Origin of the sequence: Streptomyces violaceusniger Tu 4113, from assembly GCF_000147815.2 — a bacterium.
GTDB lineage: Bacteria > Actinomycetota > Actinomycetes > Streptomycetales > Streptomycetaceae > Streptomyces > Streptomyces violaceusniger_A.
In genome coordinates this window covers 3,714,081-4,175,453 of record NC_015957.1, presented here as the reverse complement: position 1 = coordinate 4,175,453, position 461,373 = coordinate 3,714,081, and the positions used below count along the sequence as shown (strand labels likewise).

The window sequence follows — 461,373 nt, the reverse complement described above, 5'->3', positions numbered from 1 at the left end:
TGGCCGGTGTGCGAGAGCATGCCCATCCGGTCGAACGAGCGGGTGATCCGCGGCTCGAACATCAGGGTGACGCCGCCGGCCAGGGCCAGATCGCAGTCCCCGGCGCGCAGCGCCTGGACCGCCAGGTGGACGGCGACCAGGGAGGACGAGCACGCGGTGTCCAGGGCCACGGAGGGGCCGTGGAGGCCGAGGAGGTAGGAGATCCGGCCGGTGGCGACGCAGTGACCGTTGGCCAGGGCGGAGCCCTCCAGCTCGCGGGGGTGCCGGTCGAGCCGGTTCATGTAGTCGTTGTAGCTGAGCCCGGCGAAGACACCGGTGGCGGTGGAGCCGAGCCGGTCGGGTGGCATTCCGGCATGTTCCAGGGCCTCCCAGGCCACTTCGAGCAGTAACCGGTGCTGGGGGTCGAGGATGTCTGCCTCGCGCCCGGAGACGCCGAAGAAGTCGGCGTCGAAACCGGACACGTCGCGCAGATATCCACCGCGGACCGGGGGCGCGGATTCGGGCCGGGCGGTCGTGGTGGGGTCGGCCGCCCAGAGCGCGGCGCGCTCGGCGGGCGGTTCGGCGACGGCGTCGCGCCCGTCGGCCAGCAGCCGCCACAGGGCGGCGGGCGAGTCGGTGTCACCGGGAAGCCGGCAGCCCATGCCGACGATGGCGATGCGGCCGGGGGAACGGCTGGGAGCGGGGGTGTGCTGACTCATCGGGGTCTCCGTGGGTGGTGCTCGGCCCGGGGTGGGGGCCGTGGGGGGCCGTGGGGTGGAGATCGCCGCGGGGGTGTACGGACTCAGGTGGCGTCCGGGCCGCCCAGCAGCATCGCGTGCTTCACGCCACCGATCTGGTAGTTGAAGCTGAGCGCGTGGTCGAACTCGAGGGGACGGGCGCGGGTGCCGGGGACGGGGTCGAACGAGAGCCCGTCCGCGGGCTGTTCGCAGTTGGCCGTGGGGCACACCTCGCCGAACTCCATCATCATCAGGGTCAGGGCGAGGCCCACGCAGCCGGAGGCCGCTCCGTGGTGGCCGAAGCAACCTTCCTGGGAGGACAGCAGCACGGTGGAGTCGGGGCCGTAGAGCTCGCGGACGGTGTTGGCCTCCATGGCGGTGACGGCGGCACCGCCGTCGCTGGCGCCGTTGATGTACGGCACCTGCTCGATCCGCCATCGGTCACCCAGGCAGAGGCGGACGGCGCGCGCGAGCTGCGCACCGGTGTGGTCGGCGGCCAGCGGATTGGCCAGGCCGTCGCGGGTCATGGCGGCGGCGAGCACCTGACCGTAGAGGTGGGCGCCGCGGCGGGCGGCGTGCGCCCTGCTCTCCAGGATCACGGTGGCGGATCCCTCGCCGTGGTTGATGCAGTCGGCGCGCCGGTCGTAGGGGCGCATGAGGGAGTCGAAGGACGGCAGCAGATCGGGCATTCCGGCGGCGTCCATGCCGTCGTAGGCGTGCTGGGCGCCGCGCAGCAGCCGCTGACCCTTTTCGATCAGGCCGACGTTGAAGACGTCGACACCGGTCACCACCGCGAGGTCGGTCTCGCCGGTCGCGATGAGGCGGCGGGCGTTGCCGATCTGCACGGCGCTGGAGGCGCAGCCGCAGGACACGGTGAAGCAGGGGCCGATGGTCCGGGTCAGCGCGCCCTGGACGACGGCCACGTCGGAGGGGGACACGGCCTGTTCGGCCGCGACGAACATCTCCAGGGCGTCGAGGGTGGTGGCGGAGTCGGGGTCGATGCCGAGCAGGGTGAGATAGCTGTCCACATTGGCGTCCACGCTGCCGCGGCCGACCACCAGGGCCGCCTCGCACAGATCGCCCGCGGCCACGTCGAGTTCGGCGTCGGCGCACGCCTCGACGAGGGAGACCAGGCCGTACCGATGGGCGTTGGTGTAGTGGCGGGAGAAGAAGTCGGGGATGTCGGGGAGTCGCTCCTCGAACTGCCCCGCCGTCAGATGGACCGAGCCGTAGTGGCTGCCGTCCCGACCGAGGACGGTGCGGCCCTGGGAGGCGATGTCCCACACCTGGGCCGCGGTGAAGACGGGTTCGGCGCCGCCCGGCAGGCAGAAGCCGAGGCCCGTGACGACGGCGTCCCGGGGGTTCCCGGCGCCGCCCGGAGCCGGGCGGGAGGGGTGGCGGCTCGGGCTCACAACGCCCTGCTGAATCTGGAAAGAGTCATGATGGTGGTCCCTTTCGCTCACACCGGAGTACGGACCCGCCGGTACGGAGCTTCGCCGAAAGCGCGGTGGCACCGTCGGTGGGCCGGAATCGGTCCACCGGCGAATTCGGCGCGTACGGCGCGGCGTTGGGCGTACTCGAAGCCTTTCCCCGTTGGATGGTGAGTCGCCTCCGTTCGGGAGTCGCTCACCTTTCGGAAAGGACGGGTGGAATAGATGACGGTACGCCCGCGGGGACATGGGCCGGTAGGTGGTATCCGCATCACCGAGGTGGATTCGGCCGGTCCGGCGCACCGCTGTTGTACCCCCGGAGCCCGTGCCGCGCGACCCCTGGAAAGAAGGGGCTCGCGCCCCGGTTCACGCCCCCCTGTTGTGGAATCTTTCTGAAAGAGCGTACAGAAAAAGGCGCCTCAGGCATTCAATGAGTATGGGGCCGTTGGAAAGCACGGAAGAGCCCTTTACCTATGGGGCAAAAACCGTAAAGGACGACAAAAGATGACGTATCCGCCCGCACTGTTCGACGATCTGGACCGCAAGATCGTCGCGGCACTGGTCGAAAACGCCAGGACCAGCTTCACCGAGATCGGCGCCGCGATCGGGCTCTCCGCCTCGGCGGTCAAACGCCGGGTCGACCGGATGCGGGAGACCGATGTGATCACCGGCTTCACCACCACCGTGCGTCCGGCCGCACTCGGCTGGCGGACCGAGGCGTATGTCGAGGTGTACTGCGACAGCGCCGCACCACCCCGGCGTCTCGCGGAGGTCGTGCGCAACTATCCGGAGATCATCGCGGCCATGACGGTGACCGGCGGCGCGGACGCCCTGCTGCATGTGATGGCCACCGATGTGGAGCACTTCGAGGAGGTGCTGGAGCGCATCCGGGCCGAACCGTTCGTCCGCCAGACGATCAGCTACATGGTGCTGTCCCACCTGCTCACAGGCAGTCCGGAGGCCAGTTCGGCGCCACCCGCGACCGCGACGCAATGAACCGCCGCCAGACGGCCTCAGCACGCAGCATCGGTGCGCCTACACGCAGTTTTCCTTTCTTGTCTCCCCTCTCCTCCGTTTTCTACCGTTGATTCATCCCCCCGGTCGCCCGCGGAAGCGAGAGGAATCCTCCGTGTCCCTTACGCGTGTGCCGCGCCCCAGGCGCTTCTTGACCTGTGCCCCCAGATTTTTCGATGTGCGGTATGCCATCAATCCCTGGATGCGCGAGGACACCGAGGTCGATACCGACCTCGCCCGGGCGCAATGGGAGACGCTGATCCGCGCCTACCGCGACCACGGCCATCGGGTCGAATTCATCGAGCCGGTGGCAGGGCTGCCGGACATGGTGTTCGCGGCGAACTCGGCCCTCGTCCTGGAGGGCCGGGTCTTCGGCTCGCGATTCCACGCACCGCAGCGCCGGCCGGAACAACTGGCCTACGAACGGTGGTTCAAGGCGGGCGGTTTCGACGTCCATCCGCCGGAGGCGGTGTGCGAGGGCGAGGGCGACCTGGTGCCGGCCGGGCCCTTCGTCCTGGCGGGCACGGGCTTTCGCACCACCCGGGCGGCCCACCAGGAGGTGCAGGAGTTCTTCGGGGTGCCGACCATCAGCCTGCTGCTGGTGGACCCGTACTTCTACCACCTGGACACCGCGCTCTTCATCCTCGACGACCAGAACATCGCCTACTACCCGGAGGCGTTCTCCCCCGGCAGCCGTGAGGTGCTGGAGCGGCTCTACCCCGACGCGCTGATCGCCACCCGCGACGACGCCATGGCCTTCGGGCTCAACTCCGTCTCCGACGGCCGCCATGTCTTCGTCGCGCCCCGGGCCACCGGCCTCATCGACCAGCTCACCGACCGCGGTTACGTCCCCGTCCCCGTCGACCTGTCGGAACTGCACAAGGCCGGCGGGGGCATCAAGTGCTGCACACAGGAGATCCGCTGATGACCGCCACCACCCCCACCGCCGCCGGTTCCACCGCCGCCGCGGCGGACGGTGTCCGCGCCGCCCGCTCCTCGCGGGAGCTGATCCGCGCCGAGGAGTCCTCGCTCGCGCACAACTACCATCCGCTGCCCGTGGTCGTCGCCCGCGCCGAGGGCACCTGGGTCCGGGACGTCGAGGGCCGCCGCTATCTGGACATGCTGGCCGGCTACTCGGCGCTCAACTTCGGCCACCGCCACCCGGCGCTCATCGAGGCGGCCCACCGCCAGCTCGACCAGCTCACGCTGACCTCACGGGCCTTCCACAACGACCGGCTGGCCGGGTTCGCCGAGGGGGTGGCGGAGCTCACCGGACTCTCCATGGTGCTGCCGATGAACACCGGCGCGGAGGCGGTGGAGAGCGGCATCAAGGTGGCCCGCAAGTGGGCGTACGAGGTGAAGGGCGTCGCCCCGGACCAGGCCACCATCGTGGTGGCGGCCGACAACTTCCACGGCCGTACGACGACGATCGTCGGCTTCTCCAGCGACCCCGTCGCCCGCGACGGCTTCGGCCCGTTCGCCCCCGGCTTCCGCGTCGTGCCGTACAACGACCTCGCGGCGCTGGAGGCCGCCATCGACGAGACCACAGCGGCGGTCCTCATCGAGCCCATCCAGGGCGAGGCGGGCGTCGTCATCCCCGACGACGGCTATCTGCGGGGGGTGCGCGAGCTGACCCGGCGCACCGGGACGCTGTTCATCGCCGACGAGATCCAGTCCGGTCTGGGCCGCACCGGCACCACCCTGGCCGTCGAGCACGAGTCGGTGCTGCCGGATGTGCTGCTGCTCGGCAAGGCGCTGGGCGGCGGCATCGTGCCGGTGTCGGCGGTCGTGGCCGACCGTGCGGTGCTCGGCGTGCTGGGCCCCGGCGAGCACGGCTCCACCTTCGGCGGCAATCCGCTGGCCGCGGCGGTCGGCTCGGCCGTGGTCGACCTGCTGCGCACCGGCGAATTCCAGCGCCGCGCGACCGAGTTGGGCGAGGTTCTGAGGGCCGGGCTGGCCACGCTGACCGGCAAGGGGGTCGTGGGCTACCGCTGCCGCGGGCTGTGGGCGGGCGTCGATGTGGACCCCGCCCTCGGCACCGGGCGCGAGGTGAGCGAGCGGCTGATGGCCGAGGGAATCCTGGTCAAGGACACCCATGGGTCGACGATCCGGCTGGCACCGCCGCTGACCATCACCCGTGAGGAGCTGGAGGGGGCCCTGGCCGCGCTGGAGAAGGTGCTCGGCTGAGCGATTGATCGAAAGCGACGAGGAGCGCCGGGCCGCAGTACGTTTCATACGGCCCGGCGCTTCGTCATGTTCAATCCGCGCGCGGAATCTTTTTCAGCGGCCCAGTAGTGGTGCCGCGAGAACCCCGTATCGCAGATAACGCCCAGGTCACGACGGCCTTTTCGGGTTTTTATGTACGTTGTTGAGCATCCCACTGTTCCCGATCGCACGCTGTGGAACACTTCCTGTCATCTCGCCGGGTGGACCTGACGGGAAGTTGACAGTTCTCGCAGGTCGGCACGGTGGAGAAGGCAAACGTCATGGTGCGGAAAGGAGTTGCGGCTGGAGTGGACAGCGAGCCGCTCACGGTGACTGCCGCATACCGGGTGGACCCCGGCCGCGAAAGCGAGTTCTATGCCTGGGCGATCGAGATACTCAATGCCGCGGCACGCCTTCCGGGATATCTCGGAGGCGGGGTCATGGGATCCGGTTCGGCCGCCTCGGAGTGGCATGTCCCCTACCGGTTCGAGGCGGAAGGCCCGGCACGGGCATGGGATTCCTCGCTGGAACGTGCGCGATTGGCATCCCTGACCGGGCCCTTCGTCCAGGAAAAGAGAACACAGCGCACCTCGGGACTGGAGAACTGGTTCAAGGGGCCGGTGCGGCCGCTGCCGCCACCGCCCAAATGGAAGCTGTGGCTGGTGAATCTGAGCGCGGTGTTCCCTCCGGTCCTCATCTTCAATGTGCTGGTGATCCCGTTCATCAAGGACACCAATTTCCTGCTGCGGACCCTGGCTCTGTGTCTTGGTGTGACCGCGATGGTGACCTGGCTGGTCATGCCACGGCTGCAGCGGATTCTGAAGAAGTGGCTCTACCCGCCGCTTCAGCCGATACGAGGACGTCACAGGCGGATGGCGGCCGACGGCCCACGCGCTCGCCGGTAGGTGAGCGACGCGCCACGGCCCGGCGACCGGGGCGGGTGATCCCCGGCCGGTTTTCTCATCGCAAGGAGGCAAATCCGGATGGAATCGCTGAGGACACTCCTCGTCGATCATCACGACTCGTACACGTACAACCTCTTTCATCTGCTGACCGAGGTCAACGGCGAGGAACCGGAGGTGCTTCTCCATGACGCGCCGGAATGCGCGGACATCGATCTGAACGCGTTCGACAACATCGTGCTCTCCCCCGGCGCCGGGCATCCGGCCGATCCGCGGGACTTCGGCGCCACCGCCCGGCTGATCGAGCGGTCGACCATTCCGGTGCTGGGGGTGTGCCTGGGGCACCAGGGAATCGCGCTCGGCGCCCAGGCGCGGGTGGTGCCCGCGCCCGAACCGAAGCACGGGCATCTGTCCCGCATCAAACACGGCGGGCGCGGGCTGTTCCGCGGTCTGCCGCAGGACTTCACGGCCGTTCGCTATCACTCGCTGTGCGTGGCCGAGCCGCTGCCGCTGGGGCTGCAGGGCATCGCCTGGTCCGAGGACGGTGTGCTGATGGGGGTGCGACACCGGGCCCGTCCGCTGTGGGGCGTCCAGTTCCACCCGGAGTCGGTGCTGACCGGATACGGCCACCGTATGCTCGGCAACTTCCGCGATCTGACCATCGAGCACGCCAACGGCGAGTCGGTGACCTCGACCGTGGCCCCCGCCCCCGCCTCCACCTCCACCTCCACCTCCACCGAGGAGCCGCGCCGCGCCCGTGCCGCGGCGGAACCTGCCGCGGGGCCTGCCGCCGGGCCGGGCTCCCCGCAGGCCCCCGAGGCGGACCCCCGAGCGGAACTGGCCCGTCTCGACCCCGACCCGGGCGCCCCGGCGCAGTCGCCCCCGGAAGGCCCCGCCTACCGGCTGCACGCCCGGTGGCTGGCCGATGCCACCGACACCGAGGCGGCCTTCACCCGGCTGTACGCGAAGGCGCCGCACGCGTTCTGGCTCGACAGCTCGCGCGTCGAGTCCGGCGAGGCGCGCTTCTCCTTCCTCGGGGACGGCACCGGTCCGCTCGCCGAGTTCGTCCGCTACGACACGGACACGGACGTCTGCGAGGTCGAGCGGGCGGGACGGCCCGCCGTCCGGGTCGAGGGCAGCGTCTTCGACTACCTCAAACGGGAACTGGCCCGCCGCCGGGTGACCGCCCCCGGTCTCCCCTTCGACTTCACCGGCGGCTATGTGGGCTACTTCGGGTACGAGCTCAAGGCCGACTGCGGCGCCCCGGGTCGCCACAGGTCCGCCACTCCGGATGCCTGCTGGCTCTTCGCCGACCGGTTCGTCGCGGTCGACCACCAGGAGGGCGTCACCTACATCTGCTGCCTCACCGAGGACACCTCCGACGGCCACCGGGAGGCGAAGGACTGGCTGGACACCACCGTGACGGTGCTCAGCGGGGTGCCGACGCTCACCGGCCCCGCCCCGCAGCCGCCCGCCCTCACCACCACGGCCGCCGTGGAGCCCTGGCTGGTGCGGGACCGGGAGCGGTATCTGGCCTCGATCGAGGCGTGTCTGCGGGAGCTGCGCGCCGGGGTGAGCTATGAGATCTGCCTGACCAACGCCGCCTGGCTGCCCGCCCCGAGCGATAGTTACGCCTTCTACCGGGCCCTGCGGCGGTTCAACCCGGCGCCGTACGCCGCCTATCTGCGGTTCGGCGGCACCGATGTGGCCTGCGCCTCCCCCGAACGCTTTCTGCGCATCACTCCCGACGGCACCGCCGAGGCCAAGCCGATCAAGGGCACCGCCCCGCGCGGCCGGGACCCGGAGCAGGACGCGCGGGCGCTCGCCGCCCTCGCCTCCAGCCCCAAGGCCCGCGCCGAGAACCTGATGATCGTGGACCTGCTCCGCAACGATCTGGGGCGGGTGTGTGCACCGGGCAGCGTGTATGTGCCGCGCCTGATGAACACCGAGACCTACGCCACCGTCCACCAACTGGTCTCCACCGTGCGCGGCCGGCTGCGCCAGGAGACGACCTCCGTCGACTGCGTCCGGGCCTGCTTCCCGGGCGGCTCCATGACCGGCGCCCCCAAGCTGCGCACGCTGGAGATCATCGACTCGCTGGAGACCGAGGCCCGGGGTGTCTACTCGGGGGCGCTCGGCTACCTGAGCTGCAACGGCGCGGCCGACCTCAACATCGTCATCCGCACCGCTGTGTTCACCGGCGGCCGGATGCACATCGGCGCGGGCGGCGCCATCGTGCTCGATTCCGATCCGGCCGAGGAGTACGAGGAAATGCTGCTGAAGACCGCCGCCACCATGCGTGCCTACGAGGCCGTGGAGCCCGTCCCCGCCGGTGAGCCCGCCGGGGAGATCGCCGGGGAGCCCGCCGGGGAAATCGACGACCTGCTCGTGGCCGCCGCCACTGCGTCACCGGCCCCTGCGGCGAAGGAGCCCGGCCGGTGACCGCCCTGTCGGTACCCACCGTTTCGACGGCCGCCGTTTCGATGCCCACACCGCCCATGCCCACCGGCCCCACGGTCTCCGCCAATGTGGCCGCGCATCTCGCGGCGCTCGCGGACCGCCGCGGCTGGTCCGGCCGGGCCGCCTTCTTCGAGGGCCACCGGGTCTGGACCCACGGCGAGGTCCACGACCGCGCCGAGCGCGCCGCCACCGTGCTGGCGGGCCGGGGGGTGGCGGCCGGCGACCGGGTGCTGCTCGCGTTACCCGACGGCGTCATGTGGGTGACCGCGTTTCTGGCCACCGCCCGGCTGGGCGCGACGGCGGTGCTGGTCAATCCCGCGCTCACCGCCGACGACCACCGCTTCATGGCCGAGGACTCGCGCGCCGCGCTGGCCGTCTCGGGCCCCGATCTCCAGGACCACTTCGAGGGCGTCCCCTGGCTCGGCGGCGACCAGCTCTCGGCCCTGACCGGCCCGCCCGCCACCCCGGCCCCGGCGGCCCCGGCCCCGGCGGCGGAACCGGTGACGGCCGCCACTCCGCTGTACCTCCAGTACACCTCCAGGACCACCGGCCGCCCCAAGGCGGTGGCCCACAGCCATGGCGATATGGCCGCCTATCACGATCTGGTCGGGCAGGAGGTGCTGGACATCGGCCCGGCGGACGTGTCGTTCTCGGTGTCCAAGCTGTTCTACGCCTACGCCTACGGCCTCGGGAACGCCTTCGCCTTCCCCCTCTTCTCGGGGTCGGCCGCCGTGCTCACCGCGGACCGCCCCGGACCGGCCCTCATCGACGGCCTCGTGGCCCGGCACCGGGTGACCCTGCTGTACTCGGTACCGTCCTCGTACGCCGCCCTGGTGGACGAGCGCGGCACCGGCGATCTGCAGTGCCGGGCGGACGACCCGCCGGAGTCCTTCGGCACCGAGAAGGCGGTGCGCCGCTGGCTGCCCCGGCTGGTGGGCGAGGACTGCGCCCACCGGGTGCTGTGGGTGTCGCGGTACCACTTCCTGCGCAAGGTCGCCGGGTCGTTCGCCGATCCGTCGGGACGGGTGCTGCTGGCGGGTGAGGCCGCTCATCTGTTCCCGCCCTTCGGCGCCCGCGGGATGAACAGCGGGATCGCGGGCGCCGTCGCGGCGGCCGAGGCGGTGTCCGCGGCATGCTCCGAGCCGTCGCGGGGACCCGCGGCGGTGGCCGGGTACGCCGCCGCCCGCCGGAGCGCGGCCCTGCACAACAGCGAGGCCGCCGGGGCGGCCCTGGACCATCTGCGGCCCCGGCCGTGGAAGCGAGCGGCCCAGCGGGCGGCGGCGACGCTGGCCCCGGTGGTCCCCCGCTGCGGGGAGTGGCTGGAACGCGCTCCTTACGGCCCCCGGGGCGGCCCGGCGCGCGGCTATTGACCGGCATTCCAGCGAGCGGGGCCAGGAATCCGGCCGGACAGCACTCATCGGATACCGGAAAACACCGGAAGCAGCTTCGGACAGCATCGGGACGGAGACGTGGAAGCGGACATGGTCGCTGCACAGAACATCGGTCACGCCGACGCGTCGGAGAAGAAGCAGTGGACGCTGATGTGGCGCGAGGACGGCGGGCTGATGCCCTCCCGGGCGGTGCCGGACGCCGCACTGCTGGCCGCCGATTCCTGGCTGGTCGACGACGGACGGGTGCGCGGGCTCGACCACCATCGCCGCCGGTTCGTCGCCGCGTGCGTCGAGGCGTCCGGCGACTCCTGCGCCCGGATCGAGAGCTTCTGGCGCGAGGCGATCGCCGCCCTGCCCCGTACCGAGCGCTGGTTCCCGCGGGTCGAGCTGGCCGGTCCGGAGCCGGCCCGGCTGTTCCTGCGGATACGCCCGGCGCCGCCGCGGACGGCCAATGTGACCGTTTGCCTGACCGAGGAGTTCGATCCGCGGTCGTATCCCCGTCGTAAGGGCCCCGACCTCCCCCTGCTGGCGCATCTGCGCGAGCGGGCCGCCGCCCGGGGCGCGCAGGAGCTGATGCTCACCACGCCCTCCGGACTGGTGCTGGAGGGGACGACGGCGAGCGTTCTGTGGTGGGAGGACGACGTCCTGTGTCTGCCGCCCCCGGGGCTTCCGCTGCTGGCGGGCGTGACCGCGGCGCTGATCCAGGACCGGGCGGCCGAGCTGGGCGTCCGCACCGAGCACCGCAACCGCACCGTCCAGGAGCTGGACGGCCGTGAGGTGTGGCTGGTCAACGCGGTGCACGGAATCCGTCCGGTGACCGCCTGGCTGGGCCGTCCGCTGCGGGCGGGCCCGGCGCTGCGCGCCGCCTCCTGGCAGTCCTGGCTCGACGGCGCTTCCGATCCCCTGGTTTCGACGAACGGAGTTCACCGATGACGACGACCACCCCGGACCGCACCACCGCCCGGCTGGATCTGAAGGGCCTCGCCCCCGAGGTCTCCGCCGCGATGGGCGAGCTGCACCGGGCGGCGCTGCGGGCGGCCCAGGCGGCGGGGGTCGAGCCCGGGCTGCTGGAGCTGGTGCGCATCCGCGCCTCGCAGCTCAACGGCTGCGCCTTCTGCCTGGACATGCACACCAAGGACGCCCGTGCCCAGGGCGAGACCGAGCAGCGGATCCACACCCTCGGCGCCTGGCGGGAGACCCCGTTCTTCACCGAGCGGGAGCGGGCCGCGCTCGCGCTGGCCGAGGCGGTGACCTCCGTCCAGGACGGCCAGGTGCCGGACGAGGTCTACGCGGCGGCCCGCGAGGTGTTCGACGAACCGCAGATGACGGCGGTGATCTGGGCCGCCGTCGTGATCAACGCCTACAACCGCACGGCGATCAGCGCACGGATGGTGCCCGGCGCCTATCAGCCCGCCCCGCGCTCCTGACCCCGACACCGGTGCGAGAGCGCGCCGGTGTCAGCACTCGCTGGAGGCCAGACCATGAACACCCACGGACCGCGACGCGTATTCGGGCCGCGTCCGCCCCTGCCCGGGCGTCCGGCCAGGGGTCCCAATCCGCTGCGCCGCCGGACGGACCGGATCCAGACCTGGTGCACGGTGCTGTTCGTGCTGATCCTGGCGGTCGGGCTGCCGGCCGCCTCGATCAGTGCGGGGCACGCGGCGCACGCCTCCCAGATGCGCGTCGTGGCCGCCGAGACCTCGACGCGGCACCAGATCACCGCGCGGCTCGCCGAGGCCCCGCCCGGGCCGGACCACACCGATGTGCGGGAGCCACGGCAGGCGCGGGTGCGCTGGGTCGCCGATGACGGTGAGCGCCATACGGGCACCGCCACGGTGTCGGGCGGCGGCTCGGGGGGCGAGGTGCGGGTCTGGGTGAACCGCGAGGGCGCCCTGGCGCAGGCGCCCTCCTCCCCGGCGACCGCGCGGACCATGGGCTGGTTCACCGGCTGTGTCACCGCGGCGGCGGTGGCCGCGGTCGCGTTCACGGGGCGGGCCCGGGTCCGGCGGGCCCTGGACCGCAGGCGGTACGCGCGATGGGAGGCAGAGTGGAAGGTGGTGGAACCCGCGTGGTCCGGCCGGAACCGCCGCTGAGCGGGGCTCCGGTCGCCGCCGCGGGATGCGCGGCCGCCAGAAACGGCCACAGGCCGCCAGAAAAGCAGCCACAGCCGCCAGAAGCCATCAGAGGCGGCCGCCAGAAGATGAGGAGCAGACCATGTCGCACACAGTGGAGTGGAGGGTCCATCTCTACCTCTCCGAGGACGAGGGGCGGACCATGGCGCGCGTCGAGCTGGACACCGGGTCCGCGGCGCTCACCGGCCGGGGACTGGCCCGGTGCAACCCGGACGACGAGGACGTGCCCGTGATCGGCGATGAGCTCGCCGCCGCGCGGGCGCTCAGCGACCTGGGGCAGCAGTTGGTGCACGCCGCCGAGCGGGACCTGGAGAGCGTGGGCGCGCCCCCGGCCTCGCGAAGGCCGCGGCCCGGCTACGGCTGGATCGCCTGAGGAGTCGGCCACGACCGTAGTACGGACCTCAGGAGCGAGGTCCGGTGGGCGCTGACGGCCTCGGCGAAGGCTGGAGGAACGGAGCGGAAAACCAACCGCACCAGCGCCGGCCATTATTTATGAATACATCTTGACAGCCCGTTTGGCACCCCCGGACGATGAACCGATCTCTCATCGCCGAGCCGCCGACCGCGGGGAGCCCCCTGTGACGCTGTCGCCGCATCTGCCGGACAAACTGACCATCTCGCTGTGGGACTTCAGCTGGTACACCCGCACCGGCCCGGGCGAGCCCTTCGCCGATCTCGACCGCGCCTTCGAGGAGGCCGTGACCCGCGGCTACAACACCGTGCGCATCTGCGCCATGCCGTTCCTGCTCTTCGGCTCCCGGCTCGACACGGGCAAGCTGCGGCCCTCGGGCCTGGGCGGGGCGTACGGGCAGCGGATGCGCTGGTACGACGTGGGCGGCGGGGGCGAGATCGACGGACGGGCCTGGCTGCGCGAACTGTTCGAGGCGGCCCTGCGCCATGACTGCTTCGTCATCCTCTCGAGCTGGGAGTACCAGCAGAGCCCGTCGTTCGGCGAGGACCGCGCCTGGTTCGACGCGCTGATGGCCGTCGATCCCGAGCGGCGCCCCGAGGCGCTCGCGGACGCGCTGGCCGATCTGATCGACTTCCTGGTGATCCACGGCCTGGACGACCGGATCGCCTTCACCGAGCTGCACAACGAGGTCCAGGGCAGCCGGCTCACCGAGGGGCTGGAGGGCCAGGACAAGGTCGTCGCCCTGCGGCCGCGGCTGGAGCGGGGCATCGCCCGCTTCAAGGAGCGCCACCCCAACCGGCCCGTCACGGTCAACTACGCCAAGGTGCCGGTCGGTTCGCTGCGCGGGGTCCCCCGCGAGGTGGATGTGGCGGTCTTCCACCCCTACGTCTACGGGGTGCTGGACGAGCTCCTGGCCACCTTCGCCATCCGCGACCGGGGCCGACCCTTCGCCCAGGAGCCGGTCCGCCGGGAGCTGCTGCGCCCCGGCGCCCCCGATCTGGCCGACTGGACTCCTCCGCCCGGCGATCTGTGGCGGCTGGAGGCCACCACGGTCGGCCCCCGGGAGATCTACGTCCACGACTGGTGCGACCCCGACCGCTGGGACGCCTGGCTGTACGACCGCTACGCCATGCACCGTCTGGCGATGGAGCAGCGGCTGACCACCTGGATCGAGGCGGCCGCGGACTGGGCGGCCGGGAGCGGGGTCCCACTGGTCTTCGGCGAGGGCTGGATCGGCTACACCCCGCTGCACGGGACCTTCGAGGAGGGGCCGGTGGGGGCCGCGTTCTGCCGCCGCGCCGTCGAGGAGTCGGCGCGGGTGGGGGCGTGGGGCGCGGTGGTGTGCTCCAACGCGGCGCCCCAGCACCCGATGTGGCAGGACATCGCGCTGCAGCGGGAGTGCAACGCGGTGCTGCGCGGCTGACGCGCCCGGCCGTCGGCGGCTCCGGTGACGATGACGCACGTCATGAGGGCAGGCGTTCGGCCGGTTCTGCGGGGCACTCGCGCGCCACTGGAGCCGCGCTCGCACCGGTAGCGGCCGCCCCCAACGGGTACGCACATCACGTTCCCCTTGGCGGTGACGGCGAAAGGGCCCGAATGTGACGACGTCCCCAGCGGATCCGAGAGAGCGTGCCGCCGGGCGGGCCCCGCGCCGTGCGCTGGTGGCCGGTTCGGTCGGCAACTTCATCGAGTGGTACGAGTTCGGTGTCTACGGCTTCTTCGCGACGATCATCGCGGCGAACTTCTTCACCCCGCACGGCGGCAACGAGCTCGAGGGCCTGGTCAAGACCTATGCCTCCTTCGGTATCGCGTTCTTCTTCCGCCCCATCGGCGCCGCCGTCTTCGGCCGGATCGGCGACCGGATCGGCCGCCGTCCCACGCTGATCCTGGTGCTGCTGCTGATGACCGGCGCCACCACGCTCATCGGGGTGCTGCCCACGTACGACACGCTGGGCGCGGCCGCGCCCTGGCTGCTCACCCTGTTGCGGATCCTCCAGGGGCTGTCCGCGGGCGGGGAGTTCGGCGGTGCGGTGTCGATCATGACGGAGTTCGCGCCACCGGGCCGGCGTGGGCTCTACGGGGCGTGGCAGTCGTTCACCGTGGCGCTGGGGCTGCTGGCCGGGGCCGGTGTGGCGGCGCTGCTGGCCACGGTGCTGAGCGAGGAGTCGCTGGGCGACTGGGGATGGCGGTTGCCGTTCCTGGCGACCCTGCCGATCGGGCTGGTCGCCCTGTGGCTGCGGCTGAGGCTGGAGGAGACCCCGTTCTTCCGTGCGGCGGCGGACGGGGAGACCGGCACCGCGCCGGGCCCCGGGGCACCGTCCGCCGGACCGGAGCGGGTGGCGGACCCGCGTGAGATGGCCGGGGCCATCGTCATGGGGGCCGCGCGCATCATGGGCTGGGCGGCGGCCGGTTACACCTTCCTGGTCGTCATGCCGTCGTATCTCCAGGCCACCTTGAACGCCACCTTCCAGCAGGCGCTGGTCGCCACCGTGGTGGCCAACGCGGGCTTCGCGCTCTCCATCCTCCCCGCGGGCCTGCTCAGCGACCGGATCGGGCGGCGGCCGGTGATGCTGACCGGGGCCGCGCTGGTGGCGGTGCTGGCCTTCCCGCTGCTCAATGTGTTGCAGGAGCCGGGCAGTTCGGCGTGGGTCCAGGGAGCGGCGGTCTTCGTCGCGGGCGTGGTGGTGGGCCTGATGGCGGGTCCTGGGCCGGCCATGCTCGCCGAGATGTTCCCGACCCGGGTCCGCTACACGGGCCTTGGACTGGCCTACGCGCTGTCCAACGCCGTGTTCTCCGGATGCGCGGGGCTCATCATCACCGAGGTGATCAAGCACACCGGCGAGGTCGACATCCCGGCCTACTACGTGACGGTGACCTGCGCCATCAGCGTGCTCGCGCTGTTCACCCTGCGCGGGGAGGACCACCGCGGCGCGCTGCCGGGGGTGGCGCGGGCGAGGAAGGCCGCCGAGACCGAGGAGGAGACACCATGCGCGTGATCGGTCTGATGTCGGGCACGTCCCATGACGCGGTCGACGCCGCGGCAGCCGATCTGGTGCTCGACGGCGACACCGTGGTGCTGGCCCCGCTGGGGCTGGTCCGCGAGGCGTATCCGGAGGCGCTGCGGTCGGCGCTGAGCGCCGCGCTGCCCCCGGCGGCCACCACCATGAAGGCGGTGTGCGCGCTCGACACCCGTATCGGCCAGGCGTTCGCCTCGCTCGCGGCCCGCGCCGACCGGGAGCTGTGCGAGGGCCGCGCGGACCTCATCGGCTCCCACGGTCAGACGGTGTACCACTGGGCCGAGGGCGGGCGGGTGCACGGGACGCTGCAGCTCGGCCAGCCCGCCTGGATCGCCGAGGCCACCGGCTGCCCGGTCGTCTCCGATCTGCGCACCCGTGATGTGGCCGCGGGCGGCCAGGGCGCTCCCCTGGTCAGCCTGGTGGACGCCCTGTGGCTGCACGGGCGGCCCGGTGTGTGCGCCGCCCTGAACCTGGGCGGGATCGCCAACATCACGGTGGTGTCGAGCGCCGGCGATCCGCTGGCCTTCGACACCGGCCCGGCGAACGCGCTCATCGACGCGGCAGTGGGTGATCTGACGGGCGGCCGGCTGGACCATGACGCGGACGGCGCGATGGCGGCGCGCGGCACCGTCCACGAGCCGCTGCTGGAGCGGCTGCTGGCCGAGCCGTACTATGCGCTGCCCGCGCCCAAGACGACCGGCAAGGAGCTGTTCCACGGGTCCTATCTGCGGGCGGCCCTGGCCGCCGCGGGCCCGGTGCCGGACGATGACGTGGTCGCCACCGTCACCGAACTGACGGCCCGTACCGTCGCCGACGCGGTGCGGTCGGTGCACTCCACCGAGGTGATCGCCTCGGGCGGCGGCACCCGCAACCCCACCCTGATGGGGGCGTTGCGCCGGGCGCTGGGCACCATCGCGCTGCGGACCTCCGATGAACTCGGCCTTCCGGCGGCGGCGAAGGAGGCGTACGCCTTCGCCGTCCTCGCCTTTCTGACCGCCCATGGGCTGGCCGGTACGGCACCGAGCTGCACCGGTGCCCGCCATGCCAGCGTGCTGGGGTCGATCACCCCGGGGCGCCGCGGCCTCACCCTGCCCGCACCGGGCCGGCCGGCGCCCACCCGGCTGGAGATCTTCCGCCGCTGAGCGGGCGGCGGCGCGTGGCCGGTAAAGGGGATGTCGGCATCGGCCGCACCCGGGGTACGTTGGGAACGGTCGGCTATAGAAGGGGCGAACGTGGGTAAAGACCCCACGAGTTGCCGACGGGGGGCCGACGGGGGGACGGGGCACGTGGCGGAATCCGGAATGGGTGTGGGCTTAAGAGGCCGCAGCGGGATCATCAGTCTGGTCGGAGAATGTCTCAGGCTGGGTCCCACGGACGAGCGGCCGGTGATCATGCTTCTGGGGCCGCGCGGCAGTGGGGCCAGCGAGGCCCATGGCGCGCTGATGGAGAAGTTCGGGCCCGAGACGCCGTTCGCGTATATCAATCTCGGCGGTGAGCAGTCGCTGCTGCCGCGGTACACGCTGGCGCTGCTCGCCCGCCAGCTGGAGCGCAAGCTTCCGCGCTACCGCCGCTCCTACTTCCCGCGGCTCACCCTCGGTCTGCTCGCCTCGGACCACCAGCTACGGATGACGAGCCTCGCGGAGGGGCGGCGCAACATCCGGCGGGAGCTGGACGCGTTCCAGGAGCGGGCGGAGGCGCGTTACGGCGACTATCTCGCCGCCTTCTTCGAGGTGGCCGGAGGCGCCGTGGGCGCCCCCGACGGCGCCTCCACAGCGGCGCTCGCGCTGCTGCGGGACGCGCTGCGGCGTGGCCGGAGGCGGCTGCCGGGCCGCAAGTTCACCAGCAGCGCCGCCTGGTACGGCGGCCATCCGCTGCTGCAGAGCCGGGATCCGTGGGAGGCGCTGGTCGAGCTCAACCTGTGGCGCCACGACGGGGACGAGGACGATCAGGAGCGGCTGGACCGGGTGCTGTTCTCGGCCCTGCTGGAGGACATGCGCGGCAATGTGCGCCACTCGTTCATGCCCCGCTCCTATCTGCTGCTGCTCGACAACTCCCATACGGAGTACGGCCGTCGCTTCCTCGATCTGCTGATCCGGACCCGCCATGACGCCGCCGTGGTGGCGGGCACCGACTGCGATCCGCTCACCGTCGTGGCCAGCTCCAACCGGTGGCTGCCCCGCTGGGGCTCGGCCACCGGCGATCAGTGGCCCTGGCAGCTGCGCGGCCCCGACCGGGCCTCCCTCACGGACTGGACGGAGCACCGGCCGGGCCGGGACAGCGATGACACCTGGTGGTATCCGCTGCGGCTGCGCGATCTCAATCTGGACGAGGTGCGCATCCGGATCGAGCTGGAGCTGCGCCACCACCCCGACCTCGCGCCGTTCACCCGGCTCGCGCCCTTCATCCACCGGCTGACCGCGGGGCTCCCCCGGGCGGTCAGCCAGGTCCTCGAGCTGTTCCGGCATTCGACCGTGCCCACCGAGGACGGCGCCGAGCAGGACCGCTGGCTGCGCACCCTGCCGGACCGTACGCCACGGGAGGGCGAGGACACCCGGACGCTGGTGGAGGCCGCCCTGGACCATCTGCTGCGCGGTTTCGACCCCATGCAGCGGGCGGCACTGGAGGAGTCCGCCGCGGCGCGAGATCTGTCCATCGGCACCCGGCTGCTGGGCTCGGGCGACTCGCTGTTCGGCGAGGTCCGCGGCCGCTGGCTGCTGCACAGCCCGGGCACGGTGACCCCGGCCCTCCACCCCTGGCCGCGGCGGCTGTTGCTGTGGCGGCTGGCAGCGCGTCCGGACGACTGGGACGCGGTGCACGAGCTGCTGGCCGAGCACTTCAGGTCCGAGGGCCGCACCGTCCAGGAGATGTACCACCGGCTGGCGGCGGAGCGGATCGACGAGGTGACCGGGTATCTGGTGGCGCGCTTCCCGGCGGTGCCCGCGGCGCAGTGGATCAGCGAGTTCGACACGATCACGGCCGCCCCCAACCGGCTGGGCCAGGCCGGCGGACCGCTGGAGCTGCTCGCCGGCCTCGCCCCGGAGGAGCCCCCGGAGGCGGTCACCACCGCCTCGGTGATCCGGGAGCTGATCACGGTGCGCTGGGTGTGGAGCGATCCGCTGGCCGACCCCGGAATGCGGCTGAACAACATGATCGCCGACGGGTTCAACCAGCTCTCACGACTGCGGAGGAACGACATCGTGGCCCTGTTCAACGAGGCGGAGCGGTACCGCCACTGGCGCCATCCGCTGACGCGCGCGGGCGAGGGGTGAGACCGGTGCCGAGACTGGAATGGCCGCTGCACATCGTGCGCCGGGTGGTGATCGGCGTGATCGCCGTCGCGCTGCTCGCGGTGGCGGTCCCCCTCACCGTGAACTGGATCGAGGAGAAGCGGGCGCGGTGCGGCGAGGGCGTCGTCAAGCAGGGCGACGACCACGAGTGCGTCGGTGTCACCGACGGCTCGTACGTCTTCGCGGACCATCTGAAGTCCGTGGAGAAGAAGATCAAGGAGGAGAACCGCCGGGTGGAGGAGAACGCCGGCAAGGAGCCGTACGTCAGCGTCGCCTATATGACCTCCTTCACTCTGACCGACGACGACAGCAACTCCGAGGAGTCGGTCCGCCATGAGCTGGAGGGCGCGTATCTGGCGCAGTACCGGCACAACCTCGGCGATCTCTCCTCCTCCCCCAAGATCAAGCTGCTGATCGCCAATGTGGGGAGCAACGCGGCCCACTGGGAGCACACCGTCGACGAGCTGATCGGCCGGATGGCCCCCGACCGCGACAAGCTGGTCGCGGTCACCGGGCTCGGCCCCAGCACCGAGCGGAGCCTGAGCGCGCTGAGGCGGCTGTCGGACCGCGGGCTCGCCCTGGTGGCCAGCACCATGACGGCCACCAACATAGAGGGCATAAAGGGTTTCGTCCGGGTCTCGCCGACCAATGTGGACGAGGCGTACGCCGCCTCCGCCTATCTGAAGAAGCAGAAGGTCCGTACGGCGGTGGTCGTTCAGGACGCCGCGCGGAGCAACTACTACGCCAAGACGCTGGGTGACGCCTTCACCGAGGTCTTCCAGGACACCAAGGGCCATCGGCTGGTGGCGGACCGGATGACCTATGACTCCTCGGTGCGCAGCGCCTGGGAGAACGAGCTGCGCTATATGCCGGGGCAACTGTGCGACCAGAAGCCGGAGGTGGTCTACTTCGCGGGCCGCGGCAAACACCTCACCCGGTTCCTGGACTCGCTCGCCAACCGGCCCTGCCAGGAGCGGAAGTTCACCGTCATCACCGGTGACGACACCTCCAACCTCACCGCCAAGGAGCTCGCGCACGCCGCCGAGAGCGGGGTGCGAGTGCTCTACACGGGTCTGGCGCACCCCGACATGTGGCAGCAGGACCCCCTCCATGTCTCCGGCCCCTCGGCCCGCCACTTCCAGGCGGGCGGCTCGCTGGACAAGTGGTTCCCGGGCGATCCGCGCTACGACGGCCAGGCCATCATGGGGCATGACGCGGTGCTCGCCGCCGCCCATGGCATCCAGATGGCGGCGGGCTGGCAGGGCGAGGTGTCGGGGGACGCGGTGGCGCGGATGTTCCACCAGATGGACGGCCGTCAGCAGGTGGCGGGGGCGAGCGGCTTCATCTCGTTCGAGAACAACGGCAATCCGCGCAACAAGGCCATTCCCATCCTGCACCTCAACGCCAAGGGGCGTTCGGAGCTGGTGGAGGTCTCGGCGCCACGGGGCGAGCCGCCCAGGAAGCAGTGACGCTCAGGCCGGAGCGACGGTCAGGACGCGGTGACGGTCAGGCCGGAGTGAGGCCAGGCCCCAGGAAGCGGTGGCGGTCAGCCGCCGCCCTGGGGCCGCTCGTCCCCGGCCGTCCCGTCCCCGGTCTTCTCGTCGTCGACGATCTCCGCGTCCACGACCTCCTCGTCGGGCGCGTGGGCCTGGCCCCCGCCGCCACCGGAGGAGCCGCCTGCCGAGCCGCTCGCTCCGCCGTCGGACGGGGCGGACTGCTGGGCCTGGGCGTAGATGGCGGTGCCGATCCGCTGCCCGACGGCGGCGGTCCGCTCGGTGGCCTCGCGGATCGCGTTGGTGTCCTCGCCCTCGAGCGTCCCCTTCAGCTCCGCGACCGCCGCCTCGGCCTCCTGCCGGACGTCCTGCGGCACCTTGTCGGCCTGGTCCCGCAGCAGCCTCTCGGTCTGGTAGACGAGCGCCTCGGCCTGGTTGCGGGTCTCGGCGGCCTCGCGGCGCTTGTGGTCCTCCTCCGCGTAGCTCTCGGCCTCCCGCATCATCCGGTCGATGTCGTCCTTCGGCAGCGCGGAGCCGCCGGTGACGGTCATCCGCTGCTCCCGGCCGGTGCCGAGGTCCTTGGCGGAGACGTGCATGATGCCGTTGGCGTCGATGTCGAAGGCGACCTCGATCTGCGGCACCCCGCGCGGGGCCGGCGGCAGGCCGGTCAGCTCGAACATCCCGAGCTTCTTGTTGTACGCGGCCATCTCGCGCTCGCCCTGGAAGACCTGGATCTGCACCGACGGCTGGTTGTCCTCGGCTGTGGTGAAGACCTCCGAGCGCTTGGTCGGGATCGTGGTGTTCCGCTCGATCAGCTTGGTCATGATGCCGCCCTTGGTCTCGATACCGAGGGACAGCGGGGTGACGTCCAGCAGCAGGACGTCCTTGACCTCGCCCTTGAGGACACCGGCCTGCAGGGAGGCGCCGATCGCCACGACCTCGTCGGGGTTGACGCCCTTGTGCGGCTCCTTACCGGTCAGCTCCTTGACCAGGCCGGTCACGGCGGGCATCCGGGTGGAGCCGCCGACCAGGATCACATGGTCGATATCGGAGGTCTTGATCCCGGCGTCCTTGATCGCCTGATGGAAGGGGGCCTTGCAGCGCTCCAGGAGGTCCTCGGTCAACTGCTGGAACTGCGAGCGGGTGAGCTTCTCGTCCAGATGCAGCGGGCCCGCGTCGGACGCGGTGATGTACGGCAGGTTGATCGTGGTCTCGCTGGCCGCGGAGAGCTCAATCTTGGCCTTCTCGGATGCCTCGCGCAGCCGCTGTACCGCCATCTTGTCGTTGGCCAGATCGACGCCGTAGCCGCCTTTGAAGCGGGTGACCAGGTGGTCCACGATCCGCTGGTCCCAGTCGTCGCCGCCGAGGTGGGTGTCGCCGTTGGTGGCCTTGACCTCCACCACCCCCTCGCCGATCTCCAGCAGCGAGACATCGAAGGTACCGCCGCCGAGGTCGAAGACCAGGATGGTCTGGTCGTTCTCCTTGTCCAGTCCGTACGCCAGGGCGGCGGCTGTCGGCTCGTTGATGATCCGCAGCACCGTCAGCCCGGCGATCTCGCCCGCCTCCTTGGTGGCGGTGCGCTGGGAGTCGTTGAAGTACGCGGGGACGGTGATCACGGCGTCCGTGACGTCCTCGCCGAGATACGCCTCGGCGTCGCGCTTGAGCTTCTGCAGCACCCGCGCGGAGATCTCCTGCGCGGTGTAGCGCTTGCCGTCGATGTCGCCGGTGGCCGGGAACCGCCACCGGTCCTCGCCCACGTGGCGCTTGACCGACCGCGCCGTGCGCTCCACGTTCGTCACCGCCTGGCGCTTGGCGACCTCGCCCACCAGCACTTCGCCGTTCTTGGCGAAGGCCACCACCGAGGGGGTGGTCCGGGTCCCCTCGGTGTTGGTGATGACGGTCGGCTCGCCGCCCTCCAGGACGGATACGACCGAGTTCGTCGTACCCAGGTCAATACCGACTGCGCGGGTCATCTGAGCCCTCCTCCCGATCTGCCTCCCAGTATCCCAAAAAGGGACATCCGGGGCGGGCGGGGAGGCGGGCCGGGGCTCAGTCCCGCAGGTGGTCGACCTCGCGCATCTTGTTCGTGGCGTCGAGCGCGGCGACCTTGTAGGACTCGGCGAAGGTCGGATAGTTGAACACCGCGTCCACCAGATAGTCGACGGTGCCGCCGCAGCCCATCACGGCCTGGCCGATATGGATCAGCTCGGTGGCGCCGGTGCCGAAGCAGTGCACCCCGAGCAGCCGCCGGTCCTCCGGGGAGACCAGCAGCTTCAGCATGCCGTGCGCATCGCCGACGATCTGGCCGCGGGCCAGCTCCCGGTAGCGCGACACCCCGACCTCGAAGGGCACCTTCTCGTCCGTGAGCTGGTCCTCGGTGCGGCCGATGAAGCTGATCTCGGGGATGCTGTAGATCCCGATCGGCTGCAGATGGTGGATCGGGTTCACCGGCTCCTCGCAGGCGTGGTACGCCGCGCTGCGCCCCTGTTCCATGGAGGTCGCGGCCAGGGCCGGGAAGCCGATCACATCGCCGACCGCGTAGATATGCGGTACGGCGGTGCGGTAGTGCTCGTCCACCGCTATCCGGCCCCGCCGGTCGGCGGTGAGCCCCGCCTTGTCGAGGTCCAGCCCGTCGGTGAGCCCCTGGCGTCCCGCGGAGTACATGACCGCGTCGGCGGGGATCTTCTTACCGCTCTCCAGGACGGCCAGGGCGCCCCGCGCATGGCGCTCGACGGCCGCCACGGTCTCGCCGAAGCGGAAGGTGACGGCCAGGTCGCGCAGCCGGTACTTCAGCGCCTCGACGATCTCGACATCGCAGAAGTCCAGCATCCCCTCGCGCTGCTCGACCACGGTGACCTTGCTGCCCAGGGCGGCGAACATCGAGGCGTACTCGATGCCGATCACTCCGGCGCCCACGATGACCATGGAGCGCGGCACCCGCTCCATGTTGAGGACGCTGTCGGAGTCCATGATCGTCCGCTCGTCGAATTCCACGCTCGCGGGGCGGGCCGGGCGGGTGCCGGTGGCGATCACGATATGCCGCGCGGTCAGCAGTTGTTCCTGACCGTCCGCGTCCGTGACGGCCACGGTGTGGTCGTCCACGAACCGCCCGGTGCCCGGGAACAGCGCGACCCGGTTGCGGGACAGTTGGTTGCGGACGACGTCCATCTCACGGCCGACCACATGCTGGGTCCGGGCCGTCAGGTCGGCGATGGTGATGTCGTCCTTGAGCCGGTAGCTCTGGCCGTACAGATCCCGCTGGGTCAATCCGGTGAGATAGAGCACCGCCTCGCGCAGGGTTTTCGACGGAACGGTTCCGGTGTGGAGGGAGACCCCGCCCACCATCTCCTTCCGGTCGACGACGGCCACCCGGCGACCGAGTTTGGCGGCTGCGATGGCAGCTTTCTGGCCGCCCGGTCCGGACCCAATCACAAGCATGTCAAAGTCGGTCACGGACCGAGTCTGGCATCGGATGACGCCCCGCTGGAAGAGCAAATCGCCGGTCAACCGCCCGAGGCGTCACCAGACTTGGGGCGGACCTACTCGGCATGGGGCCACAGACGGCCCTGCGCGTCCCGGGCCAGCGAGGTCACGGAGGCCAGCAGAACGAGGGCGACCAGCCCGGTCGGCAGGGCGGGCGCGGCCCGCGCGGCATGCGCCACCAGCAGCCCGCCGGCCGCGGCGCCCACCACCAGGGCCCCCAGCAGCGCCATGCTGAGCCTCCCCACCGTGCCGCTGCGCGCCACGTCGACCAGCAGCCCGGTCAGGACGCCGGTGAGATAGGTGGTGGAGAAGCCGGGCGGCCCTACGGCCCGCACCAGACCGCTCTGCCCGCCCATCGCGAGCGCGGCCACCGCCAGCAGCCCTAGCTGCCGGCCGCCGGAGGGGTGGCCGCCGGCCGCCGCCCACACCGCCCAGAGTCCGCCGAGCGCGAGCAGTTCCACCATGAGCGCGCAGCGGGCGCGCCAGGCGGGCCGGGGGCCGCGGACGATCCGGCCGCTGAGCAGCGCGCCCACGATGTATCCGGCCATGGCGACCGCGGTGTCCCGGGCCCGCGTCGCGTCCAGGGACGCGGTCGACATGCCGAGCAGGGAGAGGTTGGCGGTCATGACGCTGGTGAAGACCCCGCCCAGCGCCAGAAAGCTGATCGCGTCCATCGCCCCGGTCGCCACGGTCAGCGCGACGGCGGCCGCCATTCCCCCGGAACCGGCGGCCCGGCCCGGGCGCCGTCGCTTCGGCGCGGGGTCGGTGTCGCTCTCATCGGCCATCGGCACTCCTCCAGCCCTCTCGGGTGCCCCGGGCGGCGCACCGGAAACAACGGTCCCGGGAGCGTCGGGGGCGTCAGGAGCGGGCCGGGGCGGCGGCGGCCCGCCGCTCGCGGTGTTTCGCGGCCTTGGCGCTGTTGCCGCACAGCCGCATGGAGCACCATCGGCGCCGTCCGCCCGGCGTGTGGTCGAGGTAGACCATCGTGCACAGCGAGGCGTCGCACATCCGCAGCGCCCCGCGCCGCTCCGGGTCTCCGAGGACCGCGATGAGGTCGCGGACGACGACCGACTGCAGCTCCCGCCCGGACAGCGGGCGATCGGCGCCGTCGACCCCGACCCCGGTGCCGGTGGCTACCAGCAGCGGCTGCGGCGGGGCGAGGCGCGCCCGGTCGTTGACCAGCGCCACGGACACGCCCGACGGGGACCGGCCGTGGACGACCGCCGCCACCACGTCATACGCCGCCTCGCGCAGCGTCCACAGCTCGGTGAGGAGTTCATCGGTGACGGCCTCGTCGTGGAGCCGCAGCCCGACTCCGTCGCACCACTCCCGCAGCCGGTCGAGGGTGCCGAGGCGCTCGATCGGGGCGCTGGTGCGCCGCCCGAGGGTCGCGACGAGATTCAGGGCGAGGCTGCCGGCGTCGAAACGCAGTGCCCGCAGCCGGGCGGTCACCCGCGGCCGCGGGGCCGGCTCCGTCGAGGAATCCATCCGCATATAGTAACCGTCCGAAGGGTTATCAAGCGGCTGAGGATGAGGGCACATCATGCGGATCGCGGTCATCGGCGCGGGTGGCGTCGGCGGATACTTCGGCGCGCGGCTCGCCGCCGCGGGTGACGACGTCACCTTCGTGGCACGGGGCCGCCATCTCGCGGCGATCCGGGAGAAGGGGCTGACGGTGCGCAGCCCGCTGGGCGATCTGCGGGTGCCGTCCGAGGCGGTGGTGCCGTCCATCTCCGACCTCGACGCCCCGGACCTCGTCATGGTGGCGGTGAAGCTGTGGGACACCGAGGACGTCGCCCGGCAACTGGCGCCCCTCGCCGAAGGCGGCGCCGCCGTCGTGTCGTTCCAGAACGGGGTCCAGAAGGACACGGTGCTGCGCCGCCATCTGCCGGCCGGGTCCGTCCTCGGCGGGGTCGGCTATATCTCGGCGTTCATCGAGGAGCCCGGGGTGGTGGTGCACAACGGCACGCTGCAGCGGCTGGTGTTCGGCGAGTACGACCGTACGGAGTCCCCGCGCGCCCGCGCTTTCCTCGACCGCGCTGTGGCGGCCGGTATCGACGCCGAGATCAGCGCGGACATCGAGCGCACCATCTGGGAGAAGTTCGTCTTCCTGGTGGGCCTTTCCGGGACGACGTCGGCGGTGCGGCAGCCGATCGGGGTGGTCCGCGGGGATCCCGGGTCGCGGGCCCTGCTGCGTGAGGTGATGCACGAGGTGGTCGCCGTGGGACGGGCCAAGGGGGTGGCCCTGGACCCCGGTTTCGCCGACGACCGGCTCGCCTTCTGCGACACGCTGCCCGCCGCGATGACGTCCTCCATGCACAACGACCTGCTGCGCGGCAACCGTCTCGAACTCGGCTGGCTCAGCGGGGCGGTGGCCGACCTCGGCGCCGAGCTGGACGTCGCGACCCCGCGCAACCGGGCCATCGCCGACATCCTCTCCCCCTACGCCCTGGGCGACCCGGCCGCGACCGGCGGCGCGGATGTCAGCGCAGCAGAGGCAGCTTCCCGATGAGCTTGCTCACCCTGTTCCGCGGGCCGACGAGGCTGAGCGCGAGATAGTCGAGGTCCTCGGTCTTGGTACCGGCCAGGCTGTCGAGGTACTCGTCGTAGACCCGTGACGTCTGGGCCTGCCCGGGCATGTTGACGAGGAAGATGTCGTCCTTCCCGGCGGCCTTCGCGCGCAGCTCGCGCAGCGTCTCGGGGCCGGCGACCAGGATCGAGCAGCCGGCCCACGGCAGCCCCGGGTGGCCGGCGCCGGACCCGTCCCGGCCGTCCGGCCCCAGCAGCTCCGGCATCGCCCGGCCGACGGCGGCGGCCATGCAGGCGGCGGCGTTCACCGCCCGGCCCGCCGGCAGTTCCTCGGCCACGACGATCACCCACTTCAGCTTCGCCTGCCGGGTGGACTGATCGGTGCGGACATCCTCGTCGGTCAGCTGGGGAACGGACACGAGCGGCACTCCTTGTCGATGGCTAATGTGGTGGATGTGGTGGACGGTACCCATCCATCCGTGCAGTGGCACGGCCCGCCGAATTTCCTCAGGCAAAGGAGCGCATTCGTGGAACTTGATGCACTCGACCGCGCTCTTCTGCGGGAGCTGCAGAACGATGCACGCCAGACCAATCGCGAGCTGGCCCAGCGGACGGGGGTCTCGCCGTCGACCTCCCTGGAGCGGGTCCGGGCGCTGCGGGAGCGCGGCATCATCAGCGGCTATCACGCCGCCGTCGATCTGGAGGCGGTCGGCCGCCCCGTCCAGGCGCTGATCTCGGTGCGGATCCGCCCGCCGTCCCGGCCGGTCATCGAGGGCTTCCGGGAATGGGCCGCCCAGCTACCGGAGACCATCGGCCTGTTCGTCACCTCCGGCGCCCATGACTTCCTCATCCATGTGGCGGTGCCGGACACCAATGGGCTGTACGCGTTCGTCATCGACCGCCTCACCGAGCGCCGCGAGGTGGCGGATGTGCAGAGCACGATGGTCTACGAACACGCCCAGTCGCGCTGTATCGACCCCGCCCCCGCCGAGCGCCCGGCGTCCTCCCGCCGGAGGCGGTAGCGGGCCGGGGAGGGGACGGGATGGGTCAGTGGTGCGGGGTGTCGCCGAAGGCCGTCACGGTCAGGAACCGTATGGGCAGGGTGATCAGCTTCTCCGGGCCGTGCGGCGCCTCGCCGTCGAACTGAAGCGCGTCACCGGCCCCCAGCGTGTAGCTGGACTTGCCGTGGCCGTAGACCATGACGCCCTCGAGCATGTAGATCAGCTCGGTGCCGCCGTGCTGGAAGAGCGGGAACACCTCGCTGGACTCGGTGAGGGTGACCTCCAGCGCCTCCATCCGCTTGTTGCTGCCGCGCAGGGCTCCGAGCAGGGCGTACTCATGGCCGATCCGGGTGCCGCGGCGCACGATGCGGGCGCCGTGGCCGGCCGGGACGAAGACCGCCTCGCGCTCGTCGTCCATCCCGCGGAAAAGCGCGGTGACGGGCACGCCCAGGCCGCGCGCGAGCCGGGAGAGGGTGGTGAGGCTGCAGGCGGTCTGGGCGTTCTCGATCTTGGACAGCATGGCCTTGGAGATGCCCACCCGCTGGGCCATCCCACCGACCGACGCCCCGGCCGCCTGCCGGTACTCCCGCGCCCGGACCGCGATGATCCGCTCCAGCGCCTTGTCGTCGTCCCCCGCTTCTGCCGCCATCCACCGCATCCTAGTGCCGGATGAGGGCCCCAACTCGGCGGCGGGCGACGCCGTAGCGACGCCGCCCGCCCCGGGCCCTGCACTGCCGGGAGGTCAGGAGCCCGCCACCGCCGCCGTCTTCTCCGGCCGGGGCCCGGGCGTGGCGGGGACATCGCGCGTCCACAGCGGCCGCAGCCGGTAGGTCAGCAGATAGAGCACCGCGGCGGCGGCCGCGGCGACGAACATGCTCAGATCGCCCGCGTGCGGATACGCCGAGGCGAACGCCCCGGTGTACAGGTCGGATTGCCAGAACGGCACCGAGGCCACCACCCCGCCGGCCCAGGCGACGAAGCCCCAGGAGAGCACCCGTCCACGGTCGTAAAGCTCCGCGATCCGGCTGGGGTCGGAGCGGCCGCCCAGGTGGTAGTCGAGCAGCAGCACGGTGGCGAACGGCGCGATGAAGTACGCGGTGAGGTTGAGGAACACCGAGAACTTGTCCTCGATCCCGGAGTGTCCCCACAGGCTGATCCCGTACGCCAGCGCGCAGATGAGGGTGACGGCCTGGGTCCGGGTGACCGGCACCTTCAGCGTCTGGACGGAGATCGCGCCGCCGTAGACGTTGAGGAAGTTCTGCGCGAGCGCCGAGAGCCCGATGGCGATCAGGGCGGGGATGGCGAACGGCCCGGTCAGCTCGTGCAGGGCGGTGATGGAGTCGGTGCTGGAGGCGTTGGAGCCGAGGAGCACACCGAGGATGCCGAGCCAGCAGATGGTGACGAAGTTGCCGAGCCCGGTGTACCAGGCGGTGCGGCGCACCACGCGTGGCGAGTCGGGCAGATAGCGCGAGTAGTCCGAGGCGAACGGCGCCCAGGCGACGAGGAAGGAGAGGAACCAGCCGCCGAAGGTGATCCAGCCACCGGTGGAGCCCACGTAGTCCGGTGCCTTCGGATCGGCGCCGAAGGTGCCCGCGCCCCGCACCAGGGCCACCACCGTGATCATGACGAACAGCGGGGTGAGCACATAGGTCAGCACCCGCTGCAGGAAATTGATCATGTTGTAGCCGTAGATGGACACCACCAGCTCGACCAGGGTGAGCGTCAACCCACAGACCCAGAAGGGCAGATGGGTCAGCTCGGCGATGGCCTTGCCGCCGAGGATCACGGTGACGGCCGCCCAGCCGACCCCGGCGAACACATTGATGTACGCCACCGGCAGGAAGTTGCCGAAGAAGCCGAGCGGACCACGCGCCTGGATCTGCTGGGGCACCCCCAGCCGTACGCCCATCCGGGACATCACGGCCATCAGCAGCGAGCCGAGACCCGCGCCGGCCACGATCGCGGCGACGGCGCCGCCGAAGCTGAGACCGAGCCCGACCGCGCTGAACCCGAGCAGGATGATGGGGAAGTTGAGACCGGCGGCGAACCAGACGAAGAACTGCGAACTGGGTTTGCCGTGCCGCTCGTTGTCGGGGATGTGGTCGACCCCGAAGGGCTCCACCTTGGTGACCGCGCTGCCGTACACCGGCGCCGTGTCGTCGTGGGTCATGGGCGTGCTCCTGGGACGGGAGGAGTGGACGTCAGGGGGGACCGGTGGGCGTACGGATCCGGGCGGCGGCCTCTCACCACGGCAGCGGCGCGGTCTGCGAGATGTCGAAGAAACCGCCGCCGCTGTAGACGAGCGGGGCCAGCTCCGCATGGCGGGCGGAGACCACCCGGCCGGTGAAGACGGTGTGGCTGCCGGCCTCCAGCCGCTCGCCGATCTCCACCTCGAGCTGGGCGCAGGACCCGTCGATCAGCGGGGCACCGAACTCCCCTGGGGTCCAGGCAAGCCCGGCGAACTTGTCGTCCGCCTTGGAGGCGAAGGTCTTGGCCACGTCGAGCTGGCCGGCGGCGAGGATGTTGATCCCCAGATGGCCGGCCCGGTGCAGCGCGGGGTGGGTGGTGGAGGTGCGCTGCACGCAGACCAGCACCATCGGCGGATCCAGCGAGATGCTGGCGAACGCGTTCACCGCGAGACCTCGGGGCTTGCCGTCGTCCTGGCAGGTCACGACGGTGACACCGGTGATGAACTTACGGTGCACCCCACGGACCAGATCGGCGTCGACTGCCGCTCGCTGGGTGGTGGTGATGATCCCGAGCGCCTCCAGCAACTGCCGGGGATCCCAGGTCACCCACTCCTCGCTGACCACACCGTGGTCGAAGCGGGTGAAGGTGGCGCCGGAGACTTCGACCGGCCTGCCGGTGGCCGGCACGCCGAGGAAGTCGCCGGTGTGACTGCCGGTGCTGCGCCAGCGGATCGCCAGCGATTCACCCTCCTCGACGATCTCCTCGATTTCGGTATGGAGATCGGGAAAGGCCCGGCGGATGGCGCGGACCGACTCCTTGAACTGCTCTCGGTCCTGGGCGGCCGCGGCGGGACCGCGTCGGCGTACATAGCCGGGGCTGAGCAACTGGTCGAGCGCGTCGACCTGGCCCTGGTCCCAGACGGCCTGCCAGGTGGAGCGGATGCGGGCGGTGCGGTCAAGAGTGTGCGTCATGACGTCTTCCCTCACTCAGCTCTTGTATGGCAGAGGACCGTAGGAAGGGGCATCAGTCGCTGTCAACACCTAGGGATGAATGAAGCGGAAAAGGGCCTACAAGACCCGTCCGAACAGCAAAGACACAGGTCAAAAGTAGTTGCCTCGATCGCAGCCCTTGACGGAGCCAGAATCGGACTCCTAGCCTCCCTGCCATGGCACAGCGTGAGCCGGAAGAACAGGACGGACGCTGCATGCGCTTTTCGATATTTCACAACCTCGGTGCCCCGGGCCGCCTCGGCGAGTACGCCGACGTCATGGCGGAGGCCCGGGAGTTCGCGGTCACCGCGGACCGGGCGGGCTTCTGGTCCACGTGGTACACCGAGCACCACTTCGGGCACGAGGCGATCGAGATCACCCCGAACCCGGTGCTGATGGGGGCGGACATCGCCGCCCGTACGACGGATATCCGGATCGGCCAGGCGGCCTCCATCGCCACCTTCTGGCATCCGCTGCGGCTCGCCGAGGACATCGCGATGCTCGACCAGCTCTCGGGGGGCCGGGTCGAGGTCGGTCTCGGCCGGGGGCTGTACGGCCGCGAGGCGCTCAACCTCAACGCCCTGGCCGATCCGCGCGACCAGGAACAGAACCGCGCGCTGTACGACGAGACCGTGGAGGTCCTGCGCAAGGCGTGGAGCGGCGAGTTCTTCTCGCACCAGGGCCGTTTCTACGAGTTCCCCGCCCCCGGGGTGAAGTGGAACCACCCGCTCTCCCCCGCCACCCCGGACTACACCGAGGCCGGTGTCATCACGAAGATGCAGGTCACGCCGTTTCCGTTGCAGCGGCCGCATCCTCCGCTGTGGCAGGTCATCGACAGCCCCCGCTCGATCAAGGCCGCGGCGGCAGACGGCGTCCAGGGGCTCTTCTGGCTGCCGCCGGTCTCCGCGCTCAAGGAGCGGTTCGAGCTCTACCGGGACACCGCGAGCCAGGCGGCGGGCCGCGAGTACGCGCTGGGCGAGGGCATCGGCCTGGTGCGCGATGTGTATGTCGCCGACACCATGGAGCAGGCGCGCGCCGAATGCGAAGAGGCGCTGATGACCACCTACCGGTGGATCATGCACTGGCGGGGGCTGGGCAACCTCATGGAGGCGGGCGAGGAGCTCACCGACGCCCATGAGCTGTCCTTCGACTTCCTCCAGCGGCGCAATCTGCTGGTCGGCACCCCCGAGTACGTCTCGGAGAAGATCGCCGAGCTGCGCGACGAGGTGGGTCTGGAGCATCTGCTGCTGTGGACCACCCACCCCGGTCTGCCGCACCGCAACGCGATGCGCAGCCTGGAGCTGTTCGCCGAGAAGGTCATGCCGCAGTTCACCACCGGCGGCGGTCATGGCTGAGGCGCGGCTGCGCAAGGTCGTCACCGTCGCCGATGAGCTGATGCTGGAGCTCGGCCGCCCGGTCGCGGTGCCGGTGCGCCGGGTCGCGGCGGCCGCGGTGATCCACAACCCCTGGGCCGGTGGCGGCGTCGTCGCCGATCTGGGGCCCGAGGTCGAGCGGATCGCACCGGGGCTGGCCCGGCTGCTCACCGGCCGGATCAGCGAGGCGCTGGGCGGGGTCGACCGGATCGAGTCCTTCGGCAAGGCCGCGATCGTGGGGCTCGACGGGGAGATCGAGCACGGCGGCGCGCTGATCCACACCCCCTTCTTCGGCAATGTCTTCCGCGAGCTGACCGAGGGCACCTCGATCATCGTCTTCAGCGACGACCGGCTTCCGGCCGGTGAGCCGCTGACCGTGCCGCTGTGGCACAAGACCGCGGCCGCGACCCGCTCGCACTACCAGACCTGCCAGATCCGCATCCCCGACGCGCCCCGCCCGGACGAGATCGTCGTCATCGCGGCCGGGGCGTCCGGCCCCCGCCCGAACGCCCGGATCGGGGACCGCGCCACCGACCCCCTCATCCGCCTCGCCGATCTGGACGACCTGGAGACTGCGACGTGAACATTCGCAAGATCATCACCTTCACCGAGGACATCCACAGCGAGGGCGGCCGCCCGGTGGACCCGCCGGCCCGTACGGCGGTGGTGCTCGCCGTCATCGAGAACCCCTGGGCCGGTCAGGGCTTTGTGGCGGATCTGCTGCCCGGGATCGACGAGGCGGCGCCGAAGCTGGGCGAGTTGCTGGCGCCCCGCGTGGTCGAGGCGCTGGACGCGCCGGTGGAGGCGTACGGCAAGGCCGCGATCGTGGGGCTCGACGGGGAGATCGAACACGGCTCCGCGCTGATCCACACCCTGAAGTTCGGCGACCACTTCCGCCGGGCGGCGAACGCGACCACTCTGCTGCCGGCCGTGGAGAAGCGGGCCGCCGCGGGGACGGTCTTCGACATTCCGCTCAAGCACATCACCGACGCCACCATCCGCTCGCACCACCAGAGCATCGAGGTCCGGGTGGCGGACGGACCGCGCGCCGACGAGATCGTCATCGGGCTCGCGGCGGCCGCCCAGGGCCGCCCACAGGCCCGGCTGGCCCCGCTGTCGACGGAGCGGTGAGCGGCATGGACGCGGTGCGGGCTCCCGACGGGGCACCGGGGGCGGGCGCTCCCGGCGGGCCGGCCCCGGCGGGGGCCCGGGCACCGGTGGCGCTCGCCCATGAGTCCCATGGCACGGGAGCGCCCATGGTGCTGCTGCACGGCGTGGGCCTCGACCGCCGCATGTGGGACCGCTGTCTGCCCGCGCTGGCCGCCCGGCACCGCGTGACGCTGGTCGATCTGCGTGGCCACGGCGCCTCCCCGGCCGCGGCGGCCGGGGTGTCCCTCGCCGAGCTGGCCGAGGATGTCGCGGAGCTGCTGAGCGGACCCGCGCATATCGTCGGCTTCTCGCTCGGGGCCCTGGTCGCCCAGCGGCTGGGGCTGGACCGGCCGGACCTCACCGCCTCGCTCACCCTGGTCAGCTCGGTCGCGGGCCGGTCGGAGGAGGAACGGGAGGCGGTGGCCCGCCGCCAGGAGCTGGCCGCCGAGGACTTCGGGGCGTCCGCGTGGGCGGCGGTCGACCGCTGGTTCTCGCCCGCCTGGCGGGCCCAGGACCCCGATCTGGCGCAGCGGGTGCTCGACACGCTGCTGGCCAACGACCGGGCCTCCTACCTCGCGTGTTACCGGGTCTTCGCGACGGCCGACACCGGGCTGTGGCGGTGGCTGCCCCGCATCGCCGCGCCCACCGTGGCGGTGACCGGCGAGCGTGACCCCGGCTCGACCCCGGCCATGTCGCAGCGGCTGGCGGGGCGGATCCCCGGCGGCCGGGCGGTGATCTTGCCGGGCGCCCGCCATCTGCTGCCGCTGGAGTGCCCCCAGGAACTCGCCGACGTGATCCTCACCCACACCGGAGCCCACACCGGATCCCACCCCGGATCCCACTCCGGATCCCACCCCGGAGCTCAGACCGGATCCCGCCCCGGAGCTCAGACCGGAACCGACACCGGAGCCCACACCGGACAGGAGTCCCACCGCTCATGAACCCTCTGCCGCGCCATGACCACTACATCGCGGGCGAGTGGACCGCCCCCGCCGACGGCGGCTACTTCGCCAGCGTCAACCCGGCCACCGCCGAACCCTGGTACGAGGTGGCGCGCGGCACCGCCGCCGATGTGGACCGTGCGGTGGGCGCCGCCCGTACCGCCTTCGAGGATCCGCGCTGGCGCGATCTGAGCCAGACCCGGCGCGGGCGGCTGCTGCGGAACCTCGGCGATCTGATCGGTGAGCACGCAGAGCGGCTGGCCCGTACCGAGACCCTCGACAACGGCAAGCTGCTGCGGGAGATGCGGGCCCAACTCGCCGGGCTGCCCGAGTACTTCTACTACTACGCGGGACTCGCCGACAAGATCCAGGGCGAGGTGATCCCCGGGGCCGGCCGCGAGCTGCTCAACTACACCCTGCGCGAACCGGTGGGCGTGGTCGGCGCCATCACCCCCTGGAACTCCCCGCTGCTGCTCACCGCCACCAAGCTGGCCCCGGCCCTGGCCGCGGGGAACACGGTGGTGGTCAAGCCCTCGGAACACACCTCGGCCTCGCTGCTGGCGCTCGCACCGCTCTTCGAAGAGGCGGGATTCCCGCCGGGAGTGGTCAATGTGGTCACGGGGTACGGCGCGGAGGCGGGCGCGCCGCTGACCGAGCACGAGGCCGTGGCCAAGGTGACCTTCACCGGCTCCAGCGGGACCGGCCGCCGGATCGCCCGTACCTGCGCCGACCGGCTGATCGGCTGCACGCTGGAGCTGGGCGGTAAGTCGCCCAACATCATCTTCCCGGACGCCGATCTGGGGTCGGCCGCCATGGGGGTGATCGCGGGCATCTTCGCGGCCGCGGGCCAGACCTGTGTGGCGGGGAGCCGGGTGCTGGTCCACCGGGAGGCGTACGACGAGGTCCTGGAGCGGGTGACGGCGCGGGCGGCCACGATCCGCGTCGGCGATCCGCTGGAGGAGACCACCGAGCTCGGCCCGCTCGCCCTCGCCGAGCAACTGGAGAAGGTCGAGTCGTATGTCGAGCTGGGGCAGGCCGAGGGCGGAAAGGTGGTCTGCGGCGGCAGGCGGCCGGAAACGGGCCTCGACGGGTACTTCTACTCCCCCACCGTCTTCACCGGCACCGACAACGGGATGCGGATCTGCCAGGAGGAGATCTTCGGGCCGGTCGCGACCGTCATGCCCTTCGGCTCCGAGGAGGAGGCCCTGGCGATCGCCAATGACTCCGCGTACGGCCTGGCGGCGGGTGTGTGGACCCGGGATGTGAACCGGGTGCACCGGATGGCCGCCCGGCTGGAGGCCGGGACGGTGTGGGCCAACACCTATCGCTCGATGTCGCCGATGTCGCCGCGGGCCGGGTTCAAGACCAGCGGGATGGGGACCGAGCACGGCACGGAGGTGATCCGGGAGTACACCCGGCTGAAGAGCGTCTGGATCAACATCAGTGAGGAGCCCGCCGGGGATCCCTTCATCCTGAAGTCCTGATCCGGTCTTGGGTCGAGGAAGGGTTCTTGTATGGCACAACACCCGAGCGCATCTTCGGTGGATCTCTCCTCCGACGCCTCAGTTGACGAGGTGCGACGGCCGCCTCTAGGGTCTCGTGCCATGCAACAACCCACCGGAAAGCGGCTTCAGCAGACCAGCATGCAGGCGAGGGTCGCCGAAGAGCTGCGGCAGATGATCATCAGTGGTGAACTGCCGCCCCGCTCCAGCCTTTCCGAGATGGCACTGTCCGAGACCTTCGGCGTCAGCCGGACACCCATCCGCGAGGCCCTCAAGCAGCTCCAGATCGAGGGGCTGGTCGAGGTGCGGCCACGGGTCGGAACGTTTGTCGCGGTACCGTCCCGGCGCGAGCTGACCGAGCTGTTCCAGATGAAGGAGTTGCTGGAGGGCGCCGCCGCCCGGCTGCTCGCCTTCCGCGGGAACGTACCGGAAGTGGAGCGGCTGGAGGCCAATATGAAGGCGGCCGACGCGGCCGTCCGGAACGGCGACGCCGAGCAATACGCGGCGCTGGTCCACGAGTTCCACGATCTGATCGTGGTGGGCGCGGACAACAGCAAGCTGGAGGCGCACTACCGCACCCTGATGAACCAGCTTGCCTACGCCCGGCTGGTGCGCACCTCGCTGTCCCGGCCCGGCCGGCTGGACGAGTCCGACGACGAGCACCATCGCGTCCTCAACCTGATCCAGGCCAAGGACGGCGACGGCGCGGAGCGGGTGATGCGGGAGCATGTGCGGATGAGCCACCAGGCGCTGATGGCGGGCATGGACGAGCGCCAGGCCTGAGCCTGACGGGGGCCGCGGCGCCCTTGGCCGACGCGGTGGCGATGTTCCTCCGGTGTCCCTTCGGGGACCGGCGGTTCACCCCCGGCCGGCCGCCGCTCGTGCGGAGCGCAGCGCGGCGCGGAGCCGGTTCCTGGCGCCGAGGAGGTGTTCGCGCAGGGTGGTGGCGGCGTGCTCGACATCGCCGGCGCGCACGGTCGCCAGCAGGTCGGCATGGGCCCCGGCAAAGGGGCGCAGATCGACGTCCTGGGCGTTGGTGACGTCGAGGATGACACCGAAGGTGGGGCGGTACTGCTCCCAGACCGCCAGCAGCCTGCGGTGTCCGGAGAGCACATAGAACTGGGAGTGGAACTCCAGGTCGGCGAGGGCGAAGTCACCGGCCGCGGCGCGGTCCGCGGCGTCGCGCATGTCCCGCACGAAGCGCTCGGCGGGTTCCCAGTCGCCGGGCCCCGCCCGGCCGATGGCGAGAGTGAGGGCGAGCGTCTCCAGGGACTCCCGCAGGGTATAGAGCTCCTCGACGTCGTCCTCGGTGAGCCCGGTGACGAAGACCCCGCGGCGGCGCGCCTCGACCAGCCCCTCGGCCTCGAGCTGACGCAGCGCGTCCCGCACCGGGCCGCGGCTGACGTCGTACTGCTCGGCGAGGGCCCCTTCGACAAGGTGGGTGCCGGGGCGCAGCCGTCCTGAAACGATGAGGACCCGCAGCTCATGCGCGACCAGATCGCCGAGGGACCGCTGCTGCAGCGAGGTGATGGGCACCGACGGGCTCCTTCTGGCGCGTGGACCGGCACGAGTCAACGGTTAACCGTTGACTTCATTATCGCCCTCCTGCGCCTCGCCGGAACAGTCGCGGAACAGTCCCGGAAACAGTGCGGACAGCAGGGCGCCCGCGCGCACGGCCCCGGACGCACCGGGAGCCCGGACGCCGATCCTGTCGTACGTTGGCAGAAGACCCACGGCAAAGGTGGCGGCCCGCATCCCGCACAGGGTCGTGACCAGCATGGTCTTGAGGAACTCGGACTCGGGGACAACAGATCGCCGAAGGCCAGGACAAAGACCATGAATGATGTGCGCAGACGTACGGTGCTCGCCGCGGCCGGAGGGACGGCCATCGCGGGCAAGGCCGCGATGGCCCGTGCCCAGGCCCCGCCCGCCCCCACCTCCGACGCGCCCCGGCCGGGGCCGGAATCCGGCCCGTATGAGACCAGGATCCGGGCCCTGATGGCGCGGATGACCATCGACGAGAAGCTCGGCCAGCTCCAGCAGTTCGCCTGGACCGGCGACACCGGACCCGGCGGCGGGCAGACCGCCGCCGCGGAGAAGGCGGCCCGCAGGGGCAGGCTCGGCTCCGTGCTCAACATCTACGGCGCCCGCACCACCAACACCCTGCAGCGGATGGCCGTCGAGAAGTCCCGGCTGGGCATTCCGCTGATCTTCGGCCTCGATGTCATCCATGGCATGTGGACCACCTTCCCCATCCCCCTCGGCCAGGCCGCCGCCTTCGACCCCGCGGTGGCCGAGTGGGACGCGGAGGTGTCGGCGAGGGAGGCCCGCTCCAACGGTGTGCACTGGGCGTTCTCCCCGATGATGGACGTCACCCATGAACCGCGCTGGGGGCGGATCGCCGAGGGCGACGGCGAGGACCCGTATCTGGCGGCGGCGCTCGCGGCCGCCAAAACCCGCGGCTACCAGGGCGACGACCTCCGCTCCCGGCATCGCCTCGCGGCCTGCGCCAAGCACATGATCGCCTACGGAGGCGTCGAGGGCGGCCGCGACTACAACACGGTGGACGTCTCCGAGGCCCGGCTGCGCAACTTCTACCTGCCCCCGTTCAGGGCGGCCCTGGACGCCGGGGTGGCCACCGTCATGGCGAGTTTCAACACCGTCAGCGGGGTCCCCGCGCACGGCTACCGGCATGCGCTGACCGAGATCCTCAAGGAGGAGTGGGCCTTCCGCGGCTTCGTCGTCAGCGACTACAACGGCGTCCAGGAAATGATCGTCCACGGCTACGCCGCCGACCGCTCCGACGCGGCCCGGCTGGCCTTCAACGCCGGGATCGACATGGAGATGGCCAGCACCACCATCAACGAGTACGGCAAGCGGCTGCTGCGCAGCGGGCAGATCACCACCGACCGGCTGGACGACGCGGTGGCCCGTATCCTGCGCCTGAAGTTCCGGCTCGGGCTCTTCGAGCACCCCTACGCGGACGAGGACACGGCGATCGCCGGGCCCACGAAGGCGTCCCGGGCGGCGGCGCGCGAGGCGGCCGGGCGCACCATGGTGCTGCTCAAGAACGAGAAGTCCACGCTCCCGCTGGACCGATCGGGCTCCATCGCCGTCGTCGGGCCCTTCGCCGACTCCACCGACCTGCGCGGCTCCTGGGCCGGGACATGGGCCGACGCGTTCCGCCCGGTCACCGTCCTGGACGCGGTCAAGGACGCGGCGCCGAAGGCCAGTGTCAGCCATGTCGAAGGCGTGGACGCGTCCGGCCGGAGCACCCGGGGCATCGCCCGGGCGGCCTCGGCGGCCAGGGCGACCGATGTGACCGTGGTGGTGGTCGGGGAGGCGGCGACGCTCAGCGGGGAGGCGTCGGTACGCAGCGACCTCGGCCTGCCCGGCCGGCAGGAGCGGCTGATCACCGCGATCGCGGACACCGGCGCGCCGTTCGTGGTGGTGCTGCTCAGCGGACGTCCGCTGACGATGGGCGGCTGGCTGGACCGCACCCCCGCCGTGCTGCAGGCATGGCATCCGGGGATCGAGGGCGGCAACGCCATCGCGGACGTGCTCTTCGGCACCGTGAACCCCGGTGGCAAGCTCCCGGTGACCTTCCCGCGCACGGTCGGGCAGATCCCCATCTACTACAACCACGAGAACACCGGACGCCCCTACGACCGGGCCAACCACTACACCTCCAAGTATCTGGACCTGGCCCACGGGCCCCAGTTCCCCTTCGGCCACGGCCTCAGCTACACCACCTTCGACATCGGCGAACCCCGGCTCAGCGTCAGCCGCGTCCGGGCCGAGGCGCTGCGCAAGGGCGACACCGTCGAGGTCGCGGTGGCGGTGCGCAACACCGGGCGCCGCAAGGGCGATGAGGTGGTGCAGTTGTACATCCGCGATCCGGTGGCGAGCATCGTGCAACCGGTGCGCAGGCTCAGCGGTTTCCGCCGGGTCAGCCTCGGCGCCGGGAAAACCACCACCGTCCGCTTCCGGTTGAGCGCAGAGGAGCTGGGCTTCTGGACCCAGGACCCGCACGGCAGGTTTCTGCTGCAGAAGGGCGAGATCCGGGTCTTCGCGGGCAACAGCTCCCTGGCGAAGCGGGGACGCACTCTCACCATCACCTGACCCCTGACCAGCGCCCGGTAACCGACTTCACCAGCGTCGCGGCCGAATTACTTGTAGGGTGCATGCTGACCGCTACGCACCCGGAAGACGCCCTTGATGACCGCCGCGCCCTGGCCCTCGACCACCACGACGAGCGGACGAGCCCCCGCGGCACACCGCCCGGGCCGCTCCGGCCACGGTGGGGTGGAGGCCCAGTGGGCGGTGTGATCACCGGCTTCGGTGTCATCGCGGCCATCATCGTCGTCGGCTATGTCATCGGGCTCCGCCGCTCTCTCGGCGACCACGGCCGGGAGGTGCTCACCAAGCTCTCGTTCGATATCGCCTCCCCCGCGCTGCTGTTCACCACGCTCTCCAAGGCCGACCTCTCCGCCATCATCTCCACCCCGCTGCTGGTGACCGCCCTGAGCACCTTCGTGGTGGCGGGCACATTCGTCGCCGTCGGCGCCGTACGGCGGTGGAGCGTGGGCCGGACGACGATCGGCGCGCTGTGCGCGAGCTATGTGAACGCGGGCAACCTCGGCATCCCCATCGCGATGTACGTCCTGGGCGACGCGAGCCTGATCGCGCCGGTGCTGCTCTTCCAGCAACTCGTCATGACCCCGATCGCCCTGACCGTCATCGATCTCAGCCGACCCGACCGGCGGCCCTCGCTGATCCGCAGGCTGACCACGCCGTTCCGCAACCCCATCGTGATCGGCTCGCTGTCCGGCGTCCTCGTGTCCGCGGCGGGCTGGCGGATCCCCGGGCCCGTCACCGAACCGCTCTCGCTGCTGGGCGGCATGGCCGTTCCCGCCGTCCTGCTGGCGTTCGGTATCTCGCTGCCGGGCACTCAACTCCCCGGGCGCGGCGCGGAACGCGGGCCGGTGCTGCTGTCCGTGGCGCTGAAGTCCTTCGCCCAGCCGGTGGTGGCCTGGGCCATCGCGGCGGGTGTGTTCGGGCTGGGCGGCCCGGCGCTCTTCGCCGCCGTCGTCACCTCCGCGCTACCGGCCGCTCAGAACCTGTTCACGTACGCCTCGCGGTATGAGACCGCCACCATCCTCGCCCGTGAGTCGATCCTGCTGTCCACGCTGCTCGCGGCACCGGTGCTGATGACGGTCGCCGCGCTGCTGGGCTGAGCCCGGCCCCACGGCGGCCGCTCGGGGCAGGTGTTCGCCGCGGTGCGCCGCCGCGCGGACCCGTCGGGGAAGAACTTTGTTTGCCCGCTCGGGGCCCAGGGCAGGCGGATATTCGTGCTTCGGACCGTAGGCACGCACCGCGGGAGCAGTCTGCAATGCTCCACATCGCGGCGGCGCGCCGGTCAGCACGTCCCCGTGAACCTCCCGCGATGCACCCCCGGTCCCAAGTGACCCGTCAACCCATCGCAGGAGGTGTGTTCCGTGACGACCGCGACGCAGGATATGGCACGGCCCCAGACCGGCCCCACGAAGCACGCGCATGACGACGCGCCAGACACCAGCGCCGAGTTCGCGGAAATGGCCCGTCTTCCCGACGGGCCGGAGAAGGAGGCGTTGCGCCGCCGGGTGGTGGAGGCGTGGATGCCGATGGCCGAGCGGCTGGCCCGGCAGTACCGCAACCGCGGCGAATCCCTGGAGGACCTGGAGCAGGTGGCCGCGCTCGGTCTGGTGAAGGCCGTCAAGCGCTACGACCCGGAACACGGCACCGCCTTCGCCGGGTTCGCGGTGCCCACGATCGTCGGCGAGATCAAGCGCCACTTCAGGGACCATCTGTGGGTGCTGCACGTCCCCCGCCGGGTCCAGGACCTGCGCAACCGGGTGCGGGCCGCCCACCGGGAGCTGTCCCATTCAGCGGACGACCGGCCGCCGCGCACCCAGGACATCGCCGAGCGCACCGGGCTGACCGAGAAGGAGGTGCGGGCCGGTATGGAGGCCATGGGCAGCTTCACCCCGCTCTCCCTGGACGCCCAGCTCACCGGCTCCGACGACGGCTACTCCCTGGCCGACACGCTCGGTGCCCAGGAGGCCGCGTACGACCGGGTAGTGGACCGCGAGGCCGTGCGGCCCGGTCTCAGCCGGCTTCCCGAGCGGGAGCGGCAGATCCTCTACATGCGCTTCTTCTGCGATATGACACAGAGCCGGATCGCCGAGCAGCTCGGCATATCGCAGATGCACGTCTCGCGGCTCATCAACCGCACCTGCTCGACGCTGCGCGACCAGGCGCTGGCCGATGCCGGCTGAACGAGGACCGACCGGGAAGGGCACGGGTTGCGCCGCTGGAACGATGTGCATCGCCTTAGTGGGTGACCGTGGCGCCGTGGGGAGCGGCGGCTCCCCCCACGGACTGCGAGGGTCGGTGCGGCGGGTGACGCCCAAGCGAAGGAGACGAAAGCCAGTGAACACCAATCCCGAGCGTCCTCCTCCGGTGCACGCCCCGGAACTCCTCAAGGGGCAGAAGGCGCTGGTGACCGGGGCGAACTCGGGGATCGGGAAGGCGACCGCGATCGCCCTGGGGCGGTCCGGAGCGGATGTGGTGGTCAACTACGTCAGCGACCGGCCGGCCGCCGAAGCCGTCGTCACCGAGATCCAGAGCCACGGTGTGCGCTCCTACGCCCATCAGGCGGATGTGTCCCAGGAGGACCAGGTCATCGACATGGTGTCCACGATGATCGACCGCCTGGGCACGATCGACGTCCTCGTCGCCAACGCGGGGCTCCAGCGGGACGCCCCCACGGTGGAGATGACGCTCGAGCAGTGGGAGAAGGTCATCTCCGTCAACCTCACCGGCCAGTTCCTGTGCGCCAGGGAGGCGATCAAGGAGTTCCTGCGGCGCGGTGTGGTCCCGGAGGTGTCGCGGGCGGCCGGGAAAATCATCTGCATGAGCTCGGTCCACCAGACCATCCCGTGGGCGGGCCATGTGAACTACGCGTCCTCCAAAGGCGGCGTGGCGATGCTGACGCAGACCCTGGCCCAGGAGTTCGCGCCCCACAAGATCAGGGTGAACGCGATCGCGCCGGGCGCCATCAAGACCCCGATCAACCGCAGTGCCTGGCAGACCCCCGAGGCGCGGGCCGCCCTCCTGGAGCTCATCCCGTACGGCCGGATCGGCGACCCCCTGGACATCGCCAACGCCGCCGTGGTCCTCGCCTCCGACCTGTGCGACTACGTGGTGGGCACCACCATCTACGTCGACGGCGGCATGACCCTCTTCCCGGGTTTCGCCACCGGCGGCTGACCGACGGCCACGGCGGGTCGGGCGGATTTCGGGAAGACTGGCGCACATGTCCGAGGCCCCTGTTTCCCTCACCCATCCCGTTGTTTCCCTCACCCATCCCGTCCCCTACTACGCCCAGTGGGAGTCGGCCGCCCTGGTGCCCGACATCATCGCGGGCACCCTGTCGGCGGCCGACGACCCGCTGTGGCAGAAGTCCGGGGCGGCGAGCCGGGAGGAGTACGCGTTCTGGTCATGGCGGCTGTGCGGGATGGCGTGTCTGCGCATGGCCCTGGACCACTGGCGTGGCACCGCGCCGCCCGCGGTGACGCTCGCCGAGGAGTGTGTCGAGGCGGGGGCCTATGTGCGCCACCCGGACCGGGTGGACGGGCTCAGCTACGCTCCGTTCGCCGCCTACGCACGGCGGCGCTGGGGGCTGTTCGCCGAGTCCCGGCCGCGGCTGCCGGCCGAGGAGCTGCCGGAACATCTCGCGGCCGGGCGGCTCGCGATGCTGTCCGTCCACCCCTCGCTGCGCACCCTGGACCCGCGGCCACCGCACCAAGGCGGCCATCTGGTGCTGGCCGTCGGTGCCACCCCGGGCCATCTCCTCGTCCACAACCCGTCGGGCTTCCCAGACGGCTCCCAGCGCTTCGCCGAGGTCCCCTGGGCCGACCTCGGGCGGTTCTACGCGGGGCGGGGTGTCCTGCTCGGCCCGGGTGAGCGCCGGTCGTAAGGCCGCGGTCTCCCGTCGACCGCAAGGCACACACCGCGTTTCTGCCGGCGGGCACACCGTGTCACTCGTGCGCACCGTTGTGGTTTCCGCCGGGCCGGGTACCCATGTGGTTCCCGTAGATCATCGACACACCTTCCCAGGGAGCCGCAGTGAAATTCGGCGTATCGACGTTCGTCACCGACCAGGGCATCCGGCCCGCCCCCCTGGGGCGGGCCCTCGATGAGCGCAGGTTCGACTCGCTCTTCCTCGCGGAGCACACCCATATCCCGGTGGAGCGCCGCACCCCCTATCCGGGTGGCGGAGACCTGCCGGAGATCTACTACCGCACCCTCGACCCGTTCGTGACGCTGGCCTCGATCGCCGCGGTCACCCGCCATCTGCTGCTGGGGACCGGTATCGCCCTGGTGGCGCAACGGGACCCGATCATCACCGCCAAGGAAGTGTCCTCCCTCGACCTGGTCTCCGATGGAAGAGCCGTCTTCGGGGTCGGCGCCGGCTGGAACCGTGAGGAGATGGAGAACCACGGCACGGATCCCTCCACCCGGGGCCGGCTGGTGAACGAGCGACTGCGCGCCATCCGTGAGCTGTGGACGAAGGAGAAGGCCGAATTCCACGGGGAGTTCGTGAACTTCGACCCCGTCTTCCAGTGGCCCAAGCCCGTCCAGCGGCCACATCCGCCGATCTATGTGGGGGGTGGCGGCGACGCCGCGTTCCGGCGGATCGCCGAGCTCGGCGACGCCTGGCTGGCCAACAGCGAATCCCCCGAGCAGTTGCGCCCGCAGATCGAGCGGCTGCGCGAGGTGGCCGGCCGCGAGGTGCCGGTGACGGTGTACGCGGTGCCCGAGGACCCCGACGTGGTCGAGGGGTATCAGCGCATCGGTGTGGAGCGGGTGCTCTTCTATCTGCCGACGATGCCGGAGGCGGAGACGATCGCACGGCTGGACGCGATGGCCCAGGTCGCCAACCGGTTCCGGTGAGCCACCGGGAGCCCCGATGCCACAGCTGACGAGCGCGCAGGCGCGCGAGCGTTTCGCCCGGGCCAGGCTGGCCCGGCTGGCGACCGTCGGCGCCGAGGACCGCCCGCATCTGGTACCGGTGGTCTTCGCGCTGACCGGCGACACCGTGGTGACGGCCGTCGACCACAAGCCGAAGCGGACGACGCGGCTGAGGCGCCTGGACAACATCCGCGCCCACCCCGCCGTATGTCTCCTGGTAGACGACTACGACGAGAACTGGGACCACCTGTGGTGGGCGCGGGGGGACGGCACGGCCCGCGTCCTGCCCCCGGCGGACGAGTCGGCGCTGTCCTCGGAATACATCCGGCTGCTCGTGGACACCTACCCGGCCCAGTACGGGGACCGGCCACCGCGCGGGCCGGTCGTGGAGGTCACCGTCGGCCGGTGGAGCGGCTGGCGGGCCATATGAGCCGCGCGTCCGCGGACGCGTCAGCGCACGGACTCCGCCATCCTCGCGAACTCGCTGCCCAGCTGGGACATGGCGTGCTCGTACTCCTCGGCGGAAACCGCCTCCCGGAGCGTGGCGAGGACCGCCCGGACACCTCGGTCGGCCTCCGACTCGGACAGCCCGGTGCGCTCATGCACCCTGCGGACCGACTCACCGGGGCCGAAGATCTCCATCTCCGCCGGCCCACGCTTAAGGGACTCCCGGAGGTGTTCGGGCAGTTCCAGGGCGAGATCGCGGGCCTCGCCCGCGCTGAGGCGGGCCGCCAGGGTCTCGAGCGTGGCACGGGTGACATCGGCCGCTTCCTGCCGTGAGAGCTGGGTGCGGTCCGCCACTGTCTGGAAAAACTCCCTGTCGTCCATGCGGGCCTCCCTATGACGCGCCCAGGACACGGCCTCATCCACCACCTTGCCATGCGTGACCGCCGCCCGCGAGGCACTACCCGGTGTCATCAGGCGCGGGGACGGGCGCGGGGGGACGATGGTTGTGTGGGGCCACGGCCATCCTGTTCCCCCAGGAGGTGGACGACCATGACTTACTCCTCCGACAGTCCGCACGGCGCCGAGCAGCCGAGAGGGGAGCCCTCCGGCCGGCCGGGAGAGCGGCCCTTCGGCGAGGACACCCCGTACGCCACGTTGCAGAACATGCTCTCCGACACCGCCTGGCAGATCCTGGTGGCCACAGGTCTGGTGGCGATCGCGCTGGGCATCATGGTGCTGGTGTGGCCGGGGGCCACCCTGGTGGTGGTCGGCGCCCTGTTCGGCGCCTATCTGCTGATCAGCGGGATCTTTCAGCTGGTCGGGGCCTTCGGTGCGCATATACCGAGGCATCTGCGGGTACTGAGTTTCGTCACCGGGGCGCTGAGCGTGCTGCTCGGACTGCTCTGCTTCCGGGGCCCGGCCCAGTCGATCCTGCTGCTCGCGCTGTGGATCGGCTTCGCCTGGCTGCTCCGGGGCGTGATGCAGACCGCCACGGCGATCTCCGGTGAGGGCATGCCCGCCCGTGGCTGGCATCTGTTCCTCGGTGTGCTCACCATCCTGGGCGGGATCATCCTGATCGTGGCGCCCTTCGGCTCGATCACGGCGCTGACCGTGGTGGCCGGCATCTGGCTGCTCGCCCTGGGCATCATCGAGATCATGCACGGCATCCAGTTGCGCACCCAGCTCGGCGGCGGTGCTCCGCGCGCGGAGCACCGGGGGCTGCACTTCCCCCGCTTCCGCTCACAGCCGCATCCGCAGGCGTAGCCGCACCGTCGCGATGGCCGCTCACGGCCGCCGCGACGGTGCGGGACGGTCAGGGGCTCCGGCTCGGGACGGGTGGCGGGGCGGGTCAGCGGGTCTGCACCCACCACGCCATCAGGCCGATGGCCGCGGTGCCGCAGGCGTACGACGCGCCGCGGACGAAGTTGGCGGCCGCGAGCCGGCCGTATCGACGCCATCTGCTGGTGGAACGGCTGGGTACCGGTGGGCGAACCTCCATGGTGTGCATATGGAGCCCCTTTCGTGGACGTACGGACAGTGACTGTCCGACACGGGGGAACGACGCGCTGGAGAAAGCATACAAAAGTGTGAACTTGCTCCATGCATCGGACTCGCCGAAAAAATTCCTTTCGACACGATTTCAGGGCGGGGCCGATCAGCGGGATTTGGCCGCCGCGGGGACGGTACGAGTGGCGGTGTTCCAGCCCGAGATCCGGACCGAGGGGGCCGAACCGCCCAGGTCCGCCGTGCGATAGGTGGCGGTGAGCGTCACCGACTCCCCCGGCCACAGGCTCACCTCGTTGTCCGACCAGCGCACGGGCAGGACGGGCGCGTCCGAGCCGTTCACCAGATGGGCGTCCACGAGCAGCGCCGGTGTGCCGCGGCTCGCGGTGTTGCGCAGGGTGACGGTCGTGGTGGCGGTGGAGTCCGGCCCGCCGGTCGTGGTGGCGGTGGCGGACACGGGCGCCTCGGCCATGTCGTCGAGCCCGGTCAGATCCGCGTAGGAGGTGGTGGGGGTGTAGTACCAGTCGGTGTTGTCCCAGTCGAGCACGTCCTGCTCCGTGGAGAGCCAGTACACATTGCGGCCGATCTCCTTGCCCGCGCCATCGGTGAGCTGGAGCTTGGCCAGATAGGTGCCGGACACTCCGCTCACGTTCGCCGGGACGGTGAGCGCGGTGGCCTTGCCACCGTCGCCCGGCACCCGAAGACCGGTGGCGCTCTTGTCGAACTTCCGGGTGCCGTCGGGGGTGTAGAGGCTGACCCGGGCGGTGAGACCGGTGGCGGCGGTGTGCCGGCTGTTGACCACGACAACCGAGCGGGAGTCGTACGAATACTGGATGTGCAGCGGCTCATTGGCCTTCTTGGCGCCGTAGTAGGCCCCGCCCTGGTCCAGATAGCGGTCGAAGAGCTGCCAGTGGAGCGAGGTCCAGCCGCTGTTCAGCATCCAGTGGACGACACCGGTGGCGGGCCGGGAGGCGTCGGAGAAGTTGCGCGCGTACGCCTCGAACTGGGCGCGCACCGCCTCGTACCGCGCGAGCCGCGCCTTGCGCACATAGTCCGTCAGCCCGGTCGGCGGCCCGTAGCGGCCGATCAGCGCGTTGTCGAACAGCTTGAGGTCACCGAAGGTGTCCGAGGGGGACCGGTGGTACTGCTTGGCCGACGGGTCCCGCCACAGGGTCTCCAGTTCGCTGGGGGACATCATGCGCCGGAGCGTGTCCAGGGTGGGGATGTCGGGTCCGGCACTGGTCTCGGAGTTGAAGCCGGTGGCCCCGCCCTCCCGCTTGGCGTACCAGTAGTCCGGCGGGACCCAGTCGTAGGGGCCCGTCATCTTCATGCCGGACTTTCCGAGCTTCGGGGAGGACTTGGCGGAGGCGGCGGAGATCACCGGATTCGGCCAGTCCGCCGCCTCGAGGGCGTCGAGGTAGTTCTTCTCGATGGTGGCGTCGGGGGCGAAGTCACTGCCGATGAGGAAGGAGATGACGCTGGGGTGGTCGCGCAGCCGCGCGGCCTCGGCGGCCATCGAGTCCTTGGCGACGGGGTAGTCGGCGGCGCTCCACTTATCCCCCGTCTCATCGCCGTTGACCTGGCCCTCCCACTTGTCGCAGCACTCCCAGCCGGGGAGGGTCAGGATGCCGTAGCGGTCCGTGAGGTCGAAGAACTCGTCCGGCTCGATATGACCTTCGAGACGGACGGTGTTCAGCCCCAGGTCGAGGGTGTACTTCAGCCGGTCCTCCACCGAGCGGGCGTCCCAGCGCAGAAACACATCGGGGGACCAGCCGCCCGCCTTGATCAGCAGCGGGCGTCCGTTGATGCGGTACTCACGGGCACCGTCGGCGTTCAGCGGCGCCTTGACATCGCGGATGCCGAAGCGGTGGTGAGCGGTGTCGGAGGGGGTGCCCGAGACGGTGGCGGTCAGGTCGAGGTCGTACAGCGGCTGATCGCCCATCCCGGCGGGCCACCACACCTTGGGCCGGTCCAGTCGCAGTGCCGGAACGTCGTCGGGGGTGAAGGTGACGGTCCTGGTCTCGTGCGGGGCGAGCGAAACCGTGCGGCTGATGTCCGCGGGGCCGGCCGTACCGGAGACCGTGGCGGCGACCGTGGCGCCGGAGTCGTTGCGGACCTGGGTCTTGACGGTGAGTTCGGCGGAGGCGAGCGAGTCGGTGTCCAGCCGGGTCGTCACATGCGCGTCGCGCAGGGCCACCGGGCCACCGCGGCGGATCAGCACATCGCGGACGATGCCCATGTTCTCGTCGGGCGGGGGCTGCAGCCAGTCGATCCAGCCCATCGTGAGGTTCTTGCGCGGATCGTTGGGCTGGACACGGAACGCCACGGTGTTGGTGCCCGCCTTGACCAGGTCGGTGACGTCCAGCTCATGGTGGGTGTACGCGCCGGCGATCCGGTCCTTGGTGGCGGCCTGGACGCCGTTGACATACACATCGGCGGCGGACACGACACCGCTGACGTCCAGATAGGTGCGGCGGGAGGGGTCGGCCACGGTGAAGTCGCTTCGGTACCACCAGGGGACGGCGAAGTCGGCCGCCGGGATCTTCTTGAGGTTGGTCGAGTAGAACGGATCCGGGTACGTGCCGGCGTCGAGCAGCCCGGCGAGCACCGTCGACCGGGGGCCCACGGGGTGCCAGCCGGACGTGGGATAGCCGGGCGTGGAGATGGCCGCGGGAGTGTCCGACACCTTGGCCGAGGACTGCGTGGCGAAGCCCGCGAGCGGAGTCGCGGTGCCCGGCGCCCCGCCCACCCGGGTCACCGGGGCGGGGGCGCCCGCCGCCGTCCCGGGGCGCGGGGGCGCGGCGCCCGTGGTCAGGGAGACGGTGAGAAGGAGGCCGCCGACGGCGAGCGAGGCGGTCAGGGCGCGTCGGACGCGGGCTCGCGCCCGCCGCCGGGATGGTGCCGGACGGAGGACCACGGATGTCTCCCTGAAGGCAGGCAGAGCATTGGTTAAGTAGGTTTCCTAACAATCTACGGACGGTAGAGAGCTGAGGGAGGCATGTCAACCAGGCCCGCCGAGAAATGGCCCTTCCGGCACATCGGGGGTCATTCGCGGTGCGGGTTGCTCTCCGGGATCCGGGTGGTCATCCGCGGTGAGGCGCCGGGCGCTGAGACTCCGCGCCCGGCGCCGCGCGCCTCGTCGGGCTTCGTGGCCCTCGTCAGCCGTCGTGCGCCTCGTCAGGCGTGCCAGCGCAGCACCGCACCCAGGCCCCCGGCCGGTCCCTGGAGTCCCTCGGGCACCACCAGCACCTCGGTGTCGGCCACCGCCGCGGACCGCATCAGCGCGTCGTCCGCGCGGGCGGGCTCGGGCGTTCTGACGCCCATGGCGCGCGCCTGGGAGCGCTGCACGGCCACCTGATCGGCGTCGGGGCCGATCCACACCTCATGGCGCATATCGCCCCCCGCGGTCCCCAGCAGCAGCGTGGCCGCCTGATGGCTGCGCATGGCCTCCACGACCGCAGGCACCCCCTCCGCGGCCCCGCTGCTCGACGGTCCGTTGCCGTCGTGCCCGCCCGGGCCCGGCCCGCCGGGGCGGCCCCGCCCGGCGCGGAAGAGGTCGAGGACCGACTCCAGATGGGCGCGGGCGTGCTCCGCCCGGGCATGGTCGATCTCCGCGTTCAGCAGCTCGGAGCAGCCGGCGGCCCTGCTGCCGTGGCGCATCTCCTCCATCGTGGCGCGCAGCGGCTCGGGCAGCCGGTCGCGTACGGCCCGGCGCTCACGCGGATCACCGGCCAGGATCAGCAGCTCGGCGTCGCCGTCCGACCACTGCCGCACCAGCTCGTCGGCCACCCGATCGGCGGTCAGCTCCCAGGTGTTCCCGACCCGGTTGCGGTAGTGCCACTCGTGGCGGTCGGCGGGCACCGACCGGTGGCCCCGCCCATGCCCTCGCCTCCCCGCGGCGCGGCCCGCCGGGCGGCTACCGGTGTCGTCCCGCAGCTCCAGATCGGCGCCCTCCTGGTCGACGAAGGCCACCAGAGCGGCCGGCCACTCGCCGCGGAACGCGGCCAGCGGCGCCACCCGCGGCAGCATCGACCAGGACGTCACCACATCGATCGGGGACGTGGCCAGCGGCAGGTCGAGCACCACCTCGCCATCCGTCGCGAACAGCGCCCGACCCGCGGACGCCCTGGCCACCTGCTCACCGGCCAGCCGCTCGATCACCGCGTCACAGGTGGCGCGGTCGGCACCCTGCTCGGCGAGCTGATCCGCCACGAACCGCTCCCGCAGCGTGCGCCGCCTGGGCGCGTCCTCCGTGCTGCGAGAGGTGTCCATGTACACACCGGCCCATGGACCGGGGCGGTCGAACAACGGCTTCAGGAATCCAACGTCCATGACCTCCCCCAAACCCGGGGACACACACGGCACAAACCGGCCGACCCGAATTCCGCGGATCGCCGTTTCGCTCCTGACACCAGGATCCCTCCACCTCACCGGGTTCGCCAGAGACGGCTAGAATCGCTGGCATGGCTCGCTCCAATGAGGAGGTCGAAGCCCTCCTGCGCGAGTACGCCGATCTCCTCCTGATCACGGGCGGGGACGCGTACCGGGCGCGTGCGTACGAGAAGGCCGCCCGGGCGATCGGTGGCCATGCGGCAGACATCTCGCAGTTCGACGCGAAGGCGCTGCGGGACATCCCCAATGTGGGCCGGTCGACCGCCGACAAGGTGGTCGAGTATCTGCGCACCGGGACCATGCCCGCCGTCGAGGAGGCGCGCGCCGCGATCCCGGCCGGGGTGCGGGAGCTGACCGCCATCCCGGCGCTCGGGCCGAAGAAGGCCATGATCCTCTACGAGGAGCTGGAGATCTCCTCGGTCGACCAACTGGCCCAGGCGATCGAGGAGCACCAGCTTCGCGATCTCAAGGGCTTCGGGCCGAAGTCGGAGGAGAACATCCTCCACGGCATCGCGCTGATGCGCGCCGCGGGCGACCGCATCCCGCTCGACGAGGCGATGGACGTGGCCGATGACATCGTCGCCGCCCTGTCCAAGGTGCGCGGCTGCCGGCGGTGTGCGTACGCCGGGTCGCTGCGCCGGATGAAGGAGACCGTGGGCGATGTGGACATCCTGGTCGCGGCGGAGGATTCCGGCCCGTTCATGGAGGCGTTCACCGGGCTTCCGCTCACCGCCGAGGTGATCGCACACGGCCAGAAGAAGACATCGATCCGCACCACGAAGGGGCTGCAGGTGGATCTGCGGGTCCTGCCGCTGGACTCATGGGGCGCGGGACTGCTCTATTTCACCGGTTCGAAGGCGCACAACATCCGCGTCCGCGCGATCGCGGTGCGCCATGGCCTCAAACTCTCCGAGTACGGCCTCTTCGAGACCAAGAGCGGCAAGTCCATCGCCTCACGCAGCGAGGAGGACGTCTACGCCCGGCTCGGCATGGACTGGATCCCGCCGACGCTGCGCGAGGACCGGGGCGAGGTCAAGGCCGCCCTCGAAGGCCAACTCCCCAAGCTGGTAACGGAGTCGGACCTACGGGGCGATCTGCACACCCACACCAACCTCACCGATGGGCTGGAACCGCTGGAGGACATGATCACCAAGGCGGAGCGGCGCGGATACGCGTACTACGCCATCACCGATCACGCGCCCAAGCTGTATATGCAGCAGATGACCGAGGAGAAGATGCTGGCCCAGCGGGAGCGGGTGCGCGAGCTCGACCGGGGGCGCGGACGCGGGCACACCCGGCTGCTGCACGGTGTGGAGCTGAACATCGACACCGAGGGAGACGTGGACTGGCCGCCTGAGTTCCTCGAGGACTTCGACGTGTGCGTGGCCTCGGTGCACACCCAGTTCGGCATGGACCGCAAGGCCATGACCCGGCGGCTGGTGAGGGCCTGCGAGAACCCGTACGTCCATGTCATCGGCCATCCGACGACCCGGCTGATCGGCAAACGGCCCGGTATCGACGCCGACTTGGACGAGGTGTTCGCCGCCTGCGCCCGCACCGGCACCGCGCTGGAGATCAACGCCCATCCGGACCGGCTCGATCTGTCGGACGACAACATCCTGCGGGCGAAGTCCTACGGGGTGGTGTTCGCCCTGGACAGCGACGCCCACTCGACCCGGGACCTGGACAACATGCGGTACGGGGTGGGCGTGGCGCAGCGGGGCTGGCTCACCCCGGACGACATCATCAACACCTGGCCGCTGACCCGATTGCGGCGTTTTCTGCGCAAGGACAAGGGGCAGCAGCCTTCTCCATGACCACTTCCGCATCCGCGCCCTCCTACCCCGCCCAGTCGGCCCCCGGCGCCGAAACCCTCGCCGAGCTGGACGAACGGCTCATCGACTGCCGTGCCTGCCCCCGGCTGGTCGGGTGGCGCGAGGAGACCGCGCGCACCAAGCGCCGGGCCTACGCCGACTGGGACTACTGGGGACGGCCGGTGCCCGGCTTCGGGCCGCCGGACGCCTCGGTGGCGATCGTGGGCCTCGCACCGGCCGCCCACGGTGGAAATCGCACCGGCCGGATGTTCACCGGCGACCGCGCCGGCGACTTCCTGTACTCGGCGCTGTACGACCTGGGGCTGGCCAACCGGCGCACCGCCACCCACCGCGGCGACGGGCTGGAGCTGCGCGGGGTCAGGATCACCTCACCGGTGCACTGCGCCCCGCCCGCCAACCGCCCCACCCCCGGAGAGCGGGACACCTGCCGCCCGTGGCTGGCCCGTGAGCTGCGGCTGCTGCGGCCGACCGTGCGGTCCGCCGTGGTGCTCGGCGCGTTCGGCTGGCAGGCCGTGCTGCCCGCGCTGGAGGCGGCCGGATGGTCCGTGCCCCGGCCACGGCCCGTGTTCGGGCACGGCGCGCGAAGCACACTGCGGGCGGCCGACGGCGGGGCGCCGCTCACGCTCTTCGGCTGCTACCACGTGAGCCAGCAGAACACCTTCACCGGACGGCTCACCCCGGCCATGCTGCGCGAGGTGCTCGGCACCGCGGCGGAGGCGGCCGGGCTTCCGGTCTCCGGCCCGGATCCCTCCTGACCACCGCGGGATTGCGTCGGGCGGGATTCCATCAGGGGCCATCAGCGGGCGGAGGGAAGGGGAGGCCCCGGGCACTGGGGCAGGAGGGCGCCCGGGGCCTCCGATCATGGGGTGGGCCGGATCAGTTGAGACCCTGGCCCGCATCGCTGCCGGTGTCACCAGCCCCGGCGGCGGCACCGGCACCTGGGTCACCCGAACCGCTAGCGTCCCCGGCACCACCCGCGCCTTGGTCCCCGCCACCGCCCACCGCGCCCGCGTCGCCGGCACCGCCCGCCGCGTCGCCGGCACCACCGGCGGCATCACCGGCACCACCGGCGGCATCACCGGCACCACCAGCCGCATCACCGGCACCACCAGCCGCATCACCAGCGCCACCAGCCGCATCACCGGCACCACCGGCCGCGTCACCAGCGCCACCAGCCGCATCACCGCCGCCGCCTGCGCCGATGACCGCTCCGGTGGCTTCCAGCGCGCCGGTCACCGGCTGGAAGAACGTCTCGCCGCCCTGGGTGCAGTCGCCACTGCCGCCGGACGTCAGCCCGACCGCCGCGTCCTCGGCGAACATCGCGCCGCCGCTGTCGCCGGGCTCGGCGCACACATCGGTCTGGATGAGGCCGTTGACGATGTCGCCGTTGCCGTAGTTCACCGTGGCGTTGAGGCCGGTGACCGTGCCATCGGTGACCCCGGTCGTGGAGCCGGAGCGCTGCACCTTCAGGCCCACGCTCGCCTCGACGGCACGCCCGATCTCCTGGGTGCTGCCGTCCTGGAGGTCGACCGTGCTGGACGCCTGGGTGGTGGCGTCGTCGTACATCACCAGCGCGAAGTCGCTCTCGGGGAACTGGGAGTCCTGCACCGTGCCCACCTGCTGGGCGCCGGCCTCGTCCGAGGTCCAGGTCTGGGATGCGTTGCCACAGTGGCCGGCGGTCAGGAAGCCCGGCGCGCCGTCGACGCTGACGTTGAAGCCCAGCGAACAGCGGGCGCCACCGCCGAAGATGGCATCGCCGCCGTCGAGCCCTCCGGCCGCGGCGTCACCACCGCCACCGGCGTCACCCGCACCACCGGCGTCCCCGGCACCACCCGCGCCCTGCTCCCCGCCGACGGCGCCTCCGGCACCGGCATCCCCGGCACCACCCGCGCCCGCGTCATCAGCACCGCCCGCCGCACCCGCACCGGCACCGCCCGCGCCGCCCGCCGCACCCGCGTTGCCCGCGGCATCCCCGGCACCCGCGGCATCCCCTACACCCGCGCCGCCGTTGTCGCCGGGCTGGGCCGCCTCCCCGCCGTCGAACTTCTTGAACTCACCCTGGCTGCGCTTGACGCTGACCGTGCCCTCCATCTGGTCCGTGGCCTTGGTCAGCGTGGCCCACTTGGCGCCGGTCACCGTCCGGTCGGCGGTCACCTGGACCTTGTTGGTGACCGGGTCGACGGACCAGGCGGTGCCGGGCACCGACGCGTCGCTGCTCAGCGTCTTGGTGGCGGCCTTCAAGTCTTCCATGCTGTTGGTCACGAGCTTCGCCACGGCGCCCTTGGCCCGGACGCCCTCGGCGGAGTCCTCGTCCACCACATTCATGACCAACTGACGGCTGGCGTTGTCGTAGTACCAGCCCGCACCATTGTCACCGAGGTCCGCGGCGAGGCTCCTCGCGAGCTTCACCGCGACCGGGGAGGAGAAGGTCTTGGCGCCCGACGTCTTATCCGGGTTCGCATTCGCGTTGGGCAGCAGAATGGCCGCTGCTCCGAGCGCGGCGACGGCGGCTCCGGAAATGGCGAGGGTCCGCTTGTTCACACGTCGGTGGCTCAACTCACTGACCTCCAGTCGGGGATGCGCGGCAGGCGTGCCCGGAGCGCTTGTCGCGTTCCGCCACGCCCCCGCGCGGGGCCACCACGTCGTACGCGGACGCGTTCGCCCCGTTCTCACCCGTACTCAAGGTCTGATGAATCGCTGCGCCGAACGATCCGAATCGGTAGGCTCCGCCGGTTCGGCCGATCGTCTCGACGCCTGCGGCGGGCCGTTCCCCTCCCCGCCCCTTCCCGCGGCATCGATACGCGGCTCCGCCGCGTGGCTGGGCTCCGCCCCAGCCCGGGGTCCAGGGGCGAAGCCGCTGGCAACGCAATCCAGCCCCTCCGGCGTTTGCCGAGCGGGGTCCAGGGGCGGAGCCCCGGCGGGGGCCGGGGCCGGGCCCCCACGCGCCGGACACTCCGTAGCCGGGGCGTCCCCTACCCGTGCTCGGCGGCCCCGGTCTGGGTGCTCAGCTCCCACACCTCGCCGAGCGCCATCCGCTCCGACTCGGCGGGGGAACCGCCGGTGTCCTCGAAGTGGTCGACGTAGGCGCCGATGAACTCCTGCCAGCGCTGGTTGGCCGGATCCTTGTCCAGCGCCGCCATCGCGGCCGGGAAGTCCTCGCAGTCCACGAGGTGGAAGAGATGGCGGCCACTGCGCCAGATCCGCCAGTTGGTGATCCCGGCCCGTCGCAGTGCCTCCAGCAGGTCCTCCGGGACCGTGGCGTGCACCTGCTCATAACCGGACTCCTGGCCCTCCTTGAGAACCGAGTGCAACGCCACCCGCATGGACGCTCCTCCTTCTTCCGCTGCCGTTTCCGTTGACGGGCGGCCACGGTGGCCGTCCGTCAACGTCCCATAATGCAGCGCTCAGCTCTTCTGTTCGACGCGCACCCAGTCCACCTCCGCCTGCACTCCCCCCGCCGCGATCCGGTCGACGCTGGACTGCGGCAGGCCCCAGTAGGGGGTGGTGACCTTGTTCCAGCCCGCCGGATACGCCCCGCCCAGGGCGAGGTTGAGGATGACGTACTGGTTGTGGCCGAAGACCCACTGGCCACGGGTGGATTCCAGCTTGTTGCGGGTCGTCTCCTGGACCACCCGGTCATCGACGAAGAAGCGCATCACCATGGGTGTCCACTCCACCGCGTAGGTGTGCCACTGGTCGGCGCGGCCGCCGCCCTCGTAGATCTGACGGGCGCCGATGTTGCCGTCCGCCGAATAGCCGGGGCCGTGCAGGGCGGTGCTGGTCCAGTCCGCGTAGCCGATGTTTTCCATGATGTCGGTCTCGCCGGAGGACGGCCAGGACACCGACGGATCGTCCACATCGCTGCCCAGCAGCCAGAACGCGGGCCAGAACCCGTCGCCGACCGGCAGCTTCATCCGGGCACTGACCCGCCCGTAGGTGAAGTCCATTTTGGTGTGGGTGTCGATGCGCCCGGAGGTGAAGTCGTAGGTGCCGCCGCCCGCCTGGGTGCAGCCCTTGCAGTACTTCGCCCTGAGGACGAGATTGCCGTTCTCGGTGCGGATGGTGTCGGAGGAGTCGACATACGCCTGCGACTCGCCGTTGACCGACCCCATCTCCTGGCCGGTCCGCACCACACGCCACTTGGAGCGGTCGAGGGTGGCACCGGTGAAGTCGTCGAGGAACGTCGTCCGGTACGCACCGGACTGTTCACCCGGGAGGGCGGGGTAGGCCGCGGAGGCGCTCCCGCCGGTGCCCCAGACCTGGAACTCGTAGAGCGAGTAGCCGAACTGGGCTGTGGCCGGGGCCGGGTTGTAGAAGGAGCGGCGCTCCTTGCCGAGCATCCGCACATAGCGGCCGGTGGCGGGCTGCGACAACTTCACGGTGTCACGGCGGCCCACCGCGTCGGCGGGCGATTTGACGTCCGCGCGACGGGCGGCCACCTCGGCGGCGGAGGGCTGATACACCGTGCGCCAGGTGCGGTTGTCGTCGGACACCTGGAGCTGGTAGTCGACGGCGTAGGCCGCCTCCCAGTAGAGGTCGACGGTGTCGATCGTGGAGGTGGCGCCGAGGTCCACCGAGACCCAGCGGTCGGCGTTCCAGTCGCTGGACCAGCGGGTCTGGTCGTCCTTGAGGTTGGCGGGCCAGCCGCCGTCGGTGAGGAAGGCGGGTGAATTGCCCGCGTGCTGGTAGTAGTTGGAGTAGGCGGGGTGGTTCAGAGCGAGATTGGTGCGGGTCGTGGACGCCGGGGCGGGCTCTCCGCCGTACACCTTGAACGAGTACAGCGAATAGCCGTAGGGCGTGCCACGCTCGATGCCACGCATCCGTACGTAGCGGCCGGTGACGTCCTGCGGATAGGTGTGGGCGGTGAGAGATCCTCCGGTGCCCGCGTTCTCGGTGTAGAAGGGGGTCCAGTCGGTGCCGTTCTTCGACACCTCCAGGACGTACTTCTTGCCGTAGGCGGCCTCCCAGTCCAGGACGACCCGGTCGATCCGGATGGTGGCGCCGAGGTCGACGCGGATCCACGCGTCGTCGCTGAACGGGCTGGCCCAGCGGGTCGACCCGTTGCCGTCGAAGGCCAGGCCCGGGGCGGTGCCGTCGTTCTCGCTGCCGGACGCGGTGACGGCGCTGTGATTGGCGGCGTACGCGGCCGCCGCGCGGTCGGTGTCCCACGTCGCCTCGGCGGCGGCCTTGGTGGAGTGGGACGCGGGCGTGGCGAGGGCCGGGCCCGTGGACAGCAGCGCCACGGTGGCCAGGGTGGCGAGGGCGCTCAGCAGTGTGCGGTGGTGGTGGCGTTGGGTACGGGATGGCATGCGGCTCTCCTCGATGAGGTCGTGGGGATGCACGTGCGGTGCCGAAGTGCGGTGGTGCCGAAGTGCCTTCGTGCCGTGTGCCGATGTGCCGTGTGCCGTAATGCCGTGTGCCGATGTGCCGATGTGCTTTCCGTCGTGCCTGCGTGCCGTGGTGCGCGTGGTGCCGTCTGTGCGGGCCCTAGGGGCGTCCGGCGGGACTTTCCCCCTCCCCGCCCCTTCCCGGTACCAGGGGCTCCCGCCCCTGGACCCCGCTCCTCAAACGCCGGAGCGGCTGGATCGCGTTGCCAAGGGTTCGCCCCCGGACCCCGGACCCCGGGGTCCGGGGTCCGGGGTCCGGGGTCCGGGGCGAAGCCCCACCACGCGGCTGAGCCGCATGTCGACGCTGCGGGAAGGGGCCGGGCCGGGAACGGCCCGGACACCTCCTACGCTGCGCGGCGGGCTCGGCCTCGGTGGTCGCGGATGATCTCCGCGTAGCGGTGGCCGGAGCCCTTGATGGTGCGGGTCTGGGTGCCGTAGTCGACGTGGACCAGGCCGAAGCGCTTGTCGTATCCGTAGGCCCACTCGAAGTTGTCGAGCAGCGACCATGCGAAGTAGCCGGCCAGCGGGGCGCCCTTGCGGGCCGCCGAGGCGCAGGCCGCGAGGTGCTGGACGAGGTAGTCCTGGCGCTCGGGGTCGTCGATGGTCCCGTCCGGGCGTACGACGTCGGGGTAGGCGCAGCCGTTCTCGGTGACGTACAGCTTGCGGGCGCCGTATTCGCCGGTCAGGCGCAGCAGGAGGGTTTCGATCCCGGTGGCGTCGATCTCCCAGTCCATGCCCGTACGGGGTACGTCCGGGCGGCGGACGGCGCGGGCGTGGGGGGCCGGGCCGGTGGGGTCGTCGGTGACGGTGGCCGGGAAGTAGTAGTTCAGGCCCAGCCAGTCCAGGGGTGCGGCGATGGTCTCCAGGTCGCCGGGGCGCTCCGGGAGTTCGACGCCGTACACCTCGCGCATGTCCGCGGGGAAGCCGCGGCCGTGGACGGGGTCCAGCCACCAGCGGTTGGTGTGGCCGTCCATGCGCCGGGCGGCCGCCAGGTCCTCGGGCCGGTCGCTGGCGGCCTCGACGGTGTTGAGGTTGTTGACGATGCCGATCTCGGCGCCCGGTGCGGCGGCCCGGATCGCCTGGGCGGCGAGGCCGTGGCCGAGCAGCAGATGGTACGAGGTCCGGACCGCCGCGGTCAGATCGGTGAGCCCGGGCGCCATCACACCTTCGAGGTGGCCGATCCAGGCCGAGCACAGCGGCTCGTTGAGGGTGGTCCAGTGGTGCACCCGGTCGCCGAGGCGGTCGGCCACCACCGAGGCGTACGCGGCGAAGTGTTCCGCGGTGTCGCGCACGGGCCAGCCGCCCCGGTCCTGCAGCACCTGCGGCAGATCCCAGTGGTACAGGGTGACGGACGGGGTGATGCCCGCCTCCAGCAGACCGTCGATCAGCTCGTCGTAGAAGGCCAGACCCTTGGCGTTGACCGGTCCGTCGCCGCCCGGCACCACTCGTGGCCAGGCGATGGAGAGCCGGTAGGCGTTGGTGCCCAGCCGCTTCATCAGCCCGATGTCCGCGCGCCAGCGGTGGTAGTGGTCGCAGGCCACGTCGCCGTGGTCGTCGCCCGCGACTCTGCCGGGGGTGTGCGAGAAGGTGTCCCAGATCGAGGGCGACCGTCCGTCCTCGGCAGCGGCTCCCTCGATCTGGTAGGCCGAGGTCGCCGTGCCCCACAGGAAGTCGTGCGGGAAGGCTGTGAGGTCCAGGAGTTCGGACACGTACGTCCTTTCAGAGGTGGGAAGGCCGGTCACTTCACCGCTCCGGCGGTGAGTCCGGCGACGAGGTAGCGCTGGAGGAGCAGGAAGCCCGCGACCACGGGGACACTGACGACGAGCGAGGCGGCCATGACCTGGTTCCAGTACACCTCGGTCTGGGTGGCGTACCCCTGGAGGCCGACGGCGAGGGTGCGGGTGGTGTCGTTGGTCATCACGGACGCGAAGAGCACCTCGCCCCAGGCGGTCATGAACGCGTAGACGGCGACGGCGACGATGCCGGGGATCGCGGCCGGGACGACGACCCGGAACAGCGCGCCGAGCGGTCCGCAGCCGTCCACCAGCGCCGCCTCGTCCAGATCGCGCGGCACCGAGTCGAAGTACCCGATGAGCATCCAGATCGAGAACGGCAGCGAGAAGGTGAGATAGGTGAGGATGAGGCCGCCCCGGGAGCCGAAGAGGGCGATGCCGGTGGCGTTGCCGATGTTGATGTAGATGAGGAACAGCGGCAGCAGGAAGAGGATCCCGGGGAACATCTGGGTGGACAGCACGGTGACCGTGAACACCCGCTTGCCCCGGAAGCGGTACCGGCTGACCGCGTACGCGGCGAAGACGGCGATCACCACCGAGCAGATGGTCGCGGCGCCCGCCACGATGACCGAGTTCACGAAGTAGTCGGCGAGCGGGACCGTCGACCAGATGTCGATGTAGGGGCGGATGGTCAGCCCGCTCGGCAGCCAGCGGAACGTCCCGGAGACGTCCTGCAGTGGCTTCAGGGAGCTGGAGACCATGACGTACACCGGCAGCAGGACGAAGCCGGTGAGCAGGGTGAGGAAGATCCGGCGGGCCCAGAGGAAGGACCGGGGAGCGGCCATCGGTGAGCGGGGAGCGGCCATCGGTGAACGGGGCGGCGCCTGGGAGGTGCTAGACATCGGCCGTCTTCCTTCGTCGGGAGGTCAGCAGGAGGTACAGGCCCGTCACCACGAGCAGGAAGAGCAGCAGCAGTACGGACATGGCGGAGCCGGTGCCGAAGTTCCAGGTGGCGAATGTCGTCTGGTAGACGTGGATCGAGATGAGGTCCGCGGCCTCCGGCGCCGCCTTGCCGAACAGCACATACGGGGTGTTGAAGTCGTTGAACGTCCACAGGAACAGCACCAGCACCAGCACCTGGTTGACCGGGCGCAGCGAGGGCAGGGTGATGCGGCGGATCTGCTGCCACATCCCGGCGCCGTCGAGGGCGGCCGCCTCGTAGAGCTCCTTGGGGATGTTCTGCAGACCGGCCATGACGACGAGGAACGCGAACGGCCAGCCCTTCCACACCGACACGGTCAGCAGCGCGATGAAGCTGTTGTCGCCGATCAGCCAGAACGAGGGCTTGTCGGTGAGGCCCAGTTGGTCGTGGAGGACATGGTTCACCAGGCCGTTGTCGTGCTGGAACATGAACGCCCAGGTGATGACGGCCGTGTAGACGGGCAGCGCGTACGGGACCAGGAACAGGGTGCGCAGCAGCCCCCGTCCGCGGAAGGTGTCCTGCAGGAAGATGGCGGCGGCGGTGCCCAGTAGCCAGCACATCCCGACCGACAGCACGGTGAAGCCGCAGGTGACCCAGAACGAGTGGAGCAGCGCCTCCCCGGCCGGGGCGTTGATGTCCACCGAGATCTTGTAGTTGTCCAGTCCGGACCAGGGCGCGGCGCCCCAGTCCCGGATGGAGAACCGGGTAAGCGCCTTGAAGCTCATCAGGATGCCGATGACCATCGGCACCAGATGGACCAGGAGTTCGAGGACGAGGGCGGGCAGGAGCAGCAGGTACGGCAGTCCGATGCGGCGGATCCGCCCGGGGCGGCGCGGGCCTCGCGCCGCCCCGGGGGTGCTCCCCGACACCGTCCGCCGGTCTTTCTCAGCGGTCGCGGTCGTGGTGGTCATGAGGTGTCCGCACTCACTTCGCCGGCATCTGCTGCTGGGCCTTCTCCAGCTTGGCCTTCACCGACTCGGTGGTCACCGGGCGTCCGCCGGCGGCATCGGCGAGCAGCTCCTTGACGGCCGTGCCGACGGAGGTCTCGAACTGCGACTCGTCGGCCACCTGCGGCAGCGCCGCGGCGCTCTTGGCGAGGGTTTCCCGCAGGGCGGCCGTCGCCTTGGTGTTGAAGGCGGGGTCGGACTGGGCGGCCTTGACCGGCGGGATGGAGCCGTACGCCTTGTTGAGGATCTTCTGCTCGGCGTCGCCGGTCATGAACTTCACGAACTTCAGGGCGCCGTCGTGGTTGTCGGTGTTCTTGAAGACGGCCAGGTTGATGCCGGCGACCATCGAGTTGACGGAGGTGCCGGAGCCGGGGGTGCCGGAGCGGACGGGCGCCGGGGCCACGCCCCACTCGTCGTCCTTCATGCCCAGTGAGGTGAGGGTGGCGGAGGCGGTCTGCCACAGGACCATCGCCGTCTTCCCCTTGGCGAAGTCGCTGAGGGACTGGTTCTGCGCGTACTCGGCGTTGCCCGGGGCGATGATCTTGTCCTTGGCCATCAGATCGACGTACTGCTTGATGGCGGTGACCGCGCCGTCGGAGGTGAAGTCGGGCTTGCCGTCGGCGGTGAAGAAGTCCGCGCCGTGCTGCTTGGCGAAGACGAAGACCTGGTGGATGTTCTCCGAGAGGTTCGCGCCCTCGGCACCGAGGCCCCACTTGCCGCCCTTGGAGAGCTTCTTGCCGTCGGCGACCAGTTCGTCCCAGGTGGCGGGCGGCTTGGAGATGCCCGCGTCGGCGAACATCTTCTTGTTGTAGTAGAGCGCGTACGCCATCGAGTAGAGCGGCACCGCGGCCGGGTCCTCGCCCTGCGCACCGGTCGAGCCGAGGGCGGAGTCCACGAAGCGGTCCTTGCCGCCGATGCTGCCGAAGTTCTTGGTGTCCCACGGCAGCAGCGCCCCGGACGCCTGCAGCGAGGCGCTCCAGGTGTTGCCGATGTTCAGGACGTCGGGGCCCTGGCCGGAGGTGGTCGCGGTGAGGATCCGGTTCAGCAGCTCGGACCAGGGGATGACCTCCAGCTTCACTCTGATCCCGGTCTGCTTCTCGAACTTGTCGAGTTCGGGCTTCAGGACCTTCTTGTCCACCGTGATGCTGGCGCCCTGGTTGGACGCCCAGTACGTGAGCGTCTTCGGCGAGTCGTTGGAACCGCCGCCGTCCGTCGAGGAACCACCTCCGCACGCCGAGGCGGCAAGGGCGAGTGACAAGGTGACGGCGCCTATGGCCGCGGCTCGGATCCTGCGCATGGCTCCAGGTGTCCCTTCCGGGAGGGGTGAATGCCAAGAAGGGCCCGGGCACGCCAACCGCGTTCAACTCCCGAAGCCGCTCACGGCTTAATTTAGGACGTGAGTTAAACCTCAAGAGAAGGTCGCGTCAAGAGATCCGGCGGAGGTATCTTGCGGCGCGGAGCCGGGACTTGAGGAGGCCAGGTGGCAGCGCACAACGGGCGTAACGTTCGTGACCTGCGGCGGGAGAACCGCGCCGCCGTGCTGCGTCGGTTGTATTTCGACGGACCGATGAGCCGCTTCTCGCTGGCCCCCGCGACCGGGCTGAGTTCAGGTTCCATCAGCAATGTGGTCGCCGAACTGCTCACCGAGAAGCTGGTGGAGGAGGCCGGAAGCATCGACTCCGACGGCGGCCGTCCCCGCACCCTGCTGCGGATCACGCCGCACAGCGGCCACATGATCGGAGTGGACGTCGGCGAGACCCGGGTCCGCGTCGAGCTGTTCGATCTCTCGCTGGCCGAACGGGCGCGCGCCGACCGGCCGTTGCCCACTCGCGGCGCCGGGCGCCAGGTGGGCTACGACAGCGAACTGATCGCGGGCCACATCCGCGACGGCATCGCCGAGGTCCTGGAGGAGGCCGGACGCGACCCCTCGCGGATCCTCGGCGTCGGCATCGGCGTCCCCGGCATCGTCGAACACTCCGAGGAGGACGGTGCCGTGGTGCACGGCCAGCCGATCGGCTGGGAGGCGGTGCCGCTGGAACGGATGCTGCGCGGATCGGGCCGGCTCCCCGACGAGGTCCCGTACTTCATCGAGAACGGCGCCAAGACGCTGGGGCAGGCCGAGATGTGGTTCGGCGCCGGGCGTGGTGCGCGCAACGCGGTGGTCGTGCTCTTCGGATCGGGCGTCGGCGCCTGCGTCGTCACCGACGACGTCGAGCACGGCCGGGCAGTGGAGTGGGGCCATCTCACGGTGCGGGTGCGGGGCCGCCGGTGCCGCTGCGGGGCGCTGGGCTGTCTGGAGGCGTACGCGGGCGCGGAGGCGCTGCTGGAACGCTGGCAGGAGGCGGGCGGGCAGCCGCCACCCGACACCGACGAGGAGACCGCCCTGACGGCGATGCTGGCCGCCGCCTACCCCGCGGACGGCGGCGCCCCGGACCCGGTGGCGGCCGCCGTCCTCGCCGAGACCGCGGAGTACCTGGGCGCCGGGCTGTCCGACCTGATCAACCTCTTCCAGCCCGAGCGCATCCTCGTCGGCGGCTGGGCCGGTCTCCAGCTCGGCGCGCGTTTCCTGGATTCGGTGCGGCGCCACGCGATGTCCTACGCGCTGCCGTACCCCGCCGGGCGGGTCGGCATCGACCTGGGCGCGCTGGGGCCGGACGCGGTGACGGTGGGCGCCGCGATCCTGCCGCTGGCCGCGTTCTTCGCCCGCGGCGGGCGCCGCCTGCCGCCCACCCCCGCGCCGGAGCCGTCCCCGGCGTGGCGCGCCACCTTGGGCACACGGCTGGCGTAGGGGGTACGAGCGCGGCTGGCAGGGGCTGCGGGTACGTCCGGGCGCGGGGGCTACGGGCACGTCCGGGGGCGGGGACTCCACGCACGTCCCGCGCAGGGCGACGGGCACGCCGGGCGCGGGGGCTACGGACACGTCCCGCGCGGGGGCCACACGCACCGTCCGGGCGCAGGGGCCACACGCACGTCCTGCGCAGGGGCTACGCGCACGTCCCGCGCAGGGCTACGGGCACGTCGGGCGCAGGGGCCGCACACACGCCCCGCGCAGAGCTACGGACACGTCCGGGCGCAGGGGCCGCACACACGCCCCGCGCAGAGCTACGGACACCGTCCGCGCGCAGGGGCCCCACACACGCCCCGCGCAGAGCTACGGACACCGTCCGCGCGCAGGGGCCCCACACACATCCCACGCAGAACTACGGACACCGTCCGCGCGCAGGGGCCCCACACACATCCCACGCAGAACTACGGACACCGTCCGCGCGCAGGGGCCCCACACACATCCCACGCAGAACTACGGACACCGTCCGCGCGCAGGGGCCCCACACACATCCCACGCAGAACTACGGACACCGTCCGCGCGCAGGGGCCCCACACACATCCCACGCAGAACTACGGACACCGTCCGCGCGCAGGGGCCCCACACACATCCCACGCAGAACTACGGACACCGTCCGCGCGCAGGGGCCCCACACACATCCCACGCAGAACTACGGACACCGTCCGCGCGCAGGGGCCCCACACACATCCCACGCAGAACTACGGACACGTCCGACGCGAGGGCTACGCCGACTCGCGTACCACCAGCTCCGGTTCGAAGAGGACCGAGGCCGGCTCGGTGCGCAGGCCGCGGACGTGCTCGTCGAGCAGCCGGGCCATCGCCGCGGCCATGTCCTCCACCGGCTGGCGCACCGAGGTCAGCGGCGGCCGGCAGGTGGCGGCCACGCTGGAGTCGTCGAAGCCGACGACCGCGACATCGTCGGGCACCCGCCGGCCGCGCTCCCTCAGCACCTGGCAGACCCCCTGGGCCATCAGGTCGTTGGCGGCGAACACGCCCTCCACATCCGGGTGTTCGGCCAGCAGCTCGGTCATCGCCGCCACCCCGCTGTCCAGTGTGAAGCCTCCCTCGGCCACCGCCACATACGGATGGCCGCCGCGGGCCATGGTGTCGCGGAACCCGGCGAGCCGCTCCTGGCTCGCCGCCACGGCCCACGGCCCCGACACGGTGGCCACCTTCCGGCACCCCCGGGCCAGCAGACACTCGGCCGCGAGGCGGCCACCGTCCCAGTGCGCCAGGTCGACATGGCTCAGCGCGACCGGCCGCACAGGACGGGCGAACAGCACGGCGGGCAGTCCGGCCTCGGCCAGCAGCGCGGGCAGCGGATCGTCGGGGTGGGTGGACACCACGAGCGCACCGTCCGCGTTTCCCTGCCGCAGATACCTCAGCACCTCCTGCCTGGCCTGCGGGGACTCGGCGAACATCAGTACCGGGTGCGTCGAGCGCGGCCGCAGGAACCCCACCACCCCGCCGACCACCCGGCCGAAGAACGGATCGGCGAACACCCGCGCGGCGAAGGCGTTCTGCTCCTCTTCCGAAGTGTCCCCGGTGCCGTCCCCGGCCCCGGAGACGACGAGCGCCACGGTGCCCGTGCGCCGGGTCACCAGCGATCTGGCCGCCCGGTTGGGCGCGTAGCCGGTGCGCTCGATTGCGACGCGGACCAGGTCCTGGATGGCCGGATCCACGTTGCGGACGCCATTGACGACCCGGGACACCGTCGCCCGGGAGACACCGGCCTCCCGGGCGACATCCTCCAAGGTCGGGGCGTGTCGGTTCATGCCCCGCACCCTAGTGGCAGCGCGCCCCGAGGGCATAGAGCGCTCTCCCGCCACCGCCGGGGACACATCACCACCGGTCATGGATCAGCGGTAGACGCCGAACTCGTAGAGCGAGTAGCCGTATCCGGTGCCACGGGCCGTGCCGTGGACGCGGACGTAGCGGCCGGTGCCGGAGACGTCGAAGTCGTCGACACCGCCGTTGCCGTCGGTCACCTCACGGATGGTGCGCCAGCTCTGGCCGTCGTCGGAGGTCTGGAGGGTGTACGCCTTGGCGTAGGCGGACTCCCAGACCAGTTGGACGTGGGTGAGGGGGGTGGACGCGCCCAGGTCCACCTGGAGCCACTGCGGATCGCTCCAGTCGGCCGCCCAGCGGGTGTCCGCCTTGCCGTCCACGGCGTTGGCGGCAGGGCAGGGGCAGTCGCCACCGCCCGCCTGGTACGAGGAGGCGGTGGCCGGCTTGCCGAGGGCCATATTGGTGCCGTTCACGGCGGGCGGGACGACCCGTACGGAACGGGTCTCGATGCCCACGTTGCCCTTGCCGTCGGTGGCCTTGACGTAGATCTTCCACACGCCGGGGCGGTCCGGCGCGGTGGCCCTCAGCCGTCCGCCACCGAGGTCGGTGGCGGGCAGCGCGGTGAGCTTCTTGTCCTGGTCGAGGTACATGCTGCTGCCCAGCACCTGGTAGGAGAGGGCGTCGCCGTCGGGGTCGGTGGCCTTGACCGTGAGCGTCAGATCGCGGCCCGCCTCCACCTTGGCGGGGTCGCCGTCCACGGCCAGTGCGGAGATGACCGGCGGGGTGTTGTCGTGCGAGGTGTCCGCGCCGTACGCCTTCTTCACCGCGTAGTACGACAGCCGCTTCTGGCCGGCGGGCAGCAGATTGAACCAGACGCCGCCGAAGTCGTCCTCGGTGCCGTAGTGGAACATCGTGGCGCCGAGCGCGACGCCCTGGTGGCCGGTGACGCAGTTCCACGCCTTGGTGTAGCCCGCGGCCTTGGCCTGGTCGGTGGGCTCCGCCGGCACGCCGTTGGCGTCGTCGGGGACCTCCCACTCCCCCGGCGGGCCGGTCTCGGTGACGATGTACGGCTTGGTGTAACCGCCCTGCTCCCAGGTGGCCTTGATGTCGCAGACGGCGTTGTAGGAGTTGACGGCGTACAGGTCCAGGTCGGGGGCGTTCCGCTGGTAGTACGGCCAGGCGCCGGTCCATGCGTCGGTGGAGGTGACCGGGTGGTCGGGGTCGACGCCATGGATCTTCTTGGCGATGTCGTTGACGAACGTGGTGTAGGCGTCGCGCTGCCGCTCCAGCTCATCGCCGCTGTAGCAGTTCTGCAGGCCGAGCACCGACTCGTTGCCGACGTTCCACATCAGCACGCCCGGGTGGTCCTTGTACGTGGCGACCCACTTGGGGAACTCGGCGAGCATCTGGTCCTTGTAGGCGGTGTCCGTCCGGTAGTTCACACAGCCGCCGCTGCCCGGGCCGCCACCGGGCTGCAGCCAGAAACCGGCGATCACCTTGACGCCGTTGGCGGCGGCCGAGTCGAAGAGGGGTTTGCTGGAGGCGTCGGTGCCCCAGGTGCGGAGGGTGTTGACGCCCATCGACCGCAGATCGGGCAGATAGCGGTCGGCGTCCGCGATGGCGGGGCCCCAGGTCAGGCCCTTGATCTGATACGGCCGGCCGTCCACGGTCAGCCGCCAGTCGCCCTGGGTGCCGGTGACCTTGACGACGCTTCCGGCGGCGTGTGCCTGCTGGCCGGGCAGTGCGAGGGCGCCGGCGGCCAGCAGACCGGCGGTGAGGGGCGCCGCGATACGGCGTGGAGCGGTACGGGTCCGGGTCATGGTGGTGTCTTTCGGTGTGTCGGGGAAGTGGCGTGCGAACGGCCCGGCCGCGGTGGTGTGCGCACCGGCGGCCGGGCCGTGGTTCACGGCAGCTCGTAGTTCTCGTCGAGGGTCGCTCCGGCTTCGGGGTGGGTCTGGTCGTAGCCGCGGGCGTCGCACTGCAGCGCCCCGACGACGCAGTGGTCGACGAGCGCCTTCAGCGTGGGCGCGTCCCAGGCGTTGAAGAAGTCGTAGTGGAACGACCAGCTCGGGCCGCTGGCCAGCCTCGCGTGCGAGAGGTCACCGTTGACGGGGAAGGCCATCTTGAACTCGACCATCGGCAGCGCCACCGGGTGGTCGGCGGGGCACACGTTGTTGTTCGTCCCGGGGTTCACCACGGGGTAGGCCATATGGCCGCGGTGGTCGGGCGTGTCCAGGTACCTGCCGTCCCAGCAACTGGGCGCCTGGAAACGGATGTTGAGCTGGACGTCGGGCCGGCTCGGGCAGTCCTTGGGGAACTCGACGTTGAAGTAGCTGTCGCCGCACTCCCAGCCCTCCACGAAGCCGGGGTGGTGGCGGAACTCCTCGGCGGTCTGCATCGGGTCGCCCACCACGAAGCGCAGCCCCTTGGGGAACGGCCGCACACTGGTGTAGTCGGTCACGCCCGCCTTGTAGTAGATGGTCTGCGGGCCGATGGGCAGCACCGGCCGGTCGCCGCCCAACAGCGTGGGCATCCAGTAACCCGACTTGTCCCCCGGTGCCTTGCAGGTGGTGCGGCCGGCCTCGAGGGAGGCCGTGGTGCTGGCCGCGTCGGTCGTGGTGTTGCCCATGAAGGTGTGGTCATGGGACGCGCCCGGCTGCTGCGGGTACACGATGGGGTCGTCCGGCTTGGTGTGGCTCACCGAGCAGTTGGCCTGGAACTCATGGAAGTAGCGTGGCGACGGCTCCTTCGTGGACGGGGTGACGCCGGTGACCGGCGGGTTCGCGGGAATGTAGCCGTCGCCGTCCGGGTCCTCGGGCGAGGAGGCGGACTGCGCCGCCATGACATGCCCCGCGTGGGCGGCCGTGCCACCGCCGCCCGCCGGGGCCGTGACGCCGCCACTCGCGGGCTTCGCCGGGGGCGCTTCGGCGCTCATCGCGATGCCACCGAGTCCGAGCGAGGTCAGCAGTAACGCGCCTGCGATCAGGGTTCCTGAAACGATCTTCGATCTCCGTGCCATGGAGACTCCTGCCACCTGGAGAGAGGGTATGACGGGCCGTCACAGACCCGCGACAACATCGGGAGAGCGCTCTCCAAGACCGGAGTGTCCGGGCGAGGACGCGAAGGTGTCAAGGCGTCGAGCGGAAAGGATCAGACACCGGTTTCCGCTTACCTCTTGAACACAACATCCATGGACACGAGTGGTCGCGAATCCGCCCCAAGTGTGCCCGAACTACCGGAATTTCCAGGCCAGTTGATGTTCAAAAGGCAACAACACGCACAGACTACGGTCACAACTCTTGACGAGTCGTTCACATGACTGAAGCATGCGACGGCAAGAGAGCGCTCCCTCACCCCCATCCCGTTCATTTACTGAACCAGGAGAGACGCCCCCATGACGCCTTCCCCCACGCCTTCCCCCACGCCTTCCCCCACGCCTTCCCCCACGCCTTCTTCCTCCGGCCGCTCCCCGGTCGGCCGCCGGGCCGTGCTCGGCGCCGCGGCCGCCGTCGCATCGGCCCCCGCCCTCGCCGGCCTGGCCACCCCCGCGTCGGCCACCCCTTCCGGCCGGAGAAAGAGCCCGCGGGCGCTGCCGGGCGGCGGCGACCTCGGCCCGAACGTCATCGTCTTCGACCCGTCCACGCCCGGCATCCAGGCCAAGCTGGACGAGGTGTTCAAGAAGCAGGAGTCGGCGCAGTTCGGCACCGGGCGCTACGCCCTGCTGTTCAAGCCCGGCTCCTACAGCGGGCTCAACGCCCAGATCGGCTTCTACACCTCCATCGCCGGACTGGGGCTGTCCCCCGACGACACCACCATCAACGGCGACATCACGGTGGACGCCGGGTGGTTCAACGGCAATGCCACCCAGAACTTCTGGCGTTCGGCGGAGAACCTCGCGGTCGTCCCGGTCAACGGCACCAACCGCTGGGCGGTGGCGCAGGCGGCGCCCTTCCGCCGGATGCACGTCCGCGGCGGGCTCAACCTCTCCCCCGACGGCTACGGCTGGGCGAGCGGCGGCTATATCGCGGACAGCCGCATCGACGGCCAGGTCGGACCGTACTCCCAGCAGCAGTGGTACACCCGCGACAGCGCGATCGGGAGCTGGCTCAACGGCGTGTGGAACATGGTGTTCTCCGGTGTGGAGGGCGCCCCCGGGCAGAGCTTCCCGAACCCGCCGTACACCACGCTCGACACCACCCCCGTCTCCCGGGAGAAGCCCTTCCTGTACCTCGACGGCAGCGAGTACCGGGTCTTCCTCCCCGAGAAGCGGACCAACGCCCGCGGGGTCACCTGGGGCAACGGCACCCCCCGAGGCACCTCGCTGCCGCTGTCGCAGTTCTACGTGGCCAAGCCCGGCGTCACCGCGGCCACCCTCAACGAGGCACTCGCCCAGGGGCTCCAACTGCTGCTCACCCCGGGGATCTACCACCTCGACCAGCCGATCCAGGTGAACCGGGCGAACACCGTCGTCCTCGGGCTCGGCTACGCCACACTCATCCCCGACAACGGCGCCACCGCGCTGAAGGTCGCCGATGTGGACGGGGTGCGGCTGGCCGGTTTCCTCATCGACGCCGGACCGGTCAACTCGACCACCCTGCTGGAAGTCGGCCCGGCGGGAGCCTCGGCCGACCACTCGGCCAACCCCACCACCGTCCAGGACGTGTTCATCCGCATCGGCGGCGCGGGCCCCGGCAAGGCCACCACCAGCATGGTGATCAACAGCCGTCACACCATCGTCGACCACACCTGGGTCTGGCGCGCCGACCACGGTGACGGGGTCGGCTGGGAGACCAACCGCGCGGACTACGGAGTCCGGGTCAACGGCGACGACGTCCTCGCCACGGGGCTGTTCGTGGAGCACTTCAACAAGTACGACGTGCAGTGGTACGGGCAGCGGGGCCGCACCATCTTCTTCCAGAACGAGAAGGCGTACGACGCCCCGAACCAGGCGGCCATCCAGAACGGCTCCATCAAGGGCTACGCGGCCTACAAGGTGGCCGATTCGGTGACCACGCACGAGGGATGGGGGCTCGGCAGCTACTGCTACTACAACGTCGCCCCGAGCATCGTGCAGCACCACGGCTTTGCCGCCCCGAACGCGTCGGGGGTGAAGTTCCACAATCTGCTGGTCGTCTCGCTCGGCGGCCAGGGCCAGTACGAACGCGTCATCAATGACATCGGATCTCCCACGTCGGGCACCTCCACCGTGCCGTCGACCGTGGTGTCATATCCCTGATCTACGATGCGTCGCGGGCCGGTGTCCCCGGTGAACCGCCCTCGATGTACCGACCGCCCAGGAAGGACCACCACGCCATGGCGACCGCCCCCGTGCGCGACCGTTCCACGATCATGGTCCTGAACGGGCCGAATCTGAATCTCCTGGGCCGTCGGCAACCCGAGATCTACGGTACGGACACCTTGGCCGACATCGAGAAGCTGGTCGCCGTGACGGCCGCGCCGCACGGTCTGAGGACCGACTGCCGGCAGAGCAACCACGAGGGGCAGCTGATCGACTGGGTCCATGAGGCGCGTGAGCACCACGCGGCGGTCATCATCAACCCCGCGGGCTACTCCCACACCTCCGTCGCGCTGCGCGACGCCCTGGCGACCTGCGACGGTCTGCCGATCGTGGAGGTGCACATCTCCAACATCCACCAGCGGGAGACGTTCCGGCACCACTCCTATGTCTCCGCGCTGGCCAACGGGGTAATCGCCGGATGCGGTGTCCAGGGCTACGCGTTCGCCGTCGAGCGGGTGGCCGCCCTGCTGGCCGCGGCCAAGGCGTAGGCGTCGGGCGCTCCGGGCCCGTCGGCCACTTCGGGCCCGTCCGGCACTTCGGGCCCGTCAGGCCCTGATCACGCGGACACCGGCCTCGGTGTACGGAGCAACCAGCTCCGCATCGGCGCCGGTGTCCGTGATCAGCACATCGATCTCCTCGAGTGCGCAGATCCGGGCGAACGCCCGGCGGCCCAGCTTGGAGCTGTCGGCCACGACCACCACCCGGGCCGCCCGGCCGGCCATGAGGTGGTTGATGCTGGCCTCCCCCTCATGGTGGGCGGTCGCGCCCTGGACCGTGTCCAGCGCGTCCACGCCGAGGATCGCCAGATCCAGCGACACCTGGCCCAGCACCCCGGTGGCCAGCGGCCCCATCAGCTCGAAGGACTGCGGACGGGCGACCCCGCCGGTGAGCACGATCTTGACCTGGGGGCGCACCGCCAGCTCACTGGCGATGTTCAGGGCGTTGGTGACGACCGTGACAGCCGTGCCGCCGCCCGGGGCGGATAGATCGCCGCGCAGGGAGATGGCGCGGGCGACCTCGGTGGTGGTCGTCCCGCCGTTGAGACCCACGATCGAGCCCGGTTCGGCCATCCGGGCCGCCGCGGCGGCGATCCGCTGCTTCTCCGAGGCGCGCCGGGCGGTCTTGTAGCGCAGCGGAAGGTCGTACGAGAGGTTCTGCCCGACCGCGCCGCCCCGGGTACGCGTCAGCATCTGCTGCTGAGCGAGCTCATCCAGGTCGCGGCGGATGGTCGCGGCGGACACCGCCAGCTCGGCGGCCGCCTCCTCCACATCGATCCTGCCGTCCCTGGTCAGCAGATCCAGCAGGGCGTTCCAGCGCTCGGGCCGTTTCACGTCGATCACCCTACCCCGCGCACATCGGCTCTGGACTTTCATGCGTGATCCTGCGCATTATCTGCTCGCACGAAACAACTCCGCGCATGAAAAGTGCTCGGGTCATCCGTGCGACGAGGGGGGTCCCATGAGCCACACCGAGGCCGAGATCGCGAGCCAGCCCGACTGCTGGCGGCGCGCCATCGCCCTGGCCCGGGATCCGGAGGGGCCCGTACAGGCGGCGCTGCCCCGGCCGGGTGAGCGGGTCGCCGTCGTGGGCTGCGGCACCTCGTGGTTCATCGCCCAGTCGTATGCGGCGCTGCGCGAGGCGGCCGGCCAGGGCGAGACGGACGCCTTCGCGGCGTCGGAGATGCCGGCCGGCCGCGTCTACGACCGGGTGGTGGCACTGTCCCGGTCCGGTACCACGACCGAGGTGCTGGAGCTGCTCGGCGCGGTGCGCGGCCGGGTGCCCACCACCGTCATCACGGCGGTTCCCGACTCCCCGGTCGTGGGCGTCGCGGACGCCGCGGTCGTGCTCGACTTCGCCGATGAGCGGTCGGTGGTGCAGACCCGCTGGGCCACCAGCGAACTCGCCCTGCTCCGCGCCCACTTGGGCGCGCCGCTGGAGCACCTGGAGGCGGACGGCGAGGCGGCACTCGCCGAGCCGCTGCCCGGGGCGCTCGTGGACGCCGGGCAGTTCACCTTCCTCGGGCGGGGCTGGACCTACGGGGTCGCCCAGGAGGCCGCGCTCAAGATGCGCGAGGCGGCGGGGTCGTGGACCGAGGCATATCCGGCCAAGGAGTACCGGCACGGCCCGATCAGCGTGACCGGCCCGCGGAGCGTGGTGTGGTGGCTGGGCGAGGGGGCGTCGGATGTGGCGGACCAGGAGATCACCCGCACCGGCGGCCGGGTCGCCGGGTCCGGCCGCGACCCGCTGGCCGAACTGGTGGTGGTGCAGCGGCTCGCGGTCGCCATCGCGGCGACGCGCGGGCTCGACCCCGACGAGCCACGCCATCTCACCCGCTCGGTGATCCTCGGCTGAGCCGGGACCGACGGAACACGCGAACCGAACGAACACGGAAACGGCCGGAATATGGAAACGAGCGGAAGGAGCCGGTAGATGCCGCTGGTGGCCACCGGAGAGATCGTCGGGACGGCCGCACGCGCCGGGCTCGGCGCGGGTGCGTTCAATGTCATCCAGATCGAGCACGCCCAGGCGATCGTGGCCGGGGCGGAGGCGGCGGGCGCGCCGGTGATCCTGCAGATCAGCGAGAACGCGGTGCGGTATCACGGCGCCCTGGCCGCCATCGGCCGGGCGACCGTGGAGGTGGCCCGCGCGGCACGGGTGCCGGTGGCCGTGCATCTGGACCACGCCACCGGGCCGGAGCTGGTGCGGGAGGCGGTGGACCTCGGCTTCGGCTCGGTGATGTTCGACGCCTCGGCCCTGGAGTACGACGGCAATGTGACGGCCACCGCCGAGGTGGCGGCCGACTGCCATGCCCACGGGGTGTGGGTGGAGGCCGAGTTGGGCGAGGTGGGCGGCAAGGACGGCGTCCACGCACCGGGTGCCAGGACCGATCCGGCCGAGGCCGCCGCCTATGTGGCGGCGACGGGCGTGGACGCGCTCGCGGTCGCGGTGGGCACCTCGCACGCCATGGTCGTCAAGGCCGCGGTGGTGGATCTGCCGCTGGTCGCGGCGCTGCGCGCGGCCGTGCCCGTACCGCTGGTGCTGCACGGCTCCTCCGGAGTGCCCGAGGCGGATCTGACCCGGGCCGTGGAGGCGGGGCTGACGAAGGTGAACATCGCCACCCATCTGAACGTGGCCTTCACCCGGGCGATCCGCGACCATCTCGCGGGCCACCCCGAGGTGGTCGACCCCCGCCGCTATGTCGCGGCCGCGCGTGACGCGGTGGCGCGCGAGGTGGCCCGGCTGCTGAAGCTGGTGCGGGCCACGCACTGAGGGGCCCCTGCCGGAAGGTGTTCCGAAGGCCGCCGATTCGCGCGGTATCACGCATCGGTTTCCCCGGGCGGGCGTATTGACATGAGCTTATCAACTCGCCAGGATGCCCGACGAGGTTAGGAAAGGTTCCTAACAAAGGGGTGTCCTATGCGCAAGCGTTTCGCTTTCGTACTCGCCGCGGCCGGACTGCTGGCCGGCTCCGTCACCGCCGGCGCCCATGCCACCACCCGGGGCCCCGCGCCGGCCCCCGCGAACACCAAGGAGGGCACGGTCACCGCGGCGCAGCTGCTCGCCAAGGTGCAGGGCTGTTCACAGATATCCAGCGGCAAGTACCGCACCGACGACGAGACATCGGCCAACATCCCGGTCTGCGGTGCCAATGGGGCGGTCTTCTGGAAGGCCGATATGGACATCGACTGCGATGGCCAGGTGACCTCCCGGTGCAACGAGAACACCGACCCGTGGTTCCAGGACGACACCGCCTTCCACCAGTCGGACGGCAAGCCCCTCGTCGCCGACAAGCTGCCGTACGTCGTGGTGCCGAGCCCGAGTTCCACCTGGGACTACACCAAGTCCGGCATCAAGGGCGGCGGTGTGGTCGCGGTCATCTACAACAACAAGGTGCAGTACGCGGTGGTGGGCGACACCGGGCCGACGAAGATCATCGGTGAGGCGTCCTACGCCACGGCCAACGCGCTCGGCATCGACCCCGACCCGGAGACCGGCGGCGCCGAATCGGGGGTGACGTACATCGTCTTCAAGAACTCCTCCGTCTCCCCCATCGAGAACCACGACAAGGCCGTGTCGGTCGGCGACGGTCTGGCGAAGCAGTTCATCCAGAACAACTGACCCCGCCACCCCGGCGGCGAACGGACTGTGGTGCACGGCCCCTGACGGCCGTGCACCACAGTTGTGCGTCCGCGAAGCGGCGGCATCGCGGGGCGCGGCCGGAGGGGTGCGGCGATGACTTTTCCTCAGCCGGGCGGTCTTCACCGGTGAACAGGTGAACACCACGACAGGAGGTGGACGTTGGCCCGTCCCGAGCCCGAGAAGCCGCCCACGCCGCCCCCGGCCCCGGCCCCGCCGTCCCCGGCCGTGCTGGTCCTGGGCCGGCCGGTCACCCGCGCCGAGGTGGAGCGGCTGTGCGAACGGCTGTCCGCGCTGGCGCGCCTGGCCGGTCCTGGACCGGTCACCGTGGACGTGGGCGGGGCGGGCCGGCCGGACCTGGCCGTCGTCGAGGCCCTGGCCCGGCTGCGGCTGACCGCCGGCCGGCTGGGGCGCGGGATCCAGCTCCGCAACGCCTGCGGCGAACTGCGGCGGCTGCTCGCCTGGACGGGGCTGGACGAGGCCCTGACGACCCCCGCGGCGTCAGGGCACGCCCTGGCGTCAGGCCACGCGCTCGGGCTCGAGCTGGGCGGGGAGGCCGAACAGGGGGAAGAGGCGCTCGGTGTCCAGGAAGGAGTTGAGCCCGGTGATCCGGCCCCCTGATATCTCGAGGACCTGAAGCGCCCAGGCTTCATGGCGGCCGTCGGGGCCACTCGGACGGTACTGGCCGAAGGCGGGCAGGCCGTTGGCCACGGTCGGGACCAGACGGGAGCCGCGGCAGCCGATGCCATGGCCCAGCAGCCACTGGCGGATGTCCTCATGGCCGCGCAGCCACAGCTCGTACGGCGGCATGGAGAGCGTGGCGTCCTCATGCAGCAGGGCGGTGAGGGAGTCCAGGTCATAGCGCTCGAAGGCGTCCACATAGCGGGCCAGCAGGGCGCGCTGCTCCTCGTCCAGCGGCTTGACCGGGTCGGAGTCGCTGATCTCGCTCGCGGCGAGGGTGGCCCGGGCGCGCTGCAACGCGCTGTTGACGGACGCGACGGTGGTGCCCAGCAGCTCGGCGACCTCGCTCGCCTTCCACGCCAGCACCTCGCGCAGGATCAGCACCGCCCGCTGGCGGGGCGCCAGGTGCTGCAGCGCGGCGATGAACGCGAGCCGCACCGCGTCCCGCTGGGCCGCCACCTCGGCGGGGTCTCCCCCGGCCGGCAGCACCTGGCCGTCCGGGACCGGCCCGATCCAGGTGGCCTCCGGCTGCTCGGCGAGCGCGGCCGGGAACGGGGTGGCCACGGAGGTCAGATCCATAGGCCGGGCCCGGCGCTTGCTCCCGTTGAGCATGTCCAGGCAGACATTGGTGGCGATGCGGTAGAGCCAGGACCGCAGCGCGGAGCGGCCCTCGAAGCGGTCCAGGCCCCGCCAGGCGCGCACCATGGTCTCCTGGACGGCGTCCTCGGCTTCGAAGGCCGAGCCCAGCATCCGATAGCAGTAACCGGTCAGCTGCGTGCGGTACGGCTCCAACTGGAGCTCGACACCGGTCGCGCCGTCCATCGCCGCCACATCACTCATCGCCGCACCTCATCGCTCTTCGGACTCCCATGGGGCAAACGTAGCGGGCACCACTGACAACGGCGCCGACCTGCGGAGACGACAGACGCATCGGGCACCGGACGGGTGATTCAGGACACCGGGCGGGCGCTGACCGCGGCGGCGTGCACCTGATGGCCGCCACTGGCGATCATCCGCACCTCGTCACGGTCGCTGATCTCCGCCCGCACGATGCCGGTGTCGTCCGCGTACACAGGGTGCCCGCCCGGACCACTGCTGTCCGTACGGTGCACCACCACGACATCCTCGGTCCCGGGGACGGTCGCATCCACGAAGATCAGCTCATACCTCTCTCGGCTCCGCATCACACCCTCCTCCACACCGACCCGCCCCCGTCATCCCAAACCGGGACATTCAACACTATCGCTCGGGCCGGGTGGCGCAAGAGGTTCGGTGGTCACCGGGATGCGGCGGTCGCCTCCGCCCCGTCGGCGGCGTCCGCGCCCTCCGCCGCACCCTCCGCCTGATCCGCTTGATCCGCCTGATCCGCTTGGTTCGCTTGGTCCCCTTCAAGGGGCGTGCTCTCCAGGCGCAGCAGCGGCGCCAGGAGGGGGCCGGCCAGGGTGGCCGCGGTGATGGACCCCAGGGTGATGGCCCAGGCGACCGGGCCGAGCGGGGTGCAGTCGAAGAACTGGCTGACGCCCGGGGTCTGGATGATGGCGGCGAGCACCGCGGCGGAGCCCAGCCCGGCGATCAGGACGTGCCGGTCCAGGCCGCCCGTGGTCAGGGTCTGCGCGAGCTGGGTGCCGACCAGGGCGGCGAGCGCCACCGTACCGGCCCGGCGGCTTCTGCCGGTGACCCGGGCGCCGGTCCACGCCAGTCCGGCCCCGGCGGCCGTGATGACGCCCCGCAGCAGCATCTCCTTGGTCAGCGCCGCGCCCAGGGAGCGGCTGGGGCCCTCCTTGAGCAGCCGTTCGCCGGTGTGCCCGGTCGGCTCGCGCACCGCGATGGCGAGCGCGGGCGCGAGGTCGGTCAGCAGGTTGACCAGCATGATCTGACGGGCGCTCAGGGGTGTGGCGCCGGTCAGGGCGGAGGTGGCCACACTGAAGGTGACCTCGCCGAAGTTGCCGCCGATGAGGATGGCGAGGGCCGCGCGCACCGAGGCCCACATGGCACGCCCCTCCATCAGGGCCGAGACGATCGTCTCCAGGCGGTCGTCGGTGACGACCAGGTCCGCGGCGGCGGTCGCGGCGGGGGTACCGCGCCGCCCCAGGGCGATCCCGACGTCCGCGAGCCGGATCGCGGGAGCGTCGTTGGCGCCGTCCCCGGTCATCGCCACCACCCGGCCGAGGCGCTGATACGCCTGAACGATACGGACCTTGTGGTGCGGGCTGCACCGGGCGATCACGTCCACCGTCGGCAGCAGCTCGTCCAGCTCCGCGTCGTCCATCTCGTCCAGCTCCGGACCGGTGCACACCTTGGGCTCGGGGAGATCCATGATGGGGGCGGCGATGGCGTCCGCGGTGGCGGGGTGGTCGCCGGTGAGCATCATGGTCTGCACACCCGACTCGCGAAGCCGCGCGAGGGCGGGGGCGGCGCTGGTGCGCACGGGGTCGGCGATGGCGATGAAGCCGAGGAAGTCCAGGTCCCGTACGGCCTTGTCGGACAGCTCCTCGCCCTCCCGCATCCGCCGCTCGGCCACCGCCAGGACCCGGCGACCGGCACCGGCCAGCTCTTCCGCGGTCTCGCCCAGCTTCCTGATGCCCTCCGCGTCCAGTTCGGTGGCCTGGCCGGTGCCCGGGGTGCGCCGCCGTGCGACCCGGTCCAGGACGCCTTCAGGCGCGCCCTTCACGCTGAGCAGCGGACCGTGCACGGTGCGCCCGGTGGTGGCGTGGTAGGCGCGGGAGGGTTCGAAGGGCAACGCGTCCGTACGGCGCCAGCGGGGCGCTCCGCGCCGCACCCCGACCCCGGCCCGGCGCGCCCCGACGCTCACCGCGCGGTCGGTCTGGTGCGCCATGGGCTCGGACTGGCGGGCCGGCGGGGTCGCGCGCAGGGCGGCGGCGAGCACCGCCTTACGGGGCGCGTCGAGCCGGTCGGCGGGGAGCGGGCCGCCGCTGTCGCTGACGGCCGCGAGCTGGAGGTTGCCCTCGGTGAGGGTTCCGGTCTTGTCGAAGCACAGCACGTCGGCGCGGCCGAGCGCCTCGATGGTGCGGGGGTTGCGGACCAGGGCGCCGAGGTCGGCCAGTCGGCGGGCGGCGGCCAGCTGGGCCGCGTTGACCAGGAACGGAAGCCCTTCGGGGACGGACGCGACGGCCAGGTTGACGGCGGAGGCGAGGTTCTTGGTGAGCGGGAGGCCGTGCAGCAGTCCGGCGCCGGCGACCGCGGCGGCGGATCCGAGCGCGATGGGCACGCTGGACCGGGTGAGCGAGGTCAGCCGCGCCTCGACACCGGTGACCGGGGCGGCCTGGCGGGCGGTGGCCAGGCTTCGGCCGACCTCGGTGGCCGGTCCGGTGGCCACGACGACGGCCACGGCGCGCCCCGCGGAGACGGTGGTGCCCTCGTAGAGCATCGACCGGCGCTGGGTGATGTGCGCGCCGACGACCGGCGCCGGATCCTTGCTCACGGGGAGCGATTCGCCGGTCAGCGAGGACTCGTCGACCTCGAGCCCCTCGCCCTCCAGTAGCCGGCAGTCGGCGGGCACCACGTCCTCGGGGCCCAGCATGACGATGTCGCCGGGGACGAGGTCCCCGGCGGTCACGAGGCGTTCCGTACCGCCCCGGCGGACCCGGGCGCCGATCGCCGAGCGGGCGAACAGCTCGGACAGGGCCCGCTCGGTCCTGACCCGCTGGAATCCGCCGACCAGGGCGGAGATGCCGGTGATGGCGGCCACCAGTGCGGCGTCGGTGCGCGAGCCCACGGCGGCCGCCAGGGCGGCCCCGGCGGCGAGGACCGGGGTCAGGGGGTTGGCCAGCTCCTCGATGAACGCGGCGGGCAGGGTGGTGCGGGTGGGCTCGCCGCGGCGCGGCCCCAGCGCGGTGCGGGCGGTCGCCTCCTCCGGGCTGAGGCCGTCGGGGCCGGTCTCCAGGCGCTCCAGCACCCGGGGGACGGGCATCAGATGCCAGGGGGTGGTGGTCACCGGCGGGTCCATGGGGCGGGCGAGGAGCTGGCGTGCCCGCCAGTGGCCCAGGGCGAAGGCCAGGGTCCCCGCGGTGGTGCCCGCCGCGGCGGCCCGGGCGGTGGCCTGGTTCGGGGCCGCCTGGAGGGCGGCCACCGCGCCGACGGCGCTGCCGCCCGCGGACAGCAGGGCGCTCTCCCGGTCGACCCGCGCGGCCACGCCCACGGCGTCCACGATGAGCCCGGCCGACTCCAGGTCGGCGCCGACGAGCAGATGGGCGCCCCAGGCCGGGGGCTCGCCGTCGCGGTGCACGCCGACGCCGCAGTCGGCGGCTCCCAGGGCCCGGCGGTTGCCGGAGAGCAGCAGCACCACGGCGCCGTCGGCCTGCAGGGACCGTACGGAGGCCACGAGGCGGCGGCCGGCGGGCATCACGGCGTCGGCGAAGGTGAACCCGGTGGGATGGGGCCGGTCGGTGGCCAGGACGATGCGGGATCCTGCCCGGCGGGCGGCGGCCGCCACGGCCTCGGCGCCCGGCACGGTCTGCGGGGCGAGGCCCACCACCGCCTGGAGCGTGCTTCCCCGGGCCAGGCCGAGCACCCGCTCGCTGCCCCTGCGGCGGAGCCGCGCCGCGGTCTGCTGCCCGGTGCGGCCCGTCAGCTCCAGCCGGTCCAGGGGGCCGAGCACCCATCCGTTGTCGTGGCGGGTCTCCAGTGGCTCATCGGGGTCGAAGAGGCCGAAGAGCCGCTCGGCGGTCGGCTCGGGGTCGGCGCCGCCGAGGAGTTCCAGGTCGATGGGCTCGTAGCGGTCGCCGCGCAGCGCCGCCTCGTCCAGCACCACGGTGTCGACCTGGCCCAGCCGCCGCAGACTGCTGCGGTCCATGGCGAGGACGCCGCGCAGGGCGAGAAACTGGCCGAGGCTGGTCGCGAACCCCTCCCGGCCGGCCCCCGGCGCCTTGGGCACGGACGAGAACGCGACCGCGAATCCGCGACGCGGACCGGCGAACGGGGCCGCGAGGACACCGGCCGCGGCCCCGGCGGCCATGGAGCGCTCCGCGAAGCGCTCCACGGTGTCCTTGGGGGGCTTTCCGGGCCGCTCGACCACGATCGGCTCGGCCACCACGTCCTGGGGGCCGTGCACGAGCTGTGGCTCCATCGCCGCCCAGGCCCGGCCCTCCGCCTCCGCCTCCCGCCACAGGGCCGCCCGCTGGACGAGGTCGAGCGCGAGCCCGCCACCCCGGGTGGCCACGCCCTGGGTCAGCGCGGCCAGCACCGGCAGTGCGGCCTCGGTGGGCTGCCCGCGGGTGATGGCCAGGGCCAGCCGCCGCAGGCGGGGGTGGTGCTGGATGATGGACAGGGTCGCGGCCGCCTCGGTCGGCAGTCTGAGCCACGGGGTGAGCCGCAGGGCGGTGGCCACGCTCAGCCCCACGACGTCCGCCGCCACGACGGCCAGCGACTGGGCCTCCTTCGCGCCGCCGGAGGGATGGCGCGGCTCCGGGGCCCACTCGTCGAACTCCTCGGTGGGCGCGACGGGCTCCTGGACCTCCGCGCGCTCGATCCGTGCGATCAGGTCCTGCTCGGACGGGGGCGGCTTGCCCACGGCCACCAGGACCCGCTCGGAGGGCGCGTTGACCCGTGCCCACTGCACCCGCGGATGCTCCTCGAGGGCCCGTTCCACCCGGCGGGCCACCTGCTCGCCCCCGATCCCGTGCACCCCGCGGACCTCGATGTAGTACCTCCCCGGGTAGGACCAGATCCCGCGCTGGGAGGGCCGGACCAGCCGCCCGACGGCTCCGGCGGCATCCCGCACACCCGCGGCCACACCGGCCTTGATGGGCGCGAGGAGCTGCAGGGGTGGCAGGGACAGCAGCTTCAGCGTCGCCAGGGGCAGATGCAGCGGTGACAGCGGTGACAGCGGTGACATCGAGGGAACCTCCGCTCCCCGGGCGGCCTGCCCGGTTCATCCCTATTACCCTTAAATAGGAAGAAGATTCAATCCGCCATCACCGTGTGGACGTGAGACCAGTGACCACTCCCGCTACTTCACGCAAGCGCAGCTCCTCGACAGCCGCGAAGAAGACGGCACCGGGGCGCGGCGGCAAGTCGACGAAGTCCCAGGCCGCGGCAGCCACGTCGGCCACGTCGAAGTCTTCGGAGACGAAGAAGGCGACGAAGACCACCAGGCCATCGAAGACCACGCAGCGACAGCGGACGGCGAAGGCCGCCAAGGGTGCCATGGAGACGTCGCGCAGTGACGGCAGGCGCAGCCTGACCCTCACGATGCCCACGTTCGACACCATGGGCCACGCGACGAAGGAAACCCTCGGCACCGTCGGCCAGGCCACCAAGGGCACCCTCGACACCGTCGGTCAGGCCACCAAGGGAACCCTCGACACCGTGGGTCACGCCACGAAGGAGACCTTCGACACAGTCGGCCACGCGACCACCCGTGCGACCGGGGGCGCGGCGAGGGTGGCGCTGAAGCCGGTCGAGATGGCCCGCCGGGTGCTGCCCGCCAAGGGCGGACTCCCGCTGTACCTGGGGCTCGGCGCGCTGGGTGCCGTGGAGGTCATCGAATGGCCGGTGGCCGTCGGCATCGGGGTAGGTTATGCGGTGCTGCGCAAGGGCGGCATCATGGCCCCGCCGGCCGAGAAGGGCACCGAAGGCCGCACCGCGGACCGCTCGAAGAGCAGCCGCTCCGGAAGCCGCGCCAAGACCAGCAAGTCGGCCAAGGCCGCGGCGTAGCGCTCCCACCAGCGGCTCCCACCTCCCGCCGGTTCCATCAGCAAAGCGGGCAGAAAGCGGGCACAACTCTGTTGGAAACGGGCACCCCACAGTCACTGTAGCGTTGGTATACACCAGGAAGCGGATCTAACACCCGTCACTGAATTCCCCCTGGGGTCCGGCGCATTGCGTGGCCCGCTGTGCGCCGACCCTCCGTCACCTGGGGGTTCACCCGAGACGGACTGACCACTCCGTCACGAACCGACTGAAAGCGGTGACTCCTCTTGGCCCTCCCCCACAGCGCTCAGAGTGCCTCTCGAGTGCCCGGACAGGCAGTGCCCGCCGCCGCCTCGCGACACGCCACCGGAATGGCCACACTCGCCCCCGACCTCCATGTGGTGGCCGGGGACGAGGACTTCTGCCGACATTTCGGCGCATCCTCTGCTGAGTTGTGCGGCCGCAGCCTGTTCGACCTGCTGCACCCCAGCACCTCCTCCGTCCTGCGGGAACACTTCTCGCGGCTGCACGACGGACGGCGCACCCGCTTCACCGAGCGCGTCCTCGGCTGCCACTCACGCGGCCAGGTGTTCTCGGGCAAGCTGACCGGCACGGCCATCCAGGGCCGGTCCGACCGGCTCTCGTCCATCGTCGTCATGGTCAAACCGGATGACGAACGACCCGAGGAGGCACCCGCCCCCACCAGCCAGAAGCTGCTCTCGCCGCTGGAGGCCCGGATACTCGAGGGAGTGGCCACCGGCGCGTCGACCGTGCAGATGGCCGCCAAGCTCTACCTGAGCAGACAGGGCGTCGAATACCACGTGGGGTCGATGCTGCGGAAGATGAAGGCACCCAACCGGGCCGCCTTGGTCTCGCGCGCATACGCGGCGGGCATGCTGACCGTGGGCACCTGGCCGGCCCGGGTGCGTCCGGAATTCGTCAAATGAGGCCGGCCATGTGACACCACGTCACTCCGAACAGGCCCGGGGCGGCATGCCCCGGGCCTGTCGCCTTCGGCCGCCCCACCCCTACCGGCCGGTACTCCACGGGCCCGGCGTGAGACGCCTCCGCCGCTCAGTAGTCTGTGACGGCCATGCGTTCACTCCCCCACGCGTCCCGCACCGCGCGACGACGCCCCCGCCCCCGGCTGCCACGCGGCCTGCTGTCCGCCGTGGCGACCGCGTGCGCCATCGTGACCGCCGCGGGGTGCGCGGCCCAGTCCGGGGTGCGGGACGACGGCGCGGCGCCCTCGCTGTCGGCACCGGTCAGCGCCGTTCCGCTGTGGCCCCGGTACACTCCCTCGGCCACGTCGTCGCCCCGTCAGAAGCCGGACTTCGACCGCTATCTGCCGGTGAGCAGGCTCCGGCTGCCCTCGGGCGGACTGACCGCCGTCTCCGCGCAGGACCTGCTGCTCAACGACCCGAATGTGCCGGCGCTGGTGCAGAAGGAGATCTCCGTGTGCCCGGGCAGTGGCGACTGTCCGCTGCGGGGCGCCGTCCACCGCGATCTGACCGGCGACGGCAAGGACGAACAGGTGGTGGCGGTCGATCTGCCGAGACTCGATCGGACGCTGCTTCAGGTCTACACGGCCTCGGGCCGCACGGTCCGCCCCGTGCTGATCTACTGGGGCCCGCCGGGGCTCACCGGCGAAACCTTCGGCCGCGATCTGCTGATCAGCGCGACCGGCGAGGACGGCCGGGTCACCACGCGCTTCCGCTGGAACGGCCGCGTCATGGCGGCCGTGACGCCCGAGGGCGGCGCGGGCACCCGGGCGAAGGAGCCGGGGGCCGACCCGGGTGTCGTACCGGAACCAGCGCCGGGCAGCAGCCTCACGGCGGTCCCGGACCCCCGTACGGAGACGAGGACGACGCGATGACCACCGGCTTCCTCCCGCCCGGCCCCGCCCCGGGCACCGGCTCCCCGACCGAGGCACATCTGCTGCTCGTCGAGGACGACAAGGTGATCCGCAATACGGTGCGGATGGCCCTGGAGCGGTACGGCTTCACGGTGTTCACCGCGGGCGACGGTCTCACCGGGCTGGAGATCTTCCGTGAGAAGCAGCCCGATCTGCTCCTCCTGGATGTGATGCTGCCCGAGCTGGACGGCATCGGACTGTGCCGCAGGGTCCGCGAGTTCAGCCTGGCGCCGATCCTGATGATGTCCGCGCGCGGGGACGCCCTCGACGTCGTCTCCGGTCTCGAAGCGGGTGCCGACGACTATGTGATCAAGCCGTGCGAGAGCGCGGTCCTGGTGGCCCGTATCCGCTCGCTGCTGCGCCGCGCCTCCTTCACCCCCGCGGCCCGCGCCTCGCACGCCGAGGCGCGGAACGGGGCGGCGGAGCCGGACGGCGCGGCCGGGCCGGACACCCTCGCCTTCGGCGATCTGACCATCGACACCCTCGGCATGGAGGTGCGCCGCGCGGGAGAGCCGCTCGCGCTGACCCCCACCGAACTGCGGATGCTGCTGGAGTTCGCCGGCTCGCCCGGTGTGGTGCTGGAGCGCCGTACGCTGCTGAACCGGGTCTGGGACCACGCGTGGCAGGGCGACACCCGGGTGGTCGACCTCCATGTGCAGCGGCTGCGGGCGAAGATAGGCGCCGAACGGATCGAGACGGTCCGCGGCTTCGGATACAAGCTGCGACGCTGAGATGACGCTGAGATGGCGGATCGTGGCCCTGGTGGCGGCGGCGACCTGTGCCGCCGCGGCCGCGGTGGGCGTGCTGGTGCACCATGCCTCACGCGACCGCGAACTGTCCCAGGCGCGCGAAGGCGCGCGGACCACGCTCGACCGTGCCGCGCTCAGCTACGCCCGCACCGGCGGCGTCCAGGGCTCCGGTGCGGTGATGGACGCACCCGGGCTGCCCCAGGGTCTGCGGCGGCTGGTGAAGAAGGGGCATCAGGGCACCGAGTTCAGCACCGGCCCGGACGGGCCCGCGATGTGGGCGGCCCGGCCCGCCGACGGTCAGGTCCTGTCCGTACGCGTCGACATGAGCACCGCGATGCGCAACATCGGCGCGCTGGACACCAACATCATCCTGGCCGGGCTGATGACCACCGCCGTGGTGCTGCCCCTGGGCGTACTGACCGCCGAGCGGATGAGCCGGCGGCTGCGGCTCGCGGCGGCCACCGCGCGGCGGATCGCGGCCGGGGACCTGGACGCCCGGATCTCCGCCGCCGCCCGCCCGCACGACGAGATCGCCGAGATCTCCGGGGCCGTGGACTCGATGGCCGCCGCGCTGCAGGAGCGGCTGCTCGACGAGCAGCGGTTCACCGCCGATGTGGCGCATGAGCTGCGCACTCCGCTGATGGGCCTGGTCACCGCCGCCGAGCTGCTCCCGCCGGGGGAGGCGGCCGGGTATGTGCGCGACCGGGTGCGGGTGTTGAGCACACTGGTCGAGGATCTGCTGGAGATCTCCCGGCTGGACGCGGGGGCCGAGGAGGCCGATCTGTCGCCCTGTCCCCTGGGACCCGTGCTCGACGATGCCATCGCCGGCACCGGGCTGTCGGCATGCCTGCGCACCGGCGGCGCGCAGGACAGCGCGCCGCAGGACCCCGAGGACGGCCCGAAGGTGTGGACGGATCCCCGCCGGCTGGCCCGCATCGTCACCAATCTCGTGATCAACGCCCATCGCCACGGCCGTGAACCGGTCGAGGTGACGGTGGCGGCGGACGGCCGGACCGTGACCGTCCGCGACCATGGAACCGGCTATCCGGACGATCTGCTGGAGAAGGGTCCGCAGCGGTTCCGCACCGGGGTCCGGGAGCGGGGCCGGGGCCACGGTCTCGGGCTGACCATCGCGGCGGGACAGGCTCAGGTCCTCGGCGCCACGCTCACGTTCGGCAACGCACCGGACGGCGGCGCTGTCGCCACGCTGCACCTGCCGGAGCGGCCCGAGCCCGGACCGATACACGGCTGATACATCGTCGAGGGGAAGTCGAGAAGCGGTCGAGCCCCGGCCGAGATCGCCCGTTGCCGTTCCGAAGATCTTCGCTGAGGAGGATGGCGCCGACCCCCGCGAATCCTCGCGGCCGGGATCGATGGAGGAGCAATCGGCATGGCAGGTCCCCTCACGGCACTACGCGAACGGTTCACCCCGGACTCGAAGCAGGCGCCGCGGGACACCAGACCCCCGAGCCGACAGCACGGTGAGAAGAGACACGGAAAGCCGAAGCGGACCGGCATCCGGCGGCTCTTCACCTGGCGGAAGCTGATCGCCTATGTGGCCGGCCTGTGCGCCCTGCTGATCGGGGCGTTCACCGTGCTCTACTACTCCATCGACGTTCCCAAGGCCAACGCCCAGGCGAAGGCGCAGAGCAACGTCTACAAGTACAGCGACGGCACGATCCTCGCCCGCACCGGCGAGATCAACCGCGAGATGGTCACCCTCGACCGGATACCCACGGGCGTGCAGCACGCGTTCGTCGCGGCGGAGAACAAGTCCTTCTACAAGGACCGGGGCGTGGACCCGATGGGCATTCTGCGGGGAGTGGTCAACACCGTGGCCGGCAAGGGGACCCAGGGCGGTTCGACCATCACCCAGCAGTACGTCAAGAACTACTACCTGAGCCAGGAACAGACCGCCAGCCGCAAGATCAAGGAGCTGGTGATCTCCCTCAAGGTCGACCAGCGCAACTCCAAGGAGGACATCCTCGCGGGGTATCTGAACACCAGCTACTTCGGCCGCGTGGCCTACGGCATCCAGGCCGCCGCCCGCGCGTACTACGACAAGGACGTCGACGACCTCACGGTCGAGGAGGGCGCGTATCTGGCGGCGCTGGTGCAGGCCCCCAGCCAGTACGACTGGGCCGTGGCGAGCCCCAAGGCGAAGCGTCTGGTCACCCGGCGCTGGAACTATGTGCTGGACAACATGGTCGATATGCACTGGCTGGACCCCGCGCAGCGGAAGCACATGCGCTTTCCCGTGCCGGTCGACCCCAAGCCCGCCCCCGGTCTCGACGGCCAGGCCGGCTACCTCGTGGACGCTGCCCGCAATGAGCTGATCGCCTCGGGCGTCAGCGAACAGGAACTCGCCGCGGGCGGCTGGACCATCACCCTCAACGTCGACCCGGCCAAACAGCGGGCGCTGGAGAAGACGATGCGCCAGGGCCTCGACGGCTCCGCCAAGGGGAAGCCCCGGACGGACGGTTCCGGCGAGGAGAAGCAGACCCGTGCGGACGGTTCCGCCGACGAGAAGCAGGCCCGTGCGGACGCCGCCGCCACCCAGGGCGGCGCGGTCTCGGTGGACCCGAAGAACGGGCGGATCCTCGCGCTCTACGGCGGCCGGGACTACACCCGGCACTATCTGTCCAACGCGACCCGCGGCGACTACCAGGTGGGCTCCGCCTTCCAGCCGGTCACCGACGCCGCCTCCATGGACGCCAAGATGCATAACGGGCCCGACGCCGGCGGACTGCCGGAGATCAAGCGCACCGCCCGGGCCCTCGGCATGGACACCGACGGCGGCTTCGGCACCAAGGAGTCGGTCGAGCTGGGGCTGATGGGCTCGAGCCCACTGAAGATGGCCGGTGTCTACGCCTCGTTCAACCACCAGGGCAAGCGGGTCACCCCGAGCATCGTGAAGTCCGCACGGCGCGGCGACGAGACGGCCGGGCCGCCGAAGGCCGTGGGCGATCAGGCGATCGCCCCAGCGGCGGCTCAGCTTGTCACCCGGAATCTCATCATGAACGGCGGTAAGGACGCCGTACGCGCCGTCAAGCGCCCCGCGGCGGGCAAGGGCGGGGTCTCCGACGACAAGAGGGCGGCCTGGTACGTCGGTTACACCCCGGACCTGGTCACCGCGGTCGCCCTCTTCGGCGAGGACGCCGAGAAGCGCAAGCAGATCCCGCTCAAGAACGCCAGCGCCCAGCGGGTCGCCGACCTCTGGAGCGACTACACCGACCAGGCGCTGCGCAATGTACCCGCGGCCTGGTTCGACTCCGGCTCCGAGGCCGGGGCGATTCCGAACCCGACCCGGATGGCGCCTACCGGACGGTGAGGGCGGCGGCGAAGCCGCCGGCGAGGGTCGCGGCCCCGAGCAGGCAGACCAGGAGGAGCCGGCGGCGCAGCGTGCGGTAGACCTCCTGGTACTCCGCCCGCAGCTCCTCACAGCGCCGCACCACCTTGCGCAGGGTCTGCTCGGTGACGGCCAGCTGGTCCTGCAGGTAGAGCCGCTCGACCTCCGCCCGCTGGGCGGAGGTCAGCCAGTCGAGCGGGGCCGTGAGGCGGCGGGCCCGCTCCCGGGCCGCGTCCCGCTCCGTCTGCAGCAGCAGATAGCCCTCGATCTGGTTGATTCCGGCGGCGATACCGGGAGGCTCGGCGGCTCTGGCCATACTCACGCCACACTCTCCTTCTGGCCGACATCGGGATGGTGCAGATCGAACGCGGGGGATTCGGAACGGATCTTCGGCAGGCTGACGAAGTTATGGCGCGGCGGCGGGCAGGAGGTCGCCCATTCCAGGGAACGGCCATATCCCCAGGGGTCGTCGGTGACGACCTTCTCGCCGTACTTGGCAGTCTTCCAGACGTTGTAGAGGAACGGCAGGAACGACAGGCCGAGGACGAAGGAGCTGATGGTCGAGATGGTGTTCAGGGTGGTGACGCCGTCGGCCGCCAGGTAGTCGGGAATTCTGCGGAGCATTCCCTCGGCGCCCAGCCAGTGCTGCACCAGGAACGTGCCGTGGAAGCCGAGGAAGAGGGTCCAGAAGGTGATCTTTCCCAGCCGCTCGTCGAGCATCTTGCCGGTGAACTTGGGCCACCAGAAGTGGAATCCGGCGAACATCGCGAAGACCACGGTGCCGAAGATGACGTAGTGGAAGTGGGCCACCACGAAGTAGGTGTCCGAGACAGCGAAGTCCATCGGCGGCGAGGCCAGGATCACGCCGGTCAGGCCGCCGAAGACGAAGGTGATGAGGAATCCGGTCGCCCAGAGCATCGGCGTCTCGAAGCTCAGCGACCCCTTCCACATGGTGCCGATCCAGTTGAAGAACTTGATACCGGTCGGCACGGCTATCAGGAACGTCATGAAGGAGAAGAACGGCAGCAGCACACCGCCGGTGACATACATATGGTGCGCCCAGACGGTGACCGAAAGGCCCGCGATGGAAATCGTCGCCGCGATGAGCGAGATATAGCCGAACATCGGCTTCCGGGAGAAGACCGGAATGACCTCGGAGATGATGCCGAAGAACGGCAGGGCGATGATATAGACCTCCGGATGGCCGAAGAACCAGAAGAGGTGTTGCCAGAGCAGCGCCCCGCCATTGGCCGCGTCGAAGACATGCGCGCCGAATTGGCGGTCCGCCTCCAGGGCGAACAGCGCGGCGGCCAGCACCGGGAAGGCCAGCAGCACCAGCACACCGGTCAGCAGCACATTCCAGGTGAAGATCGGCATCCGGAACATCGTCATGCCCGGAGCGCGCATGCAGATGATCGTGGTGATGAAGTTGACCGAGCCGAGGATGGTGCCGAAGCCGGAGAGGGCCAGACCCATGATCCACATGTCCGCGCCGACCCCCGGTGAGCGCACCGCGTCCGAGAGCGGGGAGTAGGCGAACCAGCCAAAGTCGGCCGCGCCCTGCGGGGTCAGGAACCCGCCCACCGCGATCAGCGAGCCGAAGAGATACAGCCAGTACGCGAACATGTTCAGCCGCGGGAACGCCACATCGGGCGCACCGATCTGCAGCGGCATGATCCAGTTGGCGAACCCCGCGAACAGCGGAGTGGCGAACATCAGCAGCATGATCGTGCCATGCATGGTGAACGCCTGGTTGAACTGCTCGTTCGACATGATCTGCAAACCCGGACGGGCCAGTTCGGCGCGCATCAGCAGCGCCATCACCCCGCCGATACAGAAAAACGCGAACGACGTGATCAGGTAGAGCGTGCCGATCGTCTTGTGATCGGTGGTGGTCAGCCATCTGACGGCCGTGGACCCTGGTCCGGGGCGGCGCGACGGCGGGGCGGCCGGCGCCGCCGCGACAACGGTGTTGTTCCTCATGATCCGAAGGTGTCCGGCACCCCGTGGATCGTCACTCCGACGGCCGGTCAAGATTTCCCGCTCCTGGGTGTGATGATCCGAGGCATGCCGGACACCTTCGGATCATGAGCACCGACGACGCCTTCGACGCCGCCTACCGTGAGCATTACTGGGCGGTCAGCCGTTTTGTGGCACGGCGGCTGGACGACCAGGCATGGGAGGTCGAGGAAGTCGTCGCCGAGGTCTTCGCGGTGGCCTGGCGGCGCCGGACCGAACTGCCCGAGTCACCGCTGCCGTGGCTGTATGGGGTGGCCCGGCACTGTCTGGCCAACACCGTGCGCGGCAAGGGCCGTTACCGCAGGCTGCTGGCCAAGCTGGGCCACCACGAGGTGACGCGCGACGGGCGCACCGTGGCGAGCCCGGACGCGGAGCGGCCGGGCTCCTGGGTGCTGGAGGCGCTCGCCCGGCTCGCCGAGGCCGACCAGGAGGTGCTGCGGCTGACGACATGGGAGGAGCTGACCGTCGAGGAGCTCGGCACCGTGCTGGGGTGCGGCCGGTCCGCCGCGGCGATGCGACTGCACCGGGCGCGGCGGCGGCTGCGGGAGCAGATAGAGACCCTGCGCCGGGACGACCGGGTCTCAGTGGGGTGCACGAGCGGCAAGGGCGACAAGGCCCACAGCGCTGGCAGGGCCGACAAGGCCCACAAGGATGGACACGCATGACCGACGAACTGGATCTGCTCCGCGAGGCCGACCCCGTGTCCGCCGACACCGGCCCCTGGCGGGACCGGCCGCTGAACGCGCGCGCCGAGCTGCTGCTGCGGCGGCTGCCGTCCCAGGACCGGGGGCGCCGTACCGTCCGACGCGTGATCTGGAGCCTGGAAGCAGCGGCGGCCGCGACGGTCCTCGCCCTCGCGCTGACCGTCTCGGGCACCCCTTCCTCCGCGGTGGCCGCGTCCAGACCAGTGCCGCTGGTGGCGCATGCCTCCGGGGCGGACGTATCGCTCGGCGAGATCGTCCGGCGGGCGCGGACGGCGGCCGAGGAGTCCCCGGGGAAGAGCGAGCGGGGCAGCCATTTCCAGAGCTGGGCGCTGAGCATGAAGTCGGGCGAGGATCCGGTGACGCTGCCCCGGGAGTCGCTGACCCGGTGGAACGCGGACGGCAGCGGTTTCTCGCTGGAGGTGGCCACCGATCCGCGCCACCCGGGCCGCCCGGTGATCGCCGACGGTACGCCGCCCCGTGCGGTCCACGACGGCAAGGTGCTGAGCGAGGAGAAGTATCCGGCCGGTATCAACGGCGCCAACGAGAGCTACTTCGAGGATCCTCCGGCCGGGGCCTCGGCGCTGCGCGCCTATCTCGCCGTCTGGTCCCGGGGCGCGGACCGCGACCCGGCGGAGCTGATCTCGGCCATCGAGTCGTTTCTCGCGGTGTGGACTCCCGGTCCGCGCCAGCGGGCGGACATCGTCACCCTGCTGTCCCGGATCGAGGGGCTGCGCCCGACGGGCAAGGTCACCGACCGGCTCGGCCGGGAGGGGCAGGCGTTCCGGTTCACCCCCGCTTCCTCCGGGATGCGGTATCTGATCGTCCTCGATCCGGACGACGGCAGCGTGCTGGACGTCGAGGAGACCATCACCCGGGACGATCCGGAGTACAAACTGAAGGCGGGCGACGTGATGTCGTACAAGGCGTGGGTGTCCTGATCGGGCGGGCGCGAGGGCGCCGATCGGGCCACGGGTCGCCCACGGGCGGGCGTCAGCCGCATCACCGGTGGAGCTCCCGATGGCCCTGGACCGTGGTCGCCCACGGGCGGGCGTCAGCCGCCGTCCCGCTGGCAGTGGGGGCACCACAGGCTGGTCCGCCCCGCGATCCGGCCGCGGCGCAGCGGATGGCCGCAGCGGGGGCAGTGCGGGTCCGGGTCGTCGCGCTGTCCGGTGAGCCAGTCCGGGTCGTCCGGCACCCGCCCCGCCCGCACCGAGGCGCGCAGCACCTCGCGCATCGCGGTGTGGAGCCGTTCGTGCTCGTCGTCGGTCAGCGCGTTCGCCGGCCGCTGCGGATGGATCCGGGCCCGCCACAGGATCTCGTCGCCGAGCAGGTTGCCGAGTCCGGCGATCACGGCCTGGTCGGTCAGTGTGGCCTTGACGCGTCCGCGCCGCCCCGCCAGCAGCCGGTCGAGATCGGCCCGGCTCAGGGAGAGCGCGTCCGGGCCCTGATCGCCGAGGATCCGGTCGACGTCGGCTTCGGTGGCGGCGAGCCAGATGCCCTGGAGTTTGCGCTGGTCCTCGTAGCCGAGGCGGTGGCCGTCGTCGAGGTCGAAGGCGACGCGCTCGAACCGGCCGGCCGGTTCGGACTCCGCCCCGCAGGCCAGCCGCCCGGTCATGCCGAAGTGCACCACGACCGTGGGCCCGTCGGTGGGGGCGATCAGCCACTTGCCGTGGCGGCGCGGTGCGGCGAAGCGGCGGCCCTCGAGATCGCGCTTCAGCCGCTGCGCGGTCACCCCGTGCAGCACCCCCGCGTCGGCCACCTCCACCCGCTCGACGCGGTGGCCCTGGGCGCAGGAGGCCAGCGTTCGCCGGAACCCCTCGACATCCGGTAGCTCGGGCATAGCGTCAGGCTACGCCCGGGACCTCCGTCGCGTGTTACCGAGAACCACCCCTTTGGTGGCTTTCATCGGATAAGGTCCAAGTTATGCGATTCATACGCTTCGCCCCGGGGGCGAGCGGTCGCAGCCACACGCTGTTCGCGGTCACACGGTGTCTGCCGTTCCTGGTCCTGGCGGCGGTGCTCAGCATCGAGCTCTCCCCCGCGCACACCCTCTACACCGGCCCCCTGCTCTCCCCGGCGCCGGCGCTGGCGGCGGTGACCATGGGCCCGTTCGGCACCGGCGGGGTGGCGCTGCTCGCCATGGCGGTGAGTGCGGTCACCGCCACCCACAACAACGTCTGGGGCAGCGAGATGGTGTACGCGAATCTGCTGGCCCTGCTGGTGGTGGCGCTCGCGAGCGTGGCGACCAGCGCGGTGCGGGTGCGCCGGGACCGCGAGCTGGCCCAGATCCGCCGGATCGCCGAGGTGTCCCAGAACGTGGTGCTGCGGCCGCTGCCCGCCCGGATCGGTGTCGTGAACACCGCCAGCGTCTATATGGCGGCCGAGCGCGGCGCGCAGATCGGCGGGGACCTCTACGAGGCGATGTGCACCCGCTACGGAGTGCGGCTGATCGTCGGCGATGTGCGGGGAAAGGGGCTGGCCGCGGTGCGGTCCGCCGCGGCCGTGGTGGGCGCCTTCCGGGAGGCGGTGCACTACGAGCAGGACCTGGCCGAGGTGATGCACCGCTGTGCGGCCGCGCTGGCGCGCGAGTACGAGCTGCTGGACCGCTCCCAGCTCCAGGACCCGCAGGAGCTGGAGGAGCAGTTCGTCACCGTCCTCCTCGCCCAGGTCTCGGACGAGTCGCTGGTCGAGCTGATCAACCGCGGCCATCCGCCGCCCCTGGTGATGCGCGAGCGCAAGGTGCGCTCCCTGGACCCGGCGCGCCCGCTGCCGCCGCTCGGCCTCGAGGAGTTCCTCAGCCCTCCCCCGATCTGTGTCGAGTCCTTTCCGTTCCTGCCCGGTGACCGGCTGTTGCTGCACACCGACGGCGTGGTCGAGGCCCGCAACCACTACGACGAGTTCTTTCCGCTGCACCGGACCATGGAGACGCTGGACGGTGACACCCCTGGCGAGTACCTGGACCGGCTGCGCCACGCCCTGGTCCGGCATGCCGAGGGACGGCTGGCGGACGACGCGGCCATGGTCCTCATTGAGCGGGCCATCGGCGGGGCACGGCGGCCGTTCCTCTGAGCGGGCATCCACCGTGCCGTCGGCCCGCGTTGGCCGTCCCGGCATGGGTTGACGCCCTCGCGGAGCGCGACGACACTGTCAGGGACGGTCACGATCGTCAGCGCCCACCGTGCGGAATCCCCGCTCAGGTGGGTCACCGGCCCCGGCTCGCTGACAGGCAACCCTTCTCCCGCGACGGGGTGCCCCCGGGTGACGACCAGGTTCCGTCGGTGTGGACGGGACAAGCGCGGTCTCGCTGCCTCGCGAGCCCCAAATGATGGGATCGGTGAGATGCCCAGGACCGACAGCGACGGGGACTGCGCCCGTCGGCGTCCCCGGCCGTGGTCCCCGCTCCGCCGTCGCCACCTCCTGACCAGGCGTCTGCACATCGATCTGCTGCGCATCTGCAGCGCCTCCAGTCCAGCCGGCTGAATCGACGCGGTCACCGAGCGCGGCCCCGCGCGCCGGGGTCGGGTGTGTCCCGGCACCGTCCCGGCGAACGCCCCGCGCGGGCTTCCCTTCCGTTGCGCCATCGGCGCCGCCCAGACCGGCGGGCCGGGGCTCCGTCCTTGCCTTGGAGAGCCATGTCCGAGACGTTTCCGGTCAGTTCAGGCCCTGCCGCTCTTCTCGACCCCGACCCCTGCACAACCCGCCCCCGGATCGCCCCGCCCGCTCCGCCGCACCGCTTCCGCAGCCGCATCGGCGTCGACCTCGCCGGTGGCTTCTATCCGGTGCCGCATCGCTATCGGCTCTATCTCTCCGCGAGCTGTCCGCTCTCGCTGCGCGTCTCCATCACCCTCGATCTGCTCGGGCTGCGGGACACCGTCGCCACCACCCTCGTCGGACCCCCGGCCGACACCCCCGAAGCGTTCGCCGCGCTGCGCGGGGCGTACGAGGCCACCTGGCACCGCTACGGCGGACCCCTGGACGCCCCGGCGCTGTGCGACGGCTGGACCGGACGCGTCGTCAGCAACCACACGCCCGACATCCTGCGCGACCTCGCCGGCCATCTGAGTGACGGCGGCGGAACCGGACGTCCCCGGCTGCGCCCGGCGCCCCGTGCCGCGGACATCGACGCCCTCCGCGAACTCCTCGACGACGACATCACCCATGCGGCGCGGCAGGCCGGGACGGCGCACGAGCCGGAGTGCCGGGACGCGGCGCTGGAGCGGCTGCTGACCGCCCTCGGCCGGCTCGACCGCAGGCTCGCGGCCGCACCGTACGCACTGGGCGACGAGCTGACCGCCGCCGATGTGGACCTGTGGGTGGCCCTCGTCCAGCTCGACACCGAGCACCGGCTCCGCCTGGACGCCGACGCGGCCCAGCGGGTCTCCCGCCATGGGCGGCTGCGCGCCTATGTGCGGCGGCTGCACGCCCATCCGGCCTTCCACACCACGATTCCGGAGGCCCTCCAGGACGACGTGTCCTGAGCTCGCGTCCAGGACCGGGCGCCCTGTCCGGCGGCTTCGCTCAGGACAGGGCGGCCCGGGCGTCGCCGAACTCGTCCATCGCCCCGGCCACGATGGCCTCCAGCCGGGCGTGGTGGGCGCCGCGCCAGTAGACCCGCTCGCAGACCGTGCAGCGGGCGAAGACCTCGTACGTGCGCCGGGTGCCGTGCTGGAGCAGCTCCCGGACCGACTCCTTGTCGGCGTCCTCCAGCGTGCCGTTGCAGGCGGTGCAGCGGGTCCAGGGCGCCAGGCTCGGGGTGAACCGGCCGAGGACGTCCCGCAGTTGCTCATCGGGGCGGTCGCTGTAGACATACGCCCCGGCCCACAGCTCACGGCGGCGCAGCAGCCCCCGGTCGCGGGAGAGCAGCACCCGGCGCTGGGCGGCGGAGCGCGCGGCCAGCTCGGGGTCGCCGATGTCCTCGCTCTCGTACGCGGCGTCCACGCCCAGCAGCCGCAGCCGGCGCGCAAGCGTGCCCAGGTGCACATCGAGCAGAAAGCGCAGCGGGGCGCCCGGCACCCGCTGCGGGCGGACGACCGGATGCACCTCCACGGTCTCACCCGCGCTCGGCACATGCGAGACGGCGGTCTCTTCACCGTTCACCACCAGCCGGCCGACCTCGGTGAGCGGGACCCCGAGCGACTCGACGACATGGCCGAGGGTGGAGGCGCCGTCGGTGACCACGGCCGTCCAGGGGCGGCGCCGCTCCGGGACGGCGAAGAATCGCAGTTCAGGGGCGAGACTGAGGTGGATCTCAGGTCCGTTCACACCGCCAGCATGCCAGGCGCGCCCGGCCTGGGGCGACGGCGTTTCGGATCCGGCTCCGGGCTCGACGATCATGGAAGCGACCACCGGCGGGAGGCGTCGCATCATGGTCGCGGGCCACGCCCGCACGGTCGGCGCCGGGGCGTCAGTCCGCCGGTGGGGCCGCCTTGGCCTGGTCGCGCCGCCGCTTACGGCGCCATGCCACCATCCGCAGATACTCCTCGTACAGCACCCGGCCCAGCAGCGCACCGCCGAAGACCACGTATCCGACGCCGACCAGCCAGGACTGGACGACCAGGACGGTGCCGACCGGACCGTAGGAGACGGCGTTGGAGGCGATCAGCGGGGAGAACACCAGTTGGGAGAAGACCCGCAGTCCCAGCAGCCCCACGCCGGTGGCCAGCGCGCCGGGCAGCAGGGCGCCCCAACTGATCCGCCCGCCGAGCAGCAGCCGCTGCGACCACCAGAAGAACAGCACCGTGCCCACCACCGCCACCAGCACCCGCGAGATGCCGGGCTCCAGATGGGCGGAGAGCAGCAAATAGCCGATCAGCACCACGAACCACACCAGATGGCGCCAGGCGGTGTGCCAGCGGCCGGCCGGAAGCTCCCACACCTTCTCGTAGCCGACCTGCAGCACCGTGCCGAAGCGCAGGCTGAAGACGGCCAGCGTCGCCAGACCGAAGGCGGTGGTGGACTCCAGCGCCTGCTTGGGCGGGGCGAACAGCTGCTGCACCTCGCCCCGCGAGGTCGAGGAGAGCCCGAGGCCCTCGGCCAGCCACTGGGCGAAGCCGAGCCGGTCCACCGGATCGGCCGCCGCGACCACGATCAGCAGGGGCACCAGGGTGAGAAAGCCCAGGGCGGCGAAGCCCATCGCGCGGTGCAGCAGTTCGAAATCACTGCCCCGCCGCCATCCGCGTCCGATCGCGGACCGGTGGAACGCGTCCTCCAGCCGCCGCCACCACCTGGGCCCCCGGGAGCCGGACGCGGACCGATGCTCGGACATACACCCACTCCCCTACCGGCGCCACCGGTTCAGCCCCCGGCAGGCGGGAACGCGCACCGGGCGGCGCGCGCGCCACGGGCCCCCTCGGCAGGGGTGTCGGTCAGTACGGGTACGGGTGTCGGTCGGGCTTGTCCATCCATGCCTTGTACGCCTCGGCACCCATCTGCGCTGGACGCCCCGCGGTTCGATCGTTTTGTCCAGGAAATTTTCGTTTGATCCAGATTACCCGTCGAGCGCCGGCCTCTCACGCCGTGGCCACGACCGGGTCCCCGCTGTCCGCGTCGATGACGCTGACCCGGACGGCGGGCTCGCGCACCGTGTCCAGGCTGGCCGCGGCGTCCACCGCGAAGAGCACCAGAACGGGCCTCGCGGCCGTGCCGCCGCCGTGCACCCCGGCGAACTGGAGGATGCGCCAGCCGCCGTCGTCCCAGTGGTCCAGCAGCGCGGAGCGCACCACGCGGGAGGCGCTCTGCCAGGCGCGCGAGCGCTCCAGCAGTTCGACGGTCGCGGCGACCGGGACCGCCGCCGGGGCTCCGGTCGCGGCGAGCGAATGTCCGGTCGCCGCGAGCGGATGACCTGTCGCCGCGAGCGGATGTCCGGCGATCCGCAGCCGCAGTCGGCGCAGCGGCATCCGCCAGCGGCGGTCCGGATCGGCGGAGAGGGCCGTCAGGGCCGCCGCCGCGGCCAGGACCAGGCACAGCGCCGCGACCGGACGGCGGGCCGCCGCGGTCCACCAGGGCTGCTGGGCCAGGGCCGCCGCGACCCCGCCCGCGAGAACCGCGGCGGCGCGGGCGAAGGCGCGCCAGGTGAGGGGGGCGTCCTGCCGTGCCGTACAGCCGCAGGAGGAGCCGGGTGCGGCGGTGCGGGCGTAGCCGAGATAGCCGAGGAAGCCCGCGCCGAGGAGGGCGGCAGCCGTCCCCGGGAGCGGGGTGGCGGGTGGCGCCAGCAGCGCGGCGGCGAGGAGGAGTTCGACCGCGCCGAGGGCGCGGAGGACGAGCGCGGCCCGGCCGCCGTCGCGCAGCAGCCGTGCGAGCGCGGTACGGGGCGCCTGCCGGGCGGTGCCCCGGCCGAACAGCTTGCCCGCCCCGGCCGGCCCGAGCACCCCGGCGAGCACCAGCGGGGCGAGGGCGCAGACCAGGGCGCTCACCGCCGCCTCCCCGCACCGGGCGCGACCGCGACCCGGACGAGGTCCACGGAGCCGTCGGACGGCCGCCACGCGCCCAGGACCTGGGCGCTCTGGCCGATCGTGAGCCGGGACAGATCGGCGGTGGGCGAGGCCTCGCCGTACGAGGCGCTGGTGGTCTGCGCCATGAGGTTGCCGACGATCTCGTGCTGCCCGTGCGCGAGATGCAGCCGGGTCTTCTCGATACCGCGGATGGTGGCGTGGAGGTTCACGATGTTGACCCACACCGCGTCGGCGGCGAGGGTGCCGTCGGGCAGGGGGAGGCCACGGGCGTAGAGCCCGTCGCCGGTCTCGATGTCGGCGGCGGTGGTGGCCCGGGCCTTCCAGACGCTGGTGGCGTTCGTGACCCGCACCCGGGAGTGGTCGCCGTAGGAGCCCGCGACCTCCAGGACGTCGTGGTTGATCGCGGTGATCCGCCCCTCGGCGAAGGCGCTCTCAGCGACCGCGGGGTCCAGGGGGCGGATGGGTGCGGCGAAGGCGGCGTCGGCGTCCACGGCGCCCAGGGCGGTCGCCCCGATGACTCCGGTGCCGAGGACTCCTGCGCTCAGGGCTCCCGTGGTCAGGGCTCCCGTGCCGATGACGGTGGCGCCGCGGAGGGCGGCGGCGGTGAGGAAGCGACGGCGGTCGAGGGGGTCGCCGGTTCGGTACGCGCTCATGGCCGGGCCCGCCTCATTCGAAGATGGAGACCGGCAGGGTGCCGGAGCTCAGGCTGCCGATGGCGGAGAAGGCGGCGGGGGTGAGGTCGATGACGCGGTTGGTGCGGCAGACCCCGTCGCAGCAGGTGGACTCGGAGCAGAAGCTGCGGGTGCGCGGGCCGCAGTCGCTGACGGTGACACAGACGCTCGCGCCCGAGCAGTCATGGCGCACCTTCATCATGGAGCCGCAGCCGCGCCGGGGTATGTCCTCGCCGCACAGGTCCGGCCGGGTGAGGTCCCAACACGCCTTGGAGGCGTTGGGCCAGGCCGCCTGCAGGGCGCTGGAGCGGCAGGTGCCGCACGCTCCACCGCCCGCCGAGGCGCACGGACCCCAGGCGTTGCCACAACAGAACCAGGTGGCCTCGCCGTTCCAGAGCTTGGTCGATCCGCACGCCATGCCACTGTCCTCCCGGCTTCGGTCCGCCCCTCGGAGCAGCACCATCATCCGTGGGGCCGGGCACGGCCGCCACGGGAAGGCGTCCGGTCGGAGTTCTCGTCAGCGGCCAGGGCCCCTACAACCGCTCGACAATCGTGACGTCGGCCTGCCCGCCCCCCTCACACATCGACCCCCACCTCCACGCCCCCCTCACACCGCTCGGCCCCGGAGGGCCTCACGGGCTTCGGGTGCCTGCGCCGGACTCCGTCCGTCGAGCCGGTGGCCACGGCCCCTACAACCGCTCGACGATCGTGACGTTGGCCTGCCCGCCCCCCTCGCACATCGTCTGCAGGCCGTAACGGCCGCCGGTGCGCTCCAGTTCGTGCAGGAGGGTTGTCATCAGCTTGGTGCCGGTGGCGCCGAGCGGGTGGCCCAGGGCGATGGCGCCGCCGTTGACGTTGACCCGTTCGGGGTCGGCGCCGGTCTCCTTCAGCCAGGCCAGCACGACGGGGGCGAACGCCTCGTTGATCTCGACCAGGTCGATGTCGTCGATGGTCAGGCCGGTCTTCTTCAGTGCGTGCGCGGTCGCCGGGATGGGCGCGGACAGCATCCGGATCGGGTCCTCGCCGCGCACCGACAGATGGTGCACCCGGGCGCGCGGGGTCAAGCCGTGCTCCCGTACGGCCTGTTCGGAGGCGACCAGCAGGGCCGCGGCGCCGTCGGAGACCTGTGAGGAGAGCGCGGCGGTGACCCGGCCGCCCTCCATGAGCGGCTTGAGGGCGGCCATCTTCTCCAGGCTGGTGTCCCGGCGCGGCCCCTCGTCCATCCGGACGTCCGCGAACGGGACGACCTCGCGGTCGAAGCGGCCCTCGTCCATCGCGCGCAGCGCCCGCTGGTGCGAGCCCAGGGCGAACTCCTCCATGGCCTCGCGGGTGATGCCCCACTTCTCGGCTATCAGCTCGGCTCCGTAGAACTGGCTGACCGGCCGGTCGCCGTAGCGCGCCCGCCATCCCTCCGAGCCCGCGAAGGGGCCTTCGGTCAGCCCCAGGGGTTCGCCGGCCTGGCGGCTGGCGAAGCCGATGGGCACCATCGACATGTTCTGCACCCCGCCCGCGACCACCAGATCCTGGGTGCCGGAGAGCACCGCCTGCGCGGCGAAGTGCAGGGCCTGCTGCGAGGAGCCGCACTGCCGGTCGACGGTCACGCCCGGGACCTCCTCCGGGAGCCCGGCGGCCAGCCAGCAGGTGCGCGCGATGTCCCCGGCCTGCGGGCCCACGGTGTCCAGACAGCCGAAGACGACGTCCTCGACGGCGGCCGGATCGGCGCCCGAGCGCTCCATCAGCGTGCGCAGGACGTGCGCGCCGAGGTCGGCGGGGTGGACGGAGGCGAGCCCGCCCTTCCGCCGCCCCACCGGCGTCCTCACGGCTTCGACGATGTATGCCTCGGGCATGTCAGCTCCTTGAGTTCCTCACGTCATGACGGTTTTACGGTCGCTCTTGCCGCTCTCGCGGAGTGATGCCGTCCAGGACCATCGACAGGTACTGGCGGGCGATCTCCTCGGGGCTGTGCTGTCCGCCCGGCCGGTACCACGAGGCGGCGACCCATACGGTGTCGCGCAGAAAGCGGTACGCCAGTCGGATGTCGAGGTCGGCGCGGAAGACCCCCTCGGCCACTCCGCGCTCCAGCGCGCCCAGCCAGGCCCGCTCGAACCTCCGCTGCGACTCGGTGAGATAGCCGAAGCGCGGCTGGGCGGACAGGTGCCTGGACTCCTTCTGGTAGATCGCGACGGCGGCGCGGTGCCGGTCGATCTCCCGGAAGGACTCGGTGACAAGTGCCTCGACGGTCTCCCGGGGGCCGAGTCCGGCGCCGAGCACCGCCTCGTATCCGGCCCAGAGCTCGTCCAGGAAGGTGGAGAGGATCTCGTCGACCATCGACTCCTTGGAGTCGAAGTGGTAGTAGAGGCTGCCCGCGAGCATCCCCGCCTCGTCCGCGATCCGGCGGACGGTGGTCGCGTTGTACCCCTGGGCGGCGAAGACCTCCGCCGCGGTCGAGAGCAGTTCGCGCCGCCGCTCGGGGGACGGGCTCACGGTCGTCTTCTTCTCGCTCTTCTTCGCACTGTTTCCGGTGGAAGCGCTGGTCCTGATGGAATTCGGCACGTTCTCATTCTCGCCTCATGCGTGCTGGCTGCTCACGGATACCGTCTCGCCGGTCATGTACGACGAGTAGCCGCTGGCCAGGAAGACGATGACGTTGGCCACCTCCCAGGGCTCGGCGTACCGGCCGAACGCCTCGCGCTCGGTGAGCCCGGCCAGCAGTTCGGGGGTGGTGACCTTCACCAGATGCGGATGCATGGCCAGGCTCGGCGAGACCGCGTTGACCCGCACCCGGTACGCGGCGGCCTCGACCGCGGCGCAGCGGGTGAGCGCCATGACGCCCGCCTTGGCCGCCGCGTAGTGGGCCTGGCCGGCCTGGGCGCGCCAGCCGACGACCGAGGCGTTGTTGACCACCACCCCGCCGTGGCCGCCGGCCTTCATCCGGCGCAGCGCGGCGCGGGTGCAGCGGAAGGTGCCGTTCAGGGTGACGTCGATGACCTTGTCCCACTGCTCGTCGGTCATCTCGGTCAGCAGGGCGGTGCCGCCGAGCCCGGCGTTGTTGACCACCGCGTCCAGCCGTCCGTGGCGCTCCTCGGCGAGGTCGTACAGCGCGGCGATCTGGGCCTCGTCGGTCACATCGCTGGCGCATCCGGCGACCCGTTCCTCCCCGAACTCCTCGGCGAGCGCGGCCACCGTCTCCTTGAGCCGGCGCCCATGGGCGTCGCCGAGCACGACCCGCGCGCCCTCCTCGAGGAACCGCCGGGCCGTGGCGCCCCCGATTCCGGCGCCCGCGGCAGCGGTGATGACGGCCGTGCGGCCGGTAAGGAGGCCGTGGCCGGGGACGTACGGCGCCTTGTTGTCCATCACGACGCCACGGTAACCTACCAAACACTTGTTAGGGAAGGTCGGCCGAGGGAGGTGACGCACCGGTGGACCTCGATCTCACCGAGCGGCAGACGGCGTTCCGGGCCGAGGCCCGGATGTGGCTGGCCGCGCACACGCCCACCGCTCCCCTGCCCTCCCTGGAGACCGCCGAGGGGTTCGCGGCGCACCGCGCCTGGGAGCACACTCTCGCGGCGGACCGCTGGTCGGCCGTGACCTGGCCCGAGGAGTACGGCGGCCGGGGCGCCTCGGTGGTCGAGTGGCTGCTGTTCGAGGAGGAGTACTACGCGGCGGGCGCGCCCGGCCGGGTGAGCCAGAACGGGATCAGCCTGCTCGCCCCCACCCTCTTCGAGCACGGCAGCCCCGAGCAGCGCGCCCGGATTCTGCCGCCGATGGCGCGCGGCGAGACGATCTGGGCCCAGGCGTGGTCCGAACCGGAGTCGGGCTCCGACCTCGCCTCGCTGCGCTCCACCGCCCGCCGCACCGACGGCGGCTGGTCGCTGACCGGTCAGAAGACCTGGTCGTCCCGGGCGGCCTTCGCCGACCGGGCCTTCGGCCTGTTCCGCAGCGATCCGGCGGCGGACGCACCGCACCGGGGGCTCACGTATCTGATGTTCGCCCTGGACGCGCCCGGTGTGACCGTGCGCCCCATAGGCCGCCTCGACGGCAAGCCCGCCTTCGCCGAGCTCTTCCTGGACGAGGTGTTCGTGCCGGACGAGGACGTCATCGGCGAGCCGGGGCAGGGCTGGCGCATCGCGATGAGCACGGCGGGCAACGAACGCGGGCTGACCCTGCGCAGCCCGGGGCGGTTCACCGCGGCGGCGCGGCGGCTGGTGGCGCTGTGGCGGGAGCGGGCGGACGCGCCGGACGACGAGACGGCCGCCTCGCTCCACGACCGGGTCGCCGACGCGGTGATCCGCGCCCGCGCGTATGAGCTCTTCGCCTACGCGGGCGCCTCCCGGCTGGCCGCCGGGGGCTCGCTCGGCGCCGAGTCCAGCCTGAACAAAGTCTTCTGGTCGGAGCTGGACATCGCGCTCCACGAGACGGCCCTGGACCTGCTGGGCCCCTACGGCGAACTGGCCGACGGCGCCGACGATCCCGCCGCGCCCGGCGCTTGGTCCGACGGCTACACCTTCGCCCTCGCGGGCCCGATCTACGCGGGCACCAACGAGATCCAGCGCGACATCATCGCCGAGCGGCTGCTGGGCCTGCCGAAGGGGCGCCGGTGAGGCCGGTGACGGTGACGGTGACGAGCACAGTGGCTGGTGACGGGCCCAGTGGCTGACGAGGGGATCCCCGGATGAGATTCATGCTCGATCAGGCGCAGACGGACTTCGGCCGCACCGTGGACCGGATGCTCGGCGCGGCCGATACGCCGCACGCCGTCCGGGCGTGGGCGCGCGGGGAGCATGCGCCGGGGCGCGCGGTGTGGGGGCGGCTCGCCGAAGCCGGGGTGACCGGGCTGGCCGTACCGGAGGCGTACGAGGGCGTCGGGCCGCTGCCGGTGGAGCTGGGCGTGGCGTATGTCGCGGCGGGGCGGCACGCCGTGCCGGGGCCCCTGGCCGAGTCGGCCGCCGCCGCGGTGCTGCTGGCCGCGCTCGCCGAGGGCCGCCCGGCACGGACCGTTCAGGCGGCCGAGTACTGGCTGCCCCGGATCGCCGGCGGGCGGGCGCTGGTGACGCTGGCGGCGGCCGACGGCGGGCCGTACGCGCTGGACGCGGACGCCGCCGACGCCGTCCTCGCCGTCGAGGGCGAGGAGCTGTGGCTGGCCCCGGGGCACGGGCCGGTCCAGCCCTCGTTCGACCCGGCCCGCCGACTGGCCCGGCCGCTGCCCGGCGGCGAACTGCTCGCTCAGGGCCCGGCCGTGGCCGCTGCCGCCGCGCGCGCCGCCGACTGGGCCGCCTTCGCCACCGCCGCGCTGTCCCTGGGCACCGGGCTCGCGCTGGTGGAGCGCACCGCGGCGTACGCCGGGCAGCGTACCCAGTTCGGCCGCCCGATCGGCTCGTTCCAGGCGGTGAAGCACCGGCTGGCGGACGCGCTCATCGGCCTGGAGTTCGCCCGGCCGCTGCTGTACGGGGCCGCGGTGGCGCTGGCGTCGAGTGCGTCGGGGCCCGCGGGCGAGGTGCGGGCGGAGGTCGCCGCGGCGAAGGTGGCCACCGGCGAGGCCGCGTACACGGCGGCGCGCACCGCCCTCCAGGTGCACGGCGCGCTCGGCTACACCGACGAGTACGACCTCTCGCTGTGGATCCGTAAGGCCCGCGCCCTGCGCTCCGCCTGGGGTTCTCCGTCGATCTGCCGTGCCCGCGTTCTCGCGCCCTGACCGGTCTTGATCCATGCTGTACCGACCATCAGTGAGCACACAGCGAGGTATGCGCGGATGCACCGTCCCCGGCCCACCCTGGAGAGCGTGGCGCGGCGCGCGGGTGTCTCGCGCGCCACCGTCTCCCGAGTCGTCAACGGCTCCACCAAGGTCGCCGAGGAGAGCCGGGAGGCGGTGCTGGACGCGATCCAGGAGCTGGGCTACGTCCCCAACCAGGCGGCCCGCAGCCTGGTCACCCAGCGCACCGACTCCTTCGCGCTGGTGCTCCCCGAGGAGCCGGGCCGGGTCTTCTCCGACGACCGGTTCTTCCCCGGCGTGGTGCGCGGGGTGAGCCAGGAGCTGGAGTCCGCGGACAAGCAACTGGTGCTGATGATGGCCCGCTCCCCCGCCAGCCGTGACCGCATCGAGCGCTTCGCCCTGGCCCGCCATGTCGACGGGGTCATGGTCGCCTCGATGCACGGCGCCGATCCGCTGCCGGCCGCGCTGGCCCGCATGGGCATCCCCGTGGTCTGCAACGAGCGGGTGCTGAGCCCGGCCTCGCCGCCGTACGTAGGGGTGGACAACGCGGCGGGCGCGGCGCTGGCCGTGGAGCACCTGATCCGCTCCGGGCGCACCCGTATCACCACGGTCGCGGGCCCCCAGGACATGGTCGCCGGGATCGACCGGCTCTCGGGCTACCGGACGGCGCTGTCCGGGGCGCGGCTGCAGGCATACGTCGCGGTCGGTGACTTCACCCAGGAGTCCGGGGCGGTCGCGATCCGGGAGCTGCTGGACCGGGAGCCCCGGCTGGACGGGGTGTTCGTGGCCTCCGACCTGATGGCGATCGGGGTGTTGCGGGCGCTGCGCCAGACCGGCCGACGGGTGCCGGAGGACGTGTCGGTGGTCGGCTTCGACGACATCGAGCCCGCGCGCTACACCGAACCCCCGCTGACCACCGTGCGCCAGCCGATCGGCGGGATCGGCCGCCGGCTGGCCCGGCAACTGCTGCGCCTGACGGCCGGGGAGAGCATCGAACCGGCGCTGGTGTTGCCCACCGAGTTGGTGATCCGCGAGTCGGCGTAGCCGAGGGTGCGGCGCCGAAGGGGCGACGGAGGCGCCGCCACGGCTCAGCCGCCACCCGCATACCGCGGCAGCCACGCCCGGAAGTCCCGTTCGAACCCGTCATAGCGACGCCGTAGCTCAGCACCGGGCCAGTCCTTTGGCAGCAGCCGGGCGGGGAGGACGGGGTCGGCGAGGAGGTGCCGGAGGGCCGCGGCCGCGACGGTGAACCGTTCGGCCGGTTTCTCCGCGTCGTCCAGCGCCGCGCCGAGCAGCCTGGCCTGGCGGGCCCAGCCGTCCAGGTCCCATAGGCGCGCGGCGAGCTCGGCCGGATCGCCCTCCGGTGCGCCGGTGAACCAGCCGCACTGCTCGGCGGCGACATCCGGGCGCGGGTGGACGAGATTGGCGGGGCGCATCCAGGTGCCCTCGCGCAGTTCGGCCAGGCGCAGGGCGGCCATGGCCTGGCGGAGGGCGGCCCGCTCGGCCGCGTCGCGCCGGTCGGAGGTGACGATCGCGATCTCCCAGCCGCCGTCCCAGCGCCGGGTGCGGGGGGCGCGGCTGTCGTCCTGCCGCGCCTGGCGGGCCAGCAGGCGGTCGGTGAGCCGGTAGGTGCCCTCGCTCTGCTCCAGGTCACCGGCCGCGACCATACGGGTGAGCGCGACCCGGATGGTGCCCTCGGCGGTGCCGAAGAGCGCGCCGACGCGCACCAGCGCGCGGGCGGGAAGCTGGGGCGGGTGATGGCCCAGCAGGGTGCTGAGCACGATCGAGCGCGCGGTCAGCGGCCGCAGGGTGAGCGTTCCGGTGTCGGTGTCGGTGTCGTCCATGGCTACGCGAAACCCTATCCATTACAGTTCTGATTCGCGCATGATGGAACTGTAAGACCCGCCCGCCTGCCCACCGCCCGACCGGCCGCCGGGTCCCGGGAGACCGCCGCGAACGAGGAGATGTCTGCCATGAGCGCTACGCATGAGGTCCTCAACCAGGCCCCGCCGCTCGTCGGCTTCAGCACGGCGGACGACCCCGCCCTGCTGGAGGCCCTGCGGCGGGATGGTGGCGGCTGGGGCGAGCCGGAGGTGCGGGACCTGGGGGCGCGGGCCGGTTCCGCCGAGGTCCAGGACTGGGCGCGGATGGCCGAGGAGCACTCTCCGGCGCTGCACACCCACGACCGTTACGGCCATCGCATCGACGAGGTCGAGTACCACCCCGCCTACCACCAGCTCATGGACGTCGCCGTGGCGAGCGGCCAGCACGCGGCGGCGTGGAGCGAGACCCGCCCTGGCGCCCATCTGGTGCGCGCGGCCAAGTTCTACGCCTTCGCGCAGGCCGAGCCCGGCCATGGCTGCCCGATCTCCATGACGTACGCCGCGGTCCCGGCGCTGCGTGCCGAACCGGAGCTCGCCGCCGTGTACGAACCGCTGCTGGCCGCCCGCACCTACGACTTCGGGCTGCGGCCGCCGCTCGCCAAGCGGGGCCTGATCGCGGGCATGTCGATGACGGAGAAGCAGGGCGGTTCGGACGTCCGCGCCAACACCACCCAGGCCGTTCCGGACGGTGCCGGCGGCTACGCCCTCACCGGCCACAAGTGGTTCACCTCCGCGCCGATGAGCGATGTCTTCCTGACGCTGGCCCAGACGGAGGAGGGGCTCACCTGCTTCCTGGTGCCCCGGGTGCTGCCGGACGGCAGCCGCAACCCGCTGCGCCTGATGCGGCTCAAGAACAAGCTGGGCAACCGCTCGAACGCGTCGGCCGAGATCGAGTACGAGTCCGCCATGGCCTGGCGGGTCGGCGAACCGGGCCGCGGGGTGCGGACCATCGTGGAGATGGTCAACGTCACCCGGCTGGACTGTGTCATCGGCTCGGCGGCCGGCATGCGGGCCGGGCTGCGGCAGGCGCTGCACCACGCCGGGCACCGCCGGGCGTTCGGGGCCGAGCTGATCGACCAGCCGCTGATGCGCAATGTGCTCGCCGATCTGGCGGTCGAGTCGGAGGCGGCCACGACGCTCGCGATGCGGCTCGCGACCGCTCTGGACCGCGCGGAGGCCGGGGACGAGGGCGAGGCGGCGCTGCGCAGGCTGGGGCTCGCGGTGAGCAAGTACTGGGTGTGCAAGCGCGGCTCCACCCACGCCGCCGAGGCCCTGGAGTGCCTGGGTGGCAACGGCTATGTGGAGGAGTCCGGCATGCCGCGCCTGTATCGCGAGGCGCCCCTGCTGTCGATCTGGGAGGGCTCGGGGAATATCGCGGCGCTCGATGTGCTGCGCGCGCTGAGCCGGGAGTCGGGTGCGCTGGAGGCGTTCCTGGCCGAGGTCGACGCCGCGGCCGGGGCCGACGCCCGGCTCGACGCGGCCGTGGACCGGCTGCGCGGGCTGCTGCCGCAGCTCGCCGACCCCGAGCGGGCGCAGCTCATGGCGCGCCGGCTGGCCGAGCAGATGACGCTGGCGCTGCAGGGCAGCCTGCTGGTGCGGTACAGCCACCCAGCGGTCGCCGACGCGTTCTGCGCCTCGCGGCTGGACGGGGACTGGGGGCATGCCTTCGGCACCCTGCCGCCCGGTACGGACACCGGCCCGATCCTGGAGCGCGCCCGCCCGAAGGACGCGCGGTGACGCCCACGGACGGCGCGGCGGACGCGGGGGCAGCGACGGAAGCCGTGGACGCGGCCGGTGCGCCCCTTACGGTTCGCACGGAGCGGGAGGGCCCGGTCACCACGGTCGTGCTCTCCCGCCCCGAGGTGCGCAACGCCGTCGACAGCGCGACCGCCACAGCGCTGGCCGACGCCTTCCGCGCCTTCGACGCCGACCCGGCGGCCCGGGTCGCGGTGCTGTGGGGCGAGGGCGGCACCTTCTGCTCCGGCGCCGATCTGAAGGCGGTCGGCACAGCGCGCGGCAATCGGGTGGCCGAGGACGGCGACGGCCCCATGGGACCCACCCGGCTGCGGCTGTCCAAGCCGGTGATCGCGGCGGTCAGCGGCCACGCCGTGGCGGGCGGGCTGGAGTTGGCGCTCTGGTGCGATCTGCGCGTCGCCGAGGAGGACGCGGTCTTCGGGGTGTTCTGCCGCCGCTGGGGCGTGCCCCTGATCGACGGCGGAACGGTACGGCTGCCACGGCTGATCGGCGCGAGCCGGGCGATGGACCTGGTGCTGACGGGGCGGCCGGTGCCGGCCGAGGAGGCGTACGCCATCGGGCTCGCCAACCGCCTCGTACCGCCGGGGCGGGCGCGCGCGGAGGCGGAGCGGCTGGCGGCCCAGATCGCCGGCTTTCCGCAGACGTGTCTGGGCTCGGACCGGGCCTCGCTGCTGGAACAGGAGGGACTGCCGGAGGACGGGGCCATGGCGCGGGAGCTGCGCCACGGTCAGGCCACGCTGGCCGAGGGGCTGGACGGCGCGTCGCGGTTCGCGGCCGGCGCGGGTCGGCATGGAAGCTTCGGCGAGCTGTGACCAGGGGCGGTGCCGCCGCGGGACGAGCCGAACGCCATGAGGTGAATGTCCTCCGGTAAACCTCGAAGCGCCAATGTCCGGGTCTATTCCCCTATTCGGGGGAATCCCGGTGTTCACACGGCTGGCGGGCGCCTGTTCGGCGGAACATCTCCTCGTGAAGCGATGGCAGCGCGTATGGCGTGCGGGGGTCCTGACCACTGCCCTTGTTCTCGCCTCGGCGGGGGCGACCGCCCTGGCCGACCAGGGCGGTGACGGTCCGGCTTCCGCGTCCGCCTCCCCACGGCCGACGGCCGATGCCCGGCCCGGCACCGGGGACCCGGACCACGGACCGCATGTCTGGGTGAAGATCCGGATCGGTCCTGGCCTGTGCGTCTGCGTCGCCGCTTCGGCGGGCCCGGTCGGCTTCTTCGCCCACTACGGCTGGTGCCACAAGCCGACGCCCACGCCTACGCCGACCCCGACGCCCACGCCCACCCCGACCCCGACGCCCACGCCCACCCCGACCCCGACGCCCACCCCCAGCCCGTCCGCCACGCCAACCCCTACGCCCACGCCCACGCGGACCCCGAGCCCCACCCCCACACCCACCCGGACGCCGCGGGCCCCCTCCCCCACGCCCTCTCCGCGGCTTCCCACGCCGGGGCCCACACCCGAGCCCGCGCTTCCGCTGCCGTCCCCGCCCCTGCGCACCAAGCCTCCGGCCTCACCCCCCACGCCGGTTCCCACACCGACCAGGACCCGTGCCGTCGAGGTGCACGCGTATCAGAAGCCCACGCGCCAAAAGCCCGACAACGGCACCTCCCTGGTCACCTTCACCCTGCTGCTCACCGCGCCCGCGGTCCTCGCGGCCGCCGCTCTTCGTCCGCGTTCGCGCTCCGCCGGGCGCGGCGGGCGGCGCGGCTGACAGCTCACTGTCGAACCGCTTGGGAGGTTATGCATGCCCGAATGGCTGATTATGGCCCTGGTGATGGCCGGGACCTGCGGGGTCGTGGTCACCGGGGCGGTCCTCAACGCCCGTCGGCTCGGGGAGGAGGACGATCCGGACGAGACCCCCGATGTCCTCGACTACATGATCATGATGATCGGCGTGGTCTACGCGATCGTGCTGGGCCTGGCGATCGCCGGTGTCTGGGAGGCGCGCTCCGCCGCGCAGGACGGGGTCCGTACGGAGGCGCAGGCGCTGCACGAGGTGGTCGAGCGGTCGAGCGTCTACCCCGGCCCGGTGCGCGACCGCATCCGCGACGACGTGGACGCGTATGTGCACCATGTGGTGCACAAGGAGTGGAAGGTGATGATCGACAAGGGCGAGCTCACCGACCGCGGCGGCGAGCTGCTGACCGCCCTGCGCCGCGACGTCACCCTCGCGACACCGCACAGCGATCTCCAGTCGCAGGCGTATCAGCCGCTGGTGGATCAGGTGGCCGCCGTGGACGACGCGCGGAACGCCCGGCAGCAGAGCGCGGGGCCCACGATGCCCCATCTGGTCTGGTTCGGCCTGGTGCTGGGCGCGGCGCTGGTGGTCGGGCTGGTCTTCACCCTGCAGATCCGCCGCTCGCCCCGGGAGCTGATGCTCGCGGTGATGTTCACCGCGCTCATCGTCTTCCTGCTCTTCCTGGTGTGGGACTTCGACGCGCCCTTCGGCCGGTCGGTCGGCGATTCGACCACGGCCTTCACCGATCTGTTCCCCAGCGCACGGGGAGGGTCTTGAGCCCGTTCTGGAAGTTGGAGGTGAGCCGCACCGGCTCACCCGCCCGGCGCAGCCCCGGCAGCCGGTCCAGGGTGGCGTGCAGCATGGCCCGCATCTGGACGCGGGCCAGATGCGCGCCCAGGCAGACATGCGGTCCGAACCCGAAGCTCAGATGGTCGTTGGGGGTGCGGGTGATGTGGAACCGGTCGGGGTCGGTGAAGACCGTCTCGTCGCGGTTGGCCGAGGCGTGGAAGACGACCACCTTCTCACCGCGCCGGATGAGCTGGCCGCCCAGCTCCACATCGCGGGTGGCGGTGCGCCGGAAGTCGATGACGGGCGGCCAGAAGCGCAGCATCTCCTCCACCGCGGGGCCGGTCAGCTCGGGCCGGTCGCGTAGCAGCCGCAGGCTCCCGGGGTGGTCGAGCAGGGTGAGCAGCCCGCCGGGGATGCCGTTGCGCAGCGTCTCGTTGCCCGCCACGGCGAAGAGGAAGAACATGTTCTCGAACTCGTCCCGGCTCAGCCCGCCCTCCCGCATCCGCGCCATCACACTGCCCGGACGGGGCCGCTCGGCGAGCGCGTGGGCGTAGGCGAACATATCGGCCAGTGCCTCGCGGGAGCGCGGGTTCATCGGCCGGCCGTCGGGGCGTCGCGCCGCCGGGGCCGGTCTGCGGGCGAGGGCGGCGCGCCCCATGGGGCTCAGCTCCTCGCGGGCCACGGTGGACGATCCGGCGTAGTCGGCGTCCTGGTAGCCGATGACCCTGCCGGCCCAGTCGAACAGCAGCCGCCGGTCGCCCTCGGGGATGCCCATCACATGGGCGAGGGTCCAGACCGGCAGATCGGCGGCGAGCTCGACGAAGTCGGCCTCGCCGCGCCCGGCCACGGAGTCCACGAGCGCCGCCGCGCGCTCCTCGATGACCTCCTCCAGCTCCCGAACGGCGCGCGGGGTGAAGGCCGCGGCGACGATGCGACGGGTGCGGGAGTGGTCGGGCGGGTCCTGGTTGAGCATCATCGCCCGCACGAACTCCAGATCGGCGGGGGTGTCGGGGTCGCGGATCTGGGTGGCCCCGAGGTGGGAGGAGAAGACCTCGGGGGTACGCAGGACGTGTTTGACGTCGGCGTGCCGGAACACCGCCCAGAAGCCGGGGCCGGCCGGCCAGGACCCGACCGCGGGCTCCTCGATCCGGCAGACCGGGCGGGTGGTGCGCAGTTCGGCGAAGAGCGCGTAGGGAACACCGGCGGTGTAGGTCTCGGGAAGGAACGCCTCGACAGGGTTCACAGCCGAGACCGTACGGCGCCGCCCTCCGGGCCCGTCAAGACGCCCGGAGCCCGCCGCCCCCCTTGAGCCCACCAACAACACCCCGAGCCCATCGGACAACCCGATCCCACCGGAGACCGCGAGCCCACCGGACGCCCCGGGCCCACCGGAGACCGTGGGCCCGTCGGACGCCGTGCGGCCCCTACGGCACCGGCACCGGGAGGATCCGGCGCAGCGGGTCCTCCGGCAGCCGGCCGTGGGCCTTCCACTCCCGCGGGTAGCCGACCGAGACCTCCTGGAACTTCACCCCGTCCTCCACCGTGGTCCGGGGGATGTGCAGATGGCCGTAGACGACGGTCTCGGCCCGGAACCGCACATGCCAGTCGGCGGTCAGCTCGGTGCCGCACCACAGCGCGAAGTCGGGGTAGCGCAGCACCCGGGTGGGCAGCCGGGTCAACGGCCAGTGGTTGATGAGCACGGTCCGCAGCCCCGGGTCGACGGCCGCCAGCCGGGCCTCGGTCTCGGCCACCCGGGCCCGGCACCACGCGTCGCGGGTGGGGTAGGGGTCGGGGTGCAGGAAGTGCTCGTCGGTGCAGACCACGCCCACCTCATGGGCGTGGGCCAGCGCGGCCTCCTTGGTGGCCATGCCGTCGAGGCGGAAGGTGTAGTCGTAGAGCAGGAACAGCGGGGCGATGACCAGCGGTCCGCCGACGCCTTCCCAGAGGGGGTAGGGGTCCTCGGGAGTGACGATGCCCTTGGCCCGGCACATCTCCACCAGCGCGTCGTAGCGCGCCACCCCCCGGGCTTCCAAGGGGTCCTTGGGATGGGTCCACAACTCGTGGTTTCCCGGTGACCAGATGACTTTGGCGAAACGCTCGCTCAGCAGGCCGAGGACCTCCTCGATCTCGGAGAAGACCTCGCCGACGTCCCCCGCGACGATCAGCCAGTCGTCGTCGGAGCCGGGCCGCAGCCGCTCCACGATCGCCCGGTTCTCCGAATAGGCCACATGCAGGTCGCTGATTGCGAGGAGTTCGCCCCCGTGGGTGCCACCCATTGTCTCTCCTGTCGTACGGTGGCGGTCATGACGCGGTCGCGGTGCTCACGCGCCGCGGGACGGGCCGGGTGATCACCGGACCGTCCCTGGCGCTAGCCTCGCAGATGTGGTGGACAAACTCCCTCCGTCTTTTGAACGGGGAACCGACGGACCCAAGGTCATCGTGGCCGGACTGGACGGTTCCGAATCTTCCTGGCGTGCCACGGCCTACGCCGCCGGACTGGCCAGACGCCAGAAGGCGCTGCTCGTCGTGGTCTATATCCAGCCGGTGCTGGCCGCCGGGGCGGCGCTGGGTGCCTCGGTGGCCGACACCACGGGCGAGGTGGCCGAGGAGCTGATGACGGAGATACGGGAGGCCACCGAGCGGCTGCGCGGGGTCTTCGACGTGCGCTGGGAGTTCCACACCTTCCGGGGCGATCCGTACAACGGCCTGGCCCAGGCGGCCGATGAGCTGAAGGCCGACGCCGTGGTGGTGGGCGCGTCCGAGCAGGCCGGGCACCGCTTCATCGGCTCGGTGGCCGTACGGCTGGTCAAGGCGGGCCGCTGGCCGGTCACGGTGGTGCCGTAGGGCCCCCGCCGGCTCGCGGAGCCCGGCGCGGTGAGGCACGGTGGGAGAAACGAACGGACCACCCCAGGGACCGGGGAGACTGCCATGGCCCACACCTACCGGGTGACCGAGATCGTCGGCTCGTCCACCGAGAGCGTCGACGACGCGATCCGCACCGCCATCAGCCGTGCCTCCAAGACGCTGCGAAACCTCGATTGGTTCGAGGTCGGTCAAGTGCGCGGGCATATCGAGGACGGCCGGATCGCGCACTACCAGGTGGGGCTGAAGGTCGGATTCCGGCTCGAGGACCCCGACTGACCCCGGCCGGGCCCGCAGCACAGCGGGCACGGCCTCAGCGGCCGTGTGCTCAGCCACGGGGCACGACGGTGGAGAGCACGGACGGCAGCGGATACCAGTCGGCGGTCGCGAAGCTGGCGTGCCGGGCGGCGAGTTCGGACACCCGCGTGCGCGCCTGGTCCTCGGTGGGGCTGGTGCCGTCGATCGCGGGCGCCACGTTGTGCGCGTCCGTCATGATCAGCAGGTAGTGGCGGTCGTCGTACCAGGCGGTGTCCACACCGCTGGTGACATACGTGGACGCGTCCCCGTCGAAGACCACGAACCACGGCCGGAGGGTGGCGTCGGTGTAGCGGGTGCGTGGGTCGCCCGAGGCGGCGCCGTGGACGGCGGGGAAGGCGGCGGCCTGACCGAGCTTCCCGGCGGCGGACAGGTCCCGCAGATGGGTGGCGTACTCACGGTCGGTCCACAGCGAATCCAGCGGGTTGTTCTCCTCGACCGTGCCCGGGATCAGCTCTACGACGAACTTGCCCGCGAGCGCGGAGCGGGACGGCCAGCCGTCCGCCCGCACCGCCTCGTCGAGGTTGGCGTGGCCGCCCACCACATCCGCCGGGCGCAGCAGCGCGTCGCCCAGGGTGGCGCCGAGCAGGGTGTCGAGGTCGCCCGGGCCGCGTCCGCTCTTGCCGTAGAAGCCGTCCTTCATCTCCACCTTGATGAAGATGGGACGGTGGCCCGGATGGGCCTGGTGCCAGGCCCTCATGTCGGCGAGGCAGCCGGTCAGGCTCTGGTCGCGGGGCTTGGTGCGCAGCTCGTCCGGGCCCGCGGCGTTCTCGCAGTTGTTGTCGTTGCCGAGCGGATTGCCGTGCGAGACCCGCCAGCCGGCGCCGAACGCGTTGGTCCACACGTCGAGTTCCAGGAGCGAGGCGCCGGAGTCCAGCGCGTCGGCGAAGTACGGATACTTGGCCTTTTCGTACGCGTTGTGCACGCCTACCGAGGTGGTGGCGGAATAGGACGGATCGTCCGCGGCGGCGGGCCGGGCCTCCGCCGGTGCCGTCAGACACAGTGCGGCGGCCGCCGCGGCGACCGCCACCGTTCCCGTGCGCCGGGCATGACTGCGCGCCGGATTCCCCACCCTGCCCATGTGTCCCCACCCTCGTCGACAACCCGACCAACTGGGCAGAAGCGTACGGGAGTCGCGTCACGGGTTACGAGGGGCAATGGGTCACAGCGGGACGGGCCCCGCGGCGGTGCTGCCGCTGAGCCCGTCTCATGTGCCGCGTCTCACACGGCTGGGGGCCGTTTCCCACCCGGCCGGGGCCCCGGTGAGGCCCTCTTCGGGGTCAAGGGGCTCGGGGTCAGGGGCGCTCCCCCACACCGGTCGTCGCGGCCTCGCGGGGCCGTCCGCCGGGCAGCTTGGCAGCCAGCGGGGCGGTCTGATCCATACCGGTGCCGCGCCGCAGCCCGGTGAGGAACTCCCGGAGCGTCTCGACGGCGGTGTGCCGGGGCCGCCAGCCCAGTTCCTCCTGGGCACGGGTGGTGTCCATCAGCGGGAGCCGCAGGGCCGCGTCGAAAAGCTGGGGCGAGGGAGGCAGCAGGTGCAGATGCCAGGCCGTGGCCATGGCGGAGCGGGCGGCGAGGCGCGGGATCCGCACCGTCCGTGCGTCGAGGAGGCCGGCCAGCGTCTCGCCGTCGACCGGCGGTTCGGCCGCGAGGTTGAAGGCGCCGCGCACCTGCCGGCCGAGCGCCAGGCGGTACGCCTCGGCGGCGTCGTCGGTGTGCAGGACCTGGAGGCGCAGTCCGGGCAGGTCGAAGACCGCGGGCAGGAAGCCGGCGCGGATCAGCCGCCGGGGCAGGAACGGCCCCATGAACAGCCGGCGCTGCTCGGCCGCCGCCTCCTCTTTGAAGAGGAAGCCCGGCCGCATCCGCACCACCCGGATCTGCGGATGTTCCCGTTCGAAGGCGTCGAGCACCCGCTCCACATACGCCTTCTCACGGCAGTACGCGGCCTCCGGCCAGCCGTGGGTGGGCCAGGACTCGTCCACCGGGCGGCCGTCCTCGGGGCCGGGTGAGTAGGCGCCCACCGAGGAGGCGTACACCAGCACCGGCACCTCCGCCCGCGCCACCGCCTCGAAGACCCGGACGCTGCCGAGGACATTGGTGTCCCAGGTGACGGCGGGCCGGTGGCTGGGCTGGATCAGCCAGGCGAGGTGGACGACCGCGTCGGCGCCCTCGAAGTGCCGTACGAGATCGGCCTCCGCACCGGCGTCCCGCCCGATGTCCGCCCGTACCCAGGTGGTCTTCGGCGGCGACCAGTTGGGCACCCTGCGGGCGACGCCCACGATCGACTCGATGTCCGGGGCCTCGCCGAGCGCGCGGACGACGCTCGTACCGGCGTTTCCGGTGGCGCCGACCACCACCACACGCATGCCCTGCTTGATGCCCATGTGTCCGCTCCTTCCGGCCGCGTCGTGACCTCGGCAGTCCCGGTCTTGGCCGTCCCGGTCCTCAGCCGTCCCGGCCGACCAGTTCCCGCGCGGCCGCGACGATCGCGTCCGCGTCGATCCCCGCGTCGCTCAGTTGCTCGGCGGGGGTCGAGGAGCCCGGCATGATGCGCACCGCGAGCCGGATCGTCCGGGGCACCGGGCGGCCGTCGTCGAACGCCCCGAGCACCGCGTCGCCCAGTCCGCCCTCGGGGTGGTGGTCCTCCACGGTGATCAGCCGGCCCGTCACCTCGGCGGCGGTGCGCAGCGTCTCGGCGTCCACCGGCTTGACCGAGTACAGGTCGATGACGCGGGCGCGGATGCCCTCCTGGGCGAGCCGGTCGGCGGCCTCGATGGCCTCGTGCAGGGTGACCCCCGCGCCGATGAGGGTGACCTGGTCGTCGTCGGTGGCGCGGACGACCTTGGAGCCGCCGATGGGGAAGGTCTCGGAGGGCGGGTAGATGACCGGCGTTCCGCCGCGGGTGGTGCGCAGATAGCGGATGCCGGATTCGGCGGCCATGGCCGCGGTGAGCTGGGCGGTCTGGTTGGCGTCGCACGGGTAGAGCACCGTGCTGCCGTGCACGGCCCGCATGGCCGCCAGGTCCTCCACGCCCATCTGCGAGGGGCCGTCCTCACCGATGGCCACCCCGGCGTGGGAGCCGATGAGGTTGAGGTCCGCGTCGCTGATGGCGGCCATCCGGATGAAGTCGTAGGCACGGGTGAAGAAGGCCGCGAAGGTGGAGACGTACGGGTTCCAGCCGCGGGCCTGCATGCCGACGGCGGCGGCCACCAGTTGCTGCTCGGCGATGAAGAACTCGAAGTACCGCTCGGGGTGCTCCTTGTGGAAGTACTCCAGCCGGGTGGAGTCGCCCACCTCGCCGTCGAGTGCCACCACAGCACCGCGGGCGGTGCCGACGGCGGCCACCGCCTCGCCGAACGCGTCACGGGTGGGCACCGAGTCGCCGGTGTTGTAGTGCGGCAGGACCAGCGGGCCCTCGGAGAAGGGCCGGGTGGGAGAGACCGAGGGCGGGCCGAGCACCGGCACGGCCATGTTGCGTACGCCGCCGAGCTCGGCGATGGCCTCCTCCGCGTTCTTCAGCGGCTTGCCGTGCATCCCCTCGCGGTTCTCCACCGAGGCGACGCCGCGGCCCTTCATGGTGCGGGCGATGATGGCGCTGGGGCGGCCGACGGTGGACAGCGCCTCGGCGTAGGCGCGGTCGATGGCCTCGATGTCATGGCCGTCGATCTCGATGGTGTGCCAGTCGAAGGCGCGGATGCGCCGCGCGTAGGCGTCCAGATCCCATTCGTGGCGGGTGGGGCCGCGCTGGCCCAGCCGGTTCACATCGATGATGGCGATGAGGTTGTCCAGCCGCTCGTAGCCCGCGTGCTCGAACGCCTCCCACATCGAACCCTCGGCCATCTCGCTGTCGCCGCACAGCACCCAGACGCGGTAGGGCACATGGTCGAGCCGCTTGCCGCTCAGCGCCATGCCCACGCCGTAGGGCAGGCCCTGCCCGAGCGATCCGGTGGCCACGTCCACCCATGGCAGCCGCGGGGTGGGGTGGCCCTCCAGCCTGCTGCCGCGCTTGCGGAAGGTGAGGAACTCCTCGTCACGGAGGGCCCCGGCCGCCTTGTAGACCGAGTAGAGCAGCGGGGAGGCATGGCCCTTGGAGAAGATCAGGTGATCATTGCCCGGACGCTCGGGCTGCTCGAAGTCATAGCGCAGATGGTTTCCCATCAGGACGGCCATCAGGTCCGCCGCCGACATCGACGATGTGGGATGGCCGGACCCGGCGGCATCGGCGGCGCGCACCGAGTCCACACGGAGCTGCTGCCCGAGCTCGCTGAGTTGTTCGTGTCGCATTGTTCTCCTTCCAGGTTTCGCCGACGGTCAGCCGCGACCCGCCCGTACCGTCTGCGCGACCTCGGGCGATTCGGTGTCCAGCGGCACCGCCCACGGCGGGACCACCCCGAGCTGCACCGCCTGACGTGGCAGCACCGCGTCGAGCAGCCAGTCGGCGGCGACCCGGATCCGGTTCCCCGGCATCGCCATCAGGTGATAGCCGCGGGTGACCGCGTTCGCGATCGGCCCGGACAGCGGTATGTGCAGCGGGTCCGCGGCGGCCTGCGCCCCGCCGAGGTCGACGGTGAACCCGAGGTCATGGTGTTTGTACGGTTTGGGGGCGCCGCGCCCGAGGGCGGCCAGGACGTTGTGGGCCGCGACCTTTCCCTGCCGGTGGGCGTGCTGTGCGGTCATCGGGGTGAACTGGCCCGGCCGGGTCAGATCGGGTACCGCGGCGGCGTCCCCACACGCCAGCACCTCTGGATGGCCGGGCACGGCCAGATACTGGTCGACCCGCAGCCGGCCGCGTTCGGTCGCCAGCCCGAGCTGCTCCACCAGCGGGTCGGGGCGCACTCCGACACACCAGATCAGCGACCGGGTGTCGATGAACTCGCCGTCGTCCAGCCGCACGCCCTCCGAGGTGGCCTCCTTGACCGTGGTGCGGGTGCGGATCTCCACGCCCCGTTTGCGCAGCACCCGGTCGGCCGTGCGGGACAGCTTCTTGTCCAGCTCCGGCAGCACCCGGGGGGCGATGTCGAGCAGCAGCCAGCGGGGCCGCGGCGCGTCGCGCAGCGTGGTGTTCTTCCGCGCGAGCGAGTCGGTGAAGAGCACCCCGTGGGCGGCCACCTCGGTGCCGGTGTAGCCGGCGCCGACCACCACGAAGGTGCGGCGGGCGGCCCGCTCCCGCGGGTCCTCGCTGGTGCCGGACATCTCGATCTGCCGGGTGACGTGGTCGCGCAGGAAGAGCGCCTCCGGCATGCCGCGGAAGCCATGGGCGTGCTCGGCCACACCGGGGATCGGCAGCAGTTTGTTGACGCTGCCGACGGAGAGGATGAGACGGTCGTACGCCATCTCGCCGGACCGTCCGTCCGGATCCCGCCAGGAGACCCGGCGGGCGTCCAGGTCGACGCCGTGGACCTCGCCCAGCACCAGCCGGACATGCGGCAGGGTGCCGGTGAGGGATACCGAGACCCGCCGGGGCTCCAGGACCCCGGCCGCCACTTCGGGCAGCAGCGGCAGATACAGGAAGTAGTCGTTGGGGTTGATCAGGACGATGTCCGCCGCGCCCCGCAGGGTGCGGGAGAGCTCACGGGCGGCCTGGTAACCGGCGAAACCGGCGCCGACGATCACTATGCGTACTGGGCTCACACGAATCTCCCGGGCATACGGGGCCAGGGAGCACCAAGTGCCCGTGAGAACCCGGACCAAACGTCGGGCCCACGCGGCCCCGCCCCCGGGACCGCGTTCCGGAGGGTCCCGGTACGGTCCGGGGGCGGGGCCGCGGTGGGTCAGCGGCGCCGGCGGGCCGTCTGCGCGTCGACCGGCTCGTCCCAGTCGATGCGGTAGCCGGTCAGCCAGTCGGGGGCGCCGTTGCCGGCCCGGTCCAGCTTGCGCGGCATGGTGGCATCGCGCAGGGCCCGCGCCACGGGTCCCGGCGCCGTGCGGCGGGCCATGCCCGCACTGGCGGCGGCGACCTTCTCGACCCGCTCCCGGCGCAGCGCCTCGTACGCGGCGAAAGCCGACTGGGGCGAGCGCAGATCGCGCAGGCATTTGGCGAGCACGACACCGTCCTCGATGGCCATCGACGCGCCCTGGGCGGCATTGGGCGCGCAGGCGTGCGCGGCGTCGCCGACGATGACCATGGCCTCCTCGGACCAGGTGGGGGTGGAGACGATGTCGTAGGCGGCGGTGGCCACGATGGAGTCGCCGGTGGCGCGGACCAGGTCGGCGGCCGGGGTGTTGTCCTCGGCGAAGAGCCTCAGCAGCCGCTCCCGCCACTCCTCGGCGGTGATGGCGGCGAGCTCACCCTTGGGCATCTCCTCGGCCGGGGCGTTGCAGAACCACCACACCTCGCCGTCCGGCGCGGTGGTACAGCCGAAGAACGCCTGCTTGCCGAAGACCATGGTGTAGGCGTCCGGGTCCGGGGGCGGCTCGGCGTCGCGGGTGTAGCCGCAGACGGTGTGCTGCCCGGTGTAGCGGGGCCGGGGCGCGGCCGCGTCGATGGCCCTGCGGACGAGCGAGTGGATGCCGTCGGCGCCGATCAGCACATCGCCCACGGCGCGCCCGCCGTCGGCGAAGGAGCAGACGATCCGGCCGTTGGGGCTGGAGTGTGCGGCCAGCAGCCGCTTGCCGTGTTCGATGCACACTCCGCGGCGCACCGCCTCCTCGCGCAGCACCCGGGCGAGGGTGGCGCGTTTGAGTGTGACGGAGCCGAGGCCACCGTCCTGCGATCCGGACATGGGCCGGTTGCCGAGCCGCTTGCCGGTGTTGCTGATGAACTCGACGCGGCCGACCGGGAAGGAGTTCTCCAGCACCGGTTCATGGGCGTCGATGGTGCGCAATGCCTCCAGGCCGTTGGCGGCGACGACGAGGAACGCACCCGCGTCGGTGGCGTCCGTGGGGTACGTCTCGTAGACGACCGCGTCGATCCCGGCTTTCCGCAGGGCCATCGCGGTCACCGTGCCGGCGATGCCGCCACCGATGATCAGGGCTGTGGTCATGGTGCTCCGTGACGTGGCGTGGGGTGGTCGTGTCATGGGGTTGCGACAGCACCATATGGCGGACCGGAGCCCCCCGGGTCAAGAGCGCCAGTTCAACGACCCGGTGGTGGGCGGCATTTGGGACAGCTCCGGCAACCCGCCGCCTGAGCGGCCCGCTGCATGAGCGACCCCGCTGCATGAGCAGCCCCGCCACGTGAGCGGCTCCGCCACGTGAGCCGCGCCTACTTGAGCAGCCGGGACAGCCGCCGGTCGGCGAGCGGCTTGCCGCCGGTCTGGCAGGTGGGGCAGTACTGCAGCGAGGAGTCGCGGAAGGACACCTCGCGGACGGTGTCCCCGCACACCGGACACGGCTGCCCGGTGCGGCCGTGCACCCGCATGCCGCCGCGCTTCTCCCCCTTGAGGTCGGTGGCGGCCAGGCCGTGGGAGCGCTCGACGGCGGAGCGCAGCGTGGCGCCCATCGCCTCGTACACCCCGGCGATCTCCTCCTCGGTGAGGTCAGAGGCGAGCCGGTAGGGCGACATCCGGGCGGCGTGCAGGATCTCGTCGGAGTAGGCGTTGCCGATCCCGGCGATGACGCTCTGGTCGCGCAGCACCCCCTTGATCCGGTGGCGTACGCCGCGCAGCAGCCCGGCGAACGCCTCCAGGGTGAAGGAGTCCTCGAGCGGGTCCGGGCCCAGCCGGGCGATCCCGGGGACCTCCTGGGGGTCGCGGACCACGTACACCGCGAGCCCCTTGCGCGTCCCGGCCTCGGTGAGGTCGAACCCGGAGCGCTCCGGACCGGCCAGGAGCAGCCGCAGCGCGAGCGGACCCTTGCCGGGGCGGGGCGGGGCCTCGGGGAGCCCGTCCCGCCAGCGCAGCCAGCCGGCCTTGGCGAGGTGGACGACCAGATGGGGGCCGTCGGTGGCCAGGTCGAGGAACTTGCCGTGGCGGGCCGCCGCCGTGATGGTGTGGCCTTCGAGCACACTCAGGGGCGGGTCGTAGGTCTTCAGGACGCTCACCGCGACGGGGAGGACACGGGCGATCTCCCGGCCGGCGGCGCGCTCGGCCAGGATCGCGGTGAGGGCCTCCACCTCGGGCAGCTCCGGCATGCCACCAGTGTGCCGCAGGGCGGCGGCGATTCACCCGGGGCATCCCGGAGGGAGCCGGTTACCACCGGCGCACCGCTCCGGGCTGCGGCCTCGCGGGCGCTCCCTTACCGTCTCTTTTGTCCCTTCTCGTCCCAGCCTGCCCCGTACGGAGCGTTCCCCATGGTCGACACCAAACAGCAGTCCGTACGAAGCGAGGCAGTACGCGGCGGTGCGGCGGCACGCGTCGGCGAGGCGGCACGGCACGAGGCGACGGGCGGGACGCGAGGCGCGACGTACGAGGGCTATGAGGCGTACGAGGGCGGCAGCCCCGAGGCCGAGCGGCGGCGCTTCGAGAAGCTGACCCACGAGCTGATGCGGATGCAGCGGGCACGCCCCGGCGGTGCGGACAGCCCGGGCGCCCCGCAGCTCCTGCGCCCCTTCCGGGCCAAGGCGGCGCTGGGTGTGGAGAACGCCCGGCTGCGGTTCCATGACGACCTTCCGCCGGAGCTGTGCGTGGGATACGCCCGGCCGGGCGCCGAGTACCCGGCCGTGGTGCGGCTGTCCAGCGCGAGCGGCACCGAACGGCATGACACCACACCCGATCTGCGCCGGATGGCGGTGCGGGTCCAGGCCGGTCCGGAGGAGACCCACGATCTGCTGGCCACCAGCTTCCCGGTGTCCCATGCCGCCGATGTGCACGAGTTCGTCGCCTTCGCCAAGGCCACGGCAGGCGCGGGGAGCACCGTGGAGAAGGCGTTCGGGCTCTTCGTCCGGCTGCCGCTGGCGGTGGGCTGGGCCACCGCCGACCGGATGCGCCGCAATGTGCGGATCGCCACCCGCCATACGGTGGGCTCGCTGGCCCGTGAGACCTTCTGGAGCCGGGGCGCGATCCTGTGGGGCCCGGCCGGTCCGGTGCGGTATCAACTCCGTCCGGCGCCCGGCGGCACCGCCGCTCCCCCGCCCGACCGCGGCGACCCCGACTATCTCGACCGTGAGCTGGCGATGCGGCTGTCCACCGGCGACATCGCCTTCGAGCTGTGTGTGCAGCGCTATCTGGACGACCGCCGCACGCCGGTCGAGGACGGCTCGGTGGAGTGGCGGGAGAGCGACGCCCCGGTCGTCCCGGTCGCGGTGCTCACCGTGCCGTGCCAGGACCTGGACGGCGCCCGGGCCCGGGCCGCGGCCCGCCGGGTCGAGCTGCTGGCGTTCAACCCCTGGCACACCACCGAGGAGTTCCGCCCGCTGGGCAATCTCAACCGGGCGCGCAAGGCCGCGTACGAGGTCGCCGCGGCGCACCGCCTCGGTCTGCGCTTCCCCACAGCCGAACCAGGCCCCACCGCCGAGCCAGGCCCCACCACCGAGCCAGACCCCACCTCCGAACCGCGCCTCACCGCGCTGCTGCCCGTTCCGGTGCGCGCGGCCTTCGACCTGCCGGTGCGCGCGGCCTTCGGCCTGGTCAACCGCTGTGTGCCGTGGCATCGGCTGCCGGACCCGCTGGGGCTGCTCAACCCGGTCGCGCTGGGCCGGGCGCTGCGCCGGTTCGGCCTCCTCGACGCGGCCCCGTCCGAGGCGCCGCCGCGCCCCGATCCGGCCCCCGCCCCGGCCGGGGAGAGGCCGCGGGTGGCGCGCTCGTACGACGGCCCGACCGGCGATCCGGGCGTGGCGCGAAAGGACGGGGCACGAAAGGACGGGGCACGGAGAGACGTGGCCGGGGCCGCCGTCGGCCGTCGCCTGTCACCCGTCCACCGGCCCGATCTGATCCATGTGCCCCACCCCGCCACGGTCAGCGAACGGCTGCTGCACCGGGAGCGCTTCCGGCCCGCCACCTCGCTCAATGTCCTGGCGGCCGCCTGGACCCACTTCCAGTTCCCGGACTGGGTCGACGCCACCTCCCATCGGTGGGACGGCTCGCAGGTGTACGGCGGCGCCGGGCCGTGCCTGGAGGAGGGCCATCTGCCACTGGGCCCGGGCGGGGTGCCGCCGATCGGCTCGGCCGGCGCCTGGTGGCTGGGGCTCAGCTCGATGCACACGCTCTTCGCCCGGGAGCACGAGGCGGTGTGCGAGGCGCTGCGCCGCACCCATCCGGCGATGGACGAGGAGTCGGTGCATCACACGGCCCGGCTGGTGGTCTCCGCGCTCATCGCCAAGATCCATACGGTGGAGTGGATTCCGGCGGTCCTCGCCACCGAGGTGATCGACCTCGGCTCGAAGACCAACTGGCAGGGTCCGCCCGCCCATTGGCTGTCCCGGCTCGGCCTGTGGCTGTTCGAGGCGAGTGCGTCGGCGGGCGGTCCCGGCGGCGTGCCGGACCATCCCGGGGTGCCGTTCGCCCTCGCCGAGGAGTTCATGACGGTCTACCGGACGCATCCGCTGGTCCCGGACGACGTCGAGCTGTGCGACCACCGCTTCGGGCGGCGGTCGCGGTTGCTCGGCTTCGACGAGGTGCGGGGCGCGGCGGCCGAGGCGGTGATGCGCAAGACGGGGCTCGCCGACGCCCTCTATTCCTTCGGCATCGCCCATCCGGGCGCGATCACCCTCCACAACTACCCGCGCGCACTGCGGCGTTGCGAGCGGGACGGCGAGCTCCTCGATCTGCCGGTGGCGGATCTGATGCGGGCCCGGCGGCGGGGCGTACCGCGGTACAACGACTTCCGGGCCCGGCTGGGCAGAGCGCGGATCCGCTCCTTCGAGGAGCTGTCCCCCGATCAGGACACGGTCGCGCGGCTCGAGGAGGTCTACGCCTCGGTCAATGAGATCGACACCATGGTGGGGCTGTTCGCGGAGAACCCGCCCGAGGGGTCCGGCTTCAGCGGGACGGCGTGCCATGTCCTGCTGCTCATGGCCACCCGGCGGATTCAGGACGATCGCCTTCTGACCGTGGACTTCCGGCCCGAGGTGTACACGCCGCTGGGGCTGGACTGGGTGGAGAAGTCCAGCATGACGTCGGTGATCCTGCGGCACTGCCCGGAGCTGGCCGGAGCGCTGCCGCGCGGGGCGAGTCCGTTCGCGCCCTGGCGGCCGGTGGTGCCGGCCGCGTCCTGAGCGCGGCCGTGGGCCGGCTCAGTCCTGGCGGAAGCGGTTGATGGACGGCAGATGGCGCTCGCGCAGCTCCGGATCGCGCACCCCCAGGCCCTCCTCCGGGGCCAGGCACAGGACGCCGACCTTCCCGGAGTGGCGGTTGCGGTGGACGTCCTGGGTGGCCGTGCCGACCGCCGCGAGCGGATAGACCTTGGAGAGCGTGGGGTGCACCATCCCCTTCTCGATCAGCCGGTTGGCCGCCCATGCCTCCCGGTAGTTGGCGAAGTGGGTGCCGATGATCCGCTTGAGCGCCATCCACAGATAGCGGTTGTCGTACTCATGGCGGTAGCCGGACGTCGAGGCGCAGGTGACGATCGTTCCGCCGCGCCGCGCCACGTACACACTGGCGCCGAAGGTTTCCCGGCCGGGGTGCTCCAGGACGATGTCCGGATCGTCGCCGCCGGTGAGTTGGCGGATCCGGGCGCCGAAGCGCTTCCACTCCTTGGGATCGGGTGTGGACGCGTCCTTCCAGAACCGATAGCCCTCCTCGGCCCGGTCGATGACCAGCTCGGCCCCCATGGAGCGGACGAGTTCGGCCTTGCGCTGCCCGGAGACCACGCACACCGGGATGGCCCCGCCGTTGACGGCCAGTTGGGTGGCGTACGAGCCGAGGCCACCGGCCGCGCCCCAGATGAGGGTCACATCGCCCTGTTTCATCTGGGCGCCGTTGCGGGAGACGAGCTGCCGGTACGCCGTGGAATTGACCAGGCCCGAGGACGCGGCCTCCTCCCAGGTGAGGTGGGCGGGCATCGGCATCAGTTGGTTGGCCTTGACCAGCGAGAGCTCGGCGAGCCCGCCGAAGTTGGTCTCGAAGCCCCAGATGCGCTGCTCCGGGTCGAGCATGCTGTCGTCGTGGCCGTCCGGTGAGCGCAGTTCGATGGACAGGCAGTGGGCCACCACCCGGTCGCCGGGCTTCCAGTGGCGCACCCCCGGCCCGGTGCGCAGCACCACACCGGCCAGATCGGAGCCGAGGACGTGGTAGGGCTGGTCGTGGCGGGCCGCTCCGGGGTCGTCGGTCCGTGCGTACCGCTCCAGGAAGCCGAAGGTCGGCAGCGGCTCGAAGATGGCGCTCCACACGGTGTTGTAGTTGATCGCGCCGGCCATGACCGCGATCACCGCCTCGCCCGGGCCCGGTTCGGGCGTGGGCACCTCACGGATGTGGAGCGACTTCTGGGGGTCCTTGTCCTTGGTCGCCATGCCCTCGAACATCTCGGATTCCTCTTTGAGGATCACCGCGCCCCGATACGACTCGGGCACGCTCAAGGCGGCGAAATCCGCGGCCACCGCATCCTCTGCCAGCACGGCGCTGATGATGTCCTGCATGACATGTCCTCCGATGTACCGCCCCGGGCACTCTGTGTCCCGGAGGCTATGGCAGCGGCCACGATCCGAATAACCCCTACATCCGCCCAGGTCCGGCCCCCTAGGTGGCCCCCCTATGCCGCCAGGGAGTGCAGACAGGCGATGAGCGTGCGGGCCTCGACATTGACGTAATGGCTGTGGCGTATCAGGTCGAGGAGCTGACGCACGGCCATCCAGCGGTAGTGCGACGGCTCCTCGGGGACGGCGCTCATCTCGGTCTCCACGACGAGATAGCGATTGAAGGCGTGGAAGAAACGGCCGCCCTCCTCGGAGAGCACGGTGTCGAACCGCACCCGGTCGGCCGTCGCCTCCACCACCTCCCGGAGGAACGGCGGGGTGGCCCGCTCGGGCAGATGGGTGTAGTTGCGCGGTGTGCACTGCACGGTGGGGGCCAGCTCCACCACATCCGTGTAGCCGGGTTCGGCGCGGGCCTGCACCAGCACATGCGGCACCTGGTCGGCGTAGGCCAGCAGGAAGGCCGCCACGCCCGGGCCATGGGGCTCGATCATGGGCTGGGTCCAGCCGCCCACCTCACGGCCGCCGGCGGTGACGTCCACGGCCATCACGCTGAAGAAGCGCCCGCTCTCATGGGAGATCCGATGGGCACTGCGGTGCCAGCCGGCCGTCTCCCGCAGTGGTATCCGCTCGGTGCACACCTCGCGCTCGGTGCGCAGTCCGGTGATCCAGCTCAGGATGTCGGCGTCGCGGTGACGGCTGTGGGCCTCGAGGGCCGGGAAGGTCTCCTCCGAGTCCAGCGGGGAGTGCGGCAGACAGGCCAGGACGCTGCGCGCGTCCATGTTCACCAGGTCCTCCACGGCCAGCAGATGGTGAAGCTGGCCCAGTGTCAGCCAGCGGAAGCCGTCGCGCACCTCGACGTCCGTCTCCGGGGCGACCTCGACCAGCATGTTGCGGTTGCGCTTGTGGAAGAACCAACTGCCCTGCTCCGACTGGCGGACGTCGGCGAGCACCCGGTGCCGTTCCGCCTGCTGGAAGTACTCCACATACGGCACGGCCCGGCCCTTGTGCACGCGCGTGTAGTTGCTGCGGGTCGCCTGGACGGTGGGCGAGAGCTGCAGCCCGCCGTGGTTGCCCGGCTCCATCTTGGCCTGCATCAGGAAGTGCGGTACGCCGTCGAAGTCCTTGACCAGGATGCCGAGGATGCCGATCTCCGGCTGGTGGAGGATCGGCTGGCGCCACTCCTCCACCGGCGCCCCGGGCATCCGCACCCGGATGCCCTCGACGCTGAAGAACCGGCCGGTCTCATGGACGAGGTTGTGGGTGTCCGGTGCGAAGGCCCAGCCGCGCATCGCCTCGAACGGAATGATCTCGACCCGGGACTCGTCGGCGTCGACGCGCTCCCGGAACCAGCGCTGGAAGTCGGCGAGCAGGGTCACCGAGCTGTCGACGGTGGCGGCCGAACGGACCAGCCGCTCCTGGAGCGTTTTCACCACGCCCACGCCTCCGGCCCGGGGCCGCCGTTGCCGATCGGCGGGAACAGCCGGTCCAGTTCGGTCAGCACCTCGGCCGGCAGCGTCAGCTCCATGGCGTTGCAGGCCCCTTCGAGCTGGTCAAGGCTGCGCGGCCCGATGACCGGCGCGGTGATGCCGGGGCGGCCCATCACCCAGGCCAGGCCCACCTCGGCCGGGTCGGCGCCGAGGCCGTCGCACAGCTTCTCGTACGCGGCGACGGCGTCCCGGTGGACTTCCAGCGCCTGGGCCGCCCGGCCCTGGGCGGTCTTCATCGCGGTGCCCTCGGCCAGCTTGCGCAGCGCCCCGCTGAGCAGTCCGCCGTGCAGCGGGGACCAGGCGAGCACCCCGACCCCGTACCGCTGGGCGGCGGGGATCAGCTCCAGTTCGATATGGCGGGTGACGAGGTTGTAGACGCTCTGCTCGGAGACGATGCCGAGGAAGTGGCGGCGGGCGGCGGTCTCCTGGGCCTCGGCGATATGCCAGCCGGCGAAGTTGGACGAGCCGACGTAGCGCACCTTGCCCTGCCGGGTCAGCGTCTCCATCGCCTGCCACACCTCCTCCCAGGGGGCGTGGCGGTCGATGTGGTGCATCTGGAACAGGTCGATCCAGTCGGTGCCCAGCCGGCGCAGCGAGTCCTCGCAGGAGGCGATGATGTGCCGGGCGGACAGCCCCGAGTCATTGGGCCAGTCGCTCATCGGGTTGAACACCTTGGTGCCCAGCACGACCTTCTCGCGCCGGCCGCCTCCCTGGGCGAACCAGCCGCCGAGGAACTCCTCCGTGTAGCCCTTGTGCTTCTGCCAGCCGTACTGGTTGGCGGTGTCGACGAAGTTGACCCCGCGGTCGAGTGCGGTGTCCAGGATCGCGTGGCTCTCCTCGTCGCTCGCCCTGACCCCGAGGTTCAAGGTGCCCAGGCACACCCGGCTCACCTTGAGGCCGGTACGTCCGAGATAGGTGTACTCCATCAGTGTCCTTCGGTACGGGCCGCCGCGGCAGCCGGTCGGCTCGAGGTGGCGGAGGCGGCCCACAGGTCGTGGAGGGATTCCTTCAGCGCCACCTTCGGGGACCAGCCCATGAGCCGCCGGGCGAGGCGGATGTCGGCCTGGGTCCAGCTACCGCCCTTGCTGTGCACGGCGCCGCTCTCCTCGCGCACCAGATCCGCGGGGACCTGGGAGGCGGAGATCAGCAGCCAGGCCAGTTCGCGCATGCTGGAGGCGTCGCCCTGCCCGATGTTGATCGCCCGGCCGGTCACCGGGCTGCTCGCGGCCAGCGCCACGGCCTCGGCGACGTCGCGGACGTCGATGAAGTCGCGCTGGTCGTCGACGAGGGTGAGGGAGAGCGGAGCGTCCTCGGTCGTCCGGCGCAGCCGGTGGGCGAGTCCGCCGAGGAAGCTGCCCCGGGGAGTGCCCGGTCCGCAGACGTTGGTGACGCGCAGAACACAGCCGTCGATGCGGCCCGCGTCCGCCGCGCCCAGGACGATCCGGCTGCCGACGAGCTTGGTGCGGGCGTAGGGGGTGTGGGGGGCGGTGGGGTGGTCCTCGGTGATGGCCGTGCCGTCGGGGACCGGGCCGTACTCGTGCACCGAGCCCAGATGGACCAGCCGCGGCCGCCTGGGGAGGGTCGCCACGGCGTCCACCAGCCGGTCGACGAGCGGGATGTGCGAGGCCGTCATGCTCGCCTCGTCGCCCTCCCAACTGTCGCCCGCGGCGTTGACGACGAGATCGGCGGACTTCGCGGCCCGGGCGATGTCGTCGCTCGGCGCGGATACCGCGTCAAGGGGCAGAAATACGACTCCGGGAATGGGTTCGGCGGGTTTTCTCGCTATTGCCAGGACTTCATATCCGCGTTTGGTGAGAGCCCTGCAGATATGTCGCCCGATGAATCCGGTGCCGCCGATCACAACGGCCTGCCGATCTCGCATGTGGGCCATATCGCCACCGTATTGGCGCCGCTTCAGGCGGAACAACCCCTACCCTCATCCACCCCTATCTGCCACCCCTATTACGGCTCCGACCTGCGATGTCATTGGAATAGATGTCGTTTATGGGCCTCGCTGACTGCTGCCGCGCGATCCTTCACCCCGAGTTTCTCGTAGACATGCAGCAGATGTGTCTTCACCGTCGCCTGACTGATGAACAACGCCGCCGCGGCCTGTCGATTCGTGGCCCCGTCCGCGATAAGCCTGAGCACTTGGAGTTCACGGTCGCTCAGCGGTCCCTGGGTGGGTTTGCGGACCTGGCCGAGAACCCGTCCGGTGACCGCGGGCGAGAGAACGGACTGGCCCGAGGAGGCGGACCGCACGGCGCGGGTCAGCTCCTCGCGCGGGGTGTCCTTGAGGAGATAGCCGGTCGCCCCGGCGGCCAGGGCGCCCATGACGTCGCTGTCGGTGTCATAGGTGGTCAGGACCAGGATCCGGGCGTCCGGATCGCCGCGCAGCAGCCGTTTGATGGCCTCGACCCCGCCCATCCGGGGCATGCGCAGATCCATCAGGACCACATCGGCCGGCCGCCGCTCGTACAGTTCGACGGCCTCGGCACCGTCACCGGCCTCGCCGATCACCGTGAAGTCGGGGTCCCGCTCCAGCACCCCGCGCAGCCCGTCGCGGACCACCGGGTGGTCGTCCACGATGAGGATGCGGATGGGCGCGGCGGCGGGGCGGTGGGCGCCGCCGTTGTGGGGGTTATCGATGGGGGTGTGATCGCTGGGGGCGTTGTTACGGCTGGGGGTGATTCCGCTCATGCACCGGCTTCCTGGGGGATGACGGGGACGGCCGCGCTGATGGCGGTGCCCTCGCCACGGGCGCTTTCGATGTCCAACGTACCGGCGACCCGGCCCAGTCGGCGCCGCATCGCCACAAGCCCCAGCCCGTGGTCACCGGAGGTGCCGGCCGCGGCCGCCGCGGCCGCGGGGTCGAATCCGACGCCGTCGTCGAGCACATCGAGGACGACCACGTCCTCCATGTACGAGAGGGTGATGCCCACCTTCGACGCCTCGGCGTGCTTGGCGATGTTGGCGAGGGCCTCCTGTGCCACCCGGTAGAGCGTGGCCTCCAGTTCGGCGTGGACGGGGGTGGCGGTCCCGGTCGTCGCGAACGCGACCTTCGCCTCCCGCCCCCGTGACCAGCCCTCGACCAGGCACACCAGGGCGTCGGGCAGCGTCCGGGACTCCAGTTGCTCGGGGCGGAGCGCCTGGACCGACCGGCGCGCCTCGGCCAGGCTGTCCCGGGCCAGGTCCTTGGCCGCGACGAGATGGCGGCGCCACACCTCGCGGTCGCCTTCGGCGTGTTCGACGGCTTCCAACTGCCGGATGATGCCGGCCAGCCCCTGGGCGAGGGTGTCATGGATCTCCCCCGCCATCCGCTGGCGCTCGTCCAGCACTCCGGCCTCACGCGCCTGGGTGATGAGCTGGGCGTGGAGCCCGGCGTTCTCGTTGAGCGCCGACCGGAGTTCGGCCACGGTCCGTTTGCGCCGCTGATGCTGTTCGTTCAGCCGGCTCGACAGCAGATTGATCCAGCCGATCACCACGGTCTGGAAGGCGATGGCGGCGATATAGCCGACCACCGCGCCGGTCGTGAGGCGCGGGAATCCGTCCGGCACGGTGTTGACGACGAACGAGGTGGCCGCCACGGACACCAGCGCCCAGACCGTCGGCAGCAGCACCAGCGCCTGCAGGAACCCGGTGGCGGCGAAGACCATGAACACCTGGTCCCGTGCCATCAGCGCGGCGGAGAGGGCGAGCAGCCCGGCGAAGTAGACGGCAGTCCGCGCCATGCCGTACGGCTGTCTGCTGCGGCGGCCCGTCGGCAGGGTGTAGGTGCCCAGGATCCAGAGGGCGGCCAGCGCCGCCAGGCCGAGCGTGGTGAGCAGCCGACGGGCCGGCGGCGGGCCGTGGACCACGCTCAGGGCCGTGGACAGAAACAGCAGAAGGTAGGGCAGCCCTCCGAACAGGATGTCGGAGTGCCGCTCCCACCGTCCGCCGTCGTCCTTGGACGCGCTCACCTCACTCCCAGCGGAACAGCTTGGCCGCGGCCGCGGTGGCGGCCACCGCGATCACCCCGAGGACGGTCAGGTGCAGCGCCTGCGGCCACTGGTTCTCCCAGGAGTCGCGCAGCGCCTGCAGCGCGGCGCCCAGCGGGGTGTAGTCGCCGATGGTGGACACGGTCTCGGGCAGATCCTCCTTGGGGAGGAACGCCCCGCCGAAGAAGAGGCTGGGGAAGAGCAGGGAAAGGCCCATCGCGGTGGCCGACTTGCTGCTCGGCGCGATGGCCGCGATGACCAGGCCGATGGAGAACAGCGCCCAGGTGCCCAGGGCGAAGCTCACCAGGAAGGCGGGGACGTCACCGGGCAGCTTGGTGTCGAAGGCGGCCTTGCCGACGATGAGCACCAGCACCGCGGAGACCGCCGCGGTGACCAGGTTGATGAAGAGCTGGGCGATCAGCAGATTCCCCGGATGGACGGGGCTCGCGGCCAGGCGCCGCAGGATGCCCTTCTCCCGGTAGGTCGCCAGCGTCGTGGGCAGCAGGTTGAGGGCCAGCATCGTCAGACACAGCGACATGGCCATCGCGGGGACGAACGCGGCCATCGACTCCTTGGTGGCGGCGTCGTCGTTGGACTTGGTGGTGACGAAGTGGAAGATGGCCAGCAGCATGATGGGCAGCGCGATGACGAAGAACACCGCGGTGGGATCGCGCAGGAACAGCTTGCTCTCGACGAAGGTGAGCTTGGTGCGCCCGGACATGGCAGAGATCTCCTCGGCGGTTCAGTTGGCGGGCTTGGAGCCGGTCAGGGCAACGAAGGCGTCATCGAGACTCGCCTGTTCCAGGCGGAGTTCGTTCGCCACGATCTGATTGCGGGCCAGGACGGAGATCACCGCGTAGACGACATTGCCCTTGCCGACCACTGTCACCTGCGACTTGGACCGGGTCACACTGCTCACCTCGGGCAGCGAGGTCAGCAGTTCGTCGTCCATCGGCACGGACGGCTTGAACCGGATGATCTGCTGCTCATCGACCCGGGACACCAGTCCGGAGGGGGTGTCCAGGGCGACGACCCGGCCGGATTCGATGATGGCGATCCGGTCGCAGAGCCGCTCGGCCTCCTCCATGAAGTGGGTGACCAGCAGCACGGTCACGTCCTGCTCCCTGACCTTCTCGATCAGCTTCCAGGTCTCGCGCCGGGCGTGCGGGTCCAGTGCGGTGGTCAGCTCGTCGAAGACGGCGATCCTGGGGTTGCCGACGAGGGCGAGCGCGATGGACAGCCGCTGCTGCTGTCCACCGGACAGCGATCCGTAGGGCGTGTCGGCCTTGCCCGACAGGCCCCAGTCCTTGATGAGCTCGCGCCAGTCGACGGGGTCGCGGTAGAAGGTGCTGTAGAGCTCGAGCGCCTCCCACACCTTCATCTTGGGGGGCAGTTCGCTCTGCTGGAGCTGGATCCCGATGGACTCGCGCAGCTCGGCGAGATCCTTCAGCGGGTCCAGGCCCATCACGGAGATCTCGCCACCGTCCCGTTTGCGCATCCCCTCGATGCACTCCACGGCGGTGGTCTTGCCCGCGCCGTTGGGGCCCAGGATGCCGAAGATCTCACCCTCCTCCACGGAGAAGGACACGTCCTGTACCGCGACGTGATTGCGGTATTCCTTCCGCAGGTTACTGACCTCGATCAGCGGCATCGGCCCGGGTCCTCCTCGCTCGGTTCCTTCACTCTTCCACCGTAGGAAGCGGGTATCCCCCGCGGATCGGCCCATCGGCTGCCCACCGGGCTGATCCTCCCTCCACCCACCGGCTGACCGGCCGCATCAACCGATCGGTGGAGGGGGGTACGCCACGGCCGGGTCAGTCACGCCGGGGGTGCAGCGCCCGGCAGACCTCGTAGGACGGCAGCAGGCCCGCCCGTTCGGCCTCGGCCAGCCCGGGGGCGTTCCGGTCGCGCTGGGAGACCAGATACTCCAGGTCCGTGGGCCAGGGCAGGCCGAGCGCCGGGTCGAAGGGGTCGATCTCGTGCTCGGCGCCCGGGTTGTACTCCGCCGAGTTCAGATAGGCCGCCACGGTGTCGTCCCGCAGCGCGATGAAGGCGTGGCCGAGGCCCTCCTCCAGATACACCGCCCGGTACGAGACGGGGTCCAGGCGCACGCTGTCCCAGTGGCCGAAGGTGGGCGAGCCCATCCTCAAGTCCACGACCACGTCGAGGAGTTCGCCGCTGGTGCAGGTCACCATCTTGGCCTGGCCCGGGGGTACGTCCGCGTAGTGCACCCCGCGGACGGTGCCGCGCCGGGAGACGCTGTGGTGGTTCTGGCCCAGGCGCAGCGGATGCCCGACGGCCGCGGCGAAGGCCGCTTCGGTGTAGTGGGCGACGAACGCGCCGCGCTCGTCGCGGTGGACGTCCGGGCTGAACTCGTAGGCGCCGGAGACCGCCAGCTCACGCACCTTCATCGGCCGTGCTCCACGGTGAGCTTCTCCAGCACCGGCACCACATCGTGCGGGGTGGGCGTGTGCAGGTTCTCCTCGCGCAGCCGCTCGGCGCTCTCCTTGTACGTGGCGTCCCCCAGCAGCCGTTCGACGCTCTCCCGCAGCACCTCGGTGGTCAGCTCGGAGGCGTGCACGGCGAGTCCGGCACCGGCCTCGTGCAGACGGGTCGCCTTGTTCCACCAGTCGCCGTAGCGGATGGTGGGGATGAACTGCGGTACGCCGTTGACCAGTGCGGTGCCCCAGGAGCCGAAGCCGCCGTGGTGGATGAGGACCGAGGCGCCGGGCAGCAGGGCGTGCAGCGGGACGAAGTCGACGATGCGGGTGTTGGCGGGGATCTTCTCCAGGGCCCCGACCTCCTCGGGCGGCAGCGCGGCCACCACGTCGATGTCCATGGTCCCGAGGGTGTCGATGATGTCGGTGACGGGCATGAAGGTGCCGCCCAGGGCCGCCCGTGCGGAGACACCGGAGGTCAGCACGACCCGCGGCCGCTCGGGGACCTCGCGCAGCCAGTCCGGGATCTCACAGGGGCCGTTGTAGGGCAGATAGCGGACCGGGACCCGCTGGACCGACAGCGGAAGCTGAAGGCTGGTGGGGATCTGGTCGATGGTCCACTGGCCGACCACGACCTCCTCGTCGAAGGTGCGGTCGTAGCGGGCGAGGATGCCGCCGAGCCAGTCGGCCATCGGGTCCTCACGGCGCTCCTCGGGCTGCTCCGCGAGGCGGGTCAGGAACACTTCGCGCATCTTGGAGTAGATGTCGATACACCACAGCAGCCGGGCGTGGGCGGCGCCCACGACCCGGGCGGCCACCGGGCCCGCGTAGCTGACCGGGTCCCAGATGATCAGATCGGGCTGCCAGTCGCGGGCGTAGGCCACCAGCTCGTGGACCATGCAGTCGTTGTAGGTCTGGTACGCGAACATCACGCTGACCTTGAACTTCATCAGCACCTGTTCCCAGGAGTGCTGATCGAGGTCCGGAGCGGACCAGTCGGACAGCGGGTTCTCCAGCGAGTCGCGGTTCTCCGTCAGCATCTCGTGGAGATTGTGGTCCGTGCCGACGGTGACGGCCGTCAGACCGGTGCTCTTGATGTGCTCGGTCAGCGCTGGGTTGCTGGCGACTTGCACCTCGTGGCCGGCCGCGGCCAGCGACCAGGCGAGCGGGACCATGGTGAACAGGTGCGATTTCTCGGACACCGTCGCGAATAGGATACGCATCGTCGGTTTCTCTCTCAGTCGATAGGTCGTCGGGGGCGGGCGGTGGCCGCCCGGAGGGTGTCCGTGATGACTCCGGCCACCGCTGCCTTCTGTTCACCCAGGTAGAAGTGGCCGCCGGAGAAGACCTCCAGCCGGAAGGAGCCCGAGGTGTGCTCCCGCCAGCCCGCCATCTCCGGGGCCCTGACCCGGATGTCGCTGTCGCCGGCGAGCCCCACGATGTCGCAGCGCAGCCTGGCGCCGGGCCGGTACTCATAGGTCTCGGCCGCCTTGTAGTCGCTGCGGATGGCCGGCAGGGTCAGCCGCAGCAGTTCGGCGTCGCCGAGGATCCGCGAGTCGGTCCCGCTGACCAGTTGGAGCTCGGCGATGAGCCCGGCGTCGTCGCGCCGGTGGATGTCCAGGCTCCGGTGGTGCGAGGGCGCGGGCCGGCCCGAGGCGAAGAGCGCCACGGGCACGGTCCCCAGCTCCCCTTCGATCAGCCGGGCCAGCTCGAACCCGACGCTCGCGCCCATGCTGTGGCCGAACAGCGCGATCGGCCGGTGTGCCGTCAGTGGCGTCAGCGCCTCGAAGATCTCGCGCGCCATCTCATGGATGTTCTCGATGGGCGTGTCATGGCGGCGATCCTGCCGTCCCGGATACTGGACGGCCAGCGCCTCCACGGTCGGCGGCAGCAGCTCGGAGATGGGGAAGTAGAAGCTGGCGGCTCCTCCGGCGTGCGGCAGGCAGACCAGGCTGACCTCGGCCTCCGGGCGCGGATGGAACCTGCGGAACCACAGGCTCTCATCGGTGACGGGCAACGCCATGGTCGTCGTTCCTTTCGCGGTACGGGAGGGCGCCTCGGCGGCGGGTGCGGGGCGGGGTCAGGCGCCGTCGCGCGGCAGGGACTCCAGCCAGTCCTCGATGGCCTGGGCGGTGGGGAGGGAGTGGTCCTCCATCATGGTGAAGTGGTTGCCGCGCACATCGACGACGTCGTGCGGCAGCTCCCAGAAGGACCGCCAGTCGGGCAGCTCCTCCAGCTTCAGCGAACCGGTGGACAGCGGCTCCAGCGCGCGCACGAGGAGGGTGGGGGTCGCGATCGGCTCGGGATCCCAGCGTCCGAAGAGATTGAGATACCAGCCCATGGCCGACAGCCGGTCGTCGTCCATGGTGACGAACACGCCCTCGCGCTCGGTCATCCCGTCCATGAGCGAGAGCCCGAACTGGTTGAGGATGCTGCTCTTGGGCACGTACGTGTCCACCAGCACCACCGCGGTCGGCTGAATGCCCATCCGCTCCAGATGTCCCGCCGCCGCATGGGCGAACCAGCCGCCCGCCGAGGAGCCCAGCAGCACGATCGGCGCCCCGTCCGCGGCCTGCGCCACCGCCTCGGCCTGGGCGGCGACCACCGCGTCCGCCGTCTCCGGAAGGGGCTCGCCGCGGCCGAAGCCCGGCAGCGCGAGCGCCGACACATCGCGCCGGCCCCGCTGCGAGGCCGCGAACCGCGCGTACTGGTGGATGCCCGCGACCGCCAGGCACGAGGAGAAGCAGAACATGTGCTGTTCGGCCGGGCCCTTGCTGAGCCTGACCGGCGTCGGCAGCTTCTCCAGCTCGGAGGTGGCGCTGAACCGGGGCCGCAGCGCCGCCGTGGCGTGCAGCAGGTCGAAGATCTCTTTCCATTTCCCGGTCTCGAACGCCTGGGTGTAGAGCGCGCTCAGCGTGGTGGACTCACCCGCGGCGGCGGCCGTCGTGCCCGTGGGTGTCTCCCCGGACGGGCCCGACTGCCGGGCCGCGGCCAGGTCCGAGCGGAGCCGGGCGGCCAGATCGGTGGGCGTCTCGTGGTCGAAGACGAGCGTGGCGGGAAGCCTCAGCCCGGTGGCCGCGTTCAGCCGGTTGCGCAGCTCGACCGCGGTGAGCGAGTCGAAGCCGGAGTCCACGAACTCATGGGTGGCGCCGATGGCGGACGGGTCCGGGTGGCCGAGCACGGTGGCCACCTGCGTTTGCACCAACTCCACCAGTACGGCGTCCTGTTCGGCCTCCAACAGCCCGGCGAGCCGTTCCCGCAGCGCGGAGTCGCCGCCCGGTGAGCCGGCGCGCGTGGTCGCGCCCGCCCGGCGCGCCGGTGCCCGCACCAGTCCGCGCAGCAGCAGCGGCACCGAGCCGGATCCGGCGTTCGCGCGCAGCGCCGCGAGGTCGAGCCGCATCGGGATCAGCAGCGGAGTGTCCAGGGCGAGGGCGGTGTCGAGCAGTTCCATGCCCTGTTCGGAGGTGAGCGCGGCCACGCCCGAGCGGGCGGCCCCGGCCGTGTCCGCCGTACCGGTCATCGTGCTGGTCTGCGCCCACAGCCCCCAGGCGAGGGAGTGGGCGGGCAGCCCCTGTGCCCTGCGGGCCTGCGCGAAGGCGTCGAGGAAGCCATTGGCGGCCGCGTAGTTGCCCTGTCCGGCGCCGCCGAGCACCCCGGCGGCCGAGGAGAAGAGCACGAACGCGGCCAGGTCCAGCTCCCGGGTGGCCTCGTGGAGGTGGAGTACGGCGTCGGCCTTGGGCCGCAGCACCGTGTCCATCCGCTCGGGGGTGAGCGAGGAGATCACCCCGTCGTCCAGGACCCCGGCGGTGTGGAACACCCCGGTCAGCGGGTGGTCGCCGGGCACCTGGGCCACCAGGGCGGCCACGGCGTCCCGGTCGGCGGTGTCGCACGCCGCCACGGTCACGGTGGCGCCGAGCGCGGTCAGTTCGTCCCGCAGCCGCCCGGCGCCCCCGGCGGCCGGTCCCCGGCGGCTGGTCAGCAGCAGATGGCGGACACCGTGCCGGGTCACCAGGTGGCGGGCGAGCAACCCGCCGAGCGTCCCGGTGGCGCCGGTGATCAGAACGGTGCCCTCGGGGTCCAGCGCACGCGTGGCGCCGGTCTCGCCCTGGGCGCGGGCGAGCCGCGGGGTGTGCGCCTGGCCGGCCCGCAGGGCGAGCTGCGGCTCACCGGAGGGGAGGACCGCCGGGAGGGCCCGTACGGACTCCTCGTGCTGGTCGAGGTCGACGAGGGTGAACCGGTCGGGGTTCTCCGACTGCGCGGAGCGCACCAGGCCCCAGACGGCGGCGCCGGGCAGATCGGTGACGTCCGCGCCGGGCGCGGTGGCCACGGCGCCGCGGGTGATGAACACCAGCCGGGAGTCGGCGAACCGCTCATCGGCCGACCAGCTCCGGGCCAGCTCCAGGGCGGTGCCCAGGGAGGCCCGTACCGCGTCGGCCGGTGCGCCGGGCCCGGTCTGGCAGCACACCAGGACCGCCGCGGGGGCGGCCGTACCGGCGTCGACGGCCGCGCCCAGCGACGCCAGGTCCACATACGACTCCAGGTGGACCCCGGCGGCGAAGAGGCTCTCGGTCACCTCCAGTCCGTCGTCGCCGACCAGCGCGGCCCGGGTCAGCGGGGTGGCCGGGGCGGAACCGGCGAGAGCGGGCCAGTCGAGCTGGAACAGTGCCTCGTTGCTCGCGGCGCGGGCGCCGCTGAGCTGGTCGCCGGTCATCTTCCGCAGCAGCAGGCCCTCGACGGTGGCCACCGGGCGGCCGGTGGGGTCGGCCACCGCGAGCGCCACGGTGTCCTCCCCGGCCGGGGAGATCCTCACCCGCACCTCGTCGGCCCCGGCGGCGTGCAGCGACACCCCGGTCCAGGAGAACGGCAGCCGCCCCTGCGCCGTCCCGGGGTCCTCTCCGGCGAAGAGGGTGCCGAGTGCGATGCCGTGCAGGGAGGCGTCGAGCAGCGCCGGGTGGATCCCGTACGCGGCGGCGGCCGACCGCTGCTCCTGGGCCAGCCGTATCTCGGCGAACACCTCGTCGCCGCGCAGCCAGGCGGCCCGCAGGCCCTGGAACGAGGGGCCGTAGCCGAAGCCGCCCGCCGCGTACCGCTCGTACATGTCGCTGACGTCGAGTTCGGTGGCGTCCGCCGGAGGCCACGCGGTCAGCTCCGCGGGGGTGGCCGGTGCGGCGGTGGCGAGCGTGCCGGTGGCGTGCGGGGTCCACGGCTCGCCGAACCCGGCGCCCTCGGGGCGGGAGTGGACGTTCAGCGGGCGCCGTCCGCTCTCGTCGGGTTCCCCTGCGGTGACGCGGAGGGTGAGCGCGCCACGGGCGGGGAGGATGAGCGGCGCCTGGAGGGTCAGCTCCTCGACCTGGTCGCAGCCGACCTGGTCCCCGGCCTGGATCGCGAGCTCGAGGAACGCGGTGCCGGGGAAGAGGACCGTGCCGGAGACGGCGTGGTCGGCCAGCCAGGGCTGGGCGGCCAGGGACAGCCGCCCGGTGAGCACCAGGCCGTCGGTGTCGGCGAGTTCGACGGCGGCGCCCAGCAGCGGATGCCCGGCGGCGCCGAGACCCGCGGAGGTCACGTCGCCGGCCCGGTCGGTGCCGTCCAGCCAGTAGCGCTGCCGCTGGAAGGCGTACGTGGGCAGCTCCACCCGGCGGGCGCCACGGCCCGCGAACACCTGCTCCCAGTCCACCTCGCCGCCGAGGGCATGCACCCGGCCGACCCCGGCCAGCAGCGACTCGGCCTCGCCACTGTCCTTGCGCAGCAGCGGGACGAACGCGACGGCATCGGTGTCGGCCCCGGCCAGGCACTCCTGGCCCATGGCGGACAGCACACCGACCGGGCCCAGCTCCACACAGCGGGTCACACCCTGGTCCTCCAGGAACCGCATGCCGTCCTGGAACCGCACCGGCTGCCGCACATGGCGCACCCAGTAGTCGGGCGTGCACAGCTCCTCGGCCGCCGCCTCGCCGGTCACATTGGACACCACCGCGATCCGGGGGGTGCTGTAGGACAGCTCGCCGACGACCTTGGCGAACTCCTCGAGCATGGGGTCCAACAGCGGCGAGTGGGCGGCGACGCCGACCCGCAGCCGCTTGCTCCGGACGCCCACCGCTTCCGCGATCCGCAGGACGGTCTTCTCGTCACCGGAGATCACCGTGGCGGCCGGGCCGTTGACCGCGCCCAGGGCCACCTGGTCCTCGTGGCCCGCCAGATGGGGCAGCACCTCGGCCTCGCCGGTCTGCAGCGAGACCATCGCGCCTCCGGCGGGCAGCGCATCCATCAGCCGGCCCCGGGCCGCGACCAGTGCACAGGCGTCCGGCAGCGCGAACACGCCCGCCACATGGGCCGCCGCCAGCTCGCCCACCGAGTGGCCGACCAGGAAGTCCGCGGTCACGCCCCAGGACTCCAGCAGCCGGTACAGCGCCACCTCGACGGCGAAGAGGCCGGTCTGGGTGTAGAGGGTCCGGTCGAGCAACTCGGCGTCCTCGCCGAAGACCACGTCGCGCACCGCGTGCTCGGCATGGCCGTCCAGGTGGCGGTCGAGTTCGGCGCAGACGGTGTCGAACGCGGCGGCGAAGACCGGGAAGGCGGTGTGCAGGGCGCGTCCCATGCCGAGCCGCTGTGCGCCCTGCCCGGTGAACAGGAACGCCGTCTTGCCCGCGCCGGCCACCGCGCCGGACGTGACACCGGAGGCCAACTGGTCCAGTTCGCCCAGTAGTTCGGCTCGGCTCGATCCCACGACCACCGCGCGGTGGGTGAAGGCGGAGCGGGTGAGCGCCAGCGAGTAGCCGATGTCCACCGGGGACGGCTCGGGCGCGCCCGCCACATACGACCGCAGTCGCGCGGCCTGGGCCCGCAGGGCCTCCTCGGTCCGCCCCGACAGCGGCCACGGCACCAGGTCACAGGCGGCGGCGGGCCCGGTGTCCGCGGGGGCTTCGGCCTCGGTCTCGTCCTCGTCCTCGGGCTCCTCGGCGGGGGCCTGTTCCAGGATCACATGGGCGTTGGTGCCGCTGAATCCGAAGGCGGATACGGCGGCGCGGCGCGGCCGCTCGGTGTCCGGCCCGGGCCACGGCCTGGCCTCGGCCAGCAGCCGTACCGCTCCCGACCCCCAGTCGACGTTGGGTGTCGGCTCCTCGGCGTGCAGTGTCTTGGGCAGCACGCCGTGGCGCAGCGCCAGCACCGTCTTGATGATCCCGCCGACGCCCGCGGCGGCCTGGGTGTGGCCGATGTTGGACTTCAGGGAGCCGAGCCACAGTGGCCGGTCCTCGGGACGGTTCTGGCCGTAGGTGGCGAGCAGGGCCCCGGCCTCGATGGGGTCGCCGAGCGAGGTGCCGGTGCCGTGGGCCTCGACGGCGTCCACATCGGCGGCGGTGAGCCCGGCGTCGGCCAGCGCCTGCCGGATGACGCGCTGCTGGGAGGGGCCGTTGGGGGCGGTGAGCCCGCTGCTGGCGCCGTCCTGATTGGTGGCGGAGCCGCGGACGACCGCGAGCACCCGGTGGCCGTTCTCCCGCGCGTCGGACAGCCGCTCCACGAGCAGCATGCCCACGCCCTCGCCCCAGCCGGTGCCGTCGGCGGAGGCGGCGAACGCCTTGCAGCGTCCGTCGGAGGCGAGCCCGCGCTGTCGGCTGAAGTCCACGAAGGCCACCGGTGTGGACATCACCATCGAGCCGCCGACGAGGGCGAGTTCGCACTCCCCCCGGCGCAGCGCCTGCGCGGCGAGATGCAGGGCCACCAGCGAGGACGAGCAGGCGGTGTCCACGGTGACCGCGGGGCCTTCGAGACCGAAGGTGTAGGCGATACGGCCGGAGGCGATGCTGCCGGAGCCACCGCTGCCGACGTAGCCCTCGACATCGTCGGGCACCTGGCGCAGCCGGGTCGCGTAGTCCTGGTACATCACCCCCGCGAAGACGCCGGTACGGCTGCCGCGCAGCGTGGCCGGGTCGATCCCGGCCCGCTCCAGGGCCTCCCACCCGGTCTCCAGCAGCAGCCGCTGCTGGGGGTCCATGGCCAGCGCCTCGCGCGGGGAGATGCCGAAGAAGGCGGGGTCGAAGTGGTCGGCGTCGGTGACGAAGCCGCCTTCCCGCGCATAGCTCGTCCCCGGTTTGTCCGGGTCCGGGTCGTAGAGGGCCTCCAGGTCCCAGCCCCGGTCGGCGGGGAACTCGGTGACGGCGTCCCGGCCGTTCGCCACCAGCTCCCACAGGTCCTCCGGGGACGCCACACCGCCGGGGTAGCGGCAGGCCATCCCGACGATGGCGATGGGCTCGTGGTCCTTGGCCTCGGCCTCCTGAAGGCGCTGGCGAGTGCGGTGCAGATCCGTGGTCACTCGCTTGAGGTAGTCGCGGAGCTTTGCCTCGCTCACCGTTTACCGCCCATCTCTTTGTATTCCAAATCCGGGTACTGTCAGGACAGGCCGAGTTCGTTCTCGATGAAGTCGAAGATCTCGTCGTCCGAGGCGGCGTCGATGCGGCCGGCGACCGCGTCCTCCGGGCCCTGGCCGAGCCGTACCAGCAGGTCCTGCAGACGCGAGGCGAGCGTGGTGCGCGCCTCCTCGTCGGTGGCGACCCGGGCCAGATTGCTTTCCAGGGCGTCGAGTTCCGGAAAGGCCATCGACGCGGCGGTGAAGGTCTCCGGGGCGATCTCCGCCTCCAGGTACGCGGCGATCGCCGTGGATGTGGGGTAGTCGAAGAGCAGGGTGACCGGCAGCCGCCGACCGGTGGCCTTGCCGAGCTGATTGCGGAGTTCGACCGCGGTGAGCGAGTCGAAGCCGAGGTCCAGCAGACCGCGCTCCGCCTCGACGGCGGCCACCGAGTCGAAGCCCAGTACCCCGGCCACGGTCGTGCGGACCAGGTCCAGCAGGAACCGGCCGCGCTCGGCCTCCGGCAGGCTGGACAGATGCTGCTTGAGGCCCTCGGGCCGCGCGGACGCGGCCCCGGCCCCGGCCCCGGCCCCGGCTCCCGCTCCCCCGACGGCCCGTCGGGCGGGCTTGGCGGGCGCGGCCCTCACCAGCCCGCGCAGCAGCGCCGGTACGTCACCGGAGCGCGCCCCGAGCCCCGCGGTGTCGAGCCGCATCGGCAGCACGACGGCGGCGTCCACGGCGCGTGCGGCGTCGAAGAGCCTGGCGCCGTCCTCCGAGGAGAACGGGACGATGCCACCGCGCGCCAGCCGGTTCAGATCGGCGCCTTCCAGCTTGCCGGTCATGTCGCTGCGCTGGGCCCACAGCCCCCACGCATGCGACTGGACGGGGCGGCCCTGGGTGCGGCAGTGCTGGGCGAAGGCGTCGAGGAAGGCGTTGGCCGCCGAGTAGTTGCCCTGGCCCATCCCGCCGAAGGTGCCGGCGATGGAGGAGAAGAGGACGAGCGCGGACAGGTCCAGGTCGCGGGTCAGCTCGTACAGGGTGAGCGCGGCGTCGACCTTGGGCCGCAGCACCCGGTCCATCCGCTCGGGGGTGAGGGAGGACACCACACCGTCGTCCAGGACGCCCGCCGTGTGCACGACGGCCGTCAGCGGATGGGCGGCGGGGACGGTGGCCAGCAGCGCCGCCAGCGCCTCCCGGTCGGCCACATCGCAGGCGGCGAGGGTGACCTCGGCGCCCAACTCGGTGAGTTCCGTGCGGAGTTCGGCAGCGCCTTCGGCGTCCGGTCCGCGGCGGCCGGCGAGCAGCAGATGCCGCACTCCGCCCTCGGCCACCAGATGGCGGGCGATGACCCCGCCGATGGTGCCGGTGGCCCCGGTGACCAGCACCGTGCCCTCGGGGTCCCAGGCGGGCGGGGCGGTGTCGGGGGCGGGGGTGGTGGCGAGCCTGGCCACCGTGATGTCGCCCCGGCGCACCGCCAGTTGCGGCTCGTCGAGGGCGAGCGCGGTCGGCAGGGCGCCCACCGACTCCTCGTGCTCGTCGAGGTCGACGAGCACGAACCGGTCGGGGTTCTCCGACTGCGCGGAGCGCACCAGGCCCCAGACGGCGGCGTGGGCCAGATCGGGCACCTCCGCGCCGGGCGTGGTGGCCACCGCGCCCCGGGTGACGAACACCAGGCGGGAGTCGGTGAACCGCTCCTCGGTCAGCCAGGCCCTGACCAGCGCGAGCGCCCGGTGGGTCGCCGTCCGTACGGCGCCGGCCACCCCCTGGGGCTCCGGTGCGCAGGGCACCAGCACGGTGGCGGGCATGGCGGCCGGGTCGGCGGGCAGCGCGTCCAGGTCGCGGTAGGTGTGCGCGTCGAGTCCGACCAGCTTGAAGTCGTCGTCGCCGAGCAGGCCCCAGCTTCCGGCGGGGTGCTGCTCGGGCGCGGCGGCGGAGATGTCGGCGGCCACCCAGTCGAGCCGGTAGAGCGTGTCACCGCCGGTGGCGGCGTCGCCGAGCCGTTCGGGCCGCTTGCGCAGCACGAGGGATTCGACGGTGGCCACCGGCCGGCCGATGGTGTCCGCCACGGTCAGTGCCACCGTGTCGGCGCCGCCTGGTGTGAGCCGCACCCGTACCTCACCCGCCCCGGCGGCGTGCAGCGACACCCCGGTCCAGGAGAACGGCAGCCGGCCCTCGCCGTCCTGGAACGTCGGGCCGAGCGCGATGGTGTGCAGCGCGGCGTCCAGCAGGGCCGGGTGCAGCCCGTAGCCGGTGGCGGCGGACTGCTGCTCCTGGGCCAGCCGTACCTCGGCGAACACCTCGTCGCCGCGCAGCCACGCCGCGCGCAGCCCCTGGAACGAGGGGCCGTAGCCGAAGCCGCCCGCCGCGAACCGCTCGTACAGGTCCTCGACCTCGATCGGCTCGGCGCCCGGCGGCGGCCACGCCCCGCCCAGGTCGTAGGAGCCCTCGGCGGCGCCGACCGCCAGCACACCGGTGGCGTGCCGGGTCCACGGCAGCTCGCGCTCCGCGTCCTCGGGGCGGGAGTAGACGTTCAGTGTGCGGTGGCCGTCCTCGTCGGGCGCGTCCACCACCAGTTGAAGGGTGACGGCTCCGCGCTCGGGGAGGCTGAGCGGCGCCTGGAGGGTCAGCTCCTCGACCCGGTCGCAGCCCACCTGGTCACCGGCCTGGATCGCGAGTTCCAGGAACGCGGTGCCGGGGAAGAGGACCGCGTCCAGGACCGCGTGGTCGGCCAGCCAGGGCTGGCCGCGCGTGGACAGCCGGCCGGTGAGCACCAGGCCGTCGGTGCCGGCCAGTTCGACGGCGGCGCCCAGCAGCGGATGCCCGGCGGCGCCGAGACCGGCCGAGGCCACATCGCCCACGCCGGCGGGCGCGTCCAGCCAGTAGCGCTGCCGCTGGAAGGCGTACGTGGGCAGCTCCACCCGGCGGGCGCCACGGCCCGCGAACACCTGCTCCCAGTCCACCTCGCCGCCGTGAGCATGCACCCGGCCGACCCCGGCCAGCAGCGACTCGGCCTCGCCACGGTCCTTGCGCAGCAGCGGGACGAACGCGACGGCATCGGTGTCGGCCCCGGCCAGGCACTCCTGGCCCATGGCGGAGAGCACACCGGCGGGGCCGATCTCGACGAAGCGGGTCACCTTCCGCCCGGCGAGGAAGCGTATGCCGTGGCCGAAGCGCACCGCCCGGCGGACGTGGCGCACCCAGTACTCCGGTGAGCACAGCTCCTCGCCCGCCGCCTCACCCGTGACGTTGGAGACCACCGCGATCCGCGGCGCGGAGTAGCCGATCCCGGCGGCCACCGTGCCGAACTCGGCGAGCATGGCGTCCATCAGCGGCGAGTGGAAGGCATGGGACACGGTGAGCCGCTTGCTCTTGACCCCGGCCGCCTCCGCGATCCGCAGGACGGTCTCCTCGTCACCGGAGATGACGGTCGCCAGCGGCCCGTTGACCGCCGCCACGCTCACCCGGTCCTCATGGCCTTCGAGATGCGGCAGCACCTCGGCCTCGGCCGCCTGGAGCGACACCATGGCGCCGCCCTCCGGCAGCGCCTGCATCAGCCTGCCCCGGGCCGCCACCAGCGCACAGGCGTCCCGCAGCGAGAACACCCCCGCCACATGGGCCGCCGCCAGCTCGCCCACCGAGTGGCCGACCAGGAAGTCCGGGCGCAGGCCCCAGGACTCGACGAGCCGGTAGAGCGCCACTTCGAGGGCGAACAGCCCGGTCTGCGTGAACACGGTCCGGTTCAGCGGCTCCGGGTCCTCCCCGAACACCACCTCCCTCACCGAGCCGGCCAGATGGGGGTCAAGCTCCGCGCACACCGCGTCGAACGCCACCGCGAACACCGGGAAGGCGTCGTACAACTCCCGTCCCATACCGGGTCGTTGCGCGCCCTGTCCGGTGAACAGGAAGGCGGTCTTCCCGGTGTCGGCCAAGGTCTCCTGGGCTGTCCCCGAAGCCAGTTCCGCCAGGCCCCGCAGCAGCTCCTCGCGCTCGGCGCCGACGACCACTGCGCGGTGGCCGAAGGCCGAGCGGCTCGTCGCCAGCGCGTAGCCGACGTCCACCGGGCGCAGCTCCGGCCACTCCTCCAGATGGGCCCGCAGCCGCCCGGCCTGCGCCCGCAGCGCCGTCTCGCTCCGCCCGGAGAGCACCCAGGGCACCACATCGGAGCCGATCGACCGCTCGGCCACCGGCGCGGCGGGCTCGGGGCCCTGCTCCAGCACCACATGCACATTCGTGCCGCTGACACCGAAGGCGGACACGCCCGCGCGCCGCGGCCGTCCCGTCCCGGGCCACTCCCGGGCCTCGGTCAGCAGCTCCACCGCACCGGCCGACCAGTCCACGTCGGGCGAGAGCGCATCGGCGTGGAGGGTCTTCGGCAGCACACCGCGGCGCAGCGCCAGCACCATCTTGATGATTCCGGCGACACCCGAAGCGGCCTGGGTGTGGCCGATGTTGGACTTCAGCGCGCCCAGCCACAGCGGCCGGTCCGTGTCCCGCCCCTGGCCGTACGTGGCCATCAGGGCCTGTGCCTCGATCGGGTCGCCGAGCCGGGTGCCGGTGCCGTGGGCCTCGACCGCGTCCACGTCGGCGGCCGACAGGCCCGCACCGGCCAGCGCCTGGCGGATCACCCGCTGCTGGGAGGGGCCGTTGGGGGCGGTGAGGCCGTTGGAGGCGCCGTCCTGGTTGACGGCGGAGCCGCGCACCAGCGCCAGCACCTCGTGGCCGTTGGCCCGCGCGTCCGAGAGCCGCTCCAGCAGCAGCATGCCGACGCCCTCGGCCCACCCGGCGCCGTCGGCGTCCGCCGAGAACGCCTTGCAGCGGCCGTCGGGGGCCATGGCCCGCTGCCGGCTGAACTCGATGAAGGTGTCCAGCGTGGACATCACGACGACGCCGCCCGCCAGCGCCATCGAGCACTCCCCCTGGCGCAGCGCCTGGACCGCCTGATGGAGGGCGACCAGCGAGGACGAGCAGGCGGTGTCGACGGTGACCGCGGGGCCTTCGAGGCCGAAGGTGTACGAGATGCGCCCGGACGCCACGCTGCTCGCGCTGCCGGTGGCCAGATAGCCCTCGAACTCCTCGGGCGCGCGGCCGAAGCGCGATCCGTAGTCGTTGTAGCTGGCGCCGATGAAGACTCCGGCCTGGGTGCCCTTCACCGAGGCCGGGTCGATCCCGGCCCGTTCGAACGCCTCCCAACTTGTCTCCAGCAGCAGCCGCTGCTGCGGGTCGATGGCAAGTGCCTCGCGCGGGGAGATCCCGAAGAACTCGGGGTCGAAGTGGTCGGCCTCGTGCAGGAATCCGCCGCCGGTGGCGTAGAAGGTTCCCGGCTTGTCGGGGTCGGGGTCGTAGTGGCCCTCGATGTCCCAGCCGCGGTCGGTGGGGAAGTCCGACACGGCGTCGCGGCCGTCCATCAGCAACTGCCACAGCTCCTCGGGGGTGGTCACCCCGCCGGGCAGACGGCAGCTCATGGCCACGATGGCGATCGGATCGTCGTCGACCGCGACGGTGGCGGGCACCGGGCCCGCCGGGGCGGTGGCATCGGTGCCGTCGGCGCCGCTCTCGGCCAGCAGGAAGCGGGTCAGCGCGGTGACGGTCGGGTAGTCGAAAACGAGGGTGACCGGCAGCCGCAGCCCGGTGGCCGCGTTCAGCCGGTTGCGCAGGTCGACGGCGGTGAGCGAGTCGAAGCCCAGCTCGCGGAAGGCGCGCCCGCACTCGACCGCCGTGGTGTCGGGATAGCCCAGCGCGGCGGCCACTTCGGTGCTGACGAGGTCGGCCAGTGCCTCCTCGGCCTCCTGCGGCGACAGTCCGGCCAGCCGCTGGGCGAGCGGGGTGTCCGCGTCGGCCGTGGTGGCCGCCGCCGCGCCCGTCCGCCGGGCGTCGGGGAGTTCGCCGAGCACGGCGGCCCCGTCCAGCGAGGGGGTGGCGGCGATGAGCCGGTCCCACTCGATATCGGCCACGGCCACATGGGTGTCGCCCACGTCCAGGGCGCGCTGCAGGGCGCCGATCGCCGGGTCGGGCGCCATCGCGGGCATACCGGTGGCCCGCAGCCGCGCTTCGACCGCCTCGTCGACCAGCCCGCCACCGGACCAGGCGCCCCAGGCCACGGAGGTGGCGGGGAGGCCCTGGGCGCGGCGGGCGTGGGCGAGCGCGTCGAGGAAGGCGTTGGCGGCCGCGTAACTGCCCTGGCCGGGGCCGCCGAGCGTGCCCGCGAAGGAGGAGAAGAGCACGAAGGCGGACAGCTCGCGGTCGCGGGTGAGTTCGTGCAGATGGAGTGCCGCGTCCACCTTCGGGCGCAGCACCCCCTCGGCGCGCTCGGGGGTGAGGGTGTCGAGCACCCCGTCGTCCAGGACGCCCGCGGTGTGGACGACCGCGTCGAGCGGGGCCTCGTCCTCGTCCAGCGTGGCGAGGAGGGCGGCCAGCGCGTCGCGGTCGGCGGCGTCACACGCGGCCACGGTCACCCGGACCCCCGACTCGCGCAGCTCATCGGCGAGTTCGGCCGCCCCGGGGGCCTCGGGGCCCCGGCGGCTGGTGAGCACCAGGTGTTCGGCGCCACCCCTGGCCAGCCAGCGCGCCACATGGGCGCCCAGGCCGCCGGTGCCGCCGGTCACCAGCACCGTGCCGCGCGGCCGCCACGGCGCGGTGGCGTCGGTCAGCGCCGCCGAGGCCCTGACCAGCCTGCGTCCGTGGACGCCGGAGGCGCGCACCGCCACCTGGTCCTCGCCGGTCGACCGGCCCGCGAGCACTCCGCACAGCCGCGCGATGGCGCGGTCGTCGAAGGTGCCGGGCAGATCGACCAGACCGCCCCGGCGCCGCGGATACTCCGCGGCGGCGATCCGGCCCAGGCCCCAGGTGAGGGCCTGCAGCGGGTGGTCCAGCACGTCCGCACGGCCCACGGACACCGCCCCGCGCGTGGCATACCAGATGGGGACGTCGGCGCCGGTGTCGCCGAGCGCCTGCAGCAGGGCGAGGTTGAGGGCGAGGCCGAGCGGCTGCGCCGTGCCCGCCCCGTACGGCTCCTCGGCGAGCGCGAGGAGCGAGAGCACCGCGGTCGGGGGCGCGTCCGCCGTCGGTGACGCGTCCACGGTCGGTGACGCGTCCACGGTCGGTGACCCGTCAGCCGTCGGTGACCCGTCAGCCGTCGCCTCGCCGAGCCTGCGGGCGAGCGCCTCGCGTACGGCGTCCGCCTCCGTCAGCTCCACCAGCCGCACCTGGGCGCCGCGTTCCCGCAGCGCCTCCGCGACCCGCGCGCCTTCCGGCGCTCCGGCGGGCGCGGCGATCAGCCAGGTGGCACCGGCCGACGACCGGTCGTGGGGTGCGGTGAGCGCGTCGCCCAGGGGCTGCCAGGTGATGTGGTAGCGCCAGGAGTCGAGTACCGACCGCTCGCGGCGCGCCCGGCGCCATGAGGCCAGTGCCGGAACCACCATGGCCAGGGACGACTCCTCGGCGTCCACCTCCAGCGCGGTGGCCAGCGCCGCCAGATCCTCGCGCTCCACGGCGTCCCAGAAGTCCGCGTCCACCGCGTCGCCTTCGACGGCGGGTGCCGAGGAGCCCTCGAGCCAGTAGCGCTGCCGCTGGAAGGCGTACGTCGGCAGTTCGACGACCGACGCTCCCGTCCCGGCGAACACCGCGGCCCAGTCGACGGCCACCCCACGGACGAACGCCTCACCCAGCGAGGCCAGCAACCGCTCCGGACCGCCCTCGTCACGTCGCAGCGACCCCACCACCACCGCGTCCTCGACGGTCGCCTGCAACGGCATCGTCAGCACCGGATGGGGGCTCATTTCGAGGAACGTCCCGAACCCGGTCGCCGACAGAGCCCGCACCGCCGACTCCAGCTCCACCGTCTCCCGCAGATTGGTGTACCAGTACCCGGCGTCCAGACCCGCGGTGTCCAGGGGTGTGCCCGTCACGGTGGAGTGGAAGGTGATGTCCGAGGTGCGCGGGCGGATCGGGGCGAGGAGATCGAGGAGTTCGTCGCGCACCTCTTCGACATGGGCCGAGTGGGACGCGTAGTCCACCGGAATGATCTTCGCCCGTATGTCCTCGGCCTCGCACTCCGCCTGGAGTTCACGCAGCGCCTCGGGATCACCGGACACCACGATCGAACCGGGGCCATTGACCGCCGCCACCGAGATACGGCCCTCCCAAGCCGTGATCCGCTCACGCACCCGATCGGCACTCTGAGCGACGGACATCATGCCGCCGTGTCCGGCAAGGCCCCGTGCGATGGCCTGCGACCGCAGCGCCACCACCCGCGCCCCGTCCTCCAACGACAACCCACCCGCCACCACCGCCGCAGCGATCTCCCCCTGCGAATGCCCCACCACCGCCGCAGGCACCACCCCACACGACCGCCACACCTCCGCCAACGACACCATCACCGCCCACAACGCCGGCTGCACCACATCCACCCGACCCAACCCCGGACCCCCACCCCGCAACACCTCGCCCAACGACCACTCCACAAACTCCGCCAGCGCCACCTCACACTCCGCCAACCGCCCCGCGAACACCGGCGAGGAATCCAGCAACTCCACCGCCATCCCCACCCACTGCGACCCCTGCCCCGGAAACACGAACACCGGACGGGCGTCGGTCGCCATCACTCCCTCTCCGCGCACCACGTGCGGGGACGCGCCGCCCGACGCCAGCGCGCCGAGTGCGTCGATCAGCTCGTCACGGTCGCCGCCCAGGACCAGCGCACGGTGGTCGAAGCGGCCACGGGTGGTGGCGAGCGAGTGGCCGATGTCGGCCGGGGACAAGCCGGGGCGCGCGGTCACATGGGTCAGCAGCCGCTCGGCCTGCGCCCGCAGGCCCGCCGCGCTCTTGGCCGACAGCACCCACGGCACCACTCCCCCGCCCACGGGGGCGGTCCCGTCGGGCGAGGTGTCGGAAGGCTCCTCCTCGGGCGCCTCCTCGATGATGGTGTGCACATTGGTGCCGCTGGCCCCGAAGGCCGAGATACCGGCCCGGCGGGGCTCCTCGCCACGCGGCCACTCCCTGGCCTCGGTCAGCAGCTCCACCGCCCCCGCCGGCCAGTCGATCCGCGAGGAGCTCTCCTCGGCGTGGAGCGTCTTGGGCAGCAGGCCGTGGCGCATGGCCTGCACCATCTTGATGACACCGCCGACACCCCCGGCGGCCTGCGGATGGCCGATGTTGGACTTCAGCGAGCCGATGAGTACGGGGCGGTCCGCCGCGCGGTCCTTCCCGTACGTGGCGAGCAGCGCGCCCGCCTCGATCGGGTCGCCCAGCGGGGTACCCGTGCCATGGGCCTCGACCGCGTCGATCTGCTCCGCCGTCAGGGCGGCGTTGGCCAGCGCCTGGCGGATCACCCGCTGCTGGGAGCGGCCGTTGGGGGCGGTGAGGCCGTTGCTGGCGCCGTCCTGGTTGACGGCGGAGCCGCGCACGAGCGCCAGCACCGTGTGGCCGTTGCGCCGGGCGTCCGAAAGTCGCTCCAGCAGGAGCATGCCGATGCCCTCGCCGAGGCCCATGCCGTCGGCGCCCTCGGCGAACGCCTTGCAGCGGCCGTCCTGCGCCAGTCCGCGCTGCCGGGCGAAGCCGATGAGCCCCATCGGGGCGCCCATCACGGCGGCGCCGCCCGCGAGGGCGAGGGAGCAGTCGCCCTGGCGCAGCGACTGGCAGGCCAGGTGGAGGGCGACCAGCGAGGAGGAGCAGGCGGTGTCGAGGGTGACGGCCGGGCCCTCCAGGCCGAGGGTGTAGGCGATGCGGCCGGACATGATGCTCGCGGAGATGCCCGTGACCAGGTGGCCCTCCAGCCCTTCGGGCATATGAGGCCAGTCGGGGATGTAGCCCTGGTAGGCGGCGCCCACGAAGATGCCGGTCTTGCTGCCACGCAGGCCCGCCGGATCGATTCCGGCGCGCTCGAACGCCTCCCAGGAGGTCTCCAGCAGCAGCCGCTGCTGCGGGTCCAGCACGGTGGCCTCGCGGGGCGAGATGCCGAAGAACGCCGGGTCGAACTGGTCGGCGTCGTGGAGGAATCCGCCCTCGGTGGCGTAGACGGTGCCCTGCCGGTCGGGGTCCGGGTCATAGAGGTTCTCCAGGTCCCAGCCGCGGTTGCCGGGGAAGCCGGAGATGGCGTCGCGTTCGCCGGTGACCAGCTCCCACAGGTCCTCGGGGCCGCGCACATCGCCCGGGTAGCGGCAGCTCATCGCCACGATGGCGATGGGTTCGCGGGACGCGGCGGTGAGTTGCTGATTGGCCCGGCGCAGCCGTTCGGTCTCCTTCAGAGACTCCCGCAGCGCGCCAACGATCTTGTCGGTTGGGTTTGCCATTGTCAGCTCCGCAGTCGAGTCTCGTCAGAGGTCGTTCTTGTCGTAGGCCATGCGGACGAGGTCATCCACGTCCAGGTCGTCGATGGACTCGGCGGGCTCCTCGTCCACCGGTCCGGTGGCGGGGTCGTGGGAACCGGCCAGCCGCAACAGCTCGTCCAGCAGCCCGGATTCGCGGAGCCGGAGCAGGGGGATGGAGGTCAGCGCCGCGCGGACCTCGGCCTCCTCGGCCTGCTCGGGGTCGAGGCCGGTGCCCGCGGTGTCATCGGGGAAGAGTTCGGCGCCGATGTGTCCGGCGAGCTCCTCCGCGCTCGGGTAGTCGAAGACGACGGTGACGGGGAAGCGGAGCCCGGTCGCGGTGCCCAGGCGGTTGCGCAGGTCGACGGCGCTCAGGGAGTCGAAGCCCAGTTCGCGGAAGGCGCGCTGGGCGTCGACGGCCTCCGGGCCGGGGTAGCCGAGCACGGTGGCGATCTGGGAGCGCACCAGCGACAGCACGGCCGCCTGCCGGTCCGCCGGGGCCAGGTCGGCCAGCCGGTCGCGCAGCGAGGAGGACTCACCGGTCGCGTCCGCCCCCGTGTCGGCGTCGGCGGCGAGGATCCGCGCCACGTCGGGCACCTGGCCGATGAGCGGGCTGGGCCGGGCCGAGGTGAAGACGGGGACGAACCGCTCCCAGTCCACGTCGGCGACCACCACCACGGTCTCGTCCCCGTCCATCACCTGCCAGAACGCGTCGATGGCGAGCCGGGGAGTCATGAACGGGATACCCCGGCCGCGCAGTTGCTCCTCGGCGAGGTTGGCGGCCATGCCGCCCTCCTCGGGGCTCCAGATGCCCCACACCACCGAGGTGGCGGTGAGGCCGCGGGCCCGGCGGTTCTCGGCGAGCCCGTCGAGATAGGCGTTGGCGGCGGCGTAGGCGCCGTGTTCGCCACTGCCCCAGACGGCCGAGATGGAGGAGAAGAGCACGAAGGAGTCGAGCGTGTCCCGGTCGAAGAGGGCGTCCAGGTTGGCGGCGCCCGCGACCTTGGCCTCCGCCGTGTCGGCGAACTCCGCCAGATCGGTGTCGGCGAGCGGGACGAGCACACCGGCACCCGCGATGTGCAGCACCGAGCGGATCGGCGGGCCCTCGGCCTCCACCTCCCGTACGAGCGCCTCCAGCGCGGCGCGGTCGGCCACATCGCACGCGGCCACGGTGACCTTGGCACCCAGTTCGGTCAGTTCGGCCTTGAGCTTGTCCGCGCCGGGCGCCTCGGGGCCACGGCGGCTGGTGAGCACCAGGTGTTCGGCACCGGCCTGGGCCAGCCGGCGGGCGATCTGGGCGCCGACGCCACCGGTGCCGCCGGTGAGCAGCACGGTGCCCTCGGGGGTCCAGGAGGCGCCGCTCCCCCGGTGTCCGGCGGCCCGTACCAGCCGCCGGGTGAACACACCGGAGGGCCGCAGGGCCAACTGATCCTCGTCGCCGAGACGGCCCGCGAGCGCGCCGCACAGCCGTGTGGTGACCCGGCCGTCGACGGTGCCCGGCAGGTCGATCATGCCGCCCCAGCGCTGGGGGTGTTCGAGGGCGGCGACCCGGCCCAGTCCCCATACGGCCGCCTGGGCGGGGCTGTCGAGCACATCGGTGCCGCCGACGGACACGCCCCCACGGGTGGCCAGCCACAGCGGGGCCGCCACCCCGGTGTCGCCGAGGGCCTGGACGAGGGCGAGGGTGAGCGCGAGTCCCATGGGCACCCCCGCGTGGCCGGGGTGCGGTGCGTCGGCGAGCCCGAGCAGGGAGAGCACCCCGGCCGGGGTGTCTCCGGCGGTGGCCTCGGCGAGCCGCGCGGCGACCGCGGCGCGGTCGGCCTCGGCCGCCTCGACGGTGACGACCGTGGCGCCGTGGGTCTCCAGACCGTCGCGTACGGCGTCGATGAACTCGGCGGCGGGGCGTCCGGCCGGGGCCACGAGCAGCCAGGTGCCGGTCAGGGCCGCCGAGGCCGGGTCCGGCACCCGGTTCCAGGTGACGTGGTAGCGCCAGGAGTCGAGCACGGACCGCTCCCTGCTGCCGCGACGCCATGAGGACAGCGCGGGGAGCACGGTCCGCAGCGACGACCGCTCCTCGTCGGCGTCCACTTCCAGCGCGGCGGTCAGCGCGGCCAGGTCCTCGCGCTCGACGGCATCCCAGAACTCGGCGTCCACCGGGTCGCCTCCGGTGGCGGCCGCCGGTGCCGGGGGCTGCTCCAGCCAGTAGCGCTGCCGCTGGAAGGCGTACGTCGGCAACTGCACGACGGACGCGCCCAGCCCGGCGAACACCGCGGCCCAGTCGACGGCCACCCCACGGACGAACGCCTCGCCCAGCGAGGCCAGCAACCGCTCCGGACCGCCCTCGTCACGTCGCAGCGACCCCACCACCACCGCGTCCTCGACGGTCGCCTGCAACGGCATCGTCAGCACCGGATGGGGGCTCATTTCGAGGAACGTCCCGAACCCGGCGGCCGACAGAGCCCGCACCGCCGACTCCAGCTCCACCGTCTCCCGCAGATTGGTGTACCAGTACCCGGCGTCCAGACCCGCGGTGTCCAGGGGTGTGCCCGTCACGGTGGAGTGGAAGGTGATGTCCGAGGCGCGCGGGCGGATCGGGGCGAGGAGGTCGAGGAGGTCGTCGCGCAGCTCCTCGACATGGGCCGAGTGGGAGGCGTAGTCCACCGGGATGATCTTCGCCCGTACGTCCTCGGCCTCGCACTCCGCCTGGAGTTCACGCAGCGCCTCGGGATCACCGGACACCACGATCGAACCGGGGCCATTGACCGCGGCCACGGAGATACGGCCGTCCCAGGCGGTGATCCGCTCGCGCACCCGATCGGCGCTCTGAGCGACGGACATCATGCCGCCGTGTCCGGCAAGGCCCCGTGCGATGGCCTGCGACCGCAACGCCACCACCCGCGCCCCGTCCTCCAACGACAACCCACCCGCCACCACCGCCGCAGCAATCTCCCCCTGCGAATGCCCCACCACCGCCGCAGGCGTGACACCGCATGCCCGCCACACCTCCGCCAACGACACCATCACCGCCCACAACGCCGGCTGCACCACATCCACCCGACCCAACCCCGGACCCCCACCCCGCAACACCTCGCCCAACGACCACTCCACAAACTCCGCCAGCGCCACCTCACACGCCGCCAACCGCCCCGCGAACACCGGCGAGGAATCCAGCAACTCCACCGCCATCCCCACCCACTGCGACCCCTGCCCCGGAAACACGAACACCGGCTTCCCGGCCGGGCCCGCCACTCCCTGGGCCACGAGGCCACCGGGCTCGCCCCGGGTGAGCGCCGTCAGGCCGCCGCGGAAGTCCTCGACGCCGCCACCGACCACCACGGCGCGGTGGTCGAAGAGGGCGCGGGTGGTGGCCAGCGAGAGGCCCACGTCGGCCGGGGGCAGCTCCGGATCCTCCGCGAGACGTGCCATCAGCCGTTCCGCCTGGGCCCGCAGGCCCGACTCGGTCTTGGCCGACAGCACCCAGGGCACCGTTCCGCCGCCCACCGGGGCGTCCCCCTCGACCGAGGTGCCCGAAGGCTCCTCGTCGGGGGCCTGCTCGATGATGGCGTGGGCGTTGGTGCCGCTGGCGCCGAAGGCGGAGACCCCGGCGCGGCGGACCCGCCCGGTCTCCGGCCACGGCCGGGCATGGGTGAGCAGTTCGACGGCGCCCGAGGACCAGTCCACGTTGGGCGACGGCTCCTCGACGTGCAGGGTCCTCGGCAGCACGCCGTGGCGGATCGCCTGCACCATCTTGATCACGCCGCCGACCCCCGCGGCGGCGGCCGTGTGGCCGATGTTGGACTTCAGCGAGCCGAGCCACAGCGGCCGGTCGGCCGGGCGCTTCTTCCCGTACGTGGCGAGCAGGGCGTTGGCCTCGATCGGGTCGCCGAGCGACGTTCCCGTGCCGTGCGCCTCCACCACATCGACATCGGCGCCGGACAGCGTGGCGTTGGCCAGCGCCTGCCGGATCACCCGCTGCTGTGCACGGCCGTTGGGCGCGGTGAGGCCGTTGCTGGCGCCATCCTGGTTGATGGCGGAGCCGCGGACGACCGCGAGCACGGTGTTGCCGTTGCGGCGGGCGTCCGAGAGCCGCTCCAGCAGCAGCACTCCGACGCCCTCGCCCCAGGCGGTGCCGTCGGCCGTCGAGGAGAACGCCTGGCAGCGGGAGGAGGTGGACAGCGCCCGCTGGCGGCTGAATTCGATGAAGCCGCTCGGCGTGGACATCACGGTGGTGCCGCCGGTGAGCGCCATCGAGCAGTCGCCCTGCCGCAGCGCCTGGCAGGCCATATGCAACGACACCAGCGAGGATGAGCACATGGTGTCGACCGTGACGGCCGGTCCCTCCAGGCCCAGGGTGTAGGCGACCCGACCGGAGAGGATGGCGCCCGAGGCGCCCATGGACATCTGGCCTTCGAGCCCTTCGGGCAGCTCGGTCAGACCACGGGCGTAGTCGAAGTCGGTGGCGCCCATGAAGATGCCGGTGTCGCTGCCGCGCAGGGAGCCCGGGTCGATTCCGGCCCGTTCGAAGGTCTCCCAGACCACTTCCAGCAGCAGCCGCTGCTGCGGGTCCATGGTGAGGGCCTCGCGCGGCGAGATGCCGAAGAACGCCGGGTCGAACTGGTCCACGTCATGCAGGAATCCGCCCTGGCGGGCGTAGGTGCGGCCCTCCCGGTCGGGGTCCGGGTCGAAGAGGTTCGGCAGGTCCCAGCCCCGGTCGGCCGGGAAGTCGCCCATGCCGTCCCGGCCTTCGGCGACGGCCTGCCACAGGTCCTCGGGGGACCGGATGTCGCCCGCGTAGCGGCAGTTCATCGCCACGATGGCGATGGGCTCGGGGGTCTGCAGCTCCTGGATCCGGCCGTGTGCCGCGCGGAGGTGGCCGGTGGCCCGCTTGAGGTAGTCGCGCAGCTTCTTCTCGTTGTCCATGGTCGTCAGCTCCTCAAGAGGGCCGGAACGTCGGTGGCGGCCAGGGCGATGGCGCTGTGGTTCATCGGGCCGTCAGATCCCGGCCCAGCAGCTCGAACATCCCGTCGAGCAGCTCGAACATCTCGTCGTCCGTGGCCGATTCGATGTCGTCCAGCTCCAGGGCGGCGAGGGTGGACTGGGCGCGGTCGAGCTCCGCGACTGACGCGGTGTCCCTGGACTCCTCGTCCGACGGCAGGAGTTCCTCCCGCAGCAGCCCGGCGAGGTCGTCGGCGGTCGGGTAGTCGAAGACGAGGGTGACCGGCAGCCGCAGCCCGGTGGCGGCGTTCAGCCGGTTGCGCAGATCGACCGCGGTGAGCGAGTCGAATCCCAGCTCCTTGAAGGCCCGTCCGGTCTCGACCGCGCCCGCGTCGGCGTAGCCGAGGGCCGCCGCCGCCTGCTCGCTCACCAGCTCCACCAGGGCGGTGTGGCGGTCGGCCGGGCTCAGCTCCACGAGCCGCTTGCGCAGCGCCGCGGCGCCACCGGCCTCCTCCCCCTCTGCTGCGGCCGGGTCCTGCCCGGTGCCGCCCGCCTCGGGGAGGTCGGCGAGCAGCGGCAGCGGGCGGGTGGTGGACAGGGCGGGGGCGAACCGGCCCCAGTCGATGTCGGCCGCGACGAGGAAACCGTCGCCGTGCGCGACCGTCTGCCGCAGCAGTTCCAGGGCCCGCACACCGTCGATGGGCGGCGCGCCACGCCGTCGCAACTGGTCCGTCACCTCACCGTCGATCATTCCGCCGCCCGCCCAGGCGCTCCAGGCCACCGAGGTGGCGGGCAGGCCGTCCGCGCACCGGAGTTGGGCGAGCGCGTCGAGATACGCGCTGGCCGCGGCGTAGTTGCCCTGTCCGGCGGCGCCCACGGTTCCGGCGATCGAGGAGAGCAGGACGAACGCGTCGAGGTCCAGGTCCCGGGTGAGCTCGTGCAGATGACGCGCGCCCGCCACCTTCGGTCGCAGTACGGCCTCGATCCGCTCGGGGGTGAGCGCGTCGACAGTGGCATCGTCCAGCACGCCCGCGGCGTGCACGACGGCGGTCAGCGGGTGGTCCGCGCCATCGCCCGTGACCGAGTCCAGCAGGTGGGCCAGCGCCGCGCGGTCGGACACATCGCAGGCGGCGACGGTCACCTGGGCGCCGCGCTCGGTCAGTTCGGCCTCCAGCTCGGCCGCGCCCGGGGCCTGGGGCCCGCGGCGGCTGACGAGCACCACGTGCTCGGCGCCCTCGTGGACCAGCCAGCGGGCGATCTGGGCGCCGACACCGCCGGTGCCACCGGTGATCAGGACGGTGCCGCGGGGCTGCCAGCGCTCGGTGGAGGACGTGGCACCGGCCCGCCTGAGCCGCCGGGCGAGGGTGCCCGAGGCGCGGATGGCCAGTTGGTCCTCACCGTGCTGGCCGGTCAGGGCGTGGGCGAGCGCCCGGAGGGAGCCCTCGTCCAGCCTGGCGGGCAGATCGATCAAACCGCCCCAGCGCTGCGGGTGTTCCAGGGCGACCGCCCCGCCCAGGCCCCAGACGAGGGCTTGTGCGGGGGCTTCGAGACGATCGGCGCCACCTGCGGAGACGGCGCCGCGGGTGACACACCACAGGGGCGCGTCGAGGCCCGCGTCGCCCAGCGCCCGTACCAGGGCGAGGGTGGTGGCGAACCCGGTGGGGATGTCGGGGTGTGCCGGATGCGGTGCCTCGTCGAAGGCCAGCAGGGACACCACCCCGCCGGGCGCCCCGGCTTCCCCGAGGGCCTCGGTGATACGGGCGGCGAGGCGGGTGCGGTCGGTGTCGTCCGCGCCGATCCGCAGGGGGACGATCTCGGCGCCGAACTCGGCGAGTCCGCGGGTGATGGCCTCGGCCGTGGCGGGCTCGGTCGTGGCGGCTGCGGTGGCGGTGGCGGGCTCGGTCGTGGCGGGACCGGTGGTGACGGGTCCAGCCCCGACGGCCCCGGTCACGGTGGCCCCGGAGTTGGCGGCTCCGGCCTCGACGGCTCCGGTCACGGTGGCTCCCGAATTGGCGGACCCAGCCTCGACGGCCCCGGGCGCCGTGGCTCCCAAGCCGGCGGACCCAGCCTCGACGGCCCCGGTGTCGGTGGCCCCGGCCTCTGCGGGGAGCACCACCAACAGGCGACCGGTGAGCGCGGGGGTCCGCTGTCCGTCGATCGGCTGCCAGCCGATGCGGTAGCGCCACGAGTCGAGCATTGCCTGGTCGCTCAGCCGGGACCGCCACGAGGAGAGCAGCGGAAGCACCTCGCTGAGCGGCGCGTCGGCGCCGGTGCCCAGTGTGGCCGTCAGCGTGTCCAGGTCGGCGTTCTCGACCGCGGTCCAGAACTCGGCCTCCGCCGGGCCCGTGGCCGCCTCGGCGACGGGCCCGCTCTGGGGCTCGACCCAGTAACGGGCACGCTGGAACGGGTACGTGGGAAGGTCGACACGGCCGGCTCCCCGCCCGGCTAACAGCCCCCGCCAGTCCGCCTCCGCGCCGTGGACGTACGCCTGGGCGAGCGAGAGCAGCATCCGCTCGGGGCCGCCCTCCTCGCGGCGCAGGGTGCCGATGACGGCGGCCGTGCCGTCGGCGGCCTCGACGGTGGCCTCCATGGCGGCGGCCAGCACGGGGTGCGGGCTCACCTCCACGAACAGCCGGTGGCCGCTGGTGAGCAGCGCCCGGGTGGCCGTTTCGAGCCGCACGGTCTCGCGCAGATTCCGGGCCCAGTAGGCGGCGTCGAGCCCGGCGGTGTCGAGGGGTTCGCCGGTGACGGTCGAGTGGAAGACGATCCGCGAGGTGCGCGGACGGATGGGGGCGAGGATGTCCAGCAACTCGTCGTGGATCTGCTCCACCTGGGCGGAGTGCGAGGCGTAGTCCACCGAAATCAGCTTCGCCCGTACGTCCTCGGCCTCGCATCGGGCCAGCAGCTCGTGCAGCGCATCCGGTTCACCGGAGACCACCACCGCGCCGGGGCCGTTGACGGCCGCCACCGAGATACGGCCGTCCCACGCGGCGATCCGCTCCCGCACCTCCTCGACCGGGAGCGAAACGGACATCATGCCGCCGTGTCCGGCAAGGCCCCGTGCGATGGCCTGCGACCGCAACGCCACCACCCGCGCCCCGTCCTCCAACGACAACCCACCCGCCACCACCGCCGCAGCAATCTCCCCCTGCGAATGCCCCACCACCGCCGCAGGCACCACCCCACACGACCGCCACACCTCCGCCAACGACACCATCACCCCCCACAACGCCGGCTGCACCACATCCACCCGACCCAACCCCGGACCCCCACCCCGCAACACCTCGCCCAACGACCACTCCACAAACTCCGCCAGCGCCACCTCACACTCCGCCAACCGCCCCGCGAACACCGGCGAGGAATCCAGCAACTCCACCGCCATCCCCACCCACTGCGACCCCTGCCCCGGAAACACGAACACCGGACGGGCCTCCACCACCGCCGCGCCCTGGCCGCGCACCACCCCGGTAGACACCCCGCCGAAGGCCAACACCTCCAGGCGGCCGAGCAGTTGGAAGCGGTCAGCGCCCACGACCGCGGCGCGGTATTCGAAGGCCGACCGTCCGGTGGCGAGCGCGTGGCCGACGTCGGCCGGGGACAGGCCAGGACGCTCGTTCAGCCGCGCCAGCAGCCGCTCCGCCTGCGCCCGCAGGGCCACTTCGCTTCTGCCGGAGAGCACCCAGGGGACGGCGGAGCCGCCGAGCGCGGTCCCGTCGAGTGCGGGTGCGCCGTCTTCGTCGTCCTCCCCGGCGGCCGGGGCCTGTTCGAGGATGACATGGGCGTTGGTGCCGCTCACGCCGAACGCGGACACCCCGGCCCGGCGCGGACGGCCACGCTCCGGCCACTCCTGGGCCTCGGTCAGCAGCTCGACCGCGCCGGAGGACCAGTTGACGGCCGGGGACGCCTGGTCGACGTGGAGTGTCCTCGGCAGCGTTCCGTGGCGCAGCGCCATCACCGTCTTGATGACCCCGCCGACCCCGGCCGCCGCCTGGGTGTGGCCGATGTTGGACTTGAGCGAACCGAGCCACAGCGGATGGCCGGAGGTGCGGCCCTTGCCGTAGGTGGCGAGCAGCGCGCCCGCCTCGATCGGGTCGCCGAGCGCCGTGCCCGTGCCATGGGCCTCGACGGCGTCGACGTCGTCCACCGTCAGCCCGGCGGCGGTCAGCGCCGCCTCGATGACCCGGCGCTGGGCCGGGCCGTTGGGCGCGGCGAGGCCGTTGCTGGCACCGTCCTGGTTGATGGCGCTGGAGCGCAGGACGGCGAGGACCGGGTGGCCGTTGCGACGGGCGTCGGACAGCCGCTCCAGCAGCACCATGCCCGCGCCCTCGCCCCAGCCGGTGCCGTCGGCGCCCGCGGCGAAGGACTTGCAGCGGCCGTTGGCCGCCAGCCCGCGCTGATGGCTGAACTCGACGAAGACACCGGGAGTGGCCATCACCGCCACCCCTCCGGCCAGTGCCAGCGAGCATTCGCCGCGGCGCAGCGCCTGGGCCGCCAGATGCATGGTCACCAGCGATGAGGAGCACGCGGTGTCCAGGGTGACGGCCGGTCCTTCGAGGCCGAGGGTGTAGGAGATGCGCCCGGAGGCGACGCTGGAGACGTTGCCGATCAGCAGATGGCCCTCGACGCTCTGCGGCGCGTACTGCGGATCTCCGCCGTACTGGAACGAGGCGAGTCCCACATAGACCCCGGCCCTGCTCCCCTTCAGCGAGAGCGGGTCGATGCCCGCGCGTTCGATCGCCTCCCAGGACACTTCGAGCAGCAGCCGCTGCTGCGGGTCCATGGCCAGCGCCTCACGCGGGGAGATGCCGAAGAAGGCCGGGTCGAACTGGTCGGCGTCGTGGACGAATCCGCCTTCACGGGTGTTGCAGGTGCCCGACCGGCCCGGATCCGGGTCGTAGAGTCCCTCGACGTCCCAGCCCCGGTTGGCGGGGAATTCCGAGATCGCGTCCCGGCCCTCGGCCACCAGCCGCCACAGGTCCTCCGGTGAGCGGACACCGCCGGGGAAGCGGCAGCCCATCGAGACCACGGCGATCGGCTCCCGCTCGTCGGCCTCGATCTGGTCCAGCCGCGCACGGGCCTGCTTGAGATCGGAGGAGACCCGCTTGAGGTAGGTGAGGAGTTTCTCTTCGTTCTCGTTCGCCATCAGGAAGCCCCGAATTCGTTGTCGATGAAGTCGAAGACCTCGTCGGCGGTAGCGGAAAGGAGTTCGGTGTCGGGGGATGGGCTGCCGGTGTCTTCCACGGGCGTGCCGCCCAACTTCGCCATGAGGTCGCCGAGACGCCCCGTCAGCCGCTTCCGGACTCCGTCGTCGGCGATCAGCTCCGGCAGCGCGGACTCCCACCGGTCCAGGTCGTCGAGAAGGGTGAGCGCGTCCGTCGGCCGGGCCGACGGCAGCTCGCCGCGGAGGTACTCGGCCAGCGGCGCGGGCGCCGGATAGTCGAAGACGAGGGTGGCGGGCAGGTCGAGTCCGGTGACCGTGGCCAGCCGGTTGCGCAGTTCGACGGCGGTGAGCGAGTCGAAGCCCAGCTCCTTGAACGGGCGGCCGCCGGCGACCGCGTCGGACGAGGAGTGGCCGAGCACGGCCGCCGCCTGGGCGTGCACCAGATCCCGCAGGGCCCGGCCCAGGTCCTCGCCCGACAGGCCCGCGAGGCTCTCCAGGAAGGTGTCCGCCACGCCGTCCGGCCCGGTGCCATCGGGGGCTGCCGCCGTGGTGGCGAGGGCGTCGCGCACCTCCGGCAGCTCGCCGATCAGCGGCCGGGGGCGCGCCGCGGTGAAGCCGGGGACGAAGCGGTCCCAGCGCACATCGGCGAGGACAAGGGAGGTCTCGCCGGCGTGCAGTGCCTCGCCGAGCGCGGCCACCGCCAACTGCGGTGCCATCGCGGGCAGTCCGCGACGGCTGAGGTGCTCCGCCACCTCGCCGTGCTCGATCATGCCGTGGTCGGCCCAGGGGCCCCAGGCCACGGAGGTGGCGGGGAGGCCGCGTGCCGCGCGGTGCTCGGCGAGGGCGTCCAGGCAGGCGTTGGCGGAGGCGTAGGCGCTCTGTCCGCCACTCCCCCAGGTGGCGGCGATCGAGGAGAAGAGCACGAACGCCTCGAGGTGATCCTGGTCCAGCAACCCGTCCAGATGAGCCGCGCCCAGGACCTTGCCGTCGGCCATCTCCGCGAAGTCGGCCACCGTACTGTCGGCGAGCTGGGCGAACTCCACGACGCCCGCGGCGTGGAAGACGGCGTGCACCGGGTCGCCTCCCGCGGTGGTCCGGTGCAGCAGCGCCGCCACCTCGTTACGGTCGCGGACGTCGCACGCCGCCACCGTCACCCGCACACCGCCCTCGCCCAGCGCGGTCAGCTCGTCGCGCAGTTCGGCGGCGCCGGGGGCCGCCATGCCACGTCGGCTGGTGAGCACGAGATGTTCGGCGCCGGAGCGGGCCAGCCAGCGGGCGACCTGGGCGCCGAGCCCACCGGTGCCCCCGGTGATCAGCACGGTGCCATGCGGCTTCCAGCTCTCCCGGCCCGGTGTGCGCAGCGGCGCCCGGACGAGCCGCCGGACGAACACCCCGGCGTCGCGGAGGGCGAGCTGGTCCTCCGGACCGCTGCCGCCGACGATGCCGGAGAGCGCGGCGCACAGCCGGTCGGCCGTCCGCTCGTCGAGGTTCCCGGGGAGGTCGACAAGACCGCCCCACCGCTGTGGGTGTTCCAGGGCCACGACCCGGCCGAGGCCCCAGGTGGCGGCCTGTGCGGGGCTGCCGAGCGGATTGGATCCGCTCACCGACACGGCTCCGGCGGTGGCGAGCCACAGCGGCGCGGCGATCCCCACGTCGCCCAGCGCCTGGATCAGCCCGACATTGAGGGCCAGACCGGTGGTGAGCGCGGTGTGTTCGGGGTGCGGGCCGTCGTCGAGGGCGAGCAGCGAGAGCACACCGGCCGGGGTGCCCCCGGTGGCCACCGCCTGACGCAGCCGCTCGGCGAGCGCGTCACGGCCGGTCGTGGACAGGGTGAGGGGGGTGACGTGTGCGCCGCGCCGGTCGAGGGCGGCCGCCACAGCGGCGACCCGCGCGCTGTCGGCCCGGCCCTCGGGCACGGCCAGCAGCCAGATGCCGGACAGCGGCGCCGTACGTTCCTCGACGGACACCGGGGACCAGGTGATCCGGTAGCGCCAGGAGTCCACGGTGGCGCGGTCGCTCTGGCCCCGGCGCCAAGAGGAGAGCGCGGGCAGCAGTTCGCTGAGCCGCGTCTGCTGGTCGATCTCCAGGGTGGTGGTCAGCGCCTCCAGGTCCTCGCGCTCGACCGCCTCCCAGAAGCGTGCCTCCACGGAGGACGCGTCCGTGGCGGTGGCGGTGGCGGTCGGGGTTCCAGGCGCGGCGGGGTCGAACCAGTAGCGCTGCCGCTGGAAGGCGTACGTGGGCAACTCCACCCGGCGCGTACCACGCCCGGCGAACACCCGCCCCCAATCCACCTCGCCACCATGAGCGTGGAGCTGGGCGACCCCGGACAGCAGCGCCTCGGCCTCGGCACGGTCCTTGCGCAGCAAGGGGATGAACGCCGCGGCGGCCTCGGAGACGCAGTCCCGGCCCATGGCGGAGAGCACACCGGCCGGGCCGATCTCCACATAGCGGGTGACACCCTGACCTTCGAGGAACCGTATGCCGTCCCCGAAACGCACCGCCTGACGCACATGGCGCACCCAGTACTCCGGCGAGCACACCTCCTCGCCCGCCAACTCGCCCGTGACGTTCGAGACGATCACCAGTCGCGGTGCGGAGTAGCCGATCCGGCCCGCCACCTCGGCGAACTCGGCCAGCATCCCCTCCATCAGCGGCGAGTGGAAAGCGTGCGAGACGCTCAGCCGCTTGCTCTTGACCCCCACCGCCTCGGCCACCGCCAGCACCGCCGACTCCTCACCGGAGATGACGGTCGCCGCCGGGCCGTTGACCGCGGCCACACTCACCCGGTCCTCGTAACCGGCCAGATGCGGCAGCACCTCCGCCTCCGCGGCCTGGAGGGAGACCATCGCACCGCCCTCGGGCAGCGCCTGCATCAGCCGACCGCGCGCCCCGACAAGAGCGGCCGCGTCCTCCAGTGAGAACACCCCCGCCACATGCGCCGCCACCAGCTCCCCCACCGAATGCCCCACCACGTAATCCGGTGCGAGACCCCACGATTCGATGAGCCGGAAGAGCGCCACCTCTACTGCGAACAACCCGGTCTGCGTGAACACCGTCCGGTCCAGCGCCTCCGCATCCCCGCCGAAGACCACCTCCCGCACCGAACCATCCAGATGACGGTCCAGTTCGGCGCACACCGCGTCGAACGCCTCCGCGAACACCGGGAACTCTGTGTACAACTCTCTTCCCATACCGGGTCGTTGTGCGCCCTGCCCGGTGAACAGGAACGCCGTCCTGCCCTCCTCGTCGGCTACTGTGCCGGGGGTGATGCCCGTGGCGAGCTGGTTCAGTCCGCTCAGCAGTTCCTCCCGGTCGCGGCAGACGACCGCCGCCCGGTGACCGAAGGCGGACCGGGCCTGCGCCAGCGAGTAGCCCACATCCACCGGATCCAGCTCCGGCCGCGCCGCCACGTACGACCGCAGCCGCTCCGCCTGGGCGCGCAACGCCACCTCGGTGCGGCCGGACACCAACCACGGCACCACATCGGTGCGCACCGACGGCCCCGGCTCCGGGTCGGCGGCGGGCTCGGCGGGCGGTTCCTCCAGGATGAGGTGGGCGTTGGTGCCGCTGATGCCGAAGGCGGACACCCCGGCGCGGCGCACCCGCTCGCCCGTCGGCCAGTCCCTGGCCTCGGTCAGCAGCTCGACCGCTCCCGTCGTCCAGTCCACATGCGGGGTGGGCTCCTTGACGTGGAGCGTCCTGGGCAGCAGACCGTGGCGCATCGCCATGACCATCTTGATGACACCGGCGCCGCCGGCCGCGCCCTGGGTGTGGCCGATGTTGGACTTCAGCGCGCCCAGCCACAGCGGCCGTTCGGCCTCCCGGCCCTGGCCGTAGGTGGCGAGGATGGCCTGGGCCTCGATCGGGTCGCCGAGCGTGGTGCCGGTGCCGTGGGCCTCGACGGCGTCCACCTCGGCGGCCGACAGCCCGGCGTTCGCCAGCGCCTGGCGGATCACCCGCTGCTGGGACGGGCCGTTGGGGGCGGTGAGGCCGTTGCTGGCGCCGTCCTGGTTGACGGCGGAGCCGCGCACCAGCGCCAGCACCTCGTGCCCGTTGGCCCGCGCGTCGGACAGTCGCTCCAGGAGCACCATGCTGACGCCCTCGCCCCAGCTCGTGCCGTCGGTGTCGGAGGAGAACGCCTTCGACCTGCCGTCGGGGGCGAGGCCGCGCTGCCGGCTGAACTCGATGAACAGGCTCGGCGTGGACATCATCGTCGTGCCGCCCGCCAGCGCCATCGAGCATTCGCCCTGGCGCAGCGCCTGCGCCGCCTGGTGGATGGCGACCAGGGAGGAGGAGCACGCGGTGTCGATGGTGAGCGCCGGGCCCTCCCAGCCGAGGGAGTAGGCGATGCGGCCGGAGACCACGCTGGCGGCCTTGCCGGTCAGGAGATACCCCTCCATGTCCTCGGGGATCTCGCCGAGCCCCGAGGCGTAGTCCTGGCCGGTGGAGCCGATGAACACGCCCGCGGTGCTGCCCCGCGTGGTGTGCGGGTCGATCCCGGCGCGCTCCAGCGCCTCCCAGGAGGTCTCCAGCAGCAGCCGCTGCTGCGGGTCCATGGCGAGCGCCTCGCGCGGGGAGATCCCGAAGAACTCGGGGTCGAAGTGGTAGGCGTCGTAGAGGAAGCCGCCCTCCTTGGCGTAACTCCTGCCCGGCGTATCGGGGTTGGGGTCGTACAGCTCCTCGACGTTCCAGCCACGGTCGGCCGGGAAGGCCGAGATCACATCGCGGCCGTCCGCCACCAGCTCCCACAGCTCCTCGGGGCCGCGGACCCCGCCCGGCAGCCGGCAGCTCATGGCCACGATGGCGATCGGATCGTCGTCGGCGGGCCGGACGGCGGCGACCACGGCTGCCGCCTCCTCCCGCTCGCCCAGCGCCTCGCGCCGCAGCTGGTCCACCAGCACGGCGGGGGTCGGATAGTCGAAGAGGAGGGTGGTCGGCAGCCGCAGCCCGGTGGCCGCGCCCAGCCGGTTGCGCAACTCCACGGCGGTCAGGGAGTCGAAGCCGACCTCGCGGAAGGCGCGGGTGGCCTCGATGTCCTCCGGGGCGGCGAGCCCCAGCACGCCCGCCGCGTGTTCCCGCACCAGGTCCAGCAGGAACGGGTCCCGGTCGGCCGCCGCCAGGGCGGCCAGCCGCCGGCCGAGCGAGCTCTCGCCCGTTTCCACGGCCCCGCCTCCGCCACCGGCCCGCACCACCCGGCGGACCGGCGTCCTGACCAGGCCGCGCAGATACGCGGGCACGGCGTCCTGGCCGGGGGTGCCGCTCGCGGCCCGCCTGCGCAGATCCGCCAGATCGAGCCGGACGGGCACCAGAGTGGCGTCCCCGGCCGCCCGCGCGGCGTCGAAGAGTTCCATGCCCTCCGCGCTGGGCAGCGGACGGATACCGGAGCGTGCCATGCGCCGCACATCGGCGTCGGCCAGATGGCCGCTCATGCCGCTGCGCTGCTCCCACAGGCCCCAGGCCAGGGACTGGGCGGCCAGGCCACGGGCCCTGCGGTGCTGGGCGAGGGAGTCCAGGAAGGCGTTGGCCGCGGCGTAGTTGGCCTGTCCGGCGTTGCCGATGGTGGCGACGACCGAGGAGTAGAGGACGAACGCGGCCAGGTCGTGGTCCGCGGTCAGCTCGTGCAGATTCCATGCGGCGTCCACCTTGGGCCGCAGCACCAGGTCGAGCCGCTCGGGGTTCAGCGCGTCCACGACGCCGTCGTCGAGCACACCCGCCGCGTGGATCACGGCGGTCAGCGGATGCGCGGCGGGTATCGCGCCGAGCAGCCCGGCGAGCGCCTCCCGGTCGGCCGTATCGCAGGCGGCGACGGTGACGGCGGCCCCCAACTCGTCCAGCTCCGCGCGGAGTTCGGCCATGCCCTCGGCGGCGGGCCCGCGCCGGCTGGTCAGCAGCAGATGCCGTACGCCGTGCTCGGACACGAGGTGACGGGCGAGGAGCCCGCCGAGGGTGCCGGTGGCGCCGGTGACGAGAACGGTGCCCTCGGGGTCCAGCCGTCGGTGGGCGTCGGCGGCCTCGGTGGGCCGTGTGCTGGCGGACTCGGTAGCCCTGGTGGCGGCGACCTCGGAGGCTTCGGTGGCGGTGGCCTCGGTGGCCTCGCTGGCGGTGGCCACGGTCGCGGCGAGCCCGGCAACCTCGGTGCCGGTGACCCCAACAACCTCGGTGCCGTTGGCCTCAGCGGTCTCGGCGCCGGTGGCCACGGTCGCGGCGAGCCCGGCAACCCCGGTGCCGGTGACCCCAACAACCTCGGTGCCGTTGGCCTCAGCGGTCTCGGCGCCGGTGGCCACGGTCGCGGCGAGCCCGGCAACCCCGGTGCCGGTGACCCCAACAACCTCGGTGCCATCAGCCTCAGCGGCAGTGACCACCGTAGCCCCGGCAGCGGCAACCCCGGCCCCGGCAACCTGGTCAACCCCGGTGCCGGTGACCCCAGAAGTCCGGGTGGCGGTGCCGCCGGTAACCCCAGCAGCCGCACCGGCCCCAGCCCCCATAGCCACCCGGCCCAGCCGGGGTACCCGCGCCCGGCCCTCGCGCACCGCGCACTGCGGTTCGCCCGAGGCCACCGCACCCGGGAGGGCGTCGACCGACTCCGGGTGGCCGTCGAGGTCGACGAGGACGAAGCGTCCGGGATGCTCCGACTGCGCCGAACGCACCAGCCCCCATACGGCGCCGTGTGCCACATCGGGCACCTCTTCGCCGGGGACGGCCGCGACCGCGCCTCGGGTGACGAACACCAGCCTGGAGGAGGCGAAGCGCTCGTCGGAGATCCACCGCTGGATCAGCGCCAGCACGCGGTGGGTGGCCGCGTGGGCCGCCTCCGCCACGTCTCCGTCGTCCTCAACGGTGCGGGTGCACGGCACCAGTACCGCGTCCGGCACGTCCGCCGCCTCGTCGTAGGGCACCGCGTCCACGGCCGGGGAGAGTCCGAGCGGGTCGTCGCCGAGCACCGCCCAGGTCGCCGGGGCCACGGCCGCGTCCGCGGCGGACGCGGTGGACGCGGCGGGCCACTCCAGGCGGAACAGCGACGGGTGGAGGGCGGAGCGGCCGCCGATCGGTTCGGGCGTGTCCGCCGTGCGCAGTACGAGCCGGTCCACCGAGACCACCGGGGCGCCGCTCGGGTCGGCCGCGGCCACCGCGTAAGTGTCGGAACCGGTCGGTGTCAGCCGTACCCGCAGCGCCGTGGCGCCCGTGGCGTGCAGTACGACACCGCTCCATGAGGAGGCCAGCCGCGCCCCGTCGCCGCCGCCGTCGCCCGGGGCCTCCACCACGTCGAGCACCGACTCGAGCAACACCGGGTGCAGACCGTAGCGCTGGGCGTCGGCCTCCTCGGCCTCGGTCAGCCCCACCTCGGCGTAGAGGTCCTCACCCAGCCGCCAGGCCGCGACGGCGCCTCCCGCCACCTCCACCGGGACCGCATCGGTCGGCGGCCACACGGCGAGGCCCAGGTCCGTGACCGGCGTACCGACACCCAGGACCGCGGTGGCGTACCGCGTCCACGGTTCGTCGGAGTCCGCGCCCTCGGCGCGCGCGTAGACGCTGAGCGCGCGCAAGCCGCCACCGTCCGGGGCGCCGACGCGCACCTGGATCACCGCGGCGCCCTTCTCGGGCAGCACCAGCGGCGTGTCCAGGGAGAGTTCCTCGATCCGGAGGCAGCCGACCTGGTCGCCCGCCCGGATCGCCAGCTCGGCGAGGGCGCTGCCGGGGAGCACGGCCGCGTCCGGGCCGGTGCGCTCGGTCAGCCAGGGGTGGTCCTGTGCGGAGATCCGGCCGGTGAACAGATGGTCGTCCGCCCCGGCCAGCGGGATCGCCGCGCCGAGCAGCGGATGTCCGGCCGGGTCGAGTCCGGCGGCGGCCACATCGCTCGCCGCCACCGGCTTGTCCAGCCAGTACCGCTGCCGCTGGAACGGATACGTCGGCAGCTCCACGTCCGGTGCGCCGCGCCCCGGGCCGCCCCCGAACACGGCGTCCCAGGACGGCTCGACACCCTGCACATACGCCTCGGCGAACGAGCCGGCGAAGCGCTCCGGGTCGCCCTCGTCCCGGCGCAGCGTGCCGACGACGGCGGCGCTCCCTCCGGCGTCCTCGATGGTCTGCTGGAGCGACATGGCGAGCATGGGGTGCGGAGCGCACTCGATGAACGCCGTGTGGCCGTCGGCCAGCAGCGCCCGGGTGGCCCGCTCGAAGTCCACCGGCTCGCGCATGTTCCGGTACCAGTAGTCGGTGTCCAGCTCCGTGGTGGCCAGCGGCCCGCCGGTCACCGTGGAGTAGTACGCGATCCGCGAGGCGCGCGGCCGCACCCCCGCCACGTCGCGCAACAGCCGCTCGCGCAAGCCGTCGACCTGCGGGGAGTGCCCGGCCGTGTCCACGCCAGGCACCCGGCGGGACTTCACCCCGTCGGCGGCCAGCTCGGCCATGAAGGCGTCCAAGGCCTCCGGGTCGCCGGAGACGGTCACCGTTGCGGGGCTGTTGACGGCGGCGATGCCGAGCCGTTCGCTCCACGGCCGAAGCCGCTCGGCGACCGTCTCGGCCGAGGCGAGCACCGAGAGCATGCCGCCCTTGCCGCTCAGCTCGGCCCATGCCTGGCTGCGCCGGGCCACCACCTTGGCGGCGTCCTCCAGCGAGAGCCCTCCCGCCACGTAGGCGGCGGCGATCTCGCCCTGCGAATGGCCCACCACCGCCGCCGATTCGACGCCGTACGAGCGCCACAGCGCGGCCAGCGACACCATCACCGCGAACAGCGCGGGCTGGACCACATCGATGCGGGACAGTGACGGGGCGCCCGGCTCACCGCGCAGCACCTCGCGCAACGACCAGTCCAGGAACGGCTCCAGCGCGTCGGCGCACGCCTCCAGCCGCTCCGCGAAGACGGGCGAGGCGTTCCACAGCGGGAGTGCCATCCCGATCCACTGCGAGCCCTGCCCGGGGAAGACGAACACGGCCTTCCGGCGCCCGCCCGCCGTGCCCTGGACCACATGGGACGCCGGGGTGCCCTGCGCGAGCGCGCCGAGCCCGTCCAGGAGCCGCTCCCGGTCCCGGCCGAGGACCACCGCCCGGTGGCCGAAGGCCGTCCGGGTGGTGGCGAGCGCGCGGCCGAGTGCGGCGAGATCGGTGCCGGGGTGGTCGGCCAGGTGGTCGCGCAGTTGCTCGGCCCGGGTCCGCAGGGCCTGTTCGGTGCGCCCGCTCAGTACCCAGGGCAGCACGGGCAGACCCGGAGCCGCGGGACGAGCCTTCTCCTGGGCGGCGACGTCCGGTTCGGCCGGGGCCTGCTCCAGGATGGCGTGGGCGTTGGTGCCGCTGATGCCGAAGGACGAGACGCCCGCGCGCCGTGGCCGCGCGGTCTCCGGCTCCGGCCACGGCCGGGCCTCGGTCAGCAGTTCCACGCCCCCGGACGACCAGTCGACATGCGGCGAGGGCTCGTGTACGTGCAGGGTCTTGGGGAGCGTGCCGTGGCGCAGCGCCATCACCATCTTGATGACCCCGGCCACGCCCGCCGCCGCCTGGGGGTGGCCGACGTTGGACTTCAGCGAGCCGAGCCACAGCGGCCGGTCCTCGGGGCGGTCCTGGCCGTAGGTGGCGAGCAGGGCTCCCGCCTCGATGGGGTCGCCGAGCGAGGTGCCGGTGCCGTGTGCCTCGACCGCGTCCACATCGGCCGTGGTGAGCCCGGCGTCCGCCAGCGCCTGCCGGATGACGCGCTGCTGGGCCGGTCCGCTCGGGGCGGTGAGGCCGTTGCTCGCGCCGTCCTGGTTGGTGGCGGAGCCACGGACCAGCGCCAGCACCCGGTGGCCGTTGCGCCGCGCGTCCGACAGGCGCTCCAGCAGCACCATGCCCACGCCCTCGCCCCAGCCGGTGCCATCGGCGTCGGACGAGAACGCCTTGCAGCGGCCGTCGGGCGACAGCGCCTTCTGGCGGCTCAGCTCCACGAAGATCCCGGGGCTGGACATCACGGTGGCGCCGCCGGCCAGCGCCAGCGAGCACTCGCCCTCACGCAGCGACCGCACGGCCATGTGCAGCGCCACCAGGGACGACGAGCACGCCGTGTCCACGGTGACCGCCGGGCCTTCAAGACCCCAGGTGTAGGCGATACGGCCGGAGGCGACGCTGGTGGTGCCGCCGGTCAGCAGATAACCCTCGAACCCTTCCGACGCCTCGTCCATCCGCGGCCCGTAGTCCTGCGGCATGGTGCCGACGAAGACGCCGGCGTCGCTGCCCTTGAGCGTGGCGGGGTCGATCCCGGCGCGCTCGAACGCCTCCCACGCGGTCTCCAGCAGCAGCCGCTGCTGGGGGTCCATCGCCTGGGCCTCGCGGGGGCTGATGCCGAAGAAGGCCGGGTCGAACTGGTCGGCCTCGTAGAGGAATCCGCCCTCGCGCACATAGCTGGTGCCGTGGCGGGCCGGGTCCGGGTCGTAGAGCCCCTCCAGGTCCCAGCCCCGGTTGGCGGGGAAACCCGCGATGGCGTCCCGGCCCTCGCCGAGCAACTGCCAGAGCTGCTCGGGCGTGCGCACCCCGCCGGGAAGGCGGCAGCTCATCGCCACGATGGCGATCGGGTCGTCGTGGCCGGTGGCGCGCCGGGCGGCGGCCGGACGCGAGGCCGTGGCCGTGGCCGTCCGGGAGCCCACCGCCACGTCCTGGACGTGGCGGGAGAGGGCCAGCGGGGTGGGGTGGTCGAAGAGGACGGTCCCGGCGAGCCGTGTTCCGGTGGCGGTGCTGAGGAGGTCGCGCAGCTCGACGGACATCAACGAGTCGAAGCCGAGATCCTTGAAGATCGTCTCGGGGTCGACGGTCTCGGGGCCGCGGGAGCCCAGGACCCAGGCGGTGTGCGTACGGACCAGCTCCAGCGCCACGCGCTCGCGCTCGGCGGGGTCGGCCAGGGCGGCGAACTCCTCGCGCCAGGAGAGGGGTTCACCGGTGGCGGCCTCCTCGATCCCGGGCAGGTCGCTGTCCAGCCAGTAGCGCTGCCGCTGGAAGGCGTACGTGGGCAACTCCACCCGGCGCGTACCACGCCCGGCGAACACCCGCCCCCAATCCACCTCGCCACCATGAGCGTGGAGCTGGGCGACCCCGGACAGCAGCGCCTCGGCCTCGGCACGGTCCTTGCGCAGCAAGGGGATGAACGCCGCGGCGGCCTCGGAGACGCAGTCCCGGCCCATGGCGGAGAGCACACCGGCCGGGCCGATCTCCACATAGCGGGTGACACCCTGACCTTCGAGGAACCGTATGCCGTCCCCGAAACGCACCGCCTGACGCACATGGCGCACCCAGTACTCCGGCGAGCACACCTCCTCGCCCGCCAACTCGCCCGTGACGTTCGAGACGATCACCAGTCGCGGTGCGGAGTAGCCGATCCGGCCCGCCACCTCGGCGAACTCGGCCAGCATCCCCTCCATCAGCGGCGAGTGGAAGGCGTGCGAGACGCTCAGCCGCTTGCTCTTGCCTCCCACCGCCTCGGCCACCGCCAGCACCGCCGACTCCTCACCGGAGATGACGGTCGCCGCCGGGCCGTTGACCGCGGCCACACTCACCCGGTCCTCGTAACCGGCCAGATGCGGCAGCACCTCCGCCTCCGCGGCCTGGAGGGAGACCATCGCACCGCCCTCGGGCAGCGCCTGCATCAGCCGACCGCGCGCCCCGACAAGAGCGGCCGCGTCCTCCAGTGAGAACACCCCCGCCACATGCGCCGCCACCAGCTCCCCCACCGAATGCCCCACCACGAAATCCGGTGCGACACCCCACGACGCCACCAGCCGGAACAGCGCCACCTCCACAGCGAACAACCCGGTCTGCGTGAACACCGTCCGGTCCAGCGCCTCCGCGTCACCGCCGAAGACCACCTCCCGCACCGAACCATCCAGATGACGGTCCAACTCCGCACAGACCGCGTCGAACGCCTCCGCGAACACCGGGAACTCTGCGTACAGTTCACGCCCCATGCCCAGCCGCTGGGCCCCTTGCCCGGTGAACAGGAACGCCGTCCCACCGCGGCCCGCCACCGTGCCCGGGACCACGCCCGTGGCCAGTTCGTCGAGGCCCCTCAGCAGCTCGTCCCGGTCGCGGCCGACGACCGCCGCCCGGTGGCCGAAGGCGGACCGGCCCAGCGCCAGCGAGTACGACACATCCACCGGGTCCAGCTCCGGCCGCGCCGCCACGTACGACCGCAGCCGCCGAGCCTGAGCCCGCAGCGCCGCCTCGCCGCGGGCCGAGAGCACCCAGGGCACCACGTCGAGGTCCATCGGCCGTTCCGCGGCCGGGTCTTCGGCGGGTGCCTGCTCCAGCACCATGTGCACATTGGTGCCGCCCATGCCGAACGAGCTGACGCCCGCGAGCCGTGGGGTGTCCGCCTCCGGGACCCAGGGGGCGAGGGCGGTCTGGACCGTGAGGCCCAGGCTGTCCAGGGGGATGGCGGGGTTCGGTGTCTCGTAGTTGAGGCTCGGGAACAGTTCGCGGTGGGCGAGCGAGAGCAGCGTCTTGATGAGGCCGGTGATTCCGGCGGCGCCTTCGAGGTGGCCCACGTTCGTCTTGGCGGAGCCGACGCGCAGCGGCGCGCCGTGTGCCCTGCCGGTGCCCAGGACCGCGCCGAGCGCCTGGGCCTCGACCGGGTCGCCGATCTTGGTGCCGGTGCCGTGCAGTTCGACGTACTGGACCCGGGCGGGGTCGACCCCGGCGCGCTCGTAGGCGGCGCGCAGCATGGCCTCCTGCCCGTGGGCCGCGGGGGTGGTGAGGCTGTCGCCGCCGCCGTCGTTGTTGGCCTCGGAGCCGCGGATCACACCCAGCATGGGGTCGCCGTCGCGTCGGGCGTCCGCGAGCCGTTTGAGTACGACGAGGCCGCCGCCCTCACCGCGCACATAGCCGTTGGCACGGGCGTCGAAGGTGAAGGAGCGGCCGTCCGGGGAGAGCGCGCCGAAGCGGGAGGCGGCGATGAAGCTGTCGGGGGCGAGGTTGAGTTGGACGCCACCCGCGACGGCGGTCTCGGTCTCGCCGCGCCGCAGGCTCTCGCAGGCCAGGTGGACGGCGGCCAGGGACGAGGACTGCCCGGTGTCCACGGCCACGCTGGGGCCGCGCAGTCCCAGGGCGTAGGAGACCCGGTTGGCGATGATGCCGCGGTTCAGGCCGGTGAGGGTGTGCTGGGTGATGGTGGCCGGTTCGCGGCGGTGGACCAGTGTCGCGTAGTCGTCGGCGATGGCGCCGATGAAGACGCCGGTGCGGCTGCCCTCGAGGTGCGCGGGGACGAGTCCGGCGTTTTCCAGGGCTTCCCAGCACAGTTCCAGCGCGAGCCGCTGCTGGGGGTCCATCGCCAGTGCCTCGCGGGGTGAAATCCCGAAGAACTCCGGATCGAACTCGGCTGCCGTTTCGACGAACCCGCCGAACCGAATGCCGGCGTCCCGGAGCTCATCGGCATACCGGTCCGCCGGAATCTCCGTGATGGCGCTCTCTCCATTGCGCAGCAACTGCCAGAACCCATCCGGTGTCGATGCGCCCGGTACGCGACATGCCATACCGATGACCGCGATGTGCCCGTCACGCACCAGGGAGTTCTCCGCCATCACGACCTCAGACTCTTCTCTCAGTTGAGATACGACGCGACTGGACTGACCATGATCCGGAAGTCGACGGTATGGGCTCGGGAGTCGCCTCAACCACCCCTAACCATCGGCACCCCTAACCGTGGGTATAGGGGTGGTCACCTCTTCTTGAGAGGTTCCCACCAACCGCGGTGTGTCATGTACCACTTGGCGGTTTCCGCGAGACCGTTCTCGAACGATATCTCGGGGCGGTATCCCAGTTCGGCGGAGATTTTCGCGATGTCCACGGAGTAACGGCGGTCGTGGCCCTTGCGGTCGGGCACCCTCTCGACCATCGACCGGTCGGCGCCGAGGAGTTCGAGCAGCCGTTCCGTGAGGTCCAGATTGGTCAGTTCGGTGCCGCCGCCGATGTTGTAGACCTCTCCCGGGCGGCCGTTCTCGGCGACCAGGGCGATACCGCGGCAGTGGTCGTCCACATGCAGCCAGTCCCGGACGTTTCCGCCGTCGCCGTAGAGCGGCACCGGTTTGCCGTCCATGAGGTTGGTGACAAAGAGCGGAATGACCTTCTCGGGGTGCTGGTACGGGCCGTAGTTGTTGGAGCAGCGGGTCACACAGACGGGCAGTCCATGGGTGCGGTGGAAAGCCCTGGCCAGCAGATCGGAGGACGCCTTGGACGCGGAATACGGCGAGTTTGGCTCCAGCGGTTCCTGCTCGCTCCAGGAGCCGCTTTCAATGGAGCCGTAGACCTCGTCCGTGGAGACGTGGACGAATTTTCCGACCTCCGCGTTCGCGGCCGCGTTGAGGAGCGTGTGCGTGCCCAAAACATTGGTGCGCACGAATTCCTCGGCGCCGGATATCGAGCGGTCGACATGCGATTCCGCGGCGAAGTGGACCACCAGATCGGTGCCGCGCAGCAGCTCGCCCACGAGCTCGCCGTCGCAGATGTCGCCGCGGACGAAGCGCAGCCGGGGGCTGTCGGCGACCTCGGCCAGGTTGGCCTCGTTGCCCGCGTAGGTGAGCTTGTCCACCACCACGACCTGGGCGTCCGCCCAGGCGGCGTACGCCCCTGTCAACGTCTGCCGGACGAAGTGGGAGCCGATGAAGCCCGCGCCGCCGGTCACAACTATGCGCACTGGAGACAACCCTTCAGCGATGATTGGCCGCGATATCCATCAGATATTTTCCGTAGTCCGTCTTGCCGAGTTCCGCACCGAGCTCATAGCAGGCGGTCGCGTCGATGAAACCCATGCGGAAGGATATCTCCTCGAGACAGGCGATCCGCACTCCCTGGCGCTGTTCCAGAAGCTGCACATACTGGCCCGCCTGCAGCAGCGAGTCATGAGTTCCGGTGTCCAGCCAGGCGAATCCGCGGCCGAGCCCCACCAGTCTGGCCTTTCCGCGCTCCAGATAGACGCGGTTGACGTCCGTGATCTCGAGTTCGCCGCGCGCGGAGGGCTGTACGTTCTTGGCGATGTCCACGACGTCGTTGTCGTAGAGATACAGACCGGTGATCGCCAGATTGGACCGGGGAGCGGCCGGCTTCTCCTCGAGGGAGATCAGCCGGCCCTGCTCGTCCATTTCCCCGACACCATAGCGCTCGGGGTCCTTGACTCCGTAGCCGAAGAGCACACAGCCGTCGACATGGCTTGCCTCGTTGTGCAGCATCTTCGAAAACCCGGGCCCGTGGAAGATGTTGTCGCCCAGGACCAGGGCCACCTGGTCGTCGCCGATGAACTCGGCTCCGATGATGAATGCCTCGGCGATGCCATTGGCCTCGGGCTGTTCGGCGTACTCGATCGAAAGGCCCAGCCGGCGGCCGTCGCCGAGGAGTGCGCGGAACAGCCCCACATGGAGCGGGGTGGAAATGATCTGGATTTCCCTGACGCCGCCGAGCATGAGCACCGACAGCGGGTAATAGATCATCGGTTTGTTGTAGACGGGAAGGATCTGCTTCGACACCGCATGTGTCAAAGGATGCAGTCGGGTACCGCTTCCTCCGGCGAGGACTATGCCCTTCATGCGGCCAGAAGCTATCAACGCGGTCGGCCCGCGCTCCAGGTCTGCCACGGCGATAGGGGGGTAATCAGGGGTGGTCATGGAACAGGGGTGGCATCGTGTGGCCACCCCTTCCGCGGGACCTCGCCCCGTCAGCGCTCAGGCGATTTCATCCACCTGGGCCCGCAGCGCGGTCGGCAACTGCTGGCGACTCCTGATATTCAGCTTGCGGTACACCCGCGTCAAATGCTGCTCAACTGTGCTGATGGTGATGAAGAGGCTGGCGGCTATTTCCCGGTTCGTATAACCGTCCACCGCCAGGGCGGCGACCCGGGCCTCGGATTCACTGAGCTTGGTCCCCAGGGACGGCGGCACCGCCGGTTTCGGGCGGAGCGGTCCGGACACCGGCCGCACCACCGGCCGTGGATCGGGGGCCTCCAGACCGGAGTCGAGGCGGATCCGGTCACACAGCTCCTCGGCGCCGCACTCCTTGGCCATCCGCCAGGCCCGGCCGGTGATGGCGTCGGCCCGTCCGAGCTCGCCGGAGCCGCGCAACGTACGGCCCAGATCGTCCAGGGCCCGGGCCAGCTCCAGCCGGTCGCCGGAGCACTGCAGTTCCTCCACGGCCTGGCCGAGCAGCCGGGACCGGTTCTCGATGTCGCCCGCGGCGGCCAGTAACCGCAGGGAGACGCCGCGGACCCGGGAGTCCCCGGCACCGTTCCTGGCCAGTTGCTCGGAGACCAGGTTCGCGGCCTTCTCCCGGTCGCCGAGCTCCAGCCACGCCTCGGCGGCGTCGGAGCGCCAGGGCAGCAGCGCGGGCTGGTCGAGCTCCCACAGCTGGGCGAGCCGGCCGGCCATCAGGAATTCGCCGAGCGCCGCGTTGATGCGGTTGGTGGCCAGGTAGTAGCGGCCGCGGGCGCGGGTGTAGCCGAGTCCGTAGATGCTCTTGAACAGCGCCTCAGGGACCGGACGGCTGAGCTGCCGCGCCGCCGCGTCGTACGTGCCCATCGCCGTGTACGCGAGGATCTGGCTGGCCAGCGGGCCGCCGATGAAGACGCTTCCGTCGCTGCCGGGCACGATGTCCAGGGCGGTGGTCGCATAGGCCGCCGATTCCACGAGGTTGCCCTGCCGCAGGGCGATCTCGGCCCGGATCGAGGCGAAGATGGCGCGCCAGCCCGGTGCCCTGCGCCGCTCGGCCTCCTCCATCAGCGAATCGCACCACGGCGCCGCCTTGTCCGGGCGGCCCGCGTACACCAGCGCGTTCACCGAGTTGACGATGGGTTCGAAGGTGGCGTCGGTGAGCGGCGAGACTTCGAGCACCTTCTCCGCCGCGGCGACCGGCGACTCCTCGCTCCCCCCGCGGCCGAAGAAGCCGCTGAACGCCGCGGTGATCGTCGACAGCGAGGAGGGTCTGCGGGATCTGAGCGGCGTACGGGAGGCGCCGCCGTCCTCGCCCTGGCGCGCCGCGGCCCCGGGGCCGCGGTCCGGCGCACCGGATTCCTGGGCCCAGCGGGCGGTCATCCGGAACTGGGCCATCGAGGTGGGTCCCGCGTTGCTCATGACGGCGTTGAGCCGGCCGATGGCGCCGCGCGCCTCCTCGATCCGGCCGTGGGCGAGCAACAGCTCGATCAGCCGCCCGATATGGGCGGCGGGCAGCCGGTCGGCGCACAGCGCGGCCAGCGGCTCCTCCAGCATCCGCTCGGACGCCGAGGGGTTGAGCCGCCACATGATCCCGGCGGTGCCGATCCTGATACCGGCCCGCAGCTCCTCGTCCTGGCAGGCCGCGTACGCCAGCTCCAGACAGGCGACCGCCAGCTTGGCGTCGTCCTCGGCGAGCGCCTGCTGCGCGGCGTCCCGCAGCAGCGGCACCGCCCAGGGCTCGTCGGCGGCCTGGGCGGCGAGCAGATGGCGGGCCACGGCGAGGGTGGCCCCGCCGCCCTGGTGCAGCAGGACGGCGGCCCGGCGGTTCATGTCCAGCCGGACCTCGGGGTCCATGTCCTCCAGCACCGCGGCCTCGACATACGGGTGGCGGAAGGCCAGACCGCCGACGAGGCCCGCCGCGTCCAGCGCCGCGACTCCGCGGCGGGTTCCGGCGGGGCCGATGCGCAGCAGCCGGCCGAGGAGTTCGGGAGAGGCGGACGCGCCGAGCACCGCGATGCCCTCGGCGAGCCGGGCGACGGTGTGCCCGCTGCGGTAGACGCAAGTGAGCACGGCCTGGACGAACATGTCGCCCACTACGGGTTCCACGGCGCGACCGTGCCGTGGGGGCGCCCCGGCGGTGCGGTAATCGTCTATCACCGCGCGTAGCAACAACGGATTTCCGCCGCTCACCTCATACCAGCCGTATGCCACATCGGCCGAATCCGGAAGTCCCAGACGGGTGGTCAGCAGATGCGCCGTCTCCTCCCAGGACAGCCTCTCCAGCCGCAGCCGCTGGAAATTGGGCTGGCGCAGCAGTTCGGTATTGAAGACAGCGTCTTTCTGATCGCTGTCCGTCGCCTGTGCGAACACCATGAGTAGTTTGGCGGAGTGTGAACGGGTCGCCAGGTACAGCAGGTACTGGAGTGACTCCGCATCGACGAGCTGGAGTTCGTCGACGCAGATCACCACCGGTTCGCGGGAGGCGAGTTCATACAGCGCGGCCCGGAACTCCCGGGCTCCCTGGATATGCGGCGGGGTCCCGCCGGCGGGGTCGCCACCAGGGGTTTCGCGGGGCTGTGCGGCGTCGAGGGCGCCCTGGTCGAGCGCTTCGCGCAGATGGTCGGCGGTCGCCTTGGGTAGCCGGGGAGAGTCCAGAAGCTGGCGCAGGGTGCCGAGCGGAGCCCGGTCGGCCGACGTTCCGTATGCCTTGAGGACGAGGGCTCCGGCCTTCGCCGCATGGGCCGTGACGGCTTCGAGCGCATGGGTCTTGCCGCAGCCGACCGCACCCTCGACGAGCACGATGCCCGCTTCCCCGGACAGGCACCGGGAAAACGTCCGACGAAGTCTCTCGAATTGTGCGTCGAATTGTCTGGCTCTGGCCGATGAAAATACCATTGCTCGCACCCCCGAATGCGACGCGAAGTACTGCTCACGGCAGCCCGAACGACCTCCAGCAAGCTATACGCCCACTGGCCACGCCACCATCGCCGCACGTAAAATCATCGTTAACGAATTACCAATTCTGAGCGGACTGCCCGACGATCGACAAAATCGATGCGATCGAGCCGGCCCCTACCTGGGGCAACATCGCTGAGCCGAAGTGCACCAACACCCTGACAACTCTGCGCCACCCCCGTTCACGTGGGCATTTGTTCGGAGGAGCCAGCATACACGAGACCCTCTAGCAGCACCCGGGATAACTCATGACATCCTTGACTTCGACACCAAGTGGTCATCCAATGAGGCACCCCGGGATCCTCTTCGAACATTTATTTGCCCGTTTTGATCGCTAATGCGATTCTTATGTCTGTTGCCGCTGGTAACCGCAAGCGATTCGCCGGGAATTCTCGTGCCATAAAGCGGACAGAGACGTGGCGCGCCAATCCCTGTGACAATGAATTCCGCAGCCACCCATCCAAGCCACACATCCAGCCCTTGGAATATTCCAATGGCACGTGCATACCCATTGTCATCCCTCGTGGAGGCGCAGCCCCCTGCCGCCCTTGCGGCCCAGGTGACCCGCCTCGACCAGCCGCTCCAGATGGCGGGCCGGGGCCAGGGCCGGATCCCGGAAGGTGCCGTGCAGGGTGCGCTGGATGGCGAGGGAGACATCGAGCCCGATCACATCCAGCAGGCGCAGCGGACCCATCGGATAGCCCTGCCCGGCCGCCATCACCGTGTCGATGTCCGCGGCGGTGGCCCAGCCCTCCTGGACCATCGCCACCGCGCTGTTCAGATAGGGAAAGAGCAGGGCGTTGACAATGAAACCGGCCCGGTCCGGGCAGTCCACCGCACGCTTGCCGAGCGCCGCGGCCACCGCGTGCGCCGTGCCCCGCGCCTCCTTGGAGGTGAGCACGGTGTGCACCACCTCGACCAGCCGCATCACCGGGGCGGGGTTGAAGAAGTGCATCCCGATGACGTCCTCGGGCCGCCGCGTCGCCATCGCGCACTCGATGACGGGCAGGCTCGAGGTGGAGGTGGCCAGCACCGCCCCCGGTGCGCACACCCGGTCCAGATCGGCGAAGACGGCCCGCTTGACGTCGATGTCCTCCGCCACGGCCTCGACCACCAGGTCGCAGGTGCCGAGCGGCTGAAGGTCACGTCCCGCGGTCAGCCGGTCCATCGACTCGGTGAGCAGCCCGGGCGCCAGCTTGCCGCGCCGCACCCCCCGCTCCAGCGAGCGCTCCACAGCGGCCGTGGCCTCCTTCGCGCGCAGCCCGCTGCGGGCCACCAGCACCGTCGGATAGCCGGAGCGCGCGCACACCTCCGCGATGCCGACGGCCATCGTGCCCGAGCCCACCACGCCGATCCGCCGCACCGCGCGGGCCGGTACGGGCTCGCCGAGGCCGTCCGCCTCCCCGCCCCGCGCGGCGCCGCCCGCCTCGTACTCGTAGAAGCCGCGGCCCGCCTTCACCCCCAGCAGACCGGCGGTCACCATATGGGCCAGGGTGGGGGCGGGCGCGTACCGCGGATCGCCGGTGCGCTCGTACAGCGCCTCCAGGGAGTCCCGCGCGGTGTCCAGCCCCATGGCGTCAAGCTGGGCCAGCGGCCCCATCGGCAGTCCGCAGCCGAGCGTCATGGCGGTGTCGATGCTGTCGCGCGAGGCGTAGCGCCGCTCGTACATGGCCACGGCGTTGTTGAGGTACGCCATGGTGAGCGCGCCCCCGATGAAGCCCGGCCGGTCGGCCACCGGCACCGGGATCCGGCCCAGGTCGCGGACCAGTTCCCGGACGTCCGCCAGGACCGCGTCGCCGGTGAGCGGGGTGCCCACCACCTCCACCGCCCGGTCCTCGCGGTCGGGGCCCAGCGGGAAGAGGTGCAGCCCCACCGTACGGTCGGTCCGGCCGGAGCCGAAGGCGATCTCGGTGACCGGCAGCCCGGTGGTCGTGGTGGCGAACACCGTCTCCGGCGGACAGTCGGCGTGGGCGCGGGCGAGCAGCCGCCGCTTGGTCTCCAGCCGTTCGGGGACCGCCTCGATCACCAGATCGGCCCGTGCGGCGGCCGCCGGGTCGGTGGTGAACTCGACGGCGGATTCCGCCGCGGTCACCCGCCCCCGACCGCGCCGCAGGGCCGCCTCGTCCCGCTCCACGGCGATCACCCGCCGACCGCCGCGGACCAGGGCGTCCACGAGGTGGCAGCCGGTGGTGCCGAGCCCGAACACCGCGACGGTGGGAAAGCGCTGTGCCATGCCGATGAGTCCTTTCACTGGCTGGGACCTTGGGTTGGTCACGAACCGCCGTGGCCGTCCTGCCACCTGACGAGCGCCGCGCCGAGCGACATCCCGCCCCCGAAACCGGCCAGCAGCAGCAACTCCCCGTCGGTGAACACGCCCTGCCGCCGGGCGTCGTCGAGCGCCAGCGGGATGGAGGCGGCGCTGGTGTTGCCGTGCTCGGCCACCGTCAGATGCGTACGCGCCCGCGGCAGCCCGAGGTCCGGGAGCGCCTTGGCCAGCAGCACGCCATTGGCCTGATGGGGAATGAAGTGATCCACGCCGGCGGCGTCCGTGCGATGCGCGGCCAGCAGGGCCCGTATCGCACGCGGCAGCTCGGCGAGGACGTACTCGCCGACCGCGCGGCCCCGCATCCGGAAGAAGTGGCCCCCGTCGGCGAGGGTCTTCTCCGACGCCGGCGCGCGGCTGCCGCCCGCCGGCACCTGAATCAGCTCGTGGAGTGCGCCGTCGCTGGTGAGCAGCGATCCGGTGAGGCCGTAGCCGTGGCGCACGGGCCCCAGCACCACCGCCCCCGCCCCGTCGCCGAAGAGCACCGCGGTGCGCCGGTCGGTGCGGTCGATGATGCGGGAGTAGACATCGGCGCCGATCACCAGGGCGTACGGGGCGGGGGCGCCGGAGCCGGCCAACAGCCCGGCCGCCGTCACCAGGGCGAAGACGAAGCCGCTGCAGACCGCGTTGATGTCGAAGGCGGCGGCGCCCGTGGCGCCGATCCGGTGCTGCACCAGACAGGCGGTGGCCGGCTGGGGGTGATCGGGGGTCGAGGTGGCCACCACGATCCAGCCGAGCTGACCGGCGCGGATCCCGGCGTCCGCGAGGGCGGCGCGGGCCGCCTCCACGGCCAGGTCGGAGGTGGCCTCGTGGTCGGCGGCGTAACGGCGGCGCCGGATCCCGGTCTTGGCCGCGATCCACTCCGCGGTCACTCCCGCGCGCTCGGCCACCAGCTCATTGGACACGGCCTCGGCCGGCAGATACGAGCCGGTGCCGAGGATCCCGACGGGCCGGCCGCCCGGTGTCCGGACCGGGTGGTCGGTCATCCGGCTCTCCCGGCCCGCGCGGCCACCGCCGCCTTCGCCGGTGCCATCGCTGTGGTCGCTGTGCGCGGGGTTCGGCGGTGCTCGAGAAGAAGCATTGAGTGGTTCCCTCCGGATCCATGCCGGGCTTTGACGCTACGGACCGGGCACGGCACGGATAACCCCTAACCCGTCACCCCCCTAGGCCCCCTACCGAATGAACCCGGGCCGCCGTATGAGCCGGCGCATGGCGGGCACCCGCCCAAGGTGGTACCGATACATGCAGGCCGAAGGCAGACCGGCTCAGGGAGCGGCCCCCATGGAGTGGTTCACCTCATCCGACTACTGGCTGAGCCGACTCGTCTTCCAACGGGGGCTGGCCGCCGTCTATCTGATCGCCTTTCTGACGGCGGCCCTCCAGGGCCGGGCGCTGCTCGGCGAGCGGGGGCTGACCCCGGTGCCGCGCTTCCTCGAACGGATGCCGTTCCGGCGCTCGCCCAGCCTGTTCCATCTGCACTACTCCGACCGGTTCTTCGTCTGCTGCGCCTGGCTGGGGGCCGCGCTGTCGGCCGCGCTGCTGGTGGGGGCCGCGGACCGGGCGCCCCTGGCGGTCGCGATGGTGGCGTGGCTGGTGCTGTGGCTGCTGTATCTGTCGATCGTCAACGTGGGACAGGTGTGGTACGGCTTCGGCTGGGAGTCCCTGCTGCTGGAATCGGGGTTCCTCGCCGTCTTCCTGGGCAATGAGCACACCGCGCCGCCCGTGCTCATCCTGTGGCTGCTGCGCTGGCTGCTGTTCCGGGTGGAGTTCGGCGCCGGGCTGATCAAGATCCGTGGGGACCGCTGCTGGCGGGACTTGACGTGCCTCTACTACCACCACGAGACCCAGCCGATGCCGGGGCCGCTGAGCTGGTTCTTCCACCATCTGCCGAGGCCGCTGCACCGGGCGGAGGTGGCGGCCAACCATGTGGCGCAGCTCATCGTGCCGGTGCTGCTGTTCACCCCGCAGCCGGTCGCGAGCGTGGCGGCGGGGATCATCGTGGTCACCCAACTGTGGCTGGTGGCCTCCGGGAACTTCTCCTGGCTCAACTGGCTGACGATCCTGCTGGCGCTCCCGGCGGTCGACGGGCGCCGCGCCGCCGACGTGCTGGGGCTGCCCCGGCCGCCGGCCCTCGCCGCTCCCCCGGTCTGGTACGAGGTGGTGGTGCTGGCCGCCACCGCGCTGGTGCTGGTGCTCAGCTACTGGCCGGCCCGCAATCTGCTGTCGGGCCGTCAACTGATGAACTATTCATTCAACCCGCTGCACCTGGTCAACACCTACGGGGCCTTCGGCAGCATCAGCCGCAGCCGGCAGGAGGTGGTGATCCAGGGCACCGGCGACGCCGTCCTCACCCCGGACACCGTCTGGAAGGACTACGAGTTCCGGGGCAAGCCGGGCGATGTGCGCCGCATGCCGCGCCAGTACGCCCCGTACCATCTGCGGCTGGACTGGATGATGTGGTTCGCGGGGCTCTCACCCGCCTACGCCGGGTCCTGGTTCACCCCGCTGATCGGCAAGCTGCTGGTCAGCGACCGGGCGACGGTGAAGCTGCTGCGCGCCACCCCCTTCCCGGGGACACCGCCCACCCATCTGCGCGCGCGGCTGTATCTCTACCGCTTCACCACCCCGGCGGAGCGGCGGGCCACCGGGGCCTGGTGGCATCGGACCCTGCTGAGCGAGTTTCTGCCACCGGTCAGGCTGGAGGACCACGGCTCGTCACGGACGTGACACCAGGCCGGGCCGATGCTCAGGCGGCGGCACCCTTCGCGTTCGGAGTCTCGGCGCCCGGCGGGGGGTTGCGCAGCACGGCGTAGCCGACGCCGACGCCCACCGCGATCGGCCATTCCAGCACTCCGGCGAGGCCCATCGCGCCGAGGCCGAGGTAGAGCGGAAGCCCGCCCTTGGCGGGCAGGATCCGCCGTGCGGTCCTGATCGGCATCGTGGCCACGCTCGCCGTGGCCATGGCGGCACGGGGGACGGTGAAGGTGACTGTGCGGTCGTCCTTCTTCCCCCGGGACGCGCCCGTCTTCCGGGTGTCGGTCGTCTTGGCTGTCGTCGCTGCGCTCACGCCTTCCTCCTACCGGACGTCACTTTGATTACTTTGTGGCTGAATTAGGTAAGTATAGGCCGAATTTGCGATCCCGGCATAGCAGGACCGAGGGGAGAGCAGCCGTTGCTGCCCATCACTATGTTCACGGGCCTCGTCTCCGCCCCGTCCCGCGGGATGAGCGGGCTGCGGCTGCGCCTCGCGGACATCGCCGACGTCCTGCGCGACACCGGCGACCGGCGCTCCAGCCGGAGGGTGTGGGCCCGGGCCGGCCGAGCCCATGTGGAGGTTCATGGGCTCACCGGCCACGGGGAGGGGCATGAGCGGCTGGCCCGCGCCGTGGAAGAGGCGCTGCGGCGGGTGGCGGGCGTCAACTGGGCCGGGGTGAACGCGGCGCTGGGCCAGGTACTGGTCGACTTCGACGAGGACCAGCTCGGCCCCGAGGACGTACTGAAGGTGGTCGAGCGCGTCGAAGCGGCCCAGGGGACGGACGCGGACTCCTTTCCGGCGGACCGTCCGCAGCCGCCGTTCGCCTCCGCGCCGGCGACGCTGGCCGCGACCGCGCTCGCCGCCGACTGCCTGGGCCTGGTGGCGGCCACGATCCGGCGGGTGTCGATGGTGCCCGCGCTCTCCCCCGCGCTGCGCATCCCCACGGTGATGGCGGAGATTCAGCCGCGGGTGCGCGGTCTGCTGGAGTCCCGGCTCGGCCGCGCCCAGGCCGACACCCTGATCGGCGTGTCGAACGCCGTGCTGCACGCCCTGACCAGGGGCGAGGCCCAGCTCGCCCTGGACGCGCTGCAGCGCATGCTGCAACTCGCCGAGATCCGCGGCCGGCAGGTCGTATGGCAGAGCCGGGAGCCGGAGTTGGTGACGGACGGCGACGGGCTCCCCGAGCGCTCGCACCCGCCCGCCCCCCGGCCCACTCCCCTGCCGCACGGTCCGGTGGAGACCTGTATCGACCGCACCTCCCTGGCCTCGCTGTCCGGTGCGGGCGGGCTGCTGGCGTGGACCCGTGATCCCGAGCAGGCCGCCAAGGCGCTGCTGGCCACCGTGCCGAAGGCCGCAGCCATGGGGCGGGAGGCGTTCGCCGCCCGGCTGGGCGATGTACTGGCACGCGATGGTGTGGTGCCCATGGATGGCACCGCACTGCGGCTGCTGGACCGCGTGTCGGCGGTGCTGATCGACTCGCGGGCGCTGTGCGCCGGCCGTCCGCGGCTGCTGTCGGTCACCACCGTCGGCGACCTGGGCGAGGCCGAGGCGTGGAGCGCCGCGCAGTCCGTCCTGGACCGCCGCACGCTGCGGGAACTGTCCGACGAGGGGCCCTGGACTCGCGGCCCCTGGCGGCTGGAGCGGCCCCACGACATCCCCGCGGCGATCCCGGCGAGCCCGTTGGCCCTGACCGCGGACCTGCACGGCGAGGACGGCCGGCGGCAGGCCCGGATCCGGATCGGCTGCGAACTCGACCCGCTGGCCGACGCCGTGGTGGCGGCGGCCCGCACCGGCGCGCGGCGTCTGGTGCTCACCGGACACGCCAGCACGGACGAGATCGCACCATGGGCCGACGAACTCCTCCCCCTCGGCACCTCGCTCCCCGACACGGTGCGCCGGCTGCAGATCGGAGGCCACGGCGTGTTGCTGATCAGCGGCGAGGACGACGAGGCGCTGGGCGCGGCCGATCTCGGCGTCGCCGTCACGGCGCGCGGCGAGAGCCGGGTGTGCTGGTCGGCCGATCTGATCTGCGGCCCCGGGCTGCTCCATGCGTGGCGGGTGCTGCGGGCGCTGGAGGACGCGCGCTCGGTCAGCCGGCGATCGGCCCGGCTGTCGATGGGCGGATCCGCGCTCGGCGCGCTCATCGCCGCGGCGGGAACCCGGCCCGCGGTGGCCGGGCTCGCCACCTCTCCGGTGTACAGCGCGGCGTTCCTGGCCGTGCTCGGCGGGATCGGCGCGGCGCGCCGGGTGGAGCGCCGCCCCCGCCCCCGCCCCGTGTCCGCGGCAACTGGCACGCGCTGGGGGCCCGGGAGACCCTGAGCGTGCTGTGCGCGTTCCGGGAGAACGGGACGGAGCTGCCCGACGGCTCGGGCGCGTCACGCGGTGCGGGTCCCGGGGAGCCGGGCGCGCCGGGGGCCTCCGGGGCCCTGTGGTCCGCCGGGGTGCGCCCGGTGCGCAAGGCCGCCGGGACGGTCGTACGGGCCGGGGCGCCCGGTGCCATGGGGTCCGCCGCCGCCCGCTTCGCGGCGCTGCACCGGAACACCGCCTCGCTGGTGAACGCGGTGCGCGAGGAGCTGCACGATCCGCTCACCCCGGTGCTGGCGCTCGGCGCCGCGGCCTCGGCGGCGGTGGGATCCGGTGTGGACTCCTTCCTGGTCGTCAGCGTGATGGCGGGCAATGCGGTGATCAGCGGGGCACAGCGGCTGCGCGCCGAACGCTCGCTGCGCGGCCTGCTGTTGAGCGAGCGGATGAACGGCCGGCTGGTCGACTGGGCGCCCGCGATGTCCCTGGCCGACGGGGTGGCGGCGGACCGCGAGGTCTTCTTCGCGGGGCTGACCGCCGCCCCGGTGCGCACAGTGGCCGCCGAGGAGCTGCGGGTCGGGGACATCATCGCGCTGCGGCCCTCCGACGTCGTACCGGCCGATGCCCGGCTGCTGGTGAGCGACCGGCTGGAGCTGGACGAGGCCGGGCTGACCGGCGAGCCCGGGCCGGTCGCCAAGGACCCGGCCGCCACTCCGGGCGCCGACCTCGCGGAGCGGTCCTGCATGCTCTACGAGGGCTGCACGGTGCTCGCCGGAACCGGATACGCCGTGGTCGTGGCCGCCGGGGCGCAGACCGAGGCCGGGCGCGCCACCGAACTGGCCGGACGCGCCACCGCGCCCATCGGGATCGAGGGCCGGCTGGCCACGCTCACCAAGGTCGCGCTGCCCGCCACCGGCCTCGGCGGCGCCGCCGTCACCCTGCTGGGGCTGATGCGCGGGGTGCCGGTGCGCGAGGCGCTGTCCACCGGCGTGGCCATCGCGGTGGCCGCCGTGCCCGAGGGGCTGCCGCTGGTGGCCACGGTGGCGCAGTCCGCCGCGGCGCGCCGGCTCTCGCACCGCGGAGTGCTGACGCGCTCGCCGCGGGTGCTGGAGGCCCTGGGCCGGGTCGACGTCGTCTGCTTCGACAAGACCGGCACCCTGACCGAGGGCCGGCTGGCCGTGGCCCGGGTCGCCGGGTACGACCACGAGCTGCCGACCAGCAGTGCGCTGGGCATGCGGCTGCTGCGTACGGCGGCCCGGGCCTGCCCCGAGCGCGAGGGCGGGCGGGCGCTGGCCCACGCCACCGACCAGGCCGTCATCGACGCGGCGGCCGCCCACTGCGACGGGGACGGCGCCTGGTCTCCGGTGTCCGAGCTGCCCTTCGAGGCCAGCCGTGGATTCTCGGCGTCGCTGGGCACGGAGTCCGGGCGCCCGCATGTGGCGGTCAAGGGGGCACCGGAGATCGTGCTCGCCCGGTGTGCGTACGCCCTGAGTCCGGGGGCGGCGGGCGACACCGTGCCGCTGACCGCCGAGCGGCGGCACGCCACCGAGCGCCTGCTGTACTCGCTGGCCTCCGACGGGCTGCGGGTGCTTGCGGTGGCCGAGACCCGGCCCGCCACGTCCGACACGCCGTCGGCGGAGGTGGCCGGGATCGCCACGGAGCTCACGCTGCTGGGCTTCATCGCCATCGCCGACACCACGCGGCCGGGTGCCGCCGAGACCGTCAAGCGGCTGACGGACGCCGGGGTACGCGTCGCCATGGTCACCGGCGACCATCCGACCACGGCGGTCGCCATCGCCCGGGAGCTGGGCATCCCGGACGCCGAGCCGGTGCTCACCGGGGCCGAGCTGGACACCCTGCCCGAAGGCGAGCGGGTCGAGCGGATCGCCCGTACCACCGTCTTCGCCCGGGTCTCCCCCGAGCACAAGGTCCGTATCGTCCAGGGGCTGCGGCAGGCCGGACAGGTGGTGGCCATGACGGGGGACGGGGTGAACGACGCGGCGGCCATCCGCCTCGCGGACATCGGCATCGGACTGTCCGCCCACGGCTCGGCCTCGGCCCGCGCCGCCGCGGACTTGGTGCTCACCGACCCGGACCCGACCCGGATCCTCGACGCGCTGCAGGAGGGCAGGGCGCTGTGGCGCAGTGTGCGCGACGCGGTGGCGATCCTGGTCGGCGGGAACGCGGGTGAGGTCGCCTTCACCGTACTGGGCGCGGCGGTGGCCGGGCGGGCGCCGCTGGTCACCCGTCAGCTACTTCTGGTGAATCTGCTCACCGACATGCTGCCCGCCCTGGCGGTCGCCCTCGCCCGGTCGCGGGAGCAGAAGTCCGGTGAGGACCCGCTGGTCGGTGGCCCGGCGTCCGCGCTGTTCGGCTCCGATCTGGGCCGCATTCTCGCGGTGCGCGGCAGTGCCACCGCGCTGGGCGCAGCCGCGGCCTGGCAGTGCGGGCGGATGACGGGCCGGGCCCGGCGGGCGAGCACCATGGGGCTCGCGGCGCTGGTCGGCACCCAGCTCGGCCAGACGTTCATGACCGACTGGCACAGCCCCCTGGTGCTGGTCACCAGCGTCGCCTCGGCGGCCACGCTGTTCGCCATCGTGGAGACCCCGATGGTCAGCCACTTCTTCGGCTGTACGCCCCTTGGCCCGATGGCCTGGTCGGTCGTCGGCACGTGCTCGGCCGCCGCCACTTTGGGGGCGGCCGTCGCGCCGCGGCTGCTCTTCCCCCGGCGGGCGCCGCTCGCGGTCTGAACGCGCCACCCCGGAAACGGGGCATCTCGGGCGTTTCTTAACCTGAGCTTTCCGTCCATTCACCGGATGCTCACCCGGTGTGCGCCACCCGCTTTCCGATGTGGGTCAGGCTACGGATCGGAAGCGGATGCCTCGCTTCCGCTCGTGTTCCGTCCAGTGAGGTACTCATGGCCCACATTCTGACGACCGTCCTGGTCAAGCTGGCCCAGATCGCGCTGGAGGCGTTTGTCGCCCAGTTCGTGAAGACGCTTCTGACCTCGACCTTCCGGCCGGCCGCCGCTCCGGCCGCCGCCTGATACGGCCGGCACCCGCCGGCCGTTCGGGGTGACGTCCCCAGGGACGGCGCCCCGTCATCGTCATCGAGGCCCGGAAGCGCAGTGACGCTCCCGGGCCTTCCGCAGGGCGGCGGCGCCGCGCGGCCCTGCTCCGTGCGACGGGCTCAGTGCGACGCGCTCACTGCGAAGCGCTCAGTGGCCGTACGACGCCGCCCGGTGCACCGGACCGTGGGCGGTCGGACAGTGCTCCGCGTCCTCCCGTCCCCGCGCGGCGGGGTCGTCCAGATGGTCGACCTGAAGCGTGGTGTGGGTGATCCCGTACTCGCCGCGCAGCACCGCTTCCAGGTCCTCCCGGACCGCATGGCAGTCGCCGCCCGCCGCGACCAGGACGTGGGCGGAAAGCGAGACCTCACCCGAGGTGATCTGCCAGACATGCAGATCGTGCACCTCGGCCACCTGTCCATGGGCGACGAGGCGGCCGCCCACCTCATCGGGCTCGACGCCCGCCGGGGCGGCCTCCAGCAGCACCCGGCCGGAGGCCCGCAGCAGCTCCACACCCGCCTTGATCATGAGGACGACCACCAGCAGACCCGCGATCGCGTCGGCGCGGGCGAAGCCCGTCGTCACCACCACCAGTCCGGCGACGGCGGTGGCGATGAAGGCGTAGAGATCGTTGAGCACATGCTGGAAGGCGCCCTCGACATTGAGCGAGGAGCGGTTCGCCTTCGACATGCACCACGCGGCCGCGAGATTCACCACCACACCGGCCAGCGCGGTGACCAGCACCAGACCGCCGGTCACCTCGGGCGGATCGATCAGCCGCCCCACACTCTCATAGCCGAGATAGGCGCCGAGCAGCAGCAGAGAAAGGCCATTGGCCTGGGCGGAAAGGATTTCCGACCGCTTGAGCCCATAGGTGAATCCGCCACGCGCGGGGCGCGCCGAGAGCCGGATCGCGATGAGCGCGAGCACGATCGAGGCGGCGTCGGTGAGCATATGGGCCGCGTCGGACAGCAGCGCCACGGAGCGGGCGATGACCCCGACGACGACCTCGACCGCCATGAAGCCGCTGATCAGCGCGAGGGCGAGGGACAGCCACCGACGGTCGGCGTTCTCGGCCACGCCGTGCCCAGCTCCGCCGTGCCCAGCTCCGCCGTGCCCCTCGTCGGGTCCGTGCGCATGAGCTCCCACCGGCTCCTCCTCGGATCGTCTTCGGGACAGCGCAATTGAAACAGCCCCGAGGTGAATTCACCAAAGGCTGCAATGGACACGGTTATCAATAAACTTCCGCTCCGGCGACGAAGGGGCTTTATGAATGCGGCAATGCTTTTCATTTCGGAGTGCGAAAGGGTGCGCGGCCCGGCCGCCCGGGCCCGCCACCAGGGAGTCGCTGACATGTGCGAGACCACGCCGATGCGGGTGAGACCGGCGCGCGGACGGTGACCTGGCGGGGCGCGGCGCGTTGTCCGACCATGACGACGACGATGCGACGCCGTTCTCTCTCGCAGCCGAGCAGAGCGCTGGACCGGAGCACCGAAGGCGACGGAACGGTTCATCAGACCGTTCACACATCCACATCCGTACCGATCTACGCGGATCTGGTCGAGCGCTGGGCCTCCGCGGGGCGCGCGGTGCCCGGGCGCTACGACCGCGAGTGGACCGAACTGGTCAACTGTCCGCCCTGGCCGGACCGGATCCGGGCGGCGGCCCGCCCGGCGGCACGACCGCCCGCCGACTGAGCCACCGCCCGTTCACCGCCCGCCCACAGCCCGGCTCATCGCGCGGGGACGTGGACGTGCCTACTCGTCCCTGCGTGGACGCGCTTACTCGTCCCCGCCCTCCAGGCCGCCCTCCGTCTCCAGATACAGCTCCCGCACCCGCTCCAGCACCTCCGGGTCGGGCTCGTCCCACAGCCCGCGGCTCTCCGCCTCCAGCAGCCGCTCGGCCATGCCGTGCAGCGCCCAGGGGTTGGCCTGCTCCAGGAAGGCGCGGTTCTCCGGGTCGAGCAGATAGGTCTGGGCGAGCTTGTCGTACATCCAGTCGGCGACCACGCCCGTGGTCGCGTCGTAGCCGAAGAGGTAGTCGACCGTCGCGGCGAGTTCGAAGGCGCCCTTGTAGCCGTGGCGGCGCATCGCCTCGATCCAGCGCGGGTTGACCACCCGGGCGCGGAAGACCCGTGAGGTCTCCTCGTGGAGGGTGCGGGTGCGGACCGTCTCGGGGCGGGTGGAGTCGCCGATGTACGCGGCGGGGGCGGTGCCCTTGAGGGCGCGCACGGTGGCCACCATGCCGCCGTGGTACTGGAAGTAGTCGTCGGAGTCGGCGATGTCGTGTTCGCGGGTGTCGGTGTTCTTGGCCGCGACCGCGATCCGCCGGTAGGCGCTCTCCATCTCGGCCCGCGCCGGCCGCCCCTCGAGACCGCGGCCGTAGGCGTAGCCGCCCCAGACCGTGTAGACCTCGGCGAGGTCGGCGTCGGTGCGCCAGTCGCGGCTGTCGATGAGCTGGAGCAGCCCGGCGCCGTAGGTGCCGGGGCGGGAGCCGAAGATCCGGGTGGTGGCGCGGCGCTCGTCACCATGGGCGGCGAGGTCGGCGCGGGTGTGCGCCCGTATGTAGTTGTCCTCGTCGCTCTCCTCCAGGGCGGCGGCGAGCCGTACGGCGTCGTCCAGCAGCCCGACGACATGGGGGAAGGCGTCCCGGAAGAAACCGCTGATGCGCAGGGTGACATCGACGCGCGGGCGGCCCAACTGGTCGAGCGGCACGGGTTCCAGGCCCGTCACCCGGCGCGAGGCGTCGTCCCACACCGGCCGGACGCCCAGCAGCGCCAGCGCCTCGGCCACATCATCGCCGGAGGTGCGCATCGCGCTCGTGCCCCACAGCGAGAGGCCGACGGACTTCGGCCACTGGCCGTCGTTGTCGGCGCGGTAGCGCTCCAGGAGCGAATCGGCGAGGGCCTGGCCGGTCTCCCAGGCCAGCCTGCTGGGCACGGCCTTGGGGTCGACGGAGTAGAAGTTGCGGCCGGTCGGCAGGACGTTGACCAGTCCGCGCAGCGGCGAGCCGGACGGCCCCGCGGGGACGAACCCGCCGGCGAGGGCGTGGACGGCGTGGTCGATCTCGTCCGTCGTGGCGGCCAGCCGGGGGACGACCTCGCGGGCGGCGAAGTCGAGAATCGCGGAGACGGCGGGGCGCTGCTCCTCGGGCAGGGTGAGGACGGCCTTCTCGACGGCCTCGGGGGCCCATTCGGCGTCCTCCATCGCCTGGACCAGCCCGCGGGCCCGCTCCTCCGCCTCATCGGCGCCGGTGCGGGTGGCGGCCGACTCGTCGAGGCCGAGCGCCTCGCGCAGGCCGGGGAGTGCGGACGTACCGCCCCAGATCTGGCGGGCGCGGAGGATGGCGAGCACCAGGTTGACGCGCGCGGGCCCGGCCGGGGCGGTGCCCAGGACATGCAGTCCGTCGCGTATCTGGGCGTCCTTGACCTCGCACAGCCAGCCGTCGACGTGCAGCAGGAAGTCGTCGAAGCCGTCGTCGTCCGGCCGGTCGTCCAGTCCCAGGTCGTGGTCGAGCCGGGCGGCCTGGATGAGGGTCCAGATCTGGGCGCGGATAACGGGGAGCTTGGCCGGGTCCATCGCGGAGATGGCGGCGTACTCGTCGAGCAGCTGCTCCAGCCGCGCGATGTCGCCGTAGGAGTCGGCGCGGGCCATCGGCGGGACGAGGTGGTCGACGAGGGTGGCGTGGACCCGGCGCTTGGCCTGGGTGCCCTCGCCCGGGTCGTTGACCAGGAAGGGGTAGATGAGCGGCAGATCGCCGAGCGCGGCGTCCGGGCCGCAGGCGGCGGACAGTCCGGCGTTCTTGCCGGGCAGCCACTCCAGGTTGCCGTGTTTGCCCAGGTGGACCATGGCGTCGGCGCCGAATCCGCCGTCGGCGCGGGGGGTGGCCATCCAGCGGTAGGCGGCCAGGTAGTGGTGCGAGGGCGGCAGATCGGGGTCGTGGTAGATGGCGATGGGGTTCTCGCCGAAGCCGCGCGGGGGCTGGATGACGACGAGGAGGTTGCCGCGGCGCAGCGCGGCCAGCACGATCTCGCCCTCCGGGTCGCGGCTGGTGTCGACGAACATCTGGCCGGGCGGCGGGCCCCAGTGCTCCTCGACCGCGTCCCGCAGCGCCTGCGGGAGCGTGGCGTACCAGCGGCGGTAGTCGGCGGCCGGGACGCGGACGGGGTTGCGGGCGAGCTGCTCCTCGGTGAGCCACTCCTGGTCGTGGCCGCCGGCCTCGATGAGGGCGCGGATCAGGTCGTCGCCGTCGCCGGAGACCAGGCCCGGGAGCGCGTCCGGCCCGTCCTCGGGGCCGAGGTCGTAGCCGTCGGCGCGCAGCCGGCGCAGCAGGGCGACGGCGCTCGCGGGGGTGTCGAGGCCGACGGCGTTGCCGATCCGGGAGTGCTTGGTGGGATAGGCGGAGAGGACGAGCGCCAGGCGCTTGTCGGCGGCGGGGATATGGCGGAGCCGGGCGTGTCGTACCGCGATTCCGGCGACACGCGCGGCGCGTTCGGCATCGGCGGCATAGACCGGCAGGCCGTCCTCGTCGACCTCCTTGAACGAGAACGGCACGGTGATGAGCCGCCCGTCGAACTCGGGGACGGCGACCTGGGTCGCGGCGTCCAGCGGGGAGAGCCCCTCGTCGCTCTCCTGCCACGCGGCGCGCGACGAGGTCAGGCACAGCGCCTGCAGCACGGGCACGTCGAGCGCGGCGAGCGCGCCCGCGTCCCACGCCTCGTCGTCGCCGCCCGCGGACGCCTCGGCGGGCCGGGTGCCGCCGGCCGCGAGGACGGTGGTGACGATGGCGTCGGCCGCGCCGAGGGTCTCGATCAACTCGGGTTCGGGGGCCCGCAGCGAGGCGACGAACAGCGGCAGCGGGCGGCCGCCGGCGTCCTCCACGGCCCGGCACAGGGCCTCCACGAAGGCGGTGTTGCCGCTCATGTGGTGGGCGCGGTAGTAGAGCACCGCGATGGTCGGGCTGGTGACATCGCCGGGGCCGGCCGCGCGGTCGGTGCGCTCCAGCGGACCCCAGGTGGGCGCGGGCGCGGGCGGTTCGAAGCCATGGCCGGTGAGCAGCACGGTGTCGGAGAGGAACCGGGCGAGCTGGTCGAGGTTGGCGGGCCCGCCGTGGGCGAGGTAGGCGTGGGCCTCGGCGGCGATGCCGACCGGGACCGTGGACGCCTCCATGAGCTGGGCGTCGGGCGCCTGTTCACCGGTGAGGACGACCACGGACAGGTCGCCCGCGAGCAACGTGTCGAGCCCCTCCTGCCAGGCGCGGATGCCGCCGAGGAGCCGTACGACGACGAGTTCGACGCCGTCGAGGAGTCCGGGGAGGTCGTCGAGAGCGAGGCGGGCCGGGTTGGCGAGGCGGTACGGCACCGGGCCCGTGGCGGCACGGGCGCTGAGCAGGTCGGTGTCGGACGTCGACAGCAGCAGAATCATGCGGCGGCATGCCTTCCTCGGGGTCCGCGCCCCGGGCGGGTTCAGACGGCGGCAGTTCCTGGCTCGCGCGGCCGCTGCCGTTCGGCAGCCGCCGCGCTCACAGTGGCGGGACCGCGCCGGATTTCCACCGGCTTCCTACCGTGAGTGCCGTCTTGTGCGTTCGGCGGGCCGGGACCGACCCGCCGCTGAGCATAGTAAGCGTTGCTGACCTGCCACGGGACGGTGAGTTCCGGCCTGGCCGGGGCGGTGGGACGGACCGGATCGTCGGTATGCTCGCCGCCATGTCCCTCCCCCCGACAACCACCCCATCCGGGGATGAAACCCCCGTGCGCGGGCGCGATGACGCCTGTCCGGGCGCGCTGCGGTTGCACCCGGCGGACGACGGTTCGCTCGCCCGGATCCGGGTGCCGGGCGGACTGCTGACGGCCCGTCAGGCCATGGCGTTGGGGCGGGTGACCGAGGAGCTGGGCGACGGGCGGCTGGACATCACCTCACGGGGCAATCTGCAGGTGCGCGGCCTGGACGCGGGGTGCGGCGCGGAACTGGCGGGCCGGCTGCGGGCGGCCGGACTGCTGCCCTCGGACCGCCATGACCGGGTGCGCAACATCGTGGCGTCGCCGCTGTCCGGCCTGGACGGCGGGGGGCATGCGGATGTGATGCCGTGGGTGCGGGAACTGGACGCCGCGCTGTGCGACGACACACCGGCGAGGGACGGGGAATTGTCGGGCTTGTCGGGCAGGTTCCTGTTCGCGCTGGACGATGGGCGGGGCGATGTGGCCACCTTGGAAGCGGATGTGACATTGATCGCAACGCCGGACGGTGGAGCGGTGCTGCGGGTCGGCGGTCCGCTGCCGGGTAGGGCTGTGTCCCCGCCGTCGACGGTGGGGACACGCCCGGACGCGGCAGCGCGGCGGGGGTCTCGTACAGCCGGGTCGGCGGCGGGGGGCGGTCTCCGGGTGCGAGGCGAGGACGCGCCGCGTGCGGCGGCGCTGGCCGCGGTGGAGTTCCTGGCCAAGGCCCGTGAGAGCGGCTCCCGGGCGTGGCGGGTACGCGAACTGCCCGCGCGACACGCCGTGACGACCGAAGGATTGGCCGCGCGACTCGCCGACGCGGGCGTCGAGGCCGTACCCGTGGAGCATGAACCAGCGCCCCACGCCCGCGCCACACCACCCGCCCCCGGGCCGGTCCCCGGCCCGAACGGGCGTCACGCGCTCTCCGTAGCCCTCCCTCTGGGCCGGGTGAGCGCCGCGCAGTGGCGGCTGCTCGCCGGGCTCGCCTCCCGGAGCGGGGCCGATGAGCTGCGTATGACACCCTGGCGCGGCGTGGTGCTCCCCGGGTTCGCCCCGGACGACACACGCGGTGCCTTGGCCAAACTGTCCGACGCGGGACTGGTGGCCACACCGGACTCGCCATGGCTCGGGGTCGGCGCGTGCACGGGACGGCCGGGCTGTGCCAAGTCCCTGGCGGATGTGCGGGCCGACACGGCGCGCATGGTCGCGGACCCGGCGCGGGGGGCTGCGGACCCGGCGCCGGGGACCTCGGGCACGGCTCGGGGGACCGCGGACACGGCGGCGGTGGTCGCGGACCCGGCGGGAGTGGTCGCGGACACGGCGGCGGTGGTCGCGGGCGGTTCGATGCCGTGGCCGGTGAACGGCACGGCGTACGACGGCGGTCCGGCCGGGCCGGATCCGCTGCCGGTATATGTCTCCGGCTGTGAGCGGCGCTGCGGTCACCCCGGGGGCCGCTGGGTGGACGCGCTGGCGACCGGCGACACGGACTACCGCGTCACCGTACGGGGCGCGAGGGGAGACACGCCGGAGGCGGACAGCACGGACAGCACGGACAGCGTGGTTGTGACAGCAGAGCAGTTGGCCGGCGCCGTGGCGGCGGCCCGTGGAACGACATGATCGAGGACACCGTGTTCGACTACGAGAAGGACGGGGCGGCCATCTACCGCGCGTCCTTTGCCACCATCCGTGCCGAGGCCGACCTCGGCGGGCTCCCCGCCGACGTCAGCCAGGTGGCGGTGCGGATGATCCACGCCTGCGGCATGGTCGACCTGGTCAAGGACCTCGCCTACACCCCCGAGGTGGTCTCCCGCGCCCGCGCCGCGCTGCGGTCCGGCGCGCCGGTGCTCTGTGACGCGCGCATGGTCGCCAGCGGGGTCACCCGCAAGCGGCTGCCCGCCGACAACGAGGTCATCTGCACCCTCGCGGACCCCGCCGTACCGGAGTTGGCGCGGCGCATGGGCACCACGCGCAGCGCCGCCGCGCTGGAGCTGTGGCGGGACCGGCTCGAAGGGGCGGTGGTGGCGGTGGGCAACGCCCCCACGGCGCTGTTCCGGCTGCTGGAGATGATCGAAGAAGGCGGGGCGGGCGCGCCGCGCCCGGCCGCCGTGATCGGTGTGCCGGTGGGCTTCATCGGCGCCGCCGAGTCCAAGGAGGCGCTGGCCGGGCATCCGGCGGCGCTCGACCACCTGGTGGTGCACGGCCGGCGGGGCGGCAGCGCCATCGCCGCGGCCGCGATCAACGCGATAGCGAGCGAGGAAGAGTGAGCGAGCAGCAGACGGGCCGGCTCTACGGTGTGGGGCTCGGCCCCGGCGACCCCTCCCTGATGACCGTACGCGCCGTGGAGGTCATCGCCGAGGCCGATGTCATCGCGTACCACAGCGCCCGGCACGGGCGCAGCATCGCCCGCTCCATAGCCGAGCGGCATCTGCGGCCCGACCACATCGAGGAGCGGCTGGTCTACCCGGTCACCACGGAGACCACCGACCATCCGGGCGGCTATCGCGGCGCGATGGACGAGTTCTACGCGGACGCGGCCACGAGGCTCGCCGCGCATCTGGACGCGGGGCGCACGGTCGCGGTGCTCGCGGAGGGCGATCCGCTCTTCTACGGCTCGTACATGCACATGCACAAGCGGCTCGCCGACCGCTACCCCACCGAGGTCATCCCCGGTGTCACCTCGGTCAGCGCCGCGGCCGCCCGGCTCGGCGCGCCGCTGGTGGAGGGCGAGGAGGTGCTGACGGTCCTCCCCGGCACCCTGCCGGAGGAGGAGTTGACGGCCCGGCTGGCGACGACGGACGCGGCGGCCGTGATGAAGCTCGGCCGGACCTTCCCGACGGTGCGGCGCGCGCTGGAGCGGTCGGGGCGGCTCGCGGACGCGCGATATGTGGAGCGCGCCACGATGGACGCGGAGCGGACCGCCCCGCTGGCCGAGGTCGACCCGGAGTCGGTGCCGTACTTCTCGATGGCGGTGCTGCCCAGCCGGGTGGACGCGCCGCGCGATGAGTCCGGCATGGGCGAGGTCGTGGTCGTCGGCCTGGGCCCGGCCGGTCCGCTGTGGCTCACTCCCGAGGCGCGGGCCGAACTGGCCACCGCGCAGGACCTGGTCGGCTACAGCACCTATCTGGACCGGGTGCTCGTACGGCCGGGCCAGCGGCGCCACGCCTCCGACAACAAGGTCGAGTCCGTACGCGCCGAGTTGGCCCTCGACCTCGCCCGGCGGGGCCGGCGTGTCGCCGTGGTCTCCTCCGGCGACCCCGGCGTGTTCGCCATGGCCACCGCCGTCCTGGAGGCCGCCTCCGAGGACCCCTACCGCGAGGTCCCGGTGCGGATCGTCCCCGGCATGACCGCGGCCCACGCCGCCGCCGCCCGGGCCGGTGCCCCGCTCGGCCACGACTACGCGGTGATCTCCCTCTCCGACCGGCTCAAGCCCTGGGAGGTCATCGCCGAGCGGCTGCGCGCCGCCGCCGCGGCCGACCTGGTGCTCGCCCTCTACAACCCCGGCTCCCGCAGCCGCGTCTGGCAGGTGGGCAAGGCCCGCGAACTCCTGCTGGAGCACCGCGCCCCCGACACGCCCGTGGTGCTGGGCCGCGACATCGGCGGCCCCGGCGAACGGGTGCGGATCGTCCGCCTGGCCGATCTCGACCCGGCCGATGTCGACATGCGCACGATCCTCCTGGTGGGCTCCTCCCAGACCCGCACGGTCCGCCGCGGCGACGGCACCGACGTCGTCTGGACGCCACGCCGCTACCCGGAGGCATAGCCTCTGGGCTCATAGCCGCCGGGCTCAGGTCAGGGTCGTACGGAGCCAGGCGGCGGCATCGGCGGGGGTCTGGGCCATCGGAACGCCCTGGGGGGCGGGTGGGCGGCGGATGACGACGACCGGGATGCCGGCGGCGCGGGCCGCGGTGAGTTTGGGGGCGGTGGCGTGGGCGCCGCTGTCCTTGGTGACCAGCACCTGGACGCGGTGGCGGCGCAGCAGCTCCGCCTCGCCGTCGAGGGTGAACGGGCCGCGGTCGAGGATCACCTCCATCCGGGGCGGGACCGGCGGCTCGGGGGCGTCGACCGAGCGGACCAGGAACCATGGCTCGGTGAGATGGGCGAAGGTGGCCAGGCCCATCCGTCCCGTGGTGAGGAAGATCCGCTCCCCCAGGGCCGGGGCCAGCCGCGCCGCGTCGGCCAGTGAGCCGGCCGAATGCCAGCGGTCGCCCGGGCCGGGTACCCAGCCGGGGCGGCGCAGGGCGAGCAGGGGAACATGGACGTCGGCGGCCGCCCGGGCCGCGTGGGAACTGATCGTGTCGGCGAAAGGATGGGTGGCGTCGATGAGCGCGTCCACCTGGTGCTCGCGGAGCCAGCGGGCCATGCCCTCGGCGCCCCCGAACCCGCCGATCCGCACCTGCCCCACCGGCAGCCGCGGCGCGGCGACCCGGCCCGCGAGGGAGCTGGTGACGCGCAGGGCGGGGTCGTCGGCGAGTTCCCCGGCGAGGCGGCGCGCCTCGGTGGTGCCGCCGAGGATGAGCACATGGCGCTGCGCCGGTGCGCTGTTCATCGGGTGCCTTTCGTCGTCCGTGCGCCCGTCATCGTATGCGCGGCGGCCGGCCCATGGCTGAGGCGGAGACGGGGGCCAAGGCGACCGGGGGGCGGAGCGCGCAGCTCGAGCGGACGGGGCTGCGGCACGGCTGGACCACCGGGGCGTGTGCCACGGCCGCGACGACGGCCGCGTACACCGCGCTGCTGAACGGGGAGTTCCCCGACCCGGTGACCATCGAACTGCCCAAGGGGCAGCGGCCCGCGTTCGCGCTCGCGGCCGAGGAGCTGGCAGCGGACCACGCCATTGCCGCGGTCGTCAAGGACGCGGGCGACGACCCGGATGTGACCCACGGCGCGCTGGTCAGGGCCACGGTACGGGCCCTGCCGCCCGGCAGCGGAGTGGTCTTCCGGGCCGGTCCGGGCGTCGGCACGGTGACCCGGCCCGGGCTGCCGCTCCCGGTGGGCGAACCGGCCATCAACCCCGTGCCGCGCCAGATGATGCGCGACCACATCGCCGCGGTCGCGGCCCGGCACGGCGGAACCGGTGACGTCGAGATCGAGATCTCGGTGGATCACGGCGAGGAGATCGCCCGCTCCACCTGGAATCCGCGGCTGGGCATCCTCGGCGGGCTGTCCATCCTCGGCACGACGGGCATCGTGGTGCCCTACTCCTGCTCGGCGTGGATCGACAGCATCCGGCGCGGGGTGGATGTCGCACGCGCGGCGGGGCGGCGCCATGTGGCGGGCTGTACGGGCTCGACGTCCGAGAAGGTGGCGGTGGCCGTACACGGGCTGCCCCAGGACGCGCTGCTGGACATGGGCGACTTCGCGGGGGCGGTGCTGAAGTATCTGCGCCGCCACCCGGTGGACCGGCTCACGGTCGCCGGCGGCTTCGCCAAGCTCTCCAAGCTGGCCGCCGGGCATCTGGACCTGCACTCCGCACGCTCCCAGGTGGACAAGGGCTTCCTCGCGGCCCTGGCCCGCCGGGCCGGGGCGGACGAGAAGCTGGCGGAGGCGGTGGCGACGGCCAACACCGGCCTGGAGACGGTGCAGTTGTGCTCCGCCCGCGGCGTACCACTCGGCGACCTGGTCGCGGCGGCGGCCCGCGACACGGCGCTCGGCGTGCTGCGCGGTGCGCCGGTGGCGGTGGACGTGATCTGCATCGACCGCGCAGGCACAGTCGTGGGCCGCGCCGAACCTCGCGGCCCCCGGGAACGCTGACCCTTCGCTGCGGCGGGCGCGATCGCCGCACCTGGCGCGTTGCGGCACGGCACCCGGCGCGATGCGGCACGGCACCCGGGCCCATGGCCGTCCCTTCGGGGCGACACGTCGGCAGGCACGGCGACACACCGGCACCGTGGGATACGACCACCCTCGGGACGTGGCGCACGGGACGGGGCACGTATCGTCACCGCGCCCGCCGTACGGACCCACCACGCACGGAGCCAGCCCTCCGACACGCCGCGGACACCTCGCCTTGCGGGCCACGCGCGCCGGCGCCACCACCTTCGGCCGACGCGACGACACATCTGCCCGGCGCGGTACGGCCGCCCGTCACCCGCGGCGCGCGGCGCACCGGGCGGGGTGGGGGTCGTCACCGCGCCCGCTGCGGGGACCCGTCGCCGCTGCCGTCGGCGCCGACCCGCAGCCCCGCGCCGCGCGGTCGCGGTGGCACGCCACGGCCCCCCTCGCCGCGTGCCCCGCACGGACCGTGCGACGCCGCGCGCGGGACACCACTCGGGCACACGTCGCACGCTGCCGGGGCCCCAGCACCCCGGACACCATCGGGACCACACCACCGGGGCCGACGCCCCGGCACCACCAGCCAGCGGGTGGTCCTGGTCCCGGCAGCCCCGCGCCGCGCGGTCGCAGTGGCACGCCGCGGCCCCCCTCGCCGCGTGCCCCGCACGGACCGTGCGACGCCGCGTACGGGACACCACTCGGGCACACGTCGCACGCTGCCGGGGCCCCAGCACCCCGGACACCATCGAGGCCACACCACCGGGGCCGACGCCCCGGCACCACCAGCCAGCGGGTGGTCCTGGTCCCGGCAGCCCCGCGCCGCGCGGTCGCAGTGGCACGCCGCGGCCCCCCTCGCCGCGTGCCCCGCACGGACCGTGCGACGCCGCGTACGGGACACCACTCGGGCACACGTCGCACGCTGCCGGGGCCCCAGCACCCCGGACACCATCGAGGCCACACCACCAGGGCGGGCCGACGCCCCGGCAGCGTCAGGCGGCGGGTGGTCGTGATCCCGGCTACGCCGGGGCGGGATCACGACCCCTGCGGGTCGCAGGGGTCGTGGGGGCGTTCGCGGTCCGGAGAGTAGAGGTGGCTGTCGCGGAACTGTTCGGCGCCCAGGGTGCGGCCCACGATGATGACCGCCGTCCGTACCACGCCCGCCGCCTTCACCTGGGCCGCGATGTCGTCCAGCGTGCCGCGCAGCACCAGTTCGTCGGGGCGGCTGGCCATGGCGACCACGGCGGCCGGGCAGTCGGCGCCGTAGTGCGGGAGGAGTTCGCCGACCACGCGGTCCACGTAGCGGGCGGCGAGATGCAGCACGAGGAGGGCGCCGCTGCGGCCGAGGGTGGCGAGGTCCTCGCCTTCCGGCATGGGGGTGGCCTGCTGGGCGATGCGGGTGAGGATGACGGTCTGGCCGACGGTCGGGACCGTCAACTCGCGCTTCAGCGCGGCGGCCGCGGCGGCGAAGGCGGGGACGCCCGGGACGACGTCGTACGGAACGCCGGCGGCGTCGAGGCGGCGCATCTGCTCGGCGACGGCGCTGAAGACCGACGGGTCGCCGGAGTGGAGGCGGGCCACGTCATGGCCCGCCTTATGGGCGGCGACGAACTCGGCGGTGATCTGGTCGAGGTCGAGCCGGGCGGTGTCGACCAGGCGGGCGTCCGGCGGGCATTCGGCGAGCAGTTCACGCGGCACCAGGCTGCCCGCGTACAGACACACCTGGCAGCGGGCCAGGGTCCGGGCGCCGCGCACCGTGATCAGATCGGCGGCACCGGGGCCCGCGCCGATGAAGTACACCGTCATCGTGTCTCTCCTTGAGCGGCTTCGACGGATCCCGCGGGATCGGCGGCGTACCCGCCAGGGCCCCGGGAGTCGAGCGGTTTGGTGGCGGACCACTGGGTGACCGGCATCGCCTGCCGCCAGCCGGTGAAGGCCCCGACCGGGGTGGCGTGGGAGACGGCGAGGCGGACGAGGTCGCCGCCGTGGCGGCGGTACCGGTCGGCGAGCAGCGCCTCGGACTCCAGGGTCACGGTGTTGGCGACGATCCGGCCGCCCGGCGGCAGAGCCGCCCAGCACGCCTCCAGCACCCCGGGGGCGGTCAGGCCGCCGCCGATGAACACCGCGTCGGGGGTGGGCAGTCCGGCCAGGGCGTCCGGGGCGGCGCCGGTGACGACGGTCAGCCCGGGCACGCCGAGCGCGGCGGCGTTGCGGCCGATGCGCTCGGCGCGCACCGGGTCGCGTTCGACGGAGACCGCCCGGCAGGTGCGGTGGGCGCGCATCCACTCCACGGCGATGGAGCCCGAGCCGCCGCCGACGTCCCACAGCAGTTCCCCGGGGGCGGGGGCGAGCGCGGCGAGGGTGGCGGCCCGCACCTGGCGCTTGGTGAGCTGTCCGTCGTGGTCGTACGCCGTATCGGGCAGCCCCGGCGCGAGCGACAGCGGCCGGACGCCGTCCGCCGGAGCGCAGTCGACGGCGATGACGTTGAGGGGGTCGCCGGGCGGATGGGGCCACTCTTCGGCCGCGCCTTCCACACAGCGTTCCTCCGCGCTCCCCAACTGCTCCAGCACCCGCATCCGGCTCGGGCCGAACCCTCGGTCCCCGAGCAACCCGGCCACCTCGGCGGGGGTTTCGGCGCCCGCGCTGAGCACGAGCAGCCGCCGTCCGGCGTACAGCTCACGGTTGAGCGTGGCCAGGGGACGGCCGACGAGGCTGATCACCTCGGTCTCCTCCAGCGCCCAGCCGAGCCGCGCACAGGCCAGGGAGACGGACGAGGGATGGGGCAGCACCCGCAGCCGCTCGGCACCCAGCAGCTCGGCCAGGGTGCGGCCGATGCCGAAGTACATGGGGTCGCCGCTGGCCAGCACAGAGACCCGCCGCCCGGTGTGCGCGGCGAACAGCCCGGGGACGGCGGGGCGCAGCGGAGACGGCCAGGGCACCCGCTCACCGTGGCACTCCGGCGGCAGCAGGCCCAGATGGCGATGTCCGCCGATGACCACCTCGGCCGTACGCAACGCCTCGCGGGCCGCGGGACCGAGCCCGTCCCAGCCGTCGGCGCCGATACCGATGACGGTCACGGGGGGAGGCGGCGGGCTCACGATGGTCACCTCGCGGGTCGGGGAACGGTCCACGAAACTCTACTGACCTGCTACGACGCCCCGGCCCCCGGCTCCCGCTCCAGGCCGCGCTCCCCCACCTGTCCCCGCTCCTTCGTCTGCTCGCGCTCCAGCTCCGCGAGCGCCAGCAGTTGCTCGACGGTCATGTCCTCGGGGATCGGCACCGGCGCCGGGGTGCGCAACGGCGGCTGCCAGCCCTCCTCCGGGGCCCATCGCCGTATGATCCGGGCCGGCGCCCCGGCCACCACGGCGTGGTCGGGCACCTCGCCTCGTACGACCGCGCCCGCCGCGACCACCACATTGCGGCCCAGCCGCGCCCCGGGCAGGATCACCGCGCCCGCGCCCAGCCAGCTACCGGGGCCGATGTGGACGGGCGCGGAGCGCGGCCACTGGCGGCCGATGGGCTGCTCCGGATCGTCGTAGGAGTGGTTGTCGCTGGTCACATAGACGTACGGCCCGCAGAAGACATCGTCGCCGAACTCCACGGGCACGGACGCGATCACATGGCTGCCCCGGCCCAGCACCACGCCGTTGCCGATGCGCAGCACCGGATCGGGGCCGAGGTCCACACCGGGCATCATGCCGGCGGTGAGGGTCACCTGCTCGCCGATGACGCAGTGCTCGCCGAGCTCGATCCACGGTTCGCCGAAGAGGGTGCCCTGGGGGAACGCCAGCCGGGTGCCGACGCCGATGCTGCCGAACCGGTACGGGCCGGGGCGCTCGGCCGTCACCGCGCCGGCCCGCTGCACGGCGCGCCATCCACGGTGGACCAGACGGGAGGTGACGCGTCCGCACCAGCCCCGCCAGGATGAGAACAGGTTCTCGTTCTTCGGCATTCGCCCACCGTATCGGCCCATCGGGAGGCCGTCTGCGCCACCCCGGCGTCCCCTACGCGCGCCCGCTGAGCGTCCCCTACGCGCTCCCGCGCCCCGGCGCCTCGCGCAGTACGCAGTCGCCGCACAACCCGCCGCCGGGCACGCGGTAGTAGAGACAGCAGGTGCGGCGCCGGTAGCCGAGCGGCGCGGTGCTCAGGGTGCCGGCCTCGCGCAGCGGCGGGTGGACGAGCTGGGCACGTGCCAGCTCGGTGGCCCGGTCCGCCGCCTCGGCGCGGCCGTGCGCCCGGCACCAGTCGTGCAGCACGCGCAGCGAACCGGCCAGCGCCGAGGCGGCGTTGCCCCACAGCAGCCGCTCCGAGACCCGGTAGGCCCGTCCGATGGCGTGGTGCAGCGGCATCAGATGGACGAACGCCGCGGTGCCCACCTGACCGGCGAGTCCTCCCGGTTCGCCCATCACCGGCGGCACGCCGGGCCACCACAGGTCGTCGGGGGCGACCCGCCCGGGATTCCACCACAGCCGGTCGGGCCGGAGGTGGGGGACCCGGTCGGAGAGGGCGGCGGGGCCGAGCGCGAGTGACCACACCCGGGCGGCGAGGCCCTGGAAGGCGAGGGAGGCCGCGACTCTCGGCTCCTCGGTGCGCAGGCTCGCGGCGACCGCCTCGACCCGGGCGCGCAGCACCGGCCCGGCGGCGCCCTCGCCGGTCAGCCGGTACGCCTCGCCGATCCGTACGTACCCCTCCTCGCGCGGCTCGCCGATGCCGGTGCGCAGGGCGAAGAACGGCCCGACCCGCGCCGCTTCCGGCAGCGGCGCCTCATCCACCGTCGGCCGGGGCCCGGAACGCCTCCAGCAGCCGGTCCGCCGCCAGCGTGGCCGTCAGGGTGCCCTCGCGGACCCGCTGTTCCAGCTCGGGTCCGAGCCGCCGCACCTCGGGGTGGGCGTGCAGCCGCGCGAGGAGCTGGTCGCGCACCATCGACCAGGTCCAGTCGACCTGCTGGTCGCGCCGCTTGGCCTGGAGCGCGCCCGTGGCCTCCAGCACCCGGCGGTGCTGCTCCAGGCGCTCCCACACCACGTCGAGCCCGGTGGACTCGCGGGCGCTGCAGGTGAGCACCGGCGGGTTCCAGGGCGCGTCCGCGGGCTGCAGCAGCCTCAGCGCGCCCGCCAGCTCGCGGGCCGCCGACTTGGCGTCCCGCGCGTGGGGGCCGTCGGCCTTGTTGATGGTGACCACGTCGGCCAGCTCCAGGACGCCCTTCTTGATGCCCTGCAACTGATCGCCGGTGCGGGCCAGGGAGAGCAGCAGGAAGGAGTCGACCATATTGGCCACCGCGGTCTCGGACTGGCCCACGCCCACGGTCTCCACCAGCACCACGTCATAGCCCGCGGCCTCCATGACGACCATGGACTCGCGGGTGGCGCGGGCGACCCCGCCCAGCGTCCCGGCGCTGGGCGAGGGCCGTACGAAGGCCTCGGGGTCGACCGCCAGCCGCTCCATCCGGGTCTTGTCACCCAGGATGGAGCCGCCGGTGCGGGTCGACGAAGGGTCGACGGCGAGCACCGCGACCTTGTGGCCGGCCCCGGTGAGCATGGTGCCCAGGGCGTCGATGAAGGTGGACTTGCCCACCCCGGGCACCCCGCTGATGCCGATCCGCCGCGCCCCGCCGGTGTGCGGCAGCAGCTCGACCAGCAGCCGCTGGGCGAGGTCGTGGTGGTCGGGCCGGGTGGACTCGACGAGCGTGATCGCACGGGCGATATACGCGCGATGGCCGTCGAGCACACCCTTGGCGTACTCCTCGATGTCGATCGTCCGTGGCATGGACTACAGCTCGTGGCCGAGGTCGGCGGCCAGCTTCCGCACCAGGTCATGGGCGGCGTCCGGGATGACCGTGCCCGGCAGGAAGACGGCGGCGGCGCCGGCGTCGTGCAGGGTCTGGACGTCGTGCGGCGGGATGACCCCGCCGACCACGATGGTGATGTCCTCGCGCCCCGCCTCGGCCAGTTGCTCGCGCAGCGCGGGCACCAGCGTGAGGTGACCGGCCGCGAGCGACGACACGCCGACGATGTGCACATCGGCCTCCACCGCCTGCCGCGCGACCTCCTCCGGGGTCTGGAACAGCGGGCCGACGTCGACGTCGAAGCCCAGGTCGGCGAAGGCGGTGGCGATCACCTTCTGGCCGCGGTCATGACCGTCCTGGCCCATCTTGGCGACCAGGATGCGGGGGCGGCGGCCCTCGGCGCTCTCGAACTTCTCCACCAGCGCGCGGGTGCGGCTCACGCCGGAGGATGCTCCAGCCTCTTCTCGGTACACACCGGAGATCGTACGGATCTGCCCCGAGTGGCGCCCATAGACCGCCTCGAGCGCGTCGGAGATCTCGCCGACGGTCGCCATGGCGCGGGCGGCGTCCACGGCGAGCGCCAGCAGATTGCCCTCCAGACCCGCGCCCGGACCGGACCGGGCCGCGGCGGTCAGGGCGCGCAGCGCGTCCTGGCAGACGGCCTCGTCGCGCTCGGCGCGCAGCCGCCGCAGCTTCTCGATCTGCTGGGTGCGCACCGCGGAGTTGTCGACCTTGAGGACCTCGAGCTGCTCATCGCTGTCGATGCGGTACTTGTTGACGCCGATCACCGGCTGGCGGCCGGAGTCGATCCGCGCCTGGGTGCGGGCGGCGGCCTCCTCGACGCGCAGCTTGGGGATGCCCGCGTCGATGGCCTTGGCCATGCCGCCGGCCGCCTCGACCTCCTCGATGTGCTGCCAGGCCCGGCGCGCCAGGTCGTACGTCAGCTTCTCGACGTACGCGCTGCCGCCCCACGGGTCGATGACCCGGGTGGTGCCCGACTCCTGCTGCAGCAGGATCTGGGTGTTGCGGGCGATCCGGGCGGAGAAGTCGGTGGGCAGCGCGAGCGCCTCGTCCAGCGCGTTGGTGTGCAGCGACTGGGTGTGCCCCTGGGTGGCGGCCATGGCCTCCACGCAGGTGCGCGCCACGTTGTTGTAGACGTCCTGGGCGGTCAGCGACCAGCCGGAGGTCTGCGAATGGGTGCGCAGCGACAGCGATTTGGGGTTCTCCGGGTCGAACTGCTTGACCAGCTTGGCCCACAGCAGCCGCGCCGCCCGCAGCTTGGCGACCTCCATGAAGAAGTTCATGCCGATCGCCCAGAAGAACGACAGCCGGGGCGCGAAGGCGTCCACGTCCATCCCGGCGTCCCGGCCGGCCCGCAGATACTCCACACCGTCGGCCAGGGTGTACGCCAGCTCCAGATCGGCCGTGGCTCCGGCCTCCTGGATGTGGTAGCCGGAGATGGAGATGGAGTTGTAGCGCGGCATCCGCTGCGAGGTGAAGGAGAAGATGTCGGAGATGATCCGCATCGACGGCTGCGGCGGATAGATGTAGGTGTTGCGGACCATGAACTCCTTGAGGATGTCGTTCTGAATGGTCCCGGCCAGCTTCTCGGGCGGTACGCCCTGTTCCTCGGCGGCCACGATGTAGAGCGCGAGCACGGGCAGCACCGCGCCGTTCATCGTCATCGACACGCTCATCTTGTCCAGCGGGATGCCGTCGAAGAGCTGCCGCATGTCGTAGATGGAGTCGATGGCCACGCCCGCCATGCCGACGTCGCCGGTGACCCGGGGGTGGTCGCTGTCGTAGCCCCGGTGGGTGGGCAGGTCGAAGGCGACCGACAGGCCCTTCTGGCCGGCCGCGAGGTTGCGGCGGTAGAAGGCGTTGGACTCCTCGGCGGTGGAGAAGCCCGCGTACTGCCGGATGGTCCAGGGCTGGTTGACGTACATCGTCGGGTACGGGCCGCGCAGATAGGGCGCGGCGCCGGGGTAGGTGCCCAGGAAGTCGACGCCTTGGAGGTCCTCGGCGGTGTAGAGCGGTTTGACCCCGATGCCCTCGGGGGTGTCCCACACCAGGTCCTCCACGCCCTTGCCCACGCTGTTCTGCAGCGCGGCGGCCCAGTCGCCGGAGCTGGGCACCGGGCCTTCGGCCGGTCCGTCCAGATCGACCGCCGAGAAGTCCGGGATCTTGCCCGGCTCCACCGGAGCGCCGGCCATCACGCCACCCCCATGGTGTTCAGAGCCGAGGAGAGCACCTCGACCGCGTCGCAGCCCGCGAAGACGTATCCGTCCACTCCGGCCCGTTCGTACTCATCCTGTTGTGTGCCCGGCCGTCCGGCCAGGTAGACCCGGGTCGCCCCGGCCGCCTTCAGCCGCTCGGCCACGGCCGCCGCCTCCTGCGCGTACAGCTTGTCGCTGGAGCACAGGCAGGCCACGCGGGCGCCGCTGGCGGCGAACGCCTCGGCGACCGTCTCCGCGGTCACGGTGGCGGGTTCGTGGACCGCCTCGATCCCGCCCGCCTGGAAGAGGTTGGCGGCGAAGGAGGCGCGGGCGGTGTGCGCGGCGGCGGGGCCCAGCGCGGCCAGGAAGATCCTGGGCCGGCTGCCCTCGGCCGCCAGTTGGGCGTCGGCGCGGGTGCGCAGCGCCTCGTACGCCTCGTCGCGGCGCACCCTCGGCAGTCCGCCGCTGGGCGGCTCCGGGACGGGCTCGCGCTCGACGGGCCGCTCGGCGAGGTTCGGGAACTCGCTGACGCCGGTGATCGGCTCCTTGCGGCGGGCGAGGTCGCGGCCGCGGCGCGCCCAGGTCTCGGCGAGCCGGTCGCGGACCAGCCCGGAGGCGAGGGCCGCGGCCATCCCCCCGGCGCGCTCGATCTCCTGGAACCAGGCCCAGGCGGCGCGGGCGACGTCGTCGGTGAGCTTCTCGACGTACCAGGAGCCGCCGGCCGGGTCGATCACCCGCGCCAGCTGCGACTCCTCCAGCAGGATCGTGGAGGTGTTGCGGGCGATCCGGCGGGCGAAGTCGTCGGGCAGGCCGATCGCGCTGTCGAAGGGCAGCACGGTGACCGCGTCCGCGCCGCCGACGCCCGCGGCGAGGGTGGCGACGGTGGTGCGCAGCATGTTCACCCAGGGGTCGCGCCGGGTCATCATCACCGAGGAGGTCACCGCGTGCTGACGCTGGGCGCGCGCCTCCGGCGGCGCGCCGCACGCCTGCGCCACACGCGCCCACAGGCGGCGGGCGGCCCGGAGCTTGGCGATGGTGAGGAACTGGTCGGCGGTGGCCGCGTAGCGGAACTCGAGCTGGGCGCAGGCGGCTTCGACGCTCAGCCCGGCCTCGGTGAGGGTGCGCAGATACGCCACGGCGGCGGCGAGGGAGCAGCCGAGCTCCTGGGCCGCCCCGGCGCCCGCCTCGTGGTACGGCAGGGCGTCCACGGCGAAGGCCGTCACTCCGGGGTGGTCGCGGTGGCAGATCCCCGCGAGGTCGGCCGCGGCGGCGAGCTGCTCGGCCAGGCCGTCGTCGCGTCCGGTACGGGCCGCGAGCCCGAGCGGGTCCGCGCCGAGGTTGCCGAGCGCGGCGCCCGGCGGCACCTCGCGGCCGGCGTAGAGCCGCAGCAGGGCGCGGGCGGCGTCCTCGAAGTCGGCGCCCGCGTCGAGGGCGACGGGGGCGAGGTCGAGGTAGACCCCCTTGAGGGCCTCGGGCAGCCCGTCCACGGGCACCCCGGCCGCGCCGGCCGCGAGCCAGACCGAGCCGGCGCCGTTCTCCAGGTCGGCGAGGATCGCCTGGTTGGTGCGCGCCGGATCGGGGTGGGCGTGGCGCTGGCGTACGTCCCAGCCGGAGACGGCGGAGCCCTCGGCCCGGCCGCCGCGCACGAAGGGCGCGAAGCCGGGGAATCCGGCGTCCTGGGGCGCGTCTTCGGCGGTGTAGAGGGGGTGGACGGTGATGCCGTCCTCGAGCGCGGTCGCGAGGGCCTCTTCGGCCTCGGCGCCCACGGCGTCCGATGTGCCGGTTTTGCGCAGCACGCCTTCGACGAGGTGACGCCATTGGTCTCGCGTCACTTCAGGGAAATCGTCGGCTAGGGGAAGCCCGTCGGGCAGGACCGTCATAGGAGGAGGCTAGTGCGGTCCGCTGAAGCCGGAGCAGTGGTTAAGCCTGTGAGCTTACTCTCTAGTGATCTCAGGGGTGAGCTCTAGGGATTTCCGTAGTGGCGACCGCCCACGGCCGGGGTGGGTGAGGCGCATGGGCCCGGCGCGGGGTGCGGAACGGGCGCCCACGGTCGACGACGGCCCCGGGCATGGGACCGGCTCGGACACACAGAGGCCCGCCCGGTGCGACGGGGGATGCACACCGGGCGGGCTCGAAGTCCTTTTTACCGCATCGGCGGGGGGTTATGCATCAAAAACGTGTTCGCTTCCCCGGTTCACCATGCGACGGGCAGCGAGATCAGGCCACGCGCGCGGATCGACGGCCGCCATCGGAGCTCCTCCCTCGGGACATCCAGCCGCAGCCCCGGAAAACGCCGAACCAGCGCGGCCAGAGCGATTTCCATCTCCATCCGGGCCAGGGGCGCGCCGAGGCAGTAGTGGATGCCATGGCCGAGCGCAAGGTGACCGGACCGGCCAAGATGTGGATTGAAGTCGTCCGGATCCTTGAACTGGGCCGGGTCACGGTGTGCCGAGGCCACCGAGAGCAGCACGGTCTCCCCGGCGGGGATGGTCACACCGCCGATCTCGATCTCCTCGAGCGGGAAGCGGCGGATCCCCAGCGACGCCGGGCCCTCGTACCGCGCCAGTTCGTCGAAGGCGGCCGTAAGACCGCCCGGTTCCGCGCGCAGCTCCTGGAGGAGGACCGTGGGGTGGTCGAGCAGGGTGAGCACCGAGTTGGCGATGAGGTGGACGGTGTTCTCGTAGCCCGCGAGGAGGATGAGGAAGGCGAGCGAGGTCAGTTCGTCCTCGGTGAGCCTGCCGTCGCCGTCCCCGGCTTCGTCGTCGCGGACCCGGATCAGATCCGAGAGCAGATCGTCCCCGGGCTCGGCGCGCTTCTTCGCGATCAGCTCGGTGTAGAAGCGGAGCATGCTGCCGACCGCTTCCTTCGCCGCCCGCGGCCGCGCCGGATCGGGGGTGATCAGGGCGTCGCTCCAGGCCCGGAAGTCGCGCTGGTCGCGCTGCGGGACGCCGAGCAGATCGCAGATGACGATGATGGGGAGCTGTCCGGCGTAGGCGGCGAGCAGGTCCGCGCGGCCCTCGGACTCGACGGCGTCGAGCAGCTCATCGGCGATCCGCCGGACCGGTTCGCGCATCCGCTGCACGCGGCCGGGGGTGAACGCCTTGACCACCAGCCGGCGCACCCGGGTGTGGTCCGGCGGGTCCATGTTGAGCAGATTGGCGTCGAGGGCGGGCGGCAGGGAGAAGCCGCTGTAGTTGCCCGGGGCGGCGTGGCGCTTGTCCAGGGCCAGGCGCGGATCGGCGAGCAGCCGCCGCACATCCTCGTAACGGGTCACCAGCCAGGCGGGTCGTCCGTCGGTGCCGGCGATCCGATGGACCGGGCCGGCCTCGCGGAGCGTGGCCAGGGCCGGGTAGAGGTCCTCGATCATCGGGGCGGTGTCAACGAGCTCCGGGCCGTCCGTTCCGGCGGCGTGCGCGGTGTTCTGCATGGATCCCGACTCTAGGCGGTGGCGTCCTCCGGGCCTGACCGGGTGGGGCGTTTCGGCCCGTCCGGACGATGCGCACGGATGCGCGTGGTGGTGGCCGGGAGGCGGCGCCGGGGCTGAATCCCCCCAGCGCCGCCTGTGCCACGGGTGGCCCCGACCCCCGTCCAGGGCCACCTCGTCTGTGATCCCCCCCGTTCACCGCCGCTGGGCGGCGGTCTCCTCCCTCAGTTCCGCGAGCACCTCGTCCACGAGCGGCAGGTGATAGACGTCGGCGACACGGGCCAGATGCTCGTGCTCCTCCACCAGTTCGGCGCCTGTCGTCATCACCACGCTGTCCGCCGCGGACCCCGGCACATGTCCCGCCGCTTGATTCAGCAAACCGCGTCTGAGCGCCGCGGCTTCCACTACGGCAGCAAGTTGCCAATCGTCGAGTCGCGCCGCGCCGGCCTTGACATGCGCGATCTCCAGGACGGTGGCCTCCACATGGCGCCGTACGCCGCGCTGTACGTCGCGGATCTCCGCCATCTGACGGTTGGCCCGCCACTCGAGGTCCGCGAACGGCCACCAGCCGGTCCAGCGGGAGTGGCCCATGGACACCTCGGGGGCCTGTGCGGTGACCTCCCGCCACAGCGGCCGCAGCCGCCGGAAGCGGCGCCACGCGGAGGCCCGCGGCCCGACGGCGGGGATGGCGAAACCGGCCAGCACCAGGAGCGCCGCGACCGAGGCGGTCAGCGGGGCGACCCCGTTGGAGAGCCAGTACAGCTCACGGCCCGCCCAGGAGAAGACGAAACCGATCAGCTTGCAGGCGCAGTACGCCAGTCCCAGCCAGCATCCGGCGGCCAGCACCCGCAGCCCCCGGGCCAGCCATGAGCCGCGCAGGCTGGCGGCATAGCGCGGGCAGAGGATGCCGAGCCCCGCCAGACCGGCTCCGAAAATGGCCAGATACAGCACCAGGAAGAGGACCACTCCTGGGGCGTCCGCGTAGGCGGTGCTGAAGTCGCGGGGGTGCTCGACCGCGTCCGGGCGGCCGACCGCGAAGCCGACGATGGCCACGGTCCATGCCACGGCCACGGCGGCGACCACCAGGACGGGCCGCACCGCCGACCCCGTCCAGCGCAGCAGCAGCACCAGGGCGCCGGTGGCGAACACCACGACGGAGGAGTAGAGGAAGACCATGGCGAGATTGGCGACGCCCACCAGGCCGTCGAACCAGCGGTAGACGCTGGGCGCGGAGAGCAGGAACACATTCGCCACGGCCGCGGTCATCACGCAGGCCAGGCCGAGATCGGCGTTGGCGCGGTCGCGGAACCAGGCCCGGGCCTTGTAGCCGGCCATCGTCCAGGCGGCGGCGCCGAAGCAGAGATACACGAGGTCAAACACCGGCGTCACCGCCCGGCTCACCGCGTACGCCACCGTCGGCGCCGGCCGCGCGGTCGGTGCGCACGTGGCGCAGCGCCGGGCCGAGTGCCGCGGCGAGTTCGGCCGCCCGGCCCTGAAGCGGCAGCCCGTGGTCCGGCGAGGTCGGCACCACATGCTCCATCAGCAGCGTGCCCAGCACCTCGGTCTCGCGCTCGGTGAGGTTGTCGTAGCAGTGGTGGCGGGCGAAGTCCGGGGTCATCCCCAGCCGGCGCATCGCGGTGGTCACATCGACAGACGGCGTCCACATCCGCAGCGCTTCCTCGGTGACCGCCGGGTCCTGCTCGTGTCCGAGCAGGAGATGGCCGATCTCATGCAGCACGATATGGATCTGGTGCCAGGGGGACGTCCTGAGCTCGTAGAAGATCCAGTAGTCCTCGTCGGTGGAGGCGGTCATGCCCGAGACCACACCGCCCAGGCTCATCGGCACCAGATGGACGGGGCGTCCGACGCGGCGGGCGACGAGGTCGCACAGACCGGGCAGGTCGGTCGAGGCGGGCAGCCCGAGCTCCTTGATGAGCTGCTTGCACTGCCGCCGCATCCGGCCCACTCGCATGCCTGTACCACCCTCGTATCCGGTCCGCCGCCAGGAGGAGAACAGTTCCGGGTCATCGACTGCCATTCGTCGCCTCGCCGTCCGGACCGCCCGAACCGTCCGCTCCCGCGGCCCCGTTCGGACCGGGAGGTTCGGGCGGAAGGTTCATCTGCTGCCGGAACTGGGAGATGATCGTGGTGAGACTGTCCTGGACCTCTGGCGGGAGGCCCACGGAGCGCAGCGCGATGCTGCGGACCCGCTTGTCGCGCATCGCGACGAGGAACCGTACCTCCTCCTCGACCCGCTCGGCCTGCGAGGGCGACAGGTCGCCCAGCAGATAACCGACGGGCACGGCGAAGAACTTGGCGAGCGCCCGCAGCACATCCGGGCTGGGATTGGTGCGCTTGCCGTTGCGCAGCATCGACAGATACTGCTCGGTCACGCTCACCCCGCCGTACTCCTCGCCGCCGCTGATCTCCTCGGCGACGTAGGCGTTGGTGTACGGCGCGCCCGGCGGGTGCATGGTGGTGAACAGGTAGTTGAGCCGGTCCGCCAGCGGGCTGTCGGCGGCGTCCGGTGACCTGTCGGCACCCGCTGCCATCTGCGCCCCCTCACGGCTGCTCCCGGGCTCGAACACCCTCACGGTTGGTTAAGGCGGACGATGCCGCGCGACGCATCTTGCCATGTCCATCGCACAGCACACCAGTCCGGTGCCGAATCGTGGGGGCGGCCGACTTAACTACCAGTTGGTAGCTGGGCCAAGAGGGTGATCGATCAGGCGAGGGAGGAGGTCGGCCGACGGCCGCGATGTCCGCTTGCTGCCAGCGGCCGCGGCCGAGGGCCCGGTGCCCTCCCCCGCTCTCAGCGCATGCGCCGGGCCATCAGTCCACGCTCTGGAGAATGTGCGGCTCGGCGAGGTCGTCCTCGTAACCGGCGAGTCGGATCGGCGCGGAACGCGCCCATACTTCCAGACTGCCCACCTCCGTGGCCTGCACGAACCGCCCGCTGTTATCGGCGCGCGCGTCGTCGCTCTGTGTTTGTTCGGGGGTCACCGCACACTCCCTCGTGTCGGCTGAACCGGATCTGTCGTCAGATTAACCAGCGTCTGAACGGTCCGCGCGTCGATTCTCATGGACTGGACAACGAGCCGTCGCCGGGACCCCCTTCCGCGCCCGGTGGCCGCGCGGAACCGTCCGTGGTGAGCTGGTACGTACGAGACCCACCGAACTCGTCTCACGTGCTGGACAGCGCGGCATCCCAGGCGACATGGCCGTCCGGGCGCACCAGCACCGTGCTCCGGCGCGCCCAGCCGTCATGGACGGTGGTCGGCGCACGGTCACGGTCCGCATCCGGTCCGGACTCCCGGTGATCGCCTCGGCGGCGCGGGCGTCGGCGGCACCCGGGCCGTCGGCCGTCCCACGCCCCGCGTCGCCGCCCGGGCCGAGGTGGAGCAGTACGAAGCGCCCGTCGGCCAGCAGCGGATACAGGCTGGGCTCGGGCGCCCCGTCCAGCCCGAGGTCGGGGGCGCGGCTACCGGCCAGCGAGTGACCGCCCCCGGCCCCTCCCGGCTCCGCGGCCCCCGCCCGCTCCCCCACCGCCGGGCGGTAGGCCACGTCCAGCGCGGAGAGCGCCCCGGCGAACTGCCGGTTCACCGCCGGGTGGGCGGCCAGAAGCCGGCCGAACACCGAGCGCAGGGCGCGTACGTCGGCGGTGTGCGTGGCGCCGAGCACGGTCTGGGCCCGGGTGTTCTCCAGCAGCGCGGCCCCCACGGGGTGGCGCTCGGCGTGGTAGGTGTCCAGCAGCCCGTCGGGGGCGCGGCCCTGGCACACCGCGGCCAGCTTCCACCCGAGGTTGAAGGCGTCCTGGAGCCCCACGCTCAGGCCCTGGCCCCCCATCGGCATATGCATATGCGCCGCGTCCCCGGCGAGCAGGACGCGGCCGTCGCGGCAGCGGGCGGCCTGCCGGGAGGCGTTGCCGAACCGGGACAGCCAGCGGGGCGCCCGCATCCCGAAGTCCGTGCCCGCGACCTGGCGCACATATCGGCGCAGCTCGTCGAAGGTGAGCGGCTGATCGGCGGGGATGGTGAGGGACTCCCCTGGCCGGCGCGTTCCTCGGCGGCGGCCACAGCCCCGCCGAGGCCGGCCGGCGGACCTGGTCGCTGGTCTACTTCACGCTCGGCCTGGCCCAGGAGGAACAGGCCGCCCAGGACATCGGCGGCATGGAGCCGCTGCTGCGGGCGGCCACCGCCGAGCGCTTCCCCGCCCTGGCCGCGGTCGCCGAGCACTTCGGCGACTTCGAGCACCGCTTCCGGCACGGCGTCGGGCTGATCGTCAGGGGGCGGGAAGCGAGCGCGTAACCCGCCCTCTCAGGGCCGGGAGGTCCGAGGTCTTACCGCGTTTGCCGCCGCGCAGACGCCATTTTCCCCATGACTGCTCGCCGTCCATCCGATGTTTATGACGCACAAGGGGTTCCGGTTCCGCCACGCGGGCTGCATCATGCCCGCGGGGGTTCAGATTGTGGAACCTCAGGCATGTACGTGACCGCCCGCTGCTGCCCCCGCAGAAGATCGCCCGCACCCGGTTCACATCCCCTGGAGCGTCATGTCATCCGCACCCACCCGAAGGACAGTCGTCGGCACCGCCGTGGCCGCCGGTGCCGCCGCCGGACTCGCCGGCCCGGCCACCGCGTACGCCGCCGAGCCGCAGGCCCCCGCCGCGGCCCTGACCGCCCACCCCGCGGGGGACCCCTGGGCCACGGTCCTCGCCGACGCCGACATGGTGTGGCAGAAGATGCCGCAGACCTGGTACGAGGGGCCGTTCCTCGGAAACGCCCTGCTCGGTTCCGGCATCTACGCCGAGCCTGGCGACGCGAACGCGGTGCGCTTCAATGTGCAGCACAGCGAGGTCCAGGACCACCGGCCGGAGTTCGGCTCCCTCTTCGGGCTCGCCCGGCTGCCCATCGGGTACTTCACCCTGGAGCCGGTCGGGGCCATCACCGCCATCGACTGGCGGCTGCGGCTGCGCGACGCCGAGCTGACCGGGACCATCACCACCGACAAGGGCACCCTCCGCCTGCGTGCCCTCGTCCACAACTCCCGTTCCCTGCTGGCCATCGAGGTGACCCCGAGCGCCGGTGAGGCCGCGTTCCGCTGGGTGTTCCACCCCGCCGAGGCCATCAGCCCGCGGGTCGCCTTCAAACCGGTCCCCGACGGCTACACCGGCAACCCCCCGGCCGTCGTCGAGGACCACCACGGCATCCAGGCCGCCGTGCAGCCGCTGCTGGCCGGCGGACAGCATGTGACGGCCTGGCGGGAGCGGACCCACGCGGGGCGGCGGACGCTGTACGTCACCGTGGCCCACTCCCACCCCCGGCGCACCGCGCGCGACCGTGCGCTCAAGGACATCCGGTTCGCCTCTGCGCTCTCCTACGACGTCCTCGCGCCCAGCCATCGCGCCTGGTGGCACACGTACTACCGGAAGAGCTTCCTCTCGCTCCCCGACGCCCGGCTGCAGCGCTTCTACTGGATCCAGCTCTATAAGGTGGCCTCGGCCGCGCGCGCCGACGCCCCCGTGATGGCCACCTCCGGCCCCTGGCTGGAGTCCACCCCGTGGCCCGCGACCTGGTGGAACCTCAATGTGCAGCTCGAGTACTGGCTGATCCACGGCTCCAACCACCTCGAACTCGACGCGGTGACCCGGGCGCTCAGTGAATTCCGCGACAACCTCTCCAACCAGCTCGCCACCCCGTACCGCAAGGACTCGGCGGGCATCCCCCGCACCACCGACATCCACCTGGTCAACGGCGGCGACGCGGCGAACGGCGGCTACGCGGTCGGCATTCCCGGCCAGGACCCGCCCACCCCCGAGGTCGGCAACCTCACCTGGGCGCTGCACAACGTCTGGCTGAGCTACCGCCACACCATGGACGAGTCGGTGCTGCGCGAGGTGGTCTATCCGCTGCTGCGCAAGGCCGTCGCCTACTACCTCCACTTCCTCACCCCCGGCAGCGACGGCAAGCTGCATCTGCCCGCCACCTTCTCGCCCGAGTACGGCGTCAACGCGCCCGACTGCAACTACGACCTGATGCTGCTGCGCTGGGGCTGCGCCACCCTCCTGGACTCGGCCGGGCAGCTCGGCGTCAAGGATTCCGCCGCGCCGCGCTGGCGGGAGGTGCTGGCCAAGCTCACGCCGTACCCCGTCGACGAGAACGGCTTCATGATCGGCGCGGGTGTTCCGTTCGCCAAGTCCCACCGCCACTACTCCCATATGCTCGCCGTCTATCCGCTCTACGAGGTCACCTGGGAGGACCCCGCCAAGCGCGAGCTGATCGAGACCTCGCTCAACCACTGGGTCGGCTTCGAGGGCGCGCTCCAGGGCTACACCTTCACCGGCGCCGCCTCGATGTCCGCGCAGATGGGGCGTGGTGAGGACGCGCTCAGGTACCTGGGCGAGCTGATGAGCCGCTTCATCCAGGCGAACACCATGTACAAGGAGTCGGGCCCGGTCATCGAGACTCCGCTGTCCGCCGCGCAGTCGCTGCACGACATGGTGTGCCAGAGCTGGGGCGGGGTGATCCGGATCTTCCCCGCGCTGCCCGCCGCCTGGCGTGAGCTGGTGGTCCACGACTTCCGCACCCAGGGCGCGTTCCTGCTGAGCGCCGCCCGCGAGGACGGCCGTACCCGCTGGGTGCGGCTGCGCAGCGAGGCGGGCGCGCCCTGCGTCGTACGGCACTCCCTCGACGGGCCGATCGAGGTGCGGGACGCGCGCGGGCGGCGGCTGCCGTACGAGACGGTGGGCGCGGGAACGATACGGATCGCGCTCAGGAGGGGCCAGGAGGCGATCATCACCGCCCGCGGCGACCGCCCGGACCTGACGGTCCGTCCGGTCGAGCCCAACGAGCCGGCGCCGCGCTGGGGGCTCCCCGCGTCCTGATCCCCCGGCGGGGATCTCCCGCCAGCGATCTCCCGGCAGCGATCTCCCGGCCGGGCCCGGCCGCTCCGGTGCGGCGGCCCGGCCCGGATCGGCCCGGTCGCCGTCCAATGACGACTGCCGACCGCGGTTCCGGGATACCCATCACGCATGAGACGCATCAGTGACTTCGACCGCCGGCTGTTCGCGCGGGTCGCGGACAGCCGGCTCCGCGGCGCCCATCCGCTGCTGCCCCGGCTCAGCCGGGCCGCCGACCACGGCCGGCTGTGGTTCGGCACGGCCGGGGTGCTCGCCACAGTCGGCGGCCGCACCGCGCGGCGGGCCGCGCTGCGCGGGATCGGCTCGCTCGCCGCCGCCTCGCTCGTGTCGAACGTCGTGGTCAAGTGGACGGTGGAACGCAAGCGTCCGGTCATGGAGACGGTGCCCCTGGTCCGCCGACTGCGCCGGCAGCCGTGGACCAGCTCCTTCCCCTCCGGGCATTCGGCCTCCGCCGCCGCCTTCGCCACCGGGGTGGCCCTGGAGTCCTCGCGGTACGGCCTGATGGTCGCCCCGCTCGCCGCCGCCGTCGCCGCCTCCCGGGTGTACGTGGGCGTCCACTACCCCAGCGATGTGCTGGCCGGAATCGCCCTCGGCGCCGGCGCCGCCGCGCTGACCTGCCGCTACTGGCCGCCGCGCCCCGAGGCCCCGGCGCAGGCCCGGCCGCGGATCTCGGCGCCCGCCCTGCCCAAGGGCGAGGGGCTGGTGGTCCTGGTCAACCAGCGGGCCGGGATGGCCACCCCCACCGGCGGTTTCACGGTCGCCGAGCAGCTACAGGTGCTGCTGCCCGCCGCGGAGATCCTGGAGTGCGGGCCCGACGACGACCTCATGGACCTGCTCGGGCAGGCCGCCCGGCGCGCCGCCGACCGGGCCGGGGCGCTGGGCATCTGCGGCGGGGACGGCAGCGTCAACGCGGCGGCCACGATCGCGGCCGAACGCGGGCTGCCGCTCGCCGTGTTCCCCGGCGGTACCCTCGACCACTTCGCGCTGGACCTCGGCGTACCGGCCTTCGAGGACACCGCCCACGCCGTGACCGAGGGCGACGCCGTGGCCGTGGACCTCGGCCGCGCCACCCCCCTCGCGGGAGGCGGCCCGACCAGCCAGTTCGTCAACACCTTCAGCATCGGCTTCTACCCGGAGCTGGTACGGATCCGGGAGAGCGTGGAGGGCCGGCTCGGCAAGTGGCCCGCGGCCGCCGTCGCGCTCACCCGGGTGCTGCGCACCGCGAGCCCCATGGAGGTCGAGGTCAACGGGCGGCCGCGGCGGCTGTGGATGCTGTTCGCCGGCAACGGCATCTACTCCCCCGAGGGTTTCGCGCCCACCTACCGTCAGCAGCTCGACGACGGACTGCTCGATGTACGGGCGATCGACGGCGAGGAGCGGCTGGCCCGCACCCGGCTGCTGATCTCGGCGCTCACCGGCACGCTCGGGCGGTCCCACGTCTACACGACGCGGCGCATGCGCCAACTGCGGCTGTCGGGCCTCCACGCAGTGGACAGCCGGGCCTACGATGGAGAGGTGGCCGCCGACCCCGCGGAGGAGCTGCTGATCGACAAGTGGCCGGGGGCGCTCACCGTGTACCGACCCGCCGAGCCGCAGAACGAGTTGCTCCAAAGGGCCCGTACGGCCGCCGCGAAGGCCCCCCATTGGTGGAGGTCTCTACTACGCAAGTAGTAGTCGGAAATCTGTGCTCAAGGACGACGACGGGGGCGCCTCCCACCGTCAAGGATGAGGGCATGGACGACGACCGATCGGCCCAGGGGGCCGCGACGTGACCTCCCTTGCGCTGTCTGTGCTGCTGGCCCTGGTCTCGGCGGTCTGCTACGCCGCCGGAGCCATACTCCAGGAGCATGTCGCGGCCACGACGCCGCGCCTCGCGGCCGCTCCGCTGCGGCGCGGGAGTTGGTGGGCCGCGGTGACCCTCAACGGTGCGGGCGCGGTCCTCCATGTGATCGCCCTGGCCTACGGCCCGCTGAGCGTGGTGCAACCCCTAGGGGCTCTGACGATCGTCTTCGCCCTGCCGATGGCGGCCATATTCGTCCGCCGCCGGGTCGGCGGATCCGGCTGGCGGGGCGCGCTGCTGGCGACCGCGGGGCTCGCCGGACTGCTCTCCCTCACCGGCACCTCGCGGGCCCAGTCGCTGGCCGAGCAGGAGGGCGTCTGGCTGATCGTGATCACGGTCTCCGCCATCGCCGTGCTGGCCGGGGCGGCTCGCCTGATGCGGTCGCCCGTCATCCGCAGTGTGCTGCTGGCGGCGGCCGCGGGGACGGCCTTCGGTGTCTCGTCGGTGGTCACCAAGAACGTGGCCGTGGAGTGGACCTGGGACGCGTGGGAGGACGCCCTGCCCGGCCTCGTCACGATCGGGCTGCTGGCCTCGGGCGGGGTGCTGCTCTCCCAGGCGTCGTACCGGGGCGCCGGGCTGGCCTCGCCGCTGGCGACGGCGACCGTGGTCAACCCCGTGGTCGCCACGGCCGTCGGCATCGCCGCGCTGGGCGAGAACTTCCGGCACGGTACGCCCGGCACCCTGCTGGCCCTGGTCGCGGCCCTCGTCGCGAGCACCGGCCTGGTGATGCTGACGGTGCACAACGCCGAGACGGAGGCCGAAGCCGAGGCCGAGACCGCGACCGAAGCAGCCGCCGGGGAGGCCCCGGTCGCCCAAGCCGCGGCTGCCGAGGGCCCGGGCGCCCCCGGGCACGGCGGCGGGGGCGGCGGGCCGGAGGTTCCGGAGGGGCCCGGCGGATCCGGCCCGCACGCGGTGCCGGACGCCCCCGCCGGGCCTGCCGAGCCCGGTACCCCGCTCCTGCTCCCCCAGCCGATCCCCCGCCAGCCCACCGGCGAGAACGACCCCGCCCCGCGCCTGCCCGAATGCGGCGAGGCCGTACTGCAGCACCACGCCTAGGCGGCGCCACACCTACGCGACACCCACCCCTAGGCGGCGCCGGGCCGTTCCGCGCCGAGCAGCTCCACCAGCCCCGAGAGACCCTCATGGCCATGGCCGTCCGCGACCCGGCGGGCCATGAGGTCGCCGATCGGGACGATCAGTTCGGGGCTGATGCCCTGGTCCCGTGCGGAGCCGGTGAAGTTGACGAACGCGGCCGACTGCATGGCGAGGTTGGAGACCACCCCGGTGGCGTGGTCACCGGAGTCGATCTGCCCCGCGAAGCCGTCCACGGCCCCGGACATGGCGGACAGCCAGCGCCCCAGCAGCGGGGCGGCATCGGCCGCCGCCACGCCGTCCGACCGCACAAGGGCGTAGGCGTGCAGCACGCCCGAGAACATTCCGTACATCGCGCTGAGCAGTGCGAGGTCGTACAGCGGGGCGCGGCCGGGGTCCTCGCCGAGATGGTGGCTCTCGCCGAAGCGGTCCAGCACGGCGCGGTGGGCCGCGAAGACGCCCGGTGAGCCGCTGTAGAGGAGGAAGGCGGCGGGCGTCCCGATCATCGGCGGGACGGCCATGACGCCGCCGTCGAGGTACTGGGCACCGTGTCCGGCCGCCCATGCGGCCAGGTCACGGGCCTGCCGCGGAGTGCCGTTGGTGAGGTTGACGACGGCCTTGCCGGACAGGGCGTCCCCGAGCGGGTCCAGCACCTGCCGTACGGAGTCGTAGTCCAGCAGGCAGACCACCACCAGGGGGCTCGCCGCGACGGCCTCACCGGCCGTGGCGGCGGTCAGCGCGCCCTCGGCGGCGAGCGCCTCGGCCTTGGCGGCCGTACGGTTCCACACCGTCGTCCGGTGCCGGCCGTCGCCAGGGCGCGGGCCAGCGCGGTGCCCATGTCGCCGAGGCCCAGCACCGTCACGGGGGTTTCGCTCATCTCATCCGCTCCAGTTGTTTCGATACCGCTGGTGGTTCGTAGGGGTCCGGCGCGCCGCTCACAGCCTCGTTCCCCGGCGGTAATGTGGGCAAGTACCCACTAAAGAGTGCGTACTTACCTTGAGGTCAGTGGGGCGGGGCCATGCGAAATCAGCCTTATGTCTGTGGTCTGGACGCGGCCGTGGATGTGATCGACGGCAAGTGGAAAGTGCTGATCATCTGGGCGCTCAATCACCAGCGGTGCCGTTTCGGGGAATTGCGGCGGCTGGTTCCGGGCGTGACCGAAAAAGTACTGACGCAACAGCTCAGGGAGTTGGAGGGGGACGGAATCGTCCACCGGGAGCTATACGACGTGGTGCCGCCGAAGGTGGAGTATTCGCTGACCGAGCTGGGCGACGAGCTGAATACGGCACTGGGTCCGCTGGGCGCGTGGGGCAAGCGCCGGATGGCGGTGCTGGAGGAGGAAACGGGGCAGGGCTGACTTCCAGGGCTGCCGCACCGCCCGGGGCCCCGGTCCCGCCGGCGAATCGGCGTCAACCGGCGCTGTCGCGCGTATTTTCCAACCGGGCCTCCGCGGGGTAGGGGTGTGGAGATCACCCCGCTCACTTGGAGGCCCCCTGTGACCGACAGCGCTCCCCGGAGCCAAGCGCGCACGCCCTGGCGAGCCGTGTTCGGCGGCTCGATCGGAAATCTCGTCGAGTGGTACGACTGGTTCGTCTACGCCAGTTTCGCCACCTACTTCGCCGGAGCCTTCTTCCCCAAGGGCAACGACACCGCACAGCTCCTCAACACCGCCGGGATCTTCGCGGTCGGCTTCTTCATGCGTCCCGTCGGCGGCTGGCTGCTGGGCCGGTTCGCCGACCGGCGCGGCCGTAAGGCGGCGCTCACCCTGACAGTGACGCTGATGTCGGCCAGTGCGCTGCTCATCGCCATCGCCCCGACCTATGACCAGGTCGGCTACTTCGGCGCGGCCGTGCTGCTGATGGCGCGGCTGCTGCAGGGCCTGTCGGTGGGCGGGGAGTACGCCGCCAGTGCCACCTATCTCACCGAGGCGTCCCAGCCCGGCCGCCGCGGCTTCGTCTCCAGCTTCCAGTACGTGTCGATGACGATGGGCCAGCTCATCGGTCTCGGTCTCCAGATCGTGCTGCAGCACACCATGTCCGATGACGCGCTGCACTCCTACGGCTGGCGCATTCCGTTCATCGTCGGCGCCGTGGGCGCGGCGGTGGTCTTCTGGCTGCGGCGCAATCTGCTGGAGACCGAGGTCTACACCGAGGAGGACGCTCACCAGGACGAACGAGGGACGATGGCCGAGCTGCTGCGCCACCGCAAGGAGGCGGCGCTCGTCATCGCGCTGACCATGGGCGGCACGGTCGCGTACTACACGTACACCACCTATCTCACCAAGTACCTGTCGAACACGGCCGGTCTGAGCAAGTCGGACGCGTCGCTGGTCAGCTTCTGCGCCCTGTTCCTGTTCATGCTGTTGCAGCCGCTGGCCGGATCGCTCTCGGACCGGATCGGGCGCCGTCCGCTGCTGATCACCTTCGGCTTCGGCTCGATGCTCGGCACCGTCCCCATCATGACGGCGCTGTCGCACACCGACACCTTCACGGGGGCGCTGCTGCTCTCGCTCGCGGCGCTGGTCATCGTCACCGGCTACACCTCGATCAACGCCGTGGTGAAGGCCGAGCTGTTCCCCACCCATGTCCGCGCACTCGGGGTGGCCCTGCCGTACGCGCTGGCGAACGCGCTGTTCGGCGGCACCGCCGAGTATGTGGCGCTGTGGTTCAAGAAGGGCGGTGCGGAGTCCGGGTACTACTGGTACGTCTCGGCGTGTGCGGCCGTCTCGCTCATCGTCTACCTCATCATGCGGGAGACCCGCGACGCCGCCCTCTCCCGGGACCGCGCGGACGGTCCGGCCGCCCCGGGGAAGCAGCGGACGACGGCGGTGTGACGGCGCCGAGGGGCCGGGCCCGGCGTCAGCGGCCGGCGGTCACGCTCATCTGAGCCCAGACCACCCGTCCGCCGTTCACGCCCGGCCGGTCCCCCCATGCGTCGGCCAGGGCGCGGACCAGCGCGAGTCCGCGTCCGCACTCGTCCTCCAGACCGGCCTCCCGCGGCGTGGGGACGGCCCGTCCGCCGCCCTGGTCGGCGACCTCGATATAGAGCATGTGCCGCTCATGGGCGCGCAGCACACAGAGGATCTGCTCGCTTCCGGTGTGCACCAGGGCGTTGGTGAACAGCTCGGACATCACCAGCTCGGCGGACTCGCAGAGATCCTCCTGGAAGCCCCACTCCAGCACCCGTGAGCGCACCCGGTGCCGGGCGACGGCGACCGAGGCGCCTCTGGCAGGCAGTTGGAACCTCTCCTGACGGAGGGCGGAGTCAACGCTCCCGGAGTTCGGGTGGTGGGCCATCGTCGAGCGTTGACGCAATGCCACGGCCATGTGCCTTCCGTCCGTCTACCTTGTGGGGGCGTGAATGCCGTACGTGAATGCCGCAAGTGCGCGACACAGCAATCACGTTGGACTGGTCACACCCGTCACTATCGTTGCTGCGAGCATCAGTTGGCAAGGCGCGATCTGCAAAATGCAGAATAGCCAGCGCACTCTGTTGCCCTCACCTCGTACGTGGCACACTGATTCTGACAAGACCGTCCCAGGAGGTATGACGTGGGTGAAGCGCGATCTGCCCCGACCGTCGGGCAGATGGTCCTCGGCATGAGGCTGCGGGACCTTCGCGAGAAAGCCGGCGTCAGCTACGACCAGGCCGCCAGGGCGCTGCACGTCAACCAGACCACGGTGCGCAGGATGGAGAAGGCCGAGGTCGGCCTGAAACTCCCCTACGTCGAGAAGCTGCTGCAGACCTATGGCGCCGAACAGGAAGAGATCGACTCCTTCCTCGCGCTCGCCGAGGAGGCCAACAGACCCGGCTGGTGGCACCGGTTCCGCGATGTGCTGCCGGACTGGTTCAGTCTCTATGTGAGCCTCGAAGGCGTGGCGAGCCGTATCCGCGCCTACGAGCCGCATTTCATCCCCGGACTCCTGCAGACCGAGGAGTATGCCCGCACGCTGCTCTCCATCGGCTTCCCGCACGGCTCCGCCCAGGAGCTGGACCGCCGGGTGGCGCTGCGGATGGAGCGCCAGGAGCTGCTCAGCCGCCCGGACGGACCGCATCTGTGGGTGGTGATGGACGAGACGGTGCTCCGTCTGGCCATCGGGGGTCCCCAGGTGATGCGCGCCCAGATCGACCACCTGATCGAGGCGACACAGAAGCCCAACATCACCCTTCAGGTGGTGCCGTTCTCCGCCGGCCCTCACCCGGGCATGGGAGGACCCTTCCAGCTCTTCCGGTTCCAGATCCCGGAACTGCCGGACATCGTCTACGCCGAGGGCCTGACCGGCGCCGGCTATCTCGACCAACGTTCCGATGTGGTCGCCTATTTGGAGGCCCTGGACCGCATGGGCACCCAGGCCACACCGGCGCGGCGCACGGAGAGTTTTCTCCGTGGGATTCGCAAGGAGCTCTGACTGTGGATCAGGTACATGTGTACAACGGCATGCCGGCCAAACATCTGGGGACCGAAGGCTGGGCCAAGCCGTGGAGCGGTCCCAACGGCGGTGCGTGCGTGGAGGCCCTGAGGCTGCACGACGGGCGGGTCGCCCTGCGTCAGTCGACCGATCCCGACGGCCCTGCCCTGATCTACACCCACCATGAAATCGAGCGGTTCATCCAAGGTGCCAAGGCCGGCGCCGCGGACTTCCTGCTCAAGCGTCCAGACCCCAACCTGACCTCCTCGGCGGGTACCGCACCGGAACGGAGGGCCGCGTGACCGACTACGGGCTCGCCCCTGACCAGATCGACACCACCAAGCCGCACCCGGCTCGGATGTACGACTTCTACCTCAACGGCAAGGACCACTACGAGGTCGACGCGGAGGCCGCCGGGCGGGTGCTGGAGGTCTATCCGACCGTCCGGCTCAATGCCACCATCAACCGGGGCTTCATCCACCGCGCCACCCGCTGGCTGGCCCGGGAGGCCGGGATCCGGCAGTTCCTCGACATAGGCACCGGCATACCCACCGAGCCCAATCTCCACCAGGTGGCCCAGGGCGTCGCCCCGGAGGCCCGGGTGGTCTACACCGACTACGACCCCATCGTGCTGGCCTACGCCCAGGCGCTGCTCGTCGGCACCCCCGAGGGCCGTACGTCCTATGTGCAGGCGGATGTGCGCGATCCCCAGCGGATCATGAGCGCCCCCGAGCTGCATGAGACGCTGGACCTGGACCAGCCGGTGGCGATCTCCGTGAACGCGCTCTTCCACTTCATCTCGGAAGAGGACAAGCCGTACGAGATCATCCGCGAGCTGATGGCGCCCCTGGCCCCGGGCAGCTATCTGATGCTGACCCACTCCACGCATGACTTCTCGGCGGAGACCTGGCGGAACGTCATCCAGGTCTACAAGGAGAGCGGCATCTCCTTCACCACCCGCTCCCAGAGCGAGGTCGGGGGCTTCTTCGACGGTCTGGAGCTGGTCGACCCGGGTGTGTCGGAGCCCCACCACTGGAACCCGGATCCCGGGGACCGCCCGGAGACCATCCGCAGCGCGGACATCAACATGTGGGCGGGAGTGGCCCGGAAGCGCTAGCGGCAGCCGGGAAGCCCCAGCGGCAAGATGGTCGCGCCCGGGCCTCACGGCCCGGTGTCACCGCTCCTCGGTGCCGTCGCCGACCGTGAAGCCCAGAATCGCGCCCCCGCCCGGGCGCGGCCGGGCGAAGACGGTGCCGCCGTGTGCGAGGGCGACCTCGCGCACGATGGCAAGGCCCAGCCCCGAACCGGGCAGGCTGCGTGCGCCGGGCGCGCGGTAGAAGCGGTCGAAGACGCGCTCGCGATCCTCCTCGGCGATGCCGGGGCCCCGGTCCAGGACCTCCACCCGGCGGCCGGTGATCACCACCTCGACGGGCTCGGTGCCGTCCCGGTCGAACTTGGCGGCGTTCTCCACCAGATTGGAGATCGCGCGCTGCAAGCCGGCCGGGCGGCCCGTCAGCCGGGTGTCGCCCTCGGCCCGTACGCTGATCTCCCGGCCGGTCCGGCGCCGGGCGAGGTTCGCGGCGGTGGTGGCCACGTCCGCCAGCGAGACCTCCGTAGGGGGTTCGTCGTCCCGCTGTCCGGCCGCCAGCTCCACCAGCTCATTGACGAGGTCGGTCAGCTCCCGGGTCTCCCCCGACAGATCGGCCAGCAGATCCTCGCGCGCGGGCTCCGGCAGCTCCTCGAAGCGGCGCAGCAGCGAGATATTGGTGCGCAGCGAGGTGAGCGGGGTGCGCAGTTCGTGCCCGGCGTCCTCGACCAGCCGCCGCTGGTCGTCCTTGGAGCGCGCGAGCCGGCCGAGCATGCCGTCGAAGGCCCGCCCGAGGCGGCCCACCTCGTCGTCCCCGGCGACCGGCACCGCCACCTGCATCCGGCCGGTCGCGGCCACGCTCTCGGCGACCCGGGTCAGCCGCACCAGCCGCCGGGTGATCCGCCCGGCCAGCCACCAGCCGGCCAGTCCGGCGGCCAGGATGACGGCGACCACGAACAGCGCGGTGCGCTTCTGGAGTTCGCGCAGCAGATCCTCGGTGTCGCTGATCTGCTGGGCCACCTGGACCGCGCCGGTGCCGTCGCCCACGGCCACCGTGGCCATGCGGTACTGCTCTCCGCCGATGCCGATCTCGCGCCGTACGACGGTGCCCGGTGTGCGGGAGGCGGCGGTGATCCGGTCATCGCCGGTCACCGGCAGCGGGGGCTTCCCCGCGTCGTAGATCGTGCCGTTGCCTTTGATCACCTGGACGTCCATCCGGCTGATCCGGCGCAGATCGTCCCGCAGGTCGTAGGGGACGGGCACGGCGGACTCGGAGGGGTACTGCCGCAGGATCACCTTCTCGCCGCGGACCTGGCCGCGCAGATCGCGGATCACACCGTCGAACGCCGACTGCTGGTCGACCCGCACCAGCCCGGCCGCCGCGTCGTAGCTGAGACCGCCGACCAGGAGGGTGACCACGGAGGCCGCCGCCGCGAACGAGAGCGCGAAGGTGGTCCGCAGACTGGGCCGCCCACGGCGGAGCGGTGGGAATCGCACCATTACTCCTCCCGCAGGGTGTAGCCGACCCCGCGCACCGTATGGATCAGCGGGGTGCGCCCCTCCGGATCGACCTTGCGGCGCAGATAGCCGATGTAGACGGCGAGGTTCTTCGATCCGGGGCCGAAGTCGTAGCCCCAGATGCGGGCGTAGATGGTGGCATGGTCCAGGACGATGCCCGCGTTGCGCGCCAGCAGCTCCAGCAGGTCGAATTCGGTGCGGGTCAGCTCCAGCTCCGTACTGCCGCGCCAGACCCGCCGCGCCGAGGAGTCCAGGCGCAGATCCGCGACCTCCAGCACGCCGTCGATGGCGGCGTCCTCCGGCGCGGCCGGTTCGGCGGGGGCGGCGCGGCGCAGCAGCGCGCGCAGCCGGGCGAAGACCTCCTCGACCTCGAAGGGCTTGACCACATAGTCGTCCGCCCCGGCGTCCAGCCCCTCGATCCGGTCGGCGGTCTCGACCCGTGCGGTGAGCATCAGGATGGGGGTGCGGTCCCCCTCGGCGCGCAGCACCCGGCACACCTGCAGCCCGTCCACGCCCGGCATCATCACATCCAGGACGACCACGTCCGGGCACTCGCGGTGGATGGCCGCCAGCGCCTCTATCCCGTCGGGCACGGCGGTGACGCGGTACCCCTCCAGGGTCAGGGCGCGTTCCAGCGCCTGGCGGATGGCACGGTCGTCCTCGGCGAGCAGCACGGTGTTGGTCACACCCCGAGTCTGCCAAGGTCACGGAGGTGCCCGCCCCGGGAGGGGTCCTGAGCGAGGCTTCTTACCCCGCTCTCACCTTCTTCACGCGACGGGCTTACCGGGCCCGGACAAGGTGTCCGCTACGTCCCGGGGGGAACCTACCCCAGAGATGCAACCGGCCGGAGATAAATACCGCATGAAGATCGCATTTCTGCTGCACAACGCCTACGGGATCGGCGGAACGATCCGGACGACGATGAACCTCGCGACGGCGCTCGCCGACCGCCATGAGGTGGAGATCGTCTCGATGATGCGGCATCGCGAGACGCCGCGTTTCGCCCTCGACCCCCGGGTGCGGCTGGTCCCCCTGGTGGATGTACGTCAGGAGAGCGCGGACGCGAAGGATCCGCTGTTCTTCGAGGCCAGCCGGGACTTTCCGGCCGCGGAGAAGCGGCACCACCAGTACAACCGCCTGGTCGACACGCGGGTCGCGGAGTATCTGCGCGGCTGCCCCGCCGATGTGATCATCGGCACTCGGCCTGGGGTGAACGTCTACCTGTCCCGCTTCGCCCCCCGTCGCGCGCTGCGCATCGCCCAGGAGCATCTGCGGTATGAGGCGCACAGCAAGAAGCTGCGGGCGGAGCTGGCCCCGCACTACCGGCTGCTGGACGCCGTCGTCACCACGACGAAGGCGGACGCCGCGGTCTACCGCAAGAAGATGCCGATGCCGGGGGTGCGGACCCTGGCGATACCCAACAGTGTCCCCGAACCGGCCGTCGCCCCCTCCGAGGGCACCGCGCCGGTGATCGCGGCGGCCGGGCGGCTGGTCCGCGGCAAGCGCTTCGACCTGCTGATCGACGCCTTCGCGGAGGTCACGGCGAAGTTCCCGGCCTGGCGACTGCGGATCTACGGCGGGGGCGCGGAGAAGGAACGGCTCGCGGAGCGCATCGAGCGGCTGGGCCTGTCCGGGAGCGCGGAGCTGATGGGGTCCTACTCCCCCATCGAGGAGGAGTTCGCGAAGGCATCGCTGGTCGCGGTGGCCTCGGACGCCGAGTCGTTCGGGATGACGATCGTGGAGGCCATGCGCTGCGGGGTGCCGGTGGTGAGCACCGACTGCCCGCTCGGCCCCGCCGAGATCATTGAGGACGGGCTCACCGGACGGCTCGTCCCCACCGGGGACAAGCAGGCGCTGGCGAGTGCCTTGATGGACCTGATGGCCGACGCCCCGGCCCGGCGGGCGATGGCCGCGGCCGCCCTGGAGAGTTCCCGGGCCTATGACCCCGCGCCGCTCGCCCGGCGCTACGACCAGCTCTTCGAGGAGCTGCGCGCGAGCCGCTCCGCCCGCTTCTGGGAGCGCGGCCGGGCCACCGCCCGCGCCCGCCTGCGGCGCCTGGCCCGCCGCTTCGGCATCTCCCCCGCCCGCCGGACCCCGGCGGCGGGCGGAAAGGCGAGCGCCTGACGCCACGGCGGACCGCGCCGGGCAAGGCGCGGGCGCGCCCGTAACCGCCACGGCGGGGGGCGCGCAGCCGCCCGCGGCGCCCCGGCCCTACCAGGACGTCGGGGCGTAGTCCTTCAGGAAGCAGCCGAAGAGGTCCTCGCCGCTCTCGCCCCGGACGATCGGGTCGTAGACCCGGGCCGCGCCGTCCACCAGGTCGAGGGGGGCGTGAAAGCCCTCGGCCGCCAGCCGCATCTTCTCCGGGTGCGGGCGCTCGTCGGTGATCCATCCGGTGTCGACGCTCGTCATCAGGATGGCGTCGGACTCGAACATCTCCCGTGCGCTGGTGCGGGTCAGCATGTTCAGCGCGGCCTTGGCCATGTTGGTGTGCGGATGGCCCGCGCCCTTGTAGCCCCGGCCGAACTTGCCCTCCATCGCGGAGACGTTGACCACGTACTTGCGCCGGGCGGGCGAGGCGGCCATCGCCGGGCGCAGCCGGCTCACCAGGATGAACGGCGCCGTCTCATTGCAGAGCTGGACCTCGAGCATCTCGACCGGATCCACCTCGTTGACCCGCTGCACCCAGGTGTTGGTCGGGTCCAGGTCCGGGACCAGCCCGCCCGCGTCGATCGCGGTCCCGGCCTCGATCCGGGCCGGTGAGGCGGAGCCGCTGGTGAGGGCGAGGGCGGTGAGGTCCTGCGGGGTGAGGGCGCCGTCCTGCGGCGTGCGGGGCGCCGGGAGGGCCGCCTGGGCGCCGCTGCCGAAGGCGCCGAGGACCAGGGACTCGGGGAGCTCCCCGGCGGGGAGCGGCGCCGACTCGCCCGCTATCAGCTCCGCGTACGCCTGGGGTGTGCGGCGGACGGTCTGGGCGGCGTTGTTGATCAGTATGTCCAGCGGGCCCGCGGCACTGACCTCGTCGGTCAGCGCGATGACCTGGGCGGGGTCGCGCAGGTCGATGCCGACGACCTTGAGCCGGTGCAACCACTCCCCGCTGTCCGGCATGGCCTTGAAGCGGCGGATGGCGTCGCCCGGGAAGCGGGTGGTGACGGTGGTGTGCGCGCCGTCGCGCAGCAGCCGCAGCGCGATGTACATGCCGATCTTCGCCCGGCCGCCGGTGAGCAGGGCTCGGCGCCCGGTGAGGTCGGTGCGGGCGTCGCGGCGGGCCCGGTTCTCGGCGGCGCAGTCGCGGCAGAGCTGGTGGTAGAAGGCGTCGACCTCGACGAACCGGGTCTTGCAGACATAGCAGGAGCGGGGGCGCGCCAGGATGCCCGCGATCTCGGTGGAGACGGAGCTGCTGAGCGCGCGGCCCAGCGTCTCGTCGTCGATCCGGTCGGCGGCGCCGGTGGCGGTGGCCTCGGTCACGGTCTTGTCATGCGCGGTCTTCGCGGCCCGCCGCTCCTGGCGCCTGCGCTGCTTCACGCTGCGGTAGATGCCGGAGGTGGCCCGGCGGACCATGATCGCGTCGGGGTGGTCGACCGGCAGCCGGTCGAGTTCCGCGAGGACGCTCAGACAGGTCGCCAGCCGCTCCGGGTCGATGCCCGGCTCCTCGGCCGCCGCCTGTTCGGCCCGGCCTTCGTCTATCACCGTCATCGCCGCTGCCGCTTTCTGGTTCGCCTGTTCCCCTGGACAACGGCGAAACTTTACGGAAGCCGAGGCGTATGCGCCAAACCGCGCCCGGTCTCACCCTCCTCCGGGCTTGCGGTACGCATAGCCGCCGGTCCGCGCCGGGGCCTGTGCTCCGGCCGGGTGCCCGGCGTCCGTCAGCGTGCGGATCACGCCGTGGTCCGGGGAGAGCGCACAGGCCGGGTCGGTACGGGCGGCGTCGCCGGTCAGGGCGTACGCCTGGCAGCGGCAGCCGCCGAAGTCCTCGGTGCGGCGGGAGCAGGTGCGGCACGGCTCCCGCATCCACTCCTCGCCCCGGTAGCGGTTGAAGGCGGTGGAGTGGTCCCAGATCCACTCCAGGGTGTGGTCGCGCACATGGGGCGGGTCCAGGTCCGGCAGGCTCGCGGCGGCGGGGCAGGGCAGCGCGGTGCCGTCGGGCGCGACGGTCAGCGAGACCGCGCCCCAGCCGCCCATGCAGGGCTTGGCGACGCCGTCGAAGTAGTCGGGCACGACCCACACCAGGTCGACGGTGCCGCCCAGCCGCTGCCGCCGGCGCTCCACCGTCTCCCGTGCCCGGGCGAGCTGGTCGCGGGTGGGCAGCAGGGCGTCGCGGTTGCGCAGCGCCCAGCCGTAGAACTGGGTGTTGGCCAGCTCGATCCGGTCGGCGCCCCAGTCCAGACCGCGCTGGATGATGGCGTCGAGCGCGTCGAGGTTGTCGCGGTGCAGGACGACGTTGATCCCGAGCGGCAGACCGGCCTTGCGCACCAGGGCGGCGGCCCGTTCCTTGGCGGCGAAGGAGCGGTATCCGGCGATCCGGTCGGAGGCGGCCGGGTCGGCGTGCTGCAAGGAGAGCTGGACGCTGCGCAGCCCGGCGGCGATCAGGGCGGCCAGCCGGGGCTCGTCCAGGCCCACACCGCTGGTGACGAGCTGGGTGTAGATCCCGGCGGACTCGGCGGCGATGACGATCTCGGCCAGATCGGGGCGCAACAGCGGTTCCCCGCCGGAGAGATGGGTGTGCACCACGCCGAACTCCCCGGCCTGGCGCATCACCTCCGTCCACTCGGCGGTGGACAGCTCACGCGAGCGGCGGACCAGCTCCAGCGGGTTGGAGCAGTAGGGGCAGTGCAGCGGGCAGCCGTGGGTGAGCTCGGCGAGCAGGGCCCAGGGGCGGGGCGCGGCGGTCATCGGACCCAGCCCTCCGTACGCATCCGGCCGAGGAAGGCGGGCACGTCCTCGGCCACGGGCGCGCCGGGGAAGCGGCTCGTGAGCTCCGCCACGATGGCGTCGAGGTCGCGGTCGCCGTCGCACAGCCGCAGGATGCGTGCGGCGCTGCCCCGCAGCACCACCACCCGCTCGGGCAGCACCAGCAGCTCGGCGTCACGCACCCGGTCATGGCGCAGGCTCACGGCGGGGGCCAGCGCGGGCCGCCATCCGGCCGCTTCGGGCGGTGCGGGCGGGGTCTCCGGGGCGGGCGGGGTGTCGGCGGCGGTCATGCCCCCTCCCCGGGGCCGTCCTTGGTGTCGGCGTGCTCGACCGCGTCCAGCAACGACCACAGCACATCGCATTTGAACGCGAGCGCCGCCACCGCGCGGTCCTCGTCCTCGGGGGTCCGCGCCCAGGTCAGGACCAGGTCGAGCGCCTCGGTGCTGTCCCGGCGCCCCTGGTCGACCCGATTGCGGAAGTAGGCCAGGCCCGCGCGCTCGATCCAGGGGTAGTACCGCTCGAAGGCGTCGATACGGGTGAGCATGATGCCGGGCGCGGACAGCTCGGTGAGCGAGGCGGCGACGGCTTCCAGCGGGCCGCGCAACCGGCAGAAGTTGACGTAGCCGTCGACCGCGAGCCGCACTCCGGGCACCACCTCGGCGCCGGACAGCAGCCGGTCCCGGTCCAGGCCGGCGGCCTCGCCGAGCCGCAGCCATCGCTCGATGCCGCCCTCGCCGTCGGCGGCGCCGTCGTGGTCCTGGATGCGCCGCAGCCACATCCGGCGCAGCCGTGCGGTGTCGAGTTTGGCGGTGATCAGCGCGTCCTTGATGGGGATGTGGCGCTGGTAGTGGAAGCGGTTGAGAATCCAGCGGCGCAGTTCGGCGGGGGTGAGCTCGCCCGCGTGCATCCGTACGTTGAAGGGGTGGCGGTCGTGGTAGCGCTCCTGCGCGACCGCGCGCAGCCGCTCCTCAAGACGTGTCCGTGGGGTGCTCACAGGTCGATCACCATCCCGTCGGCGGCCACCTCGACGCCCAGCTCGCGCAGCACCGTGTGCTGGGGCGCGGCCGGGTCGTTGAGGGGGTTGGTGTTGTTGAGGTGGGTGTAGAGGGTGCGCGCTCGGAGTGCGGCGAGCCGCCGCGCCGTGCCGTCCGGTCCGTCGATCGGCAGATGCCCCATGGCGGTTGCGGTACGCGAGCCGAAGCCGCTGGTGAGGGGCTCGTCGTCGGACCAGAACGTGCCGTCGACGATGACGTGGTCGGCGCTCTCGGCGGCGCGCTGGAAGGCGTCGGGCCAGGCGGCGAGCGCGGGGGCGTAGAGGAGGGAGCGGCCGGTGGTGCGGTCGGTCAGCCGCAGGGCGACCACCCAGGCGTCGTCGTCCGGGGCGCCGTCGTCCGGGGCGTCGAGTCCGGCCGCGTAGCGGGGGCGTTTGGCGGAGACGGGGACGGCGCCGACGGCCGGCGGCGAATCCTCGGCGAGCGGCCGGTCCTCGGGACCGAGGGGGCGCCAGTCCAGCCGGGCGTACGGGGTGAGGACCTCGCCCAGGTGGAGTCCGGTCAGCAGGGCGTTGCGCACCGGTGCGGTGGCCACGATCTCGATGCCGTCCGCCTCGCGCAGCCGGGCGATACCGAGGGTGTGGTCGAGTTCGGCGTCGGTGAGGATCACCCCGGCCAGCGGGGTCCGGCGCGGTTCGGGCCCGGGGTGCAACTCGGGGCAGTCCTCGACCTGTTCGCCGAGGTCGGGGGTGGCGTTGACCAGATACCAGCGGCCTTCGGCGGCCTGGACGGCGAGCGAGGCATGGCGGCGGCGCCACCCCGGGTGGGCGCGTGCCCCGGAGCATCCGGGGCACGCGCAGTTCCACTGGGGTACGCCGCCACCCGCCGCGGTGCCGAGCACGCGCACACGCATGGCGGGGAGCTCAGCGGGCGTTCAGCGAGTAGGCGGTGACCTCCAGCGCGGTCTCCACGACCACGTAGTCGGGCGTCTGCCAGGCGGTTTCCGCGGCGTCCGTACGGGTCCGGTCCGTCGCGTCGGGAGCCGTGTGCGGTGTGGTGTCGTTCATGGCTTCGACCTGCTTTCCATCTGGGTGGGGATTGGTCAACGGGACGGGACGGACCGTCAGTCGGACCGTTGGTCGGCGGTCCGGATCCGCAGCGCCCCGCCGTCGGGGGTGGTGCTGTCGTCCGCGATGGTCGATGGCCTCGTCGTCGGGCACGGGGTCATGAGCCGCTGCTCGGGTAGGCGGTTCCGATGCGCACCTCGTCGAGCAGCAGCTTGCGGTAGTGCTTGGTGTCGGTGGCCGCCGCCCAGGTGCTGTTCACCGTGAGCCGGACATAGCGCTTGGTGGTGGCGGGGAGGTCGATGAATGCCACCCCGCGGGCGCTGGGCAGCGTTCCGCTCGCCACCGGGCTGCCCCAGTCGCGCCCGTCGCTGGAGACCTGCACCTGGTAGTCGCGGATGCGGGCGGACTGCTCGGTGTCGGAGCGGGCGTAGGAGACCGACCACTCCCGCTGGTTCACCGCCAGATAGCGCAGGCTCTTGGCGGACCGCAGATCGAAGGTGACCGAGGCGGGCAGGGTGGTGCTGTTGTCCCAGTAGGTCTCCGGATCGCCGTCGAGCACGGCGGAGGCGGGGTGGCCGCTCGCGGAGACGCTGGCGCTCGCGGTGATCGAACTGGCCGGAACGACACCCTGGCGGCCGTCGGTGCGGACCGCGAGGACGGTGTCGTACGGATCCCAGCCGGTGATGCCGGAGATGGTGATCCTGCCGTCGCTCTGGCGGAAGTTCAGCTTCTTGCCGGTGCGGAAGTCGGTGACAGCGGTCGCCTTGTAGCCGTTGTCCCGCACGGTCAGCGTGGAGCCCGAGGGCCTGGTGAGGACGTGGACGAAGTGACGGTCGGGGTCGGTCTTGCTCACCGTGGTCACCCCGTGGGCGCCGTCGTTCCAGGCGCCGGGCCGCAGTCCGCCGTAGGAGTAGCCACCGCCCTCGGTGCCGCCCAGCGACCCCCAGATCTTGTCGAGATAGCTCTTGGCGTAGTCGTTGAAGGCTTCCTGCTTGCTGGGGAAGCGCCCGTTCACCTGGGCGGTTTCGGCCATCAGCGATTTGACGGACGATCCGGAGTTGCTGATCAGCCGGCCGAGGGTGAGTCCGTGGTCCACCGCCGAGTCGGTGCCGCTGTACCACCAGGCTCCGCTGCTGGGCAGCTTGAAGCAGGCTTCGGTGAGCCGGGGCTGCGGGGTCCAGATGGCCTGGGGATAGTCGTAGGCCGGGGTCATCCCGGTCTTCTGCTCATTGCTGACCGTGTCCATGATCGGCGTGTCTTCGTTGTTGTTGCTCAGCAGCCAGCCGGGACGGTCGGCACGGATCTTCTCGTAGAGCCCGTGGTCGATCCAGTAGTCGTTGTCGTTGTCGATCCAGAACCCGGACAACTTCGGGTACTTCCGCATCACTTCCACGAAGTTGTCGTAGGAGTACTCGCCGAAGCCGTCGCGCGTGGTCAGGTCGACGTCATGGCCCTTGTAGGCCGAGTAGGCCGCCGAGTCGAGCCATTCATGGCCGCCCTCGGCATGCCACTGCGGATCGTCGGTCATATAGAGCATGACCTTCAGCCCCTGGGCGTTGGCCGCGTCGATCAGCTCGCCGAGGAAGTCCCGCTTGGTGGAGCAGCTTCCGGGGACGGCGGACGGCCAGGCCCGCGCGTAGCCCAGACGGCTGTGGAAGGAGGCGAGCACCAGGTAGGAGGCGTGCAGCTGCTTGGCCTCGGCCACCCAGTAGTCGGCCTTCCAGCCGCCGTCGGTGACCGCCTTCTCCCAGGCGGAGCAGTCGGTGTAGCCGGGCGAGGTGCGCATGCCCCAGTGCAGGAAGAGGCCCGCCTGGGAGTCGCGCAGCCACTGCTGGCGGGGGTTGATCACATCGGCCCGCGCCGGGGCGGGGCCGGTCAGGGCGAGGGTGGCGACGAGCGACAGCACGGCTGCCAGCCAGGCGCCGAGGCGCCGGCGCGATCTGCGGCCCATGAAGGCTCCTTCTCGGGGGGCGTACGGTCATGTGCCGTTCTGTTGCAGCGTCACCGGCTGTTGGGGTCCGGTCAATAAGCGTGCGTCAAAAATCCTCCGACCTCTTTGGCTGTACATTTCCTGTGCGACGCCAAGAAACAAGCGGAACCTGCTGGTAGTTGGCAACTTTTCGCCGACCGCCACCCACACCACCACCCCCTTGGTCCACACCATTCCTTGACTCATCGCACCACACCTCCTACCTTCCGCGATGCACTGTCCGCGCTCAAAGGAGATGATCATGCAAAGATCCACACGATCACGCGGTCTTCGCTCCTGCCTCGCGACCGTCACCGCGGCCACCACGGTCGCCGCCGGCGCCCTCACCGTGAGCCTCACCACCGCGGCGCCGCAGGCCGTCGCGCTGGACAACGGCCTCGCCCGTACGCCCCCGATGGGCTTCAACAACTGGAACGCCACCCACTGCGACGCCTCGTTCAACGAGTCCATGGTCAAAGGCGTTGCCGACGCGTTCGTCTCACTCGGCCTCAAGGACGTGGGCTACACCTACGTCAACATCGACGACTGCTGGGCCGAGCCCAGCCGGGACGCGAGCGGCAATCTGGTGCCCCACCACACCCGCTTCCCGAACGGCATCAAGGCCGTGGCGGACTATGTGCACGCCAAGGGGCTGAAGTTCGGGATCTACACCAGCGCCGGCACCAAGACCTGCAACGCGGCGAACGGCTTCCCGGGCGCGCTGGACCACGAGAAGCAGGACGCCAAGCAGTTCGCCTCCTGGGGCGTGGACTACCTCAAGTACGACAACTGCAACAACCAGGGCGTCGACGCCCAGAAGCGCTACAAGGCCATGCGCGACGCGCTCGCCGCCACCGGCCGCCCGATCCTCTACTCGCTGTGCGAATGGGGCCAGACCACCCCCAAGGTGTGGACCTGGGGCGAGCCGGTCGGCAACTCCTGGCGCACCACCGGCGACATCAGCGACAAGTGGTCCAGCATGATCGACAAGCTGCACATCAACGACGATCTGGCGCAGTACGCGGGCCCCGGCCACTGGAACGACCCCGACATGCTGGAGGTCGGCAACGGCGGGATGACGGCCACCGAGTACCGCACCCACTTCAGCCTGTGGGCGATGATGGCGGCGCCGCTGCTGATCGGCAGCGACATCCGGAACGCCTCCGCGACCGCCCAGTCGATCCTGAAGAACACCGACATCATCGCGCTCGACCAGGACACTCTGGGCAAGCAGGCCACCATCGTCTCCTCCAGTGGCGGGAAGACCGTGTACACCAAGCAACTGGCCAACGGCGACCACGCGGTGGCGCTGCTCAACGAGAACTCGTCCAGCAAGACGATCTCGACGACGGCGAGCGCGATCGGCCTCGGCGGCTCGTCCTCGTACCGCCTGAAGGATCTGTGGTCGAAGGCCACCTCCACCACGAGCGGCTCGATCAGCGCCTCGGTGCCCGCGCACGGCACGGTCGTCTACCGGGTCTCCCGCGGCTGACCGAGACTGACCGCGACTGACCGTGGCCGACCTGTTGACGGGTTAGGAAGCCTTCCTTACAGTCCCCCCATGTGAACAAGGATCAGACAGGAGAATCCTTGATGGAGCGTTCACCGCTCTTACCACGCACCGCCCTCGCTCTCGCGGCGACGGCCGCGCTGATCGCCCCGGCCGCGGTCGCCTACGGTGCCGAGCGGTCCCCGCAGACGCCGGCCGCGTCCTGGAGCCTGAAGTGGAGCCCCGCATCGGGGGCGAGCGTGGCCGACGCCTTCGAGGGCGCCGAGGACGACCGCGCCGACTCCCACCCCGGTGTCACCCACATCTACCCCTACCAGGGCGGTTTCCGTACCGACATCCACTACCCCAAGGACGTCGACACCAGCACCGACCGCCAGCGCCAAGAGGTCAGGGGCATGGAGCAGAACGGCTCCGCCGTCAAGATCCTCAAGAACGAGACCTGGCGGATCCAGTACCAGATGTATGTGCCGGACACCCTCGACGCGACCACCGGCTTCACCCACATCATGCAGATCAAGGTGGGCGACGTGGCCGCTCCACTGTTCACCATGTCGCTGCACCAGCACAGCGACGGCCCGAAGGTCGAGATCCGGACGTCGGACGACGACGACAACCTCACCGAGGCCGGGGCCGCCGACATGAAGCCGCTCCAGGGCACCTGGAGCGATGTGTCGGTCGAGGTCAAGGCGGCCGACTCGGGCGCGTACGCCGACTGGTCGGTGACCAGCGACGGCAAGAAGGTCGCCGCGTACCAGCGCACCGGCCTGGACCTGTGGCGCGGCAAGAACTATCTGCGGCCCAAGTGGGGCATCTACCGGAGCCTGAACAGCACCGGCCTCCAGACCACATACCTGCTCACCCGGAACTTCAAGGCATACAAGCTCCAGTAGGAGGGCGCGCGATGAAGAGCTATCGGAAGACCCTGGTGGCCGCGGCCGCCACCACCGCACTCACCGCGGGGCTGCTGCTCACCCAGACCGGCACCGGCAGCGCCGCGACCTCGGCGGCCGACTCGGCCCCCTCGGACATCAAGACCGTCTCGTCCGGCTGGTCGATCCCCTGGGGGCTGAGCTGGCTGCCCGACGGCTCGGCCCTGATCACCCAGCGCGATGCGTTCGACGTGTACAAGCTCACCCAGTCGGGCGCCAGGACCAAGGTGGGCACGGTGCCCAATGTGGTGACCACCGGGGGTGAGGGCGGGCTGATGGGCATCGCGGTCTCCCCGAACTGGAACAGCGACCACGCCGTCTATCTGATGCACACCGCCTCCGACGGCAACCGCATCGCCCGGATGACCTACGACGGCTCCTCGCTCAGCGGCTACAAGGCGCTCGTCACCGGCATCAAGAAGAACAAGTACCACAACGGGGGACGCCTGAAGTTCGGCCCGGACGGCTATCTGTACGCCACCACCGGGGAGGCCCAGACACCCGATCTCGCCCAGGACAAGAACTCCCTCAACGGCAAGATCCTCCGGATGACCACGGACGGCAAGCCCGCCCCGGGCAATCCGTTCGGCACGCTCATCTACTCCTACGGCCACCGCAATCCGCAGGGCATCACCTGGGATCCGCAGGGGAGGCTGTGGGAGGCCGAGTTCGGCAACAGCAAGTACGACGAGCTCAACCTCATCGAATCGGGCAAGAACTACGGCTGGCCGACCTGTGAGGGCAACTGCTCCACCTCCGGGATGACCAACCCCAAGCGCCAGTGGCCGGTCGGCGACGCCTCGCCCAGCGGGGTCACCTACGCCGACGGCGCGATGTACATGGCGGCGCTGCGCGGTGAGCGGCTGTGGCGGATCCCGGTGGACGGGACCAGCGCGGGCACCCCCAAGGCGTACTACACCAGCTCCTACGGGCGGCTGCGCACGGTGGAGACCGTGCCGGGCAAGAACACGCTGTGGCTGTCCACGACCAACGCCGACAACAACGGCGGGGAGCCGGAGGGCGCGGACAAGGTGTTCCAGGTCGAGTTGAAGTAGCGCCTTCGCGGATGAGCGTACGGGCGCGGTCCGCGGACCGCGCCCGTACGTCCGTGCCGCGCCCCTACGTCCGTGTCAGTGTGCGAGCCGCTCGTTCATGAGCAGGAAGGCGCCCAGACCGTGGAGGTCGTTCGTATTGCGCGGCCGGCCCAGGTAGTAGGCCAGGTCTCCGACGTTGGTGCCCTCGCTGATGTCGGAGATGTTCGTCAGCCCGTCGGAGCCGACCGACACCTTCCGCAGCACGCCCTGATAGCCCCTGCGCGCCGCCGAGGCGTAGGCGCCCCCGCTGATCCAGCCGTGGTCCAGGGCCGCGTGCAGCATCAGGGTGTACATGCTGGAGGCGGAGGTCTCGGTCCAGTTGCCGGGGTCGCTCGCCTTGTCGACGACCTGGAACCAGCGGCCGGTGGCCGAGTCCTGGTAGCGCGCGAAACCCTTCGCCAAGTGGCGTACGTTGCCGATCAGTTCGGCGCGGCGCGGGTGGTTCGCGGGGAGCATTTCCAGCACCTCCACATGGGTCATCGCGGTCCAGCCGATGGCCCGTGCCCAGAAGTAGCCGGAGGTGCCGGTGGCGGCGTCGGGCTTCCAGGGGGCGTCCCCGTCGGCGTCATAGGCGTGGTAGAGCAGCCCGTTGGACGCCTTGAGGTGGCGGAAGTACACCGAGAGGTTCCTGGTGACCTCCTCGTACGCGTATGCCTGGTCGCCGTAGGCGATGCCGTAGCGCAGCAGGAAGGGCTGGGCCATGAAGACACCGTCGCCCCACAGTTCGTTGGTCTTGCCGGTGGCGTGCCACATCCCGCCGTCGGCGGTGCGCGGATAGGTGGTGATCCGGTTCCGGATCTGGTCGGCGGCGGTCCGGTAGCGGGGGTCGCCGGTCTCCTGGTGGAGGACCAGCAGCAGATTGCCGGACTGCATCGCGTCGAGGTTGTCGAAGGTCCGGCTCATATGGCCGTCGGCGTCGACGAAGTTGTCCACCCAGCGCTTGATGTACGCCAGGTACGAGGGCTCCTTGACCCGCTGGTAGACGCGGTGGGCGCCGAGCAGGAACAGCCCCTGGGTGTAGCCCCAGCCGCCGAGCGACGCGGGGTCGGGGCGGCGGGCGATGGTGGAGTCCACCACCGCCCGGGACCAGTCGGCGGGCGCCGCGCCGGCGCCCGCCGTCGGGAGGAGAAGGCCGCCGGTGATGCCCAGTGTGCTCGCGAACAGCGTTCTGCGACTGATCACTCGTTCCCCTTTTCTCAGGGCTCGGTTCGCCTCCGGGGCGCCCACGTCTCCCCCGGCTACCGCTGGGAGGGACCCCCTGCCGATGGTCGACCGTGCCCGGCCCCTGCGTTCCTCAAGGGGCCGCGCGCGCTCTCCCTTTCGACAGCGGTGCGCCCCTTCGGCTCACCGGCCGCGGGTGGCGCGTACACGCCAAGAATAGCGGCGAACGCTCCGCACCGGGGCAAAAGCGGAGGAAAGACCAGAATCCGCCGTACCCGTCAGTAGTCCGGCCACCAGCCGGCCGGTGGCGGGCGCGAGCATCAGCCCCAGCATGTTGTGACCGGTCGCCAGCAGCACCCGGGGATGGCCCGGCACCGGCCCGATCAGCGGCAGCCCGTCGGGGGTCATGGGCCGCGGCCCCACCCACTCCTCCTGGCGGTCGTCCCAGTCGGCATGGCGCAGATACGGGCGCGCGGCGGCGACGATGGCCTCGATGCGCCGCTGCCGGAACCGGTCGGCGTCGCGCTCGAACTCCATCGTCCCGGCCACCCGGACCCGCTTGCCCATCGGAGTGAGCACCACCTTGGCCGCGCCGAGGTGGACCAGGCGGGAAGGCGGCGGTTCGGCCGCCACGGAGAAGCTGTACCCCTTGCCCGCCACCAGGTCGACATCCAGGCCGAGCCCGCGGACCAGCTCGCGCGACCAGACGCCCGCGGCGATGACCACCGCGTCGCTCCGGTACGTCCCCGCCGAGGTGCGCACCTCGGTGCGGCCGCCCCGGTCCGTGACGGCCGACACCCGGGCGCCCTCGACCAGTTCGACGCCCTGGCCCCGCAGCCGCTCGGCGAGCCGGTCCACGAAGAGCGACGGGTCGAGCGACCACTGACGCTCCACCACGAACCCCGCCCGCGCGCCGTCGGTGAGCGAGGGCTCCGCCTCCGCGAGCCGGGTCCCCTCCAGCACCCCGCCGGGTGCGATGGGCGCGTCCAGCCGGCGGAAGGCGGCCAGCGCCTCGGCGGCGTACTCGCGGGAGGGGAAGGCGAACAGGAACCCGTCCTTATGCGCCTCCCCGTCGACACCGGCCGCCTCCAGCTCCTCGAAGAGCCCGAAGGTGCCCTTCGCGAGCGCGCCGAGGGCGGCGGCCCCCCGCGCGTAGCGGCGCGAGGTGGCCCGCAGCCCGAACCGGACCAGGAACCGCAGCAGTTCGGCACCGGCCGGGGGGTGGATGGCAAGCGCGCTGTCCGGACGGTGCAGCCCGCGCAGCGCCGTAGCGATGACACCGGGCGCGGCCAGCGGTTCGACCAGGTCGGGGCAGACCTCCCCGGCGTTGCCGCGGGACGCGCCGCTGCCCAGCCGGTCGCGTTCGAGGACGGTGACCCGCAGCCCGGCGGCACTGAGGTAGTGGGCGCACGCCAGGCCGACGACTCCGCCGCCGACGATCGTGACCGTGGCGGGCGGGGTGTCCGGGGAGGTCATGAAGGCTCCTTCGCGGGGGACGGTGTGGTCGAAGAGGTGTCACGGCGGGTACGCGCACGCCCGCGGGGGCTGTAGTCCGCGTCCGCCGCACTGGCGTCGGCGAGGGTGAGCCCGCTGGTCTCCGGCGCGAGGACATACGACGTGCCCCAGCCGATGACGCAGATCACCGCGCCGAGCAGCATGGCCAGCCGGGTGCTGTGGTCCAGGACGACGGGCGCTCCCCAGGTGCCGATGGCCGCGCCGACGCGGCTGATGCCGGTGGCGAAGCCGTTGGCGGTGGCCCGCACTCCGGTCGGGAACAGCTCGGAGGGGTAGATGGCCTGCAGACACTGACTGGAGAAGGCCGCCACGCCGAAGGCCGCGAAGAGGACGACCACGACCGCCGGTGCGGGGCGGGCGATGGCCGCGAGGCAGAGCAGGGGGATCGCGGAGAGGCCGAAGCTCCACAGGAGCAGGGTGCGCCGCCCCTTGTTGATGACCAGGATCCCGGAGAGCGAGCCGAGCACGAAGAAGATCTGCACCACGACCGAGCCGAGATAGGAGTCGTTGCCGTCGGCCAGTCCGAAGGAGGACAGGATGGTGGGTTCGTAGGTGGTGATGGCGTAGATCGGCAGGAGCTGGCAGGCCCAGAAGACGCTGACGAAAATGGTCCGGCGCAGATAGGCGCCGCGGAAGATATCGGTGTAGCGGGTGCGCGAGGCGGTGTCCGCCTCCAGGTCGGCCAGGGTCGCGTCCGGGCCGAGCATCTGCTTCAGCACGGCCTCCGCTTCCTGGTTGCGGCCCTTGCTGAGCAGCCAGCGCGGCGACTCGGGGGTGCCGAAGCGCAACAGGAGGATGAGGACGGCGGGGATGGCGCTGCTCGCGAGCATCCAGCGCCAGTTGTCATAACCGGAGGACATCATCGCCCAGCCGACGACATACGCCACGGCGGCGCCGACCGACCACATGGTGACCATGATGACCAGCAGCGGGCCCCGGGAGTTGCGGGGCGCGAACTCCGAGGCGATGGTGCCCGCGATGGCGAAGTCGGCGCCGATGGCGATGCCCATGAGGAAGCGCAGCACGGTGAGCTGCCAGGGATCGCTGACGAAGAACTGCGCCGCGGAGAGCAGGATGAAGGCGGCGATATCGAAGAGATAGACCTTCTGCCGCCCGACCCGGTCGGTGACATAGCCGAAGACCAGGCCGCCGGCGAACATGCCGACCAGGGAGGCGGAGCCGACCACTCCGGAGTCGAAGGAGTTGAGGTGGTAGTCGGCGGTGAGAAGCGGAAGCGCGACGCCGATGATGCTGAGGATGTAGCCGTCGCAGAACTCACCACCGCCGGCGTAGAGCGTGATGAGCCAGTGGGTGCGGGTGGGACGGGATTTCTCCAGGGATGCTGTGCTCATGGCCGTCTCCTGAGGAGATGCTCCTGGGGAGGAGGAGGACGGATGGCCGGGCGGTCGCGAGGCGCCCGGTGCTGATGTCCGAAGACAGTAGGCAGCGTCCGGCGGTCGGTCATCGTTGGAATCGTACGAACCGATCGCCATCTGGAAGCCCACGCTTGTACGATCCATCCATGGACCCCTCGATCGATCCCATGAGTGGCCGTCCCGCCCTGACCCCGGAGCTGGCTCAGGAAATCGCCCAGGACATCGGCCGGATCACCGGCTTCAATGTGCTGATCACCGACCCCGGGGCGGTCGTCATCGGCTGCGGCGACCTCGCGCGCGTCGGCACCGTCCACGAGGCGTCCCTGGAGGTGGTGCGCACCGGGCGGCCCGCCACCCACACCGCCGAGCAGGCGGGCCGGATGCGGGGGGTGCGGCCCGGGATGAGCTTGCCGATCACGGTCGGGGAGGAGGTGATCGGCACGGTCTGTCTGACCGGGGTGCCGGCGGAGGTGCACCGCTTCGGCCTGGTGGTGCGGCGGCAGACGGAGATCCTCCTGGAGGAGGCGGCGCTGCTGCGCTCGCGGCTGCTCCACGAGCGGGCGGTCGACGACTTCGTACGGGACATCGCGCTCTACGACCCCGAGGTGGTCGACGCCGGAGCGGTGGACGCCCGGGCGGTGGAGCTGGGTCTGGCCCCCGGGCCGGCCCGGGCCGCGGTGCTGCTGGAGGTGAGCCCGGCGGACGAGGGCGCGGCGGCGGTCTCCCGGATCACGGTGCTGCGGACCGTACGGGAGGTGTTCCGGGACCGGCAGGACGTGGCGGGGGTCCAGGCCGCCGGCCGGTATGTGGTGCTGGCCGCCGCGCACGGTGAGCGGACGGCGCCGGGACGGCTCGCCGACGCCTGCGGCCATCTGCTCTCGCTGCTGTACGACCGGCACGGTCTGGACGGGCGGATGGCCGTCGGCGAACCCGGCGCGGGCACCACCGGGATGCACCACTCCTATCGCGACGCCGCCACCGCGCTGCGCACCGGACCGGCCGTCTTCCCGGGCGACCGCGTTTTCACCGCCGCCGACCTGCGGATACCGCATCTGCTGGGGTCCGCTCCGCGGCAGAGCCGGGCGCGGTTCGCCGACGCCGTGCTGGGGGAGCTGCCCGGACAGCCCGACTGGCCGACCCTGCGGGAGACGCTGATCGGCTGGGCGGAGGGGGGGTTTCATCTGGTGCGGGTCGCAGAGCGGCTGCACATCCACCGGAACACACTCCTGTACCGGCTGGAGAAGATCGGAAAGTTGTCGGGGAGACAGGTGCGGGAGCCGGCCCAGGCCATCGAGATGTATCTCGCCTGCCTGACCGACATCCTCCAGGAGAGCGCCACCCAGGACAAGGTAAGGTAAGCCTCACCTTAGCTACTGGAGTTGTCCGTGCGCCCCCACCGTCTGTTCCCCCTGCTCTCCGCCGCCCTCGCCGGCGCCGTCCTCACCGGCTGCGGCTCCTCGGATGCCGCGTCGTCCTCGACGTCCTCCACGTCCTCCAAAGCCCCGGAGTCCCGAGCGGCCGACGGCGCCTTCCCTCGCACCGTCGCCCATGAGCAGGGCAGTACGCCGCTGAAGGCCGAGCCGAAGCGCATCGCCGCGATCAGCACCGGGCAGCTCGACGATCTGCTCGCCCTCGGCGTCGTACCGGTGGCCACCACCCGCGCCGACTACGCCGGGCTGGTCCCCACCTATCTGCGCACGGCCTTCCCCCGGCAGGCCGAGGCGCTCGGCGCGATGGCGGACATCGGCACCCGCACCTCCCCCAACATGGAGAAGCTGGCCGCCGCCAAGCCCGATCTGATCCTGGTCAACGGCACCCAGGGCAATCTCCACGCCACCCTGTCCGCCATCGCCCCGACCGTGGTCACCAAGGGCCGCGGGGTGAACTGGAAGAAGGATCTGCTGACCGTCGCCGACGCGGTGGGCCGGCGCGAGCGGGCCCGCACCCTCCTCACCCGCTTCGAGAAGGACGCCGCCGACCAGGGCGAGAAGCTGGGCGGCGAGCACACGGAGCTGTCGATGGTGCGCTTCAACCCCGACCGGGTGCGGATGTTCGGGAAGAAGTCGTTCACCGGCACCATCGCCGACGACATGGGGCTCGGCCGCCCCAAGTCCCAGCGCTTCGACGACATCTCACAGGACCTCAGCGGTGAGCGGATCCCGCAGATGGACGGCGACTGGATCTTCTACTCCGTCCAGGGCCGCCCCGGGAAGACCGACACCGCCACGTATCTGTCCCATCCGCTGTGGAAGAAGCTGGGCGCGGTCCGCGCCGGACACACCGTCAAGGTCGATGACGACCCCTGGTACCTCAACGCCGGGCCCACCGCCGCCCGGGTCGTCCTGCACGACATCACCGAGCGCCTCGGGCGCTGACACCGGGCGTCCAGCATGGGCGTCCCGCATGGCCGAAACCGAACCCCTCGACCGGCGGGCCGGGCCCCTCGACGCCCCGGCCGGCCGTGTCAACCTCCGACCGGCATAAGCCACCGTCACACCCCGTACGCGATCGGGACAACGCGTCACCACAAGACCGTCCGCAGGCAATAGTCTCGGCGTACAGGACGTGGCTGAGGAGGCGCCCATGGGGACCGGCGATCGTGAGCAGACATACGCACGGGCTCGGCAGGAGGCCGAGCGGCTCACCGCGAGCGGAATCCAGGGCATCGCGCTGACCTGGGTGGACAACGCGGGGGTGACCCGAGCGAAGTCCGTGCCCACCGCGCGGCTGCCCCATGCCGCACGGCGCGGGGTCGGGATGTCCCCCGTCTTCGACGTCTTTCTCGTGGACGACTCCATGACCACCAGCCGCCATGTCGGCGGCCCCGACGGGGATCTGCGGCTCATCCCCGACCTGGACCGGCTCATCCCGCTGGCCGCCCAGCCCGGCTGGGCCTGGGCCCCGGTCGACCGGTACGACCAGCAGGGCCGGGCGCACCCCGTCTGCCAGCGGCTGTTCGCCCGGCGGATGGCCGAGCGGGCGCGGGAGCGGGGGCTGAGCGTACGCATGGGGTTCGAGACCGAGTGGGTCGTCACCACCGGCGACCCGGACCAGGACCCGCCGCACTACCCCTCCGCCGGTCCCGCCTACGGCATGGCGCGCGTGGCCGACCTCGCCGACTACCTCGCCGAGCTGCTCGGGGCGCTGGACGCGCAGCACACCGAGGTGCTCCAGCTCCACCCGGAGTACTCCCCCGGGCAGTTCGAGGTGTCCCTGGCGCCCGCCGACCCGGTCGGCGCCGCCGATCTCGCCGTGCTGGTGCGGGAGACGATCCGGGCGTGCTCGGGGCGCGCCGGGCTCAACCCGATGTTCGGCCCGGTGGTGGACCCGGACGGGGTCGGCAACGGCGCCCATGTCCATCTGAGCCTGTGGCAGGGGGACCGCAATCTGTGCCGGGACGGCGACGGGCCGCACGGCATGACGGCGACGGCCGAGGCGTTCCTCGCCGGGGTGCTGCGCGAACTGCCCGCCCTGCTCGCCATCGGCGCCCCCTCCCCCGCGAGCTACCTCCGGCTCGAACCCTCGCGCTGGGCCGGGGCGTACCAGTGCTGGGGCCTGGAGAACCGCGAGGCCGCGGTGCGCTTCATCACCGGCGCACCGGACGATCCGGGGGCGGCCAACGCCGAGATCAAGTCCTTCGACCCGGCGGCCAACCCCTATCTGGTGGCGGGCGCGGTCATCGCCGCGGGCCTCGGCGGGCTGGACTCCGGGCTCTCCCTGCCGCCACCCGTCTCGGGGGACCCCGCGGTCGAGGGGCGCGAGCGGCGGCTGCCCACCTCGCTGCTCACCGCGCTGGAGCACTTCGAGGACTCGACGGTGCTGCGCGAGGCGCTGGGCGATCCGCTCTTCGAGTCGATCGCCGCGGTGCGCCGGGCGGAGGCCGCCCTGTTCGAGAAGTCGTCCCCGCGGGAGATCGCCGTCGCGACCCGGAGGCGGTACTGACCGATGGAGGCCGCCGAGCAGACGGATCCGACCGAGCCGCCGCTGCCGCTCCTGGTGGACCACCACTGCCATGGGGTGGTCCGCTCCGAGCTGAGCTCGGCCGCGTTCGAGGCGTTCCTGACCGAATCCGACGCGCCCGCCGCGCTCGGCACCACCTTCTTCGACAGCCAGCTCGGGTTCGCGGTGCGCCGCTGGTGTCCGCCGCTGCTCGGCCTCGAACCGCACTGCCCGCCCGCCCACTACCTCGCCCGGCGGCGCGAGTTGGGCCCGCGGGAGGTGACCCGGCGGCTGCTGAGCGCCGCCGGGATCAGCGAATTCCTGGTGGACACCGGGCTGCCAGGCAATCTGACCACCCCTCAGGAGCTGGCCCTCGCGGCGGGTGGCACCGCCCATGAGATCGTCCGTCTGGAGCAGTTGGCGGAGCGGGTCGCCGACACCTCGCTGACCGCCGACGACTTCCTGGCCGGAGTGGCGGACGGGATCCGGGAGGCGGCCCGTACGGCGGCCGGTTTCAAGTCGGTGGCCGCCTACCGCTACGGACTGGACTTCGAGCCCGATCCGCCGGGCCCCGGCGCCGTCCACACCGCCGCCGAGCACTGGCTCGCCCGGCGCGGTCAGGGCGGCACCGCCGCCGCCCGGGTCACCGACCCCGTACTGCTGCGCCATCTGCTGTGGTCGGCGGCGTACACCGGACTGCCGCTGCAACTGCACACCGGATTCGGCGATCCCGATCTGCGGCTGGACCGCTGCGATCCGCTCGCCCTCACCGACTTCATCCGCGCGGTGCGCCCCACGGGCTGCACGCTGATCCTGCTGCACGGCTATCCGTACCACCGCGGCGCCGCCTATCTGGCCGCCGTCTTCCCCCATGTCTACGCCGATGTGGGACTGGCCCTGTCGCACACCGGGGCGCGGGCCGGGGCCGTGCTCGCCGAGATGCTGGAGCTCGCCCCGTTCGGCAAGGTGCTCTTCTCGACCGATGCCTATGGGCTGCCCGAGCTGTATGTGGTGGGGGCGCGGCTCTTCCGGGAGGCGCTGACCGGGCTGCTGATTCACTGGGTCGCGGAGGGCGCCTGGTCGCGCCGCGACGCCCGGCGGGTGGCCGCGCTGCTGGGCGCGGACAACGCCCGCCGTGTCTACGGCCTCGGCACCCCGGCCCCGCGCGAGGGCTAGGGCCCCGGCCTCGCACCGGCCCCGCGGCTCGCCCGGGTATCGCGCCGCCGCGGGCCGTGCGTACATACGGGACGGGGCCGGGGCCCTTGCCCGGCGCGGGGCGCATACCCAGTACCGTGCCGGAACGTACTCGACCGTAACCGGAGGAGATCGCATGCGGATCGACGGCACGACCGTCCTGCTCACCGGGGCCACCGGCGGCATCGGGCAGACGCTGGCCCACGCGCTCGCGGCCAAGGGTGCCAAGCTGCTGCTCACCGGGCGCCGCGAGGAGGTGCTGCGGCCACTCGCAGAGCGGCTGGGCGGCCGGGTGATCGTCGCCGATCTGGCCGAACGGTCCGATCTGGAGCGCCTGATCGAGGAGGCGGCGGACGCCCGGATCCTCATCGCCAACGCCGCGCTGCCCTCCAGCGGCCCGGTCCTGGACTACCGGCCCGAGGAGCTGGACCGTGCCCTTGACGTCAATCTGCGCGCGCCGATGCTGCTGTCGCGGCTGATGGCACCGCGCATGGTGGAGTCGGGATCCGGTCAGCTTGTGATGATCGGCTCGCTGTCGGGGCGTACGGCCTCCCCCGGCGCCGCGCTCTACAACGCGGCCAAGTTCGGGCTGCGCGGCTTCGCCCTCGGGCTGCGGCAGGACCTGCATGGCACGGGGGTGGGGGTCTCGCTGGTGCAGCCCGGATTCGTGGGCGACGCCGGGATGTTCGCCGACGCGGGCACGTCCCTCCCCACCGGGGTCCGTACGATCTCCAGCCGCCGGGTGGCGGCCGCGACCATCCGGGCCATCGAGCGGAACCGGGCCGAGGTGAACGTGGCCCCGCTGGAGCTGCGCCTGGGCAGCGCTCTCGGCGGGCTGTTCCCGACCCTCGCCGAGCGGGCCCAGCGGGGTGCGGGCGCCGGGGAGACGTCCCGTCAGCTCGCCGACGGTCAGCGCGGCAAGCGCTAGCGCCACGGTCCGATGCGCGGGCGGTGTCAATGACCCGTCCGCGCACGGGTCATTGACACCGCCGAGCCCCCGTGCCAAAGTTTCGCGACCCTGGTCGGACAACGTTGTCAAGCGGAGGTGCGTCCCATGCGGTCGCTGATCGGTGGAATCCGTGCGCGCGCGGCGGGCACGGTCGCGGGGGTGATGACGGCGGCGCTGCTGGGCGGCGGTCTGCTGGGACCGCCGGGGGCGGCGGCCGCCTCCACGGCCGGGGACCCTCCGGCCGACCCCACCTCGCTGGTCCACCCCTTCGTGGGCACCGAGAACTTCGGCAACACCTTCCCCGGCGCGAGCGCCCCGTTCGGCATGGTCCAGGTCAGCCCGGACACCGGCGGTCAGGGCGGCTACGACTACGACCAGAACGCCATCCACGGCTTCAGCCAGACCCATCTTTCCGGCGTCGGCTGCGGGGTCGCGGGCGAGCTGCCCATCATGCCGACGACCGGTGCGGTCACCGACGTCGACCCGGACCACTACCGCTCCACGTACAGCCATGACGACGAGGAGGCCACCCCGGGCTACTACCGGGTGGGGCTGAAGACCTACGGCATCGACGCCGAACTGACCGCTACCCGGCGCACCGGCTGGCAGCGCTACACCTTCCCGGCCACCGGCGCGGCCAATGTGCTGTTCAACACCGGCAAGGCCAATCAGAACGTCTTCGGCTCCGAGATCCGCGTGGTCGGGGACCGGACCGTCGAGGGCCGGGTGGAGGCCGGGAACTTCTGCGCCGGAAAAGACCGGCACACCGTCTACTTCACCGCCACCTTCGACCGCCCCTTCGCCTCCTACGGCACCTGGCGCGGCACGACCCCCTCCCCCGGCTCCCGCGAGGCGGCCGGAGAGGGCGGCAACGGCGCCTGGGCCGGCTTCGACGCGAGCCAGGACCGGGATGTGGTGGTCAAGGTCGGGCTGTCGTACACCGGGCCGGAAGGCGCCCGTAAGAACCTTACGGCCGAGACCGGGGACTCCTACGACTTCGACGCCACCCGCGCCGCGCTGCACGACACCTGGCGCAAGAAGCTCGACGCGATCCGGGTCGGCGGCGGCACCGAGGAGCGGCAGCGCGCCTTCTACACCGCGCTGTACCACGCGCAACTGCACCCCAATGTGGCGGGCGACGTGGACGGCCGCTACACCGGTTTCGACGGCGCGACCCACACCGCCTCCGGCTATACGCCGTACCAGAACTTCTCGCTGTGGGACACCTACCGGCCGCAGAACCAGCTACTGGAACTGCTGGAGCCGGGGGTGGCCCGCGATGTCGCGCTGTCGGTCGTCTCCATCGGCCGGGACGGCGGCTGGCTGCCGCGCTGGGCGCTGGCCAACAGCGAGACCAACATCATGACGGGTGACCCGGTGACCCCGTTCCTCGTCGAGGCGTGGTCCAAGGGGCTGCTGGCCGGGCACGAGGACGAGGCGTACGCACTTCTGAAGAAGAACGCGACCAGCACCCCGCCCGCCGACTCCCCCTACAACGGCCGCTCCGGAGTGGACTATTACCGCAAGCTGGGCTACGTCCCCTCGGGGCTGAAGCTCGGCACCGACTGCGCCGACAAGGGCGGTGACAACGACTGCGTCCACCCCGCCTCGGCCACCCTGGAGTACTCCGCCGCGGACGCCGCGCTCGCCCTGATGGCGCGCGGGCTCGGACACCGCGCCGACGCCCGGATGTTCGCCGAGCGCGGCCAGACCTTCCGCACGCTGTGGGACCCGTCGATCGGCCACTTCCGGCCGCGCACGGCCGACGGCGCGTGGGTGACCCCGTACGACCCGGTGGAGGCGGGCAAGCAGTTCCACGAGGGCGGCGCCTACCAGTACCAGTGGCTGGTGCCGCAGGACCCGGCCGGTCTGGTGGAGCTGATGGGCGGCAGGCGCGCGGCCGAGAAGCGGCTCGACGCCTTCTTCGCCTACGACAAGCTGCTCACCGACCCGGCGGGCACGGCCCGCAATGACTGGATCTCCGCCCCGTACGACTACTACGGCAAGCCCACCTACAACCCCAACAACGAGCCCGATCTGCACGCCCCGTACATGTATCTGTGGGCGGGCGCGCCCGCGAAGGCGGCGACCGCGGTACGGGCGGCGATGACCCTGTTCACCACCGGGCCGGACGGGATGACCGGCAATGACGACCTCGGCACGATGTCGGCCTGGTACATCTTCTCCTCGCTGGGCCTGTACCCGACGATGAGCGGCGGGGACTTCCTCGCCCTGTCCAGCCCGCAGTTCGCCTCGGCCGTGGTCCGCATCGGAGCGTACGGCACCCGGCAGGGCGGCACGCTGACGGTCACCGCACCGGGCGCGAGCGACGCCAAGCGGTATGTGCGCGGCGTCTCGCTGGGCGGCCGTCAGGTGGCGCGGACCTGGCTGGACTGGGACCAGATCGCCCACGGCGGGAAGCTGGCCCACCGGCTGTCCACACAGCCGTCGTCCTGGGGCACCGGCCCGGGCGCGGAACCGCCCTCGGTGGGCGCCCCCCGCAAGGGCTGATACCGGCCCGTTGTGGTGTAGGTTCTAGGGCCCGCCTGGACACACGGGCCTGGGGGTGTGGTCGAGCGAGGGAGCGGGTGTCCATGCGTGCTGTGGTGTTCGACGACTTCGGGCGCCGGCCCGAGGTCCGGAGCGTCGAGGACCCCGCTCCCTCCCCGCGCGGCGTGGTGATCCGCGTCGAGGCGACCGGGCTGTGCCGCAGCGACTGGCACGGCTGGATGGGCCACGACCCGGACATCCGGCTGCCGCATGTCCCCGGCCATGAGCTGGCGGGGGTGATAGAGGCGGTCGGGCCCGACGTCCTCAACTGGCGCCCGGGGCAACGGGTCACCGTGCCCTTCGTGTGTGCCTGCGGGCGCTGTGCCGCCTGCGCGGAAGGTGCCCAGCAGGTGTGCGAGCGGCAGACGCAGCCCGGGTTCACCCACTGGGGCTCGTTCGCCGAATACGTCGCGATCGAGAACGCCGATGTGAATCTGGTCGGGATACGCAACGAGCTGTCGTTCACCACGGCCGCCGGTCTGGGCTGCCGCTTCGCCACCGCCTTCCGCGCCGTCGTCGCCCAGGGCCAGGTCGCCCCGGGCGAGTGGGTCGCGGTGCACGGCTGCGGCGGGGTGGGGCTGTCCGCGGTGATGATCGCCGCCGCGGCCGGGGCCCGGGTGGTGGCGGTGGACATCTCACCGGAAGCGCTCGCCCTCGCGGCCCGGTTCGGCGCGGCGGTGTGCGTGGACGTGGCGTCCACGCTGGGCTCGGTGGCGGAGGCGGTCGCGGACGCCACGGGCGGCGGCGCGCATGTCTCGCTCGACGCGCTGGGCTCGCCGCGGACCTGCGCGGCGTCCATCAAGAGCCTGCGCCGCCACGGCCGCCATGTCCAGGTCGGGCTGCTGCCACCGGCCGCCGGGACCCCGATGATCCCGATGGACCGGGTCATCGCGCAGGAGCTGCGCCTGCTGGGCAGCCATGGCATGGCCGCCCACGCCTACGGCCCGATGATGGAGATGGTCGAGGCCGGTTCGCTGCGGCCGGATCTGCTGGTCACCGATGTCATCGGGCTGGACGCGGTCCCGGAGGCGCTGTCCACGATGGCGTCGGGGGCCAGGGGCGGGGTCACCGTCATCGAACCGCACCGCCCGCCGCTGACCGGGAACTGACGGGCCGTCCCGGCGCTGACCGGGAACTGACGGACCGTCCCGCCGCTGACCGGAGGCTGACGGACCGTCCCGGCGCGGCCCTCACACCGTCCCGCTGGTCCCCCAGCTCCCGTCCCTGCCGCCGGAACGGCCGCGACGGGGGCGTGGGCGGTCCGGGTCAGAGCGGCACGGCGCCCGTCGCGAGGGCGGCGGCGGTCATCACGAGCGTGGTGCCGAAGGCCCAGCGGAAGAGGAAGCGCTGGTGCTCCCCGAGCTGCACCCCGCTCATGCTGAGGAGGATGAAGGTCGCGGCGGTGAGCGGGCTCAGCGGGAAGCCGGTGGTCATCTGGCCGAGGACGGCGGCACGGGCGATCTCGGCGTGGTCGGTGCCGAAGGCGTCGGCGGTCCCGGCGAGCACCGGCAGCACGCCGAAGTAGTAGGCGTCCGGGGTGAGGACGAGGCTCAGCGGCATGCTGGTGACGGCCACGAGCACCGGTAGATGTCCGCCGAGCCCGTCGGGGATGATGTCGACCAGCGCCTCCGCCATCTTCCCGATCATCCCGGTGCCGCCGAGGACGCCGGTGAACACCCCGGCCGCGAAGATCATGGTGATGACGAGCACCACGCTCTTGCCGTGCTTCTCCAGCAGCTCCTGCTGGTCCTCCCAGCGGGGGTGGTTGACCAGCAGCGCGAGGACGAAGGCGAAGACGAAGAGCACGGGCAGCGGCATGGCCTCCAGCACCAGGCAGACCAGCAGCGCCACGGTGAGCAGCAGATTGAAGACGGTCAGCGCGAGGCCGGGGCGGGCGGCGACCCGGGGGGTGCCGGGGCCGTCCCCGACCGCCACCTCGGCAGGCGGGGCGGGCTCGAGGGCTTCGAGCCGCCGCCGCTCACGGCGTCCGATGAGGTAGGCGGCGAGGAGCACCCAGGCGATACCGGCGGCGAGGGCGGGCAGCAGCGGCGTGATGATGTCGGACGTGTCGATCTTCAGGGCCGCGGCGGCGCGGGCCGTCGGCCCGCCCCACGGAATCATGTTCATCACGCCCGCGCCCAGGCCGACCACCCCGGCGAGCACCAGCCGGCTCATCCCGAGCCGCTGATAGACGGGGAGCAGCGCGGAGATGGTGATGAGGAAGGTCGAGGCGCCGTCGCCGTCGAGCCCGACGCACACGGTCAGCACGGCGGTGCCGACCGTGATCCGTACCGGGTCGTTCTTGGCGACGCGCAGAATGCCGCGGATCAACGGTTCGAAGAGGCCCGCGTCGATCATCAGGCTGAAGTAGAGCACCGCGAAGGCGATCATGATGCCCGTCGGGGCCACCTTGGACAGCCCGTCGAGCGCCATCGGGCCCAGATCGTCGCCGTATCCGCCGATGACCGCGGTGACCACGGGCGTGAGAACGAGGGCGACCAGCACCGAGACCCGTTTGAACATGGTCAGCAGCAGGAAGCCGCCGATCGTGCAGAATCCCAGTGCTGCCAGCATGGCCGCTCGCTTCCTCGTCCGGTCGGGTGCTGCCGAAGAGTTTCCGAGCGGGGAAAGATCCGCGTCCAGCATTGAACACAGATCTATCCATGCGATCTGCGCAACAGTTCCGCCGCGCGGCCACCCGCGCCTACGCTCACGGACCATGGACGTCACCCTGCGCCAGCTCACCGCGTACGCGGCGGTCGCGCGCGCCGTGAGCTTCACCGCGGCCGCCGCCGAACTGCATGTGTCCCAGTCGTCGCTGAGCCGTGCGGTCGCCGATCTGGAACGGACGCTGGGGATGCGGCTGCTGGAGCGGGACACCCGCAATGTGCGGCTCACCCCGGCGGGCGCCGAGGCGCTGCGGATCGCCGACCAGATCCTCTCCGCGCACCGCGCGGGCCTGGCCCAGCTTGGGCGCTACGGGGCCGGTGAACGCGGTGCGGTGGCCCTGGCGACCCTGCCGTCGGTCGCGGCCGTGCTGCTGCCGCCGGTGATCTCCGCCTTCCGCGCGCGGCGCCCGGAGATGACCGTACGGCTGCTGGACGGGCTCGAACGCTCGGTGCTGGAGCGGGTGGTCGACGGGGACGCCGACTTCGCGGTCAGCACGGTGGCCCGGCGCGCCCCCGGCGTACGGCTGCGGCCGCTGGTGCGCGACCGCTTCGACGCGGTGCTCCCGGAGCACCATCCGCTGGCCGAGCGGGAGGAGGTGACCTGGGAGGAGCTGGGCCGGGAGCCGTTTCTCGCGGTGGGCACCGACTCCAGCGTGCGCCGGATGACCGACGCGGCCTTCGCCCAGGCCGGTATGGAGGCGAACCCGGCGGCCGAGGCGTCGAACGTGGCCACGGTGGGCGGGCTGGTGGCCGCCGGGCTCGGCGTCTCCGCGCTGCCGGCCCTGGTCCATCCGCTGATGGTGCCGGGCCGGCTGGTGCGGCGCCCGCTGGTGGGGCCGGTGGTGGAGCGCCGGCTGTATGTCGTCCTGCCGACGCGCCGCACCCTGCCGCCGGGGGCGCGCCGCTTCCTGGACCAACTGGAGGAGTTCCGCTCCGCCGCCGATGCCCTGCCGGCGGGGGTGGTGTGGGAGGAGGCGGACGACGGTCCGTGGTGAGGCCGCGGGGGCGCCACCCGGCCCGTGCGGGGTCCTTGCGTCATCCTTCCGCCATCCTTGCGAGATCCGCATGAATTGATCCCCCTTCATTGCTGGACGCGCATACACCCCACCCCGCAGCCTGGCCGCATGGAGGACCAGACCAGCACACGGCAGGGACAGCTCACAGGGCTGAAGGTGGTGGAGTTCGCCCATGTGGTGGCGGGCCCGCTCGCCGGAGGGATGCTCGCCGACCAGGGGGCGGACGTCGTCCACGTGGAGCCGCCGGGCTCCGGTGACGCGGCGAGGGCGATGGGGCCGCGGCGCGACGGCGTTCCGCTCTGGTTCAAGGTGGCGGGCCGCAACAAGCGCTCCGTGACCCTGGATCTGCACCACGAGGAGGGCCGCGACGTCGCCTGGGAGCTGATCGCGTGGGCCGATGTGGTGATCGTGACCCTCCGGGCGGGCCGCCTGCGCGCCTGGGGCCTGGACTGGGAGGCCGTCCACGCGCTCAACCCCACCGCGATCCTGCTGCAGATCTCCGGCTTCGGCGCGACCTCTTCCCGTGCCGACGCGCCCGGCTTCGGGAAGATGGGCGAGGCCCGCAGCGGTGTGGTCCATCTGACCGGCTTCCCGGACGGCCCGCCCGTGCACACCGGTTTCTCGCACGGTGACGCGGTCACCGGGCTGATGGGCGCGTTCGCGATCCTGGCCGCCCTGCACCGCCGTGACACCGACCCGGACTTCGACGGCGAATGGATCGACCTGGCGCTGTTCGAGCCCCTGTACCGCCTGGTGGAGTGGCAGATCATCGCGTACGACCAGCTCGGCACGGCCCCCGAGCGGGCGGGCAACCAACTGGCCGTCGCCCCGGCCGCCGTCATCAACACCTACCGCAGCGCCGACGGCGACTGGCTCACCGTCACCTCCGCCACCAACCGCTCGGTGCGCAATGTGGTGCGGCTGCTGGGCCTGCCCGACGGGGAGTTCGCCACCGTGGACCAGCAGCACGCGGGGCGCGAGCGGCTCGACACGGCGCTGCGGGACTGGGTCGCGGCGCGCCCGGCGGCCGAGTGCCTGGCGGCGTTCGAACGGGCCGAGGTGGTGGCCTCGCGGGTGTTCACCGCCGCCGACATCGCCACCGACCCGGTCTACGCCGAACGCGAGGACATCATCACGGTGGACGACGCCGACCTCGGCCCGGTGCGGATGCAGTCGGTGATCCCGCGCTTCCACCGCTCCCCCGGTGCCGTGTGGCGGACCGGCCCCGCCCTCGGCGCGGACAACGCGCTGGTCTACGGGAAGTGGCTGGGCATCGACGACGGACGGCTGGCGAAACTGGAGGCCGAAGGTGTCATCTGACGGCGATACGGGCGCGACGCACACGACGGGCGTGACGACACGTCGTGTCCCCCTGCGCTCCCTGCTCTTCGTGCCCGGCAGCCGGACCGACTGGCTGCCCAAAGCGGAGGCGGCGGGCGCCGACGCGGCCATCCTCGACCTGGAGGACGCCGTCCCGGAGGTCGGCAAGGCGGCGGCACGCGAGGCCGTGGCCGAGGCCGTGGCTGCCGACCAGGTGACGGCCGGAACGCCCGCTCCAATACGCCTGCTCGTACGGATCAACGCACTGGACCGCGCCACGGGCTGGCAGGGCGCCGACGACCTGCGAGCGGTGGCCCGTCCCGGGCTCTACGGCATCGTGCTGCCCAAGGTGAGCGGCCCCGAGGACGTGACCACCGCCGACCGGCTGCTGGCGTGGTGCGAGCGCGAACACGGCCTGCCCGAGGGCCATTTCGCCCTGCTGCCGCTGCTGGAAACGGCACGCGGACTGCGCGAGGCGTACGCCATCGGCCGGGCCGCCGCCCGGATCGCCCACCTGGGCGCGGTGACCGCCCCGGGCGGGGATGTGGAGCGGGCGATCGGCTACCGCTGGACCCCGCAGGGCGAGGAGACCCGTGAACTGCGGGCCCGCGCGCTGCTCGACGCACGCGCCGCGGACCGCCCCCACCCGGTGGCCGGGCTATGGGCGGACGTGGCGGACCTCGCGGGGCTACGGCGCTTCGCCGAGCAGAACCGCGCCCTCGGCTACGAGGGGATGGCGGTGATCCACCCGTCCCATGTGCCGGTGGTCAACGAGGTGTTCGCACCCGACGCCGAGGAGCTGGCCCGCTGTGAACGGCTGATCGCGGCGGTGGAGCGGGCACAGGCGAAGGGCGCGGGGGCGGTGCTCTTCGAGGGCCGGATGGTCGACGAGGCGATGGCGGCAACAGCCCGCCACACCCTGGCCCGCCACGGCGGGGGGTGACGGCTGGCCCCACACTCGCGTCGGCGACGAGACGCTTGCCCCCACGCTCGCGCCGGCTACCGGACCTTGTCCCACCCCGCCCCTTCCCGATGCTCCAGACGGGTAATTCTGGAGTGACCGACAGTGGCGGTATCGCAGCAGGTCGTCGATGATGGTCATGCTGACCTTCGCCGCTCAGGTGAAGTCGCAGAGCATCAGTAACCGGGTGACAGTCGGCCATGCGCAGGATTGCGCTGCGATGAAGGGGCGGCGGTCGTTCCCCGTACGGCTACCTACCCGCCCCATGCCCGTCGAACACGGCGGGGTCGGGTGAACGCTTATTCCGGACCCGGACCCCGGCGCGGTGTGGGTCATTGAGCGGAACGTCCCGGCCCTAGTAGGACTCCGTTAGGTCTGTCTTGATCTAGGTGTTGTCGTCCTGGTGGGGAGGGGCTGGTGGCAGGTGGTGCAGGTGCCGGTCCAGCACCTCAGGATGTCTTGGAGGTCGTCGAGGATCTGGTAGAGAGTGAGTGCGGTCCAGGTGCTTTTGGGGCCAGACGTTGTTCGGTGAGAAACGCGTGGGCCGCGGTCACGAGGGTGACGTGGTGGTGCCAGCCGGGCCAGGACCGGCCTTCGAAGTGGTCCAGGCCCAGGCCGTGCTTGAGTTCGCGGTAGTCGTGCTCGATGCGCCAGCGGACCTTCGCCAGACGGACCAGGTCGGCAATCGGAGTGTCGGCCGGCAGGTTGGACAGCCAGTAGTCGGTGGGAGCCTCGGCCTCTTCGGGCCATTCGACGACCAGCCAGCAGTCGGGCAGGATGCCGTCCCACCAGCCCTGTTCGGTCGAGGCGGCGGCCCGGATGGGTCGTTCGACGGCGTTGCCGGCCGGGCGGACGCGCACGGCGGCGAAGCGGGAACGTAATTCGCCGCGTGAGCCCTGCCGCCAGGTGAGGGAGGTGAACGCCTCCTGTCCGAGGCCGGTGGCAAGGGCTGCCACCGAGGGTGCGGGGCGGCGGTAGCGGGGCTGGGGCCAGCAGCCGACGGGGCCCTTGCGGTCCGGGGCTGTCGGTTGGGCGTTGAATGGGTGGGCGGTCACGTCCGCGCGGACGGCCAGCATGTAGTCGATTCCCCGCTCTGCCAGGCTGGCCCGCAGGTGTGCGTAGGCGGCGTCGGCCACCACGACCGGCGGCCTCATGCCCCAGCTGGCCAGCGTGTCGAGCATGTCCAGAGCCAGCCGCCACTTCTCGCGGTGCCCGGCCTCGGGCGGGATGCGGGTGACGGTCCTGCGGTCAGTGTCCGCCGCCCACTCCTTGGGCAGGAACAGCCGCCACTGCAGTGGACAGGAGGCCGTGTCACTGGCGGCGTGGACGCTGACCGCGACCTGGCAGTTGGCGCGCTTGCCCAGAGCTCCGCAGTACTGCGGAGCCACGGCGACCGACATTCTTCCGTCCTTGGGCAGCGACACGTCGTCGATCACCCAGGCCGTCGGGTTGACCAGTGGCAGCATGCGTTCGCAGATCCGCCGCTGCACCGGCGCCGGGTCCCAGGTGGACTGGTTCACGAACTGCTGCAGGTTCTGTTCGTTGCCGTCCGGCAGCCGCTAGGCCATGGCCTGGATCGACTTGCGGCGGCCGTCCAACATCAGTCCCCGCAGGTAGCAGTCGCCTTTGGCCCGCTGGTCCTTGCGCGGCACCGACGTGAACACGTCAGCCACGTATAACGCCAACTTCGCCCGAACACGGTTCACTTCATGTGCGTCCATCCACCCAACATGCCCAGGAACAGGCCGAACCGGAAGACCTAACGGAGTCCTACTAGGGGTTGTCCCGTAAATGATCTCGGCCGTGCTCGCTGACCTGCTCGTTCCGTCGTCAGCCGGTGAGGGTGAGGTTGTGCAGGCGGGCGATGCCGAGCATGGCGTGGTGGACGCCGACGCCTTTGAGGCGGCAGTCGCGGCGGATCTTCCAGCTCTTCATGCGGGCGAAGACGTGCTCGACGCGAGCGCGGACCTGCTTGTGGGACTTGTTGTGGGCCTGCTTCCAGTCGGGCAACTCCTCGCCCTTGCGGCGCCGGTGTGGCATCACGAGCCCGGTGCCCGGATAGCCGCCGTCGGCGATGGTCATGGTCGTGCCGACGGCGGCCTTCGCGCCGGACTCCACCCACGCCTTGCAATCGTTGCGGTTGCCGGGCAGGGGTTGGCCGACCACCACGACGAGGCGGGTGTCGGCGTCGATGACGACCTGGTGGTTGGTGGAGTACCGGTAGTTCTTCGACTGCTCGGCGACGGTGTGATCGCGGGTGGGCACCAGGGTGCCATCCACGATCAGCACAGTGTCCTTCGCGAACCGCTTGCGGGGCTGGAGGGCGAGCATCGGCCCGAGGTTATCGATGATCCGGTCCGCCGCCGACTTGGACACCCCGAACAACGGCGCCAGTTGGCGCATGGTCAGGTTCGTGCGCCAGTACGCCGCGACCAGCAGTGCCCGGTCCTCCAGCGGCAGGCTCCACGGTCGGCCCCTGCGGACCGCGTCCGCACCATCGCGCCGCAGAGCTGTCACCAGCTTGCCGAACTGCCGCGGCTCAGCCCGGTGAACGGGGCTATCCAGGACGGCTCCGAAGCCGTGATCACACCAGCCACGGCGAGATCGTCTCATCTTGATCATCCTGCGGGGCCCGTCGGCCTCTGGCGGGACACATCTCGGTCGCCCGGACGGATTCGGCATGAGAGCCTCACGCCTGTGGCTACTGAAACCGAGGTGGGAGAGCTGTTGCACCAGCGCGGCTGGCGGACGGCATTCACAGTCGCTGAAAGGGTGAACGCGTGGGCCGCCCTGGTGAGCGCCATCGAGCGTGGCTACGGCGACGACATCTACGAGTACACCAACGATCTGTACTGCCGAAACTGGCTGCACGAGGCGTGGCTCCTGCTGGACGAACACATCGTCCAGCTCTGGACCCCGAAGATCAGAGCCTTGGACGACCGTTACAAGGCCGCGACCATCGACGACGACGGCCAAGCACTCGACCAGTTCCACAGGCTGCCCGGCCCCGACCTGTGGTGGTGGCGGCGACACCCCCGCATCCTCACTGAAGACCTCGGGCGTTCGCTGCGCTCGGCCGGCGCCATCGGCACCGCCCCGAACACAGCATGACCCTCAGCCTCCTGGAATTGTGGGACAGCTTTTAGTGTCGGGGAAGACTCCGCACGCCATTGCGCAGATGCTCAACCGGGACAGGGTTCTATCGCCGTCCGCGCACTGGGCAGCCCACCAAGCCCACACGAAGAACACCGCTGCGGAACCGGAAGCGCCGAGCTTGCCAGGCGTCCCGCGCAACGGCGTTCTCGGACCCTGGTCAAGATGCATGACGAACCTCGCGCTCATGGGGTGGAAGATGCACAAGCGCAGCCCCGTGCGGGCCGATCAGGGCGTGCCCGTTATGGCAATCGAGACCTCGATTCTCACGCGTGAGGAGTTCGATCAGGTGGCGCGCTGCTCGCCCCGAAGCCGACGGGGTAAAGCCGCCCGAGCGCAAGGATTCCGGCGCACTGCTGCTGCGAGTCATCCACTGTGCTCGCCTAGGACTGGGGAGTAGGGCGACGGAAAGTCGCGCCAGGCGTATTCTCAGAGCCAGGAACTCCTGTAAGTAAGTGTGGTACACATCTCGGCGCGCTTGCTTCTTATGTGTACTTTCCGTGGCTATGGCGGTTAGGTATGTTGCACCCCCTGTGGCCAGTGCTCCAACAACCGCGCCCAGTAGAGCGGCCAGTCCTTGATCCATGATTCCCCGTTCACATTGTCCGCCGAGCCGCGATACCCCCGTTTCCGCCAAACTGTGGCGGGTGCGGGGGCTTGACGTCTGCGCTGATGACCGCTGCGGCAGCGGACTTCCCGATGATGACTTGGCATGAGACGATGCCTGGGTGTCGAAGAGCCAGCGAGATTCAGCACTCGTATTGTGGGACGTGGACCATACCCTTGTGAGTATTGGTGGCGTCAGCCGTGACATCTACGAACATGCCTTCAGGTCGGCAATCGGGCGCCCCCTTAGTCGGCTGGCTTCCATGACCGGCCGCACGGAACGCGCCATTATCACCGAGACCCTTGAATTGAATGATGTCGAGGTTTCCCAGGCATCTGTTTCGCGCTTCTGCTCTGCGCTTGGTGTAGCCGCACACAAATTGGAAGGGCGCATTCGGGAATCCGGACGCTCTTTACCGGGGGCCGCTGATGCTCTTTACGCCCTCCAGGATGGGCGCGTAGTGCAATCCGTGGTGACTGGAAATATCCGGTCCATCGCCAAAACAAAGCTCAGCGCATTCAATCTTGCGGATAGCCTCGACCTTGAGGTAGGCGGCTACGGCGATGACGGAAGCGACCGGGCTGTGCTTGTTCGGCTCGCTTGCGAACGGGCCGAAGAGAAGTACCATACTTCCTTCGCTGGCAAGCGAACATTCGTCATTGGCGACACGCCGCATGACATTAAAGGCGCCCGCGATGCTGGCGTATTCGCGGTCGGAGTAGCAACCGGAAGAAGTTCCGTTAAGGTGCTAGAAAAGTGCGGCGCTGATTTGGTACTCACTGACCTGACGAGCATAGAGGAGCTACGCAACACAGTCTTTGACTCGCAGGGAAGCTAGAACCAAGCTAGTTCCTGCGCGGCCACTCGATACTTCTCCCTAAAGTCGATAACGCTGGAAACTCCACTGTACGGCGCAAGTGACACCGCAAATTCTCCCAGTCTATCAGCGACGCGTGCTGAACCAATCATGCGGCTAAGGTCCAGCGCGTGGCTCCCCGTCTGACACGCTTGCTCAACCTCCCCGTCAAGGAGATAGCACTTAGCAAGTCGAGAAAGGTAGTGGACTCTGTCGCGAACTCGGTTTGGGGCATGGATGCTCAACAGACCAATGGCGCTGGTAAGTGAAGTGACTGCCTTCTGACTCATCCCGAGGTCGAGATAGCAAGCCCCCTCCTGTGCGGCTACTTCAATAGCATCAACGTAAGAGACGTAGCCTGGTTCCTCCAGGCTCCCCACCTGATCGAAGTCGTTTCTCGCGGCGTCCAGCGCTTTCAGGCACGATGCTCCGTTCCCCAGGCACGCGTGTGCTCTGGCCAGTCTCGTCCCGAGCATCGTACGGATGAGTGGTGTTAGCTGATGCGAGTTTAGAGTAATTGCTTCTTGAGCGAATGAGAGAGCGGGCGTTTGCCGTCCTCGATAAGTTTCCTGCAAACTCATGTACGCAAGCGCACTGGCCTTGAGCCCTGGGTTGTCGGCCTCATGCCCGACCCGAACGGCCTCGTTGAAATAATTTCTCGCAGCAGCATGGTTATTCGCATCAAGTGCTAGCCATCCCACCATCTGATTAAGCTGACCGAACACAATTAACGCGCCGCTGGGAATTTTTTCGCGCACGTTGACAGCCATCCGGGAAACATATCGTGATAGCGGGAGAAAGAGACTGTCGCCTCCCAGTTCGTCATCGAGATGAAGGAACATTTTCAGCATATGCTCGCCGCTCTCTTGGAGCGCCATACCATCAAATGGAGAAATCCCAAGCGTCGGAGCACCCGCCATACCTTTAAGGTCACGAAAGACGGCACCCTCGCCACCATTCGCCGAATCCGAAATGTTTCGCGATTCGCATTCCTCGGTGTTGCCGATCAACTCACCTGCCTTCTCTGTGAGTTTGCCGTCAGCGCCAAGCAAAGCATCGAGCGATGCTGCAAGTTCGGCAGAAGGACGCTGTTTTCCGGAAAGTACACGGGACAGGAACGCATGGTCGTAGTTCATGGCTCGTGAAGCCGCCCGGATGCTCAACTTCTGCTCACGCAGTGATACTCGGACCATACGTGCGAAGTCCCCGCCGCTGCTCATGAATCCATCGTACGAGCCACAGTCACCGCGCAGTCGCCAGTCACAGTCATCGCCGAGTTGCAGTCACCACCCAGTCACCAGTGAGTCACCGCTCAGAGCAATGTATGCCCGAAAGACTCGGCAGCAGGGAGCGCCGGACGGCATCTATCTCGCCGAGTGCATGACGTGCCCCGCCACGTCGGGGCGGGTGGACGGCAACCTCGATCCCGTCGCGCACTGGGCCATCCTCCACACCGAGCAACAAGGGCTGAACCATAGTCAGTTCCTCGTGACCGTTGAACGTCACTGGCGAGTGGACCCCGTGCGCACCCCGGGCAGATACGGCACGGACACACTGCCCCCGACCCGCACCGTCAGCACCGGGAACCGGACGCCCGCCACGCATTGCGCCCCCGGGAGCTGGGGCACCCGCTGTCGCCACGCCATGGCGTGGCTGGGACGATCGGCCGGAACATCGCAGACCCGTGGAGACAGTTGTTGCCAGGGCATTCCGGAGAAACGATTCCCAGCCCGGTCGGCGACGCCGACGCGCTGATCGCCGCGGCCCACGAGCACGACCCTGACATCGTCATCACCGATGTACGGATGCCACCGGGCAACGCCGACGACGGCCTCCGCGCCGCGGTCGCGCTACGCGATCACCGCGCCACCCTGCCCGTCCTGGTGCTCAGTCAGTACATCGAGCAGTCCTACGCCACTCATCTGCTCGACCTGGGCAGCGAGGCCGGCATCGGCTATCTGCTCAAGGACCGGGTCAGTGCCGTCACCCAATTCGCGAGCGCGGTCGAGGAGGTGGCCGCCGGGGCGACGGTCATGGACCCCGAAGTGGTGCGCCAGCTCCTGCGCCGACGGCATGGCCCCCTGCGGCAGCTCACCCCCCGGGAGCGCGAAGTCCTCTCCCTCATGGCCGAGGGACGCTCCAACGGCGAGATCGCCCGCGACCTCTATGTCACGGAGGCCGCGGTCAACAAGCATGTCAGCAGCATCCTCCAGAAACTCGACCTCCGCCTGGACGGCCAGGGACACCGACGCGTCCTCGCCGTTCTCACCTACCTGCGCGCCTGACAGCCCGACGCCCCCGAGCACAACGAAGGCCCTCGGCCCCGACTCCTGTCGCTCCGGTGGCGTCAGTCCAGGACCGTCAGATCGAGCCCGCTCAGCCGCTCGGGGTCGGCCAGGATGTCGATCGCCGCGATCCTGCCGTCCATGACCGTGAAGGCCAGCACCGAGAACGGCCGCCCGTCCCGGGAGCTGACCACGCCCACCGCCCCGTTGACGAGCGCGGGACGGGCGAGGAGGCCCGCGCTGCTGAGGCGGGAGAAGGTGAGCGCCTGGTCCGCCACGGCCGCCGCGCCACGCACCTCGCGCGGGGCCGGGGCGGGCGCGGGGCCGTAGTCGGCGCGCAGGACGACATCCGGGTCGAGTACGGAGATCAGCCCCTCGAAGTCGCCGTCGCGCGCGGCGGCGAGGAAGGCGCCCACGACCTCGCGCTGCCGGGCCAGGTCCGCGTCGGGGACCGGGGCCGCTCCCCGCACCCGGCGGCGGGCGCGGCTGGCGAGCTGACGGGCGGCGGCCGGGGTGCGGTCGACGATGGGGGCGATCTCGTCGAACGGCACGGCGAACAGATCGTGCAGTACGAAGGCCAGCCGTTCGGCGGGGGCCAGCGTCTCCAGGACGACCAGCAGGGCGAGGCCGACCGAGTCGGCGAGCAGCGCCTGGTCCTCGGGGCCGGGCCCGGTCTCACCGCTGATGACCGGGTCGGGGAGGTGCACCCCCAGGGGCTCCTCGCGCCGGGCGGTGCGCGAGCGCAGCATGTCCAGGCAGACCCGGCCGACGACGGTGGTCAGCCAGCCGCCCAGGTTCTCCACCGCGGCGGTGTCGGAGCGGCTGAGCCTCAGCCATGCCTCCTGGACGGCGTCGTCCGCCTCGCTCAGCGAGCCGAGCATGCGGTAGGCCACCGCCCGCAGATGACGGCGGTGGGCCTCGAAGCCCTCCGCCAGAAGGTGGTTCTCGTTCATCGGTCACATCCCCTTGTCGCAAACCGCACCGTCGCAGGCCACACCGTGCTGACGGATGGGCCGGGTGCGATGTGACGGAGGGGCGGGGTGGTCCGTGCACCCGTCCAGTCCCTTGACGCACTGCGATCACATCATTACATAAATTGGGAGCGCTCCCACATCTCCCATATCTTCCACGCCTTCCCAAGGACGGTCCGTCATGCCCGTGCCCCTGTTACCCCGTCCGCGCGGTGCGCGGACCGCCACCGCGCTGCTGACCGGCGCACTGCTGCTGATCGCCGCCCAGTCCGCGCCCGCCGGAGCGGACTCCTCCGCGGCGCCCGCGGCTCTTACCACCCGTGCCACCGCCTCCGCCGCGCCGTCCGCCGTCCAGGTCAATCAGCTCGGGTATCTGCCGGACGGCCCCAAACGCGCCACCGTCGTGAGCGCGAGCGCCACCGCCCTGCCCTGGCAACTGCGCGACGCGGCGGGCCGCACCGCCGCCTCGGGCACCACCGCCGTACGGGGCGCGGACGCCGCCTCCGGGCAGTCGGCCCATCTGGTGGACTTCTCCGCGTACCAGGGGACGGGCACCGGCTACACGCTCACCGTGGACGGCCGGACCAGCCATCCCTTCGACATCCGCGCGAACCTCTACGACGGGCTGCGCGCGGACGCCATGTCCTTCTTCTACCAGCAGCGCAGCGGTATCCCCATCGAGGCGTCCCTGGCCGGTGCGGCATACGCACGCCCGGCGGGCCATCTGGGGGTCGCTCCCAATCGGGGTGACACCGCCGTGCCCTGCGTCAGCGGGGTGTGCGACTACACCCGGGATGTGCGCGGCGGCTGGTACGACGCGGGTGACCAGGGCAAATACGTGGTCAACGGTGGTCTCGCGGTCTGGCAGCTCGTCAACTCCTTCGAGCGCGCGAAGCGCACGGGGCACGCGGCGGCGCTCGGGGACTCCACGCTGCGCGTCCCCGAGCGCGGCAATGGGATCCCCGATGTGCTCGACGAGGGGCGCTGGGAGCTGGAGTTCCTGATGCGCATGCAGCTCCCGGAGGGCGCGCCACGGGCGGGGATGGCCTTCCACAAGGTCCACGACGCCGCGTGGACCGGGCTGCCCACCCGTCCGGAGCGGGACGCCGAGCCGCGTGAGCTGCATGCTCCGTCCACCGCCGCGACCCTCAATCTGGCCGCTGCGGCGGCGCAGTGCGCCCGGGTCTACGCACCGTACGACGCCGCCTTCGCCGCCCGCTGCCTGGACTCCGCGCGCCGTGCCTGGGCCGCCGCGCAGGCGAACCCGGAGGTGCTCGCACCGGGTTCCGACTCCACCGGCGGTGGGGCGTACGACGACACCGAGGTGGGCGACGAGTTCTACTGGGCGGCGGCGGAGCTGTACGCGACCACCGGGGAGGCGCGGTACCGGGACGCGGTCACCTCCTCGCCGTACCACACCGCGAGCGATGTGTTCACCCCGCTCGGCTTCAACTGGCAGGACACCGCGCCCCTCGGCCGGATCGTCCTGGCCACCGTCCCCAACGGCCTGCCCGCCACCGACCTCGCCCGCGTCCGCGCGTCCGTGGTCTCTGCCGCCGATGGGCAACTGAGCACGATGGCCGGTCAGGGCTATGGGGTGCCGCTGCCGGCGGACGGCTATGTGTGGGGCTCCAACGGCCAGGTGGCCAACAACGGGACCGTCATGGCCGTCGCCTACGAGCTCACCAAGCAGCGGCGCTACCGCACCGGGGCGCTGGAGACGCTGGACTATCTGCTCGGCCGCAACGCGCTCGGCCAGTCGTACGTCACCGGCTACGGCGAGCACGCCGCGCAGAACCAGCACCACCGCTTCTGGGCGCATCAGTACGACGCCTCGCTGCCGAACCCGCCCGCCGGATCCATCGCGGGCGGGGCCAACGCGGGGCTGGAGGATCCGGTGGCGCAGGAGAAGCTCCCGGGCTGCGCGCCCGCGGCGTGCTACATCGACGACATCGGCTCGTACTCCACCAATGAGGTGGCGATCAACTGGAACGCGCCGCTGGCGTGGCTGACCGCGTTTGCCGCGGAACGCGGCTGAGCCCGGGTACGGGATCGACCCGGCGGGCGAGGGGCCTCGGGCCCCTCGCCCGCCGTCGTTTTCACCGGGGAAGCCGCGCCTCGATCGCGGCGACGACGTCGTCCGCCTCCGGCTCGGTGCGCGGCCGGAACCGGCCCACGACGTCACCCTCCGGCGAGATCAGGAACTTCTCGAAGTTCCACTGCACATCCCCCGCCTCGCCCTGCGCGTCCGGCGTCCGCGTCAGCTCGGCGTAGAGCGGATGCCGCTGCTCGCCGTTGACATCGATCTTCTCCAGCAGCGGGAAGGACACGCCGTAGGTCGTCGAGCAGAACGTCTGGATCTCCTCGCTCGTCCCCGGCTCCTGCCCGGCGAACTGATTGCACGGAACCCCCAGCACGGTGAACCCGCGCTCGGCATAACGCTGCTGCAGCCGCTCGAGCCCCTCGTACTGCGGGGTGAGACCGCACTTGGACGCCACATTGACCACCAGCAGCGCCGCGCCCCGATGCTCACCGAGAGAGGTCGGCTCGCCGGTAAGGGTGTGCAGGGGAATGTCGTACAGGCTCATGGGATCAACCGCCTTCGTCGTTCGGTGGGTGAGCCCAAATCTATGCGCTCACGGACCCGTGACGCCCGGTCACGATATGAACACCAAGCACACACAACCTCTTCACTTTTCAATCAGCGTGGCTAGGGTCGGTTCCTCACGTATCACTCAAGGGGGGACCATGTCCTGGAATAACCAGCCATCACCGGCACCGAGACGCCCCGGATGGGCACGCAAGCGCGTCGCCATCCCGGTCGCGGCCATCCTGCTCTTCGCCGGAGTCGGCATAGGGTCGGGCCAGGGCGAGGACGCGAAGGCGGCGGACGGCGACAAGCCCAGGCCCAAGGTGACGGTCACCGTCACGGCCAAGCCCGCCCAGGTGAAGCACACTGCCGAACCGACACCCACCGTGACGGTCACCAAGACCGTCACCGCGAAGCCGAAGCCAAAGCCGAAGCCGAAGCCCGCGCCCAAGTCGACGAAGAGTGCTGAGGACGACTCGTCCTCCTCCACCGGTGGTGGCGGCACGTCATCCGGCGGATCGTCCTCGTCGGGCTCCGGGGGCGGCGGTTCGTCCGGCTCCTCGTCCGGCGGGTCGTCCGGCAGTTCCTCGTCCAGCAGCACAGGCGGATCGAGCAGCGGTGCCACGGCGCTCTGCAACGACGGGACCTACTCCTACGCCGCCCACCACCAGGGCGCGTGCTCGCATCACGGTGGTGTCGCCGTCTTCTACAGGTGATCTGACACGGCGATGGGGCGGGCCGCAAAGCCCGCCCCATCGCCTGCCGGGTAACGCCGGGTAGCGGACTACTCGGGCGGCGTCGGCGTGTCGTGGTTGCGGTACATCGCCTGGATGTCGAGCTCCAGCTTGACCGTGGGGCCGACCACGGCGATGCCGCGGGCGAGCATGTTGCGCCAGTTCAGCGTGTAGTCCTCACGGTGCAGTTCCGCCGTGGCGAGGGCGGCACAGCGCAGTTCCTGGTCGTAGCCGCCGTTCACGGCGCCGAGGTAGGTGGTGTCCAGGTTCACCGAGCGGCTGACGCCGTGCATGGTGAGGGGGCCCTGGAGGGTCCATTTTGGTCCGCTGCGCCAGGTGAAGCGGTTGCTGGCGAAGTGGATCTCCGGGAAGTTCTCGACGTCGAGGAAGTCCGCCGAGCGCAGGTGGTTGTCGCGGGTGTTGTTGCCGGTGTTGATGCTGGAGGCGTCGATGACGACCTCGACGCGGGAGTCCTCCATCCGCTCGGCGATGTGGATGCCGCCCCGGAAGCGGGTGAAGCGGCCGTGCACATTGGCCATGCCGACGTGGCGGGCGATGAAGCGGATCGCAGTGTGCGGCGGGTCGAAGAGCCAGGTGCCCGGCGGTGGGAGTTCCAGTTGCTGGGAGGGTTCCATCTGCACCCGGCGGGGCGGTTCGCTCTGGCCGTGGGCGATGTCGACGGTGAGGCGGTTGGGCTGCAGCCCGCTTCCGGTGAGCAGCACGGTGTACTGCCCCGGTTCGAGTGTGGCGAGGAACAGGCCGTGTGGATCGGTGGTGGCCTTGGCCACCGTACGGGCGGCGCCACGCGTCTCGGCGACGGTGACCTCCACGCCGCCCAGGGCCTGGCCGACGGGGTCCAGGACCTCGCAGCTGAAGGCTCCGGCACCCACGGGCAGGGGGATCCTGAGTCCTGATCCGCGGTCCGGACGCCTGGTGCGCATGCGCCGGAGCAGTGCGAGGGGCATTGCAGTCATCTCACTAACGGTTTCTCTGGGGATGTGGGCGTGTCCATGATGGAGCCCCAGGTTGAGCTCCTTGCGCCGGGGGGTGGGTGTCAGCCGTGGCCGAGAATCTTCCGTAGCGCCCCGATCAGCAACTCCCCGGCGTGCGGGGACGTTTCGGGGTGGCGGAAGCCGATGTGGTTGTCGGGGCGGGTCAGCAGGGCCCCGCAGTCGCCGATCTCGCGCAGCCGGGCCCAGTCGCCGTACGGGTCCTCGTACTCCTGGCCCGGGCCGATGGAGACGGTGACGAGCTCCACGCCGAGTTCCTTCCGGGCCGCCGCGGCGGCCTCCTCCCAGCAGTCCCCGCCGATGCCGGTGAAGAGGGTGAACCGGCCGTGGCCGCCGAGGTCGAGGGTGGACAGCCGGTCACGGCCCCGGACGACCCACGCATGCGGCAGCTTGGCGCCGGGGCGTGTGGTGGGCTGGTGGTACAGTTCCGGGTCGCGGCCGAAACCGGGGTCGGGGGTGCCGTCGGGGACGATGGCGTCCGAGACGTACCGCTGGTTCATCTCCACACCGTGCGCGTTGAACTCGTACACCTTGGCCGCGATGGCCTCGCGCAGTCCCTGCCGTTGCTTCGCGCCCTCGGGCGTGGCGGCCTTACGGGCGTCGACATTGCGCCACATCTGCTCGGTGTCGGAGGTGGCGAGCACACCCAGCGCCTCGAAGACCGGCGCGGTCTCACCGATGCTCCGATTGGCCCGCTCGACGATCTGCCGTCCCACCGGTGCCCGTTCGGCGGAGTAGCTGTCCAGAAGGGCGGGGGCGGCGGTGCCGTCGAGGACCAGCTTGAGCTTCCAGGCGAGGTTGTACGCGTCCTGGACGGAAGTGTTGGAGCCCAGCCCGTTGGACGGCGGATGGCGGTGGACGGCGTCGCCCGCGCACAGCACCCGCCGGTCGGCGTAGGTCTCGGCGTACAGATGGTTGACGGTCCACGCGGAGGTCGAGGTGATGCGCACGGGGATCGTGTCGTCGCCGAGCAGCCGGTGCACCACGGACCGCGCGAACTCCTCGGTGAGGTCCGGCGGGCCCGCCTCCAGGTCGTAGCCCCACACCACCATCCACTCGGTCCAGGGGCGCACACAGCGCACCAGGCCCGCGCCGATGCCGCCCACCGTCGCGCCGGGGGCCAGCACCCAGTAGAGCGTGGAGGGGCGATGGGCGGTCAGGTCGGTGAGATCCGCCTCGAAGACGATGTTGAGGCTGCCCGCGACGCCCATCCGGCCGACCGTGGGCAGCCCGGCGTTCTCCACGACACGGCTGCGTCCGCCGTCCGCGCCGACCAGATAGCGGGCCCGGACGCGGTAGGTGTCCCCGCGCAACCGGTCCTCGACCAGCACGGTCACGCCGTCGTCCGACTGCTCGTGGGAGAGGTACTCGGTGTGGAAGCGCAGCGCGGTGCCCCGGGAGACCGCGGCGTTCACCAGCACCGGCTCCATCAGGTGCTGGGGCATGTCGCACATCCGGCTGGGGCTGGCCAGTTCATGCGCGGCCTGGACGAGCGGGTCATTGCCCCAGGAGCGCAGCCGTCCCAGCTCCTCGCCCGCGAGGCTGGTGCAGAAGACGGTGTTCCCCATCAGCGGCTGCGGCGTGGCCTGGGCGGTGATCTGGTCCTCGACGCCGAGGTCGCGCAGCACCTCCATGGTGCGCTGGTTGGTGATGTGCGCACGGGGCGTGTCCGCCAGGCTTCCGTACCGGGTGACCATGACGTTGGGCACGCCGTAGGTGCTCAAGGCGAGCGCCGTCGCGGCGCCGGCGGGGCCACTGCCCACGACCAGTACGTCGGTCTCGACGGTCTCCACTGCTGAAGGGCTCCTCTCCGGGTGATGGGCGATCTCCTGACGACCGGCGGTCTCCCGGCGACCGGCGACCGGCGACCGGCGACGATCCTCGATCGGCCATGACGACCGGCGATCGACCATTGGTGATCTTGTTCCAGAACCCGGGCCCCGAGGTGTCTCATTTCGAAACACCGGCGACGTATACGGTGGAGTGGCTGTGACGACCATCGACGACACCCCCGCCGACTCGGCCCTCTCATCCCTGCGCCGGGCGCGCGACCGGTTCCTCAGCGGACGGCCACCGGGCGACGGCGTCCCCGAGGACCTCGCCGAAGCCTGGCGGCGGGCGCGGTTCTTCGGCGTACCGCGCGATCTGGTGGCCCTGCCCAGGGTCCGGCCGCCCGAGGATTCACCGCTGCTGGCCGCGGCGCGCCCCGCGCTGGACCGCGTGGCGCCCACGCTGAGCGGTGAGATGGGACTGGTGCTGGTCGACTCCCGCTGCCGCGCGCTGTGGTCGGGCGGCGGCCGTTACACCGACCCGTCCGCCGATGTGGCCGGTCTCGATCTGTCGGAGAAGGCGGTCGGGCACAACAGCGCCGCGCTCGCGCTGCGCACGGGGCGCCGGGCCGAGGTCCACGGCCCGGAGCACTTCCTCGACCTGTGGCAGGAGGTGTCGGCGGTCAGCGTGCCGCTGTACGAGCCGACGGCGGGCCGCCCGGCCGGCACCATCACCGTGGTGGCCCCGCTGGGCGAGGGCCGTACCGCCCACCCGGGCGCGGCGGTCGCCGAGGCCACCGCGCACGCCGTCGAGACGGAGCTGCTGGGCCGGGCGCGCCCGCCGGAGCGGGTGCTGCTCGACGCGTATCTGCGTCAGCGGGCCGACGGGGCGGCCGTGGTGTCGCTCGACGGCAGCAGCCGCCTCGTCAGCCCGGAGGCCGCGCGGCTGCTGTCGCACGAGACGCTGGCGCGGCTGGAACGGCACGCCACGGCCCTCCTCAGGGACGCGGACGCCGGACCGGAAGGCGCGGACGCCGGACCGGAGGACGCGGACGCCGGACCGGAAGGCGCGCACTCCGGGGCACCGGAGGAGATCGCCGTACCGGACGGCGCCGGGCTCACCGTGAGGATGACGCGCGTGGTGCACGGGGGCGAGGTCGTCGGGGCCGTCGCCACGGTGTGCCCGGCCCGGCGGGCGCGGGCGGCGGAACGGCCGGGCCCTGACCGGCTCCCGGGGCTCGTGGGCACGTCCCCGCCCTGGCGGGTGGCCGTCTCCCGGGCGACGGAGCTGGCGCGGGCCACGGAGCCACTGCTGCTGATCGGCGAGCCGGGCGTGGGCAAGACCGCGCTGGCCCGCGCCCTGCTCGGCCGCCGGGACACGGCCGCACCGCGTCTGGTCGACGCCGCCGAGCAAGTGGCCGGTGAGGTCCCGCGCTGGTGCCGTGCGCTTGCGGAGGGGGACGGGGGCGCACCGCCGCTGCTTCTGCGCCACGCCGAGCGGCTGGGCCAGTCCGATGTGGCCGCGCTGCTCTCGCTGCTGGAGGAGCGTCCTGCGGTGCCGTTGGTGGCGACGCATACCCCGGGTGCGCCGACCGGTCCGTGTCTGAGCCGGCTGCTGGACATCCTCTCGGCCCGGTCGGTGACGCTGCCGCCGCTGCGCGAGCGCGTCGAGGACATCCCGGCGCTGCTGGCGGGCCTCGCCCGGCGCCCCTCCCCCGGACGTCCCCCGCTGGCCTGGAGCCTGGACGCGCGCCGGGCGCTGGAGCAGCACACCTGGCCGGGCAATGTCACCGAACTCGCCCATGTCGTAAGGGAGGTGGCCGAGCGCCGCCGCGCCACCGGGCCGGTGCGGCGCGAGGAGCTGCCGTACGGACTGCGGGTGCCACCGGCCACCCGCCGCCTGAGTGGCATGGAACGGGCGGAGCGCACGGCGATCCTGGAGGCGCTGCGCCGCCACGGGGACAACAAGGTGCGGGCCGCCGAGTCCCTGGGCATCGGCCGGGCCACGCTGTACCGGAAGCTGCGGGCGTACGGAATGGACCAGGCGTAGGGGAATGGACCAGGCGTAAGGGCGGAAACAGTCACCAGGGGGGCCGGTCACAGGGGAGCCGGTCATCGGTCGCGGAGGGGGCAACGGTGACGCGAGAAAACAGCGCCGAGGGCGAAGCGGTCACGGGCAGGCTGCTGATCCTGGAGTACGAGCAGGTGAAGGAGGAGCAGCGGGCGCGGATCGGGTTCCGCGACAATCTGCTCTACGCGACGCTCGCCGCGATGGCGGCCATCATCACCTTCTCCCTCCAGAGCCATGGACGTCCGGAGCTGCTGTTGCTGCTGCCCCCGGCGTCGGCCCTGCTGGGCTGGGCGTATCTGGTCAACGACGAGAAGATATCCGCCATCGGGCGGTATGTCCGGGAGGATCTGGGGCCTCGGCTGGCGGCGCTCGTGCCGGGCCGGCCACCGGTGTTCGGCTGGGAGCGGGCCCACCGCGACGACGGCCGCCGGATCTCCCGCAAGCGGCTGCAACTGGCGGCCGATCTGCTGCTGTTCACGGTGGCGCCGATCGCCGCTCTCGTCGTGTACTGGGCCTCGGAGCCGGTGCGGGCGGTGCTGCTGGTGGTGTCGGTGGCGGAGGTGGCGCTGATCATCGTCCTGGGGGTGCAGATCGTGCTGTACGCGGATCTGCACCGGCCCTGACGCATGAGGCCCATTGGGTGCGTCGCATCCGTAAGGTGTCGACGGAAGCTGTCCTAGGGGGGATCCATGGGCGCTGAGGGCAAGGGCGGGGCGGCGCGGGCCGATGTGGTGGTCCTGACCGCGCTGGAGGTCGAGTACCGGGCGGTCCGGGCCCACTTGGAGGATCCGCGCCCGGTCAAGGCGGAGCGGGGCGCACTGTTCGAAGTGGGCGTGTTCCGCGCCGGATCCGGTGAGCGGACGGTCGCCATCCATATGACGGGTCCGGGGAATCCGGGCGCCGCGGCCTCGGTCGAGCGGGCCGCGGCGCTCTTCGCGCCCTGGGCGGTGCTGTTCGTGGGGGTCGCGGGCGGCGTCAAGGACGTCGCGCTGGGCGATGTGGTGGCCGCCGACGCGGTGTACGACTACGAGACCGGTAAGGACACCGAGTCGGGGTTCTGGCCCCGGCAGAAGACCCATCAGTCCGCGTACGGGCTCGTGCAACTGGCCCGGCTGGTGGCGGCGGGCGACGCGTGGCAGCGGCGGATCCGCCCGGGAGACGACGCGCCACGCCCCCGCGCGCAGGTGAAACCCCTCGCGGCGGGCGGCCGAGTGGTGGCGCACCACCGCTCGGATGCCGGGCTCAGGCTCGCCGCCAGTGCGGGTGACGCGCTCGCGGTGGACATGGAGGGCTTCGGCTTCCTCGCGGGCGCGTACGTCAACCAGCAGTTGGACGCGCTGGTGATCCGCGGCATCTCGGACCTGCTCGGGGACAAGGGCGAGGCGCACGACGAGCGCTGGCAGCCGGTGGCCTCCCGGCACGCGGCCGCCTTCGCCTTCGAACTGATCGGCCGGATCCCGGTGGCGGCGGACGCCCCGGGGGTGGCGGATGACCCGGCGGCCCGGCCGTTCACCGCCGACACGCGGTCCCTGGACACCGACATGGGGTCCCGTGCGGCCGATACGCCCCCGCTCGCCAGCGGTACGCACCCCCAGGCCCCCCGGCGGCGCAAGCTGACGATCCGTGACATCGGCGATCTCGCGGACACGCTGCTGGCCGTGTCCGGGATGACCTCCCCCGCCCGCTGGCAGCAGTTGCTCGACGAGTTGCCCACCGTGGGAACCGCGGTGGGCCGTCAGTCGGCGAGCCGCTCGGAGGCCCTGTCCCTGCTGCGCACCTGCGAGGCGCGGCGTGCGATGGGCGAGCTGGTGGAGGTGATCGCGGTGCTCGCCCCGGACGATCCGGCGGCCGCCGAACTCACCCGGCGGGTCGAGGATCTCGGATTGGCGTGACCCTCCTCACCCTCCCGACCCGGCGGGTGCCGAACCCGGGCCCCCTGGGCGCGGGGCCCGCGCGCTCCCCGGGCCACGGCGGAAGGGCGTCCCGCACGCCAGGTCGCCGGAATCGTCCAGGTGGGCCCCTGGGGAGGACCACCCTCCGCCTCACGGGCATATGCTCCCCCGGTCCACCACCGGGACGTGTCCCCGCCGCGGCGGGGCCCTCCGGGGGCGGGGACCGTGCCCTGGACATACTCGCCCAGGGGGTGTCAGGCAGAACTTGCGGGGAAAACAACTTGTCCCGGAGTCCGAGCAGTTGGCGCCCGCGTGTGGCAGGGTCTCCGGCGGGATCATCGGCGGCGGGGACCGGTGATGCGGCCTCGGGGGAGGGCACAGCATGGCGGCCATGGGGGAAGGTGGCCTGAAATCGGTTGGCAACCTCGTCACGGCGTTGAAGGAGTTCCGCTGTCTGACGGATCCGGATCTGCGCACGCTGTGTCTGGATCTGGTCGCCATGGAACTGGAGATGACCAGCGTTCCCGTGCGCGTCCACCGGGTGACCGACTACTTCCTGGTGGAACTGGCCCGCGAATGCCTGGAAAACGTGCGGATCATGCACGCGCTACGCGCGTCCCTCGCGGTGATGGCGGCGGCCGACGAGGACGCCATGATGCGGCTCGACTCGGTCATGGAGCAGATGACGGCCCGTCCGGCACTGCCCGAGACCGCCGCCGCGAAGCTGCGGTCGCTGCTGGAGGAGCTGGAGATCGAGCAGTTGGGCCAGTTGTGCCGGGCGGCAGCGGGCCCGTTGCAGGACATCCCCGCGGTCACCAGCCCCTGGCACGCCTTCGAGGTGCTGAGCCGGATGAACGCACAGCCGGGCGGGCTGCCGCCGGGCCTCGCCCTCGTGGAGTACCTCGCGGCGGCGGCGCGTCCGCTGGAGCGGGCCGACGCGCTGCGCGAATGGGCCGATGAGCAGGCCCGGGAGCTGGGCCTGACGCCACAGCTACGGTCGCTGCGGCAGCAGGTGGGGCATGCCGCCCCGGCCGGGCCGGTGGACGCCTATCTGGTGATCCGGCTGCTGCCGCAGGAGGAGGCCGGGTGCTACGAGCTCTCGTCCTGGCACCAGTACGACCCGTCCGGCTGGCATCCGGCCCGCGGCCCGGTCACCCAGGTCACCTCGGAGACCGCGGAACGGGCGGTCCAGACGCTGGTGTACGAGGCCGCCGAGGAGTGGGACGACGCCGGGGCGATCCATATCGAGTTCATGCTCGACACGGATGACCTGAATCTGCCGGTCCACCGCTGGCGTCTGGAACTCGACAGCGAGTCCCCCATCCCGCTGTACATGGGGGGCTATCCGGTGGTCGTACGGAGCCTGGAGCGCAGCCGGACCAAGCGCTGGCACCGCGACTGGAAGCAGCGCTGGAACGTCTTCGACCAGCAGCCCGAGCGCGCCAAGCAGCTCGTCGTGGACGGCGAGGGCCCGGACAGCCCGCGCTCCGGCGACACCACCGCCCTGCTCGCCCGGCTCAAGGCCGACCCCCAGGTGGTCGCCCTGATCCTGAGCGCGCCCCCCGGGGCCACCCCCGAGGGAAACTCGGAGGTGCTGACCGCCTGGCGGGCCGGGATCCCGGTGGTCGCCTGGGACGGCCGGACACCCCGTGACCCCGGCTTCGTCCAGCAACTGAGACAAAAACAGGCCGAGCCGAGCGGGAACCTGGCACGGCTCCGTGAAGCCATGACAGAGTTACGTCTGGACGCCCATACGAACGGCTCCGCAGAGGGGGAGCATCACCTCGGGCAATATGTGGTGCTCGTTTGGGACGACCCAACCCGACCGGTGGAACCTCTTGGGCGCATGACGGGGCCGGACGACGGGGTAGGTGGTCGATGAGCGACGGAGAGCCTGCGCGGCGGCACAACGGACGGGTCCAGCAGGACTCGGGTTCCGCTTCCGGTGCCCTGCCGTCCGGGATACCGCGCCCCTGGTGGATCTACCAGGGCACTGGGCGCCCGCTCCACGACGTAAGCCTGGAGGAGATCCTTCCGCCGCCGCCCCCGTGGCGCACCTTCGGCGGGGTCTCGGCCTGCCCGCCCGACGGCGACGGCCGGCCCGGCGCGTTATCCGATCGGGACGACACCCCGACCGAGCCCCCGGCGCCGCCGGAGGACGAGCAGGACACCGCCCGGCGGCTGGGCACGGCACCCCTGGGCGTGCGGTCCGACCCCGAGGAGGCCGATCTCGTCAACGCGGCGCTGATCCTCAGGCGTCCCCTTCTGGTGACGGGCCGCCCGGGCACCGGCAAGTCGACGCTGGCGTATCGCATCAGCCGGGAGCTGGGCCTGGGCCGGGTGCTGCGCTGGCCGATCACGACGCGTTCGACCCTGCGGGCCGGGCTTTACGGCTACGATGCCGTCGGCCGGGTGCATGCCGCCGCGGCCGGACAGGCGTCGGAGGGGGACACGCACGAACCCGGGCCGGAGGACATCGGCGACTTCCTCCAACTCGGGCCGCTGGGCACGGCGATGCTCCCGCACCGTCTGCCGCGCGTCCTGCTCATCGATGAATTCGACAAGAGCGATATCGATCTGCCCAATGATCTGCTCGACATCTTCGAGGCCGGCGAGTACTCCATTCCCGAGCTGGTGCGCGTCCGCCGACGCCGCCCGGCCGTATCGGTCCTCACCGACGATCCGGAGCGCAGTACCGTCATCGCCTCGGGGCGGGTGCGCTGCAGCGCCTTCCCCGTCGTCGTCATCACCAGCAACGGCGAGCGGGATTTCCCGCCCGCGTTCCTGCGGCGCTGTCTCCAGCTCCGGCTGCCCGAACCGGACGCGGACCGGCTCGCCGCGATCGTGGCCGCGCATCTGGGACGGGCCGACGATCCACGCGCCCGGGAGCTGATCCAGATGTTCCTCGAGCGCAGCGAGCGCGAAGGCGGCCTCGCCGCCGACCAGTTGCTCAACGCGGTGTATCTGGTGACGGCCCAGTCGCATGTACCGGGGCCCGAGTGGGAGGAGCTACTGCAGGCCGTCTGGCACCGGCTGGACAGTGCAGCAGGCTCGACATGACACATCACCCAGGCGGCCGGTCCGCCGGGCCCGCCCCCCGGGACCTCGACTGGCGCCAGTTGGCCGACGCCCTGTGGCTGGCGGTCTGCAAGGCCGAGACGGACCCCGGCCCCGGGCGGCCGGACCCCGGACCCCTCCCGGGGACACCGGAGGCGGACGCCCCGCCGCCCGGTGACGAGCCGTCCGACGAACCGCGGCAGGACCGCGAACGGGAGCGCCCCGCGGCCGAGTCCGAGGCCGGGCCCGCGGCCGCGGAGCCGTTGCTCCCCGTGGAGCTGCTCGGCGTCCCCGCACCGCCTGGAGACGCGGAGCCGGTGACCGTCGCGGAAGCCTTCGTGCCCGCGCGCCGGGCGTCCGTCTGCGAGCCGCCGCTGCCCGAGCGCGCCCTGTCCCGGGCGCTGCGGCCGCTCAAGCGCACCTCGCCCTCGCTGGTCGAGATGGAGATCGACGAGGAGGCCACGGCGGAGTGCGCGGCGCGCGAGGGGCTGTGGATGCCCGCGTGTGTGCCGGTGCGCGAGCGCTGGATGGACGCCGTTGTGGTGGTGGACTGCGGCAGTTCGATGGTGGTGTGGCGGCGGACGGCCGAGCATCTGGTCACCGTGCTGCGACGCACCGGCGCCTTCCGGGATGTGCGGGTGCACCGGCTGAACACCGACCATCCGTTACCCGAGGACCGGTCGCCGGTCGCCGGGATGCCGCCGCGCGGCAAGCGGACGGTGCTGGTGCTGACCGACGGCATCGGCGCGGCCTGGGCCGATGAGAGCGCCCAGCGCGCGCTGGCCCACTGGGCGCGGCACGCCTCGGTCGCCGTGCTGCATGTCCTGCACCAGGGCCGCTGGCGCCACACCGGTGTGGCGCCGGAGCGGGTGCGGGTGCGGGTCCCCGAACCGGGCGCCCCCAACGGCACCTGGCGGCGGGCGGACGGCGGTTCCTGGCCGGGCGGCGCACCACCGGTCCCGGTGCTGGAGCTGGACGCGCGGTGGATGGCCAACTGGGCGCGGCTGGTGACCCGCCCGTCGGCACGCGGCGAGGACACGATGGCGCTGCTGCCCGGGGCGCCGGCCGAGCGCTGGGAGCCCGAACCCGAACCGAGCGCCTGGGACCGCGTCTTCCGGTTCCGCGCCACCGCCTCGCCGAGCGCCTTCCGGCTGGCGTCCCGGCTGGCCGCCGCGCCGTTGAACATTCCCGTGATGGAGTTCGTGCAGGGGATCCACCAGCCGGAGGGCAGCCCCGGCGATCTGGCCGAAGTCCTCCTGGGCGGACTGCTGCGCAAGGTGGGGAGCGCCGACCCGCTGGACGAGACGGGCATCGGCTACGAGTTCCACGACGGGGTACGGGAACTGCTGCTGTCCGCCGGGATGCGGGACGAGTCGCTGTACATCCTCGGCAGCGTCCTCGACCGGCTCGGCCGCCGCTGGAAGCCGCTGCTGATGCTCCGCGATCTGCTCAACCACCCCTCCGGGTCGGTGCGCGACCTCCCCAAAACGGAGCGCCTGCTTCCATATATCCGCCTTCAGGAGCAGGTCTACCAAGCGCTTTCCGGTCCGTACCTGGAGGGCGCGCGCTCCTTTCGCGCCCTGGTCCTGGCCCATCAAGCGCTCGCCCGCTCGGGGGAAAGCCGATCCGATCCAGTTGAAGACGCATCACACAGGGGGAGATATGCGGTCTCCGAGGCGCTTGCCATGACTGACTCCACGACTCCCCGAACCGACCCGCTGGCCCAGGCCGACGATTCACCATCCCCGCCGGCGCACGGCACGCCGGGCTCGGCGGCGGAGCATCTGAGAGGAACATTCGTGTCCGTGACCGCTGCCCGGTCCCTGCCCGCTGTGGAGGAGCGCCAGGCCGGGGAACCCCCGTCCATCTGGGGAAATGTACCGCCCCGGAACAACAACTTCACCGGGCGGCAGACGTTGCTCGACACTCTCCACGAGCGGCTGAGGAGCGAGGGCACCGCCGCCGTGCTGCCCGAGGCCCTGCACGGGCTGGGCGGGGTGGGCAAGTCACAGATCGCACTGGAATACGTCCATCAGCATGCCGCGGACTACGACGCGGTGTGGTGGATCCCGGCGGAGCGCCCCGAGCAGATCCGCCAGGCGCTGGTGCAGCTCGCCGATCGGCTCGGACTGCGCGCGGGCATGGAGGCCAACACGGCCGTGCCGAGCGTTCTCGACGCCCTCCGCACCGGACGCCCGTGCCGCAACTGGCTCCTGGTCTTCGACAACGCCGAGGAACTGGAGACGGTGCGGCCGTTCTTCCCGGCGGGCGGGCCCGGCCGGATCCTGGTGACCTCGAGGAACGCACAGTGGTCGCGCGCCGCCCGCACCGTCGAAGTGGACGTCTTCGAGCGGGAGGAGAGCATCGAGCTGCTGCGCCGCCGGGGGCCGGAGCTGCCACGCGATCAGGCCGACCGGGTCGCCGACGCCCTGGGGGACCTTCCGCTGGCCATCGAGCAGGCGGCAGCCTGGCTCACCGAAACGGGTATGCCGGTCGACGAATACCTTCAGGTGTTCGAGGACGAGCGGGCCGATGTCTCCACCCGCCGTAACGAGTTGCTGGCGGCGGGTGTTCCGGTGGACTACCCCGAACCGGTCGCCGCCGCCTGGAACATGTCGCTGCGCCGACTGGCCGAAACCCATCCCGGTGCGCTCCAACTTCTGCAGATGTGCTCGTTCTTCGCGCCCGAGCCGATCTCCCGGCGGCTCTTCTCCGGCGTGCGCGGGGTCTCCCTCTCCCCCGAGCTGTCGGAGGTGCTGCAGGACCCCATCAAGCTCGGCCACGCGATCCGTGAGATCAACCGCTACGCCCTGATCAAAATCAATCACCGAAACAACACGATCGAAATGCACCGACTGGTGCAGGCCGTGCTGATCGGCCAGATGTCGACGCAGCAGCAGGCGGATATGCGCCACAGCGCCCATGTGCTGCTGGCCTTCGGCGATCCCAACGACGTCGCTCCCCCGAACTGGGGACGGTACGCCGACCTCCTCTCCCATGTCCGGGCGTCCCGCGCGATGGAGTGCGATGACAAATGGGTGCGGCAGATGGTGCGTAATCTGGTCCGCTTCCTCTATATCTGGGGGGACCACGAGGGTGCGCTCGAGCTCGGTACCCAGGTGCGCCGGGAATGGGTGGAGACGCTCGGCGAGGACAGTGCGGAGACGCTGGCCGTCTCCCGGACCCTGGGCCATGTCCTGACCGTGCTGGGGCACTTCAAGGAGGCCCGGGAACTCAACCGCCGGACGCTCGAGCTCCAGCGCGCCAAGGACGGCGACGACCACGAGAACACCCTGGTGACTCAGGGCGCGGTCGCCGTCGACACCCGCTACCAGGGCGACTACTCGCGCTACGTGGAGCTGGAGAAGGACCGCTGGACCAGAACTCTGCGGCTCTTCGGGGACGAGGACCCGTACTCCATCGGCGCGGCGAACGACTACGCCCTGGCACTGCGCGCGGTGGGGGACTACGAACGCGCCCGGCAACTGGAGGAGGGCGCCCGGCGCACCGCCGAACTGGTGCTCGGCGAGAACGCCCTGCTCACCATCCTGGTGGAGGCCAATCTCTCCATCGACATCCGCGAGGGCGGGGACTATCTGGCCGCCCGCGACATGCTGGAGCAGACCTGCGCCCGCGCCCGCCAATCGCTCCCGCAGAACGCGCCCATCGCGGTCTACGCCCTGCGCAACCTCGCCGTGGCGCGGCGTAAGGCGGGCGACCACGAGGGCGCCCTGGACCTCAGCCGGGAGGTGCTGGAGCGCTACCGGCTGCGCTACACCGAGCCCAACCTCCACATCACCATCACGGCCCTGGCCCTCTCGATGGATCTGCGGCAGACCGCCGATCTGGAGGGCGCCCGTGAGCTGGGCCGGAAATGCCTCGACGAGATGCACGTTCTGCTGGGGGAACGGCATCCGGCGACCCTGGGCGCGGCGACCGACCTCGCCGTGACGCTGCGGCTGCTGGGCGAGACGGACGAGGCGCTCGCGCTGAACAAGAAGACGCTGCCGGTGCTCGTCGAGCGGCTGGGAGCCGACCACCCCACGGCGCTGGCCTGTGCCATCAACATGGCCAGCGACCACTACACCCTCGCGGACTACCAGGAGGCCCGCGACCTGGACACCACGACCCTGGCGACCTGCCGGTCCCGGCTCGGTGAGGACCACCCCACCACCCTCGCGTGTGCGGTCAATCTGTCGGGGGATCTGCGCGCGCTGGGCGAGGGCAGGCAGGCGGAGGAGCTGCACCAGGACGCGCTCGGCCGGCTGCGCCGGGTGCTGACGGCCAACCACCCGACGACGGTCGCGGCGGCCCGTGGCATCCGGGCGGACTGCGATGTGGAGTCGCTCTCCATCTGAGCCGCCGTCCGCGGCTCCGTTCGCGGGGCCCGCGCCGCGCTCCGTTCACCCGGGTGTACGCATCCCGATCCACCACGCCAGAGCCACCGGATCGGGACCCGTGTCCGGCGCGGTGCGCAGTTCCCGGTGGACGGCCAGGGCCAGTTCGGGGTGGTTCAGCAGCGTCGTCCTGGCCACGCCGTCCGGCAGGCTGAGCGCGAGCCCCGCCCATGCCGCGATGTCGTCCGGGTCCGCTTGCAGGCGGGCCCGGTAGCCGCGCAGCGCGGCCGCGGGGTCCCCCGCGGCCCAGTCGAGGTCGGCCCGGTCAGGGGCGTCACCGCCCCCGGGCAGCCCCTCTCCCCGGTCCTCGCACAGCCGGGCGAACCGCGCCGGATCCCCGAGCCGGAGCCGGGCGAGCGCGGGGCGCGCCGATGCCTCGGGGCGGGTCGGCCGGACGGAGGTCCCGGGCAGCTCTTCGGGAGGGTCGGTCCCCTCCCGCCAGGCCCGTGCCCACCGGACGGTCGGCTCCGGGTCCGCCGACAGGTGGCGCATGCGGTGGACAAGACGGTGATCACGGATCAGATCCGACGCCAGGCGCTCCGGTACGGAGGGCACCCGCTGCGCCAGCCACAGCCTCAGGCGTTCCCCCAGCCGGTGGAGGAACTCCGCGCCCCGGGGCGTCAGTTCGGCGTGAGCGAGGAGTGTGCGCAAACCCGAGGCGGTCTGTGCCCGCCGCAGCGCGAACTCGAACGCGGCGCTGTCCCGAGCCGGTCCGGGCTCGGCGCGCCGCACCCGGTCCCACCAGAATCCGGTCACGCCCATGAACGCGTACACCCCCTGGAGGAGTCCGCGCAGCGGGCGCGGGTCCAGCCGCCAGGGCGCGTAGTGGATCTCCTCCAGGCCCCCTTCGATCAGGGGCACCAAATCCATCAGGGCGCTGAGTTTGATGTGCTGGGCCTCGTGCACCAGCGCGGCGGCGAGGGTCAGCGGGTCCGTGGCCCCGTTGAGCAGCACACAGCCGTACGCCTCCGGCGATGAGGCGCTGAACGGTTCGGGCCAGGCGGCGTACGGCACGGGCACGACGGAGGCCAGACAGGCGCCGATTCCCCGCGGGTCCACCTGGCGCTGCTCCGAAACCAGCCGCCACGCATTGTCGAATCGCCCCTGCCAGCCCTGCCACTCTTCGTCGTCGAGCCGTTCCGGGCCTCGGATCCGGAGAAAGTCGCGATAGGGATCGATGTCATCGACAAGGGGCGAGCAGACAATCCCCTGGTGTTCTCCGCGCAGTCGCCGCAGACCGTGCCAGCCAGGAGCGTCCTCGGATAAGTCGGCGGGCAGCGTCACTGAATGCGGGCCGGATAACACCGTCGCCTTCTTCCCGCTCATGACGACCTCGGCGACATCGGTCGTGTCCGGAATGCGGGCGAATCCCAGGGCCGGCAATATCACCCCGTCCTCGCGCACGGGAACGGCGCCGCGAAAGTCGATTCCGGCGAGAAGAGCGGCCGAGGCGGCTACGGCATACACATAACCCACCGCACTCCACAGCGGCTCGTCCCCCGATTCCAGACCGCGCAGCCTGCGCAAACAGCGGTTGAGCCACACACCGACGGGAGGGTGCAGCAGCAGCCTGTCCACGGCGGCCGGGGAGCGGTGCTCGGCCCGAATCAGCAGGTGCCAGGCGTCCCGGGGCGGGGGAAGAGGGCCGGGCAGGGCGGGGTGCGCGGAGGCGACGTCCACCAGGGCGCGCAACAGCAGCATGGCCCGGCTGCGCTGTCCCGACCTCAGTTCGGCCACGGCCGAGGGGCCGCCCGAACCCCGCGCCAACTCGGCGAAACACCCCGCCGATAAACGATGGTTGAGACCCCGCGTGACGGAGGACGTCATAGCCGCCTAACTCACGCAGCTGTCCGGCGACGCCGACGAGTTGCCGATCGTCGGCGGGCGCTGGACGATGTCGAGCAGCCGCTCCGTCACCGCGGAAACCCCTTCGTGCCGCTCAAGGTCTTCGAGTGTCGCCCCCGATAGGTCCAGTAGCTCCGTCTCGACCTCGGTCGCGACTCGTTCCATGACACGGTCCCCCTCCGGACGCTCCCTACCGGCTCATTTGCGGCATCCCTATGGTGGCCTACCCCCTATTGATTGCGAAAGGGTGAACACGGCCAGTCGGCGCCCGCCTTGTCAAGATTTTCGGACACGTCGGTGCGCCGGGGAACGCCCCGATATGCCGGTGTCATCCACCCGTTCCGGACCGCATCGCCTCGACCTCGAAGACACCTCCGCACGCCCGGAACGACCGCGCCGAGATCTTCATCGCGTCGAAGGAATCCGGCGGATAGACGCGAATCCGCGCGGCGGCGCCGCGGCACGGGGTGTCGGTCATGCCCTCGTTCAGCGTATGGAGGGCGGCGGAGGCGCTGCCGCCGGGCGGCAGGGTGATCGGGGAGTGCGTGGGGCCGCGCCGGGTGGCGGGGGCGCCGATCGCCGCGTCGGTGGAATCGAGCAGCGAGACACCGGGATATCCGGTGAGAGTGCAGGTTGTGGAGCCCTTGTTGGTGAACACCAGGGGCAGATACACATTGCCGGCGCCCACATCCACCCGGCCTGCCGCCAGCGTCAACTGCGTCTTGGAGCAGACGCGACGCGCACCGGACGCGGCGGGCTGCGAGGAGGACGCACGCGAGGAGGCGGAGTGCGCCGAGGGCGGAGGGGACTGCGCGGTATGCGAGGCGGGCCGCTCGTTCCGTGAGCCTTCGGATGTGTCGGCGGAGTCGACCGAAGGGGAGGAGGGTGGTGCGGCCGAGGAGGCGGAGGTGACGGACGAGGCGCGCTGTGCGGAGTCCCCGTCCCCGGTGTCGCTGCCGCAGGCGGTGACCGTGGCCAGCGCGCCGACGAGCAGCGCGCATAAGACCGGTGGCCGGAGCGAGCGGGACCGCGATGTCGTCGTACGCCGAGCAGCCGAGCCGTTGCGTTGACCCATGAGCGACCTCCCGAGGTCAGCCATCTGCCGGGGACCGGCCGCGAGGTCGGGTGCCCCGATGCCTCCTGTGCGTCCCCCTTCGGTCTACCTTCCCCGCCTGAAGGCTCTTATGTCCGGGCACATTGATCGCATCAGCGCGCCAATTCCTCACATGGGATTCTCTACCGCAAACATCAGAACGTCTTGTCCCAGCCAGAACCGTGGGATTACTGTTCGGCAGCCATCGCACTTGCCAACTGCCGTATCAGGACAGGAAGAAGGACTCCATGGCCGCTCGAGGACGCCATCGCCGGCCCCGCCCCCACCGTGTCTCCCGTGCCTCGCTCGCGATCACCGCGGGCGGCGCCGGGGTCGCCCTGCCGCTCATCGGCATCAGCCAGGCGAACGCCGCGTCAATCGCCACACCCACCTCGCCCGCCCCGGCCGTCACCACCGTCAAGACCGTCACGGCCGCGAAGGCGCAGCCGCTCCTCCTCGTCCCGAAGGCCGTGCCCGAGCCCCCGGCCAAGGCGCACCCTCAGCCCACCTCGTACACGGTCGTCCACGGTGACACCCTCTCCGCGATCGCGGACACGGAGAACGTGGCGGGCGGCTGGGAGCGGCTCTACGAGATCAACCGCCAGGTGATCGGCGCCGACCCGGATGTGATCCGCCCCGGCCAGCGGCTCACCCTCGGGAGCCACTGAACAGGCGGGCGCCTGTATACGGAAACGCGCGCACACGCACATGAGCGTCCGCCCGCGGTGGACCACCGCGGCGGACGGCCCTGCGCCTCAACAGGCCTCAACGGGCCTCAGATCAACAAATGTGCCTTGGAGTGGGTGACTTCCTCGATGTCGCCACCTGCCTTGCCGATCAGCCGGTGCGCCAGATTGGTCAGTGCCCGCGCCGCCGCGATCTCCTCGCCGACCCTGGGCTGTGACGGGTCCTCGGGGTTGCGGTTGGCACGGCCCTGAGCCAGCATCTCCGTGCCGTCGTGCATCCTCAGCCGGACGACCGCTTCGGTCAGCGGACCGATCTCACGGAATTCCATCTCAATGTCGCATCCCACGATCGTCTCCATCGCGATCACCTCCTGCGTCACCTTCCAGGATGCGCCTCACCCGTCTCTCCAGTCGACCGGGACAGCAACTCCACCACCTCGTCGTCCGCGGTCTGGGAGAAGTCCTCGTACCACTCCCCCACCGCCGCGAAGTCCGAGGGGGTGGAGAGGGCCACCACCTCGTCCGCGTCCTCGCGCAGCGTGGTGACCGCGTCCGGCGGCGCCACCGGCACGGCGAGGACCACCCGGGCGGCTCCCTGGACCCGTGCGACCCGGCAGGCGGCCTGGGCCGTGGCGCCGGTGGCGATGCCGTCGTCCACGACGATCACGGTCCGGCCCTCGACCGGGACCCGTGAGCGGCCCCGGCGGAACCGCCGCGCCTTGCGGGCCAGCTCCTCCCGCTCGGTCCGCTCCACCTCGGCGAGGTCCTCCTGGTCGGCCCGGCTCATCCGGACGATCGCCTCATGGACGACCCGGACATCGCCCTCGCCGATGGCGCCGAACCCCAGCTCCCGGTGGAAGGGGACGCCGAGCTTACGGACGATGATCACGTCCAGGGGCGCATGGAGCGTCCGGGCCACCTCGAAGGCCACCGGCACCCCGCCCCGCGGCAGCCCGAGCACGACCGGTTCGGCGTCACCCAAGGGGCGCAGCGCCTCGCCGAGGCGCCGCCCGGCGTCCACCCGGTCGGTGAAGATCATGGACTCACCCCCGCTGCTCAGGGCTCTTCTGCGATGCAGGCCGACGGTTACGAATCAAGCCGACGATCCGTCCGTCCGCAAACCGGCGGCTCCCGGCCGACGGCCAGGGCTCGCGAATGCCGCGGACTCCGGCACCCTGGAGGTATGGAGAACGCCACCGGCCCGGGCGAGTCCGGATACCCCGTCTTCGTCGAGTCATTCGACACCGACAGCCGCTACCGGCGGGTGCGGCTGCGCGGCCTGGGCTCCGAACCACTCGAACCGGAGGAGTTCGAGCCGCGCGTCCGGCAGGTCTTCCCCGATATCGACCTCGACGATCCGGCCCAGGTCCACTGGGAGGACCGGCCCGGGCAGTGGCCGCCCTGGCATCCGGGCGAGGCATGACCGTCCTGGTCGGCACCTCGGGATGGCAGTACCGGGACTGGCGCGGCGATCTCTACCCGGAGGGCTGTCCGCAGCGGTTGTGGCTAGAGGAGTACGCGCGCGCCTTCGACACGGTGGAGAACAACAACGCCTTCTACCGGCTGCCCTCGTACGACCAGTTCGCCACCTGGCGGAAGCGCCTTCCCGAGGGCTTTGTGATGGCGCTCAAGGCGAGCCGCTTCCTCACCCACGTCAAGCGGCTGCGTGATCCGGACGAGCCGGTGGCGCGGCTGATGTCCCATGCGGCCGGGCTCGGCGACCGGCTGGGCCCGGTGCTGCTGCAGCTGCCGCCCACCCTGCGGGCCGACGGCGAGCTGCTGGACCGCTGTCTGCGCTGCTTCCCCTCCGGGACGCGGGTGGCCGTCGAACCGCGGCACACCTCCTGGTGGACCGAGGAGATCCACGCGGTGCTGGAGGGCCGCGCGGCCGCGCTGTGCTGGGCCGACTCCGGCTCCCGCCCGGTCACCCCGCTGTGGCGGACCACCGGGTGGGGGTATGTGCGCTTCCACGGCGGCCTCGCCCGGCCGGCCCCGCACTACGGGCGCCAGGCGCTGGACACCTGGGCGCGGCGGATCCGGGACACCTGGCCGGCCGAGGCGCGGGTCTACGCGTACTTCAACAACGACACGGGCGGGGCGGCGGTGCACGACGCGGCCGTCTTCGCCCGCGCCGTCGCCCGCGCCGGCCGCCCGGTCAGCGCCGCCCCCGCGCGGTAGCGCCGCTGCCCGCCGGGCTCACTCCTTCACTGCCCCGCCCAGCATGCCCTCGATGAACCGGCGCTGCAGCGCCACGTAGACCACGACCACCGGCAGTGCGATGAGCACCGAGGCCGCCGCGAGGAGCGCCGCGTCGGAGCTGTGCCGGCCCTGGAAGAAGGCGAGGCCGAGGGGGACCGTGCGATGGGCCTCGTCGCTGACCATCACCAGGGCCATCAGGAACTCGTTCCAGGTCCACATGAAGGTGATCACGACCATGGTGGAGATCGCCGGGCGGCCCATCGGGACCAGGACGCGCCACAGCGTGGTCCAGGTGTTCGCCCCGTCGATCCGGGCCGCCTCGATCACGGACCGTGCGCTGCCGCGGAAGTACGTGCGCATCCAGAAGACCCCGAAGGCCAGGGACTGCGCGGTCTGCGGCAGGATCAACGCCCAATAGCCGTCGGTGAGTTCGGCGTAGCGCAGATCGAAGTAGAGCGGGACGACCAGCGCCTCCTGGGGCAGGGTCAGCCCGATCACGAAGAGATGGAAGAGCACCGTGGAGCCGGGGAAGCGCATCACCCCGAAGGCGTACGCGGCGAGGACGGCCAGCACGGTGGTGGCGGCCACCACGACCGCGGTGACCAGGACCGAGTTCCCCAGATAGGTGCCGAAGTGGCCACGGCTCCAGGCGTCGGCGAAGTTGCTCCAGTGCAGACCGCCCTTCGGCAGCGAGAAGCCGGTGTCCAGGGAGTTCTGCGAGCCGAAGGCCGTGGAGAGGATGCCGATCACGGGGGTGAGCGCGATGACGGTGAAGAGGGCGAGGATGCCGTAGGTGACGGTGCGTTCCAGGCGTGTCGTCATGCCCGCCGCCCTTCCACGAGCCGGGAGACCGTGACGGTCAGGACGAAGATCAGGACCGTGAGGGCCACGCCGACGGCGGCGGCCGAGCCGACCTGGTTGGTCTCGAAGGCCCGGTGGTAGACCTCGTAGGCGGGTACGGAGGTGGCGTTTCCGGGGCCGCCGCTGGTGGTGATGTAGATCAGGTCGAAGTTGCGCAGCCCCGCCACGATGGTCAGGGTCAGCGCCACCGCGATCTGTGGTCGCAGGCCGGGCAGGGTGACGGTGAGGAATTCGCGCAGCGGCCCGGCGCCGTCCATCCGCGCCGCCTCGTACAGCTCGCGTGGGATGCGCTGGGCCCCGGCGAGGAAGAGGACCATGCACAGCCCGGTGCCGACCCAGGTGCCGACGACGCCGATGGCGGGCAGCGCCCAGGTGTAGTCGCCGAGCCAGGGGCGGGCGAGACCGCCGAGGCCGACCTCGCGGAGGGCGTCGTTGAGCAGTCCGTCGGGGGCGAGGATCGACCGCCAGGCCACGCCGACCACGATCAGCGCCAGGACCTGCGGCAGGAACAGGACCGTACGGAAGAAGGTCATCCCCCGGATCCGGACCCGGGACATCAGAGCGGCCAGCAGCAGCCCGATGGCCACCGGCAGGGCCGCGTAGAAGACGAGCAGCAGCAGCGCGTGGAGGAAGGGGGCGCGCAGGCTCGCATCGCTGAACAGCGCGCGGTAGTTGTCGAATCCGGCGGGGGTGGCGACCGTCAGCCCGTCCCAGTGCACAAATGACAGCCACACCGACTGCCCGAAGGGGTAGAGCAGGAAGGCGGCGTACACGATCAGCGCGGGCAGGATGTACACATAGCCGATGGCGCGCGGCTCTCCGGGCGCCCGGCGGCGGTAGGCCCTGGTCAGAGCGGTGGCCTTCATCGGGTCCCCGCCGGTGCGGGGGTGGCCTTGTGCTGCTCGCGCTGCTTGGTCATGAAGGCGCCGTAGTCCTTCTGCAGGGTCGTGGCGAAGGTGTCCGGGGAGGTCTTGCGGCTGATCACGCCCTGGAGGGCGGCCGCGAGCGTGTCGTAGAAGCTGGGCGTGGAGTAGTCCAGGTACGGGACGAGTCCATCGGCGGCGCTCAGCCGCTTCCAGCCGGCGACCATCTGGCCGTCGGCGCTGTCCGGGCTCACCTGTTCCGCGGCCTTGCCCGGTACGGCGGGCAGCACTCCGTGCCGGGTCATGACGTCGGCGGCGTGCGCGTCGGTGAGGAAGTCCAGGTAGGCGGCGGCCACCTCGGGGTGGCGGGAGCGGGAGGTGATGGACCAGGCGAGGCCCTGGCCGCCGGTGGTGACGGGGTCGCCGCCGGCCTTGGCGGGCGGGGGCGGCATGATGCCCAGCTTGCCGCCCATGGACTTCTTGAGGTCGGCGAGCTGCCAGGTGCCGGTGAGCAGATACGCGCCGTCGCCGGAGGCGAACTTCTTGGCCGCGTCGTCGTAGCCGAGGCCGTTGGCGCCGCCCGGCAGATAGCCGCGCTTCATCCAGTCGGCGAGGGTCGCCGCGGCGTCCTTGGTGGCGGCGTTGTCGAAGCCGTCGCCGCGGCCGAGGACGGTGTCGCGGGCGTCGGCGGCGCCGAGCTGGTCGTGCAGCACCCCGAAGGTGTGGATGGCCGGGTACTTGTCGAGGTTCCCGAACTGGACCGGCAGCTCGCCGCGGTCCTTGAGCCGGGCCAGGCCGTCGGTGAACTCGCCCCAGGTGCGCGGGGGTCGGAGCCCGGCCCCCTTCAGCAGCTCCTTGTTGTAGTAGAGGCCGATGTACTCGCCGGTCTGGGAGATGCCGTAGAGCCGCCCCCTGCCGAAGTCGTTGCCGTCGGCGGAGACCCGGTTGAGGCCCAGCAGGGTGCCGGGGTAGCGGGTGTTCCAGTCGTAGATCCCGGCGTAGTTGTCGAGGGGGGCGAGCAGCCCGGCCCGGACGAAGGCCACCATGTCCGGGTAGCCCTGGTTGGCCTGGATGACATCGGGCGGATTGTTGCCGGAGACGGCCAGCTTCAGGGTGGTCCTCAGATCGGTGAAGCTCCGGGCGACCCGCTTGATCCGCACATTGGGGTACTTCTTCTCGAACTCCCGGTTCAGCTCCTGTATCTCGCCGTTGGTCCCGCCGCGTATCTCCTGGTCCCACACGGTCAGCGTGGTCTTTCCGGCCTTGGCCGGATCGGGTATCGCGGTGGCCGCGCCGGTCCCGGCACCGGCGGCCCCCGAGCCGTCGGTGCCGGGGACACATCCCGCGGCGAGCAGGACGACGCCGACGGCGAGCGCGGCCGGGACGGCTCTGCCGCGCGTGCGGCGCGCCCGGGTACGGGCGAGTTCCATGGGGTTCTCCTCGATGCGGTGGTCAGGAGCGTCAGGACCGTCGGGCACTGTCATGCACCCGGAAGCCGATGGTGGGCAGGGCCCGCAGCCGTGGGCAGTCGCGCACCCGGTCCGGGATCAGCTCGCCCAGGAAGGCGTAACGGCGGGCGAGTTCGGCCGCGTCCGCTGTGCCGTCGGCAGGCCGCAGCGCGCGGTTCCACCAGGCGGCCACTTCCGGCCAGCCGGGCGCGGCCAGGGAGCCGCCGAAGTGCTGGACGGAGAGGGCGGCGGTGAGGTTGGCGAAGGCGAGCCGGTAGGTGAGCGGCCAGCCCGCGAGCGTTCCGGTCATGAATCCGGCCACGAAGACATCGCCCGCCCCGGTCGGGTCCAGGGCGTCCACGGGCAGCCCGGGCACCTCGGCGCTCTCCCCGGTGAGCGAGTCGATGGCCACGGCGCCCTCGGCGCCCCGGGTGACGACCGCGATCGGCACCAGCTCCGCCAGGGCGCGCACCGCCCGCTCGGGGCTGTCGGTGCGGGTGTAGCGCTGGGCCTCGGCCGCGTTGGGCAGGAAGGCGTGGGCGTAGGGCAGATCGGGGAGCGCGGCGGGGTCCCAGCGGCCGGATTCGTCCCAGCCGACATCGGCGAAGATCTTGCTGCCCTGGGCGTGCGCCTGGCGCACCCAGTCCTCCTGGCGGCCCGGTTCGAAGGCGGTCACGCAGGCGCGGGAGCGGGGTGGCGCGCCCTGGACGGCGGGCGGCGGGGCCGGGTGCTCATGGGTGACCATGGTGCGCTCGCCCTCGTACGCCATGGAGACGGTGACCGGGGAGTGCCAGCCGGGGACGCGCCGGGAGTGGTTGAGGTCCACCCCCTCGCCGAGGGCGAGGCTCTCCCAGCAGTAGTCGCCGTAGACATCGGTGCCGAAGGCGGCGGCGAGCGTGGTGTGCAGTCCCAGCCGGGCCAGGGCGGTGGCCATGTTGGCGATGCCGCCGGGGCTCGATCCCATACCGCGCGCCCAGGACTCGGTGCCGCGGACGGGGGCGTGGTCGAGCCCGGTGAAGATGATGTCCAGGAACACGGTGCCGGTGAGGTACACGTCGTGCTCGGGGTCCGTGGCGGCGCGCAGCGCCGCGAGCGGGTCGATCGGCTGGATCGGATCGGGTGTTGCGGCCGTGGTGCTCACCGACGTGCCTTTCCTTGTGCGGCATGGCCTGTTCGCGCCGATGTGGCGTGAGCGACACCTTGCACCTCGGCCGTGTTGAATGCAAGAGGTCGATCACAGTCGCGCACACTCGCTCATCTGGAGTACGTTGCCACCATGCTGCGAGAGACCCGCCACGAGAAGCTGCTGAGCATCCTCGGCGAGGAGGGCGTGCTGCCCATCGGGGAGATCGCCACGCGTCTGGGCATCAGCGAGGCCACCGCCCGCCGGGACCTCACCGAACTGGGCCGGGCGGGCCGGCTCACCCGGGTCTACGGCGGCGCGGTGGCGGCACCCACCGAGGACGAGGAGCGCCCGTTCGGCGAGGTGGCGGTGGACGACCTGGCCGACAAGGAGGCCGTCGCCCGCGCCGCCGCGGAGCTGATCGCGGACGGCGATGTACTGCTGCTGGACATCGGCACCACCACCCTCCAGCTCGCCAAGCTGCTGCGCGGCCGTCCGGTCACCGTGGTGACCAGCAATCTCGCGGTCTACGACGAGCTGCGCGACGACCCGCAGGTGACCCTGATCCTGCTGGGCGGGCAGGTGCGCGCCAACTACCGCTCCCTGGTCGGCTTTCTCACCGAGTCCAACCTCCGCCAGCTTCGGGTCGGCCGGCTCTTCCTCGGTGCGAGCGGGGTCCTCCCCGACGGCAGCGTGCTGGACAGCACCCATGTGGAGGTGCCGGTCAAACGGGCCATGCTCGGCGCCACCCGGGAGGTGGTGCTGCTCGCCACCGCGGGGAAGTTCCCCGGTGACACCGGCCTCGCCCGGATCTGCGGACCGGAGCGGATCGACACCCTGATCACCAACAAGACATCCGACCCGGCGACGCTCGCCGTATTCCGCGAGGCCGATGTGGAGGTAGTGACCGTATGAGGCTGACTGTGCTGGGCGGCGGCGGGTTCCGTATGCCCCTGGTGTACCGGGCCCTGCTCGATGACACCGGGGACGAGGCCGGGCGCTGCACCGAGTTGGTGCTGTACGACACCGACTCCCGCCGGCTGGACGCGATCCGCGCGGTCCTGGCCGAACAGGCCGAGGGCCGCGCCACCGCCCCCGCGGTCCGGGCCACCACCGATCTGGACGAGGCGCTGCGCGGCGCCGACTTCGTCTTCTCGGCCATCCGCGTGGGCGGCCTGGAAGGCCGGGCGAACGACGAGCGGATTCCGCTCGGTGAAGGGGTGCTGGGGCAGGAGACCGTCGGTGCGGGCGGGGTGCTCTACGGGCTGCGCACGCTCCCGGTGGCGCTGCGGATCGCGGAGCGGATCGCCACCGTGGCCCCGGACGCGTGGGTCATCAACTTCACCAACCCGGCGGGCATGGTCACCGAGGCGATGCAGCGGGTGCTCGGCGACCGGGTGCTCGGCATCTGCGACTCCCCGGTCGGCCTGTGCCGCCGCGCCGCGCGGGCGGTCGGGGCCGACCCGGACCGGGCCGTCTACGACTATGTGGGCCTCAACCATCTGGGCTGGCTGCGCCGGGTGGTGGTGGACGGCCGGGACCGGCTGCCCCAGTTGCTCGGCGACACCGCCGCCCTGGAGTCGTTCGAGGAGGGCAAGCTCTTCGGCGCCGAGTGGCTGCGGGCGCTCGGCGCGCTGCCGAACGAGTATCTGCACTACTACTACTTCAACCGGGAGGCGGTGGCCTCGATCCGCCAATCCCCGGCCACCCGTGGGGAGTTCCTCCGCGACCAACAGGCCCGGTTCTACGAGACGGCGGGCTCCGGCGCGCCCGGGGCGCTCGGGGCGTGGGAGCGCACCCGGCTGGAGCGCGAGGCCACGTACATGGCCGAGAGCCGCGAGGCCACCGGCGGCTGGGAGCGCGACTCCTGCGATCTGGACGGCGGCGGCTACGACCGGATCGCGCTCGCCATCATGCGGGCCATCGCCCGCGATGAGCGCACCACGCTGATCCTCAACGTGCGCAACCGTACGGCCGTCCCCGGGCTGGACGAGGACGCCGTGGTGGAGGTGCCCTGCCTGGTGGACGCGGGCGGGGCGCGGCCGCTGGCGACCGGCGCGGTGGCGCCGGACCAGCTCGGGCTGATGCTGTCGCTCAAGGCCGTGGAGCGCTCGGCCATCGAGGCGGCCACGACCGAAGCGGGCAGCGATTCGGGCATCGCCCGCGGCGCGGCCCTGCGGGCCCTGGCACTTCACCCCTTGGTGGACTCGGTCAAGGTCGCGGGCCGGATTCTGGATGCCTCCGGGGCGCTCGCCCGCTCATAGCACATGTCCGTTCGGGCATTCCCCAGTATCTGGAGGCGCCCGGTCGGGCTCCGTTCACGCCCTCTTTCGGTAAACGGGCGAGAATCGGGCCCGCCGGGGGGATAATCAGGCATCCGGGTTCCTCACCGTCCGTTGCCTCATCCGTTCCGACCTGCTGAGATAACGGTTGTGAAACGGGCGCATACAGTCACGATCTCTGCGGTGCCAAGGCTGGCCACTCCTGTTGCACGCTTGTAAAACTGCCACGCAAGCCGAAAGAGAAGGCAGGAGGTGCGGCGTGGACGCCGAGGAACGCCGTCGGGAGATCCTCGACACGGCTCGCCGTGCCGGCGTCGTCGATGTGGGCAAGCTCGCCGCCGACCTCGGGGTGTCCAAGGAGACGGTGCGCCGCGATCTGCGGGTCCTGGAACAGCACGGACTGGTGCGGCGCACCCATGGCGGCGCCTACCCCGTGGAGAGCGCCGGTTTCGAGACCACCCTGGCCTTCCGCACCACCATGCATGTGCCGGAGAAGTCGCGGATCGCGACCGCGGCCGCCGATCTGCTGGGCGATGCCGAGACGGTCTTCGTCGACGAGGGATTCACCCCGCAACTGATCGCGGAGGCCCTGCCCCGGGACCGGCCGCTCACCGTGATCACCGCTTCCCTCACGACCGCCACCGGCCTCGCCACCCGTGACAACACCACCGTGCTGCTCCTCGGCGGCCGGGTACGCGGCGGCACGATGGCCACCGTCGACCACTGGGCGACGCATATGCTCTCGGGCTTCGTCATCGACCTGGCGTTCATCGGCGCCAACGGCATATCCCGCCAGTACGGCCTGACCACCCCGGATCCGGCGGTCAGCGAGGTCAAGGCGCAGGTGGTGCGGGTGTCCCGGCGGAAGATCTTCTCCGGGGTGCACACCAAATTCGGAGCCGTCAGCTTCTGCCGGTTCGCCGATGTCTCGGACTTCGAAACGATCGTGACCGACACCGGTCTACCGCTGACCGAGGCACATCGCTATTCGCTGCTGGGCCCCCAGATCGTCAGGGTCTGACGCCCTTCCTCCGCTGTTTTCACCTTCCCCACGTCCCTTCGATTGGACCCGTTATGCCAGTCCTGACTCTTCGTGCTGCCCGGATACCGGTGGTGGCCCTGACCGCGGGCGCGCTCCTGACCGGTTGCGCCGGTATGGGGGGCGGCAGCTCAGGCGACAAGACCATCCGCGTTCTGATGGTGAACAACCCGCAGATGGCGGACTTGCAGAAGCTCACCAAGAAGTATTTCACCAAGGAAACGGGCATCACGGTCAAATTCACGATGATGCCCGAGAACGAGGTCCGCGACAAGATCAGCCAGGACTTCGCCAATCAGGCGCGCCAGTACGACGTGGCCACCATCAGTAATTTCGAGGTGCCCTTCTACGCGAAGAACGGCTGGCTGATGCCGCTGGACGGCTACGCCGCCAAGGACAAGGCATTCGACCAGAAGGACGTCCTCCCCTCGATGCGGCAGTCGCTCACCGCCGAGGACGGCAAGCTCTACGCCGAGCCCTTCTACGGTGAGTCGTCGTTCCTGATGTACCGCAAGGACGTCCTCGCCGAGAAGCATCTGAAGATGCCCGAGCGGCCCACCTGGCAGCAGGTCGCGGACATCGCGTCCAAGGTCGACGGCGCCCGCAAGGGGATGAACGGCGTCTGCCTGCGCGGACTGCCCGGCTGGGGTGAGCTGATGGCCCCGCTGACCACGGTGGTCAACACCTTCGGCGGCACCTGGTTCACCAAGGACTGGAAGGCGCAACTGGACTCGCCCGAGTTCACCAAGGCGACCAAGTTCTATGTCGACCTCGTGCGCAAGCACGGTGAGGCCGGTGCGGCCCAGTCGGGCTTCGCCGAGTGCCTGAACAACCTCACCCAGGGCAAGAGCGCCATGTGGTACGACGCCACCTCGGCCGCCGGGTCGCTGGAGGCCGCCAAGTCCCCGGTCAAGGGCAAGATCGGCTATGTCCAGGCGCCGGTGGAGAAGACCGACAGCTCGGGCTGGCTCTACACCTGGGCCTGGGGCGTCCAGAAGGCGACGCGCCACCCGGACAACGCGTGGAAGTTCATCTCCTGGGCATCCAGCAAGAAGTACGAGGACTTGGTCGGCAAGAACTTCGGCTATGCCAACGTACCCGCGGGCAAGCGGTCGTCCACTTATTCCAATCCGGACTACCGCGACACCGCCGGCTCCTTCTCCGAGGAGACCCGCAAGGCGATCCTCAGCGCCAAGCCGCGTGATCCGGGAGTGCAGCCCCGGCCGACCATCGGCATCCAGTTCGTCGACATCCCCGAATTCGCCGATCTGGGCACCAAGGTCGCCCAGGAGATCAGCGCCGCCATCGCCGGAAAGCAATCGGTCGAGTCGGCATTGAAGAAGTCGCAGCAGCTGGCCGAGAAGGTCGGCGAGGAGTACCGATGAGTAATCCGACGACGGCAGTATCCGTGAGCGGCGAGCGGCCACCGACCGCGGCGCCCACCTCCGCACGGCGCCCCGTGGCGCAGCGGAACCGGGCCCGGGAGTGGGCCACCCGGGCGCCGCTGCTGCCCGCACTGATCTTTCTGATCGTGGTCACCCAGCTTCCGTTCGTGGCCACGCTGGTGATCTCGCTCTTCGACTGGAACTCGTTCCGGCCCGACCGCCGCGCCTTCGCGGGGCTGGACAACTACAAGACGGTGCTCAGCGACCAGGCGCTGCGCGACTCCATCGTCACCACCGTGCTGCTGACCGCCTCCGTGGTGATCGTCAGCGTGGTGCTGGGGCTGCTGCTGGCGCTGCTGCTGGACCGCAAGTTCCGCGGCCGGGGCCTGGTCCGCACCATGCTCATCGCGCCGTTCCTGCTGGTGCCGGTGGCCTCGGCGCTGCTCTGGAAGCACGCGCTGTACAACCCCGAGTACGGGCTGTTCAACGGCGTGCTCAACTGGCTGGGCGGGCCCCAGCCGGAGTGGCTCACCGATACGCCGCTGATCGCGGTGGAGGCGTCGCTGATCTGGCAGTGGACGCCGTTCATGATGCTCATCCTGCTGGCCGGGCTGCAGAGCCGCCCGCTGGACATGATCGAGGCGGCCCGGCTGGACGGGGCGGGGGCCTGGCAGATCTTCCGCTTCCTGACGCTGCCGCATCTGCGCCGCTATCTGGAGCTCGGCACCCTGCTGGGGTCCATCTACATCGTGCAGAACTTCGACGCCGTCTTCACCATGACCCGCGGTGGCCTGGACACCGCCAACCTGCCGTACACCATTTACGAAACCTTCTACAACGCCCACGAGTACGGGCTGGCATCGGCCGCGGGGGTCGTGGTGGTGATCGGCACGATCATCATCGCCACCTTCGCGCTGCGCGTGGTGTCGTCCCTCTTCCGTGAGGAGGCGTCCCGCGCATGACCGCCGTGAGCACCCCGGTGCCCATCACATCCGTTCCGGAAGCCACCCGCCGGGCCGAGCGGCGCGGTGCCGCGCTCGGCGTACTGGCCTGGTTCATCGGCATCCTCTTCGTCCTGCCCGTGCTGTGGATGCTGCTGACCTCGTTCCACTCCGAGGCCGACGCCGCCACCAACCCGCCGTCGCTGGCCGCTCCGCTGACCCTGGACGGGTACAAGGACTTCTTCGGCGTGGGCGGCGGGGCCAGCCCCTGGCCCGCGCTGCTCAACTCGGTGGGCACCTCCCTCTTCTCCACCTGCCTCGTGCTGGTGCTGGCGCTTCCGGCGGCGTTCGCGCTGTCGATCCGGCCGGTGCGCAAGTGGACGGATGTGATGTTCTTCTTCCTGTCCACCAAGATGCTGCCGGTGGTGGCCGGACTGCTGCCGGTGTTCCTGTTCGCCAGGGACATCAACTTCCTGGACAACGTCTGGTTGTTGGTGATCCTCTACACCTCGATGAACCTGCCGATCGCGGTGTGGATGATGCAGTCCTTCCTCGCCGACGTCCCGGTGTCCATCATCGAGGCCGCCCAGATGGACGGGGCGCGGCTGCCCACCATCCTGTGGCGGGTCGTCGCCCCGATCGCGGGCCCGGGCATCGCCGCCACCTCGCTGATCTGCTTCATCTTCAGCTGGAACGAGATGCTCTTCGCCCAAGTGCTCACCGGTGTGGTCGCCCAGACCGCCCCGGCGTTCCTGACCACGTTCGTCACCAGCCAGGGGCTGTTCCTGGCCAAGGTGTGCGCGGCGTCGATGGTCATTTCTCTGCCGGTGCTCGCCGCCGGTTTCGCCGCCCAGGACAAGCTGGTCCAGGGCCTTTCGCTAGGAGCAGTCAAATGAGGGCCGCTGTCATCGAAGCCCCCGGCAAGGTCACCGTCGCCACCGTCGCGGACCCCACCCCGGGCCCCCGTGAGGTCGTGGTGGACGTGGCGGCCTGCGGGCTGTGCGGCACCGATCTGCACATTCTGCAGGGGGAGTTCGCGCCCACGCTGCCGATCGTGCCCGGGCACGAGTTCGCCGGTGTGGTCGTGGGCATCGGCAGCGGTGTCACCGAGCTGGAGGTGGGCGCCCGGGTCGCGGTCGACCCCTCCCTGCACTGCCACGAGTGCCGTTACTGCCGGATCGGCCGGGGCAATCTGTGCGACAACTGGAACGCGATCGGGGTCAGCGTCGCCGGCGGGGCCGCCGAGTTCGCGGTGGCCCCGGTGGCCAACTGCGTCAAGCTGCCCGAGCATGTGGACGTGGCCGACGCGGCCCTGATCGAGCCGCTGTCCTGCGCGGTGCGCGGCTATGACGTGCTCAACGGCAACCTGGGCGCCGAGGTGCTCATCTACGGCTCCGGCACCATGGGGCTGATGATGCTGGAGCTGGCCAAGCGGACCGGCGCCGCCAGCGTGGACATGCTCGACGTCAACTCCGAGCGGCTGGCCACCGCCGGCACCCTCGGCTGCACCCGGTCCGCCGCCTCGGCGGACGAGCTGGAGCAGCCGCGCGGCTGGGACGTGGTCATCGACGCCACCGGCAACCAGGCCGCCATTCAGGACGGCCTGGGCCGGGTGGCCAAGGCCGGAACGTTCCTGCAGTTCGGTGTCGCCGACTACGCGACGCGGGCCACCATCGAGCCGTACAAGATCTACAACCAGGAGATCACCATCACCGGCTCCATGGCCGTGCTGCACAGCTATGAGCGTGCCGCCGGGCTGTTCGCGACCGGCGTGCTGGACCCGAAGATCTTCATCAGCCACCGGCTGCCGCTGGAGGAGTACCCCCAGGCACTCGACCAGTTCAAGGCAGGACAGGGCCGGAAGATCGTGGTCGTCCCGTAACCGTACGTGGTTGACGGCCCAGGCCCGGCACACCAGGCTTGGGCCGTCAATGATCACGGTCGGCGGGAGGGCGGGCAGATGGGCAAGGGCGACGCGGTGGTGGTGGGCGGAGGGCTCGCGGGCACACTGGCCGCGGGGGCGCTCCTCGGCCACGTGGACACGGTCACCCTGGTGGAGCGCGACCGCTACCCGGAGCAGCCCGCCTTCCGCAAGGGCGTGCCCCAGGGCCGTCATCTGCATGTCTTCCTCAGCGGCGGGCGGCGCGCCCTGGAAGAGCTGTTCCCCGGACTGAACGGTGAGCTGGAGGCGGCGGGCGCCCATCGCCTGGAGGCGCCGCGCGATGTGATCACCAAGGCTCCCAACGGCTGGCAGCGCCGCTTCCACGAGGGCAGACACGCCACGACGAGCTGCACCCGGGCGCTGTTCGACGCCACCGTACGGGCGCGGGTGCTGGCCGATGCCGAGGGATCCGGGACCCGGGTGGAGGTGCTCCAGGGCACCGAGGCCATCGGGCTGCTCGGCGGCGCGGACCGGGTGACCGGCGTACGGGTGCGGGCGCGCGACGCCGGGCGCACCGGCCGGGAGCTGCCCGCCGATCTGGTCGTCGACGCCTCGGGACGCGGCTCGCGCGCCCCCAAGTGGCTGGCGGAACTGGGCGCTCCGGCGCCGCGCGAGGAGATCGTCGACGCGGGGATCGGCTACTGCACCCAGATGTTCCGGCCCGCCGAGCCGCTGGACATGGTGATGGTCATCCAGCCGCGCCCGGACCGTCCGCGCGGTGCGGCATGGTCGCCGGTCGAGGGCGGCAACTGGCTGCTGACGCTCTCGGGGGTGCGCGGCCAGCATCCGCCGACCGAGGGCTCGGAGGTGCTCGGCTTCGTCAAGTCCCTGAACGAGCCGACGCTGTATGAACATCTGCGGACCTGTGAGCCGGTGTCCCCGCCGTACGGGTTCCGCGACACCTCCAACCGCCGCCGCCACTACGACACCCCGGGCGCGCTGCCCGAGGGGTTTCTCGCGGTCTCGGATGCCGCCTGCACCTTCAACCCGATCTACGGTCAGGGCATGGCGGTGGCCGCCCTCAGCGGGCTGGCCCTGCGCCGCTGCCTGGCCGAATCAGGTCTGCGGCCCGGTTTCGCGGCCACGGCACAGCGCGCCGTGGCCCGGGCGAGCGACACCGCCTGGCTGACCGCCGTCGGCGCGGACCGCCCGTACGCCGCGGACGCGGGCACCACGCCGCCCGGGGCGGCCGAGCGGCTGCGGAGCTGGTACTTCGGGCGGCTGGCGGACCGCGCCGCGATCGACCCGGTGGTGGGCGCGGCGTTCCGTGACGTCACGTATCTCGCGGCGGGTCCGTCCCGTCTGCTCTCCCCCGGGGTCGCCCTGCGGACGGTGCTGCTGCCGAGGGCCCGGGGCCTGACGGACCCGCCGCTGCGCGTGGAGAGCTGACCGGGGCCGGGGGCTTTTGCCGGGGCGGAGCCCCCGGACCCCCGTCCCGTGGGCTCCGCCGCCCCCGGGACCCGGGGGATGCGTTCAGGCGGTCGCGTCGCGCAAATGTGCCGCCGCCGCCTGCTCCAGGTGGACCAGGTCGCTGCTGACGGTGGCGAAGGTGAAGCCCTGGGCCAGGCGCCCCGCCGCCGTCGCCCCGTCCGGGCAGTGGATTCCGGCGGCGATGCCCGCGGTCCGTGCCTCCTCGGCGACCTTCGCCAGCGCCGCCTCGAACTTCTCCGCCACCGAGGTATCGGTCGAGGTCCGGCCGCCGAGTGCGATGGTGAGGTCGGAGGGGCCGATGTAGACGCCGTCGAGCCCGTCCGTGGCACAGATCTCCGCGGTGTTGGCCAGTGCCTGAGCCGTCTCGATCATCACGATGCAGGCGACCTGCTGATTGGCCTCGGCCGGGGCGGGGCCCACGCGCAGGCCCGAGCGCATCGGGCCGTAGGAGCGCACCCCGAGCGGGGGGTAGCGGCAGGCGGCAACCGCGGCGGCGGCCTCCTCGGCGGTGTTGACCAGCGGGACGATGACCCCGCGGGCCCCTGCGTCCAGGGCCTGGCCGATCCAGAAGCCGTCGTTGGCCGGGACGCGCACCATACCGGCGGCGGTGCCGCGGGCGTCGATGGCGGTCATCGCGCCGAGGGTGCCCTTGTAGTCGAGGAGGCCATGCTGGGCGTCGACGCAGATGTAGTCGTAGCCGAGCCCGGCCAGGCGCTCGGTGCCCACGGGGTTGTCGAGGACGACCCAGTAGCCGATGATCCGCTGGCGGGCGCGCAGCCGGGCGGCGAAGTCGGCGGGGGAAGTGTTCATGCTGTCAGCTTCTCTCGTTCTCTCTCGTATCTGGGCTCAGGAGCTTTCCCGCAAGCGGCTACGGGGTGGGCCATGGCGCGTTCACACCACGGCGTTCACCGGTTCCTCCCCGCGCAGGACGCGCACCACATCGGCGGCCACGGTGGTGCCCATCGCGGCGTTGGCCTGCTGGGTGAACGCGGCGCAGTGCGGGGTCAGCACCGCGTTGGGGGCGGTGAGCAGTGGATTCCCGGTGGGGGGCTCGGTGGCGAACACGTCGATACCGGCCGCGGCGAGATGCCCGCTGTGCAGCAGCTCGGCCAGGGCGCCCTCGTCGACCAGCCCGCCGCGCGCCGTATTGATGACGCAGGATCCCGGCTTCATGGCCGCCAGTTCGGCGCGGCCGAGCAGCGGTCCGCCGGACGGCATCGGCAGATGCAGGGTGATCACATCGGCGGCCGCGATCAGCTCGTCGAGGGTCACGGCCGGCACTTTCTGCTCGGCGAAGACGGCGGCGGGAAGGTGGGGATCGTAGGCGATGAGGTCCATGTCGAAGCCCCGGGCGCGGCGGGCGACCGCCTGTCCGATGCGGCCGAAGCCGACGATGCCGAGGGTGCGTCCGGCCAGTTCGGGCCCGAAGAAGCGGTCCCAGCGGCCGCCGGTGACCGAGGCGTGCGCGGGCACGATCCGCCGTACGGCGGCCAGCAGCAGGGCCATCGTCATATCGGCGACCGCGGTGGTGTTGCTCCCGGGGGCGTTGACCACGCGGACACCGTGGGCGGCGGCCGCGGCCAGGTCGATGTTGTCGGTGCCGACGCCGTGTTTGGCGACGACGTTAAGCCCCGGTGCCGCGTCCAGGACGGCCGCCGTCACCGGGTCGAGCCCGACGACCAGCGCCTTGACGCCCTCGGCCTCCTCGATCAACTGCCGCTCGGTGAGCGGATGCGCCGCGCTCGCGGTGCGCGCCCGCACCCCGGCGGCCTCGAACACCTCCCAGGGCCCGCTCGCATGCTGTCCGAAGCTGGGTGTGGTCACCAGGACGTCGTGGCCGGTGGCTCCCCCGGCCTCGTTCGCCTCGTTCAACGCGCTCAACTCCCCACCCCGAACCCGAGGACGTCGAGGACCGAATAGATTCCCAGGGCGCCGATGGCCGTACTGCTGAGCATCAGCGCGCCGTTCAGCACCGGGTTGCGGCGGAACCGCGGATCGACCTCCGTGGCGCGCAGCCGCCAGACCGCGATCACGACCGCGAGCAGGAAGATCCCGCCCGCGATGCCCCCGGCCTGCACCATCAGCACCGGCTCCTGCAGATAGAGGTAGAAGGCGGCCCACACGGGCGGCAGGACGACGGTGAGCAGGCGGATGACGCGCTGCCGGGCCTTGACGTTCCGCCAGTCGAACACGCCGAGCAGTCCGAGGGTGTTGGTCCACAGCCGCGGCACGCTCGCGGTGGAGGCGATGATCGTGGAGTAGAGGACGGCGATGGCGCCGATGAGGAAGACGTACTTGCCCGCGGGACCGAGGGTGTCGGTGTACATCCGGGACAGCGTGGTGATCATGTCGTTGCCCTCGGGCACCAGCTTCTGCCGGTGCAGGATGGCCGCGCCGATGATGTAGAAGGAGAGCGTGCACAGGGTGCAGACGACCCATGAGGTGAGCGCGTCGATCCGCATCACCCGGATCCAGCCCTCGGCGCGCCGGGCCCGGGCCTCGGTGCCGTCGTCGGGGCCGGTCCAGCGGGCGTAGCCCTTCTCCAGACACCAGTAGGTGTAGGTGGTCATCTCATCCGCGCCGACACCGGTGATGCCGAACATGGCGACGGCGAAGCCGAGCGTCCCGGCGGGGATGGACAGGGTCAGCCCGGAGGCCAGGTCGGAGCCGCCGTAGCCGAAATCGGTCCAGGGCAGCCCGACCGCGAGGGCGACGGTGGAGAGGGTGAAGAAGACGACGGTGATGAACCCGGCCTTCTCCACCAGCCCGTAGCGGCCCGTGTACATCAGCGCGACGACGGAGGCGACCACGATCACGGTCCAGACGGTGAGCGAGGTGCGGCCCAGCGGTGCGCCGCCGATCGGGGCGAGGATGCTGAACGCGGCGGCGGCACCGCCGATCATGCCTCCGCGCTGGAGCATCTTGGCGAAGTCCATGAGGATCCACAGCACGTTGATCCAGCCGACCCGGCCCACCTTGGGAGGGACCTGGCTGTAGCCGGCCAGGGCCGTCTTGCCGGTGAGAATGGTCCAGCGGGCCAGCTCCATCTGCACCCATACCTTGACCAGCGCGCTGGCGATGACCAGCCACAGCAGCACGAAGCCCGCCTTGGCGCCCAGGGAGGTGGTGGTGATCAGCTCACCGGATCCGACCACGGCGGCGGAGAGGATCATCCCGGGGCCCAGCCGGCGCACCGTTCCGCGGAGATCGCGCGGCGGCTCCTTGATGTCGCCCGACCGCGGTGCGTACGGATCGTCGGACGGCGCCTCGCCCCCCGTTCCGACCTGCGCCGGCACACTGTCCGCCGTCATGCGACCTCCCCCTCCATGCGTGTTGTGAGCGGAACGCTCGCACGATTGCACGTAACACGCAAGACTCTGCGCAGTGTCCGCGAGGAAACAGCGCGGAATGCGCAGACTGATAATGTTGCTCAGGGCTGCGCAGAGTCGCGCAGGGTGAGGGAAGGATGGGGGCCGCCATGAGCCAGGAGGCCGGTGTGGAGGAGCGCAGACGGCTGCGCGCCGGGGACCGCCGGGAACTGATCGCCCGAATGATCCAGACCGATGGCACGGTCGCCGTGGAGGAGCTGGCCCGCTCGCTGGAGGTGACCCCCTCCACCATCCGCCGGGATCTCGCGCTTCTGACCGAACAGGGCGTCATCGCCCGCACCTACGGCGGCGCGATGAGCGCGGGTCACACCGTCGAGCCCACCCTCGGACAGCGCAGCGGGCTCGCGGTCGCCGAGAAGGACCGGATCGGGCGCTGGGCGGCAGCGCGGATCGGGCCGGGCGACACCGCCATCCTCGACGCCGGCACCACGACCGGACGGCTCGCCCACCATCTGCGCGCCCGTACCGATCTGACCGTGATCACCAGCGGGCTCACCGCGCTGCGCGAGCTGGCCGAGGCGGACGGCGTCGAGCTGATCACCCTCGCCGGGACCCTGCGCCATGTCAGCCAGGGCTTTGTCGGGCCGCTCGCCGAGCTGACCCTGTCCCGGCTGACCGCGGACAAGGTCTTCCTCGGCGCCGACGGGCTGGACGCGCGGCGGGGCATCTGCGAGGCGAGCCTCCAGCAGACCTCGCTCAAGGAGATGATGGCCGACCGCGGCAAGGAGCTGTACGTCCTCGCCGACAGCAGCAAGCTGGGCCAGTCACCGTTCACCGCCTGGGCGCCGCTGGACCGGCCGTGGACGCTGGTCACCGACAGCGGGGCCACCGATGACCGGCTCGGTCCCTTCCGGGCGCTGCCCGACGTCGAGGTGATCACCGTCTGACGACGGACCGCTCCGGGCGGGTGAGGGGGCCGGGAGCCTGGCGCTCCCGGCCCGCCCGGTTCAGTCCCGGTACATCCGCGGCGCGGCCGTCACGCCCACCAGGCCGAAGCTGTCCTCGACCTCGGCCTTCTCGGCGGTGTTCGGGTAGGGGTTGGTACAGGGGATCCCGGCGGTGGAGCCGGACATCAGGCTCGAGCACGGCCCCGGCTTCATGTCCGGCAGGCCGAGGATATGACCGAGCTCATGCGAGGAGATCCGCACCGTGTTGTAGCCCTCGTCGACGGCCTGACGGCCGAAGTAGATCGTGCCGCGGCCCAGTCCGGTGGAGAGGGTGCGGGGCCAGCCGTTGTCCGCGATGATGCGGACGTTGGCCTGCTGCCCGGACGCGGCCGGCTTCAGCTCCACGTTGGCCACGCTCTCGTTCCAGATCGCCGCCCCCTTGGAGACCGCGTCCTTGAACTCGGCCGCCCCGCCGGCGTCGTACGTCACGATCCGCGCGGCGGCGGTGTGCTCCGCCGGGGCGGCGGAGGCGGGAGCGGCCACGGCCTGTCCGGCCGTCAGGGCGAGCACCGCCGTCACCGCGGCGGGTAAGGCACGGACGAACTTGCTGGATCTCACGATCGGCCTCCTTGTGGGGGAAGGACGGACAAAGCAGGTGGGCATGAGCATGACACGTCGCCCATCTCATCGGCCACTGTGCCCACACACCTTGCCCCATCCGGCCGGTTGTCCACAGGTGGTCACCGCGGGTTCCCGCGGGCCCCCTAGAATCGGCGGATGGCTCTTCCCGACACCGGCCCCGATACGAGCGCCGCGCTCGGCACCGACGCGAGCGACGCGCTCGGCGTGCTGCACCGCGTCTTCGGTTACGACGCGTTCCGGGGAGGTCAGCAGGAGATCATCGACCATGTCGTGGCCGGCGGTGACGCGCTCGTCCTCATGCCGACCGGCGGTGGCAAATCGCTGTGTTACCAGATCCCGGCGCTCGTGCGGAAGGGCGTCGGCGTCGTCGTCTCCCCCCTGATCGCGCTGATGCAGGACCAGGTCGACGCGCTGCGGAACCTCGGGGTGCGGGCCGGGTTCCTCAACTCCACCCAGGACCTGGACGAGCGGCGGATGGTCGAGGCCGAGTTCCTCGCGGGCGAGCTGGACCTGCTCTATCTCGCGCCGGAGCGGCTGCGGGTCGAGTCCACGCTGCGGCTGCTGGACCGGGGCACGATCTCGCTGTTCGCCATCGACGAGGCGCACTGTGTGGCCCAGTGGGGGCACGACTTCCGGCCCGACTATCTGGCCCTGTCCGAGCTGCATGAGCGCTGGCCCACCGTGCCCCGGATCGCGCTGACCGCGACCGCCACCGAGGCCACCCACTCGGAGATCGCGTCCCGGCTGAAGCTGCAGGACGCGCTGCACTTCGTGGCCAGCTTCGACCGTCCGAACATCCAGTACCGGATCGCCCCCAAGAACGAGCCCAAGAAGCAGCTTCTGGAGCTGCTGCGGGCCGAGCACGCGGGCGACGCGGGGATCGTCTACTGCCTGTCCCGCTCCTCGGTGGAGAAGACGGCCGAGTTCCTGGTCGCCCAGGGCATCGACGCGGTGCCCTACCACGCCGGGCTGGACGCGCGGATGCGCGCCGAGCACCAGGCGCGCTTCCTGCGGGAGGACGGTCTGGTCGTGGTGGCCACGATCGCGTTCGGCATGGGCATCGACAAGCCCGATGTGCGGTTCGTGGCCCATCTGGACCTGCCCAAGTCCGTCGAGGGCTACTACCAGGAGACCGGCCGCGCCGGGCGGGACGGGCAGCCCTCCACCGCATGGCTGGCGTACGGGCTCCAGGACGTCGTCCAGCAGCGGAAGATGATCGACACCTCCGAGGGCGACGACACCCATCGGCGCCGCCTCGGCGCCCATCTCGACGCGATGCTGGCGCTGTGCGAGACGCTGGAATGCCGCCGGGTGGGGCTGCTGGCCTACTTCGGCCAGGAGTCCACCCCCTGCGGGAACTGCGACACCTGCCTCACGCCCCCGGAGTCCTGGGACGGCACGATCCCCGCGCAGAAGCTGCTGTCCACGGTGGTGCGGCTCAAGCGGGAGCGCAACCAGAAGTTCGGCGCGGGGCAGATCATCGACATCCTGCTCGGCAAGAAGACGGCCAAGGTCATCCAGTTCGACCATGACGCCCTCTCGGTGTTCGGCATCGGCACGGAGCTGCGCGAGGCCGAATGGCGCGGCGTGGTACGGCAGTTGCTGGCGCAGGGGCTGATCGGCATCGAGGGGGACTACGGCACGCTGGTGCTCTCCGACACGAGCTCGGAGGTGCTGGGCCAGCGGCGCGAGGTCAGGCTGCGGCGCGAGCCGGAGAAGGCGCCGCGCGCCGCCAAGGCGAAGACGGACGCTTCGGGGAAGTCCAAGAAGGCCCCGGTGGATCTGCCGGAGGAGGCCGTGCCGGTCTTCGAGCGGCTGCGCGCCTGGCGTGCGGCGGCCGCGAAGGAGCAGGGCGTCCCCGCGTATGTGGTCTTCCATGACGCCACTCTGCGCGAGATCGCGATCCTCTCCCCCACCACGCTCGAGGAGCTCGGCACGGTGAGCGGGGTCGGCGAGAACAAGCTGGTGAAGTACGGGCAGGGGATTCTGGACACTCTGGCCTCCTGACCGTATGGCAATCCCAGTGGGGGTTACCGACGGGTGTTACCTGAGGTAACGTCAGGCCGTGCCACAAGACGGTGGCCGCCGGGGGCTGGGGTGCTCCGGCGGCCACTCATCTCATCGCGCCGTTCTCGCGCTGTTCCTCACGCCGTACGCGGGCTGTCCTACAGCTCCTTGATGCGGATGTCGCGGTACGAGATCACATCATCGGTGCTGTGGACCTGGAGACCGATGTACCCGGAGGAGTACCGACGGCCGTCCGTGCCGGGGTCGTCCCCGCGCGGCGGGGTGAACTCCTGGCCGCCGGTGTTGTCGAACTCATTGAGCAGCACACCATTGCGGTAGATCGAGTAGTGCTGACCGACCACCCGGATCTCATAGTCGTTCCAGCTTCCCTTGGGGGTGACCCCGGCGCCACTGAGCCCGACCCGGTCGAAACCGTAGATCGATCCGGTCTTGTACATATCGCCGTCGGGGCGGTCGAGGATCTGCACCTCGTGCCCGTATTTGATGGCGACCCACTCCGGACGGGACTCCTCGGGGTGGTCGTGCACATAGGGGAAGCGCACGAAGACACCGCCGTTGGCATTGCCCGTCCCGGGTGCGTCATCGCGGAACTGGAGCTTCAGCGAGAAGTCGTCGTAGGTCCGCTGCGGGAACCACAGCATGCCCATGCCCTCGACCGAGGTGCTGCTGGTGATGCTGCCGTCGTCATTGAGACCGAAGGCCCCGCCGCCCACGTGCTGCCACTTGTCGTAGGACTTCTTGGTGCCGTCGAACAGCGGGCGGTAGCCCTCGTCCTGACCGGGCTTGCCGATCCCGGACTGCTTGGCCGCCTTGTTGATCGCCCGGTACTCGCGCTGGTCGATCACGCCGTCGGTGAGCAGCTTGTCGGTGACGGTGGTGACGTGCTTGAGGAAGAGGGCGTGGGAGGACCAGTCCTTCTCGTCCTCGATCAGCTCATTGATGGTGCAGCGGCTACGGGTGATGCGGTTGGGGACGCCGGTGTCCACCGTGCCGACGATCACCGTAAGGCGCTCGTCCCACTCCGGGCACGCGGGTGCGGGCACCCCGCCGCCCTCGGCCACGGTGAACGCCAGTTGCCGCGCCTCGGAGGTGTTGCCCGCCTTGTCGGTGGCGCGGTACGCGACGGTGTGGCGGCCCACCCGGTCCACCGCCACGGGGGTGGTGTAGGCGAGATACGGACCGCTGTCCAGGGAGTACTCGACCTTCTCCACCCCGGAGTCGTCATCGGCCGCGGTGAGCGAGACCTTGGCGCTGCCCACATAGGCACCGTCGGAGTTCTTCGTTCCGTCGACCGTCGCGGAGACCGCCGGGGGTGTGGTGTCCTCGGCCGGCGGGGCCACCACGGTGAAGTCCACCGACTTCACCTCCGACACGTTGCCCGCCTTGTCCGCCGCCCGGTAGCGCACCGTGTGGGAGCCCGCGTCATGGACCATCACCGGACCGGTGTAGGGCTGGAACTCCCCCTGGCCCAGGGCGTAGTCGATCCGGTTGACCCCGGAGCCGGTGTCGGAGGCGGTGATGGTCACGGTGGCCATGCCGATGTACGCACCGGACGGGTCCTTCTCACCGGAGACGGTGGCGGAGGTCTCGGGCGCCGTGGTGTCGTCCGTCGGCGGCGCCACCACGGTGAAGTCCACCGACTTCACCTCCGACACGTTCCCGGCCTTGTCCACGGCCCGGTAGCGGATGGTGTGCGCGCCCACCTGGTGGACCATCACCGGGGCGGTGTACGGCTGGAACGCCCCGTCCCCCTCCGCGAACTCGATCCGGTCCACGCCCGAGCCCTCGTCGGTGGCGGACACCGTGACGGTGGCCATCCCGATGTAGGCGCCGTCCGCGTTCTTCTCGCCCTCGACCTTCGCCGTGGCGTCGGGCGCGGTGGTGTCCTCGCCACCGCCGCCGTCGGTGACCACCAGGATGCCCTGCATCTGGCCGTGGCCGGGGATGGTGCAGTGGTAGCGGTAGCGGCCGGGGCTGAGGGTGACCTCGGCGGTGTGCTTGCCGCCGCTGTCGTCCGAGGGGTTGGCCAGGATGTTCAGCGGAACGTCGTTGTTGTACTCGGGGTCGGAGACATCGAAGGTCAGGGTGTGCGGCATCCCCATGGTGTTGCCGGTGGCCGTGCTGTTCTCGAAGACGATGGTGGTCTTCCCGGCGACCGCGGTGGTGGGCGCCGAGGCGTACTTGGTGATGTCGTCACCCGCGGTCCAGGTGAGGGTCTGCTGTGCGGCCTGCCGGGTGTCGTTCTGCCCGTGGGCCGCCGTCGCCGTCGCCGAGCTCAGCCCGAGGATCATGAGCAGCGCGGCGAGGAGGGGCAGCCAGGGTCTGCTGGGTTCGGGGCGCCTTCGTTTCACGGTCACTCCGCCTTCCTGGCCAGGTCCTTGGCGAGCGGAGTGGGCTCGCCGCCGGTGTAGGTGATGTGCCACAGCGCCGACTTGGAGTCGGAGGTGAAGAAGCCGCGCCCGTAGTCGAGGACGTAGAGCGAGCCGTCCGGGGCGAACTTCCAGTCCATGAGGTTGCGGATGCCGTCGGCGCCCACCGGGATGATCTTCTTCAGGGTTTCGGCGTGCACCGGCAGACCGCCCTTGCCGACGGTCTTCGGGTCGGTCACCACCGCGTGGCGCGGCTGGTCGGCGTCGTAGAAGTCGCCGACGAACCACTTGCCGTCCCAGTAGGCGGGCCACTTGGTGGTGGAGTCGCTGTCGGCGTCGTAGCGGTAGACCGGGCCGTTCATGGTGGCCTGACCGCCGCCCTTGAGCCACGGCAGCAGGAACTTGGCCTCGGACGCCTTGTAGCTCGGGATGCCGTTCGCGTCCCGCGGATAGTCGGGGGCGCCGCCCTGGGGCGAGTACCAGATGGTGTTCCCGGTGATGGGCGGCAGGTTCACCAGACCGTTGTTGTTGGGCGACTCGTTCTTGGGGTGGTCGCAGTCGTACCAGCCCAGGGGCTTGCTGGGGTCGGGAAGATTGCGGTCCCGGTAGGGCTGCTTGTTGCCCATGCAGTACGGCCAGCCGTGGTTGCCCGGCTTGGTGATGGCGGCGAAGGTGTCGTACTTGGCCGGGCCCCAGGTGGTGCTGGGCTCGCCCGCGTCGGGGCCGACCCAGCCCGCGTAGAGGATGTCGGTCTTCTGATCCACGAAGATCCGGGCCGGGTTGCGCACCCCCATCACATAGATCTCGCCACGGGTCTTGCCCCCGCCCTCGTCGGGCTCCTTACCGGTGAAGAGATTGCCCTCGGGGAGGGTGTAGGTGCCGTCGTCCTCGGGGTGGATCCGCAGGATCTTGCCGTTGAGGTTGTTGGTGTTGCCCGCAGTGCGGCGGGCGTCGGAGAAGGAGACGCCCTTGTAGTTCGGCTGCGGGTTGTTGCCGGAGTAGCCGTCGCTGAACTGCGAGGAGTTGTTGTCGCCGGTGGCGATGTAGAGATTGCCCTTGGAGTCCCAGGACATCCCGCCGCCCGCATGGCAGCAACTGTGGATCTGGACCGGCCAGGAGAGCAGGACCTTCTCCGAGCCGAGGTCCAGCTTGTTGGTCTTCAGGTCCATGGTGAAGCGGGAGACGCGGCGCTCGGCCATTTGGGTGTCCCGGTTGATCCGGGAGTGCGGCGTGTAGTGGAGATACACCCAGCCGTTGTCGAGGAAGCCCGGATCCAGCTCGATGCCGAGCAGCCCCTCCTCGTTCTTGATCAGCTCATCGCCGCCGCCCTTGTTGCCGAAGACGGTCACGGCGCCCGCGAGCGTCACCTTTCCGGTGGCCGGGTCGTAGACATGGATCTGGCCCTGGCCCTTGCCGATCTCCGGGTCGTTCCAGTCGGTGACCACGGGCGCGCTGTTGTCACCGCCGCCGCGGCCGATGTAGAGCACCCGGCCGTCCTTGGCGACGACGAGGCCGTGCGGCTCGCCGATCTGGTCGGACTGGCCCGGCTGATTGGGCTTGGTGACGCGCTCGGCCTTGTAGTTCGCGTTGATGGTGGCCTTGCAGTCGGCGCTCGAGAGACGGGTGGTCCACAGCAGCGCGCCCCGCAGATGGGCGCGGAAGTCGGTCTCCTGGAAGGTGGCGACCGTACCGCCCATCCCGGTGTAGAAGGAGCGGCCGCCGTCGTAGTCGCGGCACCAGGAGATCGGGTGATCCCAGCCGTTGGCGCCGGTGCCCGGCTGGTAGCTGGACTCGCGGACCCGGGCCACGGTGTGCACCGTGCCGGAGGGATTGTCCTTCCAGTTGAACCAGGTGTCCGTGCGCTTCCACTCCAGCGGCAGCTCCTTGGTGGCCGGGTGGACGCGGTCGCCGACCTCCACCACGGCCCGCTGGGCGGTGCCCGGGCTGGTGGCCGCCGGGCGGGCGCCGATCAGCCCGCTGTACCAGTCGGAGTACGGCTCGTTGCGGGCCGCGTCATGGATGCCGAGGAAGCCGCCGCCCGCCTTCATGTACGCCTCGAGCCCCGCCTCCTGCTCGGGGTCGAGCACATCGCCGGAGCCGGTCAGGAAGACCACGGCGTTGTACTTGCCGAGCTTGGGCTTGGTGAAGACCGAGGCGTCGGCGGTGGCGTCGACGGTGAACCGGGTCGCCGCGGGGCCCTGGTCGCCGATCTTCTCGATGGCCTCGATGCCCGCGTTCACCGTGGCCGGCTCGTCCCCCGCCGAGCCGTGGAACACCAGGACCCGGACGTTGTCCCCGCCGGGCGGGGACGGCAGCGTGAGTGGCGCACGATCCTCGGGCCGGGCGCTGGCGGGGGACCCGCCCAGCAGGGTCGCGGTGAGCGCGCCGAAGAGCAGTGCCGCCACCCCCGCGCGTCTCTTCCGCAGCCGACCGACTGTCATCCCTCTCCACCTTGAGGGCATTTGGTACGGTTTGTCCCGCATGGGTCACCCATCCCTCTCACATACCGGAAACCACCGCTGAAGGAAGCTAGACGGCTTTTCGCAACCCGCCAATACCTATGACCGCAACTCAACGAACTTTGTCCTGAGTGTGGATGAACGAGGCTGCCCCGGCTACCGTGAAAGCACCCCGGGGCATCTGCGCATCGTCAACGGCAGGGGATCCACAGCGATTTGGGAGAACGATGAGCGACGCACCCGGCATCACCTCCAGACGCGGTCTCAGCAGACGGCTCTTCACCGGCGGCGCGGCCGCCGCGGCCGTCGGACCGCTGGCCCTCACCTCCTCCGCCGCCGCGAAGGCGCCGAAGGCCCCGTCCGGCGCGGTCCGCACCGCGACCGCGGGCGGGGCGGTCCGCCATCTCAAGCTCTACGCCGAGAAGCTGCCTGACGGCCAGATGGGTTACGGCCTCGAGAAGGGCAAGGCCACCATCCCCGGTCCGCTGATCGAGCTGACCGAGGGCGACACCCTGCACATCGAGTTCGAGAACACCATGGACGTCACGGCCAGCCTCCATGTGCACGGCCTGGACTACGACGTGGCCAGCGACGGCACCCAGCTCAACCGCAGCGCCGTGGAGCCGGGCGGCACCCGCACCTACACCTGGCGCACCCACGCCCCGGGCAAGCGCGCCGACGGCACCTGGCGGCCGGGCAGCGCGGGCTACTGGCACTACCACGACCACGCGGTGGGCACCCCGCACGGCACCGGCGGCCTCCGGAAGGGGCTGTACGGCCCCGTGGTGGTGCGGCGGGCGGGCGACATCCTGCCGGACAAGCAGTTCACCATCGTCTTCAACGACATGACGATCAACAACAAGGCGGGGCATGAAGCCCCCGAGTTCCGGGCGACGGTGGGCGACCGCGTCGAGATCATCATGATCACGCACGGCGAGTACTACCACACCTTCCATATGCACGGGCACCGCTGGGCGGACAACCGCACGGGGCTGCTGGAAGGCCCGGACGATGTCAGCCGGGTCATCGACAACAAGATCACCGGACCCGCCGACTCCTTCGGCTTCCAGGTGATCGCCGGGGAGAACGTCGGCCCCGGCGCCTGGATGTACCACTGCCATGTCCAGAGCCACTCCGACATGGGCATGGCCGGGCTGTTCCTGGTCGCCAAGGCCGATGGCACCATCCCCGGCCACGACCCGCACCAGCTGTCCGCGCACCACCACGGATAGGCGCTGAAACGATTGCGACGGGGCGGGCCGGGCGGCCCGCCCCGTCGTCTTGTCTCCGTACCGCCCCGTCAGGCGGTGTGCAGCCGCAGGCCGTACACCGACAGGATCTCGTTGATCGGCTGGTACCAGGTCTCGCCGCCGCCGGAGCAGTTGCCCCAGCCGCCCGAGGTCACGCCCTGGGCCTGGTCGCCGCTGATGAACGAGCCTCCGGAGTCACCGCCCTCGGCGCACACACTGGTCTTGGTCATCTCGTACACCGCGCCCTGGCTGTAGTTCACGGTCTCGTTCTTGGCCAGGACCGTGCCGCAGTGCCAGTGGGTGGTGGAGCCGGAACGGCAGATGGAGGCGCCGATCGGGGCCTCGTTGGAACCGCGGACCAACTGGTCGGGAACGGTGCCCCAGCCGAGCACCACCGGCACGGTCCACCAGCCGCTGCCGACGCTGACGTAGGCGTAGTCGTTGCCGGGGAACGAGGAGCCCTGGAAGTTGCCGATGTACGAGCCGTCCCAGCCGCTGACGGAGCCGCCCGCCTGGCCGCAGTGTCCGGCGGTGACGAAGCCGCCCTGGACCGAGAAGCCTATGGAGCAGCGGACGTTGCCGGTGTAGTACGGGTCGCCGCCGACCGTACCGGCGGCGAAGGTCGTCGGCGCCTGGGCGGGGGCCTTCTCGACGGTGACCGGGACCGAGGACGAGCGCTTGGCCTCGCGGAGGAAGGCGCGGACGGCGGCGTCGCCCTCGCTGCCCTCGCGGACCCGGACCACGACGCCGCCCGCGCGGGGGTCGGCGCTCCAACTGCTCACCCCGGCCGGGGCGGCCTTCTTCCGGGCCTTGTCATCGAGGCGCGCCGTGGCCGCGTCGAGTGCGGCGGCGCTGTGCTGCACGATCCGGGTGGTGGCGCCCGTAGCCCGTACCGACGCGGCCCGCTCGGCGCCGGTGACGCCGACGACCAGCTTTCCGCTGCTCGTGTCGAACCACGAGCCGCCGTAGGACGCGCCGGCGGCGCGCTCGGCCTTGGACTCCAGCTTCATGGCGGCGGCCTCCTGGCCGAGCCGCTCGCGCGCCTGGTCCGCGGTCAGGCCGAGGTCACGGCCGAGCGCGCGGACGAGGCCGGCGGACGGCGCCGACGCGCCGGCGGGCTTCGCCGCGGGGGCGTCGGCGCCGGATGCCGCGGCGGCGGTCGAGAAGGCCCCGCCGGCGCCCGAGAGGGCACCGAGGACGAGGAGTGCGGACAGTCCGGCACGGACAACGGGCTTCCGTCTCATGGAAGTTCCCCTTCGGTTCGGCGGGTGAGAGCGCTTTCACGCGTCGATCGCGCCGAGCCTAGCGAGCCAGGGGGGAAAGTCCAGACCAAGACCGTGATCGGTCACACTCGGAAACGGATGCCGCGGCGGGCTCACGGGGCGTCGTCCGGATTCCAGTTGAGCAGCCGCACCTGGGCGACGGTGCGGACATGGCGGCGCATGGCCGCGGCGGCGGCCTTCGGGCGGCGCTCGGCGATGGCGTCCAGGATGCTCTGGTGCTGGCCGAGCGACCGCCTGGGACGGCCGGGCTGACGCAGCGACTCCTCGCGGCTCTCGGCGATCTGGTCGGCGATGGAGCGCATGAACTCGCCGAGCAGCGGGCTGTGCGCGGCCGCGGTGACGGCGGCGTGGAAGCGGCGGTCGCCCTCGACGCCGTGGCGCCCGGACTCGATCTCGTCCTCCATCCAGATCAGGGCCTGCTGAAGGGCCATGAGGTCGTCGTCGGTGCGGCGCTCGGCGGCGAGTTCGGCCAGCTTGGTCTCCAACGCCTCGCGGGCGTCGAGCACATCGGGCAGCCTGCGGCGGCGCTCGACCAGCCGCTCGACCGGCTCGGTGTCGAGGCTGTCGCGCAGCAGGCACATACCGCCGCCCTGGCGCACCTCGACGAGCCCCTGCACCTCGAGGACGACGATGGCCTGTTTGACGGAGGCGCGGCTGATGCCGAGGCGCTGGGCCAGCTCGCGCTCGGTCGGCAGCCGGTCGCCCGCGCGCAGCCCGCCCTCCTCGACGTAGGCGCGCAGCCTCTCCAGCACCTGCTCGTACAGGCGCTGACGGCTCATCGGGCGCAGCGCGTCACCGGCCATACGGGCTCCCCCCATCGCGGTTTGTGACGGCCCCGATTCGCAGCGTAGCACCGGGTGGAGGGATGGTGCGGCGGTCTGACGGACCGGTGGAGCATTGGTCAATTGGCTGAGCCAATCTGCCACCGATGTCTTGACTGCCGAACCGCCCGGCCCCCAACGTGAGTCAGCCAGCAGGCCACTTGGCCCGACCGTCCCCGGTCCGCCGACCGGGTCCCCGTGACGGGAGCGCTCGATGTCCGACGAATTGATCTCGATACTCGTGCTGGTGGTGGTCTTCGTCATCGCCACCACTCGTTCGATCAACATGGGCGCCCTGTCCTTCGCCGCCGCCTTCGGCGTGGGCGAGCTGGTCGCCGACTTCAGCGCGGACCATATCTTCGCCGGGTTCCCGGGCGATCTGTTCGTGGTGCTGGTGGGGGTGACGTATCTGTTCGCCCTCGCCCGGGCGAATGGCACCACCGACTGGCTGGTGCACGCCTCGATCCGGCTGGTGGGCGGGCGGGTCGCGCTGATCCCCTGGGTGATGTTCGCGATCAGCGGGGTGCTGACCGCGATCGGGGCGGTGAGCCCGGCGGCGGTCGCGATCGTCGCCCCGCTCGCGCTCTCCTTCGCCGCGCGGTACCGCATCAGCCCGCTGCTGATGGGCGCCATGGTGGTGCACGGCGCCCAGGGCGGCGGCTTCTCCCCCATCAGCATCTACGGCTCGATCGTCAACGGCATCGTGGACCGGGAGAAGCTGCCCGGCAACGAGGTCACGCTGTTCCTCGCGAGCCTGGTGGTCAACCTGATCATCGCCGCCGTCGTCTTCGTCGTCTGCGGCGGGCTGAAGCTCCCCAGGGCCGCCGTCGCCGCCGGGGAGGAGCGGGCGGACGGCGCCGGGGAGGCACCGGCCGACGCGGAGGGCCGTCTCACCCCGGCCCGTATCGCCACGCTGAGCGCGCTGGTGGTGCTGGTGGTCGCGGTGCTCGCCTTCAACCTGGACGCCGGGCTCACCTCGATCACCCTCGCCGTGGCCCTGAGCGTCTTCTGGCCGGACCACGGCAAGAAGGCCGTCAACGAGGTCACCTGGCCCACCGTGCTGCTGATCTGCGGTGTGCTCACCTATGTCGGGGTGCTGGACGAGATGGGCACCATCGACTACGCGGGCAAGGCGGTCAGCGACATCGGGATTCCGCTGCTCGCCGCCCTGCTGCTCTGCTACATCGGCGCGATCGTCTCCGCGTTCGCCTCCTCGGTGGGCATCATGGGCGCGCTGATCCCGCTCGCCGTTCCCTTCCTGGCCCAGGGCGACATCGGCGCGGTGGGAATGATCGCGGCCCTCGCGGTGTCGGCGACCGTCGTCGACGTCAGCCCCTTCTCGACCAACGGGGCGCTGGTGCTGGCCAACGCGCCGGATGTGGACCGGGACCGGTTCTTCCGGCAACTGATGGTCTACGGCGGGATCATGGTGGTCGCGGTGCCCCCGGTCGTCTGGCTGGCGTTGGTGGTCCCCGGCCTCGGCTGAGCGGGCCGACGGGGACTCCCACCCCGGGTTCGGCCCGCGCCTTCAGCCGGGCGGCAGCGGAACCCAGCGGGATTCCCCCGGGGCGACGGTCAGCGAGCGGTCGGCGAGCCGCACCTCGATCGGGGATTCCTCCGAGTCCGGCACGCTGATCCACAGCCTCCCGGCCCGCACCCGCAGGGCGACGCCCCAATGGCCGCGATAGCGCACCGAGAACCGGTACTCCGACAGCCCGGACAGCTCGGGGAGCGGCACCGGATCCAGCCACAGCGCGTCCTCACGGGTCTCCAGCCCGGTCAGGCCGCGCTGCACCAGATCGAGGGTGCCGCCCATGGCGCCGAGGTGGATGCCCTCGCCGGTGGTGCCGCCCTGGACGTCCGCCACGTCGCCGAGCAGCGCCTCCTGGCAGTGCCGCCACGCCTCGGCCCGGCGCGCCCGCACCAGCACCCAGCCGTGCACCAGCTCGCTGAGGGTCGAGCCATGGCTGGTCCGGGGCAGGTAGTACGCCACGGTGGCCCGCCAGACGTCGTCGTCCAGGACGTAGCCGAGCCGCCGGAAGAGGCCCGACAGCTCGGCGGGGGCGAAGAGGTATCCGAGCATCAGCGCGTCGGCCTGCTTGGATGCCTGATAGCGGTTGACGGAGTCGCCCTCGGACTCCAGGATCCGGTCCAGCCGGCGGATGTCGCCGTAGCGGGCGCGGTAGCCGTCCCAGTCGAGTTCGGCCAGCCCCCCGTAGCCCTCGAACTGGCTGATGACGCCCCGGTGGAAGGGGACCAGCAGCCGCCGTGAGACGTCCTCCCAGCGCTCCGGCTCCGCGCGGTCCAGGCCCACCCGCTCGAACAGCTCACGGCGGCGCGGCTCGGGCAGCGTGCGGGCCAGCTCCAGGGCCCGGTCGAGCACCCAGGCGGCGGTGACGTTGGTGTACGCGTTGTCGTCGATCCCGGGGCGGTCGGTGCCGGGATAGCCGTCGTGGTACTCGTCGGGCCCGACCACCCCGCGGATGCGGTACCGCCCGTGGTCCGGATCCATGACGGCGGTGTCCGCCCAGAAGCGGGCGATCTGCACCAGCATCTCGGCGCCCTTGGTGTACAGGAAGTCGGTGTCGCCGCTGGCCTGGCAGTACTGCCACACGTTGTACGCCACCGCCGAGCCCACATGGTGCTGCAGCCGGGAGTGGTCCGGCAGCCAGCGGCCGGAGCGCGGGTTCAGATGCAGCGTCTGGGTCTCCTCGCGCCCGTCGCCGCCGCTCTGCCACGGGTACATCGCCCCGGCCCGCCCGGCGTCCGCGGCGGCGCGGCACGCCTGGGGCAGCCGCCGGTGGCGGTAGTGCAGCAGGGCCCGGGACACCTCGGGGAAGTGCAGGTTCAGATACGACAGCACGAACAGCTCGTCCCAGAAGACATGGCCGCGGTACGCCTCGCCGTGGAGGCCGCGGGCCGGGACGCCCACGTCCAGTTCCGCGGTGTGCGGCGAGAGCGTCTGCAGGATGTGGAACAGGTGCAGCCGCAGGATGTGGCCCGCCTCGCCGGGGACCTCCAACGCGGCCTCGCGCCACAGGTGTTCCCATGCGGTGCGGTGGGAGGCCAGCAGCTTCCCGAACTCCGGCGCCCGGGCCACCGCGTCGAGGGCGGCCTGGGTCGGATCGCTCATCGCGGGGTCCTTGGAGGTGTACACCGCCACGGTCTTCTCCACGGTGACCGGAGCGTCGGGCCCGACCGGCACGGCCAGGGTGCGCATCACCGCGCTCTCGGTGAGCCGCTGCCCGCCGGCGGTGGGCGCGCCGCGGACGGCCCGGGTGCGCGCGGCCATGGCCACGCGCACCTCGGAGGTGGTGGTGCGGCAGCTCAGCCATACGGTGTCGGGGCCCGCGGCGCCGGTGCGCCGGTCGACGAGATGGCGGCCGGACAGCGCGGCGTAGCGGGCCACACCAGTGTTGGCCACGGCACCGTCGAGCCCCGACTCCAGCTCGACGGTGCCGGACCAGCCCTCGGCCCGGAAGGTGACGCGCATCGCCGCCAGGTGCGAATCGCCCATGTGGACGAGCCGCTCCTGGTCGACGTGGAGCACCCGGCCGTGCCGGTCGGTGTACCGCAGCCGCCGCAGGAGGGTGCCGTGCCGGAGGTCGAGGGTCTGCCGGTAGCCGGTCAGCTCGGCCCCGTCGGGTGTGAGCCAGCCGCCGGTGCCGGCGGGCCGGTCCGGGTCGTGGACGCGGTAGCGCAGCGGCAGCCAGTTCGGCAGGTTGACCAGGTCCTCGTTCTGGACCTGCCGTCCGCCGATCACCGACGTCAGCCGGTTGTAGCAGCCCGCCACATAGGTGCCCGGGTAGTGCGTCTCATCGGCGGCCGCCTCGCAGGCCGCACCCCGGGTGGCGAGATAGCCGTTGCCGAGCGTGCACAGCGACTCGCGCAACCGCTCCTCGCCGGGCTCATAGCCCTCGTACTCCCACACCCAGTCCGCCACGGCCGCTCACCGGTTCTCCTCCCTCGACACCCCCATTGTCTTCCGGGCGGCGGGACTTCACCGGCTGCGCCGCGCCCCCGCGCGGCGGGCGCTCAGCAGAGCTTGTAGTCGACCCGGCTGCTGTTGTACGAGCAGGTGTCGACCGTGGAGCCGCCGGTCTTGCGGAGGGTGGCCTTGTCGGCGTCGTTGTTCCAGACGTACGCCCGGCGGTCCTGGTACTTGGTGGCCGAGGTGTCGGAGCCGATGCCGGTCCGGACGGTCACGGTCTTGCCCGCGCCGAGGGTGTAGCTCGGGAAGGTGTACTTGTGGTTGCTCGCGTCGACGAGCACCCAGCCCTTGAGGCTGGCCCCGCGCGAGGTGGAGTTCTTGATCTGGACGTACTCGCCGTTGAGGCTGGAAGTGCTCCGGTTGTCCGGGCCGGGCGAGTCGTAGTAGATCTTGGAAAGGTGTACGGAGCCCGCGGCACCGGCGGGCGTCGCCGGGTACAGCAGGGCGATCGCGCAGCCGGCGGCGACCGCCGCGCCGATGCGGGCGGTGTATGCGGACATGAGGTCCCCCCTTGCGTCGTGCATGGTGAAGCAGTGGTGACGCAGGACGGACGGGCGGCCGCGCCCGAAGATGGTTTGGAGTCAGCGAGCTGACTCCTTCGGTGCGGCCGTCCGTCCGTCTTCCCCCCACCTGTGTGGAGGACCAGACTGGACCACGGCTGAACGCGGCGGCAGGGCTGCGCGGCCCTTGCTCCAGGGCCGTATGGCCCTAGCGCGGATCCGATCCGCGGCTCTATCCGGCGGGGGGGGGCGCCGGGGGTGAGGCGGCGTCAGCGGCCCAACTGCGCACCGCCGTTGATGTGCAGGACCTGGCCGGTGACGTACGCGGCCTCCGGGGAGGCCAGATAGCGGATGGCGGCCGCGATCTCGACGGGCGTCCCGGGCTGTCCGGTGAGCGTCTGCCCGATCTGCTGGGCGATGAACTCGGGCGTGCCGCGATCGCCGAAGAACTCGGTGTCCTCGACATAGCCGGGGGCCACCGCGTTGGCGGTGACGCCCTCCGGGCCGAGCCGCTTGGCCAGCTCGAAGGTGTAGGTGTGCAGCGCGGCCTTGGTGCCGCCGTACGATCCGGGGCCGCGCAGCGCCGCGACCGAGGACAGATGGACGATCCGGCCGCCGGGCCGGGTGAGGTGGGGCAGCAGCGCCTCGGTGAGCAGTACGGCGGTCAGCACGTTGGCCGCGAAGTTCCGCTGGTACTGGTCGGCGATGCCTTCGAGGGTGCCGTCGTTGGAGGCCGCGACATTGCCGCCGGCGTTGGTGACGACGACGTCAACCCCGCCGTCCGCCGCGATGAACTCGGCGGCGCGCCGAGTCTGTTCCGGGTCGCTGAGGTCCGCACTGGTCCAGGTGACCAGGTCGGGGCCGTAGGCGGCGTTGAGCTTGTCCGCCGCCGTGCGCAGCACCTCGGCGCGGCGCCCGAGGATGACCACTCGGTCCCCTTCGGCGGCGAAGGTCTCCGCGGCCGCCAGTCCTATGCCGGTACCGCCGCCCGACACCACGATCCGTCGCCCCATCACGGGCCTCCTCCGTGCAGCTTATTGAATTCCAGTCACATCTATGAACCGCACGCTAGGGAGAAAGCGCATTCCCGTCAAGGCTCAGGACCCAACAGGCAGGCTGTTGCCTTGCGTTCACTATTGACAGGTTCTGTTGGGGATGGCGCAATGGCGGCGCCCCACTTGTCCCAGCAACAGCCTCAGTAGCTGTTCCAGCAAGGAGGACATGTGCGTTTTCGTTCATCTTTCGCCAGATCCGTGGTCGCGACCGTGGCCTTGGCGCTTGGCGCGCTCGGTCTGCTGACCGGTCCAGGTCCGGCCGCGGCCGACACCCCCTCCGACGACTCCCCGGTCGTCCAGGGCCTCCGCGGCGACTACTACCTCCAGTCCGCCCCGGGGGCCTTCGACTTCCATGAGCTGAAGGCCACCAGCCTCGACACCGCCCTGGACTTCGACAATCTGGATCCGCGGCTGCAGGCGACCACCGGACGGTCCGACGACGTCAGCGTCCGCTGGACCGGCCAGATCACACCGGAGCGCTCCGGTGCGCACACCTTCTCGATCACCGGCGACAACGGCTTCCGGCTGTGGATCGACGGCAAACCGGTCATCGACCACTGGGTGGACGACTGGGACAAGGAGCAGACCTCCCAGCCCGTCGAGCTCACCGCGGGCAAGGCGTACGACATCAAGGTCGAGTACTTCGAGCACTACGGCGGCTCCAACCTCCATCTGTCCTGGACCCCGCCGGGAGCGGCCAAGGCGCCCGTACCCGCGTCCGCCTTCCGGCTGCCCGCCGACTTCGACTACGACGGCCCCCTGGCCAGCGCCGTCCAGCCCGACGGCCGCACCCTGCTGCTGGACTTCGCCCAGCCCCTGACCGCTCCCCCGGCCGATCTGACGTCACATCTGACCGCGGTCATCGGCGGCGCGGCCTGGCCGCTCGGGCGCGCCCGGCTGGACGCTTCCGACCCGTCCCGGCTGCTGCTCGCCCTGAAGGAGCCGGTGGTCGGCCGCGGTGGCGAGGCGGTCGTGCGCTACGACGGCGAGGGCGGCCTGGAGGACGGTGACGGCGCCATCGAGCCGTATGTGTCCTTCGGCGGCAACACGTCGACGTATCAGCTCAGCACTCCCTGGGCCAAGGACGTCGGCCCGGACAACGCCCACCCCGAGTACCCGCGCCCCCAGCTCACCCGCGATCAGTGGCGCAACCTCAACGGCGACTGGCAGTTCGCCGCCGCGAAGGAGGGGGAGAAGCCCCCCGTCGGGCAGCGGCTCAAGGAGCGGATCCTGGTGCCGTACCCGGTGGAGTCCAAGCTCTCCGGCGTGGAGCGCCATGAGGACCGCATGTGGTACCGGCGGACGTTCACCGTGCCGGACGACTGGAAGGTCGGCGACGGAAAGCGGTTGCGGCTGAACTTCGACGCCGTCGACTGGCAGGCCGAGGTGTATGTCAACGGCACCCGGGTGGCCGACCACCGCGGCGGCTACGACCGGTTCAGCGCCGATGTCACCGACGCCCTGCGGCCGGGCCGCACCCAGGAGCTGATCGTCGGCGTCTACGACCCGACGGACGCGGCCGACGGCGAGAACCCGCCGATGGGCAAGCAGCGCCTCGACCCCAGCGGCATCTTCTACACCCCCTCCTCCGGCATCTGGCAGACCGTCTGGATGGAGCCGGTCGCCACCGACCACGTGGACACGCTCAAGCTGACCCCGGACGTCCCCGGCGAGACCCTCACCACCGAGGTCCGCGGGGTGCGGGACGGCGTCCCGGTCACCGCCACCGCCTACGACGGACGGCGCGTGATCGGCACCGCCACCGGGCGCACCGGGAAGCCGCTGACCGTCCCCGTGCCCTCGCCGCATCTGTGGTCCCCCGACGATCCGCATCTGTACCAGCTCAAGGTCACGGTCGGCCGGGGCGCCTCGGCGGACCGGGTGGAGAGCTACTTCGGCATGCGGAGCATCGCCGTCAAGGAGGTGGACGGCAAGAAGCGTACGGTGCTCAACGGGAAGCCGATCTTCTCCATGGCCACCCTCGACCAGGGGTTCTGGCCCGACGGGCTGCACACCGCGCCGACCGACGAGGCCCTCGCGTACGACCTGAAGATGCACAAGCGCATGGGCTTCAACTCGGTGCGCAAGCACATCAAGGTCGAGCCCGACCGCTGGTACTACTGGGCCGACCGGCTGGGCCTGATGGTGTGGCAGGACATGCCCGCCATGAATACGGTCACCCCGTCCGAGAAGGCGCAGGCGCAGTACGAGCACGAGATGAAGCGGATGATCGACCAGCACGTCAGCAGTCCGTCGATCGCCATCTGGGTCACCTTCAACGAGAGCTGGGGCCAGTACGGCGGCCCGAAGGTGCCCGAGCTCGCCAAGGGCTGGGACCCCACTCGGCTCATCGACGGCGCCAGCGGCTGGAACGACACCGGCAACGGCGACCTCGCCGATATTCACGCCTATCCAGGGCCGGGCGATCCGCGCCCCGACGCCTCACGGGCGGGCGTCACCGGCGAGTACGGCGGCCTGGGCCTGGCCATACCGGGACATGCCTGGCCCGTGCAGCACACCTATGTCGGCGTGGACAAGGACCAGTACACCGAGGAGTATCTGAAGCTGCTGGACAAGGTGCGCGAGCTGGTCGCGTGCAACGGCAGCAGCGGAGCCGTCTACACCCAGATCACGGATGTGGAGGGCGAGCTCAACGGGCTGCTCACCTATGACCGCAAGGAGATCAAGCCCGATGTGGAGCGGCTGCGCCGGGCCCATCAGGCGCTGATCCGCGACGCGGCGGACCCGGCGTCCATGGAGTGCACCACGTAAGCACACGGCTCGGCCATGGTGATGACCCGTTCCGGGGCGCGGCAGCCCCGGGGCGGGTCATTCCGTCGCCAGCGCCTCGATGACGGCGACCGTACGGTCCACCACCACGTCGTACAGCCTGCTCTGGGCTCGCGGCAGCCTCGACAGCAGCGGGGCGACCGCTTCCCGCTCCTCCTGGGGGTAGAGGGCCAGCGCCTCGCTCAGGGCGTCCAGCTTGCGGGCGGAGACGGGGCCGCGGTGGGTCTCGTAGACCGCGTGGCCGATGACGGTGGAGCCGATGAGGGTCACCGCCAGCGCGAGATCGTCCTCGGTCAGCCGCAGGGGGCGCAGCATCCGGGTCAGGGTCACCAGGGAGGAGATCCGGGCGGGCTGCTGAGTGGCGGCCATATAGGGGAGCAACTGGCGGTGGGGCAGCAGATAGTCGCGGCTGCTGTGCATCCAGGCGCGCAGCCGCTCCTGCCAGGTCTCCCCCGGCGGGTCCTTGTGCTGGGTCTCGGCCAGGACCCGGTCGGCCACGGCCTGGAGGAGATCGTCGCGATCGGGGAAGTAGCGGTAGAGCGCCATGGGGGCGGAACCGACCGCCTCGGCCACCTTCTTGACGGTCAGCGCGACCTCCGGCTCGCGGAGCGCCAGCTCCGCGGCGCTGCGGACGATCTGCTCGCGCGACAGGCGGGGCGGGCGCCCACGTCCCCTGCGGACGGTCCCCTCCGCGGTCCCGGCCATCCGGTGTCCTTTCGCTCGCCCCCGTCGTACCAGGCCCCAAGGCTACGCAAGTCGGCTCGGGTGCCGCTCGTGGCCGTCCGCCGCCTTGAACGCGGTCTCTTGAACGCCGCCTCGCGCCGTGCCGGCTTGAATGCTCCCCCTCCTGGGACGACGCCCGATCCCGATGTACAGACCCTCCGCGCCGCAGGCCGGGGAGACGGCTCCTCCCGGGCGTCAACGTCGGGGCATCCTCGCCAGCCGCAAGTGAACTGCGAGAGGACCTGTCGGAGACGGCGGAGGCGCCCCGGACGGCTATATTTGACGTACCAGTTACACAAATTTATGCGACACTGCTGCCGCACCTGACGTGGATCGTCCGCGCCCCGACGAAGGACCACCGTGACTTCCTTACCTCCGACCCCCGATGCCCCCGAAACGGGGATGACCGCCCACCCGCCGCGCTCCGGACCGGTGGTCGCCGTCCTGGCGTTCGGCGGAATCGTCGTCTCCCTGATGCAGACCCTCGTCGTGCCGCTGATCCCGGACCTCCCGGGGCTGCTGCACACCTCGGCCTCGGACGCCTCCTGGGCGATCACCGCCACCCTGCTCGCCGGCGCCGTGGCCACCCCCGTACTGGGCCGGCTCGGCGATATGTACGGCAAGCGGCGGACGCTGCTGCTCAGCCTGACGATGCTGGTGGTCGGATCGGTGGTGTGCGCACTCTCCGACGCGCTCGCGCCCATGATCGTCGGCCGTGCGCTCCAGGGCTTCTCCGCGGGCGTGATCCCGCTGGGCATCAGCATCATGCGGGACGAGTTGCCCGCCGAACGGCTCGGCTCGGCGATGGCCCTGATGAGCTCCTCGCTGGGCGTCGGCGGCGCACTCGGCCTGCCCGGCGCCGCGGCGCTGGCCGAACACGCCGACTGGCATGTGCTGTTCTGGGTCTCGGCGAGCCTGGGCGTGGTGGTGATCGCGCTGGTGCTGGCGCTCGTACCGGAGTCCCCGGTGCGCGGCGGCGGGCGATTCGACCTGGTGGGCGCCATCGGGCTGTCGGCCGGGCTGCTCTGTCTGCTGCTGGCCGTCTCCAAGGGCGCCGACTGGGGTTGGGCCAGCACGACCACCATCGGGCTGTTCGGCGGCGCGGTGGTCGTGCTGCTGCTGTGGAGCCGGTGGGAGCTGCGGGTGACCGGGCCGCTGGTGGATCTGCGCACCACCGTCCGGCGTCAGGTGCTGCTGACCAATCTGGCCTCCATCGTCATCGGCTTCGCGATGTTCGGGATGTCGCTGGTGCTGCCGCAACTCCTGCAGATGCCCGAGGCGACGGGGTACGGACTGGGCCAGTCGATGATGACCGCCGGTCTGTGCCTGGGCCCGTCCGGTCTGGTGATGATGGCCATCTCACCGCTGTCGGCGCGGATTACGGCCACCTCGGGCCCCAAGGTGTCGCTGATGCTCGGCGCGGGGGTGATCGCCGCCGGGTACGGCATGGGCGTCTTCCTGATGGACGCCGCATGGCAGGTCGTGATCATCTCGTGTGTGATCGGCGCCGGGATCGGCCTCGCCTACTCCGCCATGCCCGCGCTGATCATGTCGGCGGTTCCGGTGTCCGAGACGGGCGCGGCCAACGGCCTCAACACTCTGATGCGGTCCATCGGCACCTCGACCGCCAGTGCCGTGGTGGGCGTCGTCCTCGCCCATATGACCACCGCGTTCGGGCCCACCGAGGTCCCGTCCCTGAACGGCTTCCGCACCGCCTTCGTGATCGGCGGCGGCGCCGCGCTGGTGGCGCTCGCGGTCGCCTCGCTGCTGCCGGGCCGCGGTCCGGACCGGCTCACGGCCCCGTCGGAGCGGTCCGGCACACCGCAGCCGGTGGCGGGCCGCTGACCCAGGGCCGACGACCGACGGCCGACAGCCGCAGTCACCTCGCAGCCGCCCGTGTCTCCCCGCCCGCCCGCGTGGCGGAAGGGGGGATACGGGCGGCTTTGTCGTGGCGGGGGCGCATACGGGCCATCATGTGGACAGCGGTTGACGGAACGGGCCTGTGCGGGGCTGAATGATGCGGGTGAGGACTGAGCTGCCCCTGGTCACACGCGACCACATCGACTTCGGTCGGGTGTGGTCCGCCTCCTGTTCCGGCTGACCCGGCAGCGGGCCGTCCCACCGGCCGCCCTCTTCTGATCTCGGACTCCTCTGATCTCGGACTCCTCTGATCGCAGGGCCCTCGTCTGCCACTTCCGCGCCTGACGCGCCATCACCCCGCGAACCGCGCCACTTTCCGGTTCCGGGGTGCTTCTCCCCTGTTCCGCTTCGCCCCCCTTTCCCGCTTCCCGAAAGGTCACCCCATGTCCGTGGAGTTCCTCGGCACCGCCGCCACCGACGACGGCTCGCAGCCCGGTCCGCGCTCCGGCGCGGCCTTCGCGGCCGACCCCCCGCACCGGCTGACAGTGGCCCGGGTGACCGTGGACGATCCGCGGGTCGAGCCGCTGCTGCGCGAGCTGGCGTACGAGTACTCCACCCGCTACGGCAGGGCTGCCGACCGTGAGCTGAACCGCTATCCGGCCGAGGAGTTCGCCCCGCCGCACGGGGAGCTGCTTCTGCTGCTGGAGGGCGGAGAGCCGGTCGCCGGGGGTGCGTACCGGCGGTACGACGAGCGAACGGCGGAGCTCAAGCGGATCTGGACGCACTCGGGCCATCGGCGGCGCGGGCTGGCCCGCCGGGTGGTGACGGAGTTGGAGCGGTCGGCCGCCGAGCGCGGCTACCGCCGGATCTACCTCACCACCGGGCCCCGCCAGCCGGAGGCGCGCGGGCTGTATCTGGCCACCGGCTACACCCCGCTGTTCGATATCTCGGCCGACCCGGAGACCATCGGCCCGCTCCCCTTCGAAAAGGGGCTGTAGGCCCGGCGGAGCCCCGTCCGCCGACACCCGTCCGTCCGCCCGCCCGGCCGCTCCGGGCGGACGGGCACATTCCTCCGTTTACGGTTGACCGTTCTGTGTCAACTGTTGGTGAACGCCCCCACGTGCGGTTTTAGGATGCGGTAATTCTGCCGCGACCCGACCGCCCGAAGGCACACCATGACCAAAGTCCCGAACGTCGATGCACTACCCGAGCCAACCGTGCTCAAACGCGCGAAGCGACGGCGTCCCGGACTTCTGGTGGCCAATGGGATCGTGCTGGTACTGGCCGCGATGGCGGTCACCACGATATTCACCAACCCTCGTTTCGAGTGGAACACCGTCGCGAAGTACTTCTTTGAAATCCGGGTGCTGAAGGGCATCGGGGTCAGCATCGGAATGACCGCGGTGACCATGGCGATTTCTCTGGCTTCCGGCACCCTGGTCGCTCTTATGCGGATGGGCGACTCCCGGCTTATGTCCACGGTCGCGGCGGCGTTTATCTGGGTTTTCCGCAGCATTCCCATGCTGGTGCAGCTACTGTTCTGGTACAACCTCGCCGCCTTGTTTCCGACACTGTCCCTCGGCATTCCCTGGGGGCCGCGTTTCGTCACCTTCGACTCGAACGACGTCATCGGCCCGCTGACCGCCGCGATCATCGGCCTGACCCTCCATGAGACCGCGTACATCGCGGAGTTGATCCGTTCGGGGCTGCTCGCGGTACCCGACGGACAGCATCAGGCGGCGTCCGCGCTGGGGTTGACGCCGGCTCAGATCTTCTTCCGCATCACCCTCCCCCAGGCGCTGCGGGTCATCGTCCCACCGATGGGAAATGAGCTGATATCTCTCCTCAAGGCCACCTCCCTCGTCAGCGTGATCACCCTGGCCGACCTGCTCTACTCGGTCCAGCTCATTTACGCCAAGAACTTCCAGACCGTTCCGCTGTTGATCGTGGCCGCCATTTGGTACATGATCATCACTGGCGTCATCACTCTTCTGCAGCAGCGCCTGGAGCGACGTCTGGGACGGCACACCCTGATTTCGGCCGACAAGGCCGGGAAAGTGAAGAGGATCGAGCACTCGGTATGACCGTGGCATCGGAAAAGCAATCGCAGGCGGTCGTCTCCCTGCGTGGGATCCGTAAGTCGTTCCGTGGCACCGAGGTGTTGCACGGCATCTCCCTGGATATCCACCGAGGTGAGACGGTCTGTCTGATCGGTCCCTCCGGATCCGGAAAGAGCACGCTGCTGCGCTGCGTCAATCACCTCGAGGTGCCGGACCAGGGCGTGGTGGTGGTCGACGGCAGCGTCATCGGCTACCAGCTTCGCGGCCGCACTCTGCATGAGCTGGGCCCGCGGGAGCTGGCCGCCCAACGCTCGGCGATGGGCATGGTGTTCCAGAGCTTCAATCTGTTCCCGCACCTGACCGCCCGCGAGAACATCGTGGAGGCACCGCGCCGGGTGCTCGGGCTCTCCAAGACCCAAGCCGACAAGCGGGCCGTGGAGCTGATGACCCGGGTCGGGCTCGCCCACAAGCTGGACAGCTATCCCGACAAGCTCTCCGGCGGTCAGCAGCAGCGGGTGGCCATCGCCCGCGCCCTGGCGATGCGCCCCAAGGTGATGCTCTTCGACGAGCCGACCTCCGCCCTCGACCCCGAGATGGTGCAGGAGGTGCTCAGCGTCATCAGGGACCTGGCCCGCGAGGGCATGACGCTGGTCGTCGTCACCCATGAGATGCGCTTCGCCGCCGATATCGCTGACCGGATCGTTTTCATGGACGACGGCCGGATCGTCGAAGAAGGTGCACCCGGCCAGCTACTGCGCGCCCCCACACACGACCGCACCCGTACGTTCCTGTCGAAGGTCTCCCCATGAGCACTGGACTTCCCCTGCCCGCCAAGACCGTCCGGCGCCTGGAGCTGTGGGACTCCTACCGCTCGTACCAGTATCTGGAGGCCGGGGAGGACTTCCGCGCCTTCGAGCTGGCGCCCGCCATCGGCCGGGTCCCCGGGTCCGCGCTGGAGTGGAGCGAGGACGTCGAGGTCCGCGCGCGGGACTTCGAGGAGCGCCATCCGGTGATCTCCGCGCATGACCATCTCTCGCTGCGCCCCGCGGATCCGGGCGACTTCGCCGACTACCGCCGCCAGGGCCGGGAGTCGATTCCCTACGAGGGCGTCGCCCACTCAGGGGTCGACCTGTTCTTCGACGGCGGCCCGGCCGCGGTGAGCATGATCCGCTCGCATGCCCCCTGGGACTGGGACGACACGGTCAGCGATCTGGCCATGCGCCAGGCGGACCTCGCCCATCAGCGGCTGGTGGCGCCCGTCCGTACGCTCGAGGAGGCCGACCGGGCGCGGGCCGGCGATCAGGTGGGGGTGGTGCTGACCCTGGAGTCCGCCTCCCCCATCGGCAATGACATCGACCGGCTCGATCTGCTCCACGGTCTGGGCGTCCGCCTGCTCGGCCTGGTCTACAGCGAGAGCAATCAGCTCGGTTCGGGGCTCGCCGACACCGGTGACACCGGTCTGACCCTGCTCGGCCGCCGGGCGTTGCGCCGGATGAACGACCTCGGGATCATCGTCGACGTCTCGCACAGCGGGGACGCGACGGCCCTGGACGCCGTGCGCCGCTCCGCAGCGCCCGTGGTGATCACCCATGCCGGGTCCCGGGCGCTGTGGCCGACTCCGCGGATGAAGCCGGACGATGTGATCCGGGCCTGCGCCGGCTCCGGCGGGTTCATCGGTGTCGAGGCGGCGCCGCATACGACCATCACCGCCCAGCACCCCCGGCACAGCCTGGACTCGGTGATGGAACACATCGAGCGCTGTATCGATCTGGTCGGCATCGACCATGTGGCCTTCGGCCCGGACACCAACTTCGGCGATCACACGGCCTGGCACCGGACGTTCGCCCCGCTCTTCGGCAAGGACGACGCGCACGACGGCAAGGCCCCCGAACTGCCGCCGCACGAGGAGGTCGCGTACGTACGCGGCTGTGAGAACCCCGCGGAGGCCGTCGGCAACATGATCCGGTGGCTGTTCGAGCGGGGCTACTCCGAAGCGGACGTGGCCAAGCTGGCCGGGGGCAACGTACGGCGGGTCGCCGAGACCGTCTGGGGCCGCTGACCGGTCCCGTTCTTCCGCATCCGCTACCCCCCACCTCCCGGAATGGAGCACCCATGCGCAACCGTCTCCACGTCGCCGCATGCGCCCTGCTGGCCTCCCTGACGCTCACCCTGTCCGCCTGTTCGGTGGACGACACCCCCGGCGACGGCAAGGACAAGAGGAGCCATCCGGCGGCCACGCTCGCCCCCGAGCCCAAGGACAGCGCGCTGGCGGCCGAGGTGCCCGAGGAGTACACCAAGAAGACGCTGATCATGGGTGTCAGCGAGTACGCGCCGTATGTCACCTTCGAGTCCGACGGGAAGATCACCGGGCTGGTCCCCGAACTGTCCGCGCAGCTCTCCTCGTTGCTCGATGTGAAGATCAAGGTGGAGCGGACCAACTTCGACGCGGTGATCCCGGGGCTGAAGTCCGGCCGGATCGACCTCAGCGCCCCCTCCGGCGACTTCATCGAGCGTCAGAAGGAGGTCGACTTCGCCGACTTCGCGCAGAGCAGTGTGACACTGATGGTGCTCAAGGACAGCTCCTTCCGCCCCAGGAGCGGTCTCGAGGTCTGCGGGCACAAGGTCGGCGTCGAGAAGGGCGCCGGAACCCAGAACGTACTCGCCGCGCAGAACAAGCGCTGTGCCGCGAAGGGCAAGCCGTCGGTGGACGCGAAGCTCTACACCGATCTGCCCGCCGCCTCGCTGGCGCTGCAGAGCAAGCGCGTGGACGCGGTGGCCGCGCCCAGCGCCTCCAACACCTCGGTCAGCCAGAACGCGCAGGACCGCTTCGAGACGCTCGAGGTCAAGGACATGATGGACCTGCCCGCCGCGTCGGCCATCTACGGCATCCAGGCCAAGAAGGGCACCGGCCTCGCCTCCGTGATCGTCAAGGGGCTGCAGAAGATGTACGAATCGGGCACCTACGCCAAGCTCTTCGGCCAGTGGGGGCTGCCGCTGTCCACGGTCACCCGGTCCCAGCTCGCCGTCAACGGCTCCAAGCAATCCCAGACCCAGTGAGATCTTCCATGGCACGAACCAGTCGGACCGAAACGAGCGGGGACAGAGAGCGGGCGGCCTGGGAGGAGCCCGCCCGGCTGCTGGACGAGCGGGTGTGGCGACGCACCCTGCGCGTTCCGATGCGGGACGGGGTCGTCCTGGCCGCCGATCTGTTCTCCGCCGAGGAGCGGCCCGGGCCCCGTCCGGTCATCCTCGAACGGACCCCCTACGGCCGCCGCGACCTACGCGACTCCGACCGCAGCCGCCACGACGAGCCGGTGCCGACGCCGGAGGAGACCTCGGCGCTCTTCGTCCGCGCGGGGTACCACGTGGTGCGGCAGGACTGCCGGGGCCGCGGGGACTCGGACGGCACCTTCGTGAAGTACCTGGGCGAGGGGCCGGACGGCGCGGACACCATCGACTGGATCGCCGCCCAGCCCTGGTGCGACGGCCGGGTGGCCATGATGGGGGTGTCCTACTCGGCCCACGCCCAGACGGCGGCCGCGGCCGAGTCCCCCACCGGCCTGTCCGCGATGTTCATGGACTCCGGCGGCTTCGCCAGCGCCTACGAGGCCGGGATGCGGATGGGCGGCGCCTTCGAGCTCAAGCAGATCACCTGGGCCTTCCGGCACGGTGAGGAGAGCCCGGAGGCGGAGCGGGACCCGCTGGTGCGCAAGGCGTTCGCGGGGACGGATCTGCGCGACTGGTTCACCGTGCTGCCGTGGCGCACCGGCGTCTCCCCGCTGCGTCAGGTGGGGAGTTACGAGCGCTATCTGCTCGACCAGTGGCGGCATGACGCCTTCGGGGCGTACTGGCGCCAGCCGGCCATCTACGGGCGCGGCCACTACGACCGCTTCCCGGATGTGCCGACCCTGCACATGTCGAGCTGGTACGACCCTTATGTGCGCTCCACCATCGAGAACTTCACCGCCATGGGCCGGCTCAAGCGGTCCCCGGCGTATCTGGTGATGGGGCCGTGGAAGCACGGGCTGCGCTGTGTCACCTTCGCCGGCGATGTGGACTTCGGGCCCGCCGCGACGTTCAGCGGCAATGTGGACACCTCGTATCTGTCCTTCCGGCAGCGCTGGTTCGACGCGGTGCTGGGGGGCGGCGACCCGGAGTCGATCCCGCGGGTGCGGTACTTCCTGATGGGCGGCGGAGACGGCCGGCGCGACGAGGCCGGGCGGATGCGGCACGGCGGCCGGTGGCACACCGACACCCGGTGGCCACCGGCCGGGACCCGGGAGACCGCGTTCTACTGCCACACCTCGGGCGAGCTGAGCCGGGAGCGGCCGGCGGCCGAACGGGGCTGGGTGGAGTACGACTTCGACCCGAACGACCCGGTGCCGACGCTGGGCGGCCAGGTCACCTCGGGTGAGCCGGTGATGGTGGGCGGCGCCTTCGACCAGGTGCCGGACGAGCGGTTCTACGGTGCCCGCCCGCCGTATCTGCCGCTGAACTCCCGGCCCGATGTGATCTCGCTCGCCACCCCGCCGCTGGAGGAGCCGCTGGTGGTGGCCGGGCCGGTCACGGCGCGGCTGTTCATCTCCTCCTCCGCCCCGGACACCGACTTCACGGTGAAGCTGGTCGATGTGTATCCGCCGAACGAGGACTATCCGCACGGCTTCGCGATGAACCTCACCGAGGGCATCTTCCGCTGCCGCTTCCATGAGTCGTTCGAGCGCCCGGAGCCGCTGGAGCCGGGCGAGGTGTACGAGATCGAGATCCCGGCGCCGGACACGGCCAACCGCTTCGAGGCCGGGCACCGGCTGCGGGTGGACATCTCCTCCAGCGACTTCCCCCGGTTCGACGTCAATTCCAATACCGGGGTGCCGGAGGCGGTGAGCCGCCGCAAGGTGGTCGCGACCAACCGCGTCCACATGGACGCGGACCGCCCCTCGGCGGTGCTGCTGTGGACCCAGCCGGGCTGACGGACCGCGGGCGCGCGGCCGTCACCGCATGATGGTCGCCAGCACGTCCTGCCCCAGCCGGAGCAGGGTGGTGGTGGCCAGCCGGTGGTAGACGTACTTGCCCTCGCGCTCGGACTCGATGAGCCCGGCGTCCCTGAGCTGGCGCAGGGTGCGGGAGACCTGCGTATCGGCGAGCCCCATCCGCTGGGCCAGTTCGGAGGTGGTGATGGGCTCGCCCAGCAGATGGCGGCACACCTCCATCCGGCCCAGGGACGCCAGCGCGGACATCCGGGCCCGCAGCTCCGCCTGGGTGAGCTGATCGGCCGTCCTGTCCTCCTGGGCGGCGAACTGGAGCACCACGGGGTGGGACTCCTCGTCCTTGACGGTCAGATGCGGCCAGACATGGACGGAGGGGAGCAGGAAGAGCGGGCGCGGGCCGATCTCGATCTCGGCGACGGCCAGCTTGTCGTAGCGCACCCGCTCCCCGCCCCGGGAGACCACCGCGGTGGGGCTGAGCCCGGCCAGCACCTCGGCCAGACCTCGCCGCCGGATGTCGCTGCGGACCCGGGCGGCGGCCGACTCCAGCCGGTCGCGGACCGTGCGCCACTCGGAGGCGAAGAACGCCTCGGCGCAGGAGTCGAGGAAGCACAGGAGCCGGCCGCGCAGCCCCTCGGGCGAGGCCACCAGATCGTGGGCCAGCTCCCCGCGCCGGATGGACCGCAGCTCGCACTGGGCCACATAGCGCTCGGCGGCCCCGGGGTCGGTGAGCAGGCTTCGGGCCGGGGGCACGGCCTCGCGGAAGCCGAGCACTCCCTGGGAGCACAGGCCCACGAACTCCTCGAGCGGCAGCTTCTCCAGATGGCGCAGCTCGTCCTCGAAGGGCTGGTCCAGCGGGAGCCCCAGCGGGAACAGCAGCCGGCAGCGGAGCCGGGCCCACAGCGGGGACAGGGCGCTCATCTCATGGGCGAGGGAGGGGGAGATCGCCGTCCCGAGCCGGTGGGTCCAGCGCTGGGCCTCGGGGTGGTGGTCGGGCTCGGCCATAATGTGCAGCACCGACATGAGCTCGGCCAGCGCCGACCGGCCGACGTATACATCGGCCGGTCGTGCGCGCTGGAGGTTGAGCGTGATCCCCACACCCGCACATTACTCGGCGGGTGACGGGCCCGGCCGGGGTGTCTCGCGAATCGGCGCCGGAGCCCCAGGTCAGGGGCTTGGGGCGGCCGGGGCCGGTCGCGGGGCCCGGTCAGTCGCGGGGCAGCAGAGGGCCCAGCGGGCCCAGATCCAGGTTGAGGTCGTCCTCCGTCAGCCCGAAGTGCTCCCGCAGCTCGGCCATGTTCTGCTCCAGGGCCATCAGCGTCAGCCCGAGCTTCTCTATCTGTTCATCGCTGATGCCGCCCTGCTCGACGCGGCGCAGCGCCTGCCGCTCCATGAGCTGCCGCAGCAGCTCGACGATGGTGAGCACCAGACCGGCCAGGCTCTTGCGGACCGACTCCTCGTCCACTTCGATCCGCCGGCCGGGCCGGGGAGCGCGGTCATCCGTCATGGCGGACCCCCTCCCTTCCTCCTCGTTCCTCCTCCTCGTTCTCCACCCGTACGGAGGCGATCAGGGCGCGCAGGGAGATCCGCACCAGGTCGATGTCGGCGATGGTCAGGGTGATCTCCCCCGCGATCACCACGCCTCCGGCGAGCACCCGGTCGAGCAGGTCGACCAGGGCCACCTCCCTGCGCTCGATCGCACGGGTCACGACGGCGCCTCCTCCGGCCGGGCCTCTCCTTCCTGTCCTTCCTCTCCTTCCTGTCCTTCCCGCTTCGGCGGAGCGGTGAAGGAGTACGGCGGCCAGGGGCCGCTGACCTCCAGGGTGACGCCGGGGTAGCGCTCCCCCAGGGTGATCACCAGGGCGGTGAACTCCTCGGTGAGGCCGTCGGGCACCAGATAGGAGTTGTTCAGCACCATCCATCCCTCGTACTTGGCCAGCGCGGTGTCCTGCGGCGGATGGGCGGCCGTCGCCCCCGCCAGCGCGGCGAGGGAGGCGTGGATCCCCGCCGCCCGCTCGGTCGCCCGCAGATGCGCGGTCTCCTGGTCCTGCCGCTGGGCCCGCCGGCGCAGCAGATAGGCGGTTCCGGGGCTGTCCTCGCCGCCGGCGGGCTCGTCCGGGTCGGGCAGGAAGGACCTGGGGTCGACATACGCCTTGACGCCCCACTCGGTGCGGCCCGCCACCCGCCGCAGCGTGGCCGTGAAGTCCTCCCGGCGCTCCTGGAGCATCGCGCGGACCCGGTCGTCGTCGTGGTAGAGCGTGGCGAAGCGCAGCGGGATGACCTGGCCCTGGCGGGCCGCGCCGTTGATCACCCGGTGGTGGGCGCGGGCCGTGCGCTCCAGCCACTCCAGGTCCTCCAGATGGCCGCGCAGCGCGTCCTCGTCGAACTCCTCCAGGGGTACGGAGCCCACGACGGCGGCCAGCCCCGCCTTCTCCACCAGGCGCACCGGCTCGTCCGCCACACCGGTGAGCCCCTGCGGCGGGGCGCCGTCCTCGGGAGCGGCCGTCACCGCGTACAGCCAGGTGGCGAGGGAATCGGTCACCGTTCGTCCTCCCGCTCCGCACCGCGGTCCACCTCGCGCGCGCCGGGGCCGTCCTCCAGCTCGCCGACGCGCCGCCGCAGCCGCTCGTTCTCCTCCAGGACGTCGCGGGCGCCGGAGGAGAGCGTGGGGTCGTGCTCCCACCAGTCGATGCCCATCTCCTTGGCCCGGTCCACGGAGGCGACCAGCAGCCGGATCTTGATCGTCAGCAGTTCGATGTCCAGCAGATTGATCTGGATGTCACCGGCGATGACGATGCCCTTGTCGAGCACCCGCTCCAGGATGTCGGCCAGGCTGGAGGGCTCGGAGCCACGGCGGGCCGGTTCGCGTGCGCCGCCGGTGCGCCGGACCGGCGCGTTCCAGTCGGAGCTCTGGTTCATGTCCGGTCCTCCCTCCTGCCCCGGTAGTAGCGCTCGGTGCGGCGGTAGGAGGAGAGTTCGCCGGTGTCGTCCAGCTCGACCTGGTACTCGGCGAGGATGTCGGTGGAGTCCGGTATCCGGTGGGTCTCGACGACCTCGATGCCGATGATCCAGCCGTCCTCCCCGCGCTCCAGCGAGGTGACGCCCTCCGCGGCCCGCCCGGTCAGCCCCTCCACATGGCGCGCCGCACTCCGCGCGGCGCCGCGGGCGTCGAGGGCGGAACGCCGGGGCCACTCCCGCTCATGGCCCTGCTCGTGCCGGTCCCGTTCCTCACGGGGCCGGGTGCGCGGCCGCTCCTCGTGGTGGCGGTCGTCGCGGTGGCGATCCTCGTCGTGGCGCGCCTCGCGGCGGCGCTCCTCGCGAGGCCGTTCCTCGGGGGGCACGGCTCATACCTCCATGCCCCCGCCGGGCGGCCCCTGGGACATCAGCCTGCGAACCAGCTCGTCCTCCTCGCGGGCCGCCTCCTCCTCGGTGAGCTCTCCGCTCTCCCGGGCCTCCGCGACCTCCTCCAGCCGCTGCTTGATCACCTCGGGGTCGTAAAGCTGCCGATGAGCCTCGTCATGAAGCCGCTCGGCGACCCAGACGACACCTCGCACCGGGGCCAGCGGCAGCGTGACCAGGCCGGTGAACAGTCCCATGGCTACTCTTCGCCTTCCTCTCCTTCGAGCAGTGCGTCGGCCACGAAGTCGTACGGCGCCAACGGGCCGAGCAGCCGCAGCCGGACCCGGCCGTGCCAGAGCTCGGCGAGCTCCTCGGCCGCCTCCTCGAACGCCTGCCGCTTCGCGTCCTCCACCAGGAACGAGGCGTTGACCAGCCCTTCGGCGGACGCCGCCTCCTGCGACACCGAGCCCAGCGCATACGGCCCCAGCCGACGGTCGAGCTCCAGCGCGTCCACGCTCCGCTTCGCTTCGATGGTGTCCAGGACGAGCCGGCCGAGCTGGATCCGCTGCTCGTACCCCTCCTCCTCCGGCAGCCCCCGCAGCTCCTCGCGGAGCCGTCTGGCCTCCGGCTGTTCGGTCACCACCTCGCGCAGGACCGCGTCCTGCTCATACCGGGCGCGCACGGTGAGCTGCGAGCGGCCGCGGAGCCGGTCCAGGCCACGGGCGAAGTCGTCATGCCCCTCGGCGAGCAGCTCGTCGGTCACCGCCGCGGTGTCGCGCACCACGGTGCCGAAGCGGAACGGCAGCACCGGTGGGCCCTGCTCGGCCAGGCTGTCCAGCACCTTGGCATGGGTGCGCAGATCCTCGGGGGTGCCCAGCGGCTTGCCGACGGGCACCTCGCTGACCACCGCGGCCTGGCCGCGGTGGCGGACCAGGGTCACCGGGGCCTCCGGATCCCCGACGGCGGGCAGGTCCTTGACCGCCTCATCGGTCCGGTCGTCCGTGACGACCCCGTAGACATAGCAGGCACGTCCGTCCTCGGCCATCACCGCTCGCGCTCCCTGTGGCTGGTGGAACCCCTCGTGCGCCGGGGCCTGCCCCGCTCCTCGGGCTCGGGCTCCCGGTCCTCGTCGGCATCGTCGGCATCGTCCTGCAGCAGATCCGAGACCGATTCCTTGACGCCCTCCAGGGCGCCCTTGGTCTTCTTCTTGCCGCCGCCCTCCCGGAGGTCGTCCATGAGGCCGGGCAGACCATGGGTCTCGGTACCGCTGCGGGCGAGGTCGAGTCGGTTGGTCGCCTCCGCGAACCGCAGATACGTGTCCACGCTGGCGACGACGATCCGGGCGTCGATGGTCAGAAGCTCGATGCCCACCAGGGACACCCGCACATACACATCGATGACCAGGCCCTTGTCCAGGATCAGGTCGACCACGTCGACCAGGGCGCTGGAACTCGCCCGGTCCAGATACTGGCTCTGCTGTTGGCGTGCTACGGTCACCGCGCTCACCCGTTCCCGGGGCGGGAGCCGTCAGCGTCGCTCGCGGCGCCGTACGGGCTCCTCGTCCTCGTCATCCTCCTCGTAGGCGTCCCGGGGCTCCTCGTCCTCGTCATCCTCGGGCTCCTCGGGCTCTTCCTCCTCGTCGTACTCCTCGCGCTCCTCGCCTTCCTCGCCCTCCTCGCCCTCCTCGGGCTCTTCCTCCTCGGACTCCCGTCCCTCCCGGTCGTCCTCCTCCACGATCTCGCCGTCGCGCACCACACCGCGCCAGCCCACGATCTCGTCGGGGTTGAGCAGTACCTCGCGCATGAGATGACGGCGGAAGTGCTTCATCTCCAGCCGCATCCGGCGGCCCTGGGCGCGCCAGAGGTTGCCGGTGCGCTCCATGAAGCCCTGCGGCCAGTACTCCAGGACGAAGAGGATCCGGGTGAGCTCGGGGGCCAGCTCATGGAAGGTGATCGTGCCGTCCACATGGCCCTTGTCGGCCCTGGACTTCCAGATGATGCGCTTGTCGGGCACCTGCTCGATGACCTCGGCCCGCCACTTGCGGTGCGACCAGAAGATCTGGGCCTTCCACTCGGATTCGATCCCGACCTCGTCCTCGTCCTCGTTCCGGACGTCCTCGACCTTCTTCATGTACGAGGGGAAGTTCTCCCACTCCGTCCAGAGGTTGTAGGTGAGGGACAGCGGCGCGCCCACGTCTATCTGCTCCACGATGTTGGTGACCTTGAGCTTCTTGCCGCCCTTGCCGCCACCGTCGCCGTCGCCACCGCCGCCGAGGCCCGGGATCACGCTCTTGACCTTGTCGACGACCTTCTCCTTGACCTGGCCCTTGACTTGGTCCTTGACCTGGTCCTTGGCCGTGTCGACGACCTTCTCCCTGACCTGCTCCAGCCCGCCTTTCAGAGGCCCGAGCGATGCCGTCCCGGGGTTCTTGCCCAGGTGGGTGACCGATTCCAGGGCCCGTTCGCCCAGCGCCGCCAGCAGGCTCTGCGCTTCCTTCACCAGGCGGTCGGTGGGCAGGTCCTGGGAGAGCGCACCGCGCCCACCGGTCCGTTCCTTGGGGGTTTCCTCAGCCATCGCCCTCACCTCTGGCTTCGCCGCGCGGGCCCTTCGGAGCCGGTCCGCTTCCTGGCCTGTGCCGGACGGTCGGCCGGCTTGCGCTGCTGCTTGCCGCGCTCACGCGGCTCGCCTTCGCGGGACCGTGCGGCTCCTCCACGCTCGCGCTCCTCGCGCTCCTCGTGCTCCTCGCGCTCCTCGTGCCCGTCCGGCTCCTCGTGCTCCCCGGCCTCCGGCTCCCCGCCCTCCGTACCGCCGGTGCGCAGGGTCGAGGCGCGCTGCTCCAGCCGGTCGCTCAGGGCGTCCATGCGCCTACTGGCCGCCGACATGGCCGCCTCCCGACCCGCGGTGACCAGACGGCCGCCGATCTCCTGGCCGAGCCTCCCGAACTGGGAGGACTTCAGCTGCTGGGCGCCCGGTGGACTGATGCCGGAGCTGAGGCGCTTGCCCGCGGCGATACCGGCGAGGCCGAGGACCAGGGCCCCCCTATGGCCACGCCCGAACAGATAGCCACTGGCGAAGGCCAGTGCCACCCGGCAGTTCTTCATGATCGCTCCTCCTCCCGGAGCCGAACGAGTCAGCCGTTCGGGTGCATATAACCAAGTATGGTGCATATCACCCTATTCAGTGACCTTTTGGGTCGGAGGGGGTGCCCTCTTGCGTCGCGGGGGCTGGTTCACGGGCGAGGGGTCCGTCAGGCCGCGAGCGCCGGATGCAGCACCACCTTGGTGTAGCCCTCCACCCGCTTGTCGAACTTCTCGTACGCCTGCGGGGCCTGGTCCAGCGGGAGTTCATGCGAGACCACGAAGCTGGGCCTGGCGCGGCCCGCGATGATCAGGTCGCGCAGTTGGCGGTTGTAGCGCTTGACATTGCACTGGCCCGTGCCCATGCGCTGGCCCTTCTCGAACATCCGGCCGATGGAGACCAGAAGCTGACCGCGTTTGGCGTGCTCGTCGGGGGCGCCGGGGTCGGAGGGGACGTACAGCCCCGGCACGCCGAGCCGTCCGGTCGGCCGCACCGTGTCGACCAGCGAGTTGAGCACCACCGCGGGCTCCTCATGCCCGGCCTCGCGCCCCTGGGCCTGGTAGCCCACCGCGTCGATGCCCTTGTCGGTGCCCTCGCCGCCGGTACGGTCCAGGATCTGCCGCACCGCGTCGTCCTTGCTGAAGTCGATGGGGATGGCGCCGATCTCCTCGGCCTTGGCCAGCCGCTCGAGGACCCGGTCGACCACGAAGACCTTGGCCGCGCCGCGCAGCAGCGCGGAGTAGGCGGACATCAGCCCCACCGGGCCCGCGCCGTAGACGGCCACACTCTCGCCCGGGGAGACCTCGGCCAGCTCACAGCCGTGATAGCCGGTCGGGAAGATGTCGGCGAGCAGGACGAAGTCGGTCTCGAACTCCTCGCCCGCGGGCAGCTTCAGGCAGTTGAAGTCGGCGAAGGGCACCCGCAGCCGCTCGGCCTGGCCGCCCGGGTAGGGGCCCATCGCCACATAGCCGTAGGCACCGCCCGCGAAACCGGGATTGACGGTGAGACAGAAGCCGGTGTCGCCCGCGAGGCAGTTCTTGCAGAATCCGCAGGCCACGTTGAACGGCATGACGACGCGGTCGCCCTTGGACAGCGCGACGACGCCGGGGCCGGTCTCCTCGACGACGCCGAGGTTCTCGTGCCCGAAGACGATGCCGGGCTCGGCCGCCGTACGGCCCTCGTACATATGCAGATCGGAGCCGCAGATCGCGCTGGAGGTGACGCGGACGATCACATCGTTCGGATGCTCGATCCGAGGATCGTCGACGTCCCTCACCGCCACCGAATAGGGCTTCTCGTAGACGACGGCTTTCACCTGGATCACCTCCGCGTCGGATGCTGACGAGCGGCGGTGGTGGCGGAACGGCCGGTCCCAGGGTGTCTCGGCCACCACCGGGTACTTCCAGCGAAACGCCGTCGGACGCCCGGCGCAACCGGGCCCCGTGATCCGGGGCCTACTCGACCGTGATCCAGTCCAGAGTGCGCTGGACGGCCTTCTTCCAGCCCGCGTAGCCCTCCTCCCTGGCCTTCTGGTCCCACTGGGGCTCCCACCGCCTGGACTCGCTCCAGTGGGAGCGCAGCTCATCGGTGTCCCGCCAGAAACCCGTGGCCAGCCCCGCGGCGTAGGCGGCGCCCAGGGCGGTGGTCTCGGCGATGACCGGGCGGCTGACCGGTACGCCCAGCACATCGGCCTGGATCTGCATGCACAGCTCGTTGTCGGTGACCCCGCCGTCCACCCGCAGGACGTCCAGGTGGATGTCGGCGTCCCGCTCCATGGCCTCGACCACGTCCCGGCTCTGGTAGCAGATGGCCTCCAGGGTGGCCCGGGCGATATGGCCATTGGTGTTGTAGCGGGTGAGGCCGACGATCGCGCCCCGGGCGTCGGAGCGCCAGTACGGGGCGAAGAGCCCGGAGAAGGCGGGCACGAAGTACACCCCGCCGTTGTCCTCGACGGTGCGGGCGAGCCGCTCGCTCCCGGAGGCCTCGTCGATCATCTTCATCTGGTCGCGCAGCCACTGGACGGCCGAGCCGGTGACGGCGATCGAGCCCTCCAGGGCGTAGACGGGAGGGCTGTCGCCGAACTGGTACGCCACGGTCGTGAGCAGCCCGCTGGTCGAGCGGATCAGCTCCGCTCCGGTGTTGAGCAGCAGGAAGTTACCGGTGCCATAGGTGTTCTTGGCCTCACCGGGAGCGAAGCAGACCTGGCCGACCGTGGCCGCCTGCTGGTCGCCGAGGACGCCGGTGATGGGGGTGGCGGTGCGCAGCGGGCGGGAGGTGCGGGCCTGGCCGAACGCCTCGGGGTGGGAGGAGGGGTTGATTGTCGGCAGCATCGCGCGCGGAATGCCGAAGATCTCCAGCAGTTCGTCGTCCCAGTCCAGCGTCTCCAGGTTCATCAGCATGGTGCGGCTGGCGTTGGTGACATCGGTGGCGTGGACGCCGGCGCCGGGGCCGCCGGTGAGGTTCCACAGCACCCAGGCGTCGGTGTTGCCGAAGAGGGCGTGGCCGCGCTCGGCGGCCTCGCGGACGCCCTCGACGTTCTCCAGAATCCATTTGATCTTGCCGCCGGAGAAGTAGGTGGCGGGCGGCAGCCCCGCCTTGCGGCGGATGATCTCGCCACGGCCGTCCCGTTCGAGGGCGGCGGCGATGGTGTCGGTGCGGGTGTCCTGCCAGACGATGGCGTTGTAGTACGGGCGGCCGTTGCGCGGATCCCAGATCACCGTGGTCTCGCGCTGATTGGTGATGCCCATCGCGGCCAGGTCGTCGGCCGTGAGGCCGCCCTCGCGGAGGGCGTTCTGCATCACGGAGTTGGTGCGCTCGTAGATCTCCACCGGATCGTGCTCGACCCACCCCGCGCGCGGCAGGATCTGGCGGTGCTCGAGCTGGTACCGAGCCACCTCGTCGCCGTCGTGGTTGAAGATCATGAAGCGGGTGCTGGTGGTTCCCTGGTCCACCGCACCGACGAATTCCGGCATGATGCCGCCTCTCGTGGGTGGGGTCCGGCCCGGACCGGCTATTCGGGGGTGGGGGTGCGGCCCACCTCCGGTCCGGCCACCGGGAGGTAGCGAGTGATCAGGACCTTGTAGAGGGCGGCGCCGATCAGCCCGCCGACCAGCGGGCCCACGATCGGCACCCAGAAGTAGATGTCCCCGTACTGATCCCGCCAGGCGCTGTGATAGCCGGTGAGGTAGCTGGCGAGCCGGGGGCCGAAGTCACGGGCCGGGTTGATGGCGTACCCCGCGTCGGCGCCCCACGCCATGCCGATCGCGACCACGATCAGGCCGATGATGAGCGGCCCCAGATTGGCCCTGGGGGCCGAGTTCAGCAGGTCGGTGACGGCGAAGATGAGCAGCACCAGGATCGCGGTGCCGATGATCTGGTCGCGCAGCGCGCCCCATTCACTGACCGGAAGGGCGCCGTTGCCGGGGAGGGTGGAGAAGACGAACTGGGTCTTGAAGGTGTGCCCCGGGTCGGCGTGGCCCAGCACCTCGGTGTAGTTCCAGCGCACCAGCAGGGCCCCGACGAACGCGCCGAGCGTCTGGGCCGCCACGTACGGCAGGACCTTGCTCCAGGGGAAGCCCTTGAAGGCCGCCAGCGAGACGGTGACCGCCGGATTGATATGGGCCCCGCTGAGCCGCGCCGCCACATACACGCCGAGGGTGACGCCCAGGCCCCAGCCCCAGGCGATGGAGTCGTGATCGCCGAGGCCGCCCGGGGGCTTGGTGAGGTCGCCGCCGGCCACGACCTGGGCCACGACGCCGCAGCCGAAGAGGATCAGCACCATGGTGCCGACGAACTCCGCGCAGAGCTCGCCGATCAGTGCCGACCTCGGACGGTTCGCCTCCGGAGCAGCCTTCGGGTCAGTCATGCGCCCATCCTGGGCGCGCGGCGGCACGGCGGCCCGTCCTGCTGGGCCGTCCGGGGCATGGACCGTCATGGACGGGTCACGGAAGCGAATCATCGACGGGTCATGGACAGGTCATGGACGGCGAAACCCGGTCTGTACGGATCAGGGTGCGGCCCTGTACCAAGGTCAGGACACCATCACCCATCGCCCTCCAGCGGAAACAGGACGACACGGATGCCGACCACCCACGCCCCGACGAACTGGGCCGGGAACATCACCTTCTCCGCCGCCCGGCTGCACCACCCGGACACCGTCGACGAGCTGCGGCGGATCGTCCGCTCCGCCGACCGGGTGCGGGTGCTCGGCACGGGCCACTCCTTCAACCGCATCGCCGACACCGAGGGCGATCTGGTGAACCTGGACCGGCTGCCGCACCGGGTGGAGATCGACCCCGGGAAGCGCACCGCGACCATCGCGGCGGGCATGCGCTACGCCCATGTGGCCCAGGCCCTGCACACGGAGGGCCTGGCCCTGGCCAACCTCGCCTCGCTGCCGCACATCACGGTCGCGGGGGCCTGTGCCACCGCCACCCATGGCTCGGGGAGCGCCCAGCAGTGCCTGGCGGCGGCGGTCGCGGGGCTGGAGATCGTCGGCCCCGACGGCGAAGTGACCCGGATAGGCCGGGACGAGGACCGGGACCGGCTGAACGGGGCCGTGGTCGGGCTCGGCGGACTCGGCGTCGTCACCGCCATGACGCTGGACATCGAGCCCACCTACGACGTGGCTCAGTGGGTGTGGACCGGGCTTCCGCTGGACCGGCTGGACGACAGCTTCGAGGAGATCTTCGGCGCCGCCTACAGCGTCAGCGTCTTCACCGACTGGCGCTCGGGCGAGGGGGTGGTGTGGCTGAAGTGCCGCACCGATCTGCCCGATCCCCCGGAGCCCGGGCAGCCGTGGCTGGGGGCCGTCCCGGCCGACCGCCACCACCACCACCCGGTGCCCGCGATGCCGCCGCTGCACTGCACCGAGCAGTTGGGCGCGCCGGGGCCGTGGCATGAGCGGCTGCCGCACTTCCGCCCGGACTTCACCCCCAGCAACGGCGATGAGCTGCAGTCGGAGCTGCTGCTGCCGCGTGAGGCCGCCTCGGCGGCGTTCGCCGCGCTGCGCGGCCTCGGCGACCGGATCGCGCCCGTGGTGCAGGTGTCCGAGGTCCGTACGGTCGCGGCGGACGAGCTGTGGCTGAGCCCCGCGTACGGCCGGGACAGCGTCGCCTTCCACTTCACCTGGGTCCCCGACCACGAGGCGGTGATCGAGGTGGTGGCCGCGATGGAGGAGGCGCTGCTGCCGCTGGGGGCGCGGCCGCACTGGGGCAAGCTGACGACGGCCGCCCCCGAGCGGATCCTCTCCTCGTACGACCGGGCCGCCGACTTCGCACGGCTGCTGGCCGAGCACGACCCGGCGGGGAAGTTCCGCAACGCCTATCTGGACGGCTACTTCCCCACCGGGTGACCCCCTCGGTCCGCCGGGCGGGCGCGTCCGGGCCGGTCCTCAGCCGACCATTCGGCGACCTCGGGCATATCGGTGCCGTGCTCGCGGATCCAGGCGTGGTGGCGGGTGCGGGCGTCCTGCATCCGCTGCCGTACGGCCACGGCGCGCGCCGCGAGCCCCGGGGTCCGGTCGATGACGTCCATCACCAGCCGGAAGCGGTCCAGAGCAGGGGGTTGGCCAGCAGATAGATCTGGCCCGCCGCGAGGTAGTTGGCGGCGCGCCAGTGGGCGTCCAGGGCGCGGATCCGGTTGTCGCCGAGCCCGCTGTCCGGTGAGCCCGTCGAGCTTTCCGGTGAGCCGGTCGAGCTGTCCGGCGAGCCCGTCGTGGTCGGTGCGTCCGGCATGGACCTCTCTCCCTCGTGGTGTCCGGTGTCCGGTGATGTGCCCTCGTGGTCTCCGGTTGCTCTGCCTCTCTGCCTAACGGTCGCGTTGCCTGCCCGCCGGGCGCGCCGCCGGTCGGCCGTTCAGACCCGCTCCGGCACGATCACCACCGGGCAGGGCGCGTGGTGCAGTGCCGCGTGGGCGATGCGGCCGAGCTCCAGTCCCACAGCGTGGCCGCGGCCGCGGCGGGCGCCGAGGACCAGCAGATCGGCGGTGGCCGCCGCGTGGAGGAGCGCCTTGCGGGCCGTTCCCTCGACTGTCGCGCGGTGGACGGTGACCTCGGGGTGGTCCCGTCCGGGGGTCCGCAGGGCGTGATCCACCGCTCGAGGGGCGCTTCGGCCCCGCCGGGGGTCGTTCGGCCCAGGGCGCCCATGCGGGCCGAACGGTCCGCATCGGACCCCGGGCAGCCCAAGAGGGCGGCCGGGTCGCCGTCCGAAGCTGGGACCGGACCGGGGAGGCACGGATGAAGCACCGCAAGATCGGCAACGTGATGACCGACGACGTCGTCCGGGTGAGCTCCATGACCTCGTTCGACGAGGTCGGTGCGCTGCTCTCCCGGCACCGCTTCAACGGGCTGCCCGTGGTGGACGACGACGACAAGGTGGTCGGCATGATCACTGGGACCGACCTCAGCGAACCCGCCCCGACGGCCGGGCAACTGATGTCGCGCCCCGCGGTCACCGTGCGCCCCCAGGACAGCATCGTGGACGCGGCCCGCGCGATGGACCGTCATCGCGTCGAGCGGCTTCCCGTCGTCGACGAGGAGGAGCGGCTGATCGGCATCGTCACCCGCCGGGATCTGCTGCGGGTCTTCCTGCGCCCGGACGACGAGATCCGTGCCGAGGTGATCGACGAGGTGCTGGTCCGCTCGCTGTGGCTGGGCCCGCAGTCCGTCGCGGTCACCGTGACCGACGGGATCGTACGGCTGGAGGGGCAACTGGACCGGCACAGCGAGATCCCCATCGCGGTCCGGATGACCGGACAGGTGGACGGCGTGGTGGCCGTGGTCGACCGGCTCACCTACCTCATCGACGACTCCGCCGGCCGGGGAGGTGCGCGGCGATGACCCACCCGGCCAAGCCGGTGCGGGACGGCCGGGTGGTGGTGGGCCTGGACGGCTCGGACAGCGCCTGGGCCGCGCTGGACGGGGCGGTCGCCGAGGCGCGGCGCCGTCACGCCAAACTGGAGATCGTGCACGCCTGGCCGTGGGCGCGGACCGACCCGCTCGCCTTCGACCCGGACAGCGAACCCCGGCGGCCCGCGGTGGAGATCGCCAGAACCGTGCTGCGGCTGGCCGTGTCGCGGGCCCAGGAGCAGGATCCGCAGCTACGGATCGTGCCCACCCTGACGGCGCAGGACGCGGTGCCCGAACTGCTGCGGATCGGCGGGGACGCCGCGCTGATCGTCATCGGCACCCGGGGGCTCGGCGGTTTCACCGGACTGCTGCTCGGCTCGGTCGGGCTGCGGCTGGCCGCCCACACCCGGCGCCCGCTGCTGGTGGTACGCGGCGGGCCGACGACGACGTACGGGCCCGAGAGCCACGGCAAGGTGCTGGTCGGGGTGGAGAGCGGGGCGGACGCGGCGGCGGCCCGGTTCGCCTTCGAGGAGGCGAAGCGGCGCCGCGCCTGGCTGCGCGTGCTCTACGCCTGGCCTCGGCCCCGGGTCTTCGCGGGCGATCACGCCCTGCCCGCACGCGAGGTGGTGGCGCTGCGCGCCGAGCGGGAACAGACGGTGGCCTACGGCATGGTGGCCGGCCTGCGCGAGGAGTTCGGGCAGATCCGGGTACGCGAGCACACCACCCACACCGCCCCCGCCCAGGCCCTGGTGGAGGCGTCACGAGCGGCCGACGTCCTGATACTCGCCGTCCACCGGCGCACCCCTCGCCTCGGCATGCAACTCGGCCCGGTCACCCACGCGGCACTCCACCACGCGCACTGCCCGGTGGTGCTGGTGCCGGTGGAGTAGCTCTGGGGCTGGGACGGAGTGGGCTGCCGGCCGAGGGCCCGGAGGGGGCTCCCCAGCCGGGTGACGAGGCCGGGTGACGGGGCCGGGTGGGCGCGCGGGGTGGCGCGCCGGACGACGGCCCTGGTGGCGGGGCCGGGTGACGGGGTCGGGCAGCCGGGTCGGTGGACGGGCCGGGTGACCGAGCCGGACGACCGGGTCGGTGGACGGGCCGGGCGGCGCAGGCCGGGTGCCGGGGCTTGTTCTGGGCGGTGGAAAGGGCCGGATGACCTGGCCCCTGGGACCCAGCCGGGACCGGTCGGCCCTGTCGGTAGGGGCCCGGTCATGGTCCGCTGGAGATGGCACCGGGGGCATCCGGCAGACGCGGAGAAGCGGATGCACGAATACCGCGCACCGCGCAATCAGGGCCCGCGAGAAGTGGGCGCCCCCGGCGCCGCGCCTCGGGCTGGGCGCCTCCAGCGGTGGCCGCGGCTATGCACAAGGGTGCGTCGCCGCCGTGAGGGCACGTACGCGGGCCGCGGTCCGGCGTGCGGCGCCGCGCGCGAGTAGCCGGGCGCGGTCGGCTGACGGCGGTCGGCTGGCGGCGGTTGGCGGCCGGCGGCTCGTACGTCCCGGAGGCGGGCCGAGGTACCGAGTGGGTCTGCCGGGAAGGAGGCAGCGATGGCGCGCCCCGTCACCGTCGGGCTGGACGGTTCCCCCGAGAGTCTGGCCGCCGCCGGCTGGGCGGCACACGAGGCCCGTTCGCGCGACGCGCCGCTGCGGCTGGTGAACGCCTGGCCGGGGCCCGATCAGAAGGATCTGACACCGGGCCGGGAGGCCGCCTGGCACTACTGGGCCGAGCGCGCCCTGGGCTCGGCCCGCGCCGAGCTGGACGCCGACCACCCGGACATGGCGATCCTCACCGATCAGATCCCCGGCCGGCCCGCGCCCGTTCTGCTGGCCGAGGCGGAACGCGCCCAGTTGCTGGTGGTGGGGTCCCGTTCGATCGGCGCGGTCGCCGGGTTCTTCCTCGGCTCCGTCGGCCTGGAGCTCGCCGCACGCGCCGTGACCCCCGTGGTCCTGGTGCGGGCGGACGCGCACGAGGACCGGCAGGGCGATGTGGTGGTCGGGGTGGAGCCGGGCGAGCCGGGCGACGACATCCTGGAGTTCGCCTTCGACGCCGCGGCCCGCCGCGACGGTGTGCTGCGGGCCGTGTACGCCAGCCGGGTCCCCGCCATCCGGGGCGACGCCCCCTGGGTGGTGGACGTGGGGCTGAGCGACGCGCGCAAGGAGTCCGAGCACGCGCTGGGCGAGGTGCTGGCGCCGTGGCGGGACAAGTTTTCCGAGGTGCGGGTATTCGAGGAGATCGCGTCGGACAGTCCGGCCCGGCAGTTGGTGGGCGTGGCGGCGGGGACGGCGCTGATGATCGTGGGCCGTGGTCCGCGCCACGTGGGGTTCGGCCCCCGGCTGGGGCCGGTCACCCAGGCCGTGGCGCACCACGCCGCCTGCCCGGTCGCGATCGTGCCCCAGCGATGAGACCTCGGGACCTCGGTCACCTCACAAGACAACGCGCCGATCGGATGACACGCCGCGCGACGAGGCGGCGGAAGCCGAAGGCGAACCCGGAGGAGAACCCGGAGGAGAACGCGAACAACCGGAGGAGAGGGAAAGGGCCATGAAAGCACTCGTCTTCCACGGGCCGGAGCAGTCCTCCTGGCAGGAGGTGCCCGACCCCGAACTCGAGGCCACCACCGACGCGATCGTGCGGATCGACACCGCGACCATCTGCGGCACCGATCTGCACATCCTCCGCGGCGAGCTGCCGGACGTCAGCCCCGGCAGGGTGCTCGGCCACGAGGGGGTCGGCGAGATCGTCGAGACCGGTGCCGACGTCCGCGGGGTCCGCCCCGGCAACCGGGTACTGCTCTCGTGCATCTCGGCCTGCGGCCACTGCCGCTTCTGCCGGGAGCGCCACTACGGACAGTGCCGTGACGGCGGGGGCTGGATCCTCGGGCGCATGATCGACGGCACCCAGGCCGAGTACGTCCGGGTGCCCTTCGCCGACATGTCCACGCATCCGCTGACGGGGTCGGTCGAGGGCCATGACGCCGTGCTGCTGGCGGATGTCTTCCCCACCGCCTATGAGGTGGGCGTCCTCAACGGCCGGGTGGGGCCGGGCGATACGGTCGTGGTGATGGGCGCCGGGCCCGTCGGGCTGGCCTCGATCGCCACGGCGCAGTTCTTCTCCCCCGGCCGGATCATCTCCATCGATCCGGACCCGGCCCGGCTGGACACCGCCAAGCGGGTCGGCGCCGACGCGGTGGCGGACCCCGCCGAGGACCCGGAGCGGCTGGTCGACGATCTCACCGAGGGGCTCGGCGCCGATGTGGTGATCGAGGCCGTCGGGAGCCCGCGGAGCTTCGAGACCTGCACCCGGATGGTGCGGCCGGGGGGCAGGATCGCCAATGTCGGTGTGCACGCCCGGCCCGTCACGCTGCATCTCGAAGAGCTGTGGATCAAAAACGTGACGATCACCACCGGGCTGGTCGACACCTTCTCCACCCCCACCCTGCTCTCCCTGCTGGCCGCCGGGCGGCTGCCCGCGTCCGCGCTGATCACCCATCTGTTCGAGCTGGACCAGATGGAGGAGGCGTACGACGTCTTCGCCCGCGCGGCCGACACCGGCGCGATCAAGATCGCGCTCGGCGAGGCCGCCCGTCCGCTGGTGGCCCGGGGGACGTGAGCGGGGAGGTGACGCGTATGGGAGCGCCGATCGTCGTCGGCGTCGACGGTTTCGCCGAGAGTCCGCCGGCCGCGCACTGGGCGGCCCGCGAGGCGCTGCTGCGCGATCTGCGGCTGCGTCTGATCCACGCCTGGAACCCGCCGTCGCCCGAGGCCCCGACCCTCCTGCTCGTGCTGGGCCGCGAGGAGACGGAGCCGGGCCCCGTCCCCTGCCTGGGCTCGGTGATCCATACGGCGGTGCACCACGCGCCGTGTCCAGTGGCAGTCGTCCCGTGCGGCTGACGTCCGAAGGGAGGCGAGAGTGACATGTCGGAGGCGATGACCACCGACCTCTACGAGGCGACGATGGCCCTGTCGTATCTGCGCGAGGGCATGACCGGCCCGGCCACCTTCGACCTCTACGCCCGCGACCTGCCGCCCCTGCGGGGCTTCCTGGTCGCCGCGGGCCTGGAGCCGGCGCTGGACTTTCTGTCCGGCTTCCGCGTGGAGCCCGAGGACGTGGCGGCGTTCGCCGCGGCGATGCACCGTCCGTACGAGGACCTCGAACCCCTGCTGGGGCTGGGCTTCGACGGCGAGGTGCGGGCGGTGCCCGAGGGGCGGATCGTCCTGGCCGGGGAGCCGCTGCTGGAGCTGACCGCGCCGCTGCCGCAGGCCCAACTGGTCGAGACGTATCTGATGGGGCAGTTGAGCCATCAGACCACCATCGCCTCCAAGGCGGCCCGGTGTGTGCTGGCCGCGGAGGGGCGCCCGGTGGTGGACTTCTCGCTGCGCCGCACCCACGGCCCCTGGGCCGGGATGCAGTCGGCGCGGCTGAGCGCGATGACCGGGTTCACGGCCACCAGCAATGTGGCGGCGGCGGTCGCGTACGGGATCGAGGCCAGCGGGACGATGGCGCATGCGTACATCGAGGCGTTCCCGGACGAGGAGACCGCGTTCCGCGCGTTCGCCCGTACCCACCCCGGCCCGGTCACCTTCCTGGTGGACACCTATGACACCGCGACCGGAGTGGCCACCGCGGCGCGGGTGCTGAGCGAGCTGGAATCCGGGCCCAGCGGCGCGATCCGGCTGGACAGCGGCGACCTGGGCGAACGGGCGGTGCGGGCGCGGGAGATCCTCGACGCGGCGGGGCTGCCCGAGGTGCGGATCGTGGTGAGCGGCGGGCTCGACGAGTACTCCGTGGAGGAGCTGGTCCACTCGGGCGCGCCGATCGATGTCTTCGCCGTGGGCACCCGGATGGGGGTGTCGGCCGACGCCCCCGCCCTCGACACCGCGTACAAGCTGGTCGCCTACGACGGGACCCCGGTGATGAAGCTGTCCTCGGCCAAGGCCACCGCCCCCGGGGCCAAGCAGGTCTGGCGCCGCCCCGGCTACGCCGATGTGATCGGCGAGCGCGACGAGCTTCCGCCGGGCGGCGGCGCGCCACTGCTGGAGACCGTGATGCGGGAGGGCAGGCGCACCGGAGCCCCCGACACCCTCGACCGCGCGCGGCGGCGGTTCGACACCGATCTCGCGGGGCTGCCACCGCACGCCCGGCGGATCCGCCACCCGGTCCCGCCCCGGCCGGCCACCTCCGCCGGGCTGGCCGGGCTCGCGGGGCGGGTACGCCACCGGATCGAGCACCGGCTGGCGGCCGCCGGCGAGGCGGCCGGAAGACAGGCAGCGTGACCAAGGAGGATGCCGTGCCCCGGAGTGCCCACATTGTGAGCGATGTGATGACCCATACCGTCGTCGCCGTCGGCCGCGAAGCGCCGTTCAAGGAGATCGTCAGAACGCTGGAGCAGTGGAGGGTGAGCGCCCTGCCGGTGCTGGAAGGCGAGGGCCGGGTCATCGGCGTGGTCTCCGAGGCGGATCTGCTGCCCAAGGAGGAGTTCCGCGACAGCGATCCGGCGCGGGTGGCGCAACTGCCCGACCTCCCCGGTATCGCCAAGGCGGGCGCGGTGACGGCCGACGAGCTGATGACCTCCCCCGCCATCACCGTGCACGCGAGCGCGACGCTCGCCGAGGCCGCGCGGATCATGACCCATAAGCGGGTCAAACGGCTCCCGGTGGTGGACGAGGAGGGCCGACTGGAGGGCATCGTCAGCCGCGCCGACCTGCTGAAGGTCTTCCTGCGGCCGGACGACGACATCGAGGAGGAGGTACGCCGCGAGGTGGTGGCCCACCTCTTCCCGGCCGCGGGGGAAACCGTCCGGGTGAGCGTGAACGAGGGCGTGGTCACCCTGACGGGACGGGTCAAGGAGGCCGTCCTCATCCCGGCGGCGGCCCGTCTCATCCGAGCGATCGAGGGCGTGGTCGACTTCGACAACCAACTCACGGCGGCGCCTCATACGGCCCAGCGGCGGTAGGCGCGCGGCGCGGCCCGCCGGACCCTGCCGGGCCGGAGGCGCGGCAGGGTCCGGCCGCACGGGCCCCGGCGGGCGTAGCCGGGACTGTCCGAGTGCGCCCAGCACGAAGACGACAAAGACGCACCCCTACGCCACGCCCGCGCCGCCGCGTGCACCACGGCGACGATCTGCCGGTAGGCGGCGCGGCGCGCGATGCCGCCTGGCAACTGCTGGGAGGCGCCCCAGCACCGGACGCCACCCGCCCTGCAGCCACCCACCGGTGCCACAGGCGCGCAGACCGACCGGGCCCAGCGATGCGTGGCCGACAGGGAGGCGGTGCAGCGGCGACGCCCCCGGCAACCGCTGGGGGCATCCGCCGCCGGACGCCGCCCGGCGGCGTCCCGCCGATGCCACCCGCGCCAAGACCGGCCGGGCACGGCGGTACGTGATCGGGCCTCACCGGATGCGGCGGCCCAGCGCACTGGGAAGCACCCCCGCCCCGGACGCGCTCTCCGGCGTCGGCCTCACCCCCTGGCGGCGGCCGCCATCGCCCCTCGCCCCCTCCTGCCGGGCGGTCGGCGCCGAGGGCTCGACTGGGCACGTCCGCCTCCGCTGCCCAATTGCGCCGAAGGCGCAAGACGAAGGCCGCGCCCGGCCGAGCAGATCAGCGCGCCCGGAGGGGCATGGCCGCCGGGGGCCGTGGCGGCAGGGCTGCCGGGCGCGGCCCGGCACCGCCCGCTCTTCGGCGTCGGCCTTGACCCCAGGCGGCGGGAGCCGCCACCGGCCCCCGCCCCCTGCGACCCGGCGGTCGGCGGCGAGGGCTCGGCCGGGCACCTCGGCCGCCGCTGCTCAATTGCGCCGAAGGCGCGAGACGAAACCCGCGCCCGGCCGAGCAGACCAGCCCGCCCCGCAGAAGCAAGGCAGCCCGGGGAGGGGCCCCCGCCGTGGCGGCGTGGCAGCCGGAGTCCGGCGACGGCGTGGCCGCCCGGCCCGGGGCCCGCAGGCCCCGGTGGGCTGGGGCCACAGACCCGGGCAGCGTCAGCCGCCGGTGGCACACACGCGAAAGACCCGCCGGGCACGGCACTACGTGACCGCGCGTCACCGGATGTGGCGGCTCCAGCGGGGGCCGACCTCGGCCCAGGCGCGTCCCCATGCCTGGGTGCGGGCGCGGTCCAGGCGCCAGCGCGCCATGCCGCGTCCGGCCAGCGAGATCGCGCCCACGCCCGCCGCGGCCGATGTCCCGGCGAGCACCGCGCGGGTGGCGATCTGTTCGGGGGTGGGCGGTCGCTGGACCAGTTGGCCCCGGCCGTCGGTCCAGACCTCGGTGGCGGTGCCCGCCTTGCTGCCGTCGTGGACCCGGGCCGTACCGGTGTGGACGGTGCCGTCCGGGCCGGTCCACCGGACGATCGCGCGCACCTGGCCGGTGGTGGACCCGTCGCCCGCGGGCTGCGCGACGGGCGCGTCCTCCTTCAGGACCGCGGGCACCCGGTGCCGGTCCGCCCGCTCCTGCCGCAGCGACGCGTCCACGGCGGTGCCCGCGGCCACCCCTGCCGCCGGGCCGCCGACCGCCATCACCACGCCGGTGACCAGCACGACCCACGCCTCGATCACATCCGAGCGGCGCCTGAGCGGGTTGCGACGCCACCGCCATGTCCGCCGCCCCCGCACTTCCGTGCCCATGTCGCGACCGTCGCACGCGCGGGGAGGGCGGGACGAGGGCCGGGCAGCCCCCTTGGGGGCCCGTTCGGCCCTGGTACCGCCCTGACCTGCTGCGCCACGATTCCCACCGGGGGCAGGGCGGACGGCGGACGAACAGTGCGAGAGCCCATGACCGAGACACGAGCGACACCGGCGACACCGGCGACACCGATCAGGGTGTTCGTACTCGACGACCACGAGGTCGTCCGGCGCGGACTGCACGATCTCCTGGACGCCGAACCGGACATCGAGGTGGTCGGCGACGCGGGGACCGTCGACCACGCGCTGGCCCGGGGCCCGGCGCTGCGGCCCGACGTGGCCATCCTGGACGTCCGGCTGCCGGACGGGGACGGCATCACGGTCTGCCGTGAGCTGCGCTCCCGGATGCCGGATCTGGCCTGTCTGATGCTGACCTCGTTCGACGACGACGATGCGCTGCTGGACGCGATCATGGCCGGGGCGGCGGGCTATGTGCTCAAGCAGATCAAGGGGTCGGACCTGGTCTCGGCGGTGCGCACCGTCGCCTCCGGCCAGTCGATGCTGGACCCGGCCACCACTGCCCGGCTGATGAGCACCCTGCGGGGCGACACCGCCCCGCAGGAGCCCAGGGACGAGGTGCTGGCCGGGCTGTCCCCGCGCGAGCGGGAAATCCTGGTGCTGATCGGCGACGGGCTCACCAACCGGCAGATCGGCAAGCGGCTCTTCCTCTCCGAGAAGACGGTGAAGAACCACATCTCCCGGCTGCTGGCCAAGCTGGGCGTGGAGCGCCGTATCCAGGCGGCGGTACTGGCGACCCACTCGGCCCCGCCCCCCGCCGACGACCATCCGGGATGACCCGGGCCCGGGGCCGGGTCCGCACGGCCCCCGTCCCCTACCCCCGACGGCCCGGCCCCCGGCCCCCATCCTGACGGCCCGACCACTGACGGCTCACCAATCACTGACGGCTCACCACCACTGACGGCTCACCACCACTGACGGCCCACCGGCGAGGAGACCCCATGCAGCCCGCAGCGCTCGACGCGGCGATCCTGGAGAAGCTCATCTCCGCGGCCGTGGCCGCCCCGTCGATGCACAACACCCAGCCGTGGCGCTACCGGCTCAACCCCGACACCGTCACGCTGGAGGTCCGGGCCGCACCCGAGCGGGCGCTGCGGTACGCCGATCCGATGGGCCGGGCGCTGAGCGTCTCCGCCGGGGCCGCCGTGTTCAACCTGCGGGTCGCCGTGGCCCACTTCGGCTGGGACCCGGTGGTCCGGCTGCTGCCGTACCGGTCGCAGCCCGATCTGCTGGCCACGGTGCGCCTGGCCGCGACGCCCCACGACGGCGCCGGGCACGATGCCCCGCACCACGGCGACCGGCACGGCGACCCGCACCGCGATCTGTACGACGTCATCTGGCGGCGGCACAGCAGCCGCACCCCCTTCTCCGGGCGCCGACTGCCGCCACGGGTGCTGTACGAACTGGCGGAGGCGGCGCGGGCACACGGGGCCACGCTGTGGCTGGCGGGCCCGGAGGAGACCTCGCGGCTGCTGCGGCTGACCGCCGAGGCGGAGCGGCGCACCTCGGGGGATCCGCGTCGGCTCGCCGAGAGCCGCGACTGGGTCCGTGACACCGGGCCGTACGGCATCCCGGCGGCCGCCCTCGGGCCACGGGACGTCACCGGGCGGCTGCCGATGCGCGACTACCTGGGCCCGGGGCCGGACGGCCGCCGGGGCGGTGATTCGCCCGCCGCGGCGTTCGAGAGCCACCCGGCCATCGCCGTACTGGCCACGGACCAGGACCGGCGCACCGACTGGCTGCGGGCCGGGCAGGCGCTGGAACACGTACTGCTGCTGGCGACCTCGTACACGGTCCGGGCCTCCCTGCTGCACCAGGCGCTGGAGTGGTCGGATCTGCGGTGGTCGCTGAGCGACGCCCACCGGACGCCCGGCCATGTGCAGATGCTGATCCGGCTGGGTTACGGACCGGTCGGACCGGGCACTCCGCGCAGCGAGGCGGCCGAGTCCCTGGACGGGGGCCGCTGACGCGACTTGGGCCCCCGCCGACGCGCCAGGGCCCCGCCGACGCGGCACGGCCAACGCCGACCGCTCCGGCGGCGACAGGCCCACCGCCCATTGCCGCCGCGGCGGCATCCGCCCCCGCGGCGGCATCGCGTCGCCTACCGCCCTCGCAGCGGTACGCCCACTGCCCACCGCCGCCGCAGCGACACCGCAGCGACACCGCCCCCGCCCTACCGCCCCCGCAGCAACAAACCCGCCGCCCACCGCCTACCGCTCCGGCAGCGGTACGCCCCACACCAAGCGGGTGCCGCCGCCCGGCGGCTCCCCCAGCTCCAGCTCGCCGCCCAACTTCTCGGCGCGCTCGGCCATGTTCCGCAGTCCGCTGCGGCGGCCGCCCTCGGGGACGCCCACCCCGTTGTCCGTGACCATGAGGGTCAGCCTCCCGGCCGCCACGACCAGCGAGATCTCGGCGGCGTCGGCCCGTGCGTGCCGGGCGATGTTCGACATCGCCTCGGCCAGCACGGCGACCATGTCGTCCGCGACGGTGCGCGGCACATCGGTGTCGACCAGGCCCTCGGTGCGCAGCGAGGGGGTGAAGCCGAGCGCGGGCACGGCCTCCTCGATGGTCTTGGCGGTACGGACCCGCAGCCCCTGGACCGCGGGGCCCGCCTCGTGCGAGCGCAGCCCGAAGATCGTCGAGCGGATGATCTTGATGGTGTCGTCCAGGTCGTCCACCACCCGCAGCAGCCGTTCCGAGCCCTCCGGGTGCTGGACGAAGCGCAGCGTGGACTGCAGCGTCATCCCGGCGGCGAAGAGCCGCTGGATGGCCAGGTCGTGCAGATCGCGAGCGATCCGGTCGCGGTCCTCCAGCAGCGCGAGCTGCTCCGCGTCGCGCCGCCGCTCGGCCAGTTTCATCGCGATCGCCGCCTGGCCCGCGAAGCCCAGCAGGGTGTCGGTCTCGATCTGGGTGAAGGCGGGGCTGTCCGCCATGCGGGCCAGCGAGAGCACTCCGCCCACTCCGTCGCTCGTCCGCATCGGCACCGCGACAGCCGGCCCGAGCCCCTCCCAGCGCTGCGGGCCGACCGTGATCCGCGGGTCGTTCTGGACATCGGTGCTGGTGACCGGCTCGGACGCGGTGAAGGCCGCCCCGCCGAAGGTGCCCCGGCGCGGCAGCACCAGACCGCGGTGGGCCTCGGCGTCCGTCCCCGCCGCCAGCGCGACCTGCAGTTCGTCGGTGCCGGGCACCGGGATCATCAGCACGCCCAGATCGGCGGAGAGGATCCGGCGGGCGTGCTCGACGATCAGCTCCAGGACCCGGGTCTCGTCCACTCCGGACAGCAGGCTGTGGGTGACCTCGGCGTTCGCCTCCAGCCAGCGCTGGCGGTGCCGGGCCTCCTCGTACAGCCGGGCGTTCTCGATGGCCACTCCGGCGGCCACGGCCAGGGTGGACAGCACCGTCTCGTCCTCGCCGTCGAACTCCTTACCGTCGCGCTTCTCGGTGAGATAGAGGTTGCCGAAGACCTCGTCGCGCACCCGGATGGGCACCCCGAGGAAGGAGCCCATCGGCGGATGGTTCGGGGGAAAGCCGTAGGAGGCCGGATGCTCCGAGAGTTCGGCGAGCCGCAGCGGCTGGGGGTGGCGGATCAGCTCCCCCAGGAGACCGTGGCCCGACGGCAGATGCCCGATCGCCTCGATCCGCCCCTTGTCGATGCCCACCGGCAGGAATTCCGCCAGCCGCTGATCCTCGCCGATCACTCCCAGCGCGCCGTATTCGGCGTCCACCAGCACCACCGCGGCCTCGACGATCCTCCGCAGCACATGCGAAAGATCCAGCTCCCGGCCCACCGACAGGACGGCTTCCAACAGGCTGTGCACCCGGTCCTGGGTGCCGCGCACCCCGTCGATGCGTAGCTGCAGTTCCTCCAGCAGCTCGTCCAGTCGTAGCTGGGGCAGGGACTCCGTACTCCTCGTGCTCTCCATACCCACGGTGCCTCCGTCGGCCTCACCGCGCTCGGCGCGGCATTCCGCACGGCCCTCACTCTCTTCACGGTAGCCGCGCCCGGCCGCCGGTGAGTCGGTCGGAACATCTTGGCGTGAGGGAGCACGTTGGCTAATGTGCGGGCCTGTTCGCTCTGGAGCGTTTCGACACCCACAGAAGGGTGGACCACCAGATGCCCCTACGCCCTCCGCCGTCGCGTCCTCCTCCCCCGCTTCTCCCGGCCACCCCGGCCACCCCGAATCCCCCGGACCTCCCGGGCTTCCCGGATCTCCCGGCCACCCCGGATATCCCGGATCGCCGCCCTCGCCCTGGCCCTCGCGCTCGCCGCCCCCGCCGCCCCGGCGGCAGCGGCGAATCCCCCCGATCCGCCCGCGGATGTCTACAAGCTGCTGGAGGACCCCGCGGTCACCTCGGTCGGACAGGAGCCCGCCCATGCGCGGCCGACCCCGTACGCCGACACCGCCGGCGCCCTGGACGGCGGCTCCAGGAGCCGCTGGACCGCCTCGCTCGACGGCGCCTGGAAGCTCCATATGTCCGACCGCCCCGAGGAGGTCCCGAAGGACTTCTTCACCGAGGGCTACGACACCTCCCGGAGCGGCTGGCGCAGCGTGAGCGTGCCGCACACCTGGCAGACGGACGGTCTCGACCATCCGGTGTTCCGGAACATCCCCACCGAGATGTATCCGGACGCTCCCCCGAAGGTCCCGCACGACGTCAACCCCACCGGCGCCTACGTCAAGACGTTCGAGCTGCCGAAGAGCTGGGAGAAGCGGCGGACGTTTCTCCGCTTCGAGGGCGTCACCAGCGGCTATCTGCTGTGGGTGAACGGCTCCTACGCCGGCTACGACCAGGGCGGCTACACCCCCGCCGAGTTCGACATCAGCGACCGGCTGCACCCGGGCCGCAACACCGTCGCGGTGCAGGTCCACCGCTGGGGTTCGGGGGCGCATCTGGAGGACTACGACCAGTGGCGGTTCTCGGGCATCTTCCGCTCGGTCGGGCTGTACTCCACCCCGGCCACCTATCTGCGGGACATCGCGGTCAAGACCGATCTGGACGCCCGGTACCGCGATGCCCGGCTGACCGCCGAGGTCGAGGTGGCCGCCAAGGGGCCACAGCGCGGCACGGCTGAGCGCAAGGTCCTCGGCACGCTCTACGACCGCCGCGGACGCAAGGTGACAACGATGTCGGGAACGGTGGACGGCGGCGACGGGTCCACCACCCTCACCGCAGACGTGGCCGATCCGGCCAAGTGGACCGATGAGACGCCCGACCTCTACACCCTCGTCGTCCGGCTCGCCGACGCCGACGGCACGGTCACCCACACCACGGCCCAGCCGGTGGGCTTCCGCGAGATCGAGATCAAGGACAGACAGCTCCTCGTCAACGGCAAGCGCATCCTCGTCAAGGGCGTCAACCGCTCCGAGACCGACCCCGGAACCGGCCGCCACGCCACCCGTGAGCGCACCACCGCCCCGCGCCCTCGGACGTCTCCCTGTTGACGCTCTCCCGCCTGAAGGCGGGAGATTCCATGGGTCGCCCCGTGGATTTCCTGCTTCGTCGGCGACTGCCCGCCCGGAGTTCTCCGTTGAGGTCTTACGCCTGCTCCACAGGCCGATACTGCCCGTCCGGCAGCCAGAAGGTTCTTCGCGGCGTTCACGTCACGGTCATGGGTGACACCGCAGCCACACGTCCAGGTGCGGACATGCAGCGGCATCGCCCCGGCGAGGGCGCCGCAGGCGGAGCACAGCCTGGAGGAGGGGAAAAAGCGGTCGACCGCGATCACTTCCGGGCCCCGGTCACGCACCCCCGGGGCCCGCGCCGTCCGTTCAGTCCTCGGGGCCGCGCCTTCCGTTCAGTCCCCGGGGCCCGCGCCGTCCGTTTCCCGGAGCCGCTCCTCGAGCCGGTCCAGGAAGACCCGCTGCTTCGTCACGATCTTCCGGCGGGCCTCCTCCGGGCCGAACCAGGCGACCCGGTCGATCTCGGGGAACTCCCGCATCCGGCCGGACCCCTTCGGCCACTCCATGGTGAACGTGCCGGGGGTGATCCGCTCCGGGTCCAGATCGCCCGCGAGCGCCCAGACGGTGACCTCCTTGCCCCCGGTCTGCGTCACCGAGCCGAGCGGAATCGGCTCGCCGGCGGGCGGGGGCACGCCGAGCTCCTCCTCGAACTCCCGGCGCGCGGCGGCCTCCGGGGTCTCGTCCTCGTCGTACTCCCCCTTGGGCACCGTCCAGGCGCCCGCGTCCTTGGCGGCCCAGAACGGGCCGCCCATATGGGCGAGCAGCACCTCGACGGCCGGGCCCGCCGGGCCCGCACCGCGGTACAGCAGGAGTCCGGCGCTGCGCTTACGAGTCACAGCGAACAGTGTGCGCCCACGCCGCCGGGGTGGTGCGCCGGGCTCGCCGGATCAGCCCTCGCAGGCCCCGGGGTCAGCCCTTGCGGGCGTAGCCGAGGTAGGTGACCAGCGGCCGGGCGTCCGGGGCCAGGACGAAGTCGACGATCGGCGGGATCTGCTCATCGCTGATCTGCCCCTTGCGGCGCGCCATGGTGGCCTTGACCAGGCTGCGCGGATCCTTGGGCTTGAAGTCGCAGATGTCCTCGTTGCGCAGCCCCTGCCGGTCCAGGGCGGCGGTCAGTTCGGCGGGGGTGCGCAGCCGAGCCGCCGTGTAGCGGCCGGCCGGCATGATCCGGGTCATCGGGACGCGCTGGAAGGCGCCGAGGTAGATCAGCCGGGAGAGCAGGGTGCGGTTGACGGTGTCGTAGATCAGCACACCGCCGGGCCGCAGCACCCGGGCGGCCTCCGCGAGCACCCGGTCCAGCTCCGAGGTGATCTCGAAGGTGTCCGCGTAGTAGGCGAGGTCGAACGCGCCGTCGGCGAGGTCGAGTTGCTCGGCGGGCGCGGTGCGGTACTCGATTCCGGGGTGCTCGCCCTCGGCCGCCTCGCGCGCCATCTCGGTCGCGGTGGCGGAGGGGTCGACGGCGACGACGTCGAAGCCGAGCCCGGCCAGCCCGCGGGCCAGCAGCCCGCGGCCGCTGCCGACGACGACGGCGCGGCTGCCGGGCGCGGAGAGGTCCGCGCTCTTGAGGGTGGTGCGGACGTACTCCAGGCGGCTGTCCTGGAAGGTGACGGCCCGGATCTGACGGCCGTCGACGGCCTCCGGCGACCGTGAGTCCAGTTCGATGTGCGGGGCGGCGGCCATCGTCTTCTCCCTCACGGGTGCGCGGATTCGCGGATTCACCGGTGCCTGGGGTGGCCCGGACGGGCTCGCCCGGTTCCCCGAGGAAACCTAACATCCTCAAGTTCCCTCAGGGAACTCGGCTAGGGTTGTGTCATGACCCGTACTCCGCTCGCCGATGTGGCCTGTTCGATCGCCCGCGCCACCGATCTGTTCGGCGACGCCTGGACGGCGCTGATCATGCGGGATGTGCTCACCGGGGTCACCCGCTTCGACGATCTCGCCCATGACCTGGGCATATCGCGGAAGGTCCTGGCCGCCCGGCTGTGCCGGCTGGTCGAGGAGGGGGTGCTGGTCCGGGAGCGATACCAGGAGCGGCCGCCCCGTGAGCACTATCGCGCCACCCCGAAGGGCGAGGAGCTCTATCCGGTGCTGCTCGCCCTGATGGAGTGGGGCGACCGCTGGTACGCGGGCCCCGCCGGGCCGCCGGCCCGGATCCGCCATCTCGGCTGCGGACGGGACACCACGCCGGTGTCCGCGTGCGCCCACTGCGGGGAGCCCCTGACGGCCGGCAACACCACCCAGCTCCCGGGCCCCGGCGGGCGCACCGGACCCGGCACCAGGGTGCTCGGCCCGCTGCTCGCCGCGCGGGAGGACACCCCGGAGACCGGGCGCCCGGCGACGGTTTGAGCGAACGGCACGGGGCACTCGGCACCACAGCCGGGCATCCGACCACGAGGAGCGCCGACCATGCGCTACGAAGAACTGACGGCCCTGGTCCAGGCCCGGGCCCAGCTCCCCGACCGGCAGTCGGCCGAGCGGGCGATACGGGCGACGCTCGAAACCCTCGCCGAGCGCATCCCGGGCGGGCTGGCGGACCACATGGCGGCACAGCTACCCCAGGAGGCGGGCGAGCCCCTGCGCCGGGTCGCCGCCGCACACGAGGGCACGCCCGAGGAGCGGGCGCACCGGCGGGACCACGGCGAGCGGTTCGACCTCACCGGTTTCGCGGGCCGGGTCGCCTGGCGCACCGAGCACACCGAGGATGAGGCGCTGCGCGAGGCGGCCGCCTTCTTCGAGGTGCTGGACTCGGCCGTGGACCCGGAGCTGATGGAGAAGCTCTACGGCGTGCTGCCGAGCGACATCCGGGAGCTGCTGCCGGAGGCGCGGGCCGAGCAGGACGCGCGTCGCCCCGAGCGGGACTGACGGACCGAGCGGGACTGACGGACCGAGCGGGACTCGCGGACCGAGCTGGGCCAAGGAGCCCGGGCCCGGCCCCGTGGGAGCGGTTCACTTCGACTGCCCCGGGTGGTCGGGATGACCGTGGCGCGGCGGCGGGCTCGGCTCGGCCGCCGTCTGCGGGGTCACCGGCGATCCGCCCTGCGGCGGAGAGGGCCGCTCGGGGAGCGGCTCGGCATCCGGCTCACCGGGCGAGGGGGTGGCGCCGCCCTCCAGTTGACGCAGGCGCGCCGTCACCACCTCGACGACCGGAAGGCGGTCGGCGTGGGAGCGCTCGTATTCCAGCAGCCGCCGCAGTTGCTCCTCGGTGAGGGCGCGGATGCGGTGCCGCAGGGCGCCGAGCGGAAGATGGTCGTAGTCGGCGAGCGGCAGTTCGTCGTGGGTACTCATCCGTTCTCCTCCCGGGCCCGCCGGGTGTGTGTGCGGTTGGCCTTGCGGATGGCGTCCAGCAGCTCCGGCCGGCTCATCCGCGAGCGGCCCTCGATGCCCAGCCGCTGCGCCACGTCGTAGAGGTGCTGTTTGGTGGCCCGCTCGTCGACGCCCTCGCCGGTACGGCCACCGAGCTGCCGTGGCCGTGCGGACCGCGGATCGGAGGGGCCCTTGCGCCCCTTCTCCTTGCGCTCCCAGTGGTCGCCGACCTTCTCGTACTTGTGCTTCAGGGCCCCGTAGGCCACCCGGTGGGCGCGCTCGCCCTCGCCGTACTGCTCGACGGCCGAGTCATGGGCCTTGATCCAGGTGCGCTGCGCGTCCTCGGGGGAGCGCTCCAGGGTCGACGGAAGTTCTTCCCGTCCCGGCATGGCCGATCACCTCCACTGCTGAGCGCCGAGCGGGTACCCGCACACGTACGGCGAAAACGACATAGCGGGCGAGAGTGGCGGGATGGGCTGCCGCCCCGCCGTGCATAACGGGGGAGCACCGCGGGGCGGCAGCGGCCGAGCCGGGATGACTCGGCCGAGCCGCGGGGGCGTGGGATGTTCCCGGCGGCTCATCGGCGTCTACGGACCCCATCGGTGCCCTGTTCACCTTTTGTCCGATGGTGAGCACCCACCGCTTGAGCACCGGCCACGCGCCCGGTGCGCGGGGCGGTCCGGACCCCGGTCCGGGTCCGCGGATCGCCGTGGCGTGATCGTCTGTCAGGCTGTCCCCATGCCGACCACCACCGTGTCCGAGCTCGTCGACGAACTGCTCTCCGGGACCCGTCCGCTGCCGATCGTCTCCGCGGGCGTCCCCGTCCTCCGGCAACCGGCCTTGCCGTACGAGGGCCAGCTTGCCGCGGATCAGCTCGACCGGCTGCTGGCGGCGATGCGGGAGACGATGCACTCCGCGCCCGGGGTGGGGCTCGCGGCCCCGCAGATCGGTGTGCCGCTGCGGCTGGCGGTGATCGAGGACCCGGCGGAGGTGGCGGCCGAGGTGCAGGAGGTGCGCGGCCGGGTGCCGCAGCCGTACCGGGTGCTGGTCAATCCCGGCTACGAACCGGTCGGCCACGGCCGGGCGGCGTTCTTCGAGGGGTGCCTGAGCATCCCCGGCTGGCAGGCCGTGGTCAGCCGCCCGGACCGGATCCGGCTGCGCGGGCAGGACGAGACGGGGCGGGAGCTGGACGAGGAGTTCACCGGCTGGCCCGCGCGGATCGTCCAGCATGAGACCGACCATCTCGACGGCGTCCTCTATCTGGATCTGGCCGAAACTCGCTCCCTGTCCACGGCCCAGGCCGTCAGCGACTACTGGTCCCAGCCCACCCCCGCCACCGCCGCCCATTCGCTGGGCTTCCCGCTCCGGACCGCCACCGGCACCGGCGATGACAGCGGCGGCACCGGCGCTACCGCTCCGTAACCACGGGCCGACCAGCGGCATGTGTTCGTCATCGACTGGCAGTCGCCGAATCACCACACGGACACTGTGACGTACGTCGCCACGGCAAGACTGGTGAACGCCCGCAGTGCGCGCCGCCTCAGCGCACCGCACGGCGAGTGAGGCGTTTCTTCCGCTCTTCCCCAAGTCCCCACCGCTCCTGACTTCCCTTGAACGGAGAACAGGAATGTCCGTGCTCACGACGTCCTCGACGACGGCGCCCACCAGCTCGTACGTCACCTCGATCGCCCACACCCAGGAGCAGATCCACGCCGCGCAGCGGCTGCGCTACCAGGTGTTCGGCGAGGAGAGGGGCGGCCGGCTGGACGCCGCGGTCGACGGCCGCGACGTGGACGAGTTCGACGAGATCATGGACCACCTGATCGTCACGGACACGGCGACGGGCTCCGTGGTCGGCACCTACCGGCTGCTTCCCCCCGGGCGCAGCGAGCGGCTCTACTCGGACACCGAGTTCGATCTGCGCGGCCTTCCGACCGAGGTCCGCTCGTCCATGGTCGAGACCGGCCGGGCCTGTGTCCACGCCGACCACCGCACGGGCGCGGTCATCAACCTCATGTGGGCCGGTCTGGCCCGCTATGTGCTGCTGTCCGGCCATCGCTATCTCGCGGGCTGTGCCTCGGTTCCGCTGGCCGAGGGCGAGGGGGCCGCCGCCAACGCCTGGCTGCTCGGCACCAGCAAGCACGCCGCCCCGCCCGAGATGCGGGTCCACCCGCTCGACCCGTGGATACCCTCGCGGCCGCTGGACGGCGAGCCCAGCTACGCCGACCTGCCGCCGCTGCTCCGCGGCTATCTGCGGGTCGGCGCCTGGATGTGCGGCTCCCCGCAGCACGACCGGGCCTTCAACGACGCCGACTTCTTCGTGCTGCTGGACACCGAGCGGATGAACGACCGCTACCGCCGCTACTTCCTGGGTGAATCCCAGTGACCGACGCGGCCGCGATGAGTCTGCCCGAGCACGCCTGGGCGGGCTGGTCCCCGTGCACTCCCGGCTGTGTCTCCCACGCCGCCGACCGCGCCCCGGCCACCCGGGGCGCCCGGCGGGCCGCGGTCTTCGTCCGGGCGGTGATGGGCGCGGTCCTGTCCGGCCGGCGGCTCGCCGAGCCCGAGACGCTGCGGGCGCGGGCGGCGACGCTGCTGGACTCCCTCGGCATCCGGCTGGAGGTGACGGGCGACAGCACGCTCAGCGCGCCCGGCGGCACCGGCACGCTCGTCGTGGCGAACCACATCTCCTGGCTGGACATCCTCGCGCTGCTCGCGGTGGAGCCAGTGGTGATGCTGGCCAAGCGGGAGATCGCGGGCTGGCCGCTGATCGGCTCGCTGGCCACCCGCGCGGGGACGATGTACATCGACCGCGGCTCGCTGCGCGAACTCCCCGACACCGTACGGGAGATGGCGGCCCGGATGCGTGACGGCCAGTCGGTGATGGCCTTTCCGCAGGGCATCACCTGGTGTTCGGGCACGGGTGGCAGCTTCCGGCGGGCCACCTTCCAGGCCGCGCTGGACGCGGGCGCGCCGGTGCGTCCGGTGACCCTGGAGTACGTCCAGCACGGCGTCCCGACCACGGTGGCGGCCTTCGTCGGCGAGGACGACTTCGGCGGCTCGCTGCGCCGGGTGCTCCGCGCCGACGGGCTCACGGTGCGGGTGGTCGTGCACCGTGCGCTGCGGCCGATGCGGGACGTCGACGACCGGCGCAGGGTCGCGGCACAGGCCCAGGCGACCGTCTGCGGGGCGCGGTTGCCCCTGCATCAGGAGTTCCCCGCTCTCGAACTGGCACGCTGAGCCCGTCCGCTCCGGGCCCTCCGTCCCGGGCGCCGCGCCCCGTCCAAGGACGGCGCCCGGGGTGGTGTTCAGCTCTCCGTGCGCCGGTCCTTGACCCGGCGGATCTTGCCCACGGAGCGCTCCAGCGTCTCCGGGTCCAGGACCGCCACCTCGACCGTGAGCCCCACCCCGTCCTTCACTCCCCGCGTGATGGCCGCCGCGGCGGCCGCGCGCTGCTCGGGGCCGACGCCGGGGCGGGCCTCGATCCGCACCGCCATATGGTCCATCCGGCCGCGCCGGGTCAGCTCGAGCTGGAAGTGCGGGGCCACCGCCGGGACCCGCAGCACGATCTCCTCGATCTGGCTGGGGAAGACATTGACCCCGCGCACGATGAGCATGTCGTCACAGCGGCCGGTGATCTTCTGGATGCGCCGGAAGGCGGGGCGGGCGGTGCCGGGCAGCAGCCGGGTCAGATCGCGGGTGCGGTAGCGGATGACGGGGAGCGCCTCCTTGGTGAGGGTGGTGAAGGCCAGCTCCCCCTCCTCGCCGCCGGGCAGCACCGCGTCGGTGAACGGGTCGACGATCTCCGGGTAGAAGTGGTCCTCCCAGACGTGCAGCCCGTCCTTGGTCTCCACGCACTCCTGGGCCACCCCGGGGCCGATCACCTCCGAGAGCCCGTATATGTCCACCGCGTGGATGTCCATCCGCCCCTCGATCTCCCGGCGCATCTCCTCCGTCCAGGGTTCGGCGCCGAAGATGCCGACCTGGAGGGAGGTGGAGCGGGGATCGACGCCCTGCCGCTCGAACTCGTCGAGGAGCGTCAGCAGATACGAGGGCGTGATCATGATGATCTCGGGCCTGAGGTCCTGGATGAGCCGCACCTGCCGGGCGGTCATTCCCCCGGAGGCGGGAATGACGGTGCAGCCGAGCCGCTCCGCGCCGTAGTGGGCGCCGAGGCCGCCGGTGAACAGGCCGTAGCCGTAGGAGATATGCACCTTGTGGCCGGGCCGGCCGCCGGCCGCGCGGATCGAGCGGGCGATCACCTCCGCCCATACCGCCAGGTCGTGCTCGGTGTAGCCGACGAGGGTGGGGCGGCCGGTGGTGCCGCTCGAGGCATGGAGCCGCCGCACCTCGCTGTGCTCGACGCCGAACATCCCGAAGGGGTAGGTGTCGCGCAGATCGTCCTTGGTGGTGAAGGGGAACCGGGCCAGGTCCTCCAGGGTGCGGCAGTCCTCGGGGCCGACCCCGGCCGCGCGGAACTTCTTGCGGTACAGCTCGACATGGCCGTACGCATGGCGCAAGGTGGCGCGCAGCCGGGTGAGCTGGAGTGCCCTCAGCTCCTCGGGGCTCATCCGCTCGGCGTCGTCGAGCGGAGCCACGCTCAGGGATTCCGCCATGGGCCGTCCACCACCTCCGGTTGCCGACCGAACATTCGGTTACCGTTCGGGCGCGGTCCAGTAATCCAGCATCCGACCTGGCTGTCAAGGGTCCGGACAGCCCGGCCGCGCCGGTACGCACCCGGCCGGACGCGGAACGGTTGCGAGGACGGTGAACGATCGGCGCCACCCCTCCGTATCCGTAGCTGCGATGGACGCAGCCGCGACCCGGATCCGATGCGAGAGGGCCTTTTATGTACGACGCCGCCGACGCCGACGCTCCGCACCCGCTCCGGACCGCCGGCCGCCCCCCGCGCCGCCATGGCCCGCGCGCGGTGGCGGTCGCGGCGGCGGTGGGCGCGCTGCTGACCGTCGCCGGATGCGGCGGTGGGGACGGTAAGCCGGACGCCAAGGCGGAGACCGGGGGGAACGCCGCCCGGCCGAGCGCGAGCCCCGCGCCCAAGGCCGCGCGGGTCGAGCAGCTCGCCTCGGCCGCCGGCTGCGAGCCGGAGTTCACCACCAAGGTGGACGACTACCGCCAGGCCGTGTGCAAGACCGCCAAGGGCAAGTTCGTCTTCCTCGACTTCGTCACCGCCAAGGGCCGGCGCGACTGGCTGGAGACCGCGCAGATGTACGGCGGGGTCTATCTGGTCGGCAACCGCTGGGTGCTGTCGTCCTCGCCCAGGAAGAACATGGAGAGGCTCCGGGACGAGTTCGGCGGCACCATCGAGGAGGAGACCTCCTACGGGGGCGCCTCCCGCACCCCCGAGTGATCACCTGCCCATCACTCGCCACCGATCCCGTGTCCGGCGGCTCCTTTCCCTCCCCGCCCCTTCCCGCGGCATCGATGTGCGGCTCCGCCGCGTGGAGGGGCGTCGCCCCTGGACCCCGGGGCGTCGCCGAGCCGACCGTCGCCGCCGTGAACACCCGCACCGGCGGGCTGATCGCGGTCGGCACGCCGACGCGGCGGATGACCGGGCGGACGCCCGCGCACATCCGGGGCGCCCGGCCCGGGGTCTGGGGCGGAGCCCCAGTTGAGGGAAGGGGCGGCGAGGGGAGCACCCGCCGCAGGCGCCACGACCCGCCGGACACCCCCCTAAACGTCGGCGAGCGCCCGCAGCGTGGCCGCCTCCCGCGGCAGCAGCCGCTCGTCGTCCTCCGGCACGAACTCCAGCAGGACATCCAGCGGCTGACCGCCGGACACCGCGGCGCGGTGCGTGCGCAGCCGCTCGAAGACGCTGCGCCACAGCGGGGCGCGGGCGGTCAGCGGCAGCCGGGTGGTCCCGGGCCACCAGGAGAAGGCGTGCACCGCGGCGATCCGGTCCCCCAGCGCGTCCAGCCCCTTCAGCGCCTCGGCGTCGGGCATGTCGACGGGCGGCTGCCAGTAGGTGGCGACCTCGGCGCGGTCCACCTCGTCCAGCAGCCGGAGGGTGTGGTCCGCGCCGTCGGTCAGGGTGTTGCGGTGGAATTCGTAGGCGAGTTCCACCCCCGCGTCCGCGGCGAGCGCGGCGGCGCGCCGGGTGTCCTCGACGACCGCGCGGCGCCCCTCGGGCGGGGTCTCCCGGGTGCCGGTGGCGCCCGCCCAGAGCCGGATGCGCGGGGCGCCGAGCGCCACGGCGGAGCGCAGCACCGCGTCGAACTCCTCCGGGTCGCCGCGCCCGGCGCGGTAGTAGGAGCCGTACGAGGCGACGGCGAGCCCGGCGGCCACGGTGGCGTCGCGGACCCGCCGGGCGGTGTCCTCGTCGCCGGGCGGCACATGGACGTCACCGCCCCATTCGACGCACTCCAGGCCCGCTCCGGCCACGGCGGCGATCACCCGGTCCGGGTCGAGCCGGCGCAGCGTCACCGAGCAGATGCCGAGCCGCGTCATGCGCCCGCCTCCGTGACGGTGGGCGCGTCGCCCGCGCCGAAGTCCACCACGACGCCTTGGCCGTCCGGCAGCCGTACGGTGACCGCGAGCCCGTTCACCTCGGCGGTGGCGAGATCGGCCAGCGGGGCCGGGTCGCGTTCGCCGGTGAGCGAGGCCAGTGCGACGAAGAGGGTGCCGGCGGGGTCCTCGCCGACGCTGCCGGTGAGTTCGGGGACCAGAGCCCACGGCCCGTACGCGGTGCCCTGCGGCGCCCTGACCGCGGTGGCGCTCTGCCAGCCGTGCAGTCCGAGGAGCTGACCGGTCACCTCCTCCCCGTCCAGCCGTATCCCGGCGCCCTGTTCGGTCTCCGCCGGAGTGCCCGGGGGCAGCGCGACGGCCCAACCGCTGTGGTGGATCCGGGTCCCGGCGGGGACGCCCACGGCGCGGTGGACGCGCACTTCGAGCCGGCCGCGGACCAGGGTCAGGCTGTCGACGCGAATCGAGGGCACCTTGGGGCCGGCGTCGGGGAAGGCGGGAGTGTGGGAGGAGGCGAGCCAGTCGGGGCCCGCGGCCAGGGGGTGGATGCGCAGCCGGGCGCTGCGCACTCCGCGCACCTCGATGGCGATGTGGTTGTCGGGGGTGTTGTCCGCGCTGGTGGGCCCGGTGCGGGTGGAGTAGGCGAGCCGGGCGTAGAGCGGGTCGGCGGGCCCGTGCTCGGCCTCCCAGGGGCGGAGCTTGTAGCTGCCGTGGTTGTGCAGCCGCACCAGCCCGTCCCGGCCCGTGGTCTGGACGAGGAACCCGGCGGCGGGCAGCGCCAGCGCCCGGTCCGGCCCCTCGACGGGCGCGGCCTCCTCGGTGGCGGTCCACACCGGGTGGTCGGGCGGGAGCAGCAGGGCGAGGAACCCCTTGGAGGCCCAGTAGGGCGAGCCGGGCCCGGAGTAGCGCTGCAGGGTCGCGGCGTGCGGCCCGTACCAGCCCAGGCTCAGCACCCCGTCCTCGGTCAGCGCCCCGCGGTCCAGGAAGTGGCGCAGCGCTCCGCTGAGAACGCGGCGGGTGGCCCCGGGGGCGAGGGGGGTGTGGCCGGTGAGGGCGCCGAGGGCCACCGAGGCGACGGCGGCGAACCGGTAGGTGAGGGAGCGGCCGTGGTGGATGGGGGCGCCGTCGGCGTCGAAGAGCAGTGAGAAGCCCTCGAGGAAGGTGCGCAGCCGGGGGCCGAGCCGGTCCAGCAGCGCTTCGTCGCCGGCCAGATGGGCGTGGAGCAGCGGGTACATGTGCAGCGCCCAGCCGTTGTAGTGGTCGAACGACCGCCCGTCCCCGTCGGAGTACCAGCCCTGGCCCTCGTACCAGCCCTCCAGGAGGCCGAGCCCCCGCTCGATGGCGCGCGCCGTCTCCGCGTCACCGCGTCCGACGGACTCCAGAAAACCGGCGACGGTGAGGGGGAAGAGATACCAGTTGTTGGGGGCGGGCTGGTGGCGCAGCGCACCGCGCAGCCACTCCTCGGTGCGGTCCTGGGCGTCGGAGGGCAGGGCCTCCCAGGTCCACGGCGCGGTCAGCCGCAGGCCCAGGGCCACGGACGCGGACTCCACCATGGGCTGGCCGTGGGCGCCGTGATGGCCGATCACCGGCCAGGACTCGGCGTCGTCGCGCCCGGGGGTGAGGGTGCCGCGGGCGATGCCTTCGGTGTAGCGCTCCAGGAAGCCGTGCTGGTCCTTGCCCGAGGCCCCGGCGGTGCGGAAGGCGGCGAGGAGGAAGGTGCGGGCGAACCCTTCGAGCCCGTCGGAGCGCACCCCGGACCTCGACGGGGGGCCGGGCAGATCGATCAGGCCCTGGCCGGGGGTGGCGTAGCGGAGGGCGGCGTGCAGCATCCCGTCCGCGGCGGCCTCCCAGTGGGCGCGGGTGTAGCCGGTGTGGGGGCTGAGGGTGCGGTCGTCGGCGGGGAGGAGGAAGGGGAGCTCGGGCATGGCGGGGTGGGCCTCCTGGGGTCGCGGGACGTGAGAGGGCGCGCCCTCTTACGCCGAGCGGTCGAGGATCTCCGGTCGTACGGGGTGGGCGAAGTCGCGGCCGGTGACGTAGTTCTCGATCTCGCCGATGGCGAGGTCGGCCAGGCGGCGCAGCTCACCGCTCTTGGATCCGGCGATATGCGGGGTGATCAGCGCGTTGTCGCAGTCGTACAGCGGTGAGGCGGCGGGCAGCACCTCCGGCACGGTGACATCGAGGACGGCGCGGATCCGCCCGGCCACCAGCTCCTCGGTGAGCGCGTCCTGGTCCACCACCGCCCCGCGCGCGGTGTTGATGAGCGTGGCGCCGTCCGGCATGGCGGCCAGCAGCTCCCGGCTGACCAGCCCCTGGGTGGCGGGCAGCAGGGGGGTGTGGACGCTGATGACATCGCTGCCGGCGAAGAGTTCCCGCAGGCCGACCTGGAGCGCGCCGAGTTCCTCCGCCTCCTGAGCCGTGACATACGGGTCGTACAGCCGCAGGTCGAGGTCGTACGGGCGCAGCAGCTCGATCACCCGGCGGCCGATGACGGAGGCGCTGAGGATGCCCACTGTCCGGCGGTAGTTGCCGGCGTCCGGATAGCGCTCGTTCCAGTCGATCGTGCGCCGCTCGGCGCGGTAGTCCCGGGCGATGTCCAGGATGCGCTTGTTGGACAGCAGGATCATGGCGACGGTGTATTCGGCGACGGGTACGGCGTTGGCCGCGGCCGCCGAGGAGACCGCGATGCCGCGCTCCCAGCAGGCGTCGGTGATGTGGTGGCGCACGGTGCCCGCGGTGTGGACGACGGCGCGCAGCCGGGGCGCGGCGTCGAGCACGCGGCGGTCCAGGGGCGGGCAGCCCCAGCCGGTGACCAGCAGTTCGGCATCGGCGAGGGCACGGCGCGCGGCCGGGGTGGTGAAGTCGTCGAGGACGAGGCCGGGGTCGAGGTCGAGGAGTTCGGTGAGCCGGCCCAGGCTTCCGGATCCGAGCACCTGCCGGGCGGAGCGCTCGGCCATGGCCAGGGCGGCTCGGGGGCGGTGGCGGGCGGAGAGGTGCGGGTCGGTCACTTGACGCTCCCTGCGGTCAGTCCGGACTTCCAGTAGCGCTGCAGCATCACGAACGCCACGATCAGCGGCACGACGGCGAGCAGTGAGCCGATGACCACGAGGGGGTAGTACTCGGGCGAGACGGTGGCGGCGCTGTTCCAGGTGTAGAGGCCGAGGCTGAGCGGATACAGGTGCTGGTCGGAGAGCATCACCATCGGAAGGAAGAAGTTGTTCCAGATGGCCGTGAGCTGAAAGAGGAAGACGGTCACGAACCCGGGCCCGAGCATCCGCAGGCTGACCCGCACATAGGTCTGCAGTTCGCCCGCGCCGTCGACCCGGGACGCCTCCAGCACCTCGTTGGGCACATAGCCGCTGCTGAGCAGGCGGGCGAGGTAGACGCCGAAGGGGTTGAAGAGCACCGGGATGAAGACCGACCAGAAGGTGTTGACCATGCCGATGTTGGAGGCCACCAGGTAGAGCGGGAGGGCCAGCACGGTCGGCGGCACCATGACGCCGGTGAGCACGAGGCCGAACAGCTTCTCCTTGTGACGGAACTCGTACTTGTCGAAGGCGTAGCCCGCGGCGACGCTGATGAGCGAGCCGACCAGGGCGCCGACGACCGCGTACAGCAGGCTGTTGACGTACCACTCGCCGTAGAGCCCGCCGTCCATGGAGAACAGGTCGGAGAGGTTGCGCCCGAAGGAGAAGTCGCCGAAGGAGAGGATGTCGCTGCCGAAGAGGGCGTCGGCGTTCTTGGTGGACGCCAGCAGCAGCCACAGCGCGGGCAGCATGGTGTAGAGGGCGGCGATCAGGACCACCGCGTTGGCGATGCCACGGCTGGTCAGCCTGGAGCGCCCGAAGGGCTTGCCGAGCGGTCTGGCCGGCGGTCCCTGGGGGGCGTTCACGGGGGTGGTGGGTGTGGTCGTGGTCATCACGCTCTCCGTTCCCGGCGGCCCGACCAGCGCGTCACGGCGTACGACAGGACACAGGTGACGATCAGAAGAATGATGGAGGCCGCGGAGGCGAGTCCGTAGTTGTTGCGGCGGAAGGCCGCGTCGTAGATGTACATGTTCGGGGTGAAGCGGGAGTTGACCATCGGGGTGGCCTGGTTCATCAGCATGGGTTCGGTGAACAACTGGAGCGCGGCGATCAGGGAGAACATGCACACCATGACGAGGGAGCCCCTGATGATGGGCACCTTGACCTGGAGCGCGGTGCGGATGCCCCCGGCGCCGTCGATGGTCGCCGCCTCGATCACCTCACGCGGCAGCGCCTGGAGCGCGGCATAGAAGATGATCATGTTGTAGCCGAGCCCGCTCCACAGGGCGATATTGACGATCGACGGGAGCACGGTGTGCAGACCGAGGAAGTCGATGGTGATATCGGCCTGGGCGAAGAGCTTGATGACCGGGCTGAGCCCCGGGGTGTAGAGGTACAGCCAGATGACGGCCGCGATGATGCCGGGCACGGCGTGCGGCAGATAGACCAGCATCTGCGCGGTCCGCCGCATCCGGACGAGGCCCGAGTCGAGCAGCAGGGCGAGCGCGAGCGCACTGATGACCACGAGCGGGACGAAGATCACGCAGTAGAGGGCGATGGTGCCGAACCCGGAGAGGAAGCTCGGGTCCTGCAGCACCGAGAGGTAGCTGCGCAATCCGGTGAAGACGGTGCGTCCGCCGCCGAAGCCGAGTCCCTCGTGGTCCTCGGAGAAGAGGCTGAGGTAGATGGCGTAGCCGACGGGGACCAGGAACACGGCGACGAGCAGCGCCGTGAAGGGCGTCAGCAGAACGGCGGCGGCGACCCTCTGCTGGCGTCGTCCGGTTCTGCGGGGCGGGTCGGGGGCGGCCGCCGATGGCGGTGCCGCCCCTTTCGAGGACATGACAGTGCTCACGGATTACCTCGGCTCAGGCGGGAAGAGGTGCGGCTCGGGATGAGAAGGAGAGATGAGGGGGTTCAGCGGGTGGTGACCGACAGGCCGAGGCTCTTCAGATCGGGCATCGTCCGGCTCTGGGCGTCGCGCAGGGCTTTGAGGATGTCGCCGCTGCCGGCCCCCGCCTTCGCGAGCCCGTCGTCACCGGAGCTGGTGGTCGAGGTCATCCGCGGGCCCCACTTCCAGGTGGGCGCGATCCGCTCGGCCTCCTTCTGGAAGAGACCGAAGATGTCCTGGCCGGAGTAGTAGCTGGTGTCCATCTCCTTACGGGCGACCGGCACCAGGCTGGGCACGGACGGGAAAGCGCTGCTGACCCCGCTGGCGAGCTTGGCCTTCAGGGCGCCGGGGCTGGTCACCATCCAGGAGATGAACTCCATGGCCTCCTTGGGGTGCCGGCTGTCCTTGGTGACCATGAAGGTCGAACCGCCCTGGGTACTCACCTTGGGTTTCGCCGGATCCCACTGCGGCATCGGCGCGATGGCCCATTTGCCCTTGCCGTCGGGGGTGGACGCCATCATCGAGCCCGCGGCCCAGGCGCCCGCCAGATAGCCGGCCGTCTCCCCGCTGCGCAGATGGGCCCGCCACTGCTGACTGGCCCCGGGCTCCACCCGCACCAGGTCGTCGTCCATCAGCCGCTGCCAGTAGCCGGCGACCTTACGGGTGGGGGCGTCGTCCATGGAGATCTGCCAGGTGTCCCCGACGGTGTCGTACCACTTCGCCCCGGCCTGCCAGGCATAGCCCGCCATGTAGAGGGTGCCGCCGGTGGTGAAGAGGCTCGCGATACGGGACCGGGGCTGGGCCTGCTTGAGCTTGCGGGCCGAACTCTCGAACTCCGCCCAGGTCTTGGGGACCGGGATGTGGTTCTTGGCGAAGATGTCCTTGCGGTACAGGAAGACCATCGGCTCGATGTCCACCGGGACGGCGTAGGTGCGCCCGTCGAAGGTGGTGAGGTCCAGCGCCTGCGGCAGGATCTTCTTGCGGACCGAGTCGGGCATCAGCCTGGTGATGTCCCGGGGCACGCCGTCGATGGTGAAACCGGGGAGCTGGGGGTATTCGATGGTGGCGACGTCGGGGGAGTTGCCCGCGCGGGCGGCGTTGCTGAGCTTGGTCCAGCCGCCCTGCTCCCCGGAGGGGACCTGCTGGAATTCGACTTTGATGTTGTCGTGGGTGCGGTTGAACTCGTCGACGACTTCCTGACTGCCGCGCAGCGCCGACCAGAAGGTCAGCCGTACGGGACCGTCGCCGACGGTGTCGGATCCGCGACTTGTCGAGCAACCCGCGCAGCCCGCCAGAACGAGGGCGAGCAGCGTGAGCAGTGCGGTGGTGCCCGCCGTCGCCCGGCGTCCGGTTGCCGAGCGACCTGGGCGTCTATGACCAGGCATGGGCCCTCCCCTGATTCAGCGGTGGAGTCAGGGGAATCTTGAGCGCTTGACTGAAAAGCCGTCAATACATCGAACAGAAGAAACTAAAGCGGTCAAACAATCAGAGAAGTGGGGCGGTGGAATCCCGGACCACCAGCTCCGCCAGCAGCTCCAGATGGCGGGCGGCGCCGGCCCACCGCCCGGCCCGCGTCCGCTCCAACTGGCGGGTCAGCAGCTCCAGCGCGGCCTGTCCGACCTCTCCCTTGGGCGGGGCCACGGCCGTCAGCGCGATCTGCCCCATGTCGGCCACCACATCGTTGTACGCGACCACCGAGCAGTCGCGCGGCACCTCGACACCCGCCTCACGCAGCCGCTGGACCAGCACCAGCGCGTCCATGTCGCCGTGGATCAGCGCGGCGGTGGCCCCGGCGCGGCGCACCGCGTCGGCCAGGTCGGCCGCCCCCGCGTCGCGCGGGCGCGGATCGGGTCCGGCGGTGCGCGAACTGAGCATCACCGGGCACCCCTCACGGATGCCACGGGCCGCGGTCTGCGCGGCGAACTCCGACCGGATCACCCGTGCGGTGGGGCTGTCGTCGCGCGCCGCCAGCACGATGCGCCGATGCCCCAGCGAGGTCAGGTGCTCGAGCGCCAGATGCACTCCGTGGGCGTGGTCCGAGCGCACACAGTCCAGGCCGTAGATGGCGCTGCCCCGGTGGGGCCGGCGCTCCACCAGCACCACGGGGAGCTCCAGGGCGCCGAGCCACGCGTGGTCCGCCCGCTCCTCCGCCTCGGTGCGCCAGCGCGGTGAGAGCAGCAGGCCGCGTGCGCCCGCGTCCAGCGCCTGGCGGACCGCGCGCTCGGTGCCGCGCTCGTCCGCGGCGATGTGCAGCGCGAGCCGCAGCCCGGCCTTCTCGGCGGCCTCGCGAGCCGCCTGGACGGCCTCGGTGAGATAGGTGTTGCGCTCGGGGACCACCATGCCGATGGTGTCGCCGGTGGCGGTGGACTCCTGGGCCATCGGCCGCAGCGAGCGCGCCACCCCGTGGCCGCGGCGCACCTCCCCGCGCTGGGCCAGGTCCTCCACGTCCCGCCGTACGGTGACGACGGACACCGCCAGCTCATCCGCGAGATCGGTGATCCGCGCGCTGCCCCGGGCCTCCACCAGCGCCGCGATCCGTGCCTGCCGCTTCCGCGCCGTCTCCCGCATGTTCCCCACCCCTGACGCGATCGGCTTTCGTCTGCACTCGAAACACCGCCATAGTAGCGATCATTCGATCAGACAGCAGTCGGCGGGTGTCCGGAGGTGGTCAGCACTCGGTGACGCCACGCGCCCGCAGGGCCGTCCGCAGGGCCCGTGTCGCGTAGTACGTCCGCGATTTGACGGTTCCGGGAGGCACTCCGAGCACCCGGGCGGCCTGGCTGACACTGCGGTCCAGGCAGTGCAGATGCAGCAGCACCTCTCTTTGCGGAGGCGCCAGGTCCGCCATCGCGTCCCACACCAGTTGGGCGGTGAGCGCTTGATCGACCGCGTCCGGCGCGGCCAGCAGTGCCATCTCCGCCTCCCCGGCCGTCTCCACCGGCCACTCCGCCTGGTCCCGGTGGCCATCGGTCACCAGGTCGCTGACCACGGTGAACAGCCGGTTACGGACGGTGTCGTCCATGGGGCCGACGTCCATGGGGCGCTGCCAGGCGTGGATCGCCACCTCCTGCACGATGTCCTGTGCCCGGTGCCAGTCCCCGCCCAGCATCCGGGCCGCCAGGCGGTGCAGTGCCGAGCCGTGTCGTCGGTACAGCGTCCTTAAGAAGGTGTCGGCGTCGGTCGTGACGGTCGCCGTGCGGATGTCCATCGTCTCGTTCCCCCGAGGCTCATGTGTCAATGGCGCGAGCGTAAAAGAAAGCCGACGCCGATTGAGTGACGAAAGTCTGACGTCGCATGGCGGCCGGAAGAACGCGGTGCCCGAAACGGGCTCGACTAAGATCCCTAGTTGTGCGATTTACGGTGGTAGGCCCGGTCAGGGCGTGGCGTGATGAGGTCGAACTGGAGCTGGGTCCGCCCAAACAGCGAGCGCTGCTCGCACTGCTACTGGTGCGGGCGGGACAGCCCGTGGCGCTCAGCGAAATCGTCGACGTGCTCTGGGCGCAGGATCCGCCGAGCACCGCGGTGAATGTGGTGCACCGCCATGTGGGCTCGGTGCGCCGGCTGCTGGAACCCGGTCTGCCGACGCGGGCGGAGGGCAGCCGGCTGGTGCGCAGCTCGGGCGGCTACCGGCTGAACGCCGACGCGGACGCGCTGGATCTGCTGCGCTTCCGGGAGCTGAGCGAATCGGCGCGGCGCACCGCCGCCGCGGGCGGCCCGGAGCGGGCGGCCGAGCTCTTCTCACAGGCGCTGGCCCTGTGGCAGGGGCCGACCGCCACCGGGGTCCCCTCCGACATCCAGTCCCATCCCGTCTTCTCCGGTGTCGACCGGGAACTTCTGGCCGTCGCCAAGGAGGCCGCCACGACGGCACTGGCCTCCGAGGTCCCGGAGCAACTTCCCACCGTGCTCCAGCAGTTCGCCGCCCGCCATGCGCTGGACGAGACTCTGCAGGCCCAGCTCATCCGGGTGCTCGCCGCCACCGGACGGCGGGCCGAGGCGCTGGAGGTCTTCTCGGCCGCGCGGAACCGGCTGGCCGATGAGCTCGGCGTACCGCCCGGCCGCGAACTGCGCGCCGCCCATCGCGAGGTGGTGCCCCGGTCGACCCCGGCCCCCGCCGAGCCGGTCCAGCCGGCTCCTGCGGCGGCGCCGCCCGTCCCGGCGATCCGCCCGGCGCAGCTCCCGCCCGACCTGCCCGCGTTCAGCGGACGCCATGCCGAGCTCGCCGGTGTCCATACTCTGCTGCCCGAGGGCGCCGAGGCCGGATCACCGGGTCCGGTGGTGATCAGCGCGATCGACGGGATGGCCGGGATCGGCAAGACCACGCTGGCCGTGCACTGGTCCCATCGGATCGCCCACCGCTTTCCGGACGGGCAGCTCTACGCCAATCTGCGCGGCTTCGATCCGACCGGTTCGATGATGTCGCCGAACGAGGCGCTGCGGGCGTTCCTCCACGCACTGGGGATTCCGCCGAACCGGGTGCCCACGGGTCTGGACGCCAAGACCGCGCTGTACCGCAGTCTGCTGGCGGGGCGGCGGATGCTGATCCTGCTGGACAATGTGGTGGACTCCCAGCACGTCCGGCCGCTGCTGCCCGGCTCCTCCGGCTGTCTGACCATCGTCACCAGCCGCAATCAGCTCCACGGTCTGATAGCGAGCGAGGGGGCCCGTCCCCTTACTCTGGGGCCGCTGTCCCCGGCCGAGTCCCATGAGGCGCTGGTCCGGCGGCTGGGCACGGACCGCATCGCCGCGGAGCCGCAGGCGGTGGCGACCATCATCCGGCTGTGCGGGCGGCTGCCGCTCGCGCTGGCGGTGGTGGCCGCCCGGGCCGCGACCCGTCCGTCCTTTCCCCTTTCTTCTGTCGCCGCGGAGTTGCGCGAGAGCCAGGGAAATCTCGACGCGTTCGCGGGCGCCGATCCGAGCACGGATGCGCGGAGCGTCTTCTCCTGGTCCTATCGGGCCCTGGACCGGGAGGCCGCCCGGCTGTTCCGGCTGCTCGCCCTGCATCCGGGGCCCGAGGTCTCCGCCGCCGCGGCCGCGAGCCTGGCCGGGCTCCCGGTCCGGGTCACCCGTGCTCTGCTGACCGCGCTCACCCGCGCCCATCTGCTGGTGGAGCAGGCCCCGGGCCGCTACACCTTCCACGATCTGCTGCGGGCCTACGCCATGGAGCTGGTCCAGGACCACGACACGGACGAGATCCGCCACGACGCCCGGCACCGGATGTTCGACCACTATCTGCACACCGCGCGCACCGCCGCCACGCTGCTCGCCCCGCGCCGGACCGAACCGCTGCCGCTGTCCCCGGCCCGGCCCGATGCCGCACCCGAGCATCTCGGCGGCCAGGACCGCGCCGAGGCATGGCTCTCGGCCGAGCGGGTCGTTCTGCTGTCGGTCGTCGAGCACGCCCGCGACCACGGGTTCCCGTCCCACGCCTGGCGGTTGGCCGTGACGCTGGAGCTCTTCCTGGACCGGCGCGGCCACTGGCAGGAGCAGACCGCCATCCAGCGCACCGCGCTGGGGGCGGCCCGGGCGCTGTCCGACCGGCTCGGTCAGGCGCACAGCCACCGCACTCTGGGGTTCGCCGAGGGACGGCTGGGCCGGTACGAGGAGGGGTGCGGCCATCTGGAGCGGGCGCTGGAGCTGTTCACGGAGCTCGGCGAGGCGGGCGGAGCGGCCCGCACCCTGCGCTCCCTGGCCTTTCTGTCCAACAGCCAGAGCCGCTACCAGGAGGCGCTGGACCACTACCGGCCCGCGCTCGACCACTATCGCGCCGCGGCACACCTCAGCGGACAGGCCAGCGTGCTCAACGAGATCGGCTGGACCCATATCCTCCGCGGTGAGTACGAGCACGCGCTGGCCCACTGCCGCCAGGCGGTCGAACTGCACCGGCGGATCGGCGACTCGGCCGGCGAGGCCGCCGCGCTGGACAGCCTGGGGTACGCGTACCACCACCTCGGACGGTACGAGCCCGCCCTGACCTCGTACGGCCGGGCGCTCGCCATTTACCGCGAGATCAGCGACCGGTATCTGGAGGCCGACACACTGCACCACCAGGGGGACACCCGGCTGGCCCAGGGCGACCTGGCCACCGCGCTCACCGACTGGCGCGGGGCCCTGGGGATTCTCCAGGAGCTGAACCACCCCGACGCCCGGGTCCTCGACGGCAAACTGGGGCAGTACCGGCAGTCACCGCATCCGGCCTCGGCTCTCAGCGGATGACGGGGCCTGGTGGGCGTGGTCTTCCGCGCTGTCGTATCCACGGCGGGGCGCCTCCGGGTCGTCGGGACGGTGCTCGGCGCTCCGCTCGGGAGCGGCCGGGCACCGGGTTCTCCCTGCCGTACGTACGGGCCCGGTGAGTTGCTCAACCGGGCGGAAAAAAATTTCTCAACACCCCTGCGGATCGCGGCCGCGCAGGGTAGCAGCCGGAAGTGATCTCTGTCCCGGCTTTATTCACTGGTGATGAGGTCTCCACGACCGAGCCACACGAGGTACTAGCGTCCGGTGTCACTCCGAACCAAGGAGGGCGCTGTGCCACCAGCAAACCTCACCAGACCCATCGCCTCCAGCCGAACCATCGGCACCGGGCTCATCATTGGGGCGCTCGCCGTCACACTGGCGGCGATCCTCATCCCGGTGTCGCTGTTCGGCGAGAGCAGCGCGGCCCTGCCGCGCAACGGCGTCACGGACGACGGCGGTGGGACGGTCAGCACCCAGTACGGGCCGCTCACGGCCACTGACCGGGACTTTGTCCGCAAAGTCAGGCTCGCCGGAACGTGGGAGCTCCCCGCCGGGCGGCTCGCCCAGCAGCGGGACGTTCGGGACGCGGTGAAGACCGCCGGTGAGCATCTCATCGAGGGACACACCGAACTCGACCGCCGCTCCGAGGAGGTCGGCCGGGCACTCGGGATCCCGCTGCCCAACCAGCCCAACGCACAGCAACAGGGCTGGCTGAACGAGATGACCAGCGCCGGCAGCAGCGCCCAGTTCGAGCGGGTGTTCGCAAACCGGTTGCGCGCCGCTCACGGCAAGGTGTTCAACCTTGTGGCGCAGGTGCGAGCCGAGAGCCGCAACTCCATGGTCAGATCTCTGGCCACCAGGGCCAATGCCATCGTTCTCGACCACATCACGGTCCTCGAGGACACCGGGCTTGTCGACTTCGACACCCTCTAACGACTAAGTGAAGTGATCTTATGAGGCAACAGACCCACAAACGCGGGCGGTTCACCAATAAGACCGTCGCCATCGTCGCCGCCCTGGCGCTCGGCGGTGGCGGGGCCGCGATCATCGCCGCCAACGCGTCCGCCCACGGCGACAAGGGCGACTCCGGCCAGAACAACACCGTGGCCGCGAAGGCGGGGACGATCCAGTGCCCCGATGTGGGGCAGAAGCTGAGTGATGTGCCGGAGAAGGCCAGGCCCAAGGTCGACAAGAACCTGGCCGAGCTGGACAACCAGGTGGCCAAGGCCTACCAGCAGATGAACCAGCAGCAGGGTTCGAGCGACGCGGTGCTCTCCAAGCTCAACGACCAGCGCTCCCAGACGATGGACAACATCGGCTCGGCCATGGGCGGCGACAACTCCCAGCTCCAGGGGATGACCGACTGCAAGTGGCAGGAGGTCGCCACCCAGGGCGGCCAGCAGCAGGGCAACCAGCAAGGCGGCGACCAGCAGGGCAACCAGCAGGGTGGCCAGCAGCAAGGCGGCGACCAGCAAGGTGGTCAGCAGGGCGGCGACCAGCAGGGCGACGGCCAGCAAGGCGGCGGCGACCAGGGCGGCGAGGGCGCCAACGACGTGCCCGGCAACGCGGGCGGCCAGGGGGGCAACGGCCCCTCGCAGGACGACTTCGTCGACATCACCAAGGTGCAGCCGAACGTCCAGCAGCCGCCGCAGGCCCAGCAGAACGGCTCCACCGGCACCTTCGCCACGGAGTGCGGCGTCGGCGACCCCAAGCTGCGCAACAGCGACAACGTGATCGTCGCGCCCGGTGTCGGCAACGGCGCCCACCACACCCACGACTACGTGGGCAACGACAGCAACGACGCCTTCGCCAACAACCAGACCTTCGAGCAGGGCGGCACCTCCTGCAAGAACCAGGACGACAAGTCGACGTACTACTGGCCCGTGGTCCGTGCCCAGGACGGCAAGGACGAGGCGGACGCCAATGAGCTCGGCGGCGGCCAGGAAGGCAACGTCGGCACGATCCTGACCCCCACCAGCTCCAAGATCGAGTTCAAGGGCAACGCGCAGAGCAAGGTCACGGCGATGCCGAAGTTCCTGCGGATCATCACCGGTGACGCCAAGGCGTTCACCAACGGCGACGCCAACGCCAACGCCTCCTGGAGCTGCACCGGCTTCGAGGACCGGCAGCTCACCGACAAGTACCCGCTCTGCCCCGAGGGCAGCTCCGTCACCCGGACCTTCGACTTCCAGAGCTGCTGGGACGGCCAGAACATCGACAGCGCCAACCACCGTGACCACGTGGCCTTCGCGGGCGAGGACGGCTCCTGCCCCAACGGCTTCCAGGCCATCCCCCAGCTCGTGAACACCATCACCTACGATGTGCCGGCCAACACCCCGTTCGCCGTGGACGGCTTCCCCGAGCAGTTGCACAAGCCCATCACCGACCACGACGACTTCATCAACGTGATGTCGGAGAACCTGATGAACGAGGCGGTGGACTGCATCAACAGCGGCAAGCAGTGCGGCTGATGGAACACAGTCACCAGGCGCGCGTCGGCCGTTCGGCCGGCGCGCGCCGCGCTGCCACCGCGCACTTACACGAGGCCGCGGACGACGACGCGGCCACCGGCCCTCCGGCGGCGGGACATCCGGACACCGAGGGGCTCCAGGGCCGGGGACATACCGACCGCCCGGTCCGCCCCGTCCCGGACCAGGAGCTCACCCGCCAGTTGGCGGAGGGCTACCGGTCGGGCAGCAGCAGCCCGGCGGCAGGCGACCTCCTCTACCGCCGCCACCACACGGCGACCCTGCGCTACGCCCTAACCTGCTGCCGTGACCCGCATGACGCCGAGGACCTGGCCTCCGAGGCGTTCTTCCGCACCTTCCAGGCTGTTCGCGCCGGGGGCGGACCCCGGGGTCCCTGGCGGCCGTATCTGCTCACAGTGGTGCGCCATACCGCGACGGAGTGGAGCGCCGGGGAGCGCCGGGTGCTGCTGACCGCCGACTTCGAGTCCTGGCGGCAGCACGCGTCCACGGCCGATCCCCAGCAGCATCTGGTGGCCCGGGAGAACCGCCGGTTGCTCATCCACAGCTTCCGGGGACTTCCCGAGCGCTGGCAGACCGTGCTGTGGCTGACCCTCGTCGAGGAGGAGACCCCGCACCGGGTGGCCGTGGTCCTGGGCATCTCCCCCAGCGGGGTGACCTCGCTGGCCTTCCGGGCCCGGGAGGGGCTGCGCGAGGCGTATCTGCGGGCCCATCTGGAGTCGGCGCGCGACGACCGGTGCCGGCACTACAGCGGCCTGATCGGCGCCTCGGTGCGCCGCGGCGGGGTGCGCGGCCGGGCGCTCGCGCGCCATCTGGCCGGATGCGCCTTCTGCTCCCACGCCTACGGCGAACTGCTCGGCCTGAGCGCGGCGATGCGTACGGCCCCGCGTACGGCGGCGCCCGCCGGGGCGCGAGGCCAGGACCTTCCTCCGGCGATCCGCGTCCGGCGTCCGCCCGGCGGGCGTCCGGATCGGCCGTGACAGCGAAAACCGCCGACCGCGTGAGCGCGGCCGGCGGTTCGCCTTCTGCGGGTCAGAGTCCGTTGACGCGCGCCTCCCTGGCGATGCCCAGCGGCCGGACCCCGGGGGGCGCACCGGCACGGGTGCGGCGGCCGACCCGGGACGCCTGGCGCCGTATCCGGTCCATCTGCGCCATCAGCCTGCGGCCGCGCAGCGCCATCTCCAGCTCGAAGCGTATTCGGGGGTCCCGCAGGCCCGGCCCGAAGAGCTTCTCGATCTGGCGCAGCCGGTAGCGCACCGTCTGCGGATGCACCTTGAGGGCCTTGGCCGCCTCGGGCGCGCCACCGCCCTCCAGCCAGGCCAGCAACGTCATCTGCAGCCGCTCGCTCTGCCGGGGGGTCAGCCCGACCAGCGGCTTGAGCCACCGGGCGGCCAGCGCCCGGACCAGCGACTCGTCCTGCAGGAGCAGCAGCATCGACAGATGGTCGTCGACGAAGAGCACCCGGGCCTCGGGGCCGGGGCGGGCGGGCGCCAGGGTCAGCAGGCGCCGTGCCCATCGCACCGACGAGGACGCGTCGTTGAGCGGCACCACATGGCCCACGGCCGCGGTACGGCCGCGCAGCGCGGTCTCCAGCGCCGACCGGGTGCCGGGCTCGGCGGGCGCTTCGCGCTCCGGCTCCCGGTCGCCTTCCTGGGGGGCGGCGGTGGCGGTGGCGGTGTCCACGGTGGGGTGGCGGCCCTGGTCCGCGTCCGGGTCGGGGATCAGCAGGCACAGCTCGTCGCCGACCGCGCCGATGAGGGTGTCGCCCAGCACGGCGGCCAGTTGCGGCGCCTCGCCCGGGGTGGGCAGGGCGATGGCCTGCACCGTCTCGGGAAGCGGCCACCGGGCGGCCCGGGAGAGCTCCATCAGGGTGCGCTCGGAGACCGCCACTTCACCGATGAGGGCCTCGAACAGATCGCGCCGGGCCCGCTCGGGCGGCACCTCGGCCAGCGTCTCCTCACCGGAGGCGGGGGCGGCGGCCTGCTCGCCCGCGCCGTCCTCGCCCGCCTTGCGGTGGCCGAGTGCCGTCAGGAGAGCCTGCTCGACTCCCCCTCGGACCTTGTCTCGCTCAGAGTCCTCCAGAAGTTCGGCGAATCCCGGAATTCTGTGCCGAAGGTTCTCAACCACCTCGTCGGCCAGGGACGGGAGTTCATTGCGCAGCACGCGGGTCCACTCGCCACGGGGGCGGGACCAGATGCGGTTCACGAGTTCGCCCATCATTACCTCGTTCTTGCCGGGGGGAGACCTGGCCGTTGGGGGGTCGGCCAGGTCCGTGGAGGTTGCCTCCGTGACCGGTTCGTCCAGTAGCCGGTCAGGGAGTCGAGGGTCCTCCGCTACGTCATAGAGGACCCGGCCCCCTCCCGGTCCCGACACTTTGCCGGGTCTTTGCCATTGAAACGACAATGGATCATCCGGGGACGGCGTGGGCAGGGTCCGTCCACTAGAAGTTGTCACGTTACGACAAATCTTATGGAGATCAGGTGTACTTCCGAGAAGCTGCTGCCCCCAAGACGACTTTGACGTAACTCGTCACCCGCGCGAATCCGCGCGATCGGGAGGCTCCAATGTCCATGTCCCAAACGCCGCTCCCCTCCTCGCAGGGGCGTAACCGGGGACGCCGGGCTCGAGGCGGACGACGGGCCGCTCGCCGGACTCAGCAGCGTGGCCAGTCCGGGATCGGAAGGCCACGCCACATCCGGATCTATGCCATCCTCGGCTCCATCGCGCTGTCCCTGTACGTGGCGTGGGACGCCGGCGCGTTCTCCAAGATCTTCGTGTTTCTCGACTTCGGCGCGGGTGTGCTCGCGCTGGTCTGTCTGACGTCGGCGGTGCTGTGGGGGCTCGCCGCGACCGACCAGCTCATCCTGCACACCAGGCAGCGGCTGATGGCCCAGGCCGTCCACCGGGCGGCCGCGGTCGCCGGTCTGCTCTTCCTGGCCGTTCACATCTGGGTCAAGATCGCGGAGAGCCACACCAACGCCGCGTCCATCGTGTTGCCGTTCGCTGACGCAAATCAGCCGGTGCTGATCGGGCTCGGCACCATCGCCGGCTACCTCTTCGTGATCGCCGCGGTGACCGGTGCGGCGCGCAGCTCGTTCGCCTCGGCCGGCAACTCCCGCTGGCGGTATCGCTGGTGGCGGGCGCTGCATGTGGGCGCCTACCCGGCGTGGTGCGCCGCGCTGATCCACGGCCTGAAGGCGGGACGCGCCGCCAAGACCTGGGCCACCTACGGCTACATCGCCGCCCTGGCCGGTGTGGCCATCGCGCTGTGGCTGCGGCTGGTCGCGCGGCGGCGCCAGGACGTCGACCGGGCGGACGGTATCGAGGTCAGGAACCCGCCCGCCCGCAGCATGCAGGAGGGCCGGACCCGGCGGGGCGATCCCACCGTGCCGCGCCCCCGTTCGGCCGAGCCCGGCTCGCGTGACAGTCAGCCGCTCGGTGCCTCTCGCGGGTGGGACCGTTGATCACGACCAAACCCAGGCTCGCCTGTGTCGATCCGCCCCGGCTGCTGGCCGGGCTCGACGAGGTGTACCGGCTCGACCGGGTCGGCCATCTGACCGTTCATGGCACCATGCCCGCCCTCCGGGCGGATGAACTCGTGGCGCTCGCGGAGAACATCGATCTGCGCGGGCGCGGCGGCGCCGGTTTCCCCTTCGCCACCAAGGTCCAGGCCGTCGTGGAGTCGGCCGGCCGGCGCGAGGGCCGCTGCGCCGTGGTGGTCAATGGCAGCGAGGGTGAGCCCGGTTGTCTCAAGGACACGGCGCTGCTGCTGCACACCCCGCATCTGGTGATCGACGGCGCCGTGCTGGCCGCCGAGGCGCTCGGTGCCGAGGAGGTCGCCATCGCGGTGCACCGCGCGGATGTCGAGGAGTCCGTGGCCGCCGCGATCGCCGAACGCGGCCCCAGCGGGGTCCCGGTGTCGGTGAACCGCACCCCGGACCGGTTCGTCGCCGGTGAGGGGGGCGCGGTCATCAACGGCATCAGCGGCGCCCCGGCCATCCCCAACGGCCGGAAGATCCGCACCAGCGACAGCGGGCTCAGCGGTCTGCCCACTCTGCTGTCCAACACCGAGACCTTCGCCCAGCTCGCGGTGGCGGCGCGGATGGGCGCCCTGCCGTACCGCTCGGTGGGGCTGCCCACCGAACCGGGCACCACGCTGCTGACGGTCGGCGGGAAGTACGTGATGGAGACGCCCACCGGGGTGCCGCTGACCTACGTCCTGGAGCTGTGCGGTCTCACCCCCGGCCAGGCGGTGCTGGTGGGCGGCTACCACGGCAAGTGGCTGGACCCCAGGAGCATCAACGCCGCCACGATCTCCCGGGAGTCCATGAAGAAGTACGGCGCCCGGCTGGGCGCCGGGGCGGTGCTGCCCATCCCCGAGAACACCTGCCCGCTCGGCGAGACCGCGCGAGTGGCACGCTGGCTGGCCGCCGAGACGGCCGGACAGTGCGGGCCCTGCTTCATCGGGCTGCCGGCGCTCGCGGACGCCATCGGCCAGGTGGAGCGCGGCGGCGGCCAGTCCTCGATCGACAATGTGCGCGCCTACGTCAACTCGGTGCGGGGGCGCGGGGCCTGCAGCCATCCCGACGGCACCGCCGGTTTCGTGACCACCGCGCTGGACGCGTTCCCCGAGGAGTTCGAGGCGCATGCGCTCGGCGCCGGCTGCGGACGGCCCACGGTGGGCATCCTCCCGCTGCCGGAGGACGCGCTGCCGCCGGCCCTGCCGCCCGCCCCGCTGAACCCCGCGGCGCGCGACGAGCGCCCCCAGCGGGGGCCGATGGAAAAGCTCCTGGTGGACTGGTCGCTGTGCCAGGGCCACGGGCTGTGCGCGGACATCCTGCCGCCCGAGGTGCTGACGCTCGGCATCGACGGCTATCCGGCCTCGGCCAAGATGGAGGTGCCGCGGCAACTGCGCGCCCAGGCGGTCCGCGCGGTCCGCCGCTGCCCCGCCCTGGCGCTGCGGATCGAGGAGTAGGCCGCAGGGTGATCCACCGCACCATCCGACACCACGGCGGCCGTGCGAAACGGCCGTCGACTGCTGTGCGCTCAAGGATCCGGCGTTTTTTGCGTCAGGTGACAAATTCGGAAGCCGCTGAGCGCCGGTCCGCGTGGGCTCCGTATGGACATGACGTCGGCGCAATCATCGCCGGACCGATCGAGATTGCAGAGGGATGGTCATGGAGAAGCGTCACATCGCGTTCGCCGGGGTGTCGGTAGCGATGGTTCTGCTGACGGCGGCTTGCGGCAGCAGCAAGGACAACTCCGCGGGCAGCGCCAATGTGCAGCCGGCGGGTGGCAGTCAGACCGTGGGTGCGGGGGCCTCCGCGTCGGCGGGCGCGGGCGCGGTGGCCGGGGCGACCGGCGGGTACGAGGCGGGCGGCGACACCGGTGCCGCCGCGGGTGGCGAGGCCGGGCGCACCGGTCCGGCGAAGCAGCTCGCGGTCAAGGAGGACGCCAAGCTGGGCAAGTTCGTCACCGACAGCAAGGGCTGGACCCTCTACCGGTTCGACGAGGACACCCCCAAGCCCGCCAAGTCCAACTGCAACGACGACTGCGCCACCAAGTGGCCCGCGGTGCCCGCGGACGACGCCGCGGCCACCACCGGTATCGAATCGAGCAAGCTGGGCTCGGTCACCCGCTCCGACGGCACCAAGCAGCTCACGCTGGCGGGCTGGCCGGTCTACCGCTTCGCGGGCGACGCCAAGCCGGGTGACACCAAGGGCCAGGGCGTGGGCGGCACCTGGAACGCGCTGGCGCCCGACGGAAAGCCGGCCGGCAAGACCGCGGCCGCGGACGACAGCCTCCAGCTCATGGTCAACAACAACGCCGATTTGGGCAAGATCATCGTGGACGGCAAGGGCATGACCGTCTACCGGTTCAACAAGGACAGCGCCTGGCCGATGAAGACCGGCTGCCTCGGTGCCTGCCTGGACACCTGGAAGCCCGTCAAGGCCGTGGACACCACGAAGGTCGCCGGGCTCGACGCCGCGAAGGTCACCTCCTTCAAGCGCCCCGACGGCACCAAGCAGGCGGCGTTCGACTGCTGGCTGCTGTACACCTTCACCGGGGACACGAAGCCCGGTGACATCAACGGCCAGGGCGTGAAGGGCACCTGGTTCGCGGTCACCGACAAGGGCAAGAAGGCGGGCCAGTAAGACAGACTCCACCACTTACGGTCCACCGCGGCGGGTGGCCCGAGGCCGTCCGGCCCGGGCCGCCCCGCCGGATTTTCTACGGGAGGTTGATGTGTCACTCGCACTCCGTGCCACCGCGGTCGGCGCGGCCCTGCTGTTCCTGGCCGGCTGCGGTGGAGGCGATCAGGCACACGGGGCCAAGCACGAGCAGAAGAAGGTGTCCCCCGCCACCAAGGAGTTCGCCAAGCCCGGCAAGCCCGCGCCGCTGACGCGGATCGCCGACGCGATCGGCTGCAAGGCCACGGTCATCACCGAGGCGGACGAGCTGCGCCAGGGCGCCTGCGGGTCCGGTGGGAAGCGGTTCACGATGGTCACCTTCGCCACCGACAAGGGCCAGCACGACTGGCTGACGACGTCGAAGGACTACGGGGGGATGTACCTGGTCGGCAAGCGCTGGTCGGTCACCGGCCTGTCCATGAGCTCACTGGAACCCCTGCGCGAGAAGCTCGGCGGATCCCTCGAGAAGGGGATGTCCCACGGCGCGTCCCATGGCGGGATGAAGCAGGGGGACGGGATGGACGGCATGGAGGGCATGGACGGCTCGGCGAGCCATACGGGCCACGACGGGAAGAAGTGACACGCGGAACCCGCCGACCAGGCGGTGAGCGTCGATCAGCCCCTCAGGCCGCCCGGGAGTCCGCCCACTTGACCAGCTCCGGGTCGGCCAGGGTGGAGACCCACACATCGACCGGCGGGGGCTCGTCCACCGGCTTCCGCGGCCCGACGCCGAGCACCCTCAGCCCGGCGCGCGAGGCGGACAGAAACCCACAGTGGGAGTCCTCCACCGCGAGCGCGTCCTCGGGGGCCGCACCGCACAGCCGGGCGGCCTCCAGATAGACGTCGGGATACGGCTTGGGCCGCACCTGCCCCTCGGGGACCAGCACATGGCCGAAGTACCGCAGCAGCCCGGCCTTGGCGAGCCCGTCCTCGACGACGTCGCGCGGGCAGTTGCTGGCCACGGCCAGCGGCGCGAACGTCGCCGCCTTCGCCACCAGTTGGGGCGCTCCCGGCATGGTGACCGGGTCCTCGGCCACCAGCCGGCGGAAGGCGTCGAGGAGTTGTTCGGTCATCTCGTCGGCGAGCTCGGGGCGGCCGGCGAATTCGGCCAGCATACGGCCGCATTCGGTGTAGTGGAGCCCCTTCGTGCTTTGCGCGAACTCCTCGTCGGCGGCGGTTCCGTGGTTTCTGAGGACCACTTCGCGCGCCTCCACCCAGTGTCGTTCGGAATCCATCAGGGTGCCGTCGCAGTCGAAGACGATGGCGGCTGGGGTCCATCCGAGAAACTTTTCGGCTGTCATCTGTCTGCCGTTCCATGGGAGGTGGAGGAATCGGCCAGGGAGTGCCTGTACTCGCGGGGAGCCGTTCAGTGGAAATGTCCTGGCGGCTCGGAAGTGGCGCCGTGCGCCGACCGCTGCTGTCGTACAGGCCGTGAGGTTCGCCTGCCCGAAACATAACGATCACTACGTTAGTTACCTGACCCGCAGTAAGCAAGAGGTCACTCAGTGTCGGCGATTTGTTCGTCGTTCAGACCGTTCGTCACCCATGAGTTCGTCGCACAGCGTGTTCGTCGCTCAGAGGTACTGGAGCACGCCGACCGCCGTGCAGATATCGGCCTGGCGCAGCCGGAAGACGCACGTTCGGCCGTGGGAGGTGCACTCGATCACGGCGGGCGGAAACGACTCGGTGAAGCGGATCGCCTTCATGCGGCAGGCGACGGGCCGGGTCAGCGTCCCGCCGGTGGCCAGTGCCGCCGCCTGACGGGCGCCCTCCAGCAGTACCAGGCCCGGCACATGGTCGCTCCAGTGGTCGAAGAAGAACGGATGCCGGGGGTCGGCGGGGTCGAGGTAGACCACTCCCCCGTCCCGCACCACCAGCACGTCCCGGGCCGCGGGAACGGCCAGTTGCGCAGGTGAGGGCCGTACCGCGGCGCGCAGCCTGCGGCGCGCGGTGTGCCCGTGGAAGGCGGACCGGGTCTCCGCGTAGGCCGTGCCGTCGAGGAAGCGCGCGGTGCCCCCGGCCCACGCGAAGAGCTTGCCGCCCGCGGACAGCACGACATCCAGCCGCATCCCGGAGACGAAGCGTCCGCAGGGGGTGGTGCGGATGTCGGTGACGGCGGCCCGGCAGGTGATGTCGGAGGCGCCGTACGGCGCCCGGGGCTCGGTCTCGGGGTCCAGCCGGTAGGAGATGTCCCGGATCAGGAAGTGCGCCCCCGCGGGCACCGCGTAGTACCGCGTGGGGATGTAGATCCCCAGCTCGCGCAGGGTTTCCGCGATCATCAGCGGATGGTGGCGGCCGTCTCCGCCGTGCGGGAAGGTGGGATGGGACCGCGGCCACTGGGCGGCGGCCTCGAACCGGTTGTCACCGTGCGTACGCACGTCGGTGAGCAGCACCTCGGCCACCGAGACCCGGTGCACCGCCTCCCGCGCCACGGTGCGGGACCAACTGAGCGGCCGCCCGGTGGGACCGGACGGCTCCGAAAGGCCATGAGCCTCACGAACGATCACCTTAAAATACTAATAATGTTTGACCTGTCTCGCCTCATCACCATCGCAGGCCGAAAGTCCGCTAAGTTCTCCCCGTCACATCCGACGGGCTGCTGAAGGACGGCGAACACGTGCAAGAACGGGCCGAGCAAACACGCCGAACCCTTCTGGAGGCCGCCGCGTTCCTTTTCCACGAACGGGGATACGCCGGCACGAGCATCAGCGACATCACCTCCCGGTCCGGTCACACCAGCGGCGCCATCTATTTCCATTACACGAGCAAGGAAAGGCTCGCCCTCGCCGTGGTGGAGGAGCACTTCGCCACCTGGCCCCCGCTGATCGAGCGCTTCACCGCCCTCGACGCGCCGCCCCTGGAGCAACTCGTGCGGCTCAGCTTCGCGGTGGCCCGCGCCTTCCGCGACGACCTCGTGGTCCGGGCCGGGGCCCGGCTGTGGACCGAGCGCACCCTGATCGAGGCGCCCATGCCACCGCCCTTCGTGGGGTGGATGGACGCCGTGGGGCAGATGATGGAGAAGGCGTGGGCCGAGGGCGATCTGGCCCCGCATGTCGATCCGCTGCCCGCCGCCCGGACCGTCGTCTTCGCCTTCTTCGGGCTGCACACCGTCTCCGAGGCCCTCGACGGGCGGCGGCTGGTCGAGGACCATCTGGCCGATCTGTGGACCCTGCTGCTGCCCTCGCTCCAGGCCCGGCCAGGGGACACCGCGAGGCTGCTGGCGCTCGCCCGCCCGGACGCCCCGCCCCCCTCAGAGTGAGGCGCCCGCGCACATCACCAGCGTCTGCCCGGTGACCGCGCCGCCCTCCGGGCCCAGCAGGAACGACGTCAGCCCCGCCACCTCCTCGGGACGGACGAGCCGGCCCAGCGGTGGCATCACCGGCGGGGTGCCGCTGCGGCCCGGGTCGCGCAGCATGGGGGTGTCCGTGGGCCCCGGCGCCACCACGTTCACCGTGACCGCCCGGGGCGCCAGCTCGGCCGCCCAGGACCGGGCCAGGGCGGGCAGCGCCGCCTTGGTGGCGGCGTACTGGCTCTTGCCGGGGACGCCCGTCATCGTCCGGCTGCCCACCAGCACCACCCGGCCGCCGTCCACCACCCGGTCCACCAGCGTGTCGACCAGCACGCCCGCCGCCTGCACATGGATGCGCCACATGAGGGACCCGTCCTCGGGCTCCAGCTCGCCCAGCCGCGCCGAGCGCTGAACGCCCGCCGCGTGCACGATCGCGTCCACCCCGGACACCGGGGCGAGCGCCTCGGGGAGCTCCTCCGGCCGGGACAGATCGGCCGGGATCCAGTGCAGCCCCGCGACCGGGCGCGCGGGGGACGTACGGCTGATCCCGGTGATCCGCCATCCCTCGGTCAGCAGCCGGGTGGCGATCGCGGCGCCGATACCGGAGCTGACACCGGTGACCACGGCGTGCCGGGGCTCAGACATCGGCCGCCCAATCCGGCGTGACCCGGACGTACTTGATGGCCCGGCGGTGGTAGGTGTACGCGATGTGCAGCGTGCCGTCAAAGCCCTGCCGGATGGTGGGGTAGGACAGCTCGCGGTTGAGCCGGTCGCGTGAGTTGTTGGTCAGGCAGTGGCCGTCGCCGGTGTCCAGATCGCGCCGTACGGGCCAGGTCAGGCCGTTGTCGGAGGACAGCGCGAGGGTCATCGGGGCACGGGGCGCGCCCCAGAAGGCACCGGGTGCCGCGTCGTCCCGCGTGGCGGCCGGGGCGGGGGGCTCGCCGGTCCTCCCCTCGTCGTCGATCTCGTCGTAGAGGGAGACGCGGCGGGCCGTGGCGTCCGCCCGGCTGCTGTGGTTGTAGACCAGTGCGAGCCGTCCGTCGGCGAGCGGGACGTACTGCACGGAGGAGTTGTTGTTGGGCAGTTCGGTGCGGACCGGCTCGCTCCAGGTCTCCCCGCCGTCGGTGCTGTGCGAGCGGTACACCGCGTCCGCCCAGCGGCTGCGGAAGAGGGCCAGCACGGTGGTGTCCGGCAGTTGGTGGACGTTCATGTGCACACAGCCGGTCGAGCCGGGCACCGGCCGCTCGCGCCAGGTCCGCCCCTGGTCGTCGCTGATCATCACCGCGCTGGTGTCGTGGTCGCCGACCCACTTGACCCCGGGGGTGGCCACGCAGTGGAACACCGGCAGCAGCCATCGCCCGGAGTCCAGGACGGCCACGGGCTGACGGATGAACACCCCGCCCGCCTCGGTGGCCGGGAAGAGCGTGCGCGGCGCGTCCCAGGTGGCGCCCTCGTCGGCGGACACCCGCAGCCGGACCTCCGCCGTGTCCTGGTCGCCCGCCCGCTGGGCGGTGTAGAGCAGCCACAGCTCCCCGGCCGGGGTCGGGAACAGCAGCGGGTTCTGCTCCGAGCGGGTGTCGTCGTCGGAGAGCCGGACCGGCTCCGTCCAGGTGCCGGAGCCGGGGGCGAGCCGGGAGAACCACACGGAGATGTCCGGTACGCCCTCCTGCGTGCCGCCGAACCACACACAGCCGAGGTCCCCTCCCGGCAGCACGGTGAGGTTCGCGGCGTGGTTCTGGACGGCGGGCGCCGGCAGGAACGCCTCCTGGCGCGCCGGGTCGCCCGGGCGTGGCCGGAGCCGTCCATCCGTCGGCGGCATCGCGGTGTCATGGTCGGCGGTCATGGGCGCCGGGCTCCTCATGGTTGCGGTGGTACGGGGATGTCTGCGGCCGAGCTTCCCGGCCCTCCGGGAAGGGGCGGGAAAGGCCACGGAGCTACCGGTTGTACGCGGGCATCGGGCCCCTGAGCCGGGCACCCACCTCGTCGCACGCCGCCGTCACATCCGCCGGAAGGGGGCCCGCGGTCGCGGCGGCCAGATTGGCGCGGAGGTGTTCCACGCGGGAGCCGCCGAGCAGCAGCGCGTCCACCCCGTCCCGGCCGAGCAGCCAGCGCAGCGAGAGGTCGACGAGCGGGATGCCCGCCTCCTCGGCGATCCCGGACAGGGTCCGTACGGCCTCGAAGAGCCCGGCGTCCCAGTAGCGCTGCCGGTACATGGCGGCCACCCGGGAGTCGCCGAAGCGGCCCGACTCCGGCTGCTCCTCGAAGGTATGACGGCCCGTCAGCAGCCCGCCGCCGAGCGGGTTGTAGACCATGGTGCGCAGGCCGCTGGTGGCCGCGTACGCCGCGTATTCCAAGTATTCCTCCTCGATCCGCCGCGCCAGCAGGTTGTAGAGCTGCTGGGCCACCACCGGGCGCGGCGCGCCGACCCGTCCGGCGGTGTGGGTGATCTCGGCGATCTGCCAGGCGGCGTAGTTGGAGACGCCGAGCGCCCGGATCTTGCCCTCGGCGACGAACTCGGCGACCGTGCCCAGCGTCTCCTCCAGCGGCGTGGAGCGGTCGGGCTGGTGCAGATAGAACAGGTCCACATGGTCGGTGCCCAGGCGGCGCAGGCTGCCTTCGAGGGCCGCGCGCATCCCGCGCGCGGACAGCGGTGCGTGGTCGCCGGCGTCGGGGTGCGGCATACCGGCCTTGGTGGCGAGCTGGATCCGGTCGCGGCGGCCGGGGAGCAGCTCGGCCAGGATGGTCTCGGTGGCGCCGCCCGCGTAGGCGTTGGCGGTGTCCACCGCCGTCACCCCGGCGTCCAGCGCGGTGTCCAGCATCGCGGCGGCGCCCGCGCGGTCCACCGTGTCGCCGAAGGTCATGGTGCCCAGCACCAGCCGCGAGAGCGGCACCGGGATCCCCGGCAGGGCGACCCCGCCGGGCGACGCCTGGGTGGTGGTGTGGGGCTGCGGATGCGCGTTCACTGCGTTGCTCCTGGTTCCTGGTCGGTCGCGATCGCGGACACGAGGGCGCGCGGTTTGCGTCCCCGCATGGTCGTCGGGTCGAGCGCCGCCCGCCGCAGCGCCCTGGTGTACGGGTCGGTGGGCGCGGAGAGCACCGTGCCGGTCGGCCCGGACTCGATGATCCTCCCGGCGCGCATCACCACCACCTCGGAGCTGATCTCGCGGACCACTCCGAGGTTGTGGGAGATGACGATGTAGGCGAGCCCCTGTTCGGCCTGGAGTTCCCGCAGCAGCTTGAGCACCTGGGCCTGTACGGAGACGTCCAGCGCGGAGGTGGCCTCGTCGCACACCAGCAGTTCGGGGCCGCTGGCCAAGGCTCGGGCGATGCCGATCCGCTGGCGCTGGCCGCCGGAGAACTCGGCCGGGCGCCGCTGGAGCGCGCCGGAGTCCAGCCCCACCTGGTCGATGAGGACGGCGGCGCGGCGGGCGCGTTCGGCGCGCGAACGCATGCCGTTCAGCCGCAGCGGCTCGGCCACGATCTCCTCGGCCGTCAGATGCGGGTCCAGGGAGCCGTACGGATCCTGGAAGACCATCTGCACCCGCTTGCGCAGCGGGCGCAGCCGCCGCTCGGGCAGGCCCGCGATATCGGTTCCGTCGAGGAGGATCCGGCCCTCGGTCGGGCGCAGCAGCCGGACGAGGGAGCGGGCGATGGTGGACTTTCCGCAGCCGGATTCGCCGACGACGCCGAGCGCCCCGCCGGGCGGGACGGAGAAGCTGACGCCGTCCACCGCGCGGAAGACACCGCCGGCGACCGGGTATTCGACCACCAGGTCCTCGACGGCCAGCAGGGGTGTGGTCACAGCGCCTCCTCGGTGACGGCGGCGGCAGCGGGGGTCTCGTGCCAGGGGCCCAGCGTGGGCACGGCGGCGAGCAGATCGCGGGTGTACCGCTCGCGGGGGTGGTCCACGATCTGTTCGACCGGCCCCGACTCCACGAACCGGCCGCCGCGCATGACGTGGATGCGGTCGGAGACCAGCCGGGCCACGCCCAGATCGTGGGTGATCATCAGGATGCCGATGCCGGTGCGCTCCTGGAGCTCCATCAGCAGGTCGAGGACGCCCGCCTGGACGGTGACGTCGAGCGCGGAGGTCGGCTCGTCGGCCACCAGCAGCCGGGGCTCGGCGGCCAGCGCGATGGCGATGAGGACGCGCTGCAGCATGCCGCCGGAGAACTGGTGGGGGTAGGCGCCCCAGCGGGTCTCGGGGTGCGGGATGCGTACCCGGCCGAGCAGTTCGACGCCCTTGGCGCGGGCGTCGGCGCGGGACATGCCCGGGTGGCGCAGCCGGAGTGCCTCGCCGAGCTGACGGCCGATGGTGTGTACCGGGCTGAGCGCCGTCATCGGGTCCTGGGGGATCAGGGAGACCCCGCGGCCGCGGATCCGCCCGGCCGCCTTGGCGTCGGCGATGACGTCGGCACCGAAGATCCGGGCCGTCCCGGAGAGGACGGCGAGCCCGTCGGGCAGCAGCCGCAGCAGGCCCATCGCGGTGGTGGACTTGCCGGAGCCGGACTCGCCGATGATCGTCACCGTCTCGCCGGGGCCGATGGTGAAGCCGACCCCGTCGACCGCGCGCACCACCCCGCGGTCGGTGATCAGCTCGATCTGCAGGTCCTCGACCTCCACCAGGGGGCCCGGGGCGCCGGTGTCGCTGGTGTCGTGGGTGCCGCGGGGGTCGCTGGTGTCGCGGGTATCGCGGGTATCGCGGGTATCGCGGGTATCGCGGGTGTCGCGGGTGTCGCTCATCGGGAGCCCTCCGTCGCACGTCGGCGGGTGCGGTCGCGCAGGCCGTCGCCCAGCAGGTTGACCCCGACCACCAGCAGCACGATGACGAGGCCGGGCAGGGTCACCAGCCACCAGGAGGTGGTGATGTAGTCCTGGCCGTCGGAGATGATCCGGCCCCAGGTGGCGAACGGCCGCTGGGGGCCCGCGCCGAGGTAGCTCAGCGCGCTCTCCAGCAGCACCGCCTGGGCGAGCAGCAGCAGGACCACGAGCGATGCCTGGCGGACGATGTTGGGGATGATGTGGCGGGCCAGGATGGCGATCCGGGGCAGCCCCAGCACCTGGGCGGCGGCCACATACGGCTTCTCCCGCTCGACCAGCACCAACGACCGGGTCAGCCGGGCCACCTCGGGCCACTGTGCGATGGCGATGACGCAGGTGATGACGGTGACGGAGGGGCCGAAGAGGGCCACGACGAGCAGCAGCATCATCAGCAGCGGCAGCGACATCTGGGCCTCCAGCAGCCGGGAGACGACGGCGTCCACCCAGCGGCCGTAGTACCCGGCGGCGGCGCCCGCGACGATGCCGATGAGGCCGGAGACGACGACGGCGAGCACACCGATCGACAGCGAGACCTGGCCGCCGTGCAGCACCCGCGAGAGCACATCGCGGCCGAGCTGGTCGGTGCCGAAGAGATGGCCGTCGGTCAGCGGGGCCAGCCGGCGCCGGGAGAGGTCCTGGTCGCCCGCGCCGGGCAGCGGCAGCACCTGGGCGAGGGCGACGGGGACCACCACCAGCAGGGTGCACACCGCGCCCGCCCACAGTTTGAGGCTCGCGCTGCGGCGGCGCCGGGTGGCGGTGGCGCGCGCCAGGTCCCTGGCGGTGACCGCGCTGGGGCGGGGCGCGGGGCTGGCCTTCGCGGGGGCTGGGGGTTCGGCGGGGGTTTCGAGGGCGCCTTTCATCTCAGGCCGCCTTTCCCAGGCGTACCCGCGGGTCGAGCAGCGGATAGGCCAGGTCGATGAGGAGTTGGACGAGGACCGCCAGGGCGGCGGTGACCAGCACGGTCGCCTGGATCAGCGGATAGTCGCGGGTCTCCAGGGCGCGGACGACCAGGGAGCCGACACCGGGCCAGCCGAAGACCACCTCGACCACCACGACGCCGTTGAGCATCGCGGCGAAGCGGGTGCCGAGCGCGGTGAGCACCGGGATGGCGGAGTTGCCCATGGCGTAGCGCCAGGTCAGTACGCGGTTCGAAACCCCGCGGGAGCGGGCGACGGTCACATACGGCGCGGCGAGGGCCGCCACCATCTCCCGGCGGACCAGCCGGGAGATCAGCGCCATCTGGAGGATCGCGACGGTCACAGTGGGCAGCACCAGCCCGCCCCAGGTGGTGAAGCCGGAGGCGGGCAGCACCGGAACGGCCACGGCGAAGAGGGTCAGCAGCATCACGCCGATCCAGAAGTCCGGCATGGACTGCCCGGCGATGGTCAGCACATTGGCGCCCAGCTCGCGTTTGGTGTCGGCGCGGCGGGCCATCCATACGCCGAGCGGCACGGCCACCAGCGCGGTGAGGGCGATCGCGGAGAGGGAGAGGGTGATGGTGTAGGGCACCCGGTCGAGCACCACGTCCAGGGCGGGCGCGTGGAAGGAGTAGCTGGTGCCGAGGTCGCCGGTGAACAGATCGCGCAGAAAGAGCCCGTACTGGCTGAGCAGTCCGCGGTCGAGGCCGAACTGCTCGCGGATCCGGGCGAGGTCGGCGCTGGAGGGGTTGGGCCCGGCCAGGGCCGCGGCGGGGTCGCCGGGGGCCATGCGGACCAGGACGAAGACGGTGGAGAGGGTCAGAAAGACCGTCAGGACGCTCTGGCCCAGGCGGCGTATCAGATAGCGCGTCACGGCTCAGCCCTCCAGACGCACGGCGGCGAGATCGTAGGAGTTGAGCTGCAGAAGGCGCACATCGCGCACTCGGGTGCGGCGGGCCAGCACCACATCGGGGACGAAGGCCCACAGGCAGGGGCGGGTGTCCCAGATCTGCTGCTGGACGGCGGCGAGCCTGGTGTTCCGCGTCTTCTCATCCGTTTCGGCGGAGGCGTCGGCCAGCCGGGCGGCGATCCGCGGAAAGACATAGCCCTGGTAGGTGTCCCGGGTCCGCTCCTTCTCCGCGGTGCCGCCGTACATGCCCTGGAGGCTGGTGGAGGCGTGGCCGGTGGGGACGGAGAAGCCGTTGCCGAGGACGTCCCAGTCGCCCCGGCGGCCCTGCCGCCACTGCTGGATGTCGCCGCCCGGCTCGAACTGCTGGAGGGTGGCGCGGACGCCGACCGCGCGCAGCATCTCCAGCACGGCCTCCATCACCGAGGTGTCCGCGGGGAACTCGCCGGACTCCCAGATGATCTTCACCTTGAGATCGCTCGCGCCCAGCGCGGCGAGGCGCTTGCGGGCCTCGCCGGGGTCATGGACGTAACGGCCGGTGCGCACCGAGCCCTTGAGGGCGAGCGGGATGACGCCCTCGGCCTGCTGGGCGGAACCGGTGAGCACATCGCGCACCAGGGCCTCGCCGTCGATGGCGTAGCTGAGCGCCTCGCGCACCCGGGCGTCGGCCAGCGGATGTCCGCGCGGTTTGCGGAAGTTGAAGAACAACTGGTTGACGCGGGTGCCCGAGGTGCGGTCCAGACGCACCCCCGGCAACCCCTTGAGCTGCTCGGCGGAGTCGGGCGTGATGGTGTCGATGACATCCAGCTCACCGCTGCGCACGGCGACGACCCGGCTGGACTCCTCGGGGACGAAGCGCACCCGTACCCGGTCCACGGTGGGGCGCCGCCCCCAGTACCGGGGGTTGGCGTCCAGGGTGTACTCGCCGGTGCCGGAGTTGGCCGAGGTGACCAGGTACGGGCCGGAGCCCACACCGCCGGACAGCTCCTCGGGCCGGTTCCGCGCGGCGGGGCTGATCAGGATGTTGGCCATCAACTGGTCGAGGATGGGCACCGGGCGCCTGGTGTGCAGGCGGAAGGTGCGCTCGTCGACCGGCTCGACGGTGGGCATCTCGGGGAAGAGGCCGACGATGAACGAGCCGTTGACGCCCGCGTACATCTTGAGCGCGGTCGAGACGTCCTTGACGGTGACCGGCGTTCCGTCGGAGTAGCGGGCTCCTCGGCGCAGCCGCACCGTCCAGGCAGTGGGCCCGGTCATCTCGAAGCGGTCGGCGAGTACGAGTTCGGGCCGGAGCCCTTTGCCGATCCGGGTCAGCGCCTGGCGCACCGCGCGCTGCACCGTGACCGCCGCGTCGAACTGGTTCAGCTTGTTGTCCAGGCTGACCAGCGAGCGGTTCAGCCCGAGGCTGATGGCGCCGGGCCCGGGCGCACCGGTGGGGCCCGCGCACCCGGTCAGCGGGGCGAGGGCGATACCTGCTGAGGCGCCTGCTCCGAGGCGCAGCACGGACCGGCGGCTGAGGGCCGGGCCGAAGGGGATACGGGTCATCGTTGACCTCTCGGCGTTCCTGAGGCGAGCGACCGGCTCGTTCGACCCGCGTGGCGCCCGGATGACGGCCGTACGGGTCAAAGTGTCGCGGCGGTCACCGTGACATGGCTGCGCGCTTTACGCAATACTCCTCGCGCACTTCGCGCAACGTATGCCATCATCGGCACCACGGAGACGATGTCCACGCCATCGGATCGCTCCGTCCGTCACGGTCATTCGAGGAGGTGCCGGTGGACATGACGCCCAACCGGAGGCTATTGGCCATCGCGGATGACCTGTCAGGCGCCGCGGAAGTGGCAGCCGCGCTTTGCTCGCGCACAACACGCAGCCGGGTCGTGCTTGTGGGGAGGCCCGAAGTGGTCAACGGCGGTGGGGCGAACGCTGGTGGGACGACGGCCTTGCGCCCTCCCCCTCCCGGCGAGGCGACCGTCCTGGACCTCGACTCCCGCTACCGGCCGGCCGCCGAGGCGGCCGAGGCGGTCCGCGCCGCGCTGCGACTGTCCTCGCCGGACGGGGATGCCGACGGGGACACCGACGGGGACACCCTCGTTCTGAAGAAGATCGACTCGCTGCTGCGGGGCAATGTCGCCGCCGAGATCGCCGCCCTCGCCGAGGACGGAGCGGGTGTGGTGCTCGCCCCCGCACTGCCGATCGCCGGACGCGTGGTGCGCTCGGGGGTGGTCCACATCGGCGGGGTGGCGCTCCACGAGGGCGACGCATGGCGCGCCGAAACCCTGCCTCCGCCCGCTTCGGTGGCCCAGGCACTCGGCGGCCTGCCGACCGAGCTGATCCCGCTGACGACCGTACGGGCGTCCCCGCCTGCCCTGCCGGCCGCGCTGCGTGCGGCCGTGGCGGCCGGACGGGTGGCAATCTGCGACGCGGAGACGGACGCCGATCTCGACGCGGTCGTCAAGGCATCGCTCGCCGAAGGCCCCCGCATGCGGCTGGTCGGCTCAGGAGGCCTGGCCGTAGCCCTCGGCCGCCACCTGACAACCGCCCTCCCTGCCGCAATGACTCCGGCCGCCGCCCAGACCACCGCCGTGTTGACGGCTCCGGCCGCCACTGGCCCGGCTGCCTCCGAGGCCACGACTCCGGCCACCCCCGACCCCACCAGGGCTCCGGCCGCCACCACCACCCCGGCCCCCGACACGGCCACCCCGGCTCGCCCCGCCACCACGGGCCCCGCCGCCACCAAGCCCACCACGACTCCGGCCACCCCCGACCCCACCGGGGCTCCGGCCGCCACGGTCCCGGCTGCCACCACCACCACGGCTCCGGCCGCCGCCCAGACCACCGCCGTGTTGACGGCTCCGGCCGCCACTGGCCCGGCTGCCTCCGAGGCCACGACTCCGGCCACCCCCGACCCCACCGGGGCTCCGGCCGCCACGGTCCCGGCTGCCACCACCACCCCAGCTCCGGCCCCCGACACGGCCACTGCCACCCCGGCTCGCCCCGCCACCACGGGCCCCGCCGCCACCAAGCCCTCCACGACTCCGGCCACCCCCGACCCCACCAGGGCTCCGGCCGCCGACACCGCCAACCCGACCCCGGCTACCCCCGCCACCACGAGCCCGGCCGACAACGACCCCATCACCACACCGGCGAGGGCAGCCGCGTCGACGGCCAGAACCACGGTGCCCTCGGCGAACGCCGGAGCCGCCCCCACCACAGCGACTCCGGGCGCCGACACCGCCACTGCGATCCCGGCGGCCCCCGCCACCACACCGGCGGGGGCCGCCACGTCGGCCGCTGGAACCGCAGCACCCTCGGCGAACACCGGCCGACCAGTGCTGGTCGTCGTCGGCACGGCCGAACCCGCAGCCGCCGAACAGATCAGGCGCCTCGTCGAGGACGGCGCAGCCCACCACCGACTCCCGCTCGCGGGGCTGCTGTCGGACGGTCCCCCGCTGCGGCTGCCCCCGCTGACCGCCCCGGTCACGGTCGTCTCCCTCGCCGCCTCGCCCAGCCCCTCGCCGGTAGCCCCCGGCCCGGCACCGACGCACGGCGCGGCGGCCGACACCACCGTGCCGACAATGGACGCGACGCCCATCCCGTCCCCCCGTCCGGCGGACGAGTCGTCTCCACGTCCGGAACGCGAGGCCGTCGCGCCCGCCGACGCACCCGACCCGGCACCCAGCCCACCACCCAGCCCCCGGCCCGCCACGACGCCACCGTCCGGCAGCGGGGCCGACCGCACTGACCCGAGCGAAGGCCCGGCCGGAGGCCCGAGCACAGACCCGGACGGACGGGCGAACGCAGGCCCGGACGGATGCCCGAGTGAAGGCCCTGCCGGAGGCCCGGACGGCGGGGCAGGTGCGCGACCCGAGCCCGTATCCCCCCGGGGACTGGTGCTCGGCCTCGCCCGCGCCATCCGCGACGCCGTCGCCGCGCATCACGGCGCCGTCGACCTCGTACTGACCGGCGGCGAGACGGCACGCCGGGTGCTGGACGCCCTGGCGGTGACCGAGCTCGATCCGGTCGGCCAGGTGCACCACGGCGCCGTTCATCTCTCCACTCCCGACGGGCGGTCCGTCGTGACCCGACCGGGCAGCTTCGGCGATCCCGACTCCCTGCGCCACATCGTCCAGGCGCTGCGCCCCCACCCGATGGAACGGAAGGTCACCTCATGAACTCCTCCACCAACCTCGCCCCCACCGGGGCCGCTGGTGCGGACGCCGATCCCGCCCCGCTTCCGCTCATCGCGGTCACCATGGGCGACGGCGCCGGCATCGGACCCGAGGTGATCGTCCCCGCGCTGCTCGACCCGGACACCCTGCGGCGCTGCCGTCCGGTGGTCATCGGGGACGCGGAGCGGCTGCGGCAGGCCGCCCGGCTGCGCGATATCGCGTGCGAGATCGTCACCGTGGCCGCGCCCGCCGACGCGGCGTTCACCCCGGGCCGGATCAACGTCGTCGACCTCGGGCTGCTCCCCGCCGAGCTGCCCTGGGGAACGCTCTCCCCGCTGGCCGGGGACGCGGCCTACCAGTACGTACGGACCGCCGCCGAACTGGCCATGGACGGTGAGGTGCAGGGCATCTGCACCGCGCCGCTCAACAAGGAGGCGCTGCACGCGGGCGGCCATGTCTTCCCCGGCCACACCGAACTGCTGGCCCACCTCACCGGCGTCGAGGAGGTGTCGATGATGCTGGCCACCCCCACGGTGAAGGTCATTCACGTCACCACCCACATCGGACTCATCGACGCGGTGCGGAAGATCGAGCCGGGCCTGGTCGAGCGCACCGTGCGCCGCGGCCATGAGGCGATGGTCCGGGCCGGGACCCCGGAACCGGTGATCGGGGTGTGCGGGATCAATCCGCACGCCGGGGAGAACGGCCTGTTCGGCTACGGCGAGGAGGAGGAGAAGATCGTGCCCGCGCTGGAGGTGCTGCGCGCCGATGGCATCGACGCCCGCGGTCCGCTCCCCGCCGACACCGCCTTCTTCCTGGCCGGGCGCGGTGACTACGACCTGATCGTGGCGATGTACCACGACCAGGGGCACGGCCCGGTCAAGGTGCTGGGCCTGGAGGCCGGGGTCAATCTGACCGTCGGTCTGCCCGTCATCCGCACCTCCGTCGACCATGGCACCGCCTTCGACATCGCCGGTACGGGCACGGCCGACGCCGGTAGCATGATCGAGGCGCTGCGGCAGGCCGCCGCGATGGCTCCGTCCCCCGCCCACTGACGCCAGCCCCGGTTGCCGACGCCAGCCCCTGTTGCCGCCGCCCAGCCCCTGTTGAGGAACGCGAGGCCGAGCCCACGTTGACGAACGCGAGAGACGCGAGAGAGATGCCGGTGAACGGAGCGCGGGCCCGGCGCGACCAGATCGTCCACCTCGCCACGACCACGGGCCTGACCAGCGTGGAGGAGCTGTCCCGCGCCTTCGGCGTCACCGCCTCCACCATCCGCCGCGACCTCGCCCAGCTCACCGCGGACGGGCGGCTGGCGCGGACGTACGGCGGGGCGATGGCCCTGGTCGCCCACCCGGAGGCGTCGCTGCGCCAGCGCACCGGCGAGGCGTTCGAGGCCAAGCGGGCCATCGCGCGCTGGGCGGCGTCGACGATCCGCACCGGGGAGACGGTGCTGCTCGACGCCGGTTCGACGGTCGGCGCCCTCGCCCATGAGCTGCGCACCGCCGACGGACTCACGGTGGCCACGACCGGGCTCACCGCGCTGCAGGAGCTCGCCGATGTGGAGACCGTACGGGTGGAATGCCTCGGCGGTACGCTCCGGCCGCTGAGCCAGAGCTTCCTCGGCCCACTCGCCGAGGCGGCCCTGGAGCGCATGACCTTCGACCGGGTGTTCCTGGGCGCCGACGGGGTGACGGCCGAACACGGCATCTGCGAGGCGGATCTGAGCCAGACCCGGCTCAAGGAGCTGATGGCCCGCCGGGCGGACGCGGTGTACGTACTGGCGCACTCCGCGAAGATCGGCCGCCGCCCCTTCCACACCTGGGTGCGGCTGCCGCCCGGCTGGACGCTGGTGACGGACGAGGGCGCCGACCCCCACGAGATCCGGGCGCTACGGGCCCAGGGGGTCGAGGTGACGGTCGTCGGCGGCGAGTGACCTCCGCTCCGCGACGGCCGTTGATCCACAAGTTGATCCACAACCCGTGGGCCGCACACCGTTCCTGTGGACTGAGCAGGAGTGAGCCTGTCCAGCCGCACGCCCCGAACGGTCTTGGGCGCACTGGTCCCCGGCGTACTCGACCCCGGGGCAGCGACACGGATCCTGTCCGTGGTCCGATCCCGGGAGGCCGGTTCCCTCACGACCTGGCCATGTGAATACGGCCAGAGGCGGCGGGGAGGCCTCGAACCATCACTCCGGTGGAGCGGGGGCCCCGCACACTGGCGCCGCACCCGGCGTCCCAGATCGCACGATCACCGTAGCCCGAACGGCCCAGGCCAGCGCAAGCCCGGAAGTAGACCATCACACGATCGAGTTAAACCACCCTCATGTGCGGCCGTGCCACGACTCCCACAGCGCGGCATACGCACCCCCGCGCGCCACGAGCTCATGGTGCGGGCCGAGTTCGCTGATCCGCCCGTCCTCCATCACCGCCACCCGGTCGGCGTCATGCGCGGTGTGCAGCCGGTGGGCGATCGCGATGACGGTACGCCCCTCGAGCAGGGCGGCGAGGGAGCGCTCCAGACGGCGGGCCGCGCGCGGATCGAGCAGCGAGGTGGCCTCGTCCAGCACCAGGGTGTGCGGATCGGCCAGCACCAGCCGGGCGAGGGAGAGCTGTTGCACCCGGTCCGGCGCCAGGGCCGCGCCGCCCGCCCCCACCCGCGCGTCAAGCCCCAGCTCAAGGGCCCACTCCCGGGCCCCGACCGCGTCCAGCACCCGCTCCAGTTCGGCGTCGGCGGCCTCGGGCCGGACGATGAGCAGATTCTCCCGGAGCGTTCCGGAGAAGACATACGTCTCCTGGGTCACCAGGGCCACCTGGCCACGCAGCCGGTCCGGGGAGAGCGCGGTGAGCGGCACCCCGCCGACGGTCACCGAGCCGGTGCGCGGTGCGTGGATCCCGGCGAGCAGGCGGCCGAGGGTGGACTTGCCCGCGCCCGACGGCCCGACGACCGCCAGCCGTTCCCCCGGCTCGATCTCCAGGTCGATCCCGCGCAGCACATCCCTGCCCTCCCGGTAGGCGTAGCGCACTTGGCGCAGCGCCAGGCCCCGGTGCCGGGGCGCGGCCGTTGTGGGGGCGTCGGCTCCGGGTCCGGGGGTGCGGTGGACGCCCCGCAGCCGGGCCAGTGAGGCGGCGCCGGCCTGGAGGTCGCCCAGGCAGTACAGCACCGTGTCGACCGGGCCCAGCAACTGCTGGACGTAGAGGGTGGCGGCGGTGACCGCGGCGAGCGAGACCATGCCGTGGAGCGCGAAGAGGCCGCCGAGCACCAAGGTCGCGGCCACCGGCAGCAGATAGGCGGTGTCGATGACCGGCAGAAAGACCGTGAGCAGCCCGATCGTATGGCGCTCGGCCGCGTAGGACCCGGCGATGTCCCGGTCCGTACGCTCCTCACGCCGCCCGGCCAGGCCCAGCGCCTCGACGGTACGGGCCCCCTCGACGGTCTCGGTGAGGCCCTCGGTGATCCGCCCGTAGGAGGCGCTCTGGCGCAGGAACGCCTCGCGCGACCGGCCGAAGAACCACCGGCCCGCGAACCACAGCACCGGAACCCCGATCAGGCAGGGCAAGGCCAGCAGCGGGCCCACCACGACCAGGGCGCCGAAGGTGACGGCGAGGGTGACCAGAGCGGTCATGGTGGCGGGGACCGCGCGGCGCACACAGCCCGCGAGCACCTCCACGTCCCGGATGGTGCGGGTGACCAGATCGCCCGCGCCCGCCCGTTCGACGGTGGCGAGCGGCAGGGCGAGCACATCGCCGACGAAGCGCTCGCGCAAGTCGGCCAGGACCTTCTCGCCCAGCCGCGCCGAGGCGTACGTCGCGGCATGGGTCAGCAGCGCCTGGACGATGACGAACGCGCAGATCAGCAGCGCCGTACGGGTGATGGCGCCGCCGCCGTCGCGGGTGTCCTCCACCAGGTCGCCCAGCAGCCGGGGGCCCACCAGCCCGCAGCCCGCGGCGAGCGCGTACAGGACGAGCACGGCGGTGAGTTCGCGCGGGTGGCGCAGTGCCAGCCGCCGGGCGTAGGCGCGGGTGTCGCCGGCCGGGGCGACCGGCAGCGGGGTGTGGGTGCTCATGCCGACTCCTCCCGCGCCACGACGGACCGGTAGCGGACATCGGTGAGCAGATCGCCGTGCGAGCCCTGGGCGACGGCCTTCGCGCTCTGTACGTAGACGACGTGGTCCGCCCGGTCGAGCACCACGGGGCTGGTGGTGAACACCAGCGTGGTCCGTCCCGCGCGCAGGTCGCGCAGCCCGCGCGCGATACGGGCCTCGGTGTGGGCGTCGACGGCGCTGGTGGGCTCGACGAGGATCAGCACCTCCGGGTCGGCCATGAGCGCGCGCACCAGGCGCAGCCGCTGCTGCTGGCCGCCGGAGAAGTTGCGCCCGGACTCGGCGACGAGGTCGTCGAGCCCGTCCGGGAGCGCCTCCGCGATGTCCCGCGCACAGGCGGCGTCGACGGCCCGCTCCAGTTCCGTGTCACTCCCCCGCCCGCGCAGCTCCTCGCGCAGCGGACCGGCGAAGAGACGGTCGTCGTTGTCGGCGACGAGGATGCGGCGGCGTATCTCGTCCGGGGGCAGATCGCCGAGCGGGGTGTCCCCGAGGGTGACGGTGGAGTCGGTGTAGCGGCCCAGCCGCGCGGCGAGGGTCGCGGTGTCGGCGGGGGACGCGCAGGCCACGGCGGTGAACCGGCCCGGTGCCACGATCAGCCCGGAGGCGGGGTCGGCGAGCGGGGCGGGCCCTTCGTACGGAACGGGCCCCTCGCACGGTCCCTCGTACGGAGCGGGCCCCTCGTGCGAGACGGGTCCGCCGTACCCTCCGTCGTACGGAGCAGGTGCGGCGGCCCTCAGGGCGAACTCGGAGCGCAGCGCGAGAAACGCCGTGATACGGCGCGCTGCCACATGCCCCTGGGTCAGCCGGCCGGCCGCGTTGGTGAGCCGGCGCAGCGGATCGACCAGGAAGACGGCGTAGCCGTAGAAGGCGACGAGCTGTCCCGGGCCCATCCGCCCGCTCGCCACGTAGTGCGCGCCCAGCCAGACGACGACGGTGGTCAGCAGCCCCGGCAGCAGCACCTTGGCACCGTCGAGCAGGGCCTCCACCCGGGCCACCTCGACTCCCGCGGCGCGCACCCGCTGCGAGTCGGCGCGATAGCGGTCGGCGAAGACCTCCTCGCCGCCGATGCCGCGCAGCACCCGCAGCCCGCTGACGATGTCCACGGCGCGGCCGGTCAGCTCGGCCTGCTGTTCGCGCAGCCGCTGCTGGCGCCGGTGCAGCGGACGGATCAGCAGGGACACCGTCCCCGCCATGAGCGGCACCCCGAGCAGCACCACCAGGCCCAGTTGCCAGGAGGTGTGCAGCAGGATGGCCGCCACGACGGCGATGGCGACGACGGAGCCGCTGCCCCGGGCGGTTTCGGCCAGCGCCTCCCCGAGTCGGCCGATATCGGCCACTCCGGCATTCACGATCTCGCCTTTGGCCACCCGTTTCGGCAAGGTCGCCCCCAGTCGGGCGGCCTGGCGGGCGATGAGTTGTGCGGTGCGATAGGCGGCGCCCAGCCGGGTGGTGAGGGCGGCGCGGTCGCGCAGAATTCCGGCGGCGGCCTGAATCGTCCCGAGGGCCACTACCGCACCGCCCCACCACAGGAGTGCCCGCTGGTCACGGGCGATGATCCCGGCGTCGATGGCCTTGCCGACGGCGGCGGGCACCAGGGCCTGCGCCAGTACTTGGACAATTCCGTAGAGAGCGCCAAGGAATATGGCATTGCGCTGATAAGCGGCAAGCCATAACAGATAGGATATGGGTGAGCGATGGTCTGGATTTCCGGGATCCGGATCAGGAAAACGTCGCATGACGACGGCGATGCTAGCGACGCCGCTTCCGCCGGGCGGAGGAATTATCGCCCGCCCTCCCCGCCGCTCGCGCGTTCGGCGCCGAGTCCATGCGTACATCCCAGGGGACCGGGGCACCCGCCCCGGAAACGATGTGGCCACCCGCCGACGAGCTTTGGAGGACACCGTGGCACGGCAGACCGACCCGACCCTCATCCATCCGACGCAGCGAGATCCCGGGCCGCCGTCTCCGACTCCGTCGCCCGGTCCGGGCGGCCCCGAACCGGGTCCCGCACCGGGCCCCGTGCCCGGACCGCCTCCGGGGCCGCCGCCCGACCCGATTCCCACGCCTCCGCCCGAGCCGCCGCCGAACCCCACCCCCGGCCCCGCACCGGTCCCGTCCCCCGATCCGGTGCCCAAGCCGCCGGGCCCCGATCCGGTTCCCGATCCGTCACCGGCCCCGGGCCCGATCAGGTGATGCCGCCAACCGACCACCCGGGCGCGACGGAGGCCCGGGTGGCGTAACAGCGGTGGGTGCCGCGGCGGCCGGGGTGAGATCCTCGGACGGAATCGGACCGGAAAAGGAGAAGCAGATGTCCATCACCGCTCCGGCCCGCCCCGTCCTCGAACCCGCCGCCGCGGCGTTCGCCGAGGCCACCGCCAAACCGCCGTATCCGTACCAGACGACGCCCGCGGAGGGCCGTCGCACGCTCGACGAGGTGCAGTCGGGCGAGGTGCCCAAACCGGAGGTGGACGAGGAGTGGATCAGCGTCGGCGGTATCCCGACGGGCGGCGTCAAGGCGCGGATCGTCCGCCCTCCGAAGGCCGTCGGCACCCTTCCGGTGATTCTCTACATCCACGGCGCGGGCTGGGTGTTCGGCAACGCCCACACCCATGACCGGCTGGTCCGGGAGCTGGCGGTCCGAGTGGGCGCCGCGGTCGTCTTCCCCGAGTACGACCTCTCCCCCGAGGCCCACTACCCGGTGGCGCTGGAGCAGAGCTACGCCGTGGGCCAGTGGATCGTGGCCCATGGCGAGGGAGCGGGGCTCGACGCCTCCCGGATCGCGGTGGCCGGGGACTCGGTGGGCGGCAACCTGGCCATCGCCCTCACCCTGCTCGCCAAGGAACGCGGCGATCTGTCACTGGTGCGGCAGGTGCTCTTCTATCCGGAGACCAACGCCGCCTTCGACACCGGCTCGTACGAGGAGTTCGCCGAGGGCTACTTCCTCACCCGTGAGGCGATGAAGTGGTTCTGGGACCAGTACACGACCGACCCGGCGCACCGCTCCGAGATCACCGCCTCCCCGCTGCGCGCCACCCCCGACCAGCTCGCCGGGCTGCCGCCCGCCCTCGTCATCACCGGCGAGGCGGATGTGCTGCGCGACGAGGGCGAGGCGTACGCGGCCAAGCTGCGGGAGGCCGGGGTACCGGTCACGGCCCTGCGGATGCAGGGGATCATCCATGACTTCCTGATGCTCGACGCGCTCCGCGACACGCAGGCCGCTCGGGGCGCGCTCGCCCTGGCCGTGGACACCCTGCGGGACGCGCTGGGCACTGTCTGAAGCCCGGCAGCACCGCCTGGCGCCCGGCAACGCCGAAAAGGCCCCCGCTCAGCCTCCCGCGCCGCCCTTGGCCCGCTTGGCCTGCCGCTTGAGTTCCTGCTTGTGGGCGCGGACCTTGTCCAGCGACTCGGGCCCGGTGATGTCGGCCACCGAGCGATACGCGCCCTCCTCGCCGTAGGACCCGGCGGCCTCGCGCCAGCCCTTGGGCCGCACCCCGAGCCGCTTGCCCAGCAGCGCGAGGAAGATCTGCGCCTTCTGCTTGCCGAAACCGGGCAGTTCGTTCAGCCGCCGGAGCAGTTCCTCACCGGAGGAGGCATCGCGCCACATGGCGGTCGGGTCGCCGTCGTAGTGCTCGGCCAGATACCCGCAAAGCTGCTGGACGCGCCCGGCCATCGCGCCCGGGTAGCGATGCACGGCGGGCTTCTCCGACAGCAGCGCGGCGAACCGCTCGGGGTCGTATGCGGCGATCTCCCGGGCGTCCAATCGGTCCCTGCCCAGACGCCCCGCGATGGTGTATGGACCGGAGAACGCCCACTCCATGGGCACCTGCTGATCAAGCAGCATCCCGATCATCAGGGCCAGTGGGTCGCGCTCGAGCAGGGCGTCCGCCTCGGGCTGCTGGGCGAGTCGAAGGCGTGCGTTCATCCCCTGGCCATACCCCGCCGCCATCGGTACGAACCAGATGAAACGCGCATACCACCCAAAAGCGTGCACAACATCACCAACTCGGCCGAATTGCGAGGTGTGAGGGCGCATGCGAATCTGGTGGCGAACCGCCGTGACATCGGAACACGGAGGCGAGTGACCATGTCAGCAACCGCGACTCGCCAACGACGCCATGACGACACTCCCGACACCGGCGGTGCCTTCCTGCGTCTGTCCCGGCTCCCGTCCGGGCCTGAGCGCGACGCCCTGCGCGAGACGATCATCTGCGCCTGGCTGCCCGTCGCCAAGCGCCTGGCGCTGCGCTTCCGCAACAAGGGCGAGAACATGGAGGACCTCACCCAGGTCGCCTCGCTGGCCCTGGTGAAGGCCGTCGACCGCTACAACCCCGACCTCGGGCATGCCTTCCCCTCCTATGCGATCCCCGTCATCACCGGTGAGCTCAAGCGCCACTTCCGCGACTATCTGTGGACGCTGCACATCCCCCGCAACATCCAGGAGGTCCGCTCCCGCACCCGCTCCGCGCGCGACGCGCTGGAGCAGGAGCTCGGCGGGCGCACCCCCACCATCCATGAGATCTGCCTCCGCACCGGTATGCCCCAGGAGGACGTGATGGCGGGACTGGAGGCCAGCGCCTCCTGCACCCCGCTCTCCCTCAACGCCGCGGTCCAGGGCGCCGAGGAGCGGCTGCTCGCCGAGACGGTGGGCGCGGACGACGCCGCGATCGAACGCGTCGTCAACCGCGAGGCGCTGCGGGTACTGATCGCCGAACTGTCGGAGCAGGACCGCTACGTCCTCTATCTGCGGTTCTTCGCCGGGCTTTCGCAGAGCCAGATCGGTGAGATCCTGGGCTTCTCGCAGATGCACATATCCCGCAGGCTCTCCCGGCTCTACAGCGAGCTGCGGCAAGGGCTCATGGCCTACGCCTAGCCGCAAGCCCAGCCCCGCACCCCCCGGCAGGAGGTGGCCGATGCGCTCCGAGACCGCCCGTATCGCCACGGACGACGCCATGCTCGTGGGCGATCTGGCCCTTCCCGACCAGCCCATCGGCGTCGTCGCGTTCGCCCACGGCAGCGGCAGCTCCCGGCACAGCCCGCGCAATCGCGCGGTGGCCCGGGTGCTGCAGGACGCGGATCTGGCCACCCTGCTGTTCGATCTGCTCACCGACGCCGAGGAGCGGGTGGACGCGATCACCGCCGAACTGCGCTTCGACATCCCACTGCTGGGCCGGCGGCTGGTGGCCGCGGTGGACTGGCTCGGCGGGCACCCGGCCACCTCGGCGCTGCCGGTGGGGCTGTTCGGCGCCAGTACGGGCGCGGCGGCGGCGCTGACGGCCGCCGCCGAGCGGCCGGAGCGGGTGGCGGCCGTGGTCTCCCGCGGCGGCCGGCCCGATCTCGCGGGCGGTGCGCTGAACCGGGTGCGGGCGCCGGTGCTGCTGATCGTGGGCGGTGACGACCACGAGGTGCTGCGGCTCAATCAGCAGGCGGCCGCCATGCTCGTCGCCCCGCACGAGATCCATGTGGTGCCCGGCGCGAGCCATCTGTTCGAGGAGCCCGGAACCCTGGAGGAGGCCGCCGAGGCGGCGCGCGACTGGTTCGTACGGATGGCCAGGAACCCGGCCCGGGGCGGCAAGCGGTGACGGACCGAGCGGTGACGGACGGCGGCAAGGACGGCAGCAACGGCTACGCGTCCGCGGCGGACGACCCCAGCACCTGGCGCAGATCGTAGGAGACCGGCTCCTCAAGCTGGTCGTAGGTGCACTGCTCGGGCTCCCGGTCCGGCCGCCAGCGCCGGAAGCGGGCGGTGTGCCGGAAGCGGCCGCCCTGCATGTGGTCGTAGGCCACCTCGCACACCCGCTCGGGGCGCACCGGCGTCCAGGACAGATCCTTGACCCCGGTCCAGCGGCTGGGCGCGCCCGGCATCCGGCCCTTGGCATGGGCCTCCTCGCGCGCCCAGTCGGCCCAGGGGTGGCCTTCGACGGTCTCCATGCGCAGGGGCTCCAGCTCTTCCAGCAGCTCCTGGCGGCGGCGCGCGGTGAAGGCGGCGCTGACGCCCACGTGCTGGAGGCGGCCCTTGTCGTCGTACAGGCCGAGCAGCAGCGAGCCGACGCCCTGGCCTGACTTGTGGACGCGGTACCCGGCCACCACACAGTCGGCGGTGCGCTCGTGCTTGACCTTGACCATCACGCGCTCGCCGGGGCGGTAGCGCAGGTCGGGGCTCTTGGCCACGACGCCGTCGAGCCCGGCCCCCTCGTACTGCTCGAACCACTGCCGGGCCATGTCGAGATCGTCGGTGCAGGGGGCGAGGTGCACCGGGTCCCGGGCGCCGCGCAGCGCCTCGGTCAGCGCCTCGCGGCGCTCGCGGAGCGGGGTGTCCATCAGCGAGGCGTCCCCGAGGGCGAGGATGTCGAAGGCGACAAAGCTTGACGGCGTGTTCTTCGCCAGCAGCCGCACCCGGGAGTCGGCGGGGTGGATCCGCTCCAGCAGGGCGTCGAAGTCCAGCCGTCCGCCGCGCACGATGATGATCTCGCCGTCCAGGACGCAGCGCGGCGGGAGGTTGGCGAGCAGCGCCTCGGCCAGCTCGGGGAAGTAGCGGGTGAGCGGCTTGGTGGTGCGGCTACTGATCTCGATCTCGTCCCCGTCGCGGAAGACGATGGCCCGGAAGCCGTCCCATTTGCCCTCGTAACGCATCCCGGGCGGGATCGTGGCCACGGCCTTGGCCAGCATCGGCTCGACGGGAGGCATCACCGGAAGGTCCATGATGTCCGATTGTGCTCCCGTGGCGGGCCGCTCGCCCGCCGGGAGGCGGCCTCGGGCGGGCGGGCCTAGCGTGGCCGTATGGCAGAGTCGGTGGAGCTCACGGTCGGCGGTCGCACGGTGCGGGTGACCAACCCCGGGAAGGTGTATTTCCCGGAGCGCGGTTTCACCAAGCTGGACCTCGCCCGCTACTACCTGGCGGTCGGCGAGGGCGCGCTGCGGGCGCTGCGGGACCGGCCGACGACGCTGGAGCGCTATCCGGACGGGGTCGACGGGGAGTCGTTCTTCCAGAAGCGGGCCCCGAAGAACCTGCCGGAGTGGATTCCGACCGGCCGTATCTCCTTCCCCAGCGGGCGGCACGCGGACGAGATCTGCCCCACCGAGACGGCGGCCGTGGTGTGGGCGGCGAATCTGGGGAGCCTGACCTTCCATCCGTGGCCGGTGCGGCGCGAGGACACCGAACACCCCGATGAGCTGCGGATCGACCTCGACCCCCAGCCCGGCACCGACTACGAGGACGCGGTACGGGCCGCGGAGGAGCTGCGCGAGGTGCTGGACGGGCTGGGGCTACGGGGGTGGCCCAAGACCTCGGGTGGCCGGGGGCTGCATGTGTTCGTCCCGATCGCGCCGGAGTGGACCTTCACCCAGGTGCGGCGGTCCGCGATCGCGATCGCGCGGGAGTTGGAGCGGCGGGCTCCGGAGCGGGTGACCACCAAGTGGTGGAAGGAGGAGCGCGGCCGGAAGATCTTCGTGGACTACAACCAGACCGCCCGGGACCGCACCATCGCCAGCGCCTACTCGGTGCGCCCCCGCCCCCATGCCCCGGTCTCCGCGCCGCTGCGCTGGGCGGAGGTCCCCGACGCCCGGCCGCGCGACTTCGACCTGGCCACCATGCCGGTGCGCTACCGCGAGCTGGGCGATGTGCACGCGGACATGGACGAGCACGCCTTCCGCCTGGAGTCCGCCCTGGAGCTGGCCACACGGGACGAGCAAGAGCATGGGCTGGGCGACCTCCCCTATCCGCCGGAGCATCCGAAGGCCGCGGGCGAGCCGAAGCGGGTGCAGCCGAGCCGGGCCAAGAAGTGATGGCCGGATCCTTGGCGGCTGCGAGAATCGCGCCATGTCCGTCTTCGCTCACCCCGGCCGCCATCGGGTGGTGGTGCTGGTGCGCCACGGGCTGCTGCCGTTCGAGCTGGGCATGGCGCACCGGCTGTTCGGCCGGGCCGTATCGACCGCCGGTGAGCCGCTGTACGAGGTGGTGACCTGCGCGCTCGTCCCCGGTGAGGTACGCACCGACTCCGACGTAACGATGCGTGTCGCCCATGGCCCGGACGCGCTGGCCGAGGCCGACACCGTGCTCGTCCCGGCGGCCAACGAACCGGACGAGCCCCAGGCCGAGGGCCGCCTGGGCGCCCCGCTCACCGGCGCCTTCGCCCGGATCCGACCCGGCGCCCGGATCGCCTCGATCTGCACGGGGGCGTTCGTGCTGGCGGCCGCGGGGCTGCTGGACGGCCGCCGGGCGACGACCCACTGGCAGGAGGCCGACCGGTTCCGGGAGCTGTTCCCGGCCGTCGCGCTCGACCCGGACGTTCTCTACGCGGACGAGGGCGAGGTGCTGACCTCGGCCGGGGACGCCGCCGGTATCGATCTGATCCTGCATATGATCCGGCGCGACCACGGCGCGGCGGTGGCGGGCGAGGTCGCCCGCGGCTCGGTGGTGGCCCCGCATCGCGAGGGCGGCCAGGCGCAGTTCATCCGGCGGCCGGTGCCGGAGCAGCGCGGCGGCTCCACCGGCGCGGCCCGCGCCTGGGCGCTGACCCGGCTCGACCGTCCGCCGACCCTGCGGGAGCTGGCCGAGCGGGAGTCGATGAGCGTACGGACCTTCTCCCGGCGGTTCCGCGAGGAGGTGGGGATGACTCCGGTGCAGTGGCTGACCCAGCGGCGCCTCGAGCGCGCCCGGCAGTTGCTGGAGGAGACCGATCTGCCGGTGGACCGGATCGCGGCGGACGCGGGCTTCGGCACCGCCGCCTCGCTGCGGCAGCATCTGCACACCGCCCTCGGGGTGTCACCGAGCGCCTACCGCGCCACCTTCCGGGGCAGCGCCGCCGCCCCTAACGACGGGCCGTGAACTGTCCGGTGCCCAGGGTGTGGAACCACGTCTGGATCCGATGCTCGTTATGGGTGGTGGCGAGCGAGAGAAGCAGCAGCAGCCGGGCCTTCTGCGGGGTCAGGTCCTGGGCGCCGATGACGCCGTGGACATCGGGGTCGTAGACCGCGCCGGAGCCGGTGCGCGAGGCGGAGACCATGACCACCCCGTTCTTGACGGCGTCGTCCCGGGCCTCGGTCATGGCCGGGGAGAGGCCGCCCGCCCCGGTGCCCGCGGTGACGATCCCGGCCGCCCCGGCGTCGGCGAACGCCTTGATGGCCTGGGGTCCGGCGCCCTGGTAGCTGTAGGCGATGTCGACCTTGGGCAGTGGTCGCCGGGCGATCCGGTCGAGGTCGAACGGGGTCTTCCAGCCGGGCTTGCCGCACTGCTCGACCCGGGCCGGCGCGCGGTCGACGCGGATGTGGTTCTGGTCGATGACACCGAGCTCACCGCTGCTGCCGCTGCTGAACGCGTTCAGCCGCAGGGTGTCGGACTTGCGCACCTCGCGGGCGGCGTGGATCTGGTCGTTGAGCATCACCACGGCGCCGAAGCAGGTGGTACGCCCGCTGGCGGCGAGGTGGATCGCGTTGTAGAGGTTGGCCGGGGCGTCGGAGCCGATCACCGTCCAGGGCCGCATGGAGCCGGTGAGCACCACGGGCTTGTCGCTGCGGACGGTCAGGTCCAGCCAGTACGCGAACTCCTCCATGGTGTCGGTGCCGGTGGTGACCACGACCCCGTCGTTGAACTTCAGGGCGTGGTCGACGGCGGCGGTGAGCCGGCGGTACTCGGGGATCGTGTAGTTGTTGGAGTCCTTGTTGCCGAACTGCTGGGTGGTCACATCGGCGATCCGGTTCACCTCGGGCCTGAGGTCGTTCACCAGCCGGGACACCCGGAGCTTGCCCGCCTCGTAGTCGTCGAAGGACACCTTGGACTTGCTGACGCCCGCGATGGTGCCTCCGGTGCCGATGACCGCGACCCTCGGGGTGGGCCTGGGGTGCGGCTCCGCGGCACCGGCGAGGGAGGCCGTGGTCCCCAGGGCGACCGCCACCAGGGCGGTCACTACGGTGAAGCGGCGGGCGAGCTGAGCCATCGGGACGTCGTTTCATCGATGGAGTGGGTGATGTGTCGGCCCTTCTTCAGCCACCTTCCACGGTAACCACGGACGTCTCCGGCAGGCGAGGGCGGCGCAGCCGGGCCAGCAGCAGGGCCACATCGTCGTCGGGCGCCCCGTGCAGCGCGGCCAGCACCTGGTCGCAGATCCGCTCCAGCGGGCCCTGGTGGCGGCGCAGCAACTGGACCAGGGTGTGCAGTCCGACGTCGAGGGACTGATGGCGCTTTTCCACCAGTCCGTCGGTGAACAGGGCCAGCAGCGCCCCCTCGGCCAGCTCCCGCTCCACCGAGGCGAAGGGGACGCCGCCGACGCCCAGCGGCGCGCCGGTGGGGATGTCGATCAGCTCGGCCTCGCCGCCGGGCTGCACCAGCACCGGCGGCAGATGGCCGGCGGTGGACATCTCGCACCGCCCGGTGCGCGGATCGCAGACCGCGTAGAGGCAGGTGGCGATGGACTCCCCGAGGCTGGGCGTGATCTCGTCGAGATGCCACAGCACCTGGGCCGGGGGCAGATCGAGCCGGGAGAAGGCCCGGGTGGCGGTGCGTAGCTGGCCCATGATGGCCGCGGCGTGGATGCCCTTGCCCATGACGTCGCCGACCACCAGCCCGACCCGGCCGTCCGGGAGGGGCAGCACATCGAACCAGTCGCCCCCGGCGGCGCTGACCGCGGGCAGATACCGGGAGGCGATCTCCAGGCCGTCCAGGTCGCGTGGCTGCTGGGAGAGCAGGCTGCGCTGGAGGGTGAGCGCGGCGTCGCGTTCGCGGGCGTAGAGCCGGGCGTTGTCGATGCACAGGGCGGCGCGGATGGCCAGTTCGCAGGCGAGGGTGAGGTCCTCCTCGTCGAACGGCCTGGGGTTGATGGTGCGGTGCAGGCTGAGCGTGCCGAGCACACTGCCGCGGGCGATCAGCGGGGCGGCGATGTACGAGTGCACGCCCTCGCGCAGCAGCACCCGGGCGGCGTCGTCGTCCCGGGCGATCCGCCGTACGTCCTGCTCGGTCACGTGCGGCACCAGGATCGGCCGCGCCTCGCGGACGCACTGGGTGATCAGCCGGGTGGGTTCGTAGCGGGCGATCTCGCCGACCGGGTCCGCCGCGTGGACGGCGTCGGTGGGGTAGCCGGCGGCGACGGCGAGCGCCCGGAAGCGGGCGGAGCCGTCGGCCCACACCCGGGGCGTGGCGTCGCGGTGCACCACGGAGTCCAGGACGTCGACGGCCGCGAGGTCGGCGAGCCGGGGCACGGTCACATCGGCGAGCTCCTGGGCGGTCTGCCGCAGATCCAGCGTGGTGCCGATACGGACGCTCGCGTCGGCGATCACGGCCAGCCGCTCGCGTGCCTCGGCGATCTCGCTGGTCTCCCGGTGGCGCCGGGAGATGTCCATGATGGAGACGGCGACGCCCAGGATCCGGCCGCTGGGGTCCTCCAGCCGGTAGTACGACTCCGACCACGCGTGGTCATGGTCGGGGTCGGCCGGGGTCCGGCCGATGCTCTGCTGGTCCAGCAGCGGTTCACCGGACTCCAGCACATGCCGCATCGCGGCCTCGATGGCCTCGCTGTCGAGCCCGGGCAGCACCTCCCCGACGCGGTGGCCGCGCACCTGGGGCTCGGTGATGGAGTTCATCTGCTGCAGGGCCGGGTTGGCGCGCAGCCAGCGCAGCTCGGTGTCGAACACCGCGAGCCCCACCGGCGACTGTCCGATCAGGAAGCCGGATACGGCCAGATCGGTCTCCAGCCGGCGTACGGTCCCCTCGTCGGCGGCCAGCCCGAGCGCGTAGCCCTCGCCATGGGCGTCGCGCAGGCCCATGGTGCGGAACTCCACCTTCAATGTGGAGCCGTCCGGGCGGCGGACCGGGAAGACGCCGGCCCAGGTGTCACCCGCCCGTACGCGCGCGAAGAGCTCCACGGCCGCGCGCCGGTCCTTCGGGTGGACCAGCAGCTTGTCCGCGCGGCGCCCCAGCGCCTCGGCCGCGCGGTAACCGAACAGTTGTTCAGCCTCCGGGCTCCACAGGGCGATCCGCCCCTCGACGTCCAGCGCCACGGCGGCGACCCGCAGCAGATCGAGCACTCCTCCCGGGGCGGTCGCCATGCTGCCGATACCCGCCTCGTCCTCCTGGTCAACACGGTCATGCGTGGTCATACCGGCACCTCACCGGCTCGCCGTGCCCTCCTACTGTCATACCTCGCTCGGCGGGCCGCCGCACACGGGTATGACGCGGGCACGCTACAGATCCCGGTTCAGATGGTGAAGGGCCGCTGCCGGGCGAATGCGGAGTTCGGCGCACCCACCTGGAAGAGGTGGGGCGTCTGGTCGGGCGGCATCCGCTTGACGATCTCCCGGTGCAGCCCCCGGTAGCTGCCGGCGAAGGCACCGCCCCGCCAGACCTCCAGCAGGGTGCCGGTGAACAGGCCGTTGACGATCCCGTCGGCGGAGGTCTGGTTGTCCTGGCAGCCGGAGATCTGCAGCACGCTGGCGTCGATTTTGGCGAGGTCCTTGGCGGTGCGGGTGTTCTGGATGCGGTCGTAGGCGTCGCGGTCGCGCCGGTAGACGGCGGACTGTACCGACTGGGGCATGACCCGGATCCTGCGGCCGACCTCCGCGGGGTCGGCGGTGCTAAAGCGCCGGTCGAGCTCCTGGGCGCTGAGCATCTCGGGCAGCCGCCGGGCCACGGTGCCGCTGTGGCAGCTATCGGAGAGCAGCCAGATCCGCACCCCCTTGGCGAACTTCCCGAACAGCTCGAAGAGCTCGTCGTCGACCAACTGCCGGTCGTGGAGCACCCAGGTCTCGTCGAGCCGGTCCCCGGTCTCGTCGTGGTTGAGGTCGGGCACCTGACCGCCGTGGCCCGAGTAGGTGAGGAAGAGGATGTCCCCCTCGGCCAGCCGCCCGGCCGCGGCCTCCAGGGTGGCGGTGACCGTCTCCGCGGTGGCGGCCGGGCTCAGCAGCGGGTCGGACACATCGAACCCCGCGGCGTCGGCGATCCCGGCCATGTCGACGGCGTCCTGCTCACAGGCGCCCAGCTCACCGCTCCAGCCGTCGTAGGCGGCGGGGTCGACCTGGTTGAGTCCGATATGGACGGAGAGGCCGGTTGACATGGGGGCTCCTAGGGTCGAGGACGCGCGGCGGCTCACCACCGCTCGTCACTAAGCGATGATGCGGGGCCGCGCACCGCCATGCCCTGTTCTCCGGCCCATCCGGAGGAGACGCCCGGTGGAGAAGGAGCCCCGCCAAGGTGGCGCCCCGCCGCCTTGGCGTCCCGCCACTTGGCGTCCCGTACGTCCCTCGGCCCCGCCCCGGCCGTCAGGCCCCGAGCGGCCGGGCACCCAGGGCCCGCAGCGCCATATCGGCGGCGCGCTCGAAGTAGCCGGGCTCCAGGGCCGCCCCACGGGCCGAGACGCGCCAGTAGACCAGCCCGCCGAGCAGATCGAGCGCCAGCTCGCGGTCGAGGTCCCGCGGCAGCTCACCGCGCTCGGTCGCCCGGTCCAGCATGCCGATGGCGCGGGCGCGCCGCGGCTCGCCGACGCAGCGGGCGAGGGCCTGGAACAGCTCCTCGTCCCGCTGCGCCTCGGCGATCAGGTCCGGCAGGATCCGCGAGAACCGCGGATGGGTCAGCCAGTCGGCGACCAGATGAAGCGCGGCCAGCACATCGCCGCGCAGGGATCCGGTGTCGGGCTCCTCGACCAGGGCGACGCTCAGCTCCGACACGACCGCGATGACCATCCGCTGCTTGGAAGGCCACCGCCGGTACAGGGCGCTCTTGCCCACTCCGGCCCGCTTGGCCACGGCCTCCATCGACAGCCGGCCGTATCCGTGCTCGGCGAGCTCGTCCAGAACGGCCTCGGCGATGGCGGCGGTCTTGTCCGCGCGCAGGGTGGCGGCGCCGCTCGGGGGGCGCCGGTTGGTGTCCGACATGGCCTCAAGGTTAACAGATGGACAGGACGGTACCGTCTCGTTCTATCATGTGCGGACGGGACGGTACCGTTCCGTCCGTTGGCTGTGGCATCACCCTGCGAGAAGGAAGTACGTCATGGATGACCGCATCAAGGTGTTCGAGCGGGCGAAGGAACTGCTGCTCGACCACGACATGATGGGATTCGCGAACCTGTGGGCCGTCGACGGCACCATGGAGTTCCCCTTCGCCCCGGCCGGCCGGCCGCGTCTGCTGGAAGGGCGTGAGGCCGTGCGCGAATACGTGCGGGACTACGCCGACCACATCGATCTGCGCGCCGTCGCGCATCAGGTCATCCACCGCACCGAGGACCCCGAGGTGCTGATCGTGGAGTTCTCGATGGACGCCGTGGCCGTCTCGTCCGGCCGCCCGCTCCGCCCCTCGTACATCGCCGTCATCACCGTCCGGGACGGCGAGATCGCCTCGTACCGCGACTACTGGAACCCGCTGATGCTCAGCGAGGTCAGCTTCGGTGCCGAGGAGGACCGGACCAATGGCTGAACCCACTGTTCTGGTCCTCGGCGCCACCGGGAACACCGGTTCCAAGGTGCTGCGGATGGTGCGCGCACAGGGCGCGCGGGCGCTGGCCGCCACCCGGCGGCCCGAGTCCGCGGCAGCGGCCGAGGCGGGCGAGGCCGTCCGGTTCGACTGGCACGACCCGGCCGGCTATGCAACGGCGCTGAACGGCGTGGAGCGGATCTATCTCGTCTCGCCCCCTGGGGGTGGCCGAGCCGCGGCCCGTGGTCGAGCCGTTCCTGAACACCGCTGTCGCCCAGGGCGTACGACGGGTGGTGCTGCTGAGCTCCTCCGCGGTCCCCGAAGCGCCCACGGGCCTCGGCGCACTGCATACGCTGGTGAAGGAGACCGTTCCGGAGTGGGCGGTGCTGCGGCCCTCGTGGTTCATGCAGAACTTCACCGGTGACCATGCGGTGGCCCATGCCATCCGCGGCGACGGCGAGATCGTCACCGCCACCGGGGACGGCAAGGTGGCCTTCGTCGACGCGACGGATATCGCCGCAGTCGCCACCCGGGCCCTGCTGGACGACCGCCCGCACAACACGGACCACGTCATCACCGGTCCCGAGGCGCTCGGCTACGCGGAGGCGGCGCACATGGTGACAGAGGTCTCCGGGCGGCCGGCCCGCCATGTCGCGGTGGAGGCCGGGGAGTTGCGGGAGCGGCTGAAGGCGATAGGGATCCCGGCGGAGTTCGCCGCGGTGCTCGCCGGGCTCGACGAGGACATCCGGCACGGCGCGGAGGACCGGACGACCGACACCGTCCAGCGGGTCACGGGGCGCGCTCCCCGCTCCTTCCGCGCCTTCGCCGAGGCACACCGCGCCGCCTTCACCGAGGCGCATCCCGCCGCTTTCGCCCCGGCGCCCGCCGTCCAGGGTCTGTCGTTTGGATCAGGCCGGATCAGGGAGCGGGGTCAGGGGGTACCACCCAGCGGTAGCTGGGGGAGCGTGCGGCCGCAAGACGGAGGAGGGAGTCGACGCGGAGCGTCGGCGAGTGACGACAACGCCGCAGATGCGCGTGCCAGACCCCGCGAGCCCGGCCTGATCCGAACGACAGGCCCTGGGCCCGGCCCGCTGTCCGGCGGACCGTCAGGGGCCCGCGGCGTCCGTCGCCGACGTCAACAGGCGCCGAGGCCCACCGGACAGGGCCTGGCGGAACAGCACATCGCCTAGCGGAACAGCACATCCGGGAGGCCGGGCCGGTCGATGGCCTCCTCCAGGGCGGTGCGCAGAGTACGGCTGTCGGTGAGCGGGCCGCCGGGCCGGATCAGCCACACATGGCCCTGCCGGACACAGCCGGGCCTGGGGCAGCGCAGCACCCGGCCGGGCCCCGCCGCGGCCACTGCGCGGCGGCGCGCGTACGCCGTCCCGGCCAGCCAGCCCTTCCACTCGGCCGCCGATCCGGGCGGCACGAGGAAGGAGAGCACATGGCTGGCGGTGGCGAGCATCACCGGTCCCGCCGCGTCGCGCCGCCGAAGCGCCTGGATCACCGCGGTGCCGATGTCGTCGCACATCCGCACCAGGTCGAAGACGGGGCCCACCGGCAGATCGGCGAGGCCGGTGCCGCTGGCCCACTGCAGCCGCACCCGCCCGGGGTCGTCGCTCGCGGCCAGCAGCCATTCGGCCGCGTCGGTCTCCACGGTGACCCGCATCCGGCGGTCACCGCGCGCCCCCGCGTTCATGAGGTGGCCACCAGGGGCAGGGTGAACCACACCTTCTTCCCCCGGGCTCCGGGGGCGGGCGGCTCGGTGCCCCAGTCGAGGGCCAGGTCCTCGACGATGGCCAGCCCTCGTCCGGACTCCTCGGTCGGCTCCGGCTTGCGGGCGACCGGGATCACGGGCGAGCCGTCGGCCACCTCCACGCGCAGCTCACGGCCGAAGCGTTCCAGCGAGACGGTGATGGTGACGGTGTCGGCGGGGCCGGAGCTGCCGTGCTCCACGGCGTTGGCGAACAGTTCGTTGGTGGCGAGGACGACATGGTCCACGATCGCGCCGAGCCGCCAGTCGCGCAGATGCCCGGCGACCATCCGGCGTACGGCGGCGGCGCGGTCGGGAAGGGCGGGGAACTCCGCCCGGAAGAGCCGGCGGGTGTCCAGCGGGATCACCGTCCTCTCCCCTCCGGCGCAGGGGACGGGGATCGCCGCGGCGGCCGGCGCGGTAACCGGATCGGCTCCCGGCCCGGTAACCGGATCGGTTCGAGGCCCGGTAAGCGGATCAGTTCGCGACCGGGTAACCGGATCGGTTCGCGGGCGGTCCGTGGAGACCGCGATGCCATGGCTCGCGCCCATCGTCTCGCTCTCCTCATCGGCCGACGCCGGCCTGTGCGACAGTCCTGGAAAGGATCGGCTCACGGTGTCGGTCCTCACGCTCCTCGTCGGTCTGTGGGCTGTGGTGGCATACGGGCCCATGGAGTGATTGATGCTCCGATGAGCGGGTAAGCGCATTCTGGCGACCGACCGCCTGGCATCTGAGCTGGTGACAGGTGGTGCGCACACCCCACCCGACCCGCCTGGACAAGCTGCCCCGGACGGAGACGGCCCGGTCGCGGTGAGTGCCGGATACCGGCATGGTTCCTCCTTCGAAGGCAGCGCAAAGCGCCGTCGGTCGCCGTTCATGTAGACAAACGGTTGGACCGGCCGGTGGGCGAGAGGGCATGGGGGTTGTCCGGTTGTACGGGCGTAGTGGTTCGGGCTGTACGGTCCGGACGTGGCAAGCGTGAGCGACGGCCGCGAGGGGCGGCTCGGCCCGGGGCAGCGGTCCGGTGTGGACGCCAAACGGGTCCTGGTGACCGGGGGCTCCCGGGGGCTGGGTGAACAGATCGTACGGCTATTGGCCGCCGGTGGGGCGCGATTGGCCACGTGTGCGCGGACACCGGAGGATCTGCGGTCCCTCACGGCGTCCCTGAGCGCCGAGGGCCACGGGGAGTTGTTCACCCGTGCGCTGGATGTCACCGAGCCGGGGCTGCTGGAGGAATTCGTCGATGCGGCGGGGATACGTTTCAGCGGTCTTGACGGCGTGGTGGCCTGCGCCGGTGGCGCCCGCGGCCGCGGCATCGAGGACGCCGGCCCCCAGGACTGGTCGCTGACCTGGGAGATGAACGTGGGTCATACGGCACGGCTGGTGAAGGCCGCGGTGCCGCATCTGCGCCGCGCGGGCGGCGGCTCCGTGGTGGTGATCGCCTCCATCTCCGGCTGGAAGCCGGGACCCCAGGCGCAGTACGGGGCGGCCAAGGCCGCCCAGATCCATCTCGCGGCCTCGCTCGCCCGTGAGCTGGGCCCGGTCGGGATCCGGGTGAACGCCGTCTCCCCTGGGTCCATGCTGATCCCCGGGAAGCGGTGGGACCGGATGCGCACCGAAGCGCCCGAGGCATACGCCCGGTTCACGGCCGAGCTGCCACACGGTGAACTGGTCACCCCGCGGGAGGTCGCCCAGGTCGTGGCGTTCCTGCTCTCGGACGCCTCGAGCGGGGTCTCGGGTGCGCATCTGCCCGTCGACCGAGCCCAGAACGCCCCCACGCCGGGAGGGTATTGACCCCCCGGCGCTCCCCCGAGCGGAGGCGCTCCGGACACGTCACCGGCCGCTCACACGGAGCGGCCGGAGACTTCGCCGAGGCACCGGGCGGGGCGAAGCCCCGGGGCCCGGAGCCTCAGGCGGCCACGCCGAGCACCGTCCGGGAGCGCTGCTCGAAGTCCCGGACCATGGGCTCCCCGCGGTGCGGCCGCAGCCGGGTGCGGAAGTCGCGCAGCGCCTGGATCGAGCGCTCGCTGTGCACCCCGCTGAGCGTGTCCAGCGCCTCCCCCGCGGTGCCGACGGCCTCGTCCAGCCGGTTCTGCTGGAGATAGGACGTCGCCAGCACGGATCTGCTGATGGCCTGGCGCCGGCGCCGGTCGGCGTTGGCGCGCACGGATTCGGCGGCAGCGTGCTCGGCCTCGGTGGCGTTGCCCAGGTCGCGGAAGCACAACGCCGCCTCGGCCGCCAGATAGTGGTGGTCGAGGAAGCGCACCCAGGGCGATTCCTGCTCGGAGCCCTGGCTGGCCTCCAGTTGGGCGTCGGCCGCGCGCAGCGACTTGGACGCCTCCCGGGGCTGGTCCAGGGCGGCGTAGCCCCGGGCGGCCATGGCGTGCAGCCGCATCAGCCCGAGCGGGCTTCCGGCGTGCTTGGCCGTGGCGACACCGACCCGGGCCAGCTCGACCCCCGCCTCGGGCTGGCCCAGGTTGGTCGCCAGATGGGACAGGCCGGCCAGGATCTGACCGCCCAGGACCCGGTCGCCGCCCTCGGCGCACAGCCGCAGCGCCTGGGTCATATAGCGCTGGGCCAGGCCGTATTCGGCGTTGTCATAGCTGCTCCAGCCGGCCATCGCGGCCAGCTTGGCCGCGGCGGTGAAGAGCTGGCGCCGCTCCTGCGGGGGCGCGCCGCGCTGCTGGAGCATGGGGACGACCTCGGTCGACAGATAGAGCACGATGCTGGCGCGGACCTGGCCGCCGCCGAAGCGATTGTCCATCTCGTCGAACATGTTGATCGCCGCATGGACCTGTTCGACGCGGCCGCCTTCGGCCGCGGGTGCGAGCCGGGCGGGGTCCTGGTTCTCGACCAGCCACAGCAGCCATTCGCGCTGCGGGGTCACCAGTGCGCCGGCGACGAAGGGCACCGCGCCCAGCAGGCTGCGGCGGGATATGTCGGTGGAGCCGAGTTCGGCGAGCGTGTGCAAGGTTTCTGCTACGTCCTCCCGGTAGGCCAGCGCCCGGGCTACGACCGGACGCTGTCTGTCGGAGATGAACCCCAGCTCGGCGGGGGCCACGGGCCTGCCGAGCCGGTGGGAGAGCACGGCGGCGATCAGCTCCGGCGTGGTGCCACGCGGCTGTCCGCCTTGCAGCCAGCGGGTGACGGACGCCTTGTCGTAGTTCGACTCGCGTCCCTGCCTACGGCCCAGTTCGTTGACCCGCAGGGCCAATGAGGCGTAGGAGCATCCGGATTCCTTCAGCGCCGCGGCCAACCCGACGTTGGTCACGGCGCCTTGGCGCCCGCTTACCTGCTGTGCGTGATGCGTCACCGTGACCGTCCCTGTTTCGTGCCACGGCGGTCTGCGGGTTCCCCATCGTGCGGCGCCGACCTGCCGGCCGGGCACCTCAACGACGTTGTGGACATGGGTGGTTGGGAGCCCTCGCCATAGAGGGTGAGATGGGTCACGTGCTCACTATGCGTGGCGAAGCCATCACCCCGCAACCTTCGTTCTGATAATTTCAGAGCGATTCGCTCGCTCTGTCAGTGTCATCCATCGCGTGGCACACTGTGCAGGCATATGACAGCCATTCCTCCGGGAGGCGGACGTGAGCGAGGCACGGCCGGCCGGCGCCGCCCCCACCGTCTTGCGCAGAGTCCTCGGCAAGCGTCTGCGGCATCTGCGCGAGCGGGCGAAGGTGTCGTTCGAGGAAGCCGCGAAAGCCATCGAGGTCACCCCGTTGACCGTGCGCAGGATGGAAAAGGCGGAAGTCGGTCTCAAGATTCCGTATCTCAAGGAGCTGCTGCGGAACTACGGCGTCCGCGGCCCGGAGATGGAGGACTTCCTCGCCCTGGCACGGGAGGCCAACCAGCCGGGCTGGTGGCATCAGTTCCGCGATGTGCTTCCGGACTGGTTCAGTGCTTACGTCAGCCTGGAGAGTGAGGCCACCGTCATTCGGGCGTACGAGCCCCACTACGTCCCCGGGCTGCTCCAGACTGAGGACTACGCCCGAGCGGTACTGCGCATGGGCTTCCCCCGGGACACCGAGGAGGAGCTGGAGCGCCGGATCGCCCTGCGCGTCCAGCGCCAGGACCTGCTCACCAAGCCGGACGCGCCGACCATCTGGGCCATCCTCGACGAAACGGTGCTGCGCCGCCCCGTGGGCGGCGCGCAGGTGATGCGCGACCAGATCGACCACTTGATCGACACCTTGGAGATTCCCAAGGTCAGGCTGCAGATCATGCGGTTCTCGGCGGGGCCGCACCCCGGAGCCTTCGGCCCCTTCCACTACTTCCGCTTCGGATTCTCCGAACTGCCGGACGTCGTCTACACCGAGAGCCTCACCGGGGCGGTCTATGTGGACAAGCCGGCCGAAGTCGTCGCCTATCTCGAGGTCCTGGACCGGATGGCGGTCCAGGCCGAGCGGATCGGCGACTCCAGCACCATCCTGGCCGAACTGCGTAAGGAGCATTGAGATGCACGACCCCGTCTACAGCGGAATGCCGGCCACAGACCTGGGCACGGAGGGCTGGGAGAAGCCCTGGAGCGGGTCCAACGGCGGCACCTGCATCGAGGCCAAGCGGCTGCCGGACGGGCGGGTCGCGCTGCGCCAGTCCACCGACCCGGCCGGGCCCGCGCTGATCTACACCCGCTCGGAGGTGGCGTCCTTCCTGGAGGCGGCGAAGTCCGGCGAAGCGGACTTCCTCATCGCGTAGAGGGGCCACGCACGGGCGACCCCTCGAAAACCACTACGCCCGCACAACCGCACAACCCCGCACCGCACTCCCGCCCCCGCCGTCCCGCCACGCACACTGAAGACGCCGTGGCGGGCGGCGGCGTCGTCCCCCTCGCAGAGCTGAGAGCTATGGGACCGACAGGATGCCGGAAATGAACCTCGACCATGCGGTGGCACAGCACCGCACACTGATCGTCGAGGGCTGCGACGGGGTCGGCAGGGACGCGCTGCTGGCCGGGCTCGCCCGCCGGCACGGCTACACCGTCACCCGCGCCTCCCCCGACCTCCCGCATGTGGACCCGGTCCGGCCGTACCGCGAACTCCTCCTGTACGGCGGGCCGCTCGCGGTCGACGCCGGGCTGGTCGGCGAGCTCGTCTACGGACCGCTGCGCCGTGGCCACTCCCGGGTGACCTGGATTCAGGCGTTCGACTTCGCCGACGCGGTGGCCGAGCGCCACGGCGCCTTCGTCCATGTGACGGCCCCGGTGCCGGTGCTGAAGGACCGGCTGGCCGCCCGCGGCGCCTCGGCGGCGGCCCTCGCGGAGATCGGGGCCGCGGTGACCGGCTATGACCACGCCTTCTCCACTCTCGCCGAGCACGCCCCGGTGCTCACCATCGAGGAGCAGCCGGCCGCCGGCGGCGGCCCGGGTCCGGATCCGGGCCGCGGCGAGGCGGCGCCCGAGCCGGTCTCCTCGTTCGCCCGGCCCCTCCCGCGCATCCGCTCCCCCGTGCCGTTCCACGCCCAGCGTCGCTGAACTCCCCGGCACCGGGCTTACGTTGGTGCCCCGCGAACCGCACCCGCACGGCAGGAGATGGCCCCATGACCGACGGCTCGTCCACCCCGGACCAGCAGGCCCTGAACAAGATCGACACCACGGTGCCGCATTCGGCCCGGATCTGGAACTACTGGATGGGCGGCAAGGACAACTACGAGGTCGACCGGATCGCCGGTGACGAGTACCGGGAGGTCGCCCCGAACATCGAGACCATGGCCCGGGCCTCGCGCGCGTACCTCATCCGCACCGTCACCCATGTGGCGGGCGACTGCGGGATCCGGCAGTTCCTGGACATCGGCACCGGGCTGCCCACCTACGACAACACCCACCAGGTCGCCCAGCGGGTGGCGCCCGAGGCCCGCATCGTCTACGTGGACAACGATCCCCTGGTGCTCCGGCACGCCCAGGCGCTGCTCACCAGCACCCGGGAGGGGGTGACCGACTACATCGACGCCGATCTGCACGAGCCCGAGCGGATCCTGGAGGCGGCGGCGAAGACGCTCGACTTCGACCGGCCCATCGCCCTGATGCTGATGGGCATCCTCGGCCATATCCGGAACTACGACGAGGCGGTGTCGGTCGTGCGGCGGCTGCAGGACGCCTTACCGTCCGGCAGCTACTTCGTGCACTACGACAGCACCGACACCGACCAGGCGCTCAAGGAGGCGCAGCAGGGCTACGACGACACCGGCGCCGTTCCCTACGTGCTGCGCAGCGTGGCGCAGATCAGCCGCTTCTACGCGGGGCTGGAGCTGATCGAGCCCGGTATCGTGTCGTGTCCGCTGTGGCGGCCGGGTCCCTCCGAGACGGGCATCGAGACCACCGATGTCCACGGGGGTGTGGCCCGCAAGCCGTGACGGCCGTGACCACCAAACGAATGGTTCGGCCACCGGGGAGGTAACCCCCGCCCCCGTCGCGTCGTCAGACACGGCGCCGGGAAGCTAGGCGGAGGGACGGGTGGGTGTTCGAGGTCGGAGCCTGGAGAGTGCCCTCCGTCAAGCGGCTGCTGCGGGCGTCGATCGCCGGTGCGCCCGCCGTCGTACGGCAACGCCGCGGCCCCCAGGACGAGTCACCGGGGCGGCCGCGGCATCTGGCCATCATCATGGACGGCAACGGCCGCTGGGCCGCCCTGCGCGGCCTCTCCCGCACCCGCGGCCATCAGGCGGGGGTGCTGGCGCTGCCACGGGTGGTGGACACGGCCCTGGAAGAGGGCATCGAACATCTGTCGCTGTTCTTCTTCTCCACCGAGAACTGGAACCGTCCGCGCGCCGAGGTGGCCGCCCTGATGCGGCTCACCGCCCAGTTGGCGGACGTCTTCCGGGGCTACGGCGAGCGGGGGGTGCGGCTGCGCTGGCTGGGCTCGGAGGCCCGGCTCCCCCGGGCCACGCTGGCCGCGCTGCGCCGCGCCGAGGCCGATACGTGCGACAACGGCGCGATGACGCTGGCCTTCTGCTTCAACCACGGCGGCCGGGAGGAGATCGCCCACGTCGCGACCCGTCTGGCCCGCGCTTCGGCGGACGGCGCGCTGGACCCCGGGCTCATCGACGAGGCCCTGTTCACCCGCCATCTGCCGCACGCCGATCTGCCGGACATCGACATGCTGGTGCGCACCTCCGGGGAGCAGCGCATCTCCAACTTCATGCTCTGGCGGGCGGCCTACGCGGAGCTCTTCTTCGTCGACACCCTGTGGCCCGACTTCACCGGTGAGGAGCTCCGCGCGCTGCTGGCCGCATTTGCCTCCCGGAAGCGGCGTTTTGGCGCGGGCGTCGGCCCCGGCTGACGCGCCCGCCGTTCCTCAGCAGGTCAGAGGAAGTCCGCTACGGTTCGGGCAGCGGCCCCAAGGGGCGCGGGGCTGTGTCGATGTGCGGCTCCGCCTCGCGGGCGCGACCAGCCACGACGGCGCCGCAGTCGGCCGACGACGCATCGCGACACTCCCGGCGGAGCGCTCAGCGGATCTGGACGCCGGAGAGGGTGCGGGCGATGACCAGGCGCTGGATCTCGCTGGTGCCCTCGAAGATCGTATAAATCGCGGCGTCGCGGTGCATCCGCTCGACCGGGTACTCGCGGGTGAAGCCGTTCCCGCCGAGGATCTGCACCGCCTGGGCGGTGACCTGCTTGGCGGTCTCGCTGGCGAACAGCTTGGACATGGAGCCCTCGGCCGACTCGAAGGGCTTGCCGGTCACGGCCATCCACGAGGCGCGCCACACCATCAGACGCGCGGCGTCGATCCGCGTGCGCATGTCGGCGAGCTGGAAGGCGACGCCCTGGTTGTCGATGATGGGGCGGCCGAACTGCTGCCGGGTCTTGGCGTAGTCGAGCGCGACCTCGTACGCGGCGCGGGCGGTGCCGACCGCCATGGCGCCGACGGCCGGGCGGGACGCCTCGAAGGTGGCCATGGCGGCGTTCTTCAGACGCTCCCCGCCCGTCTTGGCCCGCTCCCGGGCGCGCGCGAGGCGTTCGTCCAGCTTCTCCTTGCCCCCGAGCAGGCAGCTACCGGGCACCCGCACCTGGTCGAGGACCACCTCGGCGGTGTGCGAGGCGCGGATGCCGTGCTTCTTGAACTTCTGGCCCTGGGACAGACCGGGGGTGCCCGGCGGGATGATGAACGACGCGTGGCCCTTGGAGCCGACCTCGGGGTCGACGACCGCGACCACCACATGGACATTGGCGATACCGCCGTTGGTGGCCCACGTCTTGGTGCCGCTCAGGACCCATTCGTCCTTGGCCTCGTCGTAGACGGCGCGGGTGCGCATCGAGCCGACGTCGGAGCCGGCGTCGGGCTCGGAGGAGCAGAAGGCGGCCACCTTCACGTCGTCCGGGTCGCCGTACATCTGCGGGATCCAGGTGCCGATCTGCTCCTCGGTGCCGTTGGCGAGGACGCCGACGGCGGCGAGGCCGGTGCCGACGATGGACAGCGCGATACCCGCGTCGCCCCAGAACAGCTCCTCCATGGTCATGGGGATGCCGAGGCCGGTGGGGTCGAAGTACTGCTGGGCGTAGAAGTCCAGGGAGTACAGGCCGATCTTGGCGGCCTCCTGGATAATCGGCCAGGGGGTCTCCTCGCGCTCGTCCCATTCGGCGGCTGCCGGGCGCATGACGTCCGCGGCGAAGCCGTGGATCCAGTCGCGCACCGCCTTCTGATCGTCGTCGAGCTCGAACGAGAACTCCGCCATGACCCCTCCACGTGCTTATTACCTGCGGTAACCGCAGTCTGTTACCGACCAGTAGACGATGTCAACTCCCCCGGGCACGCGGGCCCCGCGGCCCCCGCGGGTGTTACGTTGCGCAGAGCGCGGAGCGCGATCGCGCCGGGAAACGCGAGGCGCGAGAGCGCGAGTACGACATCGGGGGCGGGGAGGCAACGCATGCGGACCGGGACCAGCCAGCGGGACGACCAGCGGACAACGGCCCAGCAACGGCGCAAGGAGCTGCTGGAGGCCGCGGACCGGGTGGTGCTGCGCGACGGACCAGAAGCCTCGATGAACGCCATCGCCGCCGAAGCGGGCATCACCAAGCCCATTCTCTACCGCCACTTCGGCGACAAGGGCGGCCTGTACCGCGCGCTCGCCAAGCGCCACACCGACGCCCTGCTCGCCTCGCTGCGCGCGGCCCTGGACGCGCCCGCCGAGGACCGCCGCCACCGCGTGGAGGCCACGCTGGACACCTATCTGGCGGCGATCGAGGCGCGGCCCCAGGTGTACCGCTTCTTGATGCACCCGGCCGACCACGGCCAGCAGGAGCCGGAGCAGGGCTTCGACGTCGGCCACCACTCCGCCCCGCTGCTGCGCAGGCTCGGCGAGGAGCTCGCCATGGTGATCGCCGAGCGGCTGGATCTGGGATCCGGCGGCGACGAGGTGGCCCGGGTCTGGGGCCACGGGATCGTCGGCATGATGCACGCGGCCGGTGACTGGTGGCTGCGCGACCGCCCGTGCGAGCGCGGCCAGTTGGTGCACCATCTCACCGATCTGCTGTGGGGACGGCTGTCGCTGGCGGACGACCGGGTCGGCGCCCCGGGCTTCTGAGCCGCCGGCCTCCGCTCGCATCCCGCCGCGCTCCCGCCGGAGCGGCCCTACGCCCCGGCGCCGCGCCGGCGCCGGAGCGGCCCTACGCCCCGGCGCCGGCCGACGCCGCCCAGGGCGCTCGGCGGACCGCCCGCAGCACCCTGCGCCGCCGCAGCCCGGAGAGCCGGTCGAGGAACAGCCCGCCGTCCAAGTGGTCGCACTCGTGCTGCAGACAGCGCGCGAAGAAGCCCGTGCCCTCGATCCGCACCGGCTCCCCGGTCATCGTCACGCCCTCGATCACCGCACGGTCGTAGCGCGAGGTGCCCGCCTCGATGCCCGGCAGCGACAGACAGCCCTCCGGCCCGTGCACGTTCACCCCGTCGGCCGCGGCCAGCCGGGGGTTGACGACATGCCCCAGATGGCGGTGGTCCTCGTCGTCCGGGCAGTCGAAGACGAAGACCCGCAGCCCCACACCGATCTGATTGGCGGCGAGCCCCACCCCGTGCGCCGCGTACATCGTGGCGTACATGTCCTCGATCAGCAGGGCGAGCTCGGCGTCGAACGCCGTGACCTCCGCGCACGGCGCGCGCAGCCCCGGATCGCCGAGGAACCGCATGGGCCGCACCGCTCCGCGGCTGCCCGGTATCACGCCATGTCGCATGGCAGCCAAGCCTACGGGGCGGGGGAAGTGTCCTGCGCGGGTGACGGAATTCGGGACAGCCGCCGGATCTCGATAGGCTGCTACCCGACCGTGGCCTCCCGGCTGGCGATGCGGCGCGGAGGGGGCGTACCACCGGCGCCTCGGGGGGCAGGTGCGGCGCCGGTATGCGAGGAGGATCGAGAGACGATGGCAGGCAACTCAGAGCCGCTGTCGCCACGTGCCAAGCTGGCCGTGACGGCGGGCAGGGCCGCGGCGGCGGTGTCGAAGGCCGCGGGCCGCGGCAGCGGATCGGTGATCGGCGGCAAGGTGGCCCTGCGCCTCGACCCCGATCTGCTCGGCAGGCTGGCACAGCACCTGGACGTGATCCTGGTGTCGGCGACCAACGGCAAGACCACGACCACCCGGCTCATCGCCGAGGCGCTGCGGGCGGCCGGTCCGGTCGTCTCCAACGCGCTGGGCGCCAATATGCCGGCCGGCATCACCTCGGCCCTGGCCGGCGGCTCCGACGCCCGCTACGGCGTCATCGAGGTCGACGAGAAGTACCTCGCCGGTGTGGCGCGCGACACCGAGCCCAAGGCCATCGCGCTCCTCAACCTCTCCCGTGACCAGCTCGACCGCGCCGCCGAGACCCGGATGCTCGCCGAGAAGTGGCGCGAGGGCCTGACCGGCACCAAGGCGATCGTGATCGCCAACGCCGACGACCCGCTGATCGTCTGGGCCGCCTCCTCCAGCCCCAATGTGGTGTGGGTCGCCGCCGGGCAGGAGTGGAAGGACGACGCCTGGTCCTGCCCGTCCTGCGGCGGTGTGCTGCAGCGCCCGGGCGACGACTGGGTCTGCGGGGAGTGCGGCTTCCGCCGTCCGGTCCCGAGCTGGGCGCTGAACGGCGACTACGTCCTGGACCCGCACGGCGCGGCCTGGCCGATCCACCTCCAGCTCCCCGGCCGTGCCAACAAGGCCAACGCGGCCACCTCGGCCGCCGTCGCCGCCGCCTTCGGGGTGCCCCCGCAGGTCGCACTGGAGCGGATGTACCAGGTCCAGGCCGTGGCCGGCCGGTACGACGTGGTCACCTTCCAGGAGCGCCAGATGCGGCTGCTGCTGGCGAAGAACCCGGCCGGCTGGCTGGAGACCTTCTCGCTGATCGACCCGCCGCCCACCCCGGTGATCCTCTCGGTGAACGCCCGCGGCGCCGACGGCACCGACACCTCCTGGCTGTGGGACGTGGACTACACCCGGCTCGCCGGGCACCCGATCTGCGTGATCGGCGACCGTAAGCTGGACCTCGCGGTGCGCCTGGAGGTCGCCGGGCTGGACTTCCGGGTCTGCGCGGACGTGGACGAGGCGGTGCGGATCTCCCCGCCCGGCCGCATCGAGACCATCGCCAACTACACCGCGTTCCAGGACCTGCGCCGCCGGGTCGGCAACTGACCCCCCGTACGAGAGGCACGAAGATGCGAAGCATGAGCCAGAACGGCCTGCGTCTGGTGTGGGTCTACCCCGACCTGCTGAGCACGTACGGCGACCAGGGCAACGCCCTGGTGGTGGAGCGCCGGGCGCGGCAGCGCGGGCTGGAGGTCTCCCGGCTGGACGTCCGCTCCGACCAGCAGATCCCCACCTCCGGGGACGTCTATCTGATCGGCGGCGGCGAGGACCGCCCGCAGCGGCTCGCCGCCGAGCGGCTGATCCGGGACGGCGGGCTGAGCCGCGCGGTCGCCAACGGGGCGATCGTCTTCTCGGTGTGCGCCGGGTACCAGATCCTCGGCCATGAGTTCATCAACGACCTCGGGCAGCGCCAGCAGGGCCTGGGGCTGCTGGACGTGGTCAGCACCCGCGGCGAGGGCGCCCGGTGCGTCGGGGACGTGCTGGCCGACATCGACGAGCGGCTCGGGCTGCCCCCGCTGACCGGCTTCGAGAACCACCAGGGCGTCACCCACCTCGGCCCGACCGCCCGCCCCTTCGCCCGGGTCCGGTTCGGCAACGGCAATGGCACGGGCGACGGTTTCGAGGGCGCCTACAACGACACCGTTTTCGGGACGTACATGCACGGCCCGGTGATGGCCCGCAACCCGCATATCGCGGACCATCTGCTGAAGCTGGCCCTCGATGTGAACGCGCTGCCGCCGGTCAACGACCAGTGGTATGAGGCGCTGCGCAACGAGCGGATCGCGGCGGCGTCCCAGCCCGCCTGAGCCGCGGCCCGCTCGCCCGAGCGCCACTCGGACGCCGTACGGGCGCCACTTCGCCGCCACCCGGGCGAAGGGTGCCCGCATGGCGGACATCCGACGGACGACCGCGCCCCCGCCGCCCGGCCGCTTGTAAGGTGGCGGGGTCCCGCCGGACGACGCGGTCCGGCCGTCGGCCCCCATCTCAGACAGAGGTATGCGTGCCATGCGCATTGGTGTGCTCACGTCCGGCGGCGACTGCCCCGGCCTGAACGCGGTCATCAGGTCAATCGTCCACCGCGCCACCGTCGACCACGGCGATGAGGTGATCGGCTTCCACGACGGCTGGAAGGGCCTGCTGGAGGCCGACTACCGCAAGCTCGACCTGGACGCCGTGGGCGGCATCCTGGCCCTCGGCGGCACCATCCTCGGCTCCACCCGGGTGCGCCCCGAGCATCTGCGGGACGGCGTGGAGCGGGCCAAGGGGCATGTGGCGGAGCTCGGCCTGGACGCGGTCATCCCCATCGGTGGGGAGGGCACGCTGAAGGCCGCCCGGCTGCTCTCGGACGCCGGACTGCCGATCGTCGGCGTGCCGAAGACCATCGACAACGACATCGCCTCGACCGATGTGACCTTCGGCTTCGACACCGCGGTCGGCGTCGCCACCGAGGCCCTGGACCGGCTCAAGACCACCGCGGAGTCCCATCAGCGGGTGCTGATCGTCGAGGTCATGGGGCGGCACACCGGCTGGATCGCGCTGCACTCGGGCATGGCCGCGGGCGCCCACGCCATCGTCGTCCCGGAGCGCCCGTTCGACATCGAGGAGCTCACCAAGGCCGTCGGGGCGCGGTTCGAGGCGGGCAAGAAGTTCGCGATCGTGGTGGTGGCGGAGGGCGCCAAGCCGCGCGAGGGCACGATGGACTACGAGGCCGGCGGCAAGGACGTCTACGGCCACGAGCGCTTCGCGGGCATCGCCCGCCACCTCTCCGTCGAGCTGGAGCGGCGGCTCGGCAAGGAGGCGCGGGCGGTCATCCTGGGCCATGTGCAGCGCGGTGGCACCCCGACGGCGTACGACAGGGTGCTGGCCACCCGCTTCGGCTGGCACGCCGTCGAGGCGGCCCACCGCGGCGCCTTCGGCACGATCACGGCGCTGCGCGGCACGGACATCGACCTGGTGCCGCTCGCGACGGCCGTGGAGCGGCTGAAGACGGTCCCCGCCGAGCGGTACGCCGAGGCCGAGTGCGTACTGTAGGGGCGACACAAACCGGTTAATGCCGACTCCAACCGCGGCCATCAATTGCGCAACCCTTACGGCGAGCAACCAGGTCCGCGAGAGCGGCGCCGGTTTAGGCGCAGAGCCGGTTTAGGCGCACAAAGGGGATACCGATGGATCACGGCGGGCACGGCATGACCATGGATCTGCCGCCGTTCACCCTCGCTCGCGGGTTGGAGTTCGGTGGCGATCCGTTCTTCCTGGTCGGCTGTGTGCTGGCGCTCGGGCTGTACGGGTGGGGCGTCGGGCGGCTGTGGCGGCGCGGTGACGCCTGGCCGGTGGGGCGCCTGGTCTCGTTCGTGCTCGGGGTGCTGACCATCGCGGTCGCGATGTGCACCAAGCTGAACGACTACGGCATGGTCATGTTCAGCGTCCATATGGTGCAGCACATGATCATCAGCATGGTGTCGCCGATCCTGCTGCTGCTGGGCGCGCCGGTCACGCTGACCCTGCGGGCCCTCCCGGCGGTCGGGCGCGGCCGCAAGGGGCCCCGGGAGCTGCTGGTCGCGCTGTTGCACAGCCGCTATATGCGGATCATCAGCCACCCGGCGTTCACGATCCCGCTGTTCATCGCGAGCCTGTACGCGCTGTACTTCACCTCGCTCTTCGACTTCCTGATGGGGAGCAAGGCCGGGCATATCACGATGATGGTCCACTTCCTCGCGGTGGGCCTGGTCTTCTTCTGGCCGATCATGGGCGTGGACCCGGGCCCGCACCGGCCCGGCTATGTGATGCGGATGCTGGAGCTGTTCGCGGGCATGCCGTTCCACGCGTTCTTCGGCATCGCGCTGATGATGGCGTCCGAGCCCATGGTCGGCGTGTACGAGCATCCGCCCGCCTCGCTGGGCATCGACGCGCTGTCGGACCAGACCTGGGCGGGCGGGATCGCCTGGGCCTTCAGCGAGGTCCCGTCGGTGATCGTCCTGGTGGCGCTGGTCTATCAGTGGTACAAGTCCGAGCAGCGCCAGGCGCGGCGCCTCGACCGCACCGCGGACCGGGACGGCGACCAGGAGCTCGCGGCGTACAACGCCTATCTGGCCTCGCTCCAGTCCCGGAGCCGCTGAGGGCGGGCCCTGCAGCCTGCTAGCGGCGGGGCCCCGGACCGCGAGACCATGGACCCGGGCCCTGAGCGGCCCGGGTCCTGGCGAAGGGGCGTCAGGACCGCCGTGAGGAGGTCGGGGATGCCCGGATCCGCGAAGACGATGACGGTGGCCACGGTGGGGGGCCTGGTGCTGGTGACGGCCTACACCGTGGCCCTGGGGAGCAACGGCTGGCTGTGGTTCGGCTGGGTGGTGCTCGGCCTGCTGACCGTGGGGGTCGTGGTGGCCCGGGGCTGAGCGGCGGGGCCGCCGCCATCCCTACGGAGCGGATCCCGGGGGCCTGCCCAGCAGCCACCGCCATAAGGCGACCCACCACGGGACGCGCCCGGGAGCCGTCGCCTCGGGCCCCCCGGTGGCCGCTTCCGGGGCCTCGTCCTCGGGCAGCCATCGCGGCCGCGGGGCGAAGAGGGTCGCGGAGGGGTCCTCCGTGCTCTCCGACTCGGGTCGGCGGGGCATGAACTCCACCGGCAGCGCCACGAGATGGCGGGAGATCCAGGACGAGAGCCAGGTCAGCTCGGACTCGTCGACGGCCAGCCGCAGATCGGGCAGCCGCAGCAGCAGGGTGTCGATGGCGGTGTCCGTGATGGCGCGGCCGATGTCCTGCCCCGGGCATTCATGGGGGCCGCCGCTGAAGGCGAGATGGGACCGGTTGCCGTACATGGGCGCGGCGATGTCGGGGCGGATGGCCGGGTCGACGTTTCCGGCGGCCAGCCCCAGCAGCAGCATGTCCCCGGCCTTGATCCGCTGACCGCCCAGCTCGGTGTCCCCGGTGGCCCAGCGGCCGGGGACGACCGTGAGCGGGGGCTCGTTCCACAGCACATGCTCGATGGCGTCCGGCAGGGTCATATGGCCACCGGCCAGGGAGGCGCGGAAGCGCGGGTCGGTGAGGACCATGCGCAGCGTGTTGGCCATCAGATTGGTGGTGGTCTCATTGCCGGTGAGCAGCACCAGCCGCAGATGCTGGACCACCTCCTCCTCGGTGAGGCCGGAGGGGTGGGCCAGCAGCCAGGACGCCAGATCCTCGCCGGGGTCGGCGCGTCTGCGGTCCACCAGGCCCTGGAGGGCCCCGGTGACATACGCGTCGCTGCGCAGCGCCGTCTCGGTGCCCTTCATCAGGTCCCGGGTGGCCTCGACCAGCCGCGGGCCGTACTCGTCGGGCATGCCCAGCAGTTGGGTGAGGACGAGCATGGGCAGTTGCTGGGCGAAGGCGGTGACCAGTTCGGCGTCCCCGTCGGCGCAGAAGTCGTTGACGAGCTGATGGGTGAAGCGGGTGACGTGGCGGCGGATCCCCCGGCGGTCCAGGCGCCCCATGGACTCGGTGAGCGCGGCCCGCAGCCGCTCGTGCTCGTCGCCGTCGGCGAAGGTGCACATGGGCTGCCATCCGACCACCGGGAGCAGGGGCGAGTCGGCGGTGATCCTCCCGTCCTTCCAGGCGTGCCAGTGGCGGGAGTCGCGGGAGAAGCGGGAGGGGGTACGGGACACCTCCAGGTTCTCGCGGTAGCCCAGCAGCAGCCAGGCCGGTATGCCACCGTCGAGCACGATCGGGGCCACCGGGCCGTGCTCGGCGCGCAGCCGCTCGTACAGGCCCATCGGGTCCTTCTCGTTCTCGGGCCCGAGGAGGTCCACCAGGCCGGCGTCGGACAGCGCGGGGTGGACGGGGCACCGGGTGGGCCGCAGATCGGCCGTCCCGGTGCCGGGGTCGTCGGGATGAGAGGTCACGGTGTCTCCGGGGTCACGGTGTGGAGGGATTGCAGATGCCGCACGAGGGTGAGGAGGGTGTCGCGGCTGGAGGCCCGGTCGCGGGCATCGCAGTCGATGATCGGTACGGAGTCGGGCAGATCCATGGCGGCGCGCAGCTCCGCCATGGGGTGGACGGGGGCCTCGGGGAACACGTTGACCGCGACCACGAAGGGCACACCGCGCTCCTCGAGCCGCCCGACCGCGTCGAAGCTGACCTCCAGACGGCGGGTGTCGATGAGGACCACGGCACCGAGGGCGCCCTCGAAGAGGCCGTTCCACAGGAACCAGAACCGCTCCTGACCGGGGGTGCCGAACAGATAGAGCACCAGCCGTTCGTTGAGGCTGATCCGGCCGAAGTCCATCGCGACGGTGGTCTCGGTCTTGCGCTCGATCCCGGCGATGTCGTCGACGCCGACCCCGGCCTGGGTCATGGTCTCCTCGGTGGTCAGCGGGCGGATCTCGCTCACCGAGCCGACCATGGTCGTCTTGCCGACCCCGAAGCCTCCGACGATCACCACCTTGACGGCGGCGGCCGCGGAGGCCGGGAGGGTGTCCTCGCTGCGCGGTCCGACGATTTCCTCAGCTTCCCCGGATGCCTCAGAGTTTCTGTAGTCCATGCATCACCGCCTGCAGCAGTTCGTGGTCGGGCAGCACGGCTGCCGGGACCGGCGCCCTGGCCTCCACCCGGCCGTCCCCCAGCAGCTCCGCGAGGATCACGATGACGGTGGAGACGGGCAGGACCAGATACGCGGAGATCTCCGCCACCGAAAGGGGGAACGGGCACATCCGCAGCACGGTGGCGGCTTCGGGGGCCATCCCCGGCTCCGGTTCGGCGCGCGCCACGATCAGGCTGACGAGTTCGACGGGCCGCTGCCGGGGTTCGTGCGGGGCGCGGCCCCGGCTGACGGTGTAGAGCCGCTCGGGCCCGCCCTCGTCCCACGCCTTGGCGGGCTCGCTCATGTCACCCGTCCGTCGACGCGCGGCGGACTGCTGAGGTGTTCGCCGAGCCGTGCGACCAGGTCTCTCATGCACTGGCCCATCAGCCCGGCGTCCACGCTGTCCTCGGCGAGCACCGCCAGATACGAGCTGACGCCGGCCGCCATCAGATAGAAGAAGCCGCCGTCGACCTCGATGACGACCAGCCGCATCCGCCCGTCCCCCTCGGGGAATTCGGTGGCGATCGCACCGGAGAGGCTCTGCAGCCCGGCGCAGGCGGCGGCCAGCCGGTCGGCGGTGTCCTTGTCCGTACCGACCTGGGCCATGCACAGGCCGTCCGAGGACAGCAGGACCACGTGGCGGGTCTGCGGAACGCTGGAGGCCAGGTCCCGGAGCATCCAGTCCATGTTGAACCGCGGTTGCGTCACTTGCCTACTCATCCTTGTCCGACGGGAGCGGGGTGTTCGGGGTGTTCGAGGTGCCGGGGGATTTCCGGGTGTCCGGCGCGGCGGCACCGGCGTCCGCCGCCGGGATCAGCTCGCCGTTGAGCCCCTTGGTGAAGGCGTCCAGCCAGATCCCCGGCTGGACGGGCGGCCCGGCCGGTTCGCGGGGCACGGGGGACGCGGCAGGGGGCCGGGAGTCGACCCTGATGGGCGGGGTGACCATGGGCATCCGGCGGCGGCGCTGCGGGAGTCCGGCGCCGTTCTGCCGGAAGCCGGGGCCGGGGCGGCCCTGCACGATAGGGCTGACGCGGGTGGGCGACGGCAGGGGCGTGGCCCGCTTGATGGGCTTGGGCTGGGGCAGTTTGGCCGCGCGGGCGATCGCGCCGCCGGGGGCGGGGGTGGGGCAGATGATGTCCTGCGGTACGACCAGCACCGCGCGCACTCCGCCGTACGCCGAGGGCCGCAGCGAGACCTGGAACCGGTACTTCACGGCGAGCCGGCCGACCACGGCCAGACCGAGCCGCGGTGTCTCGCCCAGGTCGTTGAGGTCGAATCCGGTCGTCGCCTGGACCAGCACCGCGTCGGTGCGTCTGCGCGCCTCCTCCGACAGGCCCACCCCGGCGTCCTCGATCTCGATCGCGACCCCGGACTGGACCTCGATCGCGGTCAGATGCACCCGGGTCTTGGGCGGCGAGTAGCGGGTGGCGTTGTCCAGCAGTTCGGCGAGGGCGTGGATCAGCGGCTCCACCGAGGGCCCGACGATGGCGACGTCCGCCACCGAGTGCAGATCCACCCGCTCGTACTCGAGGATGCGGGACATGGCGCCGCGGCAGACGTTGAACAGCGGCACCTCCTTCTGCCACTGGCGGCCCGGGCGCTGGCCGCCCAGGACCGCGATGGAGTCCGCCAGCCGGCCGATGAGTGCGTTGCCGTGGTCCAGGTGGAGGAGGTCTTCGAAGACGTCCGGGTCGGCGCCGTGCTTGTCCTCCATCTCCCGCACGTCCTGGGCCTGTTGGTGGACGATGGCCTGCACCCGGCGGGCGATGTTGACGAAGGCCCGCTGGCCCGCGTCCCTCAGGTCCTCCTCGGCCCGCACGGTTTCCAGCGCCGACCGCAGCAGAAGCTCGTGGGCGGCGTCGAAGTCGGGGTCGATGCGGGGCGCGTGGTCGATGGCCCGCATCGCCTCGTCCACCATGGCGCCGCGCTGCAGCCGGGTCACCGCCACGGGCAGCAGCTCCCGGGCCAGCCGCCGGATCGCCGTCTCCTGGTCCACCAGGCGCTGCCGCAGCTCGGTCTCCTGGGCCGTGAGCCGGGTGCGCAGCGTGGTGATCAGCCGGCCGCGGCGCATCGCCTCGGCCGCCGCCAGGGCCACCGCGAACGTCGCCGCCACCCCGCACCAGGCGACCGTGGCCCGCGCCCCGGACGGGACCACGACGACGGCCAGCGCCGCGCAGAACGCCATCGCGGCGGGAGGGATGACCCATACGAGCGTGGAGGCGGGCCGTCGGCCTCCGGATGAGGTGCCGGCGAAAACCATGGACATCCTTAAAAACAGCGAAGAGAAAACGCGTACGAAATACGGGCGGTGAGCCAGCCCGCCATGGGCCCTGGAGCTTAGCGGTTTCACCGACGCGCGAATCGAATATGCCTTTTTCTTCGAAATGCGTCACGGTGAATTCAGAGAGCGCGAAAAAGCGATCATCTTGTACTCACCGTTTGACCGTGAATGATCGCGCCATGGGCGAATCTGCTCGTGGCGAAGGAGTCTGGGCAGCGTGGCGGCCGGGCCGTAGCGTCCCGGCATGACCAATGGCAGCGCATGTGTGATCGGGGCGACGGGGCAGATCGGCCGGGCGGCGGTGCGCGCGCTCGCCGCCGAGGGATGGCGGGTGCGGGCGGCCTCGCGCGGCGGGGGCCGCGACGAGAGCTGGCCCGCGTCCGTGGTGAACGTGGCCGTCGACCGGGACGACGACGCCGCGGTGGCCGCGCTGATCGGGGACGGCTGCGATGTGGTGCTGGACTGCGTCGCCTACGGGCAGGCGCACGCACGGCAGTTGCTGGGGCTCGCCGACCGCATCGGATCGGCGGTGGTGATGTCCACCGGGGCGGTGTACGAGGACGACCGGGGCCGGGGCTTCGGGACCCAGGACCGGCCGGACGGCGCCCCGCGCTATCCGGTGCCGCTCCCCGAGTCCCAGCGGACCGTCCCGCCGGGCGAGGGCTACGGCAGCCGGAAGGTCGCGCTGGAGCGGGAGCTGCTGGCCGCCGGGGACCGGCTGCCGACGACCCTGCTGCGCGCCGGGGCGATCCACGGCCCGCACTGCCGTACGCCCCGTGAGCTGTACTTCGTCAAACGGGCGCTGGACAAGCGGCCGGTGCGGATCCTGGCGTACGGCGGCCGCAGCCGGTTCCATCCGGTGCATGTCGACAACATCGCGGAGCTGGTGCGGCTGGCCGCCCACCGGCCCGGTTCACGGGTGCTCAACGCGGGCGATCCGCAGGCCCCGACGGTCGCCGACATCGCCACCGCCGTGGACGCGGTGCTGGGGGTGCGCGGCGAGCTGGTGCTGATCGACGGGGAGCCGCCGCATCCGCATATCGGCAGCACCCCCTGGAGCCTGGCCCACCCGCTGGTCTACGACATGTCCGCCGCCGAACGGGAGTTGGACTACCACCCGGTGACCGGCTATATGGAATCGCTGCCGACGACCGTCGCCTGGCTCGCGGACCGGCTGGCGGCCACCCCGGACTGGCGCACCGCCTTCCCCGACATGGCGGCCGCTTACGACCCGATGGCCGATCTGTTCGACTACGCGGCCGAGGACGCGTGGCTGCGCAGCGGCGGACACGCGACCTGATCGCTTCGGGGGAAACGGCGCCGGGCCCGTGCGTTCCCCGCACGGGCCCGGCCCTTCACCACATACCGCTTCTCGTCGACTACTTGACGAGGGCGGCGGCCTCCTTGGCGGCCTTCGCGGCCTTCGCGGGCGCACCCGACTTCGCGGGCACCGGCGTGGCGTGCGGAGCGCAGGTCACGTCCTTGGCGTCCACCGTGCCCTTGAGCAGGTAGGCGTCCACCCGGTCGTTGACACACGGGTTGACCAGACCGGTGACCCCGTGCGAACCGGCGTCCTTCTCGGTGACCAGGCGCGAACCCTTCAGCCGCTTGTGCAGCTCCACCGCGCCCTCGTACGGGGTCGCGGCGTCACGGGTGCTCTGCACGATCAGCGTCTTGGGCAGCCCCTTGGCGGCCCCCACCTCCAGCGGGGTGTGCTGCTTGGCACCCCAGGTGGCGCACGGAATGTTCATCCAGGCGTTGGACCAGGTCAGGAAGGGGTAGTCGCGGTGGAGCCGGGTGTTGTCCCGGTCCCACTTCGCCCAACTGGTCGGCCACTTGGTGTCCGCGCACTCGACGGCGGTGTAGACGGCGTTGCCGTTCTCCGAGGCGATGTTGCCCGCGGTGTCGGACATGTCCGGGCCCGCGGCCTCGACCAGCGCCTTCTCATCGCCGGCGAGGTAGTCGCTCCACACCTGGGCGACGGTGGCCCACGACGAGTCGTAGTACGGAGCGCTCTGGAAGAGCCCGAGCAGCTCGGCCGGGCCCACGACCCCGCCGATGGGGCTCTTCTTGGCGGCCGCGCGCAGCGTCTCCCACTGCTTCTGGACCTTCGCGGGGGTGTCGCCGATGTGGTAGGCGGCGTCGTTCTTGGCGACCCACGCCTTCCAGTCGTTCCAGCGCATCTCGAAGGCGACGTCCTGGTCCAGGTTGGCCTGGTACCAGATCTTCTCCCGCGAGGGGTTGACCACGCTGTCCACGATCAGCCGGCGCACATGGGTCGGGAAGAGCGTCGCGTAGACGCCCCCGATGTACGTTCCGTAGGACACGCCCAGGTAGTTGAGCTTCTTGTCGCCGAGCGCGGCCCGGATGACGTCGATGTCACGGGCGGTGTTGGGCGTCGTCATCTGCGGCAGCATCCAGCCGCTGCGCTCCTTGCAGCCCTCGGCGTACTCCCGGGCCAGCTTGCGCTGGACGCGCTTGTCCGCCTCGCTGTCGGGCACCGGGTCCGGCTTCGGGGCCTTGACGTACTCCTGCGGGTCCGCGCAGGAGATGGCCGTGGAGTGACCCACCCCGCGCGGGTCGAAGCCGACGAAGTCGTACGCCTTCGAAGTCTTCGTCCACAGCGGGTTCTTGGTGGTGACCCTGGTCGGGAAGCGCAGCCCGGAGCCGCCGGGCCCGCCCGGGTTGTAGATCAGCGAACCCTGCCGCTCGGAGGCGGTGCCGGTGTTGCCGATCCGGTCCACCGCGAGCTTGATGGTGCGGCCGTTCGGCTTGGCGTAGTCGAGCGGGACGGTGACATAGCCGCACTGGATGGGCTTCGCCAGCCCCCAGTCGGCCGGGCAGTCCGTCCAGTCGATGCCCTTCTTCGCGGCCTTGGCCGCGGCCACCGCCACGCCACGCGCCTCGGCGGCCCCAGCGGGCGTCCGCTCCGAGGCCCCAGCCGTGGGGGCGGCCAGCGCACCGGTTATCAGCGCCCCGGTGATCACACCACCGGCCACGCCGAAGAGTGCTGTGCGTCTCACGTAGTAATCCCCCTGCTTGGTTGTTGCGCCGCCTGGAGCGGCGATGATCACAGAGTGTCAGGCAGGATTCTTCTGTCTTGCTTACCGCCGAGTACAGGGCAAACCGCCGATTCTTTATCAAGACGTGAACATCAGCCCACGGCCGCGCCCGCCTCATCGAGCGCGCGGCGGAGGTGGAGGGCGTCCGGGGCCGCGGCGGTGGCCAGGGCGGCGGGGCCGGTCAGCGGCGTGAGGACGGCGGTCCCGGTGAGGGCGCGGGGGGCGACGGGGCCGGTGGCGTAGGACGGGTCGACGACGAGGAGCTGGCCCACCGCGCGATGGCCGCCGAGTACCGCGCCGCCGTCCCAGCCGGGGGCGCCGGGGCCGTAGGAGAGCTCCTGGTCGAGGAGGGGGCGCCCGGCGCGGTGGACGGTGAGGCGGGCCGTCAGATGGCCCGGAGATTCGCCGGTACGGCCCAGGATCTGCTCCTCGCGGAGCACCAGACGGGCGGTGGGGGCGAGTTCGACCCTGGTGGTCATGCGCAGATCGCTGCCCTGGGCGGAGATCAGGGGCTCGGGCAGCCAGTGCAGGGTCGCACCGTCGGCGACGGTCAGCCGGATCTCGTAGTGGGCGGGCCGGCCCGTCCGCCCGGGCAGGGCGATGGTGGCCGCGGCGGAACCGATGTGCAGCCGGGCCCCCGGTCCGGCCGTCACCTCCAGGGCGATGCGATCCCCACCGAGGGGCGCGCTCATGGCCCCGACCACGGTAACGCGCGCCTCCCCGCCCACGGCCCGGGTGCGCCGTAGGGCGAGCGGGCCGTCCCCGGCGAGGACGGGCAGCGCGGTACCGCCGCGACCGTCCGCCTCGGCGACGATGCGGGCGGTGGCCTGCAGGCCGGTGCTTGGGGTGGCGGGGGTGCCGGGGGTGGCTGGTGCAGCGGAAGCGCCCGACGTACCGGGGGCGGCCTTCGTACCTGAGGCACCCGGGGCGCGTCCGTTGTCCGGGGTTTCCCGCGCCGAGCCGCGCCCGGACGTCCGCGGCGAGGGGTGCGGCCGTGCCCCGCCCGACGCGGCCGGATCGCCCGCCCACGGCGGCTCCGCGCGGGCCGCCGCGTCCTGAGCGGGCGTCATGCCGCCGCCGTCCAGGCGGCCAGGCGGGTGCGGACCCAGTCGGCGATGGGGCGGACGCCGTCCTCGGCGACCAGGGAGGTGAAGGCGACGGGGAGTTCACCGCGCTGGGCCTTGGCGTCGCGGGCCATGCGCTCCAGGTCGGAGCCGACGTACGGGGCGAGGTCGGTCTTGTTGACGACGAGCAGATCGGCCGTGGTCACGCCGGGGCCGCCCTTACGGGGGATGTCGTCGCCGCCCGCGACATCGATGACGAACACCTGCGCGTCGACCAGGCCCTTGGAGAAGGTCGCGGTGAGGTTGTCGCCGCCGGACTCGACGAGGATCAGATCGAGCGGGCCCACGGTCTCCTCGAGCTCCTCGACCGCCTCCAGGTTGGCGGAGATGTCGTCGCGGATCGCGGTGTGCGGGCAGGCGCCGGTCTCCACGGCGGTGATGCGTGTCGCCGGCAGTACGGCGTTGCGCAGCAGGAACTCGGCGTCCTCGCGCGTGTAGATGTCATTGGTGACGACGGCGATGGAGAGCTGGTCGCGCAGCGCCCGGCACAGCGCCGCGACGGTCGCGGTCTTGCCCGAGCCCACCGGTCCGCCGAGGCCGATGCGCAGCGCCCGGCGGGTGCCGTCGGGGCGGTGGGGGGCGGCGGCGCCGTAGGTGTGGCGCGGGGGGTAGGTGTCCGCGTGGTCGAGATGCATGACGGCTCCGTGGTTCCAACGGGGTGCGGGGGGATAGGGGTCACCGCCTCGGTCATGAGGCGAAGAGACGTACGGACCAGGTGGCGTGCTGTTCGGCGGCGATGTCGAGCAGGGGTGCGGAGGCGGCGGGCAGCGCGCCCGGGCCCTCGTCGAGGGCGCGCCGAGCCGCCTCGGCGGCCCGCGCCGCGACCCGGTCGAGCTCGGGGGCGAGGCGGGCGAGGACGGCGGTGGCGTGGAAGGGGTCCAGGCTCAGCAGCCGTACGGCGGCGGTCGCGGGCCCGCTCACCGCCTCGTACCCGGCGGCGTACGCGGCGTCCCGCGACCCGAGTCCGGCGGCGCGCGCGACGAGTCCGAGCACCACGGGCTGATGCGCCCCGCGCGGCCGGGCGGCGGCCAGGGCGTCCAGCTCGGGCGACGGCCAGGTGGCGCGGGCGGCGCGCATCAACTGGCGGCCGAGCCGCCGGGCGGTGGTGCGCAGCGTGGGGACGGGAGTACGGGCGTCCGCCGCCTCGTCCAGCGCGAGCGGGTCGAGCCCGGAGGCGGCAGCGGCGGCGAGCCCGGCCGCGGTGAGCCCGGCGGTGTGCAACCGGCCCCGGCAGAACGCCTCCAGGGAGGCCGCGTCGCGGATCCGCCCCGCGGCGACGGCAGCCTCGGCCCCGCCGGAGTGGGCATGGCCTCCGGCCGGGAACCGGCCATCGGCCAGAATCAGCAACGCGGCGACCCCACCCTGGGCTCCGCCCCGGACCTCACCGGGCGCGTCACCACGGACCCGTCCGGGAGTGTCCCCCCGAGCCCCACCACGGCCTTCGCCCTGAACCTCGCCGCAGGCTTCGCCCCAGAGCCCACCGGGCGCTTCGCCCCGGGACTCACCGCAGGCTTCGCCCTGAGACCCGCCGGGGGTGGCGCCCCGGACCTCACCGGGCGCATCGCCACGGACCCCGCCGGGGACTTCGCCCCGAACCCCGCCAAGGGCTTCACCCCAGACCTCGCCCCGCACATCACCACGCGCCCCGCCGGGGACTTCACCCCGAACCCCACCACCCACATCACCCCAAACCCCGCCGCGGGCGTCACCCCAGACCTCGCCCCGCACATCACCACGCGCCCCGCCGGGGACTTCACCCCGAACCCCACCACCCACATCACCCCAAACCCCGCCGCGGGCGTCACCCCAGACCTCGCCCCGCACATCACCACGCGCCCCGCCGGGGACTTCACCCCGAACCCCACCACCCACATCACCCCGAACCCCGCCGGGCGCCGCACCCCCGGCCCCGGGCCCCCCATGCATGCCCCGTCGCCCCGCCCCCGCCGCTCGCCCTACCGGCATGCCTCCCGCCGGCCGGCGGGCCTGATGCGGTCCGTCCGGGGGCGGGTTGTCGGGGGTCCAGGGGGCGGCGCCCCCTGGTTGCGGGGAGGGGCGGGGTTGGGGAAGGTCCGCCGGCGGCCCACCCGTGGCCGGACCGCCGCGGCCGTCCCGGGGCGTGGGCTGCGGGATCTCGTTCGTGGTCATGACGGGCCCCGTCAGAAGAGGAAGTACCGCTGGGCCATGGGGAGTTCCGCCGCCGGGGCGGGTTCCACGGGCTCGCCGTCGATCGTCACCGTGAACGTGTCGGGGTCGACCTCGACTCGCGGCAGGGCGTCGTTCTCCCGCATGTCCGCCTTGGTGACCCCTCGCGTGGAGCGGATCGGGGCGAACCGCTTACCGAGCGCCAGCCGGTCCACCAGCCCGTCGTCCAGCGCCGCCTGGGTCACGAAGTTGACCGAGCCCGTGGCCGCCGCGCGGCCGAGCGCGCCGAACATGGGGCGCGGCAGGACCGGCTGCGGGGTCGGGATGGAGGCGTTGGCGTCGCCCATCTGCGCGTAGGCGATCTGTCCGCCCTTGATCACCAGTTGCGGTTTGACGCCGAAGAACGCGGGGTCCCACAGCACGAGATCGGCCAGCTTCCCGGTTTCGATGGAGCCGATCTCCCCGTCGAGGCCCTGGGCCACCGCCGGGTTGATGGTGTATTTGGCGACATAGCGACGCGCCCGGTGGTTGTCGGCGCGGCCGTCGCCGGGGAGGGCTCCGCGCCGCCGTTTCATCACATGCGCGGTCTGCCAGGTGCGCAGCACCACCTCGCCGATCCGTCCCATGGCCTGGGAGTCGGAGGAGATGATCGAGATCGCGCCGAGGTCGTGCAGTACGTCCTCGGCGGCGATGGTGCTGGGCCGGATGCGGGACTCGGCGAAGGCGAGGTCCTCGGGGACGGCCGGGTTGAGGTGGTGGCAGACCATCAGCATGTCGAGGTGTTCATCGACCGTGTTGACGGTGTGCGGGCGGGTCGGATTGGTGGAGCTGGGCAGCACATTCGGCTGGGAGACCACGGTGATGATGTCGGGTGCGTGCCCGCCGCCCGCGCCCTCGGTGTGATACGCGTGGACGGAGCGCCCGGCGATGGCGGCGAGGGTGTCACCGACGAAGCCCGCCTCGTTGAGGGTGTCGGTGTGGATGGCGAGCTGGGCGCCGCTCTCCTCGCAGACGCCGAGGCAGGCGTCGATGGCGGCGGGGGTCGCCCCCCAGTCCTCATGGATCTTGAATCCGAGGGCTCCGCCGCGCAGTTGGGACCACATCGCCTCGCGCGCGACGGTGTTGCCCTTGCCGAGCAGTCCGATGTTGACCGGATATCCCTCCAAGGCCTCGAACATCCGGGCGAGATGCCAGGGGCCGGGGGTGATGGTGGTCGCCTTGGTGCCCTCGGCGGGGCCGGTGCCGCCGCCGACGAGGGTGGTGATCCCGGAGCAGAGCGCCTGGTCGATGAGGGTCGGGGAGATGAAGTGGACATGGGCGTCGATGGCGCCAGCGGTGAGGATCCTGCCGTTGCCCGCGATGACCTCGGTCTCGGGCCCGATGACGAGGTCGGGGTGGACGCCGTCCATGGTGTCGGGGTTCCCGGCCTTGCCGATGCCGGTGATACGGCCGTCGCGCAGGCCGATATCCGCCTTGACGACGCCCCAGTGGTCGAGCACGACCGCGCCGGTGATCACGGTGTCGGGGGTGCCCTCGGCGCGGCTGGCGCGGGACTGGCCCATGGATTCGCGGATCACCTTGCCGCCGCCGAAGACCGCCTCGTCCCCGGCCCGGCCGGGACCGCCGCTGCGGTCCTCCTCGATCTCGATGAACAGGTCGGTGTCGGCGAGCCGGATGCGGTCCCCGGTGGTGGGGCCGAAGAGATCGGCGTACGCCGCGCGGTGGAGCTCAGCCATCGAGCCGTCCTCCCGTCTCCCCGCGCAGCCCCGGCACGATCCGCTCCCCCGCGATCGGGATCAGGGCGACCTCGACGGGGATGCCCGGTTCGAAGCGCACGGCGGTGCCCGCGGCGATATTCAGCCGCTTGCCGTGGGCGGCGGCGCGGTCGAAGTCGAGGCCGGGGTTGGCCTCGGCGAAGTGGTAGTGGGAGCCGACCTGGACGGGCCGGTCGGCGGCGTTGAGCACGGTGAGACGGGTGACGGGCCGCCCCTCGTTGAGGGTCACCGGCTCATCGGCGTGGCGGATCTCTCCGGGGATCACGGATACGCCCTCCCGTCAGGCGATCGGCTGATGGACGGTGACGAGCTTGGTGCCGTCGGGGAAGGTGGCCTCGACCTGGACGTCGTGGAGCATCTCGGGGACGCCCTCCATGACCTCGTCGCGGGTGAGCACCTGGCGGCCGGAGGCCATCAGCTCGGCGACGCCGCGGCCGTCGCGGGCCCCCTCCAGGATGTGGGCGGTGATCAGCGCCGTCGCCTCGGGGTGGTTGAGGAGCACGCCCCGGGCCCGTCGCTTCTCGGCCACGTCGGCGGCCACATGGATGAGCAGACGTTCCTGCTCATGTGGGGTCAATTGCATGCTTCCCACCTCATCCTCGTCCTGCCCGGCGGAAACCACCCGCTCAGCACGTCCGGGGCGGCTCGCACCCGGCCTGAGCAGGCTAGTTCCATGGCGTTTCGTCAGCGTTAACTGATCAGTCCCCATCGACGCTGGTCAAGCCGGTCGGGCGGGTCTCGGACACGCTCCGGCCCCGCACCCGATTTCCGCTCGGCGGACCCCTGTGTCCGCCTATCGCACTTGACGGCCCGCCGCGTACCCCCGATTCTCATGACCGCACCACCATGATTCACCTGCTCCGCTCCAACCCCCCACATCACAACGGAGCCCAACTGTGAAGCGAATAGTGTCATTTCGCCGTGGAACCCTCGCGGCGGCAACCGGTGCCGCGCTCACCGCGGCCCTGCTGACCGGCGCCTCCGGCGCCGAGGCCACCATCAACAACCAGGCCGCGGCCCCCGACGTGGACGTCGCGGCGGTCAAGGCCGATCTGGGCGAACTGCAGTCCATCGCCGACGCCAACGGCGGGAACCGCGCCCATGGCCAGCCCGGCTACCAGAAGTCCGTGGACTTCATCAAGGGCAAGCTGGACGCGGCCGGATTCACCACCTCCGTCCAGGAGTTCACCTCCGGCGGCAAGAAGGGCTACAACCTCATCGCCGACTGGAAGGGCGGCTCCGAGGACAAGGTCGTGATGGCCGGATCGCATCTCGACTCGGTCGAGGCCGGCCCCGGCATCAACGACAACGGCTCCGGCTCGGCCGCGATCCTCGAGATCGCGCTCGCCGTGGCCAAGGCCGACCTCCAGCCCACCAAGCACCTGCGGTTCGCCTGGTGGGGCGACGAGGAGGACGGCATGGTCGGCTCGACGCACTACGTCGACAGCCTGGCGGACGGCGACAAGTCGAAGATCGACTCCTATCTCAACTTCGACATGCTCGCCTCACCCAACCCGGGCTACTTCGTCTACGACGACGACCCCGAGCTGGAGAAGGTCTTCACCGACTGGTACTCCGCGAAGAACATCTCCACCGACCCGGAGACCGAGGGCGACGGCCGCTCGGACCACGCCCCGTTCAAGGACGCGGGGGTGCGGGTCGGCG

General features: G+C 71.8%; 373 protein-coding genes, 7 pseudogenes and 2 riboswitches (2 of these 382 running past the window's edge). Of the genes and pseudogenes, 177 read left to right on the top strand and 203 right to left on the bottom strand.

All coding sequences use genetic code 11. From position 1 onward, the window contains the following. Together STRVI_RS17910 and STRVI_RS17905 are read right to left on the bottom strand one after the other, a co-directional pair. Nucleotides 1–698, bottom strand: partial view of a type I polyketide synthase gene (locus tag STRVI_RS17910; protein WP_014057080.1) — the 5' portion only. 5,686 nt of this gene lie to the left of the window's left edge; 698 of the gene's 6,384 nt are visible here — the first part of the coding sequence; the start codon lies at nucleotides 696–698; the stop codon falls past the left edge of the window. Nucleotides 699–781: 83 nt separating this feature from the next. Continuing rightward, a complete protein-coding gene (locus STRVI_RS17905) occupies nucleotides 782–2,128 on the bottom strand; it encodes a beta-ketoacyl synthase N-terminal-like domain-containing protein (protein WP_014057079.1) in 1,347 nt (448 codons plus the stop codon). A gap of 522 nt (nucleotides 2,129–2,650) precedes the next feature. On the opposite strand from STRVI_RS17905, the gene STRVI_RS17900 reads away from it, so the two are divergent. The 15 genes from STRVI_RS17900 (at nucleotide 2,651) to STRVI_RS17825 (ending at nucleotide 20,435) form a co-directional block, all read left to right on the top strand. After that, nucleotides 2,651–3,142, top strand: a complete 492-nt coding sequence (locus tag STRVI_RS17900; RefSeq protein ID WP_014057078.1) for an Lrp/AsnC family transcriptional regulator — start codon at nucleotides 2,651–2,653, stop codon at nucleotides 3,140–3,142. 133 nt (nucleotides 3,143–3,275) lie between these two features. Then, nucleotides 3,276–4,085 (top strand): dimethylargininase, encoded by an 810-nt coding sequence (ddaH, locus tag STRVI_RS17895; RefSeq protein WP_014057077.1) that lies wholly within the window; start codon nucleotides 3,276–3,278, stop codon nucleotides 4,083–4,085. Then, complete coding sequence (gene rocD / locus STRVI_RS17890; RefSeq protein WP_014057076.1) at nucleotides 4,085–5,347, top strand: ornithine--oxo-acid transaminase; 1,263 nt, start codon at nucleotides 4,085–4,087, stop codon at nucleotides 5,345–5,347. The genes ddaH and rocD overlap by 1 nt, the downstream gene beginning before the upstream one ends. Before the next feature lie 326 nt (nucleotides 5,348–5,673). Continuing rightward, the gene (locus STRVI_RS17885) at nucleotides 5,674–6,270 is read left to right on the top strand and encodes a membrane protein (protein ID WP_014057075.1); all 597 of its coding nucleotides are present in this window, start codon (nucleotides 5,674–5,676) and stop codon (nucleotides 6,268–6,270) included. A 78-nt stretch (nucleotides 6,271–6,348) separates the two neighbouring features. Further along, entirely contained in the window at nucleotides 6,349–8,709 is a 2,361-nt protein-coding gene (gene pabB / locus STRVI_RS17880) for an aminodeoxychorismate synthase component I (RefSeq protein ID WP_014057074.1), read from the top strand. 41 nt (nucleotides 8,710–8,750) lie between these two features. Continuing rightward, nucleotides 8,751–10,097 (top strand): AMP-binding protein, encoded by a 1,347-nt coding sequence (locus STRVI_RS47990; protein WP_435532616.1) that lies wholly within the window; start codon nucleotides 8,751–8,753, stop codon nucleotides 10,095–10,097. 111 nt (nucleotides 10,098–10,208) lie between these two features. Next, nucleotides 10,209–11,051 (top strand): aminotransferase class IV, encoded by an 843-nt coding sequence (locus tag STRVI_RS17865; RefSeq protein ID WP_014057072.1) that lies wholly within the window; start codon nucleotides 10,209–10,211, stop codon nucleotides 11,049–11,051. After that, complete coding sequence (locus tag STRVI_RS17860; protein WP_014057071.1) at nucleotides 11,048–11,545, top strand: carboxymuconolactone decarboxylase family protein; 498 nt, start codon at nucleotides 11,048–11,050, stop codon at nucleotides 11,543–11,545. Before STRVI_RS17865 ends, STRVI_RS17860 begins: the two co-directional genes overlap by 4 nt. 54 nt (nucleotides 11,546–11,599) lie before the next feature. Next, on the top strand, nucleotides 11,600–12,211 hold the full coding sequence (locus STRVI_RS17855) for an Rv1733c family protein (protein WP_014057070.1): 612 nt from the start codon (nucleotides 11,600–11,602) through the stop codon (nucleotides 12,209–12,211). A gap of 121 nt (nucleotides 12,212–12,332) precedes the next feature. Then, entirely contained in the window at nucleotides 12,333–12,623 is a 291-nt protein-coding gene (locus tag STRVI_RS17850; protein ID WP_014057069.1) for a DUF1876 domain-containing protein, read from the top strand. A 205-nt stretch (nucleotides 12,624–12,828) separates the two neighbouring features. Further along, complete coding sequence (locus STRVI_RS17845) at nucleotides 12,829–14,085, top strand: cellulase-like family protein (protein WP_014057068.1); 1,257 nt, start codon at nucleotides 12,829–12,831, stop codon at nucleotides 14,083–14,085. Nucleotides 14,086–14,260: 175 nt separating this feature from the next. Next, nucleotides 14,261–15,658, top strand: coding sequence for an MFS transporter (locus STRVI_RS17840; protein ID WP_014057067.1), 1,398 nt, complete (start codon nucleotides 14,261–14,263; stop codon nucleotides 15,656–15,658). Then, nucleotides 15,649–16,821, top strand: coding sequence for an anhydro-N-acetylmuramic acid kinase (locus STRVI_RS17835; RefSeq protein ID WP_014057066.1), 1,173 nt, complete (start codon nucleotides 15,649–15,651; stop codon nucleotides 16,819–16,821). Before STRVI_RS17840 ends, STRVI_RS17835 begins: the two co-directional genes overlap by 10 nt. A gap of 249 nt (nucleotides 16,822–17,070) precedes the next feature. Beyond that, a complete protein-coding gene (locus STRVI_RS17830) occupies nucleotides 17,071–18,948 on the top strand; it encodes a hypothetical protein (protein WP_251982906.1) in 1,878 nt (625 codons plus the stop codon). A gap of 5 nt (nucleotides 18,949–18,953) precedes the next feature. Next, the gene (locus STRVI_RS17825) at nucleotides 18,954–20,435 is read left to right on the top strand and encodes an ABC transporter substrate-binding protein (protein ID WP_014057064.1); all 1,482 of its coding nucleotides are present in this window, start codon (nucleotides 18,954–18,956) and stop codon (nucleotides 20,433–20,435) included. A gap of 77 nt (nucleotides 20,436–20,512) precedes the next feature. Here the strand turns inward: STRVI_RS17825 and dnaK are convergent, their stop codons facing one another. The 4 genes from dnaK to STRVI_RS17805 form a co-directional block, all read right to left on the bottom strand. Next, nucleotides 20,513–22,432: a molecular chaperone DnaK gene (gene dnaK / locus STRVI_RS17820; protein ID WP_014057063.1), complete on the bottom strand. Its 1,920-nt coding sequence runs from the start codon at nucleotides 22,430–22,432 to the stop codon at nucleotides 20,513–20,515. Nucleotides 22,433–22,508: 76 nt separating this feature from the next. Then, nucleotides 22,509–23,912 carry a Si-specific NAD(P)(+) transhydrogenase gene (sthA, locus tag STRVI_RS17815; RefSeq protein WP_043239070.1) on the bottom strand — a complete coding sequence of 468 codons (1,404 nt, stop codon included), beginning with the start codon at nucleotides 23,910–23,912 and terminating at the stop codon, nucleotides 22,509–22,511. Nucleotides 23,913–23,998: 86 nt separating this feature from the next. Beyond that, entirely contained in the window at nucleotides 23,999–24,727 is a 729-nt protein-coding gene (locus STRVI_RS17810) for a YoaK family protein (protein ID WP_014057061.1), read from the bottom strand. 73 nt (nucleotides 24,728–24,800) lie between these two features. Further along, the gene (locus STRVI_RS17805; protein WP_043236087.1) at nucleotides 24,801–25,430 is read right to left on the bottom strand and encodes a CGNR zinc finger domain-containing protein; all 630 of its coding nucleotides are present in this window, start codon (nucleotides 25,428–25,430) and stop codon (nucleotides 24,801–24,803) included. A gap of 55 nt (nucleotides 25,431–25,485) precedes the next feature. Between STRVI_RS17805 and STRVI_RS17800 the strand changes: the two genes are divergently transcribed. Then, nucleotides 25,486–26,454, top strand: a complete 969-nt coding sequence (locus STRVI_RS17800) for a ketopantoate reductase family protein (RefSeq protein WP_014057059.1) — start codon at nucleotides 25,486–25,488, stop codon at nucleotides 26,452–26,454. Here the strand turns inward: STRVI_RS17800 and STRVI_RS17795 are convergent. Beyond that, complete coding sequence (locus STRVI_RS17795; RefSeq protein WP_014057058.1) at nucleotides 26,426–26,890, bottom strand: DUF2000 domain-containing protein; 465 nt, start codon at nucleotides 26,888–26,890, stop codon at nucleotides 26,426–26,428. The genes STRVI_RS17800 and STRVI_RS17795 overlap by 29 nt on opposite strands. 108 nt (nucleotides 26,891–26,998) lie before the next feature. Between STRVI_RS17795 and STRVI_RS17790 the strand changes: the two genes are divergently transcribed. Then, entirely contained in the window at nucleotides 26,999–27,493 is a 495-nt protein-coding gene (locus tag STRVI_RS17790) for an Lrp/AsnC family transcriptional regulator (protein ID WP_014057057.1), read from the top strand. A gap of 25 nt (nucleotides 27,494–27,518) precedes the next feature. On the opposite strand, the gene STRVI_RS17785 is transcribed toward STRVI_RS17790, so the two are convergent. The 3 genes from STRVI_RS17785 to STRVI_RS17775 all read right to left on the bottom strand — a co-directional run bounded on the left by STRVI_RS17785 (nucleotide 27,519) and on the right by STRVI_RS17775 (nucleotide 30,633). Beyond that, on the bottom strand, nucleotides 27,519–28,121 hold the full coding sequence (locus STRVI_RS17785; RefSeq protein ID WP_014057056.1) for a helix-turn-helix domain-containing protein: 603 nt from the start codon (nucleotides 28,119–28,121) through the stop codon (nucleotides 27,519–27,521). A gap of 93 nt (nucleotides 28,122–28,214) precedes the next feature. Then, complete coding sequence (locus tag STRVI_RS17780) at nucleotides 28,215–29,642, bottom strand: purine-cytosine permease family protein (RefSeq protein ID WP_014057055.1); 1,428 nt, start codon at nucleotides 29,640–29,642, stop codon at nucleotides 28,215–28,217. Nucleotides 29,643–29,715: 73 nt separating this feature from the next. Continuing rightward, nucleotides 29,716–30,633: a flavin reductase gene (locus STRVI_RS17775; protein ID WP_014057054.1), complete on the bottom strand. Its 918-nt coding sequence runs from the start codon at nucleotides 30,631–30,633 to the stop codon at nucleotides 29,716–29,718. Nucleotides 30,634–30,827: 194 nt separating this feature from the next. On the opposite strand from STRVI_RS17775, the gene STRVI_RS17770 reads away from it, so the two are divergent. From STRVI_RS17770 to STRVI_RS17745, 6 genes are all read left to right on the top strand, one after another. Next, the gene (locus tag STRVI_RS17770) at nucleotides 30,828–32,006 is read left to right on the top strand and encodes an LLM class flavin-dependent oxidoreductase (protein ID WP_106685678.1); all 1,179 of its coding nucleotides are present in this window, start codon (nucleotides 30,828–30,830) and stop codon (nucleotides 32,004–32,006) included. Next, nucleotides 31,999–32,607 carry an amino acid synthesis family protein gene (locus STRVI_RS17765; RefSeq protein WP_014057052.1) on the top strand — a complete coding sequence of 203 codons (609 nt, stop codon included), beginning with the start codon at nucleotides 31,999–32,001 and terminating at the stop codon, nucleotides 32,605–32,607. Before STRVI_RS17770 ends, STRVI_RS17765 begins: the two co-directional genes overlap by 8 nt. After that, the gene (locus STRVI_RS17760; RefSeq protein ID WP_014057051.1) at nucleotides 32,604–33,155 is read left to right on the top strand and encodes an amino acid synthesis family protein; all 552 of its coding nucleotides are present in this window, start codon (nucleotides 32,604–32,606) and stop codon (nucleotides 33,153–33,155) included. The genes STRVI_RS17765 and STRVI_RS17760 overlap by 4 nt, the downstream gene beginning before the upstream one ends. 5 nt (nucleotides 33,156–33,160) lie before the next feature. Further along, nucleotides 33,161–34,114, top strand: a complete 954-nt coding sequence (locus STRVI_RS17755) for an alpha/beta fold hydrolase (RefSeq protein WP_208949245.1) — start codon at nucleotides 33,161–33,163, stop codon at nucleotides 34,112–34,114. Further along, the gene (locus STRVI_RS17750) at nucleotides 34,111–35,598 is read left to right on the top strand and encodes an aldehyde dehydrogenase (protein WP_014057049.1); all 1,488 of its coding nucleotides are present in this window, start codon (nucleotides 34,111–34,113) and stop codon (nucleotides 35,596–35,598) included. Before STRVI_RS17755 ends, STRVI_RS17750 begins: the two co-directional genes overlap by 4 nt. Nucleotides 35,599–35,718: 120 nt before the next feature. Beyond that, the gene (locus STRVI_RS17745) at nucleotides 35,719–36,399 is read left to right on the top strand and encodes a GntR family transcriptional regulator (protein WP_014057048.1); all 681 of its coding nucleotides are present in this window, start codon (nucleotides 35,719–35,721) and stop codon (nucleotides 36,397–36,399) included. Nucleotides 36,400–36,474: 75 nt separating this feature from the next. Here STRVI_RS17745 and STRVI_RS17740 read toward each other — a convergent pair whose 3' ends face one another. Both STRVI_RS17740 and STRVI_RS53490 read right to left on the bottom strand, forming a co-directional pair. Then, nucleotides 36,475–37,152: a GntR family transcriptional regulator gene (locus STRVI_RS17740; RefSeq protein ID WP_014057047.1), complete on the bottom strand. Its 678-nt coding sequence runs from the start codon at nucleotides 37,150–37,152 to the stop codon at nucleotides 36,475–36,477. A gap of 42 nt (nucleotides 37,153–37,194) precedes the next feature. After that, a complete protein-coding gene (locus tag STRVI_RS53490) occupies nucleotides 37,195–37,395 on the bottom strand; it encodes a hypothetical protein (RefSeq protein ID WP_043236083.1) in 201 nt (66 codons plus the stop codon). Between the two features lie 57 nt (nucleotides 37,396–37,452). Here STRVI_RS53490 and STRVI_RS17730 point away from each other — a divergent pair, with 57 nt between their 5' ends. The 7 genes from STRVI_RS17730 to STRVI_RS17700 all read left to right on the top strand — a co-directional run bounded on the left by STRVI_RS17730 (nucleotide 37,453) and on the right by STRVI_RS17700 (nucleotide 45,061). Further along, on the top strand, nucleotides 37,453–39,738 hold the full coding sequence (locus STRVI_RS17730; protein ID WP_014057046.1) for a glycoside hydrolase family 3 N-terminal domain-containing protein: 2,286 nt from the start codon (nucleotides 37,453–37,455) through the stop codon (nucleotides 39,736–39,738). A 194-nt stretch (nucleotides 39,739–39,932) separates the two neighbouring features. Beyond that, nucleotides 39,933–40,853, top strand: coding sequence for an AEC family transporter (locus tag STRVI_RS17725; RefSeq protein ID WP_014057045.1), 921 nt, complete (start codon nucleotides 39,933–39,935; stop codon nucleotides 40,851–40,853). A 282-nt stretch (nucleotides 40,854–41,135) separates the two neighbouring features. After that, nucleotides 41,136–41,933, top strand: coding sequence for a SigB/SigF/SigG family RNA polymerase sigma factor (locus STRVI_RS17720; protein WP_043239055.1), 798 nt, complete (start codon nucleotides 41,136–41,138; stop codon nucleotides 41,931–41,933). A gap of 154 nt (nucleotides 41,934–42,087) precedes the next feature. Further along, entirely contained in the window at nucleotides 42,088–42,927 is an 840-nt protein-coding gene (locus STRVI_RS17715) for an SDR family oxidoreductase (protein WP_014057043.1), read from the top strand. Between the two features lie 46 nt (nucleotides 42,928–42,973). Further along, a complete protein-coding gene (locus STRVI_RS17710; protein ID WP_014057042.1) occupies nucleotides 42,974–43,636 on the top strand; it encodes a C39 family peptidase in 663 nt (220 codons plus the stop codon). Nucleotides 43,637–43,785: 149 nt separating this feature from the next. After that, entirely contained in the window at nucleotides 43,786–44,613 is an 828-nt protein-coding gene (locus tag STRVI_RS17705; RefSeq protein ID WP_014057041.1) for an LLM class F420-dependent oxidoreductase, read from the top strand. Between the two features lie 16 nt (nucleotides 44,614–44,629). Further along, entirely contained in the window at nucleotides 44,630–45,061 is a 432-nt protein-coding gene (locus tag STRVI_RS17700; protein WP_014057040.1) for a TIGR03668 family PPOX class F420-dependent oxidoreductase, read from the top strand. A 20-nt stretch (nucleotides 45,062–45,081) separates the two neighbouring features. Here the strand turns inward: STRVI_RS17700 and STRVI_RS17695 are convergent, their stop codons facing one another. Next, a complete protein-coding gene (locus STRVI_RS17695; protein WP_014057039.1) occupies nucleotides 45,082–45,459 on the bottom strand; it encodes a DUF2267 domain-containing protein in 378 nt (125 codons plus the stop codon). Between the two features lie 168 nt (nucleotides 45,460–45,627). Here STRVI_RS17695 and STRVI_RS17690 point away from each other — a divergent pair, with 168 nt between their 5' ends. Continuing rightward, nucleotides 45,628–46,341 carry an HdeD family acid-resistance protein gene (locus tag STRVI_RS17690; RefSeq protein WP_014057038.1) on the top strand — a complete coding sequence of 238 codons (714 nt, stop codon included), beginning with the start codon at nucleotides 45,628–45,630 and terminating at the stop codon, nucleotides 46,339–46,341. 85 nt (nucleotides 46,342–46,426) lie between these two features. Here STRVI_RS17690 and STRVI_RS52710 read toward each other — a convergent pair whose 3' ends face one another. The 3 genes from STRVI_RS52710 to STRVI_RS17680 all read right to left on the bottom strand — a co-directional run bounded on the left by STRVI_RS52710 (nucleotide 46,427) and on the right by STRVI_RS17680 (nucleotide 50,913). Continuing rightward, nucleotides 46,427–46,585, bottom strand: coding sequence for a hypothetical protein (locus STRVI_RS52710; RefSeq protein WP_014057037.1), 159 nt, complete (start codon nucleotides 46,583–46,585; stop codon nucleotides 46,427–46,429). 147 nt (nucleotides 46,586–46,732) lie between these two features. Further along, on the bottom strand, nucleotides 46,733–49,498 hold the full coding sequence (locus STRVI_RS17685; RefSeq protein WP_014057036.1) for a glycoside hydrolase family 2 protein: 2,766 nt from the start codon (nucleotides 49,496–49,498) through the stop codon (nucleotides 46,733–46,735). A gap of 260 nt (nucleotides 49,499–49,758) precedes the next feature. Beyond that, nucleotides 49,759–50,913, bottom strand: coding sequence for a hypothetical protein (locus tag STRVI_RS17680; protein WP_014057034.1), 1,155 nt, complete (start codon nucleotides 50,911–50,913; stop codon nucleotides 49,759–49,761). Between the two features lie 131 nt (nucleotides 50,914–51,044). Between STRVI_RS17680 and polX the strand changes: the two genes are divergently transcribed. Beyond that, entirely contained in the window at nucleotides 51,045–52,790 is a 1,746-nt protein-coding gene (gene polX / locus STRVI_RS17675) for a DNA polymerase/3'-5' exonuclease PolX (protein WP_014057033.1), read from the top strand. Further along, nucleotides 52,787–53,563: a uracil-DNA glycosylase gene (locus STRVI_RS17670; RefSeq protein WP_014057032.1), complete on the top strand. Its 777-nt coding sequence runs from the start codon at nucleotides 52,787–52,789 to the stop codon at nucleotides 53,561–53,563. The genes polX and STRVI_RS17670 overlap by 4 nt, the downstream gene beginning before the upstream one ends. 121 nt (nucleotides 53,564–53,684) lie before the next feature. Here STRVI_RS17670 and STRVI_RS17665 read toward each other — a convergent pair whose 3' ends face one another. The 7 genes from STRVI_RS17665 to STRVI_RS17635 all read right to left on the bottom strand — a co-directional run bounded on the left by STRVI_RS17665 (nucleotide 53,685) and on the right by STRVI_RS17635 (nucleotide 63,154). Beyond that, the gene (locus STRVI_RS17665; RefSeq protein ID WP_050993682.1) at nucleotides 53,685–55,349 is read right to left on the bottom strand and encodes a S1 family peptidase; all 1,665 of its coding nucleotides are present in this window, start codon (nucleotides 55,347–55,349) and stop codon (nucleotides 53,685–53,687) included. Between the two features lie 431 nt (nucleotides 55,350–55,780). After that, complete coding sequence (locus tag STRVI_RS17660; RefSeq protein ID WP_014057030.1) at nucleotides 55,781–56,131, bottom strand: L-rhamnose mutarotase; 351 nt, start codon at nucleotides 56,129–56,131, stop codon at nucleotides 55,781–55,783. 81 nt (nucleotides 56,132–56,212) lie between these two features. Beyond that, nucleotides 56,213–58,117: a discoidin domain-containing protein gene (locus tag STRVI_RS17655; RefSeq protein WP_014057029.1), complete on the bottom strand. Its 1,905-nt coding sequence runs from the start codon at nucleotides 58,115–58,117 to the stop codon at nucleotides 56,213–56,215. A gap of 422 nt (nucleotides 58,118–58,539) precedes the next feature. Continuing rightward, on the bottom strand, nucleotides 58,540–59,904 hold the full coding sequence (locus STRVI_RS17650; RefSeq protein WP_014057028.1) for a GH1 family beta-glucosidase: 1,365 nt from the start codon (nucleotides 59,902–59,904) through the stop codon (nucleotides 58,540–58,542). Between the two features lie 29 nt (nucleotides 59,905–59,933). Beyond that, complete coding sequence (locus tag STRVI_RS17645; RefSeq protein ID WP_078505260.1) at nucleotides 59,934–60,794, bottom strand: carbohydrate ABC transporter permease; 861 nt, start codon at nucleotides 60,792–60,794, stop codon at nucleotides 59,934–59,936. A 28-nt stretch (nucleotides 60,795–60,822) separates the two neighbouring features. Continuing rightward, nucleotides 60,823–61,821, bottom strand: coding sequence for a carbohydrate ABC transporter permease (locus tag STRVI_RS17640; protein ID WP_014057026.1), 999 nt, complete (start codon nucleotides 61,819–61,821; stop codon nucleotides 60,823–60,825). A 13-nt stretch (nucleotides 61,822–61,834) separates the two neighbouring features. Next, a complete protein-coding gene (locus STRVI_RS17635; RefSeq protein ID WP_014057025.1) occupies nucleotides 61,835–63,154 on the bottom strand; it encodes an ABC transporter substrate-binding protein in 1,320 nt (439 codons plus the stop codon). A gap of 183 nt (nucleotides 63,155–63,337) precedes the next feature. On the opposite strand from STRVI_RS17635, the gene STRVI_RS17630 reads away from it, so the two are divergent. Beyond that, on the top strand, nucleotides 63,338–64,645 hold the full coding sequence (locus tag STRVI_RS17630; protein WP_014057024.1) for an ROK family transcriptional regulator: 1,308 nt from the start codon (nucleotides 63,338–63,340) through the stop codon (nucleotides 64,643–64,645). A gap of 779 nt (nucleotides 64,646–65,424) precedes the next feature. Here the strand turns inward: STRVI_RS17630 and STRVI_RS17625 are convergent. The 3 genes from STRVI_RS17625 to STRVI_RS17615 all read right to left on the bottom strand — a co-directional run bounded on the left by STRVI_RS17625 (nucleotide 65,425) and on the right by STRVI_RS17615 (nucleotide 69,509). Next, nucleotides 65,425–66,477, bottom strand: a complete 1,053-nt coding sequence (locus STRVI_RS17625; protein ID WP_043236078.1) for a LacI family DNA-binding transcriptional regulator — start codon at nucleotides 66,475–66,477, stop codon at nucleotides 65,425–65,427. A gap of 84 nt (nucleotides 66,478–66,561) precedes the next feature. Continuing rightward, the gene (locus STRVI_RS17620) at nucleotides 66,562–68,310 is read right to left on the bottom strand and encodes a discoidin domain-containing protein (RefSeq protein ID WP_043239051.1); all 1,749 of its coding nucleotides are present in this window, start codon (nucleotides 68,308–68,310) and stop codon (nucleotides 66,562–66,564) included. Nucleotides 68,311–68,393: 83 nt separating this feature from the next. Beyond that, complete coding sequence (locus tag STRVI_RS17615) at nucleotides 68,394–69,509, bottom strand: DUF1996 domain-containing protein (protein ID WP_014057021.1); 1,116 nt, start codon at nucleotides 69,507–69,509, stop codon at nucleotides 68,394–68,396. A 375-nt stretch (nucleotides 69,510–69,884) separates the two neighbouring features. Here STRVI_RS17615 and STRVI_RS17610 point away from each other — a divergent pair, with 375 nt between their 5' ends. Next, nucleotides 69,885–71,726 (top strand): hypothetical protein, encoded by a 1,842-nt coding sequence (locus tag STRVI_RS17610; protein WP_014057020.1) that lies wholly within the window; start codon nucleotides 69,885–69,887, stop codon nucleotides 71,724–71,726. A gap of 77 nt (nucleotides 71,727–71,803) precedes the next feature. Continuing rightward, nucleotides 71,804–72,277 carry a type II 3-dehydroquinate dehydratase gene (aroQ, locus tag STRVI_RS17605; protein WP_014057019.1) on the top strand — a complete coding sequence of 158 codons (474 nt, stop codon included), beginning with the start codon at nucleotides 71,804–71,806 and terminating at the stop codon, nucleotides 72,275–72,277. A gap of 57 nt (nucleotides 72,278–72,334) precedes the next feature. Here the strand turns inward: aroQ and STRVI_RS17600 are convergent, their stop codons facing one another. Further along, nucleotides 72,335–73,120: a DeoR/GlpR family DNA-binding transcription regulator gene (locus STRVI_RS17600; RefSeq protein ID WP_043239049.1), complete on the bottom strand. Its 786-nt coding sequence runs from the start codon at nucleotides 73,118–73,120 to the stop codon at nucleotides 72,335–72,337. A 127-nt stretch (nucleotides 73,121–73,247) separates the two neighbouring features. Here STRVI_RS17600 and STRVI_RS17595 point away from each other — a divergent pair, with 127 nt between their 5' ends. From STRVI_RS17595 to STRVI_RS17580, 4 genes are all read left to right on the top strand, one after another. Then, a complete protein-coding gene (locus STRVI_RS17595) occupies nucleotides 73,248–74,141 on the top strand; it encodes an SIS domain-containing protein (protein WP_014057017.1) in 894 nt (297 codons plus the stop codon). Nucleotides 74,142–74,219: 78 nt separating this feature from the next. Continuing rightward, nucleotides 74,220–75,059: a class II fructose-bisphosphate aldolase gene (locus STRVI_RS17590; protein WP_014057016.1), complete on the top strand. Its 840-nt coding sequence runs from the start codon at nucleotides 74,220–74,222 to the stop codon at nucleotides 75,057–75,059. 147 nt (nucleotides 75,060–75,206) lie between these two features. Beyond that, nucleotides 75,207–75,908 (top strand): glycoside hydrolase family 75 protein, encoded by a 702-nt coding sequence (locus tag STRVI_RS17585; protein ID WP_014057015.1) that lies wholly within the window; start codon nucleotides 75,207–75,209, stop codon nucleotides 75,906–75,908. A 180-nt stretch (nucleotides 75,909–76,088) separates the two neighbouring features. Continuing rightward, on the top strand, nucleotides 76,089–76,547 hold the full coding sequence (locus STRVI_RS17580; protein ID WP_014057014.1) for an STAS domain-containing protein: 459 nt from the start codon (nucleotides 76,089–76,091) through the stop codon (nucleotides 76,545–76,547). On the opposite strand, the gene STRVI_RS17575 is transcribed toward STRVI_RS17580, so the two are convergent. The 4 genes from STRVI_RS17575 to STRVI_RS17560 form a co-directional block, all read right to left on the bottom strand. Then, nucleotides 76,446–77,447 (bottom strand): sigma-70 family RNA polymerase sigma factor, encoded by a 1,002-nt coding sequence (locus tag STRVI_RS17575; RefSeq protein WP_014057013.1) that lies wholly within the window; start codon nucleotides 77,445–77,447, stop codon nucleotides 76,446–76,448. The genes STRVI_RS17580 and STRVI_RS17575 overlap by 102 nt on opposite strands. A 110-nt stretch (nucleotides 77,448–77,557) precedes the next feature. Then, nucleotides 77,558–77,791, bottom strand: coding sequence for a DUF6296 family protein (locus STRVI_RS17570; protein ID WP_014057012.1), 234 nt, complete (start codon nucleotides 77,789–77,791; stop codon nucleotides 77,558–77,560). A gap of 92 nt (nucleotides 77,792–77,883) precedes the next feature. Beyond that, nucleotides 77,884–82,461 carry an HAD-IC family P-type ATPase gene (locus STRVI_RS17565; protein ID WP_014057011.1) on the bottom strand — a complete coding sequence of 1,526 codons (4,578 nt, stop codon included), beginning with the start codon at nucleotides 82,459–82,461 and terminating at the stop codon, nucleotides 77,884–77,886. A gap of 79 nt (nucleotides 82,462–82,540) precedes the next feature. After that, nucleotides 82,541–82,825 (bottom strand): hypothetical protein, encoded by a 285-nt coding sequence (locus tag STRVI_RS17560; protein ID WP_150112897.1) that lies wholly within the window; start codon nucleotides 82,823–82,825, stop codon nucleotides 82,541–82,543. On the opposite strand from STRVI_RS17560, the gene STRVI_RS50000 reads away from it, so the two are divergent. The 6 genes from STRVI_RS50000 to STRVI_RS17530 all read left to right on the top strand — a co-directional run bounded on the left by STRVI_RS50000 (nucleotide 82,818) and on the right by STRVI_RS17530 (nucleotide 89,253). Next, entirely contained in the window at nucleotides 82,818–83,282 is a 465-nt protein-coding gene (locus tag STRVI_RS50000; RefSeq protein ID WP_050993680.1) for a hypothetical protein, read from the top strand. The genes STRVI_RS17560 and STRVI_RS50000 overlap by 8 nt on opposite strands. Nucleotides 83,283–83,629: 347 nt before the next feature. Next, the gene (locus STRVI_RS17550) at nucleotides 83,630–84,205 is read left to right on the top strand and encodes a helix-turn-helix transcriptional regulator (protein WP_043239043.1); all 576 of its coding nucleotides are present in this window, start codon (nucleotides 83,630–83,632) and stop codon (nucleotides 84,203–84,205) included. A gap of 146 nt (nucleotides 84,206–84,351) precedes the next feature. Then, nucleotides 84,352–85,134 (top strand): hypothetical protein, encoded by a 783-nt coding sequence (locus STRVI_RS17545; RefSeq protein ID WP_014057008.1) that lies wholly within the window; start codon nucleotides 84,352–84,354, stop codon nucleotides 85,132–85,134. Further along, complete coding sequence (gene cseB, locus STRVI_RS17540; protein ID WP_014057007.1) at nucleotides 85,131–85,904, top strand: two-component system response regulator CseB; 774 nt, start codon at nucleotides 85,131–85,133, stop codon at nucleotides 85,902–85,904. Before STRVI_RS17545 ends, cseB begins: the two co-directional genes overlap by 4 nt. 1 nt (nucleotide 85,905) lies before the next feature. Then, the gene (locus tag STRVI_RS17535) at nucleotides 85,906–87,174 is read left to right on the top strand and encodes a sensor histidine kinase (RefSeq protein WP_014057006.1); all 1,269 of its coding nucleotides are present in this window, start codon (nucleotides 85,906–85,908) and stop codon (nucleotides 87,172–87,174) included. A gap of 138 nt (nucleotides 87,175–87,312) precedes the next feature. Beyond that, the gene (locus STRVI_RS17530; RefSeq protein WP_014057005.1) at nucleotides 87,313–89,253 is read left to right on the top strand and encodes a transglycosylase domain-containing protein; all 1,941 of its coding nucleotides are present in this window, start codon (nucleotides 87,313–87,315) and stop codon (nucleotides 89,251–89,253) included. Here STRVI_RS17530 and STRVI_RS17525 read toward each other — a convergent pair. Then, on the bottom strand, nucleotides 89,240–89,587 hold the full coding sequence (locus STRVI_RS17525; RefSeq protein ID WP_050993679.1) for a hypothetical protein: 348 nt from the start codon (nucleotides 89,585–89,587) through the stop codon (nucleotides 89,240–89,242). The genes STRVI_RS17530 and STRVI_RS17525 overlap by 14 nt on opposite strands. 2 nt (nucleotides 89,588–89,589) lie before the next feature. Continuing rightward, a complete protein-coding gene (ctaD, locus tag STRVI_RS17520) occupies nucleotides 89,590–91,254 on the bottom strand; it encodes an aa3-type cytochrome oxidase subunit I (RefSeq protein ID WP_014057003.1) in 1,665 nt (554 codons plus the stop codon). A 104-nt stretch (nucleotides 91,255–91,358) separates the two neighbouring features. Between ctaD and STRVI_RS17515 the strand changes: the two genes are divergently transcribed. After that, entirely contained in the window at nucleotides 91,359–91,955 is a 597-nt protein-coding gene (locus tag STRVI_RS17515) for an RNA polymerase sigma factor (protein ID WP_014057002.1), read from the top strand. Beyond that, nucleotides 91,952–92,932: a CU044_5270 family protein gene (locus tag STRVI_RS17510; protein WP_014057001.1), complete on the top strand. Its 981-nt coding sequence runs from the start codon at nucleotides 91,952–91,954 to the stop codon at nucleotides 92,930–92,932. Before STRVI_RS17515 ends, STRVI_RS17510 begins: the two co-directional genes overlap by 4 nt. 113 nt (nucleotides 92,933–93,045) lie before the next feature. On the opposite strand, the gene STRVI_RS17505 is transcribed toward STRVI_RS17510, so the two are convergent. Beyond that, nucleotides 93,046–93,834 (bottom strand): Fpg/Nei family DNA glycosylase, encoded by a 789-nt coding sequence (locus STRVI_RS17505; RefSeq protein WP_014057000.1) that lies wholly within the window; start codon nucleotides 93,832–93,834, stop codon nucleotides 93,046–93,048. Nucleotides 93,835–93,917: 83 nt separating this feature from the next. Here STRVI_RS17505 and STRVI_RS17500 point away from each other — a divergent pair, with 83 nt between their 5' ends. Further along, nucleotides 93,918–95,063: a PP2C family protein-serine/threonine phosphatase gene (locus tag STRVI_RS17500; protein ID WP_014056999.1), complete on the top strand. Its 1,146-nt coding sequence runs from the start codon at nucleotides 93,918–93,920 to the stop codon at nucleotides 95,061–95,063. A gap of 86 nt (nucleotides 95,064–95,149) precedes the next feature. Beyond that, nucleotides 95,150–95,296: riboswitch (SAM riboswitch) on the top strand. 330 nt (nucleotides 95,297–95,626) lie between these two features. Further along, entirely contained in the window at nucleotides 95,627–96,472 is an 846-nt protein-coding gene (locus tag STRVI_RS17495) for a glutathione S-transferase C-terminal domain-containing protein (protein WP_014056998.1), read from the top strand. A gap of 40 nt (nucleotides 96,473–96,512) precedes the next feature. On the opposite strand, the gene STRVI_RS17490 is transcribed toward STRVI_RS17495, so the two are convergent. The 8 genes from STRVI_RS17490 to STRVI_RS17455 form a co-directional block, all read right to left on the bottom strand. Continuing rightward, complete coding sequence (locus STRVI_RS17490) at nucleotides 96,513–97,256, bottom strand: Mut7-C RNAse domain-containing protein (RefSeq protein ID WP_043239032.1); 744 nt, start codon at nucleotides 97,254–97,256, stop codon at nucleotides 96,513–96,515. A 142-nt stretch (nucleotides 97,257–97,398) separates the two neighbouring features. Next, nucleotides 97,399–98,259: a hypothetical protein gene (locus STRVI_RS17485; protein WP_014056996.1), complete on the bottom strand. Its 861-nt coding sequence runs from the start codon at nucleotides 98,257–98,259 to the stop codon at nucleotides 97,399–97,401. 244 nt (nucleotides 98,260–98,503) lie between these two features. After that, nucleotides 98,504–99,406 carry a MauE/DoxX family redox-associated membrane protein gene (locus STRVI_RS17480; RefSeq protein WP_014056995.1) on the bottom strand — a complete coding sequence of 301 codons (903 nt, stop codon included), beginning with the start codon at nucleotides 99,404–99,406 and terminating at the stop codon, nucleotides 98,504–98,506. Continuing rightward, entirely contained in the window at nucleotides 99,403–100,098 is a 696-nt protein-coding gene (locus STRVI_RS17475; protein WP_014056994.1) for a hypothetical protein, read from the bottom strand. Before STRVI_RS17475 ends, STRVI_RS17480 begins: the two co-directional genes overlap by 4 nt. A 13-nt stretch (nucleotides 100,099–100,111) precedes the next feature. After that, complete coding sequence (locus STRVI_RS17470) at nucleotides 100,112–100,534, bottom strand: septal ring lytic transglycosylase RlpA family protein (RefSeq protein ID WP_014056993.1); 423 nt, start codon at nucleotides 100,532–100,534, stop codon at nucleotides 100,112–100,114. Between the two features lie 271 nt (nucleotides 100,535–100,805). Continuing rightward, complete coding sequence (locus tag STRVI_RS17465; protein ID WP_014056992.1) at nucleotides 100,806–101,963, bottom strand: acetyl-CoA C-acetyltransferase; 1,158 nt, start codon at nucleotides 101,961–101,963, stop codon at nucleotides 100,806–100,808. Nucleotides 101,964–101,997: 34 nt separating this feature from the next. Next, on the bottom strand, nucleotides 101,998–102,669 hold the full coding sequence (locus STRVI_RS17460) for a TetR/AcrR family transcriptional regulator (protein ID WP_014056991.1): 672 nt from the start codon (nucleotides 102,667–102,669) through the stop codon (nucleotides 101,998–102,000). Between the two features lie 15 nt (nucleotides 102,670–102,684). Further along, entirely contained in the window at nucleotides 102,685–103,470 is a 786-nt protein-coding gene (locus STRVI_RS17455) for an SDR family oxidoreductase (protein WP_043236071.1), read from the bottom strand. A 65-nt stretch (nucleotides 103,471–103,535) separates the two neighbouring features. Between STRVI_RS17455 and STRVI_RS17450 the strand changes: the two genes are divergently transcribed. The 3 genes from STRVI_RS17450 to STRVI_RS17440 all read left to right on the top strand — a co-directional run bounded on the left by STRVI_RS17450 (nucleotide 103,536) and on the right by STRVI_RS17440 (nucleotide 106,870). Then, nucleotides 103,536–104,717 carry an acyl-CoA dehydrogenase family protein gene (locus tag STRVI_RS17450; protein WP_014056989.1) on the top strand — a complete coding sequence of 394 codons (1,182 nt, stop codon included), beginning with the start codon at nucleotides 103,536–103,538 and terminating at the stop codon, nucleotides 104,715–104,717. A 71-nt stretch (nucleotides 104,718–104,788) separates the two neighbouring features. Beyond that, nucleotides 104,789–105,808, top strand: a complete 1,020-nt coding sequence (locus STRVI_RS17445; protein ID WP_014056988.1) for an acyl-CoA dehydrogenase — start codon at nucleotides 104,789–104,791, stop codon at nucleotides 105,806–105,808. Nucleotides 105,809–105,865: 57 nt separating this feature from the next. After that, nucleotides 105,866–106,870: a LacI family DNA-binding transcriptional regulator gene (locus tag STRVI_RS17440; RefSeq protein WP_014056987.1), complete on the top strand. Its 1,005-nt coding sequence runs from the start codon at nucleotides 105,866–105,868 to the stop codon at nucleotides 106,868–106,870. A gap of 44 nt (nucleotides 106,871–106,914) precedes the next feature. Here STRVI_RS17440 and STRVI_RS17435 read toward each other — a convergent pair whose 3' ends face one another. After that, nucleotides 106,915–107,670, bottom strand: coding sequence for a PaaX family transcriptional regulator C-terminal domain-containing protein (locus STRVI_RS17435; RefSeq protein WP_014056986.1), 756 nt, complete (start codon nucleotides 107,668–107,670; stop codon nucleotides 106,915–106,917). Between the two features lie 129 nt (nucleotides 107,671–107,799). Here STRVI_RS17435 and STRVI_RS17430 point away from each other — a divergent pair, with 129 nt between their 5' ends. The 4 genes from STRVI_RS17430 to STRVI_RS17410 all read left to right on the top strand — a co-directional run bounded on the left by STRVI_RS17430 (nucleotide 107,800) and on the right by STRVI_RS17410 (nucleotide 111,984). Further along, complete coding sequence (locus STRVI_RS17430; protein WP_014056985.1) at nucleotides 107,800–109,446, top strand: acyl-CoA dehydrogenase family protein; 1,647 nt, start codon at nucleotides 107,800–107,802, stop codon at nucleotides 109,444–109,446. Nucleotides 109,447–109,490: 44 nt separating this feature from the next. Continuing rightward, nucleotides 109,491–110,276, top strand: coding sequence for a crotonase/enoyl-CoA hydratase family protein (locus STRVI_RS17425; protein ID WP_043239026.1), 786 nt, complete (start codon nucleotides 109,491–109,493; stop codon nucleotides 110,274–110,276). A 154-nt stretch (nucleotides 110,277–110,430) separates the two neighbouring features. After that, complete coding sequence (locus STRVI_RS55560; RefSeq protein ID WP_286012044.1) at nucleotides 110,431–111,180, top strand: hypothetical protein; 750 nt, start codon at nucleotides 110,431–110,433, stop codon at nucleotides 111,178–111,180. A 33-nt stretch (nucleotides 111,181–111,213) separates the two neighbouring features. Continuing rightward, nucleotides 111,214–111,984, top strand: coding sequence for a DUF4239 domain-containing protein (locus STRVI_RS17410; protein WP_014056982.1), 771 nt, complete (start codon nucleotides 111,214–111,216; stop codon nucleotides 111,982–111,984). On the opposite strand, the gene STRVI_RS17405 is transcribed toward STRVI_RS17410, so the two are convergent. Further along, nucleotides 111,947–113,239 carry a cytochrome P450 gene (locus tag STRVI_RS17405; RefSeq protein WP_014056981.1) on the bottom strand — a complete coding sequence of 431 codons (1,293 nt, stop codon included), beginning with the start codon at nucleotides 113,237–113,239 and terminating at the stop codon, nucleotides 111,947–111,949. The two genes, STRVI_RS17410 and STRVI_RS17405, sit on opposite strands and share 38 nt — an antisense overlap. 181 nt (nucleotides 113,240–113,420) lie before the next feature. Continuing rightward, entirely contained in the window at nucleotides 113,421–114,272 is an 852-nt protein-coding gene (locus tag STRVI_RS17395) for a metallophosphoesterase family protein (protein ID WP_014056980.1), read from the bottom strand. A gap of 106 nt (nucleotides 114,273–114,378) precedes the next feature. Here STRVI_RS17395 and STRVI_RS17390 point away from each other — a divergent pair, with 106 nt between their 5' ends. Together STRVI_RS17390 and STRVI_RS17385 are read left to right on the top strand one after the other, a co-directional pair. Then, nucleotides 114,379–114,840 carry a universal stress protein gene (locus STRVI_RS17390; RefSeq protein ID WP_014056979.1) on the top strand — a complete coding sequence of 154 codons (462 nt, stop codon included), beginning with the start codon at nucleotides 114,379–114,381 and terminating at the stop codon, nucleotides 114,838–114,840. Nucleotides 114,841–114,924: 84 nt separating this feature from the next. After that, nucleotides 114,925–115,137 carry a dodecin gene (locus tag STRVI_RS17385; protein ID WP_014056978.1) on the top strand — a complete coding sequence of 71 codons (213 nt, stop codon included), beginning with the start codon at nucleotides 114,925–114,927 and terminating at the stop codon, nucleotides 115,135–115,137. 49 nt (nucleotides 115,138–115,186) lie between these two features. Here the strand turns inward: STRVI_RS17385 and STRVI_RS17380 are convergent, their stop codons facing one another. From STRVI_RS17380 to STRVI_RS17355, 6 genes are all read right to left on the bottom strand, one after another. Beyond that, nucleotides 115,187–116,254 (bottom strand): phosphatidylinositol-specific phospholipase C domain-containing protein, encoded by a 1,068-nt coding sequence (locus STRVI_RS17380; RefSeq protein ID WP_014056977.1) that lies wholly within the window; start codon nucleotides 116,252–116,254, stop codon nucleotides 115,187–115,189. Nucleotides 116,255–116,468: 214 nt separating this feature from the next. After that, the gene (locus tag STRVI_RS17375; protein ID WP_014056976.1) at nucleotides 116,469–117,557 is read right to left on the bottom strand and encodes an NAD-dependent epimerase/dehydratase family protein; all 1,089 of its coding nucleotides are present in this window, start codon (nucleotides 117,555–117,557) and stop codon (nucleotides 116,469–116,471) included. A 61-nt stretch (nucleotides 117,558–117,618) separates the two neighbouring features. Next, entirely contained in the window at nucleotides 117,619–119,457 is a 1,839-nt protein-coding gene (locus tag STRVI_RS17370; RefSeq protein WP_014056975.1) for a transketolase, read from the bottom strand. A 27-nt stretch (nucleotides 119,458–119,484) separates the two neighbouring features. Further along, nucleotides 119,485–120,804 (bottom strand): NAD(P)/FAD-dependent oxidoreductase, encoded by a 1,320-nt coding sequence (locus STRVI_RS17365; RefSeq protein WP_014056974.1) that lies wholly within the window; start codon nucleotides 120,802–120,804, stop codon nucleotides 119,485–119,487. Nucleotides 120,805–120,944: 140 nt separating this feature from the next. Beyond that, on the bottom strand, nucleotides 120,945–122,156 hold the full coding sequence (locus tag STRVI_RS17360; protein WP_014056973.1) for an FAD-dependent monooxygenase: 1,212 nt from the start codon (nucleotides 122,154–122,156) through the stop codon (nucleotides 120,945–120,947). A 221-nt stretch (nucleotides 122,157–122,377) separates the two neighbouring features. Beyond that, nucleotides 122,378–123,244, bottom strand: coding sequence for an Fpg/Nei family DNA glycosylase (locus STRVI_RS17355; protein ID WP_014056972.1), 867 nt, complete (start codon nucleotides 123,242–123,244; stop codon nucleotides 122,378–122,380). 159 nt (nucleotides 123,245–123,403) lie between these two features. On the opposite strand from STRVI_RS17355, the gene STRVI_RS46355 reads away from it, so the two are divergent. Then, on the top strand, nucleotides 123,404–126,265 hold the full coding sequence (locus tag STRVI_RS46355; RefSeq protein WP_014056971.1) for a peroxidase family protein: 2,862 nt from the start codon (nucleotides 123,404–123,406) through the stop codon (nucleotides 126,263–126,265). A gap of 18 nt (nucleotides 126,266–126,283) precedes the next feature. On the opposite strand, the gene ccrA is transcribed toward STRVI_RS46355, so the two are convergent. The 21 genes from ccrA to STRVI_RS17245 all read right to left on the bottom strand — a co-directional run bounded on the left by ccrA (nucleotide 126,284) and on the right by STRVI_RS17245 (nucleotide 186,232). Continuing rightward, complete coding sequence (gene ccrA / locus STRVI_RS17345; protein WP_014056970.1) at nucleotides 126,284–127,624, bottom strand: crotonyl-CoA carboxylase/reductase; 1,341 nt, start codon at nucleotides 127,622–127,624, stop codon at nucleotides 126,284–126,286. 113 nt (nucleotides 127,625–127,737) lie between these two features. Further along, nucleotides 127,738–129,114: an NDP-hexose 2,3-dehydratase family protein gene (locus STRVI_RS17340; RefSeq protein WP_014056969.1), complete on the bottom strand. Its 1,377-nt coding sequence runs from the start codon at nucleotides 129,112–129,114 to the stop codon at nucleotides 127,738–127,740. Then, nucleotides 129,108–130,094, bottom strand: coding sequence for an aldo/keto reductase (locus STRVI_RS17335; protein ID WP_014056968.1), 987 nt, complete (start codon nucleotides 130,092–130,094; stop codon nucleotides 129,108–129,110). The genes STRVI_RS17340 and STRVI_RS17335 overlap by 7 nt, the downstream gene beginning before the upstream one ends. Beyond that, nucleotides 130,094–131,059: an NAD-dependent epimerase/dehydratase family protein gene (locus STRVI_RS17330; protein ID WP_043236060.1), complete on the bottom strand. Its 966-nt coding sequence runs from the start codon at nucleotides 131,057–131,059 to the stop codon at nucleotides 130,094–130,096. Before STRVI_RS17330 ends, STRVI_RS17335 begins: the two co-directional genes overlap by 1 nt. 92 nt (nucleotides 131,060–131,151) lie before the next feature. Continuing rightward, nucleotides 131,152–131,868 carry a response regulator gene (locus tag STRVI_RS17325; RefSeq protein WP_014056966.1) on the bottom strand — a complete coding sequence of 239 codons (717 nt, stop codon included), beginning with the start codon at nucleotides 131,866–131,868 and terminating at the stop codon, nucleotides 131,152–131,154. Continuing rightward, nucleotides 131,865–133,127, bottom strand: a complete 1,263-nt coding sequence (locus tag STRVI_RS17320) for a sensor histidine kinase (RefSeq protein ID WP_014056965.1) — start codon at nucleotides 133,125–133,127, stop codon at nucleotides 131,865–131,867. The genes STRVI_RS17325 and STRVI_RS17320 overlap by 4 nt, the downstream gene beginning before the upstream one ends. 1 nt (nucleotide 133,128) lies before the next feature. Beyond that, on the bottom strand, nucleotides 133,129–133,866 hold the full coding sequence (locus STRVI_RS17315; protein WP_014056964.1) for an ABC transporter permease: 738 nt from the start codon (nucleotides 133,864–133,866) through the stop codon (nucleotides 133,129–133,131). A 21-nt stretch (nucleotides 133,867–133,887) separates the two neighbouring features. After that, nucleotides 133,888–134,796, bottom strand: a complete 909-nt coding sequence (locus tag STRVI_RS17310) for an ABC transporter ATP-binding protein (RefSeq protein ID WP_014056963.1) — start codon at nucleotides 134,794–134,796, stop codon at nucleotides 133,888–133,890. 163 nt (nucleotides 134,797–134,959) lie between these two features. Next, complete coding sequence (locus STRVI_RS17305; RefSeq protein ID WP_014056962.1) at nucleotides 134,960–135,556, bottom strand: dTDP-4-dehydrorhamnose 3,5-epimerase family protein; 597 nt, start codon at nucleotides 135,554–135,556, stop codon at nucleotides 134,960–134,962. Then, nucleotides 135,553–136,785: an activator-dependent family glycosyltransferase gene (locus tag STRVI_RS17300; RefSeq protein ID WP_208949144.1), complete on the bottom strand. Its 1,233-nt coding sequence runs from the start codon at nucleotides 136,783–136,785 to the stop codon at nucleotides 135,553–135,555. The genes STRVI_RS17305 and STRVI_RS17300 overlap by 4 nt, the downstream gene beginning before the upstream one ends. A gap of 35 nt (nucleotides 136,786–136,820) precedes the next feature. Continuing rightward, the gene (locus tag STRVI_RS17295) at nucleotides 136,821–137,606 is read right to left on the bottom strand and encodes a thioesterase II family protein (protein WP_014056960.1); all 786 of its coding nucleotides are present in this window, start codon (nucleotides 137,604–137,606) and stop codon (nucleotides 136,821–136,823) included. 57 nt (nucleotides 137,607–137,663) lie between these two features. Beyond that, nucleotides 137,664–143,927 (bottom strand): type I polyketide synthase, encoded by a 6,264-nt coding sequence (locus tag STRVI_RS17290; protein ID WP_014056959.1) that lies wholly within the window; start codon nucleotides 143,925–143,927, stop codon nucleotides 137,664–137,666. Between the two features lie 41 nt (nucleotides 143,928–143,968). Further along, nucleotides 143,969–154,210 carry a type I polyketide synthase gene (locus STRVI_RS17285; RefSeq protein WP_014056958.1) on the bottom strand — a complete coding sequence of 3,414 codons (10,242 nt, stop codon included), beginning with the start codon at nucleotides 154,208–154,210 and terminating at the stop codon, nucleotides 143,969–143,971. Nucleotides 154,211–154,234: 24 nt separating this feature from the next. Then, nucleotides 154,235–159,145 carry a type I polyketide synthase gene (locus STRVI_RS17280; RefSeq protein ID WP_014056957.1) on the bottom strand — a complete coding sequence of 1,637 codons (4,911 nt, stop codon included), beginning with the start codon at nucleotides 159,143–159,145 and terminating at the stop codon, nucleotides 154,235–154,237. Nucleotides 159,146–159,206: 61 nt separating this feature from the next. Then, a complete protein-coding gene (locus STRVI_RS17275) occupies nucleotides 159,207–164,303 on the bottom strand; it encodes a type I polyketide synthase (RefSeq protein ID WP_014056956.1) in 5,097 nt (1,698 codons plus the stop codon). Then, entirely contained in the window at nucleotides 164,303–177,853 is a 13,551-nt protein-coding gene (locus STRVI_RS54370) for a type I polyketide synthase (RefSeq protein WP_014056955.1), read from the bottom strand. Before STRVI_RS54370 ends, STRVI_RS17275 begins: the two co-directional genes overlap by 1 nt. A 137-nt stretch (nucleotides 177,854–177,990) precedes the next feature. Then, nucleotides 177,991–178,965, bottom strand: a complete 975-nt coding sequence (gene rfbB / locus STRVI_RS17265; RefSeq protein ID WP_014056954.1) for a dTDP-glucose 4,6-dehydratase — start codon at nucleotides 178,963–178,965, stop codon at nucleotides 177,991–177,993. Nucleotides 178,966–178,978: 13 nt separating this feature from the next. Continuing rightward, complete coding sequence (rfbA, locus tag STRVI_RS17260; protein ID WP_043236057.1) at nucleotides 178,979–179,851, bottom strand: glucose-1-phosphate thymidylyltransferase RfbA; 873 nt, start codon at nucleotides 179,849–179,851, stop codon at nucleotides 178,979–178,981. A gap of 135 nt (nucleotides 179,852–179,986) precedes the next feature. Beyond that, on the bottom strand, nucleotides 179,987–182,863 hold the full coding sequence (locus STRVI_RS17255; RefSeq protein ID WP_063644253.1) for a helix-turn-helix transcriptional regulator: 2,877 nt from the start codon (nucleotides 182,861–182,863) through the stop codon (nucleotides 179,987–179,989). A 574-nt stretch (nucleotides 182,864–183,437) separates the two neighbouring features. Continuing rightward, nucleotides 183,438–185,156, bottom strand: coding sequence for a 3-hydroxyacyl-CoA dehydrogenase family protein (locus STRVI_RS17250; RefSeq protein WP_014056951.1), 1,719 nt, complete (start codon nucleotides 185,154–185,156; stop codon nucleotides 183,438–183,440). Between the two features lie 38 nt (nucleotides 185,157–185,194). Beyond that, the gene (locus STRVI_RS17245; RefSeq protein ID WP_014056950.1) at nucleotides 185,195–186,232 is read right to left on the bottom strand and encodes a 3-oxoacyl-ACP synthase III family protein; all 1,038 of its coding nucleotides are present in this window, start codon (nucleotides 186,230–186,232) and stop codon (nucleotides 185,195–185,197) included. 295 nt (nucleotides 186,233–186,527) lie between these two features. On the opposite strand from STRVI_RS17245, the gene STRVI_RS17240 reads away from it, so the two are divergent. After that, on the top strand, nucleotides 186,528–187,973 hold the full coding sequence (locus STRVI_RS17240) for a lipase maturation factor family protein (protein WP_014056949.1): 1,446 nt from the start codon (nucleotides 186,528–186,530) through the stop codon (nucleotides 187,971–187,973). Between the two features lie 19 nt (nucleotides 187,974–187,992). On the opposite strand, the gene STRVI_RS17235 is transcribed toward STRVI_RS17240, so the two are convergent. Continuing rightward, nucleotides 187,993–188,313 (bottom strand): hypothetical protein, encoded by a 321-nt coding sequence (locus STRVI_RS17235; protein ID WP_014056948.1) that lies wholly within the window; start codon nucleotides 188,311–188,313, stop codon nucleotides 187,993–187,995. Between the two features lie 105 nt (nucleotides 188,314–188,418). Here STRVI_RS17235 and STRVI_RS17230 point away from each other — a divergent pair, with 105 nt between their 5' ends. From STRVI_RS17230 to STRVI_RS55555, 3 genes are all read left to right on the top strand, one after another. Beyond that, entirely contained in the window at nucleotides 188,419–190,320 is a 1,902-nt protein-coding gene (locus STRVI_RS17230; protein WP_014056947.1) for a heavy-metal-associated domain-containing protein, read from the top strand. A gap of 2 nt (nucleotides 190,321–190,322) precedes the next feature. Then, nucleotides 190,323–193,052, top strand: coding sequence for a cation-translocating P-type ATPase (locus STRVI_RS17225; protein WP_014056946.1), 2,730 nt, complete (start codon nucleotides 190,323–190,325; stop codon nucleotides 193,050–193,052). A 167-nt stretch (nucleotides 193,053–193,219) separates the two neighbouring features. Next, a complete protein-coding gene (locus STRVI_RS55555; RefSeq protein WP_014056945.1) occupies nucleotides 193,220–193,348 on the top strand; it encodes a hypothetical protein in 129 nt (42 codons plus the stop codon). 171 nt (nucleotides 193,349–193,519) lie between these two features. Here STRVI_RS55555 and STRVI_RS17220 read toward each other — a convergent pair whose 3' ends face one another. Beyond that, on the bottom strand, nucleotides 193,520–194,518 hold the full coding sequence (locus tag STRVI_RS17220; protein WP_014056944.1) for a cation diffusion facilitator family transporter: 999 nt from the start codon (nucleotides 194,516–194,518) through the stop codon (nucleotides 193,520–193,522). 293 nt (nucleotides 194,519–194,811) lie between these two features. Between STRVI_RS17220 and STRVI_RS17215 the strand changes: the two genes are divergently transcribed. After that, the gene (locus tag STRVI_RS17215) at nucleotides 194,812–195,066 is read left to right on the top strand and encodes a hypothetical protein (protein WP_043239004.1); all 255 of its coding nucleotides are present in this window, start codon (nucleotides 194,812–194,814) and stop codon (nucleotides 195,064–195,066) included. 84 nt (nucleotides 195,067–195,150) lie between these two features. Here STRVI_RS17215 and cobN read toward each other — a convergent pair whose 3' ends face one another. Next, on the bottom strand, nucleotides 195,151–198,792 hold the full coding sequence (gene cobN / locus STRVI_RS17210) for a cobaltochelatase subunit CobN (protein ID WP_014056943.1): 3,642 nt from the start codon (nucleotides 198,790–198,792) through the stop codon (nucleotides 195,151–195,153). A 52-nt stretch (nucleotides 198,793–198,844) separates the two neighbouring features. Continuing rightward, nucleotides 198,845–198,930: riboswitch (cobalamin riboswitch) on the bottom strand. Nucleotides 198,931–199,073: 143 nt separating this feature from the next. Between cobN and STRVI_RS17205 the strand changes: the two genes are divergently transcribed. Genes STRVI_RS17205 through STRVI_RS17195 form a run of 3 tightly spaced genes read left to right on the top strand, consistent with a single transcriptional unit; the run spans nucleotide 199,074 to nucleotide 202,842 of the window. Continuing rightward, a complete protein-coding gene (locus tag STRVI_RS17205; RefSeq protein WP_251982645.1) occupies nucleotides 199,074–200,699 on the top strand; it encodes a nitrite reductase in 1,626 nt (541 codons plus the stop codon). Then, entirely contained in the window at nucleotides 200,696–201,346 is a 651-nt protein-coding gene (locus STRVI_RS17200; RefSeq protein ID WP_014056941.1) for a precorrin-8X methylmutase, read from the top strand. The genes STRVI_RS17205 and STRVI_RS17200 overlap by 4 nt, the downstream gene beginning before the upstream one ends. Beyond that, the gene (locus STRVI_RS17195; protein WP_014056940.1) at nucleotides 201,343–202,842 is read left to right on the top strand and encodes a precorrin-2 C(20)-methyltransferase; all 1,500 of its coding nucleotides are present in this window, start codon (nucleotides 201,343–201,345) and stop codon (nucleotides 202,840–202,842) included. Before STRVI_RS17200 ends, STRVI_RS17195 begins: the two co-directional genes overlap by 4 nt. A 24-nt stretch (nucleotides 202,843–202,866) precedes the next feature. Here STRVI_RS17195 and STRVI_RS17190 read toward each other — a convergent pair whose 3' ends face one another. Next, nucleotides 202,867–203,628: a cobalt-precorrin-6A reductase gene (locus tag STRVI_RS17190; RefSeq protein ID WP_014056939.1), complete on the bottom strand. Its 762-nt coding sequence runs from the start codon at nucleotides 203,626–203,628 to the stop codon at nucleotides 202,867–202,869. A 53-nt stretch (nucleotides 203,629–203,681) separates the two neighbouring features. Between STRVI_RS17190 and STRVI_RS17185 the strand changes: the two genes are divergently transcribed. Further along, a complete protein-coding gene (locus STRVI_RS17185) occupies nucleotides 203,682–204,830 on the top strand; it encodes a cobalt-precorrin-5B (C(1))-methyltransferase (RefSeq protein WP_014056938.1) in 1,149 nt (382 codons plus the stop codon). A gap of 1,053 nt (nucleotides 204,831–205,883) precedes the next feature. On the opposite strand, the gene cobM is transcribed toward STRVI_RS17185, so the two are convergent. From cobM to STRVI_RS55550, 13 genes are all read right to left on the bottom strand, one after another. Then, nucleotides 205,884–206,654, bottom strand: a complete 771-nt coding sequence (gene cobM, locus STRVI_RS17180) for a precorrin-4 C(11)-methyltransferase (protein WP_014056936.1) — start codon at nucleotides 206,652–206,654, stop codon at nucleotides 205,884–205,886. After that, nucleotides 206,651–207,955 carry a precorrin-6y C5,15-methyltransferase (decarboxylating) subunit CbiE gene (cbiE, locus tag STRVI_RS17175; protein ID WP_167543282.1) on the bottom strand — a complete coding sequence of 435 codons (1,305 nt, stop codon included), beginning with the start codon at nucleotides 207,953–207,955 and terminating at the stop codon, nucleotides 206,651–206,653. Before cbiE ends, cobM begins: the two co-directional genes overlap by 4 nt. Before the next feature lie 41 nt (nucleotides 207,956–207,996). Then, nucleotides 207,997–208,800: an acyltransferase gene (locus STRVI_RS17170; RefSeq protein WP_014056934.1), complete on the bottom strand. Its 804-nt coding sequence runs from the start codon at nucleotides 208,798–208,800 to the stop codon at nucleotides 207,997–207,999. A 76-nt stretch (nucleotides 208,801–208,876) separates the two neighbouring features. Then, the gene (locus STRVI_RS17165; protein WP_014056933.1) at nucleotides 208,877–209,620 is read right to left on the bottom strand and encodes a (2Fe-2S)-binding protein; all 744 of its coding nucleotides are present in this window, start codon (nucleotides 209,618–209,620) and stop codon (nucleotides 208,877–208,879) included. Then, nucleotides 209,613–210,611, bottom strand: a complete 999-nt coding sequence (gene meaB / locus STRVI_RS17160) for a methylmalonyl Co-A mutase-associated GTPase MeaB (RefSeq protein ID WP_014056932.1) — start codon at nucleotides 210,609–210,611, stop codon at nucleotides 209,613–209,615. Before meaB ends, STRVI_RS17165 begins: the two co-directional genes overlap by 8 nt. Nucleotides 210,612–210,614: 3 nt before the next feature. Then, a complete protein-coding gene (gene scpA / locus STRVI_RS17155; RefSeq protein WP_014056931.1) occupies nucleotides 210,615–212,843 on the bottom strand; it encodes a methylmalonyl-CoA mutase in 2,229 nt (742 codons plus the stop codon). Next, nucleotides 212,843–214,726: a methylmalonyl-CoA mutase small subunit gene (gene mutA, locus STRVI_RS17150; RefSeq protein WP_014056930.1), complete on the bottom strand. Its 1,884-nt coding sequence runs from the start codon at nucleotides 214,724–214,726 to the stop codon at nucleotides 212,843–212,845. The genes scpA and mutA overlap by 1 nt, the downstream gene beginning before the upstream one ends. A gap of 314 nt (nucleotides 214,727–215,040) precedes the next feature. Further along, the gene (locus tag STRVI_RS17145) at nucleotides 215,041–216,273 is read right to left on the bottom strand and encodes a cytochrome P450 family protein (protein WP_014056929.1); all 1,233 of its coding nucleotides are present in this window, start codon (nucleotides 216,271–216,273) and stop codon (nucleotides 215,041–215,043) included. 192 nt (nucleotides 216,274–216,465) lie between these two features. Then, nucleotides 216,466–217,650, bottom strand: coding sequence for an MAB_1171c family putative transporter (locus STRVI_RS17140; RefSeq protein ID WP_043238996.1), 1,185 nt, complete (start codon nucleotides 217,648–217,650; stop codon nucleotides 216,466–216,468). Further along, on the bottom strand, nucleotides 217,643–218,308 hold the full coding sequence (locus tag STRVI_RS17135; RefSeq protein WP_014056927.1) for an ImmA/IrrE family metallo-endopeptidase: 666 nt from the start codon (nucleotides 218,306–218,308) through the stop codon (nucleotides 217,643–217,645). The genes STRVI_RS17140 and STRVI_RS17135 overlap by 8 nt, the downstream gene beginning before the upstream one ends. Next, on the bottom strand, nucleotides 218,295–218,822 hold the full coding sequence (locus STRVI_RS17130) for a helix-turn-helix domain-containing protein (protein ID WP_014056926.1): 528 nt from the start codon (nucleotides 218,820–218,822) through the stop codon (nucleotides 218,295–218,297). The genes STRVI_RS17135 and STRVI_RS17130 overlap by 14 nt, the downstream gene beginning before the upstream one ends. A 280-nt stretch (nucleotides 218,823–219,102) precedes the next feature. Continuing rightward, entirely contained in the window at nucleotides 219,103–219,273 is a 171-nt protein-coding gene (locus STRVI_RS52705; RefSeq protein WP_014056925.1) for a hypothetical protein, read from the bottom strand. A 42-nt stretch (nucleotides 219,274–219,315) separates the two neighbouring features. Next, on the bottom strand, nucleotides 219,316–220,257 hold the full coding sequence (locus STRVI_RS55550; protein ID WP_050993678.1) for an FAD-dependent monooxygenase: 942 nt from the start codon (nucleotides 220,255–220,257) through the stop codon (nucleotides 219,316–219,318). A 182-nt stretch (nucleotides 220,258–220,439) separates the two neighbouring features. Here STRVI_RS55550 and STRVI_RS56395 point away from each other — a divergent pair, with 182 nt between their 5' ends. The 4 genes from STRVI_RS56395 to STRVI_RS17105 all read left to right on the top strand — a co-directional run bounded on the left by STRVI_RS56395 (nucleotide 220,440) and on the right by STRVI_RS17105 (nucleotide 226,084). Beyond that, nucleotides 220,440–220,577, top strand: coding sequence for a hypothetical protein (locus tag STRVI_RS56395; RefSeq protein ID WP_014056924.1), 138 nt, complete (start codon nucleotides 220,440–220,442; stop codon nucleotides 220,575–220,577). Between the two features lie 244 nt (nucleotides 220,578–220,821). Beyond that, nucleotides 220,822–223,152, top strand: coding sequence for a glycosyl hydrolase family 95 catalytic domain-containing protein (locus STRVI_RS17115; protein ID WP_014056923.1), 2,331 nt, complete (start codon nucleotides 220,822–220,824; stop codon nucleotides 223,150–223,152). Nucleotides 223,153–223,299: 147 nt separating this feature from the next. After that, a complete protein-coding gene (locus tag STRVI_RS17110) occupies nucleotides 223,300–224,859 on the top strand; it encodes a bifunctional phosphatase PAP2/diacylglycerol kinase family protein (RefSeq protein WP_014056922.1) in 1,560 nt (519 codons plus the stop codon). Between the two features lie 97 nt (nucleotides 224,860–224,956). Next, nucleotides 224,957–226,084: a DMT family transporter gene (locus tag STRVI_RS17105; RefSeq protein ID WP_014056921.1), complete on the top strand. Its 1,128-nt coding sequence runs from the start codon at nucleotides 224,957–224,959 to the stop codon at nucleotides 226,082–226,084. A gap of 29 nt (nucleotides 226,085–226,113) precedes the next feature. Here the strand turns inward: STRVI_RS17105 and STRVI_RS17100 are convergent, their stop codons facing one another. Continuing rightward, entirely contained in the window at nucleotides 226,114–226,908 is a 795-nt protein-coding gene (locus STRVI_RS17100) for an NAD(P)-dependent oxidoreductase (protein ID WP_353477038.1), read from the bottom strand. Between the two features lie 230 nt (nucleotides 226,909–227,138). On the opposite strand from STRVI_RS17100, the gene STRVI_RS17095 reads away from it, so the two are divergent. Together STRVI_RS17095 and STRVI_RS17090 are read left to right on the top strand one after the other, a co-directional pair. Further along, nucleotides 227,139–227,477: a winged helix-turn-helix transcriptional regulator gene (locus tag STRVI_RS17095; protein WP_014056920.1), complete on the top strand. Its 339-nt coding sequence runs from the start codon at nucleotides 227,139–227,141 to the stop codon at nucleotides 227,475–227,477. A 138-nt stretch (nucleotides 227,478–227,615) separates the two neighbouring features. Continuing rightward, nucleotides 227,616–228,953, top strand: a complete 1,338-nt coding sequence (locus STRVI_RS17090) for an MFS transporter (protein WP_014056919.1) — start codon at nucleotides 227,616–227,618, stop codon at nucleotides 228,951–228,953. A 25-nt stretch (nucleotides 228,954–228,978) separates the two neighbouring features. On the opposite strand, the gene STRVI_RS17085 is transcribed toward STRVI_RS17090, so the two are convergent. Beyond that, entirely contained in the window at nucleotides 228,979–229,446 is a 468-nt protein-coding gene (locus STRVI_RS17085; protein WP_014056918.1) for an ATP-binding protein, read from the bottom strand. 225 nt (nucleotides 229,447–229,671) lie between these two features. On the opposite strand from STRVI_RS17085, the gene STRVI_RS17080 reads away from it, so the two are divergent. From STRVI_RS17080 to STRVI_RS17070, 3 genes are read left to right on the top strand one after another with little or no spacing between them, the layout of a single operon-like run. Then, nucleotides 229,672–230,529: a helix-turn-helix domain-containing protein gene (locus STRVI_RS17080; RefSeq protein WP_014056917.1), complete on the top strand. Its 858-nt coding sequence runs from the start codon at nucleotides 229,672–229,674 to the stop codon at nucleotides 230,527–230,529. Between the two features lie 29 nt (nucleotides 230,530–230,558). After that, nucleotides 230,559–230,831: a DUF397 domain-containing protein gene (locus STRVI_RS17075; protein ID WP_167543281.1), complete on the top strand. Its 273-nt coding sequence runs from the start codon at nucleotides 230,559–230,561 to the stop codon at nucleotides 230,829–230,831. Beyond that, nucleotides 230,828–231,646, top strand: a complete 819-nt coding sequence (locus STRVI_RS17070) for an SAM-dependent methyltransferase (RefSeq protein WP_014056915.1) — start codon at nucleotides 230,828–230,830, stop codon at nucleotides 231,644–231,646. The genes STRVI_RS17075 and STRVI_RS17070 overlap by 4 nt, the downstream gene beginning before the upstream one ends. A 57-nt stretch (nucleotides 231,647–231,703) precedes the next feature. Here STRVI_RS17070 and STRVI_RS17065 read toward each other — a convergent pair whose 3' ends face one another. Together STRVI_RS17065 and STRVI_RS17060 are read right to left on the bottom strand one after the other, a co-directional pair. Then, complete coding sequence (locus STRVI_RS17065) at nucleotides 231,704–233,116, bottom strand: HAMP domain-containing sensor histidine kinase (RefSeq protein WP_014056914.1); 1,413 nt, start codon at nucleotides 233,114–233,116, stop codon at nucleotides 231,704–231,706. After that, nucleotides 233,116–233,820 (bottom strand): response regulator transcription factor, encoded by a 705-nt coding sequence (locus tag STRVI_RS17060; protein WP_014056913.1) that lies wholly within the window; start codon nucleotides 233,818–233,820, stop codon nucleotides 233,116–233,118. Before STRVI_RS17060 ends, STRVI_RS17065 begins: the two co-directional genes overlap by 1 nt. Nucleotides 233,821–233,995: 175 nt before the next feature. Here STRVI_RS17060 and STRVI_RS17055 point away from each other — a divergent pair, with 175 nt between their 5' ends. Beyond that, a complete protein-coding gene (locus STRVI_RS17055) occupies nucleotides 233,996–235,258 on the top strand; it encodes a glycosyltransferase family 4 protein (RefSeq protein ID WP_014056912.1) in 1,263 nt (420 codons plus the stop codon). Nucleotides 235,259–235,345: 87 nt separating this feature from the next. On the opposite strand, the gene STRVI_RS17050 is transcribed toward STRVI_RS17055, so the two are convergent. The 8 genes from STRVI_RS17050 to STRVI_RS52070 all read right to left on the bottom strand — a co-directional run bounded on the left by STRVI_RS17050 (nucleotide 235,346) and on the right by STRVI_RS52070 (nucleotide 242,331). Continuing rightward, on the bottom strand, nucleotides 235,346–236,824 hold the full coding sequence (locus STRVI_RS17050; RefSeq protein ID WP_014056911.1) for an SDR family NAD(P)-dependent oxidoreductase: 1,479 nt from the start codon (nucleotides 236,822–236,824) through the stop codon (nucleotides 235,346–235,348). A gap of 90 nt (nucleotides 236,825–236,914) precedes the next feature. Continuing rightward, nucleotides 236,915–238,021: a pyrroloquinoline quinone biosynthesis protein PqqE gene (pqqE, locus tag STRVI_RS17045; RefSeq protein WP_014056910.1), complete on the bottom strand. Its 1,107-nt coding sequence runs from the start codon at nucleotides 238,019–238,021 to the stop codon at nucleotides 236,915–236,917. After that, nucleotides 238,018–238,329: a pyrroloquinoline quinone biosynthesis peptide chaperone PqqD gene (pqqD, locus tag STRVI_RS17040; protein ID WP_014056909.1), complete on the bottom strand. Its 312-nt coding sequence runs from the start codon at nucleotides 238,327–238,329 to the stop codon at nucleotides 238,018–238,020. Before pqqD ends, pqqE begins: the two co-directional genes overlap by 4 nt. Then, a complete protein-coding gene (gene pqqC, locus STRVI_RS17035; RefSeq protein ID WP_014056908.1) occupies nucleotides 238,326–239,033 on the bottom strand; it encodes a pyrroloquinoline-quinone synthase PqqC in 708 nt (235 codons plus the stop codon). Before pqqC ends, pqqD begins: the two co-directional genes overlap by 4 nt. Next, nucleotides 239,030–239,944 (bottom strand): pyrroloquinoline quinone biosynthesis protein PqqB, encoded by a 915-nt coding sequence (gene pqqB, locus STRVI_RS17030; protein ID WP_014056907.1) that lies wholly within the window; start codon nucleotides 239,942–239,944, stop codon nucleotides 239,030–239,032. The genes pqqC and pqqB overlap by 4 nt, the downstream gene beginning before the upstream one ends. Nucleotides 239,945–239,954: 10 nt before the next feature. Continuing rightward, on the bottom strand, nucleotides 239,955–240,098 hold the full coding sequence (gene pqqA / locus STRVI_RS17025) for a pyrroloquinoline quinone precursor peptide PqqA (protein WP_014056906.1): 144 nt from the start codon (nucleotides 240,096–240,098) through the stop codon (nucleotides 239,955–239,957). Between the two features lie 157 nt (nucleotides 240,099–240,255). Beyond that, nucleotides 240,256–242,049 carry a discoidin domain-containing protein gene (locus tag STRVI_RS17020; RefSeq protein WP_014056904.1) on the bottom strand — a complete coding sequence of 598 codons (1,794 nt, stop codon included), beginning with the start codon at nucleotides 242,047–242,049 and terminating at the stop codon, nucleotides 240,256–240,258. Between the two features lie 27 nt (nucleotides 242,050–242,076). Beyond that, a complete protein-coding gene (locus STRVI_RS52070) occupies nucleotides 242,077–242,331 on the bottom strand; it encodes a hypothetical protein (protein WP_150112896.1) in 255 nt (84 codons plus the stop codon). Between STRVI_RS52070 and STRVI_RS17015 the strand changes: the two are divergent. The 3 genes and pseudogenes from STRVI_RS17015 to STRVI_RS17005 all read left to right on the top strand — a co-directional run. Further along, nucleotides 242,330–243,550 (top strand): annotated as a pseudogene (locus STRVI_RS17015) (glycoside hydrolase family 27 protein); the annotation flags it as partial. The gene STRVI_RS52070 and the pseudogene STRVI_RS17015 overlap by 2 nt on opposite strands. 110 nt (nucleotides 243,551–243,660) lie before the next feature. Then, complete coding sequence (locus STRVI_RS17010; protein ID WP_014056901.1) at nucleotides 243,661–244,467, top strand: hypothetical protein; 807 nt, start codon at nucleotides 243,661–243,663, stop codon at nucleotides 244,465–244,467. A gap of 11 nt (nucleotides 244,468–244,478) precedes the next feature. Further along, nucleotides 244,479–245,561: a PQQ-dependent sugar dehydrogenase gene (locus tag STRVI_RS17005; protein ID WP_014056900.1), complete on the top strand. Its 1,083-nt coding sequence runs from the start codon at nucleotides 244,479–244,481 to the stop codon at nucleotides 245,559–245,561. Between the two features lie 75 nt (nucleotides 245,562–245,636). Here the strand turns inward: STRVI_RS17005 and STRVI_RS17000 are convergent, their stop codons facing one another. The 3 genes from STRVI_RS17000 to STRVI_RS16990 form a co-directional block, all read right to left on the bottom strand. Beyond that, nucleotides 245,637–246,782: a glycoside hydrolase family 88/105 protein gene (locus STRVI_RS17000; RefSeq protein WP_043236045.1), complete on the bottom strand. Its 1,146-nt coding sequence runs from the start codon at nucleotides 246,780–246,782 to the stop codon at nucleotides 245,637–245,639. Nucleotides 246,783–246,944: 162 nt separating this feature from the next. Continuing rightward, complete coding sequence (locus STRVI_RS16995) at nucleotides 246,945–248,237, bottom strand: NAD(P)/FAD-dependent oxidoreductase (RefSeq protein WP_014056898.1); 1,293 nt, start codon at nucleotides 248,235–248,237, stop codon at nucleotides 246,945–246,947. Further along, nucleotides 248,234–249,628, bottom strand: coding sequence for an MFS transporter (locus STRVI_RS16990; protein ID WP_014056897.1), 1,395 nt, complete (start codon nucleotides 249,626–249,628; stop codon nucleotides 248,234–248,236). Before STRVI_RS16990 ends, STRVI_RS16995 begins: the two co-directional genes overlap by 4 nt. A gap of 170 nt (nucleotides 249,629–249,798) precedes the next feature. On the opposite strand from STRVI_RS16990, the gene STRVI_RS16985 reads away from it, so the two are divergent. The 7 genes from STRVI_RS16985 to STRVI_RS16955 all read left to right on the top strand — a co-directional run bounded on the left by STRVI_RS16985 (nucleotide 249,799) and on the right by STRVI_RS16955 (nucleotide 259,393). After that, entirely contained in the window at nucleotides 249,799–251,010 is a 1,212-nt protein-coding gene (locus STRVI_RS16985; RefSeq protein ID WP_014056896.1) for a CdaR family transcriptional regulator, read from the top strand. Nucleotides 251,011–251,037: 27 nt separating this feature from the next. After that, complete coding sequence (locus STRVI_RS16980) at nucleotides 251,038–252,027, top strand: ABC transporter substrate-binding protein (RefSeq protein ID WP_014056895.1); 990 nt, start codon at nucleotides 251,038–251,040, stop codon at nucleotides 252,025–252,027. Nucleotides 252,028–252,235: 208 nt separating this feature from the next. Next, a complete protein-coding gene (locus STRVI_RS16975) occupies nucleotides 252,236–253,594 on the top strand; it encodes a glutamine synthetase family protein (RefSeq protein WP_014056894.1) in 1,359 nt (452 codons plus the stop codon). 3 nt (nucleotides 253,595–253,597) lie between these two features. Further along, entirely contained in the window at nucleotides 253,598–254,767 is a 1,170-nt protein-coding gene (locus tag STRVI_RS16970; RefSeq protein WP_014056893.1) for an amidohydrolase family protein, read from the top strand. A gap of 154 nt (nucleotides 254,768–254,921) precedes the next feature. Continuing rightward, on the top strand, nucleotides 254,922–255,713 hold the full coding sequence (locus tag STRVI_RS16965) for an SDR family NAD(P)-dependent oxidoreductase (protein WP_014056892.1): 792 nt from the start codon (nucleotides 254,922–254,924) through the stop codon (nucleotides 255,711–255,713). Between the two features lie 126 nt (nucleotides 255,714–255,839). Further along, nucleotides 255,840–258,245: a GH92 family glycosyl hydrolase gene (locus STRVI_RS16960; RefSeq protein WP_014056891.1), complete on the top strand. Its 2,406-nt coding sequence runs from the start codon at nucleotides 255,840–255,842 to the stop codon at nucleotides 258,243–258,245. 83 nt (nucleotides 258,246–258,328) lie between these two features. Next, nucleotides 258,329–259,393: a zinc-dependent alcohol dehydrogenase family protein gene (locus STRVI_RS16955; RefSeq protein ID WP_014056890.1), complete on the top strand. Its 1,065-nt coding sequence runs from the start codon at nucleotides 258,329–258,331 to the stop codon at nucleotides 259,391–259,393. 157 nt (nucleotides 259,394–259,550) lie between these two features. On the opposite strand, the gene STRVI_RS16950 is transcribed toward STRVI_RS16955, so the two are convergent. Continuing rightward, on the bottom strand, nucleotides 259,551–260,858 hold the full coding sequence (locus STRVI_RS16950; RefSeq protein ID WP_014056889.1) for a CitMHS family transporter: 1,308 nt from the start codon (nucleotides 260,856–260,858) through the stop codon (nucleotides 259,551–259,553). 145 nt (nucleotides 260,859–261,003) lie between these two features. Here STRVI_RS16950 and STRVI_RS16945 point away from each other — a divergent pair, with 145 nt between their 5' ends. The 3 genes from STRVI_RS16945 (at nucleotide 261,004) to STRVI_RS16935 (ending at nucleotide 264,232) form a co-directional block, all read left to right on the top strand. Further along, nucleotides 261,004–261,948: a LysR family transcriptional regulator gene (locus STRVI_RS16945; RefSeq protein ID WP_014056888.1), complete on the top strand. Its 945-nt coding sequence runs from the start codon at nucleotides 261,004–261,006 to the stop codon at nucleotides 261,946–261,948. A gap of 129 nt (nucleotides 261,949–262,077) precedes the next feature. Further along, nucleotides 262,078–263,289, top strand: a complete 1,212-nt coding sequence (locus STRVI_RS16940) for a CaiB/BaiF CoA transferase family protein (RefSeq protein WP_014056887.1) — start codon at nucleotides 262,078–262,080, stop codon at nucleotides 263,287–263,289. Nucleotides 263,290–263,320: 31 nt separating this feature from the next. After that, nucleotides 263,321–264,232, top strand: coding sequence for an HpcH/HpaI aldolase/citrate lyase family protein (locus STRVI_RS16935; protein ID WP_043236043.1), 912 nt, complete (start codon nucleotides 263,321–263,323; stop codon nucleotides 264,230–264,232). Nucleotides 264,233–264,699: 467 nt separating this feature from the next. Here the strand turns inward: STRVI_RS16935 and STRVI_RS16930 are convergent. Together STRVI_RS16930 and STRVI_RS16925 are read right to left on the bottom strand one after the other, a co-directional pair. Continuing rightward, nucleotides 264,700–265,971: pseudogene (locus STRVI_RS16930) on the bottom strand (IS701 family transposase). A 109-nt stretch (nucleotides 265,972–266,080) separates the two neighbouring features. Then, nucleotides 266,081–266,847, bottom strand: a pseudogene (locus tag STRVI_RS16925) (transposase). A gap of 100 nt (nucleotides 266,848–266,947) precedes the next feature. Between STRVI_RS16925 and STRVI_RS16920 the strand changes: the two are divergent. Further along, entirely contained in the window at nucleotides 266,948–267,361 is a 414-nt protein-coding gene (locus STRVI_RS16920; protein WP_014056883.1) for a hypothetical protein, read from the top strand. Between the two features lie 770 nt (nucleotides 267,362–268,131). Next, the gene (locus STRVI_RS47950; protein ID WP_078505258.1) at nucleotides 268,132–268,848 is read left to right on the top strand and encodes an HAD family hydrolase; all 717 of its coding nucleotides are present in this window, start codon (nucleotides 268,132–268,134) and stop codon (nucleotides 268,846–268,848) included. Here the strand turns inward: STRVI_RS47950 and STRVI_RS52065 are convergent. Beyond that, complete coding sequence (locus tag STRVI_RS52065) at nucleotides 268,845–270,086, bottom strand: helix-turn-helix domain-containing protein (RefSeq protein ID WP_150112895.1); 1,242 nt, start codon at nucleotides 270,084–270,086, stop codon at nucleotides 268,845–268,847. The genes STRVI_RS47950 and STRVI_RS52065 overlap by 4 nt on opposite strands. Nucleotides 270,087–270,563: 477 nt before the next feature. On the opposite strand from STRVI_RS52065, the gene STRVI_RS16905 reads away from it, so the two are divergent. After that, nucleotides 270,564–271,151, top strand: coding sequence for a LuxR C-terminal-related transcriptional regulator (locus STRVI_RS16905; RefSeq protein ID WP_014056879.1), 588 nt, complete (start codon nucleotides 270,564–270,566; stop codon nucleotides 271,149–271,151). A 62-nt stretch (nucleotides 271,152–271,213) separates the two neighbouring features. On the opposite strand, the gene sigJ is transcribed toward STRVI_RS16905, so the two are convergent. Then, entirely contained in the window at nucleotides 271,214–272,104 is an 891-nt protein-coding gene (gene sigJ / locus STRVI_RS16900) for an RNA polymerase sigma factor SigJ (protein ID WP_014056878.1), read from the bottom strand. A 199-nt stretch (nucleotides 272,105–272,303) separates the two neighbouring features. Here sigJ and STRVI_RS16895 point away from each other — a divergent pair, with 199 nt between their 5' ends. Further along, nucleotides 272,304–274,160, top strand: coding sequence for a glycoside hydrolase family 9 protein (locus STRVI_RS16895; protein ID WP_014056877.1), 1,857 nt, complete (start codon nucleotides 272,304–272,306; stop codon nucleotides 274,158–274,160). Nucleotides 274,161–274,221: 61 nt separating this feature from the next. Here STRVI_RS16895 and STRVI_RS16890 read toward each other — a convergent pair whose 3' ends face one another. Continuing rightward, the gene (locus STRVI_RS16890) at nucleotides 274,222–274,710 is read right to left on the bottom strand and encodes a glutathione peroxidase (protein WP_014056876.1); all 489 of its coding nucleotides are present in this window, start codon (nucleotides 274,708–274,710) and stop codon (nucleotides 274,222–274,224) included. Nucleotides 274,711–274,857: 147 nt separating this feature from the next. Beyond that, entirely contained in the window at nucleotides 274,858–275,349 is a 492-nt protein-coding gene (locus tag STRVI_RS54360) for a hypothetical protein (protein ID WP_251983017.1), read from the bottom strand. Nucleotides 275,350–275,359: 10 nt separating this feature from the next. On the opposite strand from STRVI_RS54360, the pseudogene STRVI_RS54355 reads away from it, so the two are divergent. Beyond that, nucleotides 275,360–275,428 (top strand): annotated as a pseudogene (locus STRVI_RS54355) (DUF3761 domain-containing protein); the annotation flags it as partial. 68 nt (nucleotides 275,429–275,496) lie between these two features. Here STRVI_RS54355 and STRVI_RS16880 read toward each other — a convergent pair. Then, nucleotides 275,497–276,411, bottom strand: a complete 915-nt coding sequence (locus STRVI_RS16880; RefSeq protein ID WP_014056874.1) for a YceI family protein — start codon at nucleotides 276,409–276,411, stop codon at nucleotides 275,497–275,499. An 89-nt stretch (nucleotides 276,412–276,500) separates the two neighbouring features. Further along, nucleotides 276,501–278,249 carry an FAD-dependent oxidoreductase gene (locus STRVI_RS16875; RefSeq protein ID WP_014056873.1) on the bottom strand — a complete coding sequence of 583 codons (1,749 nt, stop codon included), beginning with the start codon at nucleotides 278,247–278,249 and terminating at the stop codon, nucleotides 276,501–276,503. Between the two features lie 196 nt (nucleotides 278,250–278,445). Here STRVI_RS16875 and STRVI_RS16870 point away from each other — a divergent pair, with 196 nt between their 5' ends. The 6 genes from STRVI_RS16870 (at nucleotide 278,446) to fxsT (ending at nucleotide 289,603) form a co-directional block, all read left to right on the top strand. Continuing rightward, the gene (locus STRVI_RS16870; protein ID WP_014056872.1) at nucleotides 278,446–280,275 is read left to right on the top strand and encodes a sigma-54-dependent Fis family transcriptional regulator; all 1,830 of its coding nucleotides are present in this window, start codon (nucleotides 278,446–278,448) and stop codon (nucleotides 280,273–280,275) included. 86 nt (nucleotides 280,276–280,361) lie between these two features. Then, nucleotides 280,362–280,919, top strand: coding sequence for a hypothetical protein (locus tag STRVI_RS16865; protein ID WP_014056871.1), 558 nt, complete (start codon nucleotides 280,362–280,364; stop codon nucleotides 280,917–280,919). Nucleotides 280,920–280,985: 66 nt separating this feature from the next. After that, nucleotides 280,986–282,188, top strand: coding sequence for a purine or other phosphorylase 1 (locus tag STRVI_RS46340; RefSeq protein WP_014056870.1), 1,203 nt, complete (start codon nucleotides 280,986–280,988; stop codon nucleotides 282,186–282,188). Nucleotides 282,189–282,579: 391 nt separating this feature from the next. Next, nucleotides 282,580–284,070, top strand: a complete 1,491-nt coding sequence (locus tag STRVI_RS16855; RefSeq protein ID WP_251982642.1) for an effector-associated domain 2-containing protein — start codon at nucleotides 282,580–282,582, stop codon at nucleotides 284,068–284,070. Next, a complete protein-coding gene (locus STRVI_RS16850; RefSeq protein ID WP_014056868.1) occupies nucleotides 284,067–285,248 on the top strand; it encodes an AAA family ATPase in 1,182 nt (393 codons plus the stop codon). The genes STRVI_RS16855 and STRVI_RS16850 overlap by 4 nt, the downstream gene beginning before the upstream one ends. Then, the gene (gene fxsT / locus STRVI_RS16845; protein WP_014056867.1) at nucleotides 285,245–289,603 is read left to right on the top strand and encodes an FxSxx-COOH system tetratricopeptide repeat protein; all 4,359 of its coding nucleotides are present in this window, start codon (nucleotides 285,245–285,247) and stop codon (nucleotides 289,601–289,603) included. Before STRVI_RS16850 ends, fxsT begins: the two co-directional genes overlap by 4 nt. Before the next feature lie 45 nt (nucleotides 289,604–289,648). On the opposite strand, the gene STRVI_RS16840 is transcribed toward fxsT, so the two are convergent. The 3 genes from STRVI_RS16840 to STRVI_RS54350 form a co-directional block, all read right to left on the bottom strand. Then, complete coding sequence (locus STRVI_RS16840) at nucleotides 289,649–291,379, bottom strand: HEXXH motif domain-containing protein (RefSeq protein WP_251982641.1); 1,731 nt, start codon at nucleotides 291,377–291,379, stop codon at nucleotides 289,649–289,651. Nucleotides 291,380–291,475: 96 nt separating this feature from the next. After that, entirely contained in the window at nucleotides 291,476–291,652 is a 177-nt protein-coding gene (locus tag STRVI_RS52700) for a hypothetical protein (RefSeq protein WP_014056865.1), read from the bottom strand. 163 nt (nucleotides 291,653–291,815) lie between these two features. Next, entirely contained in the window at nucleotides 291,816–292,202 is a 387-nt protein-coding gene (locus tag STRVI_RS54350) for a DUF4232 domain-containing protein (protein WP_251982640.1), read from the bottom strand. A gap of 7 nt (nucleotides 292,203–292,209) precedes the next feature. Between STRVI_RS54350 and STRVI_RS54345 the strand changes: the two genes are divergently transcribed. Together STRVI_RS54345 and STRVI_RS55545 are read left to right on the top strand one after the other, a co-directional pair. Continuing rightward, complete coding sequence (locus STRVI_RS54345) at nucleotides 292,210–292,557, top strand: hypothetical protein (protein WP_251982639.1); 348 nt, start codon at nucleotides 292,210–292,212, stop codon at nucleotides 292,555–292,557. Between the two features lie 271 nt (nucleotides 292,558–292,828). After that, complete coding sequence (locus STRVI_RS55545; protein ID WP_014056863.1) at nucleotides 292,829–293,248, top strand: LysM peptidoglycan-binding domain-containing protein; 420 nt, start codon at nucleotides 292,829–292,831, stop codon at nucleotides 293,246–293,248. Between the two features lie 107 nt (nucleotides 293,249–293,355). Here the strand turns inward: STRVI_RS55545 and STRVI_RS16825 are convergent, their stop codons facing one another. After that, nucleotides 293,356–293,625 (bottom strand): DUF1876 domain-containing protein, encoded by a 270-nt coding sequence (locus STRVI_RS16825; RefSeq protein ID WP_014056862.1) that lies wholly within the window; start codon nucleotides 293,623–293,625, stop codon nucleotides 293,356–293,358. Nucleotides 293,626–293,657: 32 nt separating this feature from the next. Further along, a pseudogene (locus tag STRVI_RS16820) lies at nucleotides 293,658–294,305 on the bottom strand (phosphoribosyltransferase); the annotation flags it as partial. 144 nt (nucleotides 294,306–294,449) lie between these two features. On the opposite strand from STRVI_RS16820, the gene STRVI_RS16815 reads away from it, so the two are divergent. Both STRVI_RS16815 and STRVI_RS16810 read left to right on the top strand, forming a co-directional pair. Continuing rightward, the gene (locus tag STRVI_RS16815; RefSeq protein WP_014056860.1) at nucleotides 294,450–294,689 is read left to right on the top strand and encodes a hypothetical protein; all 240 of its coding nucleotides are present in this window, start codon (nucleotides 294,450–294,452) and stop codon (nucleotides 294,687–294,689) included. Next, the gene (locus tag STRVI_RS16810) at nucleotides 294,686–295,444 is read left to right on the top strand and encodes a DUF72 domain-containing protein (RefSeq protein WP_014056859.1); all 759 of its coding nucleotides are present in this window, start codon (nucleotides 294,686–294,688) and stop codon (nucleotides 295,442–295,444) included. The genes STRVI_RS16815 and STRVI_RS16810 overlap by 4 nt, the downstream gene beginning before the upstream one ends. A gap of 18 nt (nucleotides 295,445–295,462) precedes the next feature. Here STRVI_RS16810 and STRVI_RS16805 read toward each other — a convergent pair whose 3' ends face one another. From STRVI_RS16805 to STRVI_RS16790, 4 genes are read right to left on the bottom strand one after another with little or no spacing between them, the layout of a single operon-like run. After that, on the bottom strand, nucleotides 295,463–296,287 hold the full coding sequence (locus tag STRVI_RS16805; RefSeq protein WP_014056858.1) for a carbohydrate ABC transporter permease: 825 nt from the start codon (nucleotides 296,285–296,287) through the stop codon (nucleotides 295,463–295,465). Further along, nucleotides 296,284–297,192 (bottom strand): carbohydrate ABC transporter permease, encoded by a 909-nt coding sequence (locus STRVI_RS16800; protein ID WP_014056857.1) that lies wholly within the window; start codon nucleotides 297,190–297,192, stop codon nucleotides 296,284–296,286. Before STRVI_RS16800 ends, STRVI_RS16805 begins: the two co-directional genes overlap by 4 nt. Then, nucleotides 297,189–298,619: an extracellular solute-binding protein gene (locus STRVI_RS16795; RefSeq protein WP_014056856.1), complete on the bottom strand. Its 1,431-nt coding sequence runs from the start codon at nucleotides 298,617–298,619 to the stop codon at nucleotides 297,189–297,191. Before STRVI_RS16795 ends, STRVI_RS16800 begins: the two co-directional genes overlap by 4 nt. A 31-nt stretch (nucleotides 298,620–298,650) precedes the next feature. Beyond that, complete coding sequence (locus tag STRVI_RS16790; protein WP_014056855.1) at nucleotides 298,651–299,778, bottom strand: carbohydrate kinase family protein; 1,128 nt, start codon at nucleotides 299,776–299,778, stop codon at nucleotides 298,651–298,653. A 135-nt stretch (nucleotides 299,779–299,913) separates the two neighbouring features. On the opposite strand from STRVI_RS16790, the gene STRVI_RS16785 reads away from it, so the two are divergent. From STRVI_RS16785 to STRVI_RS16750, 8 genes are all read left to right on the top strand, one after another. Next, nucleotides 299,914–300,675 carry a DeoR/GlpR family DNA-binding transcription regulator gene (locus STRVI_RS16785; protein ID WP_014056854.1) on the top strand — a complete coding sequence of 254 codons (762 nt, stop codon included), beginning with the start codon at nucleotides 299,914–299,916 and terminating at the stop codon, nucleotides 300,673–300,675. After that, a complete protein-coding gene (locus STRVI_RS16780) occupies nucleotides 300,672–302,024 on the top strand; it encodes a 6-phospho-beta-glucosidase (RefSeq protein ID WP_014056853.1) in 1,353 nt (450 codons plus the stop codon). The genes STRVI_RS16785 and STRVI_RS16780 overlap by 4 nt, the downstream gene beginning before the upstream one ends. A 277-nt stretch (nucleotides 302,025–302,301) precedes the next feature. Then, nucleotides 302,302–303,063 (top strand): DeoR/GlpR family DNA-binding transcription regulator, encoded by a 762-nt coding sequence (locus STRVI_RS16775; protein ID WP_014056852.1) that lies wholly within the window; start codon nucleotides 302,302–302,304, stop codon nucleotides 303,061–303,063. Between the two features lie 53 nt (nucleotides 303,064–303,116). Continuing rightward, complete coding sequence (locus STRVI_RS16770) at nucleotides 303,117–304,466, top strand: ABC transporter substrate-binding protein (RefSeq protein WP_014056851.1); 1,350 nt, start codon at nucleotides 303,117–303,119, stop codon at nucleotides 304,464–304,466. Further along, the gene (locus STRVI_RS16765; RefSeq protein ID WP_014056850.1) at nucleotides 304,463–305,428 is read left to right on the top strand and encodes a carbohydrate ABC transporter permease; all 966 of its coding nucleotides are present in this window, start codon (nucleotides 304,463–304,465) and stop codon (nucleotides 305,426–305,428) included. Before STRVI_RS16770 ends, STRVI_RS16765 begins: the two co-directional genes overlap by 4 nt. Then, nucleotides 305,425–306,303 (top strand): carbohydrate ABC transporter permease, encoded by an 879-nt coding sequence (locus STRVI_RS16760; protein WP_014056849.1) that lies wholly within the window; start codon nucleotides 305,425–305,427, stop codon nucleotides 306,301–306,303. Before STRVI_RS16765 ends, STRVI_RS16760 begins: the two co-directional genes overlap by 4 nt. Beyond that, the gene (locus STRVI_RS16755) at nucleotides 306,300–307,289 is read left to right on the top strand and encodes a zinc-dependent alcohol dehydrogenase family protein (protein WP_014056848.1); all 990 of its coding nucleotides are present in this window, start codon (nucleotides 306,300–306,302) and stop codon (nucleotides 307,287–307,289) included. Before STRVI_RS16760 ends, STRVI_RS16755 begins: the two co-directional genes overlap by 4 nt. A 78-nt stretch (nucleotides 307,290–307,367) precedes the next feature. Next, complete coding sequence (locus tag STRVI_RS16750; RefSeq protein WP_014056847.1) at nucleotides 307,368–308,738, top strand: NAD(P)/FAD-dependent oxidoreductase; 1,371 nt, start codon at nucleotides 307,368–307,370, stop codon at nucleotides 308,736–308,738. 84 nt (nucleotides 308,739–308,822) lie between these two features. Here STRVI_RS16750 and STRVI_RS16745 read toward each other — a convergent pair whose 3' ends face one another. The 3 genes from STRVI_RS16745 to STRVI_RS16735 form a co-directional block, all read right to left on the bottom strand. Next, entirely contained in the window at nucleotides 308,823–309,590 is a 768-nt protein-coding gene (locus STRVI_RS16745; RefSeq protein ID WP_014056846.1) for an HpcH/HpaI aldolase family protein, read from the bottom strand. Between the two features lie 81 nt (nucleotides 309,591–309,671). Further along, entirely contained in the window at nucleotides 309,672–310,652 is a 981-nt protein-coding gene (locus STRVI_RS16740) for a phosphoglycerate dehydrogenase (RefSeq protein ID WP_014056845.1), read from the bottom strand. 5 nt (nucleotides 310,653–310,657) lie between these two features. Continuing rightward, nucleotides 310,658–312,091, bottom strand: coding sequence for an Nramp family divalent metal transporter (locus STRVI_RS16735; RefSeq protein WP_014056844.1), 1,434 nt, complete (start codon nucleotides 312,089–312,091; stop codon nucleotides 310,658–310,660). Between the two features lie 167 nt (nucleotides 312,092–312,258). On the opposite strand from STRVI_RS16735, the gene STRVI_RS16730 reads away from it, so the two are divergent. After that, nucleotides 312,259–313,056, top strand: coding sequence for a DeoR/GlpR family DNA-binding transcription regulator (locus STRVI_RS16730; RefSeq protein WP_050993677.1), 798 nt, complete (start codon nucleotides 312,259–312,261; stop codon nucleotides 313,054–313,056). Nucleotides 313,057–313,116: 60 nt separating this feature from the next. On the opposite strand, the gene STRVI_RS16725 is transcribed toward STRVI_RS16730, so the two are convergent. After that, complete coding sequence (locus tag STRVI_RS16725; protein WP_014056842.1) at nucleotides 313,117–313,674, bottom strand: snapalysin family zinc-dependent metalloprotease; 558 nt, start codon at nucleotides 313,672–313,674, stop codon at nucleotides 313,117–313,119. Nucleotides 313,675–313,833: 159 nt separating this feature from the next. Between STRVI_RS16725 and recQ the strand changes: the two genes are divergently transcribed. After that, nucleotides 313,834–315,705, top strand: coding sequence for a DNA helicase RecQ (gene recQ / locus STRVI_RS16720; RefSeq protein WP_014056841.1), 1,872 nt, complete (start codon nucleotides 313,834–313,836; stop codon nucleotides 315,703–315,705). A gap of 158 nt (nucleotides 315,706–315,863) precedes the next feature. Here recQ and STRVI_RS16715 read toward each other — a convergent pair whose 3' ends face one another. After that, a complete protein-coding gene (locus STRVI_RS16715) occupies nucleotides 315,864–318,017 on the bottom strand; it encodes an OmpL47-type beta-barrel domain-containing protein (protein WP_078505746.1) in 2,154 nt (717 codons plus the stop codon). A gap of 62 nt (nucleotides 318,018–318,079) precedes the next feature. Continuing rightward, nucleotides 318,080–320,536 carry a ThuA domain-containing protein gene (locus STRVI_RS16710; RefSeq protein WP_014056839.1) on the bottom strand — a complete coding sequence of 819 codons (2,457 nt, stop codon included), beginning with the start codon at nucleotides 320,534–320,536 and terminating at the stop codon, nucleotides 318,080–318,082. Between the two features lie 245 nt (nucleotides 320,537–320,781). Here STRVI_RS16710 and STRVI_RS16705 point away from each other — a divergent pair, with 245 nt between their 5' ends. Then, a complete protein-coding gene (locus STRVI_RS16705) occupies nucleotides 320,782–321,786 on the top strand; it encodes a multicopper oxidase domain-containing protein (protein ID WP_014056838.1) in 1,005 nt (334 codons plus the stop codon). A 68-nt stretch (nucleotides 321,787–321,854) separates the two neighbouring features. On the opposite strand, the gene STRVI_RS16700 is transcribed toward STRVI_RS16705, so the two are convergent. Both STRVI_RS16700 and STRVI_RS16695 read right to left on the bottom strand, forming a co-directional pair. Continuing rightward, a complete protein-coding gene (locus STRVI_RS16700; RefSeq protein WP_014056837.1) occupies nucleotides 321,855–323,048 on the bottom strand; it encodes a S1 family peptidase in 1,194 nt (397 codons plus the stop codon). 131 nt (nucleotides 323,049–323,179) lie between these two features. After that, the gene (locus STRVI_RS16695; RefSeq protein ID WP_014056836.1) at nucleotides 323,180–323,890 is read right to left on the bottom strand and encodes a FadR/GntR family transcriptional regulator; all 711 of its coding nucleotides are present in this window, start codon (nucleotides 323,888–323,890) and stop codon (nucleotides 323,180–323,182) included. Between the two features lie 232 nt (nucleotides 323,891–324,122). Between STRVI_RS16695 and STRVI_RS16690 the strand changes: the two genes are divergently transcribed. After that, entirely contained in the window at nucleotides 324,123–325,394 is a 1,272-nt protein-coding gene (locus tag STRVI_RS16690; RefSeq protein WP_014056835.1) for an SLC13 family permease, read from the top strand. A gap of 42 nt (nucleotides 325,395–325,436) precedes the next feature. Here STRVI_RS16690 and STRVI_RS16685 read toward each other — a convergent pair whose 3' ends face one another. The 3 genes from STRVI_RS16685 to STRVI_RS16675 form a co-directional block, all read right to left on the bottom strand. After that, entirely contained in the window at nucleotides 325,437–327,851 is a 2,415-nt protein-coding gene (locus tag STRVI_RS16685) for a glycoside hydrolase family 65 protein (RefSeq protein ID WP_014056834.1), read from the bottom strand. A gap of 92 nt (nucleotides 327,852–327,943) precedes the next feature. Continuing rightward, nucleotides 327,944–328,399: a lamin tail domain-containing protein gene (locus tag STRVI_RS16680; RefSeq protein WP_014056833.1), complete on the bottom strand. Its 456-nt coding sequence runs from the start codon at nucleotides 328,397–328,399 to the stop codon at nucleotides 327,944–327,946. Between the two features lie 269 nt (nucleotides 328,400–328,668). Continuing rightward, nucleotides 328,669–329,412, bottom strand: a complete 744-nt coding sequence (locus tag STRVI_RS16675; protein ID WP_014056832.1) for an SDR family NAD(P)-dependent oxidoreductase — start codon at nucleotides 329,410–329,412, stop codon at nucleotides 328,669–328,671. Between the two features lie 252 nt (nucleotides 329,413–329,664). Between STRVI_RS16675 and STRVI_RS16670 the strand changes: the two genes are divergently transcribed. Continuing rightward, the gene (locus tag STRVI_RS16670; protein ID WP_251982638.1) at nucleotides 329,665–332,226 is read left to right on the top strand and encodes a PA14 domain-containing protein; all 2,562 of its coding nucleotides are present in this window, start codon (nucleotides 329,665–329,667) and stop codon (nucleotides 332,224–332,226) included. A gap of 57 nt (nucleotides 332,227–332,283) precedes the next feature. Here the strand turns inward: STRVI_RS16670 and STRVI_RS16665 are convergent, their stop codons facing one another. Continuing rightward, on the bottom strand, nucleotides 332,284–332,949 hold the full coding sequence (locus STRVI_RS16665; protein WP_014056830.1) for a TetR/AcrR family transcriptional regulator: 666 nt from the start codon (nucleotides 332,947–332,949) through the stop codon (nucleotides 332,284–332,286). Nucleotides 332,950–333,369: 420 nt separating this feature from the next. Between STRVI_RS16665 and STRVI_RS16660 the strand changes: the two genes are divergently transcribed. From STRVI_RS16660 to STRVI_RS16630, 7 genes are all read left to right on the top strand, one after another. Beyond that, complete coding sequence (locus tag STRVI_RS16660) at nucleotides 333,370–334,812, top strand: MFS transporter (protein WP_043236029.1); 1,443 nt, start codon at nucleotides 333,370–333,372, stop codon at nucleotides 334,810–334,812. A 458-nt stretch (nucleotides 334,813–335,270) separates the two neighbouring features. Beyond that, nucleotides 335,271–335,825 (top strand): GNAT family N-acetyltransferase, encoded by a 555-nt coding sequence (locus STRVI_RS16655; RefSeq protein ID WP_014056828.1) that lies wholly within the window; start codon nucleotides 335,271–335,273, stop codon nucleotides 335,823–335,825. Between the two features lie 177 nt (nucleotides 335,826–336,002). Next, nucleotides 336,003–336,911, top strand: coding sequence for an amino acid ABC transporter permease (locus tag STRVI_RS16650; protein WP_014056827.1), 909 nt, complete (start codon nucleotides 336,003–336,005; stop codon nucleotides 336,909–336,911). Further along, entirely contained in the window at nucleotides 336,908–337,696 is a 789-nt protein-coding gene (locus STRVI_RS16645) for an amino acid ABC transporter ATP-binding protein (protein WP_014056826.1), read from the top strand. The genes STRVI_RS16650 and STRVI_RS16645 overlap by 4 nt, the downstream gene beginning before the upstream one ends. Further along, nucleotides 337,693–338,946 carry a dipeptidase gene (locus tag STRVI_RS16640; protein WP_014056825.1) on the top strand — a complete coding sequence of 418 codons (1,254 nt, stop codon included), beginning with the start codon at nucleotides 337,693–337,695 and terminating at the stop codon, nucleotides 338,944–338,946. The genes STRVI_RS16645 and STRVI_RS16640 overlap by 4 nt, the downstream gene beginning before the upstream one ends. A gap of 53 nt (nucleotides 338,947–338,999) precedes the next feature. After that, entirely contained in the window at nucleotides 339,000–339,944 is a 945-nt protein-coding gene (locus STRVI_RS16635) for a transporter substrate-binding domain-containing protein (protein ID WP_014056824.1), read from the top strand. An 8-nt stretch (nucleotides 339,945–339,952) separates the two neighbouring features. Next, complete coding sequence (locus STRVI_RS16630) at nucleotides 339,953–341,854, top strand: CocE/NonD family hydrolase (protein ID WP_014056823.1); 1,902 nt, start codon at nucleotides 339,953–339,955, stop codon at nucleotides 341,852–341,854. Nucleotides 341,855–341,875: 21 nt separating this feature from the next. Here STRVI_RS16630 and STRVI_RS16625 read toward each other — a convergent pair whose 3' ends face one another. The 14 genes from STRVI_RS16625 to STRVI_RS16560 form a co-directional block, all read right to left on the bottom strand. Beyond that, complete coding sequence (locus tag STRVI_RS16625; RefSeq protein WP_014056822.1) at nucleotides 341,876–342,967, bottom strand: helix-turn-helix domain-containing protein; 1,092 nt, start codon at nucleotides 342,965–342,967, stop codon at nucleotides 341,876–341,878. A 109-nt stretch (nucleotides 342,968–343,076) separates the two neighbouring features. Then, entirely contained in the window at nucleotides 343,077–343,376 is a 300-nt protein-coding gene (locus STRVI_RS16620) for a gas vesicle protein K (RefSeq protein ID WP_014056821.1), read from the bottom strand. Next, a complete protein-coding gene (locus STRVI_RS16615; protein WP_014056820.1) occupies nucleotides 343,366–343,578 on the bottom strand; it encodes a gas vesicle protein in 213 nt (70 codons plus the stop codon). The genes STRVI_RS16620 and STRVI_RS16615 overlap by 11 nt, the downstream gene beginning before the upstream one ends. Further along, a complete protein-coding gene (locus STRVI_RS16610) occupies nucleotides 343,575–344,411 on the bottom strand; it encodes a GvpL/GvpF family gas vesicle protein (protein WP_014056819.1) in 837 nt (278 codons plus the stop codon). Before STRVI_RS16610 ends, STRVI_RS16615 begins: the two co-directional genes overlap by 4 nt. After that, nucleotides 344,408–344,788, bottom strand: coding sequence for a gas vesicle protein (locus tag STRVI_RS16605; protein WP_014056818.1), 381 nt, complete (start codon nucleotides 344,786–344,788; stop codon nucleotides 344,408–344,410). The genes STRVI_RS16610 and STRVI_RS16605 overlap by 4 nt, the downstream gene beginning before the upstream one ends. Continuing rightward, on the bottom strand, nucleotides 344,785–345,210 hold the full coding sequence (gvpO, locus tag STRVI_RS16600; protein ID WP_014056817.1) for a gas vesicle protein GvpO: 426 nt from the start codon (nucleotides 345,208–345,210) through the stop codon (nucleotides 344,785–344,787). Before gvpO ends, STRVI_RS16605 begins: the two co-directional genes overlap by 4 nt. Nucleotides 345,211–345,213: 3 nt before the next feature. Continuing rightward, a complete protein-coding gene (locus tag STRVI_RS16595) occupies nucleotides 345,214–345,465 on the bottom strand; it encodes a gas vesicle protein GvpG (RefSeq protein ID WP_014056816.1) in 252 nt (83 codons plus the stop codon). Nucleotides 345,466–345,467: 2 nt separating this feature from the next. Then, nucleotides 345,468–346,253 (bottom strand): GvpL/GvpF family gas vesicle protein, encoded by a 786-nt coding sequence (locus tag STRVI_RS16590; RefSeq protein WP_014056815.1) that lies wholly within the window; start codon nucleotides 346,251–346,253, stop codon nucleotides 345,468–345,470. Further along, nucleotides 346,253–346,705 carry a gas vesicle protein GvpJ gene (gene gvpJ / locus STRVI_RS16585; protein ID WP_014056814.1) on the bottom strand — a complete coding sequence of 151 codons (453 nt, stop codon included), beginning with the start codon at nucleotides 346,703–346,705 and terminating at the stop codon, nucleotides 346,253–346,255. The genes STRVI_RS16590 and gvpJ overlap by 1 nt, the downstream gene beginning before the upstream one ends. 30 nt (nucleotides 346,706–346,735) lie before the next feature. Continuing rightward, entirely contained in the window at nucleotides 346,736–347,782 is a 1,047-nt protein-coding gene (locus tag STRVI_RS16580) for an SRPBCC family protein (protein ID WP_014056813.1), read from the bottom strand. 5 nt (nucleotides 347,783–347,787) lie between these two features. Then, nucleotides 347,788–348,309 carry a hypothetical protein gene (locus tag STRVI_RS16575; protein ID WP_014056812.1) on the bottom strand — a complete coding sequence of 174 codons (522 nt, stop codon included), beginning with the start codon at nucleotides 348,307–348,309 and terminating at the stop codon, nucleotides 347,788–347,790. A 146-nt stretch (nucleotides 348,310–348,455) separates the two neighbouring features. Further along, nucleotides 348,456–349,601: a glutathione-independent formaldehyde dehydrogenase gene (locus STRVI_RS16570; protein ID WP_014056811.1), complete on the bottom strand. Its 1,146-nt coding sequence runs from the start codon at nucleotides 349,599–349,601 to the stop codon at nucleotides 348,456–348,458. A 139-nt stretch (nucleotides 349,602–349,740) separates the two neighbouring features. Continuing rightward, nucleotides 349,741–351,258 carry a glycerol kinase GlpK gene (gene glpK / locus STRVI_RS16565; RefSeq protein ID WP_014056810.1) on the bottom strand — a complete coding sequence of 506 codons (1,518 nt, stop codon included), beginning with the start codon at nucleotides 351,256–351,258 and terminating at the stop codon, nucleotides 349,741–349,743. Nucleotides 351,259–351,296: 38 nt separating this feature from the next. Next, a complete protein-coding gene (locus STRVI_RS16560) occupies nucleotides 351,297–352,151 on the bottom strand; it encodes an MIP/aquaporin family protein (protein ID WP_014056809.1) in 855 nt (284 codons plus the stop codon). Nucleotides 352,152–352,364: 213 nt separating this feature from the next. On the opposite strand from STRVI_RS16560, the gene STRVI_RS16555 reads away from it, so the two are divergent. Then, nucleotides 352,365–353,639, top strand: coding sequence for an FAD-binding protein (locus STRVI_RS16555; RefSeq protein ID WP_014056808.1), 1,275 nt, complete (start codon nucleotides 352,365–352,367; stop codon nucleotides 353,637–353,639). Here STRVI_RS16555 and STRVI_RS16550 read toward each other — a convergent pair. The 3 genes and pseudogenes from STRVI_RS16550 to STRVI_RS54330 form a co-directional block, all read right to left on the bottom strand. After that, nucleotides 353,621–353,842, bottom strand: a pseudogene (locus tag STRVI_RS16550) (hypothetical protein); the annotation flags it as partial. The gene STRVI_RS16555 and the pseudogene STRVI_RS16550 overlap by 19 nt on opposite strands. Further along, a complete protein-coding gene (locus STRVI_RS16545) occupies nucleotides 353,821–354,021 on the bottom strand; it encodes a hypothetical protein (RefSeq protein ID WP_043236023.1) in 201 nt (66 codons plus the stop codon). The gene STRVI_RS16545 and the pseudogene STRVI_RS16550, both read right to left, overlap by 22 nt. A 120-nt stretch (nucleotides 354,022–354,141) precedes the next feature. After that, nucleotides 354,142–354,378 (bottom strand): universal stress protein, encoded by a 237-nt coding sequence (locus tag STRVI_RS54330; protein WP_043236021.1) that lies wholly within the window; start codon nucleotides 354,376–354,378, stop codon nucleotides 354,142–354,144. Between the two features lie 143 nt (nucleotides 354,379–354,521). Here STRVI_RS54330 and STRVI_RS16535 point away from each other — a divergent pair, with 143 nt between their 5' ends. The 7 genes from STRVI_RS16535 to STRVI_RS16505 all read left to right on the top strand — a co-directional run bounded on the left by STRVI_RS16535 (nucleotide 354,522) and on the right by STRVI_RS16505 (nucleotide 361,086). Next, nucleotides 354,522–355,124, top strand: a complete 603-nt coding sequence (locus tag STRVI_RS16535; RefSeq protein ID WP_014056807.1) for a CBS domain-containing protein — start codon at nucleotides 354,522–354,524, stop codon at nucleotides 355,122–355,124. Then, the gene (locus STRVI_RS16530) at nucleotides 355,121–356,023 is read left to right on the top strand and encodes a universal stress protein (protein WP_014056806.1); all 903 of its coding nucleotides are present in this window, start codon (nucleotides 355,121–355,123) and stop codon (nucleotides 356,021–356,023) included. The genes STRVI_RS16535 and STRVI_RS16530 overlap by 4 nt, the downstream gene beginning before the upstream one ends. A 657-nt stretch (nucleotides 356,024–356,680) precedes the next feature. After that, entirely contained in the window at nucleotides 356,681–357,535 is an 855-nt protein-coding gene (locus STRVI_RS16525; RefSeq protein ID WP_014056805.1) for a universal stress protein, read from the top strand. A gap of 139 nt (nucleotides 357,536–357,674) precedes the next feature. After that, on the top strand, nucleotides 357,675–358,742 hold the full coding sequence (locus STRVI_RS16520; protein ID WP_014056804.1) for an alcohol dehydrogenase catalytic domain-containing protein: 1,068 nt from the start codon (nucleotides 357,675–357,677) through the stop codon (nucleotides 358,740–358,742). Nucleotides 358,743–358,759: 17 nt separating this feature from the next. Beyond that, nucleotides 358,760–359,023, top strand: a complete 264-nt coding sequence (locus tag STRVI_RS55540) for a universal stress protein (protein ID WP_014056803.1) — start codon at nucleotides 358,760–358,762, stop codon at nucleotides 359,021–359,023. Between the two features lie 24 nt (nucleotides 359,024–359,047). Then, the gene (locus STRVI_RS16510) at nucleotides 359,048–360,406 is read left to right on the top strand and encodes a nicotinate phosphoribosyltransferase (protein ID WP_014056802.1); all 1,359 of its coding nucleotides are present in this window, start codon (nucleotides 359,048–359,050) and stop codon (nucleotides 360,404–360,406) included. 14 nt (nucleotides 360,407–360,420) lie between these two features. After that, the gene (locus STRVI_RS16505) at nucleotides 360,421–361,086 is read left to right on the top strand and encodes a CBS domain-containing protein (RefSeq protein ID WP_014056801.1); all 666 of its coding nucleotides are present in this window, start codon (nucleotides 360,421–360,423) and stop codon (nucleotides 361,084–361,086) included. A gap of 1,077 nt (nucleotides 361,087–362,163) precedes the next feature. Here the strand turns inward: STRVI_RS16505 and STRVI_RS16500 are convergent. Next, the gene (locus STRVI_RS16500) at nucleotides 362,164–362,745 is read right to left on the bottom strand and encodes an Rv1733c family protein (RefSeq protein WP_043236017.1); all 582 of its coding nucleotides are present in this window, start codon (nucleotides 362,743–362,745) and stop codon (nucleotides 362,164–362,166) included. Nucleotides 362,746–362,892: 147 nt separating this feature from the next. On the opposite strand from STRVI_RS16500, the gene STRVI_RS16495 reads away from it, so the two are divergent. Next, the gene (locus tag STRVI_RS16495; RefSeq protein WP_014056799.1) at nucleotides 362,893–363,597 is read left to right on the top strand and encodes a response regulator; all 705 of its coding nucleotides are present in this window, start codon (nucleotides 362,893–362,895) and stop codon (nucleotides 363,595–363,597) included. Nucleotides 363,598–363,761: 164 nt separating this feature from the next. Then, entirely contained in the window at nucleotides 363,762–364,787 is a 1,026-nt protein-coding gene (locus STRVI_RS16490) for an Acg family FMN-binding oxidoreductase (RefSeq protein ID WP_014056798.1), read from the top strand. A gap of 243 nt (nucleotides 364,788–365,030) precedes the next feature. Here STRVI_RS16490 and STRVI_RS16485 read toward each other — a convergent pair whose 3' ends face one another. After that, a complete protein-coding gene (locus STRVI_RS16485; RefSeq protein ID WP_014056797.1) occupies nucleotides 365,031–366,743 on the bottom strand; it encodes a sensor histidine kinase in 1,713 nt (570 codons plus the stop codon). A 135-nt stretch (nucleotides 366,744–366,878) separates the two neighbouring features. Here STRVI_RS16485 and STRVI_RS16480 point away from each other — a divergent pair, with 135 nt between their 5' ends. Then, entirely contained in the window at nucleotides 366,879–368,264 is a 1,386-nt protein-coding gene (locus STRVI_RS16480) for a glycoside hydrolase family 2 (RefSeq protein ID WP_043236014.1), read from the top strand. Between the two features lie 30 nt (nucleotides 368,265–368,294). On the opposite strand, the pseudogene STRVI_RS47925 reads toward STRVI_RS16480, so the two are convergent. The 3 genes and pseudogenes from STRVI_RS47925 to STRVI_RS16470 form a co-directional block, all read right to left on the bottom strand. Then, nucleotides 368,295–368,557 (bottom strand): annotated as a pseudogene (locus STRVI_RS47925) (zinc ribbon domain-containing protein); the annotation flags it as partial. A gap of 60 nt (nucleotides 368,558–368,617) precedes the next feature. Continuing rightward, entirely contained in the window at nucleotides 368,618–369,118 is a 501-nt protein-coding gene (locus STRVI_RS16475) for an NUDIX domain-containing protein (RefSeq protein ID WP_014056795.1), read from the bottom strand. 73 nt (nucleotides 369,119–369,191) lie between these two features. Then, the gene (locus STRVI_RS16470) at nucleotides 369,192–369,962 is read right to left on the bottom strand and encodes a class I SAM-dependent methyltransferase (RefSeq protein ID WP_014056794.1); all 771 of its coding nucleotides are present in this window, start codon (nucleotides 369,960–369,962) and stop codon (nucleotides 369,192–369,194) included. 132 nt (nucleotides 369,963–370,094) lie between these two features. On the opposite strand from STRVI_RS16470, the gene STRVI_RS16465 reads away from it, so the two are divergent. Together STRVI_RS16465 and STRVI_RS16460 are read left to right on the top strand one after the other, a co-directional pair. Then, on the top strand, nucleotides 370,095–370,628 hold the full coding sequence (locus tag STRVI_RS16465; RefSeq protein ID WP_014056793.1) for a winged helix-turn-helix transcriptional regulator: 534 nt from the start codon (nucleotides 370,095–370,097) through the stop codon (nucleotides 370,626–370,628). Nucleotides 370,629–370,688: 60 nt separating this feature from the next. After that, nucleotides 370,689–371,144: a DUF2267 domain-containing protein gene (locus STRVI_RS16460; RefSeq protein WP_014056792.1), complete on the top strand. Its 456-nt coding sequence runs from the start codon at nucleotides 370,689–370,691 to the stop codon at nucleotides 371,142–371,144. A gap of 84 nt (nucleotides 371,145–371,228) precedes the next feature. On the opposite strand, the gene STRVI_RS16455 is transcribed toward STRVI_RS16460, so the two are convergent. Together STRVI_RS16455 and STRVI_RS16450 are read right to left on the bottom strand one after the other, a co-directional pair. Continuing rightward, a complete protein-coding gene (locus tag STRVI_RS16455) occupies nucleotides 371,229–371,567 on the bottom strand; it encodes a hypothetical protein (protein ID WP_014056791.1) in 339 nt (112 codons plus the stop codon). Next, complete coding sequence (locus tag STRVI_RS16450) at nucleotides 371,564–371,974, bottom strand: ChaB family protein (protein ID WP_014056790.1); 411 nt, start codon at nucleotides 371,972–371,974, stop codon at nucleotides 371,564–371,566. The genes STRVI_RS16455 and STRVI_RS16450 overlap by 4 nt, the downstream gene beginning before the upstream one ends. A gap of 349 nt (nucleotides 371,975–372,323) precedes the next feature. On the opposite strand from STRVI_RS16450, the gene STRVI_RS16445 reads away from it, so the two are divergent. The 3 genes from STRVI_RS16445 to STRVI_RS16435 all read left to right on the top strand — a co-directional run bounded on the left by STRVI_RS16445 (nucleotide 372,324) and on the right by STRVI_RS16435 (nucleotide 374,825). Then, the gene (locus STRVI_RS16445; RefSeq protein WP_014056789.1) at nucleotides 372,324–373,007 is read left to right on the top strand and encodes a peptide deformylase; all 684 of its coding nucleotides are present in this window, start codon (nucleotides 372,324–372,326) and stop codon (nucleotides 373,005–373,007) included. A gap of 205 nt (nucleotides 373,008–373,212) precedes the next feature. Then, entirely contained in the window at nucleotides 373,213–373,971 is a 759-nt protein-coding gene (locus STRVI_RS16440) for a GNAT family N-acetyltransferase (RefSeq protein WP_014056788.1), read from the top strand. Beyond that, a complete protein-coding gene (locus tag STRVI_RS16435; protein ID WP_014056787.1) occupies nucleotides 373,968–374,825 on the top strand; it encodes a lysophospholipid acyltransferase family protein in 858 nt (285 codons plus the stop codon). The genes STRVI_RS16440 and STRVI_RS16435 overlap by 4 nt, the downstream gene beginning before the upstream one ends. A gap of 68 nt (nucleotides 374,826–374,893) precedes the next feature. On the opposite strand, the gene paaK is transcribed toward STRVI_RS16435, so the two are convergent. Further along, a complete protein-coding gene (gene paaK / locus STRVI_RS16430) occupies nucleotides 374,894–376,201 on the bottom strand; it encodes a phenylacetate--CoA ligase PaaK (protein WP_014056786.1) in 1,308 nt (435 codons plus the stop codon). Between the two features lie 233 nt (nucleotides 376,202–376,434). Between paaK and STRVI_RS16425 the strand changes: the two genes are divergently transcribed. Continuing rightward, nucleotides 376,435–376,953 (top strand): hypothetical protein, encoded by a 519-nt coding sequence (locus tag STRVI_RS16425; protein WP_014056785.1) that lies wholly within the window; start codon nucleotides 376,435–376,437, stop codon nucleotides 376,951–376,953. A 323-nt stretch (nucleotides 376,954–377,276) separates the two neighbouring features. Here the strand turns inward: STRVI_RS16425 and STRVI_RS16420 are convergent, their stop codons facing one another. The 8 genes from STRVI_RS16420 to STRVI_RS16385 all read right to left on the bottom strand — a co-directional run bounded on the left by STRVI_RS16420 (nucleotide 377,277) and on the right by STRVI_RS16385 (nucleotide 386,214). Beyond that, nucleotides 377,277–378,050 (bottom strand): sugar phosphate isomerase/epimerase family protein, encoded by a 774-nt coding sequence (locus STRVI_RS16420; RefSeq protein WP_014056784.1) that lies wholly within the window; start codon nucleotides 378,048–378,050, stop codon nucleotides 377,277–377,279. Beyond that, complete coding sequence (locus STRVI_RS16415) at nucleotides 378,047–379,990, bottom strand: DUF2264 domain-containing protein (RefSeq protein WP_014056783.1); 1,944 nt, start codon at nucleotides 379,988–379,990, stop codon at nucleotides 378,047–378,049. The genes STRVI_RS16420 and STRVI_RS16415 overlap by 4 nt, the downstream gene beginning before the upstream one ends. Before the next feature lie 48 nt (nucleotides 379,991–380,038). Beyond that, entirely contained in the window at nucleotides 380,039–381,019 is a 981-nt protein-coding gene (locus STRVI_RS16410) for a hydroxyacid dehydrogenase (protein WP_050993958.1), read from the bottom strand. Between the two features lie 47 nt (nucleotides 381,020–381,066). Further along, nucleotides 381,067–381,981: a carbohydrate ABC transporter permease gene (locus STRVI_RS16405; protein WP_014056781.1), complete on the bottom strand. Its 915-nt coding sequence runs from the start codon at nucleotides 381,979–381,981 to the stop codon at nucleotides 381,067–381,069. Further along, nucleotides 381,981–382,928, bottom strand: a complete 948-nt coding sequence (locus STRVI_RS16400) for a carbohydrate ABC transporter permease (RefSeq protein ID WP_014056780.1) — start codon at nucleotides 382,926–382,928, stop codon at nucleotides 381,981–381,983. The genes STRVI_RS16405 and STRVI_RS16400 overlap by 1 nt, the downstream gene beginning before the upstream one ends. Before the next feature lie 74 nt (nucleotides 382,929–383,002). After that, entirely contained in the window at nucleotides 383,003–384,361 is a 1,359-nt protein-coding gene (locus tag STRVI_RS16395; RefSeq protein ID WP_014056779.1) for an ABC transporter substrate-binding protein, read from the bottom strand. A gap of 100 nt (nucleotides 384,362–384,461) precedes the next feature. Beyond that, the gene (locus STRVI_RS16390; RefSeq protein WP_014056778.1) at nucleotides 384,462–385,544 is read right to left on the bottom strand and encodes a LacI family DNA-binding transcriptional regulator; all 1,083 of its coding nucleotides are present in this window, start codon (nucleotides 385,542–385,544) and stop codon (nucleotides 384,462–384,464) included. Between the two features lie 100 nt (nucleotides 385,545–385,644). Then, nucleotides 385,645–386,214 carry a sigma-70 family RNA polymerase sigma factor gene (locus STRVI_RS16385; protein WP_251982637.1) on the bottom strand — a complete coding sequence of 190 codons (570 nt, stop codon included), beginning with the start codon at nucleotides 386,212–386,214 and terminating at the stop codon, nucleotides 385,645–385,647. A gap of 110 nt (nucleotides 386,215–386,324) precedes the next feature. Here STRVI_RS16385 and STRVI_RS16380 point away from each other — a divergent pair, with 110 nt between their 5' ends. The 4 genes from STRVI_RS16380 (at nucleotide 386,325) to STRVI_RS16365 (ending at nucleotide 392,673) form a co-directional block, all read left to right on the top strand. Next, entirely contained in the window at nucleotides 386,325–389,189 is a 2,865-nt protein-coding gene (locus tag STRVI_RS16380) for an AfsR/SARP family transcriptional regulator (RefSeq protein ID WP_043236008.1), read from the top strand. Between the two features lie 309 nt (nucleotides 389,190–389,498). Next, nucleotides 389,499–390,140, top strand: coding sequence for a DUF4142 domain-containing protein (locus STRVI_RS16375; protein ID WP_014056775.1), 642 nt, complete (start codon nucleotides 389,499–389,501; stop codon nucleotides 390,138–390,140). Nucleotides 390,141–390,160: 20 nt separating this feature from the next. Then, nucleotides 390,161–391,678: a DUF1996 domain-containing protein gene (locus tag STRVI_RS16370; protein WP_014056774.1), complete on the top strand. Its 1,518-nt coding sequence runs from the start codon at nucleotides 390,161–390,163 to the stop codon at nucleotides 391,676–391,678. Continuing rightward, the gene (locus STRVI_RS16365) at nucleotides 391,678–392,673 is read left to right on the top strand and encodes an RNA polymerase sigma factor (RefSeq protein WP_014056773.1); all 996 of its coding nucleotides are present in this window, start codon (nucleotides 391,678–391,680) and stop codon (nucleotides 392,671–392,673) included. Before STRVI_RS16370 ends, STRVI_RS16365 begins: the two co-directional genes overlap by 1 nt. Nucleotides 392,674–392,725: 52 nt before the next feature. Here STRVI_RS16365 and STRVI_RS16360 read toward each other — a convergent pair whose 3' ends face one another. Further along, nucleotides 392,726–393,913: a PucR family transcriptional regulator gene (locus tag STRVI_RS16360; protein WP_106685669.1), complete on the bottom strand. Its 1,188-nt coding sequence runs from the start codon at nucleotides 393,911–393,913 to the stop codon at nucleotides 392,726–392,728. A gap of 344 nt (nucleotides 393,914–394,257) precedes the next feature. On the opposite strand from STRVI_RS16360, the gene STRVI_RS16355 reads away from it, so the two are divergent. The 4 genes from STRVI_RS16355 (at nucleotide 394,258) to STRVI_RS16340 (ending at nucleotide 398,464) form a co-directional block, all read left to right on the top strand. Further along, on the top strand, nucleotides 394,258–395,157 hold the full coding sequence (locus tag STRVI_RS16355) for a membrane protein (protein ID WP_014056771.1): 900 nt from the start codon (nucleotides 394,258–394,260) through the stop codon (nucleotides 395,155–395,157). Next, nucleotides 395,154–396,668: an NADH-quinone oxidoreductase subunit NuoF family protein gene (locus tag STRVI_RS16350; protein WP_014056770.1), complete on the top strand. Its 1,515-nt coding sequence runs from the start codon at nucleotides 395,154–395,156 to the stop codon at nucleotides 396,666–396,668. The genes STRVI_RS16355 and STRVI_RS16350 overlap by 4 nt, the downstream gene beginning before the upstream one ends. Before the next feature lie 202 nt (nucleotides 396,669–396,870). After that, on the top strand, nucleotides 396,871–397,848 hold the full coding sequence (locus tag STRVI_RS16345) for an SCO0930 family lipoprotein (RefSeq protein ID WP_014056769.1): 978 nt from the start codon (nucleotides 396,871–396,873) through the stop codon (nucleotides 397,846–397,848). A gap of 91 nt (nucleotides 397,849–397,939) precedes the next feature. After that, nucleotides 397,940–398,464, top strand: coding sequence for a hypothetical protein (locus STRVI_RS16340; RefSeq protein WP_014056768.1), 525 nt, complete (start codon nucleotides 397,940–397,942; stop codon nucleotides 398,462–398,464). 43 nt (nucleotides 398,465–398,507) lie between these two features. On the opposite strand, the gene STRVI_RS16335 is transcribed toward STRVI_RS16340, so the two are convergent. Together STRVI_RS16335 and STRVI_RS16330 are read right to left on the bottom strand one after the other, a co-directional pair. Then, complete coding sequence (locus STRVI_RS16335) at nucleotides 398,508–399,185, bottom strand: HAD family hydrolase (RefSeq protein WP_014056767.1); 678 nt, start codon at nucleotides 399,183–399,185, stop codon at nucleotides 398,508–398,510. A gap of 273 nt (nucleotides 399,186–399,458) precedes the next feature. Continuing rightward, nucleotides 399,459–400,391, bottom strand: coding sequence for a ScbA/BarX family gamma-butyrolactone biosynthesis protein (locus STRVI_RS16330; protein WP_014056766.1), 933 nt, complete (start codon nucleotides 400,389–400,391; stop codon nucleotides 399,459–399,461). Nucleotides 400,392–400,501: 110 nt separating this feature from the next. On the opposite strand from STRVI_RS16330, the gene STRVI_RS16325 reads away from it, so the two are divergent. Continuing rightward, nucleotides 400,502–401,143: a ScbR family autoregulator-binding transcription factor gene (locus STRVI_RS16325; RefSeq protein WP_014056765.1), complete on the top strand. Its 642-nt coding sequence runs from the start codon at nucleotides 400,502–400,504 to the stop codon at nucleotides 401,141–401,143. Here the strand turns inward: STRVI_RS16325 and STRVI_RS16320 are convergent. The 8 genes from STRVI_RS16320 to STRVI_RS16285 form a co-directional block, all read right to left on the bottom strand. Further along, nucleotides 401,135–401,818, bottom strand: a complete 684-nt coding sequence (locus STRVI_RS16320; protein ID WP_014056764.1) for an SDR family NAD(P)-dependent oxidoreductase — start codon at nucleotides 401,816–401,818, stop codon at nucleotides 401,135–401,137. The genes STRVI_RS16325 and STRVI_RS16320 overlap by 9 nt on opposite strands. Beyond that, nucleotides 401,811–403,016 (bottom strand): sialidase family protein, encoded by a 1,206-nt coding sequence (locus tag STRVI_RS16315; RefSeq protein ID WP_014056763.1) that lies wholly within the window; start codon nucleotides 403,014–403,016, stop codon nucleotides 401,811–401,813. The genes STRVI_RS16320 and STRVI_RS16315 overlap by 8 nt, the downstream gene beginning before the upstream one ends. Before the next feature lie 91 nt (nucleotides 403,017–403,107). After that, nucleotides 403,108–404,136 (bottom strand): aldo/keto reductase, encoded by a 1,029-nt coding sequence (locus STRVI_RS16310; protein WP_014056762.1) that lies wholly within the window; start codon nucleotides 404,134–404,136, stop codon nucleotides 403,108–403,110. Continuing rightward, nucleotides 404,133–404,975 (bottom strand): ATP-binding cassette domain-containing protein, encoded by an 843-nt coding sequence (locus STRVI_RS16305; RefSeq protein WP_014056761.1) that lies wholly within the window; start codon nucleotides 404,973–404,975, stop codon nucleotides 404,133–404,135. Before STRVI_RS16305 ends, STRVI_RS16310 begins: the two co-directional genes overlap by 4 nt. Continuing rightward, nucleotides 404,972–405,916 (bottom strand): ABC transporter ATP-binding protein, encoded by a 945-nt coding sequence (locus STRVI_RS16300; RefSeq protein ID WP_014056760.1) that lies wholly within the window; start codon nucleotides 405,914–405,916, stop codon nucleotides 404,972–404,974. Before STRVI_RS16300 ends, STRVI_RS16305 begins: the two co-directional genes overlap by 4 nt. Next, nucleotides 405,913–406,854, bottom strand: a complete 942-nt coding sequence (locus STRVI_RS16295; protein WP_014056759.1) for an ABC transporter permease — start codon at nucleotides 406,852–406,854, stop codon at nucleotides 405,913–405,915. Before STRVI_RS16295 ends, STRVI_RS16300 begins: the two co-directional genes overlap by 4 nt. A 1-nt stretch (nucleotide 406,855) precedes the next feature. Next, nucleotides 406,856–407,785: an ABC transporter permease gene (locus STRVI_RS16290; protein ID WP_014056758.1), complete on the bottom strand. Its 930-nt coding sequence runs from the start codon at nucleotides 407,783–407,785 to the stop codon at nucleotides 406,856–406,858. A gap of 3 nt (nucleotides 407,786–407,788) precedes the next feature. Next, nucleotides 407,789–409,363, bottom strand: a complete 1,575-nt coding sequence (locus STRVI_RS16285; protein WP_014056757.1) for an ABC transporter substrate-binding protein — start codon at nucleotides 409,361–409,363, stop codon at nucleotides 407,789–407,791. 104 nt (nucleotides 409,364–409,467) lie between these two features. On the opposite strand from STRVI_RS16285, the gene STRVI_RS55535 reads away from it, so the two are divergent. From STRVI_RS55535 to STRVI_RS16270, 3 genes are all read left to right on the top strand, one after another. Continuing rightward, nucleotides 409,468–411,993: a four-carbon acid sugar kinase family protein gene (locus tag STRVI_RS55535; RefSeq protein ID WP_078505255.1), complete on the top strand. Its 2,526-nt coding sequence runs from the start codon at nucleotides 409,468–409,470 to the stop codon at nucleotides 411,991–411,993. Beyond that, nucleotides 411,990–413,045, top strand: coding sequence for a 4-hydroxythreonine-4-phosphate dehydrogenase PdxA (gene pdxA, locus STRVI_RS16275; protein WP_014056755.1), 1,056 nt, complete (start codon nucleotides 411,990–411,992; stop codon nucleotides 413,043–413,045). The genes STRVI_RS55535 and pdxA overlap by 4 nt, the downstream gene beginning before the upstream one ends. Before the next feature lie 104 nt (nucleotides 413,046–413,149). Continuing rightward, nucleotides 413,150–413,926 carry a DeoR/GlpR family DNA-binding transcription regulator gene (locus STRVI_RS16270; protein WP_014056754.1) on the top strand — a complete coding sequence of 259 codons (777 nt, stop codon included), beginning with the start codon at nucleotides 413,150–413,152 and terminating at the stop codon, nucleotides 413,924–413,926. A 387-nt stretch (nucleotides 413,927–414,313) separates the two neighbouring features. On the opposite strand, the gene STRVI_RS16265 is transcribed toward STRVI_RS16270, so the two are convergent. Then, nucleotides 414,314–416,056, bottom strand: coding sequence for an ABC transporter ATP-binding protein (locus STRVI_RS16265; RefSeq protein ID WP_014056753.1), 1,743 nt, complete (start codon nucleotides 416,054–416,056; stop codon nucleotides 414,314–414,316). After that, the gene (locus STRVI_RS16260) at nucleotides 416,053–417,684 is read right to left on the bottom strand and encodes an ABC transporter ATP-binding protein (RefSeq protein ID WP_251982636.1); all 1,632 of its coding nucleotides are present in this window, start codon (nucleotides 417,682–417,684) and stop codon (nucleotides 416,053–416,055) included. The genes STRVI_RS16265 and STRVI_RS16260 overlap by 4 nt, the downstream gene beginning before the upstream one ends. Before the next feature lie 716 nt (nucleotides 417,685–418,400). Here STRVI_RS16260 and STRVI_RS16255 point away from each other — a divergent pair. Then, complete coding sequence (locus STRVI_RS16255; RefSeq protein ID WP_014056751.1) at nucleotides 418,401–419,369, top strand: alpha/beta hydrolase; 969 nt, start codon at nucleotides 418,401–418,403, stop codon at nucleotides 419,367–419,369. A gap of 48 nt (nucleotides 419,370–419,417) precedes the next feature. Here STRVI_RS16255 and STRVI_RS16250 read toward each other — a convergent pair whose 3' ends face one another. Continuing rightward, nucleotides 419,418–420,014, bottom strand: a complete 597-nt coding sequence (locus STRVI_RS16250; RefSeq protein WP_043235998.1) for an HhH-GPD-type base excision DNA repair protein — start codon at nucleotides 420,012–420,014, stop codon at nucleotides 419,418–419,420. 162 nt (nucleotides 420,015–420,176) lie between these two features. Between STRVI_RS16250 and STRVI_RS16245 the strand changes: the two genes are divergently transcribed. Together STRVI_RS16245 and STRVI_RS16240 are read left to right on the top strand one after the other, a co-directional pair. Then, on the top strand, nucleotides 420,177–420,962 hold the full coding sequence (locus STRVI_RS16245; RefSeq protein WP_014056749.1) for a SigB/SigF/SigG family RNA polymerase sigma factor: 786 nt from the start codon (nucleotides 420,177–420,179) through the stop codon (nucleotides 420,960–420,962). Nucleotides 420,963–421,002: 40 nt separating this feature from the next. Beyond that, the gene (locus STRVI_RS16240; protein WP_014056748.1) at nucleotides 421,003–421,671 is read left to right on the top strand and encodes a dienelactone hydrolase family protein; all 669 of its coding nucleotides are present in this window, start codon (nucleotides 421,003–421,005) and stop codon (nucleotides 421,669–421,671) included. Between the two features lie 43 nt (nucleotides 421,672–421,714). Here STRVI_RS16240 and STRVI_RS16235 read toward each other — a convergent pair whose 3' ends face one another. Beyond that, the gene (locus tag STRVI_RS16235; protein WP_043235996.1) at nucleotides 421,715–422,791 is read right to left on the bottom strand and encodes an ATP-dependent DNA ligase; all 1,077 of its coding nucleotides are present in this window, start codon (nucleotides 422,789–422,791) and stop codon (nucleotides 421,715–421,717) included. A gap of 78 nt (nucleotides 422,792–422,869) precedes the next feature. On the opposite strand from STRVI_RS16235, the gene ligD reads away from it, so the two are divergent. Together ligD and STRVI_RS16225 are read left to right on the top strand one after the other, a co-directional pair. After that, nucleotides 422,870–423,874 carry a non-homologous end-joining DNA ligase gene (gene ligD / locus STRVI_RS16230; protein ID WP_014056746.1) on the top strand — a complete coding sequence of 335 codons (1,005 nt, stop codon included), beginning with the start codon at nucleotides 422,870–422,872 and terminating at the stop codon, nucleotides 423,872–423,874. Nucleotides 423,875–423,908: 34 nt separating this feature from the next. After that, a complete protein-coding gene (locus STRVI_RS16225) occupies nucleotides 423,909–424,916 on the top strand; it encodes a GlxA family transcriptional regulator (protein WP_014056745.1) in 1,008 nt (335 codons plus the stop codon). On the opposite strand, the gene STRVI_RS16220 is transcribed toward STRVI_RS16225, so the two are convergent. The 4 genes from STRVI_RS16220 to STRVI_RS16205 all read right to left on the bottom strand — a co-directional run bounded on the left by STRVI_RS16220 (nucleotide 424,900) and on the right by STRVI_RS16205 (nucleotide 429,949). Continuing rightward, nucleotides 424,900–426,024, bottom strand: coding sequence for an asparaginase (locus tag STRVI_RS16220; protein WP_014056744.1), 1,125 nt, complete (start codon nucleotides 426,022–426,024; stop codon nucleotides 424,900–424,902). The genes STRVI_RS16225 and STRVI_RS16220 overlap by 17 nt on opposite strands. Before the next feature lie 46 nt (nucleotides 426,025–426,070). Beyond that, nucleotides 426,071–428,179: a SpoIIE family protein phosphatase gene (locus tag STRVI_RS16215; RefSeq protein ID WP_014056743.1), complete on the bottom strand. Its 2,109-nt coding sequence runs from the start codon at nucleotides 428,177–428,179 to the stop codon at nucleotides 426,071–426,073. Nucleotides 428,180–428,277: 98 nt separating this feature from the next. Beyond that, a complete protein-coding gene (locus tag STRVI_RS16210; protein ID WP_014056742.1) occupies nucleotides 428,278–429,132 on the bottom strand; it encodes a caspase family protein in 855 nt (284 codons plus the stop codon). Between the two features lie 205 nt (nucleotides 429,133–429,337). After that, complete coding sequence (locus tag STRVI_RS16205; RefSeq protein ID WP_014056741.1) at nucleotides 429,338–429,949, bottom strand: TetR/AcrR family transcriptional regulator; 612 nt, start codon at nucleotides 429,947–429,949, stop codon at nucleotides 429,338–429,340. 115 nt (nucleotides 429,950–430,064) lie between these two features. On the opposite strand from STRVI_RS16205, the gene STRVI_RS16200 reads away from it, so the two are divergent. Both STRVI_RS16200 and STRVI_RS55950 read left to right on the top strand, forming a co-directional pair. Beyond that, entirely contained in the window at nucleotides 430,065–430,487 is a 423-nt protein-coding gene (locus tag STRVI_RS16200; protein ID WP_014056740.1) for a nuclear transport factor 2 family protein, read from the top strand. Between the two features lie 221 nt (nucleotides 430,488–430,708). Further along, entirely contained in the window at nucleotides 430,709–431,674 is a 966-nt protein-coding gene (locus STRVI_RS55950) for a hypothetical protein (RefSeq protein ID WP_063644250.1), read from the top strand. Here the strand turns inward: STRVI_RS55950 and STRVI_RS16190 are convergent. Beyond that, a complete protein-coding gene (locus tag STRVI_RS16190) occupies nucleotides 431,671–432,183 on the bottom strand; it encodes a hypothetical protein (protein ID WP_014056739.1) in 513 nt (170 codons plus the stop codon). The genes STRVI_RS55950 and STRVI_RS16190 overlap by 4 nt on opposite strands. Next, nucleotides 432,180–432,605, bottom strand: a complete 426-nt coding sequence (locus STRVI_RS54305) for an ATP-binding protein (protein WP_251982635.1) — start codon at nucleotides 432,603–432,605, stop codon at nucleotides 432,180–432,182. The genes STRVI_RS16190 and STRVI_RS54305 overlap by 4 nt, the downstream gene beginning before the upstream one ends. Before the next feature lie 610 nt (nucleotides 432,606–433,215). Here STRVI_RS54305 and STRVI_RS16180 point away from each other — a divergent pair. Further along, complete coding sequence (locus STRVI_RS16180) at nucleotides 433,216–434,031, top strand: SDR family NAD(P)-dependent oxidoreductase (protein ID WP_014056736.1); 816 nt, start codon at nucleotides 433,216–433,218, stop codon at nucleotides 434,029–434,031. A gap of 115 nt (nucleotides 434,032–434,146) precedes the next feature. Here the strand turns inward: STRVI_RS16180 and STRVI_RS16175 are convergent, their stop codons facing one another. Further along, complete coding sequence (locus STRVI_RS16175; protein WP_251982633.1) at nucleotides 434,147–435,508, bottom strand: hypothetical protein; 1,362 nt, start codon at nucleotides 435,506–435,508, stop codon at nucleotides 434,147–434,149. Between the two features lie 319 nt (nucleotides 435,509–435,827). Between STRVI_RS16175 and STRVI_RS16170 the strand changes: the two genes are divergently transcribed. The 5 genes from STRVI_RS16170 (at nucleotide 435,828) to uppS (ending at nucleotide 439,511) form a co-directional block, all read left to right on the top strand. Beyond that, entirely contained in the window at nucleotides 435,828–436,694 is an 867-nt protein-coding gene (locus STRVI_RS16170) for a helix-turn-helix domain-containing protein (protein ID WP_014056734.1), read from the top strand. Nucleotide 436,695: 1 nt separating this feature from the next. Beyond that, complete coding sequence (locus STRVI_RS16165; RefSeq protein ID WP_014056733.1) at nucleotides 436,696–436,935, top strand: DUF397 domain-containing protein; 240 nt, start codon at nucleotides 436,696–436,698, stop codon at nucleotides 436,933–436,935. 172 nt (nucleotides 436,936–437,107) lie between these two features. Beyond that, entirely contained in the window at nucleotides 437,108–437,710 is a 603-nt protein-coding gene (locus STRVI_RS16160) for a hypothetical protein (RefSeq protein WP_014056732.1), read from the top strand. Between the two features lie 65 nt (nucleotides 437,711–437,775). Continuing rightward, nucleotides 437,776–438,588, top strand: a complete 813-nt coding sequence (locus STRVI_RS16155; protein ID WP_014056731.1) for an SAM-dependent methyltransferase — start codon at nucleotides 437,776–437,778, stop codon at nucleotides 438,586–438,588. A 104-nt stretch (nucleotides 438,589–438,692) separates the two neighbouring features. Continuing rightward, on the top strand, nucleotides 438,693–439,511 hold the full coding sequence (gene uppS, locus STRVI_RS16150; RefSeq protein ID WP_014056730.1) for a polyprenyl diphosphate synthase: 819 nt from the start codon (nucleotides 438,693–438,695) through the stop codon (nucleotides 439,509–439,511). Between the two features lie 166 nt (nucleotides 439,512–439,677). On the opposite strand, the gene STRVI_RS16145 is transcribed toward uppS, so the two are convergent. Further along, nucleotides 439,678–440,904, bottom strand: coding sequence for an acyl-CoA dehydrogenase family protein (locus STRVI_RS16145; protein WP_014056729.1), 1,227 nt, complete (start codon nucleotides 440,902–440,904; stop codon nucleotides 439,678–439,680). Nucleotides 440,905–441,096: 192 nt separating this feature from the next. On the opposite strand from STRVI_RS16145, the gene STRVI_RS16140 reads away from it, so the two are divergent. Continuing rightward, entirely contained in the window at nucleotides 441,097–441,753 is a 657-nt protein-coding gene (locus STRVI_RS16140) for a TetR family transcriptional regulator (RefSeq protein WP_014056728.1), read from the top strand. An 82-nt stretch (nucleotides 441,754–441,835) separates the two neighbouring features. Here STRVI_RS16140 and def read toward each other — a convergent pair whose 3' ends face one another. Next, the gene (gene def, locus STRVI_RS16135; protein WP_014056727.1) at nucleotides 441,836–442,393 is read right to left on the bottom strand and encodes a peptide deformylase; all 558 of its coding nucleotides are present in this window, start codon (nucleotides 442,391–442,393) and stop codon (nucleotides 441,836–441,838) included. Between the two features lie 186 nt (nucleotides 442,394–442,579). On the opposite strand from def, the gene STRVI_RS16130 reads away from it, so the two are divergent. The 5 genes from STRVI_RS16130 to STRVI_RS52695 all read left to right on the top strand — a co-directional run bounded on the left by STRVI_RS16130 (nucleotide 442,580) and on the right by STRVI_RS52695 (nucleotide 447,162). Continuing rightward, nucleotides 442,580–443,818, top strand: a complete 1,239-nt coding sequence (locus tag STRVI_RS16130) for a Mur ligase family protein (protein ID WP_014056726.1) — start codon at nucleotides 442,580–442,582, stop codon at nucleotides 443,816–443,818. Nucleotides 443,819–443,850: 32 nt separating this feature from the next. Continuing rightward, nucleotides 443,851–444,579 (top strand): type 1 glutamine amidotransferase, encoded by a 729-nt coding sequence (locus tag STRVI_RS16125; RefSeq protein WP_043235989.1) that lies wholly within the window; start codon nucleotides 443,851–443,853, stop codon nucleotides 444,577–444,579. Nucleotides 444,580–444,778: 199 nt separating this feature from the next. Next, nucleotides 444,779–445,804, top strand: a complete 1,026-nt coding sequence (locus tag STRVI_RS16120; RefSeq protein WP_014056724.1) for a 6-phosphofructokinase — start codon at nucleotides 444,779–444,781, stop codon at nucleotides 445,802–445,804. A 134-nt stretch (nucleotides 445,805–445,938) separates the two neighbouring features. Then, nucleotides 445,939–446,889 carry a cytochrome c oxidase assembly protein gene (locus STRVI_RS16115; RefSeq protein ID WP_014056723.1) on the top strand — a complete coding sequence of 317 codons (951 nt, stop codon included), beginning with the start codon at nucleotides 445,939–445,941 and terminating at the stop codon, nucleotides 446,887–446,889. A gap of 117 nt (nucleotides 446,890–447,006) precedes the next feature. Beyond that, the gene (locus tag STRVI_RS52695) at nucleotides 447,007–447,162 is read left to right on the top strand and encodes a hypothetical protein (RefSeq protein ID WP_014056722.1); all 156 of its coding nucleotides are present in this window, start codon (nucleotides 447,007–447,009) and stop codon (nucleotides 447,160–447,162) included. Nucleotides 447,163–447,183: 21 nt separating this feature from the next. Here the strand turns inward: STRVI_RS52695 and STRVI_RS16105 are convergent, their stop codons facing one another. The 5 genes from STRVI_RS16105 to STRVI_RS16085 are packed head-to-tail and all read right to left on the bottom strand — an operon-like array spanning nucleotide 447,184 to nucleotide 451,581. Continuing rightward, nucleotides 447,184–448,644, bottom strand: a complete 1,461-nt coding sequence (locus tag STRVI_RS16105; protein ID WP_014056721.1) for a cytochrome P450 — start codon at nucleotides 448,642–448,644, stop codon at nucleotides 447,184–447,186. Then, nucleotides 448,641–449,282 (bottom strand): GTP-binding protein, encoded by a 642-nt coding sequence (locus STRVI_RS16100; RefSeq protein WP_014056720.1) that lies wholly within the window; start codon nucleotides 449,280–449,282, stop codon nucleotides 448,641–448,643. Before STRVI_RS16100 ends, STRVI_RS16105 begins: the two co-directional genes overlap by 4 nt. Further along, complete coding sequence (locus STRVI_RS16095; RefSeq protein WP_014056719.1) at nucleotides 449,263–449,625, bottom strand: DUF742 domain-containing protein; 363 nt, start codon at nucleotides 449,623–449,625, stop codon at nucleotides 449,263–449,265. Before STRVI_RS16095 ends, STRVI_RS16100 begins: the two co-directional genes overlap by 20 nt. After that, a complete protein-coding gene (locus tag STRVI_RS16090) occupies nucleotides 449,622–450,041 on the bottom strand; it encodes a roadblock/LC7 domain-containing protein (RefSeq protein ID WP_014056718.1) in 420 nt (139 codons plus the stop codon). The genes STRVI_RS16095 and STRVI_RS16090 overlap by 4 nt, the downstream gene beginning before the upstream one ends. Continuing rightward, nucleotides 450,034–451,581 carry a sensor histidine kinase gene (locus STRVI_RS16085; protein WP_014056717.1) on the bottom strand — a complete coding sequence of 516 codons (1,548 nt, stop codon included), beginning with the start codon at nucleotides 451,579–451,581 and terminating at the stop codon, nucleotides 450,034–450,036. The genes STRVI_RS16090 and STRVI_RS16085 overlap by 8 nt, the downstream gene beginning before the upstream one ends. Nucleotides 451,582–451,846: 265 nt before the next feature. Here STRVI_RS16085 and STRVI_RS16080 point away from each other — a divergent pair, with 265 nt between their 5' ends. Next, the gene (locus tag STRVI_RS16080) at nucleotides 451,847–452,902 is read left to right on the top strand and encodes an NAD-dependent epimerase/dehydratase family protein (RefSeq protein WP_014056716.1); all 1,056 of its coding nucleotides are present in this window, start codon (nucleotides 451,847–451,849) and stop codon (nucleotides 452,900–452,902) included. Nucleotides 452,903–452,981: 79 nt separating this feature from the next. On the opposite strand, the gene STRVI_RS16075 is transcribed toward STRVI_RS16080, so the two are convergent. The 7 genes from STRVI_RS16075 to STRVI_RS16040 form a co-directional block, all read right to left on the bottom strand. Next, nucleotides 452,982–454,625 (bottom strand): alpha/beta hydrolase, encoded by a 1,644-nt coding sequence (locus STRVI_RS16075; RefSeq protein ID WP_014056715.1) that lies wholly within the window; start codon nucleotides 454,623–454,625, stop codon nucleotides 452,982–452,984. A gap of 131 nt (nucleotides 454,626–454,756) precedes the next feature. Beyond that, on the bottom strand, nucleotides 454,757–455,734 hold the full coding sequence (locus tag STRVI_RS16070; protein ID WP_014056714.1) for an urease accessory protein UreD: 978 nt from the start codon (nucleotides 455,732–455,734) through the stop codon (nucleotides 454,757–454,759). Next, on the bottom strand, nucleotides 455,731–456,423 hold the full coding sequence (gene ureG / locus STRVI_RS16065; protein ID WP_014056713.1) for an urease accessory protein UreG: 693 nt from the start codon (nucleotides 456,421–456,423) through the stop codon (nucleotides 455,731–455,733). The genes STRVI_RS16070 and ureG overlap by 4 nt, the downstream gene beginning before the upstream one ends. Before the next feature lie 52 nt (nucleotides 456,424–456,475). Then, nucleotides 456,476–457,135, bottom strand: a complete 660-nt coding sequence (locus tag STRVI_RS16060; protein WP_014056712.1) for an urease accessory protein UreF — start codon at nucleotides 457,133–457,135, stop codon at nucleotides 456,476–456,478. 812 nt (nucleotides 457,136–457,947) lie between these two features. Then, the gene (locus tag STRVI_RS16050) at nucleotides 457,948–459,669 is read right to left on the bottom strand and encodes an urease subunit alpha (protein WP_014056711.1); all 1,722 of its coding nucleotides are present in this window, start codon (nucleotides 459,667–459,669) and stop codon (nucleotides 457,948–457,950) included. Then, nucleotides 459,662–459,973, bottom strand: coding sequence for an urease subunit beta (locus STRVI_RS16045; RefSeq protein ID WP_014056710.1), 312 nt, complete (start codon nucleotides 459,971–459,973; stop codon nucleotides 459,662–459,664). The genes STRVI_RS16050 and STRVI_RS16045 overlap by 8 nt, the downstream gene beginning before the upstream one ends. 15 nt (nucleotides 459,974–459,988) lie before the next feature. After that, a complete protein-coding gene (locus STRVI_RS16040) occupies nucleotides 459,989–460,291 on the bottom strand; it encodes an urease subunit gamma (RefSeq protein ID WP_014056709.1) in 303 nt (100 codons plus the stop codon). A 313-nt stretch (nucleotides 460,292–460,604) separates the two neighbouring features. On the opposite strand from STRVI_RS16040, the gene STRVI_RS16035 reads away from it, so the two are divergent. After that, on the top strand, nucleotides 460,605–461,373 hold the 5' portion of the coding sequence (locus tag STRVI_RS16035) for a M28 family metallopeptidase (RefSeq protein WP_014056708.1). The gene runs 185 nt beyond the window's last position; only the first 769 of its 954 coding nucleotides appear in the window; it begins with the start codon at nucleotides 460,605–460,607; its stop codon lies off the right edge, out of view.

Excerpts from the sequence above, each read along its gene's own strand:
- STRVI_RS16730 (WP_050993677.1), top strand. The coding sequence starts at position 312,259 with ATGAGCCAGGAGGCCGGTGTGGAGGAGCGCAGACGGCTGCGCGCCGGG.
- STRVI_RS17245 (WP_014056950.1), bottom strand. The coding sequence starts at position 186,232 with ATGACCGACCACCCGGTCCGGACACCGGGCGGCCGGCCCGTCGGGATC.
- STRVI_RS16050 (WP_014056711.1), bottom strand. The coding sequence starts at position 459,669 with ATGGCTGAGCTCCACCGCGCGGCGTACGCCGATCTCTTCGGCCCCACC.
- STRVI_RS16555 (WP_014056808.1), top strand. The coding sequence starts at position 352,365 with ATGCCGACCACCCACGCCCCGACGAACTGGGCCGGGAACATCACCTTC.
- STRVI_RS16520 (WP_014056804.1), top strand. The coding sequence starts at position 357,675 with ATGAAAGCACTCGTCTTCCACGGGCCGGAGCAGTCCTCCTGGCAGGAG.
- STRVI_RS17830 (WP_251982906.1), top strand. The coding sequence starts at position 17,071 with ATGCTTCTGGGGCCGCGCGGCAGTGGGGCCAGCGAGGCCCATGGCGCG.
- STRVI_RS17430 (WP_014056985.1), top strand. The coding sequence starts at position 107,800 with ATGAGCGCTACGCATGAGGTCCTCAACCAGGCCCCGCCGCTCGTCGGC.
- STRVI_RS17750 (WP_014057049.1), top strand. The coding sequence starts at position 34,111 with ATGAACCCTCTGCCGCGCCATGACCACTACATCGCGGGCGAGTGGACC.
- cobN (WP_014056943.1), bottom strand. The coding sequence starts at position 198,792 with ATGATTCTGCTGCTGTCGACGTCCGACACCGACCTGCTCAGCGCCCGT.
- STRVI_RS16770 (WP_014056851.1), top strand. The coding sequence starts at position 303,117 with ATGCCAGTCCTGACTCTTCGTGCTGCCCGGATACCGGTGGTGGCCCTG.
- STRVI_RS16125 (WP_043235989.1), top strand. The coding sequence starts at position 443,851 with ATGAGCCAGAACGGCCTGCGTCTGGTGTGGGTCTACCCCGACCTGCTG.
- STRVI_RS17435 (WP_014056986.1), bottom strand. The coding sequence starts at position 107,670 with ATGGACGACACCGACACCGACACCGGAACGCTCACCCTGCGGCCGCTG.
- def (WP_014056727.1), bottom strand. The coding sequence starts at position 442,393 with ATGCGACATGGCGTGATACCGGGCAGCCGCGGAGCGGTGCGGCCCATG.
- STRVI_RS17570 (WP_014057012.1), bottom strand. The coding sequence starts at position 77,791 with ATGCGGAGCCGAGAGAGGTATGAGCTGATCTTCGTGGATGCGACCGTC.
- STRVI_RS16580 (WP_014056813.1), bottom strand. The coding sequence starts at position 347,782 with ATGGCTGAGGAAACCCCCAAGGAACGGACCGGTGGGCGCGGTGCGCTC.
- STRVI_RS16525 (WP_014056805.1), top strand. The coding sequence starts at position 356,681 with ATGGCGCGCCCCGTCACCGTCGGGCTGGACGGTTCCCCCGAGAGTCTG.
- STRVI_RS16450 (WP_014056790.1), bottom strand. The coding sequence starts at position 371,974 with ATGCCGGGACGGGAAGAACTTCCGTCGACCCTGGAGCGCTCCCCCGAG.
- ctaD (WP_014057003.1), bottom strand. The coding sequence starts at position 91,254 with ATGAGGAACAACACCGTTGTCGCGGCGGCGCCGGCCGCCCCGCCGTCG.
- STRVI_RS17505 (WP_014057000.1), bottom strand. The coding sequence starts at position 93,834 with ATGCCCGAGCTACCGGATGTCGAGGGGTTCCGGCGAACGCTGGCCTCC.
- STRVI_RS17020 (WP_014056904.1), bottom strand. The coding sequence starts at position 242,049 with ATGGGCCGCAGATCGCGCCGGCGCCTCGGCGCCTGGCTGGCAGCCGTG.
- STRVI_RS17465 (WP_014056992.1), bottom strand. The coding sequence starts at position 101,963 with ATGCCCGAGGCATACATCGTCGAAGCCGTGAGGACGCCGGTGGGGCGG.
- STRVI_RS55545 (WP_014056863.1), top strand. The coding sequence starts at position 292,829 with ATGGCCGCTCGAGGACGCCATCGCCGGCCCCGCCCCCACCGTGTCTCC.
- meaB (WP_014056932.1), bottom strand. The coding sequence starts at position 210,611 with ATGCCACGGACGATCGACATCGAGGAGTACGCCAAGGGTGTGCTCGAC.
- recQ (WP_014056841.1), top strand. The coding sequence starts at position 313,834 with ATGGCTCTTCCCGACACCGGCCCCGATACGAGCGCCGCGCTCGGCACC.
- STRVI_RS16345 (WP_014056769.1), top strand. The coding sequence starts at position 396,871 with ATGGAGAAGCGTCACATCGCGTTCGCCGGGGTGTCGGTAGCGATGGTT.
- STRVI_RS16665 (WP_014056830.1), bottom strand. The coding sequence starts at position 332,949 with ATGGCCGGGACCGCGGAGGGGACCGTCCGCAGGGGACGTGGGCGCCCG.
- STRVI_RS16365 (WP_014056773.1), top strand. The coding sequence starts at position 391,678 with ATGGAACACAGTCACCAGGCGCGCGTCGGCCGTTCGGCCGGCGCGCGC.
- STRVI_RS16855 (WP_251982642.1), top strand. The coding sequence starts at position 282,580 with ATGGGGGAAGGTGGCCTGAAATCGGTTGGCAACCTCGTCACGGCGTTG.
- STRVI_RS16270 (WP_014056754.1), top strand. The coding sequence starts at position 413,150 with ATGCCGGTGAACGGAGCGCGGGCCCGGCGCGACCAGATCGTCCACCTC.
- STRVI_RS17585 (WP_014057015.1), top strand. The coding sequence starts at position 75,207 with ATGCGCAAGCGTTTCGCTTTCGTACTCGCCGCGGCCGGACTGCTGGCC.
- STRVI_RS16955 (WP_014056890.1), top strand. The coding sequence starts at position 258,329 with ATGCGTGCTGTGGTGTTCGACGACTTCGGGCGCCGGCCCGAGGTCCGG.
- STRVI_RS17730 (WP_014057046.1), top strand. The coding sequence starts at position 37,453 with ATGAATGATGTGCGCAGACGTACGGTGCTCGCCGCGGCCGGAGGGACG.
- STRVI_RS16995 (WP_014056898.1), bottom strand. The coding sequence starts at position 248,237 with ATGACCTCCCCGGACACCCCGCCCGCCACGGTCACGATCGTCGGCGGC.
- STRVI_RS16970 (WP_014056893.1), top strand. The coding sequence starts at position 253,598 with ATGGAGGCCGCCGAGCAGACGGATCCGACCGAGCCGCCGCTGCCGCTC.
- STRVI_RS16655 (WP_014056828.1), top strand. The coding sequence starts at position 335,271 with ATGTCCGTGGAGTTCCTCGGCACCGCCGCCACCGACGACGGCTCGCAG.
- STRVI_RS16530 (WP_014056806.1), top strand. The coding sequence starts at position 355,121 with ATGACCCACCCGGCCAAGCCGGTGCGGGACGGCCGGGTGGTGGTGGGC.
- STRVI_RS17620 (WP_043239051.1), bottom strand. The coding sequence starts at position 68,310 with ATGACCCGGACCCGTACCGCTCCACGCCGTATCGCGGCGCCCCTCACC.
- STRVI_RS17595 (WP_014057017.1), top strand. The coding sequence starts at position 73,248 with ATGAGCCACACCGAGGCCGAGATCGCGAGCCAGCCCGACTGCTGGCGG.
- pqqB (WP_014056907.1), bottom strand. The coding sequence starts at position 239,944 with ATGCGTGTGCGCGTGCTCGGCACCGCGGCGGGTGGCGGCGTACCCCAG.
- STRVI_RS16095 (WP_014056719.1), bottom strand. The coding sequence starts at position 449,625 with ATGAGCGAGCCCGCCAAGGCGTGGGACGAGGGCGGGCCCGAGCGGCTC.
- STRVI_RS55535 (WP_078505255.1), top strand. The coding sequence starts at position 409,468 with ATGGCTGCGCGCTTTACGCAATACTCCTCGCGCACTTCGCGCAACGTA.
- STRVI_RS17535 (WP_014057006.1), top strand. The coding sequence starts at position 85,906 with ATGACGCTGAGATGGCGGATCGTGGCCCTGGTGGCGGCGGCGACCTGT.
- STRVI_RS16465 (WP_014056793.1), top strand. The coding sequence starts at position 370,095 with ATGACCCGTACTCCGCTCGCCGATGTGGCCTGTTCGATCGCCCGCGCC.
- STRVI_RS16985 (WP_014056896.1), top strand. The coding sequence starts at position 249,799 with ATGGACCCCTCGATCGATCCCATGAGTGGCCGTCCCGCCCTGACCCCG.
- STRVI_RS16420 (WP_014056784.1), bottom strand. The coding sequence starts at position 378,050 with ATGACGCGGCTCGGCATCTGCTCGGTGACGCTGCGCCGGCTCGACCCG.
- STRVI_RS17410 (WP_014056982.1), top strand. The coding sequence starts at position 111,214 with ATGCCCGAATGGCTGATTATGGCCCTGGTGATGGCCGGGACCTGCGGG.
- STRVI_RS55540 (WP_014056803.1), top strand. The coding sequence starts at position 358,760 with ATGGGAGCGCCGATCGTCGTCGGCGTCGACGGTTTCGCCGAGAGTCCG.
- STRVI_RS17395 (WP_014056980.1), bottom strand. The coding sequence starts at position 114,272 with ATGGGTGGCACCCACGGGGGCGAACTCCTCGCAATCAGCGACCTGCAT.
- STRVI_RS17780 (WP_014057055.1), bottom strand. The coding sequence starts at position 29,642 with ATGACCCACGACGACACGGCGCCGGTGTACGGCAGCGCGGTCACCAAG.
- STRVI_RS16405 (WP_014056781.1), bottom strand. The coding sequence starts at position 381,981 with ATGACCACGACCACACCCACCACCCCCGTGAACGCCCCCCAGGGACCG.
- STRVI_RS17575 (WP_014057013.1), bottom strand. The coding sequence starts at position 77,447 with ATGAGTGATGTGGCGGCGATGGACGGCGCGACCGGTGTCGAGCTCCAG.
- STRVI_RS17720 (WP_043239055.1), top strand. The coding sequence starts at position 41,136 with ATGGCACGGCCCCAGACCGGCCCCACGAAGCACGCGCATGACGACGCG.
- pabB (WP_014057074.1), top strand. The coding sequence starts at position 6,349 with ATGGAATCGCTGAGGACACTCCTCGTCGATCATCACGACTCGTACACG.
- polX (WP_014057033.1), top strand. The coding sequence starts at position 51,045 with ATGGCTCGCTCCAATGAGGAGGTCGAAGCCCTCCTGCGCGAGTACGCC.
- STRVI_RS17355 (WP_014056972.1), bottom strand. The coding sequence starts at position 123,244 with ATGCCGGAGCTGCCCGAGGTGGAGGCCCTCACCGCGATCCTGGCCGAG.
- STRVI_RS17495 (WP_014056998.1), top strand. The coding sequence starts at position 95,627 with ATGTCCGAGACGTTTCCGGTCAGTTCAGGCCCTGCCGCTCTTCTCGAC.
- STRVI_RS16320 (WP_014056764.1), bottom strand. The coding sequence starts at position 401,818 with ATGTCTGAGCCCCGGCACGCCGTGGTCACCGGTGTCAGCTCCGGTATC.
- STRVI_RS17695 (WP_014057039.1), bottom strand. The coding sequence starts at position 45,459 with ATGGACGACAGGGAGTTTTTCCAGACAGTGGCGGACCGCACCCAGCTC.
- STRVI_RS16650 (WP_014056827.1), top strand. The coding sequence starts at position 336,003 with ATGACCAAAGTCCCGAACGTCGATGCACTACCCGAGCCAACCGTGCTC.
- STRVI_RS16945 (WP_014056888.1), top strand. The coding sequence starts at position 261,004 with ATGGACGTCACCCTGCGCCAGCTCACCGCGTACGCGGCGGTCGCGCGC.
- STRVI_RS16360 (WP_106685669.1), bottom strand. The coding sequence starts at position 393,913 with ATGATGGGCGAACTCGTGAACCGCATCTGGTCCCGCCCCCGTGGCGAG.
- STRVI_RS17285 (WP_014056958.1), bottom strand. The coding sequence starts at position 154,210 with ATGGCAAACCCAACCGACAAGATCGTTGGCGCGCTGCGGGAGTCTCTG.
- STRVI_RS16965 (WP_014056892.1), top strand. The coding sequence starts at position 254,922 with ATGCGGATCGACGGCACGACCGTCCTGCTCACCGGGGCCACCGGCGGC.
- pdxA (WP_014056755.1), top strand. The coding sequence starts at position 411,990 with ATGAACTCCTCCACCAACCTCGCCCCCACCGGGGCCGCTGGTGCGGAC.
- STRVI_RS16495 (WP_014056799.1), top strand. The coding sequence starts at position 362,893 with ATGACCGAGACACGAGCGACACCGGCGACACCGGCGACACCGATCAGG.
- STRVI_RS46340 (WP_014056870.1), top strand. The coding sequence starts at position 280,986 with ATGGGCGCTGAGGGCAAGGGCGGGGCGGCGCGGGCCGATGTGGTGGTC.
- STRVI_RS16300 (WP_014056760.1), bottom strand. The coding sequence starts at position 405,916 with ATGAGCGACACCCGCGACACCCGCGATACCCGCGATACCCGCGATACC.
- STRVI_RS16735 (WP_014056844.1), bottom strand. The coding sequence starts at position 312,091 with ATGACGGCGGACAGTGTGCCGGCGCAGGTCGGAACGGGGGGCGAGGCG.
- STRVI_RS16215 (WP_014056743.1), bottom strand. The coding sequence starts at position 428,179 with ATGACCACGCATGACCGTGTTGACCAGGAGGACGAGGCGGGTATCGGC.
- STRVI_RS16115 (WP_014056723.1), top strand. The coding sequence starts at position 445,939 with ATGGATCACGGCGGGCACGGCATGACCATGGATCTGCCGCCGTTCACC.
- STRVI_RS16760 (WP_014056849.1), top strand. The coding sequence starts at position 305,425 with ATGACCGCCGTGAGCACCCCGGTGCCCATCACATCCGTTCCGGAAGCC.
- STRVI_RS16880 (WP_014056874.1), bottom strand. The coding sequence starts at position 276,411 with ATGCCCCTCGCACTGCTCCGGCGCATGCGCACCAGGCGTCCGGACCGC.
- STRVI_RS16220 (WP_014056744.1), bottom strand. The coding sequence starts at position 426,024 with ATGGCTCAGCTCGCCCGCCGCTTCACCGTAGTGACCGCCCTGGTGGCG.
- STRVI_RS17745 (WP_014057048.1), top strand. The coding sequence starts at position 35,719 with ATGCAACAACCCACCGGAAAGCGGCTTCAGCAGACCAGCATGCAGGCG.
- fxsT (WP_014056867.1), top strand. The coding sequence starts at position 285,245 with ATGACACATCACCCAGGCGGCCGGTCCGCCGGGCCCGCCCCCCGGGAC.
- STRVI_RS17755 (WP_208949245.1), top strand. The coding sequence starts at position 33,161 with ATGGACGCGGTGCGGGCTCCCGACGGGGCACCGGGGGCGGGCGCTCCC.
- STRVI_RS16630 (WP_014056823.1), top strand. The coding sequence starts at position 339,953 with ATGGCACGAACCAGTCGGACCGAAACGAGCGGGGACAGAGAGCGGGCG.
- STRVI_RS52700 (WP_014056865.1), bottom strand. The coding sequence starts at position 291,652 with ATGGAACGAGTCGCGACCGAGGTCGAGACGGAGCTACTGGACCTATCG.
- STRVI_RS16395 (WP_014056779.1), bottom strand. The coding sequence starts at position 384,361 with ATGCCTGGTCATAGACGCCCAGGTCGCTCGGCAACCGGACGCCGGGCG.
- STRVI_RS16120 (WP_014056724.1), top strand. The coding sequence starts at position 444,779 with ATGCGCATTGGTGTGCTCACGTCCGGCGGCGACTGCCCCGGCCTGAAC.
- STRVI_RS16620 (WP_014056821.1), bottom strand. The coding sequence starts at position 343,376 with ATGACGGATGACCGCGCTCCCCGGCCCGGCCGGCGGATCGAAGTGGAC.
- STRVI_RS16605 (WP_014056818.1), bottom strand. The coding sequence starts at position 344,788 with ATGAACCAGAGCTCCGACTGGAACGCGCCGGTCCGGCGCACCGGCGGC.
- STRVI_RS17335 (WP_014056968.1), bottom strand. The coding sequence starts at position 130,094 with ATGGAGTACACCTATCTCGGACGTACCGGCCTCAAGGTGAGCCGGGTG.
- STRVI_RS16810 (WP_014056859.1), top strand. The coding sequence starts at position 294,686 with ATGACCGTCCTGGTCGGCACCTCGGGATGGCAGTACCGGGACTGGCGC.
- STRVI_RS17445 (WP_014056988.1), top strand. The coding sequence starts at position 104,789 with ATGAGATTCATGCTCGATCAGGCGCAGACGGACTTCGGCCGCACCGTG.
- STRVI_RS16410 (WP_050993958.1), bottom strand. The coding sequence starts at position 381,019 with ATGGCCGAGCGCTCCGCCCGGCAGGTGCTCGGATCCGGAAGCCTGGGC.
- STRVI_RS16190 (WP_014056739.1), bottom strand. The coding sequence starts at position 432,183 with ATGAACGCGGGGGCGCGCGGTGACCGCCGGATGCGGGTCACCGTGGAG.
- aroQ (WP_014057019.1), top strand. The coding sequence starts at position 71,804 with ATGGCGACCGCCCCCGTGCGCGACCGTTCCACGATCATGGTCCTGAAC.
- STRVI_RS16590 (WP_014056815.1), bottom strand. The coding sequence starts at position 346,253 with ATGGCCGAGGACGGACGTGCCTGCTATGTCTACGGGGTCGTCACGGAC.
- STRVI_RS17590 (WP_014057016.1), top strand. The coding sequence starts at position 74,220 with ATGCCGCTGGTGGCCACCGGAGAGATCGTCGGGACGGCCGCACGCGCC.
- STRVI_RS16795 (WP_014056856.1), bottom strand. The coding sequence starts at position 298,619 with ATGGAACTCGCCCGTACCCGGGCGCGCCGCACGCGCGGCAGAGCCGTC.
- STRVI_RS17315 (WP_014056964.1), bottom strand. The coding sequence starts at position 133,866 with ATGTCCGGGCGCACCAAGCTCACCTTCGTCGAGAGCAAGCTGTTCCTG.
- scpA (WP_014056931.1), bottom strand. The coding sequence starts at position 212,843 with ATGGCCGGCGCTCCGGTGGAGCCGGGCAAGATCCCGGACTTCTCGGCG.
- STRVI_RS17625 (WP_043236078.1), bottom strand. The coding sequence starts at position 66,477 with ATGAACCGACACGCCCCGACCTTGGAGGATGTCGCCCGGGAGGCCGGT.
- STRVI_RS17240 (WP_014056949.1), top strand. The coding sequence starts at position 186,528 with ATGGAGTGGTTCACCTCATCCGACTACTGGCTGAGCCGACTCGTCTTC.
- STRVI_RS55555 (WP_014056945.1), top strand. The coding sequence starts at position 193,220 with ATGGCCCACATTCTGACGACCGTCCTGGTCAAGCTGGCCCAGATCGCG.
- STRVI_RS16950 (WP_014056889.1), bottom strand. The coding sequence starts at position 260,858 with ATGCTGGCAGCACTGGGATTCTGCACGATCGGCGGCTTCCTGCTGCTG.
- STRVI_RS16595 (WP_014056816.1), bottom strand. The coding sequence starts at position 345,465 with ATGGGACTGTTCACCGGCCTGGTCACGCTGCCGCTGGCCCCGGTGCGA.
- STRVI_RS16895 (WP_014056877.1), top strand. The coding sequence starts at position 272,304 with ATGCCCGTGCCCCTGTTACCCCGTCCGCGCGGTGCGCGGACCGCCACC.
- STRVI_RS16425 (WP_014056785.1), top strand. The coding sequence starts at position 376,435 with ATGTACGACGCCGCCGACGCCGACGCTCCGCACCCGCTCCGGACCGCC.
- STRVI_RS16815 (WP_014056860.1), top strand. The coding sequence starts at position 294,450 with ATGGAGAACGCCACCGGCCCGGGCGAGTCCGGATACCCCGTCTTCGTC.
- STRVI_RS16470 (WP_014056794.1), bottom strand. The coding sequence starts at position 369,962 with ATGGCCGCCGCCCCGCACATCGAACTGGACTCACGGTCGCCGGAGGCC.
- STRVI_RS17525 (WP_050993679.1), bottom strand. The coding sequence starts at position 89,587 with ATGGCCAGAGCCGCCGAGCCTCCCGGTATCGCCGCCGGAATCAACCAG.
- STRVI_RS16990 (WP_014056897.1), bottom strand. The coding sequence starts at position 249,628 with ATGAGCACAGCATCCCTGGAGAAATCCCGTCCCACCCGCACCCACTGG.
- STRVI_RS17305 (WP_014056962.1), bottom strand. The coding sequence starts at position 135,556 with ATGAAGGTGCGTGAGCTGGCGGTCTCCGGCGCCTACGAGTTCAGCCCG.
- STRVI_RS16145 (WP_014056729.1), bottom strand. The coding sequence starts at position 440,904 with ATGGCGGAGTTCTCGTTCGAGCTCGACGACGATCAGAAGGCGGTGCGC.
- STRVI_RS16210 (WP_014056742.1), bottom strand. The coding sequence starts at position 429,132 with ATGTCAACCGGCCTCTCCGTCCATATCGGACTCAACCAGGTCGACCCC.
- STRVI_RS16205 (WP_014056741.1), bottom strand. The coding sequence starts at position 429,949 with ATGTCGGACACCAACCGGCGCCCCCCGAGCGGCGCCGCCACCCTGCGC.
- STRVI_RS50000 (WP_050993680.1), top strand. The coding sequence starts at position 82,818 with ATGCCCACGTTCGACACCATGGGCCACGCGACGAAGGAAACCCTCGGC.
- STRVI_RS16335 (WP_014056767.1), bottom strand. The coding sequence starts at position 399,185 with ATGACAGCCGAAAAGTTTCTCGGATGGACCCCAGCCGCCATCGTCTTC.
- STRVI_RS16485 (WP_014056797.1), bottom strand. The coding sequence starts at position 366,743 with ATGGAGAGCACGAGGAGTACGGAGTCCCTGCCCCAGCTACGACTGGAC.
- STRVI_RS16070 (WP_014056714.1), bottom strand. The coding sequence starts at position 455,734 with ATGACGCCCGCTCAGGACGCGGCGGCCCGCGCGGAGCCGCCGTGGGCG.
- STRVI_RS16710 (WP_014056839.1), bottom strand. The coding sequence starts at position 320,536 with ATGACAGTCGGTCGGCTGCGGAAGAGACGCGCGGGGGTGGCGGCACTG.
- rocD (WP_014057076.1), top strand. The coding sequence starts at position 4,085 with ATGACCGCCACCACCCCCACCGCCGCCGGTTCCACCGCCGCCGCGGCG.
- STRVI_RS47990 (WP_435532616.1), top strand. The coding sequence starts at position 8,751 with ATGCCCACACCGCCCATGCCCACCGGCCCCACGGTCTCCGCCAATGTG.
- STRVI_RS17700 (WP_014057040.1), top strand. The coding sequence starts at position 44,630 with ATGCCACAGCTGACGAGCGCGCAGGCGCGCGAGCGTTTCGCCCGGGCC.
- STRVI_RS16560 (WP_014056809.1), bottom strand. The coding sequence starts at position 352,151 with ATGACTGACCCGAAGGCTGCTCCGGAGGCGAACCGTCCGAGGTCGGCA.
- STRVI_RS16535 (WP_014056807.1), top strand. The coding sequence starts at position 354,522 with ATGAAGCACCGCAAGATCGGCAACGTGATGACCGACGACGTCGTCCGG.
- STRVI_RS46355 (WP_014056971.1), top strand. The coding sequence starts at position 123,404 with ATGGTCGACACCAAACAGCAGTCCGTACGAAGCGAGGCAGTACGCGGC.
- STRVI_RS17500 (WP_014056999.1), top strand. The coding sequence starts at position 93,918 with ATGCGATTCATACGCTTCGCCCCGGGGGCGAGCGGTCGCAGCCACACG.
- STRVI_RS16040 (WP_014056709.1), bottom strand. The coding sequence starts at position 460,291 with ATGCAATTGACCCCACATGAGCAGGAACGTCTGCTCATCCATGTGGCC.
- STRVI_RS17645 (WP_078505260.1), bottom strand. The coding sequence starts at position 60,794 with ATGGCCGCTCCCCGCTCACCGATGGCCGCTCCCCGGTCCTTCCTCTGG.
- STRVI_RS16250 (WP_043235998.1), bottom strand. The coding sequence starts at position 420,014 with ATGAACGCACGCCTTCGACTCGCCCAGCAGCCCGAGGCGGACGCCCTG.
- STRVI_RS16440 (WP_014056788.1), top strand. The coding sequence starts at position 373,213 with ATGTCCGTGCTCACGACGTCCTCGACGACGGCGCCCACCAGCTCGTAC.
- STRVI_RS17615 (WP_014057021.1), bottom strand. The coding sequence starts at position 69,509 with ATGGCACGGAGATCGAAGATCGTTTCAGGAACCCTGATCGCAGGCGCG.
- STRVI_RS17275 (WP_014056956.1), bottom strand. The coding sequence starts at position 164,303 with ATGGCGAACGAGAACGAAGAGAAACTCCTCACCTACCTCAAGCGGGTC.
- STRVI_RS16225 (WP_014056745.1), top strand. The coding sequence starts at position 423,909 with ATGTCCGTCTTCGCTCACCCCGGCCGCCATCGGGTGGTGGTGCTGGTG.
- STRVI_RS17280 (WP_014056957.1), bottom strand. The coding sequence starts at position 159,145 with ATGGACAACGAGAAGAAGCTGCGCGACTACCTCAAGCGGGCCACCGGC.
- STRVI_RS16825 (WP_014056862.1), bottom strand. The coding sequence starts at position 293,625 with ATGGAGACGATCGTGGGATGCGACATTGAGATGGAATTCCGTGAGATC.
- STRVI_RS16750 (WP_014056847.1), top strand. The coding sequence starts at position 307,368 with ATGGGCAAGGGCGACGCGGTGGTGGTGGGCGGAGGGCTCGCGGGCACA.
- STRVI_RS16690 (WP_014056835.1), top strand. The coding sequence starts at position 324,123 with ATGTCCGACGAATTGATCTCGATACTCGTGCTGGTGGTGGTCTTCGTC.
- STRVI_RS17510 (WP_014057001.1), top strand. The coding sequence starts at position 91,952 with ATGACCGACGAACTGGATCTGCTCCGCGAGGCCGACCCCGTGTCCGCC.
- STRVI_RS17295 (WP_014056960.1), bottom strand. The coding sequence starts at position 137,606 with ATGGCGTTGCCCGTCACCGATGAGAGCCTGTGGTTCCGCAGGTTCCAT.
- mutA (WP_014056930.1), bottom strand. The coding sequence starts at position 214,726 with ATGACGGTCCTGCCCGACGGGCTTCCCCTAGCCGACGATTTCCCTGAA.
- STRVI_RS16100 (WP_014056720.1), bottom strand. The coding sequence starts at position 449,282 with ATGGACTACAGAAACTCTGAGGCATCCGGGGAAGCTGAGGAAATCGTC.
- STRVI_RS17550 (WP_043239043.1), top strand. The coding sequence starts at position 83,630 with ATGGCCACACTCGCCCCCGACCTCCATGTGGTGGCCGGGGACGAGGAC.
- STRVI_RS52710 (WP_014057037.1), bottom strand. The coding sequence starts at position 46,585 with ATGCACACCATGGAGGTTCGCCCACCGGTACCCAGCCGTTCCACCAGC.
- STRVI_RS17610 (WP_014057020.1), top strand. The coding sequence starts at position 69,885 with ATGACGCCTTCCCCCACGCCTTCCCCCACGCCTTCCCCCACGCCTTCC.
- STRVI_RS16675 (WP_014056832.1), bottom strand. The coding sequence starts at position 329,412 with ATGGGGCGACGGATCGTGGTGTCGGGCGGCGGTACCGGCATAGGACTG.
- STRVI_RS16130 (WP_014056726.1), top strand. The coding sequence starts at position 442,580 with ATGGCAGGCAACTCAGAGCCGCTGTCGCCACGTGCCAAGCTGGCCGTG.
- STRVI_RS16255 (WP_014056751.1), top strand. The coding sequence starts at position 418,401 with ATGTCCATCACCGCTCCGGCCCGCCCCGTCCTCGAACCCGCCGCCGCG.
- STRVI_RS17385 (WP_014056978.1), top strand. The coding sequence starts at position 114,925 with ATGGCCCACACCTACCGGGTGACCGAGATCGTCGGCTCGTCCACCGAG.
- STRVI_RS16160 (WP_014056732.1), top strand. The coding sequence starts at position 437,108 with ATGAACCTCGACCATGCGGTGGCACAGCACCGCACACTGATCGTCGAG.
- STRVI_RS16745 (WP_014056846.1), bottom strand. The coding sequence starts at position 309,590 with ATGAACACTTCCCCCGCCGACTTCGCCGCCCGGCTGCGCGCCCGCCAG.
- STRVI_RS17785 (WP_014057056.1), bottom strand. The coding sequence starts at position 28,121 with ATGGCGGCAGAAGCGGGGGACGACGACAAGGCGCTGGAGCGGATCATC.
- STRVI_RS17530 (WP_014057005.1), top strand. The coding sequence starts at position 87,313 with ATGGCAGGTCCCCTCACGGCACTACGCGAACGGTTCACCCCGGACTCG.
- STRVI_RS17190 (WP_014056939.1), bottom strand. The coding sequence starts at position 203,628 with ATGAACAGCGCACCGGCGCAGCGCCATGTGCTCATCCTCGGCGGCACC.
- STRVI_RS16415 (WP_014056783.1), bottom strand. The coding sequence starts at position 379,990 with ATGCCCGAGCTCCCCTTCCTCCTCCCCGCCGACGACCGCACCCTCAGC.
- STRVI_RS17475 (WP_014056994.1), bottom strand. The coding sequence starts at position 100,098 with ATGAGCGCGTACCGAACCGGCGACCCCCTCGACCGCCGTCGCTTCCTC.
- STRVI_RS16785 (WP_014056854.1), top strand. The coding sequence starts at position 299,914 with ATGCTGCGAGAGACCCGCCACGAGAAGCTGCTGAGCATCCTCGGCGAG.
- STRVI_RS17690 (WP_014057038.1), top strand. The coding sequence starts at position 45,628 with ATGACTTACTCCTCCGACAGTCCGCACGGCGCCGAGCAGCCGAGAGGG.
- STRVI_RS17360 (WP_014056973.1), bottom strand. The coding sequence starts at position 122,156 with ATGACCACAGCCCTGATCATCGGTGGCGGCATCGCCGGCACGGTGACC.
- STRVI_RS56395 (WP_014056924.1), top strand. The coding sequence starts at position 220,440 with ATGGAGCCGCTGCTGCGGGCGGCCACCGCCGAGCGCTTCCCCGCCCTG.
- STRVI_RS16640 (WP_014056825.1), top strand. The coding sequence starts at position 337,693 with ATGAGCACTGGACTTCCCCTGCCCGCCAAGACCGTCCGGCGCCTGGAG.
- STRVI_RS17310 (WP_014056963.1), bottom strand. The coding sequence starts at position 134,796 with ATGCCGCTGATCGAGGTCAGTAACCTGCGGAAGGAATACCGCAATCAC.
- STRVI_RS17765 (WP_014057052.1), top strand. The coding sequence starts at position 31,999 with ATGGCTGAGGCGCGGCTGCGCAAGGTCGTCACCGTCGCCGATGAGCTG.
- STRVI_RS16235 (WP_043235996.1), bottom strand. The coding sequence starts at position 422,791 with ATGGACCTTCCGGTGATGCCTCCCGTCGAGCCGATGCTGGCCAAGGCC.
- STRVI_RS17370 (WP_014056975.1), bottom strand. The coding sequence starts at position 119,457 with ATGCGACACGAACAACTCAGCGAGCTCGGGCAGCAGCTCCGTGTGGAC.
- STRVI_RS17330 (WP_043236060.1), bottom strand. The coding sequence starts at position 131,059 with ATGGCCCACATGCGAGATCGGCAGGCCGTTGTGATCGGCGGCACCGGA.
- STRVI_RS17145 (WP_014056929.1), bottom strand. The coding sequence starts at position 216,273 with ATGCAGAACACCGCGCACGCCGCCGGAACGGACGGCCCGGAGCTCGTT.
- STRVI_RS17075 (WP_167543281.1), top strand. The coding sequence starts at position 230,559 with ATGCCGGCCAAACATCTGGGGACCGAAGGCTGGGCCAAGCCGTGGAGC.
- STRVI_RS16890 (WP_014056876.1), bottom strand. The coding sequence starts at position 274,710 with ATGAGCCTGTACGACATTCCCCTGCACACCCTTACCGGCGAGCCGACC.
- STRVI_RS16245 (WP_014056749.1), top strand. The coding sequence starts at position 420,177 with ATGTCAGCAACCGCGACTCGCCAACGACGCCATGACGACACTCCCGAC.
- STRVI_RS17085 (WP_014056918.1), bottom strand. The coding sequence starts at position 229,446 with ATGGCCGTGGCATTGCGTCAACGCTCGACGATGGCCCACCACCCGAAC.
- sigJ (WP_014056878.1), bottom strand. The coding sequence starts at position 272,104 with ATGAACGAGAACCACCTTCTGGCGGAGGGCTTCGAGGCCCACCGCCGT.
- STRVI_RS17135 (WP_014056927.1), bottom strand. The coding sequence starts at position 218,308 with ATGGCAGTCGATGACCCGGAACTGTTCTCCTCCTGGCGGCGGACCGGA.
- pqqE (WP_014056910.1), bottom strand. The coding sequence starts at position 238,021 with ATGACCGCCGCGCCCCGCCCCTGGGCCCTGCTCGCCGAGCTCACCCAC.
- STRVI_RS17565 (WP_014057011.1), bottom strand. The coding sequence starts at position 82,461 with ATGTCACCGCTGTCACCGCTGTCACCGCTGCATCTGCCCCTGGCGACG.
- STRVI_RS17770 (WP_106685678.1), top strand. The coding sequence starts at position 30,828 with ATGGCACAGCGTGAGCCGGAAGAACAGGACGGACGCTGCATGCGCTTT.
- STRVI_RS17775 (WP_014057054.1), bottom strand. The coding sequence starts at position 30,633 with ATGACGCACACTCTTGACCGCACCGCCCGCATCCGCTCCACCTGGCAG.
- STRVI_RS16695 (WP_014056836.1), bottom strand. The coding sequence starts at position 323,890 with ATGGCCGGTGACGCGCTGCGCCCGATGAGCCGTCAGCGCCTGTACGAG.
- STRVI_RS16315 (WP_014056763.1), bottom strand. The coding sequence starts at position 403,016 with ATGACCGCCGACCATGACACCGCGATGCCGCCGACGGATGGACGGCTC.
- STRVI_RS52695 (WP_014056722.1), top strand. The coding sequence starts at position 447,007 with ATGCCCGGATCCGCGAAGACGATGACGGTGGCCACGGTGGGGGGCCTG.
- STRVI_RS16445 (WP_014056789.1), top strand. The coding sequence starts at position 372,324 with ATGCCGACCACCACCGTGTCCGAGCTCGTCGACGAACTGCTCTCCGGG.
- STRVI_RS16960 (WP_014056891.1), top strand. The coding sequence starts at position 255,840 with ATGCGGTCGCTGATCGGTGGAATCCGTGCGCGCGCGGCGGGCACGGTC.
- STRVI_RS17545 (WP_014057008.1), top strand. The coding sequence starts at position 84,352 with ATGCGTTCACTCCCCCACGCGTCCCGCACCGCGCGACGACGCCCCCGC.
- STRVI_RS16975 (WP_014056894.1), top strand. The coding sequence starts at position 252,236 with ATGGGGACCGGCGATCGTGAGCAGACATACGCACGGGCTCGGCAGGAG.
- STRVI_RS17065 (WP_014056914.1), bottom strand. The coding sequence starts at position 233,116 with ATGGTGCGATTCCCACCGCTCCGCCGTGGGCGGCCCAGTCTGCGGACC.
- STRVI_RS53490 (WP_043236083.1), bottom strand. The coding sequence starts at position 37,395 with ATGCTGGTCACGACCCTGTGCGGGATGCGGGCCGCCACCTTTGCCGTG.
- STRVI_RS16295 (WP_014056759.1), bottom strand. The coding sequence starts at position 406,854 with ATGAAAGGCGCCCTCGAAACCCCCGCCGAACCCCCAGCCCCCGCGAAG.
- STRVI_RS16200 (WP_014056740.1), top strand. The coding sequence starts at position 430,065 with ATGGATGACCGCATCAAGGTGTTCGAGCGGGCGAAGGAACTGCTGCTC.
- STRVI_RS16715 (WP_078505746.1), bottom strand. The coding sequence starts at position 318,017 with ATGATCCTCGGGCTGAGCTCGGCGACGGCGACGGCGGCCCACGGGCAG.
- STRVI_RS17050 (WP_014056911.1), bottom strand. The coding sequence starts at position 236,824 with ATGACGGTGATAGACGAAGGCCGGGCCGAACAGGCGGCGGCCGAGGAG.
- STRVI_RS17115 (WP_014056923.1), top strand. The coding sequence starts at position 220,822 with ATGTCATCCGCACCCACCCGAAGGACAGTCGTCGGCACCGCCGTGGCC.
- STRVI_RS16460 (WP_014056792.1), top strand. The coding sequence starts at position 370,689 with ATGCGCTACGAAGAACTGACGGCCCTGGTCCAGGCCCGGGCCCAGCTC.
- STRVI_RS17900 (WP_014057078.1), top strand. The coding sequence starts at position 2,651 with ATGACGTATCCGCCCGCACTGTTCGACGATCTGGACCGCAAGATCGTC.
- STRVI_RS17810 (WP_014057061.1), bottom strand. The coding sequence starts at position 24,727 with ATGGCCGATGAGAGCGACACCGACCCCGCGCCGAAGCGACGGCGCCCG.
- dnaK (WP_014057063.1), bottom strand. The coding sequence starts at position 22,432 with ATGACCCGCGCAGTCGGTATTGACCTGGGTACGACGAACTCGGTCGTA.
- STRVI_RS52070 (WP_150112896.1), bottom strand. The coding sequence starts at position 242,331 with ATGATCATCTCCTTTGAGCGCGGACAGTGCATCGCGGAAGGTAGGAGG.
- STRVI_RS17250 (WP_014056951.1), bottom strand. The coding sequence starts at position 185,156 with ATGGCACAGCGCTTTCCCACCGTCGCGGTGTTCGGGCTCGGCACCACC.
- STRVI_RS17865 (WP_014057072.1), top strand. The coding sequence starts at position 10,209 with ATGGTCGCTGCACAGAACATCGGTCACGCCGACGCGTCGGAGAAGAAG.
- STRVI_RS17010 (WP_014056901.1), top strand. The coding sequence starts at position 243,661 with ATGGAGCGTTCACCGCTCTTACCACGCACCGCCCTCGCTCTCGCGGCG.
- rfbA (WP_043236057.1), bottom strand. The coding sequence starts at position 179,851 with ATGAAGGGCATAGTCCTCGCCGGAGGAAGCGGTACCCGACTGCATCCT.
- STRVI_RS16780 (WP_014056853.1), top strand. The coding sequence starts at position 300,672 with ATGAGGCTGACTGTGCTGGGCGGCGGCGGGTTCCGTATGCCCCTGGTG.
- STRVI_RS17680 (WP_014057034.1), bottom strand. The coding sequence starts at position 50,913 with ATGGACGTTGGATTCCTGAAGCCGTTGTTCGACCGCCCCGGTCCATGG.
- STRVI_RS16680 (WP_014056833.1), bottom strand. The coding sequence starts at position 328,399 with ATGTCCGCATACACCGCCCGCATCGGCGCGGCGGTCGCCGCCGGCTGC.
- STRVI_RS17095 (WP_014056920.1), top strand. The coding sequence starts at position 227,139 with ATGCGAAATCAGCCTTATGTCTGTGGTCTGGACGCGGCCGTGGATGTG.
- STRVI_RS16850 (WP_014056868.1), top strand. The coding sequence starts at position 284,067 with ATGAGCGACGGAGAGCCTGCGCGGCGGCACAACGGACGGGTCCAGCAG.
- STRVI_RS16645 (WP_014056826.1), top strand. The coding sequence starts at position 336,908 with ATGACCGTGGCATCGGAAAAGCAATCGCAGGCGGTCGTCTCCCTGCGT.
- STRVI_RS16165 (WP_014056733.1), top strand. The coding sequence starts at position 436,696 with ATGCACGACCCCGTCTACAGCGGAATGCCGGCCACAGACCTGGGCACG.
- STRVI_RS17805 (WP_043236087.1), bottom strand. The coding sequence starts at position 25,430 with ATGGATTCCTCGACGGAGCCGGCCCCGCGGCCGCGGGTGACCGCCCGG.
- cobM (WP_014056936.1), bottom strand. The coding sequence starts at position 206,654 with ATGACGGTGTACTTCATCGGCGCGGGCCCCGGTGCCGCCGATCTGATC.
- STRVI_RS17635 (WP_014057025.1), bottom strand. The coding sequence starts at position 63,154 with ATGCGCAGGATCCGAGCCGCGGCCATAGGCGCCGTCACCTTGTCACTC.
- STRVI_RS16390 (WP_014056778.1), bottom strand. The coding sequence starts at position 385,544 with ATGCGGGAGACGGCGCGGAAGCGGCAGGCACGGATCGCGGCGCTGGTG.
- STRVI_RS17255 (WP_063644253.1), bottom strand. The coding sequence starts at position 182,863 with ATGGTATTTTCATCGGCCAGAGCCAGACAATTCGACGCACAATTCGAG.
- STRVI_RS17215 (WP_043239004.1), top strand. The coding sequence starts at position 194,812 with ATGCGACGCCGTTCTCTCTCGCAGCCGAGCAGAGCGCTGGACCGGAGC.
- STRVI_RS16940 (WP_014056887.1), top strand. The coding sequence starts at position 262,078 with ATGGAGGACCAGACCAGCACACGGCAGGGACAGCTCACAGGGCTGAAG.
- pqqD (WP_014056909.1), bottom strand. The coding sequence starts at position 238,329 with ATGACCGCCGCCGACACCCCGCCCGCCCCGGAGACCCCGCCCGCACCG.
- STRVI_RS16455 (WP_014056791.1), bottom strand. The coding sequence starts at position 371,567 with ATGAGTACCCACGACGAACTGCCGCTCGCCGACTACGACCATCTTCCG.
- STRVI_RS16140 (WP_014056728.1), top strand. The coding sequence starts at position 441,097 with ATGCGGACCGGGACCAGCCAGCGGGACGACCAGCGGACAACGGCCCAG.
- STRVI_RS16765 (WP_014056850.1), top strand. The coding sequence starts at position 304,463 with ATGAGTAATCCGACGACGGCAGTATCCGTGAGCGGCGAGCGGCCACCG.
- STRVI_RS16400 (WP_014056780.1), bottom strand. The coding sequence starts at position 382,928 with ATGTCCTCGAAAGGGGCGGCACCGCCATCGGCGGCCGCCCCCGACCCG.
- STRVI_RS17855 (WP_014057070.1), top strand. The coding sequence starts at position 11,600 with ATGAACACCCACGGACCGCGACGCGTATTCGGGCCGCGTCCGCCCCTG.
- STRVI_RS16370 (WP_014056774.1), top strand. The coding sequence starts at position 390,161 with ATGAGGCAACAGACCCACAAACGCGGGCGGTTCACCAATAAGACCGTC.
- STRVI_RS17655 (WP_014057029.1), bottom strand. The coding sequence starts at position 58,117 with ATGCCATCCCGTACCCAACGCCACCACCACCGCACACTGCTGAGCGCC.
- paaK (WP_014056786.1), bottom strand. The coding sequence starts at position 376,201 with ATGGCGGAATCCCTGAGCGTGGCTCCGCTCGACGACGCCGAGCGGATG.
- STRVI_RS17440 (WP_014056987.1), top strand. The coding sequence starts at position 105,866 with ATGCACCGTCCCCGGCCCACCCTGGAGAGCGTGGCGCGGCGCGCGGGT.
- STRVI_RS17185 (WP_014056938.1), top strand. The coding sequence starts at position 203,682 with ATGGCTGAGGCGGAGACGGGGGCCAAGGCGACCGGGGGGCGGAGCGCG.
- STRVI_RS17055 (WP_014056912.1), top strand. The coding sequence starts at position 233,996 with ATGAAGATCGCATTTCTGCTGCACAACGCCTACGGGATCGGCGGAACG.
- STRVI_RS17130 (WP_014056926.1), bottom strand. The coding sequence starts at position 218,822 with ATGGCAGCGGGTGCCGACAGGTCACCGGACGCCGCCGACAGCCCGCTG.
- STRVI_RS17170 (WP_014056934.1), bottom strand. The coding sequence starts at position 208,800 with ATGCCGAAGAACGAGAACCTGTTCTCATCCTGGCGGGGCTGGTGCGGA.
- STRVI_RS16545 (WP_043236023.1), bottom strand. The coding sequence starts at position 354,021 with ATGCCGGACGCACCGACCACGACGGGCTCGCCGGACAGCTCGACCGGC.
- STRVI_RS16240 (WP_014056748.1), top strand. The coding sequence starts at position 421,003 with ATGCGCTCCGAGACCGCCCGTATCGCCACGGACGACGCCATGCTCGTG.
- STRVI_RS17200 (WP_014056941.1), top strand. The coding sequence starts at position 200,696 with ATGATCGAGGACACCGTGTTCGACTACGAGAAGGACGGGGCGGCCATC.
- STRVI_RS17485 (WP_014056996.1), bottom strand. The coding sequence starts at position 98,259 with ATGTCCGAGCATCGGTCCGCGTCCGGCTCCCGGGGGCCCAGGTGGTGG.
- STRVI_RS16500 (WP_043236017.1), bottom strand. The coding sequence starts at position 362,745 with ATGGGCACGGAAGTGCGGGGGCGGCGGACATGGCGGTGGCGTCGCAAC.
- STRVI_RS54370 (WP_014056955.1), bottom strand. The coding sequence starts at position 177,853 with ATGGCGGAGAACTCCCTGGTGCGTGACGGGCACATCGCGGTCATCGGT.
- STRVI_RS17205 (WP_251982645.1), top strand. The coding sequence starts at position 199,074 with ATGTCCCTCCCCCCGACAACCACCCCATCCGGGGATGAAACCCCCGTG.
- ligD (WP_014056746.1), top strand. The coding sequence starts at position 422,870 with ATGGCAGAGTCGGTGGAGCTCACGGTCGGCGGTCGCACGGTGCGGGTG.
- STRVI_RS16510 (WP_014056802.1), top strand. The coding sequence starts at position 359,048 with ATGTCGGAGGCGATGACCACCGACCTCTACGAGGCGACGATGGCCCTG.
- STRVI_RS16355 (WP_014056771.1), top strand. The coding sequence starts at position 394,258 with ATGTCCATGTCCCAAACGCCGCTCCCCTCCTCGCAGGGGCGTAACCGG.
- STRVI_RS17110 (WP_014056922.1), top strand. The coding sequence starts at position 223,300 with ATGAGACGCATCAGTGACTTCGACCGCCGGCTGTTCGCGCGGGTCGCG.
- STRVI_RS16805 (WP_014056858.1), bottom strand. The coding sequence starts at position 296,287 with ATGACGACACGCCTGGAACGCACCGTCACCTACGGCATCCTCGCCCTC.
- STRVI_RS16705 (WP_014056838.1), top strand. The coding sequence starts at position 320,782 with ATGAGCGACGCACCCGGCATCACCTCCAGACGCGGTCTCAGCAGACGG.
- STRVI_RS17835 (WP_014057066.1), top strand. The coding sequence starts at position 15,649 with ATGCGCGTGATCGGTCTGATGTCGGGCACGTCCCATGACGCGGTCGAC.
- STRVI_RS16155 (WP_014056731.1), top strand. The coding sequence starts at position 437,776 with ATGACCGACGGCTCGTCCACCCCGGACCAGCAGGCCCTGAACAAGATC.
- STRVI_RS17455 (WP_043236071.1), bottom strand. The coding sequence starts at position 103,470 with ATGGACAACAAGGCGCCGTACGTCCCCGGCCACGGCCTCCTTACCGGC.
- STRVI_RS16575 (WP_014056812.1), bottom strand. The coding sequence starts at position 348,309 with ATGAAGAACTGCCGGGTGGCACTGGCCTTCGCCAGTGGCTATCTGTTC.
- STRVI_RS16080 (WP_014056716.1), top strand. The coding sequence starts at position 451,847 with ATGACCAATGGCAGCGCATGTGTGATCGGGGCGACGGGGCAGATCGGC.
- STRVI_RS17470 (WP_014056993.1), bottom strand. The coding sequence starts at position 100,534 with ATGGCGTGCGGATCGACCAAGCTCTGGAACGGCGAGGCCACCTGGTTC.
- STRVI_RS17515 (WP_014057002.1), top strand. The coding sequence starts at position 91,359 with ATGAGCACCGACGACGCCTTCGACGCCGCCTACCGTGAGCATTACTGG.
- STRVI_RS16755 (WP_014056848.1), top strand. The coding sequence starts at position 306,300 with ATGAGGGCCGCTGTCATCGAAGCCCCCGGCAAGGTCACCGTCGCCACC.
- STRVI_RS16265 (WP_014056753.1), bottom strand. The coding sequence starts at position 416,056 with ATGAGCACCCACACCCCGCTGCCGGTCGCCCCGGCCGGCGACACCCGC.
- STRVI_RS17005 (WP_014056900.1), top strand. The coding sequence starts at position 244,479 with ATGAAGAGCTATCGGAAGACCCTGGTGGCCGCGGCCGCCACCACCGCA.
- STRVI_RS17860 (WP_014057071.1), top strand. The coding sequence starts at position 11,048 with ATGACGACGACCACCCCGGACCGCACCACCGCCCGGCTGGATCTGAAG.
- glpK (WP_014056810.1), bottom strand. The coding sequence starts at position 351,258 with ATGCCGGAATTCGTCGGTGCGGTGGACCAGGGAACCACCAGCACCCGC.
- STRVI_RS16700 (WP_014056837.1), bottom strand. The coding sequence starts at position 323,048 with ATGAGACGGAAGCCCGTTGTCCGTGCCGGACTGTCCGCACTCCTCGTC.
- STRVI_RS17660 (WP_014057030.1), bottom strand. The coding sequence starts at position 56,131 with ATGCGGGTGGCGTTGCACTCGGTTCTCAAGGAGGGCCAGGAGTCCGGT.
- pqqA (WP_014056906.1), bottom strand. The coding sequence starts at position 240,098 with ATGAACGACACCACACCGCACACGGCTCCCGACGCGACGGACCGGACC.
- STRVI_RS17850 (WP_014057069.1), top strand. The coding sequence starts at position 12,333 with ATGTCGCACACAGTGGAGTGGAGGGTCCATCTCTACCTCTCCGAGGAC.
- STRVI_RS17375 (WP_014056976.1), bottom strand. The coding sequence starts at position 117,557 with ATGGGCATCAAGCAGGGCATGCGTGTGGTGGTGGTCGGCGCCACCGGA.
- STRVI_RS17800 (WP_014057059.1), top strand. The coding sequence starts at position 25,486 with ATGCGGATCGCGGTCATCGGCGCGGGTGGCGTCGGCGGATACTTCGGC.
- ureG (WP_014056713.1), bottom strand. The coding sequence starts at position 456,423 with ATGCATCTCGACCACGCGGACACCTACCCCCCGCGCCACACCTACGGC.
- STRVI_RS16660 (WP_043236029.1), top strand. The coding sequence starts at position 333,370 with ATGACCGCCCACCCGCCGCGCTCCGGACCGGTGGTCGCCGTCCTGGCG.
- STRVI_RS16800 (WP_014056857.1), bottom strand. The coding sequence starts at position 297,192 with ATGAAGGCCACCGCTCTGACCAGGGCCTACCGCCGCCGGGCGCCCGGA.
- STRVI_RS52065 (WP_150112895.1), bottom strand. The coding sequence starts at position 270,086 with ATGAGCAGCGGCGGGGACTTCGCACGTATGGTCCGAGTATCACTGCGT.
- STRVI_RS16490 (WP_014056798.1), top strand. The coding sequence starts at position 363,762 with ATGCAGCCCGCAGCGCTCGACGCGGCGATCCTGGAGAAGCTCATCTCC.
- STRVI_RS17380 (WP_014056977.1), bottom strand. The coding sequence starts at position 116,254 with ATGGGCAGGGTGGGGAATCCGGCGCGCAGTCATGCCCGGCGCACGGGA.
- STRVI_RS16090 (WP_014056718.1), bottom strand. The coding sequence starts at position 450,041 with ATGAGTAGGCAAGTGACGCAACCGCGGTTCAACATGGACTGGATGCTC.
- STRVI_RS17640 (WP_014057026.1), bottom strand. The coding sequence starts at position 61,821 with ATGACCACCACGACCGCGACCGCTGAGAAAGACCGGCGGACGGTGTCG.
- STRVI_RS17325 (WP_014056966.1), bottom strand. The coding sequence starts at position 131,868 with ATGAGCGGAATCACCCCCAGCCGTAACAACGCCCCCAGCGATCACACC.
- STRVI_RS16635 (WP_014056824.1), top strand. The coding sequence starts at position 339,000 with ATGCGCAACCGTCTCCACGTCGCCGCATGCGCCCTGCTGGCCTCCCTG.
- STRVI_RS17710 (WP_014057042.1), top strand. The coding sequence starts at position 42,974 with ATGTCCGAGGCCCCTGTTTCCCTCACCCATCCCGTTGTTTCCCTCACC.
- STRVI_RS17670 (WP_014057032.1), top strand. The coding sequence starts at position 52,787 with ATGACCACTTCCGCATCCGCGCCCTCCTACCCCGCCCAGTCGGCCCCC.
- STRVI_RS16285 (WP_014056757.1), bottom strand. The coding sequence starts at position 409,363 with ATGACCCGTATCCCCTTCGGCCCGGCCCTCAGCCGCCGGTCCGTGCTG.
- cseB (WP_014057007.1), top strand. The coding sequence starts at position 85,131 with ATGACCACCGGCTTCCTCCCGCCCGGCCCCGCCCCGGGCACCGGCTCC.
- ccrA (WP_014056970.1), bottom strand. The coding sequence starts at position 127,624 with ATGCAGGACATCATCAGCGCCGTGCTGGCAGAGGATGCGGTGGCCGCG.
- STRVI_RS16085 (WP_014056717.1), bottom strand. The coding sequence starts at position 451,581 with ATGGTTTTCGCCGGCACCTCATCCGGAGGCCGACGGCCCGCCTCCACG.